The sequence below is a fragment of the Dysgonomonas sp. BGC7 genome (assembly GCF_001261735.1).
Taxonomy (GTDB): Bacteria; Bacteroidota; Bacteroidia; order Bacteroidales; family Dysgonomonadaceae; genus Dysgonomonas.
In genome coordinates this window covers 173,015-497,016 of sequence record NZ_CVRP01000010.1, presented here as the reverse complement: position 1 = coordinate 497,016, position 324,002 = coordinate 173,015, and the positions used below count along the sequence as shown (strand labels likewise).

Here is a 324,002-nt window from a genome sequence, read left to right as displayed (position 1 = left end):
AATCACTCAAACATTTTGTTCTCAAGTGAAAGTGGATAACTACAATTTGTAGAATATATAATAATTCAAAAATTAGAATTTTAATGTAGTTTTACACGAAAAAGGAAGGGTGTGCCAAAAGTATGACACACCCTTTACTGAATTTAGTTTACTATATTTTATTCGTTTATTAATTTAAATAGCTCTTCAGCAGCTTCACGAGGACCATCCTTCGATTTTCCATCTATTGCAAGAGATGTATGGATTTCACCAATCAGAACTCCTGCATTTTTCATATCGTTGAAATATGATCGTACAAGTTTTTCTGTTTGTTTTCGTTCTTGTACCGGGCCAAATGGGTTTGCAAAATAAGATTTGACTAATCCTTTCTCTGTTGTTGTTCCTTTAGCTTTACGAGCGCCATCTTCGAATACAGTAATTGCTTCGTCTAAGTTGTCATAAATCAGAATTTTCTTATTTGCTTCATTATAATTATTTGCATAAAGGAAATAATCTACCGGATATCCTTTTGATATAATTTCGTATGTAGAAATAGGAATGGTAACTCGTGCATTTATTCTGTCCATGTTAGTATATACACCTTTATCTAATTGTTCAAAAGCATATGCAGGATCTAAGTCGTCTACACGGACAAATGCTCCAATTTCAGTTCCATAGGCTTTAATTGTACCATCTTCTTCTTTTTTGAGGTACCCCATATCATCGAAAATAACACGCATATGTCGTATATAGTTTTCATTCAATGTGCGGAAAGCTTCAAGGCTTTCAGACTTGCCCGCACCACTATCGCCCATTATAATGATATTAGACTCTTTTCCATTACGAAGAACTATATTTACCATAGCTCCATGAATAGGTAAACGTTTTTGTTCTATTTGCTTTACATTATGCAATGTAAGGAGCATCTTCTTCATGTAGCCGAAATAGTCTATATCGTCACAATAATTTGCATAGCCGATAAGAATATCATTCTTTTTGTCCTTGTAGTAGAATGTGCGTTTTTCTTCATGTCCGTCAGGATAACCGAATACATATATCATATCTGGTTTTTTTCCGATATATTCGGTCTCAGTTGCTAGCTCAAATAGGTTAGCCAGCCCGATTCCATGTACCATAAAGTCTTTATGGAAATATACGAAAGTCAGCATATTGCCTACTTTTGCAGGAAATACATACCAGTCGTCATCATTTAATACTATGTTTTCTAATGGATTTTGATCGTGCTCTTGAAATATACCGTCACGTGTATTTTTCTTTGTATATGATATATATGGGGGTTGAACAACAACTGTACTAATGAATGGAACTGAAGACAAGCCGTTATATTCTATTGGACAATTCCAGTTAACATCATTAAGTGTGAGACCTGCGTTTGCTCCTACAGTCGATTGTCTGTAGATTCTGGTTTCTTGTCCATTTACTGTTTCCTGAATTCTTCTTCCTGTAGATAGAACTAAATCGTTGAACATATCATTTGCCTGAATGAAACGTACATTTTGCAAGCCATTTCCAACTCGAGAATTTCTCACAATAGTATATCTTTCTAATCTTTTCCAGTAAGCTACTAATAATTCTGTAACTTCTATAAATAAGTCTTTATCTTCAAAGAATTTAGAATATTTATTGTCTACAGCTACGACTTCTTTAATATCAAAAACAGTAAGCAATTTAAATACTTCTATCAAAGAATCGACAACCTCGTCTTCATTTCCAAAATGATCGATATAATAGTCATATATAACTCGTTCATCTTTTTTTAATACTTGTTTTATAAAGGATTCTATAACTCTTCTAAACCCATAACTGTTCAACAATTTTTGCTTTGTATCGCAGTATTTTAGGGTGAAATTAATCATAGCTCTTCCTCTTGAAAGCGTAAATTCATGTAACATAATGTTCTATATATAGTTAAATTAATACAAATAGGAGATTTCCATATGTCTATCTAAACAAAGATAAAGATTTTATTTAACTTTTTAGTTATTTTGATAGGTTATAAATAAGCTCTTTTTGTTAAATAATCTTTTCCTAATTATAAATGTTTTAGGACGTTTAAACTAAAGCTTTACTGTATTGTTCTATAATAAACACCTTTGCATATTTATTTAATCAATATAAAATCAAAAGATATGGCAAATTCAAACATTACAAAAATTCTGGGAAATCAGAGCGAATATTTGCTCGGTCATGTTAGTAAAACAATAGATAAATCTCTTATTCATGCACCTTCACCAAATGTGATAGACAATATTTGGTTAGATTCGGATAGGAATATACCTACCCTAAATAGTTTACAACATTTATTTAATCATGGTCGATTGGCAAATACAGGTTATTTGTCTATTCTACCTGTCGATCAGGATATAGAACACTCTGCAGGAGCATCGTTTGCTCCTAATCCTATTTATTTTGATTCGGAGAATATAGTTAAGCTTGCTCTCGAATCAGGATGTAGCGCTGTAGCTTCTACATTTGGTGTTTTAGGATCTGTTGCGCGTAAGTATGCTCATAAGATACCTTTTGTAGTAAAGATAAATCATAATGAATTATTGTCTTATCCTACTGCTTACGATCAGGTATTATTTGGAACTATAAAAGAGGCTTGGAATATGGGTGCTGTGGCTGTCGGAGCTACTATATATTTTGGGTCGGAAGAAAGTCGCAGACAGATTGTTGATATAGCTAAGGCTTTTGAATATGCACATGAATTGGGAATGGCGACAATTCTATGGTGTTATCTCCGAAATAGTGAGTTTAATAAAGACGGAGTTGATTACCACAGTTCGGCAGATATGACTAGTCAGGCAAATCATATAGGGGTAACAATTAAGGCAGATATTGTAAAGCAAAAGTTACCTACTAACAATGGTGGATTTAAAGCGATTAATTTTAGTAAATGGGACGAACGTATGTATACAGAGCTTGCTTCGGATCACCCTATTGATCTTTGTCGTTATCAGGTTGCCAATGGATATATGGGACGCGTAGGTCTTATTAATTCGGGAGGAGAGTCTCATGGAGCTTCCGATCTGAAAGATGCAGTCTATACAGCTGTTGTAAATAAAAGAGCAGGAGGTATGGGATTGATATGTGGAAGAAAAGCTTTTCAGCGTCCTATGAAAGAAGGGGTAGAGCTTATAAATACAATTCAAGATGTATACTTAGATAAAGATATCACATTAGCGTGATGCTAATGTTTTTTCTAGTAGTGTTTTTATTATAGTTGCTTAAGATGTCCCTGCGCTTTTGTGCAGGGCTTCTTTTTGTCTGTAAGTTTGAGAAAAATAAAATAGCCATTTCAATACCTTGAAATGGCTATTTTTATTATAAGATAAAACTTCCGCCTTATGCTTTTCCTGCACTACCTAACACTTCTTCAATTTTGTGTTTGTATAGTTTCTTCATATTATCGCGAGCAGGACCAAGGTATTTACGAGGGTCGAACTCTGCTGGTTTAGTTGCAAATACTTCACGAACTGCAGCAGTCAAAGCTAGACGGCTATCAGAGTCGATGTTGATTTTACATACAGCAGATTTAGCAGCTCTGCGAAGTTGTTCTTCCGGAATACCAATTGCATCTTTCAATGCACCTCCGTATTTGTTGATAGTTGCAACTTCTTCTTGAGGAACAGAAGATGCACCATGAAGAACGATAGGGAATCCTGGAAGTTCTTTTTCTACTTCTTCTAGAATATCGAAACGTAGCGGTGGAGGTACTAAATGTCCGTTTTCGTCTCTAGTACATTGTTCCGGAGTAAATTTGTTTGCTCCGTGAGATGTACCTATAGAGATTGCCAACGAGTCACAGCCTGTTCTAGTCGCAAAGTCAACAACTTCTTCAGGTTGTGTATATGTATGATGTTCTGAAGATACTTCGTCTTCTACACCAGCCAATACTCCAAGTTCACCTTCTACAGTAACGTCAAATTGGTGTGCGTAATCTACAACTTTCTTTGTAAGAGCTATATTTTCTTCGTAAGGAAGGTGAGAACCGTCAATCATAACAGAAGAGAAACCTGAATCGATACATTCTTTACATGTTTCAAATGTGTCACCATGATCTAGATGTAGAACGATTTGTGGTTTTTCCCATCCTAAGCTTTTGGCGTATTCTACCGCACCTTGTAGCATATAGCGTAACAAGATAGGGTTTGCATATTGACGAGCTCCTTTTGATGCTTGTACAATTACAGGAGATTTTGTTTCGGAAGCAGCCTGTACAATCGCTTGCAATTGCTCCATATTGTTTACATTGAAAGCAGGAATTGCATATCCTCCTTTTACGGCTTTTGCAAACATTTCTCTTGTGTTTACTAATCCTAAGTCTTTATAACTTACCATTGTTCTTGATTTTATAATTAAAATAATTGTGAGTATTATTGATCTCTCATTTCATTGCAAAAATAACAAAAAAATATGAGAATAAGTTGCAAAATAAACATTTAATAACCTTTTCGCTGTCATTACCACAGTGGAGTAGGGTATTCACCTTTATCTACTAAATTTTGTAATTTTTCTACTACACCTTCTCTGTCTTCTGCATAAGTAACACCAAACCATTTAGAAGGGGTGTCAAGTACTTTTACATCTGCTGTTTTATTAATAATAAGGTGGTCCACCATCAATGGAATAAAATATTCTGCTTTGTGGTTGCCTATATTGGCTTCCAGAAAATCTATAAAATATTTTTCAGAATATTCGAAATAATCAGGAGTAAAGCCCCACATATTCATTGATACCGGAGTGTTCTCTGGTAGTTCAAACCAATAATTTTCAGCATCTTTATATTGTATCTTGCCCTCTTTGCGTTCAATGTGAGTTCTTTCTACAATACTTGTTAGAAAGCCTTCGTTATTAGCTTCGCAAACACCACGTGCTACAGCGCCACTTTCCGAAAGGGTATTTTGTAAACGATAGCCAATCATACAGTAATGATTTTGTTGTCCGTTCATTTTGTTCAGTTGTTCAGCTAGTATCGAATAACTTTCGCGACCATAAAAGTCATCAGCATTGATAACAGCGAAAGGTTCGTGTATAACATCCTTAGCCATCATAACAGCGTGATTAGTACCCCAAGGTTTTACTCTATCAGGGTGAAGGGAGTATCCTTCGGGAAGCATATCTAACTCCTGGTAAACGACTTCTACGGGTATGTGTTTTTCGTACTTAGATATTATTTTTTCACGAAATTCTTTGTCAAATGATTTTCTTATAACGAAAACTACTTTTCCAAATCCGGCTCTGAGTGCGTCATATATAGAATAATCCATAATAGTTTCTCCGCTCGGACCTAATCCGTCTATTTGTTTCAGGCCTCCGTATCGGCTACCCATTCCTGCTGCAAGGATATACAAGGTTGGTTTCATAATGTAATTATATTTTGGTTAAAATTTTAAGCCACAAAGATAGCTTTTTAACCTGTAAATAGGGTAAAAAACAGAGATATATCAATTAAGAATTTATTAATAGTACAAATCAGCAGTTTGGGGTCTTGAAAAATAACCGTTTTGTCTGTTTCCATAAAATATGATTTTAACTAAAACCTGACAAAGTTGTACTCTTTTCTATTCATTTTTGCTTTTTTACTACTATAAAGACTTTATTTTCTTTTATAGATAAAATTTTGTGAAATTCGGCATACCTACCTGAACATTAAATTGGATTACCTATTCAGACATTTAAAATGGTAAAAAAAGAAGATAGTACTTAAAGGAAATAATATGTATTTTTTCATCTTTACTCTTATGTTTGTGTGTATTGTAAAAAACTGATACCTTTGAATCCATAAAATTAATAAAAACTATGGAATAGGTATAACCTTAATATACTAATATATATTGATGGAATACGGATTGCAGAAGTTTCTTCAAAAAAATATTTATGAAATACAAATCTATTATGGCATTATTATGCAGTGCTACAATGATTGCCTGCAATTCGGCTGGGAAAAAGGCAGATCAGACAGATGATGCTCCTGTGATAGGGAAAGCAACCGTGAAGGTAGAGAATGGTATTATGACTCCTGAGGTGTTGTATAGCTTTGGCAGAGTGACCGATGTACAGGTATCTCCTGATAAGTCGAAATTCTTATATGGTGTTACCTATGTTAGTATCGACCAGAATAAGACTAACCGAGAATTATTTTCCATGAATCTTGATGGTTCGGATAAGAAACAGATTACCCAAACAGCCAAAAGCGAAAACAATGCTGTTTGGATAAAAGGTGGTGCGAAAATAGCATTTCTAAGCATTGAAAGTGGCTCTTCGCAAATCTGGGAGATGAATGCTGACGGAACAGGGCGTAAACAGATTAGTGATATAGAAGGAGATATAAACGGTTTCACATTTTCGCCTGACGAGAAGAAAATAATGTACATAAAGAATGTGAAGTTTGGAGAAAGAACTGTCGATAAATATCCGGATTTGCCTAAGGCTTCGGGACGCATTATCGATGATCTTATGTACAAGCATTGGTCGGAATGGATAGAGGAGATACCTCATACATTTGTTGCCGATTATGATGGTAATGAACTGGAAAACAGTATAGATATTTTGGGTGATGAACCATACGAATGTCCTATGCTTCCATTTGGGGGTACAGAGCAGCTTGCATGGAGCCCTGATAGTAAATCTATAGCATATACCTGTCGTAAGAAGAAAGGGGTGGAATACAGCCTGTCTACAAACTCGGATATCTATCTGTACAATCTGAAAACGAAAGAAACTGTAAACCTCACTGAAGGAATGATGGGGTATGATACAAATCCTATGTTTTCTCCCGATGGTAAGTATATGGCTTGGCAAAGTATGGAAAGAAATGGATATGAATCGGACAAAAACAGATTATTTGTGTTAAACTTGGAATCGAAGGAAAAAATATATGTGACTGAAAAGTTTGATTATAATACCGATTATATTGCTTGGAATGAAGATAGTCAAAGCGTGTATTTTATATCCTGCGTAGAAGCTAAAACACATATATTTAAAGCATATATTCATACAAAAGAAATAAGTCAGCTAACGAAGGGAGATTTCGATTACGAATCGTTTGGTATTGCAGGTGATAAGTTGATTGCCTTGCGTCACTCTATGTCGAAACCGAACGAAATATATTCAGTGAACACAACTAGCGGAGAAGCTAAAGAATTATCTCTTGAGAACAAGGATATACTCGATCAGTTGACTATGGGCAAGGTAGAAGAGCGCTGGATAACAACTACAGATGGTAAGAAAATGCTGACTTGGATTGTTTATCCGCCAAATTTCGATCCTAATAAAAAATATCCTGCACTTCTCTACTGTCAGGGAGGCCCTCAAAGTACTGTCAGTCAATTTTGGTCGTATCGTTGGAATCCTCAAATGATGGCTGCTAATGGTTATATTATTGTGGCTCCTAACAGAAGGGGACTACCTGGATTCGGTCAGGAATGGCTGGAGCAAATTAGCAAAGATTATGGAGGTCAGAATATGAAAGACTATTTGTCGGCTATCGACGAAATGGCGAAAGAGCCTTATGTAGATGCTACAAAACTGGGATGTACAGGAGCTAGCTATGGAGGATTCTCTGTTTATTGGCTGGCAGGAAATCATAATAAGAGGTTCAAAGCATTTCTGTCTCATGCAGGTATCTTCAATTTGGAAGCACAATACTTGGAGACCGAAGAAATGTGGTTTGCCAACTGGGACTTGGGTGGTTCGTTCTGGGACAGAAGCAACTCTATAGCACAACGTTCTTATGCAAACTCACCGCACAAGTTTGTAGAAAAATGGGATACACCGATAATGATAACTCACGGAGAATTAGACTATCGTATTTTGGCATCTCAAGGTATGATGGCATTCAATGCTGCCAAGTTGAGAGGAATACCTGCTCGTATGCTTATTTATCCTAACGAAAACCATTGGATATCGCAACCGCAAAATGGAATTTTGTTTCAGCGCGAATTTTTCCGTTGGTTCGATACCTATCTGAAATAAATGAAGAGATTAATCTTCACAGAAAAAGCTCATGGATAATATTCCGTGAGCTTTTTTATTCCTTTTTAGTGAAAGTATTGATGTGCTTTCTATTCTATTTCGCTTATAGCCTTATCGAATTCGGCAATAACGCTTTCTATATCGTCTAAACCTACCGATATTCTGACAAGCCCCTTCGAAATATTTGCTTTCTTAAGTTCTGCATCAGAAAAAGAGCGATGCGATGTTTTTGCAGGGTAGGAAGTAGATGTGGAAACTCCTGCAAGACTAGGCACTAATTTGATTGTTTTTAGATTTCGTAAAAGTGAATAAACAGATTTCTCTCCTCCTTGAAGTTCGATGCTTAGCATTCCTCCAAATAAGTTGTTCTGAAAGTTCTTACGAGCAATAGAATAGGTGGGCGAAGAATCTAAACCGGGATAATAGACTTTAGTTACAAAAGGATTATTCTCGAAATACTTAGCCAGTTTTATTGCATTCTGTGAGTGTTGTTTTACCCTCAACTCTAACGTTCGTAAACTACGAACGAGCAACCAAGCATCGAAAGGGCTTAAAGTAGGGCCATATAGCAAACCTGCAGAATAAATCCGATCTATATTTTCTGTACTCGATACAACTATTCCGGCAGTAACATCACTATGCCCGCACAAATATTTTGTTGCGCTATATACCACAATATCCGCACCTAACAACAGAGGCTGACATATGATAGGGGTAGCAAAGGTATTGTCCACAATCAATTTGGCATTGAAGGAATGGGATACTTTGGCTATGTGTTGTATATCTATTGCTTCCATAGTAGGGTTCGATATTGTTTCCACATATACAGCACTGGTGTTTGGTCTGAAATATTTAGTAATATCTTCGTTTACAACATCAACGAAGCTAACTTCGATACCAAACCTTACCAATTCTGTTTTTATGAATTGGTAACTACCACCATAAAGCACACTGGCTGCAATAACGTGATCTCCCGCTTTTACCTGCGAAATAAGGCTGAGAGCGATAGCTGCCATTCCTGAGGAATAAGCTAAAGCCCTTTCTCCCTCTTCTATATTAGCCATTATCTCGGAAAGAGCATCATTTACAGGATTTCCATTACGGGTATATATATACCCGGAGGCATCGCCTTCATATACTGCATCGAGAGACTCTACATCGTCGAATGAAAAGACAGAAGTCATTACTATCGGAATAGTCTTGCTTCTGGATACTGATTCTGTATATTTCTCGCCCGAATGTATGAGTTTAGAAGCAAATGATTTCATCTCACCCGAATTGTCTGATTTTTCTGAAGTATTCTTTTCCATTATTTTGATCCGTAATTACGAATATGTACCCAATCGGAGTATTCTTCTGAGTTTGTTAATATATTTTTTTCTTTTAAATATTTTCCTTTATTCATTCCGTATATTTTGCGATCTTCTCCTATCGGACAAACTTTTATGCAGACTCCGCACGGATAGGTGTATCTCTGCTTCAATTCTGCATGATATGCAGCACATTTACGTTTGTCCATATCAGCAATTAGGTTTTTTGTTGTTGTAAATGCCGATGTTGGACAACATCTTTTACACATCAGGCATTTAACACACAGTTCTTCTTCGTACATGGAGTCTGATTCTATTTCGGCATCGGTAAAAACAGAAACGAGCCTCACTCGTGGCCCGTACTTTTTTGTAAGCAAAGTGTGATTGTAGCCAATAGTGCCAAGTCCTGCATATTTGCCTGCAAATACATGAGAAAATGCAGCTTCTGGTTTGTCTATAAGTACCGAAATATCTCCATAAGCATCGCGTGGGAAAAATACGGATTTAAAGCCTTTATTATTAAGGAATAAGGATGTTTTGTATGCAATTTCGTCCAGTAATCTATTACTTGTAGTATATAGTTCCGAATATACGACAGATGGTGTTGTGTCCAACATCGGTATAAAAATAGGTAATGCAAGTACAATAACCGTTCTGGTAAAAGGAAATACTTTTTGAGGAAAGAAACATTCAGGCATCTCATTATATTCAACCCACCTGTCTACTGAGGCAAATCCTATCAGATCAATACCATGTAATTTGGCCTGAGAGGTTAGTTGTTTTTTTAATTTTGAGCCTGTATATTTATTGGACATTTTTTACCAGCCTTTTACCGCTCCTCCTTTAAATGCTTCATTTGCGACTTTTTCTACCTCGTCTGATTGGTACGATTGTACAAATTTCTTTACTTTATCCTCATCTTTATTATCTTCGCGCGATACAATGAGATTGACGTATGGTGATTCTTTATCTTCTGCAAAAACACCATCTTTGAGTAGCAATCCCGCTTGTCCTGCAAAGTTATTGTTGATTACCGAAAGTGTTACTTTCGCATCATCCAAAACTCTGGGCAATTGAGGAGCTTCAAGTTCGAGGATCTCAAACTTCTTGGAATTTTCTACAATGTCTACCAGTCTGGGCGTTGTTACTCCATCTTTCAACTTTATAAGTCCTACTTTTTGCAGTAGTAGTAAAGCCCTGCTACTGTTTGCCAAATCGTTGGGTATGACGATAGTACTGCCATTTTTTAATTCGTCGAGTGTTTTTATCTTTTTAGAATATCCTGCCATTGGATAAACGAAAGTGTTGCCTACTACTGCAAATTTGTATCCACGGCGAGAAACCTGTTCGTCTAAGAATGGGCGTGTCTGAAAAACATTTAAGTCTATATCCTCCTGATCAAGAGAAGTGTTTGGCATTATGTAATCGTTGAACTGAATTAACTCAACCTCCAATCCATATTTCTCTTTTGCCACTTTTTTTGCAGCCTCTGCAATAACAAATTCGGGTCCTGATGCTACTCCTACTTTAATATAGTTTGGATCATTCGTTTTTTTATTTCCGCACGAAGCAAATGATATGACAAGAGTAAATGCTAAAAAGACAAGACTTAAATTTTTCATAATCATAATGTTAAAAACTTTTTGCAAGAGAGGTTATTAATCTATACTAATATATGCAGTAACAATCAACAACCTCATCCTTTTCATAAAAATAAAATCAATATAGTAATTTGCTCATAAAATTAAACTATTTAAGGTCTATAGCGTCCGGGTGAGGATAAATTTTTTCCAAAAAATATCGCATTTGTTAATATTCGGCCTGTACTAAGCCAGTAACCTCTGAATGTTGGAGACTCTCCGAATAGGACAATAGAACCTCTACCTTTGTTCTCGAATACAATGAGTGGAGCATTCTTTAGTAATTCCTGATTCTTTTTGGTCAGATATCCACTTATCTGAGGCTTATCTGTCAACTGTAGTACTGTAGCATAATTACTCTTAGGTTTCGGTAGTTTATAGTTACCTGCTTTAATAGCATAAGTGTCTCTGGAAAGGATACCAAAAGAAAGAGGATTGGTTATATCAAGGTCGGCATTGAATATAGCGCCGCCGATACGCTGAGGCCCTTCGTTCTCACGTTGCGAGTTGTAGTCGAGTCGTTTATATTCATTTTTACCACGAGCCGAAATACTGTCAGGAATAAATTCAGTAGCTATTTTATTGTCTATAGCCCATTTAGAAGCTCCTTTAGCTGTTATTAATGTACCTCCATTGGCAACCCATTGTTGTAGTTTGCTGATAAACCGAGGAGACAGAGAGTTGTAGTTACCGTCGGTAAGAATTATAGATGTGTAACGATTAAGGTCTGTTCGGTCAGCTGATGATATGTCTATTTTTGTAAGAGGTATATTAAGTCTATTTCCTAACAAGAACCATGTTTCGCCTACATCAGTCCAGTTTATTCCTTCGCCTACCAGTGTTGCTACTGTCGGTTTGTCTATTTTTCGAATATTGTTACTACCCAAATCTATACCACTGGTACTTGTTCCTGTGCTAACCCCTACAATCTTAATATCTGTAAGTGCAGCGGCTTCAGATACTATTTCATATAGTTCTGAAGAAGAGATATTCTGATATTCTACCGGAATTACGATTGCTCCTTTATTAAACTTATATACAGTTCCATTTGCCGATATTGAGAAATCTTTATATGCTGCTTTAGCAACAATTCCTTTGTCTAATAGATAATATAATGATTTAGATGCTAAATAGTCTGTGTAGTCAAATATATAAGCATAATCGGACTTTTGGCTTACTCCTCCTTTTTTTATCTGAGGGATATTTAAAATCTTGTTGCCTTGAGATACTGCTCCCTTAACTTTATCGAAAGGAATGCCGAAGCCATGTGCTGTACTCCATGCTGTAATATCCATGAAAATGCTATCTACAAAGTTGGTGTTCTCTTCAAATACAGCATTCAATATTCTGTATTGAGCCTGCGAAACAGGTATTACATATGCACTGCCGGGTTCGAATTCTTTTCCGTTTTGTGAATATTTACTTGATAATTCATAGACATCTATTTTGTGACTAAGCAGATGTTCTAAAAATAGTTTGTTAAGACTATTGTCATTCTTGTCACCGAATACTATATACTTTTCTGCATTTTTGTTTGCCAAAGTCAGCGCGCTGACAAAAAAGTCTTTTTGATGCTTTAGTAATACATCTTTTTCTGCAACAGCTGCTTTTATAGCTACAATACTGGTTACTACATTATCTTTGATATTGCGGGAGAATTTTCTGACACCTACTTCCGTCTCAATTTCTATTCCGGCCGAGCTGCCCACTTCGAGTGTTGTACCTACTCCTCCCTGAAAATCGGGATATGTAGATCCATAAATAGGTGATATGTTGTCGAAATCTTCTTTGGTGTAATAGAGAGATCCTATCTTGTCTAAAGACTGTGAGTAGTATTTTGCTAACAATGGATTCAATATATTGTATGTAGCTTCCGGAATGCTTGGGTTCCATGTGCTGCGAGGAGGTGAAGGCTCAAAATAATATGTGCTGTTACTTCCCATTTCGTGATAATCTGCATATATATTAGGATACCATTTGTGGTAAAACTCTACACGAGCTTTACTTTCTACATGCACCAAAGGAAACCAATCGCGGTTAAGATCTGTCCAAAAGTGATTTCCTCGATGTGGAGTAAAACCACCTGCATGTTCTATATCGTTAACATCGGATATGGCTGGTGTCGATTTGAATGTATTGAAATATGATGCAGCCCGGTCCCGTCCGTCAGGATTTAGGGCAGGCTCTACTAGGATAACAGTCTCTTCCAATTCTTTTAACGTTTCGGGATTTGTCGATGCTGCGAAATAATATGCAGCCAATATTGCAGCCTCTGTTCCTGCAATTTCACCCCCATGAACGTTATAGCCTAAATGTACGATAACCTTTTGATCGTTAAAACTCGAAACAGAGCTTTTAGGATCTATAAGTTTCAAGTGATTTTGACGTATACTTTCTATATTTTTCAGATTGTTAGGGCTTGTTATAGTAAGAACAATATGATCTCTGTTTTCGTAAGTTCGTCCAATAGTGTCGAGATGCGTTCTGTCAGACAATTTTTCCAATAGTTGGTAATATTCTACTACTTTATCGTATCGGGCAAGAGAAGTCCCGATCGGGAAACCGAAAAACTGTTCGGGTGTAGGAATGGCTGAATTGAATTGACTGTCTTTTCCAAAATAGTATTCATTTTGGGCAAAGGAGTTCAGTACTGCTATAATTAGCAGAAAAGTAATGATTAATTTTTTCATATTCTATTTTATTTAAAGACCCCTAAACTCAAATTGCCGTCGGAGAAAGAGGTGACGATTATATCTTATTAGAAGAAAATCTCAGGCTTGTAACCTACAAGCCTGAAATACTCTTTATTTGTTGAGTGAAAGATATTTATTATTCAATTGTTGTACTTGAGCCAGTAATACATCTTTGTTTATACGAAGAAAACCGTAATCGTGGTTGTACTTTTGTCCTTCAGTCAATACCCATTTTATAAAATCTTTAACTTCTGGGTTCGCATTTGCTGCCTTGTTTACTACCAAACCGATTCTTTGTACAGGAATCAGATCTATGTCTTCGTTTTCTATAAGTGTTAACACATCGTCTATTGTTGCACTTTCCAGTGTTGCTCTATGTTCTTTTTTTATGTCGAGAGGTAATAATTTTATGTCATTCTTCAACTGTCGCGAAGAAAGGTCGTATAGGTATGACAAACTATTGAACGAAACACCTTTACTATCTTTTTGTATTGCATTTAGGAGAAAAATGTCATCTCCGGCTATTCTTTTTCCTCTCAGATCATTGGTTGCATACCCAAAGTGAGATGCGAAAACTGTAGCTCCCGATTCTTTTTTATTTCCCGAATAGACAATAAATTTATCGGCTAGTTTAGATGGCTTGTTGTCTTCGTCAGATAACAAATCTCTTTCGAAAAATATTTCTTTTAACTTCTTTTTGTTAAACTTCTCTTTTTCAAGATTGTCTATATAAGCATAATCTTTAGAAACGATCGGTAATAAAGCGTATTGGACAATGTAAAAGACTTCTTTTCCTTGCAATACACTATCCGGTTTGTTGGTAGTAATAATTTCTATATCTGGGTTGTTCTTATTTTTTGTAGCTTCTTCTATATGTAAATCAGAATTGTTGTTTTTATATTCAGACACCCATTTCGACAATAGTGGCGAAACTAACTTTTCACTTTTTATAGATATTGTATTTTGTGCTTTTACCGAAAAAGTGATTACAGATAATAATAGTATATAGATAATTGTTTTTACAGTTTTCATAATTCAGGATTTTTTATGTATATATGATTATTGATATTGTTAGTTGGATAAACAATATCAGACTATAGATAGTAATAAAAGTTGTAAAGGGAGAGTAGTATCAACAACAATGCATTCGCATAGAAAGGAGAGTAGAGGAAAGTATAGATGCAGGGTGGGGTAGAGTGATGATGGAAATAATATAATCAGCTTCTTTTCCCTGAATAGAAGCCTGCTCTTCGGATCTTTTAGAACCAATAATAGTGTTTCTGATAATTTTCATTTTTTCAATATTCTATAAGATATATTTATAAAATTATTTTACACAAAGTTATGAATATGTAGTCCTTACGAAATACCATAATCGTGGTATTTTGTAAGGACTGTATATCTTGAATAGTTAAAAAACATCCTCATAGAGCTATGTTGACTCTTAACCTAAGTAATTGTCCAAAGCATTTTCGAGATCTGAGATTAAATCTTTGGCTTCTTCTATACCTACCGATAAACGGATGAGTGTATCGGTAATACCGATTTCCTCCCGCTCTTCTTTCGAGACAGAGGCATGTGTCATCAGAGCCGGTAGTTCTATAAGAGACTCTACACCTCCAAGGCTTTCGGCTAAGGCAAACAAATGAAGCGACTCTAAGAAATGTTTAGCATCATTGAGCTGCCCTTTTATCTCGAAAGAGATGATACCTCCCGATCCTTTCGATTGTTTTTTCGATAACTTGTACTGTGGATGGCTTTCGAGACCGGGATAAATCACCTTTGTCACTCTAGGATGATTTTCTAAGAAACGACTAATCAAAAGAGCGTTTTCCTCATGCTTTTTCATACGCAATCCGAGTGTTTTTATTCCTCTTATAGTCAGGTATGAATCGAAAGGAGAAAGAACAGCCCCAACGGCATTCTGATAATATTGCAACTTTTGATACAGATCATCGTCCGATACCATAACCGAACCACCTAGTACATCGCTGTGGCCTCCTATATATTTTGTAGAACTGTGTAAGACTACATCAGCTCCAAGACTGAGAGGGTTCTGGAAGTATGGCGAAAGAAATGTGTTGTCTACCACTAAAATCAGATTATGCCTTTTTGCTATTGAAGAAATTGCTGAAATATCGGATAGCTTTAGTAACGGATTGGTCGGAGATTCTAGCCATATCATTTTCGTATTAGGTTTTATACTCTTTTCTATACTCGACAGGTCTACAAAGTCGGCATATGAGGCTTCTATCTCGAAATCGGAAAACACTTTGTTGAACAGCCGTTTGGTTCCTCCATACAGGTCGTCCGATGCTACGATGTGGTCACCTGCTTTCAACAAGGCAATTATAACGCTTGATTCGGCAGCCAACCCGGAGCTGAACGCTAACGCATAGTTTGCATTCTCTAATGCAGCCAGCTTCTCTTCCAATGCCTTGCGGGTAGGATTCAATGAACGGGTATATTCATATCCTGCTGTTGGTTCTTCTACTTTTTCGCGTGCAAATGTTGTAGATAGGTGTATGGGGACAATGACATCGCCTGTTGCACCTTCTCTGAAATTGGGCTTTTCTCCTACGTGGATTGCTTTTGTTTCAAATCCGTATTGATTATATATATTTCCCATCTTTTTTTAATTTAACAATTAATGAGAATGAAGGACTAACTTTATTTAAAACAACTACTTATTCTATCTTTAGATAGTCTTATTTTAACTAAAAAGTAACGAAAGTAACAGATTCTGTATGTTTTTTTTATTGTTACTTTCAATATTATAAAAAAGGTATTTTCTCTATAGATAAAGTTTTAGTTTCTATTTAAATAGTCCTAGCTATTCGCACTAATAAATATTTTTAATATTGTTTTAGCTTAATGCTTTAGCTATAGCATCGTTATTTATTTTGGTGAGTATGTCTATTTTGGTAACTAATCCCATAAATACACCTTTGTCTCCTTCCAGTATAGCAACATAGCCGTCGTTGATAATGCCTATCAGCCGTTCGTAGCTTGCTGTATATGGTATGGTTATCAGTTTAGTAGTCATTATCTCCGATACCAACGTACTGCTGTTATGCCCTTCTGTATATGCTTTCAGCAGATCAGAGTCGTCTATAATTCCCACGGCTTTGCCACGCAATAAAATAGGAAGCTGAGAAATGTCATATAACTTCATTTTTTTATATACAGTGAGTAGGCTATCTGATGGTTCGGCATATATTATTGATTTGTCTTCGGTACTGCGTTGAATAAAATCTCGAAGATCGTGATACACTTCTTTTTTCTCCATCCCATTGTCGCGCAACCAATGATTATTATACATTTTCGATAGATATTTATTGCCACTGTCGCAAACAAATGTTACTACCCGTTTGGGTTCCTTTTGTTCTCTACAGTATTTGATAGCGGCAGCAAGAAGAGTCCCTGAAGATGATCCGGCAAGAACTCCTTCTTTGTTAAGAAGCTCATATACACTATCGAAACTCTCTTTGTCTGATATTGAATAAGCCTTTTTAGTTAATGAAAAGTCTGCTATTGACGGGATAAAATCTTCGCCGATACCTTCTACCAGCCACGATCCCGAATCGGAGCGAAGAATCCCTTTATTAATATAATCGGCAAGAATAGATCCATTAGGATCTGCTAAAACAAATTCAGTTTTGTCTGTTACTTTCTTGAAGAAATGTGTAAGACCTGTCAAGGTTCCCGATGAACCGACGCCGACAACAACGGCATCTACATCCTGTTCCATTTGTTCCCATATCTCCGGACCTGTTGTAGTTTCGTGTGCCAGAGGGTTAGCGGGATTTTCAAACTGATTTATATAATATGCGCCTGTGTCTTTTGCTATGCTTTGTGCCAAATCCTGATAATAATCAGGATGTCCTTTTATTACGTCTGAGCGTGTAATAATAACTTCTACTCCCAAAGCTCGGAGATGGTTTATTTTTTCCTGACTCATTTTGTCAGGAATCACCAGTTTCAGTTTATAACCCTTCATTTTTGCTATGAGAGCCAATCCCAGTCCAGTGTTACCCGCCGTTGCTTCTATTATAGTGTTTCCGGGTTTCAGTTTTCCTTCCTGTTCGGCAACGCTTATCATTGATAAACCTATGCGGTCTTTTATCGAGCCCCCCGGATTTTGGTTTTCGAGCTTGACAAACAGTCTGCACTTGCCTGTGTCTATTTTTGTTATTTCTATCATGGGCGTGTTGCCCACCATATTAAGAACATTATTTACAACATTATTTCTTCCCATAATTATTGTGTTTACTTGTGTGAAAATTTAAGTATTGGCTGCTTTTATATTCAGCCAATACTTTTTCTTTTTTTAGTATCCCGGATTCTGATCTACATCAGGATCGGATAAGATATCCGATGCCGGAAGAGGAAATAGCCAATAGTCCGTATTGGTTAAGCCTAAAACTGCTCCAACCCTTTTTGTTCTCACCAGATCGAACCAACGATGGGGTTCGAAAGCGAATTCTATACTATTTTCATTTTCTATGGCAAGTATAACTGCTTCTTTGTTGTCACTGTCAAACTTAGGAACATCAGCCCTGTCTCTCACTTCTTTCAGGTCGGATAAGGCTCCCGGTAAATCTGTTGCTGATTTTTTAGCTCTAGCCTCGGCTCTTATCAGATATAATTCTGCTATACGGATAACATAGGCCGGATCTGTACTTGTAGATACAGTATTGTACAGAACCCCATAAACAGAATTTCCGCTTCCTGCTATAAGAGACTTGCGTGTACCTCCTATATTAGGGTTGTTTAATTGGGTTACCAATGTCTCGGATGGCTTCAATGTATATTGTCCACCGACAGTACTCGGATACCATAGGTTCCAATAACTATTCTTGTCGTTAGATGTAAAAGTTAATTCAAATACCGATTCTCTGGATAAAAATGGAGAGGAAAAGAAGGTGTTGAAAGGCTTAACCAACGAATACTTGGAGCTGCCTATAACCAGAGTTGCATATTGTTCTGCCTCTGTCCATTGTTCGCGATAAAGATGAAGTCTGGCTCTTAAAGCTCTGGCTGCATTCTTTTGGGCACGGTTGCGTGTTGTTGTGTCGTCTTCAGGCAACAATTCTTCTGCTTTTATCAGGTCTTCGAGTACGCGGTCATATGTCTGTTGTAATGTGCTTCTTTTGATACCGGATAATGTACTTAGATCTTTTGTCGGGTTCTGTTGTATTTGTACACCTCCCCATCCTCTGGCTAAGTCGAAGTAAGAAAGAGCTCTGATGAAATAGGCTTCACCTAGTATTTTATTCTTTTCGGGAGTAGTAAATAGCGGGTCATTAACACTCCCTATGGCTGCAATGATAGAGTTAGCTGAGTTTATTGCAGAATAGATAGTCTGATATACGGTTACTGTACCTATATTGTCAGGAGATATCGAGTTCTGATCTAGCTGTAGATACTGGCTCAGTGTTCCATTGTACGATACATTATCTGCCGTTATAGTACCTAATGTAATATAATAACTGGAGTAATAGTTCTGAACAGAATTGTAAGCTCCTATAATAGCAGCGTTTGCTGTCTCTTTGTTTGTAATAGCTATGGTTGATGGAATTGCATTTGTCGGTGACAAATCCAAAAAGTCGTCGCATGCTACCTGAAATAAAGATAATGATACTGCAAATGTGAGAATTAAATTACTATATAATTTTTTCATTGCTTTTGTTTTTTATTGTAGTAAATACTGACTCCTTTAGAATATTGCATTTAGTGTAAGTTGAACAGTCCTTGGTTGAGGTACTGTAGCCCAGTCGTAACCGTAGGTGTTTTGGCTACTACTTTGTGCATTAACTTCTGGATCGAGTCCTTTATATTTTGTGATAGTAAAGAGATTGGTAACCGATACCGTTGCTCTGAGTTTACTCAGATGAAGACTGTTTGTTACCGACTTCGGTAAATTGTAGCTCAGTGCTATATTTTTCAGACGGACGAAAGATCCGTCGCTCAGGTATCTACTGCTCATATTTGCTACATTACCTCCATAGTTATTTGCAGCACCTCCATTTATTGTGGGGTCTCCACTATAGGTTGTCAGACGTGGTATGTCTGTAATATCACCGGGCTTTTGCCATCTTTCCAGCTGGCGAGGTATAAAGCCTATATTATTCTGTGTGCCGCCATGTACCAGAAAGAAATCGTGCATACTCAATATTTTGTTTCCTTGCTGAAAGTATAGGAAAACATTCAGAGAAAAATCTTTGTATGATATTTCGTTAGTGAGACCTCCTGTATAGTTAGGCAAAGCGTTACCTACTATTTGCCTGTCTGCAGAAGTGATGAATCCATCTTTGTTTACGTCTTCATATACAGCATTTCCTGTTTCGGGATCTACGTATAGTTGTTTATACAGATAAAATGAATTTACCGAATATCCTTCCCGTAAAATGGAGGCATTACGACCTGATGCTCCTAAAGTAATGTCTGAAGCTAATTTCTCTATCTTATTTTTGTTCCATGATATGTTAAACTCGGTATTCCATCTGAAATCTTTTGTTTTAATATTTGTTGAACTTATTGCGAGCTCCACTCCACTGTTTCTTACAGCACCATAGTTTTGCAGAAAGGAAGTAAATCCGGAACGATATGGGACAGGTACATTAAGAAGAAGATCGTATGTGTACTTATTGTAATAGTCGAAACTGAAACTTAAAGCATTTTTAAGTATTGCAAAGTCGAAACCCAAATCGAGTTGACGAGTCGTTTCCCATGTGAGGTCGGGATTGGCCAACTGAGAAGGAGCAGTTCCTGCAGTTTCTATATAGTTGGCTCCTGCTGACCACAGACCTAAAGCAGCATAAGAGCCTATACCGTTTTGATTTCCTGAATATCCAAAACTACCTCTAAATTTAAGCGCATCGAAGAAGTGAGTGTCTTTAATGAAAGTTTCTTCTCCTGCATCCCACGTAAGACCAAGCGATGGAAAATATCCCCAACGGTTATTCTTTCCAAACTTGGAAGAACCATCAGCTCTTATGCTTCCGTCTACTGTATATTTATGGTTGAAGGTATAACTGGCTTTACCGAAGAATGAAACCAGCCGACTTTCCGATTTCGATGCCGATCCGGATTTAGTAGAGGCTACAGATATGTCTTTTAAATCGTTAGTAGCAAACCCCTGTCCCGAAGCACTTGTATATTCTTCCTGAACGGCATTTATCGTATTTCCTAATAGGACGTTGAGTGCGTGTTTTTCTTTAAACACTTTATTATAAGTCAGTAATTGTTCAGCGGTATATACAACGTTTTTTGCCTTGTATGATGTTGCAGATCCTTTGGTGGCAATACCTGCACTGACAAACGTATCTGCATAATTGTTTTCTGTAAGGTCTGTATTGTCAAGACTCCAGCTAGACCTGAATTTGAGATCTTTCAGCAGATTGTATTCCAGAAATACATTGCCAATCGTTCTCCATGTTACAGCATTGTTGTCTAAGTGATCTATAAGAGCTAAATGATTATCAAAGCTTCCATATCTGGCATAACTACCGTCTTCGTTGAATACAGGCAGGTAGGAGCGTACAAATATAGCAGAGTTGATGACTCCTTTCGGATTGTTATCGTTACTACTTACATTACGGTACACTTTACTTATATTGATGCTGGTTCCTATTTTCAACTTACTTGTCAGATTATTGTCATAATTTAATCTGCCAGAATAACGCTCAAAATCGGAAGGTTTCACTATAGATTCTTGCTTTGTATATCCCAATCCCACATAATATGTACTATTTGTGTTTCCTCCTTGTGCCGAAACTTCGTAGTTGGATAAAGATGCGGTTCGGAACAAATCACTGTTGCGGTCGTAAGTAGGTACAACAGACAGATCAGGAAAAGGTAATGTTACAGTTGACGGATCTAATCCTCTGTCTATTGCTGTATTATATACAGCCTCGTTTGCCAGCTGAGCTGTTTCAGGACCGGTAGTTGATTTGAATTTTTTTATTGCACTAGCCCATCCATGAGACAGAGTTAGAGATATTTTGGCTTTACTATCTAATTTCCCTCTTTTTGTTGTGATTATAACAACGCCATTTGCACCTAACGAACCGTAAATTGCAGTAGCGTTGGCATCTTTAAGTACAGTTATGTTTTCTATATCGGAAGGATTTATATCAGATAGAGGGTTCGATTGGGTTTGTCCGCCCATGCCTGTCGATATAAGATTACTATTGCTTATAAATACTCCGTCGATGATATAAAGTGGGTCTACTCCTGCATTGATAGAGTTGCTACCTCTTACCCGAAAGGTAACACCTCCACCCGGAACTCCTGTATTTGATGATATTTGTACACCGGGAGCTTTTCCTTGTAGTAATTGGTCGAAGCCGGAAGCAGCTGTTTCTTTTAGTGCATCCGACAAGTTGATAGATGTAATAGCTCCACTAACAGATCTGCGTTGCTGACTGGTGTAGCCCGTTACGACTATTTCGTCGAGGAAGTTGAAGTTTTCACTTAATGTGACAATAATAGGTTCCTCGGCTTCGTAAACATCTATTTCTTGAGACTTATACCCGACCAGGCTAATGGACAGGGTGACAGGCAGGGCTTTTGATGTTTGAAAAGTAAAAGCTCCATTTACATCTGTCAGCACTCCATTTGTTGTCGATTTCAGTACAATAGATGCTCCGATAACGGGCCCTTTGGTTGTTGCATCTATTACCTTTCCTTTTATAACTGTTTGGGCAGATACTCCGGAAGCAAAGAGCAATAATCCTAAAAATATATAAATGTGCTTTTTAACACATACGGATTTGTAATTGTTTACAAATAAATTAAATATATTTGTCATATTCTATTTTATATTGAACACTTCCAAAACCAAATGCCGTCGGAGGAGGAAGTGTTTATTTTTATTTAAATCACACTTTCTTTGATATATAATTATATTTTCCTGAGAATATTACATATGTAATGTAATACAGGATTGACCATCGGTGAGATTTTTCTCTGCCGATCTTGTCTAGATCGATATGTTGATAAGAAATAAGAGGAGGGTTAACAACAACACATTCGTGTTGAGAAAAGGGGAGAGAATAGGAAAGAGTTTGAGAAAGACAGCTTATTGTTGTCACTAGACTGGGCATCTGTGTGTAACGAATCGCTTCGTAGAGAAAATTTATCTCTGACGAAAGAGAGAGTCCTTAAGAGATTTTTCATAATCATTTTTCTTATTTTAGTTTAACTTGTATAACAAATGCAAAAATAGAATGCTTTTATTTAACTATAAATACCACAGATGCGGTATTTATAGTTAAATGATTATAGATAAATTTGCATTATGAATTGGATCGCTGAATAAGGGAAGTCCAGTATTTAGCAAAAAAACCGTATATATTTAGAATACAATACAATTAGATGATAGAACTGAAGAATATAACAAAAGACTTTTCTGAAAAAGGTACTTCTGTTATCGCCTTAACCAATATATCGCTAGTAATACCCGAAGGTAAAATATTTGGTATAATAGGAGAGTCGGGTGCTGGAAAAAGCACGTTGATACGATGTGTGAACTTGCTCGAACGTCCTACTTCCGGAGAAGTGTTTGTAGATGGTAAGAATATGACAAATATGTCTCCATCTGCGTTGACAGCGGCACGTCGTAATATTGGAATGATCTTTCAGCATTTCAATCTGCTGAATTCGGCTACTGTTTTCGACAATATAGCATTTCCTCTCAAATTGAGTAAAATGCCAAAAAGCCTGATTAAAGAACGAGTTCTGGAACTATTGAAGTTAGTGGGATTGGAGAGCAAAATAAACGATTATCCTGCAAAATTATCCGGAGGGCAAAAACAGCGTGTTGCCATAGCTCGCGCATTGGCTAATAACCCTAAAATATTGCTGTGCGATGAGGCAACAAGTGCTCTTGATCCGGCAACAACCTATTCGATACTTTCTTTGCTGAAAAGTATTAATAAGAAAATGAATATCACCATACTTCTTATTACTCACGAAATGGAAGTAGTGAAAACGATCTGTGACGATGTTGCTATTCTTAATGAGGGAAAGTTGATAGAGCAAGGTTCTATTGCCGAGATATTTTCTCATCCTAAACATGAGCTTACCAAACATTTTATAGACTCCTCGGTAAAAATACATGTGCCTTCAGATTATGAAGACCGATTGTCCGAAAGTTATTCGGAAAACAAACACTCGTTGATAAGACTGGATATTTCGGGGCAGTCGGAAGCAGATGCAGTTCTTTCTGATATAGCAAAACTGTATGAAGTGAAGAGCAATATTGTGTGTGCTCAGATGGATCGTATTGGAGGAATAAAATTTGGAGTGATGCTAATTGAGCTTGTAGGACAACATGAAAAAGAGGTTTTAGCGGTTCAGTATTTGAAAAGTAAAAATATTAAAATAACTATTTTAGGATATGTCTAAAGATATAATCTCACTATTATTAACAGGTACGTGGGAAACGATAATAATGACTTTTGTTTCCGGCTTTTTCAGCTTTGTTATCGGTTTGCCGTTAGGCGTACTGTTGTATATAACAAGAAAGGGACAGATCAGAGAAAATCTAGTGCTTAATAGTATTCTCGCTGCTATTGTAAATATATTCAGGGCCATTCCTTTTATTATACTCATCGTATGGATGATTCCTTTTACCAGAATGCTTGTGGGTACATCTATAGGAGTATCGGCAGCACTGGTTCCGTTGAGCATAGGGGCTGCTCCATTTGTTGCCCGGATGATAGAAAACAGTTTGCTCGAAGTTCCTGGAGGGCTTATCGAAGCCTCACGTGCTATGGGTGCAACTCCTTTTCAGATTGTGAGAAAAGTATTGCTGCCGGAGGCTTTACCTTCCATTGTCAATTGTGCATCTATAACCCTTATTACTCTAGTGGGATATTCTGCTATGGGAGGAGCTGTAGGTGCAGGAGGGCTTGGACAGATCGGCTATCAATACGGATATGTTGGCTACGATATGGAAATAATGAATATCGTATTGATTCTATTAGTTATATTAGTTTTTGTTATTCAGTATATAGGGAATTTTATTTCAAAGAGGTTTGATCATAAGTAATTCTATTATATTTTTTAGAAATAAAAAGAGACAGTCAATATCTGACTGTCTCTTTTTTATATAGATTACATAACCTAATTACAGACTATTCATATTTCTTTTAATGAAGTTATTTAGAGCTTCTCCTTTCAACATACCATTCGAAAGCAAAGCTAGGTCAACCAACTGACGAATATTAGAGTTTTCTCCGGCATATGCGTCTATGTTTTCCTTATCTTTATCTTCTATGTCTGATATTATCTTCTTGACAAGAGGATGTTCAACATTCAATACCAAATTATAGTTGTTCGGCATTTCTCCATAAAAGCCCATTCCCGTTTGCATTGCAGACATCTCTTTCATACGGCGCATAAACTCATTCTGAGTAATCTGTATAGGCTGATCTTTTTCGCTCAAGGCCTTGTAGTCTACTGTGAATTCTGTTTTGTCTATCTTTGGTAATTGAGATTTGAAAGCTTCGCTTAAATTCTCCTTTTGTTTATCGGACAATGCTACCTCTTTCGAATCTTCTTTCTGTATAAGATTGTCGATAGTGTCACTGTCTACACGTACAAAACGGCTTTTCTCAAACTTTTGTTCCAGCATTCCTGCCATGTGTACATCTAGTTGTCCATCGAAAAGAATAACATCATATCCTTTATCTCTAGCTGTATTTATATAAGAAAACTGTTCTTCTCTATTGTTGGCATACAGATATACAAGATTTCCGTCTTTGTCTGTCTGATTGGCAGATATGAGAGTTTTGTATTCTTCAAAAGTGAATGCTTTATTATCAGAATTCTTTAATAAACAGAATTTTCGGGCTCTCTCGTAAAATTTCTCATCTGTAAGCATACCATATTCGATGAAAAGCTTCAAGTTATCCCATTTTTCTTCAAACTGGGTACGGTCTGCTTTGAATATTTCTTCCAATCTGTCGGCTACTTTCTTTGTAATGTGGTTCGATATTTTTTTTACATTCTGATCGCTTTGCAGATAAGAACGAGATACATTTAATGGAATATCAGGTGAGTCGAGTACTCCGTGCATTAATGTCAAAAATTCGGGAACAATACCTTCTACAGAGTCTGTTACAAATACCTGATTGCTATATAGCTGTATTTTATTTCTGTTGAGGTCTACATTACTTTTTACCTGAGGGAAATAAAGTATACCTGTCAATTTGAAGGGATAGTCCACGTTCAGGTGTATCCAAAACATAGGTTCGTCAGAGAAAGGGTATAGATCCTGATAGAATTTTTTATAATCTTCATCTTTCAGTTCAGCAGGCTTCCTTGTCCATAGAGGATTAGTGTCATTTATAATGTTGTCTTCGTCAGTTTCTTCAGATTTACCATCTTTCCATTCTGTCTTTTTTCCAAAAACAATCGGTACTGGAAGAAAACGACAATATTTCTTCAAAAGTTTTTCTATTTCCACCTTTTCAAGAAAGTTTTTATTCTCTTCGTCAATATATAATATAATATCTGTTCCTCTTTCTTCTTTGGTTGTTGGTTCCAGCGAGTATTCTGGAGATCCGTCGCAACTCCATTTTACAGCTTCTGATCCTTCTTTGAACGATTTTGTTATTATTTCTACTTTCTTAGATACCATGAATGAAGAATAAAAACCAAGACCGAAATGACCAATTATAGAATTGGCATCATTCTTATATTTATCAAGGAATTCGTTTGCTGAAGAAAAAGCTATTTGATTGATATATTTATCAATTTCTTCGCTTGTCATACCAATACCCTTATCAGATATTGTTATTGTACCATTTTCTTTATCCAGTTTAACACATACAGAAACATTACCCAATTCGCCTTTGAATTCACCTAACGAAGCATAAGTTTTTAGCTTTTGAGTTGCATCTACTGCATTTGAGACTAATTCTCTGAGGAAAATTTCGTGATCACTATACAAAAATTTCTTAATAATGGGGAAAATATTCTCAGTAGTTACCCCTATTGTTCCTTTTTTTTCCATATTTCTTTGTTTTTTAAATATATATTTACTTATTTTGTAGTAGACAGAGCAAAATAGATGCCAAAATGGTTGCTTATGCCAATTTGACGTGGATCCTTAAGACAATTTTTCTTCATTTATTTAGATAGATATTATTTATAAGCTATATAGCTTTTTTTCATTACTGTAAATTATTGATAATTAATTGTTTGAAAAATAGATAAAAAATATTTAACATTTTTATTCCTCTGATTAGTTTCTTTTTAACTTTAATAGTAAAAACTCTCTACCTTTGATGTAGGCGCTTAAGGATAATAAATATAAAACGACATTATGAACCTTTGGCATTGTAAACATAGCCAAATTTTAACAACTATAAGAGATGACAGCACTAGAAAAAAATAAAGTATTCGAAGACAAGTTGATAGACTTGCAGAATAATATGATGAATTTTGCATTAACTCTCACATCAAATAGGGAAGAAGCTAAAGATCTTTTGCAGGAAACTACATTAAGAGCACTTGATAATAAAGAAAAATATTACGAAAATGTTAATTTCAAAGGATGGGTGTTTACTATAATGCACAACATATTTGTTAATAACTATCGTCGTGTTGTTCGTAGTCAGACAATGATAGACCAGACTGAAAATCTTTATCACCTAAATATGCCTCAGGATTCGGGTTTCGATACTCCTGAAGGAGCTTATACTGTGGCAGAGATAGTGAAAGTTATAAATAGTTTTTCTGATGAATATAAAGTGCCTTTCAGTATGCATGTTTCCGGTTTCAAATATGAAGAAATTGCTCAGCAGCTGAAATTGCCTATCGGTACAGTAAAGAGTCGTATTTTCTTTGCAAGAAAACGTCTTCAGGAGCTTCTTGCCGACTATAAATATCAGGATAGAGAATAAGATATATTATATATAAAAGAAGAGGGTTNNAACCCTCTTCTTTTATATATGTTTAATTTTAAGTCATATAATGAATTTCTATGACATAATAGATTTTATGAATTAAATTTGCTAAATTTGTCTCACAAAAATATAGATATAAATAATAAGAATAATAAGTATGCATAACTGGTTTGAATGCAAAGTGAGCTATGAGAAAATGCTTGAAAATGGGATGCAAAAGAAGGTTACAGAACCTTACTTGGTAGATGCACTTTCCTTTACCGAAGCCGAAGCTCGTATAATAGAAGAAATTAAACCTTATATAACCGGAGAGTTTACTATTGCCGATATTAAACGTGCAAAACTGTCCGAATTGTTTTTTAATGACAATGGCGATCGCTTTTTTAAGGCTAAAGTAATGTTTGTTACTCTTGACGAAAAAAGCGGTACTGAAAAGAAAACTGCCGCTCAGATGCTGGCGCAGGCTTCGGATATTAAAGAAGCTTTAAAAGTTGTAGAGAAAGGTATGGAAGGTACTTTAGCAGATTATGTTATCGCTTCTTTGGCCGAAACGACTATTATGGATGTTTTTCCTTATTCCGAGGATCAGAAGAAAAAAGTAATTTTAGTATAAGTAGTAGTAAATGAGTGTATCAGATAATATTTTATCTATTAAAAATGATATACCGGATCATGTAAAATTAGTTGCTGTTTCTAAATTTCATCCGGCAGATGTTGTACAACAAGCATATAGTGTTGGGCAACGAATTTTCGGTGAGAGTAGAATGCAGGAGCTAGAGAAGAAATACACAGCTTTACCTAAAGATATAGAATGGCACTTTATCGGCCATCTGCAAACAAATAAAGTAAGGACAATAGCCCCTTATATACATACAATTCATAGTGTGGATAGTTGGAAACTATTGTCGGAAATAGATAAACAGGCATCGGCAGTAGGTCGTAGTATTTGCTGTTTACTGGAAGTGCATATTGCACAAGAGGAATCAAAGTATGGATTGTCATATGATGAGTGCATACGCTTTCTCTCTGAAGGCTTATGGAAAGACTGTAAACATGCTTATATTGGTGGCTTGATGGGAATGGCTACATATACTGATGATAAAGATCAGATAAGATCTGAATTTAAAGGTCTGAAATTATTCTTTGATGAGATAAAAGACAGTTATTTTCCCGAAGACTCCCGGTTTTCAGAATTATCTATAGGGATGTCCGGGGATTATTTAATTGCAATAGAAGAAGGAGCTACGATGATTAGAGTTGGCTCGTCTATATTTGGAGAACGGGAGTATTAACACTAAAATATATAATGTATGAATATACAACAGTTGGAATATATTATTGCAGTGGATAACCATCGCCATTTTGCAAAAGCAGCTGAAGCCTCTTTTGTTACTCAGCCTACATTGAGTATGATGATACAAAAGTTGGAGGATGAGTTGGGAGTAAAGATATTCGATAGAAGCCAGCTGCCTGTTCAACCCACAGTGATAGGTACACAGATTATAAATCAAGCTCGTGTTATCGTATCTCAGGTAAAACAGATAAAAGAAATCATACAGGAAGAAAAAGGTATTGTCCAAGGTGTTTTCAAGTTAGGAATTATACCTACAATTGCTCCTTACCTTTTACCAAAATTGATGAAGATGCATGACGATAATGGTTATGATATTGTTTTGGTAATAGAAGAAACAACTACCGGTCAGATAATAGAGAAACTTCTCAATGGAGCACTCGATGGGGCTATACTAGCTACTCCTCTTAAGAATGAGAAAATAACAGAACATCCCATATATTACGAACGCTTCTACGCATATGTTTCTCCTCGTGAGACTTCTTTATATGCAAAAAAAGAGTTGGATGAAGAAGACCTGAATATAAATCGCTTATGGCTTTTGGAAGAGGTACATTGCTTCCGTGGTCAGATATTGCGCATCTGTAATATGCGTAAGAGAAAAAGCTCTCATTCGTTGTTCTCGTACGAAGCGGGTAGTATCAATACTCTTATAAATATTGTGGATAACAATAGTGGGCTTACTATAATACCCGAGATGGCTATTGAAGAATTGAGCGAGAAACAAAAACGGAATGTGAGACCTCTTAGAGATATTTCTCCTGTGCGCGAGATAAGCCTTGTTACCCGTCGTGAATTTCTTCGCGAAAGAGTTTTAGATATTATTATATCCGAAGTAAAACAATCGGTGCCAAAAGAATTATTGAATCCGGAGTTGAAAAAGTTTATAGTAGATTTTTAACATACAATGATATATGAGAAAGGCTTTGGTATTTTTACCTGAGCCTTTTTATTTGAGAAGAACTTTATGAATTACGATAATAACCGGAGATATACACAGAAAAGCAATACAGGTTTTTGGATAATAGCTTTATTAACTATTACCTTATGTGCATATATGATTTATAGTCATTTCGTAGAATTTTCAGAATCCGCAATATTTAAAGTTGTGGAAACTTACTCTTATGGTGCACCTGTAGATTATAGATCAATGATTTCCGGTGCTATTTTTGATTTTGTCTGTGGATTTCTCTACATAATATCGTTACTTGTAGCTATTTACTCCATTTTGAGGAAAGATATCAAAATACTGAGTATTTCTTTTTTTGCCACATTGATACTCACTTTGACTGTATTTGTTATCAACGAAATGTTGCTTTATATCTAGTTTATATTGATTTTGAGTATCTGTTTTCACTATTTGCAGTAATCAGTTTATCTAATGATGCAGCTACATTACGTACAAATAAGGTTGCTTCGGGTTTAATCATTATATGGTTTTCATCGTATTCTATAATGCCATCACGCTCAAACTCATTCAACATAGATTGGCTATAGTTAAGAGCTGATTTTATTCTGTCTGTTGATAGGTGTAATTCTTCTGCAAGACTGTTCCAGTTGATAGCATAATTACACATCAAGGTAGATATAACAGTTCGGGTTATCTGTTCGTCTTCGCTCAGTATATATCCTTTGGCTATAGGATACTCTCCATTGTTTACCATGTGTATATATGCGTCCAGGTCTTTACTATTTTGACTATAAGCTGTTGCCAGTTGGCTGATACCTGTTACACCAAAAGCATATACTTGTCCGGTAGTTCGGCGAGTACAATACCCCTGAAAATTGCGATGTAGTTTTTTTGTCTGTTCGGCTTCGTAGAGTTCGTCTTCCGGTAAAACAAAATGGTCTAATCCAATACTTTTGTAACCTGCCTCCAATAGTAGCTGTTTAGCTGTTTCGTACAATTTGTTTTTGGTCTCTATAGCAGGAAGACCGGCCTTTTCTAATTTCTTTTGCAACTCGTTTACCCATGGGACGTGCGCATATGAGAATGTAACTATCCTGTCGGGTTTTAATTCTATAGCTTTTTTTATTGTTTCGGCAAAAGTCTCAGGTGTTTGTAGTGGCAATCCGTATATAAAATCCATATTGTAAGGAACATTCTTTTCCTGTAATATTTTTACAATATCCTCTATCGGAGTCCGAGTTTCCTTGCGGTTAGATGCTTTCAGTACATCTTTGTTGAAATCTTGCACTCCAATACTGATACGATTGAATCCGGCATCGAGCAATTCTTTCCAATACAGTTCGTCCATATATCCGGGATGACATTCTATCGCTATTTCAGGATCTTCAATACATTCAAACTCTGATAGGATTATCTCATTCAATGCTTTCAGTACAGAGACCGGTTGAGAGGTAGGTGTTCCTCCACCGTAATGTATTTGTGAAATTTTTCGGTTGTGGTCGAGTAGAGGAAGTACCATCCTTATCTCTTTCTTGAGTGCCTCTATATAGCTGTTTGTTGTATCATCGTTGCGAAACAGCTGAGAATTACAACCACAATAATAACATAGTTGATAACAGAACGGTATGTGTATGTAAATGGAAATATGTTCGGGATCTTGCGTATTGGATGCAATAATAGCCTCCTTGTACGATTGGGCTGTAAAGGAATCGTTAAAGAAGTTTGCCGGAGGATAACTTGTATACCTAGGTACAGGTACACTATATTTCTTCAATAATTCTTGTTTCATCTTTTTCTTTTGGAGCTTTTAGCTTAAATGCAAATAGTATAAATAATAAAGATACAAAAGCAATACACATTTCTACAAAGAATAACCCTTTATATGTGATAAGGGCGGCAATCTTACCTGAGCTTACTCCCATAATGATGCCACTAAGATGTGTGATAACTGTTTGTATCGTAAAGTCAGTTCCTTCATATCCGGGACGTACACAATCCATGGCAGTGGTATATACTACAATAACAGATAGTCCGTAGCTACCCCACAAGAGAGTTATACCCAAATGCAAAGTGGCTATATTTATCGGGAGACATGTAACCAACAGACAAAAGTAGATTGTGGTAACTAGAGTACAAATCGCGAATAACAAGCGGGCTGTATGTCTTCCTATTTTTCTAACAATAAATCCTCCTCCAAATGAAGCCAAGCAACCTATAGAGGTTCCTACTATGCCCGACATAACACCTATTTCCTTCATATTATAGCCATAGTCTACCAGCATAGGTTTCAGCATGGCGAGAACTCCGATAAGACCTGCGTAATACAGAAAAAGAAATACGAGTTGCTTCCAGATTCCTTTTTGTTTAAAGAATCCAAGTATGTCATTAGCTGTTGCTTTTTCCTGTTGTTTTGGTTTTATAATTTCTTCTTTTTGTCCATATCGGAAAAATATAAGAGGAATAAGCGCTATGATTACAAACACAGCAAGAAACGGTAGTAGGTTTGCCCATCCTACTTTGTGGTAAAGTAGCAACAAAATACCTCCACCAATCATTGCTCCTGCAAAACTACCCATCGACTGCATACTGTTTGCAAGGCTCTTATCTTTTCTGCTGAAAGAGATAACCGCTAGAGCATCAGTTGCAATGTCCTGAGTGGCAGATGCTACAAAGGAAAGCACAATAAGCCCGATTATCAGATAAGGAGTGGTCTGGAAGTGCAGAAACGATACGGCAAATATGATACTGGCATATATCAGTTCCGAAGAGAATATCCATCTTTTAAAGTCGGTAAGGCTATAGGTAGATCGGTCTACCATTGGAGACCACAGGAATTTTAGTATCCATGGCAGTTTCAATAATTGCAGCATACCTATTGTTTCCAGCGAGAAATTTTGTTGACGCATAATAACAGGCAACACGGTAGAGAAAAAGCTCATGGGTATTGACTGTGCTATGTACAAACAGAAAAAAGTGAATAGTTTACCTCCTTTTTGGTAGTCTAATCTCATTCGTGGCAATTTAGAATTTAAAGTTCATATTTATACCACATGTAAAAGGCTTTCCTTTTTGCACATAATGTTTAGTGGCATTCGTTGTATTGAAATAATAAGATATATAATCTTTTCCTCCGATATTTTTAGTCCACAAATCTACGGAAAAATTCTTCTTCGAAAAAGTTATTTTCGAATTGTAAAGCCCATAATAAGGTTGGGATATATCATTGCCATCTGTCCAGTAAATTTTACCAGCTCCTGTATATTGTGCGTTTAGTGTAATATTATCCAGCCATTTTGTATTCGTTTGTATTATATAATTGGCTGCCAGCAGAAGCGTGTTTTGCGGAACCATTGGTAGATAATTATTGTCGTAAACTATTGTTTTATCCTGTTTTTCGAGATAGTCTTCATATTCTTTATACTTTGCGCGAGTATATCCATAAGATATCTGAAATGCAAAATTCTTCAAAGGATTTAGCTGAGCTGTTACTTCGAAACCTTTGCTTGCTGATTTTCCAGCATTTTTTATAACAAAACCTTGACCACTTGGCTTGGTACGAGATATTTGCTGATCTTTCCAATCTATATAGAAGAGGCTCGCATCCAATGATAATAAATTATTCCAAAAGCTCGATTTAGTGCCTACTTCATAGCTCCAGCTATGTTCGGGATCGAATATTCTGTCTTCTTCTTTTTCAGCTGTATTATTGAATCCTCCTGTTTTATATCCTTTGGCCACAGTTGCATATACCATCTTGTCGTATCCGTATAAGTATTGTAAAGATAACTTAGGTGTTATCTGCGAAAAGGATGTTTTGCCTTTGACGGTGGGTTCTACCCCTTTTGGAGTGCTTCTGTCCATTGTCGATTTTGTTTTCTCCCAATCGTAGCGTATTCCTGCTATAAGAGAAAGGTTCTGAATAAGTAGATCGTTTATTGTAGATTGGTGATATACAGCAAATCCGTTAGTTGGATTTTTGGCATGTTGTATGGTATGACCACCTGTAGAAAGGTTATCCGTATCATTCATCTGATAATAGTTTTGATGGAATCCGAAAACACCAAACTGCCACTTGTATTTACTATCTTCTTTTAACGATTTTATATTAAACTCCTGAGAATACATTTGCTGACGCTGATAGAAATCGGAATAATATAAGCTTTGCGGAGTAAAATCCTGATCGAGTCCTTGTTTGCCATTGAAAAATTGAAAAGAAGATTGTGATGCTATTTTAAACAGATCTGTCACATACTCCACATTTAGTCCATTAGTGGACATATTACGTCTGAAAAAACTGCGGGCATCATAATCTATATTGTCTATTTTACCTGTCTCTTTATGTAATATTCGGTACGGATACCCATCCTGATCTGAATATTCGTAGGCCAATGTAAGGTGTGCAGTCAACCGGGGCATAATATGCCAGCTAATGCGTGCTCGGGTAGATGCTGCGTCTATAGGATCAGCTTTCTTGTTTGTCGTTATGTTTTTAAAGTAACCTCCCGAATGTCCATAATTTGCAGATAAAGAATATCCTAGTTTATTATCTACTTTACCGTAATGCGACACTCCTGTACTATAGTTGTTATAGTTACCTGCCGATAAGCTAAGGTTTGTACCCGAATACAGAAATGGAGATAGTGTGAATACATTAACAATACCTCCCATAGTATTTCGTCCGTATATTGTTCCTTGAGGCCCTCTTAGTATTTCTATACGTTCTATGTCATTTATATTGATATCGAATGTGGATCGGTCAAAGTATGGTACACCGTCTACATACAGACCCACGGAAGGGGCATTACGATGAGAGCCTATTCCTCTAATATATACAGGAGAGGTCATCTTAGAACCATAATCGGGTATAAAGAGGTTAGGGATGAGCGATGTGATTTCTTTAATATTGACTATATTGAGATTGTTTATATCTTTTTTATTTAGTAATGAGGCTGATATAGGTTGCAGATACAGATTATTGTTTTGCTTAAAAGATTCTATTACTACCTCGTTTCCTGTATACCGTAATACAACAGAATCGGCATCAATAGGCTCGCCTTCAGCATAAATATTGCTTGTCAAAAAAAATGAACATAAAACGAATAGTAGCAATTTATAATAACTCATTATTTTACAGAATGTAATGTTAGCTCTTAGTTGATATGCAAAAGTAAAGAAAGCTATTACAACTAACAATCACTAGATGTAGTGATAAATTAATTATTGTAAATCTAAAACTAAATTTGATACTGATATTAAGACGTAAAGTAACAAACAAAAAATAGCAAAAAGTGTAACTTATGTTACATCTGTTTATGTTCTTATTTCGTTTGTTTTTAGTTGGTTTTATATCTTAGTTTTTTGACAAAAATTAGGTATTTAATACATCTATCTTACACTTCTTTTATACTATGAATAGAAATTTGAAAATAAAATATTCATATCATAAGTGTATTTGTCAACATTTATAACTAAACTTGTAGTTCTAAAGTATAGTTTGAAGGTTTGCCCTAAAGATATCTAGTATTTTGTAATGAAAACACGACGTATTCTGCTCCTTTTTATGTTATTATGTGTTTTTTGTTGTCTGATTGCCAATGAACGGGACTATATATTTTCTAAAATTGACTATCAGCAGGGATTATCCAATAGTGCTGTCCTTTGTTTGTTTCAAGATAATACCGGACTAATGTGGTTTGGTACTTATGATGGTGTAAATTGCTATGACGGAAAAACGATGGAAGTGTACCGTTCCGACTTTTCGGAAAGTAAAACCTTTAGTAATAATGTTATAAGTAGTATTCAGCAAGCTGACAGCAGTTGCTTGTGGATTTCTACTCATTTGGGTATAAACAGGTTTTCTACACGTTCTCGTGAGGTTGTTTGTAGTTACGAGTTTGATAGTGATTATGTACTACACTCTAATGAAAAAGGCAATACATGGGTACTTGGTTATGATTGGATTGCTTATTATAATACCTATCATCGTCAGTTTGTACAGATAAAGGTGCCGGATGTAGAGATGTTAAATGTTGACTATAGAGCGTTTGTAACCGAAAATGGAGATTTATACATGTTTCCGCATGGAAGTGGTGATTATTACCAATTTTCGTTAAGTGCTTTTGATCAGGATACGTTAAAAACACAACTGTCAGTGTCTCCTACAAGTTTTCACCCCAAACCGATAGAATATATTTATTACCAAAATGGAGTGTTTTGTTTCTATGACTCGGATAAAGACTTATTTGTACACGATATTTCGAGAAAATCTAAAATATATATCCGAAATATATCTGCAATGGTTCAGAAATATGGAGATATAAGAGGCATTGTTCCTTTCTACGAGGATATAATGATTGCTTTCAAAACTAACGGACTAATGCGTTTGCGTACTTCTCGAAAATATGAAGAGGAAGTTATTGATCAGAATGTACGCATTTTTGGTATTTATAATGACTCTCGTCAAGGTGTACTTTGGGTCGGATCCGATGGTCAGGGCGCGCTTATGTATTCGAAGAAACATGCAATTGCTACTAATCTGAAAATGAGTAGTCTGTCTCCTAATATAAGCCGACAAGTTAGGTCTGTATTTACTGATAAATATGGAGGTCTGTGGATAGGTACAAAAGGAGATGGATTGCTACATATCAAAGATTACCGTAATGGTATGCAAGCTTCTAAAACTGATATTTATTCAGCTACAGACAAGCAGAAAGCGGTATCGTATGTTAAATGGAGCTCCGAATTTCAGGTATATTGTATGGTACAAAGCTGTTATATGAACGGCTTCTGGGTGGGAACTGGCGCTGCTGGATTGTTATATTATTCTTTCGATGATAATAAATTGCACAAACTGTCAGGTAACATAAAAGAACCTGCTATAGAAGTACATTCCATTTATGAGGCCAGTGATAGTGTATTGTATATAGCTTCTTCAGGTGCCGGATTTCAGAAGGTATCGATCGAAAGAAATGGTAAAGATGTGAGTGTGAATTATCAGAGGCGTTATCATCTTTTTTACGAACAGCGGGAAATCAGTCTTTTCTATAGTGTGATACCTCAGGGCGATTCTATATTATGGCTGGGGAGCAGGCAAAAAGGATTGATCCGATTTGATATGAGGACTGAGGAGTATCAGATTGTTTCGCTCAACGAAATGCTGCATAAGTCAGTAGACGATGTTCTCAGCCTCTGTTGGCATAAAAATGGTCAGTTGTATGTTGGCACTACTGCCGGATTAGTCTGTCTTAACTTTAAAGGTAAAAAAATAGAAGCTTCCTACATTGGACGAGAACAGGGCTTGCTCAATGATATGATACACAGTATTCTGGAAGATGATAATGGCTTCTTATGGCTGGGCACAAATAGGGGATTAATTAAATTTAATCCGGCTAATAATTTCTCCCATGCCTATTATTATAGCGGAGGAATACAAATAGGAGAGTTTAGTGATGATGCTTACTATCGTTGTCCATATACCGGAAGCCTATTCTTTGGAGGTGTAGATGGATTGATCTATATGGATAAAAAAGTAGCTACTATACCCGAATATTCTCCTGATATATTGTTACGCAGGCTGATGATAGGAAGAACGGTAGTAAAACTGGGTGATTATTATACTCCCGATGGAAAAGGATTGGAAATGCAGGGGGCAAAAGTATCTTTCTCTCTATCTTTTATTGTTCCCGACTATGTTAGTGGCGACTATGTCGAGTATTCTTATATCCTCGAAGGATATGATAAAAACTGGAGTATATTTAGTAGTGTCGATGAGGCCTCATATTCGGACGTTCCGGCGGGCGATTATGTTTTTAAAGTTCGTTACAAAAAGGATGTTTTTGATACAGAATATAAGACCTTCTCTATTCTGGTACATATATATCCACCTTGGTATAGAACTACATTAGCATATATTATTTACTTTTTATTAGGCTTAGCTCTTGTTGTTTATGTGGCATATATGATTCGGAAATATTTTCGTCACGAAAAAGCTATGAGAAAGTTGCTGGAAACGGAAAGACGAAATGCTTCATTAACTACAGGCAATTATAAAATTAGAGAGCTTTTAAATAATATTACACTAATATATGGAGCTTGTGATCTGCTACGTGCCGAAAATACTTCTTACGAAGAGCGTTGTCTGAAAGTAGAGCAGATTAGAGAAGCTATTATGTCTCTGTTATTTAGTTTCGGACAAAATAATGGACATCTTAATCAGTTGTCTCCAATACGGTTTTCTGTGTCTGGGCGTATGAGTCTTTTAGAATTATCAAAAGAAGTTCTTCGGACACTGGATGGGCAAGGTGTAAATATATCTTCAATACGTTTAGAGATTTCTGGTAATTTTAGTTTTCAGGTTTATAAAAATGTAATGCGTTGCATTCTTTATTATAGTTATCTCTTTCTTGGCAGAAGAAATGCGTCAGATACAATAGTGAATGCTACCGAAGAAAATGGAAAGATGTTATTCTCTTTTGTTTCTTCTTCTGATGTTATACAGGAGTTGTATAGGTCTCTTTCTGGAGAAAAGGCTACAAATGAAGAGCAAGCTACAGCAGATGCTAATTTTCTGAATCAGACAATGATGAGATTTATCCATTCTGCATTGGATCAGCAGCAATGTAATCTTCTATATACTCATTTGGAACAAGAACAAAAATTAGTTATAGCTTTTGATCCGGTAGTAGATGCAGATAGAGAAGAGGGGAAAAAGATTGTACTATTGCTTGAAGATAGAGATGAAATTGTGTGGTTGATAAGTGAATTATTATCCGACGACTATGTAGTTCATCCGGTAAAAAGTATACAACTTGCATTTGAAGAAATGAATAAATATACTCCGGTCTTATTTTTGGTAGATATGTTGATGTATGCAGAAGCCGAGAATACATTTATGCAATACGTTAACAAATATCGTCACTTGTTGTCTAAAACGGCATTTATACCAATATTAACATGGAAAGTTGATACACATGTTCAGCGGCAATTAATTCTGTGGGCAGATTCGTGTGTTGTATTTCCATATGATATTCTTTTCTTAAAAGAGCTTGTATACAAAGCAATATACGGAAAACAGGAAGCCAAACAAATTTATATAGAAGGTTTATCTGGCTGGCTCGATTCTGTAGTGTGCACAACTACCGAACAAGCTGACTTTATTAAGAAATTTATTCAGATAGTAGAACATAATCTCGATCGTGAAGATCTTGGCTCTACTTTTGTTGCAGAACAAATGGCTATGAGTTCCCGCCAGTTTTACAGGAAGTTTAAAGAAATATCAGGTATGCCACCTAGTGATCTTATTAAGAAATATAGGATAGAGAAGGCTGCCAGACTTTTGATGGACGAAGAACTGTCTATTCAGGATGTTATCTCAGATGTAGGTATTTCCAGCCGTTCTTACTTTTATAAAGAATTTACTCGTAGATTTGGTATGACTCCGAAAGATTATCGCGAACAGCATAAGTCAGACAATATTTCAGAATAACTTCATTGTTTACACAACTTCAAGTTTAGCTGTAGATATATTATTTACTCTAAAGTAGTAGCATGTCGATTATAGAAGAAAAGGTATCTGTTTGGAGAAAGTGATAAAATGAGTTACTATGTGTTAAATCACTGAGTCCTTCATCTAATCTAGGTCTGAGTATTTTAGGTATTGATAGATATATGAGCTATTTTATCAGCTTGCATTTATTCTATAGTTATTTGAAACCTAATTATCGTTTTTTGTATTGTATACATTGTGCTCTTATTTACACTTTATTTTTACTTATTTCGTGTATTTTGCTGGTTATCATGTGGCTATGTTGTGCTCTGAATTACATCTGTGTGCTTCGAATGGACATTTTTAAGACATTCTGATTTTGGCACAGTGGAGGAATGAATGCTATTTTATATTGTCTTAATTTGAATTCGCTAGCAGAAGTTGAACATGTTTGTAACCTTAGTAATTAATAAAAAAACAAGTAAGATGAATTTGTTTAAAATGGAAAAACATCTGGCCGGATCTTTATGGTTGTTGGCTGCAATGCTTACATTGAGTTTAGGAGTATATGCCCAAAATGGTTCGGTCACGGGGCGTATCTCAGACGAGAAGGGAGAATTACTGATTGGTGTAAGTGTACAGGAAAAAGGCACACAAAACGGAACTGTCACTGATATAAATGGTACATATAACCTTAAATTACAGGGCGAAAATTCTATTCTAATAGTTTCGTATATAGGATTTAAACCTCAGGAAGTCAAAGTTAATAAACAGAATGTAGTAGATATTATTCTAGTAGAGAATATATCTTCTTTCGATGAAGTTGTTGTTGTTGGTTATGGAAATCAGCGAAAGGTTTCTGTTGTTGGTGCTCAATCGACATTGGAAGCTAAAGATATGAAAATGCCTGTAGCTAATCTATCTTCAGTTATTTCGGGACGTATTGCCGGAGTTGTTGCAGTACAACGGAGTGGAGAACCGGGACACGATGGATCGGATATCTGGATTAGAGGGTTGTCTACATTACTTGGTCAAAGTTCTAGTCCTTTGGTGTTGGTCGATGGAGTAGAGCGCAGTTTTAGTAATATAGATCCTGAAGATATAGAGTCTTTTACAGTATTGAAAGATGCTTCGGCTACAGCTGTCTATGGTGTACGTGGTGCAAATGGTGTTGTTATTGTAAAAACCAAACCCGGTAAAGTTGGAAAGCCTCAGTTTAGTGTCGATTATTACGAGAGCTTTACACGTCTTACCAAGAAAGTAGAAATGGCAGATGCCTATACATATATGGATGCCCGCAACGAAGCTCAGATGAATAGTAATGGTACTATCAAATATTCCAATGCTTATATAGAAGCTACAAAAAAAGCAAATGGTTTGTTGCCCAACGATAATATGAGACTCTATAATCCTTATTTATATCCGGCTATTGATTGGGCTGACGAGTTGTTCAACGATTGGGGGCATAATCGCAGAGGTAATATAAGTGTACGTGGAGGAGTACCCAATGCAAACTATTATGCGTCGGTGAGTGGATATAGCGAAACAGGTATGACTCGCAATTTTAGGTTAGAAAACTATAATACACAAATGAAATATGATCGCTACAATTTCACTTCTAACTTAAATCTGAAACCAACTTCGAAAACAACTATCGACCTTGGATTTTCAGGCTATTTGGCACAGGGACATTATCCGCAAACAAGTACTAGCACTTTGTATGCAGCAGGTATGGATGTAAATCCTGTGATTTATCCTTTACTGTTGCCTAATGGTACAGTCTCCGGCATCAATTCGCAACAAAAATTCAATCCTTATGGCTTATTGGCTCGAGGAGGGTATTATGAAGAATTTTCCAATCAGTTAAATTCTAATATACGTGTTACTCAGGATTTGGATTTCTGGAGTTGGAGTAAAGGCTTATCTGCCTCTGTTATGGTTGCTTTCGATACTTATAATTCCCGACGAATGAGATATAACCGTAACGAATCTATGTACGCCTTTGCGGGGAAAAAAGGCCCTGATGGATTGTATATAGAAGACACTCTGTTTGATGAAGAAACTGGAGATTACTTATATACTCCACTTCGCGAGGCGGATGGACGATTAGTATTGCAGTCGCCAGAGCAGTGGAGTAATCGTACAGTCTATACCGAGGCTTCTCTGAATTACGATCGTAGTTATGGAAATCATCGTGTAGGCGGATTACTTCTTTACAATCAGAAAGTATATTGGGACTTAAATGCAAGCGATGTTATAGAAGCTATGCCATATAAGCAGCGAGGCTTTGCCGGACGTGCTACTTATTCTTGGAAAGATCGTTATTTTGCCGAATTTAATTTAGGTATTAATGGATCGGAGAATTTTACTCCCGACAAACGTTATGGGGTCTTTCCTGCTTTTGGTATAGGGTGGGCTGTATCTAACGAATCATTCTGGGAGCCAATTCGCCCTTATGTATCTTTTCTTAAGTTTCGTTATACCGACGGCTGGGTAGGTAGTGATACTGCTACAGGAAGACGCTTTATGTATCAGGGTGTATTTACAAATCTAACAGGTACATATTTCGGAACTAATTATAATGGAGCTAGTGGCTATGGTGAAGAAAAATATGGAGTAAATGTTACATGGTCAAAGTCGAGAAAACAGGATCTAGGTATCGACCTCAAGCTTCTGAATGATAAATTGTCTTTTGTTACAGACCTATTTAAAGAACGTCGCGACAATATATTCTTGCAGCGTAGCACCATCCCGTATTATGCCGGTTGGATAGAATCACCATATGCAAATCTAGGAATTGTAGAAAACAAAGGATTTGAGGTATCTATGGATTATACTCAGCAAATAAGTAAAAAAGTCTTTTTGACTCTACGTGGAAACCTTACATATAATAAAGATAAAATCATAGAAAATGATCAGCCGCCGGTAGATTACCCATGGATGGAAACCCGTGGCACAAATGTAAATGCTCGTTGGGGATTCATTGCTGATGGTTTGTTCACCAGTCAAGACGAAATAGACAATCATGCAACCCAGTTTGGAACATTACATATAGGTGATGTTAAATATCGGGATCTTAATGGAGATGGGGTTATCGATAATTATGATAAGACTGTAATAGGGCAAGGTGACGTACCTAAAGTTTATTATGGATTTGGAGCTGATCTACAGATTGGAGACTTTTCCATAAGTGCTTTATTTCAGGGAACGGCAAAGGCGGACCGCTGTCTGTTGGGTAGTTCTATCAATCCTTTTGTTGACGACGAAGGTCGTGACAATACATTTGCCAATATTACCGATCGTTGGAGTCCGGATGACCCAACTAATCAAAATGTATTCTACCCTCGCTTATATGTGGGTAGCAGTATGAATACTAATAATTTTCAACAAAGCACATGGTGGCAAAAAGATGTGAGCTTTCTCCGTTTAAAGCAATTAAATATTGCATACAATATTCCAAAAACGATTACAGATAAGCTCTTTTTGAAGAATGCTAGTATCTATATGATGGGAACTAATTTATTTACTCTATCTAAATTCAAATTATGGGATCCGGAGTTGAATACAAACAATGGTACTATGTACCCGAATGTATCCAGCTATTCAATCGGTGTTAAGTTTAGTTTTTAACCAATGATGAAATAATTGTATGAAAAGTATAGTAAGAAAATGTATATTAACTGCTTCTCTATGTGTTGGTCTGGTTGCGTGCAGCGACTTTTTTGAACCGATTCCCGGCGTACAATTCGGCTTGGAAGAAACATTTTCCTCGAAAGGCAGAACCGAAGAATATCTTAATAATGTATATACATACATAAAAGAGGTTACGGATGCTATTCATCCCGACAAAAACGGGGCAATATTTACCGAAGCATCTCTCGAAGGAGGAAATAAATGGAATAAAACATATGAACAGTGGACTCTGGGATCTGCCAATTCAGCTTCAGATTTAGTAAAGTGGCATTTTGCATCTTATTATCAAGGTATAGCTAAAGCAAGCACATTCATTCAGAATGTAGATATGTGCAAGGAAGCTGCACCTTCGGTACGTGGCAGATGGAAAGCCGAAGCTCGGGCACTAAGGGCATACTATTATTTTGAACTGTTGCGCACTTACGGTCCGGTTCCATTGATCGGAGAAGAACCAATACCTACCGATGCCTCCCTCGATCAGATGATAAAAGAACGGAATACAGTAGATCAGTGTGTCGATTTTATTGCAATTGAATTGCAAAAAGCAGTAGATTCAGGCGACTTACCTCAAAGAGCAGGTAAGGCTAATTTGGGACGTATGGATATTGCCACCTGTTTAGCTTTAAAAGCAAGGTTATATCTATATTGGGCTAGTCCGCTATTTAATGGCAATACGGATTTTGCTACTGTCAAGAATCTGGACGGTACACAATTATTTCCTCAAACGGAAGACCCTACTAAATGGACTAAGGCAAAAGATGCGTATAGCGAGTTTATCTCTTTTGCAACAGGTCAAGGTTATAAACTGGCAACGGTTTATAAAGCTGACGGAACTTTAGATCCTTATGCTTCGTGTCGTGCTGCCACTGAGTTTTACACTACCACATGGGAAGGAGTCGATGAACTCATATTTGCCAGACTAAATAATGCGTATGATTATACCTACTGGACTACTCCTAAATTCTCGGATAATGTAGATACCGAAGTACGTGGCGGCGGTGGTTTTTACACCTCTCAGGAAACAGTGGATATGTTTTTTACCAAGAATGGACTGACCATCGACAAAGACCCTTCCTACGATACTTTCGAAGGTGTGCCTGGTAGTCAGCATTTCACTTCCGAAATATATATGGATCCAAACAATCCTGATCGTCAGTTTTTCAATGGACAAAGATCGAAAGTCCTGAAACAATGGAAAGACCGTGAGCCTCGCTTCTATGTTAATATCACATATAGTGGTTCTACATGGGTGAACGAAGGAAAATATAATGAAAAAATGACATCTGACTTTACAAACGGAGCCAGTGGAAACTGCGGAAAATCAGTTGCTCAAGGCGATTATCCTGTTTCAGGTTACCTGATTCGTAAGGGAGCTAAAGCAGCCAGTAACGATGGCTGGAAACATTTCTCACCCGTGCTTCGTCTTGCCGATATATATCTGGGTTATGCTGAAGTGTTGTGTATGACTAACGATTTGGATGAGTCACTAATTTATCTGAATAAAATTCGTGTGCGTGCCGGTGTCCCTGAATATACTTTCGATACAGAGGCAGGGAAAATAGCTTGTCCTAAAACTCAGGCACAATTACAGAGCCGTATTCGTCGCGAGCGTTTAGTTGAATTAGTATTTGAATGGAATCGCTACTTCGATGTTCGCAGATGGAAAGTGGCAGAAGATAAAAATGATCCGGATAATTGGATTTATCCCGAATATCATCAGGGAGGAGAAGGTGGCAAAGTATATGGTATGAATTCGGACGAAGACTATCCGAAGTTCTTTGAAAGAACAGTTTTTGAAAATCGTCAGGCTTTCACCAAAAAGTATTATTTCATGCCTATACCTTACGATGATATTCGCCGTATCCCTAAGCTGGTACAAAATTATGGATGGTAAAAACGGATAAAAATTAAAAAATATTCAACTATAACAAGAGTCCGAAGAAGAGAGAATCTTCGGACTCATAAAACTAAGTTTTATAATGAATAAATTAAAGATTCTGTTGCTTTTATTCTGCTGTTTATTTCGGTTTGGCTTAACGATCGCTCAAACTTCAACAAAAGATGTGGTAGACTATGTTAATCCGTTGATGGGAACCGACTCAAAGATTTCTCTTTCCAATGGAAATACATATCCGGCTATTGCCATGCCATGGGGGATGAATTTCTGGATGCCGCAGACAGGTAAGATGGGTGATGGTTGGGCATATACATATGCTTCTGATAAGATAAGAGGGTTTAAGCAGACTCATCAGCCTAGCCCTTGGATAAACGATTACGGACAGTTTTCTCTCATGCCTGTGACCGGAAAGCTGAAAATAGATCAGGATAGTCGTGCTTCGTGGTTTTCGCACAAGTCGGAAATAGCGAAACCTTACTATTATAGTGTCTATTTATCCGAGTATAATATGACTACAGAGATAGCACCAACAGAACGTTGTGCCTATTTCAGATTTACTTTTCCTGAAACAGACGACGCATTTGTAGTTATAGATGCTTTTGACAGAGGTTCGTATATAAAAGTAATTCCGGAACAGAATAAAATTGTTGGTTACACTACACGTAATAGCGGAGGCGTGCCTCAGAATTTTAAAAATTATTTTGTTATAGAGTTTGATAAGTCCTTTACTTTTAATAAGGTGTGGGCTAACTATAAGTTAGTAGATCAGCACTTGGAATTGGCTTCGGATCATGTGGGAGCAGCTATAGGATTTGCTACCCAAAAAGGTGAGCAAGTACATGCTAAGGTAGCTTCTTCATTTATCAGCCTCGAACAGGCTGAATTAAATTTGAAGGAAATTGGAGAAAAGAACTTCGAACAAACTAAAGCTGCCGGACGAAAAGCGTGGAATGACATACTTGGACGTATAGATATAGAAGATAATGATATGGATCATGTACGAACATTCTATTCCTGTCTATATCGTTCTGTTCTTTTCCCTCGCATGTTTTACGAAATAAATGCTAAAGGAGAGACTATTCACTATAGCCCATACAATGGCGAAGTACGGCCAGGATATATGTTTACCGACACGGGTTTTTGGGATACATTTCGTTGTTTACTCCCATTTGTAAATCTGCTGTATCCCTCGATGGGAGAAAAAATGCAGGAAGGATTGTTAAATACTTATCTTGAGAGCGGATTTTTTCCTGAATGGGCTAGTCCGGGACATCGTGGATGTATGGTTGGTAATAATTCGGCTTCAGTGGTGGCTGATGCCTATCTCAAAAATGTAACAAGAGCAGATGCAGATAAAATGTATCAAGGCCTACTGAAAGGTGCAAATAATGTACACCCTCACGTGTCTTCTACAGGACGTTTGGGGTATGACTACTACAATAGACTAGGCTATGTTCCTTACAATGTAGGTATCAATGAAAATGCAGCACGTACGCTCGAATATGCTTATGACGACTGGTGTATCTATCAAATGGGTAAAAAGCTAGGACGTCCGGCAGATGAATTGGCGATATATAAGGAAAGAAGCCAGAACTATCGCAATCTGTTTGACGAAGAAACAAAACTAATACGTGGTAAGAATGAAGATGGAACATTCCAGAAGCCATTCAATCCTTTCAAGTGGGGCGATGCTTTTACCGAAGGTAATAGCTGGCATTATACATGGTCGGTATTCCACGATGTACAGGGATTAATAAATCTAATGGGAGGTAAGAAAATGTTTGTAAACATGCTCGATTCTGTATTCAATCTTCCGCCTATTTTCGATGATAGCTATTATGGCGGTGTGATACACGAAATCAGGGAAATGGAGATAATGAATATGGGTAATTATGCTCATGGCAACCAACCTATACAGCACATGATTTATCTATATGGCTACGCTGGTGAACCTTGGAAAACACAGTATTGGTTGCGAGAGGTAATGGATCGTCTCTATATGGCTACTCCCGATGGTTATTGTGGTGATGAGGATAACGGGCAAACATCTGCATGGTATGTATTTACTGCACTCGGATTTTATCCGGTATGTCCCGGAAGCAACGAATATGTACTGGGAGCTCCTTATTTCAAGAAAGCGACTATTTCTTTCGAGAATGGTAAGAAACTCGAGATATCTGCACCTAAAAATAGTGCTGAAAATCGCTATATACGCCTCCTTAATTATAATGGGAAAAACTATACGAAGAACTATGTAAATCACTTCGATTTACTGAAAGGCGGACGCATGATATTCGATATGGATGGTCGTCCTTCCCCAAAAAGAGGGATAAACGATACGGATTTTCCATATTCTTTTTCTAATGAAAAATGATTGTAAAAAAGACTAAAAATTAATATTATGAAATATTGTAGAAATCTGATTTTAGGGATATTTTCTATGTTGACTTTGTTCTCTTGCTATGGCGAAGAAGATAGTTTTGCAGTCCCTTCTATCTATAAAGACTATCAACAAAATCCTGAAGGAGGCGAAAGCTTAACCGGATATGCGGTCGCTCCTGTAAAAGACGCTAAATATGATGATGTTCTCAACGAATTGTATATTAGTTGGGACGGAAGTAATTCTTCGTGGGAAAAGAGAGATGAATATGTCGGAGCAGAGGTGGAGTTTTACTCTCTTCTGTCAGGGAAAAAAGTGAAACGGGTTATGATCCCTAATATTGGCGATTTTGGTAATTTGACAGTCAAGAAACGTGATTATAATAACGAACCGAGTACCCTACATCTGAGTAAATATCGTACAGTAGTAGTTACAGATCGCTATGGAGTAGACGAACTTCGTTTTCGTTCCATTTATAAAGATGCTGATGGTGTTCAAAAAATGAGCGATTGGGTAAAGTTAAGTGATCAAAATATAGAGGTAGACAAAAACTATCTAGCTTGGCAATTTTTCAAAAATAATGTAGTCAGCCCTGTTCAAATTTCTTTTTCTACGTCTTCTACAAAGTCTACCGCTGCTATTGTTGATCTGGTAGGACAAGGTAATGAAGCTAAAGCCAAAGAAGAATTTCAAAAATGGTATTATATGGATTGTGCAGCTATGTCATTCGATCCTTACAATATGGCTTTCGACCCTTACAAGAATTTGGATATACATATTGCTGATAATGTAGGAGTAGCTAATGCTATAGACTGGCCTAACCATACTACCGGCAGAAGAATCAATTACGAGGCTAGTGTCGGAAATCCTAATTCAGACTTATGGAAACTACCCGATATGCAACATGTGATGATGCACGAAATGGGTCACTGTGTAGAATGGATGCCCAAGGCTGGAAAATATATTAAAGAAGGAATACAGGACTGCGATCGCCAAGGATATCAGGAAGGATGGCCTGATGCCGTGAAGATAGCGAGCAAAGGATATATTCTGGCTACTCAAAAAGCTGAATATAGGTCGGCAATAGAAAAACCGTATCAAAATCCTCAGAGCGATAAATATTATGTGTGGCAGATAGATTATAACACATCCGGAGCATTTATGAGTTGGTTGCGTATCTATAACGGAGACTTTGTGCGTATGATGCCTTGGACAGTGCTCATGGACGATCTGACAGACAAGTGGAGCCTCGAAGATGCAGTTAAATATACGCTCAGAGAAAGCTACCCTAATATAACAATAAAGGAACTTTGGGACGAATACAAAACCGAAGTTGAAGCGTTTTTACAAAATAATTAGAGATGTTCAGAAAACAGTTTTTAGCAATAGTTATCGGGGTGTTCTCTTTGCCTGTTATAGCACAGCGGCCTGTCGATTATGTCAATCCTATAATTGGTACCGATGGAATGGGACATACTTTCCCCGGAGCTTGTACTCCTTTTGGGCTTGTGCAGTTAAGTCCTGATACGGATACTATTCCTCATAATATTAATGGCACGTATCAGAAGAATGTATATGAATATTGTGCAGGCTATCAGTATAAGGATAAAACAATAGTTGGCTTTAGTCATACCCATCTTAGTGGTACAGGGCATTCCGATTTGGGAGATATTCTATTAATGCCGGCTACCGGAGATCTGAAATTGAACCCCGGACATGCTGACTTTTCCGGCGAAGGATATCGTTCCCGTTTTAGTCATGCTACAGAGAAGGCTACACCCGGTTATTATGAAGTAGTGCTTGATGATTATTCTATTAAAGCCCAGCTTACAGCAACGCCACGTGTAGGAGTGCATAAATATACTTTTCCAAAAGAAGAGGACGGACACCTTATACTAGACCTCGTACATGGTATCTACAATTACGATGGTAAAGTTCTTTGGTCAAGCTTAAGGGTAGAAAATGATACTTTGCTGACAGGCTACCGTATTACCAATGGCTGGGCACGTACCAACTATACTTATTTTGCGATTTCTTTTTCTCAGCCTGTTCTTTCTTATGGATATAAGGATAAAGCAAAAACGCTGTATAAAGGATTTTGGCGTAGATTCAATCAAGAGCAAAACTTTCCAGAGATTGCAGGTCGTAATATAGTCACTTATTTCAATTTCGATACTAAGCATAACCCTGAATTAGTCGTTAAAGTAGCTTTGTCTGCTGTTAGCACAGAGGGCGCAGTTAAAAATTTGCACGCTGAGGCTTCCGGACGAAGTTTTGAACAGTTGGCAAAGATTGCGACAGAAGTATGGAATAATGAACTGGATCATTTCGAAATAGAAGGTACATCTGATCAGAAGACTATGTTTTATACTTCGCTTTACCACACTATGATTAATCCATCGATATATATGGATGTTGATGGCCTTTACAGAGGGGTCGATAATAATATTCATCGGGCTGAAAATTTTACTAATTATACGATATTCTCGCTTTGGGATACATATCGGGCCGAACATCCTTTTCTTAACTTGATAAAACCCGAACGCAATGCCGATATGGCAGAGTCTATGATAAAACATCAGCAACAGAGCGTACACAAGATGTTACCTGTTTGGAGTCATATGGGTAATGAAAACTGGTGTATGAGTGGCTATCATGCTGTTTCGGTATTGGCTGACGCTATAACTAAGAATGTATATAAAAATACAGGAGAAACTCTGAACGCAATGGTCAGTACATCAAATGTTCCTTATTATGAAGGTGTTACCGACTATATAAAGTTAGGATATATACCTTTAGATAAAAGCGGTACGGCAGCATCTTCCACTTTAGAATATGCATACGACGACTGGGCTATTTATAAAACGGCTTTGGCTACGGGAAATACTGATGTTGCAGAGATCTACAAGAAACGAGCATTGAATTATCGTAATATTTATGATTCTTCTATTGGCTTTGCCCGCCCGCGTTATAGTGATGGTTCTTTTAAGAAAGATTTTGATGTATTGCAAACTTATGGAGAGGGCTTCATAGAGGGCAATTCATGGAATTTCTCTTTTCATGTACCTCACGATGTGTTTGGAGTAATGTCTTTGATGGGTGGTGATAAGTCTTTTGTAGAGAAGCTTGATAAATTGTTTTCGATGCATCTGCCCGAAAAATATTATGAACACAATGAAGATATTACAGAAGAATGTCTTGTTGGCGGATATGTGCATGGAAATGAACCCAGCCATCATATTCCGTATCTCTACGCATGGACGTCACAGCCTTGGAAAACACAGTATTGGCTAAGAGAGATCTTGAATAAGATGTATAAAAATGATATTAAAGGGTTGGGAGGAAATGACGATTGTGGACAGATGTCAGCTTGGTATATTTTTTCTGTAATTGGATTTTATCCTGTATGTCCTGGTTCTGATCAATATATATTTGGTGCACCTTATTTGCCTTATCTGAAATTGAAGTTGCCGAATGGAAATATATTAGAGATTAAAGCTCCGGCAGTTAGTGATAAAAACCGATATGTGCAGTCTTTGAAACTAAATGGACGCGACTATAGTAAGACATACATTACCCATGATGATATTTTGAAAGGAGGAACACTTGAATTCAAAATGTCTTCGTATCCTAACAAACATCGAGGACTAACTCCCGATGATAAACCTTATTCGTTGACTAACGGAATATAATAATAACAATATAAGAAAAGATGAAGAGAAAATATTTATTGTATGCCATTTGTGTATTGGCAGGTATTAGTGCTTGTTCTGCAAGTAAGAAAGGACAGGGGGAAAGTATATCCGATTTATGGAAACGTTACGATGTGGGAATAGTCATTTTTGAGGATAAAGCACCACAAACTAAAGGGTCTGATATCTATCACCGTATTATACCTGATGCCGAATCGTATATAAAAGAGCAGGCTAGAGCTGTATTAGCTACGCTTTATAGTTCGCCGGAAGACAGTATTCCTCCTGTCAGTAAAATTCATTATACGTTGGAAGACATTGACGGTATTTCGGCAAAAGGAGGCGACCATGGTGATATTACTATCTTTTATAGTACTCGTCATATAGAAACCTCATTTGCCAATAATGATACGATCAAGCTTTTCTTCGAAACCAGAGGAGTTCTATTGCACGAACTAACCCATGCTTATCAACTCGAACCTCAGGGGATTGGTTCTTATGGTACCAACCGTGTGTTTTGGGCATTTATAGAAGGTATGGCTGATGCTGTACGTATAGCAAACGGAGGCTTTGGTCCCGATGCACGTCCCAAGGGTGGGAACTATATGGATGGCTATCGTACTGCCGGATACTTTTTTGTTTGGTTGTGCGATAATAAAGATCCTGAATTTTTGCGCAAATTCAACCGTAGTACATTAGAGGTTGTTCCCTGGTCATTCGATGGTGCTATCAAGCATATTTTAGGAGATCAATACAATATAGATGAACTGTGGCGCGAATATCAAATTGCTGTCGGGGATATTCAAGTATAAACAAATCTGTATGAAAACACTTAGGCATTTTCTTTTCGTTTTACTGCTTTTAGTCTCTTTGACAAATATAGCGCAAACTGTTAAGTTGACCGACTATGTGAACCCTTTTGTGGGTACTGATGGCTATGGGAATGTATATCCGGGTGCTCAAATTCCATTTGGAGGAATACAAATTAGTCCCGATACAGACCGTAAATATTATGATGCAGCTTCCGGATATAAGTATAAACACACTACCATTTTAGGATTTAGTCTGACTCATCTTAGTGGAACAGGTATTCCCGATTTAGGCGATTTTCTGTTTATGCCCGGCATAGGGGAAATACATCTCGATCCGGGAACACATGAAGATACCAAAGGCGGTTATCGCTCTCGTTATTCGCACAATAAAGAATGGGCGTCGCCCAACTATTATGCAGTCGAATTGTCTGATTATGGCATAAAAGCAGAGATGACCTCCGGAGTACGTAGCGGCATATTTCGCTTTACTTATCCTAAATCGGATAAAGCATTTATACTTATAGATATGGATCATACATTGTGGCAGTCATGCGAATGGGCCAACCTTCGTATGGTAAATGATTCTACTATCACCGGATATAAGTTGGTAAAAGGATGGGGACCCGAGCGATATGTTTATTTTACTGCTGTTTTTTCTAAAAAACTAACAGGGCTACGTTTTATGCAGGACAAAAAGCCTGTGATTTATAACACTTCCCGTTTTCGAAGCAGCTATGAGGCTTGGGGTAAAAATCTGATGGCTTGTATATCTTTCGATACCGAAGAAGGAGAAGAAGTAATTGTGAAAACAGCTATTTCAGCAGTCAGTACAGATGGAGCTATGCGTAATATAAAGGAATTGGATAATATCTCGTTCGATAGTTTGAAGAATCGTGGAGAGCGTCTTTGGGAAAAAGAACTTGGTAAATATACGTTAGTTGCTGATAAGAAAACCAAAGAAACTTTTTATACTTCTGCTTATCATTCAGCATTACACCCATTTATCTTTCAAGACTCTGACGGAAGTTTCCGAGGTTTGGATAAGAATATCGAAAAAGCAGAGGGGTTCACTAACTATACAGTGTTTTCTCTTTGGGATACTTATCGGGCATTGCATCCATGGTTTAACCTAGTTCAGCAGGACGTAAATGCAGATGTAGCAAATTCTATGCTTGCTCATTACGATAAGAGTGTAGAAAAAATGTTGCCTATCTGGTCGTTTTACGGTAATGAGACATGGTGTATGATTGGCTACCACGCAGTTTCGGTATTGTCTGATATGATTGTCAAAGGAGTCAAAGGATTCGATTACGAGCGAGCTTATCAGGCTATGAAAGCCACAGCAATGAATCCTAACTACGATTGCTTACCTCTGTATAGTACTCTAGGTTATGTTCCGTTCGACAAAGAAGCAGAATCTGTTTCCAAAACACTGGAATATGCCTACGACGATTATTGTATAGCTCAGGCGGCCAAATGTCTTGGAAAAGAAGATGACTATCATTATTTCCTCAATCGGGCACTCTCTTATCAGACTCTTATAGACCCCGAAACTAAATATATGCGAGGAAGAGATAGTCGAGGAAATTGGCGTACGCCGTTTACTCCTATAGCCTATCAGGGACCTGGGTCAGTACATGGTTGGGGAGACATAACCGAAGGCTTTACTCTGCAATATACATGGTATGTTCCACATGATGTACAAGGCTATATCAACGAGATGGGTAAAGATTTGTTTCGCAAGAGACTCGACGATTTGTTTACAACTGATTTGCCTGAGGATATTCCCGGAGCACATGATATACAAGGGCGCATAGGAGCATACTGGCATGGTAATGAACCGTGTCATTATATAGCTTATCTCTACAATTATGTAAAAGAACCTTGGAAATGCCAAAAGTGGATTCGTACTATTGCTGACCGTTTCTATGGTAATACGCCCGATGCATTGAGTGGAAATGACGATTGCGGGCAGATGTCGGCTTGGTACATGTTCAATTGTATAGGCTTTTATCCTATTGCACCATCAAGCAATATTTATAACATTGGTTCTCCTTGTGTAGAGGCTATTACTGTAAAAATGAGTAATGGGAAAATAATAGATATGATTGCTGATAACTGGTCAAAGGAGAATATCTATGTGAAAGAATTATACGTAAACGAGAAAAAATATGACAAGTCGTACCTGAGGTACGAAAATATTAGTGACGGGGTGAAATTACGCTTTGTGATGAGTGATAAACCAAACTATAGGCGTGCGGTATCGGACGATGCTGTAGCACCTTCTCTTTCTTTACCGGGAAAGACAATGAAATATCAAAATAAATAATATACCTAATGTTAATTAAAAATAGACTATTATGAAAAAAGTATTATTTGCATTAGTAGTGTTGTGTGCAGTTTTCTATAGCTGCGACTCACTCGACTTGAGCGATGTGGGATATGGCGATGGAGACCGTTTAAAACCTTCGGACGTGAAACCGATAGTATATGCAGCTCCTGATGGCTGTTGGGCAACAGAGTATGCCGGATATAAATTTTATTTTCAATTTAAAGAATCAGGAACAGTAACGATGGATTCTGAGCAGATGAAAGACCCTACTGAATCTGCTGCTACTTTTACTACAAAAAGAAAAGAGACTTTGTTAACTATCGAGGGAGGAGGGCATTTTGCTTATCTAGGTAGTGATTTGACCGAAGATCAATTGGTTATTTCAGAAGTTTCAAAAGATAAAATAGTTTGTAAAGGAGAGAACACCGGAGCATCATTAATTCTTGTTCCGGCCACAAAAGCTGCTATGGATGCCAATACGGCTCAGAAAGCTGATTTTTTGGAAAAAATAAGAGATTATGCATCACTTACTCCGGCCGTGATAAGATATGGCAGTGAGCAATTTGTAGCCTATTATATGACATATGTGGATTATCAGAAATTTGAAATAAAGATTAAAGTAATTACAATAGAAAAAACAGGAGATAGCGATTTATATGGTCATACGAAAGTATATACTTCGACTCTAAAAAAAGAAGGCGAATTATTTCTGTTAGAAACACCTGTACCCGAATTTAAGACAATGACTACGAGTGATAAATGTTCTATAGAAAGTATTAAGGTTAAAGATGGTGTGGTAACTATTAATGGATTGAATTCGGCTCAGTTAACTGTGACTTCTAATGATGCTGCTGTTGTTACATTCGATAATTACCAAACAAAATGGGCATGTGCAAAAGAATCTGTTCATGGTACTAAAGGTGCTGCATGTCAGGAGATATGGAATGAAACAGGTTCTAAGATAGATGGGGTCTCCTCAGCTACAGTAGTATCTATCGAATTATTTAGTAGTTATGGAGATGATAATATGAAGATGTCTCGTCCATTTGTATTTTGGGCAATGAATGCCAGTGGTTATTCCACTTTGGCTTTCCCAAGTAGTGCTCCGGGTGCAAGTATAACAAGGGATGGAGAACGTGATAGAGTATTCTTTACAAAGATGTCTTCAACCGGAATAGTAGGGTGGGGTGGCTTCACTCAAGAAGAAATTGCCGGCATCAATACTAAATTCACTATATTCTTAGGCTTCTGGTACGATAAGGATGGACTTTATGTAGCTAAATTAAAAGACTATATTTATTTACTAAGTCCTACTTCTGGCATGTGGGTAAAATTACAAAAAGGCTAAATGAATTTAAATAACCACATAATAAACGACAAACTAAATTAATTTACTAATAACTAATTTTCTGATAATGAAAAAACTGTATTTGTTCTTGATCCTTAGTATTATTTCCTTTCTCTGTGCAGGTGCTCAGACAAAATCACTTCATCAGTTACAACAGGATTTTGTAGATTTACGATTCGGTATGTTTATTCATTTTAATATGCCAACGTTTTTTAACGAAGATTGGCCCGATCCTGATGCTTCTCCTGAATTGTTTAATCCTGTAAAAATGGATTGTAAACAGTGGGCGCAGGCTGCTAAATCTGCAAATATGACATATGGTTGCCTTACTACAAAGCACCATAGTGGATTCTGTATATGGGATACGAAAACAACTGATTATAGTGTGATGAATAGTCCTTTTAAACGAGATGTAGTGAAAGAGTATGCCGATGCGTTTCGGGCTGAAGGATTAGGAGTGATGCTTTATTACTCAATTCTTGATACGCATGCTCGTCTACGTCCTAATAGTATAACACCAAAGCATATAGATATGATCAAAGCACAGCTTCGTGAACTGCTTACCAACTATGGAGAAATCTCTGCTTTGATTATTGATGGATGGGATGCTCCTTGGTCACGAATTTCTTACGATGAAGTCCCTTTCGAAGAAATTTACCGTTTGATTAAATCTATACAGCCAAACTGTTTGGTAATGGATCTTAATGCAGCCAAATATCCTGCTGAAGCTCTATTTTATACCGATATAAAGTCTTATGAGCAAGGAGCCGGGCAGCATATATCGAAAGATTCGAACCGATTGCCTGCCTTATCTTGCTTACCATTGCAGGCAAACTGGTTTTGGAAAGAAAGCTTCCCTGCTACAGTTGTGAAATCGCCAGAAAAGATGGTAAATGATAATATTATTCCTATGGGTAAAGTATATTGTAACTTTATACTAAATGTGGCACCTAACAGAGATGGGCTTATAGATGCAAATGCACTGAAAGCCCTGAAAGAAATAGGAAAGCTTTGGAAAAATGATGGACAAGTTGCAGTTATTCCACAGGCTGATGCTCCTATCATTTCTTCCAATATTGCTAAGTACAAACCATCTGAGGGTACTTGGAGTAGCGATTATGCAATAATGGATTTTGCGAATGATGATGATTTTGGTTCTTGTTGGAATTCAAATCCGGAAGTAAAGAATCCTTGGTATTCAGTATCTCTGAATAAAGAACAGGCTTTCAATATGATTGTTATCACAGATAGAAATAATGACCGATTGCAGGAGTACCGTTTAGAATATCGTGTAAATGATGCTTGGAAGCCCCTTTATGAAGGAAAAGCTCCAACATCGTTGAAAGTAAAGATACATCGTTTCGATACGGTATGGGGAGATGCTGTGCGCATGGTGGTGATAAAGTCTAATGGAACTCCTTCTATTGCCGAATTTGGAGTTTATAATGAGAGAAAATAAGATCACGATAGTGTGATAGGATATAAGAAAGGCGTGGGATAGATTAATATTTCACGTCTTTTTTATATCCTTAAAAAGGAATGTTTTTATAGACTAATTTCTGTCGATTTTTGTATTTTGATTCCATATTTATCTCTTAATCTGTCAAAAGATAATCTGGTAATATCTTCAAAGCCTGTGATTGGAGACATGCAGTCCTCTAAAATAGTTATATGTGCAGTGGAATACCCGTTGTTGGAAAGATATTCTAATATTTGTTCCGTTGATGCTAATACACAATGACTGGAAGCTTCTCCTGCTATATATATTTCATCAAACATTTTTATGGCATCTAGTACAGGATGGTTTATATAGTTATCTTTGTCATACTCTGCTTTTATTATTCCATACATTTCAGTAAACGGATTCTGCCCTTTCGGAATCAGAAGAGGAGTGCTGTTGCGAGCAGACGAGTGGTAATATATCATCTTTGTAAATTCACTTTCTAGTTTGGCTCCTTTAGTTCCTTCTAAACAATGGTAAGGCCATATACATAGCTGTTTTTGTCCTTTCGATTCCAAGTTTTTGACATATTCCAACGATCTGGCATTTTCTCCATTAACAGCCAACCATTTACCTTTTGCTACATCTTCGTATGTAATAATTGTAAATGGAGGAGGTTGATTTCCATTCTCGTCAGTCCACCATCCTGCATGAAATATTTGAGCAATAGAATGACTATCTAAACTGCATATTATCTGAGTGAGGTGTTCTATATTTTTATATATCCATCGTGTCAGACGTTCTACATCACCTTTCGACCCTTGTACAGCAAGGCTACCTATATCTTCCATAAAGTCGTTTTGTATGTCAATAGCTAAAAGTAAAGTTCGTTTTGTATCCTGTGATGCTGAACTCATCATTTCTTTCTTGCCAAAAGATATTATTTCTGCAATATTTTCTGTGCTGTTACTTGATGCTATTTTATCTACATCAATAATCTGTTCATATAGAGTCTTCATATTTTTCTATTTTGGGTAGTAAATATGTATATATATTTGTTCCTATCCAAACTTATTTTTTCTGATCATTTTTATAACGTTCCAATTGTTTATCTATCGACTTGCCTACTTTCTTCTCCAAATCAGGAGCGATATTATAACTGTTACAATGGATAGTACAATAATTACAGTCGTTAGTGCATTGGTTTTCACAACCAGGATAACTGCATTTATCGAATCCTAGTAGAGAATTAATAATAGCACAGCCGCTAAATAGTAGTATTACGGATATTATTATCAGTAGTTTAATTAAGAAAAGTCTCATTTGTAAATTGCTTTTTATAAACCAAAAATAATAAAATTGCTGGAAATATGAATTTCTTCATATAAAAAATAAGGCTCGCATAAAAAGCGAGCCTTATTTTTTATAGAAAAGAGAATTAAAATTCCCAATTGAGCGACATACCTATACTACGTGTGCCCGGAACATTGAAGTAGTCTAATCCGAAGCCATTGGATGACCCTGTAAGATTAGTCTCCGGATCTATACCTTTATATTTACTGTATAGTAATATATTAGTAGCATACACAGACGTTTTTAGCCATGTTTGTCTGTTCGATATACGTAACGGAATACGATAACTTAATGTTATTTCTCTCAGTTTGATATAACTTGCATTTTCTATAGCGTCTTCTCCTACACCATAACGTCCATAGCGTACCCAACGATTTTCGTCAAGATTGTTTCCATAGAAATTAACAGGAATATTATTTTCTTGTCCGTTGGCAAATACTCCCGGGAAAATGTAATTTGTCGTATTACGATGGTCGGCAGAGTACTGTGACGTTCCATAATAGTTCATCATGTTCTTCGTACCATTCCACATCTTTCCACCGTTTTTGAAATCAAACAGTAAAGACAATGAAAGTCTGCGGTATTCGATTGAATGTGCCCATCCTAGCTGCCAATCAGGATTAGGATCTCCCAGAATCTGAAGTTCTTCGTTTACAACAGGAAACCCGTCACTTCCTATGATCATACGCCTTTGTGCATCACGTTTGTAGGCTGTGCCATATATTACTCCCAGAGGCTGACCCTCTATCGCATATGACCCTGCTGCATTTTCTATTCCTGCCAGCATTAGATTTTTACCTTCAAGATTAGTTATTTTATTACGTTCGCGGGAGAATATAAGGCGACTGTTCCATTTGAAATTTTTATTGTTTATAATATAAGCAGATAATTCTATTTCCAGCCCATGTGCTTTAAATGAGCCATAATTATCGAAACGTATAGCAGTTGGTGATACCTGTACCGGCAATAATTGATCTTTTGCTTTTTTCCAATATATAGAGCCAGATAGTGACACGCGGTTGTTCCACATCCCTATTTCTGCACCTATGCTGTAGTTTACTATATTCTCTGGTTTCAGATCATCGGATACAATTATTTCTCTGCTTTCGAAATGTTGTGTACCGTCATTGAGGTTATAAATCGCAGAATTGAAATATACAGGATCTACATACAGAGGAATCTCCTTGTCTGCTTTCGAAATATTTGCAGATATTTTGATATTGGAGAATAGCTCGCTATAGAACATTTCGTGCAAGTTAGTTGCTATGCCCAGCGAAGGGGAAAACAATGTTTTGTCGCTAATAGAACTCCATTCACTTCTCATAGCTGCTTCTAGCATGAACTTCCTGAGGTAGTTAGCTGCCGCCTTTCCGAATACAGCATTCGAATGACGTCTGAACGATTGATTGTAAGGATTAATAGTGATAGCGTTAATAATATTATAATCACCTGCTTTTACTAAATCATATCCATCTATACGGTCGATAGTACGTTTGGTATTATTATATTCATGTCCGACCATCGCATTAACTCCAATGTTGTCGAAGTTTTTGTCGAATTGTACAGTAAACTTAGGCTGCAAAGCCTTGAATTTTTCATCTCTGTTCATAATATGACCGGTAGGAATATAGATTGAGCTCTTATTCAGGGCTGTGCTTGCTTCTCCTGTCATATACTCTCCGTTTATAGCATATCCGAGAGTCAAATAGTCGAATAATTTATAGGAGAAATTTGCATTTCCTACAAAACGATTCGTCTCATCTTTGAATGGGTTGTTTTCTGTAGTCCAGTAAGGATTGTCACTGGCAGTGCCTGCTGTATTTTGGCTTCCATCCGCTAAAGTTGTTTTTCTATTGTCGAATGTTGGCGGAGAAAGAAGAATACCTTGCATAAATCCGGACATATTATATCCATGTTGCAAACGTTTACCATTTGTATTTTTATAATTGAGGTCTATATCGAATTTTAGTTTTTTGCTCCATTGCCCTCCTACTTTAAGTCCGAATGAAGTCTCATTTAATTTAGATTTAGGGATAAAGCCTTGCTGTGTATTATTCCCTAATTTTAGAGTATAATGAATATCGTCATTCCTTCTGGTCAATGTCAGATGGTTTTTAATTGTATATCCTGTTTCTAAAATATCGAATGCATTATATGTTGGTGCATTTACAGAGCTTACACTAGGCCCCCAACTAAACGATTCGTTTTCTTTATTCCATACTGGAGTTCCGTTTACAGGACGTCCTTGGGTATATTCGCTCTGTTTCTTTGGCAATTTGTTAGGGTTGTCGATAGAAAAAGATGAAGAATATGAGATGGAATGTTTCTGATGTTTAGGATTTTTAGTTGTCACTATCAATACTCCATTAGCAGCTTTAGATCCGTATATTGCTGCAGCAGAAGCATCTTTTTGTATAGTGATACTTTCTATATCATTTGAGTTTATACGTGAAAAATCATTGTATTCTATAGGTGCTCCGTCAAGTATCACTAATGGAGTGTTGTTGTCTATAATAGAACTAGCTCCTCTGATACGGACTCTTGCCGGACTTCCCGGCTCTCCGGATGTTTGAGTAATTTGCAATCCTGCAACTCTTCCTTGCAAAACGTGTGATACCGAACCAGATATTTCATTGCCGGATATACTGGAAGTACTACTTGTGAGGCCATCTCTTCGGGTTGTACCATAACCGACAACAACAACTTCTTCCAGATTTGCTTGGTTTTCCGATAGTTGTATATTAGGAGATGTAACAGTTTGTGGTGTAGAACTACTACTATAAGATGGAGTTGATTTCTTATATTCAGGGACATTTCTCACTACATCGTCTACAGCAAGAAAAGAAGTGTACTGAGTCAGTAGATTATATTTTAGTCCCAGATTGGTTACCCGTTCTATTTGGCTCGTTGTTCTGGTGTGATTGCCATAAATGTCTCTCCATCCATTTATACTACCTTCGTAGTATTGGGCATAATCGTCGATGTAGCGTATTTGATTACGTGCCCAAAGGTAACGCAATGCCTGATTGTTTTCTACACGGGCTTTGTCTACGTCGAATTTTTGTTCATATCTCAAATTGCCTGCTATACCGCTAACGGTTATTGTTCCGTCTGCTGGTAATTTATATTTTCCATATACAAGCATCGGACGCTCCGAAAACACATCGGGGATAGCTACCGGCTCTACATCATACACATCGAAGTAGCCCCAGTCTATAGAAATATTTGTCAGTACCGGCTCTGAAATTTCTTTTATCGCTTTCTTTCCTATGGCTTCTGCCTGTGTGTGGTTGGTAACAATATAAGGAGTGCCCATTCCCGCATTAGCAAGACCTTCTATCATATAACGGTTTACACTCGTCCCTATTCCGAAAGGAAATAAGTTTGCTTTATTCAGATTTTCACGGATATAGTTGAACGCCTCTTTTTCTACTGTGACAAAACCATCGGTAACAATTATGAAAGTACGTGAAAAGCCTTCGGTTTCGTTAAAATTCATTGCATTTTTCACGGCTGCATATAACTGTGTGCTGCCGCTACCTTTTTGCTGATTGATGACTTTTATAGCCTTATCTATATTGTTTTCTGTTGCAGCTACCGATTTATCATATAGCATTTGGTTACTCGATTCAAATAGCATTACATTAAACTTGTCGGTAGGACGAAGCGAAGAGATGAGGTTGCGGATCAATCTTTTCGATACATCTAACGGAAAACCGTGCATGGAGCCCGATACATCGACAATAAAAACATATTCGCGAGGAGGTATCTGATCCAAAGTAGGTTTTTTAGGAGGCTGCATCATTAATAAGAAAAAGTTTTCATCTCCATGCTCGTAGCGCAATAAGCCCGATTCTACTTTTCCTCCTTGCAGTTCGTATTGCAGAATATAGTCTTTGTTTCCCTGATTATCTTCGGGATTCGATAACGATACTATTGCTTGATCGGCAGAAGGCGATTCTATGGTCAGACTATGTGAAGGACTACTTATTTTTTGTATTGGCATACCTGCCTGAACGGTAGTCTTAATAGAAAACTGTGGCATATTCTGATTGAAAAACATATCTATAGTCTTATCTACCCATTGTTCTCCCGATTCGCTATATCGAGGACCTACTACTGTGGGGTAAACAAACTCATATATTCCTTTTTCGTGTTCAAGAAGTTCCGTATATTTCATTTCTACAACAATTGTGTCTCCGGGTAATATGTTAGCAACATTCATCTGAAAAACGTTCGGACGATGCTGTTCGAGCAGGGTAGTGGATCTTCCTTCCGATTTGGCTTGTTCGTATTCTTTGCGTGCTTGTTCCTTCTTTTTTATTTTTGCATCTATACGTCTGTTTCCTACAGTCATAGCCATACCATATACAGCTGCTCTTGTCGATCCGGGAAATACATATACAGCCTCCAGTGTATTTTTACTTTGGTTGATATATATCTGCTTTACACAAATATCAGCTATAACTCCGGCTATGCTTACTTCTACTTCTGTGTTTTTTAATGGCATCTCCGATTCTTTTGGAGAGTTGCTCCTTATCAGGAAGTAAGGCGATAGAGACTGGTCTTCGCGGCTTGGTTGTACTTCTTTGGGTTTTACTTTATCTTCATCAGATTTAGTTTCTGCCTCAGGAGTCTCAGAAACAGCTATAGGTGCTGTAACTTGGATTGGGAGAATTGCACTAGGCACAGAGCCGCCTGTCGGTTTTGAATTCGAGGTAGTCACTTTCATCTCTGAGGGCTTCATCCCTATGAACGAAAATAGCAGAGTGCTGCCTAACGGGGCTTTGATCTCATAATATCCATCGAGATTCGTAACAGTACCATTTGTAGTCCCTTTTTGTACTACAGTAACACCAATGATAGGTTCATCGCTGCTATCTTTTATTACACCTGAGACAACGCGCATCTCTTGCGCAAATGCTACAGTTCCCATCAGTAGAAACAATAGTATATATAAAGTTCTTAATTTCATATCTTTTATTTTTTTCATAATTAAATAGATTCTAAGGTCTCAGACCTATTTGTTGTCTATCCAAGTATAATATTCACTGTTTGTTATAGCTTGAAAATACGACATTTAATTTTCTCTTTTACTTATTATTGCTTAAGTTAATCGGTTATTTTATCTCAAAGTCTATAGGAGCTATATCCATTACTACATGATCAGCAGTTCTTGCCTTTATGTTTTTTATATAGAGGCGTGTACCTTCCGGTTGTTTTTTTAGCCACTCTTTTTGCGATTTCGAGAATTTAGAAGAGGTGGAACTTATTCCACTGATAAGGTCATTTTTGTCGGATAGAATAAAAGATATAATTTGATAATTACATTTCATGTTTTCTGAAAACCATAGATCGATACGTCCCGATGTAATAAGTTCTTGTTTGTCTATCACTATATTATTTTCTGCTCCACGTATAGCTGCATAAGGCTTATCCATAGCAAATACAGCATATTTTTTCTGTTTAAACTCTCTGAGAGTACCATTACGGTTGAGAACACGTATTGTTAATAACGCTGTTCCTGTTTCCTGTGGATGGATAATGTAATTTACACCTTCTGCACGGGTAATAGTGCCGTTATCTATTTCTACATCAATATCGGCAAAATCGTCTTCATCATCATATATAACTACCGGGTTGTCGGCATTAGCATATAATATATCCAACTCGTCTTGATTGTCTTTGTCGAGTGTAATATCTTTGTCGGATAGCATGGATAGTATGCCTACTGCACATCCTGCTTTGCCTTCGGCGAAAGACATTACTACCTCATAAGTTGCTGCTTTGTCAGGAGTGAAATCGAAGCGTTGTAGATCTTTGTTCTTTTTAGAATCGAATGTACTTCTCTCTAGTTTATCTTTCAGGTATAGTTGCAATACAACTTTACCTTCGAAACCTTCAGCATTACACACATTAAATCTGTATGTAGTATTTTTACTTAACAAGACTAGGTATCTGGCCAAAGGTATTTTGCCTTTTTCCAAGCCGTCGAATCTTACTTTAAATTCGCGCAGATATACGGCGTTGGTTCCGCTTTGCGAAATGGCTTTGTCCACCAATGTATTGTCGCATTGCGCATATGCTTGTCCCCGACAGAGGCATATGCAAATGGCTATTAAGCATAGTAAACCGATATGTTTCATAATCTTAATTTTTAAAATCTTTTTTCTTCATCCCAATCTTGGTACCTGAAAGGTTGGAACGATTACTTATCTGAATATATTCCGATTTCTGCAGAAATCTTTACACTATAATTATCTTTCTCCATCTGAAACCATTGATGGGATAGCGAATAATGCCATGTGTTACTTCCTCCTTTACCCGAGTAGTTGATACGTTGTCCATAATGTATAGATTTAGGACTGAAGTCATCGTTTCCCTTTGTGTTGCGTTTACCTCTTTCTATCGCTCCCGAATCGTTTGCATAATAACTGTAATCGTTAGGAAATACGCCTTGTATAGCTACAAAAAAGCCATTGTCAGGTATTGATATATTATATTCCGTAAGATCTACATCGTACCATCCGTCAGTATTTTGCGGAGGTTGTACCACTAATATCTCTTGCAGTAAGTCTTTGCCCGGTGCTTTGGAGATAATGTCCTGTTCGAGTATACGCACCCGGAATGGAGCTTCTACATTTCCGTTTTTTGACAAATGATAGCTTATCGTGCGTATATATCCATTCTCTTTCTTTTTATTCTCTATGTATAATGCAACCTGTTGTCCGTGTGTATCCAGATACATAGATCCGGTGGTAAACCAACTGCGGTTGCCTGCTTTTTTATATTTCTTTATTTGGCTGTTTACGGCTTCTACTGTAACGGGATCTATTTCTAGTGATTTACCTTTCAGGCTTATTATAATTTCTGGTTTTACTAATAGAGAATCGGAGCTGAATGTGCGTCTCTCATATCCCAGACAAGAAGCTGTCAGACTATCGGTAAGTTCCAGTTCTGAAATAGTAAATTCGAAATAGCCTTCGTGGTCTGCTATTACTCCTTTGGGTTTTCCTTTTATTTGTAATGTAGCGTAAGATATTGGTTCGTGTGTGTCGCTGTTACAAAAAGAACCTCGTATGGTATATTCTTTTACTATTATTGTTTTTTTCGGATAGATGATTAATTGTCCGGCATGAACAGTATAAGCTATTTTGTAGGGCTCGAACAGTTTGTTGAGAACGGTAAGCAACATATGATCTTTTGCCTCTATGTTTGCAACATCACAATCGCTAAACAAATCGCTGGAGTACGATACATGGATTCCGGCTTCAGCTGCAATTTTTTCTACAGCTTTATCCATTGGCATATTCTTTATTACAACAGTAATTCGTTTCTCTAAAACGGTATTTTGAGCAACAATAGAAATCGTGCCTATACAAAGAGAGATTATGATGATTAATATTTTCAAAACTAAAGTTGTTTTCTTGTTAGACAATGCTCAGAAGTTATACCCCTAAATGAATTTTGAAGAAAATAAAAAAAACAGAAATTTTTAATTCTTGAATTTCCGTATTTTTTGATTTATATTTAATCTCTGAGTGTTGTTTTTTACTTATTTCAACATTATGCCATCTGGAGTTTCTTCAGCATGTATGTTTAGGGTGAGTTCTATAATTTGTAAAATTTCGGATAGGCTCATCTGATCGAATGTGCTGGTAATTCGCAGGTCAGCTACCGAGCTGTCTACTGTTACGGGAGTATGATATACTTCTTCCAGAAGTTTACTCACTTGAGTCAGCGAAGATTGTTCGAATATTAATATTTTTGTTTTCCATGCCAAAAGATTGGGGTCAGGGCTTGTGTTTTTCTCCAATATTCTTTCTTTAGGGTTACATATCCCTTGTTCTCCTTTTACAAGTTGTATGTGATCTGTTTCTCCTTCGGCTGAAAAATTGATTATACCTGTAGATACAGTTACTATAACTTCACCGTTGTCTTTTCTTGCCTTCACACCGAAAGATGTTCCTACTACTCTTGTTTGTGTATTATTGGCATGTATGATAAATGGCTTGTCAGCATTAGGTGCAATTTCAAAGAAAGCTTCCCCTTCGAGATGTATTTCGCGCGTATTTCCTTCAAATACTTGAGGATATTGTATAGATGAGGACTGATTGAGCCACACTTTGCTTCCATCGGGTAGGAGATATTCTTCTATTTCGTCAGTATCCGTGCTCAGAGTTAGCCATGATGTATCATTAGATTGCAGAGTATTGTCCTGTGTTTCTTTTATTATTACGTTTATCAAAATGAAAACAATAGCAACGGCAGCAGCTATACCTCCTACAAAGAGTGGTAAACGTTTTGCTTTTTTCTCTTTTTGTGTGCTAATTCGGTACTTTACCTTTTGCAAAGCTAGTTCTTGATCGGGTGTAAATTCGTTAGATGGTATCTCCGCCCACATCTTTGTGAATTCGTCCATCATTTCCGGATTTTGTAGCTTCCACTCCAAGACTTGCTGTTTCTCATTATCGTTGCATTCTCCGGCAAGATAACGTGCGATCAGTTCGTAGGGAATATTTTCCATATTATATTTCATTTCTCATTATATTATATACGACAATACAAAAAACAATTATCCCTAAAAGATGCGTTGAAAAAAATAAAAGAATAGAAATTTTTTTCAACATAGGGTAGAGATATTCCCGTAGTTTGCGTAATGCAATACCCATTTGATTATCAATTGTTTTTTTCGAGATATTGAGATATTCCGCTATTTCCTCGTATGTGAGCCCTTCTTGTTTGCAGAGTACAAATATCTCACGACATCTGTCGGGTAGAGTATTTACTCCAGCTTGTATAAGCCGTCCTATTTCAGCATCGGGTGTTTTCTCACTAATCTCATCAGCCTCTTCTATTTCAGCATACCGACTAAGATGATGTTCTTCTGTCTGTTGTTTTTTTAATATATTGAGTGTGTAGTTGCGAGCCGATCTGTATAGATATGCTTTGAGAGAGGTGTCTATATTAACTGTAGGTGCTTTTTCCCACAAATTGACAAACATATCTTGAACACTTTCTTCCGCATCTGTCTGTGAAAGACATATAGTATACGAAAAACGACACAGGGGTGTGTAGTATTTTCTGAATAGTATGTCGAAGGCAGTTGTGTCTCGCTGCTTTATTCTTTCAAATAGTTCGAATTCGTCCAAAACAAAGTTGTGTTGTTTAGTTCAATCTTTTTTTGTTAATTTTAATAAATATAGTCAAAAGTACATAAATTATTCAAAAAGATGAGATTTAGAACATGAAGAATGTGAGTATTTCAATTTAGATTTGAAAAGATCAGCGAATTAATAATATTTCATGATTAGATTGAATAGCTTACTATGATTAGGCCGTATTTGGTCACAATGATTTATTATTGGTAAAGTCTTTAAAGAAATCTTCTCTAAAAGTATATCCTATAGCAATTTCGTAATTTTTGATAAAAACATCATTATTGTCAAAAGATTCGATGTGATTTTTGTTTACTATATATGATTTGTTTATTCTGAAAAATATGCTTGTAGGTAGAAGTTCATTTATCGCTTTAAGGCTCATTCTTGTAATGATACGTTGATTATTCATCTGAATGATGACATAATCTTTAAGCCCTTCTATAAATAGAATATCGTCCAGATTTACTTTAAAATATTTCCTGTCCGATTTTACAAAAATGTATTCATCTTCTATACTATCTACTCTCTTCTTTTCTTCATTTATCAATAGAGAGTGGTAAACAATCGCTTTATTTACTGCTTTGCGAAATTTTATAGAATCGATAGGTTTTACTAAATAGTCTATTGCATCCACCTCGTAACTATCGAGAGCATATTGTGAATAAGCTGTGGTGAAAATAATAAGTGTATGTTTAGGTATGCTATGAGCAAACTCTATACCGTTGATACCCGGCATATTGATGTCTAAAAAAATAAGGTCGACAGTTATATCTTTGATGAACTCGGCAGCTGATTCTGCATTGTTGAAACTCTTTAGTAATTCTAGTTGTGGAATTTCATCTACCAGTAATCTAATGCCTTCACGAGCTATAGGTTCATCATCTACAATGATACATTTCATAAGTTTAGTATTAATCTTGTTGTATAACTTACTTTCGTTTTAGTTTGCTCTAAAGAATAATTGTTTTCGAAAAGAAGATCAAGGCGCCGTCTTATATTTATAAGTCCTATTCCGCCATTATTTTGTTTGTCGATAGGTATAGGTCGTTGAGATATTGAGTTTTCGCAAATAAAAATCAATTGCTCTTTATTTAGAGTAAACATGATATGTACATAAGAATTGGTACTGTTGGCTGAATTATGTTTCACTGCATTTTCTACAAAGGTAATAAACAGTAGGGGAGGAAGCTCTATCTGGTCTATATTTCCATCAGTGGAAATAATATAATCAAAATAATCTCTTCGTGTTCTCTCAAGTTCCAGATAATCGTCAAGGAATAATATTTCTTCTTTCAGTAGCACTTTTTTACGAGTGTTGTCGTTCATTTGGTATCGGAGCATTTCCTCCAACTTGTATATGATATTAGAGGCTGCTTCAGGATCTTTTTTTATCATAATGTTCGCATTGTTGAGCATGTTGAAAAGGAAATGCGGATTTATTTGGTTTTCCAGTAGTTTCAATTCTAATGATAAGGTATTTGATTCCAATTCTTCAGATTGCTTCATGTCTGAAATCCAATGTTTGAATAAAACAAGAGTTGTGGTGCCCACAAGCAAAAGAAAAATAGACATGGTAGATGATAACACATTTATAATAATACTAAAAATATTAGTCTCATTTGCTGTAGAAGGTGCTTTGGGAATATATATAGCCTGAATGAGAAAGATGAGTAATATTATTAGTAGAACAACACTAAGCAGAGAACTAAAATACATTGCCCACTTATTTTTTTCTAATAGTTTGGGCACTAGAATGTAAATATTCAGATATATACTTCCCAAGAATATAAATATAAAGAAAAGTAATCCTCCATATCGTTGGAAAGTTGTCATTTCAACTTCTTCTTGCATATACCAAATAAATCCTCCGGAGATAGAAGCTATGAATATGAGTAAGATCAGATGTCTGAATATTTTTAGATAAGGATGCGTCAATAGCTTTATGATGAGATTGTTATTGTTTTCTGTAATTTGCATATTTATATCTTATCTAATTCCAGTGATACTTTAGTATTTTCATTTTTATCTGAAACAATCAACTTATAATGATCTCTATACAGTGTGTTCAGTCGCTCTTCTACTTTTAGTAATTCTCTTTGCAAAGAGCTGTTGCTTGTAACTGTTATACTGATAATTATTCGTATAGATTTGTCGAGGTTGTTTATCTGGATATTCATTGTCTGCATTTCTCTATCATAGTTGATTGTGTTCATAATGTTCTGAACATAAGGTAGAAGGATAGATGGGGATATGAATATCCCATTTATATTCCCAACAGGATTTATTGTATAGTTAAACTTAGGCGAATATAATTTTTCCAAATCGAGAAAGTTACGAAGAAATGAGATTTCAGCACTAACCAATACTTGAGCTCTGTTACAATCGTATAATTGATAACGTAACAGTTGTCCTAGTTTCATCAACATTGTAGAAGCTTTATCAGGCTCTGTTTTTACAAGGGCTCCACTCTTATTTAGTATTTTGAAGAAAGAAGCCGGATTTATTTGTTCTTTCAACTGTTCTACTTGCGACGATTCTTGTTTTATTTTTAGCAGACTGAGATGTTGGTTTGAAATCATCCAATTTCTTAAGAAAACAGGAATAATAACGCCCGAAATACATAAAATATAAATGACATAAGCTGATAAATTATCTATTATCGTAGTTTCGCAAAATAGATCGTAACCATCTATGTATACAGCAGATATTATATTAGGTATGGCTGTGAAGGATGCAGCACATAAGATAATGGAAATGATAAACAAGATGTATTTACCTGATAACAGATATTTTAGGATGGTTCTCAAAACCAGAAAGACAGTCATTATATAAAAAAGAATTGTACCTGACACTATCCAGTATATATTTCTCCCCATCAATGGCATGATGTCTTTGTAGCCTGTAAGAGCCTGATTGAGTGATACGATAGTGAAAAATATGATAAGAGCCAAATATCTCCAAACACGGAATTGAGGCATTAATAAAAACTTATATATAAAAGACTGCTGATTCATATAAATATTAATAATAGAGAGGTCTAAGATACATATTTCCGTAAGAGAAGCACAGAGAATTGATATTCATCTCAGTTCTCTGTGCATAATCTATATTGTCAGAATTGGATTTTATAGCTTACATTAGTCAGGCTTGTCGCTATCTTGTAAGGCTCGATAATATTTTTCTTAGAGTTATATACATGTCCGTGAAACTCTTTATATCCTGTTGCATTTAAGCCCTGTATGGCAAATTCGTGTGATATCTTTTTTCTGTTGATTTTGTAGCTGACCGAATAATTAGTCAGGAACATTGGAGACAGTTGTTTAGAAAATGCTTTAGTTTCGTCATATCGAACAGTCTTATCAGGATCATTCATGGTAGCATTTTCATCTATTGGAGAGTAGCGTTCCCCATCTTGCAGTGTCAACTTTAGATTTGCACTCAGTACATTTTGTTTGTTTCTGCCTAGCATCCATTCTTTGCCTATTAGTCCGTTTACAATATAATTTCTATTATATCTTGTGTTGTGCCAAACTCCATCTCCTCCACAATATTTAGAACTGAATATCGACCCGGTTATCATATAATAGAATCCTCTTGTCAGATATTTTTCAAAAGTAACATCTATTCCCATATTACGTCCTTTTCCTTTGTTTATCAATGGGTCTTCTACCCAGAAGTCTCTTCTATTAAGTACAGAATATGAACTGTCTGCCATCACCGGCACATCATATAAGAATTGGATATATGGTTCTATTCTGAGGCGCATATCGTCCGATAACTTAAAATCGTAGGTAAACATGAGGTGATGCGACTTGGTAAATCCCAAATTTTTATTTTCTGTTTTAGCTGTTCCTTTTGTTTTTACAAAAAAAACATCCATTTTCTCCATTCTGCTATAAAGCCCGTAGGCCAAAGCAAACGAGCTTCTTCCTGAGGCCTGCCAACGTATAGATGTACGAGGCTCTATAGTCCATTCATTGTTGAGAGTCATTACCTGACTGTTTACTCCTATAGTCATATCTACTTTATCGCTCAAGCCTATCAGCGACGAATTATAAGCTGTTATGAGGTTAGTATTACCATCGCCCTGAGAGATGTTGTTCATTGTTGCAGCTTCATGTGGAGCCATATCAAAATTCATATTATAAAGCATCTTGGTGTAAGTGATTCCTGTCAGGTTTGTAAAGCGAGAACTGAATTTCTTGTTAAATGAGCTTTTGAATATGAAGTTCGTGTATCTGTTTGCCGATACCAGATAAGGTGTTGTATTTTGTGAGTAATCTATTACATCCATATCAGAGTTAGCTTTCGAATATGTGATAGCTATAGTGTTTTTCCACTGTGTATCATTATTGAAGAAATATCGGTGGTTGACGCCTCCTGCGGCCATCTTTTGGTTCGATTTAGAAGTTTGTCTGTCATCTATATTTTCCCACTTTTCCATCTCTTTTTCAGGCTTTTGCTTATAGTTGTCAATTAGTGCAGTTCCCCATATTGAGAAAATTCCGGCCTTTGCTGTTGGAAAATTAAGTTTGAAATTTAGATCCTGATATTTAATTGTGGAGCCTTCTTCTACTTTCCCTCCTAGTTTGTCCAGCAAGGCTGTAGTTGAGTATCTGTAGTTGAAAATATAAGATGAATTATGTTTCTTGCTCAAAGGGCCTTCTGAGGCAAAGTCTAGTCCTAAGATTCCGGCCTGAAAAGTATGTTCATGTTTCATATTATTCCCGTTTCGCATTTTCATATCGAATACTCCTGATACTGCATTTCCGAATTCGGCAGGAAAAGCTCCTGTGTAAAAATCGGAATTACCAAGTATATTACTACTCAGAGAAGATAATACTCCTCCTCCTAACACTGATATATCGGCAAAGTGATTAGGGTTGGGTATTTCTATATCTTCTAGTCTCCATTGCAATAGGTGCGGAGCATTGCCATGTATAGAGATCCCATTATTACCTACGTTTGGAGATACTCCTGCAAAAGAGGCTGCCAGACGCGCCGGATCATCCATTCCTCCTGCATAACGCCGTGCTTCTTCTACACTTAACATTCGGGCACCTGACAATGCCATATTATTCAGAGGACGACTTTTATTTGTTTGACCCGATACTATTACTTCTCCTAGTTTGTGAGTATTTTCTTTAAGCTGAATTTCCAAATATATTTCTTTAGATGAGGCCACCATTACTTCACGAAGGATTATTGGTGCGTATCCCACAGACGTAGCCTGTATATTGTAACGGCCTACAGGGATATATTCCAAGCAGAACTCTCCTTTTTCGTCGGTTGTTGTTCCTTTCTCTGTTCCGAGTAATCCGACAGAGACATAGGGTATTGGCGTTCCCGAATCCCTGTCTGTTACTGTACCTCTGATAGTTTGTGTCGGATAATTATTTTGGGCGTTAATGCCTAAGACTACTAATAAAGAGTATAAAATACTGATCTGAAGTTTAAATTTCATATTGTTCTTTATATATGTTAATCATTTATTATAATTTATTCTAGGAATAATTCTTTGATGTAAAAGTATACCTCTATAGGAAGCGTCTCAGAGAATTGAGACCAAACGGCCTTTTTCGGAGACGAAACTCTCTTTTTTGTTTTTTGTAGATATTTTAGGTCTTGTTTGTGAGGTTTTATCTTCAATAAAAGACAATAACATAGATGTAACTTTACCGATAATAGTAGATTTTGGTACTATTTACTCTTTATTATCCTCGACAATAACATTTTTAACTGAATGAAACTACCTTTTCCTGTTTTATTTATATTAAATTTGCCACATATCCGTCAAGATACACAATGCATCATTGGATAAACATTCTTATTTAGTTCAAAAAAAAGTACGGTCTTTTTATGTATGTTCTACACTGATGAAAAAACACTAAAGGCTTTGCAAAAAGGAGATGTTAAGGCCTTTGAAAAAATATATTATCTATATAATGGACATGTATTCAATTTTATACATGGCATGCTTAGAGAGTCGGCTGTTGCTAAAGACCTCACTCAGGATGTATTTGTACAGATATGGAACAAGCGGACGGATATAGATTCTGCCAACAACTTTGAAGGCTATCTTTTTACAGTTGCCAAAAACAGCGTTTACTTACACCTGCGACGTAAGGTGTTGTTTGATAACTATGTTGTCAAAATGGAGCCTGAGCCAGAGTATAAAGAACCTGATGTAGATAAGATTCTCGACAATAAGCTATTTGAAGAAAAGATTACACGATTAATTAAAGAATTGCCCGAGGCTCGAAGAAAAATATTCCTGTTATACTGGAAATCAGATATGAACTATCGTGAAATAGCAGATTTACTATCTATTTCAGACAAAACGGTGGCAACACAAGTTCGTAGAACTATTGATTTTCTGAAAGATAGAATAGGAGATGCCGCTCCTGTTCTTATTCTCTTTATACTACAAGGTTTAATTGAATAGTTAAACAAAGTTAATTTGAGTGCGTTTTGTAGTCCAAAACATACTCTTAATTCTAATTATTATAGAAGCACATAGAAAAAGATGATTCTAAAAGCAGAAGAATATAAAAAATTGTTGGATAAGTTCATTAGTAAAGAGGCTAATGAATACGAAGTGAGGCAGTTGTCCGATTGGATGAAAAATACAGAGACTCCTGAGGAGTTCGATTCTTATTGTGAACAACTATGGGAATCCGCTTCTACGCGTTCCGACAAGCAAATCGAACAGGAGATGTGGAATATAATAGCCGAAAAGATAACGAAACATAATAAAGTATCTCGGCTGATTCCTGCATTATATCGTATAGCAGCCTGTATATTGTTACCTATATGTTTATTGATGGGTACATACATTTATTTTCAGAAGGAAGCTGAGAAAACAAGAGATCAGGACAAGTTTGAAGTATTAGTCGATAAAGGACAGAAGGCAAATGTCGTATTACCGGACGGCACTAAAGTGTGGGTAAATTCAGGATCTAAACTTAGCTACAATTATAGTAAGAATAAGCGGTCTGTGGCTCTCGATGGAGAAGCATACTTTGAAGTTGCTAAGGATGCAGAAAAGCGTTTTGTGGTGAATTGTAATGACCTGAATGTTGAAGCATTGGGTACAACCTTTAATGTAAAAGGATATAGTGCCGATGAGATAGTTACGGTTGCCCTTTTTGAGGGCAAAGTAAAGGTTTTTAATGAAACGAATAATACTGTATTAGAACCCAATCAGCTTATTGCATTCAACAGAATAGGCAACACATTCTCGCATTCTGAAATTGCTGATAGCAGAGAGATTGATTTTTGGAGAAGAAATATTCTATTTTTCCGCTCTGTGTCTCTGGCAGATATTGCTAAAACGCTGGAACGCACATATGGAGTAACAGTCAGGTTTAAAGATGAAGATCTGAAAAAAGTTCCTTTTTCGGGAAGCATTCGCAATAGTAGTCTCAATAACGTATTCCATATTATTAGCCTTACATATCCAATTAGTTATGAGATAAATAATGATGTAATAACTATTTATAAAGATCAATATAAATAATTCAATACCAAGTTAAACTAAAAAAAAGATATATGAATAAAAACTCTACATAAGAAAAGAAAAGGTAGAATTATGTTGACGCATAATCCTACCCCTGTAAAGATGATTCTTTTTTTGTCGGTAAACAAAAAGCCTCACTACAAATATAAATGTTTGAGGTCAATAAATCATCATTTTATCATCTGTTTTAATTAATAATCTTCTATTATTTAAACCTTAAATAACAGTCTATAATGAATAAAAAGATGTTTCTGGCGGGTAGAATAACCTTGCTATGTGGCTTCCTTTGTCTGTTTGCGATTAATATTCATGCGCAAATTACTCTCGATGCCTCAAATAAAACAATCAAAAGTATAATAGAAACCATAGAGAAACAAAACGGTTACAGTTTCTTCTACACCGACAAATTATCGGGGCTGAACGAAACCGTTAGCATAAAAGCGAATAATGAGAACATCTCCTCTGTATTGAATAAATTACTTAAAAATACAGATATCAGTTATCGGCTAGAACCTGACAATCAAATAGTCTTGAGTGCAAAGTCGAAAACCGTAAATACCTCTCAGCAAGACAATAAAAGAGTGTCGGGACTGGTAACAGACGAACAAAACAATCCATTGATAGGGGTTACTGTAATTATAGAAGGTAGCCAAGTAGGTACAATTACTGATATAGATGGAAAATATACTATAGAAGCTCCTGTGGGAAGCACACTTAAATATACTTATGTAGGTTTCTATAGTAAAAATATAGCTCTTGGCAAATCGAATGTTTATGATGTTGTTCTCCAAGAAAACTCTAAACAATTGGAAGAAGTAGTTGTAGTTGGCTATGGAGCTATGAAACGAAAAGACATCACTACCGCTGTAGCTGTAGTTTCTACCGAAGATTTAGACAAACGTCCTATTATGTCGGCAGGTCAAGCTATACAAGGTAAAGCCGCTGGAGTACAGGTTGTGCAGCCTTCCGGCGCTCCGGGAGAAGGGCTGAGTATAAGGGTGCGTGGAGCAACATCTGTACAGGCATCTAACGAACCTCTATATGTAGTGGACGGAATGCCTACCAATGATATATCAAATATAAGTCCTAATGATATCTCAAGCATGCAAATACTCAAAGATGCCTCTTCGGCAGCTATATATGGAGCACGTGCCGCTAACGGAGTCGTGCTTATTACCACCAAACGGGCTCAAACCGGTGAAACGAGAGTGAACGTAAGTACTTATACCGGATTTTCAAAATTAGGACGAAAAATTAATGCTCTGAATACTGAGGAATATAAAGAACTGATGGGCGAACTTAAAAAAGTAACTAATACAGTTCCCAATATACCTAGTGATGAATACAACTATGTCGATTGGACAGATGCGTTCTTCAGAACAGGTATAGATCAGAATTATCAGGCATCAGTATCAAAAGGTTCGGAAAAAATACAATATATGGTTTCGGGAGGATATGCTTCGCAAAGCGGTATTGTACGTAAAGCCAAATTCGACCGTTATAACTTTAGAGCTAATATAGATAGCCAGCAAACCAGTTGGTTGAATATGGCTCTGAATTTTTCGTACTCTAAAACGAAAGGACAATGGGTTAGAACAAATAGTAGCTCGATGCGTTCGGGGTCTATACTATCTGTAATCAATACTCCTCCTTTTATGCAGGAGTGGGATCCTGAAAACCCCGGACAATATGATGAAAATGCATACGGTTCGCAGATTCTTAATCCATTAGCAGCTAATGCAGCTGATAACATCACATCTACAGACTATCTGAAAGGCTCGTTTGACCTTACTTTCAATCTGTATAAAGGGTTGAAACTGAAATCTACGTTTGGTATAGATGTTAACAATGAACGTTGGAACTATTATCTCGATCCATTTTCAACTAACGATGGACGCGGAACTAAGGGACGGGTAGAAGAAAGTTATACAAAGAAGAATGAGTGGTTGTTAGAGAATATATTCACATACGATTTGTCCGTCAACAAACACAATTTATCTGCGATGGCAGGTGCTACACAACAGCACGCACAGCATAATAGTCTGTATGTTCCGGGCTTCGACTTGTCTACATCTTATCCCGATATCCATTCTTTAGCTTCTGCAAATCAGATTGATCAAAGTGCTGTTGGTTCCACTGCTTGGGCATGGTCTTTAGCATCATTCTTGGGACGTGTAGCCTATAATTATGATAGTAAATATTTATTTACGGCAAACTTCCGTACCGATGGTTCTTCCCGATTTGCTCCGGGGCATCGTTGGGGATATTTTCCTTCATTATCGGCAGGCTGGAGGTTTTCCAGCGAAAAGTTTATGGAACCGTTGCGTAGCGTGCTCGATGATGCAAAACTAAGAGTAGGATGGGGGATAAATGGTAATCAGGAAGGAATAGAGTATTATTCCTATTTGGCTTCCATGACTAAAAGGCGAGTATCTCCAACGGCTGATAATCTTTATCCCGGTATGGCTATTTCTCCGAATACGGGAGCAAACAAACAATTGACATGGGAAAAGACAACACAGTGGAATGCGGGACTAGATCTTACTCTCTTCAATTCACGTCTTAATATAGTATTAGATGCTTATTATAAAAAAACAACTGACCTGCTATTGACAGTGAGCTTGCCTAGCAATGTGAATTTGCCCGGAGGTATTACCCGAAACGATGGTGAAATGACGAATAAAGGTATAGAGCTTATGATATCGTCAAAAAATCTCAAGGGGCAGTTCTCGTGGGATACCGATTTCAATATATCGTTCAACCGTAACAAACTGACTAAACTAGGATTGAACAAAGTATATTATTATGGCGAAACTTACGAAACCAAAGAACCTACTGTTATCCTGAAAGAAGGTCTTGCTCTAGGCACATTCTTCGGCTATATTTCAGAAGGGGTTGATTCAGAAACAGGTGATATTATTTATCGGGATATCAATAATAATGGAATTATAGACCCGGGAGACAGAACTACAATTGGTAGTGCCCAACCCGATTTTATTTACGGTATAACCAATACATTCTCGTACCGAAACTTCTCTCTGTCTTTGTTCTTACAGGGTAGTCAGGGTAATGACATATTTAATGCATCTAAGATAGATATGGAAAGTATGCTAGATTTCCGCAATCAATCGAAGTCTGTACTCAACAGATGGAAGCGCCCGGGTATGATAACAGATATACCTCGTGTGGGAAATAAAGAGAATATACACAATTCTACTCGATTTGTAGAAGACGGATCTTATCTACGATTGAAAACAGTGACTCTTTCCTATGATTTCAAATCAGCTCTGCTCAGAAAGATACATCTATCTAAGTTGCAGGTTTATGCGACTGCTCAAAACTTGTTTACACTAACAAAATATTCAGGATACGATCCGGAAGTGAATGCCTATGGTACCAATGCTGTTATTCTGGGTGTCGATTATGGAACATACCCGCAATCGAAGTCTCTTGTATTCGGACTTAATGTTGAATTCTAAAAACAGGATAAATATGAAAAATAATATATTGAAAATAGCATGTTTATGTATTGTTGTAATGGGACTAAGTGCCTGTGAAAGTTTTTTGGATGAAAAACCTCAGTCGGATTTCACATCGGAGGGAACAGGTGAAGAAAATTTGGTTTCTAAATATTCTAATGTAAAAGATGCAGAAGCTGAACTGTTAGGGGTATACCAACTCTTCAAGAACAATACGTTCGAATTTGAGATATACATGATAAACGATGTTCAGACCGACAATTGCTATGTGGGTGGTGATGGTATAGATGGAGAAGAGGTAGATAAGATTAAATTATATTCTACTAATTCGAAAGTAGAGCTCGTGTGGGGAGAATACCTTTCTATAGCCGGAAGTGCTACTAATGTTATAGAAAATACCAAACTCATGGGGAAATCGGCAATATCCGATGCCGACCGCAATCGTATTATTGCCGAAGCTAAAACCATAAGAGCATGGGCATATTTCGACATGGTACGTATATGGGGAGGGATACCTATGGTCCTTCAACTCATACCTACTATTACTTCCGAAAACTTAGAAACATGGTATCCGATAATGTATCCAGAACGTACTCCCGAGTCGGACGTTTACGACCAGATATTAAGTGATCTGGACGAAAATAATACGATTAAGTATTTGGAAAGTACCAATAAAGGTGCATTTAAGTCAACCAAAGGATTAGCTTATGGCCTTTTAGCTAAGGTCTTAGCTTCAAGAGGAGCAAAAGCAGAACGTAATTATACCAAAGTGGTAGAGGCTTGCGATAAAGTGATTGGTGAAGGATACCAGTTAGTCGATAATTTCGATGAGCTTTGGCAAGCCGATAATAAGTACACTAAAGAAAGTATCTTCGAAGTATATTATACAGCTGAATCTCCGAACTGGGCAGAATGGGTATTACTGAAAGAAGCAGATGGCACTGTTACTTGGCGTAGATATTGTACACCTACACACGATCTTATAGCTAAGTTCGACAAAGTAAATGATACACGCTATGCCTCAAGTATTATATGGAAAAAAGCACCTTACGATGTGTTTTTTCCGGCTAGTAAATATCCTTTTTCATACAAAATACGAGAAAAAAGTTCCGATATTATTTATATGCGCCTGGCTGATATAATGTTGATAAAAGCAGAGGCTTTAGTTGAACTGAACAGGTCGTCGGAGGCTATTGATATTGTGAATAAAATACGAGAAAGAGCTGGGCTTGGAACTTCTTCATTAGACAAAACTATGTCTCAAAGTAGTGCTCGTCTAGCTGTGGAAAATGAACGCCAGCTAGAATTATATATGGAGGGGCAGCGTTGGTTCGACTTGCAACGAAACGACCGTATAATAGAGATAATGAGTAAACACAAGGATCAGAATGGAAAACTACTGTTTACCAATCTTGCAGAATTTAGATATAAGTGGCCTCTTCCTCAAAATGAGTTGGATAAGAATACTCGTTTGACTCAGAATACCGGTTATTAAAAAATATGAACATAAATTTCAAGTCTAAACTAAAAAGAAGATCAGATGAAACTTAAATATATATATATAATAACCTGTTGTGTCGCATTTTTGCTCACAGCCTGTGAAGAAGAATCGGAAAGAGTAGTATATCCGTATTCGAAGCCGGAGATATCAAATATTTCATATTCTGCAACAGATAATGTACATTTTAATGACTCCATTCATTTTTCGATAAATGTTAACGATGCCGAAACTCCACTTTCTACTTTAGAAATCTCTCTTAAACTGGGAGAGGAGGAGTTGTATAAAGAATCTATCCGCACAAAAGGAAATGCAGCCCAGATAAAAGAAAAGGGTATATATATACCTTTCTATGGCGGATTGGAAGAGGGTGAAGGAAGCCTAACTCTCACTTCAGTAAATGTAGAAGGAAGTGAAACTACTGTAACAAAAGCCTTTAGTATTAAGCGTCCTAATATTCCATCGACTTTATATTTACATTACAATGATGAAGTGATACCTCTGGTACAAAACCCATTAAATCTATATGAGTTTTCGTCAGAGAAAGGCGTTTATCCGGATGCTTTTTCAGGCAGAATCTCGACAAGCGCTTCTCTTGAAGATTCAGAGTTAATATGGGGGTATTCCGAGAATACTAATTCTGCGGCTCTTAGTACAGCTACAGGTCCCGAATTTTCTTTTGATAGATCAGGGCTAACTATTGAGAGAATTAAGTTTAATACATTTAGTTTTACGCTTGGTTACGAATCTCCTAAATTTGTATTCAAAGTAAATGGTACTGCTCTCAATCAGGTTAGTAATTATTATTATGCCGATATTAATTTTACTAAAGGACAAGAAGTCACAGTGTCCGGATTTTCTGATATAGCAGGTGCTTACAACCGCGATTTCTTCGACTATGACGAGTCGACAGGTAAATTGACTTTTATTCGAGATAGTGGATCGTGGGGTATATACTATTCTATGAACTACAACTATATATGGGTTGCCCGTATGAATGATGTTGCTCCTGCTGCTTACTGGCTTGTCGGTCATGGATTCACTTGTGCACCAACGTGGAACAATGATTATGCAAGTGGAGGATGGGTGACTGATAATATATTGAAAATGGCGTATGTATTGAAAATAGCTGAAAATAAATATCAGACTACTGTATATTTGAGCGATGCCCATGAATGGGGTTTCTTCGAAGTAGAAATATACAGCGACAGAGAGTGGGGTAAAGAAAAGGGAATGTCTCTGAAAGCTGGCTCTTTTTCAGGAGATGTAACAGGTTTTACTGTTTCTGCATCTAATGGATTTGCCGGAACAAACGGATTCGTACCGGGATATTATCGTCTCACATTTGATACTTCGGCTGGTGTAGGTGCCGAAAAGATGAATATAGAGCGACTAGGCGATTGAATATTTAAATCACAGAGAAACAATAAATGAAACAAATTATTATATCGTTGGGCTTATTGTTGCTGCTTATAACATATTCATGTTCGGGAACGGGAGTGGTATCTCCTGTTTCCCTAACGTGGAGCAATGATGGTTATAATGCTCAGACTGAAAGTTACGACAATACTTTTACTATAAAGAATATATCAGGAAAGACGATTGGGAAAAGTTGGGCAATCTACTTTTCTCAGTTACCACGTACAATAAAGAGTATTCATTCGGAAGGGATAAATATAGAGGTTGTAAATGCTAACTTCTTTAAAATTTCTCCGACTTCATCATTTGAAGAATTGGAAGCCGGAGACTCTATTATAGTAAAATATAGTGTAAGTAATAATGTTCCGAATATTTCGCAACAGCCCGAAGGCTGCTATTGGATCTTAGATTCCAGCAGCAAAAATAGTGTTCCTGTAACTATTGATCTGCAAATACTATCTCTCAGCAATAAGGATATGACTGTCGAGGCTGTAGATAGATTATTTCGTTTCAATGAATCTATAAACCCACAATCGGTATTACTCCAAAGTGTTGATATCTTACCATCTGTAAAGCAGATAGATATTAAGAAGGGTAAAATAGCTATACCGAATGAGATTTCTTTACTGTATAGTAACGAGCTAATCAATGAAGCTAAGGTCTTACAAGATAAACTACATACTTTGTATGGAATAGGAGTTTCGGAAGTAGCGCCCTTAAGTGTTAGACTAACATTGGTAGACAATCCTACCGCAAACAATGAAGAGTGGTACAGCGTAGATATAGACACAGAGCAAATAATGATAAAAGGTATTACATCTCATGGTATATTCAATGGTGTGCAAACATTGTTGGCTTTAATGAAGGGAGATAGACAGCCAAATGAATTGGGATGTATAACAATTACAGATTATCCAGATTTGTTGCATCGCGGATTTATGCTCGATATATCCAGAAACTTCACTAATGTGTCTGATCTAAAGTCATTGATAGATGTCCTTGCTTCTTATAAGATCAATATATTACATCTGCATTTTTGCGATGATGAGGGTTGGCGACTTGAAATACCGGGATTAGAAGAGTTGACAGAAGTAGGTAGTAAAAGAGGGCATACAGCAGATGAGTCTGCCAGTCTCTATCCGGGCTATGATGGCTATTTCGATCCTAATGGTAAAACATCCGGTAATGGTTATTATACCCGAAAGGAATTTATCGACCTGTTAAAGTATGCAGAAGCCCGTCATGTACGTATATTACCCGAATTGGAGTCACCGGGACATGCCCGTGCAGCCGTTGTATCTATGAAGGCTCGTTACAAAAAATACATTGCGAAGGATGAGGTAAAGGCTAAAGAATACCTTCTCAGTGAAGATGAAGATGCTTCTTTTTACGTATCGGCACAATCATACACTGATAATGTAATGAATGTATCTCTTCCATCTACTTACCGATTTATGGAAAAAGTGATATCCGAAATAGGTAAAATGTATGAAGAAGCCGGAGTCAAATTACCATCTATTCACATAGGAGGCGATGAAGTTCCTGCCGGAGCGTGGATAGGTTCACCATCATGCAAAACTTTTATGAAAGAAAAAGGCTTGAATACTGCTCACGAATTGGGTGAATATTTCTTTCGTCAGATTACTACCTATATGCGCAATAATGGATTGCAGTTCAACGGCTGGCAAGAGGTAGCTCTGCATAATAGTATGGCAACAGATAAGCAATTATCAGCTACGGCAAACAGTATTTTTTGTTGGAATACTGTTCCTGAATGGGGTGATGATGAGATTCCTTACAAACTAGCCAATAAAGGTTATCCGGTCGTACTATGCAATGTCAATAATTTTTATATGGATTTAGCATACAATTCGCACTATCAGGAGCCTGGTCACTCATGGGCCGGATATGTAGACGAATCTAAGTCATTTTCTATGCTACCATTCTCTCTGTACCGTTCATCCCGTATCAATATAGCAGGAACAAAGATGAATCTAGACAGTCTGGAGATGGACAAAGAGCAACTAAGGGCTGATCGCATATCTCTGATAAAAGGTGTACAAGCTCAGTTATTTACTGAAACTATCAGAAGCTTCGATCGAGTACAGTATTATGTCTTTCCTAAAATATGGGGATTGGTAGAGCGAGGATGGAATGCTCATCCTGTGTGGGAGAAAATGCATGGTAGGGATGAGGAAAAAGCCTTTAATGAAGATCTATCTCATTTCTATGCATTAATAAGTGATAAAGAACTGCCATATCTTAGCAGACAAGGTATAAATTTTCGGTTAGCCAATCCGGGACTTAAAATAGAAAATGGCTATTTGTATGCTAATACATCTGTACGTGGAGCAACCATTCGATACACTATTGATGGTACTCAACCTAGCGAGACATCGTCGGAATGGACTAGTCCTGTAAAAATAGATGCAACGATGGTTAAAGCGTGCGTATTTTATTTAAACAAAAAAAGTTTGACAACAACATTAACTCATTAAACCATTATAGTTTATGAAAAAGAAATATACTTTAATCTTGAAAAGGAGTTTATTGTTCATTTTCTTGGGACTACAGGCATTTACTGTGCTATCATGTTCCGACGATGATTCGACCAATATAAAGAGTAATCTTACTGTGAGTAGGGTTTCATTGATCCCTTTACCACAATCGTTGACTCATGGCAGAACGAATATCGCTATTCCTGCTAATGCAACTATAAGTAAGGATATAAATAAAATAGGAGCAGAATTGCTTACTGAGACTTTGAAAGGCATATCTGGTGAACCAAGTAAAACTGATAATGGCAGTGCTTTTATACGTGTTTTTAAAGAAAATAGTTTAGCAGAAGAGGGGTATCGAATTTCTGTTGACGATTCGGGATGTAGTATTTATTATAGTACAAATACAGGTCTGCTATGGGGAATCCAGACTATGAGACAAATTTTGTTGCAGAATAAGCCTTCTGCTGCCGGAGAGCAAAGCATACCTACTCTAACTTTATCTGATGCTCCTAAAAAAGCTTGGCGAGGATTTCATATAGATTTGGCTCGTCATATGTTTACTATGGATTATCTTAAAAAATTGGTAGACTGCTTGTCTTTGTATAAAATAAATAAACTACAATTGCATTTGACAGATGATCAGGGATGGCGTATTGAAATAAAAAAATATCCTGCTCTAACCGAAATAGGAGCTTGGCGTCCTTTCGACGAATATGATAAAAAATGCATAGAACTGGCTAAAACTGATCCAACTTATGAAATAGATTCTCGCTTTATACGTTCGGGAAACGAGTATGGAGGGTATTATACACAAGCACAGATGAAAGAACTTATTGAGTTTGCAACACAACGTGGAATAGAAGTTATTCCGGAAATTGATATGCCAGGACACTTCTCTGCAGCTATAAGAGCCTTTCCTCAGTTATCTTGTACCGGCGAAGCAGGATGGGGCGAAGAATTTTCATATCCTATATGTGCAGGCAAAACTGAAAACTATCCATTCATACAAGATATAATATCGGAAGTCGCTGATTTGTTTCCAAGTAAACATTTTCATATTGGAGGCGATGAAGTAGAAAAAGATATATGGAAAAAATGTGAACGTTGTCAACAACTAATAGAAGATGAAGAATTGGGTGACGAAGATGGACTTCAAAACTATTTTATAAAGAAAATGGCTGATTATACAAAAGAAGTAAAAGGCAAACAGGTAATGGTTTGGGATGATTCTTTCCTTCCGTCAGATCCTCAAAATCTTACATATACTTATTGGAGAAATTGGTTGCCCGATCAGGCAGCACAAATTACTCAACAAGGATATCCAATGATATTTATGGAGTGGGGACATTTTTACTTTAGTGCAACTCCTTCCGATGATTTGCTGCAATCTTTGTATGAATTTGAATTCGAACCAGACTTTAAGGGGATAGTAAAAAGTAATGTTCTAGGCTTTCAGGCTTGTGTTTGGACAGAAATGATTCCCAATGAAACAAAATTTGGAGAACATGTCTTCCCTTCTCTTCAAGCTTTTTCTGAATTGGCATGGGGTAGTACTCGGGATTGGTCGAGCTTTACTACTCGTTTGCCTTGGCACCTTACGTGGTTGAACAATAGTGGATTCACTACACGTACACCACAGTTTGTAGATTAAAAGATATATCTATGGAGCTCTTTTAGAGAAACGGTCTTAACAGTCATACGAATCAACTGTTTTGATGATGCTTACGCCGAGTAAAAATTTATTGTAAAAAATGACAAAAGTTATCAATATACAGGTGTACAGACAAATTGAGAAAGAGCAGATGACGAATGCAAAAACAAGAGAAAAAATGTACAACTTTGTCAGGTTTTAGTTAAAATTGCATTTTACAGAAACTAGACTAACGAGATATTTCAGATAAAGTCAATTTCAGATTCGCTTTATTATTCTCTGAAATAGCTCCATAGATAAAATATATTGTTTAAATGAAATCAGATCGTTTATTATCGCTAGATATACTTAGAGGGATTACTATTGCCGGGATGATATTGGTTAATAATCCCGGTAGCTGGGAACATATCTATACGCCATTGCGTCATGCTGTTTGGCATGGGTTAACTCCAACCGACCTCATATTTCCATTTTTTATGTTCATTATGGGGATATCTACATTTATTTCGTTGCGTAAATATGATTTTCAGTTTAGTCAATCGCTACTACAGAAAATTGTAAAGCGTACCTGTATTATATTCCTTATCGGGCTGGGTTTGTCGTGGCTATCTGTATCTTTTGCAACTTTTCATCATCTGGCTAATGATGGTCTTGGTATGGGGGAACGCTTATTGAGGTCTATAACCAACTTCGAGCACCTCAGAATACTTGGTGTTATGCAAAGGTTAGCCATTACTTATGGAATAGCTTCGCTAGTGGCTATACTTCTTAATCATAGGTATATACCATATATTATTGGAGCCTCATTGTTGATCTATTTTTTGATTCTGATACTAGGAGATGGGTTTGAAATTAGTGAAACCAATATCCTTGCTGTTGTAGATCAAAGCATACTTGGTACAAATCATATGTTTGAAGAGTTTGGTCTCGATCCTGAAGGAATACTTAGTACTATTCCATCTATATGCCATGTGCTTATTGGGTTTTGCTGTGGGAGAGTATTGATGGAAAAGAAAGATAATACTCAGCGGATGTTGTATTTATTTATTATTGGTGCATCACTATTTTTTCTTGGATATTTGCTTAGTTATGGCTGCCCTATAAATAAGAAAATCTGGTCTCCTACATATGCGCTTATCACTTGTGGTATGGGGGCTACATTATTGGCACTACTGATATGGATAATAGATGTAAAAGGATATAAAAAATGGTGTGTACCATTCGAATCTTTTGGTGTAAATCCATTGTTTATATATGTACTGGCAGGAGTAATGGCTATATTGATCGAGCATATATATGTTTCTTTCGATCAGACTATTATAAGCTTTAAGGAATATCTTTTCGAAGCTATACTGCAACCGGTATTTGGCAACGATTTAGGATCTTTTATCTATGCTCTTTTATTTGTTACAATAGCTTGGTTTGTAGGATATATACTATATAAAAGGAAAATTTATATAAAAATATAAGACTGTCTCTTAAAGGAGTCAAGACATAAAAGACCTCATAACAAATAACTTGTTACGAGGTCTTTTGATATTATTGGAAATATTTCAGCCTATATATTCACATAATTGAGAAATTTCTAATATTATAGAATTGTCCCTCTGTTTGTACTGAAGGGGACTTTATTTATTTTCTTTCCGGTAAAAAAAATAGTAACTTAGTGCCTCCTAATTTCTATTGGTGTTTTCATATAATATTTAGTTAGCCCGACCCAAAAAGAATTACTATGAAGAATATTTTATTGATCTGTTTTCTAGGTTCATATCTTGCTTCATTTGCCGGATCTAAAGATTCTATAATGATTAGATTAGATGAGGTAATGTCTAAAAAAGGTCTTTATGTAAATGAAAAAGAACAGCGTATTTTAGGTTTAAAGCAATTTCTGACTCTTCATGATCTATCATCAACACAACTCTATGATACATATCAGAAGCTTTATTTAGAATATAAGAAGTTCAAGACAGACTCTGCCGTACACTATATTTTAAAAAATAGAGATATAGTGAAAGAAATAGGGAATATGGAACTTCAGTATGAAACTGAGCTTCAGTTGGCATGGTTATATTCTACCAAAGGCATGTATATAGAGGCTAAAGAGATTTTAGATAAAATAAAGAAAGATAAAATACCATCAAAACTGATTCCTGAATATTATAGAACCTGTAATGCTTTCTATTCACATTATGCATTGAGTAATAAAGAACAAAAATACTATAGACGAAGTGGTTATTATCGAGATTCATTATTACTTGTTTTAGATCCCCAATCATTAGAATATCAAATAGAATATGCTACTAAAGAGCTATATGATCAGAAAAAGGAAAAGGCAACTCAACTATTTAAAGACTTATTAGATAAAACTACCGACGACAATCCCAATCGTGCCCTCATAGCCTATTTTTTAGGTTATACATATAAAGAACAGGGTAATATGGAACTACAGAAAAAGTATTTCTCAATATCCGCTATATCTGATATTACAAATTGTATTAAAGACAATGCCTCTTTCCAGAATTTAGCACTCACATACTACGAGTTGGGCGACATAGACAAGGCATATCGTTTTATTCAATCGGCGATAGAAGATGCTATCTTTTGCAATGTGAGATACCGTACTATTGAGAGTTCAGAGTTCTATCCGATCATAAATTCTACATATTTGAAAAAGGAGAAAATTCAGAAAGAAAAACTTGAAACATATCTCTTTTTTATTAGTGTATTATCCTTGGCTCTACTTTTGGGTACCATATTCATTTATAAACAAATGAAGAAGCTTTCTATGATAAGAAAACAACTTCACAGTACTAATATGGAGCTTGTAAAACTTAATAAAGATCTACAAGATACGAATAGCAATCTGGAAGAAGCTAACCTTGTGAAAGAGGAATATATAGCTCGTTTTTTTGATCAATGCTCAGAGTATGTCGATAAACTTGAAAACTACCGTAAGAGCTTGAATAATAAGGCTAAGAATAATCAATTGGAAGATCTTTTTACGATGATAAAGTCAAGGACATTGATTGACACTGAGCTCGAAGAACTGTTTCATAATTTCGATTCGGTCTTTCTTAATATTTATCCCTCGTTTATAGAAGAATTCAATACTTTGCTTATGCCCAGCGAACAAATACATCTTAAACCAGGAGAATTACTTAATACCGAGTTAAGGATTTTTGCATTAATACGCTTAGGAATTACCGATAGTGTGAAAATAGCTAATTTCTTACGATACTCTTTACGTACTGTGTATAACTATCGCACCCGAGTAAGGAACAAAGCTGCCGGATCGCGCGATGAATTTGAAGAAATTGTAAAAAAAATAGGTACTATTAAGCTGAATAAGTAAAATAATTCAATACATTTTTAGTACTTTTTTAATGTTAAATAAATAATCAACATACTGATGGACTGTGTGTTGATTTTTATTTTTAATACTTTTTTGCATACTGTAAAGAAAAGAGGCTTAATAACATGATACATTTGAATTGCGGATAATATTATATGTTGGCAAGCCTCGAAATACTAACCATTCATGCTCGCATATATTATTATTCAATAAAGTATTTCTTAAATTTAATATCATGTATTTATGAAGCATCTCTTCAAAAAGCAATTAATTTTCAGGTTATGGATGTTGTTAATGACTGCATTATTAACTATTCCTGCCTATAGTCAGGAAACTATGTCTGTAAAAGGGACAATAACAGATGCAAAAACAGGCGAAAGCCTTATTGGAGTTTCTGTTGTACCCAAAAACTTGCCCGGTAGTGGTACTGTAACTGACTATGACGGTGTTTTCAGCCTGAATGTACAGCGTGGAACTATATTATCTATTTCTTACGTAGGATATCAGTCTGTTGAAGTAACAGCTAATTCGGAAAAGATAGATATCAAGCTAAATGAATCATCAGAACTTTTAGATGAAGTTGTTGTTATCGGGTATGGTACAGCTAAACGCAAAGATGTAACTACAGCTATATCGTCTGTATCTACTAAAGATCTCGAACAGCGTCCTATCGTTTCGGCCGGACAGGCTATTCAAGGTAAAGCTGCCGGAGTTTCTGTCATGTCTCCGAATGGTACGCCCGGAGCAGAAATGTCTATTCGTGTTCGTGGTACAACTTCTATTAATGGAAGTAATGACCCTCTTTATGTTGTAGACGGAGTTCCTGTGGATAATATTAATTTCCTTTCTCCTAACGACATCTCTAGTATACAAATACTGAAAGATGCCTCGTCTGCGGCTATATATGGGTCTCGTGCAGCTAACGGAGTAATTATTATTACAACAAAGGCAGGAGAAAAAGGAAATGCAAAGATTTCATTCAATGCACAGCTAACCCTTAATAAAGTTTCGGAAAAAATAAAACCGATCAATACTGCCCAATATGTAGAGCTACAGAAAGAAATAGGTGCAGTGTCTTTGCCCGATGGACTTACAGACCAGACTAATTGGTTCGATGAAGCTTATTCGACTGGAACTATGCAAAGCTATCAGGTATCAGTTTCGGATGGAAATGAGAAAACCAGATATTTCCTTTCGGCAGGATACTTAGATGAAAAAGGAACGCTTAACTCTGCATTCTTCAAAAGATATAATTTCAGAGCAAATCTTGAAAGTGATATTCGTAAATGGCTTACAGTGAGTGCCAATGTGTCTTACTCTGACAATGTAAGTAATGGATTGATACAAGGTTTCGGTTCTAATCGAGGGGGAGTAGTGCTTTCCGTTATCAATACACCAACTTATACCCCTATTTGGGATGTGAACAATCCAAATCAATACAACACAGAGTTCAATGGTGTTAATATCACATCTCCGCTCGAAAATATGGAGAGGAGTAAGAATAATAAGAAGAAAGAAAATCGTCTGATAGCTTCCGGAAACTTGTTGTTTAAATTTATGCCCGAATTGACAATGAAATCGTCATTTACGTTAGACCGTCGCAATGCAATAGAAACTACATTCTTAGATCCTATTACTACAGCATGGGGCAGGAATCAGTATGGAGAAGGTTCTGATCTTCGCAATATGAATACAATACTTGTTTTTGATAACGTATTGACTTATACTAAATCTTTCAATAAGCATAACGTAGAAGGAATGGCAGGTACTTCATATACCGATTCGGATTATACTAATAGTTGGATATATGGCTCTCACTATCGCAATGGCTCTATACAGACATTGAATGCTGCAAATAAGATTACATGGAATAATACAGGATCTAGCGGAAGCCAATGGGGGATTATGTCTTACTTCGGGCGCGTAGCTTATAACTACGACAGTAAATACTTATTCACTGCTAATGTGCGTGCTGACGGATCTTCGAAGCTGCATCCCGATCATCGTTGGGGAACATTCCCTTCATTCTCTGCCGCATGGCGTATGTCATCTGAGAGTTTTATGCAAGACTTGGAGTGGCTCGATGACCTTAAAATACGTGGAGGCTGGGGTCAGACAGGAAATCAGTCGGGAATAGATGATTACTCTTACTATTCTAATTATTCGATTGTAAGGCAGGATTATACCAAAGCTGGAGATGAGCATGTAGTACCAAGTGTTGAAATGAAAAGTCTTCGTACAACCGACTTAACATGGGAAACTACTACACAAACAAATGTAGGGTTAGATATTACTGCACTTAAGAATAGGTTGACCGTGACAATGGACTATTACTATAAGAGGACTACAGACATGCTTATGGATGTAACATTGCCTGCTGGAGCCACGTTTGCCACCTCTATCAAACGTAACGAAGGAGAGATGACTAATAAAGGTTTTGAATTTGCAGTGAGTTCTAAAAACCTAATAGGTACTTTCTCTTGGGATACCGATTTCAATATTTCATTCAACAAGAATAGATTGGAGAAATTGGCTTTAAAGAAAATATATGAAGATGCAAGAACAAGTGATCAGATCAATGAGAATGTTGTTAGAAATGAGCCGGGCAGACCTATCGGTGGATTCTATGGATACATAAGTGATGGTGTTGATCCTGAAACCGGAGATTTGATTTATAGAGATGTGAATGGTAATGGAAGAGAAGATGTAGGTGATAGAACATACATTGGAGATCCTAATCCTGATTTCACATTTGGTATGACAAATACATTCTCGTGGAAAGATCTTACATTGAGTGTATTTATACAAGGATCTTATGGTAACGATATTTACAATGCTTCCAGAATGGAAACAGAAGGTATGTTCGATGGGTTAAATCAGTCTACCCGTGTTCTTAAACGTTGGAGAGTTCCGGGACAGATAACCGATGTGCCAAAAGCAAATTTCAATATTAAAAATTCCAGCTACTTCGTAGAAGATGGAAGCTACTTGCGAGTAAAAGATATAACATTGTCTTATAACTTCAGGAATAATTTCTTAAAGAAACTAGGTGTTAATAAGTTACAACCTTATTTTACTGCAACTAATCTTATTACATGGACAAGCTATATGGGCATGGATCCGGAAGTCAATCAGTGGGGTAACCAAAGCAATAAGGGGTACATACAAGGTATCGACTGGGGTACTTATCCTCATAGCAAATCGTTTGTGTTTGGAGTAAATGTAGAATTCTAAAAATTAACAATATGAAATTAAAATATATTTTTCTGGGAATATTGACAAGTAGTTCATTATTTCTAACAACATCTTGCTCTTTAGATTTCGATCCGGTAGGTGCATACTCTGAAGCTACAGAAGGAGTCAATGAGTCGGGAGAAAAGGTTGTTTTTAAAGATAAAGCAGCTGTCGTAGGCCATATGCAAACTATATATAACCAGCTCAAAGAGCGTCAAGAGCACTGGTATTGCGACCTACTGTTAATAAGCGAATCACATTCCGACAACGCTTATGCCGGTTCTACAGGAGCAGAAGTACTTCCGTTCGAAAATAATGCGATAGATGGTTCAAACTCGGTATTGAATCGCGACTGGGAAAGATATTTGGTCGATGTAGCACGTGCCAACAGGTTGCTAGTAAATATTGATGATGTGAAGGATAACACCCTTACTTCGGCTGAACGTGAACGCTACAAGGCTGAATCGAAAATATTCAGAGCAATGGTTTATTTCGATATGGTGCGCCTGTGGGGTAGTATACCTTTGATCACTACCGAAGCCGGAGATATTACTGCCGAGACCATCGAAGAAGTATATCCTCAGTACTTCCCTAAACAAAACACAGAACTGGAGATTTATCAACAAATAGAAAAAGATCTTTTAGAGGCATTGCCTTATGCGCCGGATAATAATCCTTCAGATAAGACTCTGTTCAGTAAATCTGTTGCACATACATTATTAGCAAAAATATATGCCGAAAAACCCTTGCGAGACTATACTAAAGTAATACAATATTGTGATGCTGTAACTGCTGCCGGATTCGATTTAGCAGACGAGTTCAGCGATCTTTTCGGAATGAATGCTGATAATACAGATGCTAAAATGAGAAACACAAAAGAATCGATTCTCGAAGCACAGTTCTTTCCGGGTAGTGGCAACTGGTGCACTTGGATGTTCGGGCGCAACCTTGTTAATTGGGATGAGCAGTTTTCTTGGTCTAAGTGGGTTACTCCATCGCGAGACTTAGTAAAAGCATTCGAAACAGAAGGAGACGTAACACGCTACGAACAGTCGGTGGTATGGTATAAATGTACATGGAGTATTTGCTATCCGGCAGATAACTATGCCTTCATGTATAAAATACGTTCGGCTAATAGTAGTATCATTAAATTCAGATATGCTGATGTATTACTACTCAAAGCAGAAGCTCTTATCATGGGTGCTAGCCCCAATCTTAGTGGTGCAGCTGATATTATAGATAAGATACGTACAAGAGCCGGTATATCTAAATTAAGTACTTCCGTCAAAGGCAATAAAGAGTCAATGCTAAATGCTTTGTTGAAAGAACGTCGTCTTGAGTTAGCTTTTGAAGGTCAAAGATGGTTCGACTTAGTACGCCTCGATAAGGTAGAAGAAGTAATGAATGCTGTTTACTCTAAAGACTCTGGTAGAAGAGCTCAAATATATAAGTTCGATAACAACTCATATAGGCTACCTGTACCGCAGGCAAAGATTGATGAAAATAGCAATCTGATACAAAATCCAGGCTACTAAAAAAACCTAATATTTATTTTATAGACAAAAAAGAATGAAATTGAAATTAATATTACTGCTCTCGTATTTGTTAGTAACGCTTACTTCGTGTGGTAAAGATAAGAATGAAGATAATTCTACAGACAATGGTACTCCTCCTATAGACACAAAAGGGGATGTAACACTATATGTTACAACAAATACGAGAAGTCTGGATTTCGTCAAGCAACAAATTTCTTTTAACGAAAAAGCGAATATGTCACCTACAACTATAACTCTGAATCCATCGAAGAGGTTTCAACAAATGGATGGTTTTGGTGCCGCGATAACAGGATCTACTTGTTTTAACCTTTTACGAATGAATCAGGCTGATAGGACGAAGTTCCTTAAAGATACCTTTTCTACGTCCGAAGGAATGGGGTATAGCTATATCCGAATTTCAATAGGATGCTCAGACTTTTCTTTGAGTGAATATACATGTTGCGATACTCCCGGAATAGAGAATTTCGCATTACAAAATGAGGAAAATAAGTATATAATACCCATTCTAAAAGAGATATTAGCTATTAATCCGAACATAAAAATATTAGGTTCTCCATGGACTCCTCCACGTTGGATGAAGGTGAATAATCTTACCGATTTACAACCTTTTAATTCGTGGACAAGTGGACATCTTAATCCTATCTATTATCAGGACTATGCAACATACTTCGTAAAATGGATCAAGGCTATGAAAGATAACGGTATTACAGTAAATGCTGTTACTCCACAGAATGAGCCATTGAATAGAGGTAACTCGGCATCTCTTTTTATGGGATGGGACGAGCAACGAGACTTTGTTAAGACAGCTTTAGGACCTAAGTTAGAAGAATCGGGGTTGAATGTGAAAATTTACCTTTTCGATCATAATTATAATTATGATAATATGTCTGATCAGAAAGATTATGTTACCAAGATATATGATGACCACCAAGCAGCGTCATATGCTGCCGGAGCAGCTTTTCATAATTATGGGGGTAATCGTAGTGAACTAAATAATGTCCATGACAAATATCCTGATAAAGAGCTAATATTTACTGAAACATCAATAGGAACATGGAATGAAGGACGCAACCTCAGTGTAAAGTTGATGGAAGATATGGAAGAAGTAGCACTTGGTACTGTAAATAATTGGTGTAGAGCTGTTATAGTCTGGAATCTGATGCTGGATAATGACTTGGGACCCAATCGTGATGGTGGATGCCAAACATGCTATGGTGCAGTGGACATCGAAAGATCCGATTATAAAACTATAACCCGTAATTCTCATTATTATATTATAGGACATCTTTCATCTGTTGTCAAACCTGGTTCAACAAGGATAGGTACTTCCGGATATACAGCAACGGGACTAACTTATTCGGCCTTCGAAAACATAGATGGTACTTATGCCCTTGTGTTAATGAATAACACAAATGAAGCTAAGAAAATAACTATCAGTGATGGGACTAATAGCTTTACATATAATGTTCCTGTAAAATCAGTTGTTTCGTATTTGTGGAAAAAATAAACTAAAAATCATGAAAAAATATATCTATTTATTTCTCATCTCAGTCGTTGCTTTAGGCTTCAATTCTTGCTCAGACGATGATGATAATGCGCCGGGTAATCCGGTTATAAATGCAAACAATTCCTTCAACACTTCCAATAACGTTTTATTTGGAGATAGTCTTCCTTTCAAGATAAATGTATCTGATAGTGAAGTACCTCTTTCTACCCTGAAAGTACGACTCTATTATAGCGAAGAAATAGTGTCGGAAACAGTTATTCGGACTAAAACGAATGGAGATTATTCTGGAAAAATATTCATTCCATATTATGCTAATATTCCGAATGGAACAGCTACATTAAAATTAGTACTTCAAAATATTCACCTGACAATTACCGAACAGGAGTTTGACCTTCCTGTTCAACGTCCGGATTTCCCGTATCTTACTTTCGTAAGTAGCGAAGGTGAATATAAAATGAATCGTACAGGGCTGTATGAATATGAAGCAAAAGATAATTTTCCTGAGAAAATAAACGGTTATATCAAATCTCCGATAGTAGGCTCCAACGGAAATGAAATATTTTTTGGATGGGAGGATAATGCGATTATTCAAGGCTCACAAACATCTATACCATTCTCTTATTTTTCGGCAGGAGAATATTCTATCTCATTTAATACCTTAAATTATGAAGCGGCTCCGTTCATTGTAAACTATGTTATCAATGACGTGACTATGATAAGGATAGATGAAAATAATTATAAAGCTGAAATAGGTTTAACACAAGGGCAAGATGTAGAAGTAACAGGTATTAGCGATTTTTCAAGCTGGTGGATAGATGAAGATTTCTTCAGCAAAAGTGGAGCTAATCTTAAATTTAAACCTATCAGTGGAAAATATCGTATAACAGCTGATTTCTCACTCAAATACCTGAAAGTAGAAGCTATGCAGGGCAGTAATGTGGCCGGGCTTCAGTCAGATGGTTCGGGAGCTATATGGATTATCGGTGATAGTCAGGGAAAACCTGCTTATTCTAATTCGGGTTGGGATCCTAACAAGGCAATATGTATGGCTCCGATGGGTAATGGAAAATATCAGACAAGTTTTGTTGCCGGCAAAACTATTACATCAAAAGCAATAAACTTTGTATTCTTCCATGTAAAAGACTGGTCACCATCGTTTGGACCCGAAACCCTTACTGTGAATAGTGAACTTGTAATAATAGGTAAAGGAAAAGATATTAATGGTGTAGATAAAGGAAATATAGCCCTTGCAAGTGGAAAAACTCTTACAGATGGAAAAACTTATGTATTTGTTGTTGATGTTTCTGCCGGTATTGATAAAGCTGTATTAACTGTTGAAGAAAAATAAACCAAAATAGGTGGGTTGATTGGTTATCAAAGGGGGCTTAAGAGTACAAATTATTACTTTGTATTGTAAACAGAATGGAGGGTGGCATAACAGATTGTTGCCCTCTGTTTTTAAGTAGCTATTTAGCCATCAATTAAGTGTATTAGAATTAAAACATATTCACATGGAAGTATGAATACGAATATAAAAATTGTACTTATATGTTGCCTTAGTCTGTTTTTTGCAAATTTGCATGCAACAGTAAAGCTCTCTCATATATTTTCGGACAATATGGTCTTGCAAAGAGATAAACCGATAAAAGTATGGGGGTGGGCCGATAGAAATGAAACTATAGAAGTCTTTTTTTTCGGAGAAGTAAAAAAGACAAAAGCTGACAGATATGGAAAATGGACTTTATCTCTTGCAGAGGTTGCTTATGGAGGCCCTTATGAAATGATAGTAAAAGGAAAAAATAATAGCATTTCACTTAAAAATATTTTGATAGGTGATGTTTGGCTTTGCTCCGGACAGTCAAACATGGAAATGCCTGTTCATGGTTGGGGCTCAGTTTATAATTATCAGGAAGAAATAGATAATGCAGACTATCCACTCATAAGAGTTTTTAACGTAGTTAAAGGTATGAATGTACAGCCTCAGGAAGATTCTAATGGTTTTTGGACTGTTTGCTCGTCTCAGTCTGTTGCTAACTATTCAGCAGTAGCATATTTTTTTGCTCGAAAACTGAATAAAGAATTAAATATTCCTATTGGGATAATAAATTCTTCATGGGGAGGAACAGAAATAGAATCATGGATAAGTACAGATACATATAATGAGCTACCTGATAGGTTTAGTGAAAAATATAAAAATATAAAAATTACAGATTTTGAGCAGTTTGTAAGAGAGAATGAAACGAACAAAAATTTGTACCTTGCGGCCATGAATAACGATCCCGGCATAAACGAAGAATGGTTTAAACCCTCAGCCAATATTTCTTTGTGGAGCAAAATGCAAATTCCTCAGATGTGGGAAAATGTATTGGGAGATGTCGATGGCATAGTGTGGTTTAGATATAATGTTACGTTACCAGAAGGAGATGAAGGAAGGAACGCAACTATACAATTAGGAACTATTGATGATGATGACATAGTTTGGATAAATGGAGTGAAAATTGGCGAAACTCATGGATATGCGGTAAATAGACTGTATGATATTCCATCGGGAGTTCTTAGGTCTGGAGAAAATGTTATTACTGTGAGAGTTACAGATAATTCTGCTGGAGGTGGCATCTATGGTAATCCGGACAACTTATATTTGAAGACAGCAAAAGGAAAATATTCTCTGTCCGGCGAATGGTCATATAATCCTTCTGTAACTAATACAGCATTCAACTATGTAAACGTTTCGCCCAATATGCATTTCTCTCTGCTATACAATGCTATGATAAACCCTATTATTCAATTTTCTCTTAAAGGTATTATCTGGTATCAGGGTGAAAGCAATTCTTCTCAGGCATACAATTACCGCACCTTGTTTCCTGCAATGATTAACGATTGGCGCAAAAAATGGGGATATGAACTTCCTTTCTACTGGGTACAGTTGGCAAACTATATGAACAAAGATAAAATTCCTCAAGAGAGCGAATGGGCCGAATTACGTGAGGCGCAAGCACTCACATTATCTTTGCCACAAACTGCACAAGCTGTGATTACAGATATAGGAGAAGAAAATGATATTCATCCCCGCAACAAACAAGATGTTGGCTTGCGTTTGGCTCTTATAGCTTTGAAAAAGACTTATGGAATGGATAGTATTGTATGTTCAGGGCCTACCTTCAAGTCAATGAATATTATTGGAAGCAAGGCTTATATCGAATATAACAATGTAGGACAAGGCTTGTTGGTGAATAATAAATACGGATATATAGAAGGATTTGCTATAGCCGGTGCTGATAAAAAGTTTGAATGGGCAAAAGCATATCTTGATGGCGACAAAGTCATTGTTTTTTCTTCTAATGTTTCCAAGCCTGTAGCGGTACGTTATTCATGGTCTGACAATCCGGATGTAAACTTGTTTAATACAAGAGGTTTGCCTGCTGCTCCATTTCGTACGGACGATTGGTCAGTACACAAAGCTGATAGATAATTTGTGTTACTATCGGTATAGAAAATATTTAATATATAATATACTTTTAATAAATACATTATGAACAAGATTCTGAAACTAATTACTCTATTTTTCCTTACAGGATTATTATCCGTTTTATCTCAAAATAAATCGCCTATATATCTGGATGCGACTAAACCAATAGAAGAACGCATCGAAGATGCTCTCTCAAGAATGACGCTTGATGAAAAAGTAGCAATGCTTCATGCTCAGTCAAAGTTTAGTTCTGCGGGTGTACCCCGACTGGGTATTCCTGAATTTTGGACTACTGACGGGCCTCATGGAATACGCCCCGAAGTATTGTGGGATAAGTGGGAACAAGCAGGCTGGACAAACGACTCGTGCTTTGCATTCCCGGCGCTTACATGTCTTGCTGCTACGTGGGATACAGATTTGTCTTTTCTTTATGGCCATTCATTAGGAGAAGAAGCTCGTTATAGAAAAAAAGATATTCTTTTGGGTCCCGGCGTAAATATATACCGTACTCCACTAAATGGTAGGAATTTCGAATATATGGGAGAAGATCCGTTGCTATCGTCCCGAATGGTAGTTCCGTATATTAAAGGTGTACAACAGAATGGTGTCGCAGTTTGTGTAAAGCACTATGCTCTGAACAATCAAGAGACAAACAGACATACTACCAATGTTGTTCTCGACGATCGTGCCTTGTACGAAATATATCTTCCTGCTTTCAAGGCTGCTGTTCAAGAAGGAAAAGCGTGGTCTATAATGGGAGCATATAACTTATATAAGAATCAGCATGCCTGTCAAAACCAATATTTACTCAATGATATACTTCGTGGCGAATGGGGATTTGATGGTGTTGTAGTATCTGACTGGGGTGGAACTCATAGCACATCGCAAGCGATCTTCAACGGATTGGATATGGAATTTGGTACATGGACTGATGGCCTAGCTGTTGGAACAAGTAATGCTTATAATAGTTATTATTTGGCTAAACCATACCTTGATATGATTCATTCAGGGAAAGTAGGAACAAAAGAACTTGACGAGAAAGTACGTAGAATTTTACGCCTTGCTTTCCGTACTACAATGGATAAAAACAGACCTTTCGGATCTTTTGACTCTCCTGAACATAGTTCTGCCGGACTTAAAATAGCGCAAGACGGCACAGTACTATTAAAAAATACATCAAACGTATTGCCTATCAAGTTAGATAAAGCAAGTAAGATACTTGTCGTTGGTGAAAATGCTATAAAAATGATGACAGTAGGAGGGGGAAGTTCCTCTCTTAAAGCCAGATATGAGATACTTCCTCTTGAGGGAATACAAAGTAGAGTCGGAGCTCAAGCTAAAGTTACTTATACACGAGGATATGTTGGTGATCCTACAGGAGAATATAATGGAGTAGTTACAAAACAGGATTTAAAGGATGATCGTTCTTCGGAGGTATTACTTGCCGAAGCAGTAGATGCAGCAAAAGATGCAGATTATGTTATTTTCATTGGAGGGTTGAATAAAAGCGATTATCAGGATTGTGAAAATACAGACAGAGCAGGACTTGAACTACCTTATAATCAGGATAAAGTAATTGCTGAATTGGCAAAAGTAAATAATAAACTTATTGTAGTAAATATTTCGGGAAATGCTGTTGCAATGCCTTGGGTAAATGAAGTGCCAGCTATTGTTCAAACATGGTATCTTGGTTCTGAGGCAGGTAATGCTATCGCTTCGGTTCTGTTTGGTGATGTTAACCCTTCGGGAAAGCTGCCATTCTCTTTTCCTGCAAAACTGACTGATGTAGGTGCTCATAAACTAGGTGAATATCCCGGAAAAAAAGAAGATCTTGCTAATAAACGGGATACTGTGGATGTGACATATAACGAAAGTATATTTGTTGGATATCGTTGGTTAGATAAAGAGAAAATAAAACCTTTATTCAGTTTCGGACATGGATTGAGCTATACTACTTTCCAATATGGCAAGCCTGTTTCGGACAAAACAGAAGTAAGAGCAGATGGACATATAACCTTCTCCGTAAATCTGAAAAATACAGGAGATAGAGAAGGTGCTGAGATTGTACAGTTGTATATCAGCGATCTAAAATCTTCCTTACCTCGTCCTTTAAAAGAATTGAAGGCATTTAAGAAAATTTCTCTAAAAGCCGGAGAAGAAAAAACGGTGGAGCTTACTATTGATAAATCAGCGCTTAGCTTCTTCGATGCCAATAAGCATGAATGGATTGCAGAACTGGGTGATTTTGAGGCATTAATAGGATCGTCATCTTCTGATATCAAAGGAAAGGTTAAATTCAAATTGAAATAAAAGAATAAAGATAAAATAAGACAAAAGCCGGCAGAGAATATTTCTGTCGGCTTTTATTTTATAGATTATTCCTATCTTTATTCTTATAGAAAAATAGCTCCTTGTATGTATTATTATATTCATATTATTATTGTCTATGTTGTTTTTGGAATAGGTGCAGGAGTTCGATATATCTATTATCGAATAAGGGGTAAAAAGAAAAAATATGATGATCTTATTGCTCCTACTTTTAAAAACACATGGAATATTCTTATTTCAGCTATTGTTATTTGGCTATTCATCTGGGGAGCAATATCTCTTGATGAGCGACTAAAGAGGAATAATCCTCATAAGATAGAAACATTAATGAGAAAGAGATATTAAAGAAATGTTGTATAGTATTGGTTATTAGTTGTATAATTAACGCCTATTTCTTCCTCCTGCCGAAGTTTTGTCTAAAAGAATTGATATCTGTCAAAAATAACTATTTTTGTATTAGAGGATGAGATAAAGATTTAGCAAGAAAGAGGTGTAGTCGCCTCATTGATTCATGCCTATTCTGAGATTCAGTAATACTTTGATTTTNNAAAATCAAAGTATTACTGAAAGTAAATGCTCATCCTCTTTTTTGTATTTCAGAATGATGAATATATTATTAGGCATACTCGCAATCGCTTTACTATACTTACTTTACAAACTTTTTTATAAAAAAAGAGGAGATGAGTATAGCCGAGATACAAGCGGATATGATCGGGGAACTAATAGTAATGAGAAGGAAGAAAGACCGAAAGACCAACCTAAAAAAAGTGTTTTCTCATTCTTTGGTCGTAAAAATATAGAGAAGCCTCAGATTGCAAAAAGACAGGGATTAATAGCTCGTCTTTTCTTAGCGCCTCTTCCTTTCGATGACAAAGCAATAACATGGTGTGCAAACTTTTTGGTAATAGAAAAAAATATTTTAATTGATATTTTAAGAGATACATCAAAATATTATTCTCGTTTCAGATTAGGCAAGCGAAGTGGAGGCTTCAGAGAAATATCGGCACCTGTTACTGCCTTATTGAATATTCAGAAAACAATTTATAAGCGTACTTTACTATCTGCCAACGTGCATACATCCTGCACAGGGTTTCGTCAGAATGTATCTGTTGTCGATAATGCTAAACCTCATTTGGGTAAGCCTCATGTGCTGAAAGTTGATATTGTCGATTTTTTCGGTTCTATAAAGAAATCCAGAATAATAAAAGTTTTTGAAAGTTTTGGCTATCCCTCCAATATATCGCAAGTACTTGCCGAATTATGCTCTTTCGAAGGAAAGTTGCCTCAGGGAGCAGCTACAAGTCCTGCTCTTAGCAACATTGTTGCATACGATATGGATGTAAAGCTAATGTCTATTGCTCAAAAACATAATTTTACTTATACCAGGTATGCTGACGATTTAACCTTTTCGGGAGAAAATATTCTTTTTGAAGAGGTTTTATCTGAAGTCAACAATATCGTAAAAGATGAAAAGTTTGTAATACAAAGGAAAAAGACTCGCTTTCTCACCGAAAAGAAACGAAAGATAGTGACAGGAATATCTATAAGCTCAGGCAAAAAATTGATGATTCCTAAATCGAAAAAACGTGAAGTGAGAAAAAATGTTCACTATATTCTTACTAAAGGACTTACCGATCATCAACGATTTATAGGTTCTACCGATCCTTCCTATTTGAAGCGCCTGTTGGGCTATCTAAATTTTTGGCTCATGGTAGAACCCGACAACGACTATGTGAAAAAGTCTATTGCCTCTCTTAAAAAACTGTAAACTCTATATTATTACTGCACGATCATTTTTTATTTTTAGAAAACTTCTTTCTAAGGCTTTTATCACTCCTCGGTGCATAGCTGCATCTACGTTCGAACCGCCTCGTGCAAAACCGAATAGTTGAGCACACAATCTAGACAGATCTGTTGTTGGCAGGCTTATCTCATCTGTTAATAGATATTTCATAGCATTTGCCACTTCTTCAGGAGGTAGATCTACAGCATCTCTCATTCCTGTGCGAAAGAGGTCATATTCTAGGTATTGCTCTTTACTTAGCCAATAGAATGTTAAGTCTTCGTACTGTGAAGAATAGAAATCTGTTGTTGCTAATAACTTGTTAAAATAACTATCAAGCCTTTGTCCTAGCCGCGATATTCCCCATGCTGTAAGAATTCTTTTGTATAACAACGATTTACTGATAGGAGCTTCGGCCTTTATTACCATTTTTATTTGTTTTAGGATAAGCTCCTTATAATTTGGCTGAAAAAATTCTTCACTGGAATATGGAGAAGGATTAAGTACTGAGCCCTGATATGGACGTATAGTGTCTACCAGAGATTTTGCAATCTCTTGTTTGTCTACAGATGCTTCATTTACAAGAGTAGCTTCGTCCTCTTTTGTAATATCGTCTATAGCTTGTTCTTCATTCGCTTCAATAGCTTCTTTTATTGTTTGCAAAACGGCATTTGGATTCTCCCACCAGTCGAGTGTCCATATCTTGAGTATTTTCCATCCAAGCATTTTTAGTACACTATTTTGTACTATTTCTCTATCTCTAACCATTTTTGCCTGTCTGTAATTTTCTCCATCACATATAATTCCGAGCTTATACTTCGACGGATTTTCGTTGTCTACAATACCTATATCTATCTTGTAGCCTGAACAGCCAATATTGATATCTGCTTTGTAGCCTTCCTTTTCCAGCCTAGCAGCTATAATATTATTAATTGAGTATTCCGAAATAGCCTTTTGAGTTTTTGAAGTCACATGTCCGCCTTTTTCGGCATACTCTAAGAAGCGCTTAAGTCCTGCAACTCCAATAGCCGATGTTCGATTGAGATCAATTTGATCGGAGCGTAATGTCGAATATATGATCATTTCGTATCTGGCTCTCGATACAGCTACATTTAGTCTGCGTTCACCTCCTAATCTATTCAGTGGTCCGAAGTTCATACTCACGCGTCCATCTTTATCGGGTCCGTAACCCACCGAGAAGAAAATGATATCCCTTTCATCGCCTTGTACATTTTCCAGATTCTTTATAAATAGAGGTTCTTCGCATTCGAGAGCAAGACTTTCCAGAACAGGATTTTGCATAAAAACGTCAGAAAGCAGATCTTCGATAAGAGATTGCTGTACCGAGCTAAATGTGACTATACCTATGCTTTTTCTCCTCAGCGTCTTATCTTCCAGTCTTCTTACTATTTCGTCGACAATAGCTTGTGCTTCTGCTTTATTTTGTCGCGACTTCCCTTTGTCGTAATGTCCTTTGATAGGAATAAACTTTACTTTCGATTCTATATTATCAGGTGAAGGGAATGTTAATAGCTTATTGTCATAGTATTCTGAGTTACTGAATGCTATCAAGCTTTCATGTTTACTTCTATAGTGCCATAATAAGTATTTGGAGGGCATAGAAAGAGCCAGACAGTCGTCCAGAATACTCTCCAGATCTTCCATTTCTATATTTTCATCATCGACTGAATTTACCGAGAAGAAGTTTGTCGGAGGCATTTGTTTTGGATCACCTACTATTACAACATTCGTTCCGCGAGCAATAGCTCCTACTGCTTCATAAGTCGGCATTTGAGATGCTTCGTCAAAAACTATGAGATCAAATTTTTCTGTATTTACATCTATATATTGAGCCACAGATATAGGACTCATCAACATACATGGACACATACGAGGAAGTAGAGTAGGAATAAGATCGAACAGTCTGCGAATGGAAATACCTCGAGCATTGTTTCGTATATTTCGTTGCAAAATGCCTACTTCCGAATTTTGGGTAGCCTCTCTGGTAAAAGAAGGAATATTGGCTGCTAGTTTAGCGTATAGCTCTCTTCTGACAAGTTGCTCAAATTCAGCAACAAGCTTCTTATATTTTTCTATTGTATCATTAAATATTTTACCTTTAAATAGATCCAAACTAGGTTCTTTTGAAATAATATAGTTTATTACAGCTTTATAAAAACTTTTATAAAAAGTATTAATCAACGCTGCGGCTTCTATATTGTCGTCTTTGTATTGTCGGGCAATAAAACCTAATTGTAGATTTTCCATCTTGTTGTGGACGAGTAGCCATTGATACCAATCTTTGAGCTTATCTATATTATCGTACCATATGTATAATTGTTTTAAAGCTGTTTCTGTCCAGTTGTCAAATTGTTTGTACAATACATCATGAGTTGTTCCTAATATATTGTACAATAGGTTTTCCTGTCTGTTCAGTTTTATTATAAGACTATTTACAGCAATGAGTATTTCTCCATGCATGCTCCTGAAAGTCGTTATGCCATCTGTTAACTGCAACGATAAGATTTGTCTTATACTTGTAGCCTTAGATATATCTTTGGTATAATCAAGTATTAGCGAATTGATGATGGAGGTATCAGCAACTATCTGCTCTATAGCTTTCCAATCTTCATTTCCGGAGCGGCCATATTTTCGGAAATAGAGAGGTATATCTTCTTTATATTTTTTCAGATATGCCTGTTCGGACTGATACTCTATTATGTCTTCTAATATTTTGGCTATCTGATCTTTATTTATCTGGCTAATTGCATGAGTCGCAAGCTGTTTCTTAACAGCTCTTTGTCCCAAAAACTTAGGGATAAACCATTTGTTGAGAGTTTGATTCCAATCGAATAATAGCTTTTTTGCATCAAGGGTCAATACTCCTTCCGAAAAAACAGACAATAAGTCTGTCTTTAGCCTGTCATTGTTCCTTCCGTGATGACACACTTCACGATATTCTTCTAAAATATCGTTTAATAGAGGAGAAGCGAGTAATGCGGAAGAGAGTTCAGGTATATTCAATAATTTATCTATTATACCAGCTACTACCTCTATGTTTTTTCTATCTTTATAAATATCGAATTCGTTAAAAATATCAGGTAAGAGTGCTAATTGTTTTTGCACTTCAGAGATGAGCGTAATCGTATTTCTAACGCATTCAGCTACTTCGTCTTTAGTGGCAGATGAATATTGTTTTATAGCAATACCTGTTAATGGATGCTTATACGGGTGTCCGCATGCATTAGTTGTAGATACTAACAACTCTAATGTTTCGTGCCATTGATGAAGTGTATTCTTATTCAAATCAGAAAAAAGAGATTCCGGTATATTAAATACGGGTTTGTCTTCTATTTGTTGATATTTAACTATAGCATCGAATAGTGAAAGACCAAACGGATACACTTTATGCAGAGCTTTTATATATTTGTTCATTTCGGTGCGCAATGCGAAAATGCGCTCAGCTTCTTGTTCGAAATTTTCGGGTGGTATCGTTTTTACTACTTCAGTAGTCTCTTTTAGTTGAGATAGAATTGCTCCCTTTTTTGTCTTATTGGAATGTAGTTCCAGACAGAAAGGAGCTAAACCTATAGCTTCGAGCCGACGTTGCACAACCGAAAGAGCAGCCATTTTTTCAGCAACAAATAATACTCGCTTACCCCTGTATAGAGCGTTGGCTATTAAATTTGTTATCGTTTGGGATTTGCCCGTTCCCGGAGGTCCATGAAGAATGAAATTTCTCCCCTCGGCTGCTTCCCATATAGCTTCTAATTGGGATGAGTCGGCACTGATAGGCAATACTACTTCATTGGGAGGTAAAGTTTCATCCAAAGTTTTCGCATCCATGGTCGGCTCTTCTATGTTCCATTCTATTTTTCCATTCATCAAACTCGAAACCACATTGTTTTCTATCAGTTTATGAGCATTGTTGTGTATGTCGTTCCACATAATGAACTTACTGAACGAAAATAGTCCCAGAATAGCTTGCTCTTCCACATCCCATTTAGGCTGATTCTTTATACTGTTTCGAATAATAGTGTAAATGAGTTTTACGTTTACTCCGCTTTCATCAGTAGGTAAAGGGTCTAGTCCCGAAATAATTATGTTAAAATTCTGGCGAAGCATTTCCAACAATGTGATATTCATCATTGTTTCTTCTTCGCGCGAACGAATCACGTACCCTTTAGCTGCTGATTTTCTTATTATCTCCACAGGAATAAGTAATATCGGCGCATAGCGAGGTCGTTCGCTCAATTTTGTTTCATACCACTTCAATAAGCCTAAAGCGATATATAATGTATTAGCTCCGTTTTCTTCCATAGCTGTTCGTGAAGAGCGATACAGATAAGTAAGAGCTTTACTTAGATCGTTCTCACTGAAATAGGAGCGAAGTCGTTTTTGTGTCAGTTCAGACTTTATAAGGTCTATTATAGGATCTGCTTCTGAAAGAGACTTGTATAGTCCGAAGTCGAACAAAGGGTTGTCCCAATCAGTTGGTTTGTGCATTATTCGAAACTCGTCTCCATTGGCCAAAGCATCCTCAAACAAGTCCAGATTGGCAGAAATGAGTTGTAAAGTATTTTTTGTTATTCTTATATTTAGTAGATTATTTCTCAGGCTCAGATCTAATAATTTTCGTTCCCACAATAGTTGTTTTGTTATAACCATCTCTGAACTTATGCCCGACAGATCGTAAGGATTGATCGTCTGCGGACTTGTTCGTGATTTGTCTAGATTGGAGGAAACCTCTTCTTCAATTTCCCAATGTTTTCCATTCAGTATTCGTTGAGGTATCGGTTTTATTCCCGAAGAGCGTGCTCTTTTCACATCTATTGCCAGCATAAATCCAGACTGGGAGAGGCGTTTGTTCGCAGCCTTTACAGCATCATCAAAATCCATATTCTGCCCCATATTCATACATGTAGTCTCTATCAAAGTGATATCGTTGATACCATCAGCAGTTCGTTTACTTATCAAAGAAATATCGTCGGTGATACTATCGGGAAATGTTTCGGGAATGAGCCAGCCTCCGGCAAAAGCGTGCCCATCGACTACTATAATGAGAGGATGTATTCCTATAGCTTCGAGACATGAAGCGTAGAGTAGTGCCATATCTAGACATGTACCTAGCTTTTGTGTCATCACTGAATCTATGAGCCGTATACGCTGACCGTATTCTTCGAAACTGGCAGGTACAGTACTGTATATAATTTCTTGTTCGGCAATGGCTGTATATATAGCAGCCATTTGTTTTTGTACTCTGTCGGGATTTCTGCTCTGATATTCGTCTAAAGAAGGACTACCCGTCCATTGCTCGAGAACAGCGGCTGTTCTTTTTATTATGGGTACTGTAGCAGGGTGATTGGGAGTGACAAAGGATGATAGTATTTCAGGTAAGACGTCAATTCCTCCCCACTGATCATATGCTAATATATTTATAGGATATTTTTCTTCAAGTAACAGTTCATCTTTCGAGTATATTTTGAGAGATATATCACCTGATACTCGTTCGGTAAGTTGAGCAAAGTAGTTAGACGAAAGGCTTAATTGGGGTATTTCGACTCTTATTTTTTCTTTTGCAGCAACGACTTCAATAGATATGGGAGAGACTGTTGCAAACTCAGGATCGGTAGCTAATACTATTTTCAGATCTCTGAGTGCATTTTGAGCCAGATTCTCTATAAAAAGATCGCGTATTATAGATACTCTATTTTGCTGCATAGCAAAATTTACGACAGGTAAATAATAAAATTCAATGTTAAGTTTATTCTGCTCGTTTTCCATATTTATTAAAGTGGAGTTGAAATGCTATCTTTATAACAGGGATTAAAGATAATAATCTATCTAATAATTTTTATATTACATTCTAACTATTAAGTATATATTATTGGAAGTTATTAATTAAAACCATAAAGTCGTCTCGACTTTATGGTTTTAACCACAGGGAAAAAGGAGTAACATGAAGTTTTTTCTTTTTAGATGAAAGTATAGTAGTGTAAAAGATATATATTTAAAAATAATTTTTTTTCTCTTTTTACTCTGTGTTTTAAAGGCAAGGTCAGCTCTTACTTTCTGAATATAGAGTCAGAATTTTTGTCTCTTGACATAAAACATCCTGGTAGGTTCATAAATCACTTACATCAAGGTAATTTTTTAGAGTTAATTTTACCTCATGATGAAGATTTAAGAGCTAGGAAATGCAACACATATCATATCTGTAGTGCCCAATTGGATAAGATTGCTATATGTCGTACTTTGTCCACTAGTAAATGCTTGTGGCTGCAATGTCTTTGTACCATCCACTAACAATGGCGTATCTGTATGGAAAAATAAGTTTATGTTCCCTATTGGAATAATTCTCTGCAAGGTGATAAAATTTCTAAAGATTCCATTTTGTAAATATAAAGTTCTATTAGAGAACTTGATTGTAAAAAAGAGACATTTATTTAAAATATTTAAATATGCAACATTGTTGCATTTGTTATTTTTGTTATATTTGCATTTCTGATTCAAATGACGAATATTTCAGATGAAATCAATTTATAATAAAGTTATTTTAATCTCTGATGAAAATATATAATACACTATTATTATTCCTTCTCTCTATCGTTTACTCTTATTCTCAGAGTACATATCATGTAAGTGGCAGGGTAACTAATGAAAACAAATTGCCTTTAGAAGCTGCATCAATATATGTAGAATATAGCAATGAGATTGTTCAAAGCAATAAAGACGGATATTACTCATTAGTAGTGGCACACAATAAAATAATCATTTTATCTGTAAAATCGTTGGGGTATGTATCTCAATCGATACAAATAGAAGTGACTGGAAACATAAAACAGGACTTTGTTTTGGAGAAAGATAATCTTGAGTTGAAAGAAGTGCTTATTGAAGGAAATAAGTTTAAAGATATTCAAATGCAATCTTCTCAAAACCTTATTAAGGTAAACCAATCTTACATTGAGGAAAACTTTTCGGGTAGTTTGACGAATACTTTGGAGAAAATTCCCGGAGTCAAGGCTATGAGTATTGGGTCGGGGCAATCTAAGCCCGCAATAAGAGGTTTAGGGTTTAATCGTATGATTGTTTCTGAAAACGGAATTAAACACGAAGGGCAGCAATGGGGAGAAGATCATGGGCTGGAAATAGATCAGTTTACAATTGATGATATTGAGATTATTAAAGGTCCGGGATCATTGTTGTATGGTTCGGATGCTATTGGAGGAGTTATAAGTCTGCGAAACAATTACATTCCGACAAAGAGTACAGAGGGAAGATTAAACTTGTTTGCTCGTAGCAATAACGAGTCGGTAGGACTCTCTGCCCAGTTGGCAGGGAAGAAGAACAAATTTTATTATAAAGCCAACTTTACGTTTATTGATTATGCCGACTATAAAGTACCTACCGATAGTATTCAATATTATTCGTATTATATAAAGCTGAAAAAGAAAAGACTTCGTAACACAGCCGGAAAAGAACAAAATGGCGGTTTTACGATGGGATATATTTCCAAAGCATTCAAATCCAATTTCCATATATCGAATATATATACCAAAAGTGGCTTTTTTGCTGATGCACACGGATTAGAAGTTCGCATGTCAGATATTGACTATGATAAATCTTTTCGGGATATAGATCTACCTTACCATTCGGTCAATCACTTTAAGTTGATAAACAATTCTGTTTGGCAGCTTGATAAAGTTCGTCTGGAGGGAAATTTTGCTTTTCAGAACAATTTGCGTAAAGAACGATCTGAACCCGTTTCGCATGGTTATATGCCTATACCGTTAAACTCATTAGAAAGAAAGTTTAATAAAAACACATATACAGCAAACCTTTCTTCTAAATTTCGGCTTGCAGACAAACATCATATAAATGCTGGATTAAGTATTGAGCATCAAGACAACAAACGTGAAGGGTGGGGGTTTATTATCCCCGATTTTGAAAACACATCTTTTGGAGGGTATGCTCTGGATAGATATCATATATCCGATAATTTGATTTTAAGTGCAGGGGCTCGTTTTGATTTTATACACACACATATATCTGAATATCATGATTGGTACAAAACTCCAATAGAAGGCTCGGATTCGTTATACAAAGAACGTTCGGCAAACCTGAATCGCTCATTTAGTAGTTTTAGTTGGTCTGCCGGAATCAATTATATGATAAACAAGTGGAGCTTTAAGGCAAATTTAGGTAAAAGTTTTCGCGCTCCTACACCTAAGGAGTTAGGTTCTGATGGGATAAATTATCATATTTTTCGTTTCGAAAGAGGTTATTCTGATCTGTCTCCTGAAGAGTCTTATCAATTGGACTTAGGTATCAATTGGACTAATAACATTTTCAATATTCAGTTCGATCCGTATGTGAACTATTTTCCTAACTATATATACCTCAATCCGACATCTGACTATTATGAAGGCTTGCAAGTGTATTATTATACACAAAGCAAAGTGTTTAGATATGGATTTGAGGCAGAATGTATCTGGAAAATGTCTGACAAATTCGAGTCTGAATTTTCTGGCGAATACTTACATTCCAGGCAGCTTTCTGGCGACAAGAAAGGATATACACTTCCTTTTTCTCCACCATGGTCTGCTTCGGCAACTCTGAAATATTCTCCCAAAACAAGATGGAGTGGACGTGATGCCTATATTTCTGTAAACTATAAAATAACAGGTAACCAAAATGAAATAGTACCTCCTGAAAATAAGACAAAAGGATATAGCACCTTGAATATATCTGCTGGAAGAACTTTTGCATGGAAGGAATCTAAGATAAAAGTTAGTATGCAAGGACAAAACTTGATGAACAAAAAATATTACGATCATACAAGCTATTATCGCCTGATAGATGTACCGGAACCGGGACGTAATTTCTCTGTTATGGTTGGTCTTGATTTCTGATAAATTATCAGGCAATAGTTCAAATCATTTAATAACCGGGATATGTATATCCCTTAAAAACAAATAAATTATGAGTAAAAAATTAGTATGGGGAACCGTTTTTATCTTAAATTTCTGCTTGCTGGTGTTTGCTTCATGTAGCAATGATGACAATGACGAAAATCCTTCTAAACCGATTATTCACTTGACCGAGATAGGCAGTGAGAATAGTAGGATTGCGGTTGCAGGCGGCGATCTACATTTAGAGGGTAATATTGTAGCCGATGGTGTAATACAGCGTATAGATATAGAAATACATAAAGAGGAAGGCAGCAGCTTTAAGATTGAAAAGTCGTATGTAAATGGAAAGTATATCGGTGTGAAAAATGCTGATTTCCATGAGCATATTGACATTCCTACTGAAACACCGGAAGGAGAATATCACTTACACTTTACTGTTACAGATAAGTTTGGACAAGCAACAACTGTTGAATCGGAGTTGGTTATAGAATCGGTACCTGTGAATATTAGCATTGAAGGTCTGAATTTTGGTTCAGGACACGATTTTCCGGACAATAAAATTGCATATATCGGTACATCTCCAGTTGTAGAGGCAACATCTATTAAGGCAGAAAGCGGTATAGATAGAATATTTGTAGAAATTCACAGTGAGGGAGAGACTGCTGCTTTTGAACTGGATACAGTTTATGCATATACGGGTGAAACAGAATTGAAAGATTTCCACAAGCATTTGGTAGTTCCTGATAATGCACCTTCAGGAGATTACCACCTTCATTTTAAAGTATATGACAAAAATGGGAAATCGCTTACTAAGTCGTTAGATATAGTAGTAAAAGAAGCTGGAATTACAGTTTCTGATCTGGAAATAGGAAGCAATAATTCTGCAACAGCTTCAAATATCCATACCGAATTTAAGGTGAATACTCTTGATCCAATTTCTTCTATCCGTGTGCGTATCTATAAAGCTTCTGCTCCTGCTACATATTTTTATAATAATACTTTCTCAGACGATTTTGTGTCAGGCGATGTCAAAGAGTTCATCTTTCATAAGCATTTAGCAGCAACAGGTGCAGCAGTAGGGGAATATCTTATTGAGATTAGAACCAATGATAATAAGGGTGCGTATAAGACCATAAAAGAAAAACTAATAATAACAGCTTAAAAAAAGCAGCATATTATGAAAATGAAGTATATATTCTATTGTTTTATTTTTTCTTTTCTGTTAGCATGTAGTGGTAGCGATGATGATGATAAGGATATGGAAAAACCCGGAATAAATATGAACGGAAGTAATTCTTTCCCTCAGAACTGTGTTATTCTGTATCGAGGCGAAAGTTTCTCTTTTAGGGCTATCTTTACCGATAATGTAGAATTAGGGAGTTATAGTATAGAAATACATAACAATTTTGATCATCATTCGCATAGTACTGATAATGTAGAATGTGACTTAGAGCCTAAAAAGAAACCGATAAAAGCTTTTGTATATAATCAAGACTTTGCTATTCCTGAGGGGAAGATCATATATGAAGCAAATGAGGAGATTTCTATTCCTGAAGATGTTGACACAGGAGATTATCACTTTATGGTCCGAGTCACAGATAAAGCCGGATGGCAACAATTAAGAGCGATAAGTCTGAAAATAATGGATAAAAAATAATTTTGAACATAATTCCGGATATACGAAGCTATATTCGGAATTATTTTTTTTGACATTCAGGGCAGATACCTTCCAGTAATATCTGAGCCGATTCTACTTTATAACCAGCAGGTAAATGAATATTTCTGTCCATCAAAGAAGAGTCGAGGCAAATAACTTTATCACAACTTGTGCAATGAAAATGAGGATGTATTTTCGAAAGTACAAGATGGCTGCTCAATGCGTATTTAACTGTCGCATTATTCAATACCACACGGTGAATAATTTTACTTTCCTCCAAGGTTTTTAAAGAACGATAAAAAGTTACACGATCGAAAAGATCTGCAAAAGCATCTTTTATCTCGTTCTCAGTCAGTGCTGTATCGTCACTTTCTATCAACTTGTCGATAATACATTTACGGCAAACTGTTTTTTTTATTCCATGCTCTTTTAAGATCTGTTCAGCTGTCATGTCTCGTTTGTTTTTACAAAAATAGTAAAAAGCTTAATATAATGATTGTTATATAGATGTTTTAAGAGTAAATCATTTGTCAAACCCCTAACTTTTTCTCCTTTTAATTCGGTTTTCTTCATATAGTAGGCTTTTATTTATAGACATCTAAGAATAAAATTACACCTATAGACTCAATTTCGTGAATATAAATGTCGGATAAAAGATAGAAACAATGAATCTGTCTTATTGTAGAAATTAACATATAAGAGAATCGTTTAATATATCTCTTAAATTACCCTTTTCATGCGATTTTAATAATGTAATGTATACATAAAGCTTGTGTGTCTTATTGTATTTTATACAAAATATAAGTGATTATAATACAGATATTTAATAAAAATATTTGTTGTGTTTTTATTCTTATTTGTATTTGTATTTATATATTTGTACAAAACATAATAAGATTAGGACTAAATACCATGAAGCCTAGATTTATTCATACCTATGTCTCAGTTGATTGTGTTGTCTTCGGTTTCGATGATGATGGTCTCAATATACTCCTTGTCAGGAGAGATGAAAACAATCAGAAAGATCTGAAGCTACCGGGTAGTCTTATCTACGATGAGGAAGATGTAGACGATGCGGCAAATCGTGTTCTCTTCGAACTGACAGGAATAAAAAAAATGACACTTCGTCAATTTCGTTGTTTTGCTTCACCGGACCGGGCTAGCAAATCGGAAGATATAAAATGGCTGGATAAAGAGTATCAACCTAATATCAATAGGCTAATTACTGTTGCTTATCTTTCGTTATGTAAAATAGATCGTAAATTAAACAATGTTTCTAAATATAAGCAGACCGAATGGTGCCCTTTGCGTGAAATTCCGAAAATGCCTTTCGATCACAATCAGATTGTAAAAGAATCATTAAACGAAATAAGACGTTGGATAGAACATGACCCTTCTATGGTATTTGAGCTATTACCTAATAAATTTACAATAAGCCAACTCCATCGTTTGTATGAAGCTATTTATGAGAAAGATATAGATATTCGAAATTTCCATAAGAAGGTAACGGCCATGCCTTATGTTGTGCGACTTGAGGAAATACAGAAAAATGTATCGCATCGGGCAGCCCGTTTTTATAAATTCGATAAAAAAGCTCATAATAAGTATAAGGCGAATATGTAGCTCAAAATAAGTCTATAAATAACAAAAAAGATATGTACCTACTTGGATATGATATAGGCAGTTCATCAGTAAAGGTTTGCTTGGTGAATGCCGAAACAGGGAGAATTGTGTCTTCTGATTTCTTCCCAAAAGAAGAAATGAAAATAACAGCCGTAAAGTCGGGATGGGCAGAGCAAGAGCCATCCCTATGGTGGGAAAATCTCAAGTTGGCACATCTCTCGGTAATGCAAAAGTCAGGTATTAAAAGTGATGAAATCAAAGGAATCGGTATCACCTGGCAAATGCATGGTTTAGTTTTAGTAGATAAGGATAAGAATGTTTTGCGTCCTTCTATAATTTGGTGCGATAGCCGTGCTATACCTTATGGAGAGAAGGCTTTTCGGGAAATAGGAGAGGAGAGATGTTTAAGTCGTTTATTAAACTCTCCCGGCAACTTTACGGCATCAAAATTGGCATGGGTAAAGGAAAATGAGCCTCATATATATGAAAAGGTAGATAAACTGATGCTTCCCGGCGATTATATAGGAATGAAGCTGACAGGCGATGCTGTAATGACAATTGAAGGCCTGTCGGAAGGTATGTTTTGGGATTTTAAAGCAAATGATCTGTCTGACGATGTTCTCAATTTTTATGGCATTCCCAGAAGTTTATTTCCTGAGATCAAGCCAATATTTGGTATACAGGGATATGTATCGGCAGAGGCCGCCAAAGAGTTAGGTCTGAAAGAAGGTACTCCTGTTTCGTTCCGTGCAGGCGATCAGCCAAACAACGCCTTATCTCTGAATGTTGTGGAGCCGGGCGAGATTGCATCCACAGCAGGAACTTCAGGGGTAGTGTATGGAGTTCTCGATCAGTTGAATTATGATAAGCTATCGAGGGTGAATACCTTTGCTCATGTGAATTATACGCCCGAACAGATTCGTCTGGGAGTTCTTCTTTGTATCAATGGTACAGGCATTCTCAATTCGTGGCTGAAACGTAATCTGGCTTTAGAAGGACTATCTTATGATGATATGAATAAGCTCGCAGCACAATCGCCGATAGGAGCAAGAGGGGTAAGCATTGTTCCCTTCGGCAATGGTGCTGAGCGTGTATTAGAAAATAAAAATGTGAATTGCTCCATGCACGGTATTAATTTCAATATTCACGACAAGAAAGATATTATTCGTGCAGCTCAGGAAGGTATTGTTTTTTCTTATGAGTATGGTATGGAAATTATGCGGGAAATGGGAATGAATATACATACTGTTAAAGCCGGATTTACAAATATGTTTCTTAGTCCTGTCTTTTCTCAGACACTGGCGAGTGTCAGTAATGTGAATATCGAATTGTTTAATACCGATGGGGCAGCCGGAGCAGCAAAAGGAGCCGGCATCGGGATAGGATTGTACTCTTCGGCAAAAGAAGCTTTTGCTTCGTTAGAAAATCTTGGAACAATAGAGCCTGAATATAACAAGAAGGCTCAATACAGAGATGCGTATGAGAGGTGGAAAGAAATTGTTATGAAGAATTGAAACCTGACTCGCTATTCCAGTTTTTACATAAGAAATAAATCAAAAAGGGTCTATGACCTTAAACTATTATTCATAAAAAAGGTGTTATGGAAATTTTAAAAGGAACAAAAGAGTTTTTTCCGGGTATAGGAAAAATAAAATTTGAAGGTAAAGAAAGTAAAAACCCGATGGCTTATCGTTTTTATGACGAGAATAGAGTCGTAATGGGCAAAACAATGAAAGACTGGATGCGTTTTTCTATGGCATACTGGCATACGTTGTGCGCTAACGGAGGAGATCCGTTTGGAGGAGCCACAATACATCATCCTTGGAATATTGGCAATGATGCTATAAGCAAAGCAAAATATAAGATGGATGCAGCATTTGAGTTTATGACTAAGATGGGTATTCCTTTCTATTGCTTCCACGATGTAGACTTGGTAGATGCAGGTAATTCATGGGGCGAATATGAAAGTAATCTTCAAACCATTGTAGATTATGCTAAAGAAAAACAAGCTGCATCGGGCATAAAACTATTGTGGGGAACAGCCAATGTGTTTAGTCACGAGCGTTATATGAATGGAGCTTCAACGAATCCTGATTTCGAGGTTGTAGCATGTGCAGCCACACAGGTAAAGAATGCCATTGATGCTACTATTGCTCTTGGAGGATCTAATTACGTATTTTGGGGTGGCCGCGAAGGTTATATGAGCCTGTTGAATACAGATATGAAGCGTGAAAAGGATCATCTTGCCCAGTTTCTAACCATGGCCCGTGATTATGCTCGTAAACAAGGTTTTACCGGAACATTTCTTATAGAGCCTAAGCCAATGGAACCAACGAAACATCAATATGATTACGATACCGAAACAGTTATAGGATTTCTTCGTAATTACGGTCTTGATAAAGATTTCAAAGTAAATATCGAAGTAAACCATGCAACTCTTGCAGGCCATACATTCGAGCATGAATTGCAGGCTGCTGCCGATGCCGGATTATTGGGTAGTATCGATGCCAATAGAGGAGATTATCAGAATGGTTGGGACACAGACCAGTTCCCACTCGATATTTATGATTTCGCTCATGCCTGGCTTGTAATGCTTCCTGCCGGAGGACTGGGCAATGGTGGTGTTAATTTCGATGCTAAGATTCGTCGAAATTCTACAGATATGGATGATCTGTTCATTGCTCATATTTCAGGTATGGATGTGTTTGCACGTGGACTGCTCGTTGCTGCCGATATTCTTGCTAATTCAGATTATAATAAACTGCGTCAGACTCGTTATTCTTCGTTCGATAGTGGCGAGGGTAAAGTTTTCGAAGATGGTAAACTTACTCTCGAAGATCTGCGTACAATAGCTCATAAGGTAGGTGAACCTAAGCAAATAAGCGGCAAGCAAGAGCTTTACGAAGCTATTGTAAATCTGTATATCTAGCCTCCTGATTATTCTGTTTATAATTTCAATATTATAAGTCTCTCTACATAGCCTCTCTTTATAGGGAGGCTCGAGAGACATAAATCTTTACCAATGAAAAACGAAATAAATAAGTTTTATACGCTCAAACTGACTTTAATAGCTACGCTTGGCGGACTATTATTCGGCTATGATACAGCGGTAATATCCGGTACGGTAGAGTCTTTACGACATTTTTTCATTGAGCCGATGGGATTACCCCTAAATGAGGCTAATGCGATGGAGGGCTTTGTGATAAGTAGTGCTCTTATGGGCTGTATACTTGGTGCTGCGGTAGCCGGATGGCTGAGTCAGACTTTTGGTCGTAAAAAAGCTCTGTTCGTTGCGGCAATTCTATTTTTGTTAGCAGCTATCGGTTCGGCATGGCCTGAAATTGGCTTCCGCATGCCTTCGGCCGGAGATCATTCTTTTGTATATCATTTTGTGTTTTATCGTATACTTGGAGGTATAGGGGTAGGTATTGCCTCTATGGTTTCGCCTATGTATATTGCAGAAATTGCACCTCCGAACAAGAGGGGAAGCCTCGTTGGATTGAATCAGTTCGCAATAATATTTGGTATGCTTGTTGTATATTTTGTCAACTATTTTATAGCTAAGCAAGGCGATACTCAATGGTTGCATGTAACAGGATGGCGATGGATGTTTGCTTCTCTTGCCATACCTTCTACTATATTCTTTTTGCTGCTATTTATTGCTCCCGAAACACCTAGATGGCTGGTCATGAAGGGACGTATGGCTCAGGCTGAGAATATTCTGTCTAAATTGATGGGCAGTGCTTTAGCCAAACAAGAAGTATCGGAAATACAACAAAGCTTTGATAAAGAGGAAAATGTTTCTCTCAAACCGTATTATCGTTTTATGATAACATGGCTGATCCTTTTTGTTGTAGGTATAATCACTCTTTCTTTGGCAGGAGTTTCTTCTGCTTTGGAAATAGCAATGATAGCAAGTTTTGTAATAGCATTATATGTGCCTATTAGGTCTTATGGCTTTCTTATCATCATCACAGGCGTGTTATTATCTGCTTTTCAGCAGTTTGTGGGAATTAATGTAGTTCTCTACTATGCTCCCGAAATATTTAAGAGTATGGGTTCAGGTACAGATTCAGCCCTCTTGCAAACAATAATAGTTGGTGTTATCAATCTGTCGTTTACTGTATTAGCTATTATGACTGTCGATAGGTTTGGACGGAAGCCATTACTTATTACCGGAGCTTTAGTTATGGCTGTGTCTATGTTGGGTCTAGGTACTTCTTTTTCTCAAGGATTACCCGGAGGATTGAAATTGGTTTTTATGCTAACCTATACTGCCGGCTTCGCTATGTCGTGGGGGCCTGTTTGCTGGGTAATGCTTTCCGAAATCTTTCCAAACTCTGTTCGTTCCAGTGTAATGTCGATAGCTGTTGCAGCACAATGGGTTTCAAACTTTCTCATCTCATGGACATTTCCTATTATGGACAAGAATGAAACTCTGGTTAATACCTTCAATCATGGGTTCTCGTATTGGATTTATGGTATTTTAGCTGTTGCTGCAGCATTGTTTGTTTGGAAGCGTCTGCCTGAGACTAAAGGGAAGACTTTAGAAGACATGGAAAATATATGGAAGAAATAAGCTCTATAGCTGTATTGTGTTTTAGGTGAATAAGGTGGTTAGGTTTCAAAATCAGAGAGCCTCGAAAGAGGCTTTCTGTTACTAAACATATTATAACACAAATATAATTTCTTATTATAAAGAGATACAGTATTATAAGTATTGAATAGAACAATATTCATTCACATAGCACAATGCATTCTGAGTTAAAAAAATATTGATATCGCAGAAGTATTAAACATTTTATATAATTTTGATACATGGGATTCACTAATTCAGATGCAATAGATCAATTGTTCTGGAGGATAGCTCTTAATGATGATGAAGATGCTTTTCGCTCTTTGTTTTTTGAGTTTTTCTCTTCTTTGTGCGTATTTGCGCATCGACATATTGATGATTGGGATACGTGTGAAGATTTAGTACAAGACACTTTCTTTAAAGTGTGGAAAAACAGAAAGACGATAGAGATAAATACATCAAGCCGAAACTTTCTTATTACCAGTGTTCGCAATTCGTGTATAGATTATCTACGAAAACAAGACTCGGCTCGCTTATGGCAAGAAAGAGAAGTTTTAGACAAATCGAAATATGCATCAGACGACCTGTATTCTCACATCGAACTGGAACAAATGCTTATAAAAGCACTAGCAAAATTACCTGAAAACGTGAGAAGTGTATTCGAGCTAAACCGTTTTGAAGGCAAATCATACAAAGAAATTGCAGAACAACAGGGTGTCTCAATAAAGACGGTGGAAGCCCATATGACTAAAGCCCTTAAGACTTTAAGGGTCGAATTAAAAGATTATTTACCTCTTCTTATTCTTTTTTTCTGGTAATTTATATATTTTTTCATAGGGTATATCCTATTTCGTTCGTCTAGTATATAAAAGGATAAAAAAGTGAATATTGATACCAAATATATAATTACTTTTCTGGAAGGGAAATTACCTGCCGAAGAACAAAAACTATTTGAAGAACAAATAGAGGCTTCAGCAGAATTGCAGAAAGAAGTCGATGATATAACTTTTATTTGGAAAACTTCATCAGAATTGAAACTGCATACTAAAGCCAATACTGAGAAGAACTGGAAAATAGTTTCTAATCGAATTCGTAAAGATAGGTATAAGACTAGATTTCTAAATTTTACGCGCAACGCAGCAGCAATATTACTGCTTCCTATACTGCTTTTGACTGGTTTTTGGTATTTCAAATCAAATGAAGATATTCCTGTACAACAAATAGAAGTATCGTCTGCCTATGGACTGATAACAAGAACAATGCTCCCTGATGGTACTGAAGTGTGGTTAAACTCCGGATCTAAATTAATCTATCCTCAGAAATTTACTTCAAACAAAAGGGTTGTACATCTTTTGGGAGAGGCTTACTTTAAGGTTAGTTCAGATAAAGCGAATCGTTTCGATGTGGTAATGTTTAACGATCTTGTAGTGAGTGCTTATGGGACAGAATTCAATATAAATGCATACCATGAAGATAAAGGTATCGATGTTACCTTGGTAAAGGGTAATATTGAAGTGAAAAATATGGATAGTCCAACTGCAAAAGACGTTATTCCCGGACAACACTTATCTTACATGAAGGAAGATCGGTCTATGAAGGTTGAAGAGGCTAATCTTGCTGTCAAGACAGGATGGGTAGAAGGGAAAATGATATTTAGAAGAGCTAGTATGACGGAGGTTGTACAACGTTTGTCTCGCCACTTCAATGTCGATATACGCCTGGAAGGAAAAGAATTGTATGGCTATGAATATTCTGCCACCTTTACGACAGAAACCTTAAGCGAAATACTCCGTTTGTTGGAAAAAACAGCTCCGATAGAGTATAAAATGATTGAACCGGAACAGTCTGGAGATAATAGTTTCTCGAAAAGAGTAGTTATAATCAGTATGAAAAACTAATAGACTCATTGTTTTAAACATGTTAACATCTTAGAATAAATCATTAACCTTAAAAAAACACCACTATGAGAAAGGAAAACTAAAGAAAAGGGAAAAAGCTAGACTGCTTTTCCCCCTAAATTATCAAATTTATTACCAAAGCGAAAATCTCACCTAACGAAATGGTAATAAATTAATTAAGTTGATCACCTAATTTTTTTGATCTAGTAAAAGTATGAAGAATTTACTGAAAAAAAAAGGTAATAAGCGTTATTTTAGCTTAATACCCAAAATCCCAATTTTTATGAGAATTACAATTATATTGTTATTTGGAATAATACTTCATGTGGGAGCCAACAGTGTGTATTCACAGACTGTCATAAAAACCTTAAATTTGAAGAATGCCACAATAGAGGAAGTCTTAAACTCTATCGAAGAAAATTCCCGGTTTTACTTTCTGTACAACAGTAAACTAATAAATGTAGACAGAAAGGTAAGTGTTAATACAAAAGGACAATCCATAGAATCAATCCTTGAATCTATTTTTAAACAAACAGATGTTATATATAAGATCGAGGGTGACCAGATTGTTCTTTCTAAAAAAGCGACGAATGTTCAAAACACTCAACAATCTCCTCAAACGGAGCGAAAAATAACAGGAACAGTAAAAGACAAAAGTGGCGAACCCATTATTGGTGCATCGGTCGTCGTAAAAGGAACTACACTGGGAAGTATGACTGATGTAGACGGGCATTTCTCATTGACGGTACCCGATGGAGTGAAATCTATCCATATTTCCTTTGTTGGAATGAAACCTCAGGAAGCTTTTCTGGATAGTAAGTCTGTTTATGACATAGTATTGGAAGATGCAGCTTTCACTATTAATGAGGTTGTTGTCACAGCTCTCGGCATCAAGAAAGAAATGAAAGCTCTCTCTTACAATGTGCAAGAAATATCGGCCAATGAGATTGTCGGAGTAAAAGATGCTAACTTCGTAAACAGTCTGTCTGGTAAAATCGCCGGGGTTGCTATCAATACCAGTTCTTCGGGTATCGGTGGTGGAGCTAAGGTTGTAATGCGTGGAGCTAAATCCATATCTGGCAATAACAATGCGTTGTATGTGATAGATGGTATTCCTATGCCTTCATTAGAGACTACACAGCCTGACGATCATTTTACAGGTATGGGACAATCGGGTGATGGTGCATCCATGATCAATCCGGAAGATGTTGAAAGCATATCGGTACTTAGTGGTGCTGCTGCTTCTGCTCTTTATGGTAGTGATGCTGCTAATGGAGTAATCATGATTACTACAAAAAAAGGAACAAAAGACAAGTTGCGTGTGAGTTACGCTAATAATACTTCGTTTTATAATCCGTTTATCACTCCCGAATTTCAAAATACATACGGAGCCTCTACTGGTTCTCTCAAGAGTTGGGGGCAGAAACTTGCTCAGCCAAGTAATTACGACCCAATGGATTTCTTTCAGACCGGTTGGAATGAAACAAACTCATTGACTATCAGTAACGGTAATGAGAAGAACCAAACATTTCTCTCTCTGGCTGCCACTAATGCAGAAGGTATCGTATTAAACAATACACTCGATCGTTACAATTTTACGATTCGTAATACAACCAATATGCTTAATGATAAGTTGCGTCTCGATCTTAGTGCTACTTATATGAATGTTCGCGAGCAGAATATGATTTCTCAGGGGCAATATTTCAACCCTATTGTTTCTACTTATCTGATGTCGCCAAGTTATAATCTCGAAACTTATCAGTTATTTGAAATGTACGATGAAAGCCGTGGTTTCAAAACACAATACTGGCCTTGGGGTAATATGGGACTTGGTATGCAGAACCCTTACTGGGTTACCAAACGTGATAACTTTATCAATCATAAGAATCGCTTTCTTGTAAGTGGAGGCTTGAATTATGATGTTGTAAAAGGAGTTACTTTGGGTGCTCGTGCTAAAATGGACTACACTTCTGCCATAAACGAAAAGAAATATTCGGCAACTACCGATGCTATTTTTGCAGGAATGTATGGTGCTTACTACAAAGCAGATTTATCTACTCGCCAGCTTTACGGAGACTTGATGCTGAACATTGACAAATACTTTGGAGATTTCTCTCTTACAGGTACTGTCGGTACCAGTATTCAAGATGTAAACTATCAATACTACAGTGTAGGAGGTGACCTCAACTCTGTGGCAAATAGCTTTACTCTTAAGAATCTCAACCAATCGAAAGCTAAGTTCGATCAGGATGGGTATCACGATCAAACACAGTCTATTTTTGCCACTGCACAAGTTGGCTGGCAAAGTAAGCTCTACCTTGATGTGACCGGACGTATAGATTGGTCGTCTGCTTTAGCATGGACTAATACCAGCTCTGTGGCTTATCCTTCGGTTGGTCTGTCTTCTATTCTTACCGATTTATTCCCGATAAAAAATAATGTTTTGACATTTTTGAAATTGCGTGGATCTTATAGTGAAGTCGGTAATGCTCCTACCCGTTACATTGCTTATCAGACTTATCCTTACGAATCGGGTACGCCGACTACGGCTTCTACTTATCCAAATACAGATATCAAACCTGAACGTACTAAAGCTTGGGAAGTTGGTATGCAATCACGCTTTTGGGGCGATAAGCTGGCGTTGAACGTATCTCTTTATAAAACATCTACTTACAATCAGTTATTCAACCCTTCACTTTCTGCTTCATCCGGATATACTTCTATTTATATCAACGGAGGTCAGGTAGACAATAAAGGTATCGAGGTTAGTCTGTCACTTAATCAACCGGTAGGTCCTGTAGAGTGGAATTCGACCTTTACGTATACGCTTAATCGTAATAAAATTATAAAACTGTTGAAGCCGACCAAATTGAATAATGATCTGACAACAGAACAGGATATGCTGGATTTAGGTGGTATAGGTAATGTTATGTCTCGTTTGACCGAAGGTGGTTCTATTGGAGATCTTTATGTAACAGCTCTGCGCACCGATAATCATGGATATATTGACGTTGACTATGTAAACAATACAGTAGCAGTTGACGAAAATGCAGGTGATAGAAAAGACGGGTGGATCTATGCCGGAAACTCACAAGCGAAATATACTATGGGATGGCGCAACTCTTTTAGTTGGAATGGATTGACACTTGGCTTTTTAGTTAATGCACGTGTAGGAGGTATAGGAGTGTCTATGACACAAGCCTTAATGGACTCTTATGGTACATCAAAAGTCTCAGCAGAGGCTCGTGATGCCGGAGGTGTTATAATTAATGGTTACTTGGTTCCTGCCGCTCAAAAATATTATGAAACAATAGGTACAGGTGCAGGTTCTATGTATGTATATAGTGCAACTAACGTTCGTCTTGCCGAACTATCTTTAGGTTATGATGTTCCGGTTACGAAAGTTATACCTTGGATCAGTGGTATGAATGTGGCTTTTACAGGACGTAATCTTTTTATGTTCTATTGCAAAGCTCCTTACGATCCCGAGTTGACTGCAAGTACAGGAACTCACTTCAGTGGTATGGATTACTTTATGATGCCGAGTTTACGTAATCTTGGTCTCTCTGTTAAACTAAACTTCTAAAGAATTCTTAAGATGAAAAAGATATTGAAATATACAAAACTTATTAGTGGTACACTATTAGTAGGAGGCTTGCTTTTTTCTTCTTGTACCGATCAGTTCGAGAAATGGAATATCAATCCTAATGAAGTAACTCCCGGACAGATGGATCAGGATAATCTGAATACTGGTGCATATTTTACTCAGATGGAGAAAGGGGTATTTATTGTAGGTAAAGATCTTGGTGGTGAATATCAAATCACAGAGATGCTGACCGGCGACATTTTTGCGAGCTATATAGCTAATATCAATACATATAGTTACACTACGTATCACAACGATCACTATGCGCTTTATAAAGACTGGTATGGTGCTCCTTTCAAAGATGCGTATACATATATCATGCAGCCGTGGAAATCGATCGTCGATGTAACCGATCAGGGTTCTGTGTCGAGAGCAATGGCTACCGTTATAAAAGTATTGGGAATGAGTCGCATCACCGATATGTACGGGCCTATTCCTTACAGCAAGTTTGGAACTTCTACTCAAGTGCCTTACGATAGCCAAAAAGATGTTTATTATCAGTTTTTTGATGAATTGGACGATGCTATTAACGTTCTGACGGCTTATAGCAATAGTAACTCGGCTAAATACATGGAGCAGTATGACTATATTTATAGTGGTAATGTGAGCAAATGGATTAAGTTTGCCAATACTCTTCGCTTGCGCTTAGCTATGCGTATCTCCTTCGTAGATAAGACTAAGGCTCAGACAGAGGCCACTGCGGCTATTAATCACAGCTCTGGTCTGATGACTTCTTCCGATGACTCTGCATTTTTGCACCAAACAACATCCTTTACATTCACCAATCCTATTTGGGAAGTTAGTGAAAGTTTTAAGGATATGCGTATGGGAGCCACTATGGACTGTTACCTGAATGGTTATGGAGATCCGCGTATCTCAAGATATTTCCGTACAGCGGCAAAGGATGGAAAATATCATGGTGTAAGAAACGGTATGACTAATTTGGCAAAAGATACTTATGTAGCAGCGGCTTCCGGTCTTAATTTCGAAACAAATAGTAGTATGCAGTGGATGGATGCGGCTGAAGCCTATTTCCTTCTTGCTGAAGCGAAATTGAGATTGAATCTAGGTACAGGAACAGTACAGAGTTATTATGAGCAAGGTATTCGTACTTCTTTTGCTTCTAAAGGAGCTTCCGGAGTAGATACTTACATTACTAATGCAACGAACTTACCTCTTTCTACGTATACCAATCCTGTTACCAATGCAGGAACAAATGTGGGTAGTAGTCTTTCTCTAAGAACTATTGCCTGGTCGGAAGGGGCATCTGCTGAAGAAAAACTGGAACGTATAATGATTCAGAAGTGGATTGCTCTCTATCCTGATGGACAAGAGGCTTGGAGCGAAATGCGTCGTACAGGCTATCCCGGTTTTGTAAGAATTAATTCTTATAATTATACTACGGAAGTTGCAAGTGGTGAACTTATCAGTCGCCTTAAATTTCCGACAACAGAGTATTCCAACAATAGTCAGAATACACAAGCTGCTGTATCATTGTTAGGAGGCAGTGACATTGCCGGAACCAAACTATGGTGGGACGTGAGATAACAGCAGGTCAAGTAACTAATAAAATAATTAATAAGATTATGAGAACAATTAAATATCTATTGGCTCTTGTAGTAATAGGGGGTATACTTATGATTTCGTGCGATAAAGATATTGAAACGGAATCTGTTCAGAATCCTTATACCTACAGTGACTTATATTATCAGAATTTGCGAGACTATAAAGCAAGCGATCACGAAATTGCTTTCGGATGGTTTGCTCAATACGGGGCACAAAATTCTTTAGGGGTACGTTTTATGGGATTACCCGACAGTCTCGACATTTGTTCTATGTGGGGTGGTATTCCTGCAAAAGAAAATACAGCTATTTGGGAAGAGATTCGTTTTGTGCAGAAGGTGAAAGGTACTAAGATGCTCGCTGTAGCTATTACTCGTATCGATGCTGAAACTGACGATCATGATTTTAAGAAAGCTTACAATGAAGCTCGTCAAATGCCTGCCGGAGAAGAAAAGACTGCCGCTATCAATAGAGCTATTGAGATGTATGCTGAATATTTTTTAGATCAGGTCTTTGAGAACGATCTAGATGGATTTGATGCTGATTATGAACCGGAAGGAGACTTCCTTAGTGGTAGCTATTTTGTTCATTTTTATAAGTATATGGCAAAATACATGGGGCCCAATCCTGATATAACACAAGAAGAACGTCTTGCTCTTATTCAAGAACGATATGGAAAAGGTGTTACTGATACAAAGAAATTGCTGAATATCGACCAGACCAGTACAGGTATGGTAGAGCTTGCTCCTTATAGCAACTATTGTTTTTTACAAGCCTATGGTGGTGGAACAGGTGCTGGTTCATGGCCTAATGAGAAAGTAGTTTATTGCTGTAATATGGGTGATAATTGGAAAGGGAATATGAGTACAATGTATACTCAAGCGCGCTATAAGCCGGCTAATGGAAGAAAAGGAGGTTTCGGCGCTTTCTTTATACACCGTGACTATAATGTACATGAAAACAACCCTAGTCCATACAAGCGCTTCAGAGAGTGTATTCAAATCCAAAATCCGGCAGTTTATTAATATCACTTTAATAAAAAAATAAGTATGAAAAATATAAAAAATATCTTTTATGCAACTATGCTGGTTATTTATGCAATGAGTTTTGTTGCCTGTAGCGATGATGAAGATACTTACGATTTTCCCGGCGATGAACACAATCGCGTATATATGTCCGATAAATCGAGCTCATATAAGGTTGTACACACTCCTGTAATTACTGTAAGTAATCTTAAATTTGAAATTCCGCTGAAGTGTACACAGAAAGCTTCCGAAAATATTAAGGCTACTGTAGAAGTTGATAATTCCATGATTGCTGCTTATAATGAAAAGCATGGTACTGACTATGAAGCAATACCTACATCAGCGTTAGTAATAGAAAATGCGACTATGAATATTCCGGCGGGTAGTATGGTTACGACAGATACTCTTCGCATTTCTATGACCAATGATAATAGTATCCTTACAACACTTAGAAGCGAAAAGGGATATCTTATTCCTTTGCGTATTACTTCAACAGAAGGAGGAAAATCTCAATCAAGCTCGAACTTTTTTTCTACCTATCTGATTGCTACTGTAGCAGAAGATAAAGATAATGTGAATGATGATGCTGTAGTAGGTAGTATTACAGGTACATTGGTAGCAGATCAAACTGGTTGGTCGGCAACTACTAATGCTACTGTAAGTACTTCCTATCAACCTCTTTCGTATTTATTTACGACAGCGACTTCAGCTTATTGCTATTTGTATAATGCTCCAACTATCAATTTAGATATAGATATGGGAAAGTCATATACATTTGATGCAATCAGACTTCAGAGATCTACTGGCACGTCTTCTTTTACCAGTGGTATGACTATATTTTCGAGTAATGATGGTGCCACATGGAAACTGGAAGGTACATTAACAAAATCTTCAACTTTCTGTGTGTTTTATGCACCTGTTACTACTCGATATATTAGAATTGTTAAAAGTTCGGGGTCAACCTCTAATACGACTCTGTATGCCAGTATATTTAATGTTTATGCAAAATAATTTTTGAAGAATATGAAGAAATATATATTATCTTTATTTGCTTTGCTGCTTTGTATTACAGGCTGCAAAGAAGGCCCCGACTTTGGCGATGCTCTTTATATGACAGGAACATTAACCTCTTCTACTGTTCGCTTTTTGGTAGATGGTGAGTCTAGTATAGGTCTTACAGTGACATCGACAGCCAAGACGGATACCGATGTGAAAATAAGTTTGACGCCGGCTCCGGAGTTGCTTGCTGAGTTCAATAAATCTACCGGTCGTAATAGTCAATTACCTCCTGAAGGCAGTTATACGATAGATGGTTCGGAAGTATTGATTAGTACAGGGAAATATCAGTCTACACAAATTAAAATGAGTGCAGATGCAGATAAATTGCAAGAGGGAGTATCATACTGTCTGCCTGTATCTATATCTTCTGTAGAAGGAGGAGGAGATTTAGGAGTATTGGAAAATTCACGCACTGCTTATGTTATGCTTACTAAGGTTATTAATATTAAGGCTGCTAATCTGGCTCGTAACAACTGCTTCGATATTCCTGGATTTGGAGGAGAAAATAGTCCGGTAAAAGCTCTTGGTCAAATGACATTGGAAATGAAAGTACTTCCTGTTTCTTTTCCTACTACACCAAATGGTGCAGGTGGTATCAGCTCGTTGGTTGGCTGTGAAGAAAATTTCTTATTCCGTTTTGGTGATGGTGCCGGTAAACCTACGAACAAATTGCAATTGTCAAAAGGTTCTATAGGTTCAGCTACTCATCCTGACAAGAAAGATCATTATGAATCTTGGGTGGATAAAGAATTCAGTACTGGTCACTGGTTGCATTTTGCTGCTGTATACGATGGACAATATCTTCGTGTTTATTTAGATGGTGAACAGATTCACTTTGTAGAAACGAAGAATGGAGGTACTATCAATCTTAGCATGGCTTATGATGGTCATACATGGGAGGATACGTTTGCTATAGGGCGCTCTGTTGGTTATCAACGCTTTTTTAATGGTTATATAAGCGAATGCCGTGTCTGGAATGTGGCTCGTTCCAGAGCCGAACTTGAAGACGGTATATGCTATGTGGATCCTACCAGTAAAGGGTTGGTAGCTTATTGGCGATTTAATGGCGAAACCCAAGATGATGGTACTGTTCTTGATATGACAGGACACGGATATAATGCTAAGCCATACAGGACTATACAATGGGTAGATAATCAAAAATGTCCTTTTTAAATAAACACTATTCAATAAATTAAAGTAATTTTTGCCTGTCGCTGTTTTCAAATGCAATTAAATCTGCAAACAAAAGCAGTGACAGGTTTTTTATATATAATGTAACTTACATAAAATAAGAAATGTAAGTTTTTGTTTGTAATATGGTTTTTACCTACTCTGTTATAATATCAATAAAATGAAGAAAAGATACTGCCTTATCCTTTTTGTTTTTAGCCTGTTTGTATGTAGGGTTTCATCAAATACGAGCGATAATTTGCCGTACAAAGATTCAAAGTTGAGTAGTCATGAGCGAGTCTTGGATCTTCTGAGCCGAATGACCTTGGAAGAGAAAGTAGGACAATTACTTTGTCCCTTGGGTTGGGAGATGTATGATAGGCAGGGAGACGAGGTAACGTATTCAGAAAAGTTTAAAGATCTTGTTCAAAACAAACATATTGGCATGTTGTGGGCTGTTTATAGAGCTGATCCATGGACAAAAAAAACAATAGAGAATGGACTGTCGCCTACTTTGGCTGCAAAAGTGGGAAATGCTTTACAACGCTATGTTCTGGAAAATACCCGTTTAGGTATTCCTCTGTTTATAGCAGAAGAGGCACCTCATGGACATATGGCTATCGGGGGAACAGTATTTCCTTCAGGTATAGGGCAGGCTTCGACCTGGAATCCTGTTTTGTTGGAAAAGATGGGGGGGGCTATTTCGAAAGAGATTCGTTCGCAAGGAGCACATATTAGCTATGGCCCTGTTCTGGATCTCGTGCGCGATGCACGATGGTCAAGAGTTGAAGAAACTTTTGGCGAAGACCCTGTTTTGGCAGCTACATTAGGTGCAGCTATAGCCAAAGGTAATGGAAAAGGACAACTTAATAATCCCTATAGCACAATTACTACACTTAAACATTTTATAGCATACGGAATTCCCGAAGGAGGGCATAATGGAAATACTGCATTGGTAGGGAATAGAGAAATTCATGAAAACTTTCTTCCTCCGTTTAAAAAAGCAATAGAGGCTGGAGCACTTTCTGTAATGACGGCATACAACTCAGTAGATGGTATTCCTTGTACAGCAAACAGTGATTTGTTGAAAAATATACTGAAAGATAAGTGGAATTTTGGAGGGTTTGTTGTTTCAGATTTGGTTAGTGTCGATGGATTAAAGGAACAACATTTAGTTAGTAAGTCTCTCGAAGATGCAGGGGTACTGGCTTTAAGTTCGGGTGTTGATGTAGATTTAGGCTTTAACTCTTTTAGTTTGCTGGGGGATGCTTTTAAGAACGGAAAAATTAATATGTCCGATATTGATTCAGCTGTATATAGAGTATTGAAGCTGAAATTTGATATGGGATTATTTGAGAATCCTTATGTTAAAATAGACGATGCCTCAAAAAATGTGAAGACAAAGGAACATATTTCTTTGGCACGTCAATTGGCACAAGAATCTATTGTATTGCTGGAAAATAAGAAACAAACTTTACCATTGAGCAAAAAAAATAAAATAGCAGTAATAGGTCCTAATGCAGATAATCCATATAATATGCTTGGCGACTATACTGCTCCTCAAAATAGAAAAGATATTATCACAGTATTGGATGGTATAAAATCGAAAATAGGAGGTTCTCGTGTAGAATATGTTAAGGGTTGTGCTATTCGTGATACAACGGATTTATCTATAAAAGAAGCTGTTGAAGCAGCTTTGAGAGCTGATGTGGCAGTAGTTGTTGTAGGAGGTTCCAGTGCCAGAGATTTTAAAACCAAATATATAGAAACCGGTGCTGCTATTTCTTCTACGGAAAGCTTAAGCGATATGGAAAGCGGCGAGGGATTTGACCGCTCATCGCTCGAACTAATGGGTAAACAACTCGAACTATTGAAGGCCATTAAAGCAACAGGAAAGCCTATTATTGTTGTCTACATACAAGGTCGTCCTCTGAATATGAATTGGGCTCATGAATATGCCGATGCTTTGTTGACAGGGTGGTATCCCGGACAAGAAGGCGGTGCTGCTATTGCAAATGTTTTATTCGGCGATTATAATCCAGCCGGACGTTTGCCTATATCTGTTCCCAGATCGGTGGGGCAAATACCTGTCTATTATAATAGAAAAAATCCGTGGGGGCACGATTATGTAGAAATGACATCTAAGCCACTCTATTCTTTTGGATATGGATTGAGTTATACTCAATTTGAATATACTAATATGACCACGAAACAGCTTAGCTTGTATGATTTTGAAGTTTCTTGTGTTTTGAAAAACACAGGGAAATATGATGGCGAAGAGGTCGTTCAATTGTATGTGAAAGATGAATTCGCATCTCTCGTACAGCCTGTAAAACAATTGAAACATTTTGAGCGAGTTTTTCTGAAAAAAGGAGAAGAGAAGCTAATTACTTTTCATCTAAATAAGGATGATCTTTCTATCTTAGATAAAAATCTGGAACAGGTTGTAGAACCCGGTGATTTTACTCTTATGGTTGGTTCGTCTTCCGATAATATAAAATTGGAAAAAAGAATAACAGTTAATCCAAAACAAGCAATATTAACTGATGAATTTATTTACGATATCAACAAAGTTTCTTTTCCTTCCGTTCATTCTGCAACAATAGAAGAGACTCCGGCAGGCTTGGTTTCGGCTTTCTTCGGCGGAGAGTATGAGGGACATCCCGAAGTGAGTATTTATGTTAGTCGTAGAGTTGGTTCAGAGTGGACTTCTCCGGTAAAAGTCGTAGATGGAATTGTAAATGATTCTGTGCGTAAGGCTTGCTACAATCCTGTTTTGTTTCAAGTTCAGGGAAAAGAGCTTATTCTTTTCTATAAGATCGGATACAATGTTCAGGATTGGTCGGGCTATCTTATTCGGTCATTTGATAACGGGCTTACATGGACTAAGCCGGAAGCACTACCGGAGGGCTTCTTAGGACCGATCAAAAATCGTCCATTATTAGTGGACGAAACGCTTATTTGCGGATCGAGTACAGAAAATGATGGATGGAAAGTTCATTTTGAATTTACAAACGATCTGGGAAAAATGTGGACGAAAACCAATCCGATAAATGATAAAACCTGTAGTATCATTCAGCCATCTATATTACAGCATAAAGATGGAACATTACAAACCGTTTGTCGTTCTCAGAATGAGGCTGTAGTCTCATCTTTTTCTTCCGACAAGGGGAAGACTTGGACAAAGTCTTTTCCGTTACATCTCCCTAATAATAATTCGGGGCTGGATGCCATAGCTTTGGCAGACGGGCGTTTTCTTATGGTTTATAATCATGTGAAAGCCTCACAAAGCGCATATATGACAAGAATGCGTACACCACTGAATGTAGCTGTGTCGAACGATGGTATTCATTGGGATAATATTCTTGTGTTGGAGGATTCTCCCATAAAAGAATATTCATATCCATCCGTTATTCAGGATAAGAAAGGAATTGTACATATTGTTTATACATGGAGAAGAGAGAATGTCAAATATGTTGAGATAGATCCTTCGCAGCTATATGTTCTTCCCGCTAATGTAAAGTAAATAATTTAGAAACTGTTTTCTAGATACAACTTGCTATTTCAGTTTTACATATATGTCAGTAATAAAAACAGGTCTGTGACCTTAAATACCGAGAAATAATGAAATATATAATATTGCAGAGAATCCTCCCTTTATGTTTCCTTTTATCTTTTCTGTTTTCGTGCGGATCTTCTAAAGATAAAGGAGTAGATGAGTCTCGTGTGACACAGTATGTCGATCCTTATATTGGAACAGACGGTCATGGGCATGTTTTTCTTGGGGCAAATGTTCCTTTTGGCCTTATACAGTTAGGCCCTACGAATATAACTGAAGGATGGGATTGGTGTTCCGGTTATCATTACTCTGATTCTACTATCTTTGGATTTTCTCATATGCATCTGAGTGGGACGGGCATTGGCGATCTGTGCGATATTTTGGTTATGCCTGTTACAGGAAGTGTGAAAATGGCAAAAGGAACTATTGATAACCCTACATCCGGAATGTATTCTTTGTTCAAAAGGAAAAATGAATATGTTCGTCCCGGTTATTATAGTGTTCATCTTGATAGATATAATGTAGATGTAGAACTAACAGCAACCAAACGTGTCGGTTTTCATAAATATACTTTCTCTCAGACAGATTCGGCAGCTATAGTTTTTAATCTGGCAGACAAATTGAATTCGGATGAATCTATAGACTGTTTTATCAGTCAGGAGAACGATTCTGTAATCTCCGGTTATCGCTACTCTTCAGGATGGGCCAAAGATCAACGAGTATTTTTTACAGCACTCTTTTCTAAGCCAATAAGAGAATTTCAGGTATATGATTCATTAAATATGCAGCAGGGGAAATCTCTGAAAGCTAAAAAAGTCTATGGGAAAGTTTTATTTGATAAAGAATTGGGTGGAGATCCTCTTTATGTCAAAGTAGCATTATCTCCTGTGAGTATAGATAATGCAAAAGTAAACTTGTTGGCAGAACTACCCGGTTGGAACTTTGAACAGACTGTAAATGATGCAGATGAGGCTTGGAATGCAGAGTTGAATAAAATACAAATAGAGACGACGGATGAGTCTGTAAAACGCACTTTCTATACAGCCCTTTATCATACAATGATTGCTCCGTCTGTGTTTTGCGATGTCAATGGCGATTATTATGGTGCCGACCAAAATATGCATAAAGGAGAAGGTTTTGTAAACTATACAACTTTTTCTTTATGGGATACCTATCGTGCTGCCCATCCTCTGATGACAATCATTCATCCCGAAAAGATGAGTGATATAATCAATACGATGCTTAATATATATCGACAACAGGGTAAACTTCCCGTGTGGCATCTGGTAGGAAATGAAACCGATTGTATGGTTGGTAATCCTGCAATTCCTGTAGTGGCAGATGCCATACTTAAAGGATATGGAGGCTTCGACAAAGAATTGGCATACGAGGCAATGAAAAATTCTTCGATGTTAGACGAGCGTGGCTTGAAGTATCTTAAAGAATATGGTTATATCCCTTACGATAAAGAGTCTCCAGAATCGCTTGCTAAATGTTTAGAATATGCCATTGCTGATTGGAGTCTAGCTCAGGTTGCAAAACAGATGGAAAAAGATGACGACTATAATTATTTTCTGAAAAGGAGTAAAGCTTACCGATATTACTTTGATAAAGAAACCCGGTTTATGAGAGGCCTGTCATCCGATGGCAAGTATCGTACACCTTTCAATCCTTTCAGCTCAGCTCACTTCGATGACGATTATTGTGAAGGAAATGCATGGCAATATACATGGCTGGTTCCGCATGATGTAGATGGACTTGTCGAAGTTTTTGGAGGTAAGGAAAACTTTATTCAAAAATTAGATTCTCTGTTTATCATAGAAGGCAATCTTGGAAAGTCCGCCTCTCCTGACATAAGCGGGCTCATTGGTCAGTATGCTCATGGCAATGAACCAAGTCATCATATTCTCTACTTATATCCGTATGTCGGGCAGTATTGGAAAACGGCAGAAAAAGTTCGTCAGGTTCTCTCCGAATTATATCACGATCAGCCTGCCGGACTTTCAGGTAATGAAGATGTGGGACAGATGTCAGCATGGTATGTATTGTCTTCATTGGGGCTCTATCAGGTAGAGCCGGCAGGAGGTAAATATATTTTGGGAAGTCCTGTTGTCGGCAAGGCTGTTATACGTGTAAAAGATGGTAATATTTTTACTATCTTAGCTAAAAATAATAATAAGACTAACAAGTATATTCAGTCGGTTACACTCAATGGTAAACCTTACGATAAATACTATATTGATTTTGAAGATATTATTTGTGGAGGCATCCTTCAACTCGAGATGGGAGATACTCCCTCTTCAGTATGGCCCGTAGATGCTGTTCAACGATAAATATTAGCAGAAAAGTAGAGATTGATACTGTCTGAAGAAAAAAAAACAAAAAATAACTACATTTAACCTTAAGAGCTCTTATGCAACTAAAAAAAGCGACACCCTTACGATGGGTTCCTAGTGTTTACTTTGGAATGGGCTTACCATTTGTTATGGTACAGTTGGTTTCTGTCATTATGTTTTCCGAAATGGGTATCTCGGATGGACAAATAACTTTTTGGACTTCCCTTATAATTCTTCCATGGAGTTTAAAACCTTTGTGGAGCCCTTTTCTCGAAATGTTTAAGACGAAGAAATATTTTGTGGTAGGCACTCAGATGATTACGGGTATTAGTTTCGCATTAGTTGCATTAAGTCTTCCTTTGCCCGATTTCTTCACCTACTCTATAGCCCTGATGGGTGTTATTGCATTTAGTGGAGCAACGCACGATATAGCCACAGACGGTATTTATATGACCGAGCTCGACAATCAGACACAGGCTAAATATATTGGTTGGCAAGGAGCGTTTTTCAATATAGCAAAAGTAGTTGCTAACGGGGGGCTTGTTTTTATGGCAGGAATGCTCAAAAATACAATGGGAGTAGTCAATGCGTGGATGCTTATTATGGGAGTGTGTGCAGCAATAATGATTCTCCTCAGCTTATGGCATAGTAGGGTATTACCGTCCGGTGGTGCTGCTGTATCTCAGATAAAAACGGTAAAAGACGGATGGAACTCTTTTAAAAATGTTTTTGTAACGTTTTTTCAAAAAAAGAATATTGCTTTCTATATTATCTTCATTATACTATACAGACTAGCTGAAGGTCTTGCAATAAAGATTCTGCCTCTATTCCTTAAAGCTCCGACAGAAAAAGGTGGACTAGCACTTGAAATTAGCCAGATAGGACTGATAAATGGTACTTTCGGTACTGTTGCTTTTATTCTAGGGTCTATTCTTGCTGGATATTATATATCGGCCAAAGGTCTTAAGAAAACTTTGTTTTATCTATGCTGTGCTATAAACCTGCCTTTCCTTATTTATCTAATGTTGTCTATTTTTCAACCATCAAATATTCTTCTTATTGGTTCGGCTGTTGTTTGCGAATATTTTGGTTATGGATTCGGCTTTGTAGGACTTACTTTGTTTATGATGCAACAGGTTGCACCCGGAGAACACAAAATGGCACACTATGCTTTTGCGTCGGGAGTGATGAATCTTGGATATATGTTTGCAGGAATGATAAGTGGTGTATTGAGTGACTGGTTGGGATATCAGCAATTCTTTGTAGTTGTGGCCATAGCCATGATACCGGCATTGGTTGTGTCCCGTATAATTCCATTTAAGTATCCTGATAAACAAGAAACAGAAGAAAATATTATTTCAGAAGAGATTAAATGATCAATATAAAAAAACAAAAAACATTATGGCAAAAGATCTAAAAATAGAAGGCCAACCGTTAGCCGGTATGCCTTGGGAAAATCGTCCGGATGGATGTAAGGATGTTATGTGGCGCTACTCAGCCAACCCTATCATCGGACGCAATGCTCTTAGTACGTCAAACAGTATTTTCAATAGTGCGGTAGTTCCTTTCGGAGACGGTTATGCAGGAGTTTTCCGTTGCGATGATACTAACCGCCGCATGAGGTTGCATGTCGGGTTCAGTAAAGACGGGATCAACTGGGATATTGAAGAAGAAGATGTTAAGTTTACCGGAGGCGATGATGAAGTTGGTGTATGGGTGTATGGCTACGACCCTCGTGTAACATGGATCGAAGATCGTTATTATGTAACATGGTGTAATGGTTATCATGGCCCTACAATCGGATGTGCATGGACTACCGATTTCAAACTATTCCATCAACTAGAAAATGCTTTTCTGCCATTTAATAGAAACGGGGTAATGTTTCCGCGTAAGATAAACGGGCGCTTTGCTATGCTCAGTCGTCCGAGTGATAACGGACATACAGCTTTCGGTGATATTTTCTATAGCGAATCGCCTGATATGGAGTTTTGGGGACGCCACAGACATGTTATGTCGCCTGCTGCTTTCGAAGATAGTGCATGGCAATGTATGAAAGTTGGAGCAGGTCCTATACCTATCGAAACATCGGAGGGATGGTTGATGATATATCATGGCGTATTGCGTTCTTGCAATGGTTATGTGTATAGCTTTGGTTCAGCCCTATTGGATAAAGACGAACCTTGGAAAATGATAGCACGCAGTGGTCCGTATCTGATAGCTCCACGAGAAATATATGAGCTTACGGGTGATGTACCGAATGTAACATTCCCTTGTGCTTCGTTGCACGATCCTGAAACAGGACGCATCGCAGTTTATTATGGATGTGCTGATACTGTAACAGGGTTAGCCTTCGGATATATAGATGAAATAATAGAATTTACTAAAAGAACAAATATTCTTAAGTAACTTCTCCAAATTTGTTCTTCGATTATTTAAAACTTTATCTATAAGGTAAATAGGCATTTGTAGATGGTGCAGGAAGTAACAAATGAAGAATGATTGTAAAGTGTTACTTCCATTACTTTTTAGTTAAAAATTTATTGATATATTTTAGAATGTAGGGGCGAATAAATATTCGCCCTTATGATGCCGGAGTATTATTCCATTGTTTATCAGTTAATAAAGTCGTTAATATTGTCTTTTACTAAATAAAAAATATGATGAAAAGATATCTTACCTTGCTTATCGGGATTGTCTTCCTATCAAATTCTCTTAATTCTCAAACCAAGCAACCGGTAGATTGGGTAGATCCTTTCATCGGAACAACAAACTTCGGGACTACCAATCCCGGAGCAGTTGTCCCTAACGGAATGATGTCAGTTGTTCCTTTCAATGTGATGGGAAGTAAAGACAATGTGTATGACAAAGATGCTCGTTGGTGGTCTACTCCTTATGAGTATCATAATGTGTTTTTTACGGGCTATTCTCATGTGAATCTAAGTGGGGTAGGGTGTCCCGATTTGGGTTCATTACTGATAATGCCTACTACAGGAGAGCTTGATGTAGACTATAAGAATTATGGCAGCCGCTACACACAGGAAAAAGCTTCTCCCGGATATTACACAAACAAACTTACCAAATACGATATTCTTACCGAAGTGACATCTACAACAAGAGTAGGCGTACATCGTTATACTTTTCCTAAAGGACAAGCTAATATATTGCTCAATCTTGGTCAGGGGCTTACAAATGAGTCAGGGGCATTTCTTCGTTTCAATGGAGATGGGGATGTAGAAGGAATGAAAATGCTGGGAACATTCTGCTATAATTCTCAGGCGGTATTTCCTGTTTATTTTGTTATGCGTATTGTAGGCAAAACTCCTGAAAGAAGTGGCCTTTGGAAAAAACAACGTCTGATGGAGGGTGTAAAAGCTCAATGGGATCCCGACCATGGACGATACAAGATATACGAAAAATACCATAAAGATATAGCCGGTGATGATGTAGGCGCATGGTTCAGTTTCGATTTACAGAGAGAAGAACAGATAGAAGTGCAAATTGGAGTCTCGTTTTCGAGCATAGAGAATGCTCGCCTCAATCTAAATACAGAAGCTAAAGGAAAAACTTTTGATACGCTTTGTGCTCAGGCTAAAGAGAAATGGAACAACGATCTTTCGCGTATTTTAGTTGAAGGTGGAACAGATGAGCAAAAGACCGTTTTTTATACAGCCCTTTATCATACTCTGATACATCCCAATATATTGAATGATGTGAATGGTGAATATCCTGCCATGGAAGGTAATAATATCTTAAAGACTGAAAATACGCGTTATACGGTTTTTTCTCTTTGGGATACATATCGCAATCTGCATCAGCTTATGACGCTTGCTTGGCCAGATCGCCAGACAGATATGGTGCGATCTATGATAGGCATGTACAAAGAATGGGGCTGGATGCCCAAGTGGGAACTGTACGGACGCGAAACATGGACGATGGAGGGTGACCCTTCGATACCTGTGATAACTGATACATGGCTTAAAGGTTTACGAGACTTTGATATTGAAACAGCTTACCAAGCTTTTCATAAATCGGCAACTATGCAGGGCATAACATACACTACCGATACTGTAAGAAAGGGAGGTGCGTTGCCTGATTCGTACTATGCTTCGCTGAAAGGAGACTTTAACCGTATGCGTCCTGATAACAATGATTATATGAGACTGGGATATGTTCCTTTGCGTAGCGAATTTGATAATTCGGTTTCACATGCTTTGGAATATTATATAGCTGACTATTCATTATCCCGATTGGCCGAGGCATTAGGTAAGAAAGACGATGCCGTCTACTTTAAAAAGAGATCTTTAGGTTATACAAACTATTATTCACCGGAGTATGGAACTTTCCGTCCTATACTTCCTGATGGATCTTTCTTGTCGCCTTTCAATCCTCAACAAGGTATGGATTTTGAAGAAAATCCTGGTTTTCATGAAGGTAGTGCGTGGAACTATACATTCTATGTCCCTCATGATGTGACAGGTTTAGCAAAACTTATGGGAGGAAAGAAAAAATTTATTGACAAACTGGAGATGGTATTTGATAAAGGTTATTATGATCCGGCTAATGAACCTGATATAGCATATCCTTATTTGTTTAGCTACTTTAAAGGAGAGGAATGGCGTACTCAATACCATGTAAGGCGATTGCTTGATAAACATTATACTACCAAGCCTGATGGTATACCCGGTAATGACGATGCGGGAACAATGTCGGCATGGGCTGTTTTCAATATGATAGGACTGTATCCTGATTGTCCGGGAGAACCATATTACACAATAACCAGTCCTGTATTTGACCGTGTAGTTATTAAACTCGACAAGCGTTATTGGGCTCAGGAGGAATTGGTAATAGAAGCGAAGCGCAATACACCGGAAGACATATACATAAAGAACATGATATTAGGAGATAAACCTTTTAAAGGTTATCGTATATCACATCAGGAGCTAATCAATGCAAAAAAACTGATTATTGAGCTTGCTTCCCGTAAGAAGTAAATATACTGAACGCTTATAGCGATAAGCGTTTTTTTGTTCGGGCAATATTGATGTTTTATAAATACCATATTTGTGTTATTGCATGATTTTACGAAGAATTCTACTTTCGTTAATTATTAAATGACACTCTATGGGAACTAAATTTTTATTACATCATCTCGGAGAACAAACCAAATCTATTCATGCAGGAGAATCTCCTGATCCTACAACTCACGCATCTTCTCCTAATCTGGTTATGTCTACAACCTTTACAGTGGGTGCTGATACAGGGTTTTCAGTAGAGGGTATGGACGAAAATGATACATGGGTTTATACTCGATGGGGGAATCCGACTGTACATCAACTAGAGGAAAAGTTAGCAGCTTTGGAAGGTGCTGAAACAGCAGTTACTTTTGCCAGCGGTATGTCTGCAATTACGGCTCTGCTCTTTCATTTACTAAAGTCCGGAGATCATGCCGTTGTAAGCGATGTAGCGTATGCGGCACTATCAGAAATAACCAATGAAATGATTCCTGAGCTAGGAATAAAGATTTCGAAAGTAGATACTTCAGATATTGATGCCATAAAGAATGCTTTGCAATCAGAGACCAAGCTTCTGTATATAGAGACACCGTGCAATCCTTTATTGAGGCTTACTGATATTGCAGAGGTTGCGAATCTTGCACATAGTGTGGGTGCAAAACTAGCTGTAGATTCTACATTTGCGACTCCCGTTGCTACTAAGCCTTTAGAGTTGGGAGCAGACTTTGTTGTCCACTCTCTTACAAAATACCTGGGTGGACATGGAGATGCCCTGGGTGGAGTAATTCTAGGTTATAAAAAAGATCTTACATCTTTGCGTAAAAAAACAGCTATTCGCTTAGGCGGATCATTGAGCCCATTCAATGCTTGGTTAATACTGAGAGGAATAGCAACCTTTCCTATCCGTATGCGGGTACATGAGGAAAATGCTCTTAAAATAGCCGCATATTTAGAAAGTCACCCGAAGGTGAAAAGAGTTATTTATCCGGGTTTAGCTTCTCATCCTCAGTATGAGTTGGCTAAGCGACAAATGAAAAATTTCTCGGGAATTATAACTTTTCAAGTAGAAAATGGAATACTTGAGTCTCGAAGGCTGGCAGATAGGTTAAGTATTATTCATTATGCTGTATCTTTGGGACATCATAGATCATTAATCTTCTATCTTAATAGTAAAGACCTGCTACAGACATCGTTTAAATTTTCTACAGATAAGCAATTGGAGTCATGGAATACATTTGCAGGAGAAGGTCTTTTCCGCTTGTCAGTGGGACTAGAGGATGCTGATGACCTTATTGCCGACTTGGAACAAGCTCTTGCTATTTTTTAGACATGATTTAATCGTGATTAATAAAACTCTTTTTTAGCTAGTTCTCTAAATATTCTTTGTATAGTCTCATTTTAGTAGTAATCCTATTATGTTATTTCAGATTGTTCTTCAGTGTGTTATCTTTTGTAAGGCTATTTGGAAATGAGAGAATTAAAAACAATTTTTTGTTTTATTACCATAGTTCTCACTAGAATGAATATATGGAAAACTGTTATTGAGAGAAGTGCTTCAGATTAATCTTCTTTTGTCTGATTTCTATATTGAAGGCTTTCAGATTGAGAATCTTGCCCGAAGTAACAGTAATCTTCTGATAATTGATTTTGCAGAATGAGTCGTTTGGTAGAGAGTTGGTTAATAATTCTATCTGATAATCTCCTGTAGGAAGAAAAGCTGTAAAAAGACCATCATTGTCTGTTACTACCTTTTGTTTTGTTTTTCCGTCACTACTTGTTATAAGGAATAATATACCCTCTTTTTGAGGAACAACATCGATTGCCGATTTAGCATTAAATATATATTTTATTCGGCCAATAACTGTTCCTGCCTGCTGTAGTGGTATCTGAACATCTGTTTTAAACTTGGTTACCTTAATAGTATCGCTGGATGAGAACCAACCATTTTCAGATATTTGGTCTATTACATAGTTGCCGAAAGGAACACGCGAATATACAACCTGTCCTTTATCTCCAGTGATAAATGCAGTATTGTTTATTTTGACATTGAAGTTTTTTGCAGGTTCTTCTCCTTTATCAAATACGCCATTTGTATTTTTGTCATAGAAAGCAAATGCCGATACTTTACTTTTACGTTTACTCGAAGCATTGTTTCTTTGGAGGTTGACTGTTAACCCTACTTCTACACTATAGGAATTATTAGAAGGAGTATTTCTGAATCTATAATTATTCCATATAGAATTTATATAGACAGAGTACGACTTGGATGGAGTATATTTAAAGTTGGCAAAGGCAGAAGGAGATAAGTCTGTATACAGGTCTTTTGTTATGCTGATGCCTGCATTTATTATATATTTCTTTTCAGAGAAGTCCTTATTTACAGCTAATGAAGATATCAAACGCCTAAATGTTTTTTCTTCTCTTTGAGATAAAAAATATTCTGATAAATAATAACTTCCATATTGATACATAGTTGTAAAATTTATCCAGTCGTATGAATATGTAAGATTACTTTTCAGTTGCATACTCTGTCTTTTTTCGGAGGGATATTTTGCTATTCCGCTCTCAACAGAGAAGAGCATCGAGTGTTTTGTTTTGAAGTTGTTCCAACGGATAGACGCTTTTAGCCGATTGGCAAACATATTGGCATTTTCGAAATTATAGCTTTGTCTATAGTTATTCGATTGCTCGTATTGGCTGAGATAGGTTACACTTGTGGATATATTTCTCTTTTTAGGAAAATATAATTCTACATCTCCCATGAGATTTTGAGAATTATTATTCATTGTAAAAGTATGTGACCTTGGCGAAAAGTGAGAATAGAAAATGCTACCTCGTAACGAATATTTATCATTAAGTTTTTTGTATAGCATTTGTTGAAGAGTTATCATTCCTCTACGATCTCCCGGAAAGTAATTGGAACTAAAATAATATGATCCGGACATGTCATATCCTTTATTTGTTCCATTATACCTCAATTCAGCCGATCCTGAAAATTTATTGTTGCCGAATGTTTCTATATGGCTCATTGCTCCATGCAGTCTTAAATTGATATTCCAGTTGTTTTTTACCAACCAGTTTACATCACCTCCAGTAATCAAATTTCGACTTTTTTCCATGTAGTCATAGTGATAGAGAAAAGAGGAAGATGCCCTTTGCGACTGATTCGGGCTGTTGAGCTGTCCTACGGCATATATGCTATAAGTATTGTTGAAAAGAGGTGTAGCGCTGAATATATTGTAATTCTGATCTATAACGCCTATTCGTAGATTAGTGTTGTCTGTAGATCCTAGTTGGACTTTAGCTCCTCTTCCGGATAAAGTCGTTTCTAATGATTCATAAACACTTCCCACTGTCACTTCATTATGATCTAACTTGTATGACAAAAAAGTATTGGTTCCTACTAAGGTATTGTCAGAACTGATTTTATATAAATTTCCGGATAATCCTATATATCCGGCTGGTAAGTCAATACTTCCGGTACCTATAAGTTGGGTGATACTGCTTGACAATTTTGTTTGTCTGTGGTTGACAGTAATTGAATTATTCTGGTATGGATTGAATAGATTGAAGTCTATATTTCCTGTTTCATTAAATCTTCTATTTGTAGACACATTTTGAACTTCTATAGACGAACTTCCGAATATTTCTTTATCTTTTCCTCGCATTGCTGTAACATTCACCGAAAAATTCTGTTTGTCTAATAAAGATGAGGAAGGCATAAAGCTGAATGAGAATTGATGATGCTGCATGGGCAAGAGCTCAACTTTTTGTTCAATAAAGTTTACTCCTTCTCGTAGAGTTGGTATACTGAATACTAATGTTATACTTTGTGCCTTATTTCCAGAATTTATTACATTTGCCTTTACCCTAACAGAATCATTAGGATTGGTGATCAGTATGTTTTGATGATCAACATTTAATGATAAAGCAATTTTTTCTTCGACAGTGAAAGTGGATTCTTGTTTATCTATCAGTTTTCTGTCGTTGTCTAACAAATCGAATTGTATATGAGTTGTTCCGGCTTCTATCTGAGGTTGAATTAGAAATTTGACAGGTAAAAATATACTATCCGATGGCTGAATGTCGATTGGTAATATTCCTCCGGCTATACTTCTTAAGCCGTTGACTTCCCGTATTCCTACACTTCCTGAAAAACTTCTATTTGACCGATTGTTTATTTTTATAATTGTACTTATTATATTTTGTTGCTGAGATTGTTTGAGTGTGCGTTCTACCTGCATACTTAGACTTTGTATATTCTCACTTTTTTGTGCGTGAGTATATACAGATACAAATAGACCAAGAATCCCCAGTAAGAATTTGACTTTAGAACAAAATAAATGCAATGGCATATTTCTTATTTGGGCGTAATCTCATATTGCAAAGTAGTAGAATAGTCTTCCATTTTAGCTTGTATCAATCTCTGGTCATTCGGGTTGGTATAGTAATGAATGTCATAATAAGCAGGTAGTTTGTTTGTGGAACTTCCTGTCGAAATTATTTGAGATGTGCTGGAAATGGACCTTGTAATAGAAGAGGCTTTATTATCAGACGACGGTCGCAATTGTACATTGACAACATCTAAAGGTAGTGAATTTCCGGAAGATGATATGAATGTAGAAGATATTGACCTTACAGATATTTGATAGTCAATATTCGTTGAAACAGATAAACCGTTATTATATAATACACTAGCGCCATTTGCATAGTCGGCCAAAGAGTTCATATTTAATTGGCCATTTCGGGCTCCGGTCGATATCTGGATCGAATAAGTGTTTTCGGAAGGTGGCGTGCCCGTAAGATTAGTATGCACTTGAATCGTATAACTCAAATTTGTAGTTCCTATTATCTCATTATTTGCTCCATAAAGAGTAAATCTCATGTTTATAGGATATTGAGGACTATTTGTTTTCAGCTTTGTTAAGTAGCTGCCTCCTACAACGTTCATATTAAATAGAATCTGTAGATCGTAATAACTGTTGCCAGTTCCTATATTGTATATAGGTGCATTGGAACGTGGAACAAGAAATACTTCCGAGTTGCCTATTAGGTTCAGGGTGGCAGGTATTCCTATTTCAGATATTGTTGGTAATGGCCCGGGATCTTTAACTGTACCTGTTGTATAGTTGGGTTGTAGATTAATTTTTTCTACAGGAAAGAACAATCCATTCCATATTGTTACAGGAGTGGCTATTACAGATAGCTTCCAGTTCTGAATATTGAGATATCCGTTTTGAGATATCCGGATGGTTATAGAATTGGGCTGAGTAGTCCCTTCGTATGAATAAATATTCATATATGTATTGCTCCACAGAGAAAGGTTAGGTGTCTGGGAATGAACACCAATTGATGTGAGTAATATAATAATGAAATATATGATTCTATTCATAGGTAAATTCAAGTTCTGCTGCTTCAATATTGTTCGAATCTCCATAATCTATCATCACAGTTGCTGTATAGTTACCTTTCTCGATATTAGCAGGGAGAGGTATTTTTAATATACGCAGATCGTTGGGCATAGTGTAATACATAATATTTTCCAAAGCTATTTCCTTTCCGGTAGCTTTGTTGAACAGATAAGAACCAACAGATCCATCTATCCATACATTACCTTCATTCTTGAATTCAAGGAATATAGCATTTTCTGTCTTGTTTAAGGAAAGATTCCTTATATCTATTTTATTATGCCGGGGTGCAGATGTTCTTTGAAAAAGTTTAATTCCTGAACGAACGCTTACTTTAATATTTGCTCCATGTTCGTTAACATCATCAATGGGATTCATCTGCGTTACATACAACATTGCTGTGTGTGTTGTAATAGTATCGCTTACATTGGGTGGTACAGTTATAGCTACTTTTATAGTCTCGCTTTGTTTTGGTTTGAGAGATAGATAGGAAGAACCCATGATATTAACCCAGCCTGCGCATGAGTTTTTTAAGCTATCGGCCGGATACATTACGTTTTCACCATATTCATTATACATCCAGTCTCCCAAAGTAATAGATAGCTCCAGCGTATTATTGTCACTGACATTTGTGATGACAATATCGTTAACTCCTGTTTGCCCTGGGTCTATTGTATAATATACACGAGGAGGCGATACTGAAATTCCAAGTTGTGCATAACCTTTTGTAGTAAAACACAATGCAAGTATAGAAATAATGACAGTTAATCTCCGTGTCATATTTTTTTATTCCTCTTATTTAAAAGTTGGAAAAGGAGTGCCAGCTGCTATCATAACACTCCCTTTCGCAAATAAATATCTCTGAATATAATGTTTACTTAGCGTATATAGTGTACGTTACTGTTGTTGTAAAGTAAGTAGGATCTTCTTTATGTTTATAATGATTAATATATTTATCGGCTCCTGCTGATTGATATTTGATGTTGAATGTCTGATTTACCCCCCCCATGTCACTCTTTACGATAGTTGTTCCATCTGCACTTAGTGCTGAAGAAAGGTAATCTACACCAATTAATTTGTTCGTAGCTCCTTTTGAAGCTGTGATTTTAATATCTGATACTTCGATATTTTTACCTCCGTCATTGGTCAAAGCTGCAGAAGATGATTTAGCCTTTATTTCAAATCCACCGGTACTGTATATTGTTAAGTGGTCAGCTTGATCCGAAGAAACTCCATTTGCATAATCACTAGTTGTGTTGTAATCTAAATTTACAACTTTTTGTCCACTGTTTACCAATAAAGTCTGTATTGCTTTCAATCTGATGTTTAGGGTCACTTGGTCACTTGCACCTTCTGTTGTTGTTGTTTGTGCATAAAGGCTGCTTGTTCCATAAGAAACGATCAATGCGAAGAACGCAATTAAAAATTTTGTTTTCATTTTTTCCTGATAAAAATTAGAATATTTACAATTATTTCCTTTCTTTGCATTAGAGAGGCAGTTTGTATTCATTCTGTTTTACCCCTTAAATGCGGCGCAAAATTAATCTATTCGATGTTGTCCTTTTCTAAAAAAAAAGGACAAAAAATATAAAAAAAAAGACATTTGCATTGTGTCATAAAAACTCAATTCTTAATCTGTAATATTCTCTAAATAAGCTTCTTTTAGCTGCTTGAAAGATTCCAATATATTATCAAGATGATATCTGATGCAGAATTGCCTGAATTCTATTATAGATGAAAAGCGAAATTCCTCTAATATATCCTCTATCGAAGCCCCTTTGTTAAATAGTAAATCATTCAGATTGTCAATTTTTTGTTTAATAAGCCATTTGTGTGGAGTAACACCAAATTCTGTTTTGAAATGGCGGGTAAAAGTTTTGGTGGTCATATAGCATCTGTTCGACAATTCTTTTACTGTTGTCGAATTTGTATAGTTCTTATATACAATCATTCTAAACTTGCTATGAGTAGATATAGAGGCATGTAGGAAATGAGCAAGCTCTTCTCTTGTATGATATTGTCTCATGTAATATAAAAATTCCAGTTTTTTAAGATCATACATTTCGACTGGAATATCTTCATCTTTTTTGAGTAGAATAATATGTTGGAGGTATGAATAGAGTACCTCTCCAAATTTGAGAGTTTCTACTTCCTTGCTAATCAGATGGCTTGAGTCTATTAGATTTTGTAATTTAATAGCATTGATTAGCGGTACCAATGCACTTGTATTTAAATTAATGTAGCGGGCATCTTTTAACACTTTTCCTTTGTATGGTCCGGTTAGCATAGATAGATTGTACATATGATCAGGCTCGAGTATTATAGTTCTGTTCGCACTTGTTACAATTTCGATATTTCCGCTTAGCATGAATATTATACAATTGTAGCTTTGATTACCTACAATTAATTGATTATCCTTCTTTTCTTCATGAAGAGAAAATGAATCATCTCTTATTAAAAAGTTTATTTCATTGAACTGAGATAAATTATCGCCCATATAACCGGAATATATTTAGAAAGATTTTCTGAATAAGTACTAAACTCAAAATTACCTTTCGGTATTTGAGTAGTATTTTACTACATTTATTTTTTGAAATAGAGTTTTATTGATATCCTTTGTTGATAAATATTTAAGAGTAAGCTGCTTCTTACTTATCATATTGGTACAATAATAAATATTAATTTTGATAAAAGCTTTGGTTTTTATTTTCTTAACAATTTATCATATAACTATAACTAAATTCTTAACAAATTGTTTAAGGAATCTTTATTTTAATTTTAATAGATATATTTTCTTCTTTTGTTAAAATAATACAAAATGGTATCTGTGCTTGGTTTATAACTCAATAAACAGAAAAAGTATAGTCAAAAATAAATAGCCTGTCTAAATATTAAATTTAAACAGGCTATTTAACTGATAATATTTTTATGATATTCTTTTCTAATAATATAGATCAGAAACCACTTGTTTTAGTCCTATTTTCAACTCTCCATTTGTTGTTGAAAATTCTATTTTGCTCTCTCTGGATAGCCATCCTAGAGCTAACATAATTAGGGAATCTTTATAATGAGTTAATTCACCTATTTCCCTTACAGTCAGATTTCCTCTTTGAGACAAGAGTTTCCAGATAGTTCCGGCATTAATACCAATATCATTTGTTAGCATTTTGATAAGAGTTAAGGGTTAATACTAAATAAACCGTATGTAATAGAAGAATATAGAACCGATTTTAATTATTATATACTCATTTAAAGAAGGTCCTCTGTCTCTTTATTCTAGTATATTGAAAACCACAGAGTAAACATAATGAATAAAACTGATATATCAAATTAAATTTACTCAGTATTTGTACCTTTATCTTTTATCATGTATTGCTATATGTAATATTCTTAGGATTGCATTTCACTGATTTGTAGCAATGCTTTAGTTTTCTTTCACTTTCCACCAGAAAGCTGTTCATTATTTTATCTATATCTACTGTCTTGATTTTCAGAAATAGCTGCAAATGTATCTATTATTAAAAATTATAAGCAACAAAAGGTCTGCCTTAGCCATATGTTGTCAGTAGGCAAGACAGTCAGTTTATAAAACTATTATCAAGAAGGATTATATTTTCATCGTAAAACTGAAAACCTTTTGCCAAAGTTGTTTGTTCAGAATAAGAAATATCTTTGTTACACATAAAAAAGGAAAACATGAAGAATCTTGTAGAAAAATTGAATGAGAGTTTTAAAGATTTTGCAAAAGATGCAGCGGCACAGATCGAAAACGGAAATAAGGCGGCTGGTACTCGTGCAAGAAAAGTTTCTCTCGAAATAGAAAAGGCTTTAAAAGATTTTCGTAAAAAATCTATTGAAGTTACAAAGAAATAAGTGTAGGAATTGTATTTCTGCCGTTAGCGGAATGGAAAACTCCATTCCGCTTTTTTTATTTGTTAATTTTTATCTTGAAGTATAGGCTAATACTTTGTTTTTTCTTCTTGTCAAGCATAACATCTATCCTTAATTATAGCTTTGAGATATATCTTCTGATATTTCTTTTTTCTTATAATATCCATATTTCTTAAATAAATAGATTGGTATTTTTTTGATTCAGATAAAAATCTTTATCTTCGAAGTTAATTTATCTAACACCTGATACACATGAATATATTACTGCTCCAGACAGATATTGAGTGGCAAAAGCCTTCAAGAAATAAAGCAGAAGTTCAAAAAATGCTTGATCCTTATGATGGAGCAGATATCATTATTCTTCCTGAGATGTTTACCACCGGATTTTGTATGTCACCAAAAGGTGTGGCAGAAAAAGCCGAAACCGAAACTTTAGCATGGATGCGTCAGGTGGCTAAGAGTAAAAATGCGGCGGTAGGAGGTAGTGTGGCAGTAGTAGATGATGATAAATATTATAACCGATTCTATTTTGTTAAGCCTGATGGAGAGTATGCTGTGTACAATAAAAAACATTTGTTTACTTATGCCGGTGAGGATAAAGAATATACAGCAGGACAGAAGCGTATTGTTGTAGAGTACAAAGGGTTTCGTATTCTACTCCAGATTTGCTACGATTTACGCTTTCCTGCCTTTTCCCGAAACAGAGGCGATTATGATATAGCTATATATGTTGCCAATTGGCCTACATCCCGTATCAATGCATGGAATACTCTGCTGAGGGCTCGTGCTATCGAAAATGTATGTTATGTAGTCGGAGTAAACAGGGTGGGTGACGATCCTTCCAATGCTTATAGCGGAGGCACAGCTCTGATCAACTACTTGGGACAAACAATTGTAGCAGCCGAAAATGGTAAAGCGGAAGCTGTTTGCGGAAAAATAGATAAACAGGCATTGGATGATTTCAGATTGTCATTCCCTGCCTTAAATGATGCGGATCAACTTACACTAATCAAATAAATGAAACAAAAACTACTTATGCTAGGCGATCAGGCTATCGCACTAGGAGCTATACATGCGGGCATAACAGGGGTATATGCATATCCCGGAACCCCATCTACAGAGATAACGGAATATATACAGGAATCGCCACTTGCCAACGAGCGAAAAATACATAGTTTGTGGTGTACGAACGAGAAAACGGCGATGGAGGCTGCTTTAGGTGTGTCGTATGTAGGTAAGCGGGCACTTGTTTGTATGAAACATGTGGGGCTTAATGTTGCTGCCGATGCTTTTGTAAATTCGTCTATGACAGGGACAAATGGAGGGATTGTTGTTCTGGTTACAGATGATCCTTCTATGCATTCTTCACAAAACGAACAAGACTCGCGATTCTACGGGAAATTTGCATTCATGCCTATCTTCGAACCATCTTCGCAACAAGAGGCTTATGATATGGTACGTTATGCTTTCGATGTGTCAGAAAAATACGAATTACCTGTTCTTATGCGTCTTACCACCCGGATGGCTCATTCCCGATCCGAAGTTGTGACATCGCAGATAAGACTACAGAATCCGATCAAATTTCCGGAAGATAAATCCCGTTGGGTGCTTCTGCCTGTAAATGCTAGACGAAGATATAATGAGCTACTCGCAATACAACCAAAACTGGAAAAGCTATCGGCCGATTCTATTTATAACTCATTTCAACAAGGGAATAAGAAAGGTGTTATTGCTTGCGGAATAGCTTACAACTATCTGATGGAGAACTTTCCCGCAGGCTGCGAACTTACAGTATTGAAAATATCACAATATCCGTTGCCTAAAGATCTTATAAAGAAAGTCGTTTCCACGTGTGACGAAGTGTTGATCCTTGAAGACGGGCAACCTTTTGTGGAAGAACAATTGCGTGGACTGCTTGACGAGAGTGGCAAAATAAAAGGTCGTCTTACAGGAGAGTTGTCTAGGGTGGGGGAGCTTACTCCCGATAATGTGAAACAAGCTTTGGGATTGGCTTCCGAAAAGCAGTTCGATGTCAGCAGCAATATTGTGCCACGTCCGCCTGCCTTGTGTACAGGATGTGGTCATATAGATGTATATAATGCTTTGAATGAGGTTGTAAAAGAGTACGAAGACGCTAAAGTGTTCAGCGATATAGGTTGTTATACTTTAGGGGCACTTCCTCCATTTAGGGCTATAGATACTTGTGTAGACATGGGAGCTTCTATCACTATGGCAAAAGGAGCTGCCGATGCGGGTTTGTTTCCTTCTATAGCAGTTATCGGAGATTCTACTTTTACACATTCCGGTATTACCGGGTTGCTGGATGCTGTCAACTCGGAAGTGAATATCACGGTGGTTATTTCAGACAATCTTACTACTGCTATGACAGGTGGTCAAGATTCGGCAGGAACAGAAAAAATAGAAGCTATTTGTTATGCCGTAGGTGTGCAAAAGGAACATGTACAGATAGTTGTACCTTTACCTAAGAATATGGATGAAATAAAAAATGTGATCAGAAACGAAATCGAATATTATGGAGTATCCGTTATTATCCCTCGTCGCGAATGTATACAAACACTAAAAAGAAAGAAAAAATAAACAATATGAAATTAGATATAATACTTTCGGGTGTTGGTGGTCAGGGAATACTGTCCATAGCTGCCATTATAGGAGAAGCAGCTCTGAAAGAAGGATTACATATAAAGCAAGCCGAAGTGCATGGCATGAGCCAGAGAGGTGGCGATGTGCAGTCCAATCTGCGTATATCTTCCGAAAAAATATATTCGGATCTGATAGCAAAAGGCAGTGCCGATGTCATTATTTCGTTAGAGCCTATGGAAGCTTTGCGTTATCTGCCATACCTCTCTCAGCAAGGGTGGATAGTGACAAATACTGTGGCATATGTTAATATTAAAAACTATCCTGAGATAGGAACTATATTAGACGAATTGTCATCTATGCCAAATGTAATATTACTCGATGTAGATACTCTGGCTAAAGAGTCGGGTGTAGCCCGTGCAGCTAATATCGTATTACTTGGGGCGGCTTCTGTTATTTTGGGTATCGAGGCTGATAAGCTGGAGGATGCTATAACACAAGTCTTTTCTCGCAAAGGCGAAGCTATAGTAGAAATGAACATAAAGGCCTTTAGAGCCGGACGTTCTGTCGGAGAATCTCAAATGAAAAAATAAGATGCAGCACAGAGTATTTAGCCAACAGCAGATAGATAATATTGTTGACGAACTGAAAATAACAAACCTGGAGAAGGCAACAATAGGGGAAGTCTTGCTTATAGCTTCCCGTTTGGAACAAAAGACTGGTATTCCCTTTATCCGTATGGATCAGGGTGTGCCCGGACTGGCTCCGTGCCGGATAGGGCTCGATGCCGAAAAAGAAGCACTGGATAGAGGCGTCGCTTCTATGTATCCTGCGGCAGAGGGTATTCCTGTACTGAAAGAAGAATCAGCCCGTTTTGTTAAAGCATTTCTCGATATAGATATTTCTCCCGTTTCCTGCATTCCTGTTACCGGATCGGTCGCAGGATCTTTTGGTTCGTTTATTGCCTGCAATCAGCGAGACGATCGGAAAGACACCGTTTTGTTTATCGACCCCGGCTTTCCTATACAGAAGTCACAATTGAAGGTGTTAGGTATACAATACGAAGAATTTGATGTATATAAGTTTAGAGGAGATGGGCTTAGAGACAAGCTGGAAACTTATTTGCAGAAAGGAAATATATCTTCTATTGTTTATTCCAACCCTAACAATCCGGCGTGGATATGCCTGACCGAAGAGGAACTGAAGATAATAGGCGAACTTGCAACTAAGTACGATACAATAATATTGGAAGACCTTGCCTATTTCGGTATGGATTTTCGTGTCGATTTTGGACACCCTTTTCAGTCTCCTTATGTGCCAACGGTTGCCCGATATACGGATAATTATATATTGATGCTCTCTTCTTCCAAAATATTCAGTTATGCAGGTCAGAGGGCTGCGGTGGTATGTGTTTCTGATAAGTTATTTACACAAAAATCGGAAGCATTGGCAAGGAGATACTCGGGTGCGGGAATATTTGGCCCTACATTTGTGGGAGCTATTCTTTACATGATCACTTCGGGAAGTACCCATACTACCCAATATGGCTACGCAGCTATGCTGAAAGCTGCTTCTGACGGCAAACTCAATTTTGTGGAAGAAACACGGGAATATGCCCGCAGGGCGAAACGGATGAAAGATTCTTTCGAAAGATATGGCTTCCATATTGTTTACGATAAAGACATTGACCGTAACATTTCCGATGGCTTCTTTTTCACCATAGGATATAAAGATATGAATTGTGGCGAACTGATGCAGGAATTGCTTTATTATGGTATCAGTTCTATTGCATTGTCTACTACAGGCAGTCAGCAACAAGGTGTGAGAGCCTGTTGTTCGCGTATGAGCGAAAACCTATATGAAGTATTGGATAGTAGATTGAAGGCTTTTAGCCTCGATCATTAATGCTGTTCTTTATCTATATCGGAGAAACTATTTTTCAGCAATAGAGCAGGATGAGAGGTAAAGTGACAAAAGAACTTTTTCTATTTAACTATTAAAATTGTAACTTTTGTCACCCTGTTTTAACATATACAACTAACAACTAAAAACTAACATATGATTTGGAATAAGGCCAAAGAATGCATGGCGCCCGAAGAGAAAAGAAAGCTTCAGGGAGAACGTTTACATAAACTGGTGGAGAAGGTTTATCACAGTACACCTTTCTATCGCCAGAAAATGCAGGAAATGAATGTTACACCTGACGATATACAGAGTATAGACGATATTGTAAAGCTACCTTTTACTACCAAGCAAGATTTAAGAGACAACTATCCTTACGGCCTTTTTGCTGTACCTATGTCGCAGATAATAAGACTGCACGCCTCTTCGGGAACTACAGGGTCTCCTACTGTAGTGGGTTATACGAGAAAAGATCTTTCCATCTGGGCAGAGATGACTGCCAGATGCCTGAGTGCTTTTGGTGCAGGACAGAATGATATCTTTTCGGTGGCATATGGCTATGGATTGTTTACAGGAGGATTGGGGCTACACTATGGTGTTGAACATCTGGGTGCGACAGTTATACCTATGTCTAGCGGAAATACAGCTAAACAGATTCAATTGATGCGTGACTTTGGCGCTACCGCATTGGCTTGTACTCCGTCTTATGCCTTGTATCTGGCCGAAGCTATGGAGAAAGCTGGTATTCCTCGAAATGAGTTCAAACTAAATATAGGAGTTTTTGGAGCAGAACCTTGGACAGAGAACATGTGCAAGGAGATAGAGACGAAGTTAGGAATAGATGCATACAATATATACGGATTAAGCGAAATTATGGGACCAGGAGTGTCTCACGAATGCCAGTACAAAGATGATTCGCACATTATCGACGATCATTTCTATCCTGAAATAATATCGCCCGATACGTTAGAATCTCTTCCTTATGGAGAGCAGGGCGAGCTGGTGTTTACCACTCTTACTAAAGAGGGCTTGCCTCTTTTACGTTACCGCACAAAAGACTTATGTACACTTACCGATGAACCCTGTCGATGTGGTCGTACAAGTGTACGTATGAGCCGTATAGTGGGACGTAGTGATGATATGTTGATAATACGGGGTGTGAATGTATTTCCTTCGCAGATAGAAAGTGTAATACTGGAAATGGAAGAGTTCGAGCCTCATTATATGCTGATAGTGAACAGGGTGAATAATCTCGATATTCTTGAAGTTCAGGTAGAGGTACGTGATGGATATTACTCTGACGAAATAACAAAGATGGTTATTCTCAAGAAGAAAATAGCTCAACGCCTGCATAGCGTTTTGGGTATAAGCGCCGATATAAAACTGGTAGAACCATATACTATAAAGAGGAGTGAAGGAAAAGCCCAGAGAGTGATTGATAAACGGATATTTAATTGATAAGATTATGACAATAAAGCAACTTTCTGTTTTCATAGAAAACAAAACCGGAAGGATAAATGAGGTTTCGAAGATATTGGGAAATAATGATATTAATATGACAGCTTTCAGTCTTGCCGAAAATGCTGATTTCGGTATTTTGCGAATGGTCGTTTCTGATGTGGAAAAGGCTGTGGAAGTATTGAAAGAGGCTCATTTTGGCGTAACTATTACCGATGTAGTTTGTTTTAGTTGCCCAAACCAACCGGGAGCTCTATCTACCGTATTAGACTATTTGGCTAAAGAAAATGTCTTTATAGAATATATGTACGCTTTTTCGCAAGGCGATACGGCAAATATAGTTATACGCCCTACCGATAACGAGAAATGTATTGAGATACTATCTTCATGCAATTGTGATTTGCTGAACAGAAGTAATCTTAAGCAGAAATAATTTGCATATAGCCAGTCTCCTTAACAGGAGGCTGGTGTCTACTTGCCTGAAAACCATTCGTGTAGCCCTATTCGGGCATCAGAGAGTTTTTCTTCCCAATGCTTTACTGAGTTTTGTCCTACAATGTCGGTTATGTATTTCACAGCTACGAACGATACACCAAATTCTTTGCATACAACAGCCTGCGCAAAAGCTTCCATGTCTATCACATCTTCGTCTATGTTTTTGGCTTGTGTAACAAAACTATCGCCTGTACTGCATATTCCTGTTTTGTCTTGTGCCGACAGCCAATTGTTGGCACTTTCGTTTGCGTCGAAGCCGATTTGATACTCTATGCCAGGAAGCTTTACAGCCTGAAAGTCTCTGTCTATAAATTCTCTACATACAAATATGTCACCAATATTGTGTTGGATAGTTCCTGCCGTTCCTATATTAAGAACTATGTCGGGACGTTCCTTACACAAGGCTTCGGTTAGTTTCATTGAGGCCATCGTTTTGCCAATACCTGTGAGTACATATCTCATCTCACATCCATTGAGGGTTATTGGATCAAATTCCTCTTTTACTGCATAGGTTACAAGAACTTTCTTCATAGCGTTTTTTTGTTTCAACGCCTCAATATAGTAATTATAGGCAAATAATTGTAGAACATACTGATAAAATGTGGAGAAAGTATAACTAAATTATCTATGTAGGTGTAATACAGCGTAGGGGAAAACGGCGTTCACCCCTACATTGAAGATATAAAAATTAGTTCGAATAAACGTGTATGCTGTTCTGTGCTGCAGGCAGATAATTGACGCCTATCCATGTTATCATAAGAAGGATAAATGCTATAGGTAAAGTCCACAGTGTGAATTTGGCATGAGCATTTTGCAGCCTCATATGAATGTATATAAGGTAAGCTGCTGAGGTAATAAAAGCCCAAGTCTCTTTCGGATCCCACGACCAGTAGTGTCCCCATGCCTCTTTTGCCCATACTGCACCCATTAGCATTCCCAGCATAAGAAAGCCGAAGCCGACATATACAATGTTGTCCATAAACTGATATAGCTTGTCGTCTGCTGCATTTTTGTGCAGTTTGTTCATCTGTATAAAGGCTGCTATTGTAGCTGCGCCGAGCATAGAGTAGGAGAGTATATATACTGTTACGTGCGGTACAAACCAATAACTTTGCAGTGCAGGCATCAGGTTAGTGGAATGTATTTCCGGCTTAAATATATTGATACACACAAATACGCAGGCGACAAGCCCTGTAAAAGATAATAGCCATTTGTATTTCCAATGCTTATATGTAAAGAAGCCTATGGTGGCAAGGAAAAAGGAATACCATAATCGGGTTTCGCCTATTGTGCGCAGGGGAGGACGCTGTTGTCCAAACCAGAGCCCGATGATGAAAGCGGCGAATATTACGATTCCTGCTATCATCAAAATATCTGTGACAATACTCTTTTTGCACTTATAAACCATAATTCCTGCACTTATCCAGCATATGATTGCAGGTATGGCAAACCAAAGATATTCATTCCATGTCATTAGCTTTTCCTCCTCTTTTTATTTCCCGACCATAATAAACAAACCGATCCTGTTGCCAACATGATAATTCCTATATATACAGGAATTATCCAGGGATCGTAGACTAACTCGAAACTGCTGTATGATGAAGCTTTGCCCGCCTGATTATCGTAGCCGTATTGGTAAATCATCCAATTACCTATCTTAAGAGGCTTATTGACTTCTAACTCGGCTGTCGCTTCGTTGTCATTTTCTGTCAATACTTTTATGTCAGACATAAACCGCTTAGGCTCGGCCTGAGTCATAACAATGCAATATTGAGAATCGAGAGGCAGAGTCATATACAATTGAGCCATACTGCCTCCACATACCCATCCTTCACTTATTTTACCGTTTAAGTTTGCTTTTACCTTTGCCGCAGGAGACGATCCGGGCATTGGCATATAGTGGTATGTGCTGTCATTCTTACGTATGGCATCATGTATATATTCTTCTATTGTGATATTCCAGTTATACAACTTACCATTGGGACGGTTTTCGTCTATCTGAAAATAATCAGGCTTTGATATTGGTTGTGGTTCTCCTGTACTTCTGTCTATGATGGCCAGTTTAGGAGGATATTCTTCGAGTACAAAATCGTTTAACTGAATGGCTATCGGAAGCTCCAAAACATCTCCATTGTCGTTATATACACGCCATTCTACTTCACCTTCGCGTACGTGCATCACGTATCGTTTCATATCTGCTGCTCCAAGTCCAGCTGCAAACAGAAGAATCCAAAGCCCTATGTGGTTGAAATAAAAAGCGTAATCTTTTATATTAAATGCCAGAAGTCTTCTTACAATCAATGTTCCTAAAGACAGTAATGTAAGGAAGTAAACTAGGACAAATGCCCACGAACTGGTTACCTGTTTGAATCCTATACGGGTAATTACAGAATTGTCGTGTGGGTCGAGACGAAGCATCTGTGGTATTAATCCCATGATGATACCCAGTATCAGCAGGCCTCCGATAAGCGTTACAGCAAAAGGAACACCTGAAAACCATTGATAGATAGGATTGTTTCGCACGAATGAAAATAGAACAAGGAATAGGAGTATCAATCCTCCTATTATCAGATTTACAGGAGAGGCGAACAGCAAGAAATTGAACTTACCTACCAATAATTGGAGGATAAGTCCTATAATAATTACTCCAGCTACTATGGATATACTTTCTCTATATCGCCAAGGGAATTGCCACATTTTTGGTTTATCTTCTTTCATCTATAGGGCATTGCTATTGGTATCTATTATAAAAGTGTCTGATAGTATTGCTGATATCAGACACTTTTATAAATTAATCATGATTCTATTTAGTTTATTGCTCTTTACAGACTAGCAACGATTCGTCCTTTTTCTTTTGCTTTTTTCAGCCATTCCGGTACAACGGTTTTGATCCATTTGTCTTTGTTGGCTTGCAGAGTCTTCATATCGAGTCCGATATAGGCTTGCGCTTTATCTTTTGTAGAAATATCAGGGATAGTTACATCTGTTATACCATGTGTATATAACACTTTTTGCACTTCTATTTGTGCTTGCAATGTTTTATCCAGACTGTGAGCCATAATACGTTGCGTTTCGATAGGAGCATGGAACGAAGCCCCATGAGATGCAACAGAGAAATCCCAACGCCATTGCGCCTGACGAAGCAATTTGAGAGTAGCAGCCATTTCTTTGTCTGTAGCACCATTATCCCATGCTGCTTTAGCCATAATATGGGCTTTAGCCAGTTCTTTTTCGATACGGTCACGAATTTCTAATACTTTGTCCTGACGTTCGTATACATAGTTGCGAAGATTTTCTTCACTATCTCTATGGCATACCTGACAGGTATTCGCTATATTTTTAAGAGGGCTCATAATCTGATGATCGGAGTATTTGATTCCACCTTCAGCTACATATGGCATATGGCAATCGGCACAAGATAATCCACGTTGAGCATGTGTTCCCATCATGAATGTTTCGTAGTCTGGGTGCTGTGCTTTTAGCATAGGTGCACGGCTCAATTTGTGTGTCCAATCCGAGAACTCTATTTCATCGTAATATTTTTCCATATCTTCTACTGTAGAGCCTTTGTCCCAAGGGAAAGTAAGGTATTTGCCGTCACCTTTGAAATAGTATTCTACATGGCACTGCGCACAAACTAAAGAGCGCATTTCCTGTGGCGTTGCTTGTGTTATGTCTTTTCCTTGACGCTCGAAGGCTTGGATTAGTGCCGGTTGGGTTATAGTCAGATTCATTGTCTTCGGATCGTGGCAATTGGCACAGCCTACCGGATTTACAATTTCGGAACCAAATGCTCCCCATTTGGTTTTGTAAAATTCTTCGATACCTACTTCGTGCATCATTCTTGGTACATCCGGACTTTTACAAGCCCAGCATGTAGCAGGTTGTGGTCCGTCGGTATCAGTTTCCGGACATCCTGTGCGAAGGGTGTTTCTATTGTCTTCCAGAGCGTGCATGTGTCCTCTAGGGGCTTTGTAGTCTTGAGAGAAAGCATAACCAGCCCATAGAACTACCATTTCGGGACGCGATGCAAGTACATCTTCTTCCATGTTTCCCATATGTTTACTTTTGAAATCCATATCGGCTGTTTTCTTCCAAGTGTTATATTCTCTCGGATAGTTTTCGCCCCAAAGTTCACTCTTAGGTTCTATTCCCTCTATGTCTCGTACTTTATTATTGTAGATAGAGGCAATCTCTGCCCGGCGTTCAGTGATAGATGCCGCTAACAGCCCCAGTAAAAAAACACATATCATCACTACGGCGAAAATTCCCCATCCGATGATCGGTTTACGTTTGATAGCTTCTGATAATTTATTAAACATGATCTATTTGGTTTTTAGTTACTTTATTTTTTATCCATTTTCTTTTTCAGCCATTCCGGTACAGGCGATGCCGGTAATGGTACTATCGCATTTGGAGATTCCGAAAGGCTGCTCACTTTGCTATGTGGTACCTGTGTGTGGCAATCCCAGCACGCTTTATTAGCTCCGTTTTTAGTATCCACGTATTCTATCATACCTGTTTTTACAAATTCTGTGTTCAGCTGTGTATGACAGCGTATACAGTTTTGCATAATAACTCCATAGCTGGCATCGCGTGGTCTGATTACCTGAGGTTCTGCATTCAGAGTGAATACAGCAGCATGGTAGAGGCCATCCATGGCTTTGAAGGCGTATTTCTTTACCTCGCTGTCTTGCGGAACATGACAGTCGTTGCAGGTAGTCCATTGCGCATGCGAACTGTGGTTCCATGTCTGATAATAAGGAGTCATTATATGGCAGTTAATACAGGCTCTAGGGTCATCCGATAAGTAAGAATGTGCCCTTGACATGTACACTGTATATGCTCCAAGTCCGACAATGATACCCCCCACTATAAAAATAGGTAGTATAAATTGCCGGGGTATTCGACCTAGAAACTTTTTCATTGTACTCGCTTTTTTCTATTTATAGTTGTTGATCTGTCAAAACCTTTTATTTGGCTGACTGAATATTATTGTCTCTAAAAACCTATTTGCAACTGTGCTAATACAGTGTTTGTATCATGTGCTGATTTCTTTGCAAAGTCGGAATATGTATAATTTAGCTGTATACGGCATGATGGTGCAAAGTAGTAGTTGAAACCTACTGTGTAGTCCATCACTTCATTATTTACCTTCTTATTTGCATTATAATAGTCTGCTTTTACTAATGCATTCAGTTTTTTTGGTACAAGATAATATAAAGCCATGCCGTATAGTCCTTCTTTGTCGATGCCTCCATCATTGGCCTTGATCCACTCTGTACGAGCCGAAAATCTATCAGATTTGTAGTCTGCACTGGCTATCCATCGGTTACGGACATGATCTTGTTCGGGTGCTATATTTTTATCGAGACTATAGGATGCTTGTCCGAAGTATGCACCTCCTCCTATACGCAATCCTTTTACAGGCTGTAGCATAAGTGTACCTGCAAAATCTTTTGTGTTGTTTTTTTCTCCGGTAGTGACGCCCATTCCCTGAAACATACCGATAGAATATTGTAGTAGATTGAGATCGTTCATCGGAAGCAATTCTCCCGATATCTGTACTCCTGCATCACGTCCGAAATTGTTTTTTCCATTTTGTTTATTCAATACATCGTCCTCACCTGCATAGCCAAACAAATTAGATATTGTACGAGAATAAGCTACTGTTTCCAGTGTGGCAGGTACATATTGACTTTCTAGTGTTATAGGTACTTTAAACTGTCCCAATTTTAGATTGAACTGTTGAACTTCTGTCCATTCGCCCCAAAACTCCTGAACCGAAGGATTGGTAAATTCAAGTAAAAAGCCATATCTGAAAGAATCGTTGATTTTTCCGTTTAAAGAGATAAAAAGATTTTTAGGTTTAAAATCATGTTTTATTTTCGAAACATCGGTGTATTTATACATCATTTGCCCATTTCCTCCAATCTGGATATATGGGCTGTTGAAAAGATTACGAACTTTTTCTGCCGTTTGGGCAATTATTGGTTTTTGTTCTTTTTTCAGTTGATCGGCTTCCGATTGTGTAAGTACATTTTTTTCGACTAACTTTTGTAGTAGATCATTGTTGTCCTGAGCGCTTAGAAAGCCAAAAGACATACAAAACAAGAATGCAATTATAGCTTTTTTCATAGTGATGTGGTTAGTTATAACTTTTCTACAAAAAATATCTTCATAGTCTTGCTTGTGAGGCAAATATAAATAATAGATCTTAATTATACATAAATTAAGAGTATGTTATACAATACAAAAAAAAGAAATTTAGATAAAATAAAGTGTAACATAGGTTACACCCACTATAATGTTGTGTTAAGAATCACAGTATTTGTTGCTCTTTTTCTAATCTTTAAGGTATATATACCAATAGATGCAACCCACAAAACCTGATCCTCCTATAATATTACCAATTGTGGCAGGTGTAAGATTATTTAAGATGAAATCACCCCATGAAATATCGGCACCGGAATATATTGCTGCGGGAATGAAGAACATATTAGCTATAGAGTGTTCAAAACCTAAAGTGACAAAAAGCATAACAGGAATCCATATTCCTATACTTTTACTCATAATATCCTTACCTGCATAACCCATCCATGTGCCTAAGCATACAAGCCAGTTAGCACCTATGCCTTTTAGTAATATTTTGTAGAAATCCTGATTTACTTTAGCTTCGCTGTAATGATGAAGATATGAAATCCAAGGGTCTGAAGATATTAGCCCTGTTTGGTATGCCATGAAATATGCTATAAACTGTGCTCCAATGAAATTGAAGATATAAGAAATAATGAGGACTTTAGCTAATAGTTTAAAGTTGATTTGCTTACTCATATATGGTAAAACCATTCCTGCACAGTCACTCGTGAAAAGGTCTGCTCCAGCTACAGAGACCATTATCAGCCCAACGGGAAATAATGCTCCGGCTACGAATTTTATAAGTCCGGGATTGCCTGCTCCAATTTCGGGAATACCTCCTGCAACAATAACAGTAAGTAGCCCCCCAAATGCAATGAATGTACCTCCAAGGAATGCTAAAACAATGAATTTGGATATGGGAGTTTTTGTTTTATTTATACCGGTAGCAGAGAAAAGTAGAGCTATATCTTTTGGACTATTGTAATTCATTTTTATATTTTAAATTAGCGCACAAAGGTAATAAAATAATAGGACTACAACATATAGCCTCAGTTTGTTCTCCTGTTCTTGTATCAAGTACTTAAGGCGAAACAGTAGTTGAGACTATATCTTTATCATGTGAGAGAAAGATTCGCTGTCGGAGTTATAAAATTTTATCTATAAACGGGGTGAAGAACACCTCATAAGCCTCTCCAAAAGATGAGACTTAGACGAAGCCAAGAGGGGTGGCTAATAATAATTATAAAAACAGGTAAGAACTGTACAAGTTTGTCAGGTTTTAGTTAAAATCACATTTTGCAGAAACCGAATAAATAATTGTTTTAAATAAAGATTAATTACAGATAAGTCATGGAATACGAAGTGAAATTCACTAAATAAAATAATATCGAAAGTTTTTAATTATTATTTCGTTCTTTTGTATTCGTTATATCGTAAAAACGTACTATTTTTGTTTCTATTCGAAATAAATAGAAATATTTAATTTAAAACTAACACCATTATGAACACTGATTCACAAGAATCGTACCTGACTATGAAGCCAGAGACCGCTAAGCGGTTTAAATATTGGCAAACTCGTACTATTATTGCCACAATGATAGGATATGCCATGTTTTATTTCGTCCGAAAAAATCTGAGTATGGCTATGCCCGGCATGGAAGCGGATCTTGGAATAACGAAAACTGATCTAGGTATATTCCTTACATTGCACGGTCTCATTTACGGTCTTTCTCGTTTTGCAAATGGCATATTAGGCGATAGATTTAATTCTCGTTATTTTATGGTCACAGGATTGGTATTGTGTGCTGTTTGTAATGTTTTATTTGGTTTTGGTTCCAGTGTATTGATGTTTGGAATTGTCTGGATGTTTAACGGATGGTTTCAAGGGATGGGATTTCCTCCATGTGTACGCTTGTTGACACACTGGATACCTCCACATCAATTGGCTACTAAAATGTCTGTATGGAATACTTCTCATTCTATAGGTGCAGGATTAGTTGTAATTGTGTGCGGATATATAGTTTCGTTGGGTTGGCGTTGGTGCTTTTTCGTACCCTCTGCAATAGCTCTATTAGGAGCTGTATTCTTGTGGTTCACTCTTCGTGATACGCCTCGTTCTGTCGGACTACCTGAAATTTCGATGGGAGATGACAAGGCTAATGATGAAGACCGTAAGTCGAAAGAATATAAGGAGTTTGTTCGAAATAAAGTATTTAAAAATCCATATATATGGATATTAGGCGTAGCCAACTTCTTTGTATATATTGTTCGTTTTGCAGTTCTGGACTGGGGTCCTACCTTGTTGAGCCAGTGGAAAGGAGTATCGTTACACCATGCAGGATGGATGGTTGCAGCATTCGAAATTGCAGGAATAACCGGAATGTTGATTGCCGGCTGGGCTACAGACAAGTTTTTTGGAGGTCGTGGTCCTCGGGTTTGTCTTATCTGTATGGCATTAGCCTCTTTGTTTGTCTTTGTCTTTTGGGAATTGCAACATCCTCCAATGTGGCTTGCTACAGCAGTATTGATGGGTGCAGGTTTTTGCATTTATGGCCCGCAGGCACTGATAGGTATTGCCGCTTCTAACTTGGCTACAAAGAGAGCTGCTGCAACAGCGGCAGGTTTTACCGGTCTGTTTGGCTATGCGAGTACAGCTGTTTCCGGATTGGGCTTCGGTTATTTGGTACAGACATACGGATGGGATAAGTCTTTCCTTGTTCTCATTGCTGCCGGAATAATAGGAACTCTTGTGTTTGCAATGGCATGGAAGGCTAAAGCCACAGGTTATGATGATGAAAAATAATATAAGTAAATAATAAACTATGTATAAGTATATTGATAAAATGGAGTTAAGTTCTCTTCCTGAACTTTATGCGCGATTGAAGGGAATTAAACATATAGCATTAGATATGGATGGAACGATCTACAATGGAGGTACATTGTTCCCTTTTACCATACCTTTTCTTACAAAGATAAAAGAGATGGGGATAGGCTATTCGTTCCTCACTAACAACCCATCTAAAAGCACGAATGATTACCTTGCTCACCTTGCCAAAATGGGGATAGAAGCAACAAGAGAGGAAATGTATACCTCAGCTCAGGCAACGATTGATTATATAAAAGCTAATCATCCGCAAGCCAAACGTTTATTTATATTGGGTACTCCCAGTATGATTGCAGAATTTGAATCTGCCGGATTTATTTCTACAGCCGATGATGCCTCAGATATTCCTGATTTGTTGGTTGTTAGTTTCGATATGTCTCTTACCTATTCGCGTCTTTGCCGTGCAGCATGGTGGGCAAGTCGCAATATCCCCTATATTGCAACTAATCCGGATAGAGTGTGCCCTACCGATAAAGAGGTGGTTCTGGTTGATTGCGGCTCTATTTATACATGTATAGAGCATGCTACAGGACGAAATCCTGATGTTGTAATAGGAAAGCCCGATCCTCGTATGCTTGAAGGAATACTTACCCGCTACAGCTTAAAACCTTCGGAAGTGGCTATGATTGGTGACCGTATCTATACAGATGTAAGAATGGCATATAATGCCGGGGCAATAGGGGTTTTGGTGCTATCGGGTGAAACGACAATGGATATTGTTACACAGTCTGATCTAAAGCCGGATATAATAGCTCGAAATTTGGCCGAGTTTGAAGATATGGTTATAAATGCGTATGCGAATACAATATAGATTTAATAAACAATTGTGAGTAAGAAGGGTTTCGATAACATTATCGTAACCCTTCTTTGATTTTGTAACAACCTTAACAAAATTGAGATATATTCTTTGTGCAACCTTATTATGTATGTAGTCTTTATGTAACAAAAATGTAGGTGATTTGCATTGTAAAATTAGAATATATATGCAAAAAGAAAATCACAACGTATTTAAGGAATACTACAGCTTACTAAAATTATCTGTTCTTGTATTTGCCTTTATTTTCACAGAGGCTTTACCAGCTCAGACTCTTATTAAAGGGAGTGTAAAAGATGCTAAAACTCAAGAGGCAATACCGGGAGTTACTATTTCTATCAAAGGAACTACTACAGGTGTAATCAGTGATGATCAGGGTTATTACCAGATAAATGTAGCACCGGGAGAATACACTATCGTAACATCTTATATTTCCTACCAACCTATGGAAATAACTGAAGTGAAAGTGAAGAAGGAAAAGACTATCACATTGGATATTCTTCTCACAGAAGCTGCTCAGAATCTGAATGATGTAATCGTTGTTGCACGTAAGAATATGGAGTCGGAAATGAACTTACTTCTCGAACGGCAGCGAGCTACAGTTGCAGTCGAAAATTTAGGCGCTAAAGAAATGTCTGCAAAAGGACTTTCTACTGTAGCTGATGGTATAAAGAAAGTAACGGGGATCTCGATGGAAGGCAATACTAAAGTCTTTGTCAGAGGATTGGGTGATCGTTATAGTATGACGTCTCTTAACGGATTTCCAATAGCCTCTCCTAATCCGGATAATAAATTGATTCCTTTAACATTGTTTCCTACTTCGGTGGTGAAAAATGTAACTGTAAGTAAAGTTTATCAACCTTCTGTTTTCGGTGATTATTCAGGGGCACATATAGATGTGGAAACAAAAGAAAATATAGGTAATAATTATATAACTATAGGTGTATCTACCGGAGGAAAAACAAATGCCCTTTTCAAAGATTTCTATTCTTCAGATAAAGGAGGTGTAGGTGTACCTTATTTGGGTATAACAAAAGGATTTAATCAGTCTGATAATCTTAAGAATATGACACCGGGAGAGTTTTCCCAATCTATTTTAAATAAGAACCTTTTCAATACAACATTCAATATAGAGAAAAACTCAGCTTTACCCGAACTAGGCTTAGAGTTTGGTATAGGACATTCGTGGAATGTAGGCGGGCAGAAATTGAATGCTATGCTAGGCATAAATTTCGATAATTCATATACCATCTATGACGATGCATATACATCTACAGTGAATGCGCAGGGTGTTGTTCGTGATATGTTTAACTATAATAAATATAGCTATGAAACTACAGCTACAGCTATCGGTCAGGTGAGCTATACGCTTCGGCGCAACGATATATTATCATATAACGTGATGTATGTAAATAACTCGGAAGATGATTATACTATACGTGACGGATTCGATGCCGAAGGTGTGGAAATGAAAGGAAGCAATAGTGTTTACCATCTCTATACACTTTTCAACAACCAGTTGACCGGAAAGCACCAGTTCGACAGATTGTTTACCGACTGGCAAGTGTCTTATGGTCGTACTACAAGCGATGAACCCGATCGTAGACAGGTAATGTATACTAAAAATGATAATGGGAAGTTCTCTCTTTTCAAACTCAATCAGCAAGGTACAATGAGATACTTTGGAGAATTGTTTGAAGACGAGTGGAATGGCGATTTCAAGATAAAATATTTGCTCAACGAGAATGAGAAAAATACAGACTTTATTCGACTTGGAGGAGCAATGCGTTCTAAGTCGCGAGACTTCAACTCTACAAATTATTACTATGGTGTGAAAAATGTAGATATCGAAGTTGATGATATTTTTAACCCTGATTCTTATCTGTCATATAGTGATGTCGCCAATGGGAAAATCTCTGTAAATAAAGTTTCTATGCCTCGAGACAGTTATTATGCCGGATCGGATATATATGCATCATTTGTGGATATGGAATTTTATCCTCTCACAAACCTGTTGATTGCAGCAGGTGTGCGTTACGAACATTCTTCGCAATGGGTCAGATATTCAGATGACTCTGGGGAGGAAAAACGAGCAGAATTGAAAACGGATGACCTTTTCCCTGCTTTAAATGTAAGATATAGCCTTTCCGACAAACAAAATCTAAGGTTTAGTTTCTCTCGTACAGTAACGCGTCCTTCGTTTATCGAGATGGCTCCTTTCGAATATAAAGAGTCATATGGTGGAGCATTTGTTAGAGGTAATGAAAATATCAAGAACGGATATAATTATAATGCAGACATACGTTACGAAATATTTCCGGCATCGGGTGATATGTTTTCTCTCTCGGCTTATTACAAATATTTGAAATCGCCGATAGAACGTACACAAAGATATTCAGGATCGGCATACCAGAGTTTCGATAATGTGAATAAAGGTTTGGTTGCAGGTGCAGAATTAGAAATCCGTAAGTATTTATTAAAAGATTTGCGAGTCGATTTTAATGCATCATATATTTATACACATATCTCGTTACTCGAAGGAGGGATATATACAGATAAGAAAAGAGAACTACAGGGAGCATCTCCATACCTCTTTAATTTGGATATAAACTATTCTCCTAAATTCAAAAATGAGAAAGAGGCTTCATTTTCTTTAGTCTACAATTTACGAGGTCCTCGTATTAGTTCGGTAGGTATCAATGGTGTAAATAATGTAGTCGAAAAATCATTTAATTCTTTAGACTTTGTGGTAGGTTATTCTTTCAATTCAAATATGAAACTAAAACTACAAGCAAAGAATCTCATTAACCAAAAACAAGAATTTACTCAAAAGATCGCCGAAACCGGTAAGGATGAAGTGGTGGAATACTATAAAAAAGGACTCGCTTTGGGTGTAGGGTTCTCTCTTAATTTTTAAATAGATATAAATAAAAAACAATAACCATTTTAAACAAAAAAAATTATGAAAAAAAAGTTTTCTAGATTAGCGGTTTATCTTTCAGCTATAATTGCTGTTGCGATGTTAACCATTAGTTGTAGTGATAGTAATGAAACTGAAAAACCGACGGATCCTACAGAATTTGAGCTAAAAGGTTCACTTACAGGGGAACGTACATTGTTAGCTGGTAATACTTATACATTAGTTGGTGGATACCAAGTTAAGAATGGAGGAAAACTAATTATACAAGAAGGTGTAACTATCAATGCAACGCGTTCTACAAGCAAATCAGACTATATTCTTATAGAACAAGGAGGAAAGATAGATGCTCAGGGTACAAAAAGCAGACCTATTGTAATGACTTCAACACAACAGACTCCCGGTGCATGGGGTGGAATACATATTTGTGGTAGAGCTCCTATAAATCTTACAGGGGGAACCGGTATGTCTGAAATTGGAGATGCTCCTTTTGGCGGAACTAACGAAGCTGATAATTCCGGAATCTTAAGATATGTACGTCTCGAATATACAGGATTTGCTATCAATGAAACAAAAGAATCGAATGGACTTACAATGTATGGTGTAGGTAATGGTACAACAATAGAGTATGTGCAAACATATAAAGGTGCCGATGACGGATTCGAATGGTTTGGTGGTACAGTAAATGCAAAATATCTTGTATCTACAGCCAGTGAAGATGACTCTTTCGACTGGACAGACGGATGGAGAGGTAATGGTCAGTTCTGGGTAGCAATACAGGATCAGAAAGCTCCAGGATCGGATGGTACAGCCAATGGTGACTGTCTTATAGAGGCTGATAACCGTGAAGATAATTACAAAAATAGCCCTGTATCATGTCCTACATTAGCCAACCTTACTTTGATTGGTAATAATGATACTAACAAACAGACAAGAGGTATTCGTCTTCGTGCTGGAACATATGTGAAAATGTACAATGTATTGGTAACAGGTAAGCCTAAATCAGTGACTACAGCTACTACCGAGACAGAAACAAGCTTCACTAATGGAAATTCTGTTATAGAATATCTGTTTGCCGATAAAGGGTTTACTTATGAGCAAGGAACTGCATTAGGTCTGGATACAAAAACCGGTAATGGAATAAACAAAACAATAACATTTACTGGCGGGTATATAGGTACAGTTACAGGTGGTAAAGATATGTCTTCGGTAAATAGCTTCTTTACAAAAGCTGAATACAAGGGAGCAGTACCAGCCGACAATGACTGGACAGCCGGATGGACAAAGAAATTATAATGAGCATACATTCTAATTTATAAAAACACTCTACTGAAAAACGCAGAAAGTCGAATCTGACCTCTGCGTTTTTTTATTGGAATAAATCTTATAAAATCTGCTGATAGGAGAGTATTATCCTGTTATTTCAGCCAAAGCCATACAAGCTGTCTCTACATTTGGTATATGTTGAATACTGACTGAGCGCTTTCCATTCCGTTCTTTAAGCTCGCAGCTTCGTGGATACTTTTGGATATAGTCTAATAGTTTGTCGAAAGCTTTTGACTGATAGTAAGGCGAATCGGAATTCGCTATAAGAAACAAACTCATACGTCCACCTTTTAATACAACTTTTTCTATACCCAGCGTTTTAGCCAATGATCGTAGACGTACCACCATAATTAGATCCCTTCCCTCAGGAGGTATTTTACCAAAACGATCTTCAAGTTGCTCTGTGAATTTTCGAACATCCGATTCTCTTTCCATATTGTCGAGTTCGCGATATATGGTTATCCGTTCCGAGTCGTTTGGTATATATGTAGCCGGAAATAATAGTTCGAGATCACTTTCCACCTGCACGTCGTCTACAAAGTTGTCTCCTGTTATCTTTTCATCATTTTCCGCCTCATGGTATATATCGGCAAATTCATCATTTCTTAATTCATTGACAGCTTCGGTAAGTATTTTTTGATAAACCTCATAGCCCAAATCGGCTATAAATCCACTTTGCTCAGCGCCTAAAAGATTTCCTGCACCTCGTATGTCAAGGTCTTGCATTGCTATGTGAAATCCATGTCCCAGCTCAGAAAAGTTTTCTATGGCTTGTAGTCGCCTTCTAGCTTCCGGTGTCAGTGTATGAAGTGGGGGAGCCAGTAGATAAGCAAATGCTTTTTTATTACTACGTCCTACTCGTCCCCGCAGCTGGTGCAGGTCGCTTAGTCCGAAGTTCTGAGCGTTGTTTACTATTATTGTATTTGCATTCGGTATATCTATACCTGATTCTACAATAGATGTAGCAAGCAGTACATCGTATTCATGGTTTACAAAGTCGATTATAACAGACTCTAATTTAGCCGGATCCATTTGCCCATGCCCCACGACTACACGGGCATCAGGTACCTCGCGACGTATGATGTCTTCCAGTTCATAAATATTTTTAATACGATTGTTTATGAAAAAGACTTGTCCGTTGCGGCTCATTTCAAACTCTATGGCTTCTCGTATTATTTGCGGGTCGAAGGTATGTACTTCTGTCTGTATCGGGTATCGGTTTGGTGGAGGTGTTGTTATGGCAGACAAGTCTCTTGCTCCCATTAGCGAAAATTGCAATGTGCGGGGTATCGGTGTAGCTGTCATTGTCAGAGTGTCTACATTCGACTTCATTTGTTTTAGCTTTTCTTTCACAGCAACGCCGAATTTTTGTTCTTCGTCTATTATCAATAAGCCGAGATCCTGAAATTTTACATCTTTGCTTACAATACGATGTGTACCAATCAGAATATTTACTTTTCCCTCATTCACATCGTTCAATATCTCTTTGATCTGACTGTTACTTCGTGCACGACTGATATAGTCTACACGACAAGGAAAATCTTTCAGCCTGTCCTTGAACGTCTGAAAATGCTGGTATGCCAATACTGTTGTTGGCACAAGTACAGCTACCTGTTTGTTGTCGGTAACCGCTTTGAATGCCGCACGTATGGCAACTTCCGTTTTACCGAAGCCCACATCGCCACAAATCAGGCGATCCATCGGTTTCTTGTCTTCCATATCGTGCTTTACGTCGGCTGTAGCTTTTACCTGATCGGGAGTATCTTCGTAGATAAAAGATGCTTCAAGCTCGTGTTGAAGAAAAGAATCAGGAGAATATCTAAAGCCTTCTTCCTGTCTGCGTTTGGCATAAAGTTGTATCAGGTCGCGGGCTATATCTTTTACTTTGCTTTTTGTCTTCTCTTTTATGTTGTTCCAGGCACCTGTACCTAGCTTATTGATGCGGGGAGATTCACCCTCTTTACCTCTGTATTTCGATATTTTATGTAATGAATGTAGCGAAACAAATATAGTGTCGTTGTTTAAGTATATCAGTTTGATAAGCTCCTGCATTTTCCCATTCATATCGGACCTTACAAGCCCTCCGAACTGGCCTACACCATGGTCGATATGTACAATATAGTCGCCTATCTGAAACTGTTGCAGTTCTTTCAGCGACAAAGCAAATTTACCTGAGCGAACCCTGTCCGATTTCAGGTTGTATTTGTGATAACGGTCAAATAACTGATGGTCTGTAAAACAGCATATCTTAAGTGTTTCGTCTACAAATCCTTCCGATAGTGTTTTTTCTACAGGCGTAAAGCTTATATCATCGCCTCTGTCTTCGAATATAGATTCTAGTCGCTTCTGTTGTTTTTCACTGTCGCTTAATATATATATAGTAAAATCTTTGGCAATATATTTATGCAAGGTTTCGCTTATCAGATCAAAGTTTTTATGAAAAGGAGGTTGTATATCCGTATCAAACTCTACAGTAGCATCTGCTACACCTTGTGGTCTTGCCCCGAAGTGGATGTGCTTGAATTTCTTTATGATAGTTTGGTATTCTTCGGGAAAAGTGAGCTTGTTTTGCAGGTCTTTCTCGTATTCGGGATTATCCAGAATCGTAGAATCTGTATATACAGCCTCCACTTTTTCTCCTGTCCAAGTATAGTCTTTAAAACTTATAATTGTATCTTGGGGTATAAATTTAAAAAATGAATCCCTGTCAAGATCTGACTTTTGCATATCGGGGATAATCTGTACTTGCCCCAAGCGTTCTTTCGATAGTTGTGTTTCTATGTCGAAAGTGCGGATTGTACTCACTTCGTCGCCAAAAAAGTCGATACGATATGGAAATTCGTATGAGAATGAAAATACATCGAGAATGCTTCCTCGTATGGCGTATTGCCCCGGCTCATATACATAGTCTACATATTCGAAACCGAATGTATCCAGCATTTCAGAAACAAAGTTCCGGTCTATTTCCTCTCCTGCTTTTATATGTATCGTATTTTTTTCTAATATACTTTTCGATACTACTTTTTCGGCCACTGCTTCAGGATATGAAACAACAATCAGGTGCGTGTCCTTCGTCTGCATTTTGCCCAATACTTCGGTGCGGAGTATTTCGTTTGCTGCATCTATCTGTCCGTATTTGATAGCCCGTTTATATGCTGATGGAAAAAATAGTACATTGTCAGTACCTAAAATCTGACTTAGGTCGTGATAGAAATAGCCTGCGCTTTCCTGATCGTTGAGTATGTATAAGTGGCACTCTTTTGTTTTATGGAACAATGCTGCTGCAAACATAGATGCAGAAGAGCCCTGTAGGCCCTTTATGTAAATATTTTTATACTTAGATAGAGAATTTACAACAGCAGATATATTTTTATGAGATTCAAAAACCTCTTGTAATGCAGATAACTTCAATGTAGCAGTTTATTAAAATTTTGGACTGCAAAATTAATAAAATTATTGCAGAAACAGGTGCTTAGTAATGTTATAAACTATCTTTAATACTTGCTCTTAGTTTGTTATTTATTGTATGAAACAACATCTTATTGTTTCTGTATTTGGTTTAATATATTATTTCTACCTTTGTGGTCGTTTTTAATAACAAATGCGAATCTGAATAAAGGTTGTCTGCAAAGGTGACAAAGTTTTATCTATAAAGGAAGCTCTTTCAGACCTCTCCGAAGTAGAGGCTTAGGCGAAGTCAAGCAGATTAAATAATGACAAATACGGAAAATGACAGAAAGTGTACAAGTTTGTCAGGTTTTAGTTAAAATCGCATTATACAGAAATCAAATAACCTATGTGTTTCAGGCAGAGATAAACTCCTGATTCACGCTAAATAATAAAAGATATGTCTACATATACAGAAGATAACCGCAAGGTTACCACACACCGCCTGATAGAAATGAAACAGAGAGGCGAAAAGATTTCAATGCTTACAGCATACGATTACTCTATGGCATCTATTATAGATCAGGCCGGAATGGATGTTATTTTGGTCGGAGATTCGGCATCTAATGTGATGGTGGGAAATATAACCACTTTGCCCATGACGTTAGACCAGATGATATATCACGGACGTTCGGTAATGAATGCAGTAAAACGAGCTTTGGTCGTTGTAGATATGCCTTTCGGTACAGTGTCGGGCGATCCTCTAAGATCGTTAGAGGCGGCTATTCGTGTGATGAAGGAGACAGGAGCCGATGCTTTGAAGATAGAAGGTGGAGAAGAAGTTTTACCCGATATAAAAAAGATTATAGATGCAGGTATTCCTGTAATGGGGCATCTAGGTCTTATGCCACAGTCTATCAATAAGTATGGTACATATAATGTGAGAGCTAAAGATACGTCCGAAGCAGCTAAATTAATTAAAGATGCTTTGCTGCTCGAGGAAGTTGGATGTTGTGGAATTGTATTGGAAAAAATTCCGGCAGAGCTTACCAAACAAGTTACAGATCAATTATCTATTCCTATTATTGGTATCGGGGCAGGAGCCCATGCTGACGGACAGGTTTTAGTAATGCACGATATGTTGGGAATTAATAAGGATTTTTCTCCGAAGTTTCTTCGCCGTTATGCCGATCTATATACAGTAATGATAGAAGCTGTTCAGAATTATATAAAAGACGTGAAGTCTACAGATTTCCCTAACGAAAAAGAAAGTTATTGACTATAGGGGAGAGTAGATAAATGAAAGTCTGTATAGCCGAAAAACCAAGTGTAGCACGTGAAATAGCTAGTGTGTTGGGTGCAAGCGCCCGCCGCGATGGCTACTTTGAGGGTAATGGCTATCAGGTGACATGGACTTTCGGGCATTTTTGTACACTCAAAGAACCTCACGAATATTCACCGCAATGGAAGCAATGGTCGTTGGCTGTGCTGCCTATGATTCCTCCTCGATTTGGTATCAAACTGCTTGACAATGACGGTGTCAAAAAGCAGTTTGCAGTTATTGAAAAGCTAATATCAGAAGCCGACGAAGTCATAAACTGTGGCGATGCCGGACAGGAAGGTGAGCTCATTCAACGCTGGGTGATGCAGAAGGCTCAATGCAAAGTTCCTGTCAAACGTCTTTGGATTTCTTCGCTTACTGAGGAATCGATGCGAGAAGGCTTTGCTAACCTTAAAGATCAATCGAAGTTCGATAAGTTATATGAAGCCGGTTTGTCTCGTGCTATAGGCGATTGGCTTTTGGGGATGAATGCAACCCGTCTTTATACTGTGAAATATGGACAAAACAGATCTGTTCTGTCAATAGGCAGGGTACAAACACCAACTTTAGCACTGATAGTCAATAGACAACTGGAAATCGAGAATTTCAAACCGGAACCTTATTGGGAACTGAAAACGATATATAGAGAAACTACCTTTTCTGCTACTAAAGGACGATTTAGCACAAAAGAAGAAGGCGAGAAGTTTCTGGAGGAAATAAAAGACTCGGAATTTGAGGTCACAGATGTGACTATAAAAAAGGGAGAAGAATCTCCTCCCCGTTTGTTCGACTTGACGGCTTTACAGGTAGAATGCAATAAGAAGTTTGCCTTTTCGGCCGAAGATACGCTCAAAGTAATCCAATCTCTTTACGAAAAGAAGCTTACTACATATCCTCGTGTCGACACTACTTACCTGAGTGATGATATTTATCCGAAAGTGCCTGCAATCTTGCGAGGGTTGTCCGGTTATGAAGATTTGGTAAAGCCTTTGTTGGCTGCAAAAATAGCAAAATCGAAGAAAGTATTCGATAATAGCAAAGTTACTGATCACCATGCTATAATACCAACTGGAGTGCGAGCTAATAATATATCGGTAGAAGAACGTAAAGTATATGATTTGATTACCCGCCGTTTCATAGCCGTATTTTATCCGAATTGTAAGATAGCAACAACTACTGTTTTGGGTGAAGCTGCAAAAGTAGAGTTTAAGGTTACCGGCAAGCAAATACTTGAACCGGGCTGGCGTATAGTTTTCGAGAAGCCAACAAATACAGCCGCTAATCAGAATCAGGAAGAAGATGATGCCGAAAAAGATGACGATAATCTACTTCCTGCATTCGAAAAAGGAGAAAGAGGCCCTCATATTCCGGCTCTTAACGAAAAGTGGACTCAGCCCCCTAAATATTATACAGAAGCAACTCTTTTGCGGGCTATGGAAACAGCAGGTAAACTGGTAGACGATGATGAGTTGCGCGATGCTCTTAAGGAAAATGGAATCGGTCGGCCTTCTACTCGGGCTGCTGTTATTGAAACTTTATTTAAGCGGAATTATATCCGTAAAGAGCGGAAAAACCTTTATGCTACACAAACAGGAGTAGAACTAATAGGAACTATCAAAGAGGAATTGCTGAAGTCTGCCGAACTGACAGGAATGTGGGAGAAAAAGCTTCGCCAAATAGAGAAAAGTGAATATGATCCTCGTCAGTTTATCAATGAGTTGAAGGATATGCTTACAGAGGTTGTTGCCAATGTAAAGAACGAGTGGGGGAGTAGTATCACTATTGAGGAGGCAGTGAAAGAGGTAGCTAAAACGCCAAAACCGAAAGCTCCTAAAGAGAAAAAAACGGGAGGAGATAAAAAAACTTCTAAACCGAAAGCTAAAGACAAAAAAGCGGAAAAAGAAGTTGTACTTATTTGTCCTATTTGCCGTAAAGGAACAATCCTAAAAGGTAAGTCAGCTTATGGTTGTTCGGAATGGAAATCGGGATGTAAGTTTCGATTATCTTTTGACGAGACAGGAGACAATATCAATAATAAAGAACTGGAAGCAATTCTCAAAAGAAAGTTTAACCAAATATAATATTGGAATAGCTGGGTGGTCGACAAGATAATTCTGCATTTTTATCTATGTATTATAAACAGTATCAATAAAAGAAATAGGATATGTAAAAGAAATCCATAATATCTTTGTGTGCTATTTATAATAATTCTAATTAAAGTCTGTATAAAATGCAATTATATAATACTTTGAGTTCTAATGAAAGAGCTAAAATTATAGATGAAGCCGGCCATGAGCGAATAACTTTGTCTTTTTATACTTATGCCCACATTGAGAATCCTGTTCAATTTAGAAATGATCTCTTTTTGAAGCTTGATAATCTTGATGTGTTAGGACGTATTTACATCGCTAAAGAAGGTATCAATGCTCAAATATCTTTACCTGCAAATAATATAGATCTTTTGAAAGAAGAGTTAGATACATATACTTTTCTTAAAGATATACGATTAAATATAGCTGTGGAGCATGATAACAAGTCTTTCTTGAAACTGAAAATAAAAGTACGGGATAAGATTGTTGCGGATGGGCTGAGTGATGATACTTTTGATGTAACAGATATAGGGGTTCATCTGAAAGCAATGGAGTTTAATAATATGATGGAAGATCCTAATACTATAGTTATAGATATGCGTAATCATTATGAAAGTGAGGTTGGTCACTTTCAGGGGGCAATAACGCCAGATGTGGATACTTTCAGAGAATCATTGCCTATTATTCATAATCAACTGAAAGACTATAAAGAGGATAAAAAGTTATTGATGTATTGTACAGGAGGAATACGTTGCGAGAAAGCCAGTGCATACTTCAAGCATCAGGGGTTTAAAAATGTATATCAACTCGAAGGGGGGATAATAGAATATACACGTCAGATACGTGAGCAGGGCTTAGAGTCCAAATTTATAGGAAAGAATTTTGTTTTTGATAATCGTTTGGGCGAGCGAATTACAGATGATGTAATAGCTCATTGCCATCAGTGTGGAAAGCCTTGTGATACACATAACAATTGTAAAAACGATGCCTGTCATCTGCTATTTATTCAGTGCGACGAATGTGCGAAAAAAATGCATAATTGCTGTTCAGATGCCTGCAAAGATGTAGTATCTTTGTCTGAAGAAGAACAAAAGGCTTTAAGAAAAGGAATCCGTAACGATGCTATGATATTCAGAAAAGGACGTTCGAAAAGCCTACTAAGTATCTAAGGCTAATGATAGAAGAAGAGATATTCCCTTTGGTTGCAGAAGATGGTTCTGTTATAGGAGAAGCACCGAGAAGTGTATGCCATAATGGAACTAAATTATTGCATCCGGTGATTCATTTGCATATATTTAATGCAAACGGAGAGCTTTTTTTACAAAAACGATCGGCAAAGAAAGATATACAACCTAATCGGTGGGATTCGTCTGTTGCCGGACATATTGATTTAGATGAAACTCCTGAAGATGCAGCATTGAGAGAAGCACAGGAGGAATTGGGATTGTCGGGAATTACTCCGATTTTTATTACGAAATATATAATAGAAACAGACCGAGAGCGAGAATTGAGTTACTGCTACTATTGTGTATATGATGGAGGTTTTATCTTAAATGAAGACGAATTAGCCGGAGGTCGTTTTTGGTCGATAGAAGAAATTCGTTCAAAATTAGATAAAAACGTATTTACTTCTAACTTTGAACTTGATTTCAAAAACTTTCTAAACAAAGGTCTTCCCGGTCTTATTTGAAAAGACTTGTAAGATAATTAATATCGGAAAAGTCGTCGATAATATAGTCGGTTTTATCTTTTAAGTCTTTTCGGGGAATAGTAGTCGTAACGCCTACGACCTGCATTCCGGCATCTCTACCCGAACGCGCACCATGAAAAGAGTCTTCAAACACTAAGCATTCACTTGGAGGTACGCCTAAATCTTCTGCTGCCAGCAAATAGCACATTGGATTAGGCTTGCCTTGTGTTATGCGTGCGGCTGTCACTATTGTGTCGAATGTATCGTCTAGATTGAGTATTTCTAAAGCTCTTTTCATCTTTAGTTCTTGTGAGCTTGTAACTAAACCTATTTTATAGTGGTTCTCTTTCAGGTAGGAAATAAAATTGAGGACACCATCGACTAACGGGAATTCCATTTTTTGCTCGAAGTCATCAAGATCTTTCTTGATCTTTTCTTGTTCTGCTTCCGATAGGTGGCTAAAGTGATTTTTTATAAGGTTGGGGGTTGTTGTGCCTTTTACTTGTAGGGCAAAGTTCTCTATTCCCAGATTATATTCTTTACCTAAAGCATCTATGTAAATATCGTATTGAGGCTCAGTATTGGCTATTACACCATCAAAATCGAATAGGATTGTCGAAATTTTTGTCATATCAGTATTTTTACGGCACAAATATAGTGCATTATAATTCTATAGCCAAGCCCTGCCTTTTGGCATTATTCTTTATCTGACAAAAAAAGAGCAGCGAATTTTATTCCACTGCTCTTTGGCTATTCTAATATTGGTGTCGTTATTTATTTTAGACGATATGTTATTCCTACTGTCCCATATATATTTGTCATTCTAAATTGTATAGGGTTACTCTTTGTATAGAAATAAGGAACAAGCCCCCAAGTCATATTAGCATAAAATCCGATCCTATTTGTCAGGCGATATTCCCCACCTCCTAACAATCCAAAATCATAGTCGCGTGCGTCGTCACTAAAATCGAAGGTAGCTTTTTCTATTTCTTGCTTTTGTCCTGTTGGTTCGCCTACACGTAGATAACCATCTGTAACATCTCCTTCAAACTTATTGGATAAGACTCTTGCTGCATATATACCTAACTTTACTTGCCACTTTTCGTTAAATCGGTATGTTCCGTAAATCGGTATAGTAAGATGTGTCATGTCAATGTTGGTCATGTTTTTGCCGACAAAATATCCAGTAAGATAACTTGCCCCATTATTTTCAGTAACACTTGTATACATGTATTTCACCTCGTCTTTTACTCTCATTCCTTTCCAGTCAAAAGTTGCACCTGCGCCGACTCCCCATTTATTGTTTATATTATAGACTAGATTTATTCCTAATTGAGGATTGAACTTGGGATTATAGCTATTTATTTTTCGTACTTCTGCTGGAATCGGCACAGGAGCTGTCGCTCCCATATTTATACCTAAAACGAAGCTAAGATCAAAAGTCTTTTGTGTATTATTCTCTTGTCCTGATATGGTTGGGCATAACAGTATAGATATTAGTACAGTTGCTATTAAATATATATGTTTCATCTTTTTCATTTTATAGGATCACAAATTATTTCTAGTTCATCTACTATTAAGGTACTGCCAACGGCACCCTCATATAAATTTCCATCTTTACTGGAAGAGCAAACAATAGTTATTCTGTAGTCATAATGCTCATAATCTAGAACTCCCGTATACTTGAAGGGAATCACAAACTCAGTAAATCCATTTGGTCCGCCTTTCTCAGTTACATTTGGTGAGTCGTGATGCCATTCGGCTCTAGCTATTACTCTGTCAGATGTTAGAATAGTTTCTCCATCAAGAAACTCTTTGTCAGGAACTGCACCTTTGGTAACTTTAAATAGGGCCGCATACATAGACATAGAATCAACTTTATTGATTATTTCTCCTTTTGACCCTGTAAATTCTGGGCCTGGTTTGTATTTGTAATATCCTCTGAATGTTATAGGTTTCCCTATTTCTTTAGGATGGTTTCGTCCTAGCTTTAATGATTTTAATGCATTAGAGGGATTTGCTGCAAAATCCCCAAGAAAGAGATTCCCTGCGAAAATAGGGTAAGTCCATAGTATAACTTTCCCTCCTTTTAGGGTTTGTAATGAGGCTGCATATTTACCAAAGGCACTATCTTCTGTTTTTTCTGTAGGATATCTGTCAGGGTTTATCGCTCCAACAAGGATGGCTAAAGAAACACCTGAGTTGGCATTACTCCACATCTGGTCAGATAAAATAGGATAAGGGTTTTGCTCTGTGCCGGCGGTAGTCCAGTCTTCAAAATTATATTTCATTTGCACTTCTCCAACACTTACTATATACGTATTTGTGTATTTTTTATCTTCAGAAGTTACCTTGTATTCTACTTGCTTTCCATATGAGAAATCTACAGTGTCCCCTGATGCAGGTTCTACTGTAGAGCCTGCAGTGACTGCTATAATCGGTGCAATTTTAGAAAGGTCTGCCTTGTCTGAGAATAATAATTTGATCGTTTTATTTTCTGCAATACTCCTGTCTATGAAAGCTTCGTTGTCTACAGTTATTTCAATTATATCGGCTTCTCTGCTCAGTGGTTCATCTTTGATACATGAAGTCATTGCCCATGCTATGATGGGTACTAAAAAAAAAGATATTTGTCTCATAAAATTCAATTAAAAAGAACGGGGCAAAATTAGTAAATTAGATTACTTTTTCACAATTAAGATCTTGCCTATCTCTAAACAGTTAATGAAATATAACAAAAATTAAGCATCCCGACTCCTTTTTAACAAAAGGTAGGATGCTTAAAAATTTACCGAATATTTGAGTGTTTGTATGTTGTAGTAAGAATTGTTTATTTGGCTGTTAGCCAACATTTATTCTTAATATCCCATTTTGAGACAGATGGAGTGAGTAATTGATTATTTTCATCATAATAGTAATTGTACTTCTGAGTGCCAACCCATCCTAGTTTTGCACTCCATTTGTAATACTCTTTCTCAAGTAGACGTCCTTCTATGTCATAATTGTAAATTGTTTTGGATAAAGGGGCATTTGTTTCACTATCGCAATTTAAGAACTCTTTAATACAGCCTCTCTCTGTTTTCTCTATATTACTCAGTGTGATAGTTTCTCTTGTATTTGCATAAGTGGCTGTTGATATGCAAAATAGTAATAAAAATGAAAGAATTAATTTCGTTTTCATAATTATATATTTTTTAGGTGGTTTTAATACTACAAAGATATGTATATAAATTGTCATTTTATAATTTATTAGTATCAAAATGATATTTATTATGGTTAAATATTCTTATAGGTGTACTTTGTTTGGATTTTTCGGGTTTGTTTCTGTCTTATTTATGTCAATATGATATATTTGTGTTGTGTGGGTATAATCAAAAAGCTAGGTTAAGAAAGTGTTGAAGAGAAAAGAGTAAGCAAAAGATTAGAAAGAGAATAATAAGAATGAAAAAAATGGCAAAAAACATCAAAATAGGAGTATATCACATCATAAATTTTTTATATCTCGAAAAAAATGACGAAATTCGCATGTTTTTCGAAAGATAATATTTAACTATATAAAAATCAGTAAAGTAGATGAAAAAAAGTGCATTGCAAGTGGCTAGAGCCGCTTACCAGCCAAAAATGCCCAAAGCGTTGTATGGTGCGGTGAAAGTAGAAATGGGTGCTGCAACTCAATCTGTGGCAGATCAGGAAGAAGTGAATAAGCTATTTCCTAACACATACGGAATGCCAACACTGAAATTTGTGGAAACTACAGAAAAGGTTGATTATCCGGCTGTAAATGTAGGTGTTATTTTGTCGGGAGGACAAGCTCCGGGCGGACATAATGTAATTGCAGGTATTTTCGATGGAATCAAAAAGCAAAATGCACAGAGCCGTCTTTATGGTTTCCTTATGGGGCCTGGAGGTTTAGTAGACCATGATTATAAAGAATTGACAGCAGATATTATTGATGACTACCGCAATACAGGTGGTTTTGATATTATTGGTTCGGGAAGAACTAAGCTGGAAACCACAGAACAATTTGATAAGGGGCTTGAAATCCTGAAAAAATTGGATATTAAAGCTTTGGTTATAATAGGAGGAGATGATTCAAACACAAACGCATGTGTACTTGCAGAATATTATAAAGCTATAAACGCAGGAGTACAGGTTATAGGATGTCCTAAAACTATAGATGGAGACTTGAAGAATGAAATGATAGAAACTTCATTTGGTTTTGATACAGCCTGTAAAGTATATGCCGAAGTAATTGGTAATATACAGCGTGACTGCAACTCAGCTCGTAAGTATTGGCATTTTATTAAATTGATGGGGCGTTCTGCTTCACATATTGCTCTTGAATGTGCATTACAGGTACAACCAAATATGTGTATCATTTCGGAAGAAGTTGAAGCGAAGAAGCTGTCGCTAGATGATATAATCACAGATATTGCAAATGTTGTAGCAAAACGTGCTTCGAATGGTGATAATTATGGTACTGTATTGATTCCGGAAGGATTGATCGAATTCATTCCTGCTATGAAAGCTCTGATCTCTGAATTGAATGATTTCTTAGCTCATCATCAGGAAGAATTTAATTCTATTCCTAAAGATGATCAGTTGGATTACATTAAGAAAAACTTGTCTGCTGACAACTCTAAGGTATTCTCTAGCTTACCAGCAGGTGTAGCCCGTCAGTTAACCCTTGATCGTGATCCTCACGGGAATGTGCAGGTATCTTTGATTGAAACAGAAAAGCTATTAGCAGAAATGGTTGGAAACAAGTTGGCTGAAATGAAAGCTGCCGGAAAATATACAGGTAAGTTTGCTTCTCAGGTTCACTTCTTCGGGTACGAAGGACGTTGTGCTGCTCCATCTAATTTTGATGCTGATTATTGCTATTCGTTAGGATATACTGCTGCTGCTCTTATTGGTGCAGGTAAAACTGGATATATGTCGTCTGTAAGAAATACTACAGCATCTGCTTCTGAATGGATTGCAGGGGGTGTGCCGGTTACAATGATGATGAATATGGAGCGTCGTCATGGCGAAATGAAGCCTGTTATCCGTAAAGCTCTTGTTGAGCTAGACGGAGCTCCATACAAATATTTGGTAGCTAACCGTGAAGCATGGGCTGTTGGTACAGAATTCGTATACCCGGGTCCTATTCAGTATTTTGGTCCATCGGAAGTGTGTGATCAGTCTACTGTTACTTTGCAGTTAGAACAAGGAAAGTAAATTTCTTATACAATATAGTGAAAGGTCATGCATTTGCATGACCTTTTTCTGTTTTATTTATTTAATAGAAAAATATTGTAAAATAGATTCTCGTTAGCTATCTTTGTTGAACAATTGTTCAAACAATGGAGAATGAGTACGGAAGAACTTATATTAAAGAAAACATTTAATTTATTGCTAATAAAAGGATTTGATGCTGTTTCTATTAGTGATATACAGGCTTCAACAGGACTGTCGAGAGGCTTGTTGTATCATTACTTCAAGAATAAGGATGATCTTTTTATACAGGTAACAGAAAAGTATTTTATTCAAATGTTTGACTTTGATATTCAGAAAGTCAAGGATTATGATGTTTATGAATTTACTGATTTTATGTGCAACCGATTCGCGGCCATAGGTAATACGGTAACTGATATTGTTGCAGATTCCGGTGCAGTAGAGAAAGTATCTATATTAAATTACCATTTTTTATTTTATCAGGTTATGCAACGTGATAGTGTCTTTAGAGATAGATATCGTACAACAATAGAAAAAGAACTGGCAGGGTGGGAGTATGCACTAAAGAATAGTTTATTGAAAGGAGATTTGAAGAAAGAAGTGGATGAGATAGCCTCTGCCAGAGAGTTATTTACTTTGACTGATGGTATTTGGTTTCAAGGTATTTTTAATGTAAATGGAAAATTGGTGGTAAAAGGGTTGAAGAAGGTTCTTCTTCATTATATTGAGTTGCTAAAATAAATTGTATTTTTTTTTTCATCTCACATTGAACGATTGTTCAATATGAATATATTTAAAGATTACTATTATGAATTGGATTATTTTACTGGTTGCCAGTGTATTCGAAGTTGGTTTTACATTCTGTATGGCTAAAGCGAAAGAGGCGATAGTTCCTCATTCGTATTATTGGTATGGAGGATTTGTAGTGTGTTTGGTTATAGGCATGTATCTTTTGGTGAAGGCTACGCAAACTATTCCTGTAGGAACAGCCTATGCTGTATTTACGGGAATAGGTGCAGTAGGAACTGTACTGATTGGTATTCTGGTTTTTAAAGAACCGGCAAATGCAATGCGTTTATTTTTTATGGCAACCCTTATTGCATCGGTTATTGGTCTGAAAATGGTCTCTCACTGATAAATATATTATTAGAAGAAGGTGGAGGGAAAATATCAGTTTTCCCCTTCTTTCTGCTTACATTATTACTTTCCTTGTAACTTTATTAAAGCTCATTAGCCAAACGACAAATAAAGAAATACAGAAAGTAAATACTGCTATCAGTATAATCTTGAAAAACGGAGGCACAGGAATACTTCTATATATGAGATCGTATCCAAGCTGTACAAATATGAAGTGACAAAGGTATATTCCGAAAGTGAGTACTGCCACTTTATTTAAGAAAGGAGAAGGTTTCACTTTTATTTTTTGCATAATAATGAATATAGCTGTGGTCATTAAAAATACATTAATTCCCGAAAAGTACCAGATTATCTCTAGATTAGCGTAGCTACCCGGAAAATATTTTTGAGTAATAATAAAGCCTCCTGCTGTAATTGCATATCCGATCATAAATAATGGTATAGCAATAGATAATGTTCGTTTCCAGTTCCAATTTAGTGGATGGTGTACTAGATAGTATGCCAGTACTAAATAGCCGAGAAAACCTGAAAAATAATAAAGCATTCCATAAGGATTCCAGTCGCACACACCAAGTAAGCCCATGTTGCCATAATTTCCGTTATAACCAAGTATCGGAGCCAACATTTGCAGATAGGGTAAACACATGCTTATTATCCAGATACTTAAGAACCATTTTATATCTGTTTTCGAAGCCTGCTTAAGCCAGCCTCCTAATATGGGCATGAATAAGTAGAGGCCTATCAGCATATACACATACCATAGAGGAGTGGTGTCGTAGTTGAAATTGAAAATAAAAGTATATAGTTTCTGTAATGTCATAGGAAGTGTATGAATATCTTCTGCTATGCTGGGGCTTATTGTTTCAATACCTGATGCAAAATATAGGAAATAGAGAATAGGCATTAATAGAGACCAAAATATAAAAGGTATAGCTATGCGTTTAGTCCTTTTGGTATAGAATGTTTTCATGTCCATATTTACAGGTAATAATAATACTCCTGATATCATAACAAACAAAGGTACGCAAGGCCTTACGAAGCTACCAATAAAAGCTCCTGTCAGGAATTCATAACGATTATTATCAAATTGTCCAACAAAAGGATCGCAGCTATGTGATACAATAACAAGAAAGCAAGCAGCTATGCGAAGGATATCTATCCAAGCTATATGGTTTTTAGTTTGTAAATTCATCTGTTGAAAAAGTATAATTTGTGTATTAGATAATATGAAGTCGAAGATACGAAAAAGTATAGATTATATTATCTTATCCGGTAGTAAGATTCTCTTTTTCAGTTCACAACTGTGTTACTAATACCTTATCAATTCGGGCGCCATCCATGTCTACAATTTCGAATAAGAACTTATGCCACTGCACTTGTTCTCCTGTTTTCGGAATATGTCCTAAAAGATCTAGTATGAGTCCGCTAATTGTATTATAGTCGTACTTAGGATATAAATCCCCCTTTTGGAAATAAGTAAGAAAGTTATAGAAAGAGCATTGTCCATCAATCAGGCAACTGCCATCTTGTCGTTGTACGATCTCCGGTTCTTCCAAAGGGTCTAGTATTGTACCAACAAGAGCTTCTAGTATGTCTTTTAAGGTAACGACCCCTCGTACAGTACCAAATTCGTCACATACAAGGGCATATTGTATATGTTTTAATTTCATTTCCTCAAGAGCAGTATACACTTCCATGTCTTCATAGAAATAATGTACAGGTCTCACTATCTGATAAATGTCAAAATCAGGTTGTTCTATTTTCCCAAACATATCTTTAAGGTATGCTACACCTTCAATATGATCTAAATCTTTTTTGCCAACAGGATACTTGTCGAATGGATGATTGCGTATGATTTCTACAATCTCATCGTTAGTCATATCAGTATCTATCCATATTATTTCGTTGCGGTTGGTCATTATCGACTCCAAGTCTCTATCTCCAAGAGTAAAAACCCGTTCGACAATATCTTTCTCCACAGCTTGTACCGCACCATCTTCTGCACCTTCCTGTATAATGGATTTAATCTCCTCTTCTGTAACTTTAGCTTCAGAGCCTTTTATTCCCAATATGTTAAAGATTATAGTTGTGCTCTTAGACAGTAGCCATACAAACGGCGATACCAAAAGAGAAAGATAATGCATTGGTTTTGCTATTATCTTTGCAATCTTCTCCGCTGCACTCATTCCTATGCGTTTAGGTACTAATTCTCCAAATACTATTGTGAAATATGTAACCAAAATAACGATTGTTATTTTAGCAACCGGAAGTACATAATTGTTAGGTATACTTGTTTTTGCTAATATTTGCGAGAAGTCATCTGCTAATACATCTCCTGAATATAAACCTGTTATTATACCTATTAACGTTATACCAACTTGTATTGTTGATAAAAATTTATTAGGATTGTTAGCTAGATTTACCGCTGCTTGCGCACTTTTACTTCCCCGTTTTGCTTCGTTGTTCAGACTCGATTTACGCGCCGAAACTATAGCTATCTCCGACATGGAAAATAATCCATTGAGTAATATAAGTGCAATTATTATTATGATCTCCATACTTCTCCTTATTTAGACTGCTAAATTAATTATATTCCTTTGATACTACATAATTAAATATATAAGAAGAGAATATTTTCGAATGTTAATTAAGCTTTTCTGAAATAATCCAATCTTTTATTATAGATAATCTATTTAGAGATTTATCCAAAATAAAAAAAGACCACCTTGAGGGGTAGTCTTTTTTATTATATTATAAGAATTTATTAAAAATTCCATTTTAGTGGTTCGAAATATGCCTGAGGGTGTAAACATGCCGGACAAGTTTTCGGAGCCATTTTACTCTTAATAACAAATCCACAGTTGCGGCATTGCCAGTCGATCGCTTCTTCACGAGAGAATACTGATTGACTTTCTACACGAGCAAGAAGAGCTTTATAACGGTCTTCGTGCATGTTTTCTACTTTGGCTACCATTCTGTACATTACTGCAATTTCCTTAAAACCTTCTTTCTCTGCTATTTCAGCAAATGCCGGATAGTCTATATACCATTCTTCATGCTCTCCGGCTGCTGCCTCGATAAGATTTTCGGCAGTAGTTCCTATTTTACCTGCAGGATAAGATGCTGTAATTTCAACCATACCCCCTTCTAAGAATTTAAACATGCGTTTTGCATGCTCTTTTTCTTGGTCTGCTGTTTCTAAGAAGATAGCTGCTATCTGTTCGTAGCCTTCTTTTTTTGCAACACTGGCAAACATTGTGTAACGCATTCTAGCCTGAGATTCTCCGGCAAAAGACTTTAAGAGACATTTTTCAGTCTCTGTTCCTTTAATACTTTTTTCCATAACTTGTTTGATAGTTTTAGTCTATATATTTACAAATATAATAATTATTCTTTCTTTTGGGAAGAAAACAAGAATGATTTTATACCTTTGTGTCTCAAAATTGAGGTGATAATAAGGTGTTCTAAATAAGATACTTAGATTGTTTCTAAATAGTGTTTTTCGAGAGCTTTGTAATTGCCTGCTTGCTAGGTTATTATATTTTTATGATAGTCGCCGGTTACTCATAGCCGGATTTATTAGTTAAATTATGAAAAAAAGTTTTTTTAAGGACTTTACTCCTCAGTTATTTATCTCTCTGAAAACGTATAATAAGGAAAAACTTGTAAATGACCTCATGGCGGGGTTGATTGTTGGTATTGTAGCACTTCCCTTGGCTTTGGCTTTTGGTATAGCCTCAGGGGTGAAGCCTGAGCAAGGTATTATAACTGCTATTATAGCCGGATTTATAATATCCTTATTAGGAGGAAGTAAAGTACAGATTGGAGGCCCTACTGGGGCTTTTATCGTTATTGTATATGGTGTTGTACAGAACTATGGAATACAAGGGCTTCTTGTTGCTACTATCATTGCGGGAGTAATACTTGTGTTACTCGGGATTTTTAAGTTGGGCAAGATCATAAAATTTATCCCATATCCTATTATTGTAGGATTTACAAGCGGTATTGCCGTTACTATCTTTACTACACAAATAGCTGATATTTTTGGATTAACTTTCGGTGGTGAAAAAGTTCCGGGCGACTTTATCGGTAAATGGATTATATATGTTAAACACTTTGATACTATAAACTGGTGGAATACATTAGTGAGCATTATAAGTATTCTTATCATAGTATTCACTCCACGAGTTATAAAGAAAATACCAGGTTCGTTGGTTGCCATTATAGTAGTTACTATTGGAGTCTACGTATTAAAAACATATTTTGGAATATCTGTAATTGATACTATTGGTGATCGTTTTAGGATCAATGCAGAACTGCCTGCTGCAGAATTGCCGAATCTTAATATGCAGGCTATTACCGATCTATTACCTGTCGCCTTAACCATTGCTCTGCTGGGAGCAATTGAATCTCTTTTATCTGCGACTGTAGCTGATGGCGTAATCGGAGGGGAGAAGCATAATTCGAACACAGAACTTATAGCCCAGGGGGTAGCTAATATTGTAACGCCTTTGTTTGGAGGAATACCTGCTACAGGTGCAATAGCTCGTACTATGACTAATATCAATAATGGGGGGCGTACTCCTGTTGCAGGTATTATACATGCTATTGTTTTATTATTAATTCTCTTATTGTTGATGCCGTTGGCTCAGTATATACCGATGGCGTGTCTGGCTGGGGTGTTGGTGATAGTATCGTATAATATGAGTGAATGGCGTACATTCAAATCTTTGCTGAAAGATCAGAAATCAGATGTCGCTGTACTACTTATTACTTTCTTCCTTACTGTTATATTCGATCTTACTATTGCAATAGAAGTCGGACTCCTTCTTGCAGTGGTGCTATTTATGAAGCGGATAAATGATGTTACACATGTTTCTATTATAAAAGATAAGCTTGATTTAACAGATGAGAGTGAGTTCACTCAAGATGAAGAGGTATTATTATTACCAGACGAAGTCGAAGTATATGAAATAGATGGTCCATTCTTTTTTGGTATAGCTAATAAGTTTGAAGAGAGTATGCGTATTATTGGAGATAAATCAAAGATTCGCATTATACGTATGCGTAAAGTACCATTTATAGACTCTACCGGGCTGCATAATCTGGAGAGTTTGTGTCGGAAGTCTATGAAAGATGGTATTCAGGTTATTTTGTCTGGTGTAAGGCGTGAAGTACATGCTATGATAGAAACATCAGATATCCCTAATATGATTGGAGAAGAAAATATCTGTGACAATATAAATATTGCAATTGCTAGAGCAAATAAGCTGATAACAGAATTGCAGGAAACAACTTAATAGACTGCTTATCGTAAACAATTGATATTATTTATAGATTAAATAAAAAACCGAGACATATAGCTGTCTCGGTTTTTTATTAGGTCTATTTTTTGTTATACTTGTCATGTGACTGTATAGAACTATTTTTCAAAAATGTGATAAATAAAGGAGGGGAATAAATTCTATTCGAAAATATCCCCCTCTTAAAGAAAAGTGTTATCTGATTTTTATTTACTCAATACCTCCGCCTAAAGCTCTGTATAGATCAGAGGATGCTTGAAGCTGTTCTAACTTGTCACTTATTTGATTAAGTTTTGCCTGAAGTAAACTTTGTTGTGCATTGATTACTTCCAAATAATTTGCTTCTCCGGCAGACAATAACTCTTTCGTATCGTGTACAGCTTGTGTAAGCGATGTAACCTGTTCTGACCTCACTTCATTCTTTTTCTGTGAAGACTCGTAGGTATACATAATATTTGATACTTCCTGACCTGCTTCTAATACTGTTTTTTCGAATGTAAGTAATGCTGCTTGCTGTTCTGCTTTAGCTACTTTTAGTTGAGTTATAAGCTGTTTCTTAGCAAATATTGGCTGCATTATATTACCTATAATATTAGCTGCAAGATTTTCTGGTTTAAACAATGTTCCTGCATATCCGAGAGATGCACTGTTTATTGAAATAGAAGGATAAAAGCTTGCCTGTGCTGCATTTGTTAATTCAAAGGCAGATCTGAAAGATAATTCAGCTTGCCTAACATCCGGCCTTTTTGCTAACATTTGATATGGTACACCATATGCTAACTGAGTAGGTACTACTTGATCTTTTATTGTAGTGCGAGCAATACTGCCGGGTTTTCTACCTAGCATTACACAGATACTGTTTTCTAACTGTCTTATGTTGCTTTCCAGATCAGGGATGGATACTTTAGCTGAGTATAACGATGCTTTCATTTGCTCTACAGCAGCTCTGTTCTGAAATCCGGCAGTTTTCATTGCTTCAATTGCATCTACACTTTCCTGCATTAAACCAATCATTTCGTTAGTTACTTCCAGCTGCTGGTCTAGAGCAAGCAGTGCATAATAAGAATTTGCAATACCCGAAATTAAGGATGTTTGTAATAGGTTGCGACCTGCATAACTGTTCAAAACATCTGCAAATTTGGCACGAGACTGACGATTGAGCTTGCCCCATACGTCTAGTTCCCAAGTTGCAGTGAATCCTACCATATATTCGTTAGTGTGGTAGCCTAAAGTTTTTTTTCCATCAGCTCCATTACTAAAACGTGTGTGAGTTAGGTTCCCTCCAACAGCCAAGCTTGGAAAATAAGCCGCACGAGCCATACCCAAAGCAGCTTCTGCCTGTTTTACGCGTTGTGCTACTATGAGCATATCATAGTTGTTGTTCAAAGCTTCATCTATTAAAGCCTGAAGAGCAGGGTCAGTGAAATATTCCCGCCAAGGAATATTAGCTATCGTAGTAGTGTCTGTAGAAACCTCGTCGCGATATAAGGCATCCGAATCTATCTCGGGAGCTTTATATTTATTGACGACCTGACAGGAGGAGAATCCCATTGAGAGTATTACTCCCAATAGAATTGTACCTTTTATATATTTTCTGATCATAGTTATTTGTTTTTATTAATTAACTCATCGTTAGAGTTTATCATTCCCGATTTACTGAACTTGTCTTGTATACTTTGGAATATAATGTAAAGCGAAGGTATCACTAATACTCCAATCATGGTTCCGATAAACATACCACCTACTGCACTGATACCAATAGATTTATTTCCTATGGCACCTGCTCCTGATGCAAACATCAATGGAAGTAATCCTGCAATAAATGCAAATGATGTCATCAAAATCGGACGAAGACGTGCTACAGCACCGTTTACAGCAGCCTCGATTATACTCATACCTTGTTGACGACGTTGAATCGCATATTCTACAATAAGAATGGCATTTTTAGCCAATAGTCCGATGAGCATAATCATCGATATCTGAACATATATATTATTAACAATACCTTGCGAGACTCCGAATATCATAAGGAAGATAAATACTCCGGCCAAACCAACAGGTAGGGAGAATAATACTGCAAGAGGAATAATGTAACTTTCATACAAAGCACATAATAGCAAGTATACGAAAATGATACAAATACCAAAGATCAATACAGTTTCATTTCCACTATTAGCTTCTTCACGAGTCATACCGGAAAATTCGTAAGTATATCCATCCGGTAATATCGTTTTATCCTGCGAAAATTCTTCTAATAGATTAAGTACATCTCCAGTACTCTTCCCGTCAATAAGATTAGGTACAATAGTAAGGTCTATGGACGAATACATATTGAAACGGCTTAGTGTAGGAGGTGCATCTATATCTTTGATATGGATAAACTCTGTTATTGGAGCCATCTCTCCTGAAGCTGTTTGCACAAAGAGGCCATTGAGGTCTTCTATTTTTTTACGGTATTCCGGCGAGGCCTGTAATACAACCCTGAATTGTTTACCGTAGAGATTGAATGTAGAAGCATAAGAACTACCTATATATGTCTGCAATGTACCCATCACCTGATTGAGAGTGAGCCCGGCTGCTTTAATTTTAGGCAAATCAGCAGATATCTCTTTCTGTGGGAAAGCCGGGTTAAAGTTTGTCATCCCCATCATTACAATATCTTTTCTAGCAGTAAGTTTTTGCAATAGGTTTTGAGCAACATCATTAAATTTATTTATATCTCCACCCATGCGGTCTTGTAGCTGTAGTTCAACACCAGCACCCAGACCAAATCCTTGTAGGGTAGGTGTTGCTAGAAAGAAAAATGTAGCGTCTTTAATTCCGCTTGTTTTTTCTTTCAGGATAGCAGAAACTTCGTTGGTAGATAATTTTCTGTCGTTCCACGATTTCATCTTAACAACAAGAGTTCCATAAGAGCTATTCATCCCAGCCGTAAAGTTTACCCCTGTAATATTTGTTACGCCTTTCACTCCTTCTATTTCGCTGGCAATGCGTACCACCTGTGCAACAACCGAGTCGGTTCTTTCCAACGACGATCCCGGGGGCAAAGTAACGAAACCGATAACACCTCCACTGTCTTCGTTAGGTACAAAACCAGTAGGCAACATCTTCATTAGCCCAAATAGAATCAAAGACGATACTAATATAATGGCCACTGTGATCCAACGGTGTCCTTTGCGGCCTAAGAAATGCAATGATTGTTTGTATTTCTGAGTAGCGCTGTTGAAAGTGATATTAAAATAGTAATAAAACTTCTGAAGGAAACTCTTTTGTTTATGTTCTTCGTCGTGTGCCTTAAGGAACAGGGCACAGAGAGCCGGACTCAGCGTTAATGCGTTTACGGCCGATATGAGGATCGCTATGGCTAGTGTAAGACCAAACTGCTTAAAGAATATACCCGTAGTACCACCAATGAAGCTGACCGGAATAAACACCGCTGACATAACCAAAGTGATAGATACAATGGCAGGCGCAATCTCTTTCATGGCCGTCATGGTTGCTACCTTAGGATCTTTTTCTCCTGCATCCAGATGGGCGTGAACGGCCTCGACGACGACTATGGCATCATCGACGACAATACCAATGGCCAGCACAAGGGCAAACAACGTCAACAGATTGACAGAAAACCCGAAAATCTGTAGGAAGAAAAACGTACCAACAATTGCAACCGGTACAGCTACTGCCGGAATAATAGTAGAACGCAAATCCTGTAAGAAAACGAATACTACGATAAATACAAGTATAAAGGCTTCTATCAGGGTGTGAATAACTTTTTCGATAGATGCATCAAGGAACTCGCTCGAGTCCATCATAAAGTTGAACTGAACACCTGAAGGTAATGATTTTTCTGCATCTTTCAATACGGCTTTTACATCAGCAATTACTTGTTGTGCATTCGATCCCGCTGTTTGGTTTATCATCATAAACACAGCATCATTTCTGTCGGTTTGAGAGACTACACTGTAATTAAGAGACCCTAACTCTACATCAGCTATATCTTTCAATCTCAAAATTTGTCCGTTCTGAGAACGAAGTATTATATTTTGAAAATCTTCTTCTGTTTTTAGCTTTCCGGTATATCTCAGTGCATACTGGAAAGATTGATCACTATTTTGTCCTAACTCGCCGGGAGCTGCCTCTATATTCTGATCTTGCAAAGCTGCAGATACTTCTTGCGCCGATATTTTGTAGGCGGCCATAATGTCTGGCTTCAACCATATACGCATTGAGTAGTCTTTGGCTCCAAACACGCTCGCATTACCTACTCCATATACACGTTTGATTTGTGGCAGGATATTGATATTGGCATAGTTTTGCAAAAACTCTCCATCGTAGTCGGGGTTACTTGTACTTAGGGTAAAACCTAACAGCGTACTATTCTGTTGTTTTGCAACAGTCACCCCTAGTTGTGTTACTTCTTGCGGAAGTAGAGGAGTGGCGCGTGCTGCAAGATTCTGTACGTTTACGGCTGCAATGTCGGCATTGATACCCTGTTTGAAGAATACCCTGATTGTTGCCATCCCGTTACTTGCCGATGATGTCATATATGTCATACCCTCTACTCCGTTTATTTGTTCTTCGAGAGGTATAACTACACTATTCATAACTACATCCGCATTTGCACCGGGGTAGTTAGCCTGAACCTGTACTGTCGGAGGTGCTATGTCGGGATATTGCTCTACCGGCAAAGTAGCCAGCCCAATAATCCCTAATACCACAATGATGACAGAAATAACTGTAGATAGTACAGGTCTTTCTATAAATGTCTTTAACATTGTATCTTTATTTTATTTTATTAAAAAGTCTTATTTCTTTACTATAACTCTAGCGCTATCCGATAATGTTGCTATACCATTTGTGATAATACGATCGCCTACAGATAGTCCGTCTTCTACAACATAGCTTTTGCCATCAGGTGTAGGCACCACTGATATTAAAGTCTGTATAGCTATCGAGTCATTCACTACTTTATATGTAAGGTGTTTATTTTGTTTAGTAAATGTTGCAACTTGCGGTATTAGTATTGCTTTCTCTATATGTTTTGGTATAGATATATTACCGCTAAAACCACTCCTTAATATTCCATGAGGATTCGGAAAGTCTGCTCTGAAATTAGCACTACCTGTTGTTACATTCACTTGTCCTGTAATAGTCTTTATTTTTCCTTTTTCAGAATATAAAGTTCCGTCAGCCATTCTTAAAGATATTTCCGGCAAATTCTTAATTTTCTCTGCCTGAGTTTTACCTTCCAAATTGGCAAGGAAAGTGACCAATTCTTTTTCGTTAAGAGAGAAGTTTGCAAAAACATTACTTGTGCTGGATACTGTTGTTAACACATTTCCATTATTGACTAAACTACCCAAACGGAATGGAATAGATCCTACAACTCCATCTACAGGGCTTGACACATTTGTCCAGCTCATTGTTGCATTAGCATTTGTCAGCGTTGCATCTGCTTGTGCCTTTGTAGCCAATGCTGATGTATATGCATTCATATAAGTATCTAATTGTACTTGGCTCACAATACCTTTTTCTGCTAATGGTCTGATTCTATCTACATTCAATTTTGCTGTTTGCACTTGTGCCTCTGCGCTACTCACAGCTGCTTTTGCAGTGTTTACTGCCTGCGCTGCTTGTGGTGAATTGATTTTAAATAGAGTTTGACCTTTTTTTACAACAGAACCTTCGTCCACATATATTGCATCAATAAATCCGTCGATACGTGGTCTGATCTCTATATCTTCCTGTCCTTTTATAGTTACAGGATATACACTTTCAAGTTCAACACTTTGCTCTTGCAATACCGCTGTGGGGTATTCTTTCGGAGAAGTGTCCCCTCCTCCAAAGGGGTTGGAATTCTTGTTCCCACAAGATACCATAACCAATAGAGCTGTTGCTCCAAAAACAATCTTCTTTAAGTCCATGTCCTTTATTTATTTTTAATTACTGATTTTACTCAATCTATCCATTTCTCCTAATAGAATTTGAAGCTGAATCTTTAATGCTTCTGTATCTATATTTTTGAATAATACATCTTGTCCTTCTTTTACTTTTGATATCGCTTTTACAAATAGTTCGGCTCCAGCTTCTGTTACTTCTACTATTCGGGCTCTTGTATCAGTTGTACTTTCGCGTCTGCTGATTAACCCTTTTCTCTGTAGGTTTCTGAGAATTGTAGATGTCGTCATCGGATCTATATCTGTTTCTTGCGACAGAATAATTTGTGTTGCTTCCATATTTCGTCTCGACATATGATATATAGCTCCTAATAGTTCCAACTGGGCACTAGTAAGTCCAAATTCGTCTAGTAGTTTATGTTTACCTCTATGCCAATATTTGGATACCCGCCATATCAAATACCCTACATCTTCGTAAGGATTACCCAATTTGTTGCAATTTACATCCATTTATTCTTTATTTAATTTGAATGCAAATATAGTAAGTGTACTTATAATAAGTGTTGCCGGGAATCATTTAAATTCTATTTATTAACATTTTTTACGCAAGGTAGTGGACGATCGTTCATTTTGTTTGTATTTGTTTGATAAAAACACATTGAAGGTTTATTGTAAATAATGAATTGCATTTTGCTTTTGGGATGATTTTTACTCATTATACTTTAATTTAATAAAGAGTTCAAACCGATTATATATCTGTTTCCTTTTGTCTATTTGGGTCTTGTTCTCTGTTCTTTTAAGAAAGCTCTCGTTAAAGGAGAACTAAAGATCAGTGTAAAGGAACAACTTTTTTTGTAAAAAATGTTTCATTTCTGTAAAAAAAAGAAGCCGGATTCATTATGAATCCGGCTTTTATCTGTCGAGTATATTATACTGTTTTAGATACCTAAATCTTTACAAACTTGTTCTATTTTCTTTTCAGCAGCAGCATCTACAACATCATATTCTTCTCTCGATTTTAGTTTGCTGTGTACTTCTATATAGAATTTTATTTTTGGCTCTGTACCCGATGGCCTAATGGATACTTTGGTGCCATCTTCTGTAAAATATTGAAGTACGTTCGATGTTGTAGGCATTTCAAGAGTAAACTCTTCTTCCAATACAAGGTCTTTGGCTTTTAGGGTAACATAGTCCTTTATTAAGACCACCTTTGAGCCTGCAATTTGTTGAATAGGGTTTTCTCTGAAGTTCTTCATCATTGATTCTATTTCTTCAGCACCTGTACGTCCTTCTTTTACAACAGAAATGCCTTTTTCTTTCGAAAAGCCATATTCAACATAGATGTCCTGAAGCATTTCATACAGAGTTTTTCCATTATCTTTAGCCCATGCAGCAATTTCTCCAAATAGGATAGCAGCAGATACAGAGTCTTTATCTCTTACAAAATCTTCGGCTAAGAAGCCATAACTTTCTTCCCCGCCTCCTATATATTGGCGCTTTCCTTCCAGTTCGCGCATAACAGATGCTATCCATTTGAAGCCTGTATAGCATTCGAACATTTCCACTCCGTTTTTCTCTGATACAGTCTGAGTCAAAGCACTGGTTACGATAGTACGAACTGTATATTCTTTGCCAGTAAGCTGTCCGAGTTCTCTTTTGCGGGTAATGATATAATAGATGAGAATAAGCATTGTCTGATTGCCATTCAATAGAATAAACTCACCTTTATCGTTTCTTATAGCTGCACCGAAACGATCGGCATCGGGGTCTGTAGCAAATACCAGTTCGGCATTAGTTTCTACTCCTTTTTTTACAGCCATAGCCATAGCGGCAGGATCTTCAGGGTTAGGCGATACTACTGTAGGGAAATCGCCACTTAATACATCCTGCTCGGGTACATTAATAATGTTGTTAAATCCACATGCTTTCAGTGCTTGTGGTATAATAGTGAAACCTGTGCCGTGCAGTGGAGTATATACAATGCCAATGCTTCCATGACGTTTTACTGCGTCTGGCGATAATTGTAATGTTTTCAGATCATTGATGTATGATTCATCTATTTCTTTGGTCAGAGTCTCTATTAATTCTTTGTTTCCTTTAAATTTGATATCACCTACATTTACTCGGTTTACTTCGGCAATAATATTTTTATCGTGAGGAGGTATTACTTGAGCACCATCTTCCCAGTATGCTTTGTATCCATTATATGCTTTTGGGTTGTGAGATGCAGTAATCATTATACCGCTTTGACATCCTAATTTTCTGATTGCATACGAAACCTCAGGAGTAGGGCGAAGATCTTCGAAAAGATAAGCTTTTATTCCGTTAGCAGAAAGGATTTCGGCTGAAATTTCTGCATACTTTCTACTGTTATTACGGCAATCGTGTCCAATAACAACTTTTATTTGTTTTAAGGTAGAAAATTCTTTTAACAAATAGTTTGCTAGTCCCTGAGTAGCACCTCCGATAGTATATATGTTAACCCTGTTGGTACCCACGCCCATAATACCGCGTAAACCTCCGGTTCCAAACTCAAGATCTTTATAAAAAGCTTCGATAAGCTCGGTTTTATCTTCTTTGTCTAATAATGCTTGTACCAGTTTTCGGGTTTCGTCATCATATTTGTCCGAAAGCCATGTTTTAGCCTTTGCTGTTACTTGCAATAATAATTCATTATTTTCCATGTTCCTGCTTATTTTGTTCTAATAGTCTTATGATCTTGATAAATGTAAGAAACAAAAATAGTAAAAATTGCATTAATAAGATCAGGTTTCATTATAAAATACAAATAAAAGAGGTTGTCACTTTTTGGTCGATATCCTATCTTTTCTTACTATATAGATAATTCTCTTAAAATTAAATCATCATATCCATATACATCGTCTGCATAATATAGCATACTATCATTCTGATACGTAAATACTGTATAGTAGTCGATAAATAATGATATTTTTTTATCCTGCTTGATGTTTATTATATCCGATATCTTTTTTAACCTATCCTCTTTTAACAGCTTTTTTCCTTCGATAGTGATAGGCTCTTTCTTTACACTAAATAATAGTTGATCTTTGTATAAGTCGGTAGAGGGAGATGTACAAAAGAATGCAAGCTCAAAAGGTTTTTGAACTCTTACACATCCATGGCTTATTGCTCTGATCTTTCGTCCAAATGCAGCTTTACTAGGTGTATCGTGTAAATATACTGAATGCGCGTTGTTGAACATGAATTTAATCAGTCCTAAAGAGTTACCATATCCGGGATCTTGCTTTATAAAATATGGGAATTTTGCAGGATTGACTGTTTTCCAATCAATAGACTCAGTATCAATTTCTTTTCCTCCTTTAAACAAACGCATGTTGTGTCGTTTTATATAGGTCGGATCTTTCTTCTGTAACACAGCAACTTCGTTTTGAGCAATACTCTTAGGTACATTCCATATAGGATTTAGATTAAGATAAGAAATATTGCTTTCCAATAAAGGTGTTTTGTTTCTTACAGAACCTACACATACTCTAGATATTAAAGGTAGGCTATCAGACTGTGTTGCTTCCAACATAAATGAAGCGACATTAACCTCTATATGTTTATTCTCTTTCGGCTTGGCTCGCTTCCACCGGTAACGTTCCATATTAGCTCTTATCTTGTTTGTGTAATAACTAATAGGCTGGTTAAGAGCATCTATTGTAAGTTTCCCAACTTCTTTTTCTTCCAGATATGAATTTTTTCTTCTGAAAGTATTTATTGCATCCAATAATGTTTCATCTAAGATGCTATGAAGGCTATCGTTTGTTTCTGTATTTGGAGTATATTCTCCTGTTATAATTAATCGTTCGGCAATATCTGATATATACTTACTTTTGTCTCCTAATTTAAATGTTGTGCTTCCCGATGTTATTTTTTTTATATCAGTCGCTTCTCCTCTTTTCAGTATTTCATATTCTTTTTGCAATAGTAGATATATACTATCTGTAGGGTGAGATAGGGTTGCTACATCAATAGGGTTTATCTTTATTTCAGAATATAAGGATGTGTAAAACGCAGAGTCTGCACTGAGTAGTGTAATATCGTACAATTTTTTTCCAAAAAGCTTGTGAGGATTTACAAACCCATATTTCATGCCTGTAGCGTACTTAATTAAAGAAGCTGTAGATAAGCGCTCTACTTCATATATTTTTGAATACAATGTGTCGGGATAGTTAGAGTATGCACCTGAATCTATAGAATCGGTAATTGATTTTATTCTAGAAACAGAAAAATAATCAGATGTTAAACCGTGCTTTTCTACTTGTTCGAGAATGTCTATATATGTGTATAGGTTTTTAGTGTCTAGTGTATCGTGTACCCATATGGCAGAGAATTCGTTTTCTTGATAAAAGGGTGCAGCAATACTATCTTCTACAATATGGGTTTTTAGGTATTTTCTGAAAATCTGAGGATCGAAGTCCGGATAGTTTCTCGCAAATTTAGATTTCACCACCTCTTTCTTGTTCGACTCACTTACTTTATGAGAACTTTTATCTTTGCACGAAATTATAACAAAGGAAAGAATGAAAAATAAAAAATACAGATTGTAAGGTATGTGTTTCATATATAAGATATAAAGAGAGGGTAAAAGTTTAGTGAGTGTATATTTGCAAGTGTTTTTTGAGAATGAAAATCAAATTTCTTTTCTGATGCAAAAATAATAAAAACTTCGACTAATAACAATAATATATTCTAGTGTTAATTGTTCATGTTTTACATTTTAACTGAATCTTTTTGTACTTTTGTTCTTTCATTATAATAATAGATAAAATATAGAATGCATAAATCCGGATTTGTAAATATTGTAGGAAACCCAAATGTAGGAAAATCAACCTTGATGAATCTATTGGTCGGAGAGAAAGTCTCTATCATTACATCAAAGGCTCAGACTACCCGTCATAGAATTTTGGGTATTGTAAACACCGAGGAATACCAGATCGTATATTCTGATACCCCGGGAGTGTTGCGTCCAAACTACAAATTGCAGGAGTCTATGTTGGGATTTTCTCAATCGGCACTTAGCGATGCCGATGTTTTATTATATATGACCGATGTGGTAGAGAAAACTGATAAGAATGAGGAATTTCTACAAAAGGTTCAGCAGGCAGATGCTCCTGTGCTACTACTGATAAATAAAATAGATCAGACTAATCAGAAGGAGCTGGAAGAGTTGGTTGCTAAGTGGAAAGACTTGTTGCCTAAGGCCGAGATATATCCTATATCGGCATTGAATAAGTTTAATATAGATATTATTAAAAAGAGGATCTTAGACCTGATCCCAGAGTCTCCTCCTTATTTCGAGAAAGATGCGCTGACCGATCGTCCTGCTCGATTCTTTGTAACTGAGACTATTCGCGAGAAGATTCTTTTATATTATCAGAAAGAGGTTCCGTATGCAGTGGAAGTTGTTGTAGAAGAATTTAAAGAGGAGAAAGATATAATCAATATACGTGCCCTTATCATTGTCGAGCGCGATACTCAGAAAGGAATAATAATAGGGCACAAAGGAGCAGCTCTGAAGAAAGTTGCAACTATGGCTCGTAAAGATATTGAACGCTTCTTCAATAAGAAAATCTTTATGGAGATATTCGTCAAGGTAGAAAAAGATTGGCGAAGCAGGGATAACATACTTCGCCAATTCGGGTATCGTTTAGACTGATTCTTCTATTCTCCTGTTATACTAAAACCTACATGTTTGAGGTCGTCCCAAAAACGGGGATAAGACTTCGTAACCACTTTAGGTGTAGCTATGTTTATATGATCCAGGCATATTGCCGCCGGAGCAAATGCCATCGCCATACGATGATCTTCATATGTTTTTATTACAGCATCCGGCATAGCTTCGCAGCGTTCGCCTGTCCATTCCAATATACTATCTTCACTGTCATATAGCACATATCCTAATTTCCTAAGTTCTTGTTTTAAAGCTTCTATACGATCTGTTTCTTTTATTTTCAGTGTTTGTAAGCCAGTAAACATAAAAGGAATTCCCATCATGCAACAAGTGACAGCAAAGGTTTGAGCTAAATCCGGTTCGTTTACAAAATTGTGAAACATCTTTTTTGTCTTTCTGTTCGTCTTGGTAAGTATTACACCATCATCAGTATATTCTGTACCAATACCAAGATCGAGAAACAATTCTGCAACTTTCGAGTCTCCCTGCATACTATCTTTAAACAGTCCTTTTAGTTCTATATGGGTATTGTCAGAAAGCGCAGCCATTTCGTACCAGTATGAAGCCGCCGACCAATCGGATTCTACAATGTAGTGGATAGGCTTGTACTGTTCTGGGTATAATTTTATTACTTTTCCGTCCCAGTGGGTTTTAACTCCATATTGAGCCATCATTCCCAACGTTAGCTTTATATATGGTATAGATATAACATTTCCTTCCAGATTTATAGTCAATCCCTTGTTCATGGTTGGCGCTATCATTAATAGTGCCGAAATGAACTGAGAACTAACGTCTCCGGACAGATAGATGTCACCTCCATCAAGAGAAGTTCCTTTTATTTTCAGCGGAGGGAAGCCTATTTTTCCGATATACTCGATATGTGCTCCGAGAGATGCTAATGCATCTACCAAAATATGAATAGGACGCTCTTGCATACGTTCGGTACCGGTAATAATCCATTCTCCCGGAGTAATAGCCAGTAGCGCAGTAAGGAAGCGCATAGAAGTCCCGGCTGCTTTTACATCTATCAGATTGCTACCTGAGTTGAATGCATCTACCATTACATTGGTGTCATCGCAGTCCGATAGGTTTTTAATATCGAACGAAGAATGGCTGAGAGCATTTAATATAAGAGCTCTGTTACTTATACTTTTTGATGCAGGAAGTTGTATAGCCGATTTTATATCTTTCGGACCTGTTATTTTATATTGCATAATTAAGGGTAAATTTATTCTTACGAATTTAGATTAAAGAACATAAGAATCTAGTAATAGGCTCTGAATTTAAGAAACCTTTTAGATTCTTATGTTCTATTTCCTATGTTTCAAATTGATAATTATCCTGTGTTTCGCATTCCTGCTGCGATACCCGAAATAGTTATCATTAGGGCCAATTCCAACTCAGATGAATGTTCACCTTCCTGTCGTGTACGATGCAGAAGTTCTACCTGTAACAGGTTTAAAGGGTTGGTATAAATATTTCGCATTGCTATATTCTCTGCAACTTGAGGTAACCCTTCCATTAAATATTCATCTTGAGATATTCTTAGAACTGTATTTATGTTACTTTCTAACTGACTTCTTAGCTCTTTTCCTAATCTTTGTAATTCGGCATCAACCAAACGTTCGTCATAGTATTGAGATATTCGTAAGTCTGCTTTGGCAAAAACCATTTCGAACATGCTGATTCGTGTTCCAAAAAATGGCCATTCTCTATACATTGCCTTTAAGAGATCCATCTTTCCGTTGTCAATCGCCTGTTGGAGTGCATCTCCTGCACCTAGCCATGCTGGAAGCATCAGCCTGTTTTGAGTCCATCCAAATATCCAAGGAATTGCACGAAGACTTTCTACTCCTCCATTAGGGCGACGCTTGGCCGGACGCGAACCCAAAGGTAGACGAGCCAGTTCTGCTTCGGGAGTTGCCTGATAGAAGTAAGGAATAAAGTCAGGATCGCGACGGACGATATCCTGATATATTTTGCATGAAATATCTGATAATTCATTCATCAAGTCTCTCCACTCTTGCTTTGGTGCAGGAGGAGGAAGTAGATTTGCCTCTAATATAGCATCAGTATACAAGGATAGAGTTTTTATTGCCAAATCCGGTAATCCGAGTTTGAAGCGGATCATTTCTCCTTGTTCTGTTACTCTGAGACCGCCTTTCAACGAACCCGGAGGTTGTGAAAATAAGGCTACTTTAGCAGGTCCACCACCACGACCGACAGTACCACCACGACCATGAAACAGAGTGAGGGCAACACCTTGATCCTGACATGTTTTTATCAGAGCTTCCTGTGCATGATATTGAGCCCATCCTGCCGCTAACGAACCCGCATCTTTAGCCGAATCCGAATAGCCTATCATTATCATCTGCTTGTTTTTGATAATGCCTTTATACCAATTGATATTGAAAAGCTGCTGCATTATATTATCGGCATTATTTAAGTCGTTTAATGTCTCAAATAATGGGGTAACCGGCAATATATACGGGCATTCAGCTTCTTTCAATAAAAGATAAACGGCTAGTATATCGGATGGAGTGCGAGTCATCGATATTACATATGTAGGAATAGCTCCTTCGGGAGTTGTAGCTATAACTTTACATGTGTCCAACACTTCTTTTGTTTGTGGACTTGGCTGCCAATTGTTAGGGACAAGAGGCCGTTTTGAATTAAGTTCCTTTATTAAAAATGCCTGCTTGTCTTCTTCCGACCATGTTTCATAATCGCCTAGACCTAAATATCGGGTTATTTCGGATAGAGCTTCTGTATGTATTGTACTTTCTTGTCTAACATCCAACTGGGTTAATGTTAGTCCAAAACAGCGAATTCTACGAAGAGTATCTAAAAGCTTATCATCGGCTATACTTTCCATTTTACAAGCAACTAACGACTTGTAACATTCGTATAGAGGCTCCCACAACTGCTCATTATGGATTAATATATCTTCGGTACATTCAGGGTTTCTTCCTTCAATTTTCTCATCGAGATATGCAATCGTTTTTCTCAGTTTAGCCCGAAGCCTTTTCATTAGTTCCCGGTAAGGCTCTTGTACCTCATAGTCATTTATATAGTTTCTGAATTCAGAGGTGCATGTAGCCATAGAAAGTTCTTTAACAAGAACTTCTATATCTTCTAAGAATAGGCGTGCAGCTCTTTTTCTGCTGTCTAATAAAACATCGTGAGTTATTTTTGCTGTTACATTCGGGTTTCCATCACGATCACCTCCCATCCACGAAGAAAAATGTATAGGACGTGTATCTACAGGTAATTTATAAGGCAATACATTTTTTATTTGATCATCTAATTCCCTTATATACGCCGGAACAGCTGTCCAAAGGCTATTTTCTACAACCTCATATCCCCATTTCGCTTCCTCGTTAGGGGTAGGGCGTTTTTGGCGAATCTCATCTGTATACCAATATTGAGTAATCAGTTGTTTGAGTCTTCTTAGTATCTGTACTTTTTGATATTCGGCTAGATCGTCGTGGTCTAACAAAGCCAGACAGTGATCTACTTCATTCAAATTGTTAATTAATGATCGTCTGTTTATCTCAGTAGGGTGGGCTGTAAGTACTAAATCTATAGATATATTTTCTATTGCTTTTATTATATCTTCATCGCTTAGCTTAGCTGCTTTTAATTTCTGATATATTTCCGGAAAATTTACAGGATTCTCTGCCCCTTGAGCATGTGGCGAGACACTGTTATATTGTTCAGCAGTATTTGTAAGATTCAGAAATTGGTTGAAGGAACGGGCTACCGGTAAAAATTCTTCGTCTCTTAAATTCTGGAGAGTCTTTACCAAAGATTTATGTGCTTCTATATCTCCTGAATGAGATGCTTTGGATAGTCTACGAATTGTTTCTATTAGAGCAACCATATCTTGTCCTTTGGCTTCACCTATGGTTTTACCCAACATGTTGCCCAACAGTTTGATATTGTCGTGCATCAAAGATTGTTGTAAATTATTCATGGTTTATATGTTTTCAATATATGATTATAATACTATAATAATAAACGAAAAGTTCAGCTTTAATGTTTTTTCTTTCATCAAACTCTTAAACCTAATTAATATATATTTATCATACACCATGTGCCAATTATTCATAATAACCGGCACATGGAAAAGTATATAAATTTTATTCGTTTATCAATGTGAATAATTCTTCTGCTGCTTCCTGAGGACCATCTTTGCTTCTGCCGTCAATTGCCAAAGATGTATGGATTTCTCCAATTTTCACTCCGTTCTTTTTCATGTCTGAGAAATATTCTCTAATTAGGCGTCCTGCAATCTCTTGTTCCTGAACAGGTCCAAACGGATTTGCAAAATAAGATGTAACAAGTCCTTTTTCTGTAGTGGTGCCTTTGGCTTTACGGGCTCCTGCTTCAAAAACTTTTATAGCTTCGTCCAGATTGTCGTAGAACTTAATTTTCTTTTCTGCATCTTCATAATTGTTGGCATACAAGAAATAGTCTACTTTGTATCCTTTCATTATTACATCGTAAGTAGCAGCAGGTATAGTGATGCGGGCATTTATTTTGTCAGGGTTAGTGTAAATTCCCCTTTCCATTTGTTCGAATGCGTACATTGGGTCAAGGTCATCTATACGAACGAAAGCGCCGATTTCAGTTCCATAACCTTTTATAGTTCCGTCTTCTTCCTTTTTTAGATAGCCCATGTCGTCGAAAATAATACGCATATGACGTATATATTTTTCATTAAGCGTACGGAAGGCTTCAAGGCTTTCAGACTTGCCTGCGCCACTGTCTCCCATGATGATGATATTTGCTTCTTTTCCATTTTTAAGAGCTATGTTTACCATTGCACCATGTATAGGAAGTTTGTTATTTTCCATTTGTTTAATGTTGTGCAATGTTAGAAGCATTTTTTTCATATATCCGAAATAGTCGATATCGTCGCAATGATTTGCATATCCTATTAAGATATCATTCTTTTTGTCTTTGTAGTAGAATGTACGTTTCTCCTCATGTCCGTCAGGGTATCCGAAGATGTAAATAATCTCAGGTTTCTTCCCTATATATTCACTTTCTTTAGCCAACTCGAAAAGATTGGATAGAGCAAAGCCATGTACCATAAAATCTTTATGGAAGTACACAAATGTAAGCATGTTACCCACTTTGGCAGGAAATAGGAACCAGTCATCTTCTCCTAATACAATATTTTCTATTGGATTGGTTTGATGTTCTTGAAATATACCGTCGCGGGTGTTACGTTTTGTGTATGATATAAAAGGAGGTTTGAACATAACTCCTGTTATGAATGGTATTGATGTTAACCCTTTATATTCTACAGGGCAATTCCAATTTATATCGCTAAGGGTGAGGGCTGCATTAGCTCCGGCTGTTAATTGGCGATATACTCTGTGCTGATAACCCATAACAGTTTCTTCTATGCGGCGATATATGGAAAGAATTAATTCGTTGAACAGTTCGTTTGCCTGCATAAAACGAACACTTTGAAGTCCGCTTCCGATAGTGCTGTTATGTACTATTGCATAGCGCTCCAATCTTCTCCAGAAACTATATAATAATTCGATCAATTCTATGAATAGGTCTCTGTCGTCGAAAAAGATTGAGTATTTGTTATGCACGTTTTGTACTTCGTCGGAATTACAAACGGTTAATAGTTTGAATGCTTCTATGAGTGTTTTTTCAAAATCTTCATCTGTTTTGAATTCCTTAATATAATATTCGTAAATGATTACTTCTTCTTTTTTAAGTTTTTGAACAAATACTTCAATAACTCTGCGAAAACCATAGCTGTTTAATATTTTTTGCCGTGTATCGCAAAATTTCAATGTGAAGTTAATTATTGCTTTACCTTCAATTAAAGTAAATTCTTGTAGCATGTCTTATTATTTTATTGTTTATGATTAATTTGTTTTCAAATATTATTTGGGTTGATCCTCTAAAGAAGAAGATTTTTTTCTAACCTCAAATTTACAGAATCTTAGCTATACATTTAAGCGAATTACAGACTTATTTTATAATAAATTGTAAATTAAAAGTAACTTTTTACTATTTTGTTGTTCTGTAGATGCTTGTCATTTATTAATTTTTGATTTTAGTCTATAAATAAATATCTTATAATAAGAAAAATAAGTGATCTATTTAAGTCGGTTTCTTATTTATTTTATCGTCAAACATAAATTCTTTAGATAGGCATTTTTGTTTATTGTTTTGTACACTATAAGATGTGACAAAATTTCCTTTTCTTACTTTTTTCATTGTTGAGTCATTGAGGGTTTAATATTAATTATATATTATCATTCTTTCTTCTTTGGTATATTCACACAAAAAGAGAGATTGATATCACAATCTTAATAAATAGATAAAATACATATATTTTTACTCGACCTGTTCTTTCCCTTTATCGCGAAGGATGAACTCTCTGTCTTTTGGCAGGTCTTCTGACTTTCTCCTTTGTGCAGCCTTCCCGCTTTAGTACAAGCAGTGGCATGGGTAATTGCACAAGATATAAGAGAGATTACAGCAGCGCGACTGTTCAGGATTTGCACCTGATTCCCTTTTCATTACATGTCCGAAGAATGCAGACTTGTAACACCAAAACATATAAACAAAGATAAGGAATAAAATAGATATTCAGTTGTTTCATATCAAAAGTTTTATAAATAAAAAGGGAATGTATCATATGATACATTCCCTTTTTTATCTGTTTTTATATTCTATTCAGAATCAAGTTCCCAATCATCGAAGAAAGAATAGTCTTCTGTAAATTGTTCTAGTTCGCGACGGTCTTTTTTCGTTGGTCGCCCTGTCCCTCTAGCACGGTCTACAAATCCACTCATTTTAGACATCTCCAATATTTCTAACTGAGAAGGAGATGTTACATCTCGCATAAATTCAGGAACTAACTTAGCTCCCATTCTGTTTTCGGTAAGATTAAGTACCTCAAAAGAATAAGTGATCGGAGGACGACGCACTTCTATTACATCACCTATTTTTATCATGCGCGAAGGTTTTACGTTTGTTCCTTTTATCATGATGCGTCCCTTTTTGCATACATCGATAGCTATAGAGCGTGTTTTGAATAGTCTTACAGCCCATAGCCATTTGTCGATACGTACTTCGTTTTTAGGTTCTTTCATGAATGCATTTTATTAAGCGAAGAATGATAATCGCTATTTATTATTATACTGGTTCATAGTATTCTGTATCCCTGCCAGGCAGAAACTCTTAATTATCTCTCCCGAAGTTTCCAGCTTATTCTTTAAAGCTTGTTCTTCTTCGCCCGAGAAATTGTCGAGCACGTAGTGTATCTGTGCACCTTTCGCAAATTCATTTCCTATACCAAAGCGCAGACGGGCGTAGTTCTGAGTACCCAATACAGATTGTATGTTTTTCAGTCCGTTGTGACCGGCATCGCTTCCTTTTCCCTTTAGTCTGAGAGAGCCGAATGGCAAAGCCAGATCGTCTACTACGACCAATAGGTTTTCTATCGGTATTTTCTCTTGTTGCAGCCAATATCGGACAGCATTGCCGCTAAGGTTCATATATGTCGATGGCTTTAGCAGGATGAGGGTGCGTCCTTTTATTTTTATCTCGGTTACGAACCCATATCTCTTGTCCATAAAAACAGCATTGGACGCTTCTGCTAAAGCGTCCAATACTCTGAATCCTATGTTGTGGCGGGTATATTCGTATTCTCTACCAATATTACCGAGGCCGGCAATTAAGTATTTCATTTACTAATATTAGGTATTAGCCGTTTTTAGCAGCAAGTCCTCTTGCAGCACGTGTCAACTGAACGCGGCATACAACTGCATTTTTGGCACTAAGTAATTCTAATCCTTCGAAGCTTAATTCTCCTACCTGGATAGATTTTCCAAGAGCAAGACCTGAAACATCGATATGTACTTTTTCAGGAACTTTGCTGTAAAGTGCTTTTACTTTTATCTTACGAAGGTCGAGAGATAATTTACCCCCAGCCTTAACACCTTCTGCTAGTCCGTCAAGAACAACAGGCACATCGATCACAATAGGTTTGTTGTCGAATACGTGAAGAAAATCAAGATGTAGTATAGCATCTGTTACAGGATGTACTTGTATGTCTTTTAATATTGCTTTGTAGTTATCTTTACCTATAGTAAGGTCTACCAAGAAGATCTCAGGAGTATAGATAAGTTTGCGTACATCACTGTTTGTTACAGTGAAGTGAACTGCTTTTTTATCATCTCCACCATAAATAATGGCAGGGATCTTATCTTCATTACGGAAAGCTTTTGTTGCTTTTTTGCCGAGGTCTGTTCTAGCCTCACCTTTTAGTTCAAATGTTTTCATTTTCTAATTTTAAATGTGTTACTCAAATTCAGGATTTGCTTCCCTATTCCCATCACACGTACGGGCTAATAAAAGCGGTGCAAAGATAATCGTTTTGTTTTTATCTGCCTAATATTCCGCCAAATAAAAAAAGGAAGAAGTATGCGTGATATAAATACATACTTCTTTCTTCGGTCTTAATATATTGCTATTACTTCTTCTTGCCCTGATTAGCAACTGCATCCATCAATTTCTTGATTTCTTCAGGGTCTCCCAAGAAATAGTCTTTTACAAGGTTTAATTCATCATCGAATTCGAAAACATAAGGTACTGCTGTCGGTAGATTCAGGCTTACGATGTCTTCGTCTGAGATGTTTTTCAGGTATTTGATGATACCACGCAAACTGTTTCCGTGAGCAGCAACAATAATTTCGTCATGGTTTACCAAAGAAGGATAGATTACTTCCAACCAGTAAGGAAGAATACGTTCTACGGTATCTTTCAAAGCCTCTGTTTGAGGAATAAAAGCAGCAGGTACTCCGGCATAACGTGGGTCTTGCGATGCCGATCTGGGGTCTGTTGGCTCTAATGGAGTAGGCGGTACATCGTAGCTACGTCTCCAGATAAGAACTTGTTCGTCACCATATTTTTCAGCAGTTTCTGCTTTGTTCAGTCCTTGAAGCATGCCATAGTGCTTTTCGTTTAAGCGCCATGATTTTTCTACAGGAATCCAATCCAGATCCATTTGGTCGAGGATTGTATTCAATGTTTTGTTAGCTCTTTTAAGGAACGATGTGTAAGCTTTTTCAAACTTAAAGCCTTCTTTCTTCAATAGCTTTCCTGCTTTGATGGCTTCTTGTACTCCGTTTTCAGTCAGGTCAACATCTGTCCATCCTGTAAAACGGTTTTCTTTGTTCCATGCACTTTCTCCGTGGCGAATCAATACTACCTTTTTCATCTTTGTTTTGTTATATTAAAATTGCAATTTTTTTCGAATAGCAAAGATATTTAAAAATTGATGGAAAAACAATTCCTCTCAGCGAATAAATATCCATTCCTTATCGTCCGACAAATGTGGCGCAAATGTGTATCCTTCTGTATCGAATCCTTTGAGGTGTTCTACATCTTTCAGTTGGTTCTGAATGATAAACCGAGCCATCATACCCCGGGCTTTTTTTGCGTATACCACTATTTGTTTATATCCTTTATCTGTTTGCTGCTTAAAGATAGGAGTTATTACTCTATGGCCTTTTGGCAATAGTTTTCGGTTGATGGCTTTAGCATACTCTTTCGATGTCAGGTTTACCCAGATATTATCATCCGCTTTCATCTCTTTAGCCAGATATTTACTAATAGTATCTGACCAAAAGGCATATAAGTCTTTCCCTTTGTCGTTTATCAACGGTATCTGCATTTCCAGCCTATATGGTTTTATTAAGTCTAAAGGACGTAAAACTCCATACAAACCAGATATATGCAGAAGATGCTCTTGTGCAAAATCCCAGTCCTTTTCGGTAAATGACTCAGCATCTAATCCTTTGTAGGCTATGCCATTATATGCTAATGCAGCTTGCCGCTGAGGTGTTTTGCTGAGCGAAAAAGCGTGGATATATTGATATACATCATGTGCCAACTGAGGGTTGATACTCATTAATGATGCTATTTCGCTCACCGATATGCCTTCCATCGACTTATAAAGCTCTTTGGCTTCTTTGGCATAGAGTGGGGTAGTAGCCTCTTTCTTATGTATAGGTTTCTCAAAGTCTTGTAACTTAGCCGGAGATAGAGTTATAATCATAAATTTACTTTTTAGTTAGACTTGATGCTATCCTGTTTAACGGATTTGATGATGATATTGTTCTCTATTTGATGATGGTTGCCTTTAACTGTAATTTTAACTAAAACCTGACAAAGTTGTACAAGCCCCTCTTCGTCTCCCCAAAGGGGAGAAATAGCTGACGCAGGAAATTGACTTCTCTTGTTCTAACTGATCTAAATTTTAACTAAAACCTGACAAAGCTGTACACTTGTCATTTCCTCCCTATTGGCTTCGCTAAGCCTCCCATTCGGGGAGGTTTGGAGGGACTATTTTAACTAAAACCTGACAAACTTGTACAACTTTTTTCTGTTACCCAATTGTCATTATTCAATCTGCTTGACTTCGCTAAGCCTACCTTTCGACAAGGTTGGAGAGACCTGTATATAGATAAATCTTTCTTGCTGATTTGTATTTAATAATGAATGATTGAAGCCTTTATTTGTCTTTTCTTGGCTTCGGGTGTTGTTTGGGTTGCGGCTTCTTGCCCACAGCTTTTGATTTTCCTATTCGGGGTCCGCTTCCTGTTTTTTTCTTCTTTTTAGGCTTTTCTTTTTCGTCTTGTTCTGCATCGGCAGAAGAAGCTATAGCCATTTTTTCAAGCTTGGCCTTTGGTGTATGTTTAGCCACACTGCTTGCTTTGCGGTAATCGTTTCTTATATCGTATTCCTGCAACGCCTTATTCATTGCCTTGTTGCTGTTGGCTGGCTTTTTGGCTTGAGTTACGTCTTTCGATTTTTCCAGCAGATCGAATAATTCTTCCAATTCTTTCTGAGTGAGATTTCTCCAGTTGCCTTGTCCCAGATTGCCTAACTTGATATTCATTATCTGAATGCGTTCCAGTTTAACGACTTCGTAATCGAAATACTCACACATACGTCTGATCTGACGATTGAGTCCTTGAATAAGAGATATCTGGAATGTATATGGATTTATTTCCTTTATTTCGCAACGGCGGGTAACTCGGTCGAGGATTGGCACTCCTTGCGCCATTTTTGTAAGGAAATCTTTTGTAATAGGTCTGTGTACTTTTACCAGATATTCTTTTTTGTGGTTGTTGCCTACACGAAGTATTTTGTTTACGATATCCCCATCATTTGTAAGAAGGATTAGCCCTTGCGAGTCTTTATCTAAGCGGCCAATAGGAAATATACGTTGCTCGTGACTTATATATTCTACTATATTATTGCTTTCCTGAGTGTCCGTTGTGCTGACTACTCCTACAGGCTTGTTGAAAGCTATGTATATAGGCTCTATCTCATTTTTAATAAGTTCGCCACGTACTTTCACTTTCTGACCGGGAAGTATACGCATTCCGATGTTAGCCCGTCTGCCATTAATTGTTACATGTCCGTCTGCGATAAGCTGATCTGCTTCTCGTCGCGAACAGTATCCCGAAGCACTAATATATTTATTTAGCCTGTATTCCATATTTTGAAATTCGATGAATTATTATAATTATCAAGTTGATATTCCCTGTATTAACTCTGAATAAGAGCCTGTCTGATTTTTCCTTTATTATTCCATTCCGTATTTTATCTGATCGAATAGAAATGGAAATAATTGATCTTCTACTCCATGACTTAACAATGTCGCTTTATCGGCATTGAACAGGAACAGAAAATTGTCGAAGTCGTTATCTTTATATAATACGTGTTTGTAAAATTCTATCGCCTCCTTTTTGTTTCCCATACATAGCTCTACATGCCCTGCGTTCAGATAATCATGTATTGTTGGCTTGTTAGCCAGTATTAGTTTGTAATACTTTTGCGATATATCATATTTTTTCAGAAGGAAGGCTGTCCATGCAATAGGCCGCTGAGCTTTAACTCCTTTCGAATCCAGAAATTCAACTTTAAAGTATGTATTCAACGCTTCTTCGTTATTACCCATTTCCAGATAGCAGTGCCCAATGTTCAATTCTATATTTACATTGTCGGGAGTCAGTTTTGCTGCTTTCAGATAGAAATCGAGAGACAGATCCGGTTTTTTAATAGTACGGTATATCTGAGCTATACGCTTTATGATCCATGAATTGTTTGGCTTCAACAAATCTGCCTGTAGGTAAGCCTCCAATGCCTCTTCTGCATTGTTTAGCATTTGACGGCAATATCCTATTTTTTGCCATACGTCTTCGCTATTACAGTCGTTTTCTATCAGTTTTTCGAATATATACAGTGCCTCGCCAAAATTGTTTTTATCAAAACAATAGTGCGCAATCTGTTTCATGCTGTCTGTGTCCGAAATAAGTGGCGCAATAGATTTCTTCTCATAAAAGTTGAGACTGAGTCTGAATATATCATAGAAACTGTTCCTGTAAGGATTCAGTTTGAAAAAACGATAAAGATCCTGTATATATTGGTTCGAAATTACATCTTCGTCTATAGTCGGGTTCATTGCCTGCGCTTCTTTCTGCAATTGCTTTATTTCTTCCGATTCGGCTCCCATACGCCCCATCATCATTTCGCGTTGGGACGATGATATCTGAGCCAGACTAAGGCAGAAAGAATATTTGTCCGAATTGCACATGTGACCTGAGTCGAGTACTGCTGTTTTCAGTAAATTATTTTTGCTGTCGTTAGGGAATAACATCGCAATCTCCGAATATGAAGGGTCGAAAGGTAAGAACCAATTGCTCATTTCAGAGAAAAAAGGAAAGCTCTTTAGCCCCGAGAAAGTGGAGTGAAATACATCAGCTCCTTCCATTTGCAGATTGGAATATTCTTGCAGTTTCTTTCCCAATCCCGATTCTTCAAGCTCTTTTTGCCATTCAGGATTCTTTTCCGAAAAGTCTGAGTCTCCTCCCATGAGTTCTTCCATGTTTAGCTTCCGTCCGGCTAAATTGTTGAACTTCATCATTTCGGGTAGGATTTCCTCCTTTATCTTTTTTGTAATTTCTTCTGTTTCCCTAGAGCGAATCAACTGAATGATTGTTCGAATAATTGCTTTTCTGAACACCTGATTTTCGGACAATATATCCAATCTGTTCTGCAATTCAGGATATAAAGACCAGCGAGAGTCGTACATTTGCATAACGACCACAAGCCCTACAATCGCTCTTGCTCTTAGCTGCATATTATCAACACCGGCTGCATGCATCAGTATTTGCACTTTGCGGGTATCGAAGCGGTGAAAGAGATTAAGTGTCAGTGCTGATATGACAATACATTTTTCTCTTACTGGGCTGTCTATGTTGTCTAAAATAGCAATGTAATCTTTTAGATCAGCATCGCTAGCCCGTGCAGAGACAAAGATTGTATTAAATATCTCTGCTCCTATTCGTTCCCTTCTTATTGCGAGATCTTTCTTTTTTTGTGCTTTTTCATCTCCTTCTTCCAGTAGGTCTATCAAAGACAAAGAATCTGCAATATCTTTCAGTTGGTTAAAGCAATCATTTAGAGTATTACTTTTCAAACTGTTGATTCGCAGCTTCTCGTAAAAAATATTGGATGACTCAATCTTTAATAATTCATCAGCAGAATCGTCTGTCAATTCATACAGAGATCGGACAAGGTTTCGATATACTGTTTCTCTCTGAGTATCTTCTACACCCTCGAATAGATAATGCAGCATATATTTGTAATTTGTTTCCAAATCACTCAGCGTTTCCGAAATCTTCCAGTCTTGGGTGTTAACCGTTAATTTAGCTAACCCTTCGAAGGAATCCTTTAACTGTCTTTTTGACAGGTTTTGTAATATTTCTTTCTTTAATGATATAATATCGCGGCTGTTCATGTATGTATATTCTGCTATTTGATTATCTACTCACAACTAGGAGCTGCATTTTTTGAATAACAAAATGTTTTTATAAGTCAGTCAATATTAATGTAGATGGCATAGCTTTTATTAATTTTATGTCCATTGCCTCAAGCTTTTTCCAGCTGCCTATGCTGAGTATTATGAGATCGTGTTTTTGTAATATGCTCTCATCAACCGGTATATTGTTATGCCACGCTTGGAATAGATATGGGTTTGCAGATTTTACATCCCTAACCGATTTCACGAAATCGAGGCTCTTGTCAGCCAAATGTATAGAGTCCCATAGTGTGATCCTTACATTCGAATTTCCAGCTAATCTTTCTAAAAACTGACCTATAAAAGAATCATCTTCGTCTAATATAGGCACAAACACATTTTGTATATCTACTAATCCTCTATCAATAAATATGCCAACTTGCATGTCAGTCTTCGAAATAATTCGTCGTGTCCGATCATCGAACGGAGATACGGATAACTGTCTGTTAGATGCTGTACCCTTCCATTTTTGAATCAAGCGATTTAGTGTGTCTTCCAGTGTGTTCGAAAAACCTATAAAACGGCTTAATATATTATTATCAGATACAGTATATCCTTTACTCCCAATTAGAACAAAGTCGTATTCTCCTTTGTTTGCTGTTTTTATAATACTTGCTTGTCGGTCGTTAGTGACTTCAAATATTTTTGTAATCTCTTGGTTTAAGCTTTTAGCTTGGTTTATGATCGGTTTAAAAACAATATCTTCTTCTTTTTGTATATTGTATTGATGCAACAGGTTACCTTCGGTAGTATGCAACATGGCAACTTCTGACGAGGTTTGCTTTTTCTTTACAAGATAATGTGCTACCAGTAAAAGTTTTCTTCCTGTTTCGGGACTGGCAAAAGGAATAAGTATTCTGAATTTTTCCTTTTGATTGACTTCTGATTTTGAATGCTGCCTCTTAAATATCCTGTCTATTAGGCTGAGGCTTGGCGATGTCATAAAGGTTGTACCTAAGGCCATAATAACCATCATTGCAAAGACCTGAGGAGTAAGTATCCCTAAATCGAGACCTATATTTAGTACAACAAGCTCCATTAATCCTCTTGTATTCATCAAAGCGCCTATGGTAAGGCTGTCTTTCCAACTCTGCCCTACAAAGCGAGCTGCAAAGGCACTGCCCAAAAACTTACCGGTTATAGCAACAGCTATAATAAGTCCGCAAATGAGCCATAGGTGGACAGTGTTTAGTAGTCCTATCTCAGTTCTTAAGCCGGTATATACAAAAAACAGAGGAAGTAATACTATCAGTGATACATATTCGATCTTTTCAGTAAACAAATTCCTGAACTTTGTGTCGGAAGGCATAATTACTCCTGCCAGAAAGGCTCCAAAAAGAGCATGTATTCCGATAAGTTCTGTTGTATATGCCGAAATGAATAATAATATGAAGAATGTAGCTGCAGTAGACTTGGTTATGCTACTTTTAGAATGTTGATGCTCTACCATCCGTTTAAGTACAGGACGAACGACTTTGAACATAACAATAACGTAAGTTACAGCCATGAGGATAACAAATATAGAACTGGAAAACGATCCGGCTTTTACTATTGCTATTACTGCTGCCAGCAAGCACCATGCGGTAATGTCATCTATGGCGGCACATGTGATAACAATAGGTCCTATAGGTAATTTGTTTATACCTTTTTCGTGTACTATGCGTGCCAGTACAGGAAAGGCCGTGATACTCATGGCGATTCCCATAAACAGCGCGAAGGAAATAAAACTCACTTGTGCATGAGTAAATTCTTCGTATATAAAATATGCCAGAATAATGCCCAATGTGAATGGAAAGATAATACTGGCATGACTTATTATTACAGCGTTCTGGGCTCTGTTTCTAATCACTCTCAGGTCGAGCTCCATCCCTATTATAAACATGAATAGAATTAGCCCTATCTGGCTGAGAAGCCCTATGTTGCCAAGTGATGATGGCGGGAAAATCATTTGAGAGACTTCTGGAAAATAGTATCCGAGTAAAGAGGGACCTAGCACCACTCCTGCTATAATTTCACCTATAACCGTAGTTTGTCCTATGAGTTTACATAGCCACCCAAATAGTTTTACTACTATGAGAATAACGATGATCTGAAGTAACAAAGTAATAGTGGGAGTTGCTATGTTTTCCAGTAGGTTTTGTAAAAAAACATTCCAAGCCGACAGGTCTCCACCGTTATTTAAAACGGTGCCTTCCGGTACTTTTTCCAAATTGGCTTTTCCAGTATTTAATGTGATGAGTATTAATATAGAAAATACTCCTATCGTTGTTATGTAAAATAATAGGTTTTTATATTTTTTCATTTAACGGCTTAATCTTAGCTTCCTTTCGCAAAGATACAATTTTTATATGATAAATAATTGTATAGAGATATTTGTTAAACGCAATTTTTAGTTTTATATCTTTGTGGAAAATTAACAAACAGATTTCTATGTTCCATCTTGATTTGTATATGCTTACTACATTGCTTTCGTCAGCAGCTATACTTATTATGGGAGTGTGCCTTGGCGTGGTTTCTGTACCAAAAGATAGTGAGTTGAAAAACTATCGTATTTCGAGGCGTTTTTTGTCGGTAGCTTATATATTACTAGCTTTAATCGGGCAATTAGAAATATTAGGGGATATAGACGAAAATGGGCGGTCTGTATTGGCTTTTACTATAATTGGTGCTTCTTATCAATCTATGCTCTTCACTTTTTCTATTATAACGCTCATTAACATGAGTTATATGACTAGAAAAAGAGTTTTGTATAATCTTATTCCTATAACATTGCTATCAATAATATTACTTACTGTATCAGAAAAAGTATTTTATACTATATTCTATATTGCAACGGGTCTATATTGTATGCAATTGATAATTTACATATGGATGTTTGTGAAGGAATATGGTAAATACACTCAGAGGCTAGATAATTTCTTTTCCGAGAATGAGGAGCGCAGGGCTGTTTGGATAAAACAATCTTTTTATATGGCTGCTTGTGTCGGAATTGTTGCCATTGTGTCACTTTTTCTCAATAAGGAGCTATATACTATTTTTACTGTGCTTTATGCTATATTCTATATCTATTTCGGAATCAAATATATCAATTATGTAACATTATTTCATCGTATTGCGTTGGCTGTAGCTACACCATTGCCTGATCATATTACCCCTGTCGATAGGCAAACGAATCAGACGAATGACGATATTGGCTATTCGATCGAGCAGTGGATTGCAAGAAAGGAATTTCTGATACAGGGAATTACCCTAGAATCATTAGCAAAAGATTTATATACCAATCAGTTCTATTTGTCACGTTATATAAATTCCACATACAGGCAAAATTTTCGTTCATGGATAAGTTTTCTGCGCATAACAGAATCTCAGCAACTGCTTATTAATAGAAGTGATTTGACAATAATAGAGATTGGCGAAGCAGTGGGCATACCTAGTAGTAGTTCTTTTTATCGTCACTTTCAGAGCGTCACAGGAATGACCCCACAGGAATATAGAAAACAATACGCAGAAAGTCCCTTCGCTGACTAGACTGAACAACTCTTTTAGATATATTATCTCTAAGTAGCTACTTACCTTTTATTCTCCAAAAACACTTGTTTCCCAAAACTTGCGTAATGTTTTTAAGTTTTGGGAAAGAGTGAAGTGTGCCTCTAGCCTATCTTTGCTGAGGTTCTTCCATCCAAGTCTCAATACTTTAATTTATAAAACTAGAATGTATGAAAACAACAAAATTTTTCACGTTATTATTTGTAGCTTGTATAGGTCTGTTACTTACTGGCTGTGACAAAGATGATGATGATAGTTCGCAACCGGCAGAAACTGACCTTTCAGGTATAACCATTGATCAAAACGGAACTCTTGGTGGAGTAATTACTATCGGCGAAAACGGAAAAGCTGTTGCTAACAAAGCAATAACTTTATCGTATCGTACCTATGGTGGTAATGGAACGGCTACATCTACCGATATTCTTTTAGGTAAAACCAATGCAGCAGGAAAAGTAACTGTAACAGGTAATGTGACAGCGCTGCCTCGTAAAATTCAGTTCGGTATAAATAATTATACTGCTTCTGTAATTGTTACTCACGGCACTGTTCCTGAAGGCTTCCTTACTGGTTATGCAGTTTCTAGCGGAGCTGATTTAACATGGGATAAAGCTAAAGAATTTAGTGCCTTTCATGGAGGCAGACTACCTCGGATCAATAATGTTGACGCAATACCTCAAAATAGTTTTACAGATAATATGCCTGTAGATGGTTTTGGCAAAATTTATGGCTCTTGGCCGTCAGGAATACCCGAAGACATGGATTTTATCTATTGGACTGCAACAGAAGATGCCAGTTTTCCTGGTCAAGCATTAGGAATCTCAAGCTTTGGATATATTGTTCCTGCTATTGCTCTCAAAAGTACAATACTTCGGGTGGTTTGTATTCCTTGATAAGCGATTTTAGATAGAGGATCAATGCTGCGGGCGCTTATGAGAGCCCGCAGCATTGTTTTTAATTATTATGTTTTGATTCTGTTGACTTACCATTCCTTTCTGATAAACAAATAAAGATTATTTGATGCGGTTGTCCTATCTTAGTAAAATATGTATATTTGAAGAAAATTACCGAAAGATTTAATTTTTATATGGATGCAAAGTCGGTTTGATATTTGCCACTAAAGAATGTGAAATGTATGATACTTAAATCGTTAAAATATACGCGCTATGTAGGGGAACCCCGCGAATGGAATATCGTGGGTAAAGAGAATGGTTACGCCAGTTTCGAGAATATCAATCTGCTTGTAGGAAAGAATGCTTCAGGCAAAAGTCGTACCCTGAACGTGATAAGAGAGATTGCCGGATTGCTTAGTGGGCGTACTACTCTGAGTGAGGTGTTCAGTCCTAGTCAGTCTTTTGAATTGGTATTTGCTGCAAAAGGTATTTCTTATAAATATACTCTTCGGTTCAAAGATCGAAGAATAATAGAAGAAACTCTTGTTGTAGATGGAAAAATGTTTATAGACAGAACTAAGGGGGTTTTTCTTGACCTTAAAGGTAGCGATATAAGTAACAATATATTCGATTCTATAAATGAATCATCTTTGTTGATATGTATTCATGATAGCGAAGGTAATCTGTATTATGAAATATTAGTAGAGTGGGGCAAGTCATTGAAAAACTATCTGTTTGCCAATCAGTTTGAGAAAAATAAACAGGTGAAAGACTATACCCGAATCGATGGCGGTGATCCCGGTATTGAAGGATCGGAAATACTTATCTATACCTTCTACAAGGGCAGAGAGTTGTTTGCCGATAAATTTGTATCTGAGATTGTTTCAGGTATGCAAGAGTTAGGTAATTCTGTTACTAACATAGATATTATTGAAAAGAAAGGTTATTACGGCTTGTGTGTAGAAGAGGAAGGAAAATACCTTGTTTCACAAAGAGATATGTCGCAAGGAATGTTTAGGGCTTTGGCTCTTTTGATAATGCTAACGTATGCCCGCCTTAGCAATTTGTCTTTGTGTATGCTTATCGACGATATGGGAGAAGGGCTCGACTTCGATACGTCGAAACGGATGATGGATATTGTTATAAAGAGAATTAATAATTCCAATCTTCAGTTTTTTATGACCACCAACGATAGGTATGTGATGAATCAGATACCATTAAAATATTGGAATGTTATAGATCGCGAAAACTCAAAAAAATCGGTTTTTTATGACTATGCAAATTCGAAAGAGATATTCGATGATTTTGAATATACCGGGCTGAATAATTTTGATTTTCTGTCTACTGATTTTTATAAGACAGGCTTTGGTCAAATAGATGAAGAAAACGATTGATGAGACGTATTGCTTTTTTTGTTGAAGGACAGACTGAGCAGATTTTTGTAAATCGCTTGATCAAGGAAATCCTGGGAACAACACAGATAAATATTTTGCAAAAACAGTTTAGGGGAGGTGTGAGCATTCCTAAGCAGGAAATTGTGCGAAACTCTTCTTTTTCGCGAAATCCAAAATATGAGGTGCTGATATTCGACTGTGGCGCAGATAATAGAGTAAAGTCTGAAATAATAGAAAATATCTCGAATTTGCGAAAAAGAGGATATGGAATGATTATTGGATTACGCGACTTGTATCCTATTCCTATCGATAATTTAGAGAGGCTGGAAAAAGGTTTACGCTATTTACCGCATCACCTGAAAAAAGATGCGCCTTTCTATGATATGATTATAGCTATACATGAAATAGAGGCATGGTTTTTGGCCGAAACAAATCACTTTAAGAAAATAGATAAACGCCTTACAGGACACTTTATAAAAGAACACCTCGGTTTCGATCCTTATGTTATAGATCCTGAATCGAGGGAGCATCCTGCAAAAGATCTCGATAATATTTACAGACTTGTAGGTAAGTCGTATACAAAGAAGTATAATGCTACTACAAGGGTTGTGAATAAGCTGGACTTTAATCATATAAGAAACAATCTTCGTTACGATTTAGAACCTTTGGATAAACTGCTTAAAGTTGTAGAGAGCTTCAAGTCGCAGAAGTAAAGAATTATTATTGCCTGCCTAAGATTGAAATCCTCGCATCAAAAGTTTATAACTTTTCGGAAATAGGCTATATTTGTATATTAAATAAATAACATATAGAAGCATGAAAAATATCTTAGGGTTACTCTTTACAGCGTTGTTTGTTGTTACGGCAAGTGCACAGCGTTTGGAATTGAGAGATATAACTGCCGGAAAATATTCTGCAAAAGGAGTTCAGTCTGTAGTATCTTCTGCCGATGGAGAGTCGTACTTTCAGGCAAATAAAGAGTATTCCATGATTGTGAAATATTCTTATAAAACAGGTCTGCCTACAGATACAGTCTTTAATGTAAAGAAAGCCCGTGAATGTACATTCGATTCTTTTCAGGGATTTCTTATAAGCCCCGACGAGAAACGATTGGTGGTATATAATGACTACGAACCGGTTTATCGGCACTCTTTTAAGGCAAACTACTACTATTACGACATACGTCGTAATCTTGTTCGCAAGCTGACAGAGCAACCTGGTAAGCAGTCTATACCGACGTTTTCGCACGATGGACGTATGCTCGCTTTTGTAATAGACAATAATATTTGGCTTGCGAAGTTCGACTACGATACCGAATCGCAAGTGACCAAAGATGGAGAATGGAATAAGATAATAAATGGAGCTACCGATTGGGTATATGAAGAAGAGTTTGGTACCACCCGACTTATGGACTTCTCAGCAGACGGTCGTTTGTTGGCATTTGTTCGCAGCGATGAAACGAATGTACCTCAATATTCGATGCAGATGTATGAGAATAAATTATATCCGTCTTTGTTTACATTCAAATACCCAAAAGCAGGAGAGTTTAACTCAAAGGTGACCTGTAATGTGTTTGATATAGATTCAAAGACTATTCGCAAAATGAATATACCCGAAAATACAGAGTATATTCCACGTATAGAGTTTTTACCGACAGGCGACGAATTGGCTATATTTACACTAAACAGAGAGCAAAACAAATTTGATATGTATCTTGCTAATGCCCGCTCATCTGTAGCTCGTTCGGCTCTGCATGAAGATAACGACAGGTATATTGATTCCGATTTTATAAACTCTATTAATTTCTTTGGCAATCAGTTTACCTATCTTAGCGAAAAGAGTGGTTATACTCAGCTTTATTTGTATGAAACTACAGGGGTAATGCAAAAACAGTTGACCTCCGGTAATGTTGATGTAACAGAACTTTTAGCAATAGATCCTATCTCTAAAGCAATATTTTACGAAGCGGTGGATAAAACACCAATGCAAAGGGCAATATATAAGGTCGATATAGTAAAAGGAGCTATAACCAAACTATCGGCTAAAGCAGGAACAAACTCTGCGCAGTTTAGCAAAAATGGTAAATATTATATCAATAGTTATACTAATCTGTCTACTCCACGAATTGTTACAGTACACGATGCCATAGGAAAAGAGCTTCGGGTATTGCAAGACAATAGTGCTTTGAAAAATACTCTGGCTGCAATCAGTCTACCTACAAAGGAGTTTATAACAGTAAAGGCAGCCGACGGACAAGATCTGAACGGATATATGATAAAACCTGTAAACTTCAATCCTTCGCAAAAATATCCTTTGGTTATGATTCAATATAGCGGGCCTAATTCGCAACAGGTTGTAGATCGTTATGGCATAGATTGGACTGACTATCTGGCAACACAAGGCTTTATTATAGCCTGTGTAGACGGACGAGGTACTGGCGCTCGGGGGCAGGATTTCCGTAAGTGTACTTATATGAATCTGGGGATATACGAATCGGACGATCAGGTGGCAGCAGCCAAACATTTTGCTTCGTTGCCGTATATCGATGGCAGTAAAATTGCCATTTGGGGATGGAGTTATGGAGGTTACAATGTGCTGATGAGCATGAGCCGTGGTAATGGAACATTTAAGGCAGGTGTGGCGATAGCCCCTGTAACCGATTGGAAGTTTTATGATACTGTATATGCCGAACGGTTTATGCGTACACCTCAGCAGAATGCTGCCGGATATCAGGCTGGATCTCCTATCAATTTGGCAAATAAACTTGAAGGAAACTTATTGCTTATTCATGGGTCGGCGGATGATAACGTTCATTTCCAAAACTCAATGAATTATGCTGCGGCATTGGTAAAAGCGAATAAGCAATTCGATATGTTTGTGTTTACAGACAAAGATCATTCTATACGTGGTGCAGCTAATAGGGCTTATTTGTACGAAAAAGTTATCAAATACCTTAAGACGAATATGTAAATAAATAAGATATAGAAATGGAAAGCCTCTTAGTTGTTAAAATTGAGAGGCTTTTCACTTCTGTAAATCAGAATTATATTAAATAATTGGCTTACGAAAATTATATGTATAAATTTGTTCTCTGTAAAAATTAACAAATGGGAAGAAACTTATTCTTACTTATTCTTATTTTATACCCTTTGTTTTCATTTGCTCAAAAAGTGAATGTATCGGGCAATGTTTACAATAGTCGTAAGCAGCCTGTCGAACTTGTTGTTGTTTCGCAGACAGGAGCATCGCAAGGCGTATATACAGACAAAGATGGATACTTTCTATTACCTGTTACAGTGGGCGATACGGTAAGAATAGTTTTCTCGTACATTGGTTATCAGAGACAACAATTTATTTTTCCTACCCTCGATAAAAATATTAATTTACATGTAACACTGCAAGAATCTGATAAAAGCTTAGCACCTGTTACAGTAGAGGGACAGCGTATGGTTACTACCGTTATTGAACGAGTCGACTATCTGGCAACAAATCGTCCATCCAATCCTTGGGGTGGATTGGAAGCACTTCTTGCCACAATGGGTGGAGTTAGTTCCACAAACGAGTTGAGCTCGCAATACACGGTTCGAGGGGGTAATTTTGATGAAAATATAGTTTATGTAAATGGTATAGAAATATACCGACCGTTGCTTGTACGTTCGGCACAACAGGAAGGACTGAGTTTTATAAATCCGAATATGGTGCAATCCGTAAACTTTTCGGCGGGAGGATTCAGTGCCGAGTATGGAGATAAGATGTCTTCTGTTCTTGACATTACATACAAAAAGCCAAAGCGTTTTGAAGGATTGGTTTCTGCCAGTTTACAGGGAGGAGAAGTATATGTAGGAAATTCTACAGAACGCTTTTCGCAGGTTACGAGCATTAGATATAAGACAATACGCTCTATGCTGAAAACAACGGACACCAAAGCTGAGTACGATCCCTCTTTTCTTGATTTGCAAACATATATTACTTATGCACTCTCTACCCGATGGGAAGTCGGATTCCTTGGTAATTATGCCTATAATACATACGAATTTACACCTGAGACAAGAGAAACAAAATTTGGCACATTGATGTCTCCTAAATCATTTATTGTTCATTTCAATGGGTGGGAAGAAGATCGTTTCATAACCTATCAGGGTGCTCTTACTCTTAAAGGTAAAATAAGTGACAAACTCAATCTTGGGCTTATGGCGTCTGCCTTTTCTTCCGATGAGCAGGAAAAATATGATATACAGGGTCGTTATGTACTTGCCGACACTAATATTTCAGGTAGTGGAGGTGGAGGAAATTCATCGGATAACGGAGCTCCTCTGGGTGTAGGCAGTTACCACGAGCATGCTCGTAATAAGTTAAACTCTGATGTCTATACATTTTCTCATTTTGGAGATTTAAGGCTCGATAATAATCTTTTAAAGTGGAGACTTACATATAGAAATGAGAGAATAAAAGATAAGATAAAAGAATGGGAAATGCGCGATTCGGCAGGATACTCTCTGCCTAGTACTGTCGGCGATATAAATATGTACTCGAATCTACGGTCTGACAATCGTATAACATCTTCACGCATATCGGGATACATACAGGATACATATACATTCGATACTCCAAAAGGACTATTTATTCTCAATGCTGGAGTGCGAGCCAACTATTGGTCTTTCAATAAAGAACTTATCGTTAGTCCGCGTATAGCATTGGCATTTGTGCCCGAAGGAATGAGCAATCTTTCTTTTCGCATAGCGGGAGGAGTATATTATCAAGCTCCTTTCTATAAGGAATTTCAGCGTATAAAAGATGTTGATGGAAGCAACGTTGTAGAATTGAACAAAGATATAAAGTCTCAGAAATCATATCATTTAGTTTTGGGAACCGATTACTATTTTGGCCATAACGAAGAGAATAAGATTCCGCCTTTCAAGCTTTCAGGCGAAATCTATTATAAGAAGCTTTCTGATTTGATACCTTATACTGTAAATAATGTAAAGGTAAGATATGCCGGAGAAAACATATCGGATGGTTACACAATGGGAATGGATATGAAGCTGTATGGCGAGTTTATTCCCGGAGCAGATAGCTGGATCAGTCTTTCTTTTATGAAGACAGAGCAAGACATAAACGGAGTAAAAGTACCTTTGCCAACCGATCAAAGATATAATTTAGCTTTGTTTTATCAGGATTATTTTCCTGGATATGAACGATTAAGCATGAGTATGAGAGGGTTGTGGTCACAAGGGTTGCCCTTGTCTGCACCTCACAATGGTTATGAAAAAGGTTATTTTCGTACTCCCGATTACAAAAGGGTAGATATTGGTTTTTCATGGCAACTTCTTGGAGAAGACTTTGCTATTCGCAATAGAAACTCATTCTTGAATGCTTTTAAAAATATATGGATAGGTCTCGATGTATTCAATATATTCGATATGCAAAACACCAATACTTATTATTGGATTGCAGATGTATATGGACAACAATATGCTGTGCCTAATTATCTTACAGGCCGACAAATTAATATTAAACTAATAGCAGGCTTTTAACTTATTTAAGAGTCGAAATGCAGTTAGCCTCGTTTTAATAGTTAATTTTGTTATTAAACAAAAAACGGAAATTATGGAGAATTTTTCAATGGTAAATCCCGTTAAAATTATTTTCGGGAAAGATACTATCGCACAAATTGCAAACGAGATACCTCAGGGTAGTAAGGTGTTGATGACTTATGGTGGAGGCAGTATCAAGAAAAATGGAGTTTATGATCAGGCTGTTAACGCTCTGAAAGGTTTCGAATTTCATGAGTTTTCGGGAATAGAACCTAACCCGCATTACGAAACCTGTATGAAAGCCGTTGCTTTGATAAAAGAAAAAGGAATTGATTTTATATTGGCTGTGGGTGGCGGTTCGGTACTCGATGCTACAAAATTTATTGCGGCAGCAACATGTTTCCAAGATGGTGATCCTTGGTTGATTTTAGCGAAAGGTGCGAAAGTGAAAAAAGCATTACCTTTCGGAGATATTATTACTTTGCCTGCTACAGGATCGGAAATGAATTCGGGTGGGGTTATTACTCGGGCCGAGACTCAGGAGAAGTTAGCTTTTTCCTCTCCGCTTACATTTCCTAAATTTTCTGTACTCGACCCTACTACTACCTACAGCATGCCTGTTCGTCAGATAGGTAACGGAGTAGTGGATGCCTTCGTACACGTGATGGAGCAGTATCTTACCTACAATGAGGGAGATTCGCTTTTACAAGATTATATGGCAGAAGGTATTGTGAAAACTCTTGTGGCAGAAGGGCCTAAAGCCTTAAAGGATCCAACCGATTATGATGTACGTTCTAATCTGATGTGGGCCTCTACATGGGCTCTTAACGGGTGGATAGCTTGTGGTGTTCCGGAGGACTGGGCTACTCATATGATAGGACATGAGATCACTGCATTTTTCGGGCTCGATCATGCACAGACTTTGGCTATTGTTCTTCCCGGAGTGATGACAGTATTGAAGGAGCAAAAGAGTAAAAAAATACAACGGCTAGGTAAAGAAGTATTCGGGATAGAGGGTGCTGATGCGATCGCAAAAACGATAAAAGCGGTAGAACTGTTTTTCGAAGAAATGGGTGTGAAAACACACTTGTCTGATTATGGTTTGGGTGATGAGGCTATAGACAAAGTTGTAAACCGTCTAGCCGAGCGAGGATGGAAGCTAGGCGAATGTCATAATATTGCACCCGAAGTTATAAGAGAGATACTGACTATCAGAAAATAAAATATAGAAGATTTTTTTTATATTAATGAGAACTACAGGTCGTAAAAGCCTGTAGTTTTTTATTTAGTTATCTGTTCCTACATGTCAGATGTATGTGATTTGTCGTAATTGTGTATTAAACGCAGGCGAAGTTTGTCATATATCCAATTGTAGACAATAGTATAAGGAAAGAAATATATAAGCATACCTACTTCGAGCAAGAAAGCATCTATTAATCCCATACTAAACAGTATCGCTATCGTGGGTGCTGTAAGTACTATTAAACCTACTTCGAAAAGAGTGCCATGTAAAACACGGACAAATGGAGTTTTTCTGAAATTATATTTATTTTGAGCTTTGTCAAATACCAAATTGAATACATAATTCCATAACATGGCTATTATAGATACTATTATGGCTAATAGCCCTGATTCGGTCATAGGCTTTCCCGATATGAAAGATATGATAGGCGCACTTGTAATTACTCCTATAACCTCATAAGATACCGCATGGAATGTTCTTTCAAAAGGACTTCTTTTTCTTATATGCTCTATAAATTTCATTTATTAAGTCAGTCTCTTATATATAAGGAAGTTTGTTTTTTGTTCTTTTACTTTTTACAAATATTGGTAAAGATACACCATTTACAAGCTTCCCCTGTAGGTGTTTGAGTGAATGGTACTTTATCATCAAATATTTCTTCAAGGCAATTGTCGAAATAAGATTTGAATTCGTCCCGGTATTCTGCAAAATTAGTTATGCGTATGTCATTACGTCCTGATTTATTTATTACATCAGGATCGAACGACTTGTCGAACAGATTGCGTAAATAATAAATTCCCGGTTCCAACACCTTTTCTGGGTGATCGAGCATGTACAAGTGTGAATACATAAATACCTGCATCACAGCCTTTGGTCTATCCTTCATCTCTTTATCGAAAAGGTCTTTCATCTCCTTATAGCGTAACGCTCCTTTTCCTGTTTTATAATCTATAATGCGGGTATGTCCTCTCACTTCATCCACACGATCTATAATACCCTTGAGAGATACCGTTTTGCCCGAAGGTAAGGTGTAGTCTTTCCGTATTCTTTCTTCCGAATCTATATAGATGAAAGGAGTTAATCCTGCATCGGTGTTAAGAACCTGTTTTATATATTTGCGAAGCACTTCCCCTGTCAGGTAATTTTGCCCTGTCAGTTTTTTAATTTTATCAGTTTTGAAGTAATTCTCAGCAAATGAGCGTTCTATAGTTGAGGTCAGCAGTTTTTCATCTTTTTCCAGTTTTCGCAAAAGGTCAGCTGTTATCATTTTACCCTTAAATGGTTCGTACAACCATTCCATTACAGAGTGGAATATTGTACCAAATGTACTGGCTTCTATTGTTTCCGAAACTTCATCCTGTTCATCCATATTTTCCACTACCGAAAAATAAAACTGTAGCGGACAATTGAGGTATGTGTTTATCGAACTGGCCGACAGCCTTTTGTCTCCGCCTTGTAGAAAGGTATTCATTCTTTCTATTATCTGTGGCGTTTTCTTTACCTCTATAGCAAGACTCTCGGTAGAAGAAACTTTATAAACAGCCAATTTTTCTCTTATGTCGAACGATTCGCTGTATAAGTGTTTTATCTGACTGAAATAACGGCTTACTTCGCCCGATTGCAAACCTTCTGTACGAGTGTCATATAGTAAGTAAATATGTTTTGCCCGATTAATCATTCTGTAGAAATGATAAGAAAAGATACTATCCTGATGCTCGTAGGTGGGTAAGTCGAATCCTTTGCGTAGATTGTATGGGATGAACGAACTGGCAGCTTTTTTCAGCGGAAAGATGCCTTCATTCATCGACATTATTATCAGATTGTCGAAGTCTAAAGCACGTGTTTCCAGTACTCCCATTATCTGCAAACCCGAGAGAGGTTCTCCTGTAAATGGAATACTTATATTGGTAATCAGTTTTTTTAGAAGCTTCAGATATGTTTCGACAGTCATTTCGACAGAAACATTTTTAAGAGCTTCATCCATCTTATTGATGGTCTTGTAATACTCGATAATAAATTCACTCTCTATATCTACGGAACGAACATCTGTATTTTCATCAACCTCTTCATTGTTTAGAGATAATGTAGTATTCAGAACCGATAATATTTGTCTCAGATAATTTGGAATATCATGCCAGTTGTATATAGGGGTGAACACTATATTGAACAAAGAGTTTGTTTTTTGCAGCTCTTGAGCAGATACTACTACACGATTGTATTGCAGGATGTTCTTTTTAAGATTGTTTGCTGCTTCGGCAGCAGCACGTACAATATAACGGTGGTTGAGTATAGCCAATACCGGTTTGTAATAAAATCCGGTGTAGTTTTCAGATCTTCGTATATTCTTTTGCAATTCGAAAACCTGCTCCATAAGACCTGCTATCGAACTATTGCCTAGACTGTAACCCATTGTTACATTAATCTTATCTATCTCGGTGGGGATAGAATACAAAGCGGGAAGCAATAAATTTTCGTCGGGAAGAACCAGTGCGGTATTCATAGCTTTGTCAGACGATACTATTTGTCCTTCTTCTATCAAGTCTTTTAGTATAGAGTGTACATATTTTGCCTGCCCTACAGCCGAGGGAATGCCTATTAGTTCTACTATTGGTTTTTCCAAAGTTTGCTCTTCGGGCTGCAAGGATAGTTGAGAATGAAAAGTAACCTTATTCTTATCTATAAAAAAAGAAGCTTTATTGTCTTTGTCGCGCACGAGTGGGGAGGAGTAGTCCCAGTAGAAGTCAGCAATACCTTTTTTATTGAGGTGTTTTAATAGCATCTCTTCCGATTTGGTATGTCCGTTTAGTCCAATAAATATAATTTTCTCAAAAGATATTTTCTCTTCTTGTGGCTTGCTTATATTCTCTATCACATCTCTGAAAATCATACCTTCGTATGCCTGTCCTTTCTCTTGCAAATGTTTTCGCAACTCTGTGTAGAGTTGAAACAGTACTTCCCACATTTCCAGAAAGTCTTTCTTTTTTTCATTTTCTCCTATAGGAAGGAAGTTAGACCAAAATCTTCTGATAGCCTCTACCTGAGTCTCTGAAAGAAACTCGAACCCGGAGTCTATTTCTTTCAGATCGCTTATATTCTTAAATAATTGGTAAGCGTCTACCATATATTTGTCTACATCGTCGAAGTCGTTGAGAAGCATTTCACCCCAATAGTAGAACTCATCGAAACTCTCTGTAGAAGAACTGATTTTTTTGTAAATATCGAAAAGCAGAAACAGCATTTCTATGCGGTCGGCTTTGGTGTATGGGCTTAATTTCTGAAATAGATCGGTGATGGTTAGTATTTCTGGCGAAAATATCGGTTTTCGGGCAATCTGAGATAAATAATGCTGAAAGAAAACACCAGCCCTTCTATTCGGAAATACAAAAGTGAAACGACTTATTGCTGCGCCGTATTCCTTGTAATAGGCCTGTGCCACATTATAGAGAAATGGAATCATTTTATATTTCTTTCGGTATTTTTGAGAATTGTACAAATGTACTAAATTTTGTCTCCTCAAACGATAGGTAAAATCTTATTTTTAAGACTTTATGATACACGAAATAAAAAAGACTCTTCCCGAAGAGAAGAGTCTTTAGTTTGTTTAATATATAGAAGTTATACGGGTTTATTTTCTTTAGTGTTTTTTGCTTCTGTAATTATTTGTCTCTTTTCTTTTCTGTAATTATCGCGAAGATCAGCTATCTTTTGCTTTTGAGCTTCAGGAGCTATACGACTTAGTTCTACAGCTTTTTTCTCTTTTGTGAAGTTTTCTGTAAGTTCTTTTAATCTAGCTTTGCTGGCTTCGTCAAGGTTGCTTAAATATCTCGTATTTCTATGAAAAGCAAAGCGTCCGTCTTTAGCAAAATCTTTTCTCATATCCTTTAGTTTAGCTTGCTGTTCGGGAGTGTATATATTGTTTAGAGCAGTTTGATGTTCATTAAAGAGCTCTTTAGATTTACTCCTGAATCCTTCATTTTCGGCTTTGATCTTTTGTTTCTGTTCATCAGTCAGATTGAGTTCTTTCATTCTATTTGCTCTATGTTCTTTAGATCCTCTGATTGCCATTCTACGATCATCCTTTTTGTTTCGCATATCTCTTGCTTTGGAACGAAGTCCGTCTTTTCCTTCTTTATTTATTTTTCTATCTCCTCTTTTCTCATTCACCTCTTTCATTTTAGCCTGTTGCTCAGGAGTGAGTATGCTAGTCACTGCGCTTTGATGTTCGTTTCTCAACTCTTTCATCTTAGCTTGCTTGTCTTCTTTGTTTAGACCTGATTGCTTTTGCAGCTCCTCGACCTTAACCTTGAAGTCAGCTCTTTCCTTTTTAATTTTTTCTTGTTGCTCAGAGTTCAAATTCAGTTCTTTTTCCATCGGAAAATTACGCTTTCCTCCTCTCTTCGATTCTTGTGCACTAACTGATGTTATCAAAGAAGCACAAAATACTATTGCTAACGATAAAAATAATTTTCTCATAACCTTACATTTATTTTAATGTTCTATTTGCTTAGATATTATTCATCGTCAGTGGTTTAATGGGATAGTCCGTTTTAACTTTTTTTGTTTATTAGATACTTAGTGTGAAATCATCTTAAAAAATAGTTGTTATAAATGGTATTTATATGTTGAAGGACATGTTAATGCCTTTTTTTATTAACTTCACATTTCCGAATAAAACATAAGAGTACACAAAAATGAATAAACTATTAATTTGCATGATTTTAAGTTCTATAATTCTCTCTTCCTGTAATAAAAAGGATACATTAAATAAAGCTGGGTATTCCGGTGAAGATATTTCAAAAGATGTTATTATAGTAAGAGATAAGGCGACTAAATCAGCTTCTGTCCAGATATTTACAACCGGTAAATGGTCATTGTATTCGGGAAGCTCTGTTGATAATATAGATTTCTCAAAACCTATTGCTGAAGGAGAAGACAGCGGTCTTTTTCCGTTGACAGTAACAGACTCTGTCCGTTCCTATTTTGAAGTGGTAACAGATAAAGGAAAAGCTGTTTTGTCCGACAGGCATTTGCCTATGACAGGAGGTTATAATTTCCGAGATTTAGGAGGATATCGTAATACTGATGGGCGGTACGTGAAATGGGGAAAAATATTTCGTTCCGATGATTTGCATCAGTTGACTGATGCGGACCTTAAATACCTTTCGGCGATACCTGTAGTATCTATTGTCGATTTTCGGTCGGAAGAAGAAAGAACATTGCAACCGGATATAAACCCGGCTTCGGTAAAAACAAACTATCCGTATTCTATTTCTCCGGGCAACCTCATGGCAGCGGTTACTCTGGATATAAAGTCCCTTACATCTGAAAAAGTAGAAGGACTGATGCAAGAAATGAATGTTTTGCTAGTAACGGATAGTGCATGTATAGATCAATATCGTAAGTTTTTTGAGCTATTGCAAAACGAAGAAGATGTACCTTTGATGTTCCATTGTTCGGCAGGAAAAGACCGTACAGGCATGGGGGCGGCTTTAGTCTTGTCTGCATTGGGCGTTGATGAGCAAACCATAATGAAAGATTATTTGGATTCGAACACCTATTTGGCTAATAAATATGCTCAGTTTAAGTCCGAATATCCAACCTTGTCAGCGTTATATGAGGTAAAGCCTCAGTTCCTGCAAGCCGGTCTGGATAGGATAAAAAAAGATCATGGAACAATAGAGAATTATTTGACAAAAGTACTGAATGTCGATATTCAAAAAATGAAAGATAAATACTTATATTAAGATGTAAAATATTCATTGTTAATATCTGATATCATATTTTGTTGTGTCTATCTACAACTTTTTGTACTTTCGTAATATATACTGTGTAGATTATGAGTCAACCGTTAGCAGAAAGATTGCGACCACGTAATCTGGATGAATATATAGGCCAAAAACATCTTGTGGGAGAAGGGGCAATTCTTCGCAAGATGATAGAATCGGGTAGGGTGCCTTCCTTTCTTTTGTGGGGACCTCCGGGAGTAGGAAAAACGACTCTTGCCCAAATTATAGCCAATACCCTGGATACGCCTTTCTATACTCTTAGTGCAATTAATTCGGGTGTAAAGGATGTGCGAGAGGTAATAGAACAAGCCAAGAAGGGACAGTTTTTTAATACTAAAAGTCCTATCTTATTTATAGATGAAATTCATCGCTTCTCTAAGTCGCAACAAGATTCGTTGCTCAATGCTGTCGAAACGGGGGTTATTACACTCATTGGAGCCACAACGGAAAATCCCTCTTTCGAGGTGATACGGCCTTTGCTTTCCCGCTGTCAGGTATATGTATTACAGCCTTTAGGAAAGAATGATCTGATAGAGCTGGCTAACAGAGCCATAACTCAAGATGTGATTCTGAAAGAACGCGATATTGACTTGCAGGAGACTAATGCCCTACTTCGTTTTTCGGGTGGAGATGCTCGCAAGTTATTGAATATTCTCGATTTGGTGATTAATGCCGATGTAGAAGATAAAGTTGTAATAACAGACAAGTTGATTACCGACCGCCTGCAAGAAAACCCTGCCGCCTACGATAAGGGGGGCGAAATGCATTATGATATCATATCGGCGTTCATAAAATCTATCAGAGGCAGCGATCCCGATGCGGCTATATATTGGCTTGCACGAATGGTGGCAGGCGGAGAAGACCCTAAATTCATAGCCCGCAGGCTGGTTATATCTGCGGCCGAAGACATCGGGCTGGCAAATCCGAATGCCTTGCTTCTGGCCAATGCCTGTTTTGATACCCTTCAAAAAATTGGCTGGCCCGAGGGACGTATCGTGCTTGCCGAAGCCACAATCTACTTAGCCACGTCGCCAAAGAGTAACTCAGCTTATTTATCTATCGACGAAGCTATTGCTTTGGTAAACGATACGGGAAATCTGCCCGTACCATTACACCTGCGAAATGCTCCGACGAAATTGATGAAAGAGCTGGATTATGGAAAAAATTATCAATATGCTCACAGTTTCGAAAATAACTTTGTACAGCAGGATTATGTGCCTCAAGAGATAAAAGGACGTCAGTTTTGGAAACCTCAGCAAAACTCGTCGGAAGTGAAAATAGTGGAATGGTTGAAAAAACTGTGGAAAGACCGGTATTAAAAGTAGCTTAAGTTTTATATCAAAATATCGAATAAAATTGCCGATAAATCAACTCTCTTTAAAAAAATAGCGATAAAATTTGTTTTTAAAAAAAAGTTTATAACTTTGTGTTCATATTCAAATAGAATTAATGACAAATTGTTTTTTACATATCCTCATTATTGATATTCTCCTCGTCGATCAGAATAAATGAGAAAGGTATGTATTTTGAATAAAATATAAGGAATAAATGAATATAAGCCTTTCTCATTATGGGAAAGGCTTTTTTTATAAATATTGTTTAATAGACAACTATAAGCTAAAGGCTAAATAAAAAATTATGGGATTTGAATTAAGAAGTTCTACCAGTACACAAGGCAGACGTATGGCTGGCGCCAGAGCTCTATGGAGAGCTAACGGAATGAAAGAAGAACAGATGGGTAAACCACTAATTGCGATTGTAAACTCTTTTACACAGTTTGTTCCGGGACACGTCCACCTACACGATATTGGTCAGAAAGTCAAAGCCGAAATAGAAGCTTTGGGTTGTTTTGCCGCCGAATTTAATACTATTGCCATCGACGATGGTATTGCTATGGGACATGATGGAATGCTCTACTCTTTACCATCCCGCGACCTGATAGCAGATAGTGTCGAATATATGGTCAATGCACATAAAGCAGATGCTATGGTGTGCATAAGCAATTGTGATAAAATTACTCCAGGTATGCTTATGGCTGCCATGCGTTTAAATATACCGGCAATCTTTGTTTCGGGAGGCCCTATGGAAGCCGGAGAGCTTGGCGATCAGCATCTCGACCTGATAGATGCAATGATAAAAGCTGCGGACGATACAGTTTCGGACAAAGAAGTAAATGCCATAGAACGTGCTGCATGTCCTACATGTGGTTCTTGCTCGGGTATGTTTACGGCAAACTCTATGAACTGCCTGAATGAAGCAATCGGACTTGCCTTGCCCGGTAATGGAACTATTGTAGCCACACATGCCAACCGTTCGAAACTTTTTAAAAATGCAGCTAAGCAAATCGTTGAAAACGCATATAAATATTACCGCGATGGAGACGAATCGGTATTGCCTCGAAATATTGCTACAAAAACAGCATTCCTCAATGCTATGACTCTCGATATAGCTATGGGAGGATCTACAAATACTATCTTACACCTTTTGGCCATTGCTCAAGAAGGCGAAGTCGATTTTTCGATGGATGATATAGATAAACTTTCCCGCAAAGCTCCATGTCTTTGTAAGGTAGCTCCCAACACTCAGAAATATCATATACAGGATGTGAATAGGGCAGGAGGTATTCTTGGTATAATGAACGAACTGAACAAAGGTAAACTTATTGATCCTAATGTACCACGGGTAGATGGACTTACACTTGCCGCGGCTATTGAAAAATATGATATAACAAAGCCTGAATTGTCGCACGAAGCTGAAATATTATATAAGTCGGCTCCCGGAAACCGCTTCAATCTGGTGATGGGCTCTCAGGATAACTACTATCCGACTCTTGATACAGACAGGGCAAACGGTTGTATTCGTGATATGGAACATGCTTACACTAAAGATGGCGGATTAGCCATACTCAAAGGCAATATTGCCCTAGATGGCTGCGTTGTAAAAACGGCAGGGGTAGATGAGAGCATCTTCAAATTTTCCGGCAAAGCAAAAGTTTTCCATTCTCAGGATGCTGCTTGCGAAGGAATATTAAAAGATCAGGTAGTAGCTGGAGATGTTGTAGTTATTACATACGAAGGACCAAAGGGTGGACCGGGAATGCAGGAAATGCTTTATCCTACATCATATATCAAATCGAAACATCTGGGTAAAGAATGTGCTTTGATTACAGACGGACGCTTCTCTGGAGGTACATCCGGCTTGTCTATCGGTCACGTTTCACCCGAAGCTGCTTCTGGTGGAGCAATAGGTTTAGTAAGAAATGGAGATATTATAGAGATAGATATTCCTAACCGTTCTATAAATGTGAAGATTTCCGATGCAGAATTGGAAGAACGCCGTAGACAAGAAGTGGCAAAAGGAAAAGATGCATTTAAGCCCGACCGGGAACGCTATGTGTCGAAAGCCTTGAGAGCGTATGCAAGTATGGTTAGCTCGGCCGATAAAGGTGCGATAAGAATAATAGAGTAGCTCAAAAGTCTCCTTATATAAGCTGATTTGGAAGCGATTTTTGATAATAATTAATGAAACATATGACTAATAATAAAATAACAGGAAGTGAAGCTCTTATTCAGTCTCTATTGAATGAGAGGGTAGATACCATATTCGGGTATCCGGGAGGAGCAATAATGCCCGTGTTCGACTGTTTATATGATCATAAACACGAGATTAATCATGTTTTGGTTCGTCACGAACAAGGTGCCACACATGCTGCGCAAGGTTTTGCCCGTACATCGGGAAAGGTTGGTGTAGCTCTTGTTACATCTGGCCCGGGAGCGACCAATACAATAACAGGAGTAGCAGATGCTATGCTCGATAGTACCCCTCTTGTTGTTATATCGGGACAAGTCGTTTCATCTCTATTGGGTAGTGATGCTTTTCAAGAAGCCGATGTAGTCGGTATCACTCAGCCTGTATCTAAATGGTCGTATCAAATTCGCCGTCCCGAGGATATTGCGTGGGCGGTGTCCAGAGCATTCTATATTGCCTCTACAGGACGTCCGGGACCTGTCGTTTTAGACTTAACTAAAGATGCCCAATTCGGGTTGTTGGAAAACTTTGAATATACAAAGGCTACATTTATCCGTAGTTATCAGCCCAAGCCTGATGTAAAAGAAACTGAGATTACTATTGCTGCAAAAATAATAAATGAAGCACAAAAACCGTTTGCTCTTGTCGGACAAGGGGTTATTCTGGGAAATGCGGAAAAAGAATTGCTGGCATTTTTAGAAAAATCAGGTGTACCTACAGCATCTACTGTATTAGGATTGTCGGCAATACCGTCCAGTCACGAGTTGAATGTAGGTATGTTGGGTATGCATGGTAATGTTGCTCCAAACCAGAAAACAAACGAATGTGATGTGCTCATTGCTATTGGTATGCGTTTCGATGATCGTGTTACCGGAGATCTTAAAACCTATGCCAAACAAGCAAAAGTAATACATTTCGATATAGATAAAGCCGAAATTAATAAGAATGTTGCTGTTACCGCCCGTGTTTTGGGAGACGTAAAAGATACTCTTCCTTTGGTAACCGAGCAATTAGAAAATAAGAGTTATCCGGAATGGTTAAGCGAGTTTAAGGCTTGCTATAAAAGAGAATATGATGTTGTTATCGATAATGAGCTTTACCCCACATCGGGACAGTTGAAGATGGGAGAGGTAATAAATAAAGTCTCTGAGGCAACAGGAAATAATGCTGTATTAGTAACCGATGTTGGACAACACCAAATGATGGCTGTGCGCTATTTCAAGTACACTAAAAGTCGAAGTGTTGTTACTTCCGGCGGGCTTGGTACTATGGGATTTGGTCTTCCGGCAGCTATCGGAGCTAAATATGGTGCACAAGATCGTACTGTATGCCTTTTTGTGGGCGATGGAGGTATCCAGATGACTATACAAGAACTAGGTGTAATTATGCAATACAATGTGGATGTGAAAATAATCCTATTGAATAATCACTTTCTTGGCATGGTGCGTCAGTGGCAGGAGTTATTCTTTGATGAACGTTATTCGGAAACAGTGATGACAAACCCCGACTTTGTAAAGATTGCAGAAGCATATAATATAAAGAGCGAAAAAGTAGAAGACCGTGCCGGCCTTGATGCGGCAATAAATAGGATGATAACACACAAAGGTTCTTATCTGCTCGATGTTCAGGTGGAAGCTAAGGGTATGGTTTATCCGATGGTGCCAGCCGGCACATGTGTAACTAATATCTTGCTGGGTAATGAATAATCTTTATCTATAATTTGGGTGAACAAACCAATAAAATAAGAAAAGATAACAAATAAAAAAACAGTAAAAAAAGAGTACAAGTTTGTCAGGTTTTAGTTAAAATCACATCTTGATTTATGAGCCGATTGCAGGTTTGAATGATTGGTACGGTACATCGGCATATTTATCAACTCGCACATTTAAAATATTATGGAAGATAAAACATTATATACAATAACCATATTCTCCGAAAATACAGTAGGTCTGTTGAGTCAGGTAACAAGTGTTTTTACCCGTCGGCAGTTGAATATAGAAACGTTGTCGGTGTCGGCTTCGGCTATAGAAGGAATTCACAAATTTACAGTTACCGTATTTTGTGACGAAGAAACTGTACGGAAAGTAGTCCTTCAGATTGATAAGCGCGTAGATGTTCTGAAATCGTACTATAATACGAACGAAGAGCTGATATATCAGGAGATAGCCTTATATAAATTAGCAACTTCCGATTTTCTCAAAATATCTTCAGTAGAGGAACTTGTTCGTAAACACAATGCCCGTATCCTCGATATAAATGAAAATAATGTGGTTCTTGAAAAGACAGGACACTATCAGGAAACGCAGGATCTTTTCGAAGAATTAAGTAAATCTATCGGAGTGTTGCAGTTTATCCGTTCCGGAAGGGTAGCGATAACAAAATCGAAAATAGAACGGCTTAGCGATATGCTTGCCGAACTGGATAAAAAAGATAAAGTTAATAGCTAAATTATTTATAGGGTTTGTGAATTATGCAATATGTAAGTTATTTAGATCAAAAACTACTACCTTTGTAGAGTTACTTGACATAAAATAAGCAATATTGCTATTACAAAACATATAAAGATTAAAATAATGTTAGCACCCATAGGTAAATATGAATTTACGATAGACGCTTATTTGACAGATTTCAGAGGAAAAGCAACCCTTCCCATGTTAGGTGGCTTTATGTTACAGGCAGCAACTAAACATGCCGAAGAGAGAGGGTTTGGATATTCTGATATGACGTCTCAGCAACGTGTCTGGGTATTGTCTCGTATGGCGATAGAACTATACGAATATCCTAAAAATGATACAGTTCTTATTATTAAGACCTGGATTGTGAGTGTGAATCGTCTGTTTACAGAGCGTCATTTCGCTTTTGAAGATGCCGATGGGAGGATTTTGGGTTATGCCCGCTCTCTTTGGGCTTCAATAGATCTAACAACCCGTAAACCTACTAATATTTTAGAATTGGACGGATTGACAGATTATATAAATACAAATTTCGAATGTCCTATAGATGGGCTGTCTAAAATACCTTTATTGAAAGAAGATGGTAGTTTGGTTTCGGAATTTACAGTAAAGTATAGTGATGTGGATATAAACAAGCATCTCAATAGTATGAAGTATATAGAGCATTTTGTAGATGTGTTCGATATAGAGATGTTTAAAGAAAAAGAAATACGCCGAATCGAGATCAATTATGTGGCAGAAGGGCGTTATGGTTCGAAGCTGGATATAATGAGCCGCTCAGATGATAATGATACATTCATTCTGGAAATGCGAGACGGCGAAACAAATGTATGTTCGGCTAAGGTAGTATGGAACTAATTTTATAAACCTAAATATTTTATTTTAATAAAAACTAATTATGGCAGAAATGAATTTTGGTGGCGTTGTAGAACAAGTAGCTACCCGCGATGAATTTCCTTTGGAAAAAGCAAGAGAAGTATTGAAGAATGAAACAATCGCAGTTATTGGCTACGGTGTACAAGGTCCGGGACAAGCATTGAATCTTCGCGACAATGGTTTTAACGTGATTATCGGACAACGAAAAGGCGGTAAGACTTGGGAAAAAGCCATTGCCGATGGTTGGGTACCGGGCGAAACTCTGTTCGAAATAGAGGAAGCTGCCGAAAGAGGTACAATCGTTCAATATCTATTGTCCGATGCAGCTCAGATAGAGGTATGGCCTCGCATCAAACCTTACCTTACTGCAGGTAAAGCATTATATTTCTCACACGGTTTTGGTATCACATACAAAGAGCGTACAGGAATTATTCCTCCTGCTGATGTAGATGTTATCTTGGTTGCACCTAAAGGATCGGGAACAAGTCTTCGCCGTATGTTCCTTGAAGGTCGTGGACTAAATTCAAGCTATGCTATATTCCAGGATGCTACAGGTCGTGCTAAAGAACGTGTAATAGCACTTGGTATCGGAGTTGGTTCCGGTTATTTGTTCGAAACAGATTTCAAACGTGAAGTATATTCTGACCTTACAGGCGAGCGGGGTACACTTATGGGAGCAATACAAGGAATCCTTTTGGCTCAGTATGAAGTATTGCGCGAAAACGGACACTCTCCGTCAGAAGCTTTCAACGAAACAGTAGAAGAGCTAACTCAATCATTGATGCCATTATTTGCAGAAAAAGGAATGGACTGGATGTATGCCAACTGTTCTACTACTGCTCAACGTGGTGCTCTTGATTGGATGGGACCTTTCCATGATGCTACAAAACCAGTATTTGCAAAGCTATACGATGAGGTGGCAAAAGGAAACGAAGCTCAACGCTCGATAGATACAAACTCTAAACCTGATTACCGCGAGAAACTGGAAGAAGAACTTAAAGCTCTTCGCGAAAGTGAAATGTGGCGTACAGGTGCAGTAGTAAGAAAACTAAGACCAGAGAATAATTAATCTGGAAGACCCTTTTATATAAAGGCGGCTTGTAATATTTATATTGCAAGCCGTTTTTATGCTATGGAAACAAATTTTCTATTCAGATACTTTTGTTATATATTTGCCTGACATAAACTTTAACAAACCAATATAATATGAAGAAAATATTCATTCTTGCCATCACTCTTTGTTCAGCATCTATTCTGTTATTCTCATTCTCATCGTGCTCGGGCTGTGTGAAGAAAATCTCTAAAAAAGTAACAGAAACCGGACTCGATGTAGTAGAGGGTATGTCCGAAGCTGTAGATGAGCATGGTGAACGTGTGAGTGAAAAAGCTGCTGATGCAGCAGGAAAAGTTGCAGTAGGAGTTGGGCGGAGTCTTGATCGTTTTTTAGATGAACATGCCTCAAGTATAGCTTCCGTGGGTGGACGCACTGTTGTACAGTCAGTGGACGGTTTTGCTGATGGCTTTAACGAAGAAGTAAAGAAACACTATGATGCTATTCCGCATACAGATAATTTCAGTTCGGGGGTTGCTCTAGACTATTTTGCAAAATATAAGACTACTCCTATTGTAGATGCCTATTTCATCATTATGGAGGATGGGGTCTATAAATGCAAGTTTGAGTGCGTTGGACCCGATGGTAAGATCTTCTTGACTAAAGAGGCTGAAATAAATAAGATTGCTGGAGAGCGTAAATACTCATTAGTGAGTTTTGCTCTTAATCCGGAAGAGGAGAAACTCTTTGAAACAGTCGCTGATGTAAAAATAACAGTTAGTAAGAAAAAATAGTTTGTATCTTGATTTCGATACAAACTAAAAGCCCTGATAAAAACTTATCAGGGCTTTTAATTCTATAGTCATTTATTCTTAATGTGCACTCTCAAATTGTTCTAAGAAACGTTTGTCATTTTCGGAGAACATACGAAGATCTTTGACTCTGTACTTCAGATTTGTGATGCGCTCTACACCCATACCTAAAGCATATCCTGTATAGACCTTACTATCTATTCCGCAATTTTCCAATACGTTAGGATCTACCATGCCACATCCCAATATTTCTACCCAGCCAGTATGTTTGCAGAACGGACAGCCTTTACCTCCACATATGTTACATGATATATCCATTTCGGCACTGGGCTCGGTAAAAGGAAAGTATGATGGACGAAGACGTATTTTTGTGTCAGCACCGAATAACTCTTTCGCTAGAAATAGCAATGCTTGTTTCAAATCGGCAAAAGATACGTTCTTGTCTATATATAAGGCTTCTACCTGATGGAAGAAACAGTGGGCACGATAGGAAATGGCTTCGTTGCGATATACTCTTCCGGGACAAATTATACGTATAGGAGGTTGTTGCTTCTCCATTACTCGGGTTTGTACCGAAGAAGTATGTGTGCGCAACAATATTTCGGGGCTACGTGAAATGAAGAATGTATCTTGCATATCGCGTGCGGGATGATCATCTGCAAAATTTAGCGCTGAAAATACATGCCAGTCATCTTCTATCTCAGGACCTTCAGCTATTGAAAACCCAAGCTTACGCAGTATGTCGCAAATCTCTTTTTTTACTATAGATATGGGATGACGTGTACCTAATTCTACAGGAGCAGCAGTACGTGTAAGATCTATATTATCGTCGCTAGACTGATTGTTTTCTATAGATTCTTTTAGCTGATTTATACGTTCTTGTGCTTTTTCTTTCAGCTCGTTGAGCCTTATGCCCACTTCTCGTTTCTGATCTGCAGCAACATTGCGAAAATCATTCATTAAAGCAGACACTTCACCTTTCTTACTTAGGTATTTTATACGTAGAGCTTCTATCTCTTCAGCTTTACCGGCTTTCAAGCTATCTATTTCGGCCAGTAGTTGGTTAATCTTATCAATCATATGTATATTATACTTTTTTCTAGCAAACGGATACAAAAATACACTTTTCTTTTTTTATAGCAGAGGTTTATGCTAATAAAATAAGGATATGCCATTCTCTTGACATATCCTTATCTTTATATTTCTATATTCTCGAGATTTTATCCTCCTTTTGTAAGTAAATCTAGTCTCAATTTGTTTACTCGTTTATTAAGACCTTGCAAATCCTCATTTTGACTTAAAGGAATTACTCTGAACATTCTGTTGTTATATTTTTTTATTCTGTATGTGATGCCTATCTGAGTATTGATTATTCCATCATACTTAAGTCCGGCTACACGACCATTGAAGTCGTCCGGATATAGATTTGCTATTATTTCCAGATTTATGCTTATAGCGTCATTTATCCGAAAGTCTCCCTGAAGCCCAACGCGAGGGACTACACTTTTGGTTGACAATACTTTATTCTTACTATTGTTGAATGTATAAGCAAGTCCAATCCCCGTAATAGCTATAAGGTTGAATTTACGTTCGTTCTCGCCTAAATAAGGAGACTTATACCTCCAAAAAATATTAGTAAGATTCCATAGGCCGTCAAAGCTTGCCTGAATATACTTTACATTGAAGGTTTCGCCTATTTTGTTTTTTATATCATAATTTTTAGACAAGCCTCCTTCCATCTGCGCACGGGCTCCTACTTCGGGATAGAAGTATTTACCGATAGAGATGGCAGCATGAGGTGCTAATAAATTACTTATAGATGCATCCCTGAAGTGTTCGCTTAATGTACAAGAAGCCCCCACTTGAGTTTGTATAAACCAGTGTTCAAAAAAATGAGGCTTGGCAAAAGCCATTTGTTGCGAATACATGAGAAGGGATGAAATGCATGTTAATACAGAGAATAACGCTCTTTTCATATTGTCTATCTTTTCACGGCGCAATATACTATTTTTTATTAAGATATTTACGACTTGTTTAAAAAAATAAGAATGACTATGAAATAGCCATTCTCACCTTTCTTTTTGATTACCTTTTTTATTTACTAGTTGTAGTGAAAACAACAGTACTTAAATAAATATTGAAATTAATTTAAGCTGTTATTTATCTAACAATGAATATTTCTTTTTGTTCAATTGATATTTGTTAATATTTTGTTGCAATAATGTTTCTTATTGATGCAAAATAATTTAGAAACAATCTAAAAGAAGGAAAATTAGTTTTTTTTAGTCGCTTTGATTTTTTTCTTTCATAAACCATTTTTTTTTGGTATTTTTATCAACCAAAATGCTTATAACAGGGTGTTTCGACTCTTAAAATACACTTCAAAATATAAACGATTAATATATGGCTCACCTACCTGATTTTATTAGCGACTTAGCTATAATACTTATAACGGCAAGTATAGTTACAATTCTTTTCAAATGGCTGAAACAGCCCGTAGTCCTGGGGTACATTGTTGCCGGTTTCTTTGCCAGCCTTCACTTTAAAGAGTTTGTGGAAAAATTAGTTGTGAAAATAAGTGGAATCTCGGAAGGGGAGGTGGCAAGTGTATTTAAAGCTTTACCCGAAATTTCGGATATGGCTAATATTACGATTTGGTCCGAACTGGGTATTATATTTCTTCTTTTTGCTTTGGGGCTTGAATTTAGTTTCAAAAAACTGATGGATGTCGGAGGAAAGGCTTCTATTGCTACTCTCATCAACATGGGCTCGATGATAATTATAGGTTATCTTGTTGGTGAACTATTATTAGAAAATCTTATACCTAATTGGTCGCCAATGAACAGTATATTCTTGGGAGGTATGTTGTCTATGTCATCTACTACTATCATTATAAAGGCCTTTAACGATATGAATCTGCAAAAGAAAAAGTTTGCAGGTATTGTTTTTGGGATGCTTATTGTGGAAGACGTTGCAGCTATCGTAATGATGGTTTTACTCTCTACATTTGCTGTGAGTCAGCATTTCGAAGGAGGCGAGCTGGCAAATAGTGTTGTCAGATTACTGTTTTTTATGCTTATCTGGTTTGTTGTAGGTATCTATTTAATACCTACTATGCTGAAAAAATTAAAACAATATCTGAATGACGAAACATTACTAATAGTGGCTATAGGTCTATGTCTGGGCATGGTATACTTCGCTACAGTAGTTGGATTTTCTGCGGCGTTAGGCGCTTTTATTATGGGATCTATTCTGGCCGAAACAATAGAATCTAAACATATAGAACATCTTATAGAACCATTGAAAAATCTCTTTGGTGCGGTTTTCTTCGTGTCAGTAGGGATGATGATAGACCCCGCCATTATTTCTGAATACGCTTTATTAATACTGCTACTTACATTTGTTGTACTTGTCGGGCGTATTATTTTTGCTACTTTGGGAGTTGTTGCTTCCGGCGAAGGGCTCAAAGTTGCTGTACAATCCGGATTCAGTCTTGCTCAGATTGGTGAATTCTCCTTTATTATAGCTACTTTAGGGATGAGTCTGGGGGTAATTACAGAAACCCTTTATCCGATAATAGTTGCAGTATCCGTTATTACTACCTTTACTACACCATACTGTATTAAATATTCCGAGAACGCCTATGTCTGGCTAGAGAAACGTGTTCCTAATAAATGGGATAAGTTGATAGAGGGCTACAGCGCTTCGGGGTATAATACTGTAAATAAGCAAAACGACTGGAAGAAATTATTGAAAAGTATCCTTACTCTTGTTGCAGTATATTTCACTATTGCAGTTGGTATTTTACTTATTTTTCAAAGTTTTATAACCCCTTATATTGTAGAATATATGCCGGGAAGCACGTGGGGGCCTATTCTGTCGGCGATTATAACATTAGTGGCTATGGCTCCATTTTTGAGGGCTATTATGATGAAGAAAAACCGTTCTACAGAATTCAAAAATTTATGGCAGGACAACAGGCTCAACAGAGGGGCTCTTATTTCTCTCGTTGCATTCCGTATAATTATATGTATAATTTTGGTTCTCATGGTTTTAATACCATTATTTCCACGATTGACTGTGTTGATGGTTATAATTTCTCTTGTAGTTGTTACATTCATTATATTTTCTCAAGGATTTAAAGCACAATCGCGTAAAATGGAAGCTCGCTTTCTAGAGAATCTGAATCTTAAACAAAAAATGGATGAGAAGAAAGCTGCAATTCTACCAACAGTGGCTAACGATTTAAGATCAAAAAATATTCACATAGAAGAGTTCGAAATATCACAGTCTTCTTCTAGCGTAGGATATACATTGAGAGAACTTAATTTTAGACAGAAAACCGGAGTTAACATTGTTACTATTATAAGAGGAAGTAAAAAAATAAATATTCCGGATGGTAATGAACGTCTTTATCCTTTCGATAAACTTGTTGTTTCAGGCTCGGACGAGGAGATGCAAAAACTCTCTCAGTACTTGATTGATAAAAGGGCTCAAAATTCACAAGTAGAAGAGGAAGCACAGCATCATATATGCCTTTCTCAGTTTCTGATAGAAGAAGGAAGTTCTCTTGTCGATAAAACTATTGCAGGTGCAGGTATAAGGGAAAAAACAGAATGTATGGTAATCGGTATCGACCGCGGAGAAGAATCTATAATAAATTTTAGTCCTGTCAGTTTTGTCTTTCAGGAAGGCGATATCATTTGGTTGGCTGGAGAAAAAGATAAATTAAACTCTTTTGAAAGTAATATATCAGACTTGGAACCTATAATTCCATAAGTAGTTATGATAGAGATTCCCGAGTCGACTGTCATAAGTCGTCAAGCTGAAACAATACTAATTGATAAACAGATTGTAGATGTTGTTCAGGCATCCAGTCCTCATAGATTCACTTGGTATAGTGGCGATCCTATACTATACCGCAATTTGTTGGTAGGGCATAGAGTAGAAGCTTTAGCGGGGCACGGATCATTTATTGATATTTTGCTTGATGGAAATGTTAGAATATCAATAAGTGATGGAGTAAACATGAAGTTCTACCCGGCTATTGAAAAATATCCTGTCAAACATCAACTATTGATTCTTTTTGAAGATAAAAGTTTTCTTGCATTTACAGTGTCGATGTATGGTGCAATATATGTTTATAATGGAGCTATTGATAATTTTTATTACCAGAACAGTCTACAACGCTTATCTCCTCTCGATGAGACATTCAATAAAACTTATTTCGAACACATATTTACGAGCGTAAAAAAAGATATGTCAATAAAAGCTCTTCTTGCTACCGAACAGCGAATACCCGGATTAGGAAATGGAGTTTTACAAGATATTCTATTCAATGCAGGAATTCACCCTAAGAGAAAAATTTCTACAATTTCTGATCTGCAAAAAGAAGATTTATTTCATTCCCTAAAAGTAACTTTACGCAGCATGATAAACAATGGTGGACGTAATACGGAGAAAGATTTTTATGGAAACTTTGGCGGATATAAATGTCTATTGTCGAGGAATACATATAAAAATCCGTGTCCTAATTGTGGTGGTACTATTGTGAAAGAAGCTTATCTGGGTGGTACAATATACTATTGTAGAGAGTGTCAGTCTGAGAAGTAAATAAATATTTGCTGTAATAACAATAGAAGTTTATCTATATATTGGTGAATAGACTGACAGAAAAAAGAAAAGATGACAAAGTAAAATACAGAAGTAAAGTGTACAACTTTGTCATGTTTTAGTTAAAATCGGATTTATTTCGGATAGTAAAAATAATTTATTGTTGCATTTACTACTATTTTTCTTATTCCCCTAAACATTAAAAAACCTTACTTGTTGATAACTGAAAATATATTCTTTCGGTTTAGATAGTATTTATAGTAACTTTACAAATTGAGAAAAGATAAAGACATGAATAATTTTGTGCATCTACACGTCCACTCCCAGTATTCGTTGCTTGATGGGCAAGCCAGCATCTCTAATTTGGTAGAAAAAGCTATCGGTGATGGAATGAAAGCTATTGCTCTTACCGATCATGGAGCAATGTATGGGGTTAAAGAATTCTTCAATTGTGTGAAGAAGAAAAATTCTAAGTTCGACTCTGAAATTAAAGGATTGAAATCAGAGCTAAAGAAACTGAAAGAAGAAACTGAAGTCGACAATTCTACTAAAATTGTAGAATTACAAGCAAAAATACAAGAACTAACTTCAAAGAAATTTAAGCCTATCATTGGTTGTGAATGTTATGTTGCCCGAAGAGGAAGATATAAGAAAGAAGGTAAACCTGATATGAGTGGTTGGCACTTGGTTGTGCTCGCCAAGAATTTAAAAGGATATAAGAATCTTATAAAGCTGGTTTCACATGGATGGACTGAAGGTTTTTATGCTCGTCCGAGAATAGATAAGGAACTACTTGAGAAATACCATGAAGGTCTTATTGTTTCCACAGCATGTCTGGGAGGCGAAATCCCTAAAAAAATAACTGCAGGAGAAATAGAAGAAGCAGAAAAATCTATCCTTTGGTTTAAAAAACTGTTTGGTGATGATTTTTATCTCGAGCTTCAACGTCACAAAACAAATCGTCCCGATGCGAATAAAGAAGCATATCCTTTACAAGAAAGAGTAAATAAAGAACTATTAGTTTTGGGCGAAAAACTAGGTGTTAAGGTTATTGCAACTAATGATGTCCACTTTGTAAACGAAGAAGATGCCGAAGCACATGACAGACTTATCTGCCTGAGTACTGGTCGTGATTTCGACGATCCTAATCGTATGCGTTATACAAAACAGGAGTGGCTGAAAACAACAGCCGAGATGAATCAAATATTCGGCGATATACCACAGGTACTTAACAATACATTGGAGATTGCAGATAAAGTAGAATTCTACTCTATAGACTCTGATGCGTTGATGCCTTTCTTTGATATAGATGCTTCTTTTGGGACAGAAGAGGGTTATAAGATAATGTATTCGGAAGAAGACCTTATAAAAGAGTTCGGAGAAAAAGAATACAAGCGTCTTGGCGGCTATAATAAAGTCATCCGGATCAAATTGGAATCTGATTATCTGGCTCACTTAACGATGATTGGGGCAGAAAAACGTTATGGTAAGGATTTGGATGAAGAAGTTTCTGAACGGTTAGAGTTCGAACTAAATACAATGAAGACCATGGGTTTTCCTGGATATTTCCTTATTGTACAGGATTTTATAGCTGCAGCTCGCGAAATGGGCGTTGCTGTAGGGCCCGGTAGAGGATCTGCTGCTGGATCTGCTGTTGCTTTTTGTTTAGGAATTACAGATATTGACCCTATCAAATATGATCTCCTTTTTGAACGTTTTCTCAACCCCGATCGTATATCTATGCCCGATATAGATATCGATTTCGATGACGATGGACGTGGAAAAGTTCTGAAATGGGTGACTCAAAAATATGGTCAGGAACGTGTAGCTCATATTATTACTTATGGTACAATGGCTACTAAATCTGCTATAAAGGATGTTGCCCGTGTGCAAAAATTACCATTGTCGGATTCGAATAGACTGGCCAAATTTGTACCCGATCGTATACCGGATAAGAAAAAGGTGACGCTTAGGGATGCTATAGAATTTGTACCCGAGCTGAAAGAAGCAGCTAATAGTCTCGATCCTACCATGCGCGACACAATTAAATATGCACAGATGCTTGAAGGTAATGTGCGAAATGTAGGAGTGCATGCTTGTGGTATTATCATAGGACAACAAGATATATCCGATACTGTTCCGGTAGGAACTGCTGAAGATAAAGAAACCGGTGAAACGATTCTTGTGACTCAGTATGAAGGGACTGTGATAGAAGAAACCGGCTTGATCAAGATGGACTTTCTTGGATTGAAGACACTCTCTATCATAAAAGAGGCCTTGGAGAATATAAAGCATACAACAGGAGAAACTGTAAATATTGACACTATTTCTCTTGAAGATCCTAAGACTTATGAGCTATACAGCTTGGGTAAGACTACCGGTACATTCCAATTTGAGTCAGCCGGTATGCAGAAATATTTGAAAGAGTTGCAGCCCTCCAAGTTTGAAGACCTGATAGCAATGAATGCCTTATATCGTCCCGGACCTATGGATTATATTCCATCTTTCATCGCTCGCAAACATGGTGAGGAAGAAATAAGCTACGATATACCTGAAATGGAAAAGTACCTGAACGATACATACGGTATTACGGTTTATCAGGAACAGGTCATGCTTCTTTCCCGACTGCTGGCAGGGTTTACTCGTGGGCAATCCGATGAGCTGCGTAAGGCTATGGGTAAGAAATTGATAGATAAGATGAATGCCCTAAAAGAGAAATTCTTATCAGGTGGAAAAGAGCGAGGACATGAGAAAAAGACATTAGAGAAAATATGGGCGGACTGGGAAAAGTTTGCATCGTATGCTTTCAATAAGTCTCACGCCACATGTTATTCTTGGGTTGCATACCAGACAGCATGGTTAAAAGCTAATTATCCGTCAGAGTATATGGCGGCTGTTTTGTCTCGTAACTTGTCTAATATAACTGAAATCACTAAATTTATGGACGAATGCAGAGCCATGAGCATGAATGTACTCGGGCCTGACGTAAATGAATCGTTCCTTAAATTTTCAGTAAACAAGGTAGGAGATATTCGCTTCGGATTGGCTGCTATAAAAGGAGTAGGAGAGGGAGCTGTGATGAATATAATAGAAGAAAGAGAAAAAAATGGGCCATTCAAAGATGTCTTTGATTTTGTAGAGCGTGTAAACTTGAGTTCGTGCAATAAGAAGAATATAGAATCACTGGCTTTGGCAGGGGCATTCGATGCATTTCCAGAGATCAGCAGAGAGCAATTCTTTGGTGTTAATAGTAAAAATGAAGCGTTTATTGACCTGTTGATTCGTTATGGAAATAAGTATCAGCTAGATAAAGATCAGGCAGTAAACTCTCTGTTTGGAGATGATTCTTCTTTCGATATTGCTCATCCAGATATCCCTATAGTACCTAAATGGTCTGATTTGGAGCTCTTAAATAAAGAACGTGAACTTATTGGTATCTATCTTTCAGCTCATCCTCTCGACGATTACAGAATTGTTTTAGATTATGTATGCAATGTCGGTATGGCTGAAATAGAAGATAAAGACGCTCTTAAAAACAAGGAGGTTACTTTCGGCGGATTAGTATCAACTATCAGGGAAGGTATATCCCGAACCAATAAGCCATATATGATTATCCGTATCGAAGACTTTACCGGAAGTGGAGAAATCGCGCTGTTTGGCGATGACTATATAAACTTTAGTAAATACGGAAGACAAGGTCTTTATCTTTTCATAAAAGGCCGGGTTCAAGGTCGAAAGTTTGATCCTACCCAGTTAGAACTTCGGATTAACTCTATTCAGCTTCTACCCGATGTAAAGGATCACCTGATAGAGAAGATTACAATCACCTTACCATTGCACGATATGAATAATCAGATGATAGAAGAACTGTCTACTCTAACTAAGAACAATCCCGGCAATTCATTGTTATATTTTCAGATAGTCGATGGAGAGCGGAACATGAAAGTAGACCTCTTTTCTCGCAGTATGAAAATAAATGTAAAGAAGGAACTCATTGATTATCTGACTGAAAATGATAATTTATTGTTTAAGGTAAATTGAAATTTCGATATTTAAAATAGATTATTTACCTTTGTATTACAAAATAATTTATAGACATAAGTAATAAAAACAACATATTAATAAATAAAAATTATGGCTTTAGAAATTACAGATGCGAGCTTTGAAGACTTATTAAAGTCTGAAAAACCTCTTGTTATAGACTTTTGGGCAGAATGGTGTGGTCCATGTCGTATGGTAGGTCCTATCGTAGAAGAACTTGCTGATGAATATGCAGGAAAAGTAACCATAGGAAAAGTAGACGTAGATAATAATGATGAAATTACATCTAAATACGGTATTCGCAATATACCTACAATCCTGTTTATCAAAAACGGAGAAGTTGTAGACAAACAAGTTGGAGCCGCACAGAAATCTGTTCTGACAGAAAAAGTGGAAAATCTATTGAAATAATTGATCATATATAGATAGTTATCTGTCATAATAATATAGAGTAGAAAAAAGGTTGTCTTTGAAGACAACCTTTTTTCTGTCTTTACTTTATCACTTGTACTTTGTTTATATCTCTGGGCTTGGCGTCAGGGGACTCGTTCTTATATCCCATTGTGATGCCAAAAGCAACCTCGTGAGTATCGGGTATATCCATCTCTTCCAGGAAAGCTTTCGAATCAGGATCGTTTAGTATACTTGCCGTATTCCCTACCACACACGTTCCTATATTCATAGACTGAGCACTGAGCAGTATGTTTTGAGCAAGTAGTCCGCAGTCGACAGCGCTATATGGATTTGCCTTGTCTTTGGCCACAACTATAAGAGTAGGCGCATTGTGAAATACACTGAACCCCGGCTCTTGAGCACGTGCAGCACTTCCTTGCAATTTCTTACCTTTAGCCTTTTCTACAAAGCTTGCATTGATTCGGTTTAGCAAGTCGGCATTTTGGATAACTCTTACTTCCCACGACTGTCTGTTAAGTGCACTCGGTGCATTGATGGCACATTGTATAATAGTATCCAGTTGTTCTTGTTTCACCTGTTCGGGCATATATGAACGGATGCTTCTGCGGTTCATAATAGTCTCTACTACTACATTCCCTTGTTCTGTACTACTGTCTTTCATTTCTTTCTTCTGATTGTCGCAGGCTAAAAGTGTTATACACGCCATAGCTGTTATTAATACTTTTCTTGTCATACGGTTTATTTATATAAATAGGTTATTTTTATAATATTTGAAGTAGCAGTCGATATTCTGAATCTATCATCGGCACGGTGTCCCACAATCCAAACGATATCATTGCCTGAGCATAGCAACCATGTTTTTTCTTTGTCGAAGAGACTAAATTTACTGTCAGAAAAATAGTCACTTACTTTCTTCTTTCCTTTCATGCCAAATGGGACAAACTTGTCTCCCTGACGCCATTTACGCAAAGTTAACGGATAACTCAATTTTCCTTTATCGATATAAATAATATTATGATTTTTTTCGATTTCAAAATTCTCTGCTTTTTGTACCTCTTCTATTTTCAGATCTATTGGGTGCGACAATAGTTTATCTTCGCTTTTTATACTGAAACTGTCAACCGATAGAGTATTTTTCTTTTTCAATATAAAATATCCTCTGTCTTTCAGTAGTTCATGAGTTTCAGAATAGAAAACTTTTCCCGGCTGGCTTACCAGCGATTGCAGTATCTGATGTATTGTAGCCCTGTTGAATCCGAATGGTGAAAGCAGTTCAAATAATATAGCTTCCGGTTCCATGTATTGTATCAAGATTGCTATACTTATTTTGTTTTCTTTAAATATCTCATTCTTTACTTGCTCTATATACATCTTATATATATTATTCACTTGCGACAGATTTTCGGCTGAACGCAAAATGGCATCCTTTACCGAAGGATTAATCGACTCTAGCAAAGGCAATATATTCAATCTGATTTTGTTACGAGTATATAAATCCTCACTATTGGTGCTGTCATCCACGTATTTTAGTCCCCGTTCTTCGAGGTATTGCAATATGTCTTCTCTGCTGATACACAGAAGAGGACGAATAATATACCCATTCATAGGAGCAATTCCCGTCAGCCCTCGTATTCCTGTTCCTCTGATCAGGTTGAGTAAAATAGTTTCTACCGAATCGTCGCGATGATGTGCTATAGCAATTTTGTCAGCTAAGTGTATAACCCTTAGTTGCTCAAACCAGTTGTAACGCAACTCCCGGGCAGCCATTTCTATAGATATAGAATTGATAGCTGCATGTGCTTCCGTATCGAAATCTATACGCTCAAACTTAAGATTGTATTTCTGACATAGTTCTTCTACAAAGAAAGCATCTCTATTCGATTCTTGTCCACGTAGATGGAAGTTGCAATGAGCCACTACACACTCTATTTTAAAACTATGCAATATATCGAGCAAAGCTACAGAGTCAGCCCCTCCGCTTACACCTACTATTACTTTTTCTCCACCTTGCAGCAGTCCGTTTCTTACAATATACTCTTCTACGGTCGAAAGATTCATAATCTGAACATATATTTTAATGAAACATTAAAGATAATTCTTACTTGTCTAATTACTTCAATCCGAATATAGATATTTGATAAAAATAACATCAGTTTTTAACTAAAACCTGACAGACCGTTACACTTTTATCGAAATATAATCATTGATATTTGCTGTCTCATAGTTATCACTGTTTTGTGTAAAGTCGTTCCTGCTGATTACATTCCTGAAGTCGGTCATCATTTTCACAGCTTCGGTTTGGCTCACTTCTTTCGGAAACCGTAATATAATAGGATTGTCCTGACGCTGAGGTAGAGCTGTAGCTTCTTTCTTTTCTTGTTTTCTGTCGCTGCGCACTAATGCTAATTTTATGATTGAAGCTTTTGCAGCCACTTTTCTTTTGGTTACAGTTTTCGATTTTATAGTTTCCTCTCCATAACCATTGTCGGTGTACACGATCTTTTCAGTTGTCACAATGTACGAATCCAATTGTTCGCGCAACGAACGACGTGCAAGAATTGCCAGAGAAGCGTCGCGGCGATTTTCGGCTTCTTCCAATGCCTGATAAAATTCGGACTTGGAATTTTTCCACTCATAAAATGTATTGCGGCTTATTTTCAGTGCATCACAGATTTCTCCTACTGTGTAAGTATCTTCTTCTATTAGTCTTACAATTTTCTCAACCAAACGCTCATTGTATTTTGCCATAATCTAAAAAGTTTTCTTTATATAGATAAAGATCTTTTGATATGTTTATCCTTTTAATTAAACGATAACAATTAATGTCTCATTTGTCTGCGATACTTGTAGGGGTTGGGCTTGTCCCTGCCCGTTAATTCGGGTAGCCACAGGGTTACCCCTACAATCAAAGAATGCTTTGTATTACTTATATGGAAATAATTTTTGAAATATTTTAGGGGCGAAGAAACTTTCGCCTGTTGATTATAGTAGGCAAATATTCTCCCTGTGGTTTCAATTAAAGATAAAAGAGAAATAGAATATTAAATTCTTTTTGCAACTTAAAATAACAAGAATGTCATTTTTTATTTCTAACTTTGCACCTCAGATATTCATATTAGAATTTCGGATATTTGAAATGAGAAAAAAGAAGAAACAATTTATTATAAGCTAAAAGGAACAGATATATTAATATCCCGTTCCTTTTTTTTTACCTTTGTAAATAGTAATTACTCACATTATATTTCTAGCAAAAATGCATTCAGACAAAACAGTTCAATTAATTCTTGACGACGGAACAATCTTTGAAGGAAAGTCTTTTGGAGCCGAAACAGCTAATGCGGGCGAAGTAGTATTCAGCACTGCGATGGTAGGTTATACAGAAAGTCTTACAGACCCTTCGTACCTGGGGCAAATACTGGTTGTTACCTTTCCTCTTGTAGGCAATTATGGAGTTCCCGAAGATGGTTTTACAGATGGTATATCTGACTTCTACGAATCGGAGAAGGTGCAGGTAAACGGACTCATTGTTTCGGACTATTCTCATGAGTACTCGCATTGGAATGCGAAGAAAAGTTTGGGAGAGTGGCTGAAGGAGCACAATGTACCTGGTGTTTATGGTATCGATACCCGAGAACTGACAAAGCTTTTGCGAGAAAAAGGTTCGATGAAAGGTAAAATTGTCTTTAAAGGAGCAGACGAAATTGATTTCTACGATCCTAATATTGAGAATCAGGTAGCAAAAGCCAGTTGTAAAGAAGTTATAACATATGGCAATGGACAGAAGAAGGTTGTTTTAGTCGATTGTGGAGTAAAACACAATATAATCCGCAGTTTGTTGAAGAGAAATGTTACGGTTATCCGTGTTCCATGGAACTATGATTTTAATCAACTGGAATGGGATGGTTTGTTTATTTCAAATGGTCCCGGCAATCCTGATTTCTGTGACGAGACAGTGAAGAATATACGTAAAGCAATGGAAGGCGATAAACCGATCTGTGGTATATGTATGGGAAATCAACTGTTGTCGAAAGCCGGAGGAGCAACTATATACAAATTAAAGTATGGGCATCGTAGCCATAATCAACCTGTGAAAATGGTAGATTCGCCTAAATGCTTCATCACATCGCAAAATCACGGGTTTGCTGTGGCAAATGCCTCTTTAGGAGCAGACTGGGAGCCATTATTCATCAACTTGAATGATGGAACTAATGAAGGAATCAAACACAAAACCAAGCCTTTTTTTTCGGCTCAGTTTCATCCCGAAGCGGCAAGTGGGCCTACCGATACTGGTTTCTTGTTCGATTATTTTGTAGAAAAATTATAGATATTAAAATTTCTATCAGATTTAGTCTCATTTGATTATGGATTTTGAATTAGTCATTCCTGTTGCTCCTGCGCATATTAATTTGTTTGATAAACATATCGGACAAATAATAAAGTATGTGAATCCTGTTCGCACTACAGTTATTGCAAATGGAGCATTTATCGGAGAGGTGAAAAATAAATATCCTCATATACATTTTATGAATGAAGACGAGTTGGATGATACTATAAATATGCGATTTCTACGCGATTATTTGCAAAATCGTATAGGTGTATCTAACCGTGCAGGATCATACATGCAGCAATTCATAAAGATGGTCTATGCTTTCAAAAGCCAAACGCCATTGTATTTGACGTGGGATATAGATACAATACCTCACAGACCTCTTTCTTTTTTTGATGAGGAGAAAATCTTGTTTTCATATACAGATGAGTATCATGTGCCATATTTCGATACTATGAAGAGGCTTTTCAATATGCATAAGTCTTTTTCTAAATCATTTATTGCAGAGCATTTAATGATAGATCGAGATATTATGAAAGAAATAGTTGTGAAGTTACAAAATGTTGATCTGGCTAAGCATTGGCTTGTTAATGGAATGGATGCAGTTGACGATGAGTTTATTGGTCATTCTGGTTTTAGCGAGTTTGAAACTTACGGCACATATGTGTTCCATAATTATAAGGATAGGTACAAACCTCGATATTTTTGGCATAACAGATATGATTCGAAAAAGATATCAATCAGACTATATAAGAAATTTATTTCTGATATTTTCGATACTTCCAGTTTTGAAGTTTGGGCACAGTCTGAAATAAAACTGAGAAGATTTAAGAGATTCTATAAGGATACGCTTGAGAGAAAAAAGAATTTTAAATTGATAGAATGGTAAACTCTGAAAAAACATATAAATAATGGATATAGATGTAAAAAAAGTATTAGTATTAGGTTCGGGAGCATTGAAGATCGGTGAGGCCGGAGAATTTGACTATTCGGGTTCGCAAGCGCTAAAAGCCCTGAAAGAAGAAGGCATTGAAACTGTACTGATCAACCCCAATATTGCAACGGTACAAACCTCGGAGGGTAGTGCCGATAAAATATACTTTCTGCCTATTACCCCATACTTCGTAGAAAAGGTAATACAGAAAGAAAAACCTGATGGCATACTACTTGCCTTTGGGGGACAAACTGCATTGAACTGTGGTGTACAACTATTCGAAAGTGGTGTACTCGAAAAATATAACCTGCGTGTACTGGGTACTCCTGTACAAGCTATTATGGATACCGAAGACCGTGAGCTTTTTGTAAAGAAGCTGGACGAGATAGACGTTAAGACCATAAAGAGCAATGCTGTAGGCTCTATCGAAGATGCTGTAAAAGCTGCCGCAGAACTAGGCTATCCTATTATTATACGTGCTGCGTATGCTCTGGGCGGACTTGGTTCAGGTTTTTGCGACAATGAAGAAGAGCTTCGGGTACTTGCCGAAAAAGCACTGTCTTACTCTTCTCAGCTATTGGTTGAAAAATCACTTAAAGGTTGGAAGGAAATAGAATACGAAGTTGTTAGAGACAAATACGACAATTGTATGACGGTATGTAACATGGAAAACTTCGACCCTCTGGGCATCCATACCGGCGAAAGTATTGTAGTAGCTCCATCTCAGACACTTACTAATAATGAATTCCATAAACTGCGCGAGCTGTCGATCCGTATAGTAAAACATATAGGTATCGTGGGCGAGTGTAATGTTCAGTATGCTTTCGACCCCGAGTCGGAAGATTATCGTGTAATTGAAGTAAATGCTCGTCTGAGTCGCTCGTCGGCATTGGCATCCAAAGCTACGGGCTATCCGCTTGCCTTTGTAGCTGCTAAACTGGGATTAGGCTATGGCTTGTTCGAACTGAAAAACTCGGTAACGAAATCTACTTGCGCATTCTTCGAACCTGCATTGGACTATGTGGTAGTTAAGATTCCTCGTTGGGACTTGGGTAAATTCCACGGAGTATCTAAAGAAATCGGCTCCAGCATGAAGTCGGTAGGAGAGATTATGGCTATCGGACGTACTTTTGAGGAAACAATCCAGAAAGGCCTCCGTATGATAAATATAGGTATGCACGGATTTGCAGCCAATAAGTCTCTTGAGGTAGATAACCTTGACGAGTCTTTGAGCAATCCTACCGATAAGCGTATCTTCTGTATCGAAGAAGCATTTAAAAGAGGATATACTGTCGATCGCATACACGACCTCACCAAAATAGACCGTTGGTTTTTACAAAAGCTACAATATATTTTCGAATGTTCGAAAGAGCTTGAAAGATATGATGATATACAGTCTTTACCGCTTGATTTGTTGCGCTCTGCAAAACAAAAAGGTTTTTCTGACTTCCAGATTGCTAAGATTGTATGCAAAGAGCCTGCATTGATAGAAAATATTCAGCATGAAGTACGCCGTATCCGTAAAAAGAATGGAATCGTACCATGTGTAAAACAAATAGATACTTTAGCAGCGGAATATCCGGCTCAGACCAACTATCTGTATATAACATACAACGGACACGAGAACGATGTGAAGTATCTCGGCGACCATCGCTCTGTTATAGTCTTGGGATCGGGTGCTTACCGTATCGGTTCTTCGGTAGAATTTGACTGGTGTTCGGTTAACGCTTTGCAAACCATACGCAAAGAAGGATATCGTTCGGTAATGATAAACTATAATCCCGAAACTGTATCTACCGACTACGATATGTGTGATCGTCTCTACTTTGACGAGTTGACATATGAGCGTGTGATGGATATCATCGAACTGGAGAATCCTCACGGGGTAATATTATCGGTGGGAGGACAAATACCAAACAATCTGGCAATGCGTCTCGATGCTGCCAATGTGAATATTCTGGGTACTAAAGCTCAGTTTATAGATAATGCGGAAGACCGTCATAAGTTTTCCAGCATGCTCGACCGCATAGGAGTAGATCAGCCTCGCTGGAAAGAGTTGACTTCGCTGAACGACATAAAAGGATTTGTGGAAGAAGTAGGTTATCCTGTGCTTATCCGTCCGTCTTACGTGTTGTCGGGTGCAGCAATGAATGTTTGCTCCAACGATCAGGAGTTGGAAAACTTCTTAGGGTTGGCAGCAGAGGTATCTAAAAAACACCCTGTAGTAGTAAGCGACTTTATAGAAAATGCAAAAGAGATAGAGATAGATGCCGTAGCCAACAAAGGCGAGATCGTGATGTATGCCATCTCCGAGCACGTAGAGTTTGCTGGAGTTCACTCCGGCGATGCTACCATACAGTTTCCTGCGCAGCGTTTGTATATAGAGACTGTGAGAAGAATAAAGAAAGTAGCCCGCAAGGTGGCTGCCGAACTCCAAATATCAGGGCCCTTCAATATGCAGTTTCTTGCAAAAGACAATAGCATACGGGTGATAGAATGTAACTTGAGAGCATCCCGTTCATTCCCGTTCGTATCTAAGGTGCTGAAAATAAATTTCATTGAATTGGCTACACAGGTGATGCTGGGCAAAGATGTGGAAAAACCAAATAAAAATGATTTCGATCTGGACTATGTGGGTATAAAAGCTTCCCAATTCTCATTCTCCCGCTTACAAAAGGCAGACCCTGTACTCGGAGTAGATATGGCCTCTACGGGCGAAGTAGGTTGCATTGGTGACAACTTTTATGATGCCATGCTTAAGTCCATGTTGTCGGTAGGATATCGAATACCAAAGAAGACAGTATTGTTCTCGACAGGACCGGCAAAATCGAAGGTTGAACTACTGGAGGCTGCAAGACTGTTGCACAAGAAAGGATATGAATTGTATGCTACCGGAGGATCACAAAGGTTTCTGGCTGATAACGGAGTGCCTACAACTCAGGTATTCTGGCCAAGCGATAATCAGAAGCCAAATGCTCTGGAAATGATTCATAATAAGCAAATAGACCTTGTGGTGAATATACCAAAAAACTTCACAACAAGTGAACTTGACAACGGTTATAAGATAAGGCGTGCGGCTATCGACTTCAATATTCCTTTATTAACTAATTCACGTCTGGCTTCAGCTTTCATACAGGCATTTTGCAAAATGAATGTAGATGAGCTTGAAATCAAAGCATGGAATGAATATGATTAATAAATATTATATCAACTAACGAGAGAAAAGAACCATCCATAATGTTGGATGGTTCTTTTTTTTTGTTTTTTTACCTAAAAAATAATAATATGGCTTTTATTGTCGTTATATTGTAGTTCTATACAACATAATATGTAAAAGAAGTTATATTATGATATACTTCTGAAGTAACTGCTAATAGTAACAATTATACTAGAATAGATAATAAATAGTTCAGAGAACTTAAAATCAACATTGTATGAAAAAGGCTTTGTCATTTTCCCTTTTGCTCCTTTTCTTATTTAATATTTCTTTGTTAGCCCAAGACAAAAAATTATTGATTAAAATTAATTCAATAAAAACGAAAGAGGTCATAACCTTTAAGTATGATAATAGTAATCGCCTTATATATTTTGACGAAAAGGGGGTGGCTACATACTGCGAATTTAAGCTAAAGTATGATAATAAAACAAATGTTTTATCTGAGGTTCAGATGAATAAGGATAGGGGAGAGCTTGTGTTAAACTCTAGCTATAACTATTCTAATGCAGGCTATGTAATCGAAGAGCAGAAGAGTAGTGGAAAACAGGTTAAAGAGAAAACTACCGATTATAACAATATTTATACTGATGGCGAGGGATGTTTGATAAAAACAACGTTTGATGACGGTAAGTTGTGGGAAGAGTTCAAATATGACGACAAGCATAATATAGTGATATATACACAACACGCAGTTTTAGGAAATGGAGATATAGTGACAACAAATGAATATGGAGACGATAAGTCTATTTTCACTAATATAGTAGGGTTGCCTGCATGGTTCTGGGCAATACACCTCAATAGTATGCAGTGGTGTAATGGCTTTACCGGAACTAATAGCCTGAAGTATTCGAATACTGAAAATCCACATGTAGATACACCTCCCATAGCTGTTACTTACGATTATGATGCAGAAGGATATCCTATAAAACAATTTTATAATGGAGAACTTGTTTGTGAATTTGAATATAAGACACTTAAATAAGTAATACAAAGCATTTATTGATATGCTTTGCCGTTTAGAGGGACTTCCTCTTATCCTACCAATGTGTTAACTACGAAAGGTATCCCTAAAAATACATCATTAATATATCAATATGAGGTACTTGATACAAAAACGAGAGATCTCAATCTTTCGTTTTTTTTACTTAATCGCAAGTATCAAACTCTGATTTCAAAATAATATAATAGAATATTTTAATTATTCAGAAAAGTATCAACAATCAGTTATATTGTATAATTAGTTGTCAATAAGTATGTTTAGTTTTGATTTATACTAATTTTAACAAATATAACCATGAAAAGATTAATACTTTATTTTGTATTATTGTTAATTACAATCAATGGCTATTCACAGAATAAAATTGTATGTAATTTCAATTACATCTCCTCTAATTATAATTCGTGGGGAAATGTATCTATCAATGTTCAGTCTTCAACAGACGGTAGCCTTGGCAAAACCGGTTTGATTTCTGTTCCTGCTAACAATGAAGGGGATGGAGTTTATTTTAATCTTAACAATCCATTTACAAAATCGGTCTATTCGGGTATTAAACTGAGAGTTAAATCTAGTAATATGGGAACATTCTCTTTTGTTTATAAACTTGAAAATACATTAACAGGAGCTTCATCTTCCGATTGGGAGACATATCCTAAATATAATGCGAATGGACAATGGCAAGAAGTTATATTACCTATGGATAAGCTTCAGGATGGGCAATTTAATAGAATTACATTAGTGCCTGCTGCTTATGAATATAAATCGGCTTTTTCATTCTATATTGATGAAATTGCCCTTGTTGATAAAAATGTCAATTCCAGCAGTCCGACAATTACGATTAGTGGTAATAAATTTTATGCTTATAATAAACAAATATTTTTTAATGGGATAAATACCGCATGGCAATGGAATAATGATTACCGATTAGATTTTTTAGGTAGAAACTATAATCAGGAGTGGTGGCAGCAGGAATTTACTAGATATGAACAAAATAATATTAACCTTGCACGAATATGGATACATGGAGGGGGAAATACGAGTCCTTCTTTGAATGGAGATGGAGTGGTAACAGGTGTTACGAATCAATTTTGGACTGATATGGATAAACTTGTTGCATTATCAAAAGAGAGACAAATATACATTATGCCTACTTTCTGGTCTTTCGATATGGTAATCAATAATTACAACGCTACTCGTTGGAGCCAGTTTCGGCAAATAATTAATGACGAGAATAAGACTAAATGGTATTGTGAATATTTTCTAGTTCCATTTGTGAAAAGATATAATAACGAGCCATATATTATGGGGTATGATATATGTAACGAGATAGAACATATGTGGAGAGATGGTAACTGTGGAAATTTATCTCGTAACAATGTTATGAGGTTTATAGCTATTTGCGCTTCTTATATACACAAGCATACAAATAAACCTGTTACCTCTGGATCAATGTGGATAATCTGTAATAGCAGTAAATATAGCAGCTGGACATGGGCTGATACATATGCGGGTAATAACTACAGCGAAACCTCATTAAGAGCAAGATACAATGACGCAGATGCGTATCTCGATTTTTATTCACCACACTGGTATCAGTGGCAATCGTCAGGAGCCTTTTTCAATACTACTATCGGAGAATGGATGGACGATGGTTATAAGCCTGTAGTTATTGGCGAAACACCCGGATATAACGTAAACGAATCGGGTTGGAATATGACTTTGGCTAATGCTTACCTGAATGCGTACTGGAACGGTTACAGTGGCGTATGTGCTTGGAAAAGCCCTTGGGAAAATGACGGATACGGAACTTTTGCAGGAATAACACCTGCTACAAATAATTTTTATCAAAATTATCCTCAATTAGTATATCCGAATGGGAAAAGACAAACCTTTATGGCTACAGATTTTTCAATAACAGATAATCAGTTGGAGAAAGAAAGTGCAACCGTAAGTGATATTGATATTTCTATCGTCAATGAATATACTCTTAGAGTGAGTATTGAGAATAATTATAATAATGCAACTATACAAATCGTAGATGTTTCTACAAGCCGTATAATATCTACTCAGAAAATCAGAAATCAATATTCTGAATTTGATCTTCACAATGTTGGAAATAATAAGATCATAGCGGTGAAAATAGTAAGAGGTGGCGATACGGTTTCAAAAAAGTTTTATGTAAGATAATCTAATTTTTTTACTGAAAAAATGAAAGCAAAGCTGATATATCGGCTTTGCTTTTTATCTTTATGAGGCTATATTCAAAATAGTATAATCCTTTAATTGTATTGTATAACTTTTCATCGTTAGTTATAAATAGTTTTGTGTTATTACTATCGAGAAATCAATATATGATGCAACCAATTAAAATATATACGAATGAATATAGGAAGTAGAATAAAAGTAATAATATTAATAATGTGTACAATATTCAGTTCGAGTCGTATCAGTGCTTCTCCTGTTTTTACAGAAATAAAATCGGGATGGAAATTTAAGCAAGCCCGATTAACTAATTGGTACCCGGCAACTGTTCCCGGAGTAGTACATACTGATCTAATGAATAATGGCATATTGGAAGATCCATTTTTCAGACTGAATGAAAGAGGTGCTCAATGGGTTGATAAAGAGGACTGGATTTATGAAACAACCTTCGATCTGGATAAAGTTTCTTTCAATAAAGAGAATCTCGATTTATATTTCAAGGGGTTGGATACTTATGCAGATGTATATCTGAACGGCAATAAAATACTAGAGGCAAACAACATGTTCAGAGAGTGGAGGGTAGATGTGAAAAAAATAATCAAACAAAATGATAACCATCTTAGAATATATTTCCATTCGCCTATCAAAGTAGATACGCCTAAATGGGAAGCTTTGCCTTTTCAGTATGAAGCAATAAACGATCAATCTGAAAATGGCGGTGTCTTCGATAGAAGGTTAAGTGTATTTGCCCGAAAAGCAGGTTATCACTATGGCTGGGACTGGGGGCCAAGGTTAGTTACCTCAGGCATTTGGCGTCCTCTGTTCGTGGAAGCATGGGACGGGCTTCGTATAGATAATGTTCATTATATACAAAAAAATGTATCTGCAAGAAATGCTGACATTGAAACAGTACTTGAAATTGTTGGAAATAAAGATCTTGTCGGAGTAAAAGTAGAAATAACTGATGAGCAATCCGGTAACCGATTGGCATCAACTATTGTTGATATAAAAAAAGGAGTAAATAAAGTACAGGTGAATTTCTCCATAAAGAATCCTAAATTATGGTGGTCAAACGGATTGGGAGAGCCTCATCTTTATACGTTTAATGCCAAAGTAACTGCTGATAATAGTATCATTGATAACAAGAAAGAGAGAATAGGAATACGTTCAGTAAAACTGGTAAGGCAACCGGATAAATTTGGAAAAAGCTTTTACTTCGAACTGAATGGTATACCTGTATTTTCTAAAGGTGCGAATTATATTCCGTGCGATATGTTCCTTCCTCGTGTTACTAAAGATATTTATAGGAAAACTATCCAAGATGCAGTAGATGCTAACATGAATATGCTTCGTGTATGGGGAGGTGGAATATATGAAGACGATTATTTCTACCAACTATGTGACGAGTCAGGAATCATGGTATGGCAAGATTTCATGTATGCATGTAGTTTATATCCGGCAGAGGGAGAATTGTTGGAGAATATCCGACAAGAAGCTATAGATAATGTAGAAAGATTGAGGAATCATCCCTCTATTGCTATCTGGTGTGGAAACAATGAGTGTCTCGATGCATGGGCTATTTGGGGCTGGAAGCGAGACTATACTGCAAAAGACCCTAAAATAGCCGATAAAATATGGAAACAGTTTTACGATCAGTATTTTGTTGTTTTGCCCGAGGTGGTAAAAGAGTATGATCCGATGGCATGCTATACACCATCTTCTCCATTTACCGATATAGATGGACGAAGAGATCACACCGACGGGGATATGCACTATTGGAGTACATGGCAGAAAGGATTGCCTATAAGTACTTATAATGATGAAAAAAGCCGTTACTTTAGTGAATATGGATTTCAGTCGTTTCCCGAATGGTCTACCATTCTATTATATGCACCTGATGAAAAGGATTGGAATATAACCTCTGAAGTGATGATGTCGCACCAAAGGGGTGGGGCAGAAGCCAATAAAACGATCGAGAAATGTCTTACAAATGAATATGGAAAACCTAAAGACTTCAAATCGTTTCTTTATCTGAGTCAGGTTTTGCAAGGTGATGCTATGAAGATAGCAATGGAAGCTCATCGCCGCGATATGGGGTATTGTATGGGATCACTGTTTTGGCAACATAACGATTGCTGGCCTGTGGCATCGTGGGCTAGCCGCGATTATTATGGACGTTGGAAAGCTCAGCACTATTTTACACGTGAGGCATTTAAGGATATATTAATATCACCGATTGTTAATGGCGATAGAGTTGACATATTTACTGTTTCTGATCGCTTGACGAGTACGAGGGGAAAACTAAATGTTTCTGTTTTGACATTAGATGGAAAAATTGTTTCAGAAATAACTAACAACTCAAGCATACCTGCTAATGCAAGTACAAGACTTTATTCTGAATCAATAAATAAGCTAATCTTAAATGAAGAGAAAAGTAATGTAGTAGTCACCGTAAGCTTTACTGATGAAAAAGGGAAGCAATACTCTAATAATTACTTTCTATTAAATCAGAAACAAATAAATCTCCCTCAAGCAAACATAATATACAGTATCAGAACAATAGAGAGTGGCTTTGAAATTACTTTACAGAGCGATAAATTTGCCAGAGCTGTATATTTGTCTATTGATGGAATTAATAATTTCTTTGGCGACAATTATTTCGATTTGTTGCCAAATAAGAAGAAAGTTGTAAATGTACAATCAGAATTATCATTCGCTGATTTCGAAAAGCAGTTTACTATTGTATCTCTCCGAGATTGCTTACAGTAGCTTTCTCATAGTATAGAATATAAAAAAAATCCGCCTCGAAAAGAAAAAACGAGACGGACTTTTATTTTTTGATTCTCTCTTCTTATTTCTTGTCTTTATTTATCTTATTTATCCAGTTTAACATCAAAAGGCAGGCTGGCGCATATACATTTCCATGATCAAATCCCTGTAATTCGTAAAACTCAATATTCTTATGCCCTACAGCTTTCATTATAGCATTGAGTTGTGCATTCTCTTCGTAACGCGCTGTAAGTTCCATCCTTTTATCTCCTGTAACAAGAAGCATGGGAGAGGCGTCTTTTCTTGCATGACTGATAGGTGCATATTCATCTATATACGGAATGTCGAATGCTAAGTTCCTTTCTTTTTTGATTGTATAGTGCGTATTAGTTTGTCCGCTAATGGGAATTGTACCTTTAATTTTGTCCGCATCAATATTATACTTCTGTAAATATGATTTGTCCAGTGCAACCATTAATGCCAGATAGCCTCCTGCCGAATGTCCCGATACAAATATCTTTTCAGTATTTCCACCAAAAGATGAAATATTATTAAATACCCATGCAATGGATTGAGCCGCATCTTCTATATACGCCGGATTTTTTGCTTTGGGGCTTAATCGGTAATTAACAGAAACTACGGCAATGCCTTTGTTTTTCAATTCGTCAGGAATTCCCTTTTCTCCACCTTCCAGTCCTCCGCCATGAAACCAAACTACTGTAGTGTAATCTGTTTTTCCGTTCGGATAATAGATATCCAGCTTGCAACGCTCTTTCTTGTATGCATCCGTATCCTCTGCCGGAATATAAGAAACATTCTCTTTTAGTATATAGTTCTGACAATAAATAGAACTGAGATACAAACTGAATAAAACAATGGTGCTGATAAATTTTTTCATAAATTTTGATATGCTAAATGACAAAGTTTGCATAACTTTTTTTGTTATGCAAACCTTTTCTATATATATTCTTCCGAATTATTTTATTGTCAACCCTTCTGCCATTTGGTACATCTTTGGCAAATCTTTAGAGAAGAACGAAACAGGGCTTTCGTACATCTTAATAAAATTCTTCTCCGAAGCATGTCCTTTAAATACAGAATAGAAATGATTTCCGCCTTCACTAGGATCGTATGCATTACGCCACAATACTATCATACTAATAAATTGGCCTGTAGCAGGAGTAAGTATTTGTTGTGTCCAGTAATTTTTTTCCGGCACGCCACTACGTTGTATGCCTTCTACTCCTGTTTCGGTTACTCCACATGGCTTTCTTAATTCTTTCGAAAGGCGTGATAAAGTATAGATATTTGTTGTAAATGTATTTGGATTGAGGCCGTGATAAGCATCCATTCCAAGAAAGTCTACATAATCATTCCCCGGCCATCTGAATAGGAAACTGTCGCGCCCCTGAACAGAATCAATTTGTGGCGATATGGCATATATCAGGTTGTGAACACCTTTTGTATCACGAAGATAGTTTACTGTAAATTTCCATAGCGCAATGAATTCGTTTTGTGTAGTGCATGAGCTGCCCCACCACGACCAACTTTGTGTATGTTCGTGGAACGGACGGAAAATGATTGGAATATTCTTGCCATCGGCACCCTTTAGATTTAGAGCAAAATCTGCCAATCGGTCGAGCCACAATTTGAACTTAATATTTGTAGCACTTCCCTCTGTCAAAATTTCCTTTACTACCTGATTGCTGGAATTGTCCCACGAGTCTCCTCCTGTCTTTGGATTATTCAAATGGGCACATGCTGTAAGAACCTCGCCTCTGTTGTAGGCTTCGATAGCTACTCTTTTGCGTATTATATTTGCTTCACTATTGTAACGGTTGTCCATGATCTCAGCTACGTCGAAACTGAATACTGCCGGATAATCACCACAGACATCTTTTGTGTCTGACCGTCCTGCTTCATTATACCATTTCCGACCATACCAGAGGTCGTCGTGATGACCAAACATAAATCCTTTAGACTGTATTGCCCACAGATTTGAATACAATGCTTTTGTTTCGGTTGTGGCATTCTTATCCACAATAGACAATTCTTTAATATCTTTTATCTCGGGATAAAGTGCCGATACATCATCTACATCTGTGCAACCGGATAGTATTAAAGCTAAGATTGCAAATAAATAATTATATTTTGTTTTCATGATATTTTGTTTAATCCATATTCGTTAATAAAATAAAGCTTTGAGCCTTAAGGGCTATCTTATACTGTTTAGAAATATTCAACCCTGTTTCTACAGGAAGTGGATGTCCATCTTGATTTTTCTTCATATTATTTTCCTCATACACATATTTCGAAACATTACTTAATTCTGTAGGAAAAGAAATATTCAGATTTCTATCAGTATCGCCAATGTTTACAGCAGCTATAACATAATTACCGTTGTGTTCACCTGTAGCCATGTAAACGCCTTGAGTACGATCTATTGTGGTTTTCAGTATATTCGTTCCTGAAGGAAAGTAACGGCACATAAGTGCCCATGTGTAATACCAAGGGCGTATTTCTTCCTGTGTAGGGTCGTTAAACACTTCTTCTCCCAAGATATTCCACATCCCCCACAACTTGATGTCTTCTGTCTTACCCGAATCACCACTGCTATGCATTGCATCGTCGAGCATCCATGCAGCAATGCCTGAGTATCCTGCGTTCATCACCTCCATACAGAGAAGAGGCATATCTAAACCATAGAAATAATCGTAAACCAGCATATTAGAATCGCTTCCTTTGGTAAAAGGATGTCCTTCAGTTCGGCGATTATACTCTTTCATCAATAGCGAATCAGCCTCTCTCCAGTATTTATAACCGGCTTCTCCCAGTACAACCTTTTTGTCTTTAGGAACAAACTCTTTGTGTCGTGCCAAAATATCTGCATATTGTCCCGAACGTACTTCGTGCTGCCCGGGATAGGCATGAAGATCATACAACCCTATTATTGAATCCAGATCATTAGCTGTTTGTTTAACCCATCCGGCTGCATCGTAAGCTGATGCCGGGTTTTTATAATCAACAACGACATCAGGAGCAGCAAATTTCACTTTTTCACTTAATCCAGGATATTCTTTTATCTTCTCATTGAAGCGAAGCAACATAGATTTCCAAAGCTCATAATCACCATTTGTAGATGCCCAGTCACCATCCGGCTCATTAAATATCACAAAATATTTGACACAAGAGAATCCCAGATCGTTTACCAGATAATTAAGGTAATCCACAGACATATCCACCCATTTCTGATCGGCTTTCATATTCCATGTAGGAGGATTGTATTCGCCATACATAACGGTAATATTATTGTCTGTACAATATTGCAATACACGAGATATAGATTCTATATTCCTTGTTTTATCGTACTTCCCCGTTTTGGCATCATAATAGCGGAACGGACTATTTATCATGCATCGTACATAGCCCATACGCATAAAGTCGAGGCGTTTGAATAGCTTTTGCCAATCTGCTTCCGAGATAGAAGAACCCCATGCTTCTGCTTCATCATATGGATCCCATTCGACACCGTTACCGATATATCCTGCATTGATAATGTCTGAACTTACCGTTATTTGCAGCTCATCCTTTGGCGTAGAGCAAGAAAATGCTAGCATACCCAGTAAAATAGTTCCTATTATATTTCTTATATTCATATTATTAATTATTCAAAATTTGTATAAACAATGAGTGACTCTGCCGGCATTGTAAATTGTTCTCCTTTTGACAAAGTCAAGGTCAGGTTTTCTTCATTTGGTAAAAGTTTATGATCGCCTTCCTTTTTCAATGTACTGTCTGAATATATAAACTTCTTACATCCTGTTAGTTTTGGCATATTTGAGCTTTCTAACCTTACTCCTTTTATTTCTTTCGAGACATTGACAATAGCCAGCATATATTTACCTTCTTTTTCGGAAATAATGGCTTTTATATTGTTATCTGCCGAGACTTCGGTCTTATAAATTTTAGATCCGGAAGGCATGTATTTGGTTACTAATGACCAAGCATAATACCATGGACGTACATTCTCTTCTTCTGCACCGAATTGCTCTTCTCCAAATATATTCCAAAATCCCCATATTTTGAGTTTGTCAGGCGATTCGTTCGAGTGCATAGCATCATCGAGCATCCATACTACCGAACCCGAATAGCCGCTATTGACAGTTTGAAATAAAGCATCTGCCATATCTGTACCGTACATATAGTCATACACAAACATCTGAGAATCTTGAAGAGATGCATGTTTTTTCTCTTTTGCCCTTCGGTTATTCTCCCGCAGATAGAGTGAATCAGCTTCTTCAACAAATTTAAATCCGATCTCTCCCATTACTATCTTCTTACCTTCAGGCACACTTTTCTTATAAGCTGAGATTATCTCTGCATATTCTCCTGAGTTAACAGTTATTTTGGACGGATAGGTATGAATGTCGTATAGTTGTATAATATCACTCATCTGTGCAGCACAACTATCTATCCACCAGGCTTCATCTTTGCCCCAGATAGCTATATCCGGGCCTACGATACCAACCTTTTCATTCAACCCTAAATCACCCGTATTCTTATGGAATTGGCTGATAGATGAAGCCCAAAGAGGATAGCTTGTGTTTGTTGCAGACCAATCGCCGTTGGGCTCATTGATCAGATTATAATATTTGATACATGAATACCCTTTTGTATTTACCAGATAATCGACTAACTCCGCAGCATGTTTCATGTTTTTTTCGTTTATTGTTGCCTCACGGACGTTAAGCAAGCTCCATCCCCAGTCGCCGAACATTACTGTTACGTTACGGCTCTGGCAATAATCGAGCATTTTAGATAATGTCTCCATGCCTTTTTCGGGTGTAAACTTCCCATTATCCAAAAAAGAGGAAGTATTGATCATAATGCGAATAAACTGAGGACGCATAAAATCGAGCCGTTTGTAGAGCTTTTCCCAATCGGAATCGGAAATCTTCAATTTTCCTTTGCCATAGTCTAGCTGGTAGGGATCCCATTGAGCACCATTACCTATATATGAATCATTTATTACAGTATCTAAGTCTATCGAAACAATAGCATCAGGCTCTTTATGTGAACATGAAACTATAAATACCGATAAAAGGAGAAAGAGTAGTTTCTTCATTGTTTATATATTATGGGTAGCTGGAAGCAGAGCCCCAACTACCCGTTTCTACATACTATTGTTTGGTTACCATTATATAGTATTTGCGTGCTTTTTTCGCAAACTTATCAAAATCGCTATAAATATGATCCCAATCATCTTTTCCACTCAAAGCGAAAGAAAACGCATTATTAGCTATAGTGATAGATTTCCCGTTACCTAAATCGTAAGTTCCCGGATTTTCTAATACTCCTGATGTGACTTTTCCATTCTTATCTGTAAAAGAAATTGTACCCAGACTATAATTGCGTATCCAGCGACTTTCTCCTTCAGGTATTTGACGATAGAAGTGCTTCAGATCGAGATCCACTCCCGGATTGTCTGCATTCATTGTGCCTTTGAAGATAAAGTCTGCATATTTACCATCGGCTCCTGCATTATTTATACATATTCCTGAAGTATTACCTTCCTCTGTAATCTGATCCATTGTGAAAGTAAGTATATTGTCAAATTCTACTTTTGGAGCGTAATCATCGTACCAACACCAAGATTTGCTTTGTAGTTGAAGAACAGCAGCCCCTCCGTATTCGGCACCTGTACCTCCATATACTGTTAAGTCGTTGATAGACCATGTTCCTGTAACAGTTTCTCTGAATTCTTTAGCATATACTTTGTATTCACGGACTTGACCTGTAGCTGAAGTTATTGTAATGTTGGCTGTTCGGTCAGAATTGCTGAAGTCTAAAATACTTCCAATACTTACAGATGATTTTGCATCATAAGATAATTGTAGTTTTTCCAGTTCAACCTTCGACAGATCATTTATTGCATCTATATTGAGGGATAACTCTATTTCTCCCGACACATCATCTATTCTTTCAATTTCTGCTTTTCCTACCTGATTTTTTAGTTTTATATCTAAGATCATCCGATCGTGGCTCCAGCCACCATCATTCAGGTCGTCTTGCATGTCTTTTACGCATGATTGTAAAAGCAGCACCGAAACTATAAATAAACTATATTTTAAAATTTTATTCATGATATCTAAAATTTAATTAAGGTCTTAAACTTGGATTCAAATTAATTTCAGATTGAGGAATAGGATAGAACGTATATTGGCTTTCGTTTAGTCCCATATCTTTTACTTCCTGAATATCTTTTATGCGATTCAGACGTCTCAAATCATATAAATATACTCCTTCGAAAGCCATCTCATATTTGCGCTCTTTGTAAACAGCTTCTCTGAAATCTGTTATATTCAGTCCCGGAGCCAGATCGCCAAGTCCTGCACGGGTTCGTATGAAATTTATAGCTTTATATGCTTCTGTAGTAGGTCCGGTAGCTTCAGCATACACTAATGCTATATCCGAGTAACGGATCAGATAAGGGCGTGTACTTGTTTTATCTCCATCAAATTGAGGGTCTATAAATTTACGACAGAAAGGGTATGGAATTTTACCTCCTGTTGGAGTCCATTCTGCTTTTACAGTTCCATCTTCATTGTATATCTTATCGACAATTAAATGAGTTTTTCGCTTGTCGTTATTTTCATAACTGTTGTAAAATACTGTCTGTGTACGATATTCGCCCCAACCATCATGAGATTTGATAAACTGGTTAGCATCGCCTTGCTTGAGCCAAATAGTTGCACCGTCGATATATGGAATATACATTTTCGATATTTTAGAATATTGACCTTCGCTTTCTCCGGTTCTATCCATAGACATCAAAAAGATATTTTCTTTACCTTTAAAATTTTCTACATCATAGATCTTAAGCAAATCATTTTCGAAACCATAAGTGTTTTGCGGATATGCCGGATCAAGCCCCATAACACGTTCTGCATACTTCTTTGCTTCATTGTACATTGTGCTTACATCCTTATTCATATCTTTAAATAATAATACTCCTTTCTCTTTACCGGTAGCAATAGTGAGATATGCTTTTGCTAATAAAGCCTGTGCTGCAACTTTATCTACTCGTCCCATTGTTGGTGTAGAATATACAGGCATTAACTCTTCTGCTAATTTCAAATCACCTATAATCATCTCGTAGAGCTCGTCCATATTAGAAGCAAGCGGAGCCGAAGTTTGCTCTAAGGTTTCTACAACACCCTTATGAATGGGTACAAGTCCAAAATTACATGATAAGTAATAGTAATTATATGCTCTTAGAAAGTAAGCCTCTCCCATATACTGGTTTCTTAATGCTTCGGGCATATCTGTACCGGGTAACTTTTTTATCACGGCATTGGCACGATTGATGGCTATATAGGAATACTTAAAAAAGTTCATCAATGTACCGTTAGTCTTGAAATTATCAGTCTTCCACAAATTCAGAGCCTGATTGTCTGTTGCAGCATCCGATTTGGTAGTCAATATTTCTGTAGGCATGTCTCCCAAGAATACAAGAGCACGGGAATATTCGAGGTACGTTAATGTTGCATATGCATAATTAATAGCGGCTTTAGCGTCTTCCGGGCTTTTGTAAAAATTATCTTCCGAATAGAATCCATAGGGTTCTTCATCCAGATTGCAGGCTGTAAATCCGAGAATACCGCTAATCAATAATAATAAGTATATTTTCTTTTTCATGATTATTAGTTTTTAGAATGTTATATCAAAACCTACAGTCCATTTTCTCAGGCGCGGATAACCTCCTGTATATATTCCTGTTTGATCAACTTCAGGATCGTAACCATCGAATTTGGAAAATGTATATAGATTGGAAGCATTCATATATAAACGAACTCTTTCGGCAAAGACTTTTTGTTTCGGTAGCTTAAATGTATACCCTACAGAAAGGTTCTGAATGCGTACAAAAGAACCATCTTCGATCCAGTAATCAGATAACATAGTTTGACGATTACTTCTCAATCTTGGATATTTATTGGTCGGGTTATCAGGTGTCCAACGAAAAGCGGCATTGTGTGGATCTCCAAACATTTTCGTATTCAGTACATCGTTGCCAAATACACCATTAAGGAATATACTTGCATCAAGATTTTTCCAGCGGAAGGCTAGATTTAAACTGGTTGTGAAATCGGGATTAGGATCGCCGATAATACATCTGTCATTTTCATTGATAACACCCACAGTTCCGTCCCCATCGTAAATGTTTACATATTTGAATTCTCCCGGTTGTGCATAATCTCCTGTAAGTCCGGCGTCAAGCCCTTCTTGCAAACTCTGTATAATACCATTTGTTTTATATCCATAGAAAACATTGATAGGCTGTCCTATTGCCAGAATATTGGTGTAAGCTCTATATTGTTCTCTAAGGTTGCCTATAACTTCATACTCCATACCTGTACGTGGATCTGTAATTAATCCCGACTCGAGACTGCTGCCCAGATCCAAAACTTTATTACGATTCATAGAGAAAATAAAAGTAGCATCAAGTCCCCAGTCTTTAGTATCTATAATTATACCATTAAATGTTGCTTCAAACCCACGGTTACGTATTTTCCCATCATTCACCCACATACGGTCATATCCTGACGATAAAGCTAAGTTTCGTTCGCGTAGAAGGTCTGAAGTTTCCTTGTTATATACATCGAGAGTAGTTGTCAATCTTCTATTGAAAAAAGCCATATCGACACCCAGATTCCACTGCGAGGTTGTTTCCCATTTCAAGTCAGGATTGGGTATACCACTCCATACTTTATAGATTCCGTCTTGTCCGGTATTGCCTGACACATAGCCCGGGCCTATAGCAGTAACCCATTGTCCTTCGTTGTAATATTTAGTTGTTCCATAGCGGCTTAATGTTTGATAAGGGCTAATTCCCTGATTTCCCGAAATGCCATAACTTAAACGAAACTTCAATTCGTCAAATACCTTCCAGTTTTTTACAAATTCTTCTTCATGGGCTTTCCAACTTAATGCTCCTGAAGGGAAGTAAGCCCATTTGTTGTTTTTCCCAAATTTAGATGAACCATCGGCGCGGAAAGTCAAAGTAGCTAAGTATCTATTGTCAAAAGTATAGTTTAAACGTCCCATGTAAGAGAGTAGCTGACTTTTTGAGAATCCGTTTGATAATAAATTCTTCGCTTGCTCTCCGGCTCCCATATTTTCATTACCTAAGGCTTCGTTTACAAAACCACTGGCTGTGAGGTACGAGTCTCTATATTGATACCATTCGTAAGAATGACCGGCCATGATGCCTATTTCGTGTTTCTCATTAAATGTCTGGGAATAATTGGCAAATGTTTCTGAGACAAAGTTCTGGCTTTCTGTATTACCAATAATACCCCTTCCTCCATTTTCATTTCCAGCCTGTGTGTATTTTTTAGGGAAATACTGATCGTTAGTCGATTTACCATATTTATAATTCATCTGACTGGTCAATTTAAGTACAGGAAGAATCTGCCACTCCAATGCTGCTGATGAAATTACATCTAGCATTTTTGTCTTATTTTCTTTTAATTCACGCAAAGCAATCGGATGATCGTAGTCTGTATTGTTTGCCTGCCAGTAAGAACCATCTTCATTATATACAGGATAAATTGGATTTCTCCAATAGGCAGTCCATCCATTGTTGTCTCTGTTTCCTAAATAAAGAATATTTGAAGCACGTATCTTGAAATTGTCGAAGATATTGTGGTCTACATTCAGATTATACCCACCTTTAGTGTAATTATCGTCTTTGTACATACCCATATCAGTATAGTAGTTTGCACTCAGATTGAAACTTGTCTTTTCATTCGAGCTAGCTACAGAGATTGTGGTATTGTTGGACATTGGAGTGTTTCTGAATACCAGATCATCCCATCGTGTATTGGTAGCCCATGTAGTTTGCAGTTCTTCTATCGAAGGGTAATAAACTCCGGCAGAATTGTTTGCACCCACATAGAGAGGTTGCTCTCCGCCATTGATACGACTTTCATTATTTAGCATAGCCATTAGTACAGGGTCGCGCCACAAATCGAGCTTAGTGGAAAACTCAGAAAAAGTTAGTTGTTGCTTAACGGAAACCGTTGTTGTTCCTTTCTTCGCTCTTCGTGTAGTTACTATAATAACGCCGTTTGCTCCTCGTGAACCATAGATAGCAGAAGCGGAAGCATCTTTCAATACCTCCATGGAAACGATATCGTCCGTGTTGATTTGTTTAAGATCTCCGGCATCGCCTAAGGGAAATCCATCAACCACAATCAGAGGAGAATTCGATCCTCGTAACGAGCTGTTTCCACGGATGCGAACAGTAGCTCCGGAACCTGGATCTTGCGAAGAATTGATAACTTGAACTCCTGCTGCACGTCCTTGCAAAAGACCTTCGACAGAATTGGCCGGAATATCACTTATTACATCCGTTTTGATACTTGCTACAGAACCTGTTAAGTCACTTTTTTTTACTGATCCATAGCCGATAACAACAGTTTCACCTAGTAGAACTGCATCATCTTTCATAACTACATTAATAGAAGTTTTGCCATTAATGGTAACTTCCTGCTTGGCCATACCTACATTGGAAAATTCGAGAATTCCATTTGCAGGAACAGACGATAATGAATATTTACCATCTATATCTGTAATAGTTCCTGTATGTACAGAGGCATTTTTGAGCACAACAGATACACCGATAAGTGGTTCTCCTTTAGTATCACTAACAGTCCCGGAGACCGTTATTTTTACAGGATCTTGATTTACGGCAGCATTTACTGCACATAAACTCCCTAACAAAAAATATACAAATAACATTTTAAGGGATAAAAGACCCATAGACATTTTCTTGACTTTAGGATTCTTCATGTGATTAGCTTTATTGAATTTATTTTACGAACTGTTAACAAAACAAAAGTAGAAGGAAAGGAGTAATATAAATTTACCTTTTCTGCTGATTTGTTATACTTTTTTGAAACTTTTGATAAGTTCGTGGATATTGCAAGTTGCAACACCTATATATTTATCCGCTCCACCATAATAGACATATAATGTGTCGTTTATAATTACATTTCCGGTAGGAAATACACACCCTTTGTAATACCCCTCTATTTCGTAATCATATTCGGGTTCGAGGATGAAATCCGGAGCTTTAGATATTATTTTTAATGGGTTTTCTAAGTCCAGAAGGATCGCACCCGCTCTATAATATCCCAAGCCTCCGTTTTCTACACCATGATAGATAACCAACCAACCGTAATCTGTTTTTAGGGGAGGGGTGCTTCCTCCGATTTTCTCTTCCCACGATCCTTCAATACCTGTCAATAACAAGTGGCTTTCTTTATCTTCCCAGTTCAACAAGTCGTCTGAGAACTTAAGCCAGATAGAAGGATATTTAACACCGTACTTTTCTCCAATATATTGCTTGGGACGATGCATAAGTACATACTGACCATTTATTTTTTCAGGGAATAAAATTACATCTCTGTCGTCCAGAACAGGAGACGTTAAACGTCCCAAACGACGAAAGTTTTTAAAATCGGTAGTAACTGCCAATCCTGTATTCCCTAAGTTCTTAGCAATAGCTGCCGGAGCATCTGCTCCTACCTCGGGAACTTTCACTACATCATGTGCAAACTTCCAATATTGTCCCGGAGGAAAAGGCCTGTAGGCATATGTTACATAATATTCACTGTCGAATTTTACAATACGTGGGTCTTCCACACAACCTGAGTCAAAGTTATTTGCTTCCGGACCAAAAACAGGTTGATCTGATATTCTTTCGAAATGGAAACCATCTTTACTCGTTGCCAATCCGAGCCGTATAACGTGCTCGTCATCATTTCCTGCGGCACGATAAAGCATGTAAAATATTCCATTATCGTAGAATACCCCCGGATTGCATGTTACTAATGATTCCCAATCGTTTTTCTCATTGGGAGACACAATAGGATTTCCCTGAAATTTTTCTAATTTCATAAGCTCAAGTTTTATTATATTTATTTCTAGTTGATTATTAGCTGAATACAATCCAAAGGAGACCACTTAGTCCTAAAAGTAATATAGCCCATCCTAGATAGCTTTTGTACCAGGCCCCACCTTTCAGATCTTTAAACTCTGTTATCAGATCGTTTTTGCGGAATGTGGTGTCGGCTAGTTTCTCATAGGTTGGAGCAGGAGCTAAAAGACTTGTGAGATACATGATTAACATACTTGTACCAAGTAAGAATGGAACTACAAGCAGAAAATGCATATTTCCAAAAATCTCTTGTCTAAAGAATAGCATTAGTATAGCAATAGCCAATCCGCTAATCAGACCAATAAATGCTCCTTTTCCGTTTATTCTTTTACTGAATATACCTAAAAGAAAAGCTGCTACAATAGGAGGTGATATATAGGATAGCATCTCTTGATAATACTTTAATAATGAACCAAATTTACCAATTTGAGGTGCCCATAGTGCAGCTAATATGATAATGACTAAGGAAGCTATCTTACCAACTCTTACCAATTTCTTGGAATCTGCATCTTTATTGAAATGAGAATAAAAGTCCATTGTAAACAATGTAGATGTAGAATTCAGAATGGCACTCAGTGCCGATGTGAGAGCAGACAACAACGCAGCTAATATAATAGCTAACAGACCTATTGGCATCAGATTAATAACCATTGTGGGATACACCATATCGGGTCGGTCTAATCCCGGGAATAGGCCTCGGGCTATAAGTCCGGGAATGGCAATGATAAATAGAGTTGCCATTGTTAAGAAGCCGTTCAGCATAACTCCTTTTCGTCCTTCATCTACAGTCTTAGCACTTAATACGCGTTGTACCATTGTCTGGTTATTAGCCCAAAAATAGATTCCCAGAATAGGCATACCGACTATCAAACCCAACCATGGGGTTGCAGGATCATCCATTGGCCGTATCAGTTTAGCTAATATATCTCCATTTTTATAAATGTCGATAAAGTAATCGCCTCCCTGCTGAAAACAGAAGATTGTTAGAATTACTGAGCCTATAATTAATATAATAGCCTGAATCAATTCTGTTTTTATTACAGACGATAGTCCACCGGGAATAGTGTATGAGGCTGCTATGGCTGCAAAAATGATTATGATTAGTTGCAGATCTGCTGCCGGATATATTAGTTTGATAATAAGAGCTGCTGCATATAATGCTCCGGCTGCATCTAAAAATATATTCCCTATAATACAAATAGCAGAAAAATAGAACCTAGATCGTTTGTCGAAGCGTTTTTCTAAAAATTCAGGTATAGTGAATACCTTGGATCTTATATATAAAGGTAAAAGAAACACGGCAAAAAACACCATAACTACTATTCCTGTCAGGTTATAATTGAATACAGCAAGTCCTGTATCATATGCGTCTCCCGACTGTCCTATAAGAGTAGTGCTGGAGATACTGGCCGCAAATAATGATAGTCCGACAATCCACCAGGGCATGGAGCGTCCGGCAAGAAAGTAAGATTGGGAGTCTGAACTTTTCCCGTTTTTTAGTCCCCACCATATTATAAATACAATGTATAAGACTACTATAACTAAGTCGATTGTACTGATTGAAAAATTTTCCATGAGTATTAATTTATATTCATGATACAAAAATATGCGTTAAGTTGAATTAGTGATTATACAATCTGACTGAAATGTTGTACTTTTTTGAATTAACTATTGCTTTTTTTATTTTATTTCTAAATTTGTATATAGAATAAAAACGATAATATTAATTTCATTATGAGAGAGATTCAAAAGGAAATAACGCCGTTGTCGGATAATGATTTATTCATAGTATTAAATCATCCGTCTGCAAAATTCGATTATCCGGTACATCATCATTCCGATTATGAGATTAATCTGGTAATGGATACTTATGGTAAACGTATTGTTGGAGATTCTGAAGAGAATTTTTCTACACTTGATCTTGTGATGATAGGCCCTAACATTCCGCATGCGTGGCAAGGTGAAATTGTAGACGGGAATCATGTTGTAACTATTCAGTTTTCGGAGAAGCTACTTAATTTTCCTATATTAGAGAAGCGATTGTTTGTACAAATAAAAGACTTATTATATGAGGCTCAGCGAGGTATATGTTTTTCTGAGAAAACCAGAGTAGAGATGAAGGAGCGTATATTAAGACTGACCAAGATGCAAGGTTTCCAGACTGTACTCGAATTTTTCTCTATTTTACATGAACTTTCCATTTCAGACAGAAGTGTCTTGATGGACAATAAGTACGATTCGCAGGCAATAGTAAGGGTGTCAAAAAGCCGTCGTATAGCTAAGGTTTGTGATTATATTGAAAGAAATTATGAAAATCAGATAAAACTTAGCGAAGTAGCAGAAATGGTAAATATGTCTGAATCTGCATTTAGTCACTTCTTTAAAAAGAAGACTCGCTGTACATTTATTGACTATGTGATCAACCTTAGAATAGCCAAAGCTTGCCAAATGTTATCAGAAACAACTCATTCTATAGCAGAAGTATGCTTTCTGTGCGGATTTAATAATTTGTCTAACTTCATTCGGATTTTCAAGAAGAAAAAAGGCACTACTCCTAGTGAATACCGTACTTTGATTGAACAAATGTTGATTAAATATTAAAGTCTTCATAATAGTATAGCAAATCAGTCGCATTGTATAACAATCGGTTAGCATACAAAACTAAATTTGTTGTATGTTAAATCTTCTATACAAAATCACAATGCAAAATCTAATTGAATGTAAAAGACTATTATTGGGGCTGGTATTATCTTTAAATATACTAATACTAAGTGCACAACAAATTGAATCATGGATTACTTCACCCAACCGTTTAGATCTGTTTCAGAGACAAACTGAAAAAATAACCTTTGGAGACGAACAGGGTAGGGGATTACCGATAATTATAGACGATCGGCAGGAATATCAAACAATGGATGGCTTCGGTTTTGCCCTGACTGAAGGAAGTGCGTTCCATCTCAATAGAATGAGTTCGGCAGCACGGGAACAGATATTAAACGAAATGTTCAGAAGCGATTCGGAAAACGTAGGTTTCAGCTATGTCAGGTTAACATTAGGTGCATCGGATCTCAATAATTTTGTTTATTCATATAATGATCTACCTCAAGGCGAAAAAGATACAGAATTAAAGAAATTCAGCCTCGGGCACGATTACGATGATGTAATTCCTATAATGAAGGAGATTCTAAAAATTATTCCTGATATTAAAATAATGGCATCACCTTGGTCTGCTCCTACATGGATGAAGGCGAACAATAAAGTACAGGATGGTTCTCTTAAAAAAGAATATTATAGTGTATATGCAAATTACTTTGTAAAGTATATTCAACAAATGGCAAAAGTGGGCATAAATATAGATGCTGTTACTATACAAAATGAGCCATTAAACTCACGTAATACTCCAAGTATGCCATGGTATTGGCAAGAGCATAATGAATTTGTAAGAGACTATCTAGGCCCGGCATTCAAAACTGCCGATATAAAAACTAAAATAATTATTTTCGATCATAATTGCGATCGTCCCGATTATCCTTTAGCAATATTAAACGATGCAGTTACTTCGCAATATGTTGATGGATCGGCATTTCATCATTATCGGGGATATTTGAGTGGTATGAGTATTGTACACCGTGCAAGACCTGATAAAAATATTTACTTTACAGAACAGATGCTGACCGAGAATCCTGAAAGTGAAACAATAAATATCGCTGCTTCAGTTAAACGATTATTGATAGATGTAACAAGAAACTGGAGTAAAAATGTTATTCTTTGGAATTATGCGGCTGATCCGTTAAATGATCCTCATACCGATAATGGAGGATGTTCTATGTGTCAGGGAGCTATAACTATTGATGGAAATAATATAACCCGAAATATAGCATATTACACAATAGCACATGCTTCGAAGCTGGTTCGTCCGGGTTCTGTTCGTATATCTTCTACTCATCCGTTCGATCCGGGCATAGATATTACCGAAGATGAAGAAAGAGCAGAAGTACATCGCGCTACAGTTGTAGAACATAGCAACGTGTTGCCGAATGTAGCTTTCAAAACTCCGGAAGGTAGAATTGTACTGATTGTTGCTAATGATAGTTATTCTGAAAATTCTGTAAAAATACAGTTTAACGGGCGCTTTGCCAATTTGCCGCTTGCCCCCGGAGCTGTAGGAACATATATTTGGTAACCTCAAAAAAGATTATGATGAAAAGACCTGTCAGATTCTTTAAAACAATACTAATAGGAATAGCTTTATTCAATATATACGCTATCGTCTTATCGGCAGCAGAAAATGATTCTATAAGTAACAGTAAAAACTTGAAAGAGTATATTCGTGTAAATGAAGATGAGCCTCAAATACAAATCGGTGAAAATATAGCTATAGCCAATACTGAATACGGAAAGGTAAGAGGTTATATAATGCGAGGAGTCTATACTTTTCTGGGTATACCCTACGCTGCTGACACATCAGGGAAAAACCGTTTTATGCCTCCGCAAAAACGAGAAAAGTGGAGTGGGGTACGTCCCGCTGTTTTTTATGGGAACAGTGCTCCGCAAGAAGTATATAATAGGTCATCTACTTCTTACGATATGTTTGTTGATCATTGGAATTATGATGAGATCAGTGAAGATTGTCTGACTCTTAATATATGGACAAATGGAATTGCAGACAACAAAAAGCGTCCTGTAATAGTTTGGTTACATGGTGGTGGGTTTACCCGTGGTAATGGAATAGAACAAGATGGCTATCATGGAGAAAATATTGTTCGCTATGGAGATGTTGTATTCTGTTCGGTAAATCACAGACTCGGAGTCCTTGGCTTTTCCGATCTGTCTGCCTTTGGTGATAAATATAAGGATTCGGGAAATGCAGGCTTGTTGGATATGGTAGCAGCTTTGCAATGGGTACATGATAATATCGAGAATTTTGGAGGAGATCCGGATAATGTAACGATTATTGGTCAATCGGGAGGTGGCGCAAAAGTCTGTCAGCTTGCAACTATGCCACAAATGAAGGGACTCATTCACAAAGGTGTTTCATTGAGTGGATCGGCAATAAAAGGGAATAATAAAAGCTATTCGAGGCTTTTAGGAGAATACATTGTGGAGGAAGCAGGCTTGTCGGCATTGGAAATAGACAAACTTCAACAAATGTCATGGACAGATTATATGAAACTTGCTTATCGTGCGGCTGAACGTATAGAAAAGACAACAGAAGGCTCGGGGATGGTCAGAGGGAGTTTCGGGCCTATAGGAGATGGGGTATATTTACCAGAAGAAGAGTTTTTCAGTAATCTGCAATCTCCGGACATACCAATGATATTTTGTACCACTTTCCACGAATGGGGTGTAGAAAGGGATAATCCTGCACAAGATAAAATAGATGCGAAGCAAGCTGTGGAAAAATTATCGGAAAGGTATGGTAGAAATGCTCAGCTTATCTATGATGCTTATGCACAGAACTTCCCCAATGCAAGACCTATTGATATTCTTATTCTGATATATTCGAACCGTATGTCTATTGTAGAATCGGCTATAGCAAAGAGTCAGCAAAAGTCGCCGGTTTATATGGCTTGGTTTGGGTTCGAACCGCCTCTGTTTGATGGAAGAATACGGGCCTTTCATTGTTTAGACATTTCTTTTTGGCTTATGAATACTGATCTTATGCTAACTCATTCGGGAGGCGGAGCAAGACCACGTATCTTGTCGAAAAAAATGGGAGATTCTCTGTTGAATTTTGTTCGTACGGGCGACCCTAACTGTTCTTCATTGCCTTATTGGCCTAAATTTACAGTAGAAAATGGTGAAACAATGATTTTAAATGATATTTGCGAAGTAAAGAATGATCAGGATAAGGAAGGTCGTACAGTTTTAGAAAATAGCTTTAATAAAAAACCTTAATGAAATTAATTTTAACTTTTTAGCTTGATAAGTGTTATAAATATAAACAAATAATACTTAATGTTATGGATATCACAATAGTAAAAGATCGTTACATGAAAGAATACAGTAAACTTGTAGATTCTTATAAGAGTCTTAACATTGTATCTTTAGTAAACAATATCAACAAAGCTATTTCATTGTCTGATATAGAAAATATTAACTTCCATTTCAATAAGGTTTCTGAATGGAACGATCGTGTATCTAACTTACAGGGAGCTAGATTAGCCTTAAACGAACAATACAAATTTTTAAAGCTACCATCTGTAAATGAGTTTTTAATAGTATTTGATTTTGTAAACAAAGAATGGAAATTTAATACTGATCCAAACTGATTTTTGGGGAATATACTTATTGAAATATAATTAAAAAAAGGCTTTCAGTTATCTGAAAACCTTTTTTTATACTATAAACCTGTATAGGCATAAGTCGAGCCCCTACAGATACAACAGCAAACTATTTTTACAACTTAAAAGCTTAATTTACCTCCAAGGAAATAGCTTCGTGGCATCGAAGGACCATAGATATAGCTGGATACTCTATCGGGGCCTTTATCAAAATCGTCTTGATAGGAATTGAAGATATTTTGAATACCTCCATTTATCTCAAATATGGTTCCTTTGTAGAAAGGTATTTCATAAGCAGCTTTCCAGCCAAGTTCGAAGAAATCGGAAGTTTTCACGGTTCTATTTTTATCTCCACCACCTTCATAAGGAACTAACATGTTACCGGTGTATTTTCCTGAAAGATTAGTGCTGAATCGTTTGAAAGGAGTTAACGTTGCTACAAAATATCCATATACATCAGGGGTACGCATCATTCTCTTTTCGAGCGTAACATTGTCATTTTCATCCCCCGACCATTTACGGGCTTCGTCGTAGCGGCTTTTTTGAATTGTAGCTCCAAGCTGAAATTGTAATAGTGTACCAAAAGCTGTTCTGGCTTCCAGATTAACACCATATACTTTAGCTCCCGAAGCATTGACTATTCTTTTTATTGTAGATCCATCTTCCTGTTCTTCTGATATGGATGTAAAAGGATCATTTAGTTTTGTGTAAAATCCTTCTATGAGAAAGTTTAGCTCGGCACTGCCTATCCGATGATACCAGTCCACAGAACCGCTAATACTATGAGAGCGTTCTTCCTTTAGGTTGGGATCAAGTTTTCGTATTATAACATCTCCACCAGCTATATCTACATGTAAATCTTCGTCGAACAACTGAGGTGCACGGAATCCCTGACCATAACTAACCCGTATATTTATGTCTTCTGTTGGGTTGTAACGTACATTTGCACGAGGACTAACAATGGCATTCTTAAGCAGTTTGTGCTTATCTAAACGTCCTCCAATAAGAAAACTCCATTTTTCGTCTTTCCATTCATTCTGAGCGAACAGACTTTTAGTATTTACTTTCTGTTCTATTGGATTTTCTCTGTAACCACTCTTATCGTTTAGGTCATCGGCTGTATATTCAATACCTGTAGTAAGCGATGATGGCATAAATAAAAGTTGGTCGAAATCATAAGAATATTGTCCTCCGATAGAGTAAGTTACACCTTTGGTTCTTCCATAAGAATTCATGCGGCCTTCTATCTCTTCTAGTTTTTCTGCATCTGTCATACTTGCGTCCGATATAATTTCAGAAACAGGTGTACCTCCGCCATAGTAGCTTTTGCGTTTGGTAAGCTGTGCTGCTGTGTAAACACTAAAGCGATGTTTACTATCCGGCGAAAACATATCGTATTTGATGTTACCACCGTCGATATTAGATTCTATCTGCTCTGCGATGTAAGCATTGTGAGGTTCTTCATTCATTCTGTCACCCCCTCTTCTAAATTCATTCATATTATGGTATTCGAATGTCATCTTCGAATATGTTCCGGTTTTGATAAAAGACCGAAATCCCAAAGTGCGACTATTCAGATTAGGAACTTCCGAAAAGCCGTCACCATCATTGTCATAAGCCGATCTGTTACGTTTTTGACCAAAAACCATTATTCCCATTTTCTGATCGTCGGATATAAGAGACGCATTAAAACTGGTATTGTTATCAAAATCGCTTTTCCCTCCTATAGATGTTATAGTATGTGATAATTGTGCAGAATTTCTTGTAGGTTCTTTTGTTATAATATTAATTGTACCGGCTATGGCTGACGATCCGAATAGTGCCGATCCTCCACCTCTGACAACTTCTATACGTTCTACCATTGTGGCAGGTATTTGTTCCAGCCCATATACTCCGGTAAGAGCGCTAAATATAGGACGAGAGTCGATAAGGATCTGAGAATAAGCTCCCTCTAAACCATTCATGCGTACTTGTGTAAAACCACAATTTTGACAGTTATTTTCGACTCTCAAGCCGGGTTGAAAATTTAACCCATCTGCAATTGTCGGAGAATTGGTTCTCTCAAATGTTTTCACATCGAGTATACTCACAAGAGTAGGAGCCAGACGACGCGATGTTTCGTTTCGGTTTGCAGAAACGACTACCTCATTCAGAGAGATGGTGCTTTCTTCCAGTTCAAAATCTATTTCAAGCGTTTTCCCTTTTTTTAATACTATATCAAACTGTTGCGATTGATAGCCTACAAATTTAGCTTCTATAATAAACTTTCCTTCCGGTAGGTTTTTGAGGAAATAATGTCCTGTCGCATCTGTTGTGGTTCCAATAGTAGTACCTTTTAGCGAGATAGTAATGTAAGGAAGGTGTTCTCTGGTTTTTTTGTCAATAACGTGTCCAATAACATTTGCGTCAGTTTTTTGCAATACGGGCGATTCTGCCATCACATTCATTAAGAATAGTTGGCACAATAAAAAAAGTATATATTTTTTCATTCAATTTGTTTTATTAGTAATACAATGATTATATATCAATATAGCCCTCCCTGAAAGAAAGTGATAAATTGATTGAAGATTTTAATAATAATGTATTACAAAGCGGGAGGTGGGCGTAGCCTGTAAGTTGACAGTACACCTCTGCTGAATAAAGGTGCAATAGTTTTGGGGGTGAGTATTGTTTCCTTTTTTCGAAATAGGTTCAGCAGAATTGCAAGAACAATAGCACCTGCAACAAAAAAGGTAGATAAATTATGGATTAATTGTATCTCGGCGCCGGAGTGTTCATGACTGGGCTTTCCGGAATCGTCTGTAGAGTAGGGGTGGGAGTGAACAATTGTTACCCCATTGACTATATGTGTATGTGTAAAGAATGTAATACAAGAAGCATACATAATGAAGATTACCGGTAAGGCAATCTTTATTACTCCTTTTATTCTTCTATTCAACATACTTTATTGTCTGTATTTATTAAGTTGTAAAGGTAATTATTTATTTTTATATAGATCAATCACTATTTATTATTATTTTGTTACAACTTATAATTATAAGATGTGATCTTGAATTAAATTCTTTTATAGAATAAAAGAACAACCATACTATTGGGATAGAGTGATTGTTCTTTCTATAGAAACCAAAGTCTTATGTCTGAGTCAGTTTTAATTGTTTTCTTTTAGTTTGCCTTCAAAGAATGTACTTCCTCTTTGTCCACGATCACTGTTTTCGTCATGTAGGCTTAAGAATACTGTTACCTTGTTCAGCTTAAAATCAACAACCTGGCTGACTGTTATTCCATCTTTCTCAATCCAGTTTATAAAAAACAAACTATCTCCGATCTGCTTATAATTCATTTTTTCATCGCCTTCAGATATTTGATTATCTAGAGTTGTAGTCTTCCAATGTAAGGTAGAATCTGATTTATAAGTGATTTCTGCTTTCATTTCAGGATAAGTGACAGTTACTTGTTTTCCTGCAATAGAATATTCTGTTATCGGAGCTTTATCTTGATTCGGTGTGTTTTGAATATCTGCTTTATTTGTACATGAAGAGATAGACAATAATACAATAATTAAAACAGATAGGCTATTTATAATTCTCATTGTAGATCTTTTTTTTAATATCCAATAGTGAAACGCTCTTGATGATGTTGTGGGTTTTCTAGTTCATCAATCATAGCCTTAGCATAATCCTGAACTGAAATATTACTCTCTCCCTTTTCATCAATAATCAGGTCGTCTTTCCCTAAACGATAATTTCCAGTGCGTTTACCCGGGGAAATATTTCCTGCCGGAGAGAAAAACACCCAATCTATACTTTTCTCATTAGTCAATGTATTCAGGTAAAACTCTCCGAGAGATTTAACTCCGCCAATAATCTCTTCGGGAATAGCTCCTGTATCTACTACCCGTTTTCCCGGTGCAACAAATAGCGTTCCCGCCCCACCAACTATTAATAATCTCTTTACATCAGCATTTTTTACACCTTTCAATATTTCAGGATAAACCCTTAATGTCTCATTATACATATCAGGATTGTGCCAGCCCGGATTATAAGCACTGATAACAGCATCTGATCTTTTCGAAAATTCAGTAACTTCTGAAGCGGAGGAAACATCTGCTTTAATAATAGTTAGATTTGGATTCGATATTTTTATTTTTTCAGGGTTGCGAACAACGGCAGTTACTTTAATATCTCGGCTAAGCACCTCATTGAGTATAGCAGATCCGACAAATCCACTAGCTCCTATTAAAACTATTTTTTTCATATTCTTTTTATTATTATTTGTTTACAATACAAAAATATAGCTTAATACAAGCAAACTGATTATAAATAAACGACTTTGAATTATAAAAATCCGATAAAAGATTATTTTATGGATTCTCTGAACTGTACAGGGGTAAGATTGGTATGTTTACGGAAGTAATTATTGAAATTAGCAGGTTCCTCAAAGCCAAGAGAGAATCCAATCTCTTTTACTGATAACTCGCTGTAAACCAATAGCCTTTTGGCTTCTAATATTATGCGTCTATCTATATATGCTTTAGGTGTTTCTCCTGTAAGTTCTTTTATTTCTTTTGATAATATTTTCTCTCCTACTGCCAATAGATTAGTGTAGTACTCTACTTTTTTGTTTTCTTTGAAATGTTTTTCTACTTCATTATAGAAATCACTTGCAATACTTTGATTGTTCGAAATATGTAGTGTATTCAGATTTCGCTCGGCTTCGAATAGTATTATTCGTAAAATACTTTGCGATATACCTGCTTGAAATTTATCTGCTGGAACCTTCATCTCCTCTTCCAGTAATGTAGCCAAATTTTTTATTAGCAATGGGCAGATAGGAACAACTTTATTCTGTTTGATAAGATTGAGTATCTGAGAGGTATATAAAAACTTAGAATCAGCTTCAGATACAGAGAAAAAAGAGTCTGTAAATAATATCATTTTACCTGAATAATCAGATACTATATCAAATGCACAAACCTGTCCGGGAGATATGACTAAAATTTCATTAGCCTTAATCGTGATGTTACGAAAGTCTATCCTATGTTTAGCTTCTCCTTTACTGATCCAAATCAATTGGTAAAAAGAAACTTTGTGTGGCTTCCCTAAAAGAAAAGGTAATTCTTTTATAAAAGATAAATCTTTGATCTCTATTTCAACTGGTAAGTTGTTAAAAGTAAGAGTCTTAATTTTTTCCTTTCGATTCATCGTTTCTTTTATAAAATCTATAATTCCTGTTTGTAGTATAGATAGTATAAAGATAGTGGTTATTTATTGAAGATAGTTTCTTAAATACAAGTAAGTTTAAGAATCAAAAGCTAATTAGAAATAATATTGTAAATCTATTATCAAATCGAGGATATATATTTAACGATAAAGTACCCTCCCAGCATTAACCACATGAATAGAATAAAAGCCTGAAAAAATGGCTTTATACCTGCTTCCTTAAACTTTTTTAAATGAGTTTCCATACCAAGAGCTGTCATTGCCATTGTCAACAAAAACGTATCGACATAATTAATACCATCCACAACAGGTTGAGGCAGAATATCTAATGAGTTGAAACCTATAATAGCAATGAAACCAAAAGCAAACCATGGTATTGTTATTTTTACAGAAGAACTAGATCTATGTTCTGTTTTATTTCTTTGTTTTGCAACAAGAAGTGCACAGGCTAAGAGTATGGGGGCAAGAAACATGACTCTTATCATCTTTACAATAACAGCAACCTCCGAGATACTTTCTTGCATAGCATTTCCTGCACCTACTACATGGGCTACTTCGTGTATCGTAGCACCAGTATATAAACCCCATTGTTCAGGAGTTAAGTCTAATGAACCCGATCTATATAACATCGGATATAGAAACATCGCTATGGTTCCAAAAATAACAACTGTAGATACAGCAATAGCAGTCTTATGTGGTTTATTATTTAATACGGGTTCCATCCCCAGAATGGCAGCCGCTCCACATATGGCACTTCCTGTAGTAGTCAATAATGATGTCTCCTTATCTATATTAAGTAATTTCCCGATAAGTAATCCTAAACCAAGAGTTCCAGTAATGATAATAATATCAATAATAACAGCAGAAAAGCCGACTGATAATACATCCTGAAAGGTGAGACGAAAACCATATAGAATAATAGCCAATCGTAAAATCTTTTTTGACGAAAAGGTTATACCGGGAAGCCATTCTTCGGGCATATTCTTTTTTAAAGTATTACCATATATCATCCCCAATATTATACCTATAATAAGTGGACTTAGAGATAAATACTTCAATAAGTGAAATTCTGAAATATAAAATGACGCGCATGCAAATAGTGCGACAAACAAAACTCCATGTATAATATGTATTCTTTTTTCTTCAATCATGATTGTTATATTTTGATTAATTGATGTATCAAAGGTATAATAGATTGAGATCTATTGCCGTTTTATTATAATTATGCCCCATAAGAAAAAATTATGATAACTATTATACTTTTCTTATCTTAGTTGCTAAATAGCATTGCCATGTTTAATTTCAGATTACAAGTATTTCATGCTGTTGCAGTCAACCTTAGTTTTACCAGGGCTGCTAAAGAGTTGCATATTACACAACCTGCCGTTACTAATAATATAAAAGAGTTAGAAAACTCATTAGGCATGAGTCTTTTTGAACGGGAGCAAAATAAAATATCTTTGACCAAGGCCGGAGATATTCTATTAGAATATACAGAGCATGCTATAGAAGAATATAAGAAAATGGAATATGAAATAGGCCTGTTGAAAAATTCGTTTTCGGGTAAACTACGGATAGGAGCAAGCACAACTATAGAACAATATATCCTGCCACTTATATTATCCAAATTCAATGAGAAGAATCCTGACATCGAAATATTGTTATTCAATAATAATACTATGAATGTAGAAAAAGACGTTCTGTCTCATAAGATTGATTTAGGTATAATAGAAGGAAATACGGGACAAATGGAGTTTAGATATATTCCTTTTATGAAAGATGAAATAGTGGCTGTTGCTCACACGTCACAACCTTTGGCTCAGAAGTCGCAAATCTCTTTAGAGGAATTAAAGAAAACCCCTCTTGTCTTGCGTGAAATCGGTTCAGGTACATTGGATGTCATTGTCTCCGAATTGCAAAAACACAAGATAAGACTGAGAGATATGAATATAAAGATGCATCTGGGGAGTACAGAAAGTATAAAGTCCTTTATCCGAAATACGAATTGTATTAGTTTTGTATCAATACATGCAATCAGTAAAGATGTTGTACAAGGTGAGTTTCAGATAATAGATATTGATGGTTTGGATATTATCCGTACATTTAATTTTATTTATCCTCAGGGGCAGCATAGTGGACTAACAGATAAGTTTATTAATTTCTGTCTGAATCAGAAACAATAATCTGATCTTATAATTTCTAATTATACCCCATAATAATTAAGAATATATAGTATTGGCGCAAGTGTAATAACTTTGTATTTGTAATAGTAAAATAATGAAGAATATGAAAACTCTTACATCCGAAAAATTAACAATAGTAGGAGCTGGTGGAATGATAGGTTCCAATATGGCTCAGTCTGCTATTCTGATGAAACTTTCATCTAATATCTGTTTGTATGATCCTTATTCTAAGGGACTGGAAGGTGTTGCCGAGGAACTGCTGCAATGTGGTTTTAAAGGCATAAATATATCATATACAAACAATGTAGAGGAAGCACTGAAAGATAGTAAATATATTATAACTTCGGGCGGTGCAGCACGAAAAGACGGTATGACCAGAGAGGATTTACTGAAGGGAAATGCCGAAATTGCTATTCAGTTTGGAAAAGATATAAAAAGGTATTGTCCAGATGTTAAGCATGTTGTTGTAATATTTAATCCTGCCGATATAACAGGTTTGTTAGTTTTGCTTTATTCAGGCTTAAAGCCCTCTCAGGTGTCTACTCTTGCCGCTCTGGATAGTACAAGACTGCGCAACGAATTAGCTAAACATTTTAATATTCATCCTGATAAAGTAGTCAATTGTAGAACTTATGGAGGACATGGAGAGCAAATGGCTGTATTTTCTTCGACAGCTAAAGTAGACGGAAGTCCGTTGAATAAGCTTATAGGAACTCCGGCTCTGACTGATAAACAATGGGCAGACATTAAAGAAAGAGTAATACAAGGAGGAAAAAGAATCATAGAGCTAAGAGGGCGTTCTTCGTTTCAGAGTCCGGCATATTTGTCTCTAGAAATGATACAAGCTGCTATGGGAGGTGAAAAATTTGACTGGCCTGTAGGTGTATATCTTTCTAATAGCAAAGAGTTTCCTAATATTATGATGGCTATGGAAACCACCTTAGACGCTAATGGAGCCCACTATAAAGAAATAAAAGGTACAGATAGCGAACATAAAGACCTGCAAGAAAGTTATATACATTTGTGCGAGTTGAGAGATCAGTTAATAGATTCCGGAGTTATACCTTCTATTGAAGAATGGAACTCTATAAACTCGAATATATAATCATTTTATAACTCATAAAAAATAACTTAAAAGCTGTAAGTAATGAGTAATTGAATTGTATAAAACACAAAGGCTGGGTTTAGCTAAACCCAGCCTTTGTTAATAAAACTACTTACAAACTATCCTTTTCGCAACAAATGCTAAAAAGATTATATTTTAAATTGTATGAATGACTTACTTGAGCACTAATATTGATAACAATAAATAGGTGCATTTTTTAGTGACCATGCAATATTCATTCTATGCCTATAATTACATTGATATGGAGAAGCTGCAAAAGGTAAAATATATTCAGATAAACTAATAAATGACTCGGGATTCTTATCTCATGCTACTTTCTTCCGATTGTTTAAAGAAAAGTTTGGAATGACACCTAACGAATTAAGGCAAGTCAGAGCAGATTTAGAAGATAGCATGATCGAAAGTATCACAGATCAGGAATAGGCAATATAACTTGTTATAATAAACTACAACGGACTATCTATGCACATTAGTTGTGTGTAATTGTATGTTCATTGCCTTAATTTGGCTACGTTGCTCTCTATTTATATTGTCATCAGTAACAATAGTATCTATCTTGTCCATAGGAGCAATAAAAGCAAAATTTCTTTTGTTAAATTTCGATGAATCAAATACCGCTATTGTTTGTTTCGAAATAGACATCATAGTCTGATTTATATTCGCTTCTTCTATGTTTGTTGTCGATAGTCCTTTGTCGATACTTATACTATCTACACCTAAGAATAATTTATCACAATAGAATATTTTCAATATAGACTCAGCTATAGATCCTACTGTAGAAAGTGAAGAATCTCTGATAAAACCACCAAGCATTATAATATTAAATCTCTTATATTTTGCCAGTTCTATTGCAATATTAACAGCATTAGTTATTATTGTTAGGTTTTTGAAACTGTCCAGATTTTTAGCTATTTCGAGTGTCGTACTACCCGAGTCTATCAGAATAGTTTCGTTCTCGTTGATGAGGGAAGCGGCTAAACGCCCTATAGCTTGTTTTTCTTTATAATGAAACAGGCTCTTCCTATCTATTTCCACATCTACCATATCACCCTTGTCTGGATGCTTTATTGCACCTCCACGGACTCTCGTCAAAAGGTTCCTTCTTTTCAGTTCGTTTAAATCTTTGCGTATCGTAACTTCCGAAACTAAAAACTCTTTACTGAGCTGCGAAACACTTACATTAGGATTGCTTTCGAGCTTATGTAAAATATGTGCCCTTCTCTCTTTAGCTGTATAATTAAAATCCATTTGATATATAGTTGTTTATGGTGGCGAATATATTTACAACAAAAGTAATGATTTAATTCTATCGTTTGTATAAACAACTTTATTATTTAATATATGAAGTATAATAAAACGTTACGAAACGTTTCGAATTATGTGTTATTTAATATCAATATACTTATAATCAGTTAATTGTAATTTATGATATATTTATTGTTACAAATCAGAGTGTAAATAGTTTTCGAAACGTTTCTCAATGGTATACTTTTGTAAAAGATCACCTCGAGAGTTGCAAATGATCATGTGCAAATATCAAAAAATAAATATAACTAATATGTCAAATAATGAATTGAATATGTATAATACAGATACATATCGCGAAATATTCCAACAACCTTTAGTTTGGAAGAAGGAGTATGATCTTTTATTACAGCATAAAGAAGCAATAGGTAAATTTGTTTCAAAACATTTCGGATCCGATAGTTTCGAAATAATATTGTCCGGTGCCGGAACATCGGCATATATAGGAGATATACTTTCGATCTTATATGCGCAAAAGGGTTACACAAATTGTAAATCTATATCAACAACCGATATAATAACACATCCTAAAGCATTCCTTCCTGTAGATAAGAAAGTTGTCCTAATATCTTTTGCCCGCTCAGGGAATAGTCCCGAAAGTATTGCTACAGTAAAGTTGGCTAATAAAATATGCAAAGAAGTAGTACATATAATTATTACTTGTAACAAAGATGGCGTATTAGCGTCCGGCATATCATCTGAAGATTTACTGCTATTACTGCCTCCTGAAACTAATGATAAGAGTTTGGCTATGACAAGTAGTTTTTCTACTATGCTGTTAGCCGGCTTGTTGCTAATTGATATTAATAATATTGAACAAAAGAGGCCGAGTATTGATGAGTTATGTAAAAGTGCCCGAAATATTCTAGACCAGTATTTTAGTAAGATAGAAGAAATTAGTAAACGATCTTTTACAAGAGCTATTTTTCTCGGATCGGGAGAGCTCAAAGGAATAGCGCAAGAATGTCATTTGAAGCTACAAGAAATGACTGACGGCAAAGTTATCTGCAAATACGATTCTTTTCTAGGATTCCGTCATGGGCCTAAGGCTGCTATAAATGAAGAAACCTTACTTATCTATTTGCTTTCGGATGATGAATATATTTCTGCTTATGAAAAAGACCTTGTAAAACAAATCAATACAAACAATAAAGTTGTCGGTCAGATAGTAGTGTCACCCAAAAACGTAGACATATCTTCTGTGAAATTTGATTTGGAAATTATAACCTGCGAACATAATGAATACAGTTTCATCCTTCATGTTTTAGTCGGGCAATTATTAGCATTTTTCAAATCTTTGGATCTAAAATTCAATCCTGATTCTCCATCTGTATCAGGAAATATTGCTCGTATTGTAGAGGGAGTGGAAATATATGATTATAAAAAGTAAATAAAAATAGTACTGGATAGTATATAATTATTAAATTGAAAAAATAATGGCAAGTAAAGACATTGTAACAAAAGCTAAGACTGAAAAAATATTACAAATAATAAAAGAATCTGAATCTAAAACAGGTGTAAAGCGCACATTGTTAGCAGTATGCCCAAACTCATTATCAGTAATAAAAGCTGCATTTAGAGCTGCCAAAAGAAATAATGCCCCAATCAAGTTTGCAGCAACATTAAATCAGGTAGATGGAGATGGTGGTTATACGGGATTAACTCAGTACGAATTTACTAAAATGCTTCAGATAGAAGCTGCATCGGTAAATTATACGGGGCCCTACATTGTTGCTGTAGATCATGGAGGCCCTTGGCTCAAAGATGTACAATCTATAGAAAAATGGGATACAGAAAAAGCGATGAACGGCGTGAAAAAATCCCTCGTAGATTCTATTGCAGCCGGCTATGACCTTTTACATGTAGATCCTACTGTAGATATATTCGTTGCTGATGGAGAAATTATTGATATAAAGATAGTTGCTAAACGTACTGTAGAGCTTATAAAATATGTGGAAGATTTTAGAAGAAATCACAATCTGCCTCCTATATCGTATGAAGTAGGAACAGAAGAAGTGCACGGTGGCTTGGCAGACGATGATACGTTCGATTTATTTATTTCCCTGCTCAAAGAAGGTTTGACAAAAGAGGGCATGGCAGATGTATGGCCTTGTTTTATAGTAGGTAAGGTAGGAACAGATTTACATACAACTCTTTTTGACAAGGATGTTGCAAAAAAACTGACAGAAAAAGTAAAAACATTCGGAAGTTATATAAAAGGACATTATACCGATGGTGTAACTAATCCTGAAGACTATCCACGCACAGGAATGGGGGCTGCTAACGTAGGGCCCGAATTTACTATAAGCGAATATAATGCGCTTATTGAACTTGAAAAGATAGAAAAGCAGCTACAAGCAGAAGGAAAAGTCGCTTTGCTGTCAAATATGAAAAATACATTATGGCAATTGGTATTAGATTCTAACCGGTGGATCAAGTGGTTACAAAATGATGAAAAAGGTAAAAAATTCGAAGAACTATCCGAGGATAGGCAGAATTGGTTGATTCAAACTGGTTGTCGCTATATCTGGCAGCATCCTCAGGCATTAGCTGCCAGATATAGATTATATGAAAATTTGAATAAGTCCGGTATCAATGCCGAAGAAGTCGTCCTCGGGCGTATAGAGCATGATATGGACAAGTATTTCTATGCATTTAATCTAGTTAACTTAAACGATTATATTTCATGAAAATTTATGATGTAGTTGCCATTGGCGAATTGAATGTAGATGTAATAATGAATCGTATCAACGGAGAACCCGAAGTTGGTAAAGAAAAATTTGCCAAAGATATGATACTCACATTAGGTAGTTCTACTGCAATTTTTGCCGCAAATATTGCAGCTTTAGGTGCCAAAACAGGCTTTGTTGGGATGATAGGAAAAGACAGTTTTGGACAATTAATTACAAATAGCCTGACCGAGAAGGGGGTAGATACTAGCATGCTTATACAGCATTCGACTGCTCCGTCTGGTGCAACAATAGTCTTAAACTATAACGAAGACAGAGCAAATGTAACCTATCAGGGTACAATGGATATTATGTCTTTCTCCGATATAGACAAATCAATCTTTGATAAGACAAAACATATTCATATTTCGTCCATCTTTATGCAATCCGGAATAAAACGGGATCTGATAGAAATATTGGAATTTGCAAAGTTGAAAAATGTAACTACATCATTAGATACTCAATGGGACCCTCTCGAAGAATGGGATTTTGACTATAAACAGATATTACCATTGGTTTCGGCTTTCCTGCCTAACGAAAAAGAATTAAAGCTACTCACCCGATCAGCTTCACTGGAAGAAGCCATTGAAAAAGTCAAGCCTTTTATAAATACATGTATTATCAAGCGTGGAAGTAAAGGCTCTTTGTTAATCTCTCAAAATGGAGAAACAAATGAGCAAACTGCATTATTGAACAAAGAGGTAGTAGACGCTATTGGGGCAGGAGATAGCTTCAACTCGGGATTCATATATCAGTTTGTTAAGGGACTTAATAATATAGAATGCCAGCAGTTTGGAAATCTTACAGGAGCATTAAATACTACAGCATCGGGAGGTACAGGAGCTTTCTGTTCTAAAGAAAAAATAAAGAAAACAGCAAAAGAAAAATTTAATCAGGATATCTCATGGCTTTGAATATCAAAGAACAGTTAAAAAACTGTCAACATTCACATACGGCGCTTCTGGCGACCAATTTCTATAACTTAGAAACTCTTTTGGCGATATTTAAAGCTGCTGCAGAAGAGAACGTTCCTATTATTTTACAATTGACACAAAGCTCTATAGACTACATCGGACTCGATGTAGCTGTATCTATGGCTCGTCAGGGATTAAAAGATTATGGACTTACAGGTTGGATTCATTTAGATCATGGTCAGTCTGTTGATTTGGTACACAAATGTCTCGACAGTGGATTCGATTCTGTAATGATAGATGCCAGCGAAAAACCATTTCAGGAAAATGTAGAGATAACAGCACAAGTGGTAGAGATGGCAAAAGCCTACAATGCCAACGTAGAAGCAGAATTGGGCTATATAGCAAAACTCGGACAACAACAGGAATACAATTATACAACTGTAGAAGATGCCGTAAGCTTTGTACATCAAACTGGAGTAGACGCTTTAGCTATAGCAATAGGTTCTGCTCATGGTTTCTATAAAGCAACCCCCAAGCTCGATATAAAAAGATTATCTGAAATACACAATGCTACAGATGCAATATTAGTGTTGCATGGCAGTTCGGGCATCCCCGACGATATGATTAAAGATGCCATCAGAAACGGAATATCGAAGGTGAATTTGGCAACAGAGATCAAAGATACTTTTATGAAGAATCTGAAGGAAACGCTTATGACAACAGATGAAATAGATCTGAGAAAGGTATTTCCTAAAGCAACGAATTCTGTTATAGATCTTCTTCGCAACAAGTATAATATAGTTCAGGCATAAACAAACTGAGTTTTCCGTATCATTCAACCTAAAATAGCTAACGTATTTATGTAGAAATTTTTTAATTCGTAAAATATAGCAAATGAAGAACACATTTATATTACTAAACCTATTGCTATTCTCTCTTTCAGTATATGCCCAAAGATCAACCCAAATTAAGTTAAAAGATCATGCCCCTGTTTCTATATATAATATACCTGTATCTAATATAGAAAAGGCAAAATATCCTGTAGTAGATATGCATTCTCACATATACCCCACATCTATTTCAGAAGTGGAGGAATGGGTGAAGAATATGGATGCTGCCGGAATTGAAAGAACAATACTACTATCTGGATATACCGGGCATAGTTTCGATTCTCTAGTCTCTGTATATTCTAAGTATGATTCTAGATTCGAATTGTGGTGTGGTTTAGATCTTTCCGACTATGGTAAGCCATCCTTTACAAAGACAGTCTTATCTGAGCTCGAACGTTGCCACAAAGCAGGAGCTAAAGGGGTAGGGGAAATAACCGACAAAGGACAGGGAGTTTATATTGCTTTTCAGAATAATAGGGCAGAAGGTCTGCATCTGGATAACCCTCTAATGACTCCCATATATGAAAAGTGTGCAGAACTGAATATGCCATTGAACATACATGTTGCAGAGCCTTATTGGATGTATCTGTCAAATGATACAATAAATGATGGTTTGATAAATGCAGCTACGTGGGGTATTGATCTCTCCGCAGATGCAATACAGAGTTTTGATGAACTGATAGATGATTTTTCGAATGCAGTGAGAAATCATCCGCGTACCACTTTCATAGCCTGTCACCTGCTCAATTGCAACCACGATCTGAGCATTCTATCTAAGTTATTTGATGAGCATCCTAATCTATATGCAGACATTTCCGCAAGATTTGGAGAATCGGGAAGTATTCCCCGCTATATGAAAAGATTCCTGACAAAGTATGCTGACCGCATTCTTTATGGTACAGACAACGGCTTTTCGAGCGATATGTACCACACCACCTTCAGGTTTATGGAAACAGACGATGAGCATTTCTATGTGCCCGGCTTTGGTTACCATTGGAGCTATAGCGGGTTTGACCTGCCGGATGAAGTGCTAAAGAAAATATATTATGAAACCGCTAAAAAAATCTATAAATGATGAAAGACATTCAGTATGTATTATTAGGATTAGTACTAATACTCTTCTCTTCCTGTAGCAATTCTGTTACAATAGAGAATGGTGATATTTCTCTTATGGTAGATCATAAGATGCACATTAAACTGGCATCTCTGAACGAAAATACAGAGATATATCACAATACATTTGTTCCTGCCGATTATTTGGTTGCAAGGGAGTTTACTGCTAAAGATTTTAGACTGTCTAATACTTCTCAGCACAAAAATGGAAATACTATAGAGTATAAATTATCAGGGATTTACAGTAACGATGGATATGTTATAGAGAAAGTAATGACAATTTCAGCTTGCGACACACTCAAAGGAATGTTATTATTCGATATCAAGTATATAAACAAAGGGACTAAAGAACCTACAATTACATCGTGGGTTAGCCATGAATTACGTATGGATAGCCCCATATCATCGGATACAATATGGTCTTTGCAAACAAGTTCGACAAATGCACGCAAAGACTGGATATTGCCTGTTGGCAAAGGATTCTATCAAAAAAACTATATGGGTATGAACAACTCCGATTATGGAGGGGGCATACCGGTTTCTGACTTGTGGAGAAGCGATGGAGGTTTTGCAATAGGTCTCACTGAAAAAACATTGAAATTGGTTAGCCTACCTGTTAGTATGGGTAAATATGAAAAATTTGCTACTACAGGTATTAACTACGAATATGAATATCCTGTTACTCTCAAGCAAAATGATACCCTCCAGACCTATAGTTCTTTTATAAGTGTTCATAAGGGCGACTTCTTCGATCCGTTGAAACAGTTTTCGAAATATATGCAATCGCAGGGCATAAAGTTTGCCGAGCCGGAAGATGAAGCCTTCGAAGCCGTTTGGTGTGCATGGGGATATGAACGCTCATTTACAATAAATGAAATATTGGGTACTCTTCCAAAAGTGAAAGAAATTGGTTTTAAGTGGGTTGATGTTGACGATGGTTTTCAGATATGTGAAGGCGATTGGGAAACTAATAGCCGATTCCCCGGTGGAGATAAAGATATGCGACACATAGCCGATGTTATACACCAGCACGGACTAAAAGCAAAACTCTGGTGGGCACCGCTGGCAGCTGATCCTGAATCTAATATATTAAAACAGAAACCTGAAATGCAGTTGCTGACAAAAGATGGTACACCTCAGTATATTACATGGTGGGACAGCTACTATCTATCTCCGGTAAATCCTGTTACAGCAGAATATACATCCGATCTTGTAAAACGGTTTATTGATACATGGGACTTCGATGGACTCAAATTGGACGGACATCACCTTAATTGTTGTCCTCCCGACTATAATCCGGCAAGTAAGCTTGAATATCCTGAACAGGCCATAGAGTTATTGCCTAGCTTCTATCAGAATATCTTTGAAACAGCACGTAAATACAAGCCCAATGCTGTAGTTCAAAACTGTCCTTGCGGCGACGCTATGAATTTTTTCAATATGCCATATATGAATCAAGCTGTGTCGTCAGACCCATTGTCTAGTTGGCAAATAAGACTGAAAGGAAAAGTCTACAAAGCCATATTCGACAAAATAGCATACTATGCTGATCATGTGGAATTGAGTGATAACGGAAATGATTTTCCTACACAAATAGGTATTGGAGCTGTTGTAGGATCAAAATTCACATATCCGAAAGATAACCCAAATGTAAAAACATCGTACCTACTGACACCCGAAAAAGAAAAATTGTATAAAAAATGGGTTGGTATTTACAACGAAAAAATGTTGTCGAAAGGAGAATATTTAAATCTATACGATCTGGCTTTCGATAAACCCGAAACGCATGTAGTACGCAAAGATAACAGACTTTATTATGCCTTTTATGCTGACAAATGGAATGGTGGTTCTATCACTCTGAAAGGCTTGGAAAACAAAAAATATACAGTATGCGAATATACAGGCGATGACATGAAAACATATACACTGGATGGGAGTAATCCTGTAATAACTCCTTCGTTCGAAGGAAGTTATCTAATAGAGGTTTACTGATAAATAACTGATTATAAATAAAAATCTATCTTACTTATGAATTACATTAGACTCATTTTTCTCTGTTTGGCATTAGTAACTACTTCTGTAGTCTATGCCCAGAGCATTCAGGTACAGGGCACTGTGACCTCGAGCGAAGACAAGGAGCCGCTAATCGGCGTAAGTATTAAAGTCAAAGGTGCTACACAAGGTGTAATAACCGACATTGACGGAAAATACTCTATCGTAGTAAAACCTGACGATGTGCTGACATTCTCTTATATAGGGTACAATCCTAAAGAAGAATCAGTCAGAAATCGTACTAATATCAATATTGAACTTATTGGCCAAGAGAACACTTTCGAAGAAGTTGTTGTCATGGGATATTCCAGTCAGAAGAAATCTGAGTTGTCAAGTTCTTTGGTGACACTAAAAGCAGATGAACTTAACGATGTTACTACATCCGATATAGGGAATATGCTACAAGGAAAAGCGGCCGGAGTTATGATTTCTAATGCATCGGGGCAGCCCGGAGCTGCTGCTGAAATTCGCATTAGAGGTACAGGTTCTATCACTGCTCAGGCCGATCCTTTATATGTTGTAGATGGTATTCCTTACGGCTCGTTCAACCCGAATGATGTTGAAACCATAACTGTACTCAAAGATGCCGGAGCTACTGCACTGTATGGATCTGCTGCCGCAGGAGGTGTTATTATTGTTACTACAAAGCAGGCTGCCCGAAACCAACCGACACAGATAAATCTGAAAGCCACTTATGGTCAGAAAAAAGCTTTACAAGGTAATTACAAAATGATGTCAGGAGCTGAACTCTACGATACGCACAAGCAGATATTCAGCCCCACATTATTTCCGCTTCAACGCCCCGAAGTATTGCGCAGTCGTAATTTCGATTGGCTAGATGCTGCTTTCGATACAGGATATTTACAGAATTATTATATTTCTGCATCCGGTAGCTCCGACAAGATGAACTATTTTGCGAGCGTCGATTATTACAAAGAAGACGGTACTCTTATAAATACCAACTTCGATAAGATATCTTCCCGATTGAATCTGAATACAAAGCTGGCTAGTAATGTGGATATGAGTATCCGTGTTAATTATTCTCAGTCTAAAAACAGAGAAGCCTCTAGCTACATGACTTCCGAAGGTGGATATAGTAACATACCTTGGGATATACCATACGATGCAGAGGGGAATATTATCAAAATAGATAGTGATATCCGCCCCGATAATGGAGAGAAATGGTATACACAGGACAAACGCAATTTCTTACACAGCGAAGAGTATAATTATGCGAAAAATAAGTCGAAAGAATTAGTTGCTGATTTTCAGATCAACTGGAACATCTTGGACTGGTTAATGTTTACCACTTCCAATCGTTTTTCGACCGGAGGATATAAGTATACCAGATATGTCGATCCCAGAACATACGATCCTGAATTCTCTAACGGATATCTACTGCAAAATATAGGTGAGTCAGCTTCGTGGAATACATCTAACCTCTTGAAAGCGAATCATACATTTGGCAAACATAGCTTGAGCGGACTTATAGGTTGGGAATACGGAACGCACAACAATGAATATACAAGTACATCGGGTACAGGTATGCCTAATGGTATAGATGCCTTGGGGGCAGCCACTCCACATAAAATAGATGGTTATTCGTATGATGGAGGAGGATGGTCTCTTTTCTCTCAGGCTCAATATAATTTTCTGGATAGATATTTCCTGACAGCTTCTATTAGAGCCGATGCTTCATCTACATTTGGTAAAGAAAACCGTACAGGTTATTTCCCTTCTGTAGCCGGTTCATGGCTCATTTCTAATGAAGAGTTCTTGAAGAATTTGAAGTATATCTCTTTTCTGAAACTGAGAGCCAGCTATGGGGTAACAGGTAATTCAAGTATAGGATCTTTTCGATCGCTGGCTACTTATGACCTGAACTCATCTTATCAAAATCTAGTGGGAGCATATCCTGAGAGATTAGCAAACCCTCAGTTAACATGGGAAAGTGCGCATATGACAGGTTTAGGTTTCGATATTAGTTTTCTGAATCGTTTCCATCTAAATTTTGACTTATATAATATAGAAAACAAAGACCTTCTATTGGCTGTGCCTAAATCGCCTAGTACAGGTTTCTTTGACAGAACAGAAAATGCAGGTAGTGTTCGCAATCAGGGACTAGAGGTTCAAATAAGTTCGGATAATATCAAAACTAAAGACTTTCTTTGGAATACAACCTTCAATATAGGATTTAATAAAAACAAAGTAGTATCACTTCCCGATCATAATCCTTTTATACAAGTGTCGGGTAGCAGTAGCATTTATCAACAAGTAAAAGAAGGACAGGATATATATAGTTGGTACATGCCTAAATGGCTCGGAGTAGATTACGAAAACGGAGATCCTTTGTGGGAAAAGCTAATTAAGGATGCAAATGGGAACGTAATAGGAAAAGAGGCTACTAGTGATTATGCACAAGCAGATTTGCAGGTAGTGGGTAAAGCTACTCCTAAATTTAGCGGAGGTTTTACCAATACATTGAAATATAAAGGAGTGGGACTACATATGACAGCAAATTTTGTTTATGGAAGTGATATTTATAATACATCCCGCGAGCAATATGATTCTGACGGAGCGTATTTGGGATATAATATGATGAAATTGAAAAGCGGCTGGAATCGTTGGACTGAACCGGGAGATATAGCTACTCATCCCAAATTAGCAATGAACGGTAATAAGAATTCTAACAAGACATCGTCCCGTTATCTCGAAGACGGCAGTTTCTTACGCATAAGAAACATTACTCTTTCATACGACCTTCCTCAAAGATGGCTGGATGTGGTAAAGATGAAAGCCTGTAAGGTTTACGTATCAGGAGATAATCTGTTTACTTTCACCAACTTTTCAGGAATGGATCCTGAAGTAAGCCTCAAGAGTACTACATGGTCTTTGGCGGGAGTATATAATTACAGCTATCCTATCAGCAGACAATTCTTAATTGGTATTGATATTCGATTTTAAAAAAAGAGAGAAACTATGAAAAAGATATTTTTTACAATAGTATTCGCAGGGCTGTTTATACTCACATCTTGTGATTTAGACTATTTTCCAAACGATAAAATAACATCGGAAGGTCTTGAGAAAGATCCTTCTGGAGCACTTTATGCTACAAATGGTAACTATGCCATGTTTAAAGAGCAATTAGAGTACAGAGGAGTTTCATATTCAGGCAGCACTTATGTTCGCCACTATTTTCAGATGGCAGAATTTATAGGAGATAATGTTTGTCTTGCAGGTCGTACGAGCGATCCGCTATATGAGGCTCTAACATATAAAAGAAGTGCAGAACTTCGTAATATAACATACCTGTGGTGGTGTGGATATAAAATTATAAACGGGGCAAATTCTGTAATAGAAACTGTAAATGATGGGGTTGATGCAGAAATAGATCATATAAAAGGAGAAAACTATTTCTTAAGAGCATTGGTTCATTTTCAACTCTCTACTCTATGGTCTAAACCTTATGTATTGGGCAGAGACAATATGGGAATAATACTTCGCACAAGTGCAAATGTAAGCACTACACAGCGTTCTACTGTAGGCGTGGTATATGATCAGATTGTAGATGATCTTAAGAATGCAATTCGCCTTATGGAGAAAGGAACAAGAAGAGGTAATGCCGGATATGTTTCTAAAGAGGCTGCTCAGGGCTTACTTACCAGAGTCTATCTGTATATGGATAAGAACGATGAAGTAATAAAACTGGCAAACGATATGCTGGCCGGTGCCACTCCTGAGTCGAAATTAGAACCTACAGCGACATTCCCTACCTATTTTGCAAGAGCCCTTGAATCTTCTGAAACACTATGGGCAGTTGCTCACACCGAAAGAGAATCCAGAGGGGCTTCTTCTCTTGCCTCGATGTACCTGACTGACGGAGTAGGCTGGGGCGAAATATACTCATCAGACCCATTGAATGATTTGTACGGGCGATATTCCGCAGATGTTCGCAATCAATTTGTAAAACCGCAATACTCTTCCACAGATAAGCATGTCGTTAGGTGGGCAATAGCCAATGATGATGATTTCTATGAAAACGATGTGCGTGAGGTTTCACTCGATACCGACAATAATAAATATTTCTTTACAGATGCAGGAACTAAAATATATGTAGAAACGGAAATGATTAACGGCTATCCGCTCAATTATATAAGCTATAAGGGAGAGAAGCATCGTGCAAGGGTAACCTTGCAAATGTATGACCGTTATGGGTGGCCTAAATATTATGTAACTAAATTCTCATATCAGGGTGGAGATCCAATGTTGAGTTCTCCGGTTATGCTACGCTGGGCGGAAGTAATACTGAATAGGGCAGAAGCTTATGCAAAAGAAGGAGAAACAGATAAAGCATTGGATGATGTAAATGTTATACGCAAAAGAGCCGGTTTGTCAGGAAATGAGCTTTTTAGTAAAACAAATATGTTAGGTTATACGAATGTGTTGGATATTGTTTTAGATGAGCGTCGCCTCGAACTATCATTCGAAGGGCATCGTGCATTCGATGTATATCGCAACAAGAGAAGTCTCGATAGGAGATACTCCGGTGCACAGCCGTGGGAAACAATAGAATATACCAACAATAAAATACAATACCTTATACCTCAAGATGAAATTTCAGTAAGTGGAATTCCACAAAATCCTTAAAAATATACAATTATGAAAAAGAATCTATTAGTCAAATTAATGTTCGCCATCGCAATAGTATTATTTTCCTATGCTTGCGAAGACGACGAACCAAGAAAAATAACGCTCAATCTTCCTTCTGCCGATTTCTCTTATACAATAAGTGAACTGAATGTTATATTTACAGACAAATCGCAGAATGTAAAAAGCTACTTTTGGAATTTTGGAGACGGAGAAACATCTACCGAGCAAAATCCTTCACATACTTACAAGAGTAAAGGAACGTATACTGCAGAGTTGACAGTGACAGGTGAAAATGGAAAGACCAGTTCAAAGAAAGAAACAATAGACTTTGATGGCGGTACCGGCCCTGATCCGGGTGTGAAAGTAGAAATCAAAATTGATGGAAACTTTGCAGACTGGGCTGAAGTACCCGAAAGCAGACTGGCTGTTGCTACACTCGATCCAGCAGTAACAGAACTGAAATCTCTTAAAGAAATAAAGATGTGTGCCAACGATACTTATATATTTATGTATGTGAAGATGGATGCAGCCAATGCCAATGCTATGGATATGTATATTAATATAGATGGTGCGGAAGAAAACGGATATAACGGCTGGATGTGGGATAAACTGAATGCAGAATATTTGATGCAAGGTTTTTATGCCGACAAGTATGATATGAGATTGGCACGTTACGATGAGAGCAAAGGCGGCGGATGGGGCTGGTTAGAACCGGATCTGGTTCCGGAAGGATCAGGGTTGTTTACTATTTCGGAGATGAAAACAGTTGAAGGAACTATTATCGAATTTGAAGGACAAATTATCAGAGAAATGATTCCAAATCTGAAAAAAGAAGTATGGATATCTGTAGGACATTCCGGCCTTCCTGGCGATGCATGGTCTACATCGGGTGGTCTGCCTACAGTACCATCAGCAGGAGACAAAAACAAATCGTTAGTGGTTAAGCTGCAATAATAAAATTCAGAGCAATTAAAATATCCCGGAATAGTTTGTGTTGAAGGGTTCTCTCTAAGAATACAAACTATATCCGGGAATATATCTTATTTTACTTATATATATAAAATAACCTGTAAACTTAAAATCTATAGAAAATGAGAAAAATTTCCCTATTATTCCTTGTCATTATACCAACCCTTCTTTTGGCAGCTTGTAGCAAAAGCGACAAACAAGATGAGATTGATCCGCCGGCACCACAACCAACAGAAAAATATGAGAAAATCGAATATACCCAATCAGATAAAGTAATCGTCAATCCCGAGAGAGGGTTTTATACTCACCGCCAATATGCGACAGACGACACTAACGCATTGACTGCTCAGTTTGTAAAAGGCTATAGAGATCAGGGAGTAAGCCTTATATTAACCATTTACTATATGATGGATTTTAGAGACAAACTTATTTCGGCAGATTATTTGCAACGCATCAGAACCAATATGCTTGCACTTCGCGAAGGGGGATCTAAGTCTGTATTGCGGTTTGCGTATACGCATTCCGAGTCGCAGAAGCCGTGGGATGCTCCTTGGAATCTTACAGAACAACATATTGGACAACTAAAACCAATACTGGAAGAATTTTCGGATGTAATATGCGTACTCGAAGCCGGATTTGTAGGTGTATGGGGCGAATGGTACTATACTGATAACTATAACTATCAGCCGTCGCAAAACATTGAAGAGTATGCTCCCAGACGTCAGGTATTAGATGCTCTCTTAAAAGCATTACCTAAAGAACGAATGGTTTCGGTACGATATCCTGCTGCCAAATTATTTACTATGGGACTGGCATATACAGATACTATCACTCGTCAGAAAGCATATAATGAATCTGATATATCGAGAGTTTCTTTTCACAATGATTGCTTCCTTGCCGATTCCGACGATAGAGGTACATTTGGAGGGAATCGTAACTATCGGAAATACTGGGAGTGGGAATCTAAATATGTTGCTATGGGTGGAGAAACTTGTGCTAAGTCGACATATTCTACATGTGATAATGCTGTTGTAGATCTTGCTAAATATCACTGGTCTTATATTAATACTGACTATCATCCGGCGGTTATAGGTCAATGGGGACAAGAATACTGTATGGACGAAATAAAAAAGAGGCTGGGTTATCGTTTTGTTCTTACCGAAGGTGTGTTTTCTAAAACAGGACAAATCGGTAATCCGTTCGAAATTGATTTACAGTTGCAGAATATAGGTTGGGCTGCTCCCTTCAATCCTCGGGATGTAGAAATAATATTTGTTGCTAAAAATGATAAGAGCAATAAATATAAAATAAAACTAAAAGATGATCCCCGATTTTGGTTTTCCGGAGATAAAGTTTCCATCAAATCGAAGTTTGCATTACCCGAATCTATGCCAACAGGAGATTATGATATATTCTTGAATTTGCCCGATCCGAAACCAACGATTGCCTCTCGTCCTGAGTATAGCATACAGTTGGCAAATGAGGGTATTTGGGATAACGAACGGGGATACAATAAACTTTATTCAGCAACCGTATCAAAAGCATCTTCCAAAGAGGATTTTTCGGGAGAATCCTTGAAGAAATTTTAAGAAAATAAAGACTCAAAGAAAAATCATATATTAAATAGATGTATAAGGTGGTGAATCCTTATCTTTATACAGTTAATTGTTAAAGTGAATCGGTAGTTGAGATAGTGTTTGTGCCGGATAATTTTCGCTGCAAGTCATACTAAATTTATCTATATATCAGTGAACAGACTCACTGAATAAATTAAAAAATGACGAATACTAAAAATAAGAGAAAACTGTACAACTTTGTCAGGTTTTAGTTAAAATCGTATTTTATAGCAAGCAGACAAACGAATGTTTCATACAATCACAACTACTGGTTCTCATTATAAATATATTCCTATGAAGAAACAAACACTTCTTTATTTAGTTTTACTATTCTCTGTATTTGGATTAAAAGCTCAATCAACCTATAAATGCGAAATTCCGTTCGAGGATAATGAGTATTGGTGGGGCGGGGTAGTAGCTTTTGGTTCTCAGATGCCTTATTTGAAGCCTGTCAAAGAATTTGACTTGTCGCTTCAGAATGGAAACAATCAAGTAGTTCCTCTACTATTGTCCAGTAAAGGAAGGTACATATGGTCGGATCAGCCATTCAAATTTGAAGTAAACTCAAAATCGTTTCTTTTACAATCTCAATACGAGCAATTAGACGTGAGGCAAGCAGGTTCAACCCTTCGTGAAGCATTCATGTCAGTATCTAAACTATATTTTCCACCGAGTGGTAAATTACCCGATCCATTATTTTTCACTATGCCTCAGTATAATACATGGATAGAGCTCATGTATAATCAGAATCAGAATGACATAATGAAATATGCTCATGGTATTGTTGAGAATAATTTCCCTAAAGGAGTGTTAATGATTGATGATAACTGGCAAAAATACTATGGAAATTTTGAATTTAAACCCGAGAAGTTCTCAGATCCTAAAAAGATGGTATCTGATTTACATGATATGGGATTTAAAGTAATGCTTTGGATTTGTCCTTTTGTAAGTGCAGATAGCCCTGAATATCGCCTTTTGTCTTCCAAAAATTATCTTATAAAGAAAAAAGGAAGCGACTCTCCTGCCATTATTGATTGGTGGAACGGACAAAGCGCATGTTATGACCTTACTAATCCGGAAGCTTTCAGTTACTATGTTAGTCTTCTCAAACAGATGCAATCAGAATACGGAATAGATGGATTTAAATTCGACGCAGGAGATAATATATTTTACGATCCTCGGTATATAGATAGCTACAAAAAGGGTGCAACATCAGTAGATCATACACTTGCATGGATGAATGTAGGGCTTCATTTTCCTTTCAATGAATATCGTGCAGGCTGGAAAATGGGAGGTCAATCGCTTGTACAGCGTTTAGGAGATAAAGATTATTCTTGGGGGGCTGTTCAGTCTCTTATTCCCGAAATGATTGCAGCCGGACTATTAGGTTATGCCTATACTTGTCCCGATATGATAGGAGGTGGCCAGTTCACTTCATTTCTGGGTATAGATGAAAAAAGTTTCGATCAAACACTGATAGTAAGATCAGCTCAGATACACGCATTGATGCCCATGATGCAGTTTTCTGTGGCTCCATGGCGAATTTTAGATAAAGAAAATCTGGCTATTGTAAAAGATATGGCTCATCTTCATCAAAAATTTGGAGACTATATATTACAATGTGCAAAACATGCGTCTCAGAACGGAGAGCCCATTGTAAGAAATATGGAGTATATGTTTCCCCATCAGGGATTTGCTGAATGTAAAGATCAGTTTATGCTAGGAGATAAGTATCTGGTAGCACCTGTAGTAACTAAAGATAGTAAAAGAGTTGTAATCTTACCTAAAGGAAAGTGGCAGGATGATAGTGGCAAAAATTATAAAGGAGGAAAGAAGATAGAAGTAGAAGTACCTCTAAATAGATTACTTTATTTCGAAAGGTTATAACTATTATAAAATAATAATCGAATCTGAAATTTAGAAATGATTATGGTGTTCTATCCATAATCATTTCTCGCTTTATAGAAAAGAGGTTTTGGTTAGTAAATATATTTATAGATACGGTTTAATAAAAACTTCTTCGATTTATTAATGAGCTACAAGTTTAAATTTATATTTTTGCTCAACTAATTTGTATTCATGAAACCAATATATGAAGATAATGAACTAATCATAGACCTTATCAATGACAATGAAGAGGCCTTTTGCTCTTTATATGCAAAGTACCGGCGAAGAATATTTCATTTTATCCTTACTTTTATTAAATCGCCGGATATAGCTGAAGATATTTGTCAAGATGTATTTACTCTTATTTGGAAAAACCGTAAATTTTTAGATCCTAATGCCTCATTTCAGTCCTATCTATATACTATTTCCCGCAACCGCACTCTGAATTTTATAAGAGACAATACCCAAAAACAAATGCTGGATGATATAATTCTGGCAGAAGCTGTAGATTCGGGAGAAGATATATTTGAGCAAATAGCAGCAGACGAACTAGATAATATATTGCAGCAAGCCATAAATTCTTTAACTGACAGACAGAAGAAAATTTTCACACTCAGCCGAAAACAAGGTTTGTCTCATCAGGAAATAGCAAAAGCTTTAGGATTATCTCCCAATACAGTAAATGAACATATAACTAATGCTCTGAGATCTATCCAAAACCATTTGAGTAAACATTATAATGTTTATACTGTTTTCTTCCTTTTATCTCAATTGAATAGTTAAAGTAAGTTAATCGCCCCCTTGTATATGATATTCTTTGTGTAATACTTAAAGACAGAAAATAAACGTCATGTCTTTAACTGGAAAAATCGTGTTTTTATGGAAAATAATTCTCAAGATAAAAAAGATACAATCAAGTATTTAATTGATGGCATTTATACAAAAAAAGAGGCCAAACAAGCACTTGAAATACTTCGGGATAAAGAAAACGATGAAATAATAAATGAACAAATGTCGAAGGCGTGGGATAAAACACAAAACCTCTCCGAGTCTAATACTTTCGAATATAAATCAGATTTAGATCGTGCTGAAAAGCTATTAAAAAGTATGAATAAACCAAGACGTGACAGAAAACTCTTAAAATACTGTATTATTGCAGCTTCAGTGGCTATAATAATTGGTATTGGCATTATAGGATCTAAATATTTAGGAACAATATCAAGTTCGACTTTACACTACACACAAATATCTACAAGTTACGGAGAGACTAAAGAAATTACATTACCGGATGGTACCATTACAGTACTTAATGCATGCTCTCATCTTTCTTTTCCTGAAAAATTTTCTGATAAGGAGCGAAAAGTAAAATTAGAAGGAGAAGCCTACTTTCAGGTGGTAAAAAAGGAGAGTCAACCCTTTGTCATAAATACTGAAAAATTTGAAGTAAAAGTATTGGGAACTGTATTTAATATAAAAGCATATAGTGGAGACGAAATACAATCTATCAATGTGGAAAGCGGAAAAGTACAAGTTGATATGCCCGATGCTATGTCACGTCTTTCTGCTAGCGAACAGATAGAAATTAATACCAAAACAGATAATTATGCTAAAGAGAAAATCGACTATAGGAATGTTGCCGTATGGCGCATAGGCAATCTACGCTTTAGTAAAACTCCTATTGAAGATGTTGCCAAACAATTAGAACGCGTATATAATTGTATAATAATATTTGAAGACGGACAGACCTTCAATAACCTCATTTCCGGAGAACACGACAACGAAGGCCTTAAGGAAGTTTTGGAATCTATTAGACAGACATCGGGTATAAAGTGGAAGGTCGATGAGAAAACAAATGAAATAATACTCTACAAATAGTCAACTATAATTATTAACTAAAACCATGAAATATGAATAAACCTTCAAGCTGATTCTAACAAGAAGGAGCCTCCTTACGGACGCTCCCTAATTTGAGTAATGTATTACCTCTTCATTTTGGTAAATCGATAGTAATGCCATTACTGAGTTTATTTTTAATAATCGTCAAACTATTAAAAACATACAAATTTATGAATAGTTTTCAAACTAGACTGATAAAAGGTATAAAGAACTTTCGCCTTTTATCTATTATTATCATGTTATTGTGCTTTTCGAGTAGCAGCTTATATGCACAAAAGCAACAAACAGAAAGTATAACCTTAAAAGTGAAAAATGAAGCCATTGCTGATGTTTTAAAGTTAATTTCCGATCAAACTAGCTACAAATTCTTTTATGATGAAGCTGTAATAAAAGATGTATCTACTGTAAATATAAGCTATTCTAAAACAAGTCTGCAAAACGTTCTTAACGAAATATCAAAGCAAACAGGATTGAATTTTATTATCAAAAATAAAACAATAACTGTTAGTAAAAGTGTTCAGGAAATGAAGCAAATGCATATTCCTGTTACGAAGAACGTACATGTAAAAGGGACTATTGAAGATGAAAAAGGGGAAACCCTTATTGGTGTTAGCGTGATCTTAAAGTCAGACCGGTCAAAAGGTACAATCACCGATGTAGATGGAAATTTTTCATTCGACAATGTTCCGGAAGGTAGCACATTGCTAATTACTTATGTTGGTTATAGACCTCAGGAAATATTGGCAGATGGGAAGAAAACTCTTCATATCAGGCTTGTAGAAGATACAAATCTGATGGATGAAGTAGTTATAGTCGGCTATACTCCTATGCGTAAGAGTGATTTTACCGGCTCTTTGGCTAACGTAAAAGCGTCTGAACTTCCTCTAACAACACCTACACTAGGACAAGCATTAGCAGGAAAAGTTGCAGGGGTACAGGTAACCCAGACATCTGGAGCACCGGGCGATGGTGTGAAGATTAAGATCAGAGGAACAAATTCTCTTTCTGCAGGATCCTCTCCTCTCTATGTTATAGATGGATATCCGGCATCAGAAGATGTTAATATCAACCCTAACGATGTGGAAAGTATAGATATATTAAAAGATGCCGCTTCGGCAGCCATTTATGGTTCGCGTGGAGCTAGCGGGGTTGTGCTTATTACTACAAAAAGAGGTAAAACAGGCAAAGCAAATATTGAATATGATTATCAATTCAGTGTTCAACAAGTATCAAAAAAGTTAGACTTACTGAATGCTGATCAATTTCGTGACCTTGTTATAGAAGCTAGAAATAATTCTTATCGTGATCTGGCAGAAGCTGCTGGTATATCGTGGAATCCGCTTGACGATAATGCTACTCGTACATCGAAAGGCTTTGCCTTCAATCAGGTAGGTATTCCATCCATGTTTTTCGATTTCACTACAGGAAAACCTGTGACTTCTCAATATAATACCGACTGGCAAGATGCTATTTTTAGTAATGCACCTATGCATAGACATAATATAGGGATTAGTGGAGGTCAGGAATATCTCAGATATCGTATTAGTTTCGGACATCTCGATCAGGATGGCATTATTGCTCCATCTAATCACCGTCGAATGAATCTTAGGGCAAACATTGATGCTGAAATAACTAAAAAGCTTCATATTAGTGTTAATTTCTCCTTCGATGATATAAAAAACAGAGAAGTACAAGCCGAAGGACGTTACATAAACGATGGGGTAGTACAAAGCGCCCTATTGATGTTTCCTCAATTTCCTGTATATAATGCAGATGGAAGCTATGCTGTCGGCAATCAGATAGCAATGAAATCAGATGGTTTCCAAATGGTTGAAAATCCTGTTGCCTTAGCACATGAGATAGATATTCGTTCCAAGTCGAACAGAATGAACTTTAATGCAAATATATCTTACAATATTCTTAAAAATTTGCAGGCTAAGGCTAATATAGGTACTCAATATTACCACTATAGATATAACTACTATCGTCCTCGTACAGTTGGGCAAGACGGAGATATGCCGAATTCGGAGGCAATAGCTGCACGAGTAAAAGCACAAGACAGAACAGTCCGGGATGTAGATCAATTAGGTGAATTTACTCTTAATTATAATGAAACCTTTGACAGACACAAAATACAAGCTCTAGCCGGAGCTTCTGCACAAAAGAAAACTTACGACCGTGTATATCTTACCGGTATAGGTTTTCCGGATGATCGTATTCACGAAATCACTGCTCATGGGCCTAATCCCGGAGATATTACCCTCGACAGCTCTACCCGAAAGGCTGCATGGACAATGTTGTCATATTTCGGTAGACTAAATTACTCTTTCGACGACAAATATGTAATTACAGGAACAATACGTACCGATGGTTCATCTCGTTTCGGCAAACAAAATCGTTGGGGATGGTTTCCTTCAGTATCGGGGGGCTGGACTGTGTCGAACGAAAAGTTCTTTAAAGATCATATAGCTAAATCTATTTCTCTACGCTTACGTGCAAGTTGGGGGTTAAGTGGAAATAATGATATAGGTAACTACGAACATACCAGTTCGATGTCTAATGGAGGATATGTATTTGGAAACACAGTGGAAAGTGCTTATTGGGAAGGTGGATTCAGAGATGAAGCTATCGGTTGGGAAAAAACATCTCAATACAATCTAGGTTTTGATCTAGGACTCCTAAATGGTCGTGTCAACTTGATTGGTAACTACTATAATAGTGAATCTTACGATCTTTTATACGATCAGCCCATCTCTTCTATATCAGGATCTAAGTCAGTTAAGACTAACCTTAAAGATGCCCGTGTAAGAAATAGAGGTGTCGATTTTCAGGTCGATGGAAGAATACTTACAGGAGAATTTAGCTGGAATGTAAGCGCAAACATATCAGTGAACAAAAATAAAGTTCTCAATTTAGGTGGAATCAATGATTTATACTTAACTAGCGAACGAAGTGTAGTTAGCCATACAACACGTTCAGGATTACCAATAGGCTCTTTCTTTGGCTATTTTGCCGATGGTGTTATTTCCGAACAAGATTATCAAAATATACTTATAGACAAATCTAATTTGGTTAATGGTAAATTTCCTGAGGGTTACCAACTTATCGGGCCTGCTGTACCCAATTATTCTTCTGTTCATGCAGGCGATGTAAAATGGAGAGATGTAAACGGTGACGGACGCATTACTGATGACGACAGAGATGTTTTAGGCAATGCTTTTCCTGATTTCACATACGGATTCAGCACGAATTTTGCTTATAAGGGTTTCGATCTTAGTGCAGTATTCACAGGATCTTATGGAGGAAAGGTTATCAATTTCCAAAAATATTACTTGTATAATATGGAAGGATCAGGCAATCAGTTGGCTAGTGCCTTAAACCGCTGGCACTCCGATGCCGATCAGGGTAATGGTAGTGTATTTCGGGCAGCAAGGCATTCTACAACAAATGTGAGTATGAGGCTTGCATCTTATATGGTAGAAGATGCTTCGTATTTCAGATGTGCCAATTTGACACTGGGTTACAATTTTCAATCATCACTATTGAGCAAAGTAAAGCTACAAGGATTGCGCATATATGCTAGTGTAGATAACCTTTTTACTGTATCTGACTACGAAGGTTACAATCCTGAAGTAGACTATAAAGGAGACAACTTGCTGCCGGGTTTCGACTGGGGTGTATATCCACTATCCAGAACCTATAGTGTAGGCGCAAAGATCACTTTTTAAATAGTTTAAAAACAGATAAAAACTAAATAAAATGAAAAGCAAAATTTATTATATAGCATTAACTGCCTGTTTGCTGATTTCGTCAGGCTGCTCCAATTTTCTTAACGAATCGGATCCAAATAGTATTCCTTCAAATCTTTTTTATGAGACAGAGGCAGATGTGAAAATGGGAGCTAATGGAGCATATGCAGCTTTACGAGGCGATGGATACTATAAAAATATGTATCTGTATACAGATGTAAGATCTGATAACTCTACCCTTCAGGATCCAGGAGCAAATAGCGGGGTACTGTATCAGTTTTCCAATTATACATTGATGACGGATAACTCTTATGTGAAAACCCATTGGGCTGATCTCTATAAATGTATAACCCGTACCAATCAGGTGTTGGAATCTGCTAATGCAATTTCTTTTCGCAACGAATTGGATAGAAACAAAGTAATTGCTGAAATGCATTTTCTCAGAGCCTTAACTTATGCTCACCTTGTTTTTCAGTTTGGAGATATTCCTATTGTAACTAAACCTTTACGTACAAAAAACGAAATATGGGACCATACAAAAAGAGATCCTAAAGCACAGGTTTATAATCTTATAGTTTCAGACCTCACTGTAGTACAACAAAGTGAGTTACCGGATATACAGACTGGGAATGGGGTAGGGAGAGCTTCTAAGGCTGCTGCCAACGGATTACTTGGAAAAGTGTATCTGATGAAGGCTGCTGATGAAGACTTTGCTAGTGAAAAAGAAGCCAATCTTAAATTATCTGAAAAGTGTCTCGAAACAGCTTGGTCTGTGAAACCTTTTATAGCACTTAAAGATATTGCGTATGCAGATGTGTTTGATAAAGACAAACAAGCTACTTGTCCCGAAATATTATTTCAGGTCATGTACCAGAGTGGAAGTTCGGCTCTATCATCTAATTTTAATTATATATTTCAACCTTCTGCTCAAACTGGCTTAACATCTATCAGGTCAGGATCAGGAAACAATATTCCAACAAGTGACATGATGGATGCCTACAGCACTGCTCCTCTCGATCCTCGTAAAGCAATATCTGTTGGCACATCTAATGGTGTAAACTATACGAAAAAATATACCGATCTGGATGATCCAAACGGCTATGGAGGAAACAAATGGGTTATACTTCGTTATGCAGACATAGCACTGATGTTAGCCGAAGTAAAAATGCAGTTGGGAGAAGCAGATGCAGCTAATTACTTAAATATGGTACGTACCCGTGCCGGATTGCCTGACTATAGCGGCTCTGATCTGAGAGAGGCTATACGCCACGAACGTAGAGTTGAATTTGCCTTTGAGGGCCAAAGATGGTACGATTTGATAAGGCTATACAGTAAAGCGGAATTATTAACTTATATGCAGGCAAAAAACACAAACTTTTCGGAAAAAGATTTTCTGTTGCCTATTCCGTATGATGAGCATAAGCTGGATACTAAAAGAATGTATCAGAACAATGGTTATAACTAAGAATTTATATATATGAAATCTATATTAAAAATATATTGTTTTTTAAACATAATAATATTGTTTTCTGCTTGTTCCGGCGATTCAGAAGGAGAAGTAAAACAAGAGGTTTTCGAAGCAAAAATTGATATGTCGAGTACTCATCCGGCTATAGGTGAGATTTTGGACACAAAAGTTCAGGTTGTAGCAGGTACTTTAGCTTCGGCAGAATGGAATTGGGGAGATGGAACTGTAACTCAAGGAATAAAAAGCTCTCACGAATACACTGCTGCTGGTGAATATACTTTGACTTTAACAGCGAAAGATAATTACGGAAAATCAGTTTCATTATCTCAGAAAGTAATAGTTGAAGGTATTGGATTGACTAATCTGATTAAAGACTTTGATAGAAATAAGGTGTGGATCATTGCTCATCGAGCAAATACCGGAGACAAATCTATTCCGGAAAATTCAATGGCGGCAATTGAAGCATCTATATTGAATACAGACGTATTAAATTTTGTAGAAGTAGATCCTCGTACTACTAAAGACGGGGTAATGATTCTGATGCACGACGAAACTGTAGATCGAACAACTAATGGTACAGGGAAAGTAAAAGATCTGACTTATGAGGAAATCCAAAAATTGAAATTAAAGTTAGATGATGGAACAGTTACATCTCATTCTGTGCCTTCACTTTACGACGTATTTATGAAAGCAAGAGGGAAAGTTTTTATTAATTTAGACTTTATCAATAAAGTTGCACCTAAAGAGATTTATGAACTGGTTCGTAACTGTGGTATGTTAGACAGAGTAATGTTTACTGTGGGAACAAAGAAAGATGTGGCTGAAACAATGCTTGGGTATTCTAAAACTATTCATATACTAGGGCAATATTCAAACGATGGAGACGAAGATTACCTGTCTTCTGCCGGAGGAGGAGATAGGATCTCTTTTGTATATATAACACCTGCTAAGGCTTTGAGTACAGACTATGCTACATTGTTGTGGAATAAAGGATTTATAGTTACAAGCAACATTCTCGATCAGAATGGCTTTACATACGATACCCAAATGCTTAATGGAAATTACACAGGAATAGATCTTTTGCTCGCTAAGAAATTCCAACTATTGCAAACAGACTATCCTAAGACTCTACATGCATATCTAAAAACACAAGGAAAACGATAAAAAAGAATTTTCATGAAAAAATATTCTATTATAATATTATCTCTTATAGCTATGACAATACTGCATTCTTGCAGTGATGAAGATAATAATCTAGATCTGGGAAAAATTCCGGAAACAACATTCAAAACTGATAAAGAAAGCTATACTATAGGAGAAACAGTGTATTTATTTGATAATACACCGGATGAGGACAATATTGAGAGTTATTATTGGCACTTTGGAATAGAAGGGTCGGGCAGTTATTCTATTGATAAAAATACATCAATTACCTACACACGTCCCGGAACATATATCGTAAAACTTACTGTGACAAATAAAGAGGGAGGATATAAAACTTCAGAAAAAGAAATTGTTATAGACCGAGTAAATGAACCCCCAGTTGCCGATTTTATATTATCTCCAACAGTGAGTGTTATAGGTAGTATTGTTACCTTCACCGACAAATCGGAAGACGATGGTACAATCGTAAGCTGGCTTTGGGAGTTCGGTGATGGTGCTACCTCCAATGAACAGAATGCAGAACATGTCTATTCGCATGGTGGTTTTGTCAAAGTAAAGTTAACTGTAACAGATGATAAAGGTTTGATTAATAGTAGAGAGAAGACAATCTTGGTAAGATCATCTCTAACACCCGGAGTATTAGAAATATTATGGACTAAGACTTTCGAAACATCATCTAAATTACGTTCCGTGTCACCTGCTGTTGGAGACAATGGTAATATTTATGTGACATCTAATGGATTGAAATTATATTCTTATTCTCCTGATGGTACTCAAAGTTGGATGTTCGACCTAAATAAGAGTGGCGCTGTAGGAAATCAGGAATCCTCGCCGGCAGTAGATACCGATGGAACAATTTATGTAGGAGTAGGACAGGGTACAGGTAGCACAAACGCATATCTGTATGCAATAAATCCTGATGGTAGCCAGAAGTGGGAATATCTGATAGGAGTAGGAGCTCGTGTAGCTTATACATCTCCTGTCATTACGGCCGATGGTAATATTGCAATCGGAAACAGAGGAAGCGGAGGATCACTTCGCGTAGTAGACCGAAATAAGAACCAACAATGGTCTACAACACCTTCGGGCGGGGTAGGAGGAGGCCTTGCTGCCGACAAATCGGGAAATATCTATTCAGGATCGACTGGTACTTATGGTTTTGCATCCTCTAAAGATGGTAAAGTATCCACAAACTATCTTGGCAGCGGTTATAGTGCCAATGGTACAAGCCCTGCAATAGACGAAAATGGAAATATTTATATGGGATTAAATAATGGTAGTATAGGTACATTAGTCTCATATAATGATCAGGGTAATAAGAATTGGGAGTTTGCGACAACCGGATCTATAAGTCAGGGCGGCCCTGCTATTGGTGCCGATGGCACAATATATATAGGATCTACAGGTGGCAAGTTGTATGCTGTATCGAAAGGAGGAAGCCAAAAATGGAGTTATACAAATCCTTATGATATCACCTGCGTTCCGGCAATAGATAGCGATGGATATATACATATTACCGATGAAGGAGGATATTACACAATTTTAGATGCGAGCGGAACTATGAAGCAACAGGTTAAATTAGGTAGTAAAATCTGGTCTTCGCCTGTTATATCTGACTATGGTATTATATACATAACTGTAGAAGATGGTGATGCCTGCAAACTTGTAGCTATAGATTTTGGAGTGAAAGGCCCTGCAAATTCATCTTGGGCACAACGTGGACAAAACGCAAGAAGAACATTCCTTCAAAAATAATTATTAAAATGAGAGCCAAAAGTTACGATTCGCTTTCTTCAAGCTTTATCTATAAGGCAAATAGTCTTTTTATAATGCTAAAAGTAGCAAATGAAAAAACGAATAAAATATGTCACTTTTGTCACCTTTTAGTTAAAATTACAATTTTAATCAGATAAGGTAAGCTATTGTTTAAAAGCAAAATTAACTCTTGGCTCTTATTATCTAACGAGATGTAACTTTCTATTATATATATATTTAAATAGACAGAGTTATATCTCTACTTTATCTTTTATACAAATAATACTTAAATGAAAAAAATAAATAGCTTTTTGTTCTTACTGATTTGTCTATCAGTATTCCAATGTATTGTGGCACAAGACAAAGCTACCGAAATAAGAAATAAACTATTAAACCGAGACAATAGTACAGTATTGGTAGTAGCTCACAGGGGTGATTGGCGCTATGCACCTGAAAACTCGCTCCCTGCTATTGATAATGCTATTAAAATAGGTGTAGATATAGTGGAACTTGATGTACAACGAACCAAAGACGGGCAAATTATATTAATGCACGACTCTAAACTGGATAGGACAACTACAGGTAAAGGTCTGATCTCGGAATGGACACTAGATTCTATTCGCACATTGAAATTAAAGAATGGATGTAACATAAAAACAAAAGAAATTGTACCAACTCTCGAAGAAGCATTAAACCATATGAAAGGAAAGATACTTGTCAACCTCGATAAAGCAGATAGATATTTTGATGAAATATACTTATTGCTAGAGAAAACAGGTACAACAAAACAAGTAATAATGAAAGGCGGTAAAAGTGCTGAAGAAGTAAAAAAATACTTCGGTAAGTATCTTGAAGATGTTATTTATATGCCAATTGTAAAACTGGATAAGGAGGATGCTGAAAAACAAATAGATCTTTTTGTAAAAAGTATGAATCCTGTTGCTTTTGAGCTACTATTTGAGTGTGATTCTAATCCTTTACCATTAAAAATAAATGAAATTTTAAAAGGGAAATCATTAATATGGTATAATACTCTTTGGGATACAATGGCAGGAGGGCACGATGACGATATGTCACTCGAAGATCCCGACAGAGGCTATGGATATCTGATAGATATGCTTGGGGCTCGCATTATACAGACAGATCGTCCTGCCTATTTAATTGATTACCTGAGAAAAAGAGGGCTGC

The 324,002-nt window shown here is 36.9% G+C and carries 217 protein-coding genes, 1 pseudogene and 1 riboswitch (1 of these 219 cut by a window edge); of the genes and pseudogenes, 126 read left to right on the top strand and 92 right to left on the bottom strand.

What is annotated here, in order from left to right; genetic code table 11:
• Positions 1-158 precede the first annotated feature (158 nt).
• On the bottom strand, positions 159-1,892 hold the full coding sequence (locus BGC7_RS11710) for a phosphoenolpyruvate carboxykinase (protein WP_050701770.1): 1,734 nt from the start codon (positions 1,890-1,892) through the stop codon (positions 159-161).
• Positions 1,893-2,129: 237 nt separating this feature from the next.
• On the opposite strand from BGC7_RS11710, the gene BGC7_RS11705 reads away from it, so the two are divergent.
• The gene (locus tag BGC7_RS11705) at positions 2,130-3,188 is read left to right on the top strand and encodes a class I fructose-bisphosphate aldolase (RefSeq protein WP_050701769.1); all 1,059 of its coding nucleotides are present in this window, start codon (positions 2,130-2,132) and stop codon (positions 3,186-3,188) included.
• Between the two features lie 157 nt (positions 3,189-3,345).
• On the opposite strand, the gene BGC7_RS11700 is transcribed toward BGC7_RS11705, so the two are convergent.
• Together BGC7_RS11700 and BGC7_RS11695 are read right to left on the bottom strand one after the other, a co-directional pair.
• Positions 3,346-4,341: a class II fructose-bisphosphate aldolase gene (locus tag BGC7_RS11700; protein ID WP_050701768.1), complete on the bottom strand. Its 996-nt coding sequence runs from the start codon at positions 4,339-4,341 to the stop codon at positions 3,346-3,348.
• Positions 4,342-4,463: 122 nt separating this feature from the next.
• A complete protein-coding gene (locus tag BGC7_RS11695) occupies positions 4,464-5,366 on the bottom strand; it encodes a sugar phosphate nucleotidyltransferase (protein ID WP_050701767.1) in 903 nt (300 codons plus the stop codon).
• 514 nt (positions 5,367-5,880) lie between these two features.
• Here BGC7_RS11695 and BGC7_RS11690 point away from each other — a divergent pair.
• Positions 5,881-7,977: a dipeptidyl-peptidase Dpp5 gene (locus BGC7_RS11690; protein WP_050701766.1), complete on the top strand. Its 2,097-nt coding sequence runs from the start codon at positions 5,881-5,883 to the stop codon at positions 7,975-7,977.
• 89 nt (positions 7,978-8,066) lie between these two features.
• Here the strand turns inward: BGC7_RS11690 and BGC7_RS11685 are convergent, their stop codons facing one another.
• The 10 genes from BGC7_RS11685 to BGC7_RS11645 form a co-directional block, all read right to left on the bottom strand.
• Positions 8,067-9,287: a trans-sulfuration enzyme family protein gene (locus tag BGC7_RS11685; RefSeq protein ID WP_199318965.1), complete on the bottom strand. Its 1,221-nt coding sequence runs from the start codon at positions 9,285-9,287 to the stop codon at positions 8,067-8,069.
• Complete coding sequence (locus BGC7_RS11680) at positions 9,287-10,102, bottom strand: epoxyqueuosine reductase (RefSeq protein WP_050701765.1); 816 nt, start codon at positions 10,100-10,102, stop codon at positions 9,287-9,289. The genes BGC7_RS11685 and BGC7_RS11680 overlap by 1 nt, the downstream gene beginning before the upstream one ends.
• 3 nt (positions 10,103-10,105) lie before the next feature.
• Positions 10,106-10,909, bottom strand: coding sequence for a methionine ABC transporter substrate-binding lipoprotein MetQ (metQ, locus tag BGC7_RS11675; protein ID WP_050701764.1), 804 nt, complete (start codon positions 10,907-10,909; stop codon positions 10,106-10,108).
• A 131-nt stretch (positions 10,910-11,040) separates the two neighbouring features.
• Positions 11,041-13,617, bottom strand: coding sequence for a M14 family zinc carboxypeptidase (locus BGC7_RS11670; RefSeq protein ID WP_050701763.1), 2,577 nt, complete (start codon positions 13,615-13,617; stop codon positions 11,041-11,043).
• A gap of 114 nt (positions 13,618-13,731) precedes the next feature.
• Positions 13,732-14,652, bottom strand: a complete 921-nt coding sequence (locus BGC7_RS11665) for a hypothetical protein (protein WP_050701762.1) — start codon at positions 14,650-14,652, stop codon at positions 13,732-13,734.
• A gap of 100 nt (positions 14,653-14,752) precedes the next feature.
• Positions 14,753-14,914, bottom strand: coding sequence for a hypothetical protein (locus tag BGC7_RS17885; RefSeq protein ID WP_157258705.1), 162 nt, complete (start codon positions 14,912-14,914; stop codon positions 14,753-14,755).
• Between the two features lie 150 nt (positions 14,915-15,064).
• Positions 15,065-16,249, bottom strand: a complete 1,185-nt coding sequence (locus BGC7_RS11660) for a cystathionine gamma-synthase (protein WP_050701761.1) — start codon at positions 16,247-16,249, stop codon at positions 15,065-15,067.
• 237 nt (positions 16,250-16,486) lie between these two features.
• Positions 16,487-17,878 carry a pyridoxal-phosphate dependent enzyme gene (locus BGC7_RS11655; RefSeq protein WP_050701760.1) on the bottom strand — a complete coding sequence of 464 codons (1,392 nt, stop codon included), beginning with the start codon at positions 17,876-17,878 and terminating at the stop codon, positions 16,487-16,489.
• 72 nt (positions 17,879-17,950) lie between these two features.
• Positions 17,951-19,303: a RagB/SusD family nutrient uptake outer membrane protein gene (locus BGC7_RS11650; RefSeq protein ID WP_050701759.1), complete on the bottom strand. Its 1,353-nt coding sequence runs from the start codon at positions 19,301-19,303 to the stop codon at positions 17,951-17,953.
• Between the two features lie 36 nt (positions 19,304-19,339).
• Positions 19,340-22,435 carry a SusC/RagA family TonB-linked outer membrane protein gene (locus BGC7_RS11645; RefSeq protein WP_050701758.1) on the bottom strand — a complete coding sequence of 1,032 codons (3,096 nt, stop codon included), beginning with the start codon at positions 22,433-22,435 and terminating at the stop codon, positions 19,340-19,342.
• 566 nt (positions 22,436-23,001) lie between these two features.
• Between BGC7_RS11645 and BGC7_RS11640 the strand changes: the two genes are divergently transcribed.
• Together BGC7_RS11640 and metI are read left to right on the top strand one after the other, a co-directional pair.
• The gene (locus BGC7_RS11640) at positions 23,002-24,033 is read left to right on the top strand and encodes a methionine ABC transporter ATP-binding protein (protein WP_050701757.1); all 1,032 of its coding nucleotides are present in this window, start codon (positions 23,002-23,004) and stop codon (positions 24,031-24,033) included.
• Positions 24,026-24,679 carry a methionine ABC transporter permease MetI gene (gene metI, locus BGC7_RS11635; RefSeq protein WP_050701756.1) on the top strand — a complete coding sequence of 218 codons (654 nt, stop codon included), beginning with the start codon at positions 24,026-24,028 and terminating at the stop codon, positions 24,677-24,679. The genes BGC7_RS11640 and metI overlap by 8 nt, the downstream gene beginning before the upstream one ends.
• Before the next feature lie 78 nt (positions 24,680-24,757).
• Here metI and htpG read toward each other — a convergent pair whose 3' ends face one another.
• Positions 24,758-26,647, bottom strand: a complete 1,890-nt coding sequence (gene htpG, locus BGC7_RS11630; RefSeq protein ID WP_050701755.1) for a molecular chaperone HtpG — start codon at positions 26,645-26,647, stop codon at positions 24,758-24,760.
• Positions 26,648-27,008: 361 nt separating this feature from the next.
• On the opposite strand from htpG, the gene BGC7_RS11625 reads away from it, so the two are divergent.
• The 5 genes from BGC7_RS11625 to BGC7_RS11605 all read left to right on the top strand — a co-directional run bounded on the left by BGC7_RS11625 (position 27,009) and on the right by BGC7_RS11605 (position 30,220).
• Positions 27,009-27,539, top strand: coding sequence for an RNA polymerase sigma factor (locus BGC7_RS11625; RefSeq protein ID WP_050701754.1), 531 nt, complete (start codon positions 27,009-27,011; stop codon positions 27,537-27,539).
• A 160-nt stretch (positions 27,540-27,699) separates the two neighbouring features.
• Entirely contained in the window at positions 27,700-28,155 is a 456-nt protein-coding gene (locus BGC7_RS11620) for a DUF4494 domain-containing protein (RefSeq protein ID WP_050701753.1), read from the top strand.
• 10 nt (positions 28,156-28,165) lie between these two features.
• Positions 28,166-28,834, top strand: coding sequence for a YggS family pyridoxal phosphate-dependent enzyme (locus BGC7_RS11615; protein ID WP_050701752.1), 669 nt, complete (start codon positions 28,166-28,168; stop codon positions 28,832-28,834).
• 18 nt (positions 28,835-28,852) lie between these two features.
• A complete protein-coding gene (locus tag BGC7_RS11610) occupies positions 28,853-29,794 on the top strand; it encodes a hydrogen peroxide-inducible genes activator (protein ID WP_050701751.1) in 942 nt (313 codons plus the stop codon).
• Positions 29,795-29,860: 66 nt separating this feature from the next.
• On the top strand, positions 29,861-30,220 hold the full coding sequence (locus BGC7_RS11605; protein ID WP_050701750.1) for a hypothetical protein: 360 nt from the start codon (positions 29,861-29,863) through the stop codon (positions 30,218-30,220).
• Position 30,221: 1 nt separating this feature from the next.
• Here the strand turns inward: BGC7_RS11605 and hemN are convergent, their stop codons facing one another.
• The 3 genes from hemN to BGC7_RS11590 are packed head-to-tail and all read right to left on the bottom strand — an operon-like array spanning position 30,222 to position 34,882.
• Positions 30,222-31,592, bottom strand: a complete 1,371-nt coding sequence (hemN, locus tag BGC7_RS11600) for an oxygen-independent coproporphyrinogen III oxidase (protein WP_050701749.1) — start codon at positions 31,590-31,592, stop codon at positions 30,222-30,224.
• Complete coding sequence (locus tag BGC7_RS11595; RefSeq protein WP_050701748.1) at positions 31,564-32,814, bottom strand: MFS transporter; 1,251 nt, start codon at positions 32,812-32,814, stop codon at positions 31,564-31,566. Before BGC7_RS11595 ends, hemN begins: the two co-directional genes overlap by 29 nt.
• Before the next feature lie 10 nt (positions 32,815-32,824).
• Positions 32,825-34,882 (bottom strand): TonB-dependent receptor, encoded by a 2,058-nt coding sequence (locus BGC7_RS11590; RefSeq protein ID WP_242034371.1) that lies wholly within the window; start codon positions 34,880-34,882, stop codon positions 32,825-32,827.
• A gap of 451 nt (positions 34,883-35,333) precedes the next feature.
• Between BGC7_RS11590 and BGC7_RS11585 the strand changes: the two genes are divergently transcribed.
• The 10 genes from BGC7_RS11585 (at position 35,334) to BGC7_RS11540 (ending at position 56,900) form a co-directional block, all read left to right on the top strand.
• On the top strand, positions 35,334-39,287 hold the full coding sequence (locus BGC7_RS11585; RefSeq protein ID WP_050701746.1) for a two-component regulator propeller domain-containing protein: 3,954 nt from the start codon (positions 35,334-35,336) through the stop codon (positions 39,285-39,287).
• Positions 39,288-39,773: 486 nt separating this feature from the next.
• The gene (locus BGC7_RS11580; protein WP_050701791.1) at positions 39,774-42,917 is read left to right on the top strand and encodes a SusC/RagA family TonB-linked outer membrane protein; all 3,144 of its coding nucleotides are present in this window, start codon (positions 39,774-39,776) and stop codon (positions 42,915-42,917) included.
• Between the two features lie 19 nt (positions 42,918-42,936).
• Positions 42,937-44,874, top strand: a complete 1,938-nt coding sequence (locus tag BGC7_RS11575; protein WP_050701745.1) for a RagB/SusD family nutrient uptake outer membrane protein — start codon at positions 42,937-42,939, stop codon at positions 44,872-44,874.
• A gap of 85 nt (positions 44,875-44,959) precedes the next feature.
• A complete protein-coding gene (locus BGC7_RS11570) occupies positions 44,960-47,251 on the top strand; it encodes a GH92 family glycosyl hydrolase (RefSeq protein ID WP_050701744.1) in 2,292 nt (763 codons plus the stop codon).
• A 27-nt stretch (positions 47,252-47,278) separates the two neighbouring features.
• Entirely contained in the window at positions 47,279-48,616 is a 1,338-nt protein-coding gene (locus BGC7_RS11565; RefSeq protein ID WP_050701743.1) for a hypothetical protein, read from the top strand.
• Between the two features lie 2 nt (positions 48,617-48,618).
• The gene (locus BGC7_RS11560; RefSeq protein ID WP_050701742.1) at positions 48,619-50,949 is read left to right on the top strand and encodes a GH92 family glycosyl hydrolase; all 2,331 of its coding nucleotides are present in this window, start codon (positions 48,619-48,621) and stop codon (positions 50,947-50,949) included.
• Between the two features lie 20 nt (positions 50,950-50,969).
• Positions 50,970-51,761, top strand: coding sequence for a basic secretory family protein (locus tag BGC7_RS11555; RefSeq protein WP_050701741.1), 792 nt, complete (start codon positions 50,970-50,972; stop codon positions 51,759-51,761).
• A gap of 10 nt (positions 51,762-51,771) precedes the next feature.
• Complete coding sequence (locus tag BGC7_RS11550) at positions 51,772-54,090, top strand: GH92 family glycosyl hydrolase (protein WP_050701740.1); 2,319 nt, start codon at positions 51,772-51,774, stop codon at positions 54,088-54,090.
• A gap of 31 nt (positions 54,091-54,121) precedes the next feature.
• A complete protein-coding gene (locus BGC7_RS11545) occupies positions 54,122-55,441 on the top strand; it encodes a hypothetical protein (protein ID WP_050701739.1) in 1,320 nt (439 codons plus the stop codon).
• Positions 55,442-55,508: 67 nt separating this feature from the next.
• Positions 55,509-56,900 (top strand): alpha-L-fucosidase, encoded by a 1,392-nt coding sequence (locus BGC7_RS11540; RefSeq protein WP_050701738.1) that lies wholly within the window; start codon positions 55,509-55,511, stop codon positions 56,898-56,900.
• A gap of 86 nt (positions 56,901-56,986) precedes the next feature.
• Here the strand turns inward: BGC7_RS11540 and BGC7_RS11535 are convergent, their stop codons facing one another.
• The 11 genes from BGC7_RS11535 to BGC7_RS11490 form a co-directional block, all read right to left on the bottom strand.
• A complete protein-coding gene (locus tag BGC7_RS11535) occupies positions 56,987-57,901 on the bottom strand; it encodes a cysteine hydrolase family protein (protein ID WP_050701737.1) in 915 nt (304 codons plus the stop codon).
• A gap of 52 nt (positions 57,902-57,953) precedes the next feature.
• Positions 57,954-58,205, bottom strand: coding sequence for a hypothetical protein (locus BGC7_RS17880; RefSeq protein ID WP_157258704.1), 252 nt, complete (start codon positions 58,203-58,205; stop codon positions 57,954-57,956).
• Positions 58,206-58,320: 115 nt separating this feature from the next.
• The gene (locus BGC7_RS11530) at positions 58,321-63,228 is read right to left on the bottom strand and encodes a SusC/RagA family TonB-linked outer membrane protein (protein WP_050701736.1); all 4,908 of its coding nucleotides are present in this window, start codon (positions 63,226-63,228) and stop codon (positions 58,321-58,323) included.
• A 127-nt stretch (positions 63,229-63,355) separates the two neighbouring features.
• Complete coding sequence (locus BGC7_RS11525) at positions 63,356-64,381, bottom strand: GldM family protein (RefSeq protein ID WP_082206666.1); 1,026 nt, start codon at positions 64,379-64,381, stop codon at positions 63,356-63,358.
• 62 nt (positions 64,382-64,443) lie between these two features.
• Positions 64,444-65,646, bottom strand: a complete 1,203-nt coding sequence (locus tag BGC7_RS11520) for a carboxypeptidase-like regulatory domain-containing protein (RefSeq protein WP_157258703.1) — start codon at positions 65,644-65,646, stop codon at positions 64,444-64,446.
• Positions 65,647-65,790: 144 nt separating this feature from the next.
• Positions 65,791-66,774, bottom strand: a complete 984-nt coding sequence (locus BGC7_RS11515) for a FecR family protein (protein ID WP_050701733.1) — start codon at positions 66,772-66,774, stop codon at positions 65,791-65,793.
• On the bottom strand, positions 66,764-67,387 hold the full coding sequence (locus BGC7_RS11510; RefSeq protein WP_050701732.1) for an RNA polymerase sigma-70 factor: 624 nt from the start codon (positions 67,385-67,387) through the stop codon (positions 66,764-66,766). The genes BGC7_RS11515 and BGC7_RS11510 overlap by 11 nt, the downstream gene beginning before the upstream one ends.
• Positions 67,388-67,583: 196 nt before the next feature.
• Entirely contained in the window at positions 67,584-68,297 is a 714-nt protein-coding gene (locus BGC7_RS11505; protein WP_050701731.1) for a LytR/AlgR family response regulator transcription factor, read from the bottom strand.
• A complete protein-coding gene (locus BGC7_RS11500; RefSeq protein ID WP_050701730.1) occupies positions 68,294-69,373 on the bottom strand; it encodes a sensor histidine kinase in 1,080 nt (359 codons plus the stop codon). The genes BGC7_RS11505 and BGC7_RS11500 overlap by 4 nt, the downstream gene beginning before the upstream one ends.
• A 2-nt stretch (positions 69,374-69,375) precedes the next feature.
• Positions 69,376-70,374: a histidine kinase gene (locus tag BGC7_RS11495; protein ID WP_157258702.1), complete on the bottom strand. Its 999-nt coding sequence runs from the start codon at positions 70,372-70,374 to the stop codon at positions 69,376-69,378.
• A gap of 134 nt (positions 70,375-70,508) precedes the next feature.
• Positions 70,509-72,860, bottom strand: coding sequence for a TonB-dependent receptor (locus BGC7_RS11490; RefSeq protein ID WP_050701728.1), 2,352 nt, complete (start codon positions 72,858-72,860; stop codon positions 70,509-70,511).
• 399 nt (positions 72,861-73,259) lie between these two features.
• Between BGC7_RS11490 and BGC7_RS11485 the strand changes: the two genes are divergently transcribed.
• From BGC7_RS11485 to BGC7_RS11405, 17 genes are all read left to right on the top strand, one after another.
• The gene (locus BGC7_RS11485; protein ID WP_050701727.1) at positions 73,260-73,841 is read left to right on the top strand and encodes an RNA polymerase sigma factor; all 582 of its coding nucleotides are present in this window, start codon (positions 73,260-73,262) and stop codon (positions 73,839-73,841) included.
• 81 nt (positions 73,842-73,922) lie between these two features.
• Positions 73,923-74,915 carry a FecR family protein gene (locus tag BGC7_RS11480; protein WP_050701726.1) on the top strand — a complete coding sequence of 331 codons (993 nt, stop codon included), beginning with the start codon at positions 73,923-73,925 and terminating at the stop codon, positions 74,913-74,915.
• A gap of 233 nt (positions 74,916-75,148) precedes the next feature.
• Positions 75,149-78,394, top strand: coding sequence for a TonB-dependent receptor (locus BGC7_RS11475; protein ID WP_050701725.1), 3,246 nt, complete (start codon positions 75,149-75,151; stop codon positions 78,392-78,394).
• A gap of 13 nt (positions 78,395-78,407) precedes the next feature.
• Entirely contained in the window at positions 78,408-79,889 is a 1,482-nt protein-coding gene (locus BGC7_RS11470; RefSeq protein ID WP_050701790.1) for a RagB/SusD family nutrient uptake outer membrane protein, read from the top strand.
• Positions 79,890-79,934: 45 nt separating this feature from the next.
• Positions 79,935-81,296, top strand: a complete 1,362-nt coding sequence (locus BGC7_RS11465) for a DUF5016 domain-containing protein (protein ID WP_050701724.1) — start codon at positions 79,935-79,937, stop codon at positions 81,294-81,296.
• A 26-nt stretch (positions 81,297-81,322) separates the two neighbouring features.
• Positions 81,323-83,809, top strand: coding sequence for a family 20 glycosylhydrolase (locus BGC7_RS11460; RefSeq protein ID WP_050701723.1), 2,487 nt, complete (start codon positions 81,323-81,325; stop codon positions 83,807-83,809).
• Between the two features lie 13 nt (positions 83,810-83,822).
• The gene (locus BGC7_RS11455; RefSeq protein ID WP_050701722.1) at positions 83,823-85,463 is read left to right on the top strand and encodes a beta-N-acetylhexosaminidase; all 1,641 of its coding nucleotides are present in this window, start codon (positions 83,823-83,825) and stop codon (positions 85,461-85,463) included.
• A 314-nt stretch (positions 85,464-85,777) separates the two neighbouring features.
• Positions 85,778-86,932, top strand: a complete 1,155-nt coding sequence (locus tag BGC7_RS11450) for an acyltransferase family protein (protein ID WP_050701721.1) — start codon at positions 85,778-85,780, stop codon at positions 86,930-86,932.
• A gap of 263 nt (positions 86,933-87,195) precedes the next feature.
• Positions 87,196-88,815: a DUF6377 domain-containing protein gene (locus BGC7_RS11445; protein WP_050701720.1), complete on the top strand. Its 1,620-nt coding sequence runs from the start codon at positions 87,196-87,198 to the stop codon at positions 88,813-88,815.
• Positions 88,816-89,151: 336 nt separating this feature from the next.
• Positions 89,152-92,049 carry a SusC/RagA family TonB-linked outer membrane protein gene (locus BGC7_RS11440; protein WP_369799090.1) on the top strand — a complete coding sequence of 966 codons (2,898 nt, stop codon included), beginning with the start codon at positions 89,152-89,154 and terminating at the stop codon, positions 92,047-92,049.
• An 11-nt stretch (positions 92,050-92,060) separates the two neighbouring features.
• A complete protein-coding gene (locus BGC7_RS11435) occupies positions 92,061-93,584 on the top strand; it encodes a RagB/SusD family nutrient uptake outer membrane protein (protein WP_050701718.1) in 1,524 nt (507 codons plus the stop codon).
• A gap of 34 nt (positions 93,585-93,618) precedes the next feature.
• Complete coding sequence (locus BGC7_RS11430; RefSeq protein WP_082206664.1) at positions 93,619-95,112, top strand: glycoside hydrolase family 30 protein; 1,494 nt, start codon at positions 93,619-93,621, stop codon at positions 95,110-95,112.
• A 10-nt stretch (positions 95,113-95,122) separates the two neighbouring features.
• Positions 95,123-96,460, top strand: coding sequence for a DUF5125 domain-containing protein (locus BGC7_RS11425; RefSeq protein WP_050701717.1), 1,338 nt, complete (start codon positions 95,123-95,125; stop codon positions 96,458-96,460).
• Positions 96,461-96,631: 171 nt separating this feature from the next.
• Positions 96,632-98,584 carry a sialate O-acetylesterase gene (locus tag BGC7_RS11420; RefSeq protein WP_050701716.1) on the top strand — a complete coding sequence of 651 codons (1,953 nt, stop codon included), beginning with the start codon at positions 96,632-96,634 and terminating at the stop codon, positions 98,582-98,584.
• A 60-nt stretch (positions 98,585-98,644) separates the two neighbouring features.
• Positions 98,645-100,891 (top strand): glycoside hydrolase family 3 C-terminal domain-containing protein, encoded by a 2,247-nt coding sequence (locus BGC7_RS11415; protein ID WP_050701715.1) that lies wholly within the window; start codon positions 98,645-98,647, stop codon positions 100,889-100,891.
• A gap of 105 nt (positions 100,892-100,996) precedes the next feature.
• Positions 100,997-101,254, top strand: a complete 258-nt coding sequence (locus BGC7_RS11410) for a hypothetical protein (protein WP_050701714.1) — start codon at positions 100,997-100,999, stop codon at positions 101,252-101,254.
• 259 nt (positions 101,255-101,513) lie between these two features.
• Positions 101,514-102,677, top strand: coding sequence for a retron St85 family RNA-directed DNA polymerase (locus BGC7_RS11405; RefSeq protein ID WP_082206675.1), 1,164 nt, complete (start codon positions 101,514-101,516; stop codon positions 102,675-102,677).
• Positions 102,678-102,680: 3 nt separating this feature from the next.
• Here BGC7_RS11405 and BGC7_RS11400 read toward each other — a convergent pair whose 3' ends face one another.
• Positions 102,681-108,476 carry a DUF3320 domain-containing protein gene (locus tag BGC7_RS11400; RefSeq protein WP_050701712.1) on the bottom strand — a complete coding sequence of 1,932 codons (5,796 nt, stop codon included), beginning with the start codon at positions 108,474-108,476 and terminating at the stop codon, positions 102,681-102,683.
• 782 nt (positions 108,477-109,258) lie between these two features.
• Here BGC7_RS11400 and BGC7_RS11395 point away from each other — a divergent pair.
• From BGC7_RS11395 to BGC7_RS11385, 3 genes are all read left to right on the top strand, one after another.
• Positions 109,259-111,604: a TonB-dependent receptor gene (locus BGC7_RS11395; protein ID WP_082206662.1), complete on the top strand. Its 2,346-nt coding sequence runs from the start codon at positions 109,259-109,261 to the stop codon at positions 111,602-111,604.
• Between the two features lie 70 nt (positions 111,605-111,674).
• Positions 111,675-112,766: a DUF4625 domain-containing protein gene (locus tag BGC7_RS11390; protein WP_050701711.1), complete on the top strand. Its 1,092-nt coding sequence runs from the start codon at positions 111,675-111,677 to the stop codon at positions 112,764-112,766.
• A 15-nt stretch (positions 112,767-112,781) separates the two neighbouring features.
• A complete protein-coding gene (locus BGC7_RS11385) occupies positions 112,782-113,261 on the top strand; it encodes a DUF4625 domain-containing protein (protein WP_050701710.1) in 480 nt (159 codons plus the stop codon).
• 40 nt (positions 113,262-113,301) lie between these two features.
• On the opposite strand, the gene BGC7_RS11380 is transcribed toward BGC7_RS11385, so the two are convergent.
• Positions 113,302-113,712, bottom strand: a complete 411-nt coding sequence (locus tag BGC7_RS11380; protein WP_050701709.1) for a Fur family transcriptional regulator — start codon at positions 113,710-113,712, stop codon at positions 113,302-113,304.
• 461 nt (positions 113,713-114,173) lie between these two features.
• Here BGC7_RS11380 and BGC7_RS11375 point away from each other — a divergent pair, with 461 nt between their 5' ends.
• The 18 genes and pseudogenes from BGC7_RS11375 (at position 114,174) to BGC7_RS11295 (ending at position 142,055) form a co-directional block, all read left to right on the top strand.
• A complete protein-coding gene (locus tag BGC7_RS11375; protein ID WP_050701708.1) occupies positions 114,174-114,884 on the top strand; it encodes an NUDIX hydrolase in 711 nt (236 codons plus the stop codon).
• A 32-nt stretch (positions 114,885-114,916) separates the two neighbouring features.
• Entirely contained in the window at positions 114,917-116,398 is a 1,482-nt protein-coding gene (locus tag BGC7_RS11370; protein WP_050701707.1) for a xylulokinase, read from the top strand.
• 86 nt (positions 116,399-116,484) lie between these two features.
• On the top strand, positions 116,485-117,813 hold the full coding sequence (gene xylA / locus BGC7_RS11365) for a xylose isomerase (protein ID WP_050701706.1): 1,329 nt from the start codon (positions 116,485-116,487) through the stop codon (positions 117,811-117,813).
• Positions 117,814-117,906: 93 nt separating this feature from the next.
• Positions 117,907-119,463: a D-xylose transporter XylE gene (gene xylE / locus BGC7_RS11360; protein ID WP_050701705.1), complete on the top strand. Its 1,557-nt coding sequence runs from the start codon at positions 117,907-117,909 to the stop codon at positions 119,461-119,463.
• A gap of 239 nt (positions 119,464-119,702) precedes the next feature.
• Positions 119,703-120,278 (top strand): RNA polymerase sigma-70 factor, encoded by a 576-nt coding sequence (locus BGC7_RS11355; RefSeq protein WP_050701704.1) that lies wholly within the window; start codon positions 119,703-119,705, stop codon positions 120,276-120,278.
• Between the two features lie 63 nt (positions 120,279-120,341).
• Positions 120,342-121,358: a FecR family protein gene (locus tag BGC7_RS11350; RefSeq protein ID WP_050701703.1), complete on the top strand. Its 1,017-nt coding sequence runs from the start codon at positions 120,342-120,344 to the stop codon at positions 121,356-121,358.
• Between the two features lie 283 nt (positions 121,359-121,641).
• Entirely contained in the window at positions 121,642-124,944 is a 3,303-nt protein-coding gene (locus BGC7_RS11345; protein ID WP_050701787.1) for a SusC/RagA family TonB-linked outer membrane protein, read from the top strand.
• A 12-nt stretch (positions 124,945-124,956) separates the two neighbouring features.
• Positions 124,957-126,552, top strand: a complete 1,596-nt coding sequence (locus BGC7_RS11340) for a SusD/RagB family nutrient-binding outer membrane lipoprotein (protein WP_050701702.1) — start codon at positions 124,957-124,959, stop codon at positions 126,550-126,552.
• Positions 126,553-126,590: 38 nt separating this feature from the next.
• Positions 126,591-127,592 carry a glycoside hydrolase family 18 gene (locus BGC7_RS11335; RefSeq protein ID WP_050701786.1) on the top strand — a complete coding sequence of 334 codons (1,002 nt, stop codon included), beginning with the start codon at positions 126,591-126,593 and terminating at the stop codon, positions 127,590-127,592.
• 24 nt (positions 127,593-127,616) lie between these two features.
• Complete coding sequence (locus BGC7_RS11330) at positions 127,617-128,603, top strand: BT_3987 domain-containing protein (protein WP_050701701.1); 987 nt, start codon at positions 127,617-127,619, stop codon at positions 128,601-128,603.
• A 12-nt stretch (positions 128,604-128,615) separates the two neighbouring features.
• Positions 128,616-129,824: a DUF1735 and LamG domain-containing protein gene (locus BGC7_RS11325; RefSeq protein ID WP_050701700.1), complete on the top strand. Its 1,209-nt coding sequence runs from the start codon at positions 128,616-128,618 to the stop codon at positions 129,822-129,824.
• 178 nt (positions 129,825-130,002) lie between these two features.
• Positions 130,003-132,342, top strand: a pseudogene (locus BGC7_RS11320) (glycoside hydrolase family 3 N-terminal domain-containing protein); the annotation flags it as partial.
• On the top strand, positions 132,322-133,347 hold the full coding sequence (locus tag BGC7_RS18185; protein WP_255351471.1) for a sialidase family protein: 1,026 nt from the start codon (positions 132,322-132,324) through the stop codon (positions 133,345-133,347). The pseudogene BGC7_RS11320 and the gene BGC7_RS18185, both read left to right, overlap by 21 nt.
• A gap of 98 nt (positions 133,348-133,445) precedes the next feature.
• Positions 133,446-135,713 carry a GH92 family glycosyl hydrolase gene (locus BGC7_RS11315; protein WP_050701699.1) on the top strand — a complete coding sequence of 756 codons (2,268 nt, stop codon included), beginning with the start codon at positions 133,446-133,448 and terminating at the stop codon, positions 135,711-135,713.
• Between the two features lie 80 nt (positions 135,714-135,793).
• Complete coding sequence (locus tag BGC7_RS11310; protein WP_050701698.1) at positions 135,794-137,092, top strand: MFS transporter; 1,299 nt, start codon at positions 135,794-135,796, stop codon at positions 137,090-137,092.
• Positions 137,093-137,117: 25 nt separating this feature from the next.
• Entirely contained in the window at positions 137,118-138,122 is a 1,005-nt protein-coding gene (locus BGC7_RS11305) for a glycoside hydrolase family 130 protein (RefSeq protein ID WP_050701697.1), read from the top strand.
• Between the two features lie 254 nt (positions 138,123-138,376).
• A complete protein-coding gene (locus tag BGC7_RS11300; RefSeq protein WP_087880070.1) occupies positions 138,377-140,707 on the top strand; it encodes a GH92 family glycosyl hydrolase in 2,331 nt (776 codons plus the stop codon).
• Positions 140,708-140,837: 130 nt separating this feature from the next.
• Positions 140,838-142,055 (top strand): trans-sulfuration enzyme family protein, encoded by a 1,218-nt coding sequence (locus BGC7_RS11295; RefSeq protein ID WP_050701695.1) that lies wholly within the window; start codon positions 140,838-140,840, stop codon positions 142,053-142,055.
• A gap of 211 nt (positions 142,056-142,266) precedes the next feature.
• Here BGC7_RS11295 and BGC7_RS11290 read toward each other — a convergent pair whose 3' ends face one another.
• The 6 genes from BGC7_RS11290 to BGC7_RS11265 all read right to left on the bottom strand — a co-directional run bounded on the left by BGC7_RS11290 (position 142,267) and on the right by BGC7_RS11265 (position 149,302).
• Positions 142,267-145,083 carry a hypothetical protein gene (locus tag BGC7_RS11290; protein ID WP_050701694.1) on the bottom strand — a complete coding sequence of 939 codons (2,817 nt, stop codon included), beginning with the start codon at positions 145,081-145,083 and terminating at the stop codon, positions 142,267-142,269.
• A gap of 5 nt (positions 145,084-145,088) precedes the next feature.
• Positions 145,089-146,120: a hypothetical protein gene (locus tag BGC7_RS11285; RefSeq protein ID WP_050701693.1), complete on the bottom strand. Its 1,032-nt coding sequence runs from the start codon at positions 146,118-146,120 to the stop codon at positions 145,089-145,091.
• Positions 146,113-146,916, bottom strand: coding sequence for a fimbrial biogenesis chaperone (locus BGC7_RS11280; protein ID WP_050701692.1), 804 nt, complete (start codon positions 146,914-146,916; stop codon positions 146,113-146,115). Before BGC7_RS11280 ends, BGC7_RS11285 begins: the two co-directional genes overlap by 8 nt.
• A 94-nt stretch (positions 146,917-147,010) precedes the next feature.
• Positions 147,011-147,574: a hypothetical protein gene (locus tag BGC7_RS11275; RefSeq protein ID WP_157258701.1), complete on the bottom strand. Its 564-nt coding sequence runs from the start codon at positions 147,572-147,574 to the stop codon at positions 147,011-147,013.
• A gap of 192 nt (positions 147,575-147,766) precedes the next feature.
• Positions 147,767-148,633, bottom strand: a complete 867-nt coding sequence (locus BGC7_RS11270) for a helix-turn-helix domain-containing protein (RefSeq protein ID WP_050701690.1) — start codon at positions 148,631-148,633, stop codon at positions 147,767-147,769.
• Positions 148,634-149,077: 444 nt separating this feature from the next.
• Positions 149,078-149,302 (bottom strand): winged helix-turn-helix domain-containing protein, encoded by a 225-nt coding sequence (locus BGC7_RS11265; RefSeq protein WP_050701689.1) that lies wholly within the window; start codon positions 149,300-149,302, stop codon positions 149,078-149,080.
• A 530-nt stretch (positions 149,303-149,832) separates the two neighbouring features.
• Between BGC7_RS11265 and BGC7_RS11260 the strand changes: the two genes are divergently transcribed.
• The 7 genes from BGC7_RS11260 (at position 149,833) to BGC7_RS11230 (ending at position 156,418) form a co-directional block, all read left to right on the top strand.
• Positions 149,833-150,009 (top strand): histone H1, encoded by a 177-nt coding sequence (locus tag BGC7_RS11260; RefSeq protein ID WP_050701688.1) that lies wholly within the window; start codon positions 149,833-149,835, stop codon positions 150,007-150,009.
• Between the two features lie 270 nt (positions 150,010-150,279).
• On the top strand, positions 150,280-151,044 hold the full coding sequence (locus tag BGC7_RS11255) for an amidohydrolase (protein WP_050701687.1): 765 nt from the start codon (positions 150,280-150,282) through the stop codon (positions 151,042-151,044).
• The gene (locus BGC7_RS11250) at positions 151,045-152,625 is read left to right on the top strand and encodes a thiamine pyrophosphate-dependent enzyme (RefSeq protein ID WP_050701686.1); all 1,581 of its coding nucleotides are present in this window, start codon (positions 151,045-151,047) and stop codon (positions 152,623-152,625) included. It abuts the gene before it with no gap.
• A gap of 5 nt (positions 152,626-152,630) precedes the next feature.
• Complete coding sequence (locus BGC7_RS11245; protein WP_050701785.1) at positions 152,631-153,218, top strand: indolepyruvate oxidoreductase subunit beta; 588 nt, start codon at positions 152,631-152,633, stop codon at positions 153,216-153,218.
• Position 153,219: 1 nt separating this feature from the next.
• Positions 153,220-154,530: an aminotransferase class I/II-fold pyridoxal phosphate-dependent enzyme gene (locus tag BGC7_RS11240; protein WP_050701685.1), complete on the top strand. Its 1,311-nt coding sequence runs from the start codon at positions 153,220-153,222 to the stop codon at positions 154,528-154,530.
• Positions 154,531-154,683: 153 nt separating this feature from the next.
• Positions 154,684-155,985 carry a phenylacetate--CoA ligase family protein gene (locus BGC7_RS11235; protein WP_050701684.1) on the top strand — a complete coding sequence of 434 codons (1,302 nt, stop codon included), beginning with the start codon at positions 154,684-154,686 and terminating at the stop codon, positions 155,983-155,985.
• A 7-nt stretch (positions 155,986-155,992) separates the two neighbouring features.
• On the top strand, positions 155,993-156,418 hold the full coding sequence (locus BGC7_RS11230) for an amino acid-binding protein (RefSeq protein WP_050701683.1): 426 nt from the start codon (positions 155,993-155,995) through the stop codon (positions 156,416-156,418).
• 38 nt (positions 156,419-156,456) lie between these two features.
• Here the strand turns inward: BGC7_RS11230 and BGC7_RS11225 are convergent, their stop codons facing one another.
• From BGC7_RS11225 to BGC7_RS11195, 7 genes are all read right to left on the bottom strand, one after another.
• Positions 156,457-157,011, bottom strand: a complete 555-nt coding sequence (locus BGC7_RS11225; protein WP_050701784.1) for a 5'-methylthioadenosine/S-adenosylhomocysteine nucleosidase family protein — start codon at positions 157,009-157,011, stop codon at positions 156,457-156,459.
• Positions 157,012-157,168: 157 nt separating this feature from the next.
• Positions 157,169-157,954 (bottom strand): cytochrome c biogenesis protein CcsA, encoded by a 786-nt coding sequence (gene ccsA / locus BGC7_RS11220; RefSeq protein WP_050701682.1) that lies wholly within the window; start codon positions 157,952-157,954, stop codon positions 157,169-157,171.
• Positions 157,954-159,198, bottom strand: coding sequence for a cytochrome c biogenesis ResB family protein (locus BGC7_RS11215; RefSeq protein ID WP_242034372.1), 1,245 nt, complete (start codon positions 159,196-159,198; stop codon positions 157,954-157,956). Before BGC7_RS11215 ends, ccsA begins: the two co-directional genes overlap by 1 nt.
• 104 nt (positions 159,199-159,302) lie before the next feature.
• Complete coding sequence (nrfA, locus tag BGC7_RS11210) at positions 159,303-160,802, bottom strand: ammonia-forming cytochrome c nitrite reductase (RefSeq protein ID WP_050701681.1); 1,500 nt, start codon at positions 160,800-160,802, stop codon at positions 159,303-159,305.
• 23 nt (positions 160,803-160,825) lie between these two features.
• Complete coding sequence (gene nrfH, locus BGC7_RS11205; protein WP_050701680.1) at positions 160,826-161,407, bottom strand: cytochrome c nitrite reductase small subunit; 582 nt, start codon at positions 161,405-161,407, stop codon at positions 160,826-160,828.
• Positions 161,408-161,481: 74 nt separating this feature from the next.
• Entirely contained in the window at positions 161,482-162,618 is a 1,137-nt protein-coding gene (locus BGC7_RS11200; protein ID WP_050701679.1) for a porin, read from the bottom strand.
• A gap of 207 nt (positions 162,619-162,825) precedes the next feature.
• Positions 162,826-163,608, bottom strand: a complete 783-nt coding sequence (locus BGC7_RS11195) for a formate/nitrite transporter family protein (RefSeq protein WP_050701678.1) — start codon at positions 163,606-163,608, stop codon at positions 162,826-162,828.
• Between the two features lie 544 nt (positions 163,609-164,152).
• On the opposite strand from BGC7_RS11195, the gene BGC7_RS11190 reads away from it, so the two are divergent.
• The 4 genes from BGC7_RS11190 to BGC7_RS11175 all read left to right on the top strand — a co-directional run bounded on the left by BGC7_RS11190 (position 164,153) and on the right by BGC7_RS11175 (position 170,529).
• Positions 164,153-165,421 carry an MFS transporter gene (locus BGC7_RS11190; RefSeq protein WP_050701782.1) on the top strand — a complete coding sequence of 423 codons (1,269 nt, stop codon included), beginning with the start codon at positions 164,153-164,155 and terminating at the stop codon, positions 165,419-165,421.
• A gap of 19 nt (positions 165,422-165,440) precedes the next feature.
• The gene (locus BGC7_RS11185; RefSeq protein WP_050701677.1) at positions 165,441-166,313 is read left to right on the top strand and encodes an HAD-IIA family hydrolase; all 873 of its coding nucleotides are present in this window, start codon (positions 165,441-165,443) and stop codon (positions 166,311-166,313) included.
• Between the two features lie 172 nt (positions 166,314-166,485).
• Positions 166,486-169,233 (top strand): TonB-dependent receptor, encoded by a 2,748-nt coding sequence (locus BGC7_RS11180; protein WP_050701676.1) that lies wholly within the window; start codon positions 166,486-166,488, stop codon positions 169,231-169,233.
• A 45-nt stretch (positions 169,234-169,278) separates the two neighbouring features.
• Complete coding sequence (locus BGC7_RS11175; protein WP_050701675.1) at positions 169,279-170,529, top strand: hypothetical protein; 1,251 nt, start codon at positions 169,279-169,281, stop codon at positions 170,527-170,529.
• A gap of 114 nt (positions 170,530-170,643) precedes the next feature.
• On the opposite strand, the gene mfd is transcribed toward BGC7_RS11175, so the two are convergent.
• Positions 170,644-173,850 carry a transcription-repair coupling factor gene (gene mfd / locus BGC7_RS11170; RefSeq protein ID WP_369799089.1) on the bottom strand — a complete coding sequence of 1,069 codons (3,207 nt, stop codon included), beginning with the start codon at positions 173,848-173,850 and terminating at the stop codon, positions 170,644-170,646.
• Positions 173,851-174,406: 556 nt separating this feature from the next.
• Here mfd and panB point away from each other — a divergent pair.
• The 4 genes from panB (at position 174,407) to BGC7_RS11150 (ending at position 179,047) form a co-directional block, all read left to right on the top strand.
• Positions 174,407-175,225 (top strand): 3-methyl-2-oxobutanoate hydroxymethyltransferase, encoded by an 819-nt coding sequence (gene panB, locus BGC7_RS11165; protein ID WP_050701673.1) that lies wholly within the window; start codon positions 174,407-174,409, stop codon positions 175,223-175,225.
• Between the two features lie 20 nt (positions 175,226-175,245).
• A complete protein-coding gene (locus BGC7_RS11160) occupies positions 175,246-177,348 on the top strand; it encodes a DNA topoisomerase 3 (RefSeq protein ID WP_050701672.1) in 2,103 nt (700 codons plus the stop codon).
• A 149-nt stretch (positions 177,349-177,497) separates the two neighbouring features.
• Positions 177,498-178,526 carry an oxygen-dependent tRNA uridine(34) hydroxylase TrhO gene (locus BGC7_RS11155; RefSeq protein ID WP_050701671.1) on the top strand — a complete coding sequence of 343 codons (1,029 nt, stop codon included), beginning with the start codon at positions 177,498-177,500 and terminating at the stop codon, positions 178,524-178,526.
• Between the two features lie 5 nt (positions 178,527-178,531).
• The gene (locus tag BGC7_RS11150; protein ID WP_185112975.1) at positions 178,532-179,047 is read left to right on the top strand and encodes an NUDIX hydrolase; all 516 of its coding nucleotides are present in this window, start codon (positions 178,532-178,534) and stop codon (positions 179,045-179,047) included.
• Here the strand turns inward: BGC7_RS11150 and BGC7_RS11145 are convergent.
• The 4 genes from BGC7_RS11145 to BGC7_RS11130 all read right to left on the bottom strand — a co-directional run bounded on the left by BGC7_RS11145 (position 179,040) and on the right by BGC7_RS11130 (position 182,228).
• On the bottom strand, positions 179,040-179,678 hold the full coding sequence (locus tag BGC7_RS11145) for an HAD family hydrolase (RefSeq protein WP_050701670.1): 639 nt from the start codon (positions 179,676-179,678) through the stop codon (positions 179,040-179,042). The genes BGC7_RS11150 and BGC7_RS11145 overlap by 8 nt on opposite strands.
• Before the next feature lie 143 nt (positions 179,679-179,821).
• Positions 179,822-180,577 carry a porin family protein gene (locus tag BGC7_RS11140; protein ID WP_242034373.1) on the bottom strand — a complete coding sequence of 252 codons (756 nt, stop codon included), beginning with the start codon at positions 180,575-180,577 and terminating at the stop codon, positions 179,822-179,824.
• Positions 180,578-180,582: 5 nt separating this feature from the next.
• A complete protein-coding gene (locus BGC7_RS11135; protein WP_050701668.1) occupies positions 180,583-181,686 on the bottom strand; it encodes a PCMD domain-containing protein in 1,104 nt (367 codons plus the stop codon).
• Between the two features lie 191 nt (positions 181,687-181,877).
• Positions 181,878-182,228: a hypothetical protein gene (locus BGC7_RS11130; RefSeq protein WP_050701667.1), complete on the bottom strand. Its 351-nt coding sequence runs from the start codon at positions 182,226-182,228 to the stop codon at positions 181,878-181,880.
• A 392-nt stretch (positions 182,229-182,620) separates the two neighbouring features.
• Between BGC7_RS11130 and BGC7_RS11125 the strand changes: the two genes are divergently transcribed.
• The 3 genes from BGC7_RS11125 to BGC7_RS11115 all read left to right on the top strand — a co-directional run bounded on the left by BGC7_RS11125 (position 182,621) and on the right by BGC7_RS11115 (position 185,399).
• Positions 182,621-184,267, top strand: a complete 1,647-nt coding sequence (locus tag BGC7_RS11125; RefSeq protein ID WP_050701666.1) for a diphosphate--fructose-6-phosphate 1-phosphotransferase — start codon at positions 182,621-182,623, stop codon at positions 184,265-184,267.
• Positions 184,268-184,399: 132 nt separating this feature from the next.
• On the top strand, positions 184,400-185,005 hold the full coding sequence (locus BGC7_RS11120; RefSeq protein WP_050701665.1) for a TetR/AcrR family transcriptional regulator: 606 nt from the start codon (positions 184,400-184,402) through the stop codon (positions 185,003-185,005).
• Positions 185,006-185,072: 67 nt separating this feature from the next.
• Positions 185,073-185,399: a DMT family transporter gene (locus tag BGC7_RS11115; protein ID WP_050701664.1), complete on the top strand. Its 327-nt coding sequence runs from the start codon at positions 185,073-185,075 to the stop codon at positions 185,397-185,399.
• Positions 185,400-185,456: 57 nt separating this feature from the next.
• On the opposite strand, the gene BGC7_RS11110 is transcribed toward BGC7_RS11115, so the two are convergent.
• The 3 genes from BGC7_RS11110 to rbr form a co-directional block, all read right to left on the bottom strand.
• Entirely contained in the window at positions 185,457-186,593 is a 1,137-nt protein-coding gene (locus BGC7_RS11110; protein ID WP_050701663.1) for an acyltransferase, read from the bottom strand.
• Positions 186,594-186,696: 103 nt separating this feature from the next.
• Positions 186,697-187,959, bottom strand: coding sequence for a hemolysin family protein (locus BGC7_RS11105; RefSeq protein ID WP_050701662.1), 1,263 nt, complete (start codon positions 187,957-187,959; stop codon positions 186,697-186,699).
• A 206-nt stretch (positions 187,960-188,165) separates the two neighbouring features.
• Entirely contained in the window at positions 188,166-188,744 is a 579-nt protein-coding gene (gene rbr, locus BGC7_RS11100) for a rubrerythrin (protein WP_050701661.1), read from the bottom strand.
• Positions 188,745-188,991: 247 nt separating this feature from the next.
• Here rbr and BGC7_RS11095 point away from each other — a divergent pair, with 247 nt between their 5' ends.
• On the top strand, positions 188,992-190,701 hold the full coding sequence (locus BGC7_RS11095; protein ID WP_050701660.1) for a SulP family inorganic anion transporter: 1,710 nt from the start codon (positions 188,992-188,994) through the stop codon (positions 190,699-190,701).
• Positions 190,702-190,914: 213 nt separating this feature from the next.
• Here BGC7_RS11095 and BGC7_RS11090 read toward each other — a convergent pair whose 3' ends face one another.
• The 6 genes from BGC7_RS11090 to BGC7_RS11065 form a co-directional block, all read right to left on the bottom strand.
• The gene (locus tag BGC7_RS11090) at positions 190,915-192,306 is read right to left on the bottom strand and encodes an efflux transporter outer membrane subunit (protein ID WP_050701659.1); all 1,392 of its coding nucleotides are present in this window, start codon (positions 192,304-192,306) and stop codon (positions 190,915-190,917) included.
• Positions 192,307-192,308: 2 nt separating this feature from the next.
• The gene (locus BGC7_RS11085) at positions 192,309-195,479 is read right to left on the bottom strand and encodes an efflux RND transporter permease subunit (protein WP_050701658.1); all 3,171 of its coding nucleotides are present in this window, start codon (positions 195,477-195,479) and stop codon (positions 192,309-192,311) included.
• 30 nt (positions 195,480-195,509) lie between these two features.
• Positions 195,510-196,628 (bottom strand): efflux RND transporter periplasmic adaptor subunit, encoded by a 1,119-nt coding sequence (locus BGC7_RS11080; RefSeq protein ID WP_050701657.1) that lies wholly within the window; start codon positions 196,626-196,628, stop codon positions 195,510-195,512.
• A 15-nt stretch (positions 196,629-196,643) separates the two neighbouring features.
• Positions 196,644-197,111 (bottom strand): MarR family winged helix-turn-helix transcriptional regulator, encoded by a 468-nt coding sequence (locus tag BGC7_RS11075; RefSeq protein ID WP_050701656.1) that lies wholly within the window; start codon positions 197,109-197,111, stop codon positions 196,644-196,646.
• Positions 197,112-197,539: 428 nt separating this feature from the next.
• Entirely contained in the window at positions 197,540-199,285 is a 1,746-nt protein-coding gene (locus BGC7_RS11070; RefSeq protein WP_050701655.1) for a phospho-sugar mutase, read from the bottom strand.
• Between the two features lie 149 nt (positions 199,286-199,434).
• Complete coding sequence (locus BGC7_RS11065) at positions 199,435-201,189, bottom strand: L,D-transpeptidase family protein (protein WP_050701654.1); 1,755 nt, start codon at positions 201,187-201,189, stop codon at positions 199,435-199,437.
• Between the two features lie 213 nt (positions 201,190-201,402).
• On the opposite strand from BGC7_RS11065, the gene era reads away from it, so the two are divergent.
• A complete protein-coding gene (era, locus tag BGC7_RS11060; protein WP_050701653.1) occupies positions 201,403-202,284 on the top strand; it encodes a GTPase Era in 882 nt (293 codons plus the stop codon).
• Positions 202,285-202,289: 5 nt separating this feature from the next.
• Here the strand turns inward: era and BGC7_RS11055 are convergent, their stop codons facing one another.
• The 11 genes from BGC7_RS11055 to BGC7_RS11005 form a co-directional block, all read right to left on the bottom strand.
• Positions 202,290-203,513 carry a 3-phosphoshikimate 1-carboxyvinyltransferase gene (locus BGC7_RS11055; RefSeq protein WP_050701652.1) on the bottom strand — a complete coding sequence of 408 codons (1,224 nt, stop codon included), beginning with the start codon at positions 203,511-203,513 and terminating at the stop codon, positions 202,290-202,292.
• Positions 203,514-203,635: 122 nt separating this feature from the next.
• Positions 203,636-206,275: a phosphoenolpyruvate carboxylase gene (ppc, locus tag BGC7_RS11050; protein WP_050701651.1), complete on the bottom strand. Its 2,640-nt coding sequence runs from the start codon at positions 206,273-206,275 to the stop codon at positions 203,636-203,638.
• A 166-nt stretch (positions 206,276-206,441) separates the two neighbouring features.
• Positions 206,442-208,172: a phosphoenolpyruvate carboxykinase gene (locus BGC7_RS11045; protein ID WP_050701650.1), complete on the bottom strand. Its 1,731-nt coding sequence runs from the start codon at positions 208,170-208,172 to the stop codon at positions 206,442-206,444.
• Positions 208,173-208,705: 533 nt separating this feature from the next.
• Positions 208,706-208,907, bottom strand: a riboswitch (cobalamin riboswitch).
• A 102-nt stretch (positions 208,908-209,009) separates the two neighbouring features.
• Positions 209,010-209,432 carry an RNA-binding S4 domain-containing protein gene (locus BGC7_RS11040; RefSeq protein WP_050701649.1) on the bottom strand — a complete coding sequence of 141 codons (423 nt, stop codon included), beginning with the start codon at positions 209,430-209,432 and terminating at the stop codon, positions 209,010-209,012.
• 33 nt (positions 209,433-209,465) lie between these two features.
• Positions 209,466-210,029 (bottom strand): aminoacyl-tRNA hydrolase, encoded by a 564-nt coding sequence (gene pth / locus BGC7_RS11035; RefSeq protein ID WP_050701648.1) that lies wholly within the window; start codon positions 210,027-210,029, stop codon positions 209,466-209,468.
• Between the two features lie 16 nt (positions 210,030-210,045).
• A complete protein-coding gene (locus BGC7_RS11030; protein ID WP_050701647.1) occupies positions 210,046-210,624 on the bottom strand; it encodes a 50S ribosomal protein L25/general stress protein Ctc in 579 nt (192 codons plus the stop codon).
• Positions 210,625-210,814: 190 nt separating this feature from the next.
• Positions 210,815-211,561, bottom strand: coding sequence for a 2,3-diphosphoglycerate-dependent phosphoglycerate mutase (gpmA, locus tag BGC7_RS11025; protein ID WP_050701646.1), 747 nt, complete (start codon positions 211,559-211,561; stop codon positions 210,815-210,817).
• A 78-nt stretch (positions 211,562-211,639) separates the two neighbouring features.
• On the bottom strand, positions 211,640-212,401 hold the full coding sequence (gene yaaA / locus BGC7_RS11020; protein WP_050701645.1) for a peroxide stress protein YaaA: 762 nt from the start codon (positions 212,399-212,401) through the stop codon (positions 211,640-211,642).
• Between the two features lie 456 nt (positions 212,402-212,857).
• The gene (rluF, locus tag BGC7_RS11015) at positions 212,858-213,850 is read right to left on the bottom strand and encodes a 23S rRNA pseudouridine(2604) synthase RluF (RefSeq protein WP_050701644.1); all 993 of its coding nucleotides are present in this window, start codon (positions 213,848-213,850) and stop codon (positions 212,858-212,860) included.
• Between the two features lie 87 nt (positions 213,851-213,937).
• Complete coding sequence (locus tag BGC7_RS11010) at positions 213,938-216,154, bottom strand: tetratricopeptide repeat protein (RefSeq protein ID WP_050701643.1); 2,217 nt, start codon at positions 216,152-216,154, stop codon at positions 213,938-213,940.
• A gap of 70 nt (positions 216,155-216,224) precedes the next feature.
• Positions 216,225-218,516: a cation:proton antiporter gene (locus BGC7_RS11005; RefSeq protein WP_050701642.1), complete on the bottom strand. Its 2,292-nt coding sequence runs from the start codon at positions 218,514-218,516 to the stop codon at positions 216,225-216,227.
• A gap of 128 nt (positions 218,517-218,644) precedes the next feature.
• Between BGC7_RS11005 and BGC7_RS11000 the strand changes: the two genes are divergently transcribed.
• From BGC7_RS11000 to BGC7_RS10970, 7 genes are all read left to right on the top strand, one after another.
• Positions 218,645-219,742: a helix-turn-helix domain-containing protein gene (locus BGC7_RS11000; RefSeq protein ID WP_050701641.1), complete on the top strand. Its 1,098-nt coding sequence runs from the start codon at positions 218,645-218,647 to the stop codon at positions 219,740-219,742.
• A 188-nt stretch (positions 219,743-219,930) separates the two neighbouring features.
• Positions 219,931-220,650 carry a hypothetical protein gene (locus BGC7_RS10995; protein WP_050701640.1) on the top strand — a complete coding sequence of 240 codons (720 nt, stop codon included), beginning with the start codon at positions 219,931-219,933 and terminating at the stop codon, positions 220,648-220,650.
• A 242-nt stretch (positions 220,651-220,892) separates the two neighbouring features.
• The gene (locus BGC7_RS10990; RefSeq protein WP_050701639.1) at positions 220,893-222,044 is read left to right on the top strand and encodes an AAA family ATPase; all 1,152 of its coding nucleotides are present in this window, start codon (positions 220,893-220,895) and stop codon (positions 222,042-222,044) included.
• Positions 222,044-222,757, top strand: coding sequence for a DUF4276 family protein (locus BGC7_RS10985; protein WP_050701638.1), 714 nt, complete (start codon positions 222,044-222,046; stop codon positions 222,755-222,757). The genes BGC7_RS10990 and BGC7_RS10985 overlap by 1 nt, the downstream gene beginning before the upstream one ends.
• A gap of 103 nt (positions 222,758-222,860) precedes the next feature.
• Positions 222,861-225,014 carry a S9 family peptidase gene (locus BGC7_RS10980; protein WP_050701637.1) on the top strand — a complete coding sequence of 718 codons (2,154 nt, stop codon included), beginning with the start codon at positions 222,861-222,863 and terminating at the stop codon, positions 225,012-225,014.
• 137 nt (positions 225,015-225,151) lie between these two features.
• Complete coding sequence (locus BGC7_RS10975; RefSeq protein ID WP_050701636.1) at positions 225,152-227,578, top strand: TonB-dependent receptor; 2,427 nt, start codon at positions 225,152-225,154, stop codon at positions 227,576-227,578.
• Between the two features lie 73 nt (positions 227,579-227,651).
• Positions 227,652-228,800: an iron-containing alcohol dehydrogenase gene (locus tag BGC7_RS10970; RefSeq protein WP_050701635.1), complete on the top strand. Its 1,149-nt coding sequence runs from the start codon at positions 227,652-227,654 to the stop codon at positions 228,798-228,800.
• Between the two features lie 77 nt (positions 228,801-228,877).
• Here BGC7_RS10970 and BGC7_RS10965 read toward each other — a convergent pair whose 3' ends face one another.
• From BGC7_RS10965 to BGC7_RS10955, 3 genes are all read right to left on the bottom strand, one after another.
• Positions 228,878-229,342, bottom strand: a complete 465-nt coding sequence (locus tag BGC7_RS10965; RefSeq protein ID WP_050701634.1) for a PACE efflux transporter — start codon at positions 229,340-229,342, stop codon at positions 228,878-228,880.
• A 47-nt stretch (positions 229,343-229,389) separates the two neighbouring features.
• Entirely contained in the window at positions 229,390-232,278 is a 2,889-nt protein-coding gene (locus BGC7_RS10960) for a PD-(D/E)XK nuclease family protein (protein WP_050701633.1), read from the bottom strand.
• Positions 232,279-232,436: 158 nt separating this feature from the next.
• A complete protein-coding gene (locus tag BGC7_RS10955) occupies positions 232,437-233,294 on the bottom strand; it encodes a Spy/CpxP family protein refolding chaperone (RefSeq protein ID WP_050701632.1) in 858 nt (285 codons plus the stop codon).
• 218 nt (positions 233,295-233,512) lie between these two features.
• Between BGC7_RS10955 and BGC7_RS10950 the strand changes: the two genes are divergently transcribed.
• The 8 genes from BGC7_RS10950 to BGC7_RS10915 all read left to right on the top strand — a co-directional run bounded on the left by BGC7_RS10950 (position 233,513) and on the right by BGC7_RS10915 (position 243,309).
• The gene (locus BGC7_RS10950; protein ID WP_050701631.1) at positions 233,513-234,565 is read left to right on the top strand and encodes a tyrosine-protein phosphatase; all 1,053 of its coding nucleotides are present in this window, start codon (positions 233,513-233,515) and stop codon (positions 234,563-234,565) included.
• A gap of 92 nt (positions 234,566-234,657) precedes the next feature.
• Complete coding sequence (locus tag BGC7_RS10945; RefSeq protein ID WP_050701630.1) at positions 234,658-235,926, top strand: replication-associated recombination protein A; 1,269 nt, start codon at positions 234,658-234,660, stop codon at positions 235,924-235,926.
• A 319-nt stretch (positions 235,927-236,245) separates the two neighbouring features.
• Positions 236,246-238,075 (top strand): dihydroxy-acid dehydratase, encoded by a 1,830-nt coding sequence (gene ilvD / locus BGC7_RS10940; protein ID WP_050701629.1) that lies wholly within the window; start codon positions 236,246-236,248, stop codon positions 238,073-238,075.
• A 62-nt stretch (positions 238,076-238,137) separates the two neighbouring features.
• Complete coding sequence (gene ilvB, locus BGC7_RS10935; protein ID WP_050701628.1) at positions 238,138-239,841, top strand: biosynthetic-type acetolactate synthase large subunit; 1,704 nt, start codon at positions 238,138-238,140, stop codon at positions 239,839-239,841.
• Between the two features lie 189 nt (positions 239,842-240,030).
• Positions 240,031-240,582, top strand: coding sequence for an acetolactate synthase small subunit (gene ilvN, locus BGC7_RS10930; protein WP_050701627.1), 552 nt, complete (start codon positions 240,031-240,033; stop codon positions 240,580-240,582).
• Positions 240,583-240,708: 126 nt separating this feature from the next.
• The gene (locus tag BGC7_RS10925; protein ID WP_050701626.1) at positions 240,709-241,446 is read left to right on the top strand and encodes an acyl-[acyl-carrier-protein] thioesterase; all 738 of its coding nucleotides are present in this window, start codon (positions 240,709-240,711) and stop codon (positions 241,444-241,446) included.
• A 40-nt stretch (positions 241,447-241,486) separates the two neighbouring features.
• Complete coding sequence (gene ilvC / locus BGC7_RS10920; RefSeq protein ID WP_050701625.1) at positions 241,487-242,533, top strand: ketol-acid reductoisomerase; 1,047 nt, start codon at positions 241,487-241,489, stop codon at positions 242,531-242,533.
• A gap of 137 nt (positions 242,534-242,670) precedes the next feature.
• Complete coding sequence (locus tag BGC7_RS10915) at positions 242,671-243,309, top strand: hypothetical protein (protein WP_050701624.1); 639 nt, start codon at positions 242,671-242,673, stop codon at positions 243,307-243,309.
• Between the two features lie 78 nt (positions 243,310-243,387).
• On the opposite strand, the gene pheS is transcribed toward BGC7_RS10915, so the two are convergent.
• Positions 243,388-244,407, bottom strand: coding sequence for a phenylalanine--tRNA ligase subunit alpha (pheS, locus tag BGC7_RS10910; protein WP_050701623.1), 1,020 nt, complete (start codon positions 244,405-244,407; stop codon positions 243,388-243,390).
• Between the two features lie 140 nt (positions 244,408-244,547).
• On the bottom strand, positions 244,548-245,303 hold the full coding sequence (locus BGC7_RS10905) for a hypothetical protein (RefSeq protein ID WP_157258700.1): 756 nt from the start codon (positions 245,301-245,303) through the stop codon (positions 244,548-244,550).
• 427 nt (positions 245,304-245,730) lie between these two features.
• On the opposite strand from BGC7_RS10905, the gene BGC7_RS10900 reads away from it, so the two are divergent.
• The 4 genes from BGC7_RS10900 to trxA all read left to right on the top strand — a co-directional run bounded on the left by BGC7_RS10900 (position 245,731) and on the right by trxA (position 253,392).
• Positions 245,731-248,106: a monovalent cation:proton antiporter family protein gene (locus tag BGC7_RS10900; RefSeq protein ID WP_050701621.1), complete on the top strand. Its 2,376-nt coding sequence runs from the start codon at positions 245,731-245,733 to the stop codon at positions 248,104-248,106.
• Between the two features lie 6 nt (positions 248,107-248,112).
• Positions 248,113-248,940: a formamidopyrimidine-DNA glycosylase gene (locus tag BGC7_RS10895; protein ID WP_050701620.1), complete on the top strand. Its 828-nt coding sequence runs from the start codon at positions 248,113-248,115 to the stop codon at positions 248,938-248,940.
• A 291-nt stretch (positions 248,941-249,231) separates the two neighbouring features.
• Positions 249,232-252,981, top strand: coding sequence for a DNA polymerase III subunit alpha (dnaE, locus tag BGC7_RS10890; RefSeq protein WP_050701619.1), 3,750 nt, complete (start codon positions 249,232-249,234; stop codon positions 252,979-252,981).
• A gap of 93 nt (positions 252,982-253,074) precedes the next feature.
• The gene (gene trxA, locus BGC7_RS10885; RefSeq protein ID WP_050701618.1) at positions 253,075-253,392 is read left to right on the top strand and encodes a thioredoxin; all 318 of its coding nucleotides are present in this window, start codon (positions 253,075-253,077) and stop codon (positions 253,390-253,392) included.
• An 82-nt stretch (positions 253,393-253,474) separates the two neighbouring features.
• On the opposite strand, the gene BGC7_RS10880 is transcribed toward trxA, so the two are convergent.
• The 3 genes from BGC7_RS10880 to BGC7_RS10870 all read right to left on the bottom strand — a co-directional run bounded on the left by BGC7_RS10880 (position 253,475) and on the right by BGC7_RS10870 (position 256,143).
• Entirely contained in the window at positions 253,475-254,128 is a 654-nt protein-coding gene (locus BGC7_RS10880; protein ID WP_050701617.1) for a nitroreductase family protein, read from the bottom strand.
• 5 nt (positions 254,129-254,133) lie between these two features.
• Entirely contained in the window at positions 254,134-255,453 is a 1,320-nt protein-coding gene (gene tilS, locus BGC7_RS10875) for a tRNA lysidine(34) synthetase TilS (protein WP_050701616.1), read from the bottom strand.
• Between the two features lie 120 nt (positions 255,454-255,573).
• Positions 255,574-256,143 carry a TetR/AcrR family transcriptional regulator gene (locus tag BGC7_RS10870; RefSeq protein WP_050701615.1) on the bottom strand — a complete coding sequence of 190 codons (570 nt, stop codon included), beginning with the start codon at positions 256,141-256,143 and terminating at the stop codon, positions 255,574-255,576.
• Between the two features lie 505 nt (positions 256,144-256,648).
• Between BGC7_RS10870 and carA the strand changes: the two genes are divergently transcribed.
• The 6 genes from carA (at position 256,649) to BGC7_RS10840 (ending at position 267,841) form a co-directional block, all read left to right on the top strand.
• Complete coding sequence (gene carA, locus BGC7_RS10865) at positions 256,649-257,719, top strand: glutamine-hydrolyzing carbamoyl-phosphate synthase small subunit (RefSeq protein WP_050701614.1); 1,071 nt, start codon at positions 256,649-256,651, stop codon at positions 257,717-257,719.
• Between the two features lie 37 nt (positions 257,720-257,756).
• Positions 257,757-258,611: a hypothetical protein gene (locus BGC7_RS10860; RefSeq protein WP_050701613.1), complete on the top strand. Its 855-nt coding sequence runs from the start codon at positions 257,757-257,759 to the stop codon at positions 258,609-258,611.
• 22 nt (positions 258,612-258,633) lie between these two features.
• Positions 258,634-261,852 carry a carbamoyl-phosphate synthase (glutamine-hydrolyzing) large subunit gene (gene carB / locus BGC7_RS10855; RefSeq protein WP_050701612.1) on the top strand — a complete coding sequence of 1,073 codons (3,219 nt, stop codon included), beginning with the start codon at positions 258,634-258,636 and terminating at the stop codon, positions 261,850-261,852.
• Positions 261,853-262,090: 238 nt separating this feature from the next.
• The gene (locus BGC7_RS10850; RefSeq protein WP_050701611.1) at positions 262,091-262,855 is read left to right on the top strand and encodes a hypothetical protein; all 765 of its coding nucleotides are present in this window, start codon (positions 262,091-262,093) and stop codon (positions 262,853-262,855) included.
• A gap of 312 nt (positions 262,856-263,167) precedes the next feature.
• Complete coding sequence (locus tag BGC7_RS10845) at positions 263,168-265,057, top strand: glycoside hydrolase 5 family protein (RefSeq protein ID WP_050701610.1); 1,890 nt, start codon at positions 263,168-263,170, stop codon at positions 265,055-265,057.
• 192 nt (positions 265,058-265,249) lie between these two features.
• Positions 265,250-267,841, top strand: a complete 2,592-nt coding sequence (locus BGC7_RS10840; protein WP_050701609.1) for a beta-mannosidase — start codon at positions 265,250-265,252, stop codon at positions 267,839-267,841.
• Between the two features lie 82 nt (positions 267,842-267,923).
• On the opposite strand, the gene BGC7_RS10835 is transcribed toward BGC7_RS10840, so the two are convergent.
• The 9 genes from BGC7_RS10835 to BGC7_RS10795 form a co-directional block, all read right to left on the bottom strand.
• Positions 267,924-268,739: an alpha/beta hydrolase gene (locus BGC7_RS10835; RefSeq protein ID WP_050701608.1), complete on the bottom strand. Its 816-nt coding sequence runs from the start codon at positions 268,737-268,739 to the stop codon at positions 267,924-267,926.
• A 78-nt stretch (positions 268,740-268,817) separates the two neighbouring features.
• Positions 268,818-270,002, bottom strand: coding sequence for a glycoside hydrolase family 26 protein (locus tag BGC7_RS10830; protein ID WP_050701607.1), 1,185 nt, complete (start codon positions 270,000-270,002; stop codon positions 268,818-268,820).
• A 10-nt stretch (positions 270,003-270,012) separates the two neighbouring features.
• Positions 270,013-271,497, bottom strand: a complete 1,485-nt coding sequence (locus BGC7_RS10825; RefSeq protein WP_050701606.1) for a hypothetical protein — start codon at positions 271,495-271,497, stop codon at positions 270,013-270,015.
• An 8-nt stretch (positions 271,498-271,505) separates the two neighbouring features.
• Positions 271,506-272,966 carry a hypothetical protein gene (locus BGC7_RS10820; protein ID WP_050701605.1) on the bottom strand — a complete coding sequence of 487 codons (1,461 nt, stop codon included), beginning with the start codon at positions 272,964-272,966 and terminating at the stop codon, positions 271,506-271,508.
• A 55-nt stretch (positions 272,967-273,021) separates the two neighbouring features.
• Positions 273,022-273,984 (bottom strand): hypothetical protein, encoded by a 963-nt coding sequence (locus BGC7_RS10815; RefSeq protein ID WP_050701604.1) that lies wholly within the window; start codon positions 273,982-273,984, stop codon positions 273,022-273,024.
• A gap of 16 nt (positions 273,985-274,000) precedes the next feature.
• Positions 274,001-275,539 (bottom strand): RagB/SusD family nutrient uptake outer membrane protein, encoded by a 1,539-nt coding sequence (locus tag BGC7_RS10810; protein ID WP_050701603.1) that lies wholly within the window; start codon positions 275,537-275,539, stop codon positions 274,001-274,003.
• Between the two features lie 12 nt (positions 275,540-275,551).
• Complete coding sequence (locus BGC7_RS10805; protein WP_369799088.1) at positions 275,552-278,644, bottom strand: SusC/RagA family TonB-linked outer membrane protein; 3,093 nt, start codon at positions 278,642-278,644, stop codon at positions 275,552-275,554.
• Between the two features lie 144 nt (positions 278,645-278,788).
• A complete protein-coding gene (locus BGC7_RS10800) occupies positions 278,789-279,805 on the bottom strand; it encodes a glycoside hydrolase family 130 protein (RefSeq protein WP_050701780.1) in 1,017 nt (338 codons plus the stop codon).
• A gap of 37 nt (positions 279,806-279,842) precedes the next feature.
• Positions 279,843-281,420 carry a sodium:solute symporter family transporter gene (locus BGC7_RS10795; RefSeq protein WP_050701601.1) on the bottom strand — a complete coding sequence of 526 codons (1,578 nt, stop codon included), beginning with the start codon at positions 281,418-281,420 and terminating at the stop codon, positions 279,843-279,845.
• A 159-nt stretch (positions 281,421-281,579) separates the two neighbouring features.
• Here BGC7_RS10795 and BGC7_RS10790 point away from each other — a divergent pair, with 159 nt between their 5' ends.
• The 4 genes from BGC7_RS10790 (at position 281,580) to BGC7_RS10775 (ending at position 286,117) form a co-directional block, all read left to right on the top strand.
• Entirely contained in the window at positions 281,580-282,446 is an 867-nt protein-coding gene (locus BGC7_RS10790) for an AraC family transcriptional regulator (RefSeq protein WP_050701600.1), read from the top strand.
• A gap of 100 nt (positions 282,447-282,546) precedes the next feature.
• Entirely contained in the window at positions 282,547-284,028 is a 1,482-nt protein-coding gene (locus tag BGC7_RS10785; RefSeq protein ID WP_050701599.1) for a glycoside hydrolase family 30 protein, read from the top strand.
• A 14-nt stretch (positions 284,029-284,042) separates the two neighbouring features.
• On the top strand, positions 284,043-285,743 hold the full coding sequence (locus tag BGC7_RS10780) for a carboxylesterase/lipase family protein (protein WP_082206672.1): 1,701 nt from the start codon (positions 284,043-284,045) through the stop codon (positions 285,741-285,743).
• Positions 285,744-285,808: 65 nt separating this feature from the next.
• Complete coding sequence (locus tag BGC7_RS10775; protein ID WP_050701598.1) at positions 285,809-286,117, top strand: hypothetical protein; 309 nt, start codon at positions 285,809-285,811, stop codon at positions 286,115-286,117.
• A gap of 134 nt (positions 286,118-286,251) precedes the next feature.
• Here the strand turns inward: BGC7_RS10775 and BGC7_RS10770 are convergent, their stop codons facing one another.
• The 6 genes from BGC7_RS10770 to BGC7_RS10745 all read right to left on the bottom strand — a co-directional run bounded on the left by BGC7_RS10770 (position 286,252) and on the right by BGC7_RS10745 (position 292,499).
• Complete coding sequence (locus BGC7_RS10770) at positions 286,252-288,618, bottom strand: TonB-dependent receptor (RefSeq protein WP_050701597.1); 2,367 nt, start codon at positions 288,616-288,618, stop codon at positions 286,252-286,254.
• A gap of 95 nt (positions 288,619-288,713) precedes the next feature.
• Positions 288,714-289,070 (bottom strand): hypothetical protein, encoded by a 357-nt coding sequence (locus tag BGC7_RS10765; RefSeq protein WP_050701596.1) that lies wholly within the window; start codon positions 289,068-289,070, stop codon positions 288,714-288,716.
• Between the two features lie 207 nt (positions 289,071-289,277).
• On the bottom strand, positions 289,278-289,718 hold the full coding sequence (locus BGC7_RS10760) for a MoaF-related domain-containing protein (protein WP_050701595.1): 441 nt from the start codon (positions 289,716-289,718) through the stop codon (positions 289,278-289,280).
• 14 nt (positions 289,719-289,732) lie between these two features.
• Positions 289,733-290,383: an NAD(P)-dependent oxidoreductase gene (locus tag BGC7_RS10755; RefSeq protein ID WP_050701594.1), complete on the bottom strand. Its 651-nt coding sequence runs from the start codon at positions 290,381-290,383 to the stop codon at positions 289,733-289,735.
• 101 nt (positions 290,384-290,484) lie between these two features.
• Positions 290,485-291,330 carry an AraC family transcriptional regulator gene (locus BGC7_RS10750; RefSeq protein WP_050701593.1) on the bottom strand — a complete coding sequence of 282 codons (846 nt, stop codon included), beginning with the start codon at positions 291,328-291,330 and terminating at the stop codon, positions 290,485-290,487.
• A 140-nt stretch (positions 291,331-291,470) separates the two neighbouring features.
• Positions 291,471-292,499 (bottom strand): YeiH family protein, encoded by a 1,029-nt coding sequence (locus BGC7_RS10745; RefSeq protein ID WP_050701592.1) that lies wholly within the window; start codon positions 292,497-292,499, stop codon positions 291,471-291,473.
• A gap of 141 nt (positions 292,500-292,640) precedes the next feature.
• On the opposite strand from BGC7_RS10745, the gene BGC7_RS10740 reads away from it, so the two are divergent.
• Together BGC7_RS10740 and BGC7_RS10735 are read left to right on the top strand one after the other, a co-directional pair.
• A complete protein-coding gene (locus BGC7_RS10740) occupies positions 292,641-293,531 on the top strand; it encodes a LysR family transcriptional regulator (RefSeq protein ID WP_050701591.1) in 891 nt (296 codons plus the stop codon).
• A 103-nt stretch (positions 293,532-293,634) separates the two neighbouring features.
• Positions 293,635-294,636: a malate dehydrogenase gene (locus BGC7_RS10735; RefSeq protein ID WP_050701778.1), complete on the top strand. Its 1,002-nt coding sequence runs from the start codon at positions 293,635-293,637 to the stop codon at positions 294,634-294,636.
• Positions 294,637-295,113: 477 nt separating this feature from the next.
• On the opposite strand, the gene BGC7_RS10730 is transcribed toward BGC7_RS10735, so the two are convergent.
• Positions 295,114-295,905 (bottom strand): DeoR/GlpR family DNA-binding transcription regulator, encoded by a 792-nt coding sequence (locus tag BGC7_RS10730; protein ID WP_050701590.1) that lies wholly within the window; start codon positions 295,903-295,905, stop codon positions 295,114-295,116.
• A gap of 310 nt (positions 295,906-296,215) precedes the next feature.
• Between BGC7_RS10730 and BGC7_RS10725 the strand changes: the two genes are divergently transcribed.
• The 18 genes from BGC7_RS10725 to BGC7_RS10640 form a co-directional block, all read left to right on the top strand.
• On the top strand, positions 296,216-297,352 hold the full coding sequence (locus BGC7_RS10725) for an SIS domain-containing protein (RefSeq protein ID WP_050701777.1): 1,137 nt from the start codon (positions 296,216-296,218) through the stop codon (positions 297,350-297,352).
• 46 nt (positions 297,353-297,398) lie between these two features.
• Positions 297,399-298,652 (top strand): class II D-tagatose-bisphosphate aldolase non-catalytic subunit, encoded by a 1,254-nt coding sequence (locus BGC7_RS10720; protein ID WP_050701589.1) that lies wholly within the window; start codon positions 297,399-297,401, stop codon positions 298,650-298,652.
• Positions 298,649-299,605, top strand: coding sequence for a carbohydrate kinase family protein (locus tag BGC7_RS10715; protein ID WP_050701588.1), 957 nt, complete (start codon positions 298,649-298,651; stop codon positions 299,603-299,605). Before BGC7_RS10720 ends, BGC7_RS10715 begins: the two co-directional genes overlap by 4 nt.
• Positions 299,596-300,417, top strand: coding sequence for a class II fructose-bisphosphate aldolase (locus tag BGC7_RS10710; protein WP_242034374.1), 822 nt, complete (start codon positions 299,596-299,598; stop codon positions 300,415-300,417). Before BGC7_RS10715 ends, BGC7_RS10710 begins: the two co-directional genes overlap by 10 nt.
• 82 nt (positions 300,418-300,499) lie before the next feature.
• Entirely contained in the window at positions 300,500-301,570 is a 1,071-nt protein-coding gene (locus BGC7_RS10705; protein WP_050701587.1) for an amidohydrolase family protein, read from the top strand.
• The gene (locus tag BGC7_RS10700) at positions 301,567-303,600 is read left to right on the top strand and encodes a glycoside hydrolase family 36 protein (protein WP_050701586.1); all 2,034 of its coding nucleotides are present in this window, start codon (positions 301,567-301,569) and stop codon (positions 303,598-303,600) included. The genes BGC7_RS10705 and BGC7_RS10700 overlap by 4 nt, the downstream gene beginning before the upstream one ends.
• Positions 303,601-303,636: 36 nt before the next feature.
• A complete protein-coding gene (locus tag BGC7_RS10695; RefSeq protein ID WP_082206653.1) occupies positions 303,637-306,624 on the top strand; it encodes a SusC/RagA family TonB-linked outer membrane protein in 2,988 nt (995 codons plus the stop codon).
• 15 nt (positions 306,625-306,639) lie between these two features.
• Positions 306,640-308,307, top strand: a complete 1,668-nt coding sequence (locus tag BGC7_RS10690; protein ID WP_050701584.1) for a RagB/SusD family nutrient uptake outer membrane protein — start codon at positions 306,640-306,642, stop codon at positions 308,305-308,307.
• Between the two features lie 12 nt (positions 308,308-308,319).
• Positions 308,320-309,264 carry a PKD domain-containing protein gene (locus BGC7_RS18260; protein WP_082206651.1) on the top strand — a complete coding sequence of 315 codons (945 nt, stop codon included), beginning with the start codon at positions 308,320-308,322 and terminating at the stop codon, positions 309,262-309,264.
• 137 nt (positions 309,265-309,401) lie between these two features.
• On the top strand, positions 309,402-310,868 hold the full coding sequence (locus BGC7_RS10680) for a DUF4832 domain-containing protein (protein ID WP_050701582.1): 1,467 nt from the start codon (positions 309,402-309,404) through the stop codon (positions 310,866-310,868).
• A 321-nt stretch (positions 310,869-311,189) separates the two neighbouring features.
• Complete coding sequence (locus tag BGC7_RS10675) at positions 311,190-312,782, top strand: glycoside hydrolase family 31 protein (protein WP_050701775.1); 1,593 nt, start codon at positions 311,190-311,192, stop codon at positions 312,780-312,782.
• A gap of 192 nt (positions 312,783-312,974) precedes the next feature.
• Positions 312,975-313,565: an RNA polymerase sigma-70 factor gene (locus BGC7_RS10670; RefSeq protein WP_050701581.1), complete on the top strand. Its 591-nt coding sequence runs from the start codon at positions 312,975-312,977 to the stop codon at positions 313,563-313,565.
• Positions 313,566-313,661: 96 nt separating this feature from the next.
• Positions 313,662-314,657: a FecR family protein gene (locus BGC7_RS10665; RefSeq protein WP_050701580.1), complete on the top strand. Its 996-nt coding sequence runs from the start codon at positions 313,662-313,664 to the stop codon at positions 314,655-314,657.
• A 191-nt stretch (positions 314,658-314,848) separates the two neighbouring features.
• Entirely contained in the window at positions 314,849-318,406 is a 3,558-nt protein-coding gene (locus tag BGC7_RS10660; protein ID WP_082206649.1) for a TonB-dependent receptor, read from the top strand.
• A 31-nt stretch (positions 318,407-318,437) separates the two neighbouring features.
• Positions 318,438-319,892 (top strand): RagB/SusD family nutrient uptake outer membrane protein, encoded by a 1,455-nt coding sequence (locus BGC7_RS10655; RefSeq protein ID WP_050701579.1) that lies wholly within the window; start codon positions 318,438-318,440, stop codon positions 319,890-319,892.
• A 12-nt stretch (positions 319,893-319,904) separates the two neighbouring features.
• On the top strand, positions 319,905-321,059 hold the full coding sequence (locus BGC7_RS10650) for a glycerophosphodiester phosphodiesterase family protein (protein WP_050701578.1): 1,155 nt from the start codon (positions 319,905-319,907) through the stop codon (positions 321,057-321,059).
• Between the two features lie 12 nt (positions 321,060-321,071).
• Entirely contained in the window at positions 321,072-322,814 is a 1,743-nt protein-coding gene (locus BGC7_RS10645) for a PKD domain-containing protein (protein ID WP_050701577.1), read from the top strand.
• A gap of 290 nt (positions 322,815-323,104) precedes the next feature.
• Positions 323,105-324,002 carry the 5' portion of a glycerophosphodiester phosphodiesterase family protein gene (locus tag BGC7_RS10640; RefSeq protein ID WP_050701576.1) on the top strand. 8 nt of this gene lie beyond the right edge of the window, so the window shows 898 of its 906 coding nt (coding positions 1-898); the start codon lies at positions 323,105-323,107; its stop codon lies off the right edge, out of view.

Coding starts and splice junctions, on each gene's coding strand:
- BGC7_RS11710 (WP_050701770.1), bottom strand. CDS start 1,892: ATGTTACATGAATTTACGCTTTCAAGAGGAAGAGCTATGATTAATTTC.
- BGC7_RS11705 (WP_050701769.1), top strand. CDS start 2,130: ATGGCAAATTCAAACATTACAAAAATTCTGGGAAATCAGAGCGAATAT.
- BGC7_RS11700 (WP_050701768.1), bottom strand. CDS start 4,341: ATGGTAAGTTATAAAGACTTAGGATTAGTAAACACAAGAGAAATGTTT.
- BGC7_RS11695 (WP_050701767.1), bottom strand. CDS start 5,366: ATGAAACCAACCTTGTATATCCTTGCAGCAGGAATGGGTAGCCGATAC.
- BGC7_RS11690 (WP_050701766.1), top strand. CDS start 5,881: ATGAAATACAAATCTATTATGGCATTATTATGCAGTGCTACAATGATT.
- BGC7_RS11685 (WP_199318965.1), bottom strand. CDS start 9,287: ATGGAAAAGAATACTTCAGAAAAATCAGACAATTCGGGTGAGATGAAA.
- BGC7_RS11680 (WP_050701765.1), bottom strand. CDS start 10,102: ATGTCCAATAAATATACAGGCTCAAAATTAAAAAAACAACTAACCTCT.
- metQ (WP_050701764.1), bottom strand. CDS start 10,909: ATGAAAAATTTAAGTCTTGTCTTTTTAGCATTTACTCTTGTCATATCA.
- BGC7_RS11670 (WP_050701763.1), bottom strand. CDS start 13,617: ATGAAAAAATTAATCATTACTTTTCTGCTAATTATAGCAGTACTGAAC.
- BGC7_RS11665 (WP_050701762.1), bottom strand. CDS start 14,652: ATGAAAACTGTAAAAACAATTATCTATATACTATTATTATCTGTAATC.
- BGC7_RS17885 (WP_157258705.1), bottom strand. CDS start 14,914: ATGAAAATTATCAGAAACACTATTATTGGTTCTAAAAGATCCGAAGAG.
- BGC7_RS11660 (WP_050701761.1), bottom strand. CDS start 16,249: ATGGGAAATATATATAATCAATACGGATTTGAAACAAAAGCAATCCAC.
- BGC7_RS11655 (WP_050701760.1), bottom strand. CDS start 17,878: ATGGGAAGAAATAATGTTGTAAATAATGTTCTTAATATGGTGGGCAAC.
- BGC7_RS11650 (WP_050701759.1), bottom strand. CDS start 19,303: ATGAAAAAATTATATAGTAATTTAATTCTCACATTTGCAGTATCATTA.
- BGC7_RS11645 (WP_050701758.1), bottom strand. CDS start 22,435: ATGACAAATATATTTAATTTATTTGTAAACAATTACAAATCCGTATGT.
- BGC7_RS11640 (WP_050701757.1), top strand. CDS start 23,002: ATGATAGAACTGAAGAATATAACAAAAGACTTTTCTGAAAAAGGTACT.
- metI (WP_050701756.1), top strand. CDS start 24,026: ATGTCTAAAGATATAATCTCACTATTATTAACAGGTACGTGGGAAACG.
- htpG (WP_050701755.1), bottom strand. CDS start 26,647: ATGGAAAAAAAAGGAACAATAGGGGTAACTACTGAGAATATTTTCCCC.
- BGC7_RS11625 (WP_050701754.1), top strand. CDS start 27,009: ATGACAGCACTAGAAAAAAATAAAGTATTCGAAGACAAGTTGATAGAC.
- BGC7_RS11620 (WP_050701753.1), top strand. CDS start 27,700: ATGCATAACTGGTTTGAATGCAAAGTGAGCTATGAGAAAATGCTTGAA.
- BGC7_RS11615 (WP_050701752.1), top strand. CDS start 28,166: ATGAGTGTATCAGATAATATTTTATCTATTAAAAATGATATACCGGAT.
- BGC7_RS11610 (WP_050701751.1), top strand. CDS start 28,853: ATGAATATACAACAGTTGGAATATATTATTGCAGTGGATAACCATCGC.
- BGC7_RS11605 (WP_050701750.1), top strand. CDS start 29,861: ATGAATTACGATAATAACCGGAGATATACACAGAAAAGCAATACAGGT.
- hemN (WP_050701749.1), bottom strand. CDS start 31,592: ATGAAACAAGAATTATTGAAGAAATATAGTGTACCTGTACCTAGGTAT.
- BGC7_RS11595 (WP_050701748.1), bottom strand. CDS start 32,814: ATGAGATTAGACTACCAAAAAGGAGGTAAACTATTCACTTTTTTCTGT.
- BGC7_RS11585 (WP_050701746.1), top strand. CDS start 35,334: ATGAAAACACGACGTATTCTGCTCCTTTTTATGTTATTATGTGTTTTT.
- BGC7_RS11580 (WP_050701791.1), top strand. CDS start 39,774: ATGAATTTGTTTAAAATGGAAAAACATCTGGCCGGATCTTTATGGTTG.
- BGC7_RS11575 (WP_050701745.1), top strand. CDS start 42,937: ATGAAAAGTATAGTAAGAAAATGTATATTAACTGCTTCTCTATGTGTT.
- BGC7_RS11570 (WP_050701744.1), top strand. CDS start 44,960: ATGAATAAATTAAAGATTCTGTTGCTTTTATTCTGCTGTTTATTTCGG.
- BGC7_RS11565 (WP_050701743.1), top strand. CDS start 47,279: ATGAAATATTGTAGAAATCTGATTTTAGGGATATTTTCTATGTTGACT.
- BGC7_RS11560 (WP_050701742.1), top strand. CDS start 48,619: ATGTTCAGAAAACAGTTTTTAGCAATAGTTATCGGGGTGTTCTCTTTG.
- BGC7_RS11555 (WP_050701741.1), top strand. CDS start 50,970: ATGAAGAGAAAATATTTATTGTATGCCATTTGTGTATTGGCAGGTATT.
- BGC7_RS11550 (WP_050701740.1), top strand. CDS start 51,772: ATGAAAACACTTAGGCATTTTCTTTTCGTTTTACTGCTTTTAGTCTCT.
- BGC7_RS11545 (WP_050701739.1), top strand. CDS start 54,122: ATGAAAAAAGTATTATTTGCATTAGTAGTGTTGTGTGCAGTTTTCTAT.
- BGC7_RS11540 (WP_050701738.1), top strand. CDS start 55,509: ATGAAAAAACTGTATTTGTTCTTGATCCTTAGTATTATTTCCTTTCTC.
- BGC7_RS11535 (WP_050701737.1), bottom strand. CDS start 57,901: ATGAAGACTCTATATGAACAGATTATTGATGTAGATAAAATAGCATCA.
- BGC7_RS17880 (WP_157258704.1), bottom strand. CDS start 58,205: ATGAGACTTTTCTTAATTAAACTACTGATAATAATATCCGTAATACTA.
- BGC7_RS11530 (WP_050701736.1), bottom strand. CDS start 63,228: ATGAAAAAAATAAAAGATATGAAATTAAGAACTTTATATATACTATTG.
- BGC7_RS11525 (WP_082206666.1), bottom strand. CDS start 64,381: ATGAAACATATCGGTTTACTATGCTTAATAGCCATTTGCATATGCCTC.
- BGC7_RS11515 (WP_050701733.1), bottom strand. CDS start 66,774: ATGAAATATAATATGGAAAATATTCCCTACGAACTGATCGCACGTTAT.
- BGC7_RS11505 (WP_050701731.1), bottom strand. CDS start 68,297: ATGAAATGTATCATTGTAGATGATGAACCTATAGCTCGTGAAGGCATT.
- BGC7_RS11500 (WP_050701730.1), bottom strand. CDS start 69,373: ATGCAAATTACAGAAAACAATAACAATCTCATCATAAAGCTATTGACG.
- BGC7_RS11495 (WP_157258702.1), bottom strand. CDS start 70,374: ATGCCTCAATTCCGTGTTTGGAGATATTTGGCTCTTATCATATTTTTC.
- BGC7_RS11490 (WP_050701728.1), bottom strand. CDS start 72,860: ATGAAATTTAAACTTCAGATCAGTATTTTATACTCTTTATTAGTAGTC.
- BGC7_RS11485 (WP_050701727.1), top strand. CDS start 73,260: ATGTTCTACACTGATGAAAAAACACTAAAGGCTTTGCAAAAAGGAGAT.
- BGC7_RS11480 (WP_050701726.1), top strand. CDS start 73,923: ATGATTCTAAAAGCAGAAGAATATAAAAAATTGTTGGATAAGTTCATT.
- BGC7_RS11475 (WP_050701725.1), top strand. CDS start 75,149: ATGAATAAAAAGATGTTTCTGGCGGGTAGAATAACCTTGCTATGTGGC.
- BGC7_RS11470 (WP_050701790.1), top strand. CDS start 78,408: ATGAAAAATAATATATTGAAAATAGCATGTTTATGTATTGTTGTAATG.
- BGC7_RS11465 (WP_050701724.1), top strand. CDS start 79,935: ATGAAACTTAAATATATATATATAATAACCTGTTGTGTCGCATTTTTG.
- BGC7_RS11460 (WP_050701723.1), top strand. CDS start 81,323: ATGAAACAAATTATTATATCGTTGGGCTTATTGTTGCTGCTTATAACA.
- BGC7_RS11455 (WP_050701722.1), top strand. CDS start 83,823: ATGAAAAAGAAATATACTTTAATCTTGAAAAGGAGTTTATTGTTCATT.
- BGC7_RS11450 (WP_050701721.1), top strand. CDS start 85,778: ATGAAATCAGATCGTTTATTATCGCTAGATATACTTAGAGGGATTACT.
- BGC7_RS11445 (WP_050701720.1), top strand. CDS start 87,196: ATGAAGAATATTTTATTGATCTGTTTTCTAGGTTCATATCTTGCTTCA.
- BGC7_RS11440 (WP_369799090.1), top strand. CDS start 89,152: ATGTCTGTAAAAGGGACAATAACAGATGCAAAAACAGGCGAAAGCCTT.
- BGC7_RS11435 (WP_050701718.1), top strand. CDS start 92,061: ATGAAATTAAAATATATTTTTCTGGGAATATTGACAAGTAGTTCATTA.
- BGC7_RS11430 (WP_082206664.1), top strand. CDS start 93,619: ATGAAATTGAAATTAATATTACTGCTCTCGTATTTGTTAGTAACGCTT.
- BGC7_RS11425 (WP_050701717.1), top strand. CDS start 95,123: ATGAAAAAATATATCTATTTATTTCTCATCTCAGTCGTTGCTTTAGGC.
- BGC7_RS11420 (WP_050701716.1), top strand. CDS start 96,632: ATGAATACGAATATAAAAATTGTACTTATATGTTGCCTTAGTCTGTTT.
- BGC7_RS11415 (WP_050701715.1), top strand. CDS start 98,645: ATGAACAAGATTCTGAAACTAATTACTCTATTTTTCCTTACAGGATTA.
- BGC7_RS11410 (WP_050701714.1), top strand. CDS start 100,997: ATGTATTATTATATTCATATTATTATTGTCTATGTTGTTTTTGGAATA.
- BGC7_RS11405 (WP_082206675.1), top strand. CDS start 101,514: ATGAATATATTATTAGGCATACTCGCAATCGCTTTACTATACTTACTT.
- BGC7_RS11400 (WP_050701712.1), bottom strand. CDS start 108,476: ATGGAAAACGAGCAGAATAAACTTAACATTGAATTTTATTATTTACCT.
- BGC7_RS11395 (WP_082206662.1), top strand. CDS start 109,259: ATGAAAATATATAATACACTATTATTATTCCTTCTCTCTATCGTTTAC.
- BGC7_RS11390 (WP_050701711.1), top strand. CDS start 111,675: ATGAGTAAAAAATTAGTATGGGGAACCGTTTTTATCTTAAATTTCTGC.
- BGC7_RS11385 (WP_050701710.1), top strand. CDS start 112,782: ATGAAAATGAAGTATATATTCTATTGTTTTATTTTTTCTTTTCTGTTA.
- BGC7_RS11380 (WP_050701709.1), bottom strand. CDS start 113,712: ATGACAGCTGAACAGATCTTAAAAGAGCATGGAATAAAAAAAACAGTT.
- BGC7_RS11375 (WP_050701708.1), top strand. CDS start 114,174: ATGAAGCCTAGATTTATTCATACCTATGTCTCAGTTGATTGTGTTGTC.
- BGC7_RS11370 (WP_050701707.1), top strand. CDS start 114,917: ATGTACCTACTTGGATATGATATAGGCAGTTCATCAGTAAAGGTTTGC.
- xylA (WP_050701706.1), top strand. CDS start 116,485: ATGGAAATTTTAAAAGGAACAAAAGAGTTTTTTCCGGGTATAGGAAAA.
- xylE (WP_050701705.1), top strand. CDS start 117,907: ATGAAAAACGAAATAAATAAGTTTTATACGCTCAAACTGACTTTAATA.
- BGC7_RS11355 (WP_050701704.1), top strand. CDS start 119,703: ATGGGATTCACTAATTCAGATGCAATAGATCAATTGTTCTGGAGGATA.
- BGC7_RS11345 (WP_050701787.1), top strand. CDS start 121,642: ATGAGAATTACAATTATATTGTTATTTGGAATAATACTTCATGTGGGA.
- BGC7_RS11340 (WP_050701702.1), top strand. CDS start 124,957: ATGAAAAAGATATTGAAATATACAAAACTTATTAGTGGTACACTATTA.
- BGC7_RS11335 (WP_050701786.1), top strand. CDS start 126,591: ATGAGAACAATTAAATATCTATTGGCTCTTGTAGTAATAGGGGGTATA.
- BGC7_RS11330 (WP_050701701.1), top strand. CDS start 127,617: ATGAAAAATATAAAAAATATCTTTTATGCAACTATGCTGGTTATTTAT.
- BGC7_RS11325 (WP_050701700.1), top strand. CDS start 128,616: ATGAAGAAATATATATTATCTTTATTTGCTTTGCTGCTTTGTATTACA.
- BGC7_RS11315 (WP_050701699.1), top strand. CDS start 133,446: ATGAAATATATAATATTGCAGAGAATCCTCCCTTTATGTTTCCTTTTA.
- BGC7_RS11310 (WP_050701698.1), top strand. CDS start 135,794: ATGCAACTAAAAAAAGCGACACCCTTACGATGGGTTCCTAGTGTTTAC.
- BGC7_RS11305 (WP_050701697.1), top strand. CDS start 137,118: ATGGCAAAAGATCTAAAAATAGAAGGCCAACCGTTAGCCGGTATGCCT.
- BGC7_RS11300 (WP_087880070.1), top strand. CDS start 138,377: ATGAAAAGATATCTTACCTTGCTTATCGGGATTGTCTTCCTATCAAAT.
- BGC7_RS11295 (WP_050701695.1), top strand. CDS start 140,838: ATGGGAACTAAATTTTTATTACATCATCTCGGAGAACAAACCAAATCT.
- BGC7_RS11290 (WP_050701694.1), bottom strand. CDS start 145,083: ATGCCATTGCATTTATTTTGTTCTAAAGTCAAATTCTTACTGGGGATT.
- BGC7_RS11285 (WP_050701693.1), bottom strand. CDS start 146,120: ATGAATAGAATCATATATTTCATTATTATATTACTCACATCAATTGGT.
- BGC7_RS11280 (WP_050701692.1), bottom strand. CDS start 146,916: ATGACACGGAGATTAACTGTCATTATTTCTATACTTGCATTGTGTTTT.
- BGC7_RS11275 (WP_157258701.1), bottom strand. CDS start 147,574: ATGAAAACAAAATTTTTAATTGCGTTCTTCGCATTGATCGTTTCTTAT.
- BGC7_RS11270 (WP_050701690.1), bottom strand. CDS start 148,633: ATGGGCGATAATTTATCTCAGTTCAATGAAATAAACTTTTTAATAAGA.
- BGC7_RS11265 (WP_050701689.1), bottom strand. CDS start 149,302: ATGCTAACAAATGATATTGGTATTAATGCCGGAACTATCTGGAAACTC.
- BGC7_RS11260 (WP_050701688.1), top strand. CDS start 149,833: ATGAAGAATCTTGTAGAAAAATTGAATGAGAGTTTTAAAGATTTTGCA.
- BGC7_RS11255 (WP_050701687.1), top strand. CDS start 150,280: ATGAATATATTACTGCTCCAGACAGATATTGAGTGGCAAAAGCCTTCA.
- BGC7_RS11250 (WP_050701686.1), top strand. CDS start 151,045: ATGAAACAAAAACTACTTATGCTAGGCGATCAGGCTATCGCACTAGGA.
- BGC7_RS11245 (WP_050701785.1), top strand. CDS start 152,631: ATGAAATTAGATATAATACTTTCGGGTGTTGGTGGTCAGGGAATACTG.
- BGC7_RS11240 (WP_050701685.1), top strand. CDS start 153,220: ATGCAGCACAGAGTATTTAGCCAACAGCAGATAGATAATATTGTTGAC.
- BGC7_RS11235 (WP_050701684.1), top strand. CDS start 154,684: ATGATTTGGAATAAGGCCAAAGAATGCATGGCGCCCGAAGAGAAAAGA.
- BGC7_RS11230 (WP_050701683.1), top strand. CDS start 155,993: ATGACAATAAAGCAACTTTCTGTTTTCATAGAAAACAAAACCGGAAGG.
- BGC7_RS11225 (WP_050701784.1), bottom strand. CDS start 157,011: ATGAAGAAAGTTCTTGTAACCTATGCAGTAAAAGAGGAATTTGATCCA.
- ccsA (WP_050701682.1), bottom strand. CDS start 157,954: ATGACATGGAATGAATATCTTTGGTTTGCCATACCTGCAATCATATGC.
- BGC7_RS11215 (WP_242034372.1), bottom strand. CDS start 159,198: ATGAAAGAAGATAAACCAAAAATGTGGCAATTCCCTTGGCGATATAGA.
- nrfA (WP_050701681.1), bottom strand. CDS start 160,802: ATGTTTAATAAATTATCAGAAGCTATCAAACGTAAACCGATCATCGGA.
- nrfH (WP_050701680.1), bottom strand. CDS start 161,407: ATGAAAAAGTTTCTAGGTCGAATACCCCGGCAATTTATACTACCTATT.
- BGC7_RS11200 (WP_050701679.1), bottom strand. CDS start 162,618: ATGAAAAAAGCTATAATTGCATTCTTGTTTTGTATGTCTTTTGGCTTT.
- BGC7_RS11195 (WP_050701678.1), bottom strand. CDS start 163,608: ATGAATTACAATAGTCCAAAAGATATAGCTCTACTTTTCTCTGCTACC.
- BGC7_RS11190 (WP_050701782.1), top strand. CDS start 164,153: ATGAAGCCAGAGACCGCTAAGCGGTTTAAATATTGGCAAACTCGTACT.
- BGC7_RS11185 (WP_050701677.1), top strand. CDS start 165,441: ATGTATAAGTATATTGATAAAATGGAGTTAAGTTCTCTTCCTGAACTT.
- BGC7_RS11180 (WP_050701676.1), top strand. CDS start 166,486: ATGCAAAAAGAAAATCACAACGTATTTAAGGAATACTACAGCTTACTA.
- BGC7_RS11175 (WP_050701675.1), top strand. CDS start 169,279: ATGAAAAAAAAGTTTTCTAGATTAGCGGTTTATCTTTCAGCTATAATT.
- mfd (WP_369799089.1), bottom strand. CDS start 173,850: ATGTTTGCAGCAGCATTGTTCCATAAAACAAAAGAGTGCCACTTATAC.
- panB (WP_050701673.1), top strand. CDS start 174,407: ATGTCTACATATACAGAAGATAACCGCAAGGTTACCACACACCGCCTG.
- BGC7_RS11160 (WP_050701672.1), top strand. CDS start 175,246: ATGAAAGTCTGTATAGCCGAAAAACCAAGTGTAGCACGTGAAATAGCT.
- BGC7_RS11155 (WP_050701671.1), top strand. CDS start 177,498: ATGCAATTATATAATACTTTGAGTTCTAATGAAAGAGCTAAAATTATA.
- BGC7_RS11150 (WP_185112975.1), top strand. CDS start 178,532: ATGATAGAAGAAGAGATATTCCCTTTGGTTGCAGAAGATGGTTCTGTT.
- BGC7_RS11145 (WP_050701670.1), bottom strand. CDS start 179,678: ATGACAAAAATTTCGACAATCCTATTCGATTTTGATGGTGTAATAGCC.
- BGC7_RS11140 (WP_242034373.1), bottom strand. CDS start 180,577: ATGAAACATATATATTTAATAGCAACTGTACTAATATCTATACTGTTA.
- BGC7_RS11135 (WP_050701668.1), bottom strand. CDS start 181,686: ATGAGACAAATATCTTTTTTTTTAGTACCCATCATAGCATGGGCAATG.
- BGC7_RS11130 (WP_050701667.1), bottom strand. CDS start 182,228: ATGAAAACGAAATTAATTCTTTCATTTTTATTACTATTTTGCATATCA.
- BGC7_RS11125 (WP_050701666.1), top strand. CDS start 182,621: ATGAAAAAAAGTGCATTGCAAGTGGCTAGAGCCGCTTACCAGCCAAAA.
- BGC7_RS11120 (WP_050701665.1), top strand. CDS start 184,400: ATGAGTACGGAAGAACTTATATTAAAGAAAACATTTAATTTATTGCTA.
- BGC7_RS11115 (WP_050701664.1), top strand. CDS start 185,073: ATGAATTGGATTATTTTACTGGTTGCCAGTGTATTCGAAGTTGGTTTT.
- BGC7_RS11110 (WP_050701663.1), bottom strand. CDS start 186,593: ATGAATTTACAAACTAAAAACCATATAGCTTGGATAGATATCCTTCGC.
- BGC7_RS11105 (WP_050701662.1), bottom strand. CDS start 187,959: ATGGAGATCATAATAATAATTGCACTTATATTACTCAATGGATTATTT.
- rbr (WP_050701661.1), bottom strand. CDS start 188,744: ATGGAAAAAAGTATTAAAGGAACAGAGACTGAAAAATGTCTCTTAAAG.
- BGC7_RS11095 (WP_050701660.1), top strand. CDS start 188,992: ATGAAAAAAAGTTTTTTTAAGGACTTTACTCCTCAGTTATTTATCTCT.
- BGC7_RS11090 (WP_050701659.1), bottom strand. CDS start 192,306: ATGATCAGAAAATATATAAAAGGTACAATTCTATTGGGAGTAATACTC.
- BGC7_RS11085 (WP_050701658.1), bottom strand. CDS start 195,479: ATGTTAAAGACATTTATAGAAAGACCTGTACTATCTACAGTTATTTCT.
- BGC7_RS11080 (WP_050701657.1), bottom strand. CDS start 196,628: ATGGACTTAAAGAAGATTGTTTTTGGAGCAACAGCTCTATTGGTTATG.
- BGC7_RS11075 (WP_050701656.1), bottom strand. CDS start 197,111: ATGGATGTAAATTGCAACAAATTGGGTAATCCTTACGAAGATGTAGGG.
- BGC7_RS11070 (WP_050701655.1), bottom strand. CDS start 199,285: ATGGAAAATAATGAATTATTATTGCAAGTAACAGCAAAGGCTAAAACA.
- BGC7_RS11065 (WP_050701654.1), bottom strand. CDS start 201,189: ATGAAACACATACCTTACAATCTGTATTTTTTATTTTTCATTCTTTCC.
- era (WP_050701653.1), top strand. CDS start 201,403: ATGCATAAATCCGGATTTGTAAATATTGTAGGAAACCCAAATGTAGGA.
- BGC7_RS11055 (WP_050701652.1), bottom strand. CDS start 203,513: ATGCAATATAAAATAACAGGTCCGAAAGATATAAAATCGGCTATACAA.
- ppc (WP_050701651.1), bottom strand. CDS start 206,275: ATGAATAATTTACAACAATCTTTGATGCACGACAATATCAAACTGTTG.
- BGC7_RS11045 (WP_050701650.1), bottom strand. CDS start 208,172: ATGCTACAAGAATTTACTTTAATTGAAGGTAAAGCAATAATTAACTTC.
- BGC7_RS11040 (WP_050701649.1), bottom strand. CDS start 209,432: ATGAAAGAACCTAAAAACGAAGTACGTATCGACAAATGGCTATGGGCT.
- pth (WP_050701648.1), bottom strand. CDS start 210,029: ATGAAATACTTAATTGCCGGCCTCGGTAATATTGGTAGAGAATACGAA.
- BGC7_RS11030 (WP_050701647.1), bottom strand. CDS start 210,624: ATGAAAACATTTGAACTAAAAGGTGAGGCTAGAACAGACCTCGGCAAA.
- gpmA (WP_050701646.1), bottom strand. CDS start 211,561: ATGAAAAAGGTAGTATTGATTCGCCACGGAGAAAGTGCATGGAACAAA.
- yaaA (WP_050701645.1), bottom strand. CDS start 212,401: ATGATTATAACTCTATCTCCGGCTAAGTTACAAGACTTTGAGAAACCT.
- rluF (WP_050701644.1), bottom strand. CDS start 213,850: ATGGAATACAGGCTAAATAAATATATTAGTGCTTCGGGATACTGTTCG.
- BGC7_RS11010 (WP_050701643.1), bottom strand. CDS start 216,154: ATGAACAGCCGCGATATTATATCATTAAAGAAAGAAATATTACAAAAC.
- BGC7_RS11005 (WP_050701642.1), bottom strand. CDS start 218,516: ATGAAAAAATATAAAAACCTATTATTTTACATAACAACGATAGGAGTA.
- BGC7_RS11000 (WP_050701641.1), top strand. CDS start 218,645: ATGTTCCATCTTGATTTGTATATGCTTACTACATTGCTTTCGTCAGCA.
- BGC7_RS10995 (WP_050701640.1), top strand. CDS start 219,931: ATGAAAACAACAAAATTTTTCACGTTATTATTTGTAGCTTGTATAGGT.
- BGC7_RS10990 (WP_050701639.1), top strand. CDS start 220,893: ATGATACTTAAATCGTTAAAATATACGCGCTATGTAGGGGAACCCCGC.
- BGC7_RS10985 (WP_050701638.1), top strand. CDS start 222,044: ATGAGACGTATTGCTTTTTTTGTTGAAGGACAGACTGAGCAGATTTTT.
- BGC7_RS10980 (WP_050701637.1), top strand. CDS start 222,861: ATGAAAAATATCTTAGGGTTACTCTTTACAGCGTTGTTTGTTGTTACG.
- BGC7_RS10975 (WP_050701636.1), top strand. CDS start 225,152: ATGGGAAGAAACTTATTCTTACTTATTCTTATTTTATACCCTTTGTTT.
- BGC7_RS10970 (WP_050701635.1), top strand. CDS start 227,652: ATGGAGAATTTTTCAATGGTAAATCCCGTTAAAATTATTTTCGGGAAA.
- BGC7_RS10965 (WP_050701634.1), bottom strand. CDS start 229,342: ATGAAATTTATAGAGCATATAAGAAAAAGAAGTCCTTTTGAAAGAACA.
- BGC7_RS10960 (WP_050701633.1), bottom strand. CDS start 232,278: ATGATTCCATTTCTCTATAATGTGGCACAGGCCTATTACAAGGAATAC.
- BGC7_RS10955 (WP_050701632.1), bottom strand. CDS start 233,294: ATGAGAAAATTATTTTTATCGTTAGCAATAGTATTTTGTGCTTCTTTG.
- BGC7_RS10950 (WP_050701631.1), top strand. CDS start 233,513: ATGAATAAACTATTAATTTGCATGATTTTAAGTTCTATAATTCTCTCT.
- BGC7_RS10945 (WP_050701630.1), top strand. CDS start 234,658: ATGAGTCAACCGTTAGCAGAAAGATTGCGACCACGTAATCTGGATGAA.
- ilvD (WP_050701629.1), top strand. CDS start 236,246: ATGGGATTTGAATTAAGAAGTTCTACCAGTACACAAGGCAGACGTATG.
- ilvB (WP_050701628.1), top strand. CDS start 238,138: ATGACTAATAATAAAATAACAGGAAGTGAAGCTCTTATTCAGTCTCTA.
- ilvN (WP_050701627.1), top strand. CDS start 240,031: ATGGAAGATAAAACATTATATACAATAACCATATTCTCCGAAAATACA.
- BGC7_RS10925 (WP_050701626.1), top strand. CDS start 240,709: ATGTTAGCACCCATAGGTAAATATGAATTTACGATAGACGCTTATTTG.
- ilvC (WP_050701625.1), top strand. CDS start 241,487: ATGGCAGAAATGAATTTTGGTGGCGTTGTAGAACAAGTAGCTACCCGC.
- BGC7_RS10915 (WP_050701624.1), top strand. CDS start 242,671: ATGAAGAAAATATTCATTCTTGCCATCACTCTTTGTTCAGCATCTATT.
- pheS (WP_050701623.1), bottom strand. CDS start 244,407: ATGATTGATAAGATTAACCAACTACTGGCCGAAATAGATAGCTTGAAA.
- BGC7_RS10905 (WP_157258700.1), bottom strand. CDS start 245,303: ATGAAAAGAGCGTTATTCTCTGTATTAACATGCATTTCATCCCTTCTC.
- BGC7_RS10900 (WP_050701621.1), top strand. CDS start 245,731: ATGGCTCACCTACCTGATTTTATTAGCGACTTAGCTATAATACTTATA.
- BGC7_RS10895 (WP_050701620.1), top strand. CDS start 248,113: ATGATAGAGATTCCCGAGTCGACTGTCATAAGTCGTCAAGCTGAAACA.
- dnaE (WP_050701619.1), top strand. CDS start 249,232: ATGAATAATTTTGTGCATCTACACGTCCACTCCCAGTATTCGTTGCTT.
- trxA (WP_050701618.1), top strand. CDS start 253,075: ATGGCTTTAGAAATTACAGATGCGAGCTTTGAAGACTTATTAAAGTCT.
- BGC7_RS10880 (WP_050701617.1), bottom strand. CDS start 254,128: ATGACAAGAAAAGTATTAATAACAGCTATGGCGTGTATAACACTTTTA.
- tilS (WP_050701616.1), bottom strand. CDS start 255,453: ATGAATCTTTCGACCGTAGAAGAGTATATTGTAAGAAACGGACTGCTG.
- BGC7_RS10870 (WP_050701615.1), bottom strand. CDS start 256,143: ATGGCAAAATACAATGAGCGTTTGGTTGAGAAAATTGTAAGACTAATA.
- carA (WP_050701614.1), top strand. CDS start 256,649: ATGCATTCAGACAAAACAGTTCAATTAATTCTTGACGACGGAACAATC.
- BGC7_RS10860 (WP_050701613.1), top strand. CDS start 257,757: ATGGATTTTGAATTAGTCATTCCTGTTGCTCCTGCGCATATTAATTTG.
- carB (WP_050701612.1), top strand. CDS start 258,634: ATGGATATAGATGTAAAAAAAGTATTAGTATTAGGTTCGGGAGCATTG.
- BGC7_RS10850 (WP_050701611.1), top strand. CDS start 262,091: ATGAAAAAGGCTTTGTCATTTTCCCTTTTGCTCCTTTTCTTATTTAAT.
- BGC7_RS10845 (WP_050701610.1), top strand. CDS start 263,168: ATGAAAAGATTAATACTTTATTTTGTATTATTGTTAATTACAATCAAT.
- BGC7_RS10840 (WP_050701609.1), top strand. CDS start 265,250: ATGAATATAGGAAGTAGAATAAAAGTAATAATATTAATAATGTGTACA.
- BGC7_RS10835 (WP_050701608.1), bottom strand. CDS start 268,739: ATGAAAAAATTTATCAGCACCATTGTTTTATTCAGTTTGTATCTCAGT.
- BGC7_RS10830 (WP_050701607.1), bottom strand. CDS start 270,002: ATGAAAACAAAATATAATTATTTATTTGCAATCTTAGCTTTAATACTA.
- BGC7_RS10825 (WP_050701606.1), bottom strand. CDS start 271,497: ATGAATATAAGAAATATAATAGGAACTATTTTACTGGGTATGCTAGCA.
- BGC7_RS10820 (WP_050701605.1), bottom strand. CDS start 272,966: ATGAAGAAACTACTCTTTCTCCTTTTATCGGTATTTATAGTTTCATGT.
- BGC7_RS10815 (WP_050701604.1), bottom strand. CDS start 273,984: ATGAATAAAATTTTAAAATATAGTTTATTTATAGTTTCGGTGCTGCTT.
- BGC7_RS10810 (WP_050701603.1), bottom strand. CDS start 275,539: ATGAAAAAGAAAATATACTTATTATTATTGATTAGCGGTATTCTCGGA.
- BGC7_RS10805 (WP_369799088.1), bottom strand. CDS start 278,644: ATGTTATTTGTATATTTTTTGTTAGGGAGTTTATGTGCAGTAAATGCT.
- BGC7_RS10800 (WP_050701780.1), bottom strand. CDS start 279,805: ATGAAATTAGAAAAATTTCAGGGAAATCCTATTGTGTCTCCCAATGAG.
- BGC7_RS10795 (WP_050701601.1), bottom strand. CDS start 281,420: ATGGAAAATTTTTCAATCAGTACAATCGACTTAGTTATAGTAGTCTTA.
- BGC7_RS10790 (WP_050701600.1), top strand. CDS start 281,580: ATGAGAGAGATTCAAAAGGAAATAACGCCGTTGTCGGATAATGATTTA.
- BGC7_RS10785 (WP_050701599.1), top strand. CDS start 282,547: ATGCAAAATCTAATTGAATGTAAAAGACTATTATTGGGGCTGGTATTA.
- BGC7_RS10780 (WP_082206672.1), top strand. CDS start 284,043: ATGATGAAAAGACCTGTCAGATTCTTTAAAACAATACTAATAGGAATA.
- BGC7_RS10775 (WP_050701598.1), top strand. CDS start 285,809: ATGGATATCACAATAGTAAAAGATCGTTACATGAAAGAATACAGTAAA.
- BGC7_RS10770 (WP_050701597.1), bottom strand. CDS start 288,618: ATGAAAAAATATATACTTTTTTTATTGTGCCAACTATTCTTAATGAAT.
- BGC7_RS10765 (WP_050701596.1), bottom strand. CDS start 289,070: ATGTTGAATAGAAGAATAAAAGGAGTAATAAAGATTGCCTTACCGGTA.
- BGC7_RS10760 (WP_050701595.1), bottom strand. CDS start 289,718: ATGAGAATTATAAATAGCCTATCTGTTTTAATTATTGTATTATTGTCT.
- BGC7_RS10755 (WP_050701594.1), bottom strand. CDS start 290,383: ATGAAAAAAATAGTTTTAATAGGAGCTAGTGGATTTGTCGGATCTGCT.
- BGC7_RS10750 (WP_050701593.1), bottom strand. CDS start 291,330: ATGAATCGAAAGGAAAAAATTAAGACTCTTACTTTTAACAACTTACCA.
- BGC7_RS10745 (WP_050701592.1), bottom strand. CDS start 292,499: ATGATTGAAGAAAAAAGAATACATATTATACATGGAGTTTTGTTTGTC.
- BGC7_RS10740 (WP_050701591.1), top strand. CDS start 292,641: ATGTTTAATTTCAGATTACAAGTATTTCATGCTGTTGCAGTCAACCTT.
- BGC7_RS10735 (WP_050701778.1), top strand. CDS start 293,635: ATGAAAACTCTTACATCCGAAAAATTAACAATAGTAGGAGCTGGTGGA.
- BGC7_RS10730 (WP_050701590.1), bottom strand. CDS start 295,905: ATGGATTTTAATTATACAGCTAAAGAGAGAAGGGCACATATTTTACAT.
- BGC7_RS10725 (WP_050701777.1), top strand. CDS start 296,216: ATGTCAAATAATGAATTGAATATGTATAATACAGATACATATCGCGAA.
- BGC7_RS10720 (WP_050701589.1), top strand. CDS start 297,399: ATGGCAAGTAAAGACATTGTAACAAAAGCTAAGACTGAAAAAATATTA.
- BGC7_RS10715 (WP_050701588.1), top strand. CDS start 298,649: ATGAAAATTTATGATGTAGTTGCCATTGGCGAATTGAATGTAGATGTA.
- BGC7_RS10710 (WP_242034374.1), top strand. CDS start 299,596: ATGGCTTTGAATATCAAAGAACAGTTAAAAAACTGTCAACATTCACAT.
- BGC7_RS10705 (WP_050701587.1), top strand. CDS start 300,500: ATGAAGAACACATTTATATTACTAAACCTATTGCTATTCTCTCTTTCA.
- BGC7_RS10700 (WP_050701586.1), top strand. CDS start 301,567: ATGATGAAAGACATTCAGTATGTATTATTAGGATTAGTACTAATACTC.
- BGC7_RS10695 (WP_082206653.1), top strand. CDS start 303,637: ATGAATTACATTAGACTCATTTTTCTCTGTTTGGCATTAGTAACTACT.
- BGC7_RS10690 (WP_050701584.1), top strand. CDS start 306,640: ATGAAAAAGATATTTTTTACAATAGTATTCGCAGGGCTGTTTATACTC.
- BGC7_RS18260 (WP_082206651.1), top strand. CDS start 308,320: ATGAAAAAGAATCTATTAGTCAAATTAATGTTCGCCATCGCAATAGTA.
- BGC7_RS10680 (WP_050701582.1), top strand. CDS start 309,402: ATGAGAAAAATTTCCCTATTATTCCTTGTCATTATACCAACCCTTCTT.
- BGC7_RS10675 (WP_050701775.1), top strand. CDS start 311,190: ATGAAGAAACAAACACTTCTTTATTTAGTTTTACTATTCTCTGTATTT.
- BGC7_RS10670 (WP_050701581.1), top strand. CDS start 312,975: ATGAAACCAATATATGAAGATAATGAACTAATCATAGACCTTATCAAT.
- BGC7_RS10665 (WP_050701580.1), top strand. CDS start 313,662: ATGGAAAATAATTCTCAAGATAAAAAAGATACAATCAAGTATTTAATT.
- BGC7_RS10660 (WP_082206649.1), top strand. CDS start 314,849: ATGAATAGTTTTCAAACTAGACTGATAAAAGGTATAAAGAACTTTCGC.
- BGC7_RS10655 (WP_050701579.1), top strand. CDS start 318,438: ATGAAAAGCAAAATTTATTATATAGCATTAACTGCCTGTTTGCTGATT.
- BGC7_RS10650 (WP_050701578.1), top strand. CDS start 319,905: ATGAAATCTATATTAAAAATATATTGTTTTTTAAACATAATAATATTG.
- BGC7_RS10645 (WP_050701577.1), top strand. CDS start 321,072: ATGAAAAAATATTCTATTATAATATTATCTCTTATAGCTATGACAATA.